Below are 456,055 nucleotides of genomic sequence, written 5' to 3' on the forward strand. Positions count from 1 at the left end.
TCGACCGGGCCGAGCACGGGCCGCTTGGCGGTGACGAAGTCGCCGGAGGAGCGGCCGGTCAGCCGACGCTTGATCCACGGGGCCAGGTGCCGGCCGGCCCAGCGCAGGTCGGCGCCGCGGGCGGCGAGCCACGGGGTGGGCGCCGGGTGCGGCGGCACCATCAGCCACTCCTCCTCGCAGCCCACGCCGAGCGCGGTGAGCACCTGCGCGGCGACCCGCCGGTGCCCGGCCGCCGACAGGTGCAGCCGGTCGGTGCTCCAGAGCATCGGGTTGAGGTACGCCTCGTCGGCGTAGAGGTCGACCAGGATCGCGCCGTGCCGCTCGGCGACCTCACCGACGGCCCTGTTGAGCAGCGTCACCCGGGGCGCCACCAGCCGCTGGCCGGGCAGCCGGGCCATCACGTCGGCGAACCGGAACAGCACCACGTCGCTACCGCCGGACCGCAGCCGCCCGATCACCGCGTCGAAGCGCGGGACGAAGACGTCCGGGTCGAAGCTGCGGCGCAGCACGTCGTTGCCGCCGGCCGCGAAGCTGATCAGGTCGGGCTTCATGGCCAGCGCGGCCGGCACCTGCTCGGCCACGACGTTCGGGAACAGCCGGCCCCGGATGGCCAGGTTGGCGTAGCGGAAGTCGGGGCCGGCCTCGGCGGCGAGCCGGGTCGCGACCAGGTCGGCCCACCCTCGGTAGCTGCCGTCCGGATATGCGTCGTCCATGCCCTCGGTGAAGCTGTCGCCCACCGCCACGAAGCTGCGCCAGCGCACGGCGCCTCCCTCCGACGTCCCCCGCAGAAGCGTCGTCCAGTCTGTCACCGTCCGGTGCGCTCCCGCTCACCCCCCGGGCCCGGACGTGGTGGACGTCTCGGCGCCGGGCGATCCATCGGCTGGACCGCCCGGCGTCGAGATCAACTCACGGCAGGTACGCCAGCAGCGCCCGACTGCGGGTCGGTGCCGGCTCGGTCACCGTGCCGAGCGGCGTGAACGTGCTGTCGAGGACCGTGATGCCGGTTCCCCGCCGCAGCAGCACGGTGCCGTCGGCGTTGAACAGGACCGAGCGCACCTCACCCGACCCGGGCAGGTCGACGACCTTGCTGGTGGTGGTGTCGACCACCGCGAAGCTACCGTCCCGGCGGGACGGGTCGGTGCCGATCCAGCCCACCGCGAGGTACCGGCCGTCCGTGGAGACGCTGCGCGCCTCCCAGCCGCCCCACTTGTCGGCCTCCTGCTTCGGCGGCGTGTAGGTGTACTGCCGTATTCCGGTGCCGCCCGTGACGTAAGGCGTGCCCTCGGCCACGGCGGCCAGCCAGGTGCCGTCGACGGACCAGCAGCGATCCGTCTCCTGGCCGGGGTCGCCGGGCACCGGCTGGCGGGTCGACGCGTTCAGCAGCAGGGACTGGCCGTTCTTCTTCTGCACCATCAGCAGGTCGCTGCGCTGCCAGCGCAGCGGCCGGCTGCCGAGGCAGCTGATCCCCTCGGCGAACGTCCGTGCCCCGGCCTTCCCGACGGTGGCGATCAACAGGACGCCGCTCATGTTGTTGTCGGTGCTGTCCTGCACCCACACCACCCGCCGGCCGTCCGGCGAGACGGTCACGGTGTTGGCCTCGCAGCCGTCGCCGGAGTGGACGACCTCGTGGACCACCCGGTCCTCGGTGCCCCGGACCGCGTGGATGCGGGACCGGGTGGGCGCCTGCTCCAGGTAGAAGCGGGTGCCGGTCAACACCGACTGCGGCTGGCCGGGGCTCGTGCCCGGCTCCCTCGACGACGATGGCGTGCCGGACGGCTCGACGGACGGCGTCGGGGTGGGCTCCACCGGCGGCGGAGTGCTGGTCACCGACGGGACGGCCGGCGCGGGCGCCGAACCGTCCGGCCGGATCGCGAGCGCGGTCCCGGTCGCGGCGGCCAGCACCAGCAGTACGGCGGCGGAGGTGGCGACGGCCCGCCGGATGCCGAGCCGGCGGGAGGTACGCAGGGCCCGGTCCCGCAGGTCGACCGGGGTGACCTCGTCGGCCAGGTCGGCCAGGTCGAAGCGCAGACGATCCTGGTTCATCGGACGGTCCCTTCCGTGGCGTACAGGTCGGCGAGTTCCGGGGCGACGGTGCGCAGCTTGGCGAGCGCCTTCGAGGTCTGACTCTTGACCGTAGTCAAGAGGCGAAAAAAGCCACCATCTCAACACCGAACCGCCCCAGCTGACCTCCACCCACCTCGCCCCCCACACTGATACGAGCGCTTTGGCCGGCTACTCGCCTCACAATGCCGCGCGGTGATGGTCAGCCCGGTGCGGCATCGTCACGAGATCGTAGGTGCGGCACGGTTGCAGTGCGACCCGCCGGCGCAACAGGGCGCGCCGGCGGGTGCAGAGATGTTCAGGCAGCCGGGTCGATCAAAGCCGAGGCGATCTTGGCGGCGATCTCCTCGATGCTGTCCTCTGCGGTGTCGAAGCCGACCATGTCACCCAGGAACGAGCTGTACTCCTTCACGTCTGCGAACGTGACGTTGTGCAGCACGGGAATAACTGTGTCCTTGTGCAGCAGGGCGCCCAGCTCCCGCTCGGTCCAAAAGCGGCCGGCGAGGTAGGCCGGGGTCAGCACAACAATGCCGGCGCGGGCCAGGCGTAGCCCGTTGTCCAGCTGCCGCGCCATGCTTTTGCCGGGCTTCATTTCAGCCTTGTCGCGCCAGACGTCCAAGCCCAGCGACGTCAGCCCGGAGTGCAGCTCGTCCGTGACCGCCTCGCCGTCGATGCGGGCGTAGCTGCAGAACAGATCGTGCTCGCGGTTGCCCACGGGCAGAGCGGCGTGGACCCGGTCGACCAGCTCCTGTTCCGCCGGGGTGTAGCGGACCTGCACCTGAGGCTGGGAGGCTGCTACGAGCCGCCGGTTGATCTCGTCGAGCACCCTTTTGTTGTGCGCGTCGGCGCGGCGATTGTGCTGGTCGACGGCCCGGTTGTGGTCATTGATGACCTTCCGGTTGTGTGCCTCAACCTTGCGGTTCTCGGCCATAATCTCCCGGTTGGCGGCGGCAAGCTGCCGCTTCATCTCGCGCTCTGCCTGCTGCTGCGCGGCGCGAAGCTGCCGGTTGAGGTCCTGCTGCGCCTGACGCAGCCGGCGATTGAACTCGCTCGCGCTGAACGATGCCACCGCGACCTTCCTTCCCCCTCGTCGTGCGCACCCGGATCCCTGTCGACGTGCGCCCCCGGACCTGCTCCGGGTGAGGCGACCTTATGACGCAAGGACGACACATCCGCCGCCTATACCGATAAGCCGGGTTATCGGTAACGCATTTCGAGCGGTACGATGCCGAAGGTCTACCGTTCTCCCTGAGCGCCGACGGCAGAAGGGTAGGGCGATGAACCGAACCGAACCGACCCTGACCCTGCGGGACATCGCCGATCTCGCCAAGGTGGAGCGGGCCGTGGTCAGCATGTGGCGACGGCGGCCACGAGTGCGCGGCCAGCACATGCCGTTCCCCCGCGCCGTAGCGGGAGCCGGTCCAGTGGAACGGTTCCGGCGGGACGAGGTCGTTGACTGGCTGGCCCGGACCGGTCGGGGCAACAATCCGGAGCACCGGCTGGACGCACCCGCGTTGGGGGTACCGGCGAGCGCGTCGCTGGAGGACCTGGTGACGTTGCTTTGCCTGTCTGCGCACTGTGATGGCGACCTTGCGGCCCTCACCGCCGCTGAGCGGGAGAGCTTGGCGCAGCACGCCGACCCCCGTGACGAGTTTCTCTTGACCGAGGTCCGGCAACTGACGGCCACCGACGCCATGGTGCGGTTCGTCGACGACCTGGTCGAGGCTTCTTTCGGTCTTCCCGAGGCGCTGGCGCGGTTGGAGAACGGCCCAGCAGGTCGAGCCTTGGGGCGTCGGGAACTCACGACAGAGGCGATGGCGCTTATCAGTGCCATCGTGCGAGCCGGGGCCCTGCACCTCGAACCGGACGGCGTGCCGGTGGTCTTCGCCGGTGGCCCGCCGAGCCTCGCGCTGGCCGTCGGTTCCGGCGGGCGTCGTTTGTTGCTTCAGAGTGACGGTCCAGCCGCCCGCGCGCTGCGTCGCCGTGCACTGCTGCATGAACTCGCTGTCGTGGACCGAGCCGATACGCCCCTGCTGCGCGTCCTGGCCGTGCTCGGTCTGGACACCGACGCGACGCTTGACCGTATCGACGACCTACTGCTCGAACTCGCACCAGGCGAACTGGCCGTGGTGATCGGGCCGGCAGTTGCGCTGTGTGAGCGGCTGCGCGGCGACGCCGAACGGTTGCGCGCCCGGACGCTCCGGCTGGGGCACCTGGCCTCCGCCGTACGCCTGCCGCGCGGCATGTGGCGGCAGGCCCATCGCCAAGCGCTGGGCCTTTGGGTCTGCGCGGGCGGTCAGGATGCACGCCGGCCGATGGTGGCGGACCTCGACGCCTTCCCACTCGCGGACCTGTCTGTGGAGGATCTCTCTGCCGACGTCTCCGCAGCGTTGACCAGTGACGGTGCCCGTGCCTTCCGCTATCTGCGTACGGCCGATCTAGCCACCATCCTGACCGGATCCCCGATCGTACCGTCCGGTGCGCGTGCGCCGCGTTGGGGAGTTCCCTCGGTCGACCACCTGGCCCGGGTGCGGGCGGCGGCCCTGGTCACCGCCGAACCACCCCCCTCGTTCGATGTCCTGGTGACCGCTTCCCCGGGCGCGATCCTGCTGCGGCAGCGTTCGCTGGGCGAACTGTCTGATGCCGGAGTCGTTAAGGTGCACCGTCGCAGCCGAATCGATCGGAGTCACAGCGACCCGAACGGGACCGTTCCCGTACTCACCGCCGACGGCACGATGGACAACGTGGCGCTAGACCCCTTCGACGCCGAGCGGCTCTACCCCCGGGCCGCTCGGACGGAGGCGGGCGACATCGTCTTCGTAGATGGCGAGGCTCCGCGAGCGCGCGTCGATGAACTCGGCGGCTCCCTCGTGGCGTCACCGTCACGGATCCTGCGGCTGCACCCGAGCGTCGAGGTCGGCCCTCATACGATCGCCGCCATCATCAACCATCAGTCGGCGACCACCGAGTGGCGCACGTGGAGCCTCCCGCTCCTCGATCCCACGGCGGCCGCAAGGCTCGAGGCATCCCTAACCATGGCGAGCGCCTATGGTGCGGCGCTACGCCGGCGGCAGAACGCCCTCCATGATCTGACCACCGCCCTGATCGACGGCGTGACCGCCGGAGCGGTGAACGTTGTGCCGCACAGCAACACCTAGGAAGGACTGCAGACTAATGCCACCGCGCAAGAGGCAAGAACCGTCGGCGCCGTCGACGATGAAGGAGCTGAAGGACACCCTGTGGAAGGCGGCCGACCGTCTCCGCGGCTCCTTGTCCGCTAACCAGTACAAGGACGTCATCCTCGGCCTGGTCTTTCTCAAGTACGTCTCCGACGCCTACGACGAGCGCCGCGAGCAAATCCGTGCCGAGCTCACCGTCGAAGGCATGGATGAGGACCAGATCGAGGAACTCATCGACGACCCGGAGGAGTACCAGGGGTACGGGGTCTTCGTCGTACCGCCCGCGGCGCAGTGGTCCTACCTGGCCGAGAACGCCAAGGGTAAGCCGGCGGTCGCCGACGAACCGGCCAAGACGATCGGCCAGCTCATCGATGAGGCTATGAGCGCGGTCATGGGCGCCAACCCGCCGCTCGGCGGCACCCTGCCCCGCCTCTACAACAAGGACAACATTGACCAGCGTCGCCTCGGCGAGCTGATCGACCTTTTCAACAGCGCCAAGTTCAGCCGCCAGGGCGAGGACCGGGCGCGGGACCTGATGGGCGAGGTGTATGAGTACTTCCTCGGCAACTTCGCCCGCGCCGAGGGAAAGCGCGGCGGAGAGTTCTTCACCCCGCCCAGCGTCGTCAAGGTGATCGTCGAGGTGCTGGAGCCGTCCAGAGGACGGGTGTACGACCCATGCTGCGGGTCGGGCGGCATGTTCGTTCAGACGGAGAAGTTCATCTACGAGCACGACGGCGACCCCAAGGACGTCGCCATTTACGGTCAGGAGAGCATCGAGGAAACCTGGCGGATGGCAAAGATGAACCTCGCCATCCATGGCATAGATAACTCCGGCCTAGGGGCGCGGTGGGGCGACACGTTTGCCCGCGACCAGCACGCGGACGTCCAGATGGACTACGTGATGGCCAACCCGCCGTTCAACATCAAGCACTGGACCCGGCGAGAGGACGACCCGCGCTGGCAGTTCGGCGTCCCACCGGCCAACAACGCCAACTACGCCTGGATCCAGCACATCATCTCCAAGCTCAAGCCCGGCGGCAGCGCTGGCGTGGTCATGGCGAACGGGGCGATGTCATCGAACTCGAACGGCGAGGGTCAGATTCGCGCCCGCATCGTTGAGGCCGAGCTTGTTTCGTGCATGGTGGCGCTGCCGACACAACTATTCCGCAGCACCGGCATCCCGGTCTGCCTGTGGTTCTTCTCCAAGGATAAGAAAGCCGGCAGGAATGGCGCTGTGGATCGGCGCGGAGAAGTGCTCTTCATTGACGCCCGCGAGCTGGGCTACATGGTTGACCGAGCGGAACGAGCACTGTCGGATGAGGACATCGCGAAGATCGCCGACACGTATCACGCCTGGCGCGGGACGGACTCAGCCGCCAGCAAGAGGCTGATCTACCAGGACATTCCCGGCTTCTGCAGGTCTGCCACCCTGACTGAAATTAAGGACGCCGACTACGCACTCACCCCAAGCCGGTACGTGGGCGCGGTCAAGGTGGCTGACGACGGCGGACAGCTCGACGAGAGGATTACCCGACTCTCGAAGGAACTCCTCGAGGCTTTCGTTGAGTCCGCCCGGTTGGAGAAGGTCGTCCGCGAGCAGCTGGAGCGCCTCGATGGCTAGGACTGTGACAGTTAAGGAGCTAAGTGACGCCGGCGTCCTCGTATATAGCGATGGTTACCGGACCAAGCGATCGGAGCACGGCCGGCCCGGCTATCGGATCCTCCGAGTAGCCGACGTGCTGAATGGACGCCTGGTTCAGGATGGTGAAGACTATGTGCGCGATGAGTTTCGGCACAGTATAGGGCCGAAATTGAGTCAACCGGGCGATGTGCTGTTGACTACAAAGGGAACTGTAGGTCGGGTAGCGATTTACCCTCCAGTCACAGAAAAGGTAGTCTACAGTCCTCAGCTCTGCTACTTCCGGATCCTAGATCCTACCATTCTCTCGGCTCGCTATCTGTCGTACTGGTTCAAGTCTGAAGAGTTCCGCCACCAGGCCTCGCACCGGGCAAATAACACCGACATGGCCGCCTACATTAACCTCCGTGATATTGGATCACTTCAGCTGAAATGTCCGCCCATCGCTCAACAGCGGGCGATCGCCGAGGTTCTCGGGACGCTCGATGACAAGATCACCACTAACGATCGGATCGGCCAACTCGCTGGGTCACTAGCGGATGCAGAGTTCGCGAAGGCCGCCACCGCCTGGCATTTCGATGCGACGACTTTTGAGGAAGTTGCGGAAATTGGAGGCGGCGGGACTCCGAAGACTTCAGTCGACGAGTACTGGGGCGGGGATGTTTCTTGGGCGACGCCCACGGACGTCACCGGCTTGCAGTCGCCCTACCTGAGTCGGACGAGTCGGACGATCACCGTTGACGGGCTTGCCTCCTGCTCATCCAAACTCTACCCGGCAGGGTCGATTCTTATGACATCGCGCGCGACTATCGGTGCCTTCGCGCTAGCGCAGGTGCCGCTGGCTGTCAACCAGGGCTTCATCGTCGTCAACGCTTACAACCGGGTCTATCAGTGGTGGCTGTTCCATGAGATGCGTTCACGTGTCGACGAGTTCCTGAGCCACGCCAACGGGGCCACCTTTCTTGAACTCCCCCGTGGCAAGTTCAAGAAGCTCGGACTGCGACTTCCGACAGTTGAGCAGGCATTCGAATTTGCCTCGAGGGTACGGCCCCTTCATGACGTGGCGGCACAGTTGATGACTGAAACGGCGACGCTGGCGGCTGCACGGGACGAGCTGCTGCCGTTGCTCATGTCAGGTCAAGTTCGGTTGCGGGATGCGGAGAAAATTGTGGGGGAGGTGGTCTGAGTGGCGGCGCAGTCGAGGGTCAGTGAGGCCCAGTGGGAGATGGTTGCGTTGGAGGCGCTGGCCGAGCAGGAGTGGCGGCCATTGCCGGGCACGGCCATCGCCCCCGGCACTGATGGTGGCCGCAAGTCCTGGGCTGACATCGTGTTGCCCGACCGAACGTTGTCGAAGATGCGCGAGCTGAACCCACACATCCCGGGTGACTACCTCGCGCAGGCACTGGCAGAGATCGTCGAGCCGACGTCGCAGGATGCGATCACTGAGAACCACCGACTGCATCAGATCCTGACCAAGGGCTACCGCGGCATCAGCTACACCGACTCCGACGGCGTCGAGCAGAACCCAACCATCCGACTCGTCAGCCACCGGCCGTGGGAGAACGAGTTCCTCGCCGTCAACCAGGTGACGGTCCACTCGGTGGAGGTAGACCGCAGGTTCGACATTGTGCTCTACCTCAATGGCCTGCCGGTGGCGGTCTTCGAGCTAAAGCGCGCCTCCGCTAAGGCGGACCTCTCCGCCGCACACGCCCAGTTGGACACCTATCTGCGCGAGTTCCCGATGGCGTTTCGGTTTGCGGTCGTGACCGTGATCAGTGACGGGATCACGGCCCGCTATGGCACGCCGTTCACCCCGCTGAATCACTACTCGCCGTGGAACGTTGACGACGACGGCAGACCCATACAACCAGGCACGGCGATCGATGACCTGGATCTGGGCATCGAGTTGGAGTACCTCATCGACGGGGTATTCAACCCGGAACGGTTCCTCCAACTTCAGCGGAACTTCACCGCCTTCGACGGTAGTGCCGATGGCTTCGCGAAGCGAATCGCCAAGCCCCACCAGTACTTCGCGGTCACCAGGGCCGTCGGCACGACGGTCGCGGCGGTTAATAGCGACGGCCGGGCGGGGGTGGTCTGGCATACGCAAGGTTCCGGCAAGTCCATGGAGATGGAGCTATACGTCCACCTGGCCGGCCAACGCCCCGAGCTGCGCAACCCGACTTTCGTCGTAGTCACCGACCGCCGGGAGCTTGACGGCCAGTTGTTCGAGGGCTTCGCCCGGTCGCTGCTGTTGGCCGAGGACCCGGTGGCGGTGGCCAGCCGCGCCCGGCTGCGGGACGAACTGACGCATCGCACTACGGGCGGCATCCTGTTCACGACGTTGCAAAAGTTCAGCCGTACCAAGGAGGAGCGGGACGCCGGCCCGGACCATCCCCTGCTATCGAAGCGACGCAATATCATCGTCATCGTGGACGAGGCGCATCGCAGCCACTACGACGACCTCGACGGGTACGCCAAGTACATCCGCGACGCCCTACCGAACGCCTCGTTCATCGCCTTTACGGGTACACCGATTTCTTTCGCCGACCGCAACACGCAGGACGTCTTCGGCACGGTGATCGACACGTACGATCTGACCCGAGCGGTGCGGGACGGCGCGACGGTGCCGGTGTACTTCGAACCCCGCCTGATCAAGGTGGGCCTAACCCGCGGTATCACCGAGGAGGATCTGGACCGGGCCGCGGACGAGGCCACAGTCGGGCTCGACGAGGTGGAACGCGCCCGAATCGAGCAGTCAGTCGCCGTCGTTAACGCCGTTTACGGCGCGCCGGATCGACTCCGCGCGCTCGCCGCTGACCTGGTGCAGCACTGGGAAAACCGCTCGGCGCAGATGGTCAAATTTATCGGCACGCCTGGCAAGGCGCTCATTGTCGGCGGCACCCGCGAAATCTGCGCCAACCTCTATGAGGAAATGATCAAGCTGCGCCCCGAATGGCACAGCGACGCCCTCGACCACGGAAAGATTAAGGTGGTCTACTCCGGGAGCGTGCAGGACCAGCCGCCGATCTCGAAGCATGTCCGCCGGTCCGCCGAGAATAAGACGATTCAGCAGCGGCTGCGAGACCCCGATGATGAGCTGCAGTTCGTCATCGTGAAGGACATGATGCTGACCGGCTTCGACGCTCCGCCGCTGCACACGCTCTACCTCGACCGGCCGCTAAAGGGCGCTCTGCTCATGCAGACACTCGCCCGGGTGAACCGGACTTTCCGGGGCAAGCCAGACGGTCTGCTCGTCGCCTTCGCGCCGCTGATCGATAACCTCACCAAGGCGCTGGCCGAGTACACCGCCGACGACCAAACAGCCAAGCCTGTCGGCAAAAACGTGGACGAGGCCGTGGCCCTGACGGAGACGCTGATGACCACCCTCGATCAGGTGTGCGCAGGTTACGAGTGGCGGTCGCGACTTGATGGCGGCCCAAGAAGTTGGATCCAGGCCGCAGTAGGGCTCACCAACTATCTGCGCTCTCCGCAGACTCCCGGCAACCAGATCGCAGAAGGCGCGGAGAGCCTCGGCGACCGCTACCGGAAGCTGGCCAACCAGCTCGCCCGCGCGTGGGCGCTGTCCTCAGGTAGCGATACCTTCGACGACCCGCGGCGCCGGGACGCCCAGTTCTATGAAGAGGTCCGGGTATGGATGGCCAAGTTCGACGCCCAGGAACGCCAGGCCGCCGGCAGGCCCGTACCCGAAGAGATTCAGCGCCTGCTGTCGGCGTTGGTCGCGTCGTCGACGGCATCCGGCGAGATTGTCGACATCTATGCCGCCGCCGGCATTCCCAGGCCGAGCCTGGCCGATCTCGGTCCCGATTTCCAGGCCAAGGCCAGGGCGGCTACCAATCCACACTTGGCGATCGAGGCGCTACGGGCGCTGCTTGTCGAGGAATCGACCAGGGCGACCCGGCACAACCTGGTCCGCCAGCGTGCCTTCTCCGACCGGATCGCTGAGCTGATGCGCCGGTACACCAACCAGCAGCTAACCTCCGCAGAGGTCATCGCCGAGTTGGTCCAGCTGGCCAAAGAGGTGGCCGCCGAGGGGAACCGGGGCGCCGACTTCACCCCGCCCTTATCGGACGACGAGTTGGCGTTCTACGACGCGGTCAGCGTCAACGAAGCCGCCGTACGTGTGCAGGGCGAGGACGTGCTGGCGCAGATTGCCCGTGATTTGGTCGGCATCATGCAACGCGACGTGAAGACCGACTGGACCGTGCGCGACGATGTGCGCGCCAAGCTCCGATCTTCGATCAAACGGCTACTGGTGCGCCACAGGTACCCGCCGGACAAGCAGCCGGAGGCCATCCGTCTGGTCATCGAGCAGATGGAAGCGATGGCACCGCACTACGCCGCAAAGCATTCGTCGTAATGGAAACCGCCGGCCGTATTGTGTGGGCTTGACCTTTTTCGACGGGCAGGGTCGATGTGTTGATCTTAGTCAGGCTGCCTGGACCGCTGGTAGCAGGTGCCAGCCGGTGGCTTCGAAGGCGGCGAGGGCCGAGGTAGCCCATGGTTGAGTGCCGGCGGCGGGTGTTGCCGCCCTTCGATTGGCTCGTTCGCTGCTAGGTCAACCCGTCGGTGCGGATCACTGCCATCTGCAGTTCTGGTCGTCGCATAAACTGTTTGTTCTCGCCTGAATCGGGCGCTCTGCCCCGCCACTGTCGAGACCAGGCCACGCTCAGGTACGCCATCTGAGCATTTTGTGCATGCGCGATGTCGCGGTGTAACTTCAGATCGCCCGCGCCTTTGAGCAAGTACTGATAGGGGTCTACATGCGTGAAGTCGTGCGTCGGTCGGTTCGGGCGATCCTGTGGGACGAACGCGATCAGCTCGTGTTGATCAAGAGGACGAAGCCCGGCCAAGCCCCTTACTGGACTGCGCCCGGTGGCGGCCTTGAACCGACTGACGCATCCCTCGATGCAGCCCTCCGACGTGAGCTGCTGGAGGAGTTGGGCGCGGAGGCAGATCGGCTCAGCCAGGTGTTCTTGTTCAGCTCACCGTCAGGGGATGGGGTGTCCGTACAGCACTTCGTCTCCTGTCGGCTCACACAGGTAGACGAGAGTGCTCGCACGGGGGCGGAATTCACTGATCCGGGCCGCGGTGGCTATGTCCTGGACCGGGTGGCTGTCGACCGCCTTCCTGAGGTGGACCTGAAGCCTGAGGCCCTGAAGGAGTTCATCCTCGCGAACGCCGATGCCTTGCTATCGGAGTTCAGCTAAGGCAGGCCATATCCCTGCCGGAGCGAGTGTGAAGCGGCGCGCGACTTGGAACACGTCTTGGGGGCGGCTCGCTCCGGCGGTGATCGCTGCGACCGCGCCAATGAGCATTCGGTGCGAGACGATCAATGCTGTGGATCCTTCACCCGCGTGTCCGAGGATCGCCGAGGCAGCCGTTGCCCGTTCGTAGAGCGCTGTAAGGCTCTCGCCCCCGGCCAGGGCCGAGTCCGGGTCGCGGAGCCGGTCCGTGCGCCAGGTCCGGTACTCAGATGGGTACTCGTCAGGTCCTCTGCCGAGGACACAGTCGGGGGCCCGCCACTCGGCGTACAGCGGGTTTGGGGTAGCGAGCCGCGCGCCGAGCATCGCAGCCAGGATCTCCGCGCTTGTGGCGGCGCGCGGATGCGGGCTGGTCAATACGATTGCAGGCCGGACACCGCGGTCACGAAGTGCGTGGGCGGTGGCGGCGATCTGTGCCGCGCCGCGCGCGGTGAGGGGCGTGTGGGGGCGGGCATGGGCGTGGGGGATGGTGATTCCGTCGAGGCTGGTTCCGTGGCGAATCCAGAGGGTCGTCATGACAGGTGCCAGCCGCCGTCGACGTTGATCGCTTGGCCGGTGATGAATCCCGCTTCCGAGGTGGCCAGGAAGGCGATGGCGGCGGCGACGTCCGTGGGTTGACCCCGTCGTTTGATGCACTGTCGGTCGAGCTGGCGTCGGACCATGGCGTCGTGGTCGGGTACGACGCTCTGTTCTGCGGGGACCTCGATCGAGCCGGGCCGCACGGTGTTGACGGTGATGTTGTGGGGGCCGAGTTCGCGGGCGAGCGCGCGGACCAGTCCTTCCAGGCCGCTTTTCGCGGCGATGTAGCCGGCGAGGTCGACGCGTCCGAGCTGGGTCATTATTGAAGAGACGACGATGATTCGGCCGTAGTCGTTGGCGATGAGAGCTGTTGTGGCGGCGCGGATCGCGGCAGCGTGCGTGACGAGGTTGAGTTCGAGCTGGTCGCGAAGGACGGTGAGGTCCGTCTGGCTCCACGGGGTGCGGGGGTACGCGCCGGCGTTGCTGATCAGGGCTGCGAGTTGGGCGGCGTGTTGCTCGATGGTGGCGCGGAGTGCGGTCTGGGTGTCAGCGGCGGTCAGGTCACCGGTGACGGTGTGGGTCTGTGCGCCGTGGCGGCGGGCGGCCTCGACGACCGCAGCGAGGTTGGTGTCGTCGTGACGGTGGGTCAGCACGAGGTCGAATTCTGCGGACAGCCGGGTGGCGATGGCCGCTCCGATGCCGGTGCCTGCTCCGGTGATGACGGCGATGGGGCGGCTCATAAGGGGGGCTCCGCTGGCGTGTGGGTGGTGAGTCCGAGGATCTGTTCCAGGTCGGCGTCGGAGGCGTAGAGGTCGGCGAGTAGGCCCAGCGACAGGGCGGCGTCGCGGGGTTCCAGGAGCTGTAGTGGGTAGACGGCGAGAATCCGCATGGCGAGGTACGGGCGTATCCAGGTGAGTAGATCCGTGGCGGCGGAGAGCGCGAGCGGCCGGGCGAGCGTCGTGAGGTATCGGGTGATGGCTTGCTGCCGGGCCGGCGATGGTTGGTGCTGGTAGTCGATGCCGACGGCTCGGTGGGAGAGTCTTCTGAGCCGTACGGTGGGTTCGACAGCTTCGGCGAGTGCCTTCCTGTGATCGGCGTAGGCGTCGGTGTTGTAGTGCGGGACGAGCCAGGCGCCGTGCAGTCTCTGGTACCACAGGAAGCAGGCGATCTCGCCGGGGAGGGCGTTGAGGCCTGCGGTGTCGTAGTCGAACCAGACGGGCTGGTTGTCGGCGTCGAGGCCGATGTTGAAGTCGGTGGGGTCGCCCTGGGTTATCGCGGCCCAGACCTGCTCGTCCGGTTGGAAGGCGTCGCGTAGCTCGCTGACGAGGGCAGGAAGGTCGAGCCGTCGGGGCTGTCCGTTGACCATGAGGGTGGTCTCCCGCAGCTCGGAGGGCCGGAGACCGTCGGCATCTGTCAGTCGGAGCAGGATCGGGTTCTGGCCGTAGTAGTGGTCCAGCCTGCCGCCGGGCTGGGCCCGGTCGTGGTAGAGCTTGCTATTGGCGCGTGAGGTGGGGACTCGGCAGATGGTCGCGTCGATGGTTCGGCGGTAGTGCTGGAAGGTTGCGTCGAGCCCGAAGTCGAGGTTGGCCGCGCTGCCGGGGCCGGTGGACGTGAGAGCGTCGAGGAGCAGGCCGGTGTCCGGAAGATCGGGTTGGTGGCGTTCGTAAAGGGTGAGGGTCCAGTGCCCGACGCGGTGGTGGGAATGCAGCCTCGGTAGCCGGTAGTGGTGGCGGATTCGGTGGTGCCCGGCGACTTCGGCCGCAGCCTCCACGGGGTTCGGGTTCACCTTGGCGAAAAGGCGGTGTGTGCCGATGTCGAGGTGGAAGGTGCGGTTCATGGTGAAGCGGCGGTAGCGGCCGACGCGGATCATCGAGTCCACCAGCCCGCGCACTGCCCCGCGAAGTCGGCTATGACCTTGGCGGGGATGGCGCGAAGGTCGCTCGCGGTGGACCAGAGAGCGTCGTCGTAGCGGTCCCGCACGGGACACGCGTCGGCGACCGACATCAGGTGCGAGAACGGGGTGGCCACCGCGTGGTGGCCTGCTGAACCGGTGATCCACTTGGCGTAGCCGTGCCGTCCGTAGAGGCCGACCACATGCGGCTGGGTGCCGTCCGCTCGAATGGTGAGTGCGGCGAGATGGGTCAAGCCGGTGTCGTTGCCGATGACCAGCTCGGCGTCGGCGAACATGTCAATGCACTCGACCGCCGTTGGTCCGTGAAGTACCTCAATCTGCCCTGCGGATGCCGGAGGCTGGTGGTCCGGTGGTGTCACCAGGCTGAAGCGCCAAGAGCCCGAGTGGCGGGCTGACAGGTGTTCGGCGAGGGCGCCGAAGTTGTCAATGCCGTAGTCCTTGCGGTCGGGGCGACTCGTCGTGCCCACGAAGACCACGTGAAGTGGCTCCGACGCAGCGACCGACGACCGGAACCCGGGACAAGGGTCACCGGATGCGGGGAGCCGGACGCCGAGGGCTTGCTCGACGTCGAGGTAGTAGCGCATCGGCAGCGCCGCATGGACCTCGACGGTGTCGAGGTCGATGAGGTCGAGCAGCGCTGGAGGCGCTTCCGGTACCGCCTCGAACTCCAAGGCGTCTTCGCTGCCGAGCGTGCCCAGTTGGTGCCCGTCGCCGCCCCTGACCGTGACTGGAAGGGTGCACCGGGCGATCAGGTCCGCCCGGCTGCCGGCGTACTCCAGCGTTCCGAACTGCTCGTGTGTGGCGTCGTGAAGCGCCTGTGCCATGGCGAGGCCGAGCAGCAGGTCGCCGAGCCCGCGCGAGCCGAAGTCGACGCTCCAACCGGTCTGACGCACCGCGTCGAGGCGTGCCTGCCGGGGTGGGGTCTCTCCGTTGGCCCGGCGATACGGCAGGAGCCGGCCGAGCGGCGCCCGTTCACGTCGGACGAGGTACCGCCCGCCGCGGTGGCACACCGGTTCGTCGACGAGGGTCACAGCGTTGTCAGTACGCACAGCGGGACCCCATTGCGTTCGAGTAGCTGTCGGCCCTCGCCAGCGGTGTCTTCGACGAGGCAGAGCGCGCCGGTGATGTCGGCGTCGGCCGTGCGGAGCGCCTCGACGAGATTGGCCAGAGTGAGTCCGGTCGTGATCTCGTCGTCCACGATGAGGACGCGTAGTCCTTCGAAGTCGCCGTAGGCGAAGACCTCGAGACGCCGGGCATGCGGCTCGTGGAACACGAGCTTCCCGGGTAGGTCGAGGTTGACTTTCCAGGCGAGCCGGTACTGGCTACCGCTGGCCCAGGCCACCGCGATTGTCGGCACGATGCCGCCAGCGTCCAGGCCGAGGAGAAGATCGTGCGGCCGGTAGGCCGGGTGCTCACACCATCGCTTCCACAAGCTGCGTCCCGTCGCCAGTACCTGTTCCGCGGCCACGTCGGTGCGAATGCCATCAAGGCCGTGGACGACGCGGATCGGACGAGTGGTGTCTCCCACCCCGAGTCGGGTCACCCGATCGGCCTGCAGAACCTCGTCAAAGGCGGTGGTCATCGAAGATCTGGTCCTTCCGTCTGGGGTGTGTTGGACGCGACCGAGCAGCCGAGCGCGTCGTGGTAGGCGAGGATTTTGGCGGCGGCTCTGCGGACCCGGTGGGAGAGGATTTCGTCCTGTCGCCACCGGTCGTCACTGACCTCGGCCAGCGTCGGGAGGTCGATATCGGCGTTCGGATGGCTGGCGGTGAAGGCGAGACGGACTTCCTCGCTGGTGTCGAGGTCCACCCCGTCGGCGCGCAGGATGATCTTCATGATCAGCACGATGTGCTTGTAGACAGCGCGGATATCGGGCTCGGGGTTCGCGGCGAGTCGCCGCAGCACCATCGCCACGAGCGGCAGTTCGCCGCGTGAGGCGCGGTCGTCGGTTGGTGCGTCGAAGGCGTTGAGGACGAGGTCGCTTCGGCGGTAGAGCAGGCCGTAGCCATCGCGGGCTATCTGCCGCATCGAGTGCAGTACCCGGGGTGGGACCGACCCGGCGAGCATCTCCCGGGTGGTAAACGACGACAGTGCGATCTTCTCCCCCGCCGGCCCGCTCTGGGGTACACGCCTAGTCTGAAGCCAGTCGAGCGGCAGCGTGTCGCGTACGACAAGGAGGTCGATATCGCTCCATCCCGGTTGCCAGCCCTGATGGGCGAGGCTCCCCGTGGCGGCGACGAGCGCGGTCTCAGAATCGGTCAGTCTGGCGACGCAGTCGGCGAGTACCGGTTGCAGGGCCTCGGGGATGGCCGTGTCCGCACGTGGTGGAATCCTGGCCCCGGACCTGCGGTGAACAACTTCCGTGACCGCCCTCTTCAGCATGGCGAGGCTGTGGCCGTTGTCGATGAGGGTGTCGGCGATTGACGCGATGCGGTCTGCGCCCCGGCTTCGTTTGATCGAGTCGCGGGCGGAGAGCGACTCCATGGCCTCGGTGGCGCGCTGCGCGCGAAGCCGGTCCGGGAGGCGGAGGAACACAATCTCGCAGCGCTGGCCCCAGATCCTGCGGAGATGTGCTGTGGCGTCGAAGCGGTGCGCGCTCTCCAGGCTGATCCGGTGCGAGCCCGGGTTCAGCGCGGCGAATCGAAGGATCTCCTCCGTGAGCATCTGCGCCTGGGTCACCTCGTCCCATTCGCGATACGGATCGGTCACCCCGAGCCGATCGGCGGCGAGCTGCATGAGGTAGCCGATCTTCAGCCGGGTGGCGGTGTGCTCCGAGCGGAGCAACTCGCCGACCGTGCTCTTGCCGCTCTCGGACATACCGGCAAGCACCCATAGGTGCTGGATCCGGTCTGGCGGCAGCGGAACGACGGGCACGTCGAGCCGCGTCAGGGCCTCACGGATTTCACGCTGCACGTCGAGGAGTGGGCGGTGCCCGCGCACCACGATGGCCTCGTACTCCCCGCCATCGACTTGGAGATCGATCGCCTCGGCCAGTCGCTGCTGGTACTCGACGTAGCGCTCGGTGGTCGGCACCGGCTCGCGTGCCACGGCGTGGTGCGCCTCGGCTACCGGCTGGTCGGTGTGGCGCAGCAGCAGGTGCAGCTCACGGCGTGGCGCGGGGGCATAGCGACGTGCTCTGGCCTCAACGTGGGCGAGCGCCTCGGCGGTGGATGTGCCGTCCTTGACCGCCGCTGTCGCCGCGCAGGTCGCCACAAGCATCGGCCAACCGCGGTCCTCCAAAGCCAAGGGGCCGCCACCGGCACACCGTGTGGCGTGGGAGCTGAAGACGAGGTCGATGTGTTCTTCGGTGGTGCTGTCGACGAACCACCACTGGCTGAAGTCTCGTCGCGACACCTCGGCCCATCGCCGGTCCCACCGATCGACTGTTCCGGTGAACTCGATGTCCGGTATCGCCGAGGCCAACCAGCGGGCGTTCGTGGTCTTGCCGACGTTGTCGGTGCCGTTGAGGGTGACGGCGGTCCTCATCGCGGCTCCCGATAGCTCTTGAGCGTGCGCCAGTGAGGGATGCGGCGGCGACCTTCATGGATGTCGAGCACAAGGGTGTCGAAGGCTTCGGTGAGCTCGGTGAACTGCTGGAGCGCCACCGAGGGATCGACTTCGCTCGGGCCCAGCTGGGCGGTCTCCGAGAATCGCCTCCACCGAACCCACGCGATGGCCAGGCGGTCGACTACGGAGCCGATCGTCTCGGTGTGCAAGGGTGCCCCACCTGACGGCTTTATCACCTGCTCAACCCAGGAGTCGATCTCCCCGATGAGAGCGACGCGAGTGGCGTTGAGACGATCGATCGATCTCTTGGCAGCAGCCACCACGTGGTCGTCAGCGGATGGGTCGCGGGAGATTGTCTCCGCCGCCCATTGTTCGCGGTGGTGCGAGGCGAGCCGGGACGCCGTGTGAAGGGGCACCGCCCAAACCTCTGGCAGAACCCGCGGACGGCCGCCGAACGTTCTGGTGATCAACTCGGAGCTGGGTAGCGGTGGACAACGCTGCGAGTCGAAAGCGAGTGGTGGGTCACCGACGGAACGGAGGGGCATGGGTGAGCCTCCTTGGTCCTTGTTAGGGCGGCGGCCGGTACTGCGGCCTGTCAGGGGCGGAGGGGTGCCGGTGTCGGTGGTGTGGCCGCGTTCGAGGATGAGGACAGCGGAGAACAGGCCCGGCCGGCGCCCGCTCAGCCGCTCGTGCGCGGCGAGGATCTCGCCACTGTGCGGATCGACCAGCAACTGGGAGGTGGATCCGTCGGCGGTGATCGTGAAGGTCAGGCCGGGGCGCCCGACGATGTCGGCGCTCTGCCCGCGGTAGGTGATGCCGGAGATGGCCGCGAGGACGCGGAGGCTCGTGGCCCGTTGGGCTTGGTTGAGGTACTGGGTGCTCGCGAGCGCGACGACGCCGTTGGCGAGTAGCCGTGGGTAGGCGGGTTCGTCGGCCAGTTCCCTGGGGGCGAGCATGTCGGCGAGGGTGGGCGCATCATCGGGCAACGGCTCGGGCAGGTACGGATGCAGGCCGCCTGACAGGTGTTCAGTCGTAGTCTCAGGCGCCTGCGTGAACAGGGCCGGCTCGTGGCGTTCGGGTTGGTGGTTCAGTCCCGGCAGGTCGGGGAGGCGTCGGATCTTCTCCTGGCCCGAGCCGTCGGTGTCGCGGCGCCATTGGCGCAGGTCGGCGCGGGTGATGGCGTTGGTGGCGCGGGTCCAGGACTGGGTGTGCAGGTAGGTGTAAGGCAGAGCGGTGGTGGTGTCGTCGGGCGTGGCCGTGACGGTGTCGGCGAGGGCGACCAGCCGCTGTGACGGGGTGAGACCCGGCCCGGTGGCAGCCGGCTGCGTGGCGACGATCCGGCTTTCGGTGATTGCGGGCGCCGGCGACGCGGGCGTCTGGTGGGCCGGGGTGGTGGTGTGGCAGCCGCTGAGGAGGACGCCGCCGAGCAGGCCGACGGCCAGGCGGCGGGCGGGAGCAGTCGGGGTGGCCATCACGGCGTCGGGGTTCCTTCCTGGCACTGAGCAGTCAGCGGCGACGGCAGTGCTGGCGTTGTGAAGGTGAGCACGGTGGCGAGGGCGGTGCTCAACGCTCACCGTCCTCGTGGTGGTGACTCTTGGTGGCGCAGTTCTGTCGGATGCGGGCGAGGTGGCGGTTCATGCGGGCGGTGGAGGGGTTGCCGGGGTGCTCGCGGCGCTGTGTGGCGATGGTGTCGGCGAGGAGATCCTGGGCGGCTTGGCAGTGGCCGAGGTCGTGCAGGACGAGGGCTGTTGTGGCGTGAACGGCGAGGGTGCGGTTGCCGCGTGGGCCGTCGCTGCTCGCCAGGTGCTCGCCGAGCTGCCGATAGAGGTGGTATGCGCGTTGATGGTGACCGGTGCTGCGGTGAGCGGCAGCGAAAAGGTGCAGGGCGTGCAGACTGCGCCGGTGCGTGGGGCCGTAAAGGTGGTTGGCGCTGTGGTGGGCGTACCCGGCCCAGCGGATGGCGGCATCGAGCTCACCGAGCCGCAGGTGCAGTGCGGCCAGAAGAGTGCCGGCTTCGGCATGCATCGCATGGGGTGCGGCGGTCGCGGGGTCGATGCCAGTGAGGCTGCGGTGCAGGAGTTGCCGGGCGCGTAGGGGATCGCGCGCGGCGAGGTCGCGAGCAGCGGCGACACGCTTCGCGCGTTCGGTCTCCCAGCGGTCTGGACTGGCCACCGGTACCGCGCGCCAGGTCAGAGTCATATCGTGAGCGGCGGCGCCGACGGTGACACAGGTCAGAATGCGGTGGGCGTGCATGGCGGCCAGGTGTGGGCGCGCTGGTGTCCCTGCGGGGAAAGGGACGATCCGTGGCGCATGTCGCAGGATCGCTCGACCGACATGATCGGCGATGACGACGGCGTCGAGTGGCCCGGGCCAGCAGTCGTTTCCGCAGAGGTACGCCGGTGCGGCGGCGGCCGTCTCAGCCAGAGCCACCGCTTGATGGCAGAACTTGCAGCGCAGCAGCCCGGGGACGAGGAAGTCGTGCCCCGGTCCGGTGCCGTCCGCCCCTCGGTCCGCCTGCTGCGTCTGTGGAGCCGTGGCCTTGGTGATCCATTTCTGCACGATGCGGGGATCGAGGTCCAACTGGTGGGCGACGGTGGTGACGGCGCCGTAGGCCTTGACGATGCGGGCATCGGCGACGCGCTGGACGACAGCGTCTACAAAGTCGGGCGGGTATCTGCTAGGGAAGGCCATGATCTGTCCTATGCGGTGGACGGGTTAGGCGTGCTGGTCAGGCCAGCGGTCACCGATCGGGCGGGCGGAATTCGTCGGCATGGTTCTGCTGGCGTGGTGCGGGTTGCGGCGCATGGGGCGCAGGCTCGGTCCATGCGGCACGGTGAGGGGCGGGCGAAGCGTGTACCCGTAGCGGGTGAGCAAGCGTTCCGCTTCGGCGGGGACGGTGGTCCAGGAGGGCAGTTCGATGCGGTCGAGGCGGGTGCGGTGATGGCCGAGCAGTGCGCTGCCGCAGCCGGTCTTCTGCCGCGTTGGGGATACGGCGAGGAGCGCCAGGTGGTAGTGCGGTTCGGTGGGTTGCTGCTGTGCGATCAGGCACTCAAGGGCGCTGAAGCGCTCAGCTTGTGAGCCAGCGGCCTCCACGAGGCGGGTCGGGTAGTTGGCCGGCGGTGGGATCGGTCGGTAGCGGTGAAAGCCGACGATGGCGGCGGTGAGGTCCTCGGTGAGGTGTACGTCGCCGAAGAACATCGCGTGCTCTACCCACACCGCGACGACGTCGGTCAGCACCCGGCGGCGCTGCGCCGCGTCCGGCACCAGCCAGGCACCGAGCGGGCTGGGGTGCAGCGTGTCAGCGATCAACGCGGCGACGGCCTGTCTGTCTGTCCAGCGGGCGGCACGGATACGAACGCTCGAGTCCACGGTGTTGTCGTCCCCCTCGGCGGTCTATCGGTAGGTGGCGGTGGCGAGGTCACCGATCGAGGCGTCGACGGCGGCGGTGATCTCCCGGACGGGGCGGTGGTGCTGAGCGGCGATGGTCTTCAGGTGTGCGGTGAGGGTGGCGGCAGCGTCGTCGAGGTAAAGGTGGTCGGCGAGTCCGAGGACGGCGACGAGTCCGGCGAGGGCGGCGGTGTGGTTGTCCGGTTGTTCGCGGCCGGCGGCGAGGTAGCGCAGGCGGGCGCGGGCGATGACGGCCCATTTGGTCTCGGTGGCGAGGTAGGCGTCGGCGCGGACCAGGCCGCCGAGGCGGCGGCGGGCGGTGTGGCGCAGGATCCCGGCGGCGACGAGTCCGGCGCGGGTGCGTTCGTACAGGTCGCCGGCGAAGCTGCGCAGGAACGCCTTCACGGTCGGGGTGGCGCGGGCGTGGTGGATCGCGGCGAGGGCGGTGTCGGCGATCAGGTCACCGACGGGCTGGTCGGAGTTCAGGCGTAGCCACCGGTCCGAGGCCGGGTGGTCGTCGTAGTAGTCGAGGGTGATCCGTCCGGCGAGGAACAGGTCGATCAGCACTGCGCCGGCCATGCCGAGGGCCAAGGCCCGACGATGCAGGTGCGGCTGGCCGGTGTCGTCGTGGTGCCCGAGCAGGAACAGCTCGTCGCGCAGCGGGAGCTGGGGTATCGACGCGGTCATCCCAGGCCCCTATTCCTGAACTGCGGCAAGGGCCCGCAGCCGGGCGTGCGCGTCGCGGTAGGCAGCCTCCGGCTGCGGGAGCAGGGCTTTGTCGACGGCGGCCAGGACGGTGTAGTTGGGGTCGCAGACGTTGCCGATGGGCGCCCGCCCGGCCTGCGAGATGAGCTGATAGGCGTCGAGCACTTGTAGGCCGCACAGGTCGACGGTCCAGGCGGTGAGGTCCTGGTGGGCCATGCGGTAGGCGTCCTCCAGGGGACGGGCGCAGCCGACCGACATGATCGTCGTGTCGGTTTCCAGACGCGGCCAGGCGGTAGCGGCACCCTTGACGACCTCGATGGCGAGGGTGGTGACGGTGGCGATCTCCACGCCGACGCCGCAGGCTTCGCCGTGGCCTTGGCAGGCGTGACCGTCGCCGAGGGCGAGCATCGCCCCGTGGACGTTCACCCCGAGATACAGGGTGGCCCCGGCGCGTAGTTCCGGGGTGTCGAGGTTCCCGCCGTAGTAGTCCGGGACGATCGTGGACCGGGACTCCATGCCACCCGGGGCGACGCCGATGGTGCCGATCATCGGGTCCAGCGGCAGCTCGACCGTGTGGTCGCTGGCGGTTGCCCGGTACCGGACAACGCCCGCGTGCCGGTCGATGCCGTACACCCACACCCGCTCATCCAGCGGCGGCTGCAACGTGGCCGTGTGCGCGGTCGACGTGAGTGCACCGAAGTACGGGAACGTCGCCGACACACCCCAGTCGTGGGCCGGTTCAATCGACACGAGGTGCACGGCGAGGGTGTCGCCGGGCTCGGCGTCCTCGACGAAGAACGGCCCCGACACCGGGTTCAGGTACGGCATCTGGCACACCTGCGACGGCAGGTCGGCCGGTCCTCGCACGAGGCCGCCGAAGCAGTCCTCGGTGTGCACGGTGATCAGGTCGCCGGAGCGGAGGTGCGCCACCGGCAGGCGTCCACCGAAGGTGTAGGCCAACTCGTCGCGGGCGGGACGGTAGGTGAAGCGGCTCATCGCGATCACACCCGCTCCATGTCACGCCCGGCTGCCTGCGTGGGGGCCAGGCCGGACAGCACCGGCCGGCGGCCGGTCAGGTACAAGCCGGCCAGGACGACCATGCCGAGGGCCAGCCAGGCCAGGCCGAGGCGCTGAGCGGCGATGTTGGCGTTGACCACGACGTAGGCGAGGATCACGAAGCCGATGGCGGGCATGAGCAGGTGCGCGAACAAGTTGCCGCTGCGACGGCGGATCAGGTGGTGGACGACCACGGAGACGTGCAGGACCAGGAACGCCACCATCGCCCCGAAGTTGATCAGCGACGACAACAGCGTGATCCCATCCGCCCGCGTCGCCATGTACAAGCCCAGGGCAAGGGACACGACACCGGTGAGCAACGTCGCGTTGATCGGCACACTGCGGCGCACCGACACCTTCGCCAAGAACGCGGGGAGCTGCCGATCGCGGGCCATCGCGTACAGCAGCCGCGACGTGGCGACCTGCGCGACCATCGAGTTGGGCAGGCCCCACGCGATCGCCGTCGCCACCGCGCACACCGTCGCCAGCCAGCCTCCGCCGGCCACCGCGGCGGCGTCGTAGAAGGCAGTGCCGTTCACGTCGCCCTCGGCCAGCAGCGCATTTGGGTTCGGAACGAGCATCGCCGCCAGCCACGTCTGCGCGATGAACAGCACCCCCGCCAGGATGAGCACGGCTGCCATCGCCCGGCCGATCTGCCGGGCGCCGTCACGGGTCTCCTCCGCCAGCATGGAGATGCCGTCAAAGCCCAGGAACGACAGCACCGCGATCGACACCGCCCCCGCCACGAGGGTCCAGGTGAAGGTGTCGGCGTTGTAGAACGCGTCCCAGCTGAACCGGCCCCTACCCGTCGCGAGGGCCCAACCGGCGACGACCAGGAAGACCGCCAGGACGATCAGCTCACCGACGAGCATCACCCGGGTGACCACCGCCGTCATGCGGATGCCGACCGAGTTGACGACGGTGTTGACGGCGACGAACCCGAGCAGCCACAGCCACACCGGCACCGCTGGCACCGTGGCGTGCATCGCCACCGACGCCACCAGGTACAGCAGGCCGGGCACGAGAACGTAGTCGAGCAGGATCACCCAGCCGGCGAGGAAGCCGACCGGCGGGCTGATGCCCCGACCGGCGTAGTTGTAGACGCTGCCCGACATCGGGAACGCCTTCACCATCTGCGCGTACGAGAACGCGGTGAACACCAGCGCCAACACACCGATGGCGTAGGCGAGGGCCACCATGCCACCGGAGCCCGCGTAGACGCTGCCGAAGATCGCCATCGGCGCGATCGGCACCATGTACACCAGGCCGTACGCCAACAGGTCCCGAAACCGAAGCTGGCGACTAAGTTCCTGCCGATAGCCGTAGCGGGCCAGGTCGTTCGAGGTTGTCATCGGTAATCCTCACGAGGATGAGAAGCGCGAGCAGGGCGCGGAGAGACGCCTGCCGGGTGGTCGCCAACGACCCGACGACGACGGGCATCCGCGGTTGACGGTGCTATGGCAGCCACTCCATTTATCACCGGCGGTGGCTACATCCGGACCGACCGTGATCCGGCTCAGCAAGCTTGCCAAGCGCATCCACGTAAATGGATCCCCAGTGGTGGTGAGATTTTCCCCCACCCGCGTACACCTTCGACCTGCACCAACTTTGATCAATTGGCGGCTAGCTCCCCACCCTCGGGCCGGTGGCCTCGTCGCGTCCCGTACCGATTTCGATGAGAGGGGCGATACCGTGCGACAAGAGGCCGCACGTAGGGGGTGACCGCGATGGCAAGGACGACGGGCACCAAGGCGCAGCGTGATCACGTACGCCAGAAACTTGCCGGTTTCGGAGTGACCCCGGCCGCCATCGCCGCCGAGTTGCAGCGCCGCTTCGGGCTACGCCCCCGAGATGCCTTCCGCCAAGCCCATGGTTGGACCCAGGACGCGGTAGCCGAGAGACTGAACGCTAAGGGAAACGGTTCGGCGACGTTCACCGGGGCGCGGATCAGCGACTACGAACGGTGGCCCTTCGGCGGTCGTCGGCCCACCTTGGCCGCCTTGAACGCACTGGCGCAGGTCTTCGGCACCGAACCGAGCAGTCTGGTCGACCTCGACGATCTGACCGCTATGCCGGATGCAGACCGAGAGGCGCTGAGCGGCAGGAACGCTGCCCCGATGCCTGCGCCATCGGTCGCATCCCCAGCACCGCTTGGCGCGATGGCTGCGCCTCTGCGGTGGGACCTCGGCGCTCTGCAGGACGAAACGGAACTGGTGATAGCGGTGGCAGAACGTACGGCGAGCTTCGGCACATGGGCGCAAGCCTCCAACGTCGGACCGTTCACCCTCGACGATGTCGCTGCCTCCACCCGCAGGATCGCCGTCGACTACCTGACCGAGCCACCCGTCGTCGTCTACGCGCGGGCCGGGCTCTTGGCCGACCGTGTCTTCCGCCTTCTGCAGACCGGACGTCAAAACCCAGATCAGTCTCGGGAGCTCTACACCTGGGCGGGCTACCTCTGCACGCTGCTCGCCTGGATGGCCGGCGATCTCGGCCACCCGGCCGCGGCCGAGTCCCAGGCACGCACCGCCTGGATGTGCGCCGAGACCGTCGGCGACAACACCCTCCGCGCCTGGGTTCTCTCAACGATCAGCAAGACCCACCTGTGGGAGCGGCGGTTCGAGGACGCGGCCAACACCGCCGTGCGCGGCTTCGGCCATGCCGCCGAGGGCAGCGCGGCGGTCATGCTGGCTTGCCAGGAAGCGGACGCGTGGGCCGAGATCGGCGCCGTCGAGCCGGCACGGGCAGCACTGCAACGGGCCGAGGAGGCCCGCCAACGTGCCAGCCGCGACCCCGTGGGGGGCCTTCTGGCCTGCGGCACCGTACGCCAACACAACTACGCTGGTTCAGTGCTTCTCCGCATCGGCGATGCCACCAACGCCATTCAGCACGCCGAGCACGCCCTTACGGAAGCCGCCGCGGACCCCTCGGTCGCGTACGGCACACTCGCCCAGATCCGCATCTGGGCCGCCGCAGCACATCTCAAATCCGGCAGCCTCGACGGCGCGGTCTCGGTCCTGTCACCAGTGCTCGCTCTACCACCCGAACAGCGGCTCGACCCGCTAGTGCACCGCCTGCGCGGCGTCGGGCGCAACATCGCCGGCAACCCGTCACTGCGCGCGAGCATCGAGGCCCGCAACGTCCAAGCAGCCATCACCGAGTTCTGCGCCACCGGCGCCGCCCGGCAACTTCCCTGAACCTGGAGAACCCATGGCAGTCCCGCACGCCACCGATATCCGTGATCACTGGTACTGGCGACCGGGTTGGGGCATCGGATCCCGCTTCTACACCTGGCACATCACCTTTGACGGACAGCCCGAGGTCGAGAAGCTCGCTGACCAGTACAGGTCCCTACTGTCTTCGCAGCCCAGCCTCGACGTCATTCCGAACCGATGGCTTCACCTCACCATGCAGGGCATCGGCTTCGTCCAAGATGTCGCCCCCGACGACGTCGATGCCATCGTGGCAGCCGCCAGTGACCGATGCTCGCGCCTGTCACCCTTCAAGCTCACCATCGGCACCCCCCACGTCGACCCCGAGTCCATCCAGATCGCCGTCGACCCGATCGAGCCCGTGAGGCAACTCCGCACCGCCATCCGTGCCGCCATCGCCGACGTCTGGGGCCAGAACCGCGTACCCGAGGCCGCCGAGCCCTACAACCCTCACCTCAGCCTGGCCTACACCAACACCGACGGTCCCGCGGCGCCGCTCATCGAGGCCCTCTCCGCCGCCCCGAAGATCAGCGCCGACGCGCTGATCACCTCGTGCCAGCTCATCGTCCTCAACCGCGACGAGGGCATGTACGTGTGGGAACCGTACGCCACGGTAGAACTCGGTTCCTGAGTCCTGTTCAACCTCCGCCATGTCAACCCTGGTGTTGATCGCCAGGCCCATGCTTCCTTGCTCCGCGCCTCGTCGTGGGCGGGCAGGGTCGCCGTATGCAAGGGTGCTCACTCGGCCGGCGTTCGGGTGAAGGAGGCTGCGCCCGCCCCAAGGCGGGGCGGGCGCAGGTCACGCGGCGCGGGGCGGTGCAGGTTGGTGGAGGCGGAGCAGGCGGGCGAGGGTGGCGGCTTGGTCGACGGTCGGGAGGCCGGCTTCGGCGGCTAAGGCTTGGATCTCAGTCTCGGTTGCGGGGTCGGTCAGGTAGCGGGCCATCGACAACGTCCCTGTCAGGAGTGGAGCGTCCGCCTCGGGGCGCGCGGTCGGGGCCTCGCCGCCGGTTGTCCGCGTGGGCGGGGTCGGCGGCGACGGGTGTGGTGTGTTCGCGCGTGATTGCTGGTCACGGCGTGCGGCCATGTCCCTCCCAGGACGGCTCGTGAGGTGGGGGTGAGGTGTAGGGCCATGGCATCTCCTCTCTCGATTGGCAGGCAGTTCTGAAGACCGATCGCCGGATACCGCCAGCCGGAGTCGGGCGGCGGATCGACGCGGTCGCCGTTTGGGCAACTTCTGGTGAGGCGAGCAGCGAGCTGGAGGGCCGCGGACGGTACCTCCGGTGGCCACGGAAGTGAAGGGTTCGCCACTCACAGCGACTCACACCGGCGTGCCATCGGTCGTGAATACGCGGGCGGGCGCGGGGTCCGTCGCCGAACGGCGCTGCTGAGAGACACTCCCAGCGTCCCGTCTGACGCGCGCGGTCCGCTCTCGTCGCCTCGGTGTGCGCTCGTACGCTGACAACGGCTACTGCCCCGGCAGGTCCGGTGCGGGTAGGTCCGGCGGCATGTGAGAACTTCGGGCCCGCCGCACGCGCAGCGATCCCCGCCTGGCCTCATCAGGCGGCCCGCTCATCCGCAGCGGGCTGGTCGTGGGCGGGGTATTCCTCGTCGTGCTGGGCGTCGGTGTAGGGCAGGTCGATGAGGCGGTGACGGCCGGCGCGGCTGTGCAACTGCCAAACCTGGTGGGCAGGGCTGGCGGCAAGAGCGGTGCGCAATTCGCCCGTGGTGGTGGCGATGGCCGCCTCCAAGCTGATGCCGGCGAGGCGGTGGTGCAGGTTCGTCTCGCGTCGTGCGGAGGGTAGGTGGAACAGCACCGGCCATGCCCAAGTGCTCATCGTGTACAGCCGCTCGTACTTGATGACCTTGGCGATGAGGACCTGGAGGCTTTCCCCGCTGGTGTCGTACTCGAGGAAGAACGGCACGGACCGTCCGCGCTCGGTCCATATCCCGGCGCCGTCCGGGCGGGGGAAGCCGGTCGCCGTGGCGAGCATGATCTGCGGGTCCCCGCCCTTGCGGTAGAGGGTGCCGGGTTCGTGATAGGCCGATGCGGGCTGCCAGCAGGCCAGCTCGCTGTCGGGGTGCGTGCGGGCGTGGGCGGCGAGGTCGATGAAGACCTGGTTGCCGCCGAGCAGATGCGGCAGATCTGGCCGGCGGGTGAGGGAGTGTTTGCGGCGGCGGGCCTGGTCGCGGCGGCCTCGTGGGAGTCCGCGTTGGACGTGGACGTGGTCGTAGCCGAGTTGGTCCAGGACGTAGTGGTAGGGGTATGAGCCGCCGTCGGCCTTGTTGGGTCGGAACCGGTCCACCGCCCGTAGGGCGTGAGGCGGCGTAGCCGGCGTTGGGTGAAGTCCAGGGACGGGAACAGGGCGGCGGCGATCTGGTCGGTGGTGAGCACGCCGTGGTCGTAGAGCCAGCCCAGGAGCCGGTCGTCGCGGGCGGTGATGCTGGCCTGCAGCCGCAGCAGCGGGTCCGCGGCCGGTAGGTGTTTACCCACGGGCAGCCCCTGGGGAGAGACCCGAGACTGGAGGGTCTGTCTGGAGCGGTCCCAGACTGCTGACAACGGGGCTGACCTGGGCTGTGAGCGGCTGCGAGGGGTCAGGTTGGGGGTCAGGATCAAGGCGGACGGTAGAACGGAGATCGGCACTGACTGCTGAACCGCCGGGCAGACCGGGTGCCGGGCGATGGCGCCGTACAAGTCGGTGTGAGTCCGGTCGGTGGTGTCGATAAAGGTCGTCAGTTGGGGTCGTCATCGTTTGCTGCTCCAAGATCGAGGATGTGGGTGGGTCTACGGTGCGTGTCCGCCCGCTGCGGCGGGTGGGAATGCGCTGACAGGTCTGGTCAGGTGGTGTCAGCTGCCGGGTCTCCTGGCAGCCGTGGGTGCTGGTCTGACAGCGGCGGCTCGATCTGATGGAAGCCGTGGGTCGACGTTCTGTCACGCGGCCTTCCGCGGTGACAGATCCGGTTCAGGCGATGTGGTCTCGGCGCGAAGCGCGCGCACGAGGGCAGAGGCGGTGGCGTGGACAGTTGGTGTCCATCCGCGCGTAGCTGTCGGGCGAGGGCTTTGCGGGACAGCGGTGTCCCTTCGGTGGTGAGGGTGCGGGCGGCGGTCCGGGCGGCCGGGACCAGCGCGGTGACCTCCGGACCGTCCTCGTCTGTCGTCATCGCGGTGTCTCGGCGGTCCGGGACCGCCGGGGTTTGATCCGCGACGGCGGGGACCGTGGTCCGGGAGTCCGGGACCGCGGTGGCGGTAACGGGGACCGGCGCTTTGCTGTCCGGGACCGGCGCGTCGACAGCGGGCGGCGGTCCGGGCTCCGTCCGGCCGGGCCGAGTGGCCTGTTTGGGCGGGGTGCGGTCGGCGCGGCCGAGGGCAATCTTGACCATCGCCAGGAAGCCGAGGGCTGGGAGGGCAGCGGCGATCCAGCCGATCACCGACGCCTCCGCCTCGACCACCTGCGCGGCCAGCGACAGCAGTACCGCCACCACGAGCACCGCTGCGGGGAAGGCGACGGAGTTACCGAGGCGTCGTTTGCGCCGCAGCTCCAGACCAGCGGCGATCGACATCAGCTCGAGGACGATCGCATCGGACCAGGCCAGCCAGCCCGGCTGCCCGTGTCCGGCGGCGATGTCATGCACGTGGGTGAACGACGCCGCGCCAGCCGCGCCGCCGATCAAAAGCATGATCGCCATCTGGGCGCGGTCCTCCCACCGCTGCCGCCTCGTCCCCGCCTCGTTCGGTGGGTTGGGGTTTCGTTGGTCAGACGTCGCCAACGGCCCACCACCTTGAGTGCGGTGACGCATGCACAGCCACGTGCGGGGTTGTGGTGTGACGGCGGTCCGCGACAGCAGCCGCCGTCTCGAACGGGTTGGTGTGGCGCGACATCATGTTCTGCTCCTCGGTCAGGTTGTGGGTTGCGGGTGCGGGCATGGAAGGGTCGCCCCGGATCACGCCTGCCGGGGTTCGGGGTCAACTTCCGGGCAGGCGCGACCCTGCCGGGTAACGCCCGGCCGGGCGGACCCCACGCGTGGGCAGGGGACGGCGCATAGTCGCTATGGTCGAGTCAACGAACACGCCCGACCCCGCGCAGGGGCAGGCACCAGGGCAGCAGGCATCGGCAGAACCCGCTCAGCGGGCTACGTTCGGCGCGTGGACACAGGGCGGACGGCCAAGCCGAGGCTCACCAGATCAACACTGACCACCGCCAGCGCCGTGAAGCGCTCAGGTGGTGCGGCGGCTCAACTCGCCGACGGGCGATCCTTCATGTGGGGCCTCCCTACTCTCGACGCCCCCGCGCGGCGCGGCACGAACAACGGCAGGCACCCGGTCAGGGGGTGCCTGCCCGCTGCCTGTGTGGCCGACCGCGCCAACCGGCGCTGCGGGAACGTCATTCCATTACGCCCCGGAAACCCGAGGGAGTCAACCACCAATTCGCAACAGGTTGGTCCCGAGTCTTGCTTAGGGTCCGACTAGGTGCTATTGAGTCCGCGTGGGTCCGCCGCAGTCCTCCCCAGTCCGGTCTGACGCGGCGAAAGTCGTCCGGGAAGGTTCTCACTTGGTGGGACGCGAATCTCCTGTCGGACCCTGTGTGAAGCCGCTGGCATCCACAAGTTCGCGGTGCCGGTGTCAACGAGCGGCTTGAGTGCATTGATGACGTGTTCTGACCAGCACACAGTTTCAGCGAGGTCCGACACCGCCGAATACTGAGCTAGAGGGCCGGCACGTTGACCGCGCCTGGTATGACGGTCGATGTGACCGTGATCGCGGCCCTTCTGCTCGTCTGCGTCATCGCCCTGATGGTCGGCTGGATCGTTGCGGCAGCCGCCTTCGGTGGCTCGATGCTCTGGGCGGTGCAGTGGAGATGCGTCTCGTCCACGTCGTTTGAGCCCATCCGACGGCGAGGACTGCGTAGAGGTGCGTGGGAGCTGGCTCGGTCCGCTGCGGGGCCCGGGATCCCTGGCCGGCTGGTCGCCCGCGAGTCGTGGCGACGCGTGATGCTGATGCTGCTGGTCCCGATCGTTGGTTTCCTGGTGCCGGTGAGTCTTCCCTACGTCGTCCTGCTTCTGGTGCCAGGGGCCATCGCCGGTGGTGAGTTCGCGGCGGCGATCGACAGGGTGGGTCACCTCACGGGCATCCTCGGCGTGCTGGTGGCGATACGCATCTTCCTCAATGGGCTGCGCTACATTGCCCAGCCCGGCAAGCCGCGCGGGAAGCTTCCGGGTCTGCGTTTTCCTGACGATCTGTCCAGCAGGGGGCGTGATCGGCTCGCCGCCAACGCGTTCTGGTTCGCGATGGCCCATACCGTCGAATTGCTCGCTGCCATGTATCCCGTTCTAGTCCTGGTCGCGGTGATACCCGACCTGGGCACCGCTGCAACGCCGTCAAGTGCTGCAACGTCGTCATCGGACGCCGACTCCCTATTGCCTCCCCTCCTCAGTCTCATCGTGCTTTTCCTGGCGGTAACGCCGATGCTGGTACCTGCTCACATTTCCGCGTCTTTCCTACGCCGTCGATTGGCCGGATGGGAGTTGTCCGTGGAGATCTGCCAGTTGTTGGTCCCGCCTGTCCTAGAAGAGCGCGTCGATCCACTGGAGCTGCCTGAACCTCTCCGCGAGGTTGCCGACACTCACCGCAGCAGCCTGGTGGGCGTCGCCCTACTGCTCGATCAGACCGCCGCACTGTGGGATCGCCGGCAACCACGAGGGTTCACTCCGCACCCCGCAGCGACCGTCCTGAGAGCGGTGGGCGCGTCGATCCGACGACACCTGCAAAGTCCGCAGTCGTGCGACCCGACGCTTCCCCTCGACCTGCGAGAAACGCTGCGCATGGTGCTGGGCCTGCTGGTTGAACCGGAAGAGGGCTCGTCACTGTCCGAGCTCGCTGCCAGGGTCCCGGCGTTCGACGAGGACGGAACCCCGACAGCAGAGACATTCGTCAAGCCCCCCGGGCGCCTCGCGGTGGCATTGACAAGGATCACCAACAGTGTCCAGCGATCCGCTGCTGTCCTGGCCGCCGTCGCGGGAATGGCTGCGACCTTCATCGCTGTAGCGCTGACCGCCGCAGGGAAGATCGACACCGCTGAGCTGCTCGGCCACCTGAGGTGAGCAGCCATATCGCTAGCCTGCGACAACCGGAATCCGCTCACGCCACCGCGCGCTGCGGATGCGGCCAAGAGCATGGCACCGTCCCCGACCGGCTCGCGGGGCGTGTGGCCTCGATCGGCGAGCGCGCGGTAAACCAGCCGACGTAGCTGCGCTTCGGTGAGTCGTCCACAGCCGCGCGACCCCGAGCAGGTGGCGGATGCGGCGCGGTAGTCCGGGGTGCCCGCGCCCCGCTCATCGCACGACGGGCGGCGCGAGCGGCGGCGCAGATGCCGCGCTACCCGTGGCACTGCAGGTTGCGGCAGTTGCCGCGCTCGTCGGGCTGATGTGCGGAGGCGACATCCAAGGCGAGCCGCCACAACAGCGGATCAGTGACATCGTCGGGCAGCACAGCCAGGGTACTGAGTCGTTCGCGTGGCACAGCCGAACACCTTCCGTCGATGGGGTCCGCCGCCCGCCCGCGGGCGGGCGGCGGACCCCATCGACGCTCGACTCTCCCCACTGGTCAAGTTGCCTTCGCGGCACCTGACTCAGGATCCGCGGAGTTCAGCCTGCTGGTCCTGCGCGCCGAACTTCCACCGCCAGTCGAGGCGGTGGCGGCCGAAGTTGCGGCGTTCGCCCTTGAACCCGGCACGCAGGAGTTTGATGTCGGCGACGAGGCGGATGATCTCCCGCTTGACCGGAATGTCGTCGCCCAGGTCCCGCCACGCCTGCACCGCCTGGTCACCAATGCGCCCGCGCAGCACGACGGGGATCCCGGCGTCGGCGGCGCGTCGCTCGTACTCGGCGATCTGCGCCAGCAGACCCTTCTCGGCGCGGGCGTAGGCGATCGCGGTGACCTCGCCCTTCTTCCCGAGCTTGCGCCAGTCCTCCAACTCCCCGCGCAGCCGTTGGGCTTCGGCGCGGGCGTGGGCGACTTCCTCGTCGGTGGCGCTGGCGGCGGTGAGGATTTCGTGCACGTCGGGTCGCGACAGCCACGCCACCACGGTGCGCTGCACGTACTCGTCGAGGAATTCGGCTTTCACCGCGGCGCACCGCTTGTGCAGGCAGGAGTACACCTGCCCCGTCCAGCCGTGCCGGTTCACCTTCTGCGACGACAGCGGCCCGTCACACACACCACAGCGCACCATGTACGACAGCAGATGCACCGCACGGGCGGGCCGAGTCGTTGTACGCGACGGGTCGCCCAGCATCCGCACCACCGACCAGTACGTCTCCTCCTCTACCAGGGCGGGCCAGATGCCGTCACCGACGATCTCGCCTCGGAGTACCCGCTTGCCAATGTAGGCCGGGTTCATCACCTGCTTGCGCAGGATGCCCCGACGCCAGAGTCCGCCCTCGGAGGCGGGGATGCCAAGCCGGTTGAGTTCGGCCTCGATCGCGGTCAGCGGCGTGCCCTCGGAGATTTTGCGGAAGTTGTCCCGCACCACCTGCGCACGCGAGTACTCCGTCACCGTCCCGTCGGCCGCCACGGCCGTGCGGATCTCGGTGTCCGGCTCCTGCCGAAGCAGGGCACGGGTGCGCTGGTCGTAGATCCGCCGGTACCCGTAGGTGACCTTCCCATGCGGGCGGCCAGCCTCGGCGGCGCCGACGATGCCGCGCAGTACGTTATCGCGGATCGAGTCGGCCATCCACTCCGCCTGCACCGCCTGGAAGCCGAGCATCATCCGGTCGTTCTTGTCCCGCAGGTCGTACAGCACTCCGCCGACGAGCCAAAAGTTGAGACCGACCTCGTGGCACATGTCTCGGATCTTCACGAACACGGCGAGGTCGCGTTCCTTGCGGGAGATCTCCCAGACCACCAACACGTCGCCCTTGCCCGCGCGGATCTGCTCGATCAGCAACTCGAACTGCTCGCGCTCCTTCGTTGCGCGCCGGCTGGCCGAGCGGTGATTGTCGGTGAACGACCCCGCGTCCGTCCAGGACCGCTTCGTGATCTCGGCCAGGTTGAGCACGCCCTGGTCGTGAACGCTCTTGCCCTGCTCCTTCTTGTCCTGGCTCGCGCGCTGATACCGCAACGCCCGCACATCCGAGTCGCCGGCCAGCAGCGCGTCCTTGCTGTCGAACCGGCCCTGGTTCTCCGACCGGGCCTTCCGCCGTACCATCAGAACCGTCCCCTTAGATCGACGTTCGTGTCGGCAACATCGACCCTAGCTTCTAACGATTCTTGACAGTGCCGACGGTGACGCCGAGCAGGTCGGCGGCCTCGGTCTCGGTGCGGTCCTCGAAGAACCGCAGCACCAGCACGGCCCGCTGTTTCGCGGACAGTCGGGCCAGCGCGGCCCGGAGCGTGAGCCGGAGCGTGGTCTGCTGGGCGTGGTCGGGGGCCGAGTCGCCTCCGCGTGGCTCGGGCAGGTCGCCCGTCATCGACTCGGCCACCCGGCGGCGTCGCCACCAGGAGACCTGGAGGTGGTACATGATCTTCCGGGTGTACGCCTCCGCGTTGCCGCTGTCGTGCAGCCGGCTCCAGGAGCGGTGGGTACGGGCGAGGGCGGACTGGACGAGATCCTCGGCCAGGTGCTGGTCACCGGTGAGCAGGTACGCCGAGCGCAGGAGCGCCGGTGTGCGGGTGCGCACGAACGAGTCGAACTCACTCAGGAGAGGGTCCACACGAGCCGATCCTTCGGGTCAGTGGTGCGTCGGTCTGATGCCTTCCCAGACGTCGCCCCGCCGCTCGATGGTTGCCGCCGTCGGATGGTCGGTTCCGGTGGCTCAGTCCTCGAACACCGACCAGCAGATGTCGTTGCGCAGCCGCTGGTCGTCGAGGACCAGCTCACGGATCGCTGCCGGGAGGCGGTTGCGCTGCCACCGGCACTCGCGTCGGCCCGCCGCGTCCGCCTGCCCGTCCGGCGCGGCGGCCCGCACCGCCTTGATGGCGTACGCGGCGGCGCCCAGTTCGTGCGCGGCGACGTGGGCGACGGCCCCGGCCTGACCGGCCGCGTACGCGGCGTGCCGGGCGGCTCCCCGCAGGTCCCGGGCCGCCCCCATGGCGTGGCCGCCGGCCGCGCGGGACACCATCATCGTGACCTCGCCCCGCACCCAGGCCCGGATGTGCGCGATCGCCTCACGCGGACGCAGGTCGTCCGGCCGGACCGCCTCGAACAGGCCGAGGACGTGCTCCGCGCAGTCGGCGGCCCAGAGCGCGAGCAGCCGGTGGTCGTCGTCGGTGAGCGTCCCGCCGCGACGGATCGTCACGAAGCGGGGGTCCCGGACCTTCGGCAGGATCACGAGTCGTCCCTCTCCTCACCAGCGGCCGGCGTCCGCCGCAGGGCGTCGTCCAAGATGCTCATCAGGTGAGCCACCCGGCTACTTCGCCCGGTCACGGGCGGATAGCGGCGGAGCACGTCGACGAGCGCCGGGGTGGCCCACCGCCGCGAACGGTCCAGCAACGCGTCGCCGACCGCCGGGTCGCCGCCGGCCGTCAGCTCTCCGATGTACGCCGCGCTCGCCGCGGCCCGCAGGATGTGGCCGACCTGGCTGGCCTGCGCGAGCGGATGCAGGTACGCCGCCGCAGCGGCGTCCCCGGCGGACCGCGCGGCCAGACGCGCGGCTTCGGTGGGCGCGGACCGGGCCGCCCGGTGGGCATCCACGGACGTCACGCGTTGCCGTCGCGTCCGGTCGGCGCCATCCGCGAACGTCCGCGCCGCGTCGATCGCGGCGCGGGGACGCGGATCATCGGGTACGGCCCGCTCGAAGACCGGCAGGACGTCCTCGGCGTGCCGGAGCACGTAGTGCGCCACGACACGCAACTCGTCCATGGTCAGGTCGAAGTCCCCGGACACGACATTCCTGCGGGCGGTCACGTCGGTGGATCGTATCCCCGACGCTCCCGGTCAGCCTCGCCCGGCAGCGCCTCGACGGTAGGGCCCCCAGCCGACGAACCTGTCGAACAACTCGCGTGGGGTGGGTCCGTCGTGCGGGGCGAGCCGGAACAGGTCGTGGGTGGCCTCGTGGTAGAGCCCGGAGAGGTAGACGGCCAGGTCGACCGGGTGGTCGGCGTACTCGGCGGTAAGCAGCAGCCGGGCCGGGGCGCAGGGCCACGGGCCGCCGCAGGCGCGGCAGAGCCACAGCGGCCGGAGCGGCAGGTGCGCCGGGTGGCCCGGCGGGCAGGGACGCGGTCGGTCCGGGTGCGGCCCGAGCCGAGGTACGGGCAGGTTCATGCGTGACAGTGTGCTGATCGGACCACTACGCTCGGAAGTCGCCACGGCCGGGGCGGGGCGGATCCGGGAACCGCACGGCCGATCGAGGAGGACGGGTGGAGAACGAGCCGACCGCTGAGCTGATCCGCGCACAACTCCGCCGGCTGCGGCTGAAGGCCGAACTGAGTCAGGAGGAGTTCGGGAAACTCGTGCACTTCTCCAACTCGCAGGTGTCGGCCGTGGAGCTGGGCCAGCGTCCGCTGGACCGGTTCTTCCTGAGCCGGGCCGACGAGGTGCTGGGCACCGGCGGGCTGTTGATGTCGCTGCTGAAGCTCGCCGAACGGGACGGCCAGCCGAGCTGGTTCCGCCCCTGGCTGGACGCCGAACGCCAGGCCCAACAACTGCGTACTTACCAGCCGACCCTCGTCCCCGGCCTGCTCCAGACCGAGAACTACGCCCGCGCCATGATCCGCACCGACGACCTGATCAGTGATGACGAGGTTGAGCGGCGGCTCACGGTTCGACTGGACCGGCAGGCGATCCTGTCGAGCGCCAACCACCCGAAATACATCGCGGTCATCGAGGAGTCCGTCCTGCGCCGCGCCGACGAGAGCTGCCGTGGGTTGATGGCCGAACAAATCGCCCATCTCATCGAACGCACCGAGCATCCGCACATCGACGTCCACATCGTGCCGACGCGGGTCACCATGCACGTCGGCCTGGTCGGCCCGTTCGCTCTGGCCCGTGGCACGGACGGCGGTTGGGTCGGTCATCTCGAAAACCAACTCGGCGGCGTGGTGGTGGACAACGACGAGGACGTGGCGACGCTGCTGTCCAGATGGGAGAGTGTCCGGAGCGAGGCGCTTCCGCGCCACCAGTCGGCCGAGCTGATGAAGGAAGTGATGACCTCGTGGAGCTGACCGACGCGATCTGGCGGAAGTCCACCCGCAGCGGCACGCAGGGCGACTGCGTCGAGGTGGCGGGCAGCCTGGTCGGGGTGGTCGGGGTGCGGGACAGCAAGGACCCGACCGGTCCCGTGCTCACCTTCACCGCCGACGCCTGGCGTGCCTTCGTCCGGTTCAGCGGGGGCCATGAACCGTTCACGCCATCAGGTTCGTAGGCCTGCTCGCACGTCCTCACAGGTAGAGGCAGAACGGGTGGCCGGCCGGGTCGAGGTGCACCCGTACGTCGTCCTGCGGCTGGTGGTCGGCCAGCGTGGCCCCGAGCGACACCGCGTACGCCGAGGCGGCCTCCAGGTCGTCGACCTTGATGTCGAGGTGGAGCATCATCGGCGGGTCCCCCGGGCCGGCCGGCCACACCGGACGCACGTACGCCGGCTCGTCCTGGAACGCCAGCGTGGCCCCGCCGCCCGGCGCGGCCAGCACCACCCACTCCGGCTCGTCCTCGCTTCGCGGCCAGTCGAGCAGCCGCTCGTAGAAGCCGGCGAGTTCCTGCGCGGAGGGCGCGTCGAGCACGGTGGACGTCAACGAGAAACGCGGTCGCTCACTCATGGCGGCCTTCCTACCCGACGCCTACGACGGTCACCCGAACCGGCAGCCGGTGCGGCAGCACCGGGCCGAAACGGATCGCCCGGTCCCGGCTGGTCGCCGTACGCTGCGGCAATGCTGCTGCGCATGTCGACCCTGCTGCTCCGGACCCTGCGCGAGGACCCGGCCGACGCGGAGGTGCCGAGCCACCGGCTGCTGCTCCGCGCCGGCTACGTCCGCCGGGCCGCGCCGGGCGGCTACACCTGGCTGCCGCTGGGCAAGCTGGTGCTGGACCGGATCACCGCGATCGTCCGGGACGAGATGGTCGCGATCGGCGACCAGGAGGTGCACTTCCCGGCGCTGCTGCCGGCCGAGCCGTACCGGACCAGCGGGCGGTGGACGGAGTACGGGGACGACATCTTCACGCTCGCCGACCGTCGGGGAGCCGAGCACCTGCTCGCGCCGACCCACGAGGAGATGGCCGCGCTGCTGGTGAAGGACCTGTTCACCTCGTACCGGGACTTCCCGGTGACGCTGTTCCAGATCCAGACGAAGTTCCGGGACGAGGCCCGCCCCCGGGCCGGCGTGCTGCGCGGGCGCGAGTTCCTGATGAAGGACGCCTACTCCTTCGATCTGGATCCGGCCGGGCTGGCGGCTACCTACGCCCGGCACCGCGAGGCGTACCAGCGGATCTTCACCCGGCTCGGGCTGGACTTCACGGTGGTGCGCGCGACGTCCGGCGCGATGGGCGGCTCGGCGTCCGAGGAGTTCCTGGCCGCCACGCCGGTCGGGGAGGACACCTACGTCGGCTGCACGGCCTGTGACTACGCGGCCAACACCGAGGCGGTGGTGATCCGTGCCCCGGCCGCCGGTGACCCGGACGCGCATCCCGCCACGGCGGTGCACGACACCCCGGAGACACCGACCATCGCGGCCGTGGTGGAGGTGGCGAACAACCGCGCGCTCGCCGGCCGCACCGACTGGACCGCGGCGGACACGCTGAAGAACGTGGTGCTGGCCGTTCGCCGGCCCGGTGCCGAGCGGGCCGACCTGCTGGTCGTCGGCCTGCCCGGAGACCGCGAGGTGGACCTGAGACGGCTCGGGGCGGTGCTGGCCCCGGCCACCGTGGCCGTGTTCGACGACTGGGCCGCGCATCCGGAGCTGGTCCGGGGCTACCTGGGGCCGCAGATCCTGGCCAAGCACGGCATCCGTTACCTGGTCGACCCCCGGGTGGTCGCCGGCACGGCGTGGCTGACCGGGGCCAACGAGCCGGGGCGGCACGCCACCGACGTGGTGTGCGGGCGCGACTTCGTGCCCGACGGCACCATCGAGGCGGCCGAGGTGCGGCCCGGCGACCCCTGCCCGTCCTGTGCCGACGGTGAGCTGACCATGCGGCGCGGCATCGAGGTGGGGCACGTCTTCCAACTCGGCCGCCGGTACACCGACGCGTTCGCGGTGGACGTGCTCGGCCGCGAGGGCAGGCCGGTCCGGCCCGTCATGGGCTGCTACGGCATCGGCGTGTCCCGGGCGGTCGCCGCCGTGGCCGAGCAGCACCACGACGACCGAGGGCTGGTCTGGCCGGCCGCTGTCGCGCCGTGCGACGTACACCTGGTGGTGGCCGGGAAGGGGCCGCAGCTCGACGCGGCGCTCGACCTCGGCGGACGGCTGGCCGACGCCGGCCTGCGGGTGCTCGTCGACGACCGGGCCACCGTCTCCGCCGGGGTGAAGTTCACCGACGCCGAGCTGATCGGCATCCCGCGCGCCGTCGTGCTCGGCCGCCGGCTGGCCGACGGGTACGCCGAACTGCGCGACCGGGCCACCGGTGAGCGCACCGAGCTGCCGCTCGATGCGGTCGTCGAGCGCCTGCGCGACGAGCTTGCCGCGACGCGCCGCAACCGGGTGTAGCGATCGTGCCACCGGGTACCGCAATTGGATCGACCGAGGCGTTTCGGAGGCTCTCATGTACCGCGTCAGTGACGTGATGACCAAGCAGGTCGTCTACCTTCCCGCAGAGACCCCGTTGGACGAGGCGGCCCGGGTGATGAAGGAGTCGGACATCGGCGATGTGGTGGTGACCGACGGCGCCACGCTCGCCGGCATGCTGACCGACCGCGACATCGTGGTACGCGCCGTGGCCGAGCGCGCCGACCCGGGCACGACCACGATCGGGTCGATCATCACCCGCGAGGTCGTCATGATCGAGCAGCACTGCACCGCGAACGAGGCGGCGGCGCTGATGCGCGAGCGCAACATCCGGCGCGTGCTGGTGTGCGACAGCGACCGCAAGCTGGTCGGCATCGTCTCCCTCGGCGACCTGGCCATGCAGCTGGACCCCCAGTCGGCCCTCAGCGACATCAGCGAGGCCGCCCCGAACTCGTGAAAGGCGGGGCCCCTTCTTAACGCCTTCGGTAGAGAAGGGGCCTCTTCTCACCACCAGGCGGGCGGATAGCCTCGACCCATGCCCGAGATGCCGACCAAGCTGGCCGAGATCGTCGACGAGTTCGCCGCCGCCCCGCGCGACGTCGTGTTGGAGATGCTGCTGGAGTTCGCCGACGTGATCCCGCCCCTGCCGGAAGGAGTCGACCGGGAGGAGCTGGAGCAGGTCCCGGAGTGCCAGACCGCGTTCTTCCTGCGCGCCGAGGTGAACCCGGACCGCACGGTGAACACGGTCTTCGACTGCCCGCCGGAGGCGCCGACCACCCGGGCGTTCGCCGGCATCCTCGCCGAAGGGCTGGCCGGGGCGAGCGCCGAGCAGGTGCTGGCCGTGCCGGACGACCTCTACCAGCGGATGGGCTTGGCCCAGGCGATCAGCCCGCTCCGCGTGCGCGGCGGCACGGCCATCCTGGCCCGGCTGAAGCGGCAGGTCCGGGAACAGATCGCCTGACCGGCGGGTTGTCGCTGGTCATGGAGATCGAGATCTACGCCGACGTCGTCTGCCCCTGGTGCTGGATCGGCAAGCGCCGACTCGAACAGGCACTCGACTCGTACGACGGCGAGGTGACCGTCCGGTTCCGGCCGTTCCAGCTCGACCCGACGCCGGTCGCCGAGCCGAGGCCGCTGCTGGACGCGCTGGGCGACAAGTTCGGCGGCCGGGACAAGGCCGAGGGCATGGCCGCCCACGTCTCCGGCGTCGCCGCCGGCGCGGGGCTCGATCTGCGGTTCGACCGCGCGGTGGCGGCGAACACGTTCGACGCGCACCGACTGGTGCGGTTCGCCACCGAGCACGGTCGGGCCGCCGAGACGGTCGAGCGGCTCTACCGGGCGCACTTCTTCGACGGCCTCGACGTCGGCTCGATCGACGTACTCGTCACGCTCGCCGGTGAGGTCGGGCTGGACGAGGACGAGGCGCGCCGCTACCTGACGTCGAACCTCGGTCGCCGCGAGGTGGCCGCCGAGCTGAGCGCCGCGCACCAGCTCGGCGTCTCCAGCGTGCCGACGTTCGTGCTGGCCGGGAAGTACGCGGTCACCGGCGCCCAGGAGCCGGAGACGCTGCTCGCCGCGTTGCGCGAGGTCGAGCAGCGTGAGGCGGCCGGGTGATGTTTCACGTGGAACAAGATCGATGCCAGTGAGCGGCTAGGCCGGTCGGGCCAGGCCGTCCACCACCTGCGCTCCGGGCAGCGCGCCGAGCGCCGGCCCGGGCAGGGCGATCTTGCTGTGACGTACGCCCGATCCGATGATCACGTGCGGCGTGGCGATCACCCGCGCGTCGACCAGAATCGGCCACTCCTCGGGCAGCCCGATCGGGGTGATCCCGCCGTACTCCATCCCGGTCAGCTCCACCGCCTCGGCCATCGGCGCGAAGCTCGCCTTGCGGACGTCGAGCAGCTTGCGGACCACGCCGTTCACGTCGGCGCGGGTGGTGGCGAGCACGATGCAGGCGGCGTACCGGGTCTCGCCGCCACGCTTGCCGGCGACCACCACGCAGTTGGCCGACTCCGCCAACTCCACCTCGTACGCCGCGCAGAAGGCCGCGGTGTCGGCCAACTCGGCGTCGATCGGGGCGACCAGCACCTCGTCCACGTCGACCGGTGCTTCGTCCGGCCACCGCTCCACCGCTGCGGCGACCGGCGGAGCCAGCAGGTCCAGCCGGAGGCGGGCCGGCTCGGTCTTCAGCGTCCCCATCACGGGTGCGATCCTCGCACCTGTGCGGAGAATCCGCTCGCCAGCGTGTTAAGCGGGGCCCCCTGCTATGCAGAATGCGTTAAGAGGGGGCCCCTCCTTACACCTCGGTGAGCTGGCGGCGTTGCAGCGGCTCCGGGCGGTTCGCCTCGGCGTCCTGGATGCCGTGCCGGACCCCGACCCGGATCACGCCGTAGAGGAAGACGAAGCCGAAGACGTAGAGCACCACGGTGGCGACAAAGACCAGCATGGGGTCACGGTAGGTCGACGGCGGACGCGACCGGCTCTCGTCTTCGCCCCGTTCCCCCGTACGGGTCCGGTCAGCCCGCTGCCGACGGGGACACCCGGCCGGCGAGCACCAGACCGAGCAGGCCGCAGCCGGCCGCGACGGCGAGCGTGGCCGCGTAGCTGGCCGGGCCGGGCGACGAACCAGCGGCCAGCACCGCCCCGGTCAGCGCCAACACGGTGGCCGCCGCCAGCGAGTCGCCCAGTTGCAGCGCCGAGGAGTTCCGGCCCTGCTCGGCCGGGGCGGACAGCCCCAGCGTGAGCACCGACAACGAGGGGTAGAGCAGCCCCATGCCGAGGCCGGCGACCGCCCAGGCGGACACCGCGAGCGCCACCGGAACTGCCGGCAGCAGCGCCGACGCGACACCCGCCGTACCGACCGCGATGCAGGCCAGCCCGGCCCGGGGCAGGCTGGCGGCGGACCGGGGAGCGGCGATCCGCCCCTGGAACCAGGAGCCCACCGACCAGGAGAGCGCCCCGACGGTGAGCACCAGACCGGCACCGGTGGGCGTGAACCCGCGTTCTCGGGAGAGCATCAGCGGGATCACCACCTCCGCGCCGACGAACGCCGCCGACGCCAGCCCGCGCAGGCCGATCACCGTCGGCAGCCCGCGCGCCGCCCGCAGGAACCCGGGCGGCAGCAACCGGGGTACGCAGGCGAGCATCCCGGCCAGCGCCACGCCGATCAGGCCGACGGCGTACGCGCCGCGCTGCTGCCCCCCGTAGTGCAGCAGCGCGGCGCTCGCGCTGGCGCCGCAGGCCCAACCCACCCGGGCCAGCGCGCCGACCGGCGGCCGGGTCGGCACCACGCCGGCCAGCGTCCGCAGCCCCGGCTGGATCAGCAGCACCGCCGGCACCGCGACCGCCGGCACCGCGAGGAACACCCAGCGCCAGCCCAGGTGCTCGACGATCAGGCCGGCCAGCGCCGGACCGACGAGCGACGGCACCACCCAGGCCGCCGCGAAGGCGGCGAACATCCGCCGTCGCAGCCGCTCCGGGTACGCGTGCCCGACGATCACATAGAGCGCCACGGAGAGCAGACCGGAGCCGAAGCCCTGCACCACCCGCCCGACGACAAGCGTCCCCATGCTGGTGGCGGCGCCCGCCACCGCCAGCCCGGTGACGAACCAGGCGACCCCGTGCCACATCGCCGGCCGGGGTCCGCGCGCGTCGCACCAGATGCCGGACGCCACCATCGCCACCACGCCGGAGGCGAACGGGCCGCCGAAGGCCAGCGCGTACAGGCCGAGACCGTCCAGGTGACGCGCGACCGTCGGCATGGCGGTGCCCACCGCGAGCGCCTCGAACGCGAGCAGCGACACCAGGGCGACGCTGCCCACGGTCATCGCCCGCAGGCGTGGCGACCAGAGGTCCCGGTCCTCCGCTACGGCGGTGGCGGCGGCGATTGTCATGCACCCAGCCTGCGACCTCAACCGCGGTTGAGGTCAACTGTGGGCCCGGTCTCGTCAGGCGGTCTCCAGCGCCTCGCCCACGCCCTTCACCAGGCCGGAGAAGTGCTGGTCGGCCAGGACGTGCCCGGCGGTGATGACCAGGGCCAGCGGCCACTCGATGACCTGCAACGCGGTGAGCACCCCGATGCCGGCGTAGTAGGCCAGCTTGTCCGGCGGGGGCACCGCCACCTCACCCAGCAGCGGCACGTCCACCCGCCGGCTGTACGCCCTGACCATCTCCCGCGATCCGCTCAGATGTCGGGTCAGTGTGCTCATCCCAGCCTCCCCGGTTGCGACGTCGGCATCGACCCGATCGGCATTCCACCGCCCCCGTCGTCCATGCGCCGGGCAGTGGGGAAACTTCCCCCTCCCGGAGGGCATAACGGACGCCGCGCCGGGAAGTCGGGCCACCGGGACGAGTCCGGGAGGCGAGATGGCGTACGGCTTCGCCGGTCTCCTGCTGTCGCCGGCCGCCGTTCCGGACGCGGTCGCGCGGGTCGCCCGTACCGTCGGTTCGGTCCTGCCCGGCGCCGCCGTGCCGACCGGGGTCACCGAGGCGGCGGGCGCGGTCGGCACGGCCGCCACCCGGCTGGCCCGGGTGGCCGGCCTGACCCGCCGTCGGGTGTGGTCCGCCGACGGCCGGCACCACATCGAGGTGCACGGTGTCTGTCAGGACGGCGGGGACCGGCTGGCCCGGCAGGTCGAGGCGGCGCTGGAGGCGGTGCCCGGCGTGGCCTGGGCGCGGGTGAACGCGCCGTCCGGCCGGGTGGTGGTGGCGACCCGGGAGCCGGCGCCGAAGCTGCGGGACCTGATCGACACGGTGGCGCGCGCCGAGCACACCTGCCCGTACGAGCCGGACCCGGAGATCCCGCCGCCGCATCCGCCCGAGGAAGGGCCGCGCACCCCTCGTACGCTCGGCGCGTTGGCCTCCGACGCGCTCGGCCTGACCATCTCGGCGGCCACCCGGATCCTGCCGTTCACTCCGGTCCCCGGGGAGGTCGCGGGACTGCTGAACGCGGTCGACCTGCACCCGAAGCTGCACGCGCTCGCCGACCGGGGCCTCCGCGCCGACCCCCGGGCCGAGGTGGTCTTCCCGCTGGTCGAGGCGGTGGTGCAGGGTCTCACCGGAGGCTGGGCCGGCATCGTGCTCGACGGCGCGCAGCGGGTGGTGCAGTGGGGTGAGGCGCGCGCCCAGCTCGCCGCCTGGAGCCGCGCCGAACCGAGGCTGACCGGCGACCCGGACCGGGCGGTCGCCCGGGTGCCGGACGGTGAGCGTCCCTGCCCGGTCCCGGACGGCCAGGCCGAGCGTTACGTCCAGCGGATGCTCGCGGCGGGCGCGGCGGCCGGCGCGGCGGCGGTTCCGTTCGCCGGCGGCAAGCGGGCCGCCGCGCTGGCGCTCTCCGCGCTGTCCAAGGCGCCCGGCAGCGGTCGCGAGGGCTACGCGGCGCAGCTCGGCCGGATGCTGGCCCGGCGTGGCGTGATCGCGATGGACCGCAGCGTGCTGCGCGAGCTGGACCGGATCGACACGGTGCTGCTGGACGCGGCGGTGCTCGGCTCGGACCGGGGCGTGCTGGCCGACCTGGCGCCGCTGCCCGGCGCCGACACCGGCCAGGTGGCCGCCCGGGCGTTCGCCCTCTTCGACCCGGCCGATCCGGAGGCGGTACGCGCCGACGACGGCTGGCAGATCGGGCCCCTGGACCGCCTGGCCGCCGAGGACCCGGGGGACACCCCGGACAGCGAGCGGTTGCGCGCCGACGGTGGACGGCTGCTCGGGCTGGCCCGGGACGGTCGGCTCGCCGCCGTGCTGCGGGTCGAGCCGGAGCCCGCCCCCGGGGTGGACGCGCTGGTGTCCGCCACCCGCCAGGCCGGGTTCCGGCTCGTGATCGGTGGCGCCGAGGGCGGTGGCCCCGGCGACGCGGACCGTCGCGTACCGGGTGGCACCCGGATCGCCGACGCGGTACGCGACCTGCAACGCGAGGGCGCGGTGGTGCTGGTGGTCTCCGGCGAGCGGTCGGCGCTCGCCGCTGCCGACTGCGGACTCGGCGTGGCCGCGCCCGACGACCTGCCCCCGTGGGGCGCGCACCTGCTGGTCGGCGACGACCTGCGCGTTCCGGCCCTGCTCGTCGACGCCGCCGGGGTGGCCCGTCGGATGACCCGGCAGAACATCCGGATCGCCATGGCCGGCAGCGGGCTCGGCGCGCTCGGCGCGTTCACCGCCGACCGGCGGCAACTGCCCGGCCGGACCATGGCGGCGGTGAACGGCGCCGCCGCGGTCGCGTTCGCGCACGGTGTGTTCCGGGCGCACCGGCTGCCGGACCGCACCGGCACCCCGGTGCCCGCGCTCACCGCCTGGCATCTCATGCCGGTGGAGACCGTCCTCGACCAGCTCGGCACGCACTCCGGCGGGCTGACCGACGAGGAGGCGGACCGTCGGCGGGGTGCCGGTCCCGGCGACGGACACGGGCCGGCCGGGCTGCTCCGCGCGTTCGTCGACGAGCTGTCCAACCCGCTCACCCCGGTGCTGGCCGCCGGCGCGGTGCTCTCCGCCGCGTTCGGCTCCCTCGTCGACGCGGCGCTGGTCGGCGGTCTGGTCGGCGGTTCCGCGCTGATCGGCGCCGTGCACCAGCGCAACACCGAACGGTCGCTGGCCGAGTTGTTGTCCCGCTCGGCGGTCACCGCCCGGGTACGACGTGACGGCGCGGAACGGGTGGTGCCCGCCGAGGACCTGGTGCCGGGCGACGTGGTGAGCATCTCCTCCGGGGACGCCGTACCGGCCGACTGCCGGGTGCTGACGAGTGACGGCCTGGAGGCCGACGAGTCGTCGCTGACCGGCGAGTCACTGCCGGTGGCGAAGAGCCCCGACCCGGTGGTCGCGGCGGCGATCGCCGAGCGGCACTCGATGCTGTTCGAGGGCACCACGGTGGCCGCCGGGCACGGCACCGCCGTGGTGGTGGCCACCGGCGCGGAGACCGAGTCGGGGCGGAGCCTGGCGCTGGCCCGGCAGGCCCCGCCGGTCAGCGGCGTGGAGGCGCGGCTGGGGAAGCTGACGAACAGCGCCGTACCGCTGGCGGCCGGCTCGGCGATCGCGGTGGCCGGGGCGGGGCTGCTCCGGGGCGTACCCCTGGCCGAAACGGCGGCGACCGCCGCGAACCTGGCCGTGGCGTCGGTGCCGGAGGGGCTGCCGTTCCTGGTCAGCGCCGCGCAGTTGGCGGCGGCGCGGCGGCTGGCCGCGCACGGCGCGCTGGTCCGCAACCCGCGCACGATCGAGGCGCTGGGCCGGGTCGATGTGCTCTGCTTCGACAAGACCGGCACGCTGACCGAGGGGAAGCTGCTGCTGGCCGGCGTGGGCACCGGCGACGACCGGTACGCCCCGGCGGACCGCCTCGACGACGAGCCGCTCCGGTCGACGCTGGCCGCGGCGCTGCGGGCCACTCCGGCCGCGGCCGACCCGGACGAGTTGCCGCAGCAGACCGACCGCGCGGTACGCCGGGGCGCGAACGTGGCCGGGGTGACCGAACGCACCGGCGCGGCGGAGTGGACCGCGACCGGTGGGCTGCCGTTCGAGCCCTCCCGGGGCTACAGCGCCACGGTCGGTCGCACCGCCGACGGGTCGCTGCTCAGCGTGAAGGGCGCGCCCGAGTCGGTGCTGCCGCGCTGCGCGTCCCGGCGGACCGCCACCGGGGACCGGCCGTTGGACCCGGCCGGCCGGGACGAGGTGCAGGCCATGCTGGCCGACCGGGCCGGCGCCGGGCACCGTGTCCTCGCCGTGGCCGAGTGTCGGGTGTCCACCGACGCGGTCACCGACGAGCAGGTCGACGGCCTGGTGTTCGTGGGTTTCCTGACGCTGGCGGACGGGGTGCGGGAGAGCGCCCGTCCGGCGGTGGAGCGGATCCGGGCGGCCGGCGTGCACACCGTCATGATCACCGGTGACCATCCGGCCACCGCCGAGGCGATCGCGGCCACCATCAGCCCCGACCACGGCCAGCAGCGCGTGGTGACCGCGACCGACCTGGACCGGCTCGACGACGGCGCGCTCGCCGAGCGGCTGATGGCCACCGACGTGGTGGCCCGCTGCACGCCCGCGCACAAGGTCCGGATCATCCAGGCGTTGCAGCAGCGGGGCCGGACCGTGGCGATGACCGGCGACGGCGCCAACGACGCCCCGGCGATCCGGCTGGCCGACGTGGGCATCGCGCTCGGCCAGCGGGGCACCCCGGCCGCCCGCGCCGCCGCCGACCTGGTGGTCACCGACGACCGGCTGGAGACGATCATCGCCACGCTGGTCGAGGGGCGGGCCATGTGGTCGTCCGTCCGGCACGCGTTGAGCATCCTGGTCGGCGGCAACCTCGGCGAGATCGCGTTCAGTGTGCTGACCGCCGCCTCGACCGGCCGGTCCGCGCTGACCGGGCGGCAACTGCTGCTGGTCAACCTGCTCACCGACCTCGCGCCGGCACTCGCCATCGCGGTCCGGCCACCGGCCGACGACCGCACCGACCACCTGCTGCGGGAGGGCCCCGACTCGTCGCTCGGCGCCACCATGACCCGGGAGATCGGGCTGCGCGCGGCGGCGACCACGCTGGGCGCCACCGCCGGCTGGACGCTGGCCCGGTGGACCGGCACGCAACGCCGGGCCGGTACGGTCGCGCTCGCCTCGCTGATCGGCACCCAGCTCGGCCAGACCGTGCTGGCCGGCGGCACCAGCCCGACCGTGCTGGCCGCCACCGCCGCGTCCGTCGGCGTGCTGGTCCTGGTGGTGCAGACGCCCGGGGTCAGCCAGTTCTTCGGCTGCACCCCGCTGGGCCCGGTGGGCTGGACCATCGCCACCGGTTCGGCGCTCGGCGCGACGTTCGCCAACGGCGCGCTGACCCGGCTGGTGGACCGCCTGCCGCAGCCCGGCTCGTCCTGACGGCCCTACCGCCAGGTGGCGGCCGCCCGGCTCAGCCGGTCGTTGATCGCCCGCCCGACCCCTTCGTCGGGCACCGGCTCGGCGACGATCTCGGTCACCCCGGCCGCGTCGAGCCGGTGCAACGCGTCGAAGAGCCGCGCGGCGGCCGCGGTCAGGTCACCCGCCGGCGACAGCACCTCCACCGCCGCCCAGTCGCCGTCCGCCGGTGGCTCCCGGAAGGCCAGGAATCCCCGCCGGCCGCCGTCGCGCGCGTCCGCCGCACCCAACCGCAACGGGGTACGCGGGGCGTAGTGCGCGGCCAGCGTCCCGGGCGCGACCGGCTGACCGGAGCTGCCCTGGCGGACCTCGACCGGTCCGACGGCCTCGACCAGCGCCTCGACCGGCAGCGCGCCCAACCGCAGCACCACCGGCCGCTCGCCCCGGGCGTCCACGATCGTCGACTCGATGCCGCAGCGGGTGGGCCCGCCGTCGAGCACCACGTCCACCGCGCCGCCCAGCCCGGCCACCACGTGCTCGGCCCGGGTGGGGCTGAGCTGGCCGAACCGGTTGGCGCTCGGCGCGGCCACCGGCACGCCGGCGGCGGCGATCAGCGCGCGGGCGGCCGGCTCGTCGGGCACCCGGACGGCCATCGTGTCCAGGCCGGAGGTGACGATCGGCGGGATCGTCGCCGGCCGGTCCACGATCAGCGTGAGCGGACCCGGCCAGAACCGCCGCACCAGCGCGGCCACGGCCGGCGGCACGGCGCCGACGAGCGCGGGCAGGTCGGTGGCGTCGGCCAGGTGGCTGATCAGCGGGTCGAAGCTGGGCCGCGCCTTCGCCTCGAAGATCCGCGCAGCGGCCCGGGCGTCGAGTGCGTTCGCGCCCAGCCCGTAGACCGTCTCGGTGGGGAACGCGACCAGCCCGCCGGCGCGCAGGACGGCGGCGGCCTCGTCGATGCCGCTGCCGGCCGGCAGGACACGCGGGGATCCGTTGCTCACGCTGCGACGCTAGCCTGCCCCGCTCCCCGTCCCGTCCCGGCCCCGCCGCACTGCGGTGATCATGAAGTTGGCCGCACGTTTCGTCCGTTTCACCGCCGTCAACTTCATGATCACCATGGTCAGTCGGCGGGGTGGTCCGGGTCGGGGAGAGTGGGTGCGTCGGTGGGGTAGAGGCCGGCGGCGAAGCCGTAGACCTGGTCACCGGCGCGGGGGATCTGGGCGAACCGTCGGGCCAGCGCCTGCACCTCCGTCCAGAACTCCCGCACGTCCTCGATCGGGATGCGCGCGTGCACCAGCGTGCACCGCAGCTCGTCGGCGGCGTGCGCGGCGGCGGCCTCCGCCGCGGCCTCGGCCAGCCCGTTGATCCGGGCGACGACCTGCTTGTCCTCGGGCCGGTTGAGCACGCCGACGTAGAACGTGCGCGCGACCCGGCCGTAGAAGCGTTCCTCGATGGCCCGGACCCGGCGGGTACGCACCACCCGCAGCAGGCCGGCGTCGACGAGCTGGTTCACGTGGTAGGCCACGCTGCTCTTCGGCCGGTCCACGGCGCGGGCCAGCTCGTTGACCGTGGCCGCGCGCTCCAGCAGCAGCTCCAGCAGGGTGCCGCGCAGGGGGTCGGCGAGCGCACGCAACTGCTCGGGCGCGGTGACCACGAGCAGGTCGTCGAGGTCGTAGTCCGGGACCCGCTTATTGACCGACATTTCTCGACCGTTCTAATATTCTGGTTCGTTCGATGATTACGGTCCGACAATCGGGAGTCTAGAGATGGCCGAGATCCTCCTCTTCCACCACCTGCAAGGGCTCACCGACGGCGTACGCGCCCTCGCCGACGCCCTCGGCGCCGGCGGGCACACCGTGCACCTGCCCGACCTCTTCGACGGCGAGCGTCCGGCCAGCGTCGAGGAGGGCTCGGCGCTGGTCAAACGCATCGGAAGGGACGTCCTCGACCAGCGAGCCGACCGGATCGCCGCGGACCTGCGCCCCGACCTGGTCCACGCCGGCGTCTCCTGGGGCGCCGCCACCGCCCAACGGCTCGCCCAGACCCGACCCGGCGCGCGGGCCGCCCTGCTCTACGAGGCCTGCCTGCCGGTCACCGGCGAATGGGCGCTCGGCCCCTGGCCCGACGGCGTGGCGGTGCAGGTGCACGGCATGGAGCGGGACCCGTTCTTCGGGCTGGAGGGTGACGTCGACGCCGCCCGCGAACTGGTCTCGATCGTCGGCCCGGACCGGGGAGAGCTGTTCGTCTACCCCGGTGACCGGCACCTCTTCACCGACAGCTCGCTCCCGTCGTACGACGCGGAAGCGACCGCGCTGGTGGTGACCCGCAGCCGCGACCTCCTCGACCGGTTGGGCTGACCAACGGAACTCAGCGCCCCTTCGCCAGCGCCTCCACCTCGGCGAAGCTCGCCACCCGGTCACACTCGTCGTCGGCCAGCCTGTTGATCAGCGCCTTGGCCGCCTGAGCCTGCGGAGTGGTGGGCAACGCGCCCGCGACCAGCTCCGGCAACGCCAGCTCGTAGCCCACGCGCGCCCGGGAGGCGGGACACGTCAGTCGGTCGAGCGCACCGTCCACCGTCCGCCAGTCGTACGCCGCAGGATCGTCCACGACCAGCCAGGCCAGCTCGGTTTCCTCCGGGGACCCGGGAGCCACGTCCAGCTCGCGCAGTAGCAGCTCCCAGGCACCACGGATCTCTCTTTCCAGCCCCGCCACGGTGTCGGCCAGCAACGGACTTCGCCAGACGGGCACGGACGTTACCTGTACTGCGCGATCTGGATGAGGTTGCCGCAGGTGTCGTCGAACACGGCGGTGGCCACCGGACCCATGTCGACCGGCGCCTGCGTGAACAGCACGCCGAGCTGCCGCAGCCGGTCGTGCTCGGCCGCCACGTCGTCCACCGCGAACTGCGTGAACGGGATGCCGTCGGCCGCCAGGGCCTCCTTGAACGCCTTGGCGGCCGGGTGGGCCTCCGGTTCCAGCAGCAGTTCGACCCCGTCGGGAGCGTCCGGCGAGACGACGGTCAGCCAGCGGTGCTCGCCGGTCGGCACGTCCGTCTTCTTCACGAAGCCCAGCACGTCGGTGTAGAAGCGCAGGGCCTTCTCCTGGTCGTCGACGTACACGCTGGTCAGGTTGATTCTCATGGGGTCTCCCGGGTGGGTTCGGGCCTGAGCCACCGCTCGGTGATGGCACGCAGCGGCCGGGTGTCGAGGTGGTGGAACTTGTACCGGCCCTGCCGGCGCGTGACGATCAGGCCGGCGGCCTCCAGGACATCGAGATGCTGGGAGATCGCCTGCCGGGACGAGCCGACCTGGTGCCGGGTGGCCAACCGACCGCAGATCTCGAACAGCGTCTGACCGTCGCGCTCGGTCAGCTCGTCGAGGATCAGGCGGCGGGTGGGATCGGCCAGCGCCTGGTACAGGTCGCCCACGCCGCTCATCATAGGCAAGTGCTGACTTGCCTATCAAGCACCGGAACGGGCGCGCCCCGGCCAACTTCGGGCACCCGGGGCTGATTCGTCGCCGGTAATGTCCTCTGTTTGATCAACAACGGGGAGAACACAGGCGAGGGAAGATCCCGGCCGGCGTCCTCATGGCGCTGGCCCTGCTGATTCCAGCGGCACCGGCCATGGCACAAACGCCGTCACCCGGGCCGAACGAGGCCTGCCAGACGGTCGACCGCAAGGTGTACAAGGACGTCCGCACGATGGTCACCATCGACCTGGACACCGCCACCACCACCCAGGTACGGCTGCTGGCCAACCAGATCCTGGCCGAGGCGAACCGCGAGTCGCTGCCCGTGCTGCCCAATGCCATCCAGGAGCGACTGAACGGCACCGCCGACGATCTCCGTGCATTCCTCCGGACGGACCTGGAGAACGCCTGGTCGACGGCACTGCGGGTGTCGGTGGCCAAACGCTGACGAACGCCGGCCCCAACGTGCAGGCCGCCGCGAAGAAGGTGCTGGACGCCCCGTCCATCGACGCCTACCTGGCCTACCTGAACGACGGCCGGTACGCCGCGCGAGCGCTCGACTGCGCGTCCCAGTCCTCGCCGACGCCGCGCCCCACGCCCAGCTCGCAGCCCACGTCGAGCGCCACGCCCAGCGGCGCCACCACGACCGAGGCCCCGACCGCTGCGCCCTCCGCCAGCACGGACGCCCCCGGCGGTTCGGGCGGCGGGCTGCCGCTGACCGGTGCCGACACCGCGACCGTGGTCACCATCGGCGCTGTGCTTCTGCTGCTCGGCGGCGCGGGCTACCTGATCGGACGCCGACGCCGTTCCCGCTTCGTGGCATAGCTGACGCCGATGCGCCCGGCTCGACATCTCGTCGGGCCGGGCGCATCGCCTGTGGAGAGGAAGGACCCCCGCCCATCACACCGGCACGTCAGGACTTCTTATGGCGTCCTGGAACTAGCGGGGAACGGCGCAGTACGTGAGCGTGCAGTAGAGCTGGACGCTGTTGCCGCCGACCTGGCCTTCGGCGTAGAAGTCGTTGTTCGGGTACTGGTTCGCGAGGTAGATCGGCCCGGCGTACTGGGTGTACTGGCCCGCATCCTCCTTGGATCCGTACGTCACCCCGCCGCCGGCGGGCACCCTGACGAGCGTCGCCCTGGTGTATCGCGTCGTGCCGGTGGTGTTGAACGTCACCGCACACATGGTGTTGCTGTTCCGGTGCTTCGAAACCACGAGACGGCCGTTGAGGAATTCGTGTGCCTCGATGCGAACGTACTCCGAGCCACCACAGATTTCCGGGCCGGTCGCCGCGTGCGCCGGGGTCGCAATCCCTCCGACGAGGAGAACCGTGGCAAGTGCGGTCGCGGCCCCACCAGCAATTTTCAAATTTTTCATGGCGAGGATTATAGGCATGACCCCTGTCGATCTGGGTAGCGTCGAGGTCGCGGCCGGCGTGCCGGGGTGGGACCCGCCGCACGTGCGCCCCGACGTCGGGCCACAGGCCCCCCTTGGCCAGGTAAACAAGACCGAACAAGATGCGCTCCGACCATGCATACAACTCGGGATGAGCTTCGCTGCACCTGACGCTAAACACGCTGAGGGCAGGCGTTCAAAACAGAAGTCCCGGTCGTTTCGAGCATTCGGGCTCAGCCCAATCTCGGCATGCTCGGCTTCCGGGCCACTTCCTCACAATTTCGCGCATCTACTCCCCAACCTGGCGCTCCTGGACGTCGTACCGGCCCGATTCCGGGCGGCGGTGTGACTGAGCGCCGGTCTTCCCGGGCTTCTCGCTCTACGCGATGAGCAAGACCGCCCTGATCGGCCCGACCAAGGCACTCGGCCGCGAACTCGGCGGCAGGGCGATCACCGTGAATCTGGTGAACCCAGGAGCCACGGAGACCGAACTGAACCCGGCCGACGGCCCCAACGCCGACACGATCAACGGGTTCACCGCCCTCGGCCACTACGCGAAGCCAGCCGACGTAGCCGCTGCGGTGGCGTTCCTCGCCAGCCCGGGCGGGCGTTACATCACCGGGGCAACAGTCAACGTCGACGGAGGCTTCACCATCTGATTCATCGGCTCACGGCCGGGCTGTCCACCCTTGCGCACGGCTACGGCCCGTTCCTTCAGCTGGAGCGGGCCGTACTTTTGCCACCTACGGGCACGTCCTGCCGGCGCGGGCTCGTCAGGCTGCCTCGGCCATCGACCGGGTTCTCGGTGAGAAGGAGTCGGCGTGACCGCTTGGCTGCACTCGGGACCGTCCGCGGATGTCGTCTGCCGCCGCGGGCTGGCCGATCAATCCGGCACGGGCGCGGCTGGATTGCTCGGCCAGTGGTCGATGATCTCATCACATTCAAGCGGGTCGGGGATATTCAAGCTTGTAGGCAGTACATATACATAGGTTGGCTTAATTAGCCAGGAAGGCGGAGAAGACGCCGCTACGCAGGCTACCCGCGCTTCGATATCAGCCGTAGCAACCGTTCGCACAACGGCCGGATCCTTGAAAAGCAGTGTCGTTTGACCATCTGCTTGATTCAGCACATAAGCAACAGCTGGATAACTGCGGCCTTTGAGTAGGACAGCCTGCGACGGGAGCCACATTCCAGCGCCGAAAATGAATATTAATGCGACGGCCCAGAAAGCAACGACAGGGCCAGCCGAGACTGCGAGGTATACTCGCCGCGCGAGTCTAGGTCGTCGCGGCGTTCTCCGCTTCTTCCGGGGCTCGCGTTGCGCCGATGCTGCTTGACCTCCTGCGATGCGAGTGCGCGAAGCATGCGCCCTGATTAGTCGGGCTATCATCGGCACGATACCGATGATAGCGAATCCAACTGGAAGCAGGAGTGCGCTTACGCTCAGAATCGTCAGCATCGCCCAGGCTTTGATTGCCAGTGGATGCCTCTCGTCGCTCCGCCCCAGCCATTCCACTGTCATCCACGATGCCGCCATGAAGATTATGGGCAGCATCACGAGGTACGTACCAAGGATCAGTGCTTGAATACTGAGCGTCGAGGCCAGTGATTTAAGCACAACGTCATCGCCCCCCGACACCACATACAGCCTGAGCGCCGCTAGCGCGATGGGCCCAATAGTTATGATCAGGCCAGCTTGCGCGGCTCGGTGCTCGGACCAGCGAAAACCTGCCGGATTTCCCGGACGCGACGCGGCCCGCTGGGTTAGGTTGCCCTCGTCCATGTTTGTCGATTATTGCAGCTCATGTCTCGCGAGACATCTGTGGTAGCGCCTGAGCTTCCATCGTTACCGTGCTCTTTGCCGCCAGCGAATGCTCCCCTCCGTCGCCATCCCGTCTGCCGCCGACCCACACACCGTGGAGCGGGCCAGGGCCAAGGCGACAAGGCGGAGCGCCCCACCGGACGAGTCTCAATGACAGTTGTCAAGCGCGGGCGTCGGCGGTCGAGGGCGGCCTGGGGATTAGAGGAAGATCGCGGAGGGCTGGTCGAGTGACTGCGCACCTGGTCAGCCCGTCCCTCGTTGTCGGATGGCGTCGGCGTCAGCAGGTGGCCTTGGCTGTACGGATGGCTGTACAGCTACAGGCCGGAGTCCTCGCCTCGCAGCACTTGGACAGCGGCCACGACGTCCGTGACGGTGCGGTCGGGCGGGGTGAGTTCCGTTGGCCACTCCTTCCCTCGGCTGACCCACAGGGTGGCAAGCCCTGCCGCGCGGCCACCCTCGACATCAAGCACAGGGCTGTCACCGATCGCCCAGCCCCCGCCCCGCAGATCGAGGCCGCACTCACGGGCCGCTGCCTCGAAGATCTCGCGTGCTGGCTTCCGGATGCCCAACTCCCCGGACACTGCCCAGGCATCGACGCACTGGTCCAGCCCGGTACGCCTGATTTTCCCTAGCTGGTTGTCGGCCTGGCCGTTGGTCACGATCGCGACCGTCCAGCCCTCGTCGCGCAGTAGTCTCAGCGACGCCCGCACTTCTTGAGGACATCTCACCAGTTCCGGCATCCGATGTCGGTACTGCCTCCATGCTTCATCCACCGAGGCTGCCAGGCCGAAACGCTCGGTCACCTCGCCGAAGAACCAGTCGCGGGGCACGGCCCCGTCCTGATCCGTAGCGATCAGCCAGGCCAACGCGTCGTCCGGCAGTTCGCGATCGGCGCAGAACTCGACCGCCCAACGTCGGAATGCCTCCGAACGGTCCACGAGCGTGTTGTCGAGATCGAAGAGCGCCAACCGCTGCATGGTCAACAACCGTACCGGGCGGGTAAAGCCGCTGGGGTGCCCTACCGGCGCATCGCGGAGTTGACCGGCTACTCCCGCTCAGCGATCAGCCGCTGGGGCCAGCCCACCAACGGTGGTCACGAGGTGACAGCCACATAGAGAAGTGCGGCCACGTCCGCTGCAACGAACGTGACCCCGTGACCGATTCGAAGGAGTCCAAGCCATGTCGAATCAGCCCTCCACCATCCTGGTCGAGACCGAGCAAGGATGGCAGCCCTGGCTGGTGTGTACCGACTGCTCAGGCAACGGCGGACGCAACGAGTGGGTGTACGTGTCGTCGGAGACTACGACCGAGGTTCTTAAAGTGGATCCCCTGCCGGTCGTGTCGTGCCGGGCCGTGGGAGGTGGCCGTCCCTGACGACATCCAGGTCGAAGGTCCCCGGTCCTGGCAGGGACTATTCACCTGGACCGGGGAGGGCTGTCACCAGCGGGACGAGGTGCTTAGCTGCGTGAACGCCGATCGGCACGGGCTCGCCGCCACACGGATGAGCCGCTTGGCTGTACGGATGGCTGTACTCGGGACTGAGATCAACCGAGAAAAGTGCTGGTGGAGCCCAGGGGACTCGAACCCCTAACCCCTGCCTTGCAAAGGCAGTGCTCTGCCAGTTGAGCTAGGGCCCCGAGGCGGCGCTCAGCGCAGGTCGGGAGCGGTGGTCGCCTCGTGCCACAGGGCGCGCTCGTCGTTCGACGCCTTGACCTTCTTGGCCACGACGGCGGCCACCCCGACGATACCGGCCAGGATCAGGAGCTTCTTGAACATGGGATTGACCCCTTGCGCTCGACTACCGTCGGACGATGTGCGGTGGGGCTAGCTGGAATCGAACCAGCGACCTCAGAGTTATCAGCTCTGCGCTCTAACCGACTGAGCTATAGCCCCGCGTGGCGACGAGCAAGGTTAACCCATGCCCGCCAGCGCGCCCAAATCGGGGGCCCGTGGCGGAAGCACCCGCGCCGTCCCGAACCTACCCGGACGCACGACGCCGGGGCGACCGCTTTACGCGGTGCCCCGGCGTCATCGAATCAGTCCCGCTCGGCGAGCGTCAGCTCGATCCCGCCGACCAGGTCGGCGCAGACGTTGTAGACGAACGCGCTCAGCGTGGCCAGCGCGGTGAACAGCACCACGTTCACCAGGCCGATCAGTGCGGACGTGAGGATCACGCCCTTCGCGGTGATGCGGAACCCGCCGCCGCCCGAACCGCCGCCGGCGTTCACCAGGTCGGTCAGGCTGTCGTTGACGCTCTTGAACACACCCATCGCGTCGAGCGCGAGGTAGAGCACCGACGTGGCCACCACCACCACGATGAAGAGCACCACCGAGACCGCGAAGGCGAACTTCATCACGGACCACGGGTCGATGCGCTTCAGGTTCAACCGGGCCCGGCGCGGCCCGCGCGAAGCGGCCGAACCGACCGAGGTACGCGCGGCGCGTACCGCCTCACCCACGCGCGCGGCGCCGACCGCCGCCGCGCCGCTGATGCCCGGCGGCAGGCCGCCCCCGTTGGCGGGACGCCCCGGGTTGCCGCCGGCCGGTCCGGTGGCCTCGGGTGCCCCCTTCGGGGCGGTGCCCAGGCCCGCGCCGATGCGCGGCTGCGTGCCGGTGGTGCCGGTGGAGGCCCGGGCGGCGGCCGTCGGCCTGGCCGGCGGTGTGTTCGTGGCGGGCTTCGCCGCGGCCGGAGCCGCGAAGCCGTCGGCCGACGTCGGCGCGTCGATCTTGGTCTCGGTCGCCTCGCGGGACTCCGAACCGTCGGTCGGCTTGTCGGGAGGCGGGGCCATGCCGGGGGCCCGGGTGAACTTCGGGGCAGGCGCGTCGGCGGGGACCGTGGCCCGACCCACGGCCGCACGGCCGGTCGCTGGTGTACCGCCCTGTGCGGCCTCCTCGTCGACCGGGGTGGCCGAGGTCCCCTTGTTCCCCGACTTCGCCTGTGTCTCCGTCATCAACTAGTCCTGTTCGTCAGGCTCGTCGGCATTGCGAGCAATCGCCACGATAGTCACGCCGTCCGGAAGGTCCATCAGCTTGACCCCCATTGTGTTCCGGTCACGCGTACGGCGTACAGGCTTCACCGGAGTCCGGATGACGCCGCCGTTGCTCGTGATGGCGAACAGCTCGTCCTCCGGATCGATCACGACCGCGCCGACCAGACCACCGCGTCGCTCGGTGATCTTCGCAGTCAGCACGCCCTTACCTCCCCGGCCCTGGACCGGGTATTCCTCGATCGGGGTACGTTTCGCGAACCCCCCGTTCGTCGCCACCAGCACGTCCAGGCCCTCCCGGACGACCTCGACGGCGAGCAGCTCGTCCTCACCGCTGAAGCGCATGCCGATCACCCCCGAGGTGGCCCGGCCCATCGGACGCAGCGCCTCGTCGGTGGCGTTGAAGCGGATCGCCTGCGCGTTCTTGGAAACCAGCAACAGGTCGTCCTCCGGCGCCACCAGAACCGCACCGACCAGCTCGTCCTCATCGCGCAGGTTGACCGCGATGATGCCGCCGGAACGGTTGGAGTCGAACTCCTCGAGCCGCGTCTTCTTCACCAGGCCGTTCTTCGTGGCCAGTACCAGGTAGGGCGCCACCTGGTAGTTCGGGATTTCGATGATCTGCGCGATCTGCTCGTCCGGTTGGAACGCGAGCAGGTTGGCCACGTGCTGGCCCTTGGCCACCCTACTGGCCTCGGGAAGCTCGTACGCCTTCGCCCGGTAGACCCGACCCTTGTTCGTGAAGAACAGGATCCAGTCGTGGGTAGAGCATACGAAGAAGTGGCTCACGATGTCGTCCTGCCGGAGCGTCGCCCCGCTCACGCCCTTGCCGCCACGCCGCTGCGACCGGTACAGGTCGACCTTGGTCCGCTTCGCGTACCCGGTGCGGGTGATCGTCACGACCACGTCCTCGCGGGCGATGAGGTCCTCCATCGAGACCTCGCCGTCGAACGGCACGATCTTGGTGCGCCGGTCGTCGCCCCACTTCGCGACGATCTCGCCCAGCTCGTCGGAGACGATCTTCCGCTGCCGCTCCGGCTTCGCCAGGATGTCCTTGAGGTCGGCGATCTCCACCTCAAGCTTGGCCAGGTCGTCCAGGATCCGCTGCCGCTCCAGCGCGGCCAGCCGGCGCAGCTGCATGTCCAGGATCGCGGTCGCCTGGACCTCGTCGATCTCCAGCAGCCGGATCAGCCCCTGTCGGGCGTCCTCCACCGTCGGCGAACGCCGGATCAGCGCGATCACCTCGTCCAGCGCGTCCAGCGCCTTACTCAGGCCGCGCAGGATGTGCGCCCGCTCCTCCGCCTTGCGCAGCCGGAACGCGGTCCGCCGGCGGATCACCTCGATCTGGTGCTCGACGTAGTAGCGGATGAACTGCGCCAGGTTCAGCGTGCGCGGCACGCCGTCGACGAGCGCCAGCATGTTGGCGCCGAACGTCTCCTGGAGCTGGGTGTGCTTGTAGAGGTTGTTCAGCACCACCTTGGCGACCGCGTCGCGCTTGAGCACCAGCACGATCCGCATGCCGGTGCGCCCGGAGGACTCGTCCCGGATGTCGGCGATGCCGGCGAGCTTGCCCTCCTTGATCAGCTCGGCGATCCGCTCGGCGAGGTTGTCCGGGTTGACCTGGTAGGGCAACTCGCTGACCACGAGCGCCGGCCGGCCCCGCTTGTCCTCCTCCACCTCGACCACGGCGCGCATCCGGATCGAACCGCGCCCGGTCCGGTACGCGTCCTGGATGGCCTGCTGCCCGACGATCAGGCCGTAGGTCGGGAAGTCCGGGCCCTTGACGATCTCCAGCAGCGCTTCCAGCGTGGTCGCCTCGTCGGCCTCCGGGTGCTCCAGGCACCACTGCACCGCCGCGCCGATCTCCCGCAGGTTGTGCGGCGGGATCTTGGTGGCCATGCCGACCGCGATGCCCTCGGAGCCGTTGATCAGCAGGTTCGGGATCCGCGACGGCAGGATGGTGGGCTCCTTGGCCCGGCCGTCGTAGTTGTCCTGGAGGTCGACGGTGTCCTCGTCGATGTCCCGCAGCATCTCCATGGCCAGCGGGTCGAGCTTGCACTCGGTGTTGTGGCTGACGAAGCCGTCAGAGATGAAGGAGTGGTCGTCGGTGTCGACCCGAATGCTGTAGACCGGGCGCATACCCGAATTGGTGACCTCGGTCACTTCGGCGTAGTAGAACCGGCCGTCGACCAACGGCTCGACCACGTCGAGGATTCCCGGCTCGGTGATCCGGGCCGCGATCTCGTCGCGATCCCGCTCCCACCGCTCGACCCGGTCCACGTTGTGCCGGCGCAGCCAGTCGCGTTCGGTCCACCGCGTGGCGCCGTGCTCCCGGATGAAGTCGCCGACGAACGGCACCATGTCGCCGGAGAGCGCCGTGCTGCTCGCCGGCACCTGGGCCAGCTCGGACTCCAGCTTGGCCTGCTTGCGGCCGAGGAAGCCGACGTGAGCGGCGAAGATCCGGGCGTCCCGGCGGTTGGTGACCACGACCTTGATCTCGCCGTCCTCGTACCGGCACTGCCGGCTGATGACGCCGAACTCCAGCAGGAGCTGCTGCACCTCGCGGGCCAGGCGCTCGCTGCGGGTGGAGTACGAGACCTGGATGGTGTGGCGCGGCAGTAGCGACGACGAACCGTCGCCCTCGAACAGCGCCTGGAGGAAGGCCCGTTTGACCGCCGCCGTTCCGCGCCAGACGAACTCCGGTACGAACTTGGCGGCGCTGCGCGCCCCGGTCAGTTCACCGAGCACGCTCGCCCGAAGCGCGGAAAGGTTCTGCACGTCGAGTTCGTGCAGCGTGCTGCCGGACGCGATGACCCGCTCGGAAACATACCGGGGGCCGCCGACCGCGAGATCGTAGGCGGCGAGGACCCGGACGAAGAACTCCCGATCCACGTTGTTGAAGCCGGCCCGACCCTCGGACACCCAGCCCTCGGACACGAACGCGCCGGCGAGGACGGCCGCCTCGACGTGCTCCAGCATCGGGTAGCCGATCTCGTCCGGCACGGTGCGCTGGAGGACCACGCGGTCACCGGGGGAAACCTCGGCGAGCAGCTTCCACAGCAGGGTCGGCACGCCGGCCACGTTCACCAGGCAGAGCACCGGGTGGTTGTGGGTGCCGGTCAGCTCGTACCCCTCGCGGGTGCGCAGCCGCAGCGTGGGGTGCTCACCGGAGTGGAAGAACTTCGAGGCGCGAACCAGGTCGCCGTTGCGATCGCGGACCTTGAGCTCAATGTCGGTCTCGCTGCTCGGCGCGGCACCAGGGACGATGTCGCCGATCCGAACACTGCCCTCGACGGTGCGAATACGGACATCTGCGGTAAGGCAGTAGCGCATCGCGGCGGCCGGGTCGTTACCGGGCGAGCCGAAGTTGCCGTTGCCGTCGACAAGCGGGTAGCGCAGCGACCACGGCTGCGCCATCCGGACCAGCGCGTCGTAGATGGCCGAGTCGCCGTGCGGGTGGAACTGGCCCATCACGTCGCCGACGACGCGGGAGCACTTCACGTAGCCGCGGTCCGGCCGGTAGCCGGAGTCGAACATGGCGTAGAGAATCTTGCGGTGGACCGGCTTGAGCCCGTCCCGCACGTCCGGCAGGGCGCGCCCGACGATGACGCTCATCGCGTAGTCGAGGTACGAGCGCTGCATCTCGACCTCGAGGCCGACCGGCTCGATGCGGTCGTGCTGGACGACCGCGGCCAGTGTCTCCGGGGCCTCCGGCTCGTTCGGGGTGGACTCGGGAAGATCGGTCACTGTTAACCCTTATCAGACTCAGAGTCGTGATCTAGCTGTGGATAACGGCTGTGGAAAGCGGCCAGGCTGTGGATAACTCTGTGGACCACCGGGCCGGTCGGTGGATCTCCGGCCGGCCCGGGCACGTGTCCGTCAGATGTCCAGGAACCGCACGTCCTTGGCGTTGCGCTGGATGAACGACCGGCGCGCCTCGACGTCCTCGCCCATCAGAACGCTGAACAGCTCGTCCGCGGTGGCGGCGTCGTCGAGCGTGACCTGGCGCAGCGTACGGGTGGCCGGGTTCATCGTGGTCTCCCACAGCTCCGGGTAGTTCATCTCGCCGAGGCCCTTGAACCGCTGGATGTCGTCCGGCTTGGCGTTGGCCTTCTTCTGCTGGCGCAGCGCGATCAGCCCGTCGCGCTCCCGGTCGGAGTACGCGTACTGGGCGTCGTCGCCCTTCTTGTTCCACTTGATCTTGTAGAGCGGAGGGGCGGCCAGGTAGACGTGGCCCAGCTCGACGAGCGGTCGCATGAAGCGGAACAGCAGGGTGAGCAGCAGCGTCTGGATGTGCTGGCCGTCCACGTCCGCGTCGGCCATCAGCACCACCTTGTGGTAGCGCAGCTTCTCCATGTCGAAGTCGTCGTGGATGCCGGTGCCGAGCGCGGTGATCAGCGCCTGCACCTCGTTGTTCTTCAGCACCCGGTCGATCCGGGCCTTCTCCACGTTCAGGATCTTGCCGCGGATCGGCAGGATCGCCTGGGTACGCGGGTCACGCCCCTGCTTGGCCGAGCCGCCGGCCGAGTCGCCCTCGACGATGAAGACCTCGGACTCGCGCGGGTCGGTGGACTGGCAGTCGGCCAGCTTGCCCGGCATCGAGCCGGACTCCAGCAGCGACTTGCGCCGGGCCAGCTTGCGCGCCTGCTGCGCGGCGATGCGGGCCCGGGCGGCCTGGGACGCCTTGGTGATGATGATCTTCGCCTCGGCGGGGTTGCGGTCGAACCAGTCGACAAGCGACTCGTTGCAGACCCGCTGGACGAAGCCCTTGACCGGGGTGTTGCCCAGCTTGGTCTTGGTCTGCCCCTCGAACTGCGGGTCGGTCAATTTGACCGAGATGATCGCGGCCAGACCCTCGCGGATGTCCTCACCGGAGAGCCGCTCGTCGCCCTTGAGCAGCTTCTTCTCCGCGCCGTAGCGGTTGACCACGCTGGTCAACGCGGCCCGGAAGCCCTCCTCGTGGGTGCCGCCCTCGTGGGTGTTGATGTTGTTGGCGAAGGTGTAGACCGACTCGCCGTACGACTCGTTCCACTGCATGGCGATCTCGACCGACATGCCGGTCTCCTCGGCGCCGAACTCGACCACCGTCTTGTGGATCGGGCTCTTCGACGCGTTGAGGTGCCGGACGAAGTCGGCGATGCCGCCGTCGTAGTGGAACGTGACCTCGCGGGGCTTGCCCTCCTCGTCCTCCGGCACCCGCTCGTCCAGCAGGTGGATGGTGAGGCCGCGGGTGAGGAAGGCCATCTCCTGGAGGCGTCGGTAGATGGTGTGGAAGTCGAAGTCGACGGTCTCGAAGACGTCCGGGTCGGGCCAGAAGGAGACCGCGGAACCGGTCCGATCGGTCGCCTCGCCCTTCTCCAGCGGGGTCGGCTTCGACTGGTTGTAGCGCTGCCGCCAGACGAAGCCGTCCTTGTGGATCTCCACGGCCATCCGGCTGGAGAGCGCGTTGACCACCGAGACGCCGACGCCGTGCAGGCCGCCGGAGACCGCGTACGCCTTGCCGTCGAACTTGCCGCCCGCGTGCAGCACGGTCAGTGCGACCTCGACACCCGGCTTCTTCAGCTTGGGGTGCAGGTCGACCGGGAAGCCCCGGCCGTTGTCGGTGACCCGGACGCCCCCGTCGGCCAGCAGCACCACGTCGATGGTGTCGCAGTAGCCGGCCAGCGCCTCGTCCACCGCGTTGTCGACGACCTCCCACACCAGGTGGTGCAGACCGCGCTCGCCGGTGGACCCGATGTACATACCGGGCCGCTTCCGGACCGCTTCCAGGCCCTCCAGCACGGTGATGGACTCGGCGCCGTACTTCTTGTTGTCCTCCGCTGCCACGCTCGGCCACTTTCTCGCACCGGCCGCGCGTGGGCGCGGGGCGCGGGTTCGGCGGACAGGACACGACGTCGGCGTGCCCGGGCCGTGCCCGGGATCACCAGGTCACGGATCGGGTACGCCGGGCGCCGCGGTTGCCCGCGGATCGCGATCGGCTCGGACCCGATGCGGCACAATGATCAAGGGCCCTGGGGGCCCATGTCGATCGCTCCGTGCCGGGTCTTTCGTCTCGCCCCCAATCTTACTGTGCGCAGCCGACCAAACCGCCACTCGGCACCCCTGGAGAGGCGGCTGAGAATGCCGTAGCCGGACGAACCTCGCTGCCCGCGACTCCCCCTACACGCCACCGGCACCCGCCGTGCCATCGGCCACCGCGACCGGTCCGGGCCGCCGGGTCGGTGATCGGCGGTTCGCGGGCCGGGGGTCGCGGTGGAACGCGACGTGCCGTACCTTTTGCGGCGCCGCCGTTGCGGTCTTGATCTTTCGCGCCCGGACCGGGGACCATCGCCTGGATGGTCCGACAGACGCTTGGTGAGAGGTGACGCCAGATGGGGCTGGACAACGTCGCGGTGCACTGGCCGCGTACCGGCCGCTTCTACGATCCGGTCGCGCCGGCTGAGTTCGTGGACTTCGGCGAAATCGTGGACATGCCACGCATCTCCGCCCCGACCGCCGCGCTCGCCGAGTTGATCGCGAAGACCGGCACGGTGCGGGCGACCGCGTACACCGAACTGGTCGACCTGATCCTCGGGCTGGAGAATGTGCTCTACGCCACGGAGAACGCGGCCGAGGACGAGGACCCGGTGATCGACCCGGACGGCTGCGCCTGGATCGCCGAGGGCGTGGAGAAGTTCATCGCCCGGCACCGGCCGTACGGCGAGGCGGTCACGTTCGAGTCGGTCAGCGAGGTGCTGCGCGCGCTGCTCGGCGACGGGCGGCTGGCCGAGCAGCAGCTCCGCTGGCTGGAGAGCCGGCTCGACAAGCTGCGCGACGACAGCGGTGATCCGCCGCAGTGGAACTTCACCTGCGCCGAGCTGAGCGTGCTGGCCGCGTTCTACCGGCGCTGCGCGGAGCGGGGCTTCGCGGTCTACGCCGACGTGTAGCAGCCGCTCGGGTCAGCCGTAGGTGTCCCGGGGGCCACGGCCGCGTACCCGCCGGGGGCCGCGCGACCAGGACGGCGCGGCCGGGCCGTGGATGTGCAGCTTGCGCACCACGTTGTGGCCGACCTCGCTGGCGATCTGCTTGAGCAGCGAGCCGGCCAGCAGCCGCAACTGGGTGGCCCAGGCCGTCGAGCGGGCCTCCACGGTCAGCTCGCCGTTCTCCAGCTTCACCGGGCGGCTGTGCTGGGCGACCTCCGCGCCGACCACCTTCTCCCACGCGCCGAAGACGGTCGCCTCGGCCGCCGGCTGCTGCCAGCCCCGCGCCTTGACCAGCTTGTCGAGCACCGCGCCGAGCGGCTGCGGGTCACGCGGATCCGGGCCGGGCCCGGAGTAGCCGCGCAGCCGCTTCTCACCGTCGCCACGGACCGCGCTGCGTCGTCGGGGGCCGGCCGCGGCCTGGCGCCGGGCCTTCGCCGCGTCCAGCACCGCTCGGGCCAGCTCCGGCCCGGCCGTGCCCTCCGTCGCCGGGCCCGGTTCGCCGTCCGCCGGCTTCCCGGGGGTACGCGCGGAAGGCTCGCCCCGGCCGCCACGTGCCGCCGTCGCGCCGTCGCGTCCCGGCCCCAGTCGGGCCGGCGGGAGCCGGACCTCGTCGTCATCCGGCACGTCGCACCGTCCCCTCGCCAACCGTGTAACGGGCACCGCGCAGCGTCACCGGCACGTCGTCGTCCACCGCGCAGGTGACCAGGAGCTGGCTGGCGCCGCCGACCAGCTCGGCCAGGCGTTCCCGCCGGCCGGTGTCCAGCTCGGCGAAGACGTCGTCGAGCACCAGCACCGGCTCGATCCCGTCGGCGCGCAGCAGGTCGTACCCGGCCAGCCGCAGCGCCAGCGCGTAGGACCAGGACTCGCCATGGCTGGCGTACCCCTTGACCGGCAGCGGGCCGAGGGTGAGGGCCAGGTCGTCACGGTGCGGACCGACCAGCGTGGTGCCGCGTTCGATCTCGGCGGCGCGGCCCGCGGCGAGCGCGGCGGTCAGCGCCTCGGCCAGCGCCGGCCGGTCGGCGGCCGGTTCGGGCAGGTCGACCGACGGCCGGTAGGTGATCCCGGCCGCACCCCGGCCGGCCGCCACCGCGTCGTACGCCTTGGCGACGTGCGGGGTGAGCGCGGCGACCAGTTCCAGCCGGCCGGCGAGCAGGTCGGCCCCGTGCTGCGCGAGGTGGGCGTCCCACACGGTGAGCGTGGACAGGTCACCGCCACGGGAGCCGCCGGTCTTGCGGGCCAGGTACGCGGAACGCAGCAGCGCGTTGCGCTGCTTCACCACCCGCTCGTAGTCGGCGCGGACACCGGCGTAGCGGGGTTGGCGGCTGACCAGCAGGTCGTCCAGGTAGCGGCGGCGTTCGCCCGGGTCACCGCGGACGAGTTCCAGGTCCTCCGGCGCGAAGAGCACCAGCCGCAGCGCGCCGAGCACGTCCCGGGCGCGGCGGGCCGGGGAACGGCCGAGCCGGGCCCGGTTCGCCTTGCCCGGCACGATCTCCAGCTCGACGAGCAGTTCCCGGCCGTCGTGCACCACCGCGCAGCGGATCACCGCCGAGGTGGCGCCCATCCGGACCAGCGGGGCGTCCGTGGCGACCCGGTGCGAGTCCAGGGTCGCCACGTAGCCCAACGCCTCGACCAGGTTGGTCTTGCCGACGCCGTTGGCGCCGACGAGCACGCTCGGACCCGGCTCCAGGTCGACGCCGACCCGCTCGTACGAGCGGAAGTCGACCAGTTCGAGCCGGCGGACGTACACAGGCTGTGGACGCCGGTCAGCGCTTGTGGACGGCGTGCCCGCCGAACTGCTGGCGCAGCGCGGCGACGGCCTTCAGGGCGGGTGATTCGTCCTGCCGGGAGGCGAACCGGGCGAACAGCGCGGCGGTGATCACGTTGAGCGGCACGGCGAGCCGGACCGCCTCGTCGACCGTCCACCGGCCCTCGCCGGTGTCCTCGGTGTAGTCGCTCAGCTCGGCCAGCTCCGGGTCCTCGTCGAGGGCCCGGTCGAGCAGGTCGAGCAGCCAGGACTGGACGACGGTGCCCTTGCGCCACGACTTGACCACACCGGGGACGTTCGTCACCAGTTCGGACGCCGAGAGCAGCTCGAAGCCCTCCGCGTAGGCGTGCATCAGGCCGTACTCGATGCCGTTGTGCACCATCTTGGCGTAGTGGCCGGCGCCGACCGGGCCGGCGTGCACGAAGCCGAAATCGCCCTCGGGCCGGAGCGCGTCGAAGATCGGCATGAGCCGGTCGACGTGCTCCTGCGCGCCGCCGACCATCAGGCCGTAGCCGTTCTGCCGGCCCCAGACGCCGCCGGAGACGCCGACGTCGACGTAGCCGATGCCGTGCTCGTTGAGCCGCTCGGCGCGCGGGGCGTCGTCGCTGAACCGGGAGTTGCCGCCGTCGATGATGATGTCGCCCTCGCCGAGCACACCGGCGAGCTCGTCGATGGTGGCGTCGGTGACGCCGGCCGGGACCATCACCCAGATGGCGCGCGGTGCGTCGAGCTTCTCGGCCAGCTCCGCGAGGCTCGCGGCGTCGCTGAGCTCGGGGTTGCGGTCGTAGCCGACCACCTCGTGCCCGGCGGCGCGCAGCCGTTCGCGCATGTTGCCGCCCATCCGGCCGAGTCCTACCAGGCCGAGCTGCATGTGCTGCTACCTCCGTACGTCAGGGTGGTGCTGCCGGCGATCAGCGGGAGACGCGGATCGGCATGATGAGGTACCGGTACCCCGGAATGACCTCGCCATCCTCGCCGGCCGGAGAAAGGACCGCGGGCTTGAAGGCGTCGACGAACCGCAGCAGGACGTGCTGGGCACCCAGGTTGGACAGGCCGTCGATCAGGTACTGCGGGTTGAAGCCGATGGTGAGCGGGTCACCGCTGAAGGTGGCCTCCATGGCCTCGCTGGCCCGGGCCTCCTCGGTGCCGCCGGCCTCCACGACCAGGCCGTCGGCGCTGAAGCTGAGCAGCACCGGGGTGGTGCGCTCGGCGACCAGCGCCACCCGCTTGACCACCTCGATGAGGGTGGCGACCGCGACCCGGGCCTCGGCGTTGTGGTCGGCCGGGAACAGCGAGCGCACCGGCGGGTAGTTGGCACCGTCGAGCAGGCGGCTGGTGGTCCGGCGGGTGCCGCCGGAGAAGCCGATCATGCCTTCGCCGGCGCCGCCGGCGGAGAGCGCCATGGTGACGTGCCCGCCGAGCGGGCCGAGCGCCTTCGCGGTGTCGTTCAGCGTGCGGGCCGGCACCAGCGCGTTGAGGCTGATCTCCGGGTCGTCCGGGTGCCACTCCATCTCGCGCAGCGCGAGACGGTAGCGGTCGGTGGCGAGCATGGCCATGGTGCCGCCGGACAGCTCGATCCGGACGCCGGTCATCATCGGCAGCGTCTCGTCGCGGCCGGCGGCCACGGCCACCTGGGCCACGGCGGCGGCGAAGGCGGCGGCGTCGACGGTGCCGGCGCTCTCCGGCATCTCCGGCAGGGTCGGGTAGTCCTCCACCGGCATGGTGGGCAGCGTGAACCGGGCGCTGCCGCAGACCAGCTCCAGGTGGGAGCCGACGGCGGCGATGTCCACCGGCTTGGCCGGCAGCGCCTTGGTGATCTCGGCGAGCAGTCGACCGGAGACCAGTGCCGCGCCGTCCGCGTCACCCTGCACCTCGACGGTCACCTGACTGGAGACCTCGTAGTCGAAGCCGGAGACCTGGAGGTTGCCGTCGGTCACCCGGAGCATCACCCCGGCCAACACCGGCACGGAGGGTCGGTTGGGCAGGCTCTTGGCGGTCCACGCGACCGCCTCGGCGAGCGCGTCGCGCTCCACTCGGAACTTCATCAATGCCTCCGCGTCGACGTCAGCGACAACTCTCTCATGCCGACCGCTGCCACCCGTCCCGCCCGACCGTGCGGGTACCCATCGCACCTTAGGGCGCGTGGGCATCGGCTGTGCGCCCGACCCCGTGGATCCAGGTGCCCGGCCGACTGCCGACGGCAGCGCTGCGGCCCGATCCACAGGAAGTCCAACGGTGATGATTGGTTTTTGTTGTTTAGAAGAGATAACTCATCGTCTTCATCGCACCTGTGCAAACTGTGGAGAACCGGCGTCTGCCCAGGTCAGACACGTTTTCCACAGGTGGGTTCCCGGTGGATAACCCGGGGTACAACCCGGGTCCCGGTCCACAGGCCCCGCCGGCCGCCGGGTTTTCCACCGCTGTCCACCGGTTGTCCACCGGTAATCCACCGGTTTTCTCCCCAGCGCTGTGGACAACGCTGACGGCCCGAACCCCCGTCGTCCCCAGAACCTTCAACAGGATCCCCACAGGCAGGCCGTCGTCGGTGGACAACGTGGCCGTCGTCCCCAGGCGTCCACAGGCTCGTCCCCAGGAGTTGTCCACAGTCTGTGGGTAACCGGCCGGGTGCACAGGGTGGTTTTCCACCGCCTGTGACACAGGGGATGTGGACAACCGGTACGAGCTGTGGACAACCACGACGCCGATTCTGGGCCCTCTACCGGGTCGAGGGTCAACCGGCGGCGTCCACGGGCGGCCCGGGGCTGTCGACGCGGCACCCGACGGGCACGAAGAAGCCCGGCCGGGAACGTCGTCCGGCCGGGCTGTCGTGACGGGTACGAGACGAGCGTCTCAGGTGTTCTGCTTGATCCGGTTCGTCAGCTCGGCGATCTGGTTGTAGAGCGAACGCCGCTCCGCCATCTGCTGCCGGATCTTGCGGTCGGCGTGCATCACCGTGGTGTGGTCGCGTCCGCCGAACGCCTGGCCGATCCGGGGCAGCGACAGGTCGGTCAGCTCGCGGCACAGGTACATGGCCACCTGGCGGGCGTTGACGAGCACCCGGGACCGGGAATGACCGCGCAGGTCCTCCAGGCTCACCCCGAAGTACTCGGAGGTCGAGACCATGATCTGGTCCGCGGTGATCTCCGGGCCGGCGCCGTCCGGGATGAAGTCGCGCAGCACCTCCTCGGCCAGCGACAGCTCGACCGAGGACCGGGTGAGGCTGGCGAACGCGGTGACCCGGATCAACGCGCCCTCGAGTTCCCGGATCGAGTTCGACACCCGGGAGGCGATGAACTCCAGCACGTCCGGCGGGGCGTAGAGCCGCTCCTGTGCCGCCTTCTTCTGCAGGATCGCGATCCGGGTCTCCAGGTCGGGCGGCTGGATGTCGGCGAGCAGGCCCCACTCGAACCGGGTCCGGAGCCGGTCCTCCAACGTCGCCAGCTGCTTCGGCGAGCGGTCGGAGGTGATCACGATCTGCTTGTTGGCGTTGTGCAGCGTGTTGAAGGTGTGGAAGAACTCCTCCTGCGTCCGTTCCCGGTTCTCCAGGAACTGGATGTCGTCGATCAGGAGGATGTCCACGTCCCGGTAGCGGCGCTGGAACGCGCTGGTCTTGTCGTCCCGCAACGAGTTGATGAAGTCGTTGGTGAACTCCTCGGTCGAGACGTACCGGACCGAGCGGGCGTTGCCCAACGTGGTGGCGTAGTGCCCGATGGCGTGCAGCAGGTGGGTCTTGCCCAGCCCGGAGCTGCCGTAGATGAACAGCGGGTTGTACGCCTTGGCCGGCGACTCGGCCACCGCCACGCTCGCCGCGTGCGCGAAGCGGTTGGACGAGCCGATGACGAACGTCTCGAACATGTACTTCGGGTTGAGCCGGTTGCCGCCGCTCTCCACGCCGGGCAGCCGTCGGTCGGCCTGCCCGCCCGGCCGGTGGTGATCGGGGGCACTGCGGCCGGGGCCGTTGTCGGTGGCACCACGGCCCGGACCGTTGTCGGTGGCGCCGCGCCCCGGACCGTTGTCGGTGACACCGTCACGGGGCAGTCCGCGCAGCGGCGGGGAGTCGACCGGCCCCGGGGCCTCCCGGTAGCGGGGCTCGTACCCACCCCGGTCCGGGGCGGTCGGCTCCAGGTCGGGGCGGTCGTCGAAGGACCGGCGGTCGGGGGCGGCGCGCAGCGGCTCGGCGAACGCGGCGCCGAAGAGCGTGTCCTGTCCGTCCCGGCCGGCGGGAATCAGGTGCGGCCGGCCGCCGTCCGCGTTCCGCTGCCGTGGCGCGGGCTCCTCCATCGGATGCTCCGGCCGGGCGTCCGCCGCGTACTGGGGCTCCGGGCGGGGCGCGGGGTAGGCGGACTCGGGGGGCGGGCCCGCCCGGTCGAATCCGGGGAGCAGACCGACCGCGCCGTCCCGGTCGGGAAGTGGTTCCGGGCCGCTGCGGTACACCGTGCCGCCCGGTCGTCCGCTCGGGTCTTCGGCGACCCGTACGGTGACGGCCACCTGGATCGGCCGGCCGAGCCGGCGGCTCAACGCCTCGGTGATGGCCGGGCGGAGCCGGGACTCGATCACGTCGCGGGTGAACGCGTCCGGCACGGAGAGCAGCGCGGTGTCCTCGACGATCGCGCGGAGCCGGGTGAGCCGGAGGTACGCCCGCTGCTGGGCGGAGATGATCTCGTCGGCGAGTTCCTCGGTGGCCGCCGCCCACACCGCGGCAAGGTCTGTCGCTCCGGTCACCGTCGTGCCACCCCCTCGCCTGATCCTCACGCCCGCCCGGACGGCTGACCGGTCGTCATCCACAAGTTATCCACAGCCTGTGTACCGACCGATTGTGGCCGCCCACCGGACGCGGGTCGGACCTGCCCCCTGATTGGCGGAGGCGCTGAAGCGGGTTCACCGTGCCGAACGATTCAACAGCTTGTCCGGTCTTGCCGGTCGGCGACAAACCCGGGCACCCGACGCCGACCGCAATCGCGCACGCTAACAGCGCGGACCCCGCGCCATCAACCGCCGACACCCTTGAGGCGGTGACGACCGCACCGGAAACGACCCCGTCGGCCGCCGTCGCGGCGCAGGTCGGGGCCGGGCGGGAAGGGTTTGACGGTCATTGCGGTGCTGCGTAGGCTGGAGCGGATGCTCTCTCGCCCTCTGCTAGGGTGATGGATGCTCGTTGCCCGCGGTCACCTCCCAGCACCACCGGAGGCCGGTTCGCCGGGCAGCGTCGATCAGCGGTCACCGTCGAGGTGATCGGGACCAGCACAGGACCCCGGGCGATCCGCCGCGCGGGGCGTACGACAACGGAGAGCCTGACGTGAGCAAGCGCACCTACCAGCCGAACAACCGCCGGCGCGCGAAGACCCACGGCTTCCGGCTGCGCATGCGCACCCGTGCCGGCCGCGCCATCCTTTCGACCCGTCGCGCCAAGGGCCGCACCCGCCTGGCGGCCTGAGGCCGACCGGTCCGGGGACGTGGGCAGTCGTGCTGGCCGCCGCACAGCGACTGCGGCGCAGTAGCGACTTCGCCGCAGCGGTTCGTGGTGGCCGACGCGTCGGCCGTGGCGCCGTCGTGGTCCACCTGACGCTCCCCGACCCGACCGAGTCCACCGCGACACCTTCGCCGGAGCCGGCGCGGAGCAGCGGTGCGGAGATCTCCGCACCCCGCCGCGCCGGCTTCGTCGTGTCCAAGGCCGTCGGCGGCGCGGTGGTGCGCAACAAGGTCCGCCGCCGGCTGCGGCACCTGGTCCGGGAACGCCTGGCCGAGCTGCCCGCCGGCACCACCCTGGTGGTACGCGCCCTGCCCCCGGCCGCCGACGCGGCGTACGCCCGACTCGGGGCCGACCTGGACGCCGCGCTCGCCGCCGCACGGGCCCCCCGGGGACGGCGGTCGCGATGAACGGCGGCACCACGACCCCCTCGCCGACAACCGGTGCCCGCATGCTGCTGGTACCCATCATCGCGTACCGTCGGTGGATAAGTCCGGCACTGCCGGCCCGCTGCCGGTTCTACCCGTCGTGCAGTGCCTACGCCGTGGAGGCGGTGTCCCGGCACGGCGCGTTGCGGGGAGCCTGGCTGACGGTCCGGCGGCTGTCGCGCTGCCACCCCTTTCACCCAGGTGGACACGACCCGGTGCCGGAGCCGGGCGGTCGCCGCCGTGCCGACGTGACTGGAGCCTGAGAATTGAGTCTCGACTGGATCTACTACGCGATCTCGTGGATCCTGCTGACCTGGCACTCGGCCTGGGACGCCATCGGGGTGCCGGTCGGCGCGGTCATCGGCACGAACTGGGCCTGGATCCTCGCCATCATCTTCCTGGTGGTGACGGTCCGGGTGATCCTGTTCCCGGTCTTCGTCAAGCAGATCAAGTCGCAACGGGCCATGCAGGCGCTCCAGCCGAAGGTGAAGGAGCTCCAGGAGAAGCACAAGGGTGACCGGGAGACGCTCCAGAAGGAGATGATGGAGCTCTACCGGAAGGAAAAGGCCAACCCGCTGATGGGCTGCCTTCCGATGTTCCTCCAGATCCCGGTCTTCCTGGGCCTGTTCCACACCCTGCGGCGGCTCAACCCGGACAAGAGCGAGTCCGGCAAGACCCTGTACGGCTGGACCGTTGACCAGTTCAACAGCGCCGCCAGCGCGAAATTGTTCAACGCCCCGATCGCCGGCAAGTTCGGCTCGACGGCCGAAGAGTTGACCCGGCTCGGATCGAGCGGCTCCACCGTCAAGGTCGTGGCCGGCATCCTGGTGATTATCATGATCGCCACGACCTACCTCACCAGCCGGCAGATGATCCTCAAGACCGGCTGGGCGGAGGACCCGCAGCAGCGCATGGTGCAGCGGCTGATGCTCTACGGCATCCCGGTCTCGCTGCTGGTCTCGGGCTCGATCTTCCCGATCGGTGTGATCATCTACTGGGTCACCAACAACCTCTTCACGCTCGGCCAGCAGCAGTGGGTGCTGCGGAAGTTCCCGCCGCTGGTGCCGCCGAAGAAGGCCACCGCCACCGCCGGCAAGACCGCCGCCCAGCCGGCCAAGACCAGTGGCCTGTTCGGTCGCAAGGCCGCCCCGCCGGTGGCCAAGGCCCCGGCCGCCGCGCCGAAGGTGGCCGGTCCGAAGCCGGGCGCCAAGCCGACCAACCCGAAGAAGGGCGGCAGCCGCCCTGCCAAGCGGCAGGGCTGAGCCGCACCGGGCCGCCGCCGCGACCCCGGTGGCGGCCCTCCGGACCCGAGCAGCACCCGAGGAGTCGGCGCCGGGCCGGAACCGCCGCGCGACGCGCGGTCACGGGCGACACTGGCCCGTACGGACGTGCCCGAGGGGCATCCGGCGAACCTCCCGCCGGCCCCCGGGAGACAAGCGGACCTCGACGGTCCGGCCGAGCGAGTACGGAGATGAGACCCGTGACCGACACCAGCATCCCCAGCGCCGACCAGTCCGTGGACGAGGAGATCCCCGCGGCTGCCGCCACCGAGACCGACGAGGGCACGGCCGGGACCCGGGAGAAGAAGGCCCCGGCCGACAGCGACCTGTTCCGGCAGAGCGAGATCGCCGCCGACTACGTCGAGGGCCTGCTGGACATCCTCGACTACGACGGCGACATCGACGAGTTGGTCTCCGGTGGCCGGCCCGTCGTCGAGGTGGTCGGCGGTCGACTGCAGAACCTGGTCGGCCAGCGTGGCGCCACCCTGGAGGCACTTCAGGAGCTGGCCCGCCTGGCGGTGTTCCGGCAGACCGGCACGCCGAGCCGCCTGCTGCTGGACGTCGGTGGCTACCGGGCCGCCCGGCGTAAGGAACTGGCCGCGGTCGCCAAGAACGCGGTCGAGAAGGTCAAGGAGCACGGCGAGCCGGTGCGCCTGGAGCCGATGTCGGCGTTCGAGCGCAAGTGCGTGCACGACGTGGTCAACGCGATGAGCGGCGTGGAGAGCGAGTCCGAAGGCGTGGAGCCGAACCGCCGCATCGTCGTCCGGCCGGTTGCGGACTGAGGTCAGTGGCCTCCGACGACACGACGGCGGACGCCGTGGCCGGCCCGGGTGGTACGCCACCCGGGCCGCCGGCTGTGCGGCCCGAAACGACCCCCGACCCGTTCCGCTCCGACGAGGACCGGGCGGCTGATCCGGCGTACGCGCCCGGGGCAGCGGTCGATCCCGAGTTCTCCGGCGGCACCACGACGGTGGACGGCGTCGAGCCGACCGCCGCCACCGAGGTGACACCGTCCTTCTCCGGTGACGTGCCGGCAGTGGCCGAACCCGTCGACGCCGAAGCTCCGGCCGGGACGGTCGACCCGTTCTTCGCCGAACCGGACGTGGTGGCGGTGCCGGCCTTCGCGGATCCGGCGACCCCTCCCGAGCCGTCCATGGCGGACGGGCCCGTCGCGGGTGCCGCGCCCGACCCGGCCGACGCCACGTTGCCGCCGGAGTTGGCGGAGGCCGCGCGCGCACTCTTCGGCGACCGGCTCGACCTTGCTGCCGCGTACGCCGAACTCCTGGCCACCGAGGGCGTGCTCCGGGGCCTGATCGGGCCCCGCGAGACGCCCCGGCTCTGGGACCGGCACCTGCTCAACTGCGCCGTGGTGGCGGAGCGGATCCCGGCGGACGCCCGCGTGATCGACGTCGGTTCCGGTGCCGGGCTCCCCGGCCTGGTGCTGGCGATCGCCCGTCCGGATCTCACCGTGACCCTTGTCGAACCGCTCGCCCGGCGGGTCGCCTTCCTGGTGGAAGCGGTGCAGCGTCTCGGCCTGACCCGGTCCGTCCGGGTGTTCCGAGGGCGGGCCGACGAGGCGGCGGCCGGTTCCCGGGACCGCGATCCGCTCTCCGCCGACATCGTCACCGCACGGGCCGTGGCCCCGCTGGACCGGCTCGCCGGTTGGTGCCTCCCGCTGACCGTGCCGGGCGGCCGGTTGCTGGCGCTCAAGGGCGCCTCCGCGGCCGAGGAGATCGCCGAGCACGCCGATGCGGTGATCCGGCTCGGCGGCGGGGAGCCCACGCTGCACCGGTGCGGGACCGGATTGATCGAACCGGCGGCAACTGTGGTCGAGGTGGTCCGGGAACGGGTGGTCAACCCGAAGAAGCCGAAGGCGAAGCGCTCGCGTGGCGGTCGCCGACGCGGCGACCGTAACCGGGATCGCTGAGCGGAGCAGCTTTCCGAATGCCCCACGGGTCGTTGGACCCGTGGGGCGTGACCGGATCGATCACAACCCGACATGGACCCGCCACGCCCGTCGGCCGTAGGCTGACCGCGCGTCGATAGTGTGGAGCGGCGGTGCCGGGCGGCACCCGACCCGATCGACGGTGCGGACCGACCATCCGGAGCGGGTAGGGATGACAGGTGCATGACGACGGCAGGTACGACGAGCCACGGCTGACCGGCGCCGGCGGGCGAGCCCCGGACGGTTCCGTTTCACGTGAAACCAGCTACCAGGAATGGGCGGTGAACGATTCCCGTGACACCTCGCCGCCTTCTCCGGTCGGCCCGGCCCACCGGCCGGAGGCGTCGGTGGCGGGCGCTCTCCGGCCGGTCTCGTCCGCACCGGCCAACGTCCCACCGGCCCGCGAACCGCACGACCCGAGCGACGGCCCGGTGAACGCCCCGTCCCCGCGGCCGGCATCGGTGCGGGCGAACGTCGCGATCCCCGCCCGTTACGAACCACAACCGCCGGTCTCCGCCGTACCGCACCAGCCCGTCCCGGACCCGGTGTCGGCCGACACGCCACCGGTCGCCGGATACGGGGACGAGGCCGCGGCCGACACGTACGTTTCACGTGAAACCCCGACGCGCGAAGAGGATGACCCACCGTTGGCTATGGAGGCGATGCGCGCCGTGCAGATCCTGAATCCCAGTGGCGAGGTCAACATGCCCCGCCCCGACCGGACCCGGGTGATGTGCGTCGCCAACCAGAAGGGTGGCGTGGGCAAGACCACCACCACCGTGAACCTGGCGGTGGCGCTCGCGCTGCACGGCAACCGCGTGCTCGTGGTCGACCTCGACCCGCAGGGCAACGCGTCCACCGGGCTGAACGTGCCACACCACACCGGTGTGCCGGACGTCTACGACTGCCTCATCGACAGCGTGCCGCTGGAGGAGGTGGCCCAGGCGGTCGAGGGCATCCCCAACCTGTGGTGCGTGCCGGCGACCATCGACCTGGCCGGTGCCGAGATCGAGCTGGTCTCGGTGGTCGCCCGGGAGTCCCGCCTGTCGCGCGCCATCGAGGCGTACCCGGGCCATTTCGACTACGTCTTCATCGACTGCCCGCCCTCGCTCGGCCTGCTGACCGTCAACGCGTTGGTGGCCGCGCAGGAGGTGCTGATCCCCATCCAGTGCGAGTACTACGCGCTGGAGGGGCTCAACCAGCTGATCAACAACATCAACCTGGTACGCCAGCACCTCAACCCGAAGCTCGACGTCTCCACCATCCTGTTGACCATGTACGACCGGCGTACTCGGCTGGCCGACGCGGTGGAGCAGGACGTCCGGAACCACTTCGGGGACAAGGTGCTCCAGGCCGTCATCCCCCGCAACGTGCGTGTCTCCGAGGCACCGAGCTACGGCCAGTCGGTCATGACCTACGATCCCGGTTCGCGGGGTGCCACGAGCTACTTCGAGGCCGCCCAGGAGATCGCCGAACGAGGGGTCAAGGAGCCGGTGAGCCGGAATGCGTAGTGCGGAGAAGTCGCTGGGAGGCGTCGCATGAAGAACCGTCCCCGCGGCGGTCTGGGCCGAGGGCTCGGCGCCCTCATCCCCACCGGGCCGGCGCCGGGCGTCGCCCCGCCGGAGGCCGATGAGGCATCCGTCCCGACGGTGGCCACCCCGGCTTCTCCCGTCGCGGACCCGCCCCCCACCGGGGCCGGCGCGGTCCTCGACCGTGGCAAGCCGGCCGCCGAGCCGGAGTTCGAGCTGAGCCCGGTGCCGGGTGCGCGCTTCGCCGAGATTCCGGTCGACAGCATCGTGCCGAACCCGAAGCAGCCGCGGCACGTCTTCGATGAGGAGGCGTTGGAGGAGCTGAAGACCTCGATCCAGGAGGTCGGCTTCCTTCAGCCGATCGTCGTCCGGCAGCTCGACGGCGAGAAGTACGAACTCGTCATGGGTGAGCGGCGCTGGCGTGCCGCCCAGGCGGTCGGCCGGGAGAGCATTCCCGCGATCGTCCGGGAGACCAAGGACGACGCGATGCTCCGGGACGCGCTGCTGGAGAACATCCACCGCGCCAACCTGAACCCGCTCGAAGAGGCGGCGGCCTACCAGCAGTTGCTGGAGGAGTTCGGTGCCACCCACGAGGAACTGGCACGCCGGATCGGCCGCAGCCGACCGCAGATCTCCAACACCATTCGCCTGATGAACCTCCCCGGGGCCGTGCAGCGGCGGGTCGCCGCCGGAGTGCTCTCCGCCGGCCATGCCCGGGCGCTGCTCAGCCTCGACGACGGTGAGGCCCAGGAGAAGCTCGCCACGCGGATCGTCGCCGAGGGCATATCGGTACGCGGCACCGAGGAGTTGGTGGCTCTGGCGCTGGCTGAGGGGCCGGCAAAGCCCCCTGCGGCCAAGCGACGGGCCAAGGCGCATGCTCCCGCGCTCTCCGATCTCGCCGACCGGCTCGCCGACCGCTTCGACACTCGCGTGAAGGTCGACATCGGCCGGAGCAAGGGCAAGATCACGATCGAGTTCGCGACCGTCGACGACCTGGAGCGGATCGTCGGCATCATCGGCGTGGGCCAGGAGGAGCAGCCCGAGGAGTGACTCACTGCTCGACCCGACCGGCCGCATTCCCGTTGAGGGGTGCGGCCGGTGGCGTTCCGGCAGCCTTCCACCGCTGCGGTTCGCCCCACGGTGCTGCCTCGCACCCGTGTCGGTCCTCCGACGTGCTGTGCCTCGCACCCGTTGTCGTTCGTCGGACGTGATGCGTCCCGACCGCTGGGTCACCAGGGCGTGCTGCGCTGCCACCGTTGCCGTTCGCTGGTCGTGCCGCGCTCGACACGAGGACCGTCGACCGCTGGCGCCACCTGCCATAAGGCACGCCGTGCCGGGCCGGCGTGGGGCCGTGAAGCGGTAGGGCCAGCGGTGTGGTTTCACGTGAAACGGCATGGGCCTGTCAGGGCCCGCAAGAGCGGTCCCCATCCGCCTTGATGGTCTCGACCCGAATAGGCGCGTCTTTGGCCTGCGGGGGCGGGAGCGGTGTCCTTGCGCTTGCTCATCGCACGCGAATGAGCCGTGGCGACGGCGGCTTGTTTGTCGCCGGCGTTGCTCGGTCGTCTCCTCTCACGGACAGAGGCTCGCCGTGCCGCTGAGCCGATCTGCCTCGACCCGGCTGATCATCGGCCTTGCCCTCCGTGCTGTCCCGTCACGGCATGTGCGTGCGCCCGGGCCCTCACCCGATCGATCTCCGGGCGGGCCTCGCGATGCTGTCCATGACGGCATGCACGGCGCGACAGGCCGGGTGCGCGGTCAACGTGCGCGGCTTCGGGAACGGCGCGTCGAAAGGCAGCCGTCCCGCAGCCCTCGCGGCGATCCCCACCACAGCCTGGCTCAGTCACCGGCGCGGCCTGACCGAGTCACCGGCGCAGCACCCAGCGGTTCCGGTGACGCGCGACGGCAGAGGCGAGGGCCGCGCTCATGCCGCACATACCTTCCGGCCTCGTGCGCGGGCCGGCGACTTCGGAATGAGTTCTCCGCCCGGGGCAGATGCGGTGCCGTTCCTACGGACCGCTGAGGGGCCCGAGCAGATCCGACCGCGCGGTGCGGCCGGGCCCGGGGCGCTTCAGGCGTGAGCCGGCCCGGTGGGACGAGTTCGGTCGCCGGTCGGCGTCTGCGGCAGTGCGAGCCCACCCGCAGCGCTCCGGACCCGGCGGATCCCCGTAGCCCGTTTCACGTGAAACGGGAGAGGGTCGCATCCAACCGAGCGCCTCTTCCAGGGCTGAACCGCGACCGGGTAGCCCGCGCAGCCAGGAATCATGGAGTGCTCCGTTTCACGTGAAACGAGCCAGCCCATGCGGCGGGACTGAGCCCCGTTGAGCCGCTGCGTCAGAGCCCTCCGCTCGTTGAACGGAAGGGTCACGGGGAAGCCTCATGGCCGCAGAAGTTATCCACAGCGGTTGTCCACAGGCTCACTCCGTTTCACGTGAAACAACACCCGGAAACCCTTGCTGAGCTGTGGATGACGCACTGTGGTGGTGATCTCGGCGGCCTGTGGACAACGTGGTGGACAACGCGCTGTGGATCGTCGAAGCGGGCTCGACTCCGGTGGGAACGGGGAGGGACAGGCGTCGCCAACTCCGTTAGGGTCAGCGTCGTGCAGGACACCCCTCCCTCAGTCCCGGACTTCACCCAGTGGCCCTCCTTCCCCTTCGAGGGCGATCTTCGCGTCAAGCAGCTCGACGATCCCGTGCCGGTCGAACCTCCCCGTCGGGGCGAGGAGGACCGGGAGTGCACCGCCTGCAACGCGCCTGACGAGGCGTACATCTGGGTCGGTGAGCGGTGGCGGGTCCGCACCATGGACCGGCCCACCGGCCTGCCGATGGTTCTGATCCTGGAGTCCCGCTCCCACCTGGACCTTGGTGACCTGCCGAACCTGCTCGCCGCCGAACTGGGGGTGATGACCGTCCGGCTGGAGCGGGCCATCCGCTCGCTGGACGGGGTCGCCCGGGTGCACGTCAACCGCTGGGGCGACGGGTCGGCGCACCTGCACATGTGGTTCCTGGCCCGCCCGTACGGGCGGCTGCAACTGCGGGGCACGTTCCTGTCGCTGTGGGACTCGATCCTGCCGCCGATCTCCGAGGAGCAGTGGCGGGAGAACCTCGCCATGGTGGCGGCGTGGCTCGCCGAGTTCGGTGGCCGACCGCTCGCCGAGCCGCCGCGCATCCGGTGGCAGGCCCCGTCGAGCCTCTCCTCGCCGGCGCCGGCGGACACCACCGAGGAACCCGACGAGGAGACGGCGTCGGTGATCGAAGCGGCGGACGAGATCCCGGAGGTCGAGCCGGTGGGGTCGGCCGACGACGCCGCCGATGACACGCCTTCCGTGCACACGCCGGACGGCGGCCCTCGCGACGGGGATGGCGAGACCGCGACCGGCGACGCCGGGCCCACGGCGTCGGACGGCGACGCGGAGCCGGCGACAGGAACGGCCGGTCCGAACCGGGAGTGAAAGTGGTGGCGCCGGTCGGGTCAGCTCAGCGGCGCGCGGCGGCCCGGCCCACCAGTGAGCCCAGGACGCGACCGAAGTCGAGCCCGGCCGCCTGGATCGCCAGCGGCAGCAGTGAGGTCTCCGTCATGCCCGGCGAGACGTTGACCTCCAGCACGTGCGGCCGGCCCTCCGCGTCGACAATCAGGTCGACGCGGGACACGTCCCGCAGGCCGAGCGCCGTGTGCGCGGCGAGCGCCACGTCGGTCACCTGCGCGGTCGTGGCGGCGTCGAGCCGGGCGGGCGCGTGCCAGGTGGTGCGCCCCGCCGTGTAGCGGGCCGCGTAGTCGTAGACGCCGTTGCGGGGCACGATCTCGACCGGGGGCAGGGCCTGCGGGCCGTCGCCCAGGTCGAGCACGGACACCGCCACGTCCATGCCGGGCACGTAGCGCTCCACCAGCGCCGTCTGGTCGTACGCGAAACAGCCGACCATCGCGGCCGGCAGCGACGCGGCGTCCCGGACCACGGCGGCGCCCAGCCCGGAACCGCCCTGCGCCGGCTTGACCATCAACGGCAGCCCGAGGCGGTCGACGATCCGGTCCAGGACGGCGACCGCGCCCAGCTCGGAGAAGCGGTCGTGCGGCAGCGCCACCCAGTCGGGCGTGGGGATGCCGGCCTCGCGCAGGACGGCCTTGGCGGACGGCTTGTCCCAGGCCAGCCGGGAGGAGCGGGCGTCGCAACCGACGTAGGGCACGTCACACAGGTCGAGCACGCCGCGCAGCGAGCCGTCCTCGCCGGTGGCGCCGTGCAGGGCGATGACCACCGCGTCCGGCGGGTCGGCGGCCAGCGCGGGCAGCAGCGCGACGTCGGCGTCCCGCAGCTCCGCCTGCACGCCGACCGCGCGCAGCGCGTCCAGCACGCGACGGCCGGACCGCAGGGAGACGTCCCGCTCGTAGGAGAGACCGCCGGCGAGCACGAGCACGTGCAGCTCGTCGGCGGAGGATCCGGTCACAGGTGTCGGTGCGGCGGGGGTGACGGCCATGCCGGCATCATGCCAAGTCGGGGCCGGGCGCGTCGGAGCCGCCCTGACGTCGGCGTGGCCCGGCGTTGCCGACCGCTCCGAAGACCTTCCGCATGGCGATCTCCTGCTCCATCACGCCGGCCAGCCGGCGCACGCCCTCCCGAATCCGCTCCGGCGGCGGGAAGGAGTAGTTGAGCCGCATGTTGGACGTGCCCGTCCCGTCGGCGTAGAAGCCGGTGCCGGGCACGTACGCGACCCGGGCGGCGACGGCCCGCGGCATCATCGCCTTGGCGTCCAGCCCGTCCGGCAGGGTGGCCCACACGAAGAGGCCACCGGTCGGGGTGGTCCAGGTGGTGCCGGCCGGCATCAGGTCGGTCAGCGCGCCGAGCAGCGCGTCCCGACGCTCGCGGTAGACCTCCCGGTAGGTCTTGAGCTGCTCCCGCCACGGCATGGTGCCGAGGTACGTCGAGACGGCGGACTGCGCGAAGACGCTGGGGCAGAGGATCTGCGCCTCGCTGGCGATGACCAGCTTGTCGCGCACCGCGTGCGGGGCGAGGATCCAGCCCACCCGCAGGCCGGGGGCGAACGTCTTGGAGAAGGTGCTCAGGTAGAAGACCCCGTCGCGCCGCCGGGCCCGCAACGGCGCCGGCGCCTCGCCTTCGAAACCGAGCTGACCGTACGGGTCGTCCTCCACCACGAGCAGGCCGGCGCGCTCGCAGATGTCGAGCACCCGTTCGCGCCGCTCCTCGCTCAACGTCACGCCGGCCGGGTTCTGGTACGTCGGGATGGTGTAGAGGAACTTCACCCGCCGGCCGGCCCGGGCCAGGTCGGCGATGGCCACCTCCAGCGCCTCCGGGATCAGGCCCTGGTCGTCCATCGGCACGTGGGTCACCTGCGCCTGGGCGGCCTGGAACACCCCGAGCGCGCCGACGTAGGTCGGGCCCTCGGCGAGCACCACGTCACCCGGGTCCAGGAAGAGGCGGGCCACCAGGTCGAGCGCCTGCTGCCCGCCGACGGTCACCACCACGTCCTCCGGGGAGGCCCCGCAGGAGGCGTCGATCCCGGAGAGGGCCATCACCTCGCAGATCCGTTCGCGCAGCTCCAGGGTGCCCTGGCCGATGCCGTACTGGAGGGTGGTGGCGCCGTGCTCGGCGCCGAGCCGGCCGAGCATCTCGCCCACCGCGTCGAGCGGCAGCGCGGCGATGTAGGGCGCTCCGCCGGCGAGCGAGACGACCTCCGGCCGGCTGGCGACCGCGAAGAGCGCCCGGATCTCGGAGGCGGTCATCCCCCGGACGCGGCGGGCGTACCGGTCGGTGTAGTCGTCGAGCGTCGTGCCGGTCATGACATCACCTCGGTCGGGTGTCGGCGGGGCTGCCGCCCGGTGTGGTACCCGCGATGCCGGCATCCAATGGCGGCGCGCGGCCGATTGGTCGATCGTAGTCCCTGGTGACCGGCGCGGAACCCGCCGTGTGGACACGTCCACATCCCGGACTCCCGGGTCCGTCGCCCGGGTGGGCGTTCGCGCGTCCCCTCCCGCGTCGGCGGGCGGAAGCGTACGATCGCTCGTCGGGAGCAGGAGGGCGGCGGGACACCGCGGTGACCGACGCTCCGAGATTGTTGGTGGGGTGCGCTCATGTCGCGACGTCTGGTCAGCCTGACGCTTGACACCCTGGAGGACCTTCCCCGATCCTGCCGGCGGTGCGTCTACTGGGAGCTGGATCCGGTCTCCGCGGAGCGGGCCTGCGCGGCCGGCGACCCGGGCCTGGAGAAGGAGGCGTGGGTCTCCCAGACGCTGCTGGAGTGGGGCTCCTGCGGCAAGTTGGTCTACGTCGACGGCATGCCGGCCGGTTTCGTCATGTACGCCCCGCCGGCGTACGTCCCGCGTTCGATGGCGTTTCCGACGTCGCCGGTCTCGGCGGACGCGGCGCTGCTGATGACCGCGCACGTGGTGCCCGCGTTCGCCGACGGCGGTCTGGGCCGGATGCTGGTGCAGGGCGTGGCGCGGGACCTCACCAAGCGCGGCATCAAGGCCATCGAGGCGTTCGGCGACGCCAAGTTCGGTGACGAGCCGGACGGCCCCACCCGGGCGTGTGTCGCGCCGGCCGACTTCTTCCTCTCGGTGGGCTTCAAGACGGTCCGCCCGCACCCCCGTTACCCGCGCCTGCGGCTGGAGCTGCGCACGGCGCTGAGCTGGAAGTCCGACGTCGAGTACGCGTTGGAGAAGCTGCTCGGCTCGATGAGCCCGGAGACGCTGCTGCGGCCGGTGCGGCCGGCTCCGGCCACCCGCTCGACGAGCTGACCGGGCTCAGTCGACCACGGTGCCGGCGGCCACGATCGCCCGCAGCTCGCTGACGTCGATCGAGCCGGTCGGCACGTCCCGTTCGATCGGCAGGTACATCCGCTGCACCCCGGCCACGATCGCCTCGACCACCCGGTCGCGGAAGCGCGGGTCGATCAGCCGGCCCCGGTCGGTGGGGGAGGTCAGGTAGCCCACCTCGACGCGGACCGCGGGCATCCGGGTGAGCCGGAGCAGGTCCCACGCCTTGGCGTGGGTGCGGCAGTCGCGCAGCCCGGTGCGGGCCACGATCTCCCGCTGCACCAGCCCGGCCAGGCGCTCCCCGGTGGCCGAGGTGACGCCGTTGTCGGTGCCGTAGTGGTAGGTGGCGACGCCGTCGGCCTCCGGGTTGGCGTGCCCGTCGGTGTGCAGCGAGATGAACACGTCCGCGCCGAGCGAGTTGGCGAGCTGGGCCCGGTCCGCGTCCGGCAGGCAGGTCGGGGACGACGGGCCCCGGGTGAGCTGCACCCGTACGCCGGCCGCCGCGAGCCGCCCCTCCAGCCGGCTGGCGAGGTCGTGCACGAGGTCCGCCTCGGTCCAACGCAGCGAGCCGTCGGGCACCACCACTCCGCTGTCGGTGCCGCCGTGGCCCGGATCGATCACCACGGTCCGGCCGACGAGCGTCGGCCCGGCCTGGCGGATGGCGTCGGACTCGCGTAGCCACTGCGGGCGCCCGCCGACCACCTTGCGGCCGAGCCGGCGCAGCGCGTTGACGGTGTGCGGGCCGCACGACCCGTCCGGCTTCAGCCCCATCTCGCGTTGGAACTGGGCCACCGCGCGGGAGGTGCGGATGCCGTAGATGGCGTCGGCGCGGCCCACGTCGTACCCCATCTCCAGCAGGCGTTCCTGGAGCGAACGGACGTCCTCACCGGTCAGTGGCTCGGGCACCGCGTGGTAGAGCGCGCGGGCGCCGAACCGCCAGCGGGCCGCGTCCAGCGCCCGCCAGGTCTCCGCGCCCACCCGCCCGTCGACGCTGAGGCCGCGGGACTGCTGGAAGGCGCGGACCGCGCGTTCCGTCGCGGCGTCGTAGTCGTCGGCGCGGCCGTCGGTGGGCAGCAGTTCCAGGCCGGCGAGCACGGTTCGGATCTCGGCCACCGCGGGGCCCCGGTCACCGGGTCGGATCGGACGCACGACGACCCCCTCTGCACGGGCGCTGGCGGAGGCGGTAGCTCCGACGGACGCTTACGGAGCGTACCGTGGCCGGTTACCTGGCGGGTTCGGGTTCGCGCAGGTCAGGAACGCCGGAGCCCCCGACACCCGGGTGGGGTGACGGGGGCTCCGGCGGTGTCGGGTCGGTCAGAGCGCCGACTCGATGAGCTTGAGCAGCTCGCCCTTCGGCTTGGCGCCGGCGATCGACTGCACCGGCTCGCCGTTCTTGAAGATGGTCAGCGTCGGCACGGACATCACCCGGTAGGCGCGGGCCGTCTCGGGGTTCTCGTCGATGTTGAGCTTGACGATGGTGACCTGGTCACTCATCTCGCCCGCGATCTCCTCCAGGAGCGGCGAGACCTTGCGGCACGGACTGCACCACTCCGCCCAGAAGTCGACCAGGACCGGCTTGTCGGACTTCAGCACGTCGCTCGCGAAGCTCGCGTCCGTGACCGCCTTGGTTGCTCCCACTATGAACCCCTTCTCCCTTTGGTGAAATTCTCAGCCCTGCAGGGTGGCGATGAACCGCTCGGCGTCCAGCGCGGCCGCACATCCGGTGCCGGCCGCCGTGATGGCCTGCCGGTAGGTGTGGTCGACCACGTCGCCGGCGGCGAACACGCCCGGCACGTTGGTGCGGGTGCTCGGCGCCTGCACCTTCACGTAACCCTCGTCGTCCAGCTCCACCTGGTCGCGGAACAGCTCGCTGCGCGGGTCGTGGCCGATCGCCACGAACACGCCGGTGACGTCGAGCACCTTGGTCTGGCCGGTGTGCACGTCGCGCACCCGTACGCCGCTGACCTTGCCGTCCTCGCCGAGGATCTCCTCGACCGTGGTGTTCCACTCCACCTTGATCTTCTCGTTGCCCAGCGCCCGCTCCGCCATGATCTTGCTGGCCCGGAACGAGTCGCGACGGTGGATGATCGTCACCGACTCGGCGAAGCGGGTGAGGAAGCTCGCCTCCTCCATGGCCGAGTCGCCGCCGCCGACCACCACGATGTGCTGGTTACGGAAGAAGAAGCCGTCACAGGTGGCGCAGGACGACACGCCGTGGCCGAGGTATTCCTGCTCGCCCGGCACGCCCAGCGGTCGCCACGCCGAACCCGTGGAGAGGATGACGGCGCGGGCCCGGTAGGCGGTCTCGCCCACCCAGACCGTGCTCACCGCGTCCGAGCCGATCTCGCCGGTGTCCTTCAGCTCGACCCGGGTCACGTCGTCGGTGAGGAACTCCGCGCCGAACCGCTCGGCCTGCTTGCGCATGTTGTCCATCAGCTCGGGGCCGAGGATCCCGTCGGCGAAACCGGGGAAGTTCTCCACCTCGGTGGTGGTCATCAGCGCGCCACCGGACTGCACGCCCTCGATCACCAGCGGCTTGAGGTTGGCGCGCGCGGCGTAGACCGCCGCGGTGTAGCCGGCCGGCCCGGAGCCGATGATGATCAGGTTGCGGACCTCGTCCACTGCCGTCTCCCGATGTGTGTGTTCGTCACCGGTACGCACCGATGTCGATCCGAGTGCCGACCGCGCGGAGGCGCCGGCGCCTGACTTCCAGAACGTCATCGTACGAAGCGGGGATTCCCGAGCCGGTCATCTGGTGGGTCACGTCACGTGGCGGGACAGGACCCCTGACCGCGGTTTCACCCTACCCGCGTGCGGAACCGGGTGTCTGCGCCGGACCCGGGTACGCCGCATTCCGGCCCGCTCACCCAGCCCCAGCGGGCGCCGCCCGCGTCCGAGAACGTCACCACCAGCGCCGGACTGCCCTGGAACCGGGCGTAGTCGACCATCTCGACGGTGAGCGGCACCGCGCCGTGTTCGGCGCCGATCGCGGTCAGGCAGGCGGCCAGTGCCTCCGGGCGGGCGAGCCGGTCCAACCCGCCGACGGCGCCGAGGCGGTACTTGTCGGTGGCCAGGGGGGTCTCCCGGCCGCTGTCCGTCGCGCCCGACGGCCCGGCCATGTCCGGTCGGGCCGACATCGCCTTGGCGTCCCGGCCGAGGAGTTCCGGGGTCCAGTCCGTGCCGCTGCGTACGGCCGGCCCGGTGGTCCGGTACGGCGCGCCCGCCGCCGGCGCCGCCTCCCCGGCCGGTCGCCCGACGGTGCTGCTGTCCCCACCCGTGTCCGCCAGCCGGCCGACGCCGAGACTGACCGCGGCGACCGAGGCGGCGGCCAGCGCCACCGGCCCGGCGACCCGGGCCCAGCGCCGGGACCGTCGCCCCGGCCCGGTGTGCCGGTCGGGACGGGCGACCGTGCCGGGTGGGCGGGTCGTCCGGCCGGGCTGCGCCGGCACGGTGACCGGCGTCGCATCCCGACCGGCGTGTTCGGGCACGTGGTCGGCGGTCGGGGCGGGACCGGCGCCGGCGAGCGCGGCCGTGATCCGGTCGGAGACCGCCACCGGCAGCTCCGGCGCGGACGACGACGCCCAGTCGGCCAGGTCGGCGTGCACCAGGTCGAGCGCGCCGGCCAGGGCCGCGTACGCCGCGCGCCAGGCCGGGTCCTGCTCGACCAGCCGGGCCACGGTGGCCTGCTCGGGGGTGCCGTCCAGCGCCCCGCCGAGGTAGTCGGCGAGGAGGTCGTGGTCGACCTCGCTGAACTCCCGCGAACTCACGGCTCCTCCTGGCTGGCGTCCGGCCGGGTGAGTCCCGACGAGGATCCGACGCCCTCGGGCCGCCGGCGGTTCCCTGCGGTGACCCGCGGCACGTGCACGGCGTCGTCGGCACCGGTGCGCAGGTGCCCCAGCAGCACGGCGAGCCGCGCCCGACCCCGGGCGCACCGGCTCTTCACCGTCCCCTCGGCGACGTCGAGAATCCGGGCCACCTCGGCCACCGGGTAGCCCTGCACGTCCACCAGGACCAGCGCGGCCCGCTGCTCCGCCGGCAGGGCCGCGAGCGCCTGCCGGACCACCAGCGCGGTGTCGTGGTCGGGGGCGGGCGCGGCCGGTTCGACGCCGCCGGTGTGGCGTCCCGGATCCCCGTCGGTGTGCACCCCGTCGGGCAGCGGGACGGTGGCGTGGGTCTGGCGTCGCCGCATCCGGTCCAGGCACGCGTTCACCACGATCCGGTGCAGCCAGGTGGTGACCGCCGAGTCGCCCCGGAAACGGGCCGCGGCGCGGTGCGCCGACAGCATCGCGTCCTGGAGCGCGTCGGCCGCCTCCTCGCGGTCCCCGATGGTCCGCAGCGCCACCGCCCAGAGGCGGTCGCGGTGCCGGTGGAACAGCTCGGTGAAGGCGTCCCGGTCACCCGCGACGTGGGCCCGGAGCAGCTCCAGGTCGGAGCCGGCCGGCGGGCCGTCACCGGTCGCCGACCAGCGGCTCACGAGCCCTGGACCGTGATCTCCTGGACCCCGATCTTCCAGCCGCTGCCGTCGTCCTTCTTCGGCAGCTCGGTGATCCAGAAGAGGAGGTACTGGTACTTCTGGGCGGGGTCGAACCCGTTGAACGTCATCTTGGTGCCGTCGTGGTCCTCGAACGGCTGCCCGATCACGGTGGGGTACGCCGCGACGAGGTCCTTGTCGCCCTTGGAGGTGGAGGGGAACTCACCGTTGGTGCCGGCGCGCAGCTCGGCCGAGGCGCCGGTGGACGAGAGCGTGGCCTGGAGCGACTTGACCGTGTGCGGGGCACCCAGGTCGATCCAGACGCCCATGCCCTTCTTCAGGCCGCCGAACTTGCCGTTGTTCCGGTAGGTCTGGGTCTCCCAGCCCTCGTCGTCGCTGCCGTCGATGACCTTCTCGGCGTTCCGCACCTCGGCGCGGTCCCCGCTCTCCGGGTCGATGATCCGGACGTCGGAGACGGTGAGCTTGCGGACCGGCGCGGCCGCCTCGGTGCTGCCGCCCGTGGCGGGGGCGCTGTTGGTGGGCTGGGCCACCGGCTCCTTGGCGTCGTCGTCACCGCCCCCGAGCACGCTGATCCCGACGAGCAGACCGACCAGCGCCACCACCAGCAGGCCGGCGATGCCCAGGGCGACCTTGCGCCCGCCGGCCGCGGCCAGCGGGGACGACGGCTCCTCGCCGGGGTCGGCGGTGAAGCGCAGCGGGCCGGCCTGCTCCAGGAACTGCTCGTCGGCCGGGATGTCGAGCCGGCTCAGCTCGGCGGACAGCACGTCCGACGAGGGCGGGGCGATCTCCGGGTCGAGCAGGTCCATGGTGAGGTCGTCGAGGTACGCCGGCACCCCGGCGCGGACCTGCCGGGGCGCGGCGATGCTGCCGCTGGCGTCCCGGACGGCGTCCGGCAGGGCGGCCCGGCCGTGCCCGGCGGTGGCGCCGTGCAGCGGGGCCTCACCGTGCGGCCAGTGCCCGGTCAGCGCGAAGTAGAGCACCCCGCCGACGGCCCGCAGGTCGTTCTCCTGGCTGTCCGCCCCGTCGGTGCGCGCGTCGGCCAGCACCACCCGGCCGTCGTCGCTGATCATCACGGTGCCGGGGTGGAGGTTGCCGTGCACCATGCCGGTGGCGTGCACCGCGGCCAGGGCGCTGGCGACGGCGTTGCCGATCGCGGTCGCGCGGGCCGGATCCAGCGGCCCGTCGGCGGCGACCAGCTCCCGCAGCGACTGGCCGTCCACCCACTCGCGGACCACGTAGGCCCGGTCGTCCTCGTCGATGGCGTCGTAGACGCCGACCAGGTTGGGGTGGATGACCCGGCTGGCCGCGACCGCGGCCTGGAGCATCTCGGTGGCGGAGTCGCCGCCGGGGTAGCGGAGGACCACCGCGACGGGCCGGCGCAGCACCACGTCGACCCCGCGCCAGACCAGCCGCCCGGCACTGTCGTTGTTGATGTGCTCGACCAGTTCGTAGCGCTCGGCGAGGAGCTCACCGACCGTGGGAGCACCGAGGGTCACGACCGCGGGAGAACTTTCCTCCGCTTCCTGACCCTCGCCGACCTGGGTCACCCGTCCTCCCTCGGTGATCGTGTCGATCGATGGACCCGTGCTGCTGGGCATGTGGCTTCCCGCTCTGGCTTCGGTGGAACCGGCACGGTCGGCGTCGACGCCCACGTCGACGCCGGACGTACCCGTCGAGAGCGACCTTACCCGGGATGCCCGGTTCTCCGACATGTCATCTTCCCGCTGCGGCGGGCGGGAAGCCAGTCGCAGCGAACACGCACCGCCAATCTAGAGGTTGACGGCAAGTGATCGGCGCAGGGGCGTCCCGGTGTGGCGTGCCGGTGCTTTCCCCGTCCCGGCCTGGGCACCCTCGTCCGTACGGTTGGTTGTCCACAGGCCGAGAGGCCCACTGGACGGCGGAATCCCGAGTTATCCACAGCCGTATCCCCAGCCTGGTGATCCTCGTTCACCGTCGGTCACGGGTGGGCGCTCAGCGCCCGAGCCGCCGGCGCACCATGCCGACCACCTCGGTGATCTCCCCGATCCGCAGCAGCATGGCCAGCCCGAGGTACGTGCCGCCGATCGCCGCGCCGCCGACCACCAGCTGGACCGCGGCGGCGAACCAGCTCAGCTTCGCCGGGTCGCCCGGGAGCACCGCGAGCACGAGCAGCCCGACCAGCGCGGCGCCGAGCGCGGCCACCACGACCCGGCCGAGCGTGCGCATGATCCGGCCCAACCCGATCCGCCCCACCCGGGGGCGCAGCAGCATCGCCGAGATGATGGCCGCGGCCAGGTACGACACCGCGTTGCCGAGCATCATCCCGGCCGCCGCGAACGTGTTCGAGAAGATCAGGAAGAGGCCGACCTGGAGCAGCACCCGCAGGACCACCACCGGAATGTTGATCAGTGCCGGGGTGCGCGTGTCGGGCAGCGCGTAGAACGCGAACGTGAAGAGCTGGCTGACCGCGAACGGCACCAGGCCGAGCGCCGCGACCAGCAGCACGGTCGAGGTGGCCACCGCGTTGTCGCCGGTGAACGCGCCGTAGCGGAACACCACCACGGAGATCGGCGCGGCCAGCACCGCGTAGCAGACCGCGATCGGGGCCAGCACCGCGGTGACCATCCGGGTGCCCCGGGACAGGTCGGCGGTGACGTCGCCGAACCGGCTCTCGGCGGCGGCGGCGCTCATCCGGGGCATCAGCGCGGTGATGATCGAGACCGCGATGATGCCGTGCGCCATCATCAGCAGCAGGAAGACGTTGTTGTAGATCAGCAGACCGGCGTTGTTGCCGCCGGCGGCGCGGGTGAGCAGGTTGACCACCACGAAGAGACCGAGCTGGTTGACCCCGACGTAGCAGAACATCCAGCCACCGAGCCGGGCCAGCTCGGCGAGGCCGAGCGCCCGGAAGTCGAACCGCCACCGCCACCGGAAGCCCACCTTGCGCAACGCCGGCAGCAGGCCGGCGGTCTGGACCGCGACACCGAGCAGCGTGCCGCCGCCGATTAGTAGGATCCGTTCCCAGCTCATCTCGCCGGGCTGGACGATGTTGGCGCCGAAGACCGCGATGTAGAGCGCGCAGACGCCGATGACCACCAGATTGTTGAGGATGGGCGCCCACATCGGCGCGGCGAAGTGCCCGCGGGTGTTCAGCACCGCGGCGATCAGCGCGCTCACGCCGGTGAAGAACAGCATCGGCAACATCAGGTACGACAGGCTGGTGACCAGCCCGCGGTAGTCGGCGTCCTTGCCACCGGCGTAGATGGCGGTCAGCACCGGCGCCGCGACCAGGGCGAGCAGCACGGTGGCGGCCAGCGCCAGCACCGCGAGCGTGAGCAGCCGCTGGGAGTACGCCTCGCCCCGGTCCGGGTCGGACTTGCGCCGCCGGACCAGCACCGGGATCAGCACGCTGGTGAGCACGCCGCCGAGCAGGAACTCGTACACCTGGTTCGGCAGGAAGATCGCGGTGGTGAACGCGTCACCGACCAGCGCGCCGCCCAGCGCCGCGCCGATCATCAGATTGCGGATGAAGCCGGTGCCGCGGCTGACCAGGCTGCCGATCGCCATCACCGCGCTGTTCGCCGCGGCGCTGGTCTCGGCGACCACCTCCTGCGGTGGCGCCACCGACTCGACGCCCGGCTGGTTCAGCGGCTCCGCCGAGATGAAGGTCGCGCCGTCGTCCGGCGGCAGGCCGCCGCCGTGCGCGTTCGCGCTGCGGTAGAGCCCGCCGCCGCTCATCTCACAGCCTCCCAGGGGGATGTCGGAACCGGGCCCGACGGCCCCGCACCACCGGAACCTTAGTCAACCTCGCCCGGTTACCCACGCCCGGCGCGGTCGATCCACCCTCGGCCCGCTAGGCTGGCGATCCCATGTCCGAAGCCTCCGCCTCCGCCGCCGATCGCCGTGAGCTGACCGCCGCGCAGCGCAACGCCGTCGCCGAGCTGCTCCGCGTGTCCCCGGTCGCCGACGAGCTGGGTCGGCGCTTCGCCCGTGCCGGTCACGAACTGCACCTGGTGGGCGGATCGGTCCGGGACGCGCTGCTCGGCCGGCTCGGCAACGACCTCGACTTCTGCACCGACGCCCACCCGGACGAGACCGTCAAGGTCATCCGGGGCTGGGCCGAGTCGATCTGGGAGACCGGACGCGAGTTCGGCACCATCGCCTGCCAGCGCGACGGGCTCACCCTGGAGATCACCACCTTCCGGGCCGAGGTCTACGACCAGGTGAGCCGCAACCCGGTGGTGCAGTACGGCACCAGCCTGGCCGAGGACCTGAAGCGTCGCGACTTCACCGTCAACGCGATGGCGGTGAGCCTCCCGGACCACCGGTTCACCGACCCGTACGGCGGCCTGGCCGACCTCGGCGCCAAGGTCATCCGTACCCCCGGCACGCCGCAGGAGTCGTTCCGTGACGACCCGCTGCGGATGCTGCGCGCGGCCCGGTTCGCCGCCCAGCTCCGCTTCGCCGTCCACCCCGACGTCCGGGACGCGATGACCCGGATGGCGGCCGACCTCGACCGGATCACCGCCGAGCGGATCCGGGACGAGTTCACCAAGCTGCTGTGCGCGGCCGACCCGGTGACCGGGCTGCGCCTGCTTGTCGACACCGGCCTGGCCGAGCGCTTCCTGCCGGAGCTGACCGGCCTCAAGCTCACCATCGACGAGCACGCCCAGCACAAGGACGTCTACGAGCACACGCTCACCGTGGTGCTGAACGCCATGTCGATGGAGTCCGAGGGCTGCGACTTCGTGCTGCGGATGGCCGCGCTGATGCACGACGTCGGCAAGCCGGGCACCAAGGCGGTCGGCCCGGACGGCCGGGTCAGCTTCCACCACCACGAGGTGGTCGGGGCCCGGCTCACCAAGGCCCGGATGAAGGCGCTGCGCTACCCCAAGGACGTCACCTCCCAGGTGGTCAAGCTGGTCGGGCTGCACCTGCGCTTCTACGGGTACGGCCGGGGCGAGTGGACCGACTCGGCGGTCCGCCGGTACGTCACCGACGCCGGTGACCTGCTGTCCCGGCTGCACAAGCTGACCCGTTCCGACTGCACCACCCGCAACCGGCGCAAGGCGGCCCAGCTCGCGGCCGACTACGACGCGTTGGAGGAGCGGATCGCCCGCATCGCCGCCGAGGAGGACCTGGCCCGGGTCCGGCCCGACCTGGACGGCAACGCGATCATGGAGCTGCTCGGCGTGCCGCCGGGCCCGGTGGTCGGCCGCGCCTGGGCGCACCTCAAGGAGCTGCGCCTGGAGCGTGGCCCGCTGGACCGGGACGAGGCCGAGGCGGAACTGCTGCGCTGGGCCCGTGGCGAGGGCATCGTCGGCTGATCCGCCGGCTGGGAAAAGAGCAGCACTCGGCCTTTGGCTGGTGGCCGCGAGAACTTCGGCGCTGTGGAACACCCTCTTGTGAGGCATCGCGTCGAGACGTTACGGTCATCGGCATCCGTCACTACACGGGGTGGTCGACGCGACGGAAGCTTTTAACACCCGATGTGTCGGTGGCCGTACTGTCGGCACTTTGACTGCCACCCCGAACGGCGGTTTCGCCACGCTTGAATCGGTTCCGTTCTCGAACGGAAATTGACACGGGGAGTAATGGGTGAGAAAAGTCCTGCGGTTAGGCCTGACGGCGGCTGTGATGACCACTCTGGCCGTGGCACCACCGGGGCCGGTGCACGCGGCGGAGACCATGCCGATCGTCGACACCGAAGACTATGCCTACCCGGGTGCTGCCGCCGTGCAGCAGGAGTTTGGGATCACGGTGTCACGGGGTGATGGCAACATCCGCATTGTCGCTCGCCACGCAGTGGACGACGACGAGCAGTGCCGTGCGGATCAGATTCAGGTCGAGCAACTGTTGGCCGAACCGCCCTACGGCTACTACTACTGCTTCGACGTGAAGGCCACAACGGGCTACGTGACCTTGCGGATCGGGGGCACTTTCGGTGTTCGCGCAGGTGGCCAGGCATTGGTGGCCACTGCCGCCCTGCCGGACGGGACGAACAAGGACTACGCCGTCGACCCGGGGCTTGGCGTGGCCATCAACCCGGGCGATGGCAATACCCTTCCGGCCAACACGCTGCTCGAACTTCGGCTCAGCGGAGCTGCCGCACCGCCGGTGAGCGCTCCGTCGAGCTATCCCTTCGTAGCGAAGGTGAGAATACCTTCCGGTAGCTCGAACTACGGATTCCGCGAATGCAGCGGAACCCTGGTGGATGCTTACTGGGTTTTGACCGCCTATGACTGCGTGCATTATGTTTCCACTGATCCACCGCGACCCGGCCCGCCGCCGCCGACGCAGGTGATCCTCAACCGCGCCAACGTCGACGGAACAGGCGGCTTCGAGACCACCGTCAGCCAGACCGTCTCCAACGGCACCCTCCGACTGGCCCTGCTCCGGCTCGCCGCGCCAGCGACCGGCGTGGTGCCGGCGGTCCTGACCAGCCAGGCTCCGCAGGTCGGCGAGGAGTTGGTGGCGACCGGCTACGGACGAACGGCTACCGAGTGGGTCAGCCGCCAGTTGAACACCGGCGCCTACACGGTGTCGAGCATCGACACGGACACGATGATCATGAACCGGGCGTCCGACAATCCGGTCAGCACCTGCAAGGGTGACCTGGGTGGTCCGACTCTGCGCTCGACCGGTGGGACGAGCCAGGTGGTGGGCGTGCACTTCCGAAGCTGGATGAGTGGCTGCGTGGGCAGCACCGCCACGGGTTCCGACGTGACCGAAGTGCGCGTCGACACCGCTGCGGCGTGGATCCGTGGCGTCATCTCGCCGATCGCGCTACGAGCCCGGATCAACGCGAAGTACGTGACGATGGGGGGATCCACCACTGCCCCGCTGATCGCCAACCGCACCGCGGTCGACATCTGGGAGAAGTTCGACCAGATCGATGTGGGTGGCGGCTATGTCGCGCTCTACTCCCGCCACGTCAAGCGGTATGTGTCGTCACCCGTCGCCGGCGGCACGTCACCCCTCGTCGCCAGCGCGACGACGATCGGCGCATGGGAGAAGTTCAAGGTGATCACGAACAGCGACGGCACGACCAGCCTGCTTGCCAACGCCAACGGCAACTACGTCAGCGCCGACTCGGCCGGTGCCAAGCCGCTGATCGCCAACCGGACGGCAATCGGTGCCTGGGAGGTCTTCGACCGGGTCACGTCCACCTACTGAACGCCTCGTACGGGCGGGATGCCGAGATCTCGGCATCCCGCCCGTACGCCTCAGTGACTCTGCTCGACCGCCGTACCGTCCACCGGCCGGTCGCCGTTGCGGGAGGACCCCAGCCGGGCGAGCAGCCCGGCCAGGTCGATGCCGGTCAGGTCGCTTCCGAGCTGGAGGCCCTGGGCGACGTTGCCGGCCACCGACTTGGTCAGCGACGAGGCGCCGTCGGTGGAGATGACGGTCATCTTGTCGATCGCGCCGATCGGGGCGCTCGCCGCTCCGACCACCTCGGGCAGCACCTTGACCAGCAGGTCCAGCACCGCCGCCTCGCCGTACGCGGCGAACGCCTCGGCCTTGCGGGCCATCGCGTCGGCCTCCGCCTGTCCCTTGGCCAGGATGGCCGCCGCCTCGGCCTGGCCCTCCCGCTCGACCGCCTCGGCGATCGCGGACCGCCGGCGCTGCTCCGCCTCACCTTCCTTGGCGCCCTCGATCGCGTTCGCCTCGGCCAGCGCGGCGCGGCGGGCCCGCTCACCCTCACCGGTGAGCCGGGACTGCTCGGCGATGGCCTGGGCGGCGGCGATGGTGGCCTGCCGCTCGGCGTCGGCGCGCAGCACCGCCGCGTTGCGGGCCGCCTCGGCCTCCTGTTCCACCTTGTACCGCTGCGCGTCGGCCGGCTTGCGGACCTCGGTGTCGAGCTGGCGCTGCTTCAGCTCGGCATTGCGCTCGGCCACCTTCTGCTGCTCGGAGAGGATCGCCTGGTCCCGCTCGGCCTGGGCGAGCGGCCCGGCCGCGGCCGACTTCGCCTTCGCCGCGTCGATCTCGGCCTGGATGCCGGCCTGCTTGAGCGACAGGTTCCGGTTCGCCTCGGCGATCGCCTCCTCGGCGAGCAGCCGCTCCTGCTCGGCGGCCTGCCGGGCGCGGGCCTCGGCGATGGCGGCGTCCTTGAGTACCCGGGCGGCCTCGGGCCGGCCCAGGTCGGCCAGGTAGGACCCCTCGGCCAGGATGTCCTGGAGCTGGAACGTGTCCAGCACCAGGCCCTGGTTGGTCATCGAGTGCTCGGCCTCCTCGGCCACCGCGCTGGCGAACGCGGCCCGGTCCCGGATGACCTCCTCGACGGTGAGCCGGCCGACGATCGAGCGCAGCGCACCGGCCAGCACCTCACGGGTGAAGTTGTCGATCTCGTCCTGCTGGTGCAGGAAGCGCTGGGCGGCGGCCCGGATGGCGTCCTCGGTGCCGCCGACCTTGACGATCGCGACGCCGTGCAGGTCGGCGCGGATGCCCTGCTTGCTCACCGCGCCCCGGATGCCGACGTCGATGCGCCGGCTGGACAGGTCGAGCGACTGGAGCTTCTGCACCACCGGCAGCACGAACACCGAGGCGCCGAGCACGACCTTCTGCCCGGACATGTCGGTGGACCGGATGCCGTCGGCGGTCTGGGTGGTGCGGCCCTTGCGGCCGGTGACGATGAACGCCTCGTTGGGCCCGGCCACCTTGATCCGGGAGAGCACGAAGAAGACGAGCAGGACGGCGAGGAGGACCGCGCCGCCGATGGCGACGAGCAGGGGCATGGGGGTTCCCGTCTGTGCGGAGGGATCAGTAGGTCTCGACGTGCACGCTGGTCTCGCTGAGCGCTTCGACCACGAAGATCCGGGCGCCGACCGGGATCGGCCGGTCGGACCGGGCGTTGAGTTTGACCGGCTGGCCGGCGAGGCGGACCCGCACCTCGCCGTAGCCGTCGCTGGGGATCGGGGTCACCACCAGACCGATCGCGCCGGCCAGGTGGTCCCGGGTGGGGGTCGGATCGGTGCGCATGTCGCGGGCCGCGCGGCTCAACCGGGCCGCCAGCCAGCCGGTGGGCACGGCGGCGAGCGCGCCGCCGGCCACCGCCGCCGCGATCATGCCGGGGGTACGCGCCCCGAGCATCTCGTTGACGATCGCGCCGCCGAACCCGAACGCGCCGATGAACCCGGCGACCGCCTCCAGCGACACCGGCCCGTCGACGTCCGGGTGACCGAGGTGCAGCACTCCCGAGCCGAGCAGGGCCAGCGTCAGCACGCCGACGCCCACTCCGCCGATGATCAGGAAAATGAGCGTCCCCGTGGCCACGACCTGCACGGTATCGACAGGGTGCAAGGTCCACAGGCGCTCAGTACGGCGCGATCGTCACCGCCAGGTCGACAAGTTGCTTCGGCAGCGGCTGACGGACCAGTTCCCGGCCGGTACGGTCGGCGAGCACGAAGTCCCCGGCGCCGAACGGCCGGCGGTAGAGCAACCGGTCGCCGGTGACCCAGGCGACGTCGGCGCTGGGCAGCGGGTTCACCACCCGGCCGGTCGCGGTCTCCACCAGCAGCGGCTCCTGATGCCCCTGGACGACCACCAACGTGCCGTCCGGCGACCAGGCGTCCGGGCCTACCGGCCCGCCCGGCAGCTCGACCAGTCGGGTGGGCCGGCCGTCGTCGACCGACAGGAGTTGCACCCCCTTGGCGAGGTCCCGGGGCCACGACTCCGACTTCTGCCTGCTCAACGTCAACGCGACCGACCGGCCGTCCGGCATCCAGGTGAATTCGCACCGGTCGGCGCAGGGCCAGCCGAGCCGTCCCACCGGATGGGTCTTCTTCTGCCCGTTCAGATCCAGCACGATGAAACCGAAGTGGTCGACCTGGCGGGTGGTGAACAGCAGCCGCCGTCCGTCCGGGGACCAGTTCGGCGTGGAGAGCGCCCGGCCCACCTCGTACCAGCGGGTCTTTCCGGTGGCCAGATCGAACAGGCCGACGTCCCGGGGACGGCCGTCGTCGCGGACCGCGACGAGGGAGCCGGTCGGCGCCGGAAAGATGCCGTCGTACTTGTCGGTGGCGAAGTAGCGCCCGCGCCCGCGGTCGAGCAGGAACCCGCTGCCGGAGCCGCCCACCACCTGGGCCCGGGTGACCACCCACTCACCGGGCAGCACCAGTGGCCGGTCCGCCCAGTTCGCGCCGGGTTCGGCCCGGAGCGCCGGCGAGGGGGTGACGGTGACCGGTGGGGTCGTGGGCGGCGGGGCGGAACGGGGACGCAACAACACGAACGGCAGCGTCACCGCCACCACCGCGACCAGCGCGGCGGCGGTCGCGGCGACCCGTCGGCGGCGACGCAGCCGACGGCCCCGCCCGAGCGCCCGCAGCGCCAGTTCCGGCGCGGGCGCGACGCCGTCGGCCAGATCGCGTACGGCCGTCCGGAGCGTCTCCTCCAGCGACGTGCTCATCGGGTCACCTCCGCCCGGGTGGTCAGTTCGTCGAGGGCCGGCACCAGTTGCCGCAGCCGAGCCAGTGCCTTGGCGCTCTGGCTGGCCACCGTGCCCGGCCGGCAGCCGAGCAGCGCGGCCGTCTGCTCGACGCTCAGGTCCTCCAGGTAGCGCAGCGTCAGCACCGCGCGCTGCCGGGGTGGCAGCGCCCGGAGCGCGTCCCGCAGCAGCATCCGCAGGTCACTGTCGTCCCCGACCGCCGGCCGCTCCGGCACGTCCGCCACCGGCACCTCCGCGCGCCGCGCCCGCCGCCGCCAGCCGGAGAACTGGTCGTGGTAGAGGATCCGTTTCACGTACGGCTCCGCGTCGCCGCGGATCCGGGGCCACCGGGCGTACGCCTTGGCCAGCGCGTTCTGGAGCAGGTCCTCGGCCGCGTGCTGGTTGCCGGCGAGCGCGTACGCGACCCGCAGCAGGACCGGCCCCCGTTCGTTGACGAACGCGGTGAACTCCCCGTCGACCTCCGCCACCGTCCACCTCCGTGTCTCAGACGCCCGGGGTGGGGGAAACTTTGCCCGCCGCGCGACAATGGGTGGCATGCGCTGGACCGTGCTCGACTCGCCGATCGGGGAGTTCTCCGTCGGCACCGACGCCGACGCCGTACGCGGCGCGCACTTCGGCCGGGTGGCGTCGGCGTCCGACGAACCCGGCGACGACCTGGCCCGGCGGGCGGTGGCCGAGTTACGGGCCTACTTCGCCGGCGAGCTGACCGAGTTCGGCGTGCCGGTGTCGGCGCCGCGCGGCTCGGAGTTCGAGCGCGCGGTCTGGCGGGAGATGACCGGCATCCCCTACGGCGAGACGACCACCTACGGCGAGGTGGCCCGCGCGCTCGGTGACCCGGGCGCGGCCCGGGCGGTGGGAGTGGCGTGCAACCGCAACCCGGTGCCGGTGATCGTGCCCTGTCACCGGATCGTCGGCGCGGGCGGCAAGCTGGTCGGCTTCGGCGGCGGGCTGCCGCGCAAGGTGACGCTGCTGGAGCTGGAGGCGGGCGTCGCGCTGCGCCGCGCCTGGTCCTGACGTTCGCGCCCGCCCGACCGGCCGGCCCGAACACGGAGGGCCGGGTCCCGAACGGACCCGGCCCTCGCGAATGTGCTGAGGTCAGCGCGTCAGCGCTCGATCTCGCCCTTGATGAAGGACTCGACGGCGGCGTGCGCGTCGTGGTCGGCGTACTGCTGCGGCGGGGACTTCATGAAGTACGAGGAGGCGGAGAGGATCGGGCCACCGATCTTCCGGTCCAGCGCGATCTTCGCGGCGCGGACGGCGTCGATGATGACGCCGGCCGAGTTCGGCGAGTCCCACACCTCGAGCTTCAGCTCCGCGTTGAGCGGGGTGTCGCCGAAGGAGCGGCCCTCCAGGCGGATGTACGCCCACTTGCGGTCGTCCAGCCACGGCACGTGGTCGGACGGGCCGATGTGCACGTCGCTCTTCTGCATCTCGTGCGGGATCTGGGAGGTCACCGACTGGGTCTTCGAGATCTTCTTCGAGACCAGGCGGTTGCGCTCCAGCATGTTCATGAAGTCCATGTTGCCGCCGAAATTGAGCTGGTACGTGCGCAGCAGCTCGACCCCGCGGTCCTCGAACAGCTTCGCCAGCGCGCGGTGCACGATGGTGGCGCCGACCTGGCTCTTGATGTCGTCACCGACGATCGGCAGGCCCGCGTCCTCGAACTTCTTGGCCCACTCCGGGTCGGAGGCGATGAAGACCGGGAGGGCGTTGACGAACGCGCAACCGGCGTCGATCGCGGCCTGGGCGTAGAACTTGTCGGCCTGCTCGGAGCCCACCGGCAGGTAGGAGACCACCACGTCGACCTGCGCGTCGCGCAGCGCCTGGGCCACGTCGACCGGCGTGGCGTCCGACTCCTCGACGATCTCGCGGTAGTACTGGCCCAGGCCGTCGAAGGTCGGGCCGCGCTGCACGCTGACGCCGGTCGGCGGCACGTCGCAGAGCTTGATCGTGTTGTTCTCGCTGGCGACGATCGCCTCCGCGAGGTCCATGCCCACCTTCTTGGCGTCCACGTCGAACGCCGCGACAAACTCCACGTCCGAGACGTGGTAGTCGCCGAAGGTGACGTGCATGAGACCCGGGACGCGGTCGTTCGGGTCGGCGTTCCGGTAGTACTCCACGCCCTGTACGAGGGACGAGGCGCAGTTACCCACACCGACGATGGCGACGCGGACGGAGCCCATAGCGTCTGCCTCCTTCTTTTTCATCACGGCCGCTCTGTCCTGGACTTTCCAGGCGTGGGCGGGCTGTCGTTGTCTCCTCGGCCGCCGACCGTCCGGGAATCCGGGGCGGTCGGGGCCCGGCCGGAGCGCTCGTTGGCGATGAGCTCCTCCAGCCAGCGGACCTCGCGCTCGCAGGCGTCGAGCCCGTGGCGCTGCAGTTCCAGGGTGTACGCGTCGAGGCGCTCGGCTGCCCGGCCGAGCACGTCACGAAGACCTTCGCGGCGTTCCTCGATCTTGCGACGGCGACCTTCCAGGATCCGGAGCCGGGTGGCCTGGTCGGTCCGGGCGAAGAACGCGAAGTGCACGCCGAAGCCCGTGTCGTCGTACGTCTCGGGTCCAGCCTGCGCTATGAGCTGGGCGAAGCGTTCCTTGCCCTCCGCGGTAATGGTGTAGACCACCCGACCGCGTCGGCTGGTCAGCGCGGGAACCTCCTCGGCGGTCGCGGGTGTCTCGGCGGCTTCGGTGATCCACCCCGCCGCCTGCAGCCGTCGCAGGGTCGGGTAGAGCGAGCCGTAGCTGATCGCCGCCCGGATGGCGCCGAGCTTGGCGGTCAACTCCTTGCGCAGCTCGTAGCCGTGCATCGGCGCCTCCTGCAGGAGGCCCAGGATGGCGAACTCGAGCACGGGCGCCATCCCTTCTTTCCCCCTGGGTGGAGGCTTAACCGCCGCGATGTATCGGGCCGATACATCGCACGGTAGCCGAGACCGGTGGCCAGGGCAAACCTCTGGTTACGCGACGCGATCCTCACTGATCGTGACCATGGTCGCCTCGGTTCGTCGGAGCGCGTACCCTTTGCCGCATGCGTACGCAGCGCCAGGTCGTCGACTACTCGCTCCAGAAGCGAGCGGTGCTGCGTGAACTCCTCGCCGGGCGGATCGGCACGTACGACGTCTGCGACGCCTCGCCGTACCTGAAGAACGCCGCCCGTTTCCACGGCGAGCCGACCGATCACCGCTGCCCCATCTGCCGCAGCGAGAACCTCACCCACGTCCACTACATTTACGGTGACGAACTCAAGCAGTCGGCGGGTCAGGCGCGTACCCGGGCCGAGTTGCCCGTGCTGGCCATGACGCTGCGTGAGTTCCAGGTGTTCGTGGTGGAGGTCTGCCCCGGCTGTGACTGGAACCACCTCGTCGAGCAGTTCCTGCTCGGCCGGGACGGTCTCGCGGGCGAGGCGACGGATGCGACCGCGTCGGCCGCGGCCGACGGCTCCACCGCCCGGCGAAGGCGAGAGGCGCAACGGTGAACTCGGCTGTCCCGACCACTGCCGGCCCGTTACCCGGGCGGCACGCGCGACAGCCGGTAAGCGTAATTGGTCCGATTAGGTCGGATTTGACGGACACGGGCCGGCACGGCGGGCCGGTAATCTTCCGTGTTCCAGCTCACGGCAACCCGGTGGTGGCGCCCCCGCGCCCCACCGCGACCGGCAGGGTGTGAGGAATGAACTACGGCGATTCCAGTTCTTCGCGTGGGCGGGCCCAGATCCCGGGCCCGAACGGCGACCCCGGCTCCGAGCGGAGTTCGCGCGGGAACGGTTGGTCCGGCGCCCCCGAGGGTGGCGCCTCGGCGCGTGCCTCGGTCACCCCGGGCGGTGTCGGCGGCCGGGCCCCGGTCGGCGGCGTCGCCCCGGTGCCCCGTGGGGCCTCGGGCTCGGCCTCGGTCGGACGCGCCGGCGCGGGACGCGCCTCGGTGCCGGTCTCGCCGGCACCCGGTGTCGCCGGGCGCGCGGGCGCGGGTCGGGCGTCCGTCCCGGTCTCCCCGGCCGGACCGGCCGGGCGTGCCTCGGTCGGCGCGGCGAGCGTGGGCGGCGCCGGGCGGGCGAGCGTCGGCGCGGCACCCGTCGGCGGCCGTGCCGCGGTGGCCCGGGCCGGGGTGCCCGGCTTCAGCGGCGGCCCCGGCGGCCCGGGTGGCCCGGGTGGTCCGACCGGCCCCGGTCGCGCCGGCCGCGGTGGGGATCCGGGCCGGGCGAAGAAGCGGCGCCGGCTCAACATGCTGATCGCCGGCTTCGCCGTGTTCATCATGCTCGCCGGCATCGGCGTGGTCAGCTTCACCTGGTACTCCACCAAGGTGGTGCTCCCGGAGGACACCATCCCGCCGCTGTCGACCACCATCTACGACTCCACCGGCAAGACCCCCATCGCCCGGATCGGCGACCAGAACCGGCAGCTGGTCACCATCGACCAGATCCCGGAGCACGTCCAGCACGCGGTCGCGGCGGCGGAGGACCGCAACTTCTACCGTCACTCCGGCGTGGACTACAAGGGCATCGCGCGGGCCGCCTGGAACAACATCAGCGGCGGCGACAAGCAGGGCGCCTCGACGATCACCCAGCAGTACGCCCGCAACGCGTTCGACAACCTGAACCAGGACACGTACGGCCGCAAGGTGAAGGAGGCGGTCCTCGCCTCCAAGCTGAACGACCGCTACGACAAGCGGACGATCATGCAGCACTACCTGAACGTCATCTACTTCGGCCGGGGCGCGTACGGCATCCAGTCGGCGGCACGGACGTACTTCAACAAGGACGTCAACAAGCTGACCGTGGCCGAGGCGGCGGTGCTCGCCGCGCTGATCAAGCAGCCCGAGCCGAGTTCCACGCACCAGGGCTACGACCCGGCGATCAACCCGCAGGCCGCGCTGGACCGGTGGAACTACGTCATCAACGGCATGATCACCGAGAAGTGGCTGGACGCGCCGAACATGCCGCAGCACCCCACCGAATACCCGAAGGACATCGCGAAGCCGACGAAGAACAGCGCCGGCGGCTTCGGCATCGACACGCCGTACGGCAACGTCGTCAACTACGTCTCGCAGGAACTGCGCGAGATGAACCTCTGCACCGACAACGAGGCCGAGGCGACCGACGCGAAGCCGCTCTGCTCGAAGGCGCTGAGCCGTGGTGGCTACAAGATCACCACGACCATCAACGCCAAGATGCAGGAGGCGGCGCTCGACGCCGCCCAGCGGGCCAAGAAGGGCTCCGCGCTCGCCGGGCAGCCGTCGAACCTGATGGCCGCCATGGTGTCCGTCGAGCCGAAGACCGGCCGGGTGCTCGCCTACTACGGCGGTGACAACGGCACCGGCACCGACTACGCCGGCAAGAACATCGAGAACGGCGTGGTCAGCGGCGGCCACTCACCGGGTTCGAGTTTCAAGATCTACACGCTGGCGGCGGCGCTGAAGGAGGGCATCTCCATCAAGTCCCGCTGGAAGGGCTCCGCGTTCACGCCGAAGGACACGAAGTTCAAGGTCAGCAACGCCGGTGCCGACCGGGTCAAGTGTGGCGACTCCTGCACGCTGGAGCTGTCCACGCTCAAGTCGCTGAACGTGCCGTTCTACTACATCACCGAGAAGATCGGCCCGGACAAGGTCCTCGACATGGCCAAGCAGGCCGGCGTCACCACCATGTGGCAGACCGACACCAACCCGGCCAAGCCGCACGACCTGACCAAGGCCGACCCGAAGGACCTCGCGCCGAATCCGTTCTTCCACGTGATCGGCTACGGCCAGTACCCGATCACGGTGCTCGACCACGCCAACGGCGTTGCCACCTTCGCCAACGAGGGCGTCTACAACAAGGCGCACTTCATCCGGAAGGTCGAGAAGCAGAACCCGAACACCGGCAAGTGGGACACGGTCGGCGGCGAGAAGCTCAAGCCGCAGCGGCGGATCGACAAGGACATCGCCGCCGACGTCACCTCCGTGCTGGAGCAGTACCCGGGCCAGGTGAACCGCCGGCTCGACGACGGCCGCAAGGCCGCCGAGAAGACCGGCACCTGGGAACTCGGCGACGGCAGCACCCGCAACGGCGACGCCTGGATGATCGGCTACACGCCGCAGCTCGCCACCGCCGTCTGGGTCGGCAACAAGGGCGCCCGCAAGGCGATCAAGTACAAGGACGGCGCGGACATCAGCGGCGCCAAGATGCCCGGCGAGATCTTCCAGCGCTTCATGAACGACGCGCTCAAGGGCAAGGACAAGGAAGACTTCCCGCCGGCCGCGAACGTCGGCAAGGACGACGTCGGCAACGGCGAGATGCCCGCACCCCCGCCGCCGGCCCCGAACGAGCCCGGCGGGCCGGCCTGTGACCCGCTCGGCCTGTTCTGCCCCGGCGGCAACAACCCCGGCGGCGGCAACCCGGGTGGTGGCAACCCGGGCGGCGGCGGCAACCCCGGCGGCGGCGACCAGGGCGGCGGTAACCCCGGCGGCGGCCTCCCCGGTGGCGGCGGGCGAGGCGGCGGAGTGCTGCCCAGCACCCCACCCAACCGCCAGACCAACTGACGCGCACCACCCGACGGCGGCGGCCGGACCCGAGCGGTCCGGCCGCCGCCGCGTTTCGCGTACCGGAATTTCTGCGCGCGCGGCGGGACGGACGGCCCCGACGTACGGCAGGATGCCTCTCCATGAGGACCGAGTCGACCGCAGGCATCGATGAACCCGGCACGTCCGGGGAGCAGACGCCCCGGCCCGGAGCGACCGAGGACCACCCGTCCCGCTCGGACTGGTTCGTCCGCGGCACGTCCGGCCTGATCGGCGGACCGCTCGGTGACCACGCCGCCGCCCTGGACCGGCCGGCCGGCCGCGACAGCCGGTTCTGGAGCGCGGCGCGGATCGTGCTGGCCCTGATCTGCCTCACACTCGCGCTGCACTGGGTGCAGAAGTCCCCCTGTCAGGACGGCGCCTGGCAGAACAACGTCCAGTACACCCGGATGTGCTACACCGACGTGCTGGCGCTCTACTACGCCGAGGGTCTCAACGAGGGCAAGGTGCCCTACGCCGACCACCCGGTGGAGTACCCGGTGCTGACCGGCTACTTCATGGGCGCGCTCGGCCTCCCGGTGCACGCCCTCGGCGTGGACAACCCCGCCATCAACCAGGGGCAGTGGTTCTACAACCTCAACGCGCTGGTGCTCGGCGCGCTCGCGGTCGCCACCGTCGCGGTCATCCTCAGCCTGCGCCGCCGACGACCCTGGGACGCGGCGCTGTTCGCCCTCTCGCCGGCGCTGGTGCTCACCGCCACCGTCAACTGGGACCTGCTCGCCGTCGGCCTCGCCGCGTTCGGGCTGCTGGCCTGGGCGCGCAGCCGACCCGACCGCTACGGCATGCTGATGCCCGCGCTGGCGGGCCTGCTGCTCGGGCTCGGCGGCGCGGCGAAGATGTGGCCGCTGTTCCTGCTCGGCCCGATCCTGATCCTCACGCTGCGCGCCGGCCGGCTGCTCGCCGGGCTCGTCGCCACGGCCACCGCGCTGGTGACGCTGGTCGCGGTCAACCTTCCGGTGGCGATCCCCTACCGGGAGAGCTGGGGACGGTTCTTCGACCTGAACACCACCCGTCCCATCGACTGGGGCACGCTCTGGTACATCGGCCGCTACCTGGACGGCCGGATCAGCCCGTCCGCGCCCGGCGAACTCGGCCCGTTCGAATGGCTCAACGCGAACATCCCCACCCTGAACTGGGTGTCGTACCTGCTGTTCGGGCTGGCCTGCCTCGGCGTGGCCGCGCTCGCCCTGCTCGCCCCGCGCCGGCCCCGGCTCGCGCAGGTCGCGTTCCTGGTGGTGGCCGCCTTCCTGATCTTCAGCAAGGTCTGGTCGCAGCAGTTCGTGCTCTGGCTGCTGCCGCTCGCGGTGCTCGCCCGGCCCCGGTGGGGCGCGTTCCTGGCCTGGCAGTTCGCCGAGGTCTGCTACTTCGTCGCGTTCTACGGCGAACTGCTCGGCACCGCCACCTCCCGGCCGGTCTTCCCGGAGGGCGTGTTCGTGCTGGCCTCCAGCCTCCGCCTGATCACCGTGGCGGTGCTCTGCGGTTTCGTCATCCGGGACATCGTGCGGCCCGATCAGGACGCGGTGCGGCAGACCTACGCCGACGACCCCGACGGCGGGGTGCTCGACGGCGCGCCGGACGCGCCCTGGCACCAGCGCTGGCGCGCACGCTCCGGCGCCACCGACCTACCCGCCGAACCCGTGCCCGCCTGAGACCCGGCGGCAGAGGTCACAGGCGGTAGACGACCGCGTCGCCGACCTGCTCCCGGGTCACCCCCAGCCCCTCGACCGGCCGGTCGAGCATCCCCTCCCACGGGGTGCCGCCCAACTGGTCCCGGAGCACCACCACGTTCCGGACGCCGATCTGCCGCAGGTAGTCGACGCTGGCGTAGTCGGGGAAGCTGACCGTGGCCTCGCGGGTCCGGGCCTGGGACGCCGGGGTGAAGCCGCTGCCGCCGTTGACCATCTGCGGGAACCGGTCCGTCGACCAGAGCATCACCGGCTGGTCCAGGTTCTGGCTGCTGGGCAGCACCAGCAACGGCCCGTCGACGGTCCGCATCACCGCCGGCTGCTGCGGCACCACCGGATGCGGGGTGACGTTCAACCCCTCGGCCAGCACCAGCGCCAGCGGCAGCAGCGTGGCCAGCCGCAGCCACGGGCCGGGCCACGGCGGCACCCGTTCGGCGGCGAGCTCCCGCACCCGGGCGCAGAACGCGGTGACCGCGCCGGCCGCGAGCAGGCCGAGCAGCAGCGTGGCCCAGAGCATCATCCGGCCCGGCGTACGCAGCCCGTTCCAGCCCGGCAGGTAGTCGAAGAGCGGCACGTAGGTGAACCGGCCGTCGAGGAACCGGGTGCCCATCGCCAACGCCGTCGTCATCAGCACGCCGGCGAGCAGGAAGAGCCGGTGGCGGACCCGCCAGACCGAGAAGAACAACCCACCGGCGGCCAGCGCGTAGAGCGCGAAACCCGGCAGCAGCGTCATCTCCGGGGGCCAGGGCAGCGCCGCCCGCGCCCCCTCGTGCAACTCGCCCCAGACCCGGGACTCGCCCGGCGCGGTGAACAGGCCGCTGGCCGGCGGCGAGTAGAGCTGGATCTCGGCGAGCGTGCGGGCCGCGTTGGGGTGCAGCTCGGCGACCTTGAAGAAGGGAATCGCCAGCAGGCCACCCACCGCGGCGAACACCAGCCCGCCGAACAGGTCGGCCAGGAACAGCCGGCGACCGAACGGGCGCTTCACCCGGCGGCGCCGGACGAACCACAGCACCGCCGAGACCAGCACCACCCCGGCCAGCAGGTACGCGAACGGCAGCCCGATGCCGAAGCCGAGACTGAGCTGCCAGGCGGCCACCAGCCAACCGGCGAGCGCCCAACCCGCGTGCCGGCGGCGCGGACGGTAGCCGTACCGCAGCGACCAGCCGTGACCGCGGGCGAGCATGGCCAGCGCCAACGGGATGCCACCGTTGGAGATGATGTGCAGGTGCCCGGCCTGGGCCAGCAGCCACGGCGCGTACGCGAAGCTCACCCCGGCCACCGCGCCGCCGATCCGGCCCGCGCCGAGCTGCCGGGCCAGCGCGTACGCCCCGAACGCGGCGAGCGCATGGGCCAGCACGAACATGATGTTGTAGCGCAGCACGGCGTGCTCCGGACCGACGCCGATCAGGCCGGCCGGCGCGTACCCGAGCAGCGTGTCGGAGAACGCGAAGCTCCAGTTCTCCGGGAAGAACGTGTTGGAGTGCCAGAGCATCGCCGGGTCGGTGCGCAGGATGTGGCCGGACCACGCCATCTGCCACGCCTGGAGGCTCGGGTCCCAGTGGTCCTGCGGCAGGGTGTAGCGCGGATAGCGCAGCGTGGGCCAGGTCATCGCGGCGGCCAGGGCCAGCGCGGCGACGGCGGCGAGCGTCCACTCGTGCACCAGGAACCGGCCCACCGCGCGGACCGTCCGGCGGGCCCGGCCGAGAACCGGCTCGGGTGCCGGCCCGAACGCGGTCCAGGGATCCGCCGGCTCCGCACCGTCCGTACCGGTGGTCTGGTCCGTGTTCGAGGTCTTGTCCGTGCCGGCGCTGCCGGTCGGGGCCGTGTCGGTGGTCTTGCTCGTGCCGGTGGTCTGGTCCGACCCCGCGCCGCCGGTCTGGTCCGTACCGGTGGTCTGGTCCGGGCGCGTGGCGCCGCGCCCGTTCTTGCCGGCGTCGGCGGTCTTGCGCCTGCCGTCGCGCCTGCTCCGGCCGGACCTGCGCCGGCTCTGGCCGCCGTCGCCGGCCCTGTCCGTGCCGTCGCCGCCCGCCGCGTCGGCGGACTCGTCGCTGTCGGCCCGGGACCCGCTCGTGCCGGCTGCCGCGCTCGTGCCGCCCTCCACCTCGCCGGTGGATCGGCCCGGTGCGGGCTCTGCCCGGTCGGCCGGGGAGCCCTCCGGGGCCGGTCGCGGGTCGGTGCCGGAACGACCGGTCGCGCCGGACTGCTCCGTGGTCATGCCGTGGCGCCCAACTGGGCGCGCAGGAACGCGATGTCGGCGGCCTGCCCCTCGACGCCGCCCGGGGTCTCGACGATCACCGGTGCTCCGGCCGCCCGGATCACCGCCACCAGCAGCTCCGGCTCGATGGTGCCGCCGGTGAGGTTGTCGTGGCGGTCCTGGCCGGAGTTGAAGGCGCCCTTCGAGTTGTTCGCGTGGATCAGGTCGATCCGGCCGGTGATCGCCTTGACCCGGTCGACCAGACCCAGCAGCTCCTCGCCGCCGGCGTGGGCGTGACAGGTGTCGAGGCAGAAGCCGACCTCGTGGTCGCCGAGCGCGTCCCAGAGCCGGGCCAGCGCGTCCAGGTGCCGGGCGCAGGCGTTGTCACCGCCGGCGGTGTTCTCGATCAGCACCGGCAGCGGGAAGCCGCCGGAGTCCGCCGCGTACGCGAAGGTCTTGCGCCAGTTGTCGAAGCCGGCGGCGAGGTCGCCCCCGGCGTTGACGTGGCCGCCGTGCACGATCAGCCCGCGGGCCCCCACGGCCGCCGCGGCGGTGGCGTGGGCCAGCAGCAGCTTGCGGCTCGGGATGCGGATCCGGTTGTTGAGCGTGGCCACGTTGATCACGTAGGGCGCGTGGACGTAGAGGTCGACGTCGGCGGCGCGCAGGCGCTCGGCGTCCTCCCGCGGCTTCGGTGCCTTCCAACCCTGCGGGTCGGCGAGGAAGAACTGCACCGCCTCGGCCTCCCGGGTGGCCGCCTCAGCCAGTGGGTCGGTCGCGTCGACGTGGGCTCCGATTCGCATGCAGGGCAGCCTACGTCGCGCCTGCGACGCGTGGTGCGCACGCGCGCGGGTTCCGGCGGGCGGGCGCGTCACCGCCCGGCCCGGCGGTCGTTGTCCGAGGTGGGATCGATGGTCGACGCTCCGCCCGACGTGGTCCACAGCACGGACGGCGAGCGTCGGCCTCCGGCGACGGATCGCCCCGCCGTGCGGCCCGGCACGACGGGGCGGGTCCCACTCGTCACCCACACGGCAACCGGTCAGATGGACTAATTCCAGCATTTACCCCAAGTGGTGACGACAGCCGCTGTATGGTCAGACCAGGTGACAACATGATAAAGCTCCGCGGGGCGTTCCCGATCCAACCTCATCGGTGTGGTCGTTCCTCCCCAGGTCCCACCCAAGGAATGCGGACGGGACGCCCCGCGGCCCCGTGGACAGGGGTCCACCTTTCCGGCGCCCGACGCCGGAGGTGGGCCCCTGTCGCCGCGTCCGGAGCCGTCCCGGAGCCGTCCCGGAGCCGTCCGGGGCACCGGCCCCGGCATGATCGTCCGGACCGGCTATCCTGGTCCGGTTGTCCGCGTCCGGCCGGGTTCCCCCGGCATCGGGCGGGCCACGACGCACGACCTCCTGCCACGGAAGGACCGTGGCCGCCTAGCCCACAGGAGGTGAGCACGTCTTGCGTCACTATGAAGTCATGGTGATCCTCGATCCCAGCCTCGAGGAGCGCACCGTCGCCCCGTCGCTCGACACGTACCTGAACGTGATCCGGACCGCGGGTGGCTCGGTGGAGAAGACCGACGTGTGGGGCCGCCGGCGCCTCGCGTACGAGATCAACAAGAAGGCCGAGGGCATCTACGCCGTCGTCGACCTCCAGGCGACGCCGGAGGCCGTGGCTGAGCTGGACCGTCAGCTCCGACTCAACGAGTCGGTGCTGCGCACCAAGGTCATTCGCCCGGAGATGCGCTGAGCATCTAGACCCGGCACGTCCGGATCAAGCCTCATCCGCGCTGTCGGAGGGCTCTGAGAGCCTGTACGGCACAACGATGAGTGCGCGAGGAGATGGTCATGGCAGGAGACACCACCATCACGGTCATCGGCAACCTGACCGATGACCCCGAGTTGCGGTTCACCCCCTCCGGTGCGGCGGTGGCCAAGTTCCGGGTCGCTTCGACACCCCGGTTCATGGACAAGGCGTCCGGCGAGTGGAAGGACGGCGAGCCGCTGTTCCTCTCGTGCACAGTTTGGCGCCAGGCCGCCGAGAACGTCGCCGAGTCGCTGCAGCGCGGCGCCCGGGTGATCGTGTCCGGCCGGCTGCGTCAGCGGTCGTACGAGACCCGCGAGGGTGAGAAGCGCACCGTCATCGAGCTGGAGGTCGACGAGATCGGCCCGTCCCTGCGCTACGCCACGGCGAAGGTGCAGAAGATGTCCCGCTCCGGTGGCGGAGGCGGCGGCTTCGGCGGTGGTGGCGGTGGTGGCCAGGGTGGCGGCGGAGGCAACTTCGACGACCCCTGGGCCTCGGCTGCCCCGGCCCCCTCCCGCGCTGGTTCGGGCGGCGGAAACTTCGACGAGGAGCCCCCGTTCTGATGGCGCCGAGCGCCCGCGATCGCAAACCAGGAGCAAGAGCAATGGCGAAGGCTGCGGCACTGCGCAAGCCGAAGAAGAAGGTGAACCCGCTCGACAAGGACGGGATCACCTATATCGATTACAAGGACACCGCGCTGCTGCGCAAGTTCATCTCCGACCGCGGCAAGATCCGCGCTCGACGGGTGACCGGCGTGACCTCGCAGCAGCAGCGGCAGATCGCCCGTGCGGTCAAGAACGCCCGTGAGATGGCGCTCCTGCCCTACACGGCCACGGCCCGCTGAGGGGAGGCACGGACATGAAGATCATCCTCACTCAGGAGGTGTCCGGCCTCGGCTCTCCGGGCGACATCGTCGAGGTCAAGGACGGCTTCGGCCGTAACTACCTGCTGCCGCAGGGCTTCGCGATCGCCTGGACCAAGGGTGCCGAGAAGCAGGTCACGGTCATCAAGCGGGCCCGCTCGGCCCGCGAGGTCCGCGACCTCGACCACGCCAACGAGATCAAGGGCCAGCTCGAGGGCCTGAAGGTCAACCTGAAGGCCCGCGCCGGCGACGGCGGGCGGCTCTTCGGTTCGGTCACCCCGGCCGAGATCGTCGACGCCGTCAGGGCGGCCGGCGGTCCGAGCCTGGACCGCCGCCGGCTGGAGACGCCCGGCCACATCAAGTCGCTCGGCGCCTACCCGGTCAGCATCCGGCTGCACCCCGAGGTGACCGCCAAGTTCGACCTGAACGTGGTCAAGGGCTGACCCCACCGCACCACGAAAGGCCCGCACCGGTTCTCCGGTGCGGGCCTTTCCCCATCTCCCGGCGACCCGCCGCCGGCACGTCAGCCGATCGGCTGACCGGTCACCGCGCTGATCACCACGGTGGACAGCCCACCGCCCACCACGGCCGCCGCCAACGCCACCGTCGCCGACCGCCACGTCGTACCGACCTGACGCAGCAGCACCGCCACCACGAGGCTGCTCACCAGTGCCAGCCCGAACCTCGGCGCCGCCGCCGACAACGACGCGAACGCGTGCGCCCGCGGCGAGTCACAACCTCCACCACTGATGTCGGTGACACACCCCGCCGGGGCCTGCCCGTCCAGGAGGACCAGACCGAGAAAGAGCAGCACCGCCGGCACCAGATAGCAGGCGGCCGTGTAGACGAGCGGTCGCAACGGCCCACCCGGATCCGGGTCCAGCAGGTCGTCCTCCAACCGCCGGCTCCACGAACCGCCGCCGATCGGGTCCACCCGTCGCCGCACCGCGGACCCACCCGGCCCGACCGGCTGCACCGCCCGGCGCCGGGGCGCGGCCCGGGGACGCGGCGCGGTGTACGCGACCACCGGCGACTGCGGCGCCGACGTCGGCGTCTCCATCCACCGCGGATCGTCACCCGCCAACCGGGTCCCCGACCAGAACTCCTCGGCCTGCTCCGGCGACGCCCAACCCTCCCGGACCGGCGGTGCCGTACGGTCCCACGGGTCGGCCGCCGGATACCGCGGACCGGCGTCGCGCACCCGGTCGAGGTGGCCGGTGTCGGTGAACCGGTCCCACTCACCGGTGTGCTCGGTGCGGTCCCACCGGCTCCCGGCCGGCTCCCACCGGCTCCCGGCGTCCGCCCGACCCCACGCGTGCACGCCCGACGCGTCCCACGGGTCGACCGCCGGCTGCTCCGCCGGAGCCGGCTCGGCCGCCCGACCCCGCTCCCAGGGATCCACCGCCGGCGGCGGCCAGGAGGAACCGGTCGCCGCCCGCGGACTCCGCCGGGCCGGCCGCTCGGCCTCCCACCCGCCGGTGTCACCACCCGGGCCCGCCTCCTCCGGCAGCCCCGACCAGATCACCTCCGGACGTCGGGTCGCCGCACGTCGCGGACGGCTGCGGGGCGCCGTCCCGGACACCGGCCCGTCCTCCCCGGACTCGGCCCGCCGGCTCCCGACGTAGCCCTGTTCCTGCGGGGCGTCCATGGTCCACTCGGCGGTGTGCTCGGACACCGGCCCGGCCCCGACAGCCCGCAGCCCGCGCCGGCCGTCATCCCGACGCCGGCCGGCCTCGGGCCGCCAACCACCGTCGGAAGCGGGCGACCCGGCCTCCGCCTCGTCGTCGTCCGGCGCGGCATGCCGCCCACCGCCGTCCGCCCGACTGATCCCCGACTCCACCGCCCACCGCGGAAGGTAGGCGTCCACCGGCTCGTCCTGACCGCGCTCGATCGCCCGGCGCCGGCTCGGCGTGCGCTGACGCTCCGGCGCGTACGGGTCCACGCGCCGCGGACCAGCGGAAGCGTCCCAGGAAGCGCTCGGCCGGCGCTCGCGCGGGCTGTCCTCCCCGCTTGCCCAGTCCCGGTGTCTCACGGCGGGAGCGTGACCCTTCTCAACCCGAAAGTGCAATCCGCTGTCAAGGTGCAGCCGTTCGCAGCGATAGTACGGGACGAACGACGCCAAGGCTCGACCAGAAATCTTCCGTCCACAGGGTGGGGACGGCAGAAGCCCAGGTCAGGAGCAACACGCCCGGAAAACGCCATCACTTTTCCACACCCCTGTGCACACCCTGCGCACATGCTGGCCCCCTGCGTCCACAGGTTGTCCCGAGGCTCGTCCACCGGCCCTGTTGGTGGCTGACCTCGGGTTCCGTATCGTGGCCAGCGACCGCCGGGCGATGACCCCCGATCGACCGGAGGGTCGGCGGAAGTTGTCACACCCCGGCGATAGAGCTGGACTCGATCCGACGCAGCAAGGGGGGAACCCGTGTCGGTCACCGACGAGACGCGCGCGGGACGGACCGGGGGGCAAGCGTCCGAGCCGCCGCCGCGGGACGCGTCCTTCGAGAAGACACCACCCCAGGACGTGGCCGCCGAACAGTGCGTCCTCGGCGGCATGCTGCTCTCCAAGGACGCCATCGCGGACGTCGTGGAGATCCTCAAGACCAACGACTTCTACCGCCCGGTGCACGCCACCATCTTCGACGCGATCCTGGACATCTACGGTCGGGGCGAACCGGCCGACCCGATCACGGTGGCCGCGGCGCTGGCCGACTCCGGCGACCTCGCCCGCATCGGCGGCGCGCCCTACCTGCACACGCTGATCGCCAGCGTGCCCACCGCCGCCAACGCCGCCTACTACGCCCGCATCGTCGGCGAGCGGGCCGTGCTCCGCCGACTGGTCGAGGCCGGCACCCGGATCGTGCAGCTCGGCTACGGCACCGGCCCGAGCGGCAGCCGGGACGTGGACGACATCGTCGATCTCGCCCAGCAGGCCGTCTACGAGATCACCGAGAAGCGGGTCAGCGAGGACTTCGCGATCCTGGCCGACATGCTCCAGCCCACGCTGGACGAGATCGAGGCGGTCGGCGCCCAGGGCGGCGTGATGACCGGCGTCCCGACCGGCTTCACCGACCTCGACCGCCTGCTCAACGGCCTGCACGCCGGGCAGTTGATCATCGTGGCGGGTCGACCGGGTCTGGGAAAGGCGCTGGCGCTCGACACGCCCCTGCCAACCCCGGAGGGTTGGACCACAATGGGTGCGGTACGCGTCGGCGACCAGTTGCTCGCGGCCGACGGCAACCCGACCACCATCACCAACGTCTTCGACGTGATGCACGATCGAACCTGCTACGAGGTCGAGTTCTCCGATGGCTCGGTCATCGTGGCGGACGCCGAACACCTCTGGAAGACGACCACCCGGGCCAGCCGTCGGCAGTCCGAGGCACGTCCCCGGCACTACTGGCCCGAGGCGGCGCTGTCGAGGGTACGGGCGGCCGAAGCGGCGGCGTCCGCCGAGCCGCATCGCCTGGTCACCTTGGCGGACACGCTCGAGCAGGTCGGCCCCGAGTTCCGCAACGTGCTGCACACGGTGGCGCGCCAGGTCGGCGCGAACGGACGGGTCGCCCGTCCGGTGACCCGGGCCGGCAAGTCACGCAACTGGACCGCTCCCGGCTACCCGGCGGGCGCTCTCGTCTCCGGCCTTCGCCAGCGGGCCGAGCGACACGTCGACGACGGCGCTCCCGTTCGGCACGACGGAGTCGTGACCACCGCACAGATCGCGGCGACGCTTCGCACGGACACCGCCGACCGGCGCCTCAACCACGCGGTGGAGAACTGCGCGCCGCTCCGGCTCCCGGAACGTGAACTGGTCGTTCCTCCGTACACCCTCGGGGTGTGGCTCGGCGACGGTCACACCGGAGCCAGCCGATTCACCACCACGGACGCCGAGATGGTCGACCTGGTGGCCCGGGACGGCTTCCTCGTGCGACCCAGCGGCCCAATGGTGTTCACCATCCTGCTGCCCGCCGTGGGGCGGACAACGGACCGCACCTGTGTCGACTGCGGAGGCTCCACCCGAGCACTGCGCGAGAACCAGGCGGTCCGCCGATGCGCCGAGTGTCACGAGCGAGGCGGCTCGTTCCTGGCGCTGATCCGCCGGATCGGGGTGGCTTCCGACAAGCACATCCCACAGGACTATCTGCGAGCCTCGGAGGCCCAGCGCCGGGCGCTGCTCGCCGGGCTGATGGACACCGACGGTACGGTGGCGCCGGCCGGGAACCTCCAGTACACCTCCACGTCGAAGCGGTTGATCGAGGGTGTTGCGGAACTCGTGGTCAGCCTGGGCTACCGATGCTCGATCACCGAGCGGAGGGTGCGCGGACGCACCGAGGACTCATCGGTCGCCTACACGGCGAACTTCTCCACCCCTGATCCGGTCTTCCGCCTGGAACGGAAGCGGGCCGCGCACCTGGCCCGGCGGCGGACGTCCTCGGACGTGCGTTCCCACTCCCGCTTCGTCGTGGACGTCCGGCCCGTGCCCAGCGTTCCGGTGCGCTGCGTGACCGTGGACAACGCCGACCACCTGTACCTGGCGGGTCGGTCGATGATCCCGACCCACAACAGCACAGCCAGCATGGACTTCGCCCGGAATGCTGCGATTCGCGCCAACCAGGCCGCAGCCATCTTCTCGCTGGAGATGAGCAAGGTCGAGATCGTCATGCGACTGCTCTCGGCCGAGGCGCGCGTGCCGCTGCACGTGCTGCGCAGCGGGCAACTTTCCGACGACGACTGGACCAAGCTGGCCCGCTGCATGGGCGAGATCAGCGAGGCGCCGCTCTTCGTCGACGACACCCCGAGCATGAACCTGATGGAGATCCGGGCAAAGGCACGACGGCTCAAGCAGAAGCACGACCTGAAGTTGATCGTGGTCGACTATCTCCAGCTCATGACCTCGCCGAAGCGCACCGAGAGCCGGCAGCAGGAGGTCGCGGACCTGTCCCGTGGCCTGAAGCTGCTGGCCAAGGAGGTCGAGTGCCCGGTCATCGCGGTGAGTCAGCTAAACCGTGGCCCGGAACAGCGTACGGACAAGCGACCGCAGTTGTCCGATTTGCGAGAGTCAGGCTGCCTTACCGCGGATACCAGACTCATCAGGGCCGACGACAATTCGGAGGTGACGCTCGGCGAACTGCTCGCCACCAAGGCGAAGGACATCCCGGTGTGGGCCTTGGATGAGAGCCTCCGTTACACCGCCCGGACGCTCACCCACGCCTTTCCCAGTGGAACGCGGGAGGTGTTCCGGATGACCCTCGCTTCCGGGAAGCAGATCGAGGCCACCGCGAATCACCCATTCCTCACGTTCGGCGGCTGGATGCCGTTGGCCGAACTCGCGCCGGGGGCGAGGATTGCTTCTCCCCGGCACATCCCACCACCGCTGGACGTTCAGCCGTGGGCTGAGTCCGAGGTGGTCATGCTGGCGCACCTGCTCGGGGACGGCTCGTTCGTCCGACGTCAGCCGATTCGCTACGCCAGTTGCGACGAGGCCAACCTGGGCGCCGTGGCAGAGGCTGCCCGGCATTTCGGGATCACGGCGGTGCGCGATGACTACGCGGCTGCTCGAGTGACCACCCTCCGCCTACCGGCACCCTTCCGACTCGCCCGAGGGCGGCGGAACCCGATCGCGGAGTGGTTGGACGGGCTCGGGTTGTTCGGGCTCCGGTCCCATGAGAAGTTCGTGCCCGCACCGGTGTTCGGTCTGCCGAAAGAGCAGATCACGCTCTTCCTGCGACACCTGTGGGCCACCGACGGGTCGGTGACCGTGAACAAGTCGGGTCGAGGTGGACGCGTCTACTTCTCCTCCACCTCGCAGCGAATGCTGGAGGACATCTCGCGGCTGTTGCTCCGCTACGGCATTTCGGCGCGACTCAGGCAGGTTCCGGTTGTCCGGCACCGACCGCAGTACACGCTCGACGTCTCCGGTCGTGACGACCAGCTCCGCTTCCTCCGTGAGATCGGTGTGCACGGCGAGCGCGCGGGCGGCTGTTCGGCGTTGCTGGGGAGCCTTGAGGCCATGGTGAGCAACCCGAACGTGGACACCGTCCCCAGCGAGGTGTGGACGCGGGTGCGAGAGGTTCTAGCTGAGCGGAAGATGAGCCATCGGGAGTTCGCGGCTGCTGTCGGTACCAAGTTCTGCGGCAGCACGATGTGGAAGCGCGCCCCCAGTAGGTCTCGTCTTGCCACGATCGCCACTGTGTTGGACTCGGCCGATCTCGACCTGCACGCTACTAACGATGTTCTCTGGGACGAGATCGTCTTGATCGAGCCGGTTGGTGAGAAGGACGTCTACGACGCAACCGTGCTCGGTACGCACAACTTCATCGCCAACGGGATCGCCGCTCACAACTCGATCGAGCAGGATGCTGACGTTGTCATCCTTTTACACCGCGATGACTATTACGATAAGGAATCGCCCAGAGCGGGCGAAGCGGACTTTATTGTTGCCAAACACCGGAATGGCCCCACTGACACGGTGACGGTCGCCGCCCAGTTGCACCTGTCGCGCTTCGTGGACATGGCCATCGTCTGACGGCTCTCAGCCGAGCAGCGGGAACCAGCCCGCCGCCTCGCCCAGCTCGAACCGGTCCCGGTCGGTCAACGGCACCCGCCCGGTGGCCTTGAGCAGATACTCGTGGTCGTCCCAGGCGGCCGGGCGTACCGCGTCGTCGCACAGCAGGCCGTCCATCGTGGTCACCGCCACCCGGGTCGGGCCGGTCGCCGGCGGTGGCGCGTCCGGCAGGTCCACCACCAGGTCGAGGTGGTGCACGACCGCCTCGGTGGTCAGGGTGGCGAGCAGATCCGGTACGCGCAGCACGTGCCCCTGGGTGGTGACGTGCCCGGTGGCGTCCGCGGCGGCAGCCGCGCGGGCGGCGGCGGGAGCGGTGTCGGACCAGATCCGGACCACGCCGGTGGGCCGGTCGAACGCGGCGGCCGAGCGGCGGGCCCACCAGGCGTGCCGCGCCCCGGCCCCGTCGTCCCCGTCGGCGCCGAACGCGCGCCAGTAGCTGATGTCGTCCACGTCGGCCGGGCCGGGCACCGGGCTGGCCAGCGCGACGAGCGCGCGTTGGGCGTCGCAGAGCACGTGGAAGAGCAGGTCGGCGACGAGCCAGCCCCGGCAGCGGGTGGGTCGTTGCAGGCCGGCGTCGTCGAGCGGGGCGACGGCGGCGGTGATGCCGTCGTACGCCTGGGCCAGCGCCTCGTGCGGCCGGATCGGGCTCATGGGGTGCAGCCTGCCACGGCGCGCGGCCACCGGCACGGTTAGGCGGGGCCCCTTCCTATCGCCCAGGCGTTAAGAAGGGGCCCCGCCTTACACGCTGGTCAGTCGAACAGCTCGCCGAGGAAGCCGTGCTTCTTCTTGCGGCGGTAGTGGCCGTGGTAGCCGTAGTGCTGCTGCTGACCGTGGCCGTACGCGGGCTGCGGGTAGCCGTGGCCGGGCGGCGGCGGAGGGGGCGGGGGGACGGCGCCGTAGCCCTGCTGGTGCGGGGCGGCGGGCGGGGGCGGCGGAGGCGGCGGGTAGCCGGCCCCGGCGGGCGCGGCCTGCGGGGCACCGCCCTGCTGCCGGTTCCAGTTGGCCTCGGCCTCGAACAGCTTTTCGAGCTCGCCTCGGTCGAGGAAGATTCCGCGGCACTCGCCGCACTGGTCGATGACTACTCCGCTGCGCTCGTACTGGCGCATCTCTCCACGGCATTTGGGACAGGTGAGCTGCATGACACCGACGGTACCGGGTGTTTTCACGCGGTGGCGGTCAGCGCGTGCGTCACCTCGTCGTCGGAGACCTCGTGGAAGTCGTCGTAGTAGGCGCCGACGGCGGCGAAGCCGGATGGGAGTTGGCTGCTCACGACCGTGTCGGCCGTGGCGGCGAGCATCTCGTACGCCGGCGGGGAGCCGACCGGGACGGCGACGACCACCCGGGCGGCGCCGAGCTGGCGGGCGACCTGGACGGCGGCGCGGGCGGTGGCGCCGGTGGCGAGCCCGTCGTCGACGATCAGGGCGGTGCGGCCGGTCAGGTCCAGCGGTGGCCGGCCGGCGCGGTAGCGCTGCTCGCGGCGGTCCAGTTCGGCCTGTTCGCGGCGGCGGACCTGGGCCCGGTCGTTCTCGCTGATCCGGCCGGCGACCATGTCGTTGAGGACCTGCACGCCGCCGGGGCCGAGCGCCCCGAAGGCGACCTCGGGCGCCCAGGGCACGCCGAGTTTGCGGACGACCAGCACGTCGAGGGGGGCGTGGAGCCGGTCGGCGATCACCCGGGCGACGGGGACGCCGCCGCGGACCAGGGCGAGCACGACGACGTCGGGCCGGTCGGCGAGGTCGGTGAGTCGCTCGGCGAGGTCCTGTCCCGCTTCGGTCCGGTCACGGTAGGTGGTCATGCCTCAGGTGTACGCCTTCCGGCCGGGTCGCGCCGGGCGGTTGCCGGGAATGCCGGCCGGCCGGGCTGCCGGGCGGGCGCCTCGGCGAGTGCCAGCGCGGGGGCGAGGACGAGCAGGGCGGCCGGGTAGAGCAGGTAACCGAAGCGGGTGGAGGGCATCAGCAGGATCGCGGCGAGCAGCCCGTACCCGCAGATGAGGGCCGTGGCGGCGGCGGTGCGCGGCGGGTGACGCAGCAGCCGGACGGCGATCGCCAGGCCGACCGCGACGAGCAGCGCGGCGGCGACCACCCGGCCGGCGGGGAGCGTCTCGGCGATCAGGTGGCCGGGGAACGGGGACTGGGCGGGGCTGGTCACCAGGCCGTGGCCGAGCGGGAACCGGAGCACGTTCTCGACGAGGGCGTCGCGGTCGACGAGCAGGACCGGCAGCAGCGCGAGGACGGGCAGGCCGAGGGCGCCCAGGGCGGTGCGCGGCGCGGCCCGGCGGGTCGCGGCCCAGCAGACCAGCACGACCGCCACCGGCCAGGCGAAGAGCTTCAGCGCGCCGGCGACGCCGACCGCGAGGCCGGCGCGGCCGGGCCGGCCGGCGGCGGCCAGCGCGAGGGCGAGCAGGCAGAGCGCGAGTACGGGGAGGTCGTCGCCGCCGGTGGCGAGCGTGAGCGCGGAGACGGGCAGGACGGTGGCGGCCTGGGCGGCGCGCAGCAGCGCGGCGGAGCGGCGGGGCGAGGTGGGGCCGGTGCTGGTGCGCAGCGTGGTGACCAGGGCGGCGAGCGCGAGCGCGGTGCCGACCGCGAACCAGACGCGGGCGTCGGTCCACCAGGCGTCGGTGGCGGCCCGGGGCAGCCCGAACAGCGCCATTCCGGGTTGGTAGGGGGTGTATCCGAGGAGTTGTTCGCCGGGGGGCAGGGCGGCGATGGCGTCGGGGCCGAGGTAGGGGGTGCCGTGCTCGGCGAGGCGGGTGCCGGCGTGTTCCACCACGAGCACCTCCTCCTGGGCCCGGTCGGTGCGTCCGCCGGCCCGTTGGATGCTCTGGACGACGACCGGGAGCAGGGCGGTGGTGGCCCAGGTGAGGCCGGTGACCGTCCAGCGGGCGGGCAGGCCGGCCAGGGGGGTGCCGGGGTGTCGGCGGCGGGCGAGGAGCTGGGTGGTCGCGGCGAGCGCGGCGACCGCGTACCCGATGGTGGCGACGGTGCCCCACGCGCGGTGCGGGGGCAGGGTGGAGGTGGCGGCGGTGACCGCGGCGAAGATCGTGGCGGCGGCGTAGAGGCCCAGGTCGAGGGCGAGACCGCCGGCGGCGGTGTCGAGCGCCGACCAGCGGCGGGAAGTGGCGGTGGCCGGGTCGGCGTGGGCGGTCACGCGGGCCAGTCTGGCAGACCGGGGGTGCGGTCCGGCCGGGTCGGGCCGGTTGGTCAGGGGTGCCGGACGTCGGTGGCGGGGGCCGGGCGGGTCCGGGTGCCGGCGGCGCGGCGGCCGGGCAGCCGGATGACGGCGCCGGTGTCGTGCAGCGGTGCGGCGAGCGCGCCGGGCCGGCCGCCGGCGCCGCGTTGGAGGGCGGCGAGCAGCGCGCCGGCCGGCAGCGGCCGGGCGAACAGGTGGCCCTGGCCGGCCGTGCAGCCCAGCTCCCAGAGCGTGCGGCGTTGTGGTTCGCTCTCCACGCCCTCGGCGACCACGGTGAGGTCGAGGCTGCGGCCCAGGTCGAGGGTGGAGCGGATCACGGCGGCGGCCTCGGGTGCGGTTTCCATGGCGGTGACGAAGCTGCGGTCGATCTTGAGTTCGTGGACCGGGATGCGGGAGAGCAGGGAGAGCGACGAGTAGCCGGTGCCGAAGTCGTCGAGGGCCAGCCGGACGCCGGAGTCGCGGAGCCGGCTGAGCACCCGGTCGACCACGTCGAGCTGGCTGAGGGTGAGCGTCTCGGTGAGTTCCAGGACGAGCCGGTCGGGTGGGAGGTCGTGGGCGCGCAGCCGGGCGAGCACGGCGCCGGGGAAGCGGGCGTCGAGGAGGCTGCGTGGTGAAACGTTCACCGAGACGGGCAGGTCGAAGCCGGCGTCGTGCCACGAGCCGGCCGCGATCAGCGCCTGGTCGAGGATGGCCTCGGCGAACGCGGGCAGCAGCCCGGACCGTTCCACCGCCTCCAGGAAGCGCAGCGGGTCGATCAGGCCGTGGGTGGGGTGGTGCCAGCGGGCCAGCGCCTCCGCGCCGGTGACCTGGCCGCTGCCCAGGTCGACGATGGGTTGGAAGTTGACGGTGAACTCGTGGTCGGCGACGGCCCGGGGCAGTTCGCCGCCGAGTGTGAGCCGGCTGAGGTCGGCGGTGTCGCGGGTCACCGCGTACGTGGCGATCCGCTGGCCGGCACGCTTGGCCTGGTACATCGCCACGTCGGCGCGGCGCAGCAGCTCGGGCATCCCGCCGGTGGCGGGGGCGACGGCGATGCCGCCGCTGGCTTCCACGCTGATTCGCATGCCGTCGAGGTCGATCGGGTCGTGCAGCGCGGCGAGCAGGGCTTCGGCGCGGTGCGCGGCGACCGCCGGGGCGGGCAGGCCGCGCAGCAGCACGGCGAACTCGTCGCCGCCGAGCCGGGCGACCAGGTCGTCGGCGCGTGCCGCGTCGCGGAGCCGTTCGGCGACCTGGATCAGCACCCGGTCGCCGGCGCCGTGCCCGAGCGTGTCGTTGACCTCCTTGAAGTGGTTGAGGTCGATCAGCACCAGGGCGGTGACGCCGTCGGCGTGTCGGGTGGTGAGCTGGGCGGTGCCCTCGTCCAGCAGGTGCCGGCGGTTGGACAGGCCGGTGAGGGCGTCGTGGGTGGCGGCGTAGGCGTGGTCGGCGGCGACGCGGGCCAGTTCGGCGTACGCCTGGGCGTTGCGGACCGCGGTGCACAGCGCGGAGGCGAAGGTACGCAGGGTGTACTGCTCCCGCTCGGAGAGCTCGACCGGCCCGACGAAGCGGAGCCGCAGCTCGCCGATGTTCTCCGCCCGGTCGTGTCCTTCCAGCGTGACCGGCATGATCCGGCCGTCCGTGGCGCTGGGGCGTGGTGCGGTCCCGTCGTACGCGATGCCGGCCGCGCCGCCGCGGACCGTGCGCCCGCCCTCGCGTAGTTCGATCTCGACCTCGTCGGCGGAGAAGAGTTCGGCGGCCTCGGTGACGGCGGTGGTGAGGACCTGGTCGAGGTCGACCACGTTGAGCGCGTCGGTGGTGCGGGCGAGTCGCTGCCAGGCCTGCTGCTCGGTGCGGGCGCGGATCCGGGCGGAGTAGGCCAGGTGCAGGCTGAGCACCAGCGGCGGCACGGCGAGCAACAGCCGGGGGTCGACCCGGAGGATCAGCACGGTGGAGGCGGCCACGACGAATCGCACGCCGAAGCCGGCGATCCGTAGGTCGAGGTTGTTGCGGAACTGGCGCAGGATCGGCGTTCGGGACGCGAGCGCGATGACCGGAATCGCAAGTACGTCGTCGAGGATCGCGGCGACCAGATAGACGATTCCCAGCAGTACGACGATGCGGAGTGGCTCTCGAGGTGGCCAGGCGCCGCCGAGCAGCAGTGTGGCGACGGTGGCGCCTCCGGCCACGAGGGTGTGCTTCGCGATGGCGAACGCCACCTTGATGGGTGCCAGGCGGGTCACCGATCCGGCGGCCACCCCTAGGCCGGTGGCCAGGACGACCCAGGAGGCCGGCGCGACGGCCAGGCCGATGACGATTGCGGTTTCCACCCATGCGAAGTAGAAGGTGGTCGACCTGATCCGTAGCCGCGTCTTGATGACGGTGGCCAGCGTGACGGTCACCACGAGGGTCGCCACGGTGACGAAGTCGCGTACCGATTCGGGGTGTTGCCTGCGCGTGGCGGAGACCGCGATGAGCGCGACGAGCGATGCGCCGGCCACCAGGGTGTAGACGAGGCCGCGCAGGCCGGGGTCGACACCCGTGCGGCTCTCCGTCGTCCGGCTCACCCGAGTCACCCGCCGCTCACCGTCGGTACGCGATGAGCGGCAGCCTACCGCTTCGTTCCGGTGCGGGAAACTCTCATCCCCATTCGGTGCTACGCATTGTTCGTCCCTCCTCCAATATCCCGTCGGGCCGGAATCGCCGCCGATCGGAGTCGTCACCCGCAATCGGTTGTGGCGCATTGGCACGACCCGCCGCAGACATCGCCTGTGCGTGTATCCGCGCCTTGTTGACTGGAAGGAAGGCTAGAGGGAGGAAGGGGCGGTAAGGAAGAATTAATGTCGGTATGCGCAATATAAGCAACTCTCGTCGCTTAAATGACGTTCTGTCCACAAGTTATGTGCGGAGCGGAGCCGACCTTCTGCCTCGCGTACTCACGTGGTCGCTCAGTGCCATCCAGAATGTTTCGGCGCGAGCGACATCTGTAGCGTCGTCTCGGCCGAGGAACATTACAACCGGACTCGGCCGGATTGACCAGTCGGGTCGGACCGCTCGGATGGACGGCCAGCGCTGCCGGACACCGCCGGGACAACGATTTTGTGATAACTGGATTAAGCTGGCGTTTCGACTTGGACGGCACCAACTGGGGCTGGAACAGCAGCGCGGAAATCCGAGTTGTCGGGGTCTTGCGGTCCGGCGGGGAAAGGCCGATCTCCCGCTGGGAACGCCAAAGCAGCAGTTGCTCCTCGCGGTTACTCGCCGTTCGTGCGGCGAGCTGATTCGTGCGGGTCGTCGTACCCGGCCGATAGGGTCGGGCGGTGACCGAACCCGCGCAGCTCACCCACGTCGATCCGGCTGGCGCCGCCCGGATGGTCGACGTCTCCGCCAAGCCGGTCTCCGGCCGGCTCGCGGTGGCCGCCGGCCGGCTCCGCACCACCGCCGAGGTGGTGGAGCTGCTCCGCCGCGACGACCTGCCCAAGGGCGACGCGCTCGCGGTCGGCCGGCTCGCCGGGATCATGGGGGCCAAGCGGACCCCCGACCTGATCCCGCTCTGCCACCCGATCGCCCTGCACGGCGTCACCGTCGACCTGCGTCTCACCGCCGACACCGTGGAGATCACCGCCACCGCGCGGACGGCCGACCGCACCGGCGTGGAGATGGAGGCGCTCACCGCGGTGGCGGTCGCCGGGCTCGCCCTGGTCGACATGGTGAAGGCGGTCGACCCGGCCGCGTCGGTGGACGCCGTCCGGGTGCTCCGGAAAGAGGGCGGGAAGACCGGCGAGTGGGTCCGGCCGGAGGACCGGTCGTGATCCGGGCCCGGGTGATCGTGGCCTCCAACCGGGCCGCCGCCGGGGTCTACGCCGACACCAGCGGCCCGTTGCTCGTCGCTGGCCTGCGAGAGCTGGGCTGCACGGTCGACGCGCCGGTGGTGGTGCCCGACGGCGACCCGGTCGGCGACGCGCTGCGTGCCGCCCGCGACGAGGGCGTCGACGTGGTGCTGACCAGTGGCGGCACCGGCATCACCCCGACCGACCGCACGCCCGAGGTGACCGGCGCGCTGCTCGACTACGAGATCCCCGGCATCGCCGAGGCGATCCGCGCGCACAGCCGCGACGCGGTGCCCACGGCCGCGCTGTCCCGGGGCCGGGCCGGCGTCACCGGCCGGACGCTGGTGGTGAACCTGCCGGGCTCGCGCGGCGGCGCGCGGGACGGCCTGGCCGTGCTCGGGCCGATCCTGCGGCACGCGGTCGACCAGCTCCGCGGCGGCGACCACTGAGCCCGCGGGCCGCGCACACCGGCGCTAGGCTCGCCGGATGAGCACGGAAACCGAAGCCGCCGCCGTCGAGGTGGGCACGCCTCCGCCGGCCGGGTGGGAGGAGGCCCGCTCCCGGGTGTACGCGGTCGGGCTCTCTGCCGCGCTCCCCGCGGTCAACCGGCCGCTGGCCGACACCGACGGGCACACCCTGGCCGAGCCGCTGACCACCCGCACCGACCTGCCGGCGTTCCCCACTTCCAGCGTGGACGGCTGGGCGGTGCGTGGACCGGGGCCGTGGCGGGTGGTGGGCCGGCTGCTGGCCGGGCACACCGCGTCGCCGCTGGACGCCGACGGCACCACCGTGGAGATCGCCACCGGCGCGATGGTGCCGGCGGGCACCACCGAGATCCTCCGGATCGAGGATTCCACCCGGACGGTGGACGGTCGGGTGACCGGCACGCCCCGGCCGCAGCCGGAGTGGCGCGAGCCGGGCGAGGAGGCGCACCGTGGGGAGGAGTTGCTGCCCGCCGGCACGCCGGTGGACCCGGCGGTGATCGGTCTGGCCGCCTCCTGCGGGCACGACACGCTGCGGGTCCGCCGCGCGCCCCGGGCCGCGCTGCTGGTCTTCGGCGACGAGCTGCTCACCTCCGGCCCGCCCGGCGCCGGCCGGGTGCGGGACGCGCTCGGCCCCTCGGTGCCGGCCTGGCTGCGCCGCTACGGCTGCCAGGTGCGGGGCGGCGACGTCGTCGGGCCGGTCGCCGACACGCTGCCCGCGCACGTCGCGGCCCTGCGCGGTGCGCTCGGCAACGCCGATCTGGTCTGCACCACCGGTGGCACCATGCACGGCCCGGTGGACCACCTGCACCCGACGCTGGAGGCGCTCGGCGCCGACTACGTGGTCAACACCGTGGCGGTGCGTCCCGGCTTCCCGATGCTGCTCGCCCGGCTGGTCGACGGCGACGGCCGGGTGCGCTTCGTGGCCGGCCTGCCGGGCAATCCGCAGTCCGCGGTGGTGGCGCTGGTCTCGCTCGTCGCTCCCCTGCTCGCCGGTCTCACCGGCCGGCCGATGCCGGTGCTGCCGCAGGTCACCCTCGCCGAGCCGGTGCCCGGGCGCGGGGACCACACCCACCTGGCGCTGGCCCGCTGGGACCGGGTCGCCGGCACCGCGCACCCGGTGCGGCACGTCGGCTCGGCGATGCTGCGCGGGCTGGCCGGCGCGGACGGCTTCGCGGTGATCCGACCCGGCACCAGCGGCGCCGCCGGCGACCGGGTTCCCCTGGTGCCGCTGCCCCTGACCCCGGGAGAACGCTCATGACTGTGGAGACGCGGGTGGTGCTGGGTGCGGTGACGGACCAGCCGCTCGACCGGGCCGCGCACGAGGCGGCGGTCGCCGACCGGCGGGCCGGTGCGGTGGTCTCCTTCCAGGGCGTGGTGCGTGACCACGACCACGGGCGGACGGTCACCCGGCTGGAGTACGAGGGTCACCCCACCGCCGAGGCGGTGCTGCGCGAGGTGGCGGCCGACATCGCCGCCGACCCGGCGGTGCACGCGGTGGCGGTCTCGCACCGGATCGGCCCACTGGAGATCGGTGACGTCGCGCTGGTCGCCGCCGTCAGCACCGCGCACCGCGCGGCGGCGTTCGCGGCGTGCGCCCGGCTTGTCGACGAGGTGAAGGCGCGGCTGCCGATCTGGAAGCGGCAGGTCTTCGACGACGGCACCGAGGAGTGGGTGAACTGCCCCTGAGCCGGCCGGTCAGCGCCGGGCGGTGAGCGGGGTCGTACGGCCCCACCGGTCGTGGTAGAACGCCGGCTCGGCACCGGGACGCCAGGGCAGTGCTGCGACCAGCACGATCAACGCGATGGCCAGCGAGTTCTCCATCAGCGCGCCGAACAGGCCGTCCTGGTAGTGGGAGACCTCGGGGAGCTGGTGCTCGTACGGCCAGATCGGTGAGATCAGAAAGAGGAGATAGAGGCCGAGCGCACCGGCCGCGTGCCGGAACCCGGTCAGCGTCGGGTACCAGATCGGCGGGCGCAGCACGGGCACGCCGGTCGCCGGGGTCGGCCCGCTGTTCCGCAGCGGCAGCCCGCGGCTGGCCTCGCGGCGGCGTACCGCGGCGTCGGCCAGCACCACGATCGCCGGGATGACCCAGACCAGGTGGTGCGACCAGGAGATCGGGCTGATCACGTTGGCGGTGAGCCCGACCAGCGTGAACGCGGTCAGCTCGTCGCCGTCGGTGCGGGCGCTGATCGCCCGGGACAGCCCCAGCGCCAGCACCAGCACCGAGAACGCGAGCCAGAGCAGCCCGGGCGTCTCGATCGAGTCGTAGAGCCGGGCCAACAGCCCAGCGAGGGACTGGTTGGCGGTCATGTCGGCCGCGCCGACCCGCTCGGTCTGCCACAGCACGCTGGTGAAGTACGCGCGGGACTCCTCGCCGACCGCACCGAACGTCGCGAGCGTCACCCCGATCGTGGTGCCGACCGCGATCCAGGCGGCCCGCCACTGCCGGGTGAGCATCAGGTAGCCGATGAACAGCGCCGGGGTGAGCTTGACGGCGGTGGCGAGCCCGATGCCGACGCCGGCCCAGGCGCCGCTGTAGAGGAAGCGGGCCAGTGGCGACTCGGCGGTCTCGTGGTGGGTGCCCCGCTTGGCGCGCCACCGCAGGCCCACCAGATCCGCCATGATCAGCGCGAAGAGCAGCAGGTTGACCTGGCCGTAGCCGAGCGTCTCGCGGGACGGCTCGATCGCCACGGCGAGCGGGGTGGCGATGCCGACGGTGAACCAGAGGGACCAGCCGAGCCGGTCCACGATGGGACGCAGCAACGCCGCCAGCACGACCGCGAGCGCAGCGATGCTGGCCAGCGCGTTGACGAAGCCGGCGGCGTCCACCGGCAGCCAGGACATCGGCAGCATGACCAGGCCGGCGAAGGGTGGATAGGTGAAGCCGAGAGTCGTCGAGGGGGCGACGAAGTCGTACAGCTCGTTGCCGTTGGCCCACCACAGCACCGCGCCGTGGTAGATCTTCATGTCGAAGAAGTTGTACGGCCGGCCGAAGGCCCCGATCGCGAGCCAGGCCGCGTACGAGACGGCGGCCACGATGCCGATGCGCACCACGAGCCGCTGGTCGACCCCGAGGACGACGCGGGGCGCCGGTGGGAGGCGGTTGGTCCGTCTACCGACTGTCGTCGGCATGGCGTGGCCACCCCCGTACCAAGGTCGTCGTGCCCGTCCAGGTCCAGAATGGAGCCTAGAACGGTGCCTCACGATGTTGCCTCCCGCGTTACGCGACCGTGTCCGATCCCACACGTGTTTGCGACATTTCCACCGCGTTAACGGGTGTCGGACGGTTCAGGTGATTGGTGGCCTTGCGGGGGTGGGGGCCGTGGGGATGCAGGTCAGCCGGGCATCCGGCGAGCGGTCGCCGCGGAGCGTACGGCGATCTTCGCCTCCCGGCGGGCGGTGCGGACCGCGCGCTTCACCGACCGGCGTGAGTGGTCGATCCGGTGGCCGGCGCGCCAGCGCAGGCCCGGCCTGCCCTCGGTGTCCGCGGCGGCGAGCAGGAGCCCACCGAGCAGCCCGAGGTTCTTCAGGAAGTGGACCTGGTTGTTGTTGCGCGCCTCCGGGTCGTCGTTGTTCCAGAAGGGATGACCGGCGGCGGTCGTCGGGAGCAGCGTGCCGGCCAGGACGAGCGCGGCCGGGCGGGTGAACCGGCCGGTGGCCAGCATCAGACCGCCGACCAGTTGGGTGGCGGCGTTGGCCCGGATCAGCGTCTCGGTGTCGGTCGGGATGCGCGGGTGCAGGCTCTGGATCAGCGGTGCGACCCGGTCGGTGACCGGCTTCGCGGCGGGCACCAGCCGTTCCGCGTTGCGCAGGTTGCGGGCGCCGCTGACCACGAAGATGCCGCTCAACATGACTCGGGCGAGGGAGCGCACGGGCTTCATGGTTCAGTCTTACCCCGTCCGGGGGCCGGTCACCCCTGCAACACACGAAAGGTATCGACGTCCGTCCGGTATCGATTTCAGCGACCGTCGCGGATGGACCGGTTGCGTTCGGTAAGGTCGCGCGGGTGACGACGCTGCGACTGCGCCCGGAGGACCCGGCCGACGAAGCGCCGGTGGCCCGGGTGCTCGCCGGCGCGTTCGCCCGACCCGACGTGACCACCCCGCCCGAGGTCGGCCTGGTCGAGGAGTTGCGGCACAGCGCCGCGTGGATCCCGGAACTGGCCATGGTCGCCGAGTACGGCGGCGAGGTGGTGGGCTTCGCGCTGCTCACCCGCGTGCGGGTACGCGCCGACGGCGGCGGCTGGCCGGCGCTGGCGCTCGGTCCGGTGGCGGTGGCCCCGCACCGGCAGCGCGTCGGGCACGGCACGGCGGTGGTGCAGGCGGCGCTCGACGCCGCCACCGAGCTGGGGGAACGGCTCGTGGTGGTGCTGGGCGACCCGGCGTACTACCGGCGCTTCGGGTTCGGCCCGGCGGACCGGTTGGGGTTGACCAGCCCGTGGTCCGGGCTGGGGGAGCCGTGGCAGGCGCTGGTGCTGCCGCCGTCCACCGGCGAGGAGCCGCCACCGCCGGCCGGTGAGGTGGTCTTCCCGTCGCCCTGGTCGCGGGTCTGACCGGCCACGCGAGGAGTGAGCTTGCGAGCCCCGCAGTCGTGGCCAAGGTGGGCACCGCTCACCCGCCCGGCCCGGCCGCCGCTCAGGCCGGCTGGGTGCGCAGGTAGCGGCCGAAGTGCGGGACGGTGAACGCGACCGTTCCCCGCTCGCCGGAGTAGATGAGCCCCTTCTTGATCAGTGCGTCCCGGGCCGGGGAGAGACTGGCCGGCTTGCGGCCCAGCGACCGGGCGATCTCCGCGGTGGGCACCGCGGCGTCCATGTCATCCCGGGCGCCGTCCTCGCCGTCCACCAGCGCCAGCGTGGCCATGGCCCGCATGTACTCCCGTTCGGCCGGGGTGGCCCGCTCGAACCGGGAGCCGAAGAAGCCCACCGCCAGTTCCGCCTCCGCCTCGGGCGCGGCGACCCGCACGTCGGCGGCGGTGATCGGCGAGCGGGGCGCGTGGTCCCAGGTCGCCTTCCCGTACGCCTGGACGAAGTAGGGGTAGCCGCCGGACTTCTCGTAGAGCAGGTCGAGCGCCTTCTGCTCGTACTCGACCTCCTCCCGCTCGGCCGGCGCGCAGAGCGCCTGGTCGGCGGCGATCCGGTCCAGCCGGTCGATCCGCTGGTAGCGGTAGAGCCGTTCGGAGTACGACTTGGCGGCGCTGAGCACGGCCGGCAGGTGCGGCAGCCCGGCGCCCACCACGATGAGCGGCGCGCCGAGCTGGGACAGCTCGTGGCAGGCGGCGCAGAGCGCGGAGACGTCCTCGGCGCCCACGTCCTGCATCTCGTCGATGAAGATCGCGATGCCGGTGCCCACGTCGGTGGCGACCGCTGCCGCGTCGCTGAGCAGCTCGACCAGGTCGATCTCGATGTCGCCCGAGTCGGCCCGGCCGCTGCTGGCCGGCACGTCGATGCCCGGTTGCCACCTGTCGCGCAGCTTCGGGGCCGCACCGGCCCGCCCGGCCGGCGCGGACCGTTGCGCGAACGCCTTGAGCACGCCGAGGAAGCCGTCGATCCGGTCCGGCGCGCGGTGTCGGGGGGCCAGCTCGCGGACCGCCATGTGCAGCGCGGCGGCGATCGGCCGGCGCAGCGACTGGTCCGGCCGGGCCTCGATCTTGCCGGTGCCCCAGAGGTGGTTGATCGCCTCCGACCGGAGCGTGTTGAGCAGCACCGTCTTGCCGACCCCGCGCAGGCCGGTGAGCATCAGGCTGCGTTCCGGCCGGCCCCGGGCGATGCGTTCCAGCACCACGTCGAAGACGTCCAGCTCCCGCCCCCGCCCGGCGAGTTCGGGCGGGCGCTGACCGGCGCCGGGAGCGTACGGGTTGCGGACCGGATCCACGCTCGCACAGTATCCGGTCGTCTAGTGACCAGGCTAGACGCGCGTAGAGGCGGCTACCGCGTGTCGGCGTCGAGTCGAATCTAGGTCTGTCTAGCGTCCACCCCAGACAGCCATAGAGTCGGTTAGCGCCTATCGACGCTTCAGGCAGAGCACGAAGTCGAGCGTGTCCAGCTCGCTGTCGAAGAAGTACCAGTCGGTGTAGCCGGCCACCTTGCCGCACTTGGCCTCGGCGTCCTTCTTTCCGCTGGTCGCGCCGTCGATCCGGCGCAGCACCTCGTACGTCTTCGGGGCGCAGTCGGCGATCACCAGCTTCGGCTGGGCGCCGCCGCCCTGGTTGGCGACGCACTGACCCGCCTTCACGAACCGCGGGTCGGTCGAGGAGGCCGGGGCCGCCGTGGTGGGCGCCGCCTCCGCCGGATCGCTCGGCGCCGCCGAGGTCGGCGCCGGCGCCGGCGCGGTGGTGGCCGTCGTCCCGGCCGTCGGCTCGTCCCCGTCGCGGCCGAGCAGCCAGTACGCCCCGCCGCCGCCCAGCAGCAGCACCGCCAGCACGATCACCACCACCAGCAACGGGCCCCTGCCCCGCTTCGGTGGCGTCGGCTCGTCGTAGGGCTGTTGTCCCACGCCGTACGGCGGTGGCCCGCCGGCGTGGGGCTGCCCCGCGCCGTACGACGGCTGCCCACCGGCGTAGGGCTGCTGCCCGGGATAGGGCACCTGGCCGGGGTAGCCGGGGCCGGCCGGATAGCCGGGCCGGGGCGCGGCGCCCGGGCCGTCCGGCCAACCCGGGGCCGGCTCGAAGCGCTGGTCGGGCGGCCCGTACTGCGAGGGCGGACCGTACTGCTCGGCGGGTGGGCCGTACTGCTCGGGCGGTGGCCCGTACTGCTGGGGCGGTCCGTACTGCTCCTGCGGCGGGCCGTACTGCGGGGTGGGCGGGCCGTACTGCGGGCCGCCGGGCACCGGGTCGTGGTGCGGATCGTGGGCGTAGCCGTCGTCCGGGCGTCGTCCCCGCCACGGCTCGGATGCGCCGCCGCCCGGTGGTCCGAAGTTCGACATGAACGCCTCCTGTGTAGCCGGTGCTGAGAGGCCGGCCACCAACACGGGACGCCGACGCCGTGGTCACCGTAGCGTGGTCCCACGATGAGCTCACGCCCCCCGAGTACGACGGACGTCGCCGGCTCCCCGGCGCCGCCGGTCCGCGCCGCCCTGGTCTGGACCGCATTGGCGCTGGTCTACCTGCTGTGGGGCTCGACCTACCTGGGCATCCGGATCGCCGTCGAATCCCTGCCGCCACTCACCTCCGCCGCGATGCGGTTCGCCGCCGCCGCCGTGGTGCTCGCGTTCGTGCTGCGGCTCCGTCGCGGGCCCGGGGCGCTGCGCGTGCCACCGCGTCGCCTCGGCGCGACCGCGCTGGTCGGGGTGCTGCTGCTGGCCGGCGGCAATGGGCTGGTGGTGCTCGCCGAGTCCGGCCCGCCCGGCGACGCGGTGCCCTCCGGGGTCGCCGCCCTGCTGATCGCCACTGTCCCCTTGCTGGTGGTGGTGCTGCGTACGGTCGGCGGGGACCGGCCCCGCCCGTGGACGTTCGCCGGCGTCGCGCTGGGCTTCGTCGGGCTCGTCCTGCTCGTCCTGCCCCGTGACGGCGTGGACGGGGTGCCGCTGGCGGGCGCGCTGACCGTGGTCGCCGCCGCCGCGAGCTGGTCGATCGGTTCCTATCTGTCCGGGCGGATCCGGATGCCCGCCGACCCGTTCGTGGCGACCGTCTACGAAATGGTGGCCGGCGCGCTGGCGCTCCTGCTGATCGGGGCCGGACGCGGCGAGCTGGCCGACTTCGACCCCGCCGAGGTGGCCGGGCGGTCCTGGGCGGCGCTGGCGTACCTGATGGTGGCCGGCTCGCTGGTCGCCTTCACCGCGTACGTCTGGTTGCTCGCCCACGCGCCGATCTCGCTGGTCTCCACGTACGCGTACGTGAACCCGGCGGTCGCGGTGGCGCTCGGCGCGCTGCTCGCCGCCGAGCCGGTCACCACGCAGGTGCTGCTCGGCGGCACGGTGCTCGTGGCCGGCGTCGCCGTGGTGGTGAGCACCGAGCGGCCGAGCCGCACCCCGCCGGCTGCCGGCGACGACGGGACGGCCCGGACCCCGCCGGCTGCCGACGGCGACGGGACGGCTCGGACCCCGCCGGCTGCCGGCGACGACGGGGCGGTCCGGACCCCGCCGGCTGCCGGCGACGGGCCGGCCCGGAGACGCGCCGGCCGGTAGCGTCCCGGCCCGTGTCGGCGGTGACGGTGGCGGGAACGGCGGTGCTCGGCGCGTTGGCCGGTCTGGCCGCGGTGCCGATCGGCCGCCGTGCCGTCGGTGTCGGCCGCGCCGCGCCACGCCGGTTCACCGAGGTCGGGGCGGTGGGGTGCGGCGGTCCGGCCGTCGGGCCACGGCGGTGCACCGTGGCCGTGGTCGGGGCGGTGGTGTACGGCGCCCTGGCCGTCGCGCGCGGGGACGAGCGCACGTTGCCGACGCTGCTGCTGGTCGCCGCCGTCGGGCTGGTGCTCGCGGTGACCGACCTGAGCGCGTTGCGGCTGCCCGACCCGCTGGTCGGCGCGGTGGCGCTCGGCGGTGGGCTCGGCCTGCCGGCGACCGCGCTGGTGGCCGGCGAGCCGGGGCGCCTGACGACCGCCCTGGTCGGGGTCGGTCTCTCCCTGGGCGGCTATCTGCTGCTCGCCCTGCTGCCCGGCGCCCGGCTCGGCTTCGGCGACGTGAAGCTGGCCGCCGCGCTCGGGTTCCCCCTGGGCTGGCTCGGCTGGCCGGCGCTCCGGCTCGGGCTGCTCCTCCCACACCTGCTCGCCGGCGTGACCGTCCTCGTCCTGCTCGCCGCCGGCCGGATCCGCCGGGACACACCGCTGCCGTTCGGCCCGGCGATCCTGGCCGGCGCCTGGCTCGCCGCCGTGCTCACCTGAGCCCTCGGTCGTTGAGAAGGGGCCCCTTCTCTACCGGAGGCGTTAAGAAGGGGCCCGGCCTTTCAGATCAGGCGGAGTTGGTGGTCCTTGGGGCGGCGCGGCTCCGCCGCGCCGAGACGGTCGAACAGGGCCGGGTCGATCGGGTCGAGGAACGGGGTCGGGCGGGTGTCCCGCTCCGCACCGTGCCGGGTACGCCGGGCGGCGTGACTCACGTAGAGCCGGTCCTGCGCCCGGGTCAGGCCGACGAAGAAGAGCCGGCGTTCCTCGGCGACGGCGTCGTCGTCCGGCTCGGTGCCCGGCCAACGCAGTGGCAGCAGGCGGTCCTCGGCGCCGACCAGGAACACCACCGGGAACTCCAGGCCCTTGGCCGCGTGCAGCGTGAGCAGCGTGACCGCCTCGGCGCGCGGGTCGAGCGCGTCCACCTCCGCGCCGGTGGCGAGCTGGCTGAGGAAGAGCCCGAGGTCGTCGCCGCAGCGGCGGGCCAGCGGCGTGAGCAGGTCCACGGCGCTGCGGACGTCGTCGGGGCGTACCGCGCCGGAACCGTCGAGCGTGGGCACCGCGAAGCGCTCGGCCACCAGCCGGCCGGCCGCGCGTACCCGGGCGGTCAGGGAGCCGTCCGGGCCGGCGTGCCGCAGCTCGCGGGCGATGGCCGCCACGCCCGGACGGTCCCGCAGCCGGTTGTGCGAGCGCTTCTGCACCGGGATGTTCGCCCGGGTCAACGCGTCCACGATCGGCGCCGCCTGGGAGTCGGTGCGGTACAGCACGGCGATGTCGGAGAAGGAGAGCGTGGTCGCCCGCCCGTCGATCCGCCCCGAATCGAGCGACCGGTGGGACAGGCCGCCGACCAGCTCGTCGACGGTGCGGGCCACGAAGTCGGCCTCGTCGGCCACCGAGCTCGCGGCGTACCGGCCGACCAGCGGCGCCTCCGGGTCGAGCCGGGCCGGGTCGAGCCGTCGGCCCCGGACCAGCGACGACGGTGCGATGGCCTGCACGGCGGCGGCCAGGATCGGGGCGGAGGACCGGTAGTTGCGGTTCAGGCGCACCAGCCGGGCGTCGGTGAAGTCCTGCGAGAAGCGCAGGAAGTAGCCCACGTCGGCGCCCCGGAACGAGTAGATCGCCTGGTCCGGGTCGCCGATCGCGCACAGGTTGCCGTCCGCCGGGCTGAGCAGCCGCAACAGCTCGTACTGCACCGCGTCGACGTCCTGGTACTCGTCGACGAAGATCCACTTCCACCGCTCGCGGTACTCCCGGACCAGCTTCCGGTCACCCTTCAGCATCGCCACCGGCAACGTTACCAGCTCGTCCAGGTCGACCAGGTCCCGCTTGCGCAGCAGCGCGACGTACCGCTCGTCGTCCTCGCCGGCCTCCGCCCGGGCCGCCGTCCGGTCCGCGTCGTCGGCGATCCGGAACTCCGCCGGCAGGCCGGCCGCCGCCGCGTTCTCCCGCAGGACGGTCAGGCCGAGCGCGTGGAACGTGCCCACCGTGACGTCCTCGGCGACCGGCCCGAGCAGCGCGTCGAGGCGGTGCCGCAGCTCCTCGGCCGCCCGGCGGGTGAACGTGATCGCCAGACACTGGTCCGGGAAGACGTTCAGCTCCGCGCAGAGGTAGGCGATCCGGTGGGTCAGCGTGCGCGTCTTGCCGGTGCCCGGACCGGCCACGATCAGCAGCGGGCCACCCGGCGCGGAGGCGGCCACCCGCTGCATCGCGTCCAGCCGGTCCAGCAGGCCGGTGCCGACCTCCTCCATGCCGGCGAGCATCGGCTCGAACGGCTCGTGCGGGGAGGGCGGCGGCGCCAGCGGCGGCGCGGGCGGTTTGCGCTTCGGCTCCGGCCGGGCCGCCGTCGGGCGCTTGGCCTTCGGCTTCGGCGCCGGCTCCGCGGGCCGCCGCTGCGCGGGCACGGGTACGTCGAAGAGCGTCTCCTGCCCGGCCCCGCCGCCCGGAGCGCCCAGCTCCGCCGGGTCGAAGAGCGTGATCACGCCGTACTCGCCGTCGTAGCCCGGCACCCGGCGCACCTCGCCGCGACGCAGCCGGCCGATGCCCTCCGCGAGCAGTTCGCCGCCGACCCGGCCGATCTCCTCCACCGGGGTACGCGTCAGGATCTCCAACTCCGGGCCGAGCGCCGCGACCAGCTCGTTGAGCTTGCCCTCGACCTTCTTCGACCGGGCGCCCACCTTGTTGATCTCGCCCAGGATCTCGGCCAGCGGCACCAGGTGGGCCACCTCGCGGGCGTGCGCCGGCCGGTGCCCCGCCGGCCGGTCGGCCAACGCCTCGACGCGGCTGAGCACACCCACGGTCAGCGGCTTGCCGCACTCCGGGCAGCGTCCGCCCGCCTCGCGGGTCCGCTCCGGCGACCAGTTCACGCCGCAGAGCCGGTGCCCGTCGGCGTGGTACTTGCCCTCCTCCGGAAAGAACTCGACGGTGCCGGCCAGCCCGTCCCCGGTGCGCAGCGCCTCCCGGATCGCGAAGTAGTCGCGGTCCGCGGTCAGGACGGTGGCCTCCCGGGCCAGCGCCGGCGGCGAGTGGGCGTCCGAGTTGGACACCAACTGGTAGCGGTCCAGGCTGCCGACCCGCCAGTTCATCTCCGGGTCGGACGACAGCCCGGTCTCCACCGCGAAGATGTGCTCGGCCAGGTCGGCGTAGCAGTCGGCGATCGCGTCGAAGCCGGACTTCGAGCCGAGCGCGGAGAACCAGGGCGTCCAGATGTGCGCCGGCACCAGGAAGCCGTCTCCGCTGGCCTCCAGCGTGATCTCCAGCAGGTCGCGGGAGTCCAGCCCGAGGATCGGCCGGCCATCCGAGCCGAGGTTGCCGATCCGGCCCAGCGCGGTGTTGAACCGGCCCACCGCGTCCAGGTCCGGCAGGTAGATCAGGTGGTGCACCTTCCGGGTCCGGTCGTCCCGCTTGTAGATCGTGGAGATCTCCACGCTCAGCATGAACCGGACCGGGTCCGCCTCCGCCTCGCTGGCCAGCCGGGGTGGCAGCCGCCGGGCGATGTCCCGCTCCGCCTCCGGCGACAGCCGGTAGAGGCCGGGCTCGGCCGGGTGCAGCGTCTCGCGCAGGTGGTCGTACCAGGCGGGGTGGGTGAAGTCACCGGTGCCGAGCACCCCGATGCCCTTGCGCCGGGCCCACCAACCGAGGTTGGGCAGGGTCAGGTCACGGCTGCACGCGCGGGAGTACTTCGAGTGGATGTGCAGATCCGCGACGTAGGGCGGGAGGCCACCGGGGGGTGCGGCACTGAACGGAGGCACGCCGCATCCTGTCACGTCCGCTTGCCTACCCGCCCGCCGCCACGCGTACGCGTGACCTGAGCAATGCGGTGCTGGACGACGCGCCCCCGACCCGCTAGGGAGCACGCAGCTCGACGAGCGTCACCTGCGGCGGGGCGCCGACCCGCACCGGCGGCCCCCAGAAGCCGGCCCCGTTGGTGACGTAGACCTTGGTGCCGTCCACCTCGCCCAGACCGGAGACCACCGGCTGCTGGAGCTTCACCGCCAGGTTGAACGGCACCATCTGACCGCCGTGGGTGTGCCCGGAGAGCTGGAGGTCGACGCCGAACTTCGCCGCCTCGTGCGCGGCCACCGGCTGGTGGGCCAGCAGCACCACCGGGCGGCTCGGGTCACGGTCGCCGAGCGCGGCGGCGTAGTCGGCGGGCGCGGCCAGCCCGGTGCCGTCGGCGGTCACGTCGTTGACGCCGGCCAGGTCCAGCACGCCACCCCGGGCCCGGATCTCCTGCCGTTCGTTCTGCAGCACCCGCAGGCCGAGCCGGTCCACCTCGCGGACCCACTCCTCCACGCCGGAGTAGTACTCGTGGTTGCCGGTCACGAAGAAGCTGCCGTAACGGGAGCGCAGGTCACGCAGCGGCTCGGCGGCTCGGCCCAGCTCGGCCACCGAGCCGTCGACCAGGTCGCCGACCACGGCCACCAGGTCGGCGTCCAGTCGGTTGATCATGGCGACGATGCGCTCGGTGTGCGCCCGGCCGCGCAGCGGCCCGAGGTGGATGTCGGAGACGGTGGCGATCCGCAGCCCGTCCATGCTCCGCGGCAGCTTCGCCAGCGGGATGCGTACCCGGTCGAGCCGGGGCGGCCCCATCGCGGTGCGGACGCCGTACCCGGTGACGCCGGCGGCGGTGAGCCCGGCGAAGATCGCCGCGCCACGCGCGAGCAGCAGCCGGCGGGACGCGTCGTGGTCCGCCGGTGCGCCGCCGGCGACCGGTCGGCCGGTCGTCCCGGGCGGAGTGTCACCGGGATGGCCGGGCGGGGTGTCACCGGCGTCGCTGGTCGGCGGCGGGTCGCCGGCCTCGGTGGGCGCCGCGGCGGAGGTGCCGGCGCCGACCAGCGCCGGTTCGGCCGCCGGCCCCGGGGACGTGACCGACCGGGCCCGGCGGCGCAGGACGAGCCGCGTCACCGCGGTCGGCACCTCCAGTACCAGCAGCAGCACCAGCAGGTAGAACATCAGGGCCAGCCACACGTAGCCCGGCCAGGCCAGCCAGTAGAAGCCGCTCTGGGTGCCGGCCATGGTCACCGGCACGAGCAGCGCGAGCAGGACCGCCACCGCCGCCCCGACCCGGCGGGCACGCCCCGGACGGGTGGTGTCCCGGACCAGCCGCCGCCACAGGTAGTAGTGGATCAGCCCGATCACGAGCACGACGAAACCCACGAATGTCGCCATCGCCAGCACGTCGGCCTCCCTCAGCCGCCCGCGAAGGGTGGCAGCACGTCCACCGTGACCCCGGCCGGCAACGGTTCCTGACGATCATGACAGGCGACGCCGTCGACCAGGAAACTCGCCGCCTTGAGCACCACGGCCAGTCGGTCACCGTGGCGGGCGGAGAGGTCGTCGAGGAGTTCGTCCAGCGACCGGCCGGCGGATGCGGTCTCCTCGGCCCGGCCGGCGGCGGCCCGTGCGCCGGCGAAATAACGGACGGTCAACTCCACGGTCAACCTCCGATCGCGGACATCGGCCGGACCGGCTGGAGGAAGGTCGGATCGTCGATGCCGTGCCCGGCCCGCTTGCCCCACATCGCGGCCCGCCAGCGCCGGGCCAACTCCTCGTCGTCGGCGCCGGCCCGCAGCGCGGCCCGCAGATCCGACTCGTCGGTGGCGAAGAGGCAGTTGCGCACCTGACCGTCGGCGGTGAGCCGGGTGCGGTCGCAGTCGCCACAGAATGGCCGGGTCACGCTGGCGATCACCCCGACCTTGGCCGGACCGTCGTCCACCAGCCAGGTCTCGGCCGGCGCGGCGCCCCGCTCGGTCGGGTCGGGCCGCAACGCGGACTCGGCGCGCAGGGCGGCCAGGATCTCGTCGGCGGTGACCATGGTCGACCGGTCCCAGCCGTGCTGGGCATCCAGCGGCATCTGCTCGATGAACCGCAGCTCGTAGCCGTGCGCCAGGGCGAACCGGAGCAGTGCCGGGGCCTCGTCGTCGTTGACGCCGCGCATCAGCACCGCGTTGATCTTGACGGGGGTCAGCCCGGCCTCCGCCGCGCCGGCCAACCCGGCGAGCACGTCGGCGTGCCGGTCGCGCCGGGTCAACGCGGCGAACCGGGCCGGGTCGAGCGTGTCGAGCGAGACGTTGACCCGGTCCAGCCCGGCCGCGCGCAGCGCCGGCGCGAGTCGGGCCAGACCGATGCCGTTGGTGGTCAGCGAGATGCGCGGCCGGGGCGACAGCGCGGCCACGGCCGCCACGATGCCGGGCAGGCCGGGCCGGATGAGCGGCTCACCGCCGGTGAAGCGCACCTCGGTGACGCCGAGCCGGCGCACCGCGACTCCGACCAGCCGGACGATCTCGTCGTCGGTGAGCAGTTGCGGGCCGGCCAGCCAGGGCAGCCCCTCGGCCGGCATGCAGTAGGTGCAGCGCAGGTTGCACTTGTCGGTCAGCGAGACCCGCAGGTCCCGGGCGACCCGGCCGAACCGGTCGGTGAGGACCCCGTCTGCCGTCGTCCGGGGGGCGGTCATCCGTCGACCGTAGCGCGTCGGACGCCGCCGAGCGCGGCACGGGCGGCGGAGACCACCGCCTCCGCGTACGCCGCCCCGAACAGCGCGGTGTGCACCAGCAGCAGGTGTAGTTGGTGCAGCGGCACCCGCTCCCGCCAGCCGTCGGCCAACGGCCAGGACTCCTGGTAGGCGGACAGGATCCGCTCGAACTGCGGCGGACCACCGAAGAGCGCGAGCTGCGCCAGGTCCGTCTCGCGGTGGCCGCCGTGCGCGGCCGGGTCGACCAGCCAGACCCGGCCGTCGGCGCCCCAGAGCAGGTTGCCGGGCCAGAGGTCGCCGTGCAGGCGAGCCGGCGGCTCGTCACCGCCCCACTCGCCGACCCGGTCGACGACCTGCTCGACAAGCGCCGTCGCGGCGCCGGTGAGCGCGCCCCCGTCGACCGACATTCGAAGGTACGGCAGCAGCCGGCACCGGGCGAACCACTCCGGCCACGGCCCCCGGTCGGGCGTGTTGTCCTGCGGCAGCGCGCCGATGAAGCCGGTCCACTCCGCGCCGAACGCGGGCGCGCCGGCCCGGTGCAGCCCGGCCAGCCCGTGGCCGAACGCCTCCGCCGCCTCCGGGGCCGGCTCGCCCGGCTCCACCCAGTCCAGCGCCAGCAGCCCCGGCAGCGCGACCAGCACCTCCGGCACCGGAACCGCGTCGGCCTCGCGCAGCCACCGCAGACCGGCCGCCTCGGTGGCGAAGAAGCCCTCCGGCACCGGCCGTGTCGCCCGCTCCGGCCAGGTCTTCGCGAAGACGGAGTGGCCGTCGTCGAGCGTGAGTCGCGAGGCGGCACAGATGTCACCGCCGGCGACCGGCGTCTCCCGGATCCGCTGGTGGGTCAGGAAGGTCGGCAGGTGCTCCGGGTGTGCCCGCAGGTACGCCAGGTCCATGAGCGCAAGGTAGCCGGTACCTGGGACAGGCGTCGGCCCTGTCGTACCGAGACTGGTGGCGGACGCGGCCCACCTGGGCCGATACGGTCAGTAGTTGTGGATGAACGGCGTGTCGTCTACAGGGCCTGTCGCGGCGGCGGCGCCCCCCGCACGCTCCCGGCATGAACTCCACCGAGCGCCCCCGTCTCTCCGTCCGCTCCCCGGCCGACCTCGTCGCCGCTGTGCCCTACCTGCTCGGCTTCCACCCGGAGGACAGCGTGGTGGTGGTCGCGGTGCGGGGCCGGCGGGTGGTGTTCGCGGCCCGCGGCGACCTCCCCGAGCCGGGTGTCGACCCCGGTCCGGCGGCCCGGCACCTGGCGCAGGTGGTGGCCCGGCAGGACGCCGACGCCGCGACGGTCATCGGCTTCGGTCCGGCCACCCGCGTCACCGGCGTGGTGGACGCGGTGGGCGCGGCGCTGGACGACGTGGGGCTGATCGTCCTCGACGTGCTCCGGGTGACGGACGGTCGCTGGTGGTCGTACCTCTGCGACGAGCCCACCTGCTGCCCGGTGGAGGGCACGCCGTACGACCCGGCCGCGAGCCGGGTCAGCGCGGCGGCCGTCTTCGCCGGTCAGGTCGCCCTGCCCGACCGCGCCGCCCTGGCCGCCCAGGTGTCGCCGTTCGGCGGCCCGGTCCGGCTCGCCATGCGCCAGGCCACCGTGCGGGCCCGCCGCCGGCTGGCCGCACTCACCGGGGAGCCGCCCGACGGCCACTCACCGGGCGGTGCGGAGTCCGGTGATCCCTCGCCCGGCGGTGCGGAGTCCGGTGGTCTCCGGTCCGGCGGGACGCGGGCCGGCGCCGCCCCGCCCGCAGACGTTCCGGCGGGCGACCGGACCGCCGACGGACCGGCCGGCCGGGGCGGGGCGACGCGGGCCGTGCGGGCGGCCGGCACGGCGGCGGTACGGGCCGCGTTTCGCCGGCAGCGGCACGGTGAGCGACTCACCGACGACGAGGTGGCCTGGCTGACCGTGCTCCTCACCCACCTCGTGGTGCGCGACCACGCCTGGTCCCGCACCGACGGCCGGGACACCGACATCAGCCTGTGGACCGACGTGCTCCGACGGGCCGAACCCGAACTGACCGCGGCCCCCGGCACGCTGCTCGCGTTCGCCGCCTGGCGGTCCGGGCACGGCGCGCTGGCCGCCGTCGCCCTGGAGCGGGTGCTCGCGGCGGATCCCGCCTACTCCCTCGCGGTGCTCCTCGACGACGCGCTCCGCCGTGGCGTGGCCCCGTCCGAGCTGGACGGCTGGCCGGGTGTCGCCGGCCCGGCGGTCCTCCGCCGCCGCCGGCGTCGTCCGCGCCGCTGAACCGGAGGCAGCGGTGCCGTCCGCGCCGCTGAGGCCGCCGGGCACCGCGAACAGCGCGGCGAACGCCGCCGGCCATGCGCGGCCGGGTCGCTGTGCCGCCGCCTCAGCGAGGCACGCGCTGCGCCCCGGTGTAGACGTTCATGGTCGGGCCGCGGAGGAATCCGACAAGCGTCATCCCGGCCTCCTCGGCCAGTTCGGCGGCGAGCGTGCTGGGCGCGGAGACCGCCGCGAGCAGCGGCACCCCCGCCATCCACGCCTTTTGGGTGAGCTCGAAGCTGGCCCGGCCGGAGACCAGCAGGACGTGACCGGCCAGCGGCAGCCGGTCCGACCGGGCGGCCCAGCCGATCACCTTGTCCACCGCGTTGTGCCGGCCCACGTCCTCGCGGAGCGCCAGCAGTTCGCCGTCCGCGGTGAAGAGCCCGGCCGCGTGCAGGCCGCCGGTGCGGTCGAAGGTGCGTTGCGCGGCACGCAGCCGGTCGGGCAGCCCGGCCAGCAGTGCGGCGGTGACCTCCAGCGGGTCCTCCCGCACGGCGAACCGGGAGCGGGTGCGTACCGACTCGATGCTCGCCTTGCCGCACACCCCGCAGGAACTGGTGGTGTAGAAGTTGCGCGTCGGGTCGGTGGCCGGTTCCGGCACGCCGGGGGAGAGCACCACGTCGACCACGTTGTAGGTGTTGGGGGTCTCCGCTCCGGAGCAGAGCTGCGCGGTGTGCACATCCTCCGCCGACCGGATCAGCCCCTCGGTCAACAGGAAGCCGATGGCCAGGTCCAGGTCGTCGCCGGGCGTGCGCATGGTCACCGCGAGCGGCCGGCGACGGCCGGGGCCGGCCGGTCCGACCCGGATCTCCAGCGGCTCCTCCACGGCCAGCGTGTCCTGCCGGCGCACCCGGTCCCGGCGGTCGTCCGCCGCCCCGAGGTCGATCCGTAGCACGCCACGCCGGTCTGTCGCCCGTCCCATGCCGCCATCCTCTCCCGCACCCGGCCCCACCCGCACCTCAGCACCCCGCCCGCCGCTCTCCTCCGAAGCGCCCGTCTGGCCCGGGGTTCCGGCGCGGGCCGTGGGTAGGGTGAGGCGGTGACCGGGTACGCGGCGGTACTGCTCGCCGGCGGTGCGGCCCGCCGGATGGGTGGGGTGGACAAGCCGGCCCGTCCGGTCGGTGGCCGGCCGATGTTGCACCGGGTGCTGGCCGCGGTGGCCGACGCGGACGAGCGGATCGTGGTCGGTCCGTCCGGTCCGGTGCCCACGGGGGTACGGGTGACCCGCGAGGAGCCCGCCGGCGGTGGTCCGGTGGCGGCGACCGCGGCCGGGCTGGCCCTGCTGCGACCCGGTACGACCACGGTCGCCCTGCTCGCCGCCGACCTGCCGCTGCTCAGCGTCGCCGCGATGGCGGAGCTGCGGCGTGCGCTCGACGGGTCGACCGCCGGTCTGGCCTGCTACGTGGACGGCGACGGTCGCCGGCAGCAGCTCTGCGGCGTCTGGCGGCTGCCGGCGCTGCGCGCGGCGGTGGACCGGCTGGCGGCGGAGCGGGGCGGCACGGTCGACGGCGCGGCGGTGCGGGGCCTGCTGGCCGGTGCCACGGTTCGGGAGGTGGCCTGGTCCGGTGCCGGGCCGCCGCCCTGGTTCGACTGCGACACTGACGAGGACGTACGCCGGGCCGAGGAGTGGACGACATGACCGTGTTGGACGACTGGGTCACCGCGGCCTGCGCCGAGTTGGAGCTGGATCCGGCCGAGGTGCCGGTGTCGGCCGTGCTGGACGTGGCCCGGGACGTGGCGCATCAGGTGGTGCGGCCGGGTGCGCCGGTCAGCGCGTACCTCCTGGGGGTGGCGGTGGGGCGCGGCGCGGATCCGGCCGCGGTGGCGGCCCGGCTCAGCGCGCTGGCGGGGTCGTGGCCGGTGGAGCTGGACGGGACGACGCCGGTGGCGTAGCGACTTGTCCGATCCTGGTCGGCTGTGATTCGGCCCCCGCCGCCCGTGGGTAGGGTGGCGGGAACGGACGGAGGCGATCATGACGGCAGACCACCCCTCGCCGGTCGACAAGCCTTCCGGCGGTACGCCGGAGCAGCACGATTCGATCCTGCTCGACGAGCCGACCACGGCTGACCTGCGGGCCAAGGTGACCGAGGCCTGGCGGGAGTTCGCCCGGGCGCTGGCCGAGCGGCTGCGCGGGTTGCCGGCCGGTGGTCACCTGGAGGTGACGCTCGACCCGACCGCCTCGGGCACCGGGGATGCCGTCTACTCGGTCAGCGCGGACGCCGGCGAGGACGGCGCGCTGTCGGCTCGGGCGGTCGGCAACGCCACGCTGCCGGCGGGTTACCGGCTGGACCGGGCGGCGGTGGCCGACATGGTGGCGCTGGGCTGGTCGCCGCCCGGCGTGGTGGCGGGTTCCGGCGAGCAGTTCGGCCTGGACTGCGGCGTCGACGAGGCGACCCGGTTGTCCGCGGTGCTCTCCCGGACGCTGCGGGACGTCTACGGCGCCCCGCATCCCGCGTTCCTGGTCTATCTGGTGCACGACGCCGAGGGTGAGCCGCTGCCGGCGGAGCCGCTCGGCACCGCCCGCAGCGAGTTCGGCCCGGACCGGGACGTGGAGGCCGACCTGGAGGAGGCGCTGGCCGCCGCGGCGGCCGCCCAGGCGGGTGAGAACGACGTGCTGGCCCTGGAGGAGCGGGTCCGCACGGTCGTCTCGACGATGTTGAAGTCGAACTCCGACCAGGTGCAGGTCGACTCCGACGGTGACATCAACATCCGGGCCGGCTCGGCGATGGTCTTCGTGCGGGTCCGCGACAATCCGCCGCTTGTCGACGTCTTCTCCCCGGTGCTGACCGAGGTCGAGCCGACCGAGCGCCTCTACGTGAAGCTCTCCGAGCTGACCAACCGGATGCCGATCGGCCGGCTCTACTGCGCCGACGACACGGTCTGGGCGTCCATCCCGGTCTTCGGCCGCAACTTCCAGGCCACCCACCTGATGCTGGCCGTGCAGGTGATGACCGGTCTCGCCGACGAGTTGGACGACCGGCTGCACGGCGAGTTCGGCGGCAAGCGTTTCTTCGGTGAGGGTGACAAGCCGGCCCGGCCGCAGGAGCACCGCACCGGCATGTACCTCTGAGCGGCAGCCCGGGTCAGCGTACGTCGAGCAGTGTCTTGCCGACGGTGGACCGGGACTGGATCGCGGCGTGTGCCTCGGCGGCGCGCTCCAGCGGGAAGCGCTGGGCGATCAGTGGCCGGAGCCGTCCGGCGGCGGCCATGGCGAGGGCTTCCTCGGTGAGCGCGCGCAGTTCGTCCGGTCGGGGCCGGGGGCGCAGCAGCGTCACGCCGCGGGCGGCGGCGACGTCGGCCGGGACGTCCGCCCAGGCACCGCCGGCGAGCCCGAAGCTGAGCATCCGTCCGCCCGGGTCGAGCAGGTCGAACGCCTCCCGGGCGATGGTGCCGCCGACGCCGTCGAAGACCACGTCGAGCGCGTCGACGGCGGCCCGTACCCGCCCGGCCCAGTCCGGCTGCCGGTAGTCGACCACCACGTCGATCGGGGCGGCGCGGAGCAGGTTGACCTTGGTGGGGCCGCCGGCGGCGGCCACCACCGTCGCGCCGGCCCGCGCGACGAGCTGCACCAGCAGGGTGCCGACCCCGCCGGCCGCGGCCTCCACCAGCACCCGGTCGCCGGCCCGCAGCCCGGCCGCCCGAGCCAGCATCAGCGCGGTCCGGCCGTCGGCGAGCAGCGCCACGGCCGTGTCCAGCGGCAACCCGGGGGGTACGGGGATGGGCGCGTGCTGGTCGACCACGACGCGCTCGGCGTACCCGCCGGTGCCGCCGGTGCCGGTGACGACGAGTCGGCCGACCAGCGCCGGATCGACTCCGGGGCCGACCGCGCCGATCGTGCCGCCGACCCCGTTGCCGGGGATCAGCGGCGGTTCGCCGGTGAACGGGCCGAACCCGGTGGCCCGGAACATCGTCTCGACGAAGGTCAGGTTCGCGTGCGCCACCTCGACGAGCACCTGACCCGGACCGGGCTCCGGGTCGGGCGCCGGACCGGGCACCAGCACCTCGGGTCCACCGAATTCTCGCAGCCACACCGCACGCATCACGCCTCCCGGAACGTTCGCCGGTTCCAGTCAACGACGTGAAGCGGGCTTCAGGTCAACTCGTGGAGGGTCCGACGCCGGGGGACTCGACGAGTCGGGACAGCACGATGGTGCTGCGGGACGAGGTGACGAACGACTCGGCGCGCAGCCGTTCCAGGGCCTCCTCCAGGTGGGCGATGTCGGCGGCGCGCAGGTGCACCAGCGCGTCCGCCTCGCCGGAGACGGTGTAGGCGCCGACCACCTCGGGGTGCCGGCGGGCGGCGACGCCGATCTGCGCGGGCGTGGTCCGGCCGGCGCAGAACAGCTCGACGAACGCCTCGGTGGTCCATCCCACGGCGGCCGGGTCGACGACCGCGGTGAAGCCGCGGATCACGCCGGTGGCGCGCAGCCGGTCGACCCGTCGCTTGACCGCGGGGGCGGAGAGTGACACCCGGGCGCCGATGTCGGCGTACGAGGCGCGGGCGTCCGCCACGAGCAACGCAATGATTCGTTGGTCAACCGCGTCTATCTGCAACGTTCCGCCCCCGGGAAGCAATGGTTGTGGCTGTTACCAAAGTTCCAGCCTACCTACTCTTGGTGACCGTGAACCAGCAGCGAGTCTCGCGAAAGCGGACATATCTCATGTGCTCGCCGGAGCACTTCGCGGTCGAGTACGCGATCAACCCGTGGATGGACCTGGCCACGCCGGTCGACGCCGACCTGGCGGTCAAGCAGTGGGACCGGCTGCGCGAGACGTTGCTCGGGCTCGGCCACGACGTGCACCTGCTCACCCCCGAGGCCGGCCTGCCGGACATGGTCTTCGCCGCGAACGGGGCGTTCGTGGTGGACGGCACCGTCTACGGCGCCCGGTTCAAGCACGAGCAGCGTGCCGCCGAGGCCGCCGCCCACCGGGCGTTCTACGAGGCGCAGGGCTGGCACTTCATCGCGCCGAGCGAGACCAACGAGGGTGAGGGCGACTTCGCGTACCTGCCGGACGCGCACGGCGGCCTGGTCCTGGCCGGCCACGGCTTCCGTACCGAGCTGGCCGCGCACGCCGAGGCGCAGGAGGCGCTCGGTCGGCCGGTGATCTCGCTGCGCCTGGTCGACCCGCGCTTCTACCACCTCGACGTGGCGCTCGCCTCGATCGACGACGGGAACGTCGTCTACTACCCGGGCGCGTTCTCCGCGGCCAGCCAGAAGGTCCTGGCCCAGCTGTTCCCGGACGCGGTCGTCGCGGACGACGAGGACGCCCTGGCGTTCGGCCTGAACCTGGTCAGCGACGGGCTCAACGTGGTGTTGAACAGCGACGCCACCCGGCTGGCCGGCAAGCTGAAGGCGGCCGGCTACCACCCCGTGCCGGTGGAGCTGGCCGAGCTGAAGAAGGGCGGCGGCAGCGTGAAGTGCTGCATCGCCGAGCTGCGGCACTGAGCCCGGGCTGCGGCACTGAGCCGGGCTGCGGCCCCGAGCCGGGCTGCGGCCCCGAGCAGGACACGCGCGAGGGCGGTCTCCCCCCGGGGAGGCCGCCCTCGTCGTCGCGTCAGCCGAGCGTGGCCAGCTCGTTGGTCACCACGTTGGAGAGCATCCGGCCGTCGAGCTGCACCTTGCGCAGGTACCACTTCTGCTGCGGGGTACGCGGCTGGTTGAACTGCCAGGGACCCCGTGGGCTGTCGACCTGGCCGATCGTGCCGAGGGCGAGGTTTACCTGCTGCGGCGACACGTTCCCGCCGGTCAGCCGGATCGCCTTGTCCAGCACCAGCGCGGCGTCGTACGAGGCCATCGCGTACGTGGTCGGGGACGTGTTGAACGTCTTACGGTACGCCGAGGCGAACACCCGGTTCGCGGTGTTGTTCAGGTCGGCCGAGTAGTTCAGCGCGGTCTCGATGCCGTACTTCTCGATCAGCGCCCGGTCCCGGCCCTTCTCGCCGTCGTCGAGCTGGTCGAGGACGGTGCCCTCGGTGAGGAACCCGGGCGCGTAGATCGGCCCCCGGTAGCCCTCGTCGTAGAGCTGCTTGACGAACTGCACCGCCTGCACGCCGGTGTAGTGGCAGAAGACCGCGTCCGGCCGGCGCCCCAGCGCCTTGCGGATCGGCCCGGCGTACGCGCCCTTGCTGGGGTTGGCGTAGTCGGGCGTGTAGATCGGGTCCTCGGTGAGCCGGCGGCCCTGCTCGTAGCCGCGTCGCAGCCCGGTGACGACGTCCCGGCTGCCGGCGCCCTGGGTGCCGAAGATGGCGATCCGGCTGGACGGGTCCAGGTTCTGCCGCAGGTACTCGCCGAGTGCCACGCCCGGCTCGTCCAGCACGTACGAGGTGCGCCAGATGAAGACGACGCCCTGGAGCGTGGCGGGGGAGGCGTTGGAGCCGATCAGCGGCACCCGGGCGTCCTCCACGGTGTCCCGGATGCCGGTCATGACGGCCGGGTTGACCACGCCGGTGAGCGCCAGCACGCCCTCCTTGAGCAGCCGGTCGACGGCGGCCTTGCCGGTCGCGACGCTGTCGCCCTCCTCGGCCGGCACCACGGTGACCGGGTGCCCGCCGAGCTGCTGCCCGTGCGTGGCGAGGAAGAGCTGGAAGCCGTTGGCGATCTCGTCCCCGATGACCTTGTTCGGGCCGCTGCCGGGCACGATCAGCCCGATCTTGACCGGGCTGCCCGGGGCGGCCTGGTCCGTACCGTCGTCGCCGGGGCCGCAGCCCGCGGCGAGCCCGGTGGTGCCCAGTGCGGCCAGCAGTTGCAGGGCTCGCCTGCGGTTCATCTGTGCCACCGACTTCCTTCCGCCGGGGTGGCCAAGGTGCACACCCCTCCGGCGTTCTACCTGGTCGGCGACGCTGCGTCAATGCCGGGTGGATCACCGTGCAGGGACCGCAACGCCGCCACCACCCGCGGCCACGCGGCCGAGCCCGGTGCGATCAGCCCGAAATGCTCGCATTCTGGCAGCTCAATGAGCGTGGCGGAGCCGCCGGCGGCCCGGTCGGCGGCCACCCATGAGCGGCTCATCGACACCGGAACCTGCCGGTCGAGAACGCCGTGCATGACTACCGTGCGTGTTCGCATCGGCACCAATGCCGATGGATCGGTTGCGGTGTACCGCTCCGGCACGTCGGCCGGCCCGCCGCCGACCAGCGCGGCCACCGCCCCGGAGTCCAGGTCCAGCCGGTACGCCTCGGCGAGGTCCGCGACCGGGGCCAACGCGAGCACGCCGCCGGTCGTTTCCGGGGCGTGGGCCGCCACGTACAGCGCCAGATGCCCACCGGCGGAGTGGCCGACCAGGATCGGCGGCGCCGACGCCACCCGGCCGGGCCATGCGGCGGCGGACAGCCCCGGCAGCGCGGCGACGCCGGCGAGCACGTCGGTGAGCGGGTCCGGCCAGCCGCTGTCCGGCCGACCGGTCCGGCGGTATTCGAGCTGGGCCACCGGATGACCGAGCGCGGCCAGCGCCGCCGCCATCGGGCCGGTGTGGGTCCGGTCGTACTCCGCCCGCCAGAAGCCGCCGTGCACCACGATCACCAGCGGCCGGGCGGGGCCCTCACCGGCCGGGCCGCGCAGGTCGGCGCACTGGTCCGGATGGTCGCCGTAGGCGACGGTGGCGTCCGGCGGCGGCGCCGGCCGGGTCAGCACCTCACGCGGGTCGCCGGTCATGCCGGGACGGTAGCCTGCCGGTCCGGGCGCGTGCGCGTGGCCGGGGTGGGTAAAGATGGTTGCCATGACCGAAGCACACTCCGGTGGACACGACGACGAACAGGCCAACGACGGCATCCCCGGCACCGTGGTGGTGGTCGGCCCGGACGGTCGACCGGTCGGCACGGTGCAGACCGAGGAGGGCAAGGGCGAGGACCCGACCCGCCTGGTGGAGCAGCCGGCCAAGGTGATGCGGATCGGCAGCATGATCAAGCAGCTGCTGGAGGAGGTGAAGGCCGCCCCGCTCGACGACGCCAGCCGGCACCGGATGCGCGAGATCCACGAACGCTCGATCGTCGAGCTGAAGGAGGGCCTCGCCCCCGAGCTCCGCGAGGAGCTGGAGCGGATCTCGCTGCCGTTCACCGAGCAGCAGGCGCCCAGCGAGGGCGAGCTGCGCATCGCCCACGCCCAGCTCGTCGGCTGGCTGGAAGGGCTGTTCCACGGCATCCAGGCCGCGCTGGTCGCCCAGCAGATGGCCGCCCGCGTCCAGTTGGAGCAGATGCGCTCCGGCCGGCAGGCGCTGCCCAGCGGTCCCGGCGGGATGGTCCCGGGCATGCCCGGCATGCCCGGCGGGGCCGAGGGCCACGCGCCCGGCCAGTACCTCTGACCGACACCGGCCGGGGCGCCTGACGCGCCCCGGCCGGTCAGTCCACCCCGAAGACCTTCTCCAGGTACGCGGCCACGCCGTCCTCGGTGTTCGCCCCGGTCACCTCGTCCGCGATCTCCCGGACGGCCGGGTGGGCGTTCGCCACCGCCACCGACCGACCGGCCCAGGTCAGCATCGGCACGTCGTTCGGCATGTCGCCGAACGCCAGCACGTCCCGCTCGTCGATGCCCAGCCGGGCCGCGTACCAGGCCAGGCCGGCGGCCTTGGTCACCCCGGCGGCGGAGACCTCGATCAGGCCGCTGTACGACGAGTGCGTCGCCTCGGCCAGCCCTTCGAGCGCACCGGCGACCACCCGGACGAACACGTCCGGGTCCTGCTCCCCGGCCCGGACCAGCAGCTTCACCGCCGGCGCGGCGAGCAGCTCCTCCGGCGACTCGACGGCGCGGATCGCGTCCGCGTCGGCGTCCCAGCGCAGCGGGTAGTGCGACTCGTGCCGCATCTGCCGGCTGTCCACGATCTCCACCGCGAAGCTCACCCCGGGCACCTCGGCCCGCAACCGCCGGGCCACCTCGGCGAGCAGCTCAGGGGCGAGCGGGTCGGCGCGCAGCACCTCGTCGGCGGCCGGGTCGTACACCACCGCGCCGTTGGCGCAGATGGCCGGCAGCGGTGCGGCGAGCTGGTCGTACACGAGTTTGAGCCAGCGGATCGGACGGCCGGTGACCAGCACGACCGGCGTGCCCGCGGCGGCGATCCGGGCCAGCACCCGCGCGGTACGCGGGCTGAGCGTGCGGTCGTCGGTGAGCAGTGTGCCGTCGATGTCGCTGGCGACGAGGCGGGGTGGTTCTCCCATCACCGGGAGAGTAGTCGGTCCAGGTAGACCGCGACGCCGTCGTCGTCGTTGCGCAGGGTGACCTCGTCCGCGGCGGCGCGCACCTCCGGGTGGGCGTTCGCCACCGCCACCCGGGCCCAGCCGGCCCAGCCGAACATCGGCAGGTCGTTGGGCTGGTCGCCGAAGACCAGCACGTCCGCCGGGTCCACCCCGAGCCGCTCGGCGACCACGCTCAGCCCGGAGGCCTTGTCCACCCCGGGCGGGCAGATCTCGACGAAGCCGAGCCCGGCCTGGGTGAGCGAGGCGACCTCCGCCGGCACGATCCGGCGGGCCACCGCCAGCAGCTCGTCGACGTGGTGGTCCTCGGTCCGCGCGAACGCCTTGACCACGTCGCAGGAGAGGCATTCCGCCCGGCTGCGCGCCTCGAACCGGTCCGGGTAGGGCCAGCTCGGGTGGTAGTCGCCCCACAGCGGCGTGTCGTCCTCGCCGGACGCCTCCACCATCACGGTGAGCGGGCCGACCGCGGCCTCCAGGTCGGCGATCAGCCGGGCGAGCACCTCGCCCCGGAGGCGCTCGTCGCGCAGCACCAGCGGGCCGGCCGGGTCGCTCTGGTCGACCACCCACCCGCCGCCGGCCATCACCAGGAAGTCCGCGGCGCGGATGTCGTTGCGGCTCAGTTCGGCCAGCCGGGGTCCACGTCCGGTGGCGCCGACCACCGGGATCCCGGCGGCTCGCACCCGGTCCAGCACCCCGTGGGTGTACGCGGAGACGGTGTCGTCGCTGCGGACGAGCGTGCCGTCGAGGTCGGTGGCGATCAGCTTGGGCAGGCCCGGGCGGGTCATGGCTCCTCCTTCGGCCCGCCGCCGTCACGCCGGCCGGCCCGGTGCTCGTGCCGAGACCGTCGAACGGCGGGCAGCAACCGTATCTCGCGCGGCAGGGGGCGACCATGGCGTTCCGGCGAATCCGCCGCGAATCCACGGCGGCGATCCGATGGCCGCCGCACCGACGGATCGGCAGGCCGGCGGGCCGGGAGCGTCGCCGAGATCGGCGGACCGGCGGGCCGAGGGGTCGCCCCGCTCAGCGGGAGCGTTCGGGGCCGGCGAACGGCACGGTCGGCTCCACCGTGAGGTCGGCCGGCGCCGGCGGCGCCTCGTCGTCCCGGGCCCGGCGACGTCGCCGGAACGGCCGGTCGTCCGGCGTCTCGTCGCCCGGCGCCACCTCGACACTCGCCCGGTCGGTGGCCCGCCCGGCCAGATGCAGCGCGACCGCCAGCAACACCACCGCGAGGAACGCGGTGACCAGGCCGCGCCCGTGCTCCACCTGGATGTCCCGTTCCACCGGGAAGAAGAGGATGCGACGGGCGAGCGGCTGGAGCGAGGAAGCGGTCGCGACCAGCACGCCGAGCAGCGTCGCCGCGAGGCCCAGCCCGGCGATCCGGGCGTGTTGCCGAACCGCCGGGGCGCCGCGCAGCGCCAGCGCCACCGCGACCGACAGCCCGAGCAGCCCCACGAGGTACGCCGCTCCGAAGCCGCCGATCTCGGCGACGCCACTGGGCAGCCGGAACGTCGTGTTCCCGTCCTCCCCTTCGTCGGGCACCGTGATCACCAGCCACTCGCCGATCAGCGAGGCGAGCGCGGCGACCGCGCCGAGCCCGGCGAGCACCGGCGGCAGGCGATGGTCCCGGCCCAGACCGGCGAGCGCCCGACCGAACCGGCCGGACGGAGCCGCCCCGGTGTCGACGTCGCCCCACTCGACCACCGTGGTGCCGTCGGCGCGGTTGTCCTGCCTGGGAACCGGGGGATCCTGCGACATCGGTCACCCTTCTCCGGTACGCGGGTCTGCGTCGAATCATGGCACAGCCGGCCCCCGGTCACCCGGAGCGCGAGGTGAGCAGGACAGGCGGTGCGGGACGGCCCGCTTTCGGTTAGCGTCGGTGCCATGCCTATCCGTACCGCTTCCGCTCGTTGGCAGGGCAACCTCGCCGAGGGGTCCGGCACCGTCCGCACCGGCAAGGGCGGCCTGTCCGGCAACTACTCCTTCAAGTCCCGGTTCGAGGAGGGTGAGGGCACGAACCCCGAGGAGCTGATCGGCGCCGCGCACGCGAGCTGCTTCTCGATGGCGCTCTCCAAGCAGCTCGCCGACTCGGGCGTCACCGACACCTCGGTGGAGACCACCGCCAAGGTGCACTTCGACAAGACCGACGCCGGCATGACCGTGACCCGCATCGACCTGGAGACCGTCGGCCAGGCTCCGGGCCTCGACGAGGCCGGCTTCACCAAGCTGGCCGAGGCCGCCAAGGAGGGCTGCCCGATCTCCCGGCTGCTCTCCCCGGGCGCCGAGATCACCCTGACCGCCCGCCTGGCCTGACCCGTCCGACGCGGTGGGGGCGCCCCCGGGGGGCGCCCTCGCCGTGCCGCGTGCCGACCGTGAGGGAGGGACCGGCCGCGTGGCCGTGGAGATGAGCCGGGACCGGTTCGAGGAGCTGGTCGGCGAGGCGCTCGACGAGGTGCCCGAGGAGCTGCTCGGGCTGATGAGCAACGTGGTCATCCTGGTGGAGGACGACCCACCGCCCGGCGAGAACCTGCTCGGGCTCTACGAGGGGCACGCGCTCACCGCGCGCGGCTGGGACTACTCCGGCGTGCTGCCGGACCGCATCCTGATCTACCGGAACCCGATCCTGGCGATCTGCGACACCGACGACGACGTCGTCGACGAGGTCGCGGTGACCGTGGTGCACGAGATCGCCCACCACTTCGGCATCGACGACGAGCGCCTGCACGCCCTCGGCTGGGGCTGACCGGGTCCCGCCCGACCCCCGCTCGGCCGATCCCCGCGGTTGCGCCCGTCCCCTAACCTGCGGATCAGGCACATCCCGATGCAGGAGGAAACCCGATGCGCAGCGAGCTGTTCTCCGCGGAGAACCTGGAGAAGGAGTCCCAGCAGCCGGGCATGCGGCTGCAGAACTCCAAGATGCTCAAGATCGAGCTGAACGGCGAGGCGATGGCCCGGGTCGGGTCCATGGTCGCGTACCAGGGCCAGGTGCAGTTCCAGGCGCTCGGCTCCGGCGGCATCGGCAAGTTCATCAAGCAGCGGCTCACCGGCGAGGGCGTCCCGCTGATGAAGCTCTCCGGTCGCGGCGACGTCTTCCTCGCCGAGGCCGCCAAGGACGTGCACATCATCGACCTGGAGCCGGGCGACGCGCTCTCCATCAACGGCTCCAGCGTGCTGGCGTTCGACTCCAGCCTCCAGTACGACATCAAGATGGTCAGCGGCATGGGCGTGGCCTCCTCGGCCGGCCTGTTCAACTGCGTCTTCACCGGGCACGGCCGGATCGCGATCACCACCAAGGGCACCCCGGTGGTGCTGAACGTGGACGCGCCGACGTACGTCGACCCACAGGCGGCGGTCTGCTGGTCGGCCAACCTCCAGACCGGCTACCACCGGGCCGAGCAGCTCGGCCTGGGCACGCTGCTCGGCCGCAGCACCGGTGAGGCGTTCACGATGAGCTTCGCCGGTCACGGCTTCGTCGTGGTCCAGCCGTCGGAGGAGCCGCCGGTGGCCGGCAGCGGCGCCCAGCAGCAGCAGGGCGGCCTGCTCGGCGGCCTGTTGCAGTGAAGTCTCCGGGCCGGGTGCGACCCTGGGGGGCGCACCCGGCCCGGTCAGCTCAGCTCGCCGGCGCGCAGCCGGGCCAGCCAGGCCACCGCGTCGGCGTAGTCGGCGTCGGAGAGACCGGCCGGCGCGGGCGTCGGCCGGTCGCCCGCCGCCGTGCTCCAGCGGTGCCGGGGGTACGACCCGAGGAAGCGCACGCCGGCGCAGACCCGGTGCAGCCCCTGCAACGCCTCGCCGAGGCGGACGTCGGCGACGTGCCCGGTGCAGTCCAGGAAGAACACGTACCGCCCGAGCGCCTCGCCGGTCGGGCGGGACTCGATGCGGGTCAGGTTCACGCCGCGGACGGCCAGCTCCATGAGCACGGACAGCAGCGCGCCCACCCGGTCGTGCGCGATGTAGACCGCCAGTGAGGTGAGGTCGTCACCGGTCGGCGGCGGGGGCGTCCCGGGGCGGGACAGCAGCGCGAACCGGGTCACCGCGTCGGGATGGTCGGCGATCTTGTCGGCGAGCACGGTCAGCCGGTGCCGGGCGGCGCCGATCGGGGCGCAGATCGCGGCGTCGTACTCACCGGTCGCCGCGCCGGCCGCAGCGGCGCCGTTGGAGAGCACGTCGACCACGGTGGCGTCGGGCAGGTGGTCCCGGAGCCAGCCCCGGCACTGGGTGGACGCCTGCGGATGGGCCGCCACGCTGCGCACCCCGGCCGGCGTCACCCCGGGCCGGCCGGCGAGCACGAACTCGACCGGCAGCACCACCTCCCGGGTGATCACCAACGGGTCGCCCTCGGCCAACTCGTCGAGCGTCACCCCGACCGCGCCGCCGATGGAGTTCTCCAGCGGCACCAGGGCGGCATCCGCCTCCCCGGCCCGTACGGCGTCCAGCGCCTCGCCCACGCTGCGGGCCGGCGTGCGGCTCCCCCGCTCGGCGGCGGGCACGGTGCGCAGCGCCTGTTCGGCGAAGGTGCCCTCGGGACCGAGGTAGACGAAACGGGTCGGCGGTGTTCCGGGCATGGCGACCAGCCTACGCACCCGGGGGACTGTCACAGGCCAGGGTGCGGATGCCCGTGGGCGCGGTGGCGCGTACCTCGACGCCGCACACGTCCGTCCCGGCGGTCACCAGCCTGGGCGTGCCGGACCGGCCGCGCGTGACCACCTGGAGCTCCTCGTGCCCGGAGACCGCCAGCACGGTGTACTGCCAGCCCTCCGCGCACAGCGGCCCGGTCCGTACGGTGATCCGGACGTTGCGGGGCAGCACCCCGGCGGAGCCGCGCAGCATCGCCACGATCCGGTCGCCGGACGGCGTGCCCCGGCAGGGCACGGCGACCGGATCGGGGGCCGGTGGAGTGCGCGCCGGCAGGGACGGGACGGCCGGCACGATCGGGGTCGCGCTCGGTGTGGGAGTGGGCGTGGCCGACGCCGAGGCGTGGGGAGCGCCGGTCGGGCTGGGCGGCGGGTCACGCAGCTCGGGCGGCGTGCCGCAGGCGGTCAGCGCGAGCAGCACGAGCAACGTCACCGGGGCATGCCGACGGGCGGACGGGGTAGCGGGCACGGGGGATGGTCCTCGACCTCGGGCGAGCGGTCAGAGCACGGAGAAGAACGTGAGCGAGCCGGCCACCGCGGCACCGGTGAGCACCGGCGTGGAGATGGCGTCCACTGTCGTCCCGGCGTCGGAGCCGGGCCCCTGGACCCGGAGCAGGCCACGGGCGAGCCGGCCGGAGAGCAGCGCGAGCAGCGGCGGGATCTTGTCGGTTTCCTGCTCGGTCAGCTCACTCGGGCTGGCGGTGAAGTCGACCAGGCGCAGGCCGCCTTCGAGCAGCGGCCGGCCGACTACGTCCGCCGGGGCGCCCAGGCAGAGCAGGTCGCAGCCGGAGGAGGAGATCGCCACCACGGTCGTGTCGACGTCGATCAACAGGCATGGCTCGGCGGCCCGGGAGACCGTCCCGCACCACTGCGCGAAGTTGTCGGACTCCTGCTCGGTGCATGCCTCCGCCGGGGACGTGAACACTTCCGAGAGTGAGAGCTCGACGTGGGCCACCGCGCCTCCTATGTACACCGACGGTCCGTCCACGCTAGCCGGTCGGCACGACGACCTTCCGGCCGCGCTGCGCTCTCCGGCCGCCGGTGCCGCCCGTGGGGCCGGGATGGCTCAGGTGCCGGGGACATGCGTCGGTGCGGCGGGAGCCCCGGGGGGTGGGCGGCCGGCGACGACGCGGACCGACGAACCGGTCGGGGCGGTGCCGCGGACCGCGTGGCGTCGCCGGAGACGTTACCGGCGGGCGGCCCGCTTGTCAGCGGCCGTTCGGCCCTCGTCATACCACCGGTAGTCGGCGGATGGACGGTACGTGCCGTTCAGCCACGTCGAGGGCGCCTGGGCGACCCGCGACAATTTCTCGGCGGTGGCCGGGCTGATCCGGTTGCCGGCGGCCACGAGCAGCCGGTCCAACTCCCGGTGGGTGGCCATGAGGCAGTCCTTCGGGAGGCCGTAGACGCTGATCACGCCGGAACCGACGAACGTCAGCACCGGCGTCACCGGGATCGGCAGCCCGACCGCGTCGGAGAGCGCCTTGCTGGCCCGCTTGGCGTCCCGGCGCGCTTCGGCCACATAGGGCGGACGCTTGCCGTTGATCTGCACGACATCGCCGGCGACCAGCACCCGGGCCCGGCCGTGGTCGGCGACGGTGACCGCGAAGAGGCCGCTCGGCCCGATCGCGAGGAACCCGGCCCGGTCGGAATCGCCCTGGTCGAACAGCGCGTCGGCCGGGTCCGTCCGGGGCCACTCGATGACGTGCCAGGCGGGACCGAGGTGGTCGAGCTGCCCCAGGGCGCGGGCCCCGGCGGCCTCCAGCCGGCGGGCACCCCGCTCGGCACGGCGGCGGCGGGCCCACTCCAGGGGAGTCGGTCGAGCCGGCTCGAGCGCCGAGGCGTTATCGACCCGGGGATGTGCCGCGGGAGGCGGCAGGGCCCGGGTCGGCACGGCCCGGCGAGCGGGAAAGACAGTCATCGCGACCTCCGGCAAAAGGTCTCTCGAAGTTATGTCTCCACTACCCTACGTTGCACACCCGGGGGTTCGGCAAGTTGGACCGCCGGAGTGAGTGCGGATGAATGCCATATTCATTCACACTTCTTTTCCGGATGGTGCGGAAGCCTGCCCTAGGCTGCGGGGGTGACGCACTACGTGGACAGCGAAGTGGCTCGACTCGGGACGGTACTGCTGCACCGCCCGGGGCCGGAACTCGCCCGCCTCACCCCACGCAACAACGACTCCCTCCTCTTCGACGCTATCCCATGGGTGGGACGGGCGCAGGAGGAGCACGACGCGTTCGCGGCGGCCCTGCGCTCGCGCGGCGTGGAGGTGCTCTACCTGGCCGACCTGCTGGCCGAGACGCTCGCCGTGGCGGACGCCCGGGCCGAACTGACCGAGCAGGTGCTCCGGTCCCCCCGACTCGGCGACACCCTGCGCACCCGGGTCGCCGACCACCTGGCCTACCTCGACCCGGCCGCTCTCGCCGACGTGTTCATGGCCGGGCTCGCCCACGAGGAACTGCGGATCGGCGCGGAACGACCGGGCGGTCTGGTCTGGACGCTGATGGACCGGCACGACTTCGTCATCGACCCGCTGCCCAACCTGCTCTTCACCCGCGACTCGTCGGTGTGGATCGGCGACCGGGTGGGCGTGACCAGCCTGGCCATGCCGGCCCGGCGGCGGGAGACCACGCTCACCGACGCGATCTACCGCCACCACCCGCGCTTCGTCGGCACCGAGTTGGTCTACCACCCCGGGCTGGAGCACCTGGAGGGCGGCGACGTGCTGCTGCTCGCCCCGGGCGTGCTCGCCGTCGGCGTCGGCGAGCGCACCACCCCGGCCGGCGCGGAGCGGCTGGCCCGGCAGGTCTTCGCCGCCGGGCTGGCGCACACCATCCTGGTGGTGCCGATCGCCCAGGAACGCGCCACCATGCACCTGGACACGGTCTGCACCATGGTCGACGTGGACGCCGTGCTGATGTACCCGAACATCGCCAGTGAGCTGTCCGCGTACACCGTCGTCGCCGGCGCGGACGGCGAGCCACGGGTCGACGGCCCGGCGCCGTTCCTGCGGGCCGCCGCCGACGCGATGGACCTCGACCAGCTCCGGGTGATCGACACCGGCCTCGACCCGGTGACCGCCGAACGGGAGCAGTGGGACGACGGCAACAACACGCTCGCGCTCGCGCCACGCCTGTGCGTGGGCTACGAACGCAACGTGGAGACCAACGCGCAACTGGAGCGGGCCGGCATCGAGGTGATCGCCATCGCCGGCTCGGAGCTGGGCTCCGGCCGGGGCGGCCCCCGCTGCATGTCCTGCCCCCTGGTCCGCGAGAAAGGCGGGGCCCCCTCTTAACGCCTCCGGTAGAGAAGGGACCCCTTCTCACGCGTGAGTGTCAAGAAGGGGCCCGTCCTTGCGCCGGGGCGGTCAGCGGAGGGTGAGCTGGCGGCCGAGCAGGCCCTGCCGGGCCCGGCGACCGGCGGCGTCCAGCGGCTCCCGCTCGGCCAGCGCCTCGGCGTAGCGCTTGGCGAACTCGGCGACCGGACCCTCCCACGCGGCGGCCGGGGTGTCCTCCGGCAGGTCCCAGACCGGCGCCAGGCGGCCGTGCGCCCGGAACATGCCGGCGAACCGGGTGTCGTCGCCGAGCGTCAGCGCGCCGGTCGCGCCCAGCCGGGACAGGGCGTCCAGCGCCGCGTCCTCGTCGTCCGGCAGCACCCAGCGCACGTGGGCCTTCTCCGGCACCTGGCACCAGTACGCCGCCCGGGCCGCGTCCAGCTTGACCGTCGGGTAGACCGCCGCGTTGGCCCGCTCCAGGGACGCCTGCACGGTCGGGTCGTCGGTGGCGCCCGGGTCGAGCCAGAACTCGAACCCGTCGTGCATGCTGATCTCCAGCGGCCCGTCCACCAGGATGTCCTGGAGGCGGGGGCCGGGGCCGGGCAGCGGCGGCACGCTCACCTGACCGCCCGGCTCGGTCCGCAGCGCGCAGAGCAGCGCGTCGGCCAGGTCCCGGGAGACGTCGCCGGACTGCTGGTGCCGCTGGAGGCCGATCAGGACCCGGCCGTCCGCCTTGGCCACCGCCGGGGCGGCCATCGGCAGCACGGTGGCCAGGACGACCGGCCGGTCGCCGTACTCCTCGACCAGCTCGGAGGTCAACCGCAGCGGCGCGGACGCGGCCGGCACCAGCTCCCGCAGGGCGATCCACTCCGGCTCGTCGACCAGGCCCTCGAACGGTCGGGGCACGAAGATGTCGCGCACCTTCTCCCGCTTCGGGGTGGCTTCGGTGGCCCGTTGGCTCTTTCGACGCTTGCTCACGGCCAGACAGCCTAGATGGCTCAGGTCCCGCCCGTGGGCCGGACCCGATCAGCCGGTGGCGACCAGGTCCGCCCGGTGCGACCCGGTCGGGTCGAACTCCGCCCACACGCTCTGGCCCAGGCCGTCCCGCTCGACACCCCAGCGGCTGGCCATCCCGGCGACGATGTGCAGCCCGCGCCCGTCGATCGCGTCGGGGGGCGCGACGCGCATCCGTGGGCCGGCGCCGGCACCCCCGTCGGTCACCCGGAGCAGGACGGCCGGCCCCCGGTCGGTGGCCCGCAACCGCCAGGCCACCCGGACCACGCCGCCGGGCAGCGCCTCGGCGTGCCGGACCGCGTTGCCGACCAGCTCGGCCAGGACCGCCACCAGATCCGCCAGCAGCGCCGGGGGTACGACGCCGGTCAGCTCGTCGGCGAGCCGGTGCCGGGCCACGCGCGCGCCGGTCGCGTGGTGGGGCACCACCACGCACCACGACCGTTCCGCCGGTCCCGTCGACACGCCGTTCCTCTCCACCCGGGGACGCCCCGGATCAGCCCCGGGGCAGCCGCACCTCCGCGACCGTACCTCCGCCGGCCCTCGGTCGGAGGGACACCCAGCCGTTCTGCTGTTCCACGATCTGCCGGACGAGATAGAGGCCCAGGCCCGCGCCGGGGTAGCGCCGGCGGTCACCGGACTCGCCCTGCCAGAACCGGTCGAAGGCCCGTTCCACGTGCTCCGGCCGGATGCCGATGCCCCGGTCGGCGACCCGGAACGAGACCGTCCGCTCGTTCGCGTCGGCGCCGATCTCGATCGGCGTGTCCGGCAGTGAGTACTTCCCCGCGTTGGTGCCCAGCTCGGTGAGGACGGTGGTCAGGCTGTGCCGGTCGCCGAGCGCCTTGGGCAGGTCGGCGGGCAGGTCGAGCACGATCCGGTGGCGCAGGTCGGCGGGCAGGTCGACGACCGCCGCCCGCAGCGCGTCGACCAGGTCGAACGGGGCGGCCGGTTCGCCACCGGGGCGGTTCTCGGTGGCGGCGGTGAGCAGTCGGTCGACCAGCCGGGCCAGCTCGTTGGCGCGCTGGCCGATGACCCGGGCGGCCTGCCTCCGGTCGGTGTCGGTGAGCGACTCCCAGTGGTCGGTGAGCGTGTCCGCGTACCCCTTGATCACGGTCACCGGGGTGCGCAGTTCGTGGCTGGTCACCGCCACGAAGAGGTCCCGGTCGTGGTCGCGCCGCTGCTGGTCGGTGATGTCCCGGAAGGTGACCACCCGCAGCGCGGTGGGGCCGGGCAGCTCACCGGAGGTGATCCGCAGCCAGCGGCCGTCCGGCAGCCGATGGTCCAGCACCTGCCCGGGCGGGGGCAGCGGGAACGGCAGCGGCCGGCTCAGCGCCTCGTCCGCCGACCGGCCGGTCACCTGGGCGGCGGCCGGGTTCCAGAGCCGGACCCGCTGGTCGCGGTCGACCACGGCCAGGCCGTCGGCGAGCGCCGCCACGACCGGGCCGTCGCCGTGCACCGGCAGGCCGGTCTGGTCGCCGTACATGTGCGCGATGCAGGCGGCGACGTACCCGACGACGGCGCGCTGCGAGGCGTCCAGCGGCTCGCCGGTCCGGTAGAGGGCGTGCAGGCTGCCGACGGTCAGCCCGGCGATCTCGGCGCGGGCCACGATCATCCGGTGCAGCCCTCGGCCGACCACCTCGTCGGCGAGCGCGCCCGGGATCGCGTCGACCCGGACCTCCCGGATCGGCGGGCCGGCCAGCAGGCAGACAGTGGCCGGGTCGGTGGCCGGCAGCGGGCGGCCGATGACGAACTCGGCGCTGCCGGTCGCGGCGATCACCCGCCCGCCGGCCGGGGTGAACTCCACGAAGACCAGGCCCGCCGCGCCGAGCGCCGGTTCGACCTCCCGGAGCAGGCGGGTGAGTACGGAGAGGCCGGACTCGCCAGAATTGATCATGTGGATCGCGCTCGTGTGGCCGGCGATGAGGGTGGGGTAGTCGGTTCGCTCCGGCATGCCCCGAGTGTGCCGCGCCGGCCGCGCCGGGGACACCCCCTCACCGGGCGACCGGCCCGGGCGGATCGACGGGGCTCACCGGCCCAACCGGGCCAACGCGCGGGCCGGCCGGTCGGTGATCACGCCGTCCACCCCGGCGGCCAGCACGAGTTCCAGGTCCTCCGGTTCGTTCACGGTCCAGACGTAGACCGCGTTGCCGGCGGCCCGCAGCGCCGGGACGAGCTGCGGGCGGGCCCGGACCAGCTCCACCCCCGGGCCGGCGATGCGACTGCCGAAGGGCAGCCGGCCCAGCCGCAGCCAGCGCGGCAGCACCTCCAGCAGCAGCACGGTGGGCAGCGCCGGCGCCAGCTCACGGATCCGGCGTACGGCCAGCGGCGAGAAGGACATCACTGTCACCTGGACCGGATCGTCCGGGCCGGGCTCGGCCAGGCCGTGCCGGCGCAGTAGCTCGACCAGCCGGCGCTCGACGTCGCCCCGGTAGCGCGAGGGGTGCTTCGTCTCGATCAGCAGCCGGACCGGCCGTCCGGCGGCCAGCACCGCGTCGAGGAGCCGTTCCAGCGTGAGCAGCCGGATGTGCGACTCGTCGAGCCGGGCCGCCGCGACCGCCTCCGCCGCGGCGGGGTGCCAGGAGCCGAAGTCGAGCGCCTCCAGTTCGGCGAGCGTACGCGCGCTGACCAGGCCGTGACCGTTGCTGGTCCGGTCGAGTCGACGGTCGTGCACGCAGACCAGGTGCCCGTCGCGGGTCAGCCGGACGTCGCACTCCAGCCCGTCCGCGCCCTCGTCCAGCGCGCGCAGGTAGGCGGCGAGCGTGTGCTCCGGCAGGTCGTACGAGGAGCCGCGGTGGGCGAAGACCAGCGGGTCGGTCATGGCCGGACGTGCCTCAGACGACCCGACCCGGCTGCCCGTCGTCGGTGACCACGGGACGGCCGGCGGCGGCCCAGTCGCCCATCCCGCCCTCGACGTTGCGGACCTGGTCCCACCCGTTACGCAGCAGGTAGCCGACGACCTGCCCGGAGCGGCCGCCGGACCGGCAGATCACCGCCACCTCGCGGTCGTCGGGGATCTCGGCGAGCCGGGCCGGCAGCTCGGTCATCGGCAGGTGGTGGGCGGCCGGCGCGTGGCCGGCGGCCCACTCGTCGTCCTCCCGGACGTCGAGCAGGTAGACGTCGTCGGGCACGGCCGACGCGGGCACGCTGGGAAGTTGGGCTCCGAACACGGATCAGAGCCTAGTCGCCCGGCGGCGTTCAGAGCCGGTTGACCCAGCGCGGGTTGGCGCCGGCCCACTCCGGCACGCGGGTGTCCTGCAACGCGGTGAACAGATCACCGCCGTCGGGGTCCAGCACCACGTACGACACCTGGTCGATGGTCTGCGGGTGGGAGGGCAGCCGGACGCCGCGCAGCGCGTCCGCCGGCAGCGCGCGGAGCGCGAACACCAGTTCGTCCAGGGGTACGCCGTTGGTGTCGACGGTCAGCGCCCCGCCGACCGCGCGCAGCACCCGGTCCAGCTTCACCGGGTCGCCACGCAGGTGCGTCTCGCCGGCCCGGTCGAGCACCGCCCGCAGCATCTGCTGCTGGTGCCGCTGCCGGTCGTAGTCGCCGTTCGGCAGGTCGTAGCGCTGCCGCACGTAGTCGAGCGTCCGGGCCCCGTCCATCTGTTGGCAGCCGGGTTCGAACCGGGTGCCGGTGTGGATCGACCGGACCGGCGTGTCCACGCACATGCGGATGCCGCCGAGCTGGTCGATGACCCGGGTGAAGCCGGAGAAGTCGACGAGCGCGGCGCCGTCGAAGCGGACGCCGGTGAGTCGGGTCAGGGTGGCGCTGAGCAGCCGCGCGCCACCGGAGCCCCCGCCGCCGTGCTCGTACGCGGCGTTGACCTTGTCCTGGCCGCCGGGCCAGCCGGGCGCCGCCGGGACGGCGACCAGCAGGTCGCGCGGGACGGAGATCAGGTACGCCTGCCGCATGCCGGCCGGCACGTGCACGATCAGGATGGTGTCCGAGCGCTGGTCGGCGGCGTCCGCGCCGGGCCGGTGGTCGGAGCCGATCAGCAGGTAGTTGAGGGCGCCGCCCAGGTCCGTCCGCTTCTTCCGGGCGGCCGGGTCGAGCAGTTGCTCCTTGGCCACCGTGCGGTCGTACCGGTGGGTGAGCCAGTGCAGCCCGGCCACGCCGAGCGTGGCGAGCAGGACCAGGGCGAGGCCGCCGCCGAGCAGGAACCGGGGCCAGCGGGCCGGTCGTGGCCGCCCGCGTCGGTTCCGTGCTGGTCTGGACGTGACGATCCCCCCGTGGCGCCGACCTGAGACCCGCTCAGGTCAGGCTACGGGGGGACGGGCCGGCCGGTGCCGGCTTTCGTCACTTCCGGGTGGAGAGGACGGTCGGGTTGGCCACGATGAAGTCGGCCAGCTTGTCGTTCTTGACCGCCTGGAACATGTCCATGGTCGTCTCGTTGAACGTCTCCCGGCCGTTGCTGTTGCCGGCGAACGTCCCGCCGTTGGTGCGCAGCGTGACCAGGTCGTTCCCGCTGAGGTTCTTGAGTGTGAAGATGAAGTCGGCGATCGGCACGCCGCCGGTGTCCAGCACGAACGCCTTCCCGGCGGCCTTCATCAGCGAGTTCAGCTTGATCGGGTTGGTCAGCATGCCGCCGTCGGTGGCCTTCTTGGCCATCGCCTTGATGAGCTGCTGCTGGTTCTGCTGCCGGTCGTAGTCGCTGTTGGGCAGGCCGTAACGCTGGCGGGAGTAGTCGAGCGCCTCCCAGCCCTCCATCTCCTTGCAACCCTTCTTGTGCACCACCGGCTTGTAGGGCTTGCCGGTCTTCTTCGCGTCCGCGTTCCACATCGGCTTGCCCTCGACCATCGACATGTGGTGCGACGGGACCTCGTGGCTGACGCAGATCCGCACCGTGCCGAGCGCGTCGATGACGTTCTTGAAGCCGCCGAAGTTGATGATCGCGGCACCGTCGAAGCTGATGCCGGTCATCCCCTTGATCGTCTTGGCCATCAACTGGGCGCCGCCCTCCCAGCCGCCGCCGTTCTGCGCGCCGTGGAAGAACGCAGCGTTGATCTTGTCGGTGCCGCCCTTGTAGCCACTGTCCTTGAACGCCGGGATGCGGGCCTCGGTGTCCCGGGGGATCGAGATCAGGTAGGCCTGGTCGTGGCTGGCCGGGATGTGCAGCACGATGATCGTGTCCGACCGGACGTCGTCGGCGGCCCAGCGGGCCCGGGCGTCCACGCCGAGCAGCAGCATGTCGATCGGGCCGTCCAGGCTGTTGCCGCCCTCGGCCTCGCTCTTGCCCGCCTCGCCGAGCAGGTTGCGCTGGGCGATGTTGTTGGTGGCCTGACCGATCACGGCCTTGCTGCCGACGATCGCGACGCCGCTGGTCACCATCAGCACCGCGCCGAGCACCAGGGTGAGCTTCGCCCAGAGCGGGTCCTTGCGCTTGGTGCGCTTCTTCTTCCCGCCACCGCCGCCGGGACCACGGCCGCCGGGACCGGGCTGCGTGGGGATGACCGGGGGAACCCGCCCGGATGATCCGGGTGCCGGTGACTGCGGGCGACGACTGGTCTGGACCGACATGCGTGCTCCAGCTCGGTGATCGGGGGCGGGACCACTTTACGTATCCGTTCCCGTTCTCGCGACCTCCTGAGGCGGGTATTCCCGTCAATCCCGGCCGATGGTGCCGAGATGTGGCCGAACGGGCGAGGCTGCGCGCCCGGTCAGCCGCCGGCGCTGTCGCCCGAATTCTTCTGGTTGGCCGCGACCCAGTCGGCCATCTTGTCCCCGGCGATGGCCTGGTACATCGCCAGCGCCTTCTCCCGGTCGGAGACCACCACCGACTGGCCGTCGACGGTCTGGCCCCCCAGGTTCGGGCTGGTGACGAACGTCAGGTTCTCGCCCCGCAGGCTGCGGAACTGCACCGCCATGTCGGTCAACGAGAATCCCTGGTCGACCGTGACGGCGGCGGTGACCGACTTGAGGAAGTCGTTCAGCTTCTTCGGGTTGGTGAGCGTGCCGGTGCTCGCCGCCTTGTCCATCAGCGCCTTCAGGAACTCCTGCTGGTGGCGCATCCGGGCGAAGTCGCCGTCCGGGAACTGCTTGCGCTGCCGCACCCAGTCCAGCGCCTCGGCGCCGTTCATGTGGTTCACGCCCTTGGTGAACGTCCGGTACGGCTTGTGGATCGAGGTGACGGTGCGCTCCACCTTCAGGTCGACACCGCCCAGCGCGTCGGTGACGTCCTTGAACCCGGCGAAGTCGATGGCCATGACGTGGTCGATGCGTACGTCGGTGAAGCACTCCACGGTCTTCACCGCGAGCGGCAGGCCGCCGAACGCGAACGCCGCGTTGATCTTGTTGCGCGAGCCGGAGTCGCAGGACGCGCCGGCGTTCTCCGGGATCGGCACGTACAGGTCACGCGGGACGGAGACCAGGTAGGCGCGCTTGTGGTCGGCCGGGATGTGCATGACGATCACGGTGTCCGCCCGCCACTTGCCGGCGCCGTCGACCGGGGCGTCCGGGTCCCGCGAGTCGCTGCCCACCAGCAGGATGTTGAACGCGCCGTCGACCTTCTTGGCCGGCCGGCCGCCGGTGATCTCCGAGAACGGATCGGTGCGGGCCAGGTCGTCGTCGAGGTTGCGGGCGTAGAACCAGGCCCCGATCCCGCCGAGCAGCGCCAGCACCAGCACCGCGATGCCGGCCACCAGGCCGATGCGCCCCCAGCGCGGGCGGGGCCGACGCCCCGGCCCACCGAAGCCGCCGCCGCCCGTGCCACCGGGCCCGCCCGGCCCACCCGGACCAGCCGGGCCGCCCGAGCGGGGCGCCTCGTCGTGTGACGGGTACCAGCGGGTTTCCGTGGCGCGGGCGCGCGCGGTGGCGTCCCGGCCGGAGCCGGGGACCGAGGCGCGGCCCGCACCCCGGTTCAGGGGGCGGGGAAGAGGTGCGCCGGCAGACGAGGTCGCTGACATGTAACCGAGGGTAGGTCGGCCGTTCCACCACCGCCCTCAGGCGCGCGCGGCGCTCAGCCGGCTGACAGCCGGGCTCAGTACCCTAGCCGCTCGCGGAAGTACGCGATGGTGCGTCCGAGGCCGTCTTCGGGCGTCACGCTCGGCTCGTATCCGAGCAGCTCACGGGCGAGCGTCAGGTCCGGGCGGCGCATCTCCGGGTCGTCCGAGGCGCGCGTGATGTAGCTCACCTCGGAGGTGCTGCCGGTGAGTGACACGATCGTCTCAGCCAGTTGTCGCATCGACATCTCGTGCTCGGTGCCGCAGTTGATCGGGCCGGTCTGCGTCGAGTCGAGCAGCAGCAGGATGCCCCGCACCAGATCGTCGACGTAACAGATCGAGCGCGTCTGGTTGCCGGTTCCGTGCACCGTGATCGGCTCGCCGCGCAGCGCCTGGGAGATGAACGTCGGGATGGCCCGGCCGTCGTCCGGCCGCATCCGCGGGCCGTACGTGTTGAAGATCCGGACGATCGCGGTGTCCGTGCCCCGGCTGCGGTGGTACGCCATGGTGGCCGCCTCGGAGAAGCGCTTCGCCTCGTCGTAGACGCTCCGGATGCCGATCGGGTTGACGTTGCCCCAGTACGTCTCGCGCTGCGGGTGCTCCTTCGGGTCCCCGTACGCCTCGGAGGTGGAGGCCATCAGGAACCGCGCGCCGTCGGCGGTGGCGCGCTCCAGCAGCGCCAGCGTGGCGACCGAGCCCACCCGGAGGATCTCCACCGGGAGCTTCTCGAAGTCGGTCGGGCTGGCCGGGGACGCCATGTGCAGGATCGCGTCGAACCGCTCGGTCATCGCCGGGTGGTCGGTCGGCAGGCCGTCGGAGATGTCCGCCTCGACCAGCGCGAACGTCGGCTTCTCCAGCAGGTGGGACACGTTGTCCTTGGAGCCGGTGACGAAGTTGTCCAGCACCACCACCGTGCAACCGCGCTCGACGAGCCGGTCGACCAGGTGGGACGGGACGAAGCCGGCGCCGCCGGTGACGAGAATGCGGTGTCCGGCACCAAACCGCGGGGCAACCTTCATGCCCGCCACCCTATACACGTGAGGCGGGGCCCCCGCCCGTGGCCGGGACCCCGCCTCGCACCGTGTCGGTCAGTGCGCGCCCGCGCCGGTGAGCGAGCGCACCTCCAGCTCCGCGTACTTGTCGTCGTCGCGCTCCTTGGACAGGACCGTGCCGAGCCAGCCGCACAGGAAGCCGAACGGGATGGAGAGGATGCCCGGGTTCGACAGCGGGAACCAGTGCCAGTCGTGGTCGGGGAACATCGCCGTCGGCGCGCCGGAGACGACCGGGGAGAAGAAGACCAGCAGCACGGCGGCGAGCAGGCCGCCGTAGATCGACCACACCGCGCCCGAGGTGTTGAACCGCTTCCAGAACAGGCTGTAGAGGATCGCCGGCAGGTTGCCGGAGGCGGCCACCGCGAACGCCAACGCGACCAGGAACGCCACGTTGAGGTTCTGCGCGAAGATCGACAGTACGATCGAGACCGCGCCGATCACCAGCGCGGAGATCCGGGCGACGTTCACCTCCTGCCGCTCCGACGTCTGCCCCCTCTTGATGACGTTGGCGTAGAAGTCGTGCGCCAGGCTGGACGACGACGCCAGCGTCAGCCCGGCCACCACCGCGAGGATCGTGGCGAACGCGACCGCCGCGATGATCGCCAGTAGTGTCGCGCCGCCCAGGTTCCCGCCGAAGAAGTCCGCGCCGAGCGCCTCGGCGAGCTGCGGTGCTGCGGTGTTTCCGGCCTTGTCCTGCGCGGTGATCGCCTGCCCGCCGACGATCGCCGCCGCACCGAAGCCGAGCGCCAGGGTGAGCAGGTAGAACGCGCCGATGATGCCGATCGCCCAGAGCACGCTCTTGCGGGCCGCCCGCGCGGTCGGCACGGTGTAGAAACGGATCAGGATGTGCGGCAGGCCGGCCGTGCCGAGCACCAGCGCGATGCCCAGCGAGAGCAGGTCCATCTTGCTGTAGAACGTCTTCAGCGCGTCGCCGGGCGTCTCCACGCCGTACCGCAGCCCGGGTTCCAGGAACGCCGCGCCCTTGCCGGAGGCGTCGGCCGCGTCACCCAGCAGCGAGGACAGGTTGAACTTGTACTTCGCGAGCACCAGCAGCGTCATCACCAGCGCGCCGGTCATCAGCAGGAACGCCTTGACGATCTGGACGTACGTGGTGCCCTTCATGCCGCCGACCGTGACGTAGATGATCATCAGCGCGCCGACCAGCACGATGGTGGCCACCTTGGCGGTGTCCGCGTCCATGCCGAGGAACGTGGTGCCCGGCTTGATGCCGAGCAACAGCGCCACCAGCGCGCCCGCGCCGACCATCTGGGCCAGCAGATAGAAGATCGAGACGGTGATGGTGGAGACCGCCGCCGCGGTCCGGACCGGCCGTTGCCGCATCCGGAACGCCAGCACGTCCGCCATCGTGTACCGGCCGGAGTTGCGCAGCAGTTCGGCGACGAGCAGCAGCGCCACCAGCCAGGCGACCAGGAAGCCGATCGAGTACAGGAAACCGTCGTAACCGTAGAGCGCGATGATGCCGGCGATGCCCAGGAAGGACGCGGCGGACATGTAGTCGCCGCCGATCGCCATGCCGTTCTGGAAGCCGGAGAAGGAGCGCCCGCCGGCGTAGAAGTCGGTGGCGGTCTTGGTCTGCCGGCTGGCCCACACCGTGATCGCCAACGTGATCGCCACGAAGATCAGGAACAGCGTGATGGTGAGGTTCCGGGCGGTGGTGCTGCCCGCCTCAGCCGCGAGGACCGTGTTCATGGTTCACCTCCCCCATCTCGGCGCGGATCCGGTCGGCGACCGGGTCGATCCGCCGGTTGGCGAACCGCGAGTAGAGCCAGGCGATGACGAACGTGGAGACGAACTGGAGCAGGCCGAAGACCAGGGCGACGTTGATGTTGCCGACCAGCTTCGTGCCCATGAATCCCCGCGCGTACGCGGAGAGGATGACGTAGAGCGCGTACCACAGGAAGAACGCGACGGTCATCGGGAAGACGAAGCCGCGCAGCGCGCGCCGCAACCCGGCGAACTCGTCCGACCGTTGGACGGCTAGGTACCGTTCCGCCGTCGACTCGGAGGGTGCGGACGCGGGTGTGTCCGTGGACATCTGTGGATCACCACCTTCGCAGGCGTGGGGGATTTTCCGGGCACGCTAGAGAGCGCGCCTCCCGGCGCGAAAGGCTCAGCCTGGCCCCGGGCGACGGCTGCGCCGAACGGCGCCCCCGCTGCGCCCAGTGACCCAGATCACTCCGCTAACCGGTCGGATCCGGGTCGACCGTGAACCCGGACGGAATCCGGCCCGTCGTGGGGGGCACCTTCGGAAGGAGTGCCATGCCAGCGACGAGAGGGCACCTCTACCTGCCCTATGGCGACGACAGCAGCATCCAGGTCGACTACGTGCACAGTGGCCAGAACGCCAGCCGGACGACCGTGCTGGTGCCGTTCGCGGTGGACGACGCCTGGCGCGCGCGGATCGAGGAGGCGGTCCGGGCGAATCACCCCGAGCGCACGGACATCCAGATCAGCAACGCGGCGACCGGCGAGGTCAGGTACGTCGGCCGGCAGCCGACCGAGTCGACCCCCTCCCCGGAACCGGATCAGGTGGTGCGCCCCACCCCGGAGCAGAACAACGACCGCGCCCGGAACATCGTCGGCAACTATCTGACCGGCAGCGACATGTACACCGACGAGCACCGGTCGGTGCTGGCGGACGACAGCCGGGTGCACCACCCCGGCTACAGCGAGTTCGTGTCGCAGGTGGCGGCCAACGACGCCGGCGCGCCCGGGCAGGCGTTCGGGCGGGCCGCGCACGTGGAGGGCATCACCACCCGGGGGCCGGTCGGGGAACGCGACACCTACCTCAACCCGAACAACCACACCGTGTTCGCGCAGGCCCACGAGAACTTCCACCGCATCGAGCACCCCAGCCTCCAGGCGCCGGACAGTCGTCTCACCGACTCCACGGTGGAGGGGATGACGGAATACATGACGCAGTCCGCGGCCGGGCTGGACTTCCGGACGGCGGGCCCGCCGGGAGAGCGCGGCTTCACCTATCGGGAGGAGACCCGGACCGTCCGCGACGCGGTACGCGACGGTGGGTACACGAACCAGGACGTCCAGCGTGCCTACCTGCGGGGCAGCGAGAGCCCGACGGAACGGATCGCGCAGGTCCAGAACGGGGACAGGGCCGCGATCGCCCGGATGACCTCCACCGGTGACGCGGGCCGGGCCGGTCCCCCGAGCGTCCGTCCGCCGAGCGGTGGCGCGTCCGGCCCGTCCAACGGCCAGCAGCGCGGCGGCGGGCTCGCCAAGTAGCCCGGTCGGGAACCTCCGGGCCGCTCGTGCCGGAGGTTCCCGACCTAGTCGGTCAGCTCCCGGTAGCGGCCCCGGTAGTGCAGCAGGGGAGCACTCTCGCCGGGGAGGTCGACCGCCTCGATGGTGGCCTCGACCAGCAGACCCCAGCCGTACTCGCGGGCCGCGTCGAGCCGGCAGCCGGCCCAGCCACCGGCGTCCGCCGGCACCGGCCCGTACGGCGTCTCGGTCCAGGCGTCCAGCGCGAACAGCCCGCCGGGCGACGGGAAGAGCCCGGCGAAGCGGTCCGCGAGCTGCCGGTGGCGCGGGCCCAGCGGCGCGACCGCGAACCGTCCGGTGTCCTCGACCGCCGCCCACAGCTCCGACTCCGCGTCGACCAGGCCGAGCAGCCGGTCCGGTTCCCCTTCCGCGACCAGCGTGGAGGAGACGGTGAGCCCGGCCGGGCCGGGCGCGGTCCAGAGCGTCACCGGGGCGGCCAGCCGGCCACGCAGCCGGCGTACCGGCGAGCGCTGCCCGGCCGGCACGGCGAACGGGTCGGTGTGGTGGATCTCGGCACCCGGCTGCTCATGATTCACGTGAAACATTGTGCCGCCCCGGGCCCGCGCCCAGCCGAGGAAGCGCCCGTGCAAGTCCGTGGCGTCGCTGAGTTGCGCGTTCGCCTCGGCGAGGAGCCCGCCGGACGCCTGGCGGTCCCTGCTCGCCCACCTCCACCGGGCGTCGCTCGACTGAGCCGCCTACCCTCCGGGGCATGGCTCTCGTACCCCCGCAGAAGCTCGCCCAGGACCGCGTCATCACCGCCGAGGCCATCGTCGGCGGTCAGGTCGACCTGCGCGCCTACCCGCACCGGCACCTGATGGTCATCGCCCGGCACAAGTGGGGCAGCAGCGGCTTCCCGCCGTTGATGGAGGCGGTCGAGCACCTGTCGAACTACGGCTGGGAGTTGGTCAACGTGCTCAGCGTCGGCGACGGTCACCACGTCTACGCCGCGATGCGCCGCACCGTGTAGCGCCTCCTTTCGGCGACGGTCCACGGCCGGAACAATGCACCGGTTTTTTCCGTCATGACTCTGAGTCATAATTATGACTCACGGTCATAGCGCGAAAAAGTAGATTGCCGCCGAGCGCCGAGCGCCGAGCGCCGAGCGCCGAGCGCCGAGCGCCGAGCGCCGAGCGCCGAGCGCCGAGCGCCGAGCGCCGAGCGCCGAGCGCCGAGCGCCGAGCTAGGACGGCAGCGTGCGGCGGGCGGCGGCCAGCACCTCGGGGTCGGCGCAGCCGGCCGCGTACCCGGCGATCCGGCGGCGGATGTCCCGGCCGAGCAGCCACCCGCCGAGCCGCTCGGCCACCGGGCGTAGGAACGCCGGCCGACACCGGAAGTTGTACCGCCAGGTAGCGACCGTGGTGCCCGGCTCCGGGCCGGGCGCGAAGCGCCAGCCGCCGCCGAAGCGTTCGAAGAACCACGGGCCACGGACCATTTTCATGCCCACGTTGGTCGGCGGCGCCCAGGAGACGTACTCGCTGACCATGGTGAACCCGTGCCGGGAGCGGGTGAACGTGCGCACGCCCCGGCCGGGGCGGGTCGCGCCGTCGACGAAGTGCTGCTCGCGGACGAACGGGTCCCACCGGTAACGCACCGGGGCGACGGTCTGGGAGACCGCGAACGCCAGCTCCGGCGGGACCGGGACGGTGACGACCGCCTCGACGACCGGCATCAGCGCCTCGGCGTGACCGAGGCCAGCAGCTCCGGCTGCCGACGGTCCAACGCGTCCCCGGCCAGGTACGCGCCGAGCAGCGCCGCGCCCGCCCCGTACGCCAGGCCGGCCGGCAGCGCCAGCCAGAGCCAGACGTCGCCGAGCAGCCCGGCGGCCACCACGAACGGGATCGCCGCCGCCGCCGAGGACACCATGGACAGCAGCGTGAACAGGCTCTTCGCGATGCCCGCGCCGGTGTTCATGGCGAACGGGTTGCTGGTCTCCGGCAGCGAGTACGCGCCGAGCACCGAGATGAACCCGTTGATCGCCAGCCCACAGCCGTACGCGGCGAACAACCCGCCGGCCATCACCCCGAGCCATTCCGGCCGCCCGAGCACGACGCCCAGCACCACCGCGACCACCAGCAGGATCGGCACCACGTAGAGCGAGAACGCCGTCATCCGGGCCCGCAGCTCCACCCGGCCCGGCACGCCGGCGACCACGTTCGCCGCGTACGCGCTGCCGTCGAAACCGAACTGGTTGGCCAGCGTCACCGAGGCGAGCACCCCGACGAAGACCATGGAGATGCTGACCAGCACCGGGGAGGAGTTGGCGCTGGCCTCGCCGAACGCGGCCCCGCCCTCGACCGCGAGCGACGAGCCACCCAGGTTGACCATCACCGGCACGAACACGCCCACCACGGCGACCGTGATCAGGTTGGCCCGTCGTCGGGCGTCCCGCCACCAGTAGCGGCACTCCCGGGCCACCAGCGCGCCGAACCGGTCCCGCCGGGCCCAGCCGACCGCGCGCGGGAAGAGCTGCGCGACCGCGCCGCCGACCACGCCGCGCGGGGCCCGCGCCGGCCCGGCGCTCGCCGCGCCGACCATCGCCGACTCCAACGACCGCGACCACCAGAGCAGGAGTACGCCGACCGTCGCGGCGGTGATCAGCAGTTTCACCACGGCCGCCCCGGCCCGACCCTCGGCCACGTCGATGCCGGCCGTCCAGGGCGCGCCGAACGGCGTCCAGCCGACCACCCGGGCCACCCCGGTCAGCCGGTCCCAGTCGGCGCTGCGCACCGCGGCGAGCACCAGCAACTGCAACGGCCCGAGCAGCGCGGCCAGCACCGCGAGCAGCACGGCGGCCAGGTCACGGACCCGGCGGGACCGCAGCATGGTGGCGAACGCGCTGGTCACCGCACGGGCCCCGGCGACGCAGACCAGCAGCCCGGCGACCACGCCGACGGCCTCCACCAGCGCGGCCGACCAGCCGCCCAGCGCGCCCGCGGTGATCACCAGCCCGGCCACCGTGATCAGGGTGGCCAGCGCCGGCACGCTGACCAGCGCGGCGGCGAGCAGGCCGGTGACCAGGGTCCGGCGGGAGAGCGGCAGCAGCGCGAACCGGGCCGGGTCCAGCGTCTCGTCCACGCCGAAGAAGACCAGCGGCAGCAGCAGCCAGCCGAGCGTCAGCACACCGCCGCCGAACGCGGCGGCCAGCAACGCGTACCGGGGTTCGTCGGCCAGGCCGGGCGCGGCCAGCAGGAAGAACCCGGTCGCGGCGAACCAGAGCGCGAACAGTACACCCAGCACGAACAGCGCGATCCGCCACGCCTGGCCGCGGAAGTTGTTGCCGAGCACCCGCAGCTTCAGCCGGACGAAGTGCCGGGGCGAGACGGCCCGCGCCGGGGGCTCGACGGCGGTCACCGGGACAGCCACGACAGCTCCTCGCCGGTCGCGGTCCGGCCGCCGACGACCTCGACGAAGACGTCCTCCAGCGACCGGTCGCCGCGCACCTCGGTCAGCGTGCCGACCCGCTTGATCGTGCCGTCGGCCAGGATCGCCACGTGCGAGCAGAGCCTCTCGACCACCTCCATCACGTGGCTGGAGAAGACCACCGTGCCGCCACCGGTCACGTACCGGTGCAGGATGTCCCGGATCAGCGCCGCCGAGACCGGGTCGACCGCCTCGAACGGCTCGTCGAGGACCAGTAGGCGCGGGCCGTGCAGCAGCGCGCAGGCCAGGCCGATCTTCTTCTTCATGCCGGCCGAGTAGTCGACCACCAGCGTGCGGCCGGCGTCGCCGAGCGCCAGCACGTCGAGCAGCTCCGCCGCCCGCTGGTCGACCACCGCCGGGTCCATGCCGCGCAGCAGACCGTGGTACGCCAGCAGCTCCGCCCCGCTCAGCCGGTCGAAGAGGCGTACGCCGTCCGGCATCACGCCGAGCAGGCTCTTCGCGCGGACCGGGTCGGCCCAGACGTCGTACCCGAGGACGCGGGCCTCGCCGGCGTCGGGCCGCAGCAGGCCGACGGCCATGGAGAGGGTGGTGGTCTTGCCGGCCCCGTTCGGGCCGAGCAGGCCGTAGAACGAGCCGGTCGGCACGGCCAGGTCGACTCCGGCCACCGCGACCTTCGTGTCGAAGCGCTTGGCCAGGCCACGGAGGTGCAGGGCCGGGTGCTGATCGGTCATGGTCCGACGGTAGCCCGCCCCGGCCAGCGCCCGCTCGGGCCGAAGGACGATCTTCCGTCATACCTGAGAGGTACGCGCCTACAGGCGCAGCGACTCCGGCGTGTGCAGGCGGAGCATGGTGGTGCCGACGTCGCGGGGCAGGCGTCGCCGGCTGGCCATGGAGACCACCACCATCACCGTGAACGCCAACGGCACCGTCCACGCCGCCGGCTGGGTGGTAAGCGTCGCCGGCCAGCCGGTCAGCGGCGGGCCCAGCACGGTGAGCAGCACCGCGCCGATCGCCGCGCCGCCGCCCACCAGCACCCCGGCGGCGGCGCCCAGGTCGGTCAGGCCGCGCCACCAGATGCCGAGCACCAGCAGCGGGCAGAAGCTCGACGCGGCGACCGCGAACGCCAGCCCCACCACCTGCGAGACGTCCAGCCCGGAGACGTTCAACGCGAGCACCGCCGGCACCGCGCCGGCGATCACCGTGGCGAGCCGGAAACCGCGTACCGAGCCGCGGCCCAGCACGTCCGTGGAGATCACCCCGGCCACGCTGGTGAGCAGCCCGGACGAGGTGGAGAGGAACGCCGCGAACGCGCCGGCGGCGACCAGCGCGGCGAGCAGCCGACCGGTGACGCCGTCGCCGAGCGCCGCGCCGGGCAGCAGCACCACCACCGCGTCGGTCTGGCCGCTGACCAGCAGTTGTGGCGTGTAGATCCGGCCCAGCACGCCGTAGATCGTGGGCAGCAGGTAGAAGACGCCGACCAGGGCCAGCACCACGAGTGTGGTGCGCCGGGCGGCGGCGCCGTCCGGGTTGGTGTAGAAGCGCACCAGCACGTGCGGCAGCCCCATGGTGCCCAGGAACGTGGCCAGGATCAGCGAGTACGTCGCGAACAGGCTGCGGTCGTCGTCGCCGGCGGTGTCCGGCAGCAGCCAGTCGGTGGCGGCGATCGCCGCGCCGGACACCTCCGGCACCGGGTCACCGGCGGCGAAGTCGAGACGGTCGCCGGGGCGTACCTCCCGCACGTCGCCGTCGGGCAGGGTGAGCGTCGCCCGGTGCTCGACCACCACGGTGGTCGCGGTCCGGAACGCCGGCCCGTCGGGTGGCGTCACCGCCGGGCGGGCGTCGGCCTGCCACTGCAACGCGAGGAAGATCGCCGGTACGGCGAGCGCGGTCAACTTGAGCCAGTATTGAAAGGCCTGCACGAACGTGATCGCCCGCATGCCGCCCAGCGCGACGTTCGCGGTCACCACCACGGCCACCAGCAGCGCCCCGACCGGGTACGGCGAACCGGTCAGCGTGGCCAACGTCAGCCCGGCGCCCTGCAACTGCGGGACCAGGTAGAGCCAACCGATGAAGATCACGAAGACGGTGGCGATCGTGCGGAGCCGACGCGACCCGAGCCGCACCTCGCAGAAGTCCGGCAGCGTGAACGCGCCGGAGCGGCGCAGCGGGGCGGCCACGAACAGCAGCAACGCCAGGTAGCCGGCGGCGAAACCGACCGGGTACCAGAGCACGTCCACGCCGTACTTGAGGATCAGCCCGGCCACGCCCAGGAAGCTGGCCGCCGACAGGTACTCCCCGCCGATCGCGGCGGCGTTCCAGGTCGGGCTGACCGCCCGGGACGCCACCAGGAAGTCGGATGTGGTGCGGGCCAGCCGCAGGCCGTAGAAGCCGATACCGACGGTGACCAGGGTGACCGCCACGATCGCGGGGACCACGTACCCGTTGGCCATCAGCGCTCCGGCCGCTGGACCAGGTCGACGAAGTCCTGCTCGTTGCGTTCCGCCAGCCGCACGTACGCCCAGCCGACCACGATCAGGAACGGGAACGCGGCCACCCCGAGCAGCACCCACGGCAGGTTCACGCCGAGCACGGTGACCCGCCCGACCGACGGCGCGATGGCGAACAACCACGGCAGGCCGCCCAGCCCGATCACCACCAGCAGGCTGAGCCGCAGCGCCAGCGAGAGCTGGGCGCGCATCAGGCCCTGCACCAGCGTCTCGCCGACCCGGGTCTGCTGGGTCAGCTCGGAGCGGGTGCGGTCGGCGCGGCTGCCGGTCCGGGACACCTCGGCCAGCACGACCCGGGTCCGCTGCGGCGCGCGCGGGCCGGGGACCGGGGCCGCGACGGGCTGCCCCGCCGGCTGCTGGTCCTCGGCTGCGGTCATCCCCGGCAGTCTCGCCCGCTCAGCGCGAATGTCAAGCGCCGCGTGGACGGCCCCGTGCACAACCTGTGGATAACACCGCACGCCTGTGGACAACCCGGTGGATGAACGCCGAGTCGTTGTGGACGACCGAGCGGGATGTCAGGGTGAGCCGGAAGAGAGGTGGTGTGACAGTGACCAGCCCGGCACGGCCCGGCAGCGGCGACGCCTGGACGGTGGACGACCTCCAGGACCTCCCCGAGGACGGCCAGGACTACGAGATCTTCGACGGGAGCCTGCTCGTGTCCCCACACGCGGACGTCCGCCACGGAGCGATCGCCAACCGCCTCCGCCGGCTCCTCGACCGGCAGGCGCCAACCGGCCTGCTCGTCGGGCAGGACGTGGGGGTCAGCGCCAACCGGTCCTCCTACTTCGTGCCCGACGTGTTCGTCGCCCACGAGGAGGCCCTCGATCGGGGTGGCCCCGCACTCGCCCCGGCCGACGTGCTGCTCGTGGTCGAGGTCGTCTCGCCGGGCAACGCGGGCCGTGACCTGGTGCTCAAGCGGCACGAGTACGGTCTGGCCGGCATTCCCCACTACTGGCTCGTGGAGCCGCGGAAGCAGACGGTGACCGTGCTGGAGCAGTTCGGCAACGGCTACCGCGAGTCAGCCGTCCTCGCCGCCGCCGACGTCTACCGCGCCGACCACCCGTTCCCGCTGGTCCTGACGGTCTCCGAGCTGTTCTGACCAGAACCCCGGTCCTTCCTCCCAGCCCGGTTCCGACGGGAGGGGCCGGTCCCGACGGGACCGGCCCCTCCCTCCTGTCGGGTCAGGCGGTCGGAACCACCAGGTCCAGGGCGAGCGAGCCGGTCGCCGGCACCACGAACAAGCCGAGCTTGCGGGTGCCGTCCGGCCCCGTCACCAGGTAGCGGCCGGAGTAGTCCTGGCCGGCGAACGACACGTCATAGGTGACGTAGACGCGCTGCCGGCCGGTGACCTGGAGCGTGTAGCGGCCGTCGGACATCCAGCCGGAGCCGGCGACGTCACCGGTGTCGGCGCTGCGGGCGACCACCCAGCCGCTGGTGAACGCCGCGCCGTCCTGGTTGGTGAACGTGCCGGTCACCGTGCTGCCCGCCCGCATGGCGGTGTCGAGGGTCGCGGTGCCTCCGGCGGTCACCGGCACCGGCGTGGCGGTGTAGCGGCTGGCCGCGTCACCGGACCAGTGGACGGCGTACGGGTGGCCGCTGAACACCACCGGCCAGGCGTACGGGCCGAGCCGGTCGAGCGTGTAGCGGCCCTGCTCGTCGGTGCTGGCGTCGTTGACGCCGACGCCGGGGTGACCGGTCAGCACCGAGACGTCGACCGAGTTCGCCGGCTTGCCGGTGGCCGCGTCGGTGACCGTGCCGGTGATCCGGCCGGCCGGGTCGAGCCGGACCTGCGGCCCGGCGGTCACCGTGCCGACCGTCGCGGTGACGGTGGCGGCCTGCCGCTCGTCACCGGTGCCGCCGTCGGCGCCGACCCACTGCCGACCGTAGGGGGCGTCGCCCGGGTCGGCGAAGAGCCGGTAGGTGCCACCGGCCAGCGGACCCACCCGGATCCGTCCGGCCTGGTCGCTGCAGTTCCCGTGCCCGTCCACCAGCCCGGCCTGCTTGGGCAGGAACGCGTCGAGGCAGACGTCGGCCACCGGCCGCCCGGTGGCCCGGTCGACGACGGTGCTGGTGATGAGCGCGCCCGGGCGCAGCTTCGGGGCGACCTCGGTGGTCTGGCCGGCCACCACCCGCACGGTGAGGCGGCGGTCGAAGTGCAGGCGGTCCGCCGTATAGACGTAGATCTCGTGCCGGCCCTGCGGCAGGCCGGTGAGGGTGACGGACCCGGTGCCCCGGCTGCACGTCTCCGCCGACTCGACGCAGAAGTCGGTCACCGGGGCGCCGGTGACCGAGTCGACGGCGCGGACCCGCACGGAGCCGGTGCCGAGCAGCGCGTCGGCGATCCGGGTCCGCTGGCCGCCGCGTACCACCACGAGGTTCGCGTCGGTGTAGTCGAGCTTGCCCCGGTAGTACTGCGTCCGGTCGTCGGTCTCGAAACGCACCTTGTAGGAGCCGGCCAGCAGCGCCGGGACGGTGAAGGTGCCGTCGGCGGCGGTCTCGGCGTCGACCCCGCCGTACATGTTGGCGGTGTTGACCGCGACCCGGGCGGAGGCGAGCGGCGCGCCGGTCGCGGTGGTGAACGTGCCGGTGAGGCTGCCGGTGGGCAGCACCGTCTCGTTGACCACGGTCTCCTGGTCGGCGGTCACCCGGTAGCGGCCGGCGTCGACCTCGTCGAGCTTCCCGGGGACGTACTGGGTCTGGTAGGAGCCCTCGATCGGCCGGAAGGAGAGCGTGTAGTCGCCGGGCGTCGCGGCGATCCGGAAGCGCCCGTCCTCGTCGGTCGACCCGTAGGCGTTCCCGGAGTTGTCGGGCCGGTCGGCGTAGATGCTGAGCCAGGCGACGGGTGCGCCACCGGCATCGGTGATCCGCCCGGTGAGCAGGCCGGTGGCCCGGAGCTGGTCGTCGGCGGTGGCGGTCTCGCCGCTGCCGACCGTCACCGGGTCCGCGTCCCAGATCACGGCCTGCTGCCGGTAGTACTGCGCCGGCTGGTCGACCGGGTGGAAGCCGACGAGGTAGCGCCCGGCGTCCAGCCCGCCGACCGACCAGCGGCCGTCGCTGTCGGTGGTGGTCCAGCCGGCCGTGGCGTAGCTGTCGGCGTCGAACACCTCGACCTGGGCGTCGGCCGCGCCGGCGCCGGAGCTGGTGGTCAGCCGTCCGCTGACCGTGCTGGTCTCCGCGGCCTGCGCCGGGGCTGACCCGGGCAGGACGAGGAAACCGGCGACGACGGCCGCGGTGGCGGCACGACGTGCGAAGGAAAAACGCATCTGCGTCCCAACATGAGGATGGTGGGGCGACCCCGCGCAGGCTCCGCCCACACCGCCCCCCGCGCCCCGTCCGGGATCGGCCCGGCCAGGATAGGTACCCGGTGCGACACGCGTCGATCAGCCGTACCGACGGAATCGACTGTGGAGTCAGCGGTTCCAGTCCTGCTTGGCGGCGCGGACCAGCTTGTCCTTCAGCTCCCGGGTGTGCCGGCGGCTCACCGGCAGCTCCGTCCCGTCGACCACCACCACGTAACCGGAGTTGACCAGGCGCAGCTCGGCGATGAGCCGCAACTGCACCAGGTACGACCGGTGGACGCGGACGAACCCCGCGTCGGCCCAGCGCTCCGCCAGCGTGGCCAGCGACACCCGGACCAGGTGCGACCCCTCCGCGGTGTGCAGCCGGGCGTAGTCGCCCTGCGCCTCCACCCAGCGCACCGCCGAGCGGGGCAGCATCCGGGTGGTGCCGGCCAACTCGACCGGAATCGTCGGGTCCTCCTCCGCCCGGGCCAGCGCCGCGGGATGCGACGGCACCACCCGCGAGCCGATCACCCGGCGCAACGACTCGGCCAGCCGCTCGGCCCGGACCGGCTTGCGTACGTAGTCGGTGGCGCCCAGGTCGAACGCGTCCACCGCGCCGTCGTCGTACGCGGTGACGAAGACGATCGCCGGCGGCCGGGCGAACCGGCGCAGCACCCGGGCCAGCTCCATGCCGTCCAGCCCCGGCATCCGGATGTCGAGGAACACCACGTCCACGTCGTCGTCGCGGAGCACCCGCAGCGCCTCGGTGGCGTCGCCGGCGGTGTGCAGCCGGGCCACCCGGGGATCGGTGCGCAGATGGTAGGCCAGCTCGTCGAGGGCCGGCGGCTCGTCGTCCACGGCCAGCACGCGGAGGAACCCGGTGCCGGTCGCGGTCATGACGAGACCCGGACGCCGGGGTGGAACTTCGGCACCCGCATGCTGACCTTCGTACCCGAGCCCAGGCCGGTCTCGACGACCAAGCCGAAGCGGTCCCCGAAGGCCGACCGCAGTCGCTCGTCGACGTTGGAGAGGCCGACGTGCTGCCCCGGGTCGTCGGCCGGGTCGCTGCCGCCGCCGGACACCTCGGCGATGCCCGCCGTCAGCGTGGTCGGATCCATCCCCACTCCGTCGTCCTCCACCGTGATGTGACATTCGGCGCCCGCGTCCCGGGCCTCGATGCTCACCATGCCGGTGCCCGGCTTGCGGGACAAGCCGTGGCGCACCGCGTTCTCGACCAGCGGCTGGAGGCAGAGGAACGGCAGCGTCACCGGCAGCACCTCCGGGGCGATCTGGAGCCGCACCTGGAGCCGTTCGCCGAACCGGGCCCGCTCGATGGTCAGGTAGCGATCGATCGAACGCAGCTCCTCGGCCAGCGTGGTGAACTCGCCGTGCGAGCGGAACGAGTACCTGGTGAACTCGGCGAACTCCAGGATCAGCTCCCGGGCCCGGTCCGGGTCGGTCCGCACGAACGAGCCGATCGCGGTGAGCGCGTTGTAGATGAAGTGCGGGCTGATCTGGGCGCGCAGCGCGCGTACCTCGGCCCGGGCCAGCCGTTCCCGCGACGAGTCCAGCTCGGCCAGGGCTAGCTGGTCGCCGGCCCAGTGCGCGGTCTCCAGCGTGGCCTGCACCAGGCCCGGCGCCGGCCGCTCGTCGGCCACGGCCACCAGCGCGCCGACCACCCGGCCGTCCGCGCTCAGCGGTGCCACCACCGCGCCGCGTACCGGGCAGTCGACCAGGTCGCAGTGCAGCTCCGACTCGCGCAGCACGGTGGAGCGCCCGCTGTCGACCACCCGCCGGGCCGCCGCGACCAGTTGGTCGCCGTGGTGCGCGCCGCGCCCGTCGACGGCCAGCAACGCGTCCCGGTCGGTAAGCGCCAGGCCGGCGGCGCCCACCAGGGCGCGCAGATGGCGTACGGCCTTCGCCGCGCCCGCCGCGCTCAGGCCAGCGCGCAGCGGCTCGGCGGCCAGGCCGGCGGTGTGCAGCACCTCGTACGTGGCCCGCTGGGTCGCGGTGGCGATGCCCCGCCGGGCGCGCAACCGCAGCACCGCCCAGAGCGCCGCGGCCAACGCGGTGACCAGCGAGACGACGGCGAAGACGGCCGAGAGGTTGCCACCCACCCCGGGAACGTTAGTACGCGCCCTTGCGCGCCAGCACCACCCCGACGGTCCGCCACAGGATGCTCAGGTCGTACGCCAGCGACCAGTTGTCGACGTAGTAGAGGTCGAGCCGGACCGCCTCGTCCCAGGACAGGTCGGAGCGGCCGGACACCTGCCACAGCCCGGTCATGCCCGGCCGGACCAGCAGCCGGCGTCGCACGTCGCCCAGGAAGTCGCCGTCGTCGGCGGGCAGCGGACGCGGGCCGACCAGGGACATCTCGCCCCAGAGCACATTGATCAACTGGGGCAGCTCGTCAAGCGACGAGGCCCGCAGGAAGCGGCCCACCGGGAAGACCCGAGGATCCTGCTTCATCTTGAACAGCATGCCGTCGGTCTCGTTCTGGTCGACCAGGCCGGCCAGTCGCTCCTCCGCGTCCACGTACATGGTGCGGAACTTCCACACCCGGAAGGTGCGCCCCTCGTGCCCCACCCGGGGCTGCCGGAAGAACACCGGGCCGGGGTCGGAGATGCGGATGGCGAGCGCGACCGCGGCGAAGAGCGGGGCGAGCACCAGCAGGCCCAGCCCGGACGCGACCCGGTCCATCAGGCTCTTGAGCAGCAGCGCCGGGCCGGAGAGCGTCGGCTCCTCGACGTGCAGCAGCGGCAGGCCCTCGATCGGGCGGATGTGCACCCGGGGGCCGGCGATGTCGGTGAGCTGGGGCGCGACCACCAGGTCGACGCCGGAGCCCTCCAACTGCCAGGCCAGCCGGCGCAGCTCACCCGGCTCGGCGGTGGCCGAGCCGCAGACCGCGATGGTGTCGCCGCCGACCTCCCGCACCAGGGCCAGCACGTCGCGGCCGGCGTACACCGGCACCGGCGTCTCCAGGCCCCGGGCGGCGGCGTACCCGTCGGTGAGGTGGATGGCGACCGGCACCAGGCCGACGCCGGGGTTGCGGGTGACCGTGGTGTAGACCTCCAGGCACTCCGGCAGCGTGCCGACCAGCACCATCCGGTGCCCGGCCTGACCGACCCGGCGGCGCAACGCGTGCAGACCGGCCCGGGCGATCATCCGGCCGAGCAGGATCAGCAGCAGCGCGCCGAGCAGCGCGAAGCCGACCGTCCAACGGGACAGTGACGTCACCGTGGCGAAGGCCAGGAACGAAACGGTGGCGGCAACGGCCACACCGGAGCGGATGACGCGCTTGAACTCGTCCGGACCGAGGCCCAGGTAGCGCCGGTCGTACGCCCGGTTTCCCCACAGGATGAGCAGCCAGCCGAGCGGCAGCAGCAGGAACGCGACGGTGTAGAACCACACCTGAGGGGAGTTCTTGAAGCCGGAGTCGGCCTGCTCGAAGATCTGCACGGCCAGGAAGCTGGCCAGCGCCGCCGCGCCGAAGTCGGCCAGCAGCAGGACCGCGATGTAGGGACGGTGCCAGCGGGAGACCCGGCGGCGGGCGCGGGCCCACCCCGACCGGGGTACGCCGTTGTGCGACGGCGGTGTCGGCGGCTGGATCTCAAAGCTGTCGACGTGCCGCACGCTCTTGCTCCGGCCTGTGTCGGTTACCGGGCGCTGGAGGCTTGTCGTCACCTCAACCCATGTCCTCCCGCATGACCCGAACCTCACTCGCCGTGAGGACGCGGGTCGCTCACCGTTCCAGTCTCCCACGTTGACCGTGGCGATCTGGCCGGCTCCGAGTCAGTTGTGAAGCCGGGGACCGAGCCACTATACCGATGGATGACGAGTCGGGTAGAGCCACCGACCGGGACCTTCCGCGATCCCCGGTCGATTCCGCTCAGTAACCACCGGGTGTGGTTACTCACCGTACGAGTCGCGACAACCTTCGGTCAGCCAACGGCTTGCCGCCGGTCTGACAGGTGGGGCAGTACTGGAGGCTGGAGTCGGCGAACGAGACCTCACGCACCGTGTCACCACACACCGGACAGGGCAGCCCCTTCCGGGCGTGCACCTTGAGGCCGGAGCGCTTCTCCCCCTTCAGCTCCGCGGCCCGCTGGCCCATCGACCGCCGGACCGCGTCGCCCAGCACCGTCCGGGTCGCCGCGTGCAGGCCGGCGAGCTGGTCGTCGGTGAGCCGGTCGGTGATCGCGAACGGGGAGAGCCGCGCCGTGTGCAGGATCTCGTCCGAGTACGCGTTGCCCACGCCGGCCAGCACCGACTGGTCGGTCAGCACGCCCTTGACCTGCCCCCGGCGGCTGCGCAGCCGCTCGACGAACGTGGGCAGGTCGGCCGCCAGCGCGTCCGGCCCCAGCTTCGCCACGCCGGGCACCTGGGCCGGGTCGGTGACCAGGTAGGCGGCCAGCTTCTTCTGGGTGCCGGCCTCGGTCAGGTCGAAGCCGGAGCCGTCGTCGAGGCGTACCCGCACCGCGATCGGGCCCTTGCCGGGCCGCAGCGGGGTCGCTGACGGGAACGCCTCCCGGTAGTGCAACCAGCCCGCCCGGGCCAGGTGGACCACCAGGTGCAGATCCTCGTCGAACCGGACGTCCAGGAACTTCCCGTGCCGGCCCGCGCCGGTCACCGTCCGACCGGCGACCGCGCTGGGCGGCGGATCGTACGTCTTCAGCGCGTTGATCGAGGCCACCTCGAACCGCTCGACACGCCGGCCCACCGCCCGCTCACGCAGGTATCCGGCGAGCGCTTCCACCTCCGGTAGTTCAGGCACGGGACAACGGTAGCCTTCTTTCCCGTGAGAATCGTGGTGGCGCACAACCGGTACCGGGAAGCTCAGCCGTCCGGCGAGAACACCATCGTCGACGCGGAGATCGCCCAGCTCACCGCTGCCGGCGTGGAGGTGCTGCCGTTCCTGCGCAGCTCCGACGAGATCCCGTCGATGTCGAAGCCGGCCAAGGCGCTGCTGCCGATCTCGCCGATCTGGGCCCCGAAGGCCCAGCACGACCTGGACCGCCTGCTCGTCGAGCACCGGCCGGACGTGCTGCACCTGCACAACCCGTACCCGCTGCTCTCGCCCTGGGTGGTGCGGACCGCGCACAGGCGCGGCGTGCCGGTGGTGCAGACGGTGCACAACTACCGGCAGGTCTGCTCCTCCGGTCTCTACTTCCGCGACGGCGTGATCTGCCAGGACTGCCGCGGTCGCGCGCTGGGCGTGCCGGCGATCGTGCACCGCTGCTACCGCGACTCCCGGGCGCAGAGCGCGCTGATGGCCACCACGCTGGCCGTGCACCGCCCGACCTGGCGGTCGGTGGACCGCTTCATCGCGCTGACCACGGCGGTCGCCGACCACCTGCGGGACTACGGCATCCCGGACGAGCGGATCGTGGTCAAGCCCAACGCGGTGCCCGACCCGGGCACGCCGGCGCCGCTGGGGGACGGCTTCCTGTTCATGGGCCGGCTCAGCCCGGAGAAGGGCCTGGACCTGCTGCTCGCGGCGTGGCGGCGACACCCGGTGGGCGCGCTCGGCCCGCTGCGCATCGCCGGTGACGGCGAGTTGCGCCCGTTGGCCGAGGCGGCCGCCGCCGAGCGGCCCGACGTGCGCTACCTGGGCCAGCTCGACCGCCAGGGAGTACGCGCCGCGCTGGCCGACAGCGCCGTGGTGCTGGCCACCTCGACCTGGCACGACGTGCTGCCCACCGTGATCATCGAGGCGCTGGCAGCCGGTCGGCCGGTGCTCGGCACCGCGCTCGGCGGCATCCCGTACCTGGTCGGCGCGGACACCCCCCGCGAGCCGGCCGGCACCGGCCCGGCCGAGGTGGCGACCGCCGCGCCCGGCGAAGGGCACGTCCCGTTGCCGGTCGGGGTGCAGCGCGGCGAGGCCGGCTGGGTGGTGGCGCCCGAGGCCGCCGCGCTGGCCGCCGCGCTGCCCTTAGCCGCCGCAGAAGCGCGCGCCCTGGCCGGTACGGCCCGCACCCGCTACGAGCGCACGTTCCACCCCGACGTGATCACCAAGCGCCTGATCGACGTCTACGCCTCCCTCTCCTGACCCCCGCCCCGCCCCCCCTTTCTTTTCTCGCGTTGATCAAGGAGTTTGCGTCAGGAATCAGCGGGCTTCCGACGCCAACTTCTTGATCACCGGGGCTGGCCCACCCGACCGACGCGGCGCGGGAAGTGTCGGGTGACCGGGACCGGTGCCACCACACGATGGGAGGCATGGACGACGAGACACTGGTATCCCGGTTCCTTCGCGACGGCTTCGTGAAGCTGGCGGGGGCCGTCGCACCGCGCGTGGCCGCGGACTGCGCGCGGCTGCTGTGGCGGCAGACGGGCTGCGACCCGGACGACCCGGCCACCTGGACGCAGCCCGTGCACTGGGTGCCCGGCATGGCGCAGGGGCCGTTCGCCGCCGCGCCCAATTCGCCGTTCCTCCACCACGCGTACGACCTGCTCGTCGGCGCGGGACGGTGGGAGCCGCGTTACTCGCTGGGCACGTTCCCGTTGCGCTTCCCGCACGCGGACGAGCCGGACGACGCGGGCTGGCACATCGAGGGCAGCTATCTGCCGGAGGGCGCGAACTGGTACTTCACGAACGTTCGCTCCCGGGACCGGGCGCTGCTGATGTTGTTCCTGTTCAGCGAGGTCGGTGCGGGGGACGCCCCGACCCGGATCCGGGTCGGCTCACACCTCGACGTGCCGAAGGTGCTGGAGAAGTACGGGGAGGACGGGGCGAGCGGGCTGGACCTCGCGCCCGAGTTGGTGGCGGCCTCCGACCACCGGCCACTCGCCCTCGCCACCGGGTCCCCGGGCGACGTCTTCCTGTGCCATCCTTTCCTGGTGCACGCGGCACAACCGCACCACGGGACGCGACCGCGCTTCATGGCCCAGCCGCCGCTGATGCCGGCCACGCCGTACGAACTGGACCGGGCCGACGGCGCGTACTCGGCCGTGGAGATCGCGATTCGCCGGGGACTCGGGCGGGACACCCCGGACCTCGCCCCGCGAGGGAGTCGCTGAGGTGCGGGTGAGTGGCCGCAACGCCCGGTTCCAGCAGTGGGAGGCGCTGCTCCGCAACCGGGCCAAGCGGCAGCGTCGCGGCGAGTTCCTCGTGCAGGGCGTACGCCCGATCGCCATGGCCGTCGAACACGGCTGGCAGGTCCGGGAGCTGCTCTACGACGCCGACACCCAGATGTCCGGCTGGGCCCGCAGGACCCTGGACACCGTCCGGGCCGAGCGGTTCGCCGTCTCCCGGGAACTGATGCACGAGCTGGGCGGCAAGGTGGACACGGCACCGGAGCTGCTGGCAGTGGTCGCGACACGCGAGGACGACCTGTGCCGTATCCCGGCCGGGCCGACCATGAACGTCGTCGTGTTCGACCGGCCCACCAGCCCCGGCAACATCGGAACGGTCATCCGGTCCGCGGACGCCCTCGGCGCGTCCGGCGTCATCGTCACCGGCCATGCCGCCGACGTGTACGACCCGAAGGCGGTGCGGGCGAGCACCGGTTCGCTGTTCGCGCTGCCCGTGGTCCGGGTGCCCGCACACCAGGCCGTGCTGTCCTGGGTGGCCGACGTGCGCGCCGCCGGTGTCGGCATCGGCGTGGTGGGTGCCGACGAGCACGGCGCACTGGATGCCGCCGAGCACGACTTCACGCGACCCACGCTGACCCTCATCGGCAACGAGACCACCGGCCTCAGCGTCGGCTGGCGGGCGGCCTGCGACCAGCTCGTCCGGATCCCGATGTCCGGAGCCGCCAGCTCCCTGAACGCGGCGGCCGCCGCGACCGTCCTCCTCTACGAGTCGGCACGCCAGCGCCGCACCGCTGCCGCCCGCCGGTAGCGCGTCGTGCCGAACTCATCGGATGATCCCGCCCGACAGGTCAGCTTGTAGGTACAATCGCGGCGTTGTTGGCACAAGGAGGTGGTGTGGCGTGAGCACCGTGTCCGTGCGCGAGTTCTCCTACAATCCGAGTGCGATGTTCGCCCGGGTGGAACAGGGCGAGACGATCGAAGTTACGCGGCACGGCAGCGTGATCGCCGTGCTGCTGCCGGGTTCGGGGACGCTCGGTAGATACGCCAACCTGGTGGCCAAGGGAGTGATCCGCCTCAAGGCGACCACCACGAGCGACATCGACCGGCTTCCCCACTACGATGCGCCGCCCGGCGTGTCACCCCTTGATCTGTTACTCGCCGACCGCGAGGAGGATGAGCGGTGATCTACCTGGACTCGTCCGCCTTGATCACACTGCTCGCCGGTCGCACATACGTCACAGAGCTGCAGGACTTCCTGGCAAGCCGGGCGGGTATGCCGATGGGAACCAGCTCCGTTGGATTCGTCGAGACGGTGCGCACCCTCGACCGGATCGGCGACTATCCGGACGCCATGGCCATGTTGGCGCGAAACTTCACCGAGATCCTGTTGACCGAGGAGGTCCGGGATTCCGCAGCCGCCCTCCCTTCCGGAATCCGGACGCTGGACGCGCTGCACGTGGCGAGTGCCCAGGCTCTCGGTGACGCGCTTGACGTGCTGGTCACCTACGACAAGCGAATGGCGGACATCGCAGGCTCGGTGGGCTTGCCGGTCGCGGCTCCGGGCACCGACTAAGCAACGGATCTGTGTCACCGACAGAAACGACCCGGTCATGTTCAACTCACCCCGAGGGTGGCGGCGAGTTGGATGATCGAGGCCGGGGCACGCGGGTCGCGGGCCACCTGGGCGAGCACCTCCCGAGCGGCTGGCCGCTGTCGTACCTGTGCGGGTGCCATCCGATCGGCGTCGGCCAGCACCCGTCCGGCGCGGGCCGGGTCGTCGGCCCGAAGGTAGGCGCGGGCCGCGTCGACCAGGTGCGCCGCGCGGTGTTCCACCGGTAGCCACCGCCAGGCGTCCCGTACGACCGTCTTCTCGTGCCAGGCGACCGCCCCGCTCGCGTCGCCCAGGTCGAGCGCGGCGGCACCCCGGGCCAGGTCGACCGCCGTCGGCCCGAACGCGGTCCGGTGGTGGTCGTGGCCCTCGCCGACCCGGGCGGCCATGCCGGCGGCTTCGTCGATCAGGTCAGCGGCGGTCCGTCCGTCGCCCCGGCGGGCCGCCGCCAGCGCGGCCTGCACCAGCAAGGTCCCGCACAGCGACAGCGCGCCGGGAGAACCGTCCGCCGAGGCGATCCGGTATGCGGCGGCCAACGTGGCTGACTGCGCCTCCCGCGCCCGCCCCGACGCGCGGAACACCTGGCCGAGCTGCACCGCAACGGCGGCCACCAACAGGGGTTCGCCGGTCGCGGCAGCCATGGCCCGGTCAGCGGCCAGCCAGCCCAACTCGGTCTCGCCGAGCTTCACCAGCAGCGACGCGGTGAGCCGGTACGCCTTCACCAGCAGCGGGCGCCCCCACCCGTCGGCGGCGAGACGCTGCACGCCGGCCAGCAGGCCCGGCGCGGCGGCGATCACCTGCAGATACCGGGCATGCTGAAACAGCATCCAGGCGTGCTCGACGTCCCGGGCCAACCGGTCCGCCGGCAACGCCGTGCCGTGGGCGGTCGGCCGGGCCAAAGCCATCTCGTACGCCGACAGCGCCGCCCGGATCCGATCCACGCCCTCGGCCTGCCCGGCAGTCTCAGCGGGTTGAGCGTCCCGACCGAGCAGCACGGCGGTGTCGATCCGCAGAACGGCGGCGATGTCCCGCAGCGTCGACACCCTGTCGAGGGACCGGACACCGCGCTCGACCTTGTCGACCCAGGACTTCGACCGACCGAGCCGATCGGCGAACACCTGTTGCGACAGCTTGCGCCGCACCCGCCAATACGCCACGTGCCGGCCGACCGGCAGCAGCTCACTGCTGTTCACGCTGCCACCGCCGGTCCGGCACCGCCCGGGTGGACTCCTCGGCCGGTATCCGCTCCGCCTCGGCCTGGGCGAGAAGTCGCTGCCGGGCGGCCTCCCGTTCCGCCGCCTGGATCTGCTCGCCCCGGTCCTCGGTCCCGGACTTCCGTCGCCCCGTCACGACCAGCACCCCGCCCGATACTCCCCGGCGAGCGTCAGCAACGGCCGTTCCCGCAGGTACGGAAACCCGGGCCACGCCGACGGCCCGGTATGCGCCTGCCCGACTCGGACGGCTCCTCGGCGGGGCGAGGCGGTCGAGCGGGTTCACGCGACGCGTGATCGGCCAGAGCCTGCGCAGCAGACCAGGGCGCGTCGGGTCCGTCGAATGCCGTGCAATGGGGCCTCCCGGAATGTTGTGGCTTCCTGCTCGGCGTGGACCGCCACGCGAAGCGGCAACCGCCCCTGCCCGAGCCGCCGGGTACTTCTTGATCAAGCGCCACCAGCGGTACCCGTTGTGCCCGGCGAGTGACCTGGGCGATTGGGTGTTTCGTTGTCCCCTGCCGTACCCACCTCTACAGGCAGGCTCGGCGACGGCGATTCGGTGGCGTGGCGGGCTCATAACCCAACGTGGGACTCATCTAGGGTCTCCATATCCAAACCCCCTGTCAGGTTCTTGAGGGGGTCGACACGCGCTTTTCTTGCTGCTGCCGGAAAGCACCTTCGGCTGACAGTGAGGGGCTTACTAGTTCGGAAGAGGGCCGGCTCAGGATGCTTCGTTCATGGGCTGGCGGCGAAAGCTGTATGGGAGCGCGGAGCTTCAAGAGCGCTTGGGCGTCTCGCGCGTCCGCATCGTCCAGCTCACCAGCCGACCTGATTTCCCAGAGCCGTTCGACCGGTTGGCCGGCGGGGCGGTCTGGCTGGTGGATGACGTCGAAGCCTGGATCACCGAGCATCAGCCATGGAAGGCGCGGGGAGCGGACGAACCGCCACCGCCAGAGAGCTGATCCAGTCCGCTCGCGCCGATCTTGCGCTTTCGGCCCTCCAGAAGGGCGTCTCATCCTTTTTGCCTGGTCCGCAACTGCAAGATCGCGCGTGCGGAGTGCGCCACGGCCGAGTCGCGTTAAGAAGGGGCCCCGCCTATACAGGAGGCGTTAACAGGGGGCCCTTCCTTACCACGCGGCGCGGGCGGAGAAGGCGATGCTGGCGAGCAGGAAACCGCCGTTGACCACGGTGAACGCCACCACCACCCAGAACGCCAGCGCGGGCGCGAACACCAGCACCAGTCCGGCCAGGAAGATCACCGCGCCGTAGTCGCGGACCAGCTTCACCACGCGCACCGGGAACGAGGTCGAGGTGACCATGCTGGCCGCGTTCGGGCCGGACTGCATCACCGAGGTCACCAGGTTGACCATCCAGGTGCCGGCGAACACCGCCACCAGCCAGACCGGCGTGGCCGGGCGCTGTGCCACAGCCGTGGCGGACAACGCGGCCACCAGCGCGATCTGGGCGGCCACGTCGCAGAGCACGTCGACCCGGGCGCCGGCCGCGCTGCCCTGACCGGTCACCCTCGCGAGCTGCCCGTCGGCGCAGTCCAACGCGTACGCGATCTGCCAGCCGACCAGCGCGACCAGGCCGACCACCCAGGCGGGAACGGTGCCGGCGGCCACGTCGTCGGCGAGCGCGACCACTGTCACCGAGGCGGCCAGCCCCAGCACCAGGTTGGCCAGCGTCAGCGCGGTCGGGCGCAGCCCCAGCCGCTGGGCGACGAGCGCGAACGCCGCCCCGATCCACTGGCTGATCGACTCGCTGAACAGGCCGCCTCCCCGGTTGACCCGGTGGAAGTCGGCAACGGTGGGACGGGGCTCAGCCAAGGTGGTCGCGGAGGGCACCGGCGTAGTCTGCCAGCCGCTCCCGGGTCTCGGAAGCGGACATCGTCAGGTGTTCGAGGATGGTGTAGCGGTCCGGCCGGGTCGCCGGCGCGAACTGCACCGCCTCGACGAACTGGTGGTCGGTCAACCCCACCTCGGACGGCAGCCGGGGCAGCCCGTGCCGGGCCAGGCAGGCGGACATCTCCGCGAACCGGCGCTCGTCGCCACGCAGGAACGTGCAGAACAACGCGCCGAGCCCGGCCAGCTCACCGTGCGAGGCGGTGCCCGGGAAGAGCGCGTCGATCGCGTGCATGATCTCGTGGCAGCCGCCACTGGACGGGCGACTGGTGCCGCAGACCGCCATCGCCAGGCCGCTGGAGATCAACGCCTCGGCCAGCACCGTGACGAACGCGTCGTCGGTCATGTCGCCCGGATGGTTCAGCACCGCCTCCGCGCCGGCGCGGGCCAGCGAGGCGGCCAGCCCGTCGACCGGCTCGCCGCGTACCCGCCGGGCCAGCTCCCAGTCGGCCAGCGCGCTGATGTTGCTGACCACGTCGCCGATGCCGGCGCGGTTGTGCCGCTCCGGCCCGGCCTCCACGAAGTCGAGGTCGACGATCACCGCGATCGGGATGTGCACCCCGTAGGAGCCCTTCAAACCCTCGGTGATCAGGCTGGCCACCGGGGAGGCGATGCCGTCGTTTGCGAGCGCGGTCGCCACCGTCACCATCGGCAGCCCACGCCGGGTGGCCGCGTACTTCGCCACGTCGATGGTCTTGCCGCCGCCGATGCCGACCACCGCGTCGTACGACCGGGCGCGCAGCTTGCCGCCCAGCTCGTCGGCGGCGTCGAGGGTGCCCCCGGCCACGGTGAACACGTCCGCCGACCGCAGCGACGGCCGGATCAGCTCGGCGATCTTCTCGCCCTGCCCCGGCCCGACCACCACGGCGACGTCGCCGCCGGCCGAGATCCGGCCGTCGGAGAGGATCGCCGCCAGGTCCGCCACCGCGCCCCGCCGCACGTCGATGTGCAGCGGGGTGAGGACGCTACGGGCTAGTAGCGGCACGCGATCTCCCGCGCCCGGGCCAGATCCTCGTGGTTGTCGACCTCGACCCAGGAGACGTCACCGATCGGCGCCGCCCGCACCTCGCCGCCCCGGTCGGCGAACTCCTGGTAGCCGTCCTCGTAGTAGAGGTTCGGGTCGCGCCGCCAGGTCGCCTCCAGCGCGTCGGCGAGCGCGTCGGCCACCTGCGGCTCGATAAGCGTCGCGCCGATGTACTCGCCGTACGCCTCGCCCGGGTCCATCAGCTTGGTGATCCGGGTGAGCTGGCCGGCCGCGTCGAAGGTGGTCTTCATCTCCTCCTCGGCCAGCGGCTTGAGCGTGTCGACGGCCAGCAGGATGCCCGGGCCGCGCTCGGCCAGCAGCGTCTTCTCCACGCTCACCGGGTGCACGGTGTCGCCGTTGACCAGCAGCACCCCCCGGGAGAAGTGCTCCCGGGCCAGCCAGAGCGAGTACGCGTTGTTCCACTCCTCGGCCTTGTCGTTGTCGACGAGTGTGATCGTGACGCCGTACTTCCCGGCCAGCTCGGCCTGCCGCTGCCGGACCGCGTCGGCCGCGTAGCCGACCACGATGACGACCTCGGTCAGCCCCACCGCGGCGAGGTTGCGCAGCGCGATGTCGAGGATGGTGACCTCCCCGTCGACCGGCACCAGGGCCTTGGGCAGGGTGTCCGTGTACGGCCGCAGCCGGCGCCCCGCACCCGCGGCGAGCACCATCCCGATCATGCCGACACGCTCCTCTTCTCGACCGGATTCCACGAGGTGAGGATATCGTCGGCGGCCCGGCGGCCGTGGTTCAGGCCATGATCGCCTTACAGCCCGATCGACCGCAGCGCCGCGAAGCCGTCCGCCACGATCCGCCGGAGCAGCCCGTCGTTGACGTCCCGGTGCTCGTCCAGCAGGGCGATGTCCCGCTCCGCCAGCCAGCGGAACTCGGTGTGCTCGGTCGGCTCCAGGCGCGGCCGGCTCAGGTCGCCGTCCACCCGGACCAGGAAGTCGGTCTCCACCCGGTCCAGCCCGTCGTCGCCGGTGTAGCGGTACTCGCCGACCAGGCCGAGCACGTGCGACACCGCCCAGCCGGTCTCCTCGGCGACCTCCCGGCGCAGCGCGTCGTCGATCTCCTCGCCCGGCTCGAGGTGGCCGCCGGCGATGTCCCAGCAGTTGGGGAAGAGACGCCGCTGGGGCGAGCGACGCTGGACGAAGATGCGGCCGTCGTCGTCGACGATCAGCGCGCCGGCACGGCGGAGGGGGTCGGTGGGCACGCTCCGACAGTAGCCATCCGCGCCGCTCCCGGCGATGTGGTGTCAAGCGGGGCGCCTTCCTCTACCGCAGGCGTTAAGCGGGGGCCCCGCCTTACACGGGCGATGGCCCGGCCGATACCGGCCGGGCCATCGCGTCGTGCGAGGTGAACGTCAGGGACCGACGAAGACCGCCGTGCCCCGCCAGTCCACGTCGTCGACGGCGGGACCGCTGCGGGTGGTGGCGGAACCGGTCGGCACGCCGTCCGCCCAGTCCATCGAGGACAGGGTGCCGGTGCTCCGGGAGACGACGTAGAGCTTGTCGCCGTCCAGGAACAGGCCGCCCGCGTCCGCGAACGCGGTGGTCCCGGTGATCGTGGTCCGCTCCGCGCCGACCGTGCCGGTGTCCGGCGTGAACTGCCGCGAGAACAGCGTGGCCTGGCCGGCCAGCGCGTAGTAGATCCGACCGCTCTTGTAGAACATCGCGGTCACGTTGGGCAGTTCGGCGGCGAAGTTGGTGGTCATGCCCGCGTACGTCTGGCCCTCCGGCGCGGAGCCGGTGACGACCTGGTCCCACTTCTCGTCGTGGTACGGGTCGAGCTTCTTCGGGGTGCCGAACTCGGTGCCGTCGAACGAGCGCTTGTAGAGGTCGCCGCCGACGCCGTAGAACAGGTCACCGCCGACCCAGAACGCGCCCTTGACGGTCGACCAGCGGGTGTTGTCCGGGTTCGGCACCGACATCGCGTTGCCGACGCCGGTCGCGCCGTCGTACGACCGCTTGGTGATGCTGTCGACGGTGGTGGCCGGCGGCACCGGCGGCAGCTTGACGACCTCGATGCCCTGCACCAGCGGGTTCTCCAGGACCCGACCGAAGTCGACGTCGATGTTGCCGTCGCTGGTGACCGCGAACGCCCGCATGGTGCCCTTGTTGGTGGCGCCGATCGCGGCGATCGGGTCGAAGTTGCTCAGCTTCTGCACGCCGTCGATGCTGACGTTGAACTTGCGCTTGCCGGCGGTGGCGGTGCCCGACCAGCGGTTGGCGAGGTAGAGCCGCACCTGCACCGGCGTGCCGGCCGGGACCGGGAAGTCCCACTGCATGTCCGGCGCGGGCGACTCGTCCCACCGCTCGCTGCTGAAGAGCTGGGCCGGCGTGCCGGCCGGCACGGTGCCGTCGACCGTCGCGTCGGTGGTGTACGTCGTCACCGTGTTGCCCGCGTTGTGCAGGGCGCTCGGCGCGGCCAGCGTGTCGGCGGCCCAGGCCGGGCCGCTCGGCGCGGCGAGCTGGTCGCCACCGGCGTTGACCCGGTAGAGCACGTCCGACGCGTCGGGCGTCGGCGCGGTCTTGACGACCTCGATGCCCTGGACCAGCGGGTTCTCCAGGACCCGACCGAAGTCGATGTCGACCACGCCGTCGCTGACCACGGAGACGGACTGCATGGTGCCGCGGTCGGTGCCGCCGGCGGCCGCCACCGGGTCGAAGTCGTTCAGCTTGAGCACGCCGTCGACGCTGACGTCGAACTTGCGCTTGCCCGCCGTGGCGGTGCCGGCGTAACGGTTGGCCAGGTAGAGCCGGACGTCCACCCGGGTGCCGGCCGCGACCGGGATGTCCCACTGCATGTCCGGCGCGGTCGACTGGTCCCACCGCTCGGTGTTGAACAGCGTCGCCGGGGTGCTGGCCGGCACCGTGGCGTCGAACGTCGCGTTGGTCGGGTACGCCTTCGCGCTGTTGCCGCTGTTGTGGTACGGGCTGGGCGCGGTGTCGGTGTCGGCGGCCCAGTCCGGCCCGCCGTCGGTCGCCGGGATGGCCGGGCCACCCGCGTTGACCCGGTAGAGGACCTCGGTCTGCGCCGCGCGGCCGGCCTGGTAGACGTCGCCCGGCAGGCCCTTGGTGCTGGTCGAGTGCGGGGTGCTGCCACCGTCCAGCGGGAAGAAGGCGATCTTCTTCCGCTGGTACTCGAAGTTGCCGATGTAGTCCTGGTCGCTGCCGAGCCAGAGGCCCTGCGGGGTGACCAGCATCTCGGTGACGCCGTAGCCGCGCGGGTTGCGGCCCGGGTTCCAGGCCAGCGGCAGCCCGCTGGCCGGGTCGAGGGCCGCGATGCTGGCCCGCGGCACCGCGCCCGGGCCGGCCTTGTCGCGGGCGAGCGGGTTGTTCGACCAGCGGAAGTGGCCGCCGACGTAGATGGCCTTCTCGCTGATGCCGACGGAGAGGAACGTGTCGCCGCCGCTGAAGTTCGTCCAGGTGGGCTTCTGGCCGGCGCCGGTGGCGTCGGTCTCCCAGCGGGCCGCCGAGTCGCAGAGCGTGCCCGGGTACGACGCGCCGGTGGTGACCACCACGAAGTACTTGCCGTCGGGGGAGAACTGCGCGTCCCGGACCCACGAGTCGAACGCGCTGTACTTGCAGGCGCCCGAGTAGTCGTCGGTGTTCCAGTCGGCGACGGTGGCCGAGCCGGTGCCCAGGTTGATCCGCACGATCTGGTCGTGCACCGCGCCGTCGGCCTTCTTGAAGTTGCCGATCACCACGAGGTGCTTGCCGTCCGGCGAGACGGTCAGCTTCTCGACGCCGACGCCGGCCGAGGCGCCACCGTTCGTCGGCGTCCAGTTGTGGTGCTCGGTCAGCGACACGGTCAGGTAGTCGTCCACCGCGCCGGTGGTCGGGTTCAGCGAGGCGAGCCCGTTCCGGTTGGTGGTCGCGGTGACCGTGCTGAAGATGCCGCCGACCAGCAGGTGGCCGTCGATCAGCGCGATGTCGTTGACCGTGCCGTTGAACGCCGGGCCCTTGAAGCCGTCGACCGGGGTGCCGTCCGCGACGTTCAGCAGCGCGAGCTTGCGGAAGTTCTTGTCGCCGACCTTGTTGAACGTGCCGGCGACGTAGACCGTGCCCGCGGTCGGGCCGGCGATGATCGCGGTGACGTCACCGTCGAGCACCGGCGCGAACGCGTTGTCGATCTTGCCGGTCGCCTTGTCGAAGGCGAGCAGGCCCCGGCGGTCGACCGGGGTGGGTGAGGAGCCGCGGTTCTGCGCGTTGGTGAACGAGCCACCCACGATCACCTTCGTGCCGGCGTCGTGGATGGCCACGACGTTGCCGTCGTTGATGTTCGGCGTCTTGTCCGAGGGCACCTCGCCGACCAGCGTGCTGTGGTCGGGCGCGACCGTGGCCGCCGGTGCGGCGAGTGCCGGCACCGGTGTGAACAGGGTGGCGATGCCGAGCACGGCAGCACCGAAGGCGGACACCGATCGGTGTCTCAGGATCGAGGAAGGCACAGGCTGCTCCGGGGGAACGTCGGAGGCGCTGCGATCGTGGCCGGTGCCGACGCGAGGTGTGGCGTCGCACGGCCGACCGCAGACGTGAGAGCAATACCTTCTCGCATTCGCCTGCCGCCCGTCCACCCGGGACCGGCCTTTTTGACACAACAATCGACCCGAGCCGAACGAAAAGACGAGTGAAGATCACTCTGTGCGTGCGGGAGATGGCGCACCGGAGGCGCTGAGATCCGGCATCGGCGGATTGAAGTACGGATCGGTGGCCAGCTCGCGGAACACCGCCGCGCTCTCCGGGTCGTTGCCGAACGTGCTGTCGTACAGCGGCTTCTCGGTCTGCTTGGCCGCGAAATAGATCACGGCCTTGATCTGCGGGTGCTTCTTCAGGTACGGACCGACCTCGCGCATCCACCCGGCCCGCTGGCCCGGCCGGCCGTCCTGGGTCAGCCCGAACTCGCCGATCACCACCGGCCGCGGATGCTTCTTGGCGAACGCCATGAAGTGGTCCATCCGGTTGCTGAAGCTGTTCCACTCCGGGCTCGGGTAGACGTCGGTGCAGAGCCAGTCGACCTGGTCGTCACCGGGGTAGTAGTCGGCGGCCCGGCGTTCCGGCTCGGCGAACCCGTCCGCGTGCGGGCACCACGTCCAGGCCGCGTTCGTGGCGCCGACCTCGGTGAAGATGGCGCGCACGTGCTTCCAGGCGGCGACGTAGTCCTCCGGGGAGTGCATGCTGGCGGCCAGGTTCGGCCGGTCCATCTCCCACCGGTAGCGCAGCAGCACCGGCACCCCGAACGCCTTGACGTCCTGCGCCCGCTGCCGGATCAGGTTGTCGTAGACGCCGCTGACCGTCGACCGGGTGTCGGTGCCCTGCCAGGAGATCATCTGGAGCTTGCCCTGGGCCTGGAACGCCCGCTCGGTGCCACCCGGGAACGGCTCGTTCCACTCGTGGAACATGTGCGCGATGGCGAGCTGACCGCCCGCCGCCCGGTTGAAGTCGTCCCACGCCGCCGCCCGGCCGGTGGCGTTGTGGAACTGCGGCTTCACCCAGGCGCCCACCCAGGCGCCCTTGTCCGGCAGCTCCGGCCCGCGCCCGGTGGTCTGGACCGCGCCCTTGCGGGGCGTCACCGTGGGTGGCGGCGGCACCGCCGACGCGGTCTCCCCGGCCCGGTCGCCCGACCCGGAGTCGCACGCCGCGACCGCCGGAGCCAGGAGAGCCAACGCGAACACGGTCGCCATCGTCCGTCGTAACCGTCGTACCACCGCAACCTCTCCCCAGGATGGTCGCCGGTCCACTGTCATGTCTGCCGGGCGGGCCCGCGTCAGCGGGACGGCACGCCGGGCCGGGCGGGCGACCCCTGGCACTCTACCCGTGCCAGCGCCCTCACGGGTGGTAGCCGAGTTCCGTCAACAGCGGTCCGGCCTGGGCCAGCACGTCGGTCAGATCCTCTTCGGTCAGTCGCTTCCGCCAGCGCCCCACCGAGCCGGGCCGGGCCTGCCCGAACCGGGCGTGCAGCGCCTGCCGGCCGGCCGGGTCGCCGACCTCCAGGAAATCGGCGACCACCTCGGCCGCCTCGGCCGGCCGGGTGACCACGTCCTCGTAACGCAGGTGCCGGACCCGGTCCGCCGGCAGCGCGGCGAGCTGGGCCAACGCGCTGCTGGTGAAGCGCCGCCACATCCAGGCAGACCGCCCCAGGTCGGAGACGCGGGTGAACTCCTCGCGCCGCTCCGGCTCCACCCAGAACCGCGGCGCGGCGCCCCACGGCGTACCGCCGCGACCGCTGCGCCCGCTGCCCGTCGAGGCGGCGTTCAACCAGGGCTGCTCCGCGTGCGACACGGCCACGTCCCGGCCGTCCCGGTAGACGTGCAGGAAGACCGCGTCCGGGAAGACCTCGGCCAGGAACGGCACGATGAAACAGTTCTCCGGGTCCTTCTCGGCGAACCGCAGCCCACCGTGGCCGGCGGCGGCGAGCAGCGCGCCGTAGTAGCCACGGAAGTAGCGCGCGGCGCGTTGCCGGGTCCAGCTTCCCTCGTAGACGCAGCGGGCGACCGCCTTGGTCAGCCGCGGTTCGTAGTGGTAAGACACGTCCGGCAGCGCCCCCACACAGCTACCCAGGAACGTGGTGCCGGAGCGCGGGGCGCCGAGGATGAAGATCGGTCGCTCCACCTTCAGCGTGAGCTTCCGCTTGCCGGCCTCCACCGGCCGCTCCAGGTCCCGGCGTTCCTTGCGGTCCGCCAGCAGGCCGACCGCGGCGAGCTTCGCGGCCTTCACCGTGGACAGCCCGGCGTGCGGGGCGAGGGGGGAGTCGCTGGTCATCGAAGATCCCATCGGTGAGCAGGAACGGTCAGGACCGGGTCGCCGGGTCCGCCCCGGCGCGGTTGCGGCCCCGGCGCAGCGACCGGAGCGCGTCGAGGTGCAGCGTGCGCCGCCAGCGCCACGCCCCCGCCAGGTACGCCGCCACCCCGGCGACCGCCACCAGCGCGAGCACCGGCGGCGTCGCGCCGAGCAGGGTGGCCACGCCGAGCGGCAGGCCCAGCGCGGCGACGGCCAACGCCATCGCGGCCCGGGTGCCGGCGCCGAACGGGTGCAGCCGCATCGACCACCAGAGCTGGGTCAGCGGCACCAGGTTGGTGACCAGGATGGAGAGGGTCCAGGCCAGGGCCGCGCCGAGGATGCCGTAGCGCGGGATGAGCAGCAGGTTGGCGACCACGTTGAGCACCGTGCCGCCCATCGCGTTGTAGAACGTCCACGCGGTCCGGCCGGCCATGTTGAGCACCATGTCGACCATGCCGCACCCGGTCGCCACCAGCATGGTCAGCGCGAGCAGCACGACCACCCGGCGACCGTCGTCGTAGCCGGCGCCGAACAGCGACAGCATGGGCGCGGCGAACGCCGCGAAGACGAGGTACGCCGGCCAGGAGAGCAGCACCAGCCAGCCGGTGGCGGCCTGGTAGAGCTGCCGGGCGTCGGCCCGGTCGTCCCGGGCGAACGCGGCGGCCAGCCGGTGCTGCACCGAGCTGGAGAGCGCGACGCTGGAGAGCTGACCCAACGCCAGGAACCGGGTCGCCGCCGTGTAGATCGCCGCGTCCGCCGGCCCGCGCAGCGCGCTGAGCAGCACGATGTCCATCCGCTGCACCACGATCGCGGCCACGCTGCTGATCGCGCGGGGGCCGGTGAACCGCCAGAACGGCCCGACCATCTCGCCGACCGGGACCGGCCGGGTCACCTGCCGGCCGGCCCGGCCGACCAGCCGGCCCAGCCAGACCAGCGCGACCACGGCGGCGAGCAGGTAGGGCACCACCCAGGCCAGCGGCAACGCGACGGTGGCGGAGAGCCCGAGCCAGGCGGCCACCGCCACGGCCAGGAACTGCACAAGCGTGCGGCCGAGCCGCTCCACGGTCAGCAGCGGGCGCACCTGACCGAAGCCGCGGCAGGCGGCCAGCGCGTAGTCGTTGAGCGCGGCCAGCGGCACGAACGCCAGCAGGATGCGCAGCGCGGTCACCGCGCCCGGACCGGCCTCCGGCATGGTCGCCCGGGCCAGCGCCGGGGCGGCCAGCCAGCCGGCCACGCCCAGCAGTGCGCCGACCACCAGCACCGGCAGCAGACCGGCCAGGATCGTGCCGCGGATCTGGTCCCGCCGGTCCAGCGTGCGCTGCCGGCTGACGAAGTAGACGGTGCCCACGTCGGTGCCGAGCCGGGCCGTCGACGCGGCGATCATGAAGGCGCTGGTGGCGGCGAAGAACATGCCGGCCTCGCGGACCGACCAGCCCCGGGCGATGACGATGTTGAGACCGAAGCCGGCCACTGCGGCCAGCCCCACCCCGAGCAGGTTGGCGAAGCCCTGCCGGGCCGCGCCGCCCAGGCCCGCGCCCGCGCCCGGACCCGGCCCGACCGCCGGCAGGACGACCGTGGCGTCGGCGTCCTGCCGGGTCACCGCCGCCACGACGGCACGCGTCCCCACCACGTGGCCAGCCGCTCGTCGTACGGGGCGAAGTGGTCCTCCAGCCGGGCCCGCAGCTCTGCCGACATCGGTGCACGGGACCGCGAGTTGTGCTTGCCGAACGCGATGTCCGCCCAGCGGGGCAGCTCCAGGAAGTCGCAGACCGCGTCGAAGGACGGTCGCGGGTCGGCGAAGAAGTCATCGCTGTCGATCACGTGCAGCCGGTCCCGGCCGACCAGCGCCTCCAGCCGCTCCACCTGCTCGATGTAGCGGCCCCGGGCCAGGTAGGAGTTGTGCTGGAAGTGCTCGCTGGCGTACGTCGGGTCGGCGGTCATCCGCTCCCGCTCACCGGCGGTCCGCTGCTCCTCCAGCGCCAGCGCGCGTTCGAAGTCCGCCTCGGTCTCGTAGCCGCGGGCCAGCTCGTGGGAGTGCGCCGAGTAGGCCCGCTCCACCGGGTCGCGCAGCAGCACCAGCAGCTTGACCGACGGCAGGTCCTTGGCGATCCGCTGCCCGGCCAGCGGGTGGAACATGTAGTACGGGCTCGACTCGCCGGTGATCCCGCGCACGCCGAGCTGCGCCTTCACCGCGTCCGCCTTGCCGTTGGTGGGGAAGTGGCCGAGATACCAGCTCATCCCCCGGTGGTAGTCGACGTCGAAGTAGTGCACGCCCTTGTGGTACGCGGGCGGCAGCACGCCGGGGTGCTGCGACAGCGTCTTGAACAGCGAGGTGGTGCCGCAGCGCTGCGCCCCCACGATCAGGAATCCCGGCACCATCCGGGAGCCCGCGGTCAACCGACCGACCGTCCGACTCACCGACTTCACCGCGCGGAGCGCCTGCTCCCTGGCCACCGTCACGTCCCCACTCCTCACTCTCACCGGGCCCGGCGGGCCAGGTGCTCCTCGACGGCGGGCAGCAGCCAGGTGTCGACGTGCCCCAGCCGCGCACCCGCCTCGGCCTGCCGGTCCCGCAGATAACGTGCCGCCAGCTCCACCAGGTAGAGCACGGCGACGAGGTCGGCGCCCCCACCGACCTGCTCGAACGGCGCGAGCGTCCGGTCCGCGCCGGCGATCAGCGCGCGGGCGGCCTCGATCGGCTCCACCCCGGCGTGGCTCATCGCGCCCTGCACCGCCAGGTGCAGCGCGTCGTAGCCGGCCGGCACGTCCGCCTCGAACCGCTCCCAGTCCCAGACCAGCACCCGGCCGTCGGCCAGCACCGCGCTGTTGCCGCCGTTCCAGTCCCCGTGCCAGGCGCCGAACGCCACCACCGGGTCGGCGTCCGCGACCGCCGTCAGCGCCGCGCGCAGCCGCCCGGCCTCCGGCCGGTCACCGAGCGCGTCCACCGCCGCACCGAGCCGGGCCGCGTGCCCGCTGCCCGCCCACGACTCCCGGCGTACGCCGAGACAGCCGGCCACCGCCACCATGGCGGCCCGCTCGGCCGCCGCCGCGTCGGCCGGGGCGGCCCGGGGCAGCCGCACCGGCAGCGCCTCCTGGACCAGCAGCGCGTGCCCGTGCCAGTCGCCGTGATGGCGGACCCCGGCCAGGACCACCGGGCCGAGCGGCAGGCCGGCGAGGCGGCGCAGTGCGGCGGCCTCCGCGTCGACCAGGGCCCGGGTCAGCGGGTCGACGCCGAGTTTGGCGTAGCCGAGGGCCCGGCCGTCCGGGGCGAGCAGTTGCAGCACCGGTTTGCGGTTGGCCCGCGCCGGACCGATGTGCAGGCTGACCAACGCCGGCTCGCCCAGCACCTCGGTCAGGTAGGCGTCCAGCCCGCCACCGGCGACCACCAGCCGGTCGCGGAACACCACCGGCCCCAGCCCGAGCCGGAACGCGGTGGCCAGCCCCTGCCGGACCAGCTTGGCCTTGCGGCCGACCGCCTCGGTGGAGTGCCGGACGGCGCCGGCGGCGGCCCGGCCCGAGCCGGTGGGCACCAGCAGCCGGGGGCGGGCGGCCGAGGGCACCACCACCCAGCCGGCGCCGCCCCGGCGCAGCGCGGGTTCGGCAGGTGCGGGCCAGATCAGGTCGGCCAGCTCACCGAGGTAGGCGGAACGGCCGTCGCCGTCCGGGGGTACGCGGAGCACCATCAACGTTCACCGGCTGCTTCCAGTCGGGCCCGTAGCCCGGCGATCGTGCCCTTGGGTGGTGCCGGCGCGAGCGCGCGGCGGAGCTGGTCGTTGCGGGCCAGCAGGGCGACGGAGATCAGGGCGTAGGCGAGGGTGGCTTCCAGTGCGCCGTAGGTGAACTGGAAGAAGAGCATCAGGATGATCACGAGCGTGCCGGCGATCCCGATCGCGCTGTGGTCGCGCCGGTACCGCCAGAGGCAGTAGAGGAAGAAGCCGTTGTAGGCCAGCGCGCCGACCCAGCCCTGGCCGACGAGCAGCGCCCAGAGCTGGCCGTTGCTGCCCAGCTCCCGGTTGCCGCACTGCTTGCAGTCGTCGGACTTGCCGATCGCGATGGACCGGTTGCTGCCGACCAGCGCGCGGTTGCCGCCGTAGCCGAGGATCGGCGAGTGGTTGGCGGCGGCGACCGCGCCCTCGGACAGCGTGGTGCGGATGTCGTCGCTGTGCCCGTTCTGCAACCGTTCGTCGAACGTCCGGCCGAGCGGGGTGGCGACGATCAGCACGCCGATCAGCCCGACCGCCAGCGCGAGCCCACCGAGCACCACCATCCGGCCGCGCAGTGCGAGCCGGAGCGCCACATAGACCGCGGCGATGCCGAGACCGATCCAGAGCCCGCGGTTGAGCGAGTAGATGATCGGGAAGATCGCGGCGAGCGCGATCGCCACGCCGGCGGTCCGGCGCAGCGGCCTGCCCAGCACCACCCAGCCGACGATCAGCCAGACCAGCAGGATCGCGGTGTTCTCACCCCACGAGTTCGTGTACGTGAACGGCGCGGACGGTCGCGGTGAGCTGGCCTCCCCCTCGATCACCTGCTGCACCTGGGCGAACTTCACGTCCATCAGCGAGGCGACGAAGGGGTGGGTGGCGATCGAGTGCGGCAGGACGAAGCGCAGCGGCGCGACGAACCCCATGGTGGGGAAGAGCGAGCCGAGCCAGCCGCCGACGACCACCACCACGCCCATGAACCCGAAGAGCCGGATCATCCGGCGCCGGGACAGCTCCTTCTCGCTGAGGTTGTAGACGTAGAGCATGGCCACGGTCATCGCGACGAAGTTGGCCAGCCGGATGGCCCAGCCGAGATAGCGGCCGCTGCCACCGCCGGGCGGCAACGTGTTCGGGGCGGTCAGCCCGAGCGTCGAGACGGACAGGAACAGCCAGAGCAGCAGGATCAGCCAGATGCCGAAGCCGGGCGGCACCCGGACCGGACCGCGCCGGGCCATCTGCACCACCATCGGCACCGCGAAGATGATGAAGACGAAGCTGGACACCCCGAGCGCCCACCACACCGGCCAGAGCAGGAAGAGCGAGATCAGCGGCCACGCGGTCGGCAGCCGCCAGGACCAGCCCTTCGGTCGGGCCCGCACCGGGGCGAGGCGGTTGCCCCCGGGCGGCGGCACCACCGCGCCCACCGGGACCGACCCGCGCGCCGGGCGGGGTGGGGTGACGGTGCTCATTTCACGGTGACCTTGGCGGTGGTCGGCGCGTAGATCACCCAGGCGTTGCCGGGTTGCGGGTGCAGCAGGTCACCCCCGACATCGGCGAGCGTGCATACCATCCCCAGGCCGGGCTTGCGCCAGCGGCCCTTCGCGCTGGTCGGACCGGACACCGCGAGCACCGCGCCCTCGCCGAAGACGTTCGCCGACGGCAGCGCGCGGAACGACGGCTTACGCACCTCCAACGTGCGGTATTCCATGGTCAGCACGATCACCGAGGCGGCGGTCACCGTCGCGGAGCCGACCTTGCCCACCCAGCGGGCCTTGGGCTGGTCGTACCGCCAGACCATCGGCGGGCCGCCGGAGACGGTGATCGACAGTTCGGTGGCGGGCACGAGGTCCCGGGCGGCCAGCGCGTCGCCGTCGGTGGCGTGGTCCAGCGCCGGCGTGGGCGGCTGACCCCCCTTCGGGGCGGCCTTGAGCAGCGCGGCCGTCGAGGTGTAGTCGCCGCTGAAGACCTTGCCGTCGTCGTCCGGGGTGACGCCGTCGAGGTCGGAGCTCTCGAACTGGCTGAGGAAACCGGTCGGACCGCCGTCATACCCCACGAACGGGCGCAGCACCGAGACCGAGCGGATGTCGACCGGCCGGATCTCGGTCACCGGCCCGATCTTGCTGGCGTCCCGGGAGTGGAACACGGCGGTCAGGTGCAGCGTGTCCGACTCGGCGAACTCGGCGTAGACCAGATCGGCGGCGTCCAGCCCGGCCGGGGTGGTGGCGGGGCTCACCCGCATCGGCACCGCGACCGCCTGGCGGGTGGCTGCCGCCGGGGTGCCGACCGGCGCCCCGGTCAGCGGGCCGGTGGGCAGGCTCGACGTCGGACTGGCGGACGGTGGCGTCGCGGCGACGCTGCCCGGGTCGGCCACGTCGACGCTGCCCGGCTTGGGCTGGGGCTCGCTGCACCCCGTGCCGACGCCGAGGACGACGGCCGGAGCGAGGGCGGCGCGGAGCATCTGCCGGCGGTTCACCCCAGGTCCTCGCCGGAGTCGATGGCGTAGCTGCGGCCGTCACCGCCGTCGCCCCGGGAACGGTAGGTGCCACCGGTGCCGTTGACCGGCATCGGCTTGCCGGGACCGGCCTGCGGCTTGCCCGGGCCGACCGGCGGCTTCACCGGCGCGGCGCCCTTGCCCGGGGCGGCCGGCTTCGGCGACCCGACGGCCGGGCCGGAACGGGACGACTGCATGCGCGGCAGCACCATTGTCGACTCGGCGGACGGGCCGGGGCTCGGTCGCGGCTTGGGCCGGTTGGCAGGCGTCGCCGAGGTGGTCGGGGTGGTCGAGCCGGCCGCTGCGACGGGTCGGATCGCGCCGCCGGTCGGCGCGGGCAGGCGCGGTGCCAGCACCGCACCGATGACCGGCGCGTTGACCTGCTCGAACTGCTGGAGGGCGGCGGTGATCTCACCGCTGCGGGTCTTGCCGGACTCGGCCACCACGATCACCGCGTCGACGTAGCGGCCCAGCGCCTGGGCCTCCACGGCCTGGGTCGGCTGCCCGGTCTCGATCAGCACGTGGTCGAAGCGTGCGGTCAGCTCGTGCAGGATCTCCAGCAGACCGGCGACCGGCAGCTCCACCTCCGCGTCCAGCTCGCCGGGGACGAGCACCCGGAGCTGGCCGAGGCCCGGCACCGGCGCGAGCGCCTTGAGCACCGGCACGTCGCGGCGGAGCACCGAGGCGAGGCTGTGCCGTCCCTCGGCGACGCCGGTGATGCCGCTCAGCGCCGAGTCCGCCTTGGTGGTGACCAGCGCGACCTGCGCGCCGGTGCGGGCGTACGCGGCGGCCAGGTTGGCGGCGACGAACCCGGCGGCGGTGCCGGCCGAGCCGTCGCAGAGCAGGAGCTGACGACCGCGGCCGGCCTGGGCCGACTCGGGGACGGCGGAGAGCAGCACATTGCGCAGCCGGCCCAGCTCGCGGGAGATCCGGTGGGTGGCGGGCAGGACGGAGAGCGACGGCGGGCGGGTGTTCAGCTCCAGCAGCAGCGGTAGGCCGACCCGGTCGGAGATGTCGCGCCCGCGCCGGATCCGGGTGTCGAGCCGGTCCAGCACCAGCGCCAGCACGATGCCGAGCAGCAGCCCCGCGCCCATGCCGCTGGCCAGGTTCAGCGTGCGGTTCGGCGAGCTGGGCCGCTCGGGCAGCCGGGCGTCGGAGATGATCTCACCGGGGTCGGAGTCGGCCGAGACCAGCGGGCTGAGCCGGTTGTTCAACCCGTTGAGCTGGTTGGTCAGCACGCTGCGGTCGGCCTCGGCGCGCTCCCGCTCGGGGGAGTTGGCCGGGGCCGCCGCGATCCGCCCGGCGACGGCGCTGAGCTGCTTGTTCAGGTCGGCGATCTGCTGCTTGAGCGCGTTGGTCTCGTTCTCCAGCGCCTTCTGCGCGGTGGCCTTGCGCAGGTCGAGGTAGGCCTGCGCGAAGGCGTGCGAGCCCGACTGCGCCTGCGCGGGGGTGCCCGCCTCGTAGGCCACCTGGAGGATCTGGCTGTTCGGCGGGACGCTGACGGTCACGGACTTGACCAGCTCGTCACCGCCGGTGGTGACCTTCATCAGGCCCTTTGCCCGCTCCGCCACCACGAGCGACCGGACCACCTGCGCCTCGGTGTCGAGGTTGACCTTGGCGTTCGGGTTGCTCTCCGCGCCGGAGCCGAGCGGGCGTACCAGCAGCGAGGTGGTCGAGGTGTAGCGCGCGTCCTGGAGTTGGTTGATCGCCAGGCCGCCGGCCAGGCCGAGGACCGCGGCGAGCAGCAGGATCCACCAGCGGCGGCGCAACCAGCCCAGGTACGCCATCAGGGCAAGACCGTCGGAGTCGTTCTCGGCCAAATGGGGTGAGGGCATCAGAGTCTGTCGCTCCCTTTCGACCGAGCCGGGCAGTCCACGGCACAGCTGGAACTGACCGTGACTTCGAGTGTCCCCGATCCGAACGTTGAGGGAAAGTCTGCTCACGTTCCGGTAAGCCTGCCCAGGTGTGGGCAGCCCGCGGAGAGATGGCCGATCTGTGCTGGCCATTCAGCGGGTTTCCCGGCATCGGGCCCGACCTGCCCCCGGGAGTCGGCGTCGCCGCCGGCTCGCGTACGGAGCGGTGACGGAATCCTGACACATCCCCCCGGGGGCCCGTGGTCCCGGCCCACCGACCCGGGCTCAACGCGGCTGACCTGGCGGGTCGCACCGCCGGCCGGATCCCGGCGACGGGAATACCGAGGTGACCCGACCGGCCGGCCGGGATCCGTCCAACGGCCCCTTCAGTTGCCCAGGCCGCGCCAGTAGGTTGTCAGGGCGCGTCCGAGGGTCATTCACGTAAATCCGGGCGCGGTCGCACGGTTACGGGAGGAAACGTTGTGGTGAGCGGGTCAACCGAGGGCTCGGGGCAGGTCCTGCTGGTCGGCTCCAGTGGCGGGCATCTGGCCCAGCTCCTGGCTCTCGAACCGTGGTACCGGGAACGCGACCGGGCATGGGTCACCTTCGACACACCGGACGCCCGCTCGCTGCTCGACGGCGAGGACGTGGTCTGGGCGCACCACCCCACCACCCGTAACGTCAAGAACCTGGTCCGCAACGCGTTCCTCGCGCTGAAGGTGATCCGCCGACGCCGGGTGGACGCGGTGGTCACCACCGGCGCCGGCGTCGCCCTGCCGTTCGTGGTGGCGGCCCGGCTGCGCCGGATCCCCACGGTCTACATCGAGGTCTACGACCGCATCGACAGCGCGACGCTGACCGCCCGGCTCTGCCGGCCGTTCCTCTCCGCGATGCTCGTGCAGTGGGAGGAGCAGCGCCGGATGTACCCGGAGGCGACCGTCGTGGGGAACCTCCTCTGATGGGGCTCATTCCGCAGCAGCGGGACCGACGGTCCGGGCCCTACGTGCTGGTCGTGGTCGGCACCGACGTGCACCGCTTCGACCGCCTCGTCGGCTGGCTGGAGCGCTGGCACGCCGCCCGCCCCGGCATCCGGCTGGTCCTCCAGTACGGCCACAGCCGCCCGCCGGCCCTGCCCGAGGCCACCCCGTTCCTCGGCCACGAGGAGCTGCAGCGCGCGATGGCCGAGGCCACGCTCGTGGTCAGCCACGGCGGGCCGGCCACCATCACCGAGGCCCGCCGCACCGGCCACCTGCCGATCGTGGTGCCCCGCGACCCGGCCCACGACGAGCACGTCGACAACCACCAGCAGCTGTTCTCCCGGCGGCTCGGCGCGGCCGGCATGGTCCGGCTCTGCGAGACCGAGGCCGAGCTGCTCGCCGCGCTGGACGAAGGGCTGACCGACCCGGGCCGGTTCGTGCTGGCCGCCGACCCCGGCCGGCCGGACCCGCGCGCCGAGGCGGTCGCCCGGGTCGGCGCCGTGATCGACGACCTGGTGGCCAGACGGGTCCGCCAGCGGGCCGGCGGGCGGCGCGGATGAGCGCCCCGGAGCCGGGGCAGCCGCGGGTGCTCTTCGTCGGTGGTCTCGGCCGCAGCGGCTCCACGCTGCTGGAGCTGTTGCTGGCGCAGAGTCCCGACGTGTGCGCGGTCGGTGAGGTGGTGCACCTCTGGGAGCGGGCGCTCGGCGCGGACGAGCGGTGCGGCTGCGGGGAGCGGTTCACCGCCTGCCCGTTCTGGCAGCAGGTCGGCGAGCAGGCGTTCGGCGGCTGGTCCGCGATCGACCGGGACGACGTGCTGGCGCTCAAGGATCGCGTGGACCGGACCCGGCACATCCCCCGGTTGGCGAAGACCTCGCTCCCGCCGGAGCAACTCGCCGACGTCCGCCGCTACGCCGACCTCTACACCCGGATCTACCGCGCCGCGCTCGCGGTGACCGGGGCGCGGGTGGTGGTCGACTCCAGCAAACACGCCTCGCTCGCCTTTGCGCTGAGCTGGGCCGACGGGCTCGACCTGCGGGTGCTGCACCTGGTCCGGGACAGCCGGGCGGTCGCGTACTCCTGGGGCAAGCAGGTGCGCCGGCCCGAGGTGGTGGACGGCGAGGACTTCATGCCGACCTTCTCGCCGTTCGAGGTGAGCAAGCTCTGGACCGCGCAGAACGCCGCGTTCCACCTGCTCGCGCAGCGGGCGAAGGTGCTCCGGCTGCGCTACGAGGACTTCACTGCCGACCCGGCCGGCACCGTACGCCGGGTGCGGGACTTCAGCGGCCTGCCGGACGACCCGGCGGCGCTGCGCATCCTGGCCGGCGACGCGCCGGACCCGGCAGCCGCGCCAGCCGCGCCGTTCCGCGCACACAGCGTCGCGGGCAACCCGCTGCGGTTCAGCGGCGGCCCACTGACGGTACGCCGGGACGAGGCGTGGCGGGACCGCCTGCCACGCCGCAGCCGGGCCGTGGTCAGCCTGGCCACGCTGCCGCTCCGAGTCCGCTACGGCTACCTGGGCCAGCGGGGATCCGACGAATCCGTGGAGAGAACATGAGTGGGCCGAGCATCTCGGTCGTCGTACCGACGCGGGACCGTCCGGAGCTGCTGCGGGCGGCGCTCGACGCCATCCTCAGCCAGGCGCACCCCGGCCTGATCGAGGCGATCGTGGTCTACGACCAGTCCGAGCCGGACCGGTCGCTGGAGTCCGACCGCGGTGACCGGCGGGTCCGGGTCATCACGAACACCCGCACCGCGGGGCTGGCCGGGGCGCGCAACACCGGCATCGAGGCGGCCACCGGCGACTGGGTGGCGTTCTGCGACGACGACGACGAGTGGCTGCCCGGCAAGCTGGCCGCCCAGTTCGGGGCGCTCGACGCGCACCCGGACGGCGCGCTGGTGAGCTGCGGCATCCGGGTCAGCTACGACGACCGGACGGTGGACCGCTCGCTGGACCGGGCGCGGATCTCGCTGGAGGCGTTGCTCCGGGACCGGCTCACCGAGCTGCACCCGTCCACGTTCCTGATCCGCCGGGCCGCGCTGCTCGACGCGATCGGGCTGGTCGACGAGCAGATCCCGGGCAGCTACGCGGAGGACTACGAGTTCCTGCTCCGGGCCGCCCGGTACGCGCCGCTGGTCAACGTGGAGAGCCCGTACGTGCTGGTGCGCTGGCACAAGCGGTCCTACTTCGCGCAGCGTTGGGAGACCATCTCGACCGCGTTGCAGTGGCTGCTGCGCCGCTATCCCGAGTTCGCCACCGTGCCGCACGGCGAGGCCCGGGTGGCCGGGCAGATCGCGTTCGCGCAGGCGGCGATGGGCAACCGGCGGGACGCGGTCCGGTGGGCCCGGCGCACGCTGGCCCGTAACCCGAAGGAGCCGCGCGCCTACCTGGCGCTGGCGGTGGCGAGCCGGGCGGTGCAGGCCGACCGGGTGCTGCGCACGCTGCACAAGCGCGGCCGGGGCATCTGAGCCGAACGCGACGAAACGGGCGGGCGACCTCGGTCGCCCGCCCGTTTCGTGGTCCGTCGGCCGCGTCAGGCCACGCAGAACGCCTTCCACGCCTGGATGCTCGGCTGGTCGAGCAGCCGGAAGTCACCCTGGCTGACGGTCTGGTTGTAGTAGGCCACGAACTCCGGCCGCTGGCCGTTGAGGAAGCCGCTCATGGACCGGATCCATTCGGCGCGGCCGGCGCCGGCGTCACCGGGCACCAGGTCGCTGCCGGTCTCCGCGACGCCCCACGGCTTGCCCAGCGCCTTCGACTTGCTGATCATCGGGCCGTAGATCTCCTGCGGCGAGGCGTACCGCTTCCACTTCTTGCCCCAGTTGTAGCAGTCCCAGCCGAGCGCCTCGATCACGTTGCCGCCCGGGTAGAACGCGTCGAAGCTGCGCCCGGACTTCGGGTCGAGCGTCCAGCACATCAGGATCAGCGTGTTGATCAGCCGGGGGTTGCCCGCCTGGTCGGCCAGGCCGGCGACCCGCTTCCACGCCGTCCGGTACGCGTCGGTGCTGAACGCGCCGCGCTCGACGTCGTCCTCCGGCTCGTGGAAGTAGGACCAGTACACGTTGTGGTCGCGCGGGATCGAGGCGAACCAGGAGCGCAGGCGGGAGTCGTGCCGGCCGGAGTTGATCTCCTGGGGTGACGCCTTGAAGGACACCACCACGGTGCGGTCGACCACGTCGGCACGACTGCCCGACCAGGCCGGCGGCAGGCCGGGGAAGAAGATCCGGGCCATCTGGAGCTTGCCGAACGTCCGATCGGAACGGCTCAGCGCCTGGCCGAAGCTCTCCCCGTTCTGCACGCCGATCGACGCGCCGGGCAGCGTCTGCTGCGTACCGGCGAAGCCCTTGGCGCCCGGGGCGGCGGAGGCCGACGGTTTCGCGCCGGGCTTGCCGCCGAGGCCCTGGTCCGCGCTCGGGGCGGCGCCGGGCGTGGCCGGCGCGCCCAGACCGGCCGACGGGGCCGGGCCGGCGCTCTTCGGCACCTCGCTGGCCTGCGGGTTGGTCGCGTCCGGTCGCAGCGCGGCCACCGCGACGCCACCGCCGGTCAGGGCCAGCGCGACGGCCGTCGCCAGCACCGCGCGCCAGCGCCGCCGGGGCCCGCCGGGCGGCGGGTCCGAGGCGACCGGTGGGTGCGGCGGCTGGCCGGGACCGCCCGCGCCCGGCCGGGCGTCCGGCCCGGTGGGTACGCCTCCGGGCGGCGGCCCGGTCAGCGTGGCGGTCGCGGTCGTCGCCGCGCCCCACCCGGCGGATGCCTCCCCGCCCCAGCCGACGGGCGGGGTCCCGCCCCAGCTCGCGGACGCGGTCGTTTCCTCGGCCCAGTCCGCCGGCGCGGTGGGCGCGTCGCCCCAGCGGGCGGTGGCCGTCGTTGCGTCGCCCCAGTGGGCGGACGCGGTGGTCGTGCCGTCGGCCCAGGCGGTGGGCGCCCGGTCGGGGCCGGGCGCGGCGTGCTCGACGCCGACCCGGCCGGCCGGCTCGTGCCCCGACCAGGCCGGTGCGGCGTCCACCCAGGACCGGTCCGCGTGACCGGGGCCGGGCAGCTCCCGCTCAGGCCAGGGCAGATCGCCGTGGGCATGTGCGTGGACCGGCTCCGGTGGCGAGGTCGGAGTCTCCGGCCAGGGCAGCGCGGGGCTGCCCGATTGGCGAGAAATGTCCTGCCCCGGCCACAGGCCGGTCGGCTCCTCGAAGGCATCGTGCGGGTCTCGGTCGGCCGGCATGGCCCTCCCTGGCTGTCGGCGGCCCGTGGTCTCGGACTCAGGTCGGACGCGCATTCGCACCCGACGATAACCCCGATTCACCCTGGCCGTACGTACCGTCACTCTCAGCCGAACGCCTCACCCTGGTCACCGGTGACGGCCGAAGCGGGCATCTCGACCCCGGTCCGGGCGATCGCGGCGAGCAGCCGGTCGGCCAACTCGGGGCGGCAGACCAGCAGATCGGGCAGGCGCGGGTCGGCCCGGTTGTAGCGCAGCGGCGAGCCGTCGATCCGGGACGCGTGCATGCCCGCGCCCAGTGCCACCGCCACCGGCGCGGCGCTGTCCCACTCGTACTGGCCGCCCGCGTGGACGTACGCGTCGACCTCGCCGGTCACCACCGCGCACACCTTGACCCCGGCCGAGCCCATCGGGACGGCCCGGGCGTCCAGCAGCTCCACCAGCTCGCCCACGAACGCGGGCGGGCGGCTGCGGCTCACCGCGATCCGGATCGGCCCGTCGGTCGCCTTCGGCGTCGGGCAGGTGGTGCCGAGCACGACCGGCGCACCGTCCACCGTGGTCCGCGCCGGCATGCCGACCGCGCCGGCGATCAGCGCGCCGTCCGGCGCGGCGGAACGCTGCCAGAGCGCCACGTGCACCGCCCAGTCGTCCCGGCCGGCCTCGGAGAACTCGCGGGTCCCGTCCAGCGGGTCGATGATCCAGACCCGGTCCGCCTCGTGCCGGGGCGCCCGCTCCCCGTCCGCCCAGGCGCGGCGCGCGTCGGCCTCCTCCTCGGAGAGCACCGCGTCCGCCGGACGCCAACGCGCCAGCGCCGCCGTCATCAGCTCGTGCGACGCCCGGTCGCCGGCGTCCTTGAGCGCCTTCGGGTCGGCGAAGCCCTGCCGGTCCCGCAGCGCGGTGAGCGCCGCCCCGGCCTCGGTGGCCAGCCACTGCGCGAACTGCTGGTCGTCGAGTCGTCCCGTCTCGTCCTCGGTCACGAGCCCATCCCCTGTCTCGCGGGTCTGCCGCGACCCGTCATCCTTCGGCGACCGGTGTCACCGGCGCCAGCGTCCGGTCGGATCGTAGACAGTCCCGAGCTGGCCTCGGTTTCCTGTCGACGCTGGTCGCCGCCGGTGACCGCCCGCATGTTGAACTTCGCGTGTATGCCGTTCGGACCCGGCCGGGCAGGCCCTAGGCTCTGCGCATGACCGCCGAGCAGCTGATCTCGTTCGCCCGTGGGGCTCCCTCGTTGGACATCGTCGATGTCGAGGGGCTCAAGGCCGCCGCCGTCCGCGCCTTCGACGCCGACCCTGCCGGAGTCACCGCGTACGGGACCTCCGTCGGCTACCCGCCCCTGCGGAAGTGGATCGCCGAGAAGCACGGCGTCGAGGCCGACCAGGTGCTGGTCACGAACGGCTCGTTGCAGGCCGACGCGTTCCTCTTCGACCACCTGGTCCGCCGGGGCGACGCGGTGGTCGTCGAGCGCCCGACGTACGACCGCACGCTGCTCAACCTCCAGCAGATGGGCGGCGAGGTGCACGGCGTGACCATCCAGCCGGACGGCCTGGACACCGCCGAGCTGCGCAAGCTGCTGGAGTCCGGGGTCCGGCCGCGACTGGCCCACGTGATCCCGAACTACCAGAACCCGGCCGGTGTCACGCTCTCCCTGGACAAGCGTCGTGAGCTGCTCGACCTGGCCGCCGAGTACGAGTTCACCATCTTCGAGGACGACCCGTACGCGGACATCCGGTTCCGGGGCGAGCCGCTGCCCTCGATGCTGTCGATGGACACCCGGGGCGTGGTGGTGCACGCCTCCAGCTTCACCAAGACGGTCTGCCCCGGCGTGCGGGTCGGTTACCTGGTCGGCCCCGCGGAGCTGATCGCGGCGATCGCCAAGCGGGCCACGAACCTCTACATCTCGCCGGGCATGGTGGCCCAGGCGATCGTGCACCAGTTCTGCGTCTCCGGCTCGATCGAGCGGTCGATCCACACGGTCCGGACGGCGCTGGGCGAGCGGGCCGGGGCGCTGGCCGAGTCGCTGCGCCGGCACATCCCGGAGGCCCGGTTCGTCGAGCCCGACGGCGGCTACTTCCTCTGGATCGAGTTGCCGGAGGACGTTGAGGTCGACCGGCTGGCGCCGGCCGCGGCCGAGCGCGGCGTCGCGGTGGTCAAGGGCAGCGACTTCATGGTCGACGGCGGCCGGCACGCGCTGCGGTTGGCGTACTCGGCGGTGACGGCGGACCGGATCGACGAGGGCGTGCGGCGGCTCGCCGAGGCGATGGCCGCCGTTCGCGCCTGAATTTCTGTCGGGTTTCTGACAGAGCGGCCCCACTGGCCGGTTCGGCTCTCCCGCCGGGCCGGCCTTCGGCCCACAATGCTGCGAGCGTCGCTCACGTTCGGCGATCGGCCCCGGATCGCGACGCCGCCAGCATCACTCCCGCCCCCAAGGGTGCCGGGTGGGCCGTGTCGCCCCTCACCCCCCTGACGCGGCCGGCCCGCCCGGCACCGCACCGCGGGCCGCCCGCCCCCGCCTACGAGCGGCGTAACCTGCAAGCCGCAGCTTCGTGGAGAGGGGGCGAGAGATGACGGACCGGGTGGCACGCGACCGCACCGACGGCCAGTACGGCGACCGGCCGCCCCGGCCACGTGCCTGGGCGGCGCCGGTACGCGCCATGTCCCGCATCCTCAACGCCGACGGCTCCCCGCGAGCGCCCCAGCCGACCCGTCCCGGGCGCAGCGGCATCGTCGACTGCGGGCTCTACGTCGACGGCGAGCGCCGACCCGGCCGCCCGCAGTACGCGGAGGCCCTGGCCGCCGCCCGCCGCGAGCGGGACGGCTTCGTCTGGCTCGGCCTGCACGAGCCCGACCTGGCCGAGATGACCGAGATCGCCGCCACGTTCGGCCTGCACGAGCTGGCCGTGGAGGACGCGGTCAAGGCCGAGCAGCGCCCGAAGCTGGAGCACTTCGGCGAGATCGTCTTTCTGGTGCTGCGGACCGCCCGCTACTGCGAGCACACCGAGCTGACCGAGAACTCCGAGGTGGTGGAGACCGGCCAGGTGATGCTCTTCATCGGGCCGAACTTCGTGATCAGCGTGCGGCACGGGGACGCCTGCCGGCTGTCGCCGGTCCGCGCCGACCTGGAGGCGAAGCGCGACCTGCTGCGGCAGGGGCCGTGGGCGGTCGCCTACGCGATCACCGACCGGGTGGTCGACCTCTACCTGGAGGTCGCCGACCGGCTGGAGGACGACCTCGACGTGCTGGAGGCGGACGTCTTCGACCGGCAGAGCAGCGGCCGGATCCAGCGGATCTACCAGATGAAGCGGGAACTGGTCGAGTTCAAGCGGGCGGTGGTGCCGTTGCAGCGCCCGCTGATGACGCTCACCTCCCAGGTCAACCGCGCGGTGCCGCAGGAGGTGCGGCGCTACTTCCGCGACGTGCAGGACCACCTCAGCCGAACCGTCGAGCAGGTGAACTCGTACGACGACCTGCTCAACTCGATCCTCCAGGCCCGGCTGGCCCAGGTCACCGTCGACCAGAACAACGACATGCGCAAGATCGCCGCCTGGGCCGCCATCGGTGCGGTGTGGACCGCGATCGCCGGCATCTACGGCATGAACTTCCAGAACATGCCCGAGCTGACCTGGACGTACGGCTATCCGGGCGTGTGGGCGGTCAACCTGACGCTGTCGTTCGTCCTCTACCGCTGGTTCCGCCGCAACGGCTGGTTGTGACCGGCGACACCCACCCGGCACGGTAGGCCGGGCATGCGAAAGCGCCGGCCACGCGGGACGTGCCCGCGCGCCGGCGCTGTTCCGACAGCTCGAACCGCGCTCAGCGGCGACCGCTGGCCCTGGCCGCGCTCCGGCCGTTCTGGACGGCCTTGGTGATGTCGTCGGCCGGCCGGCCGGAGACGTCCCGGGCGCCCTCGGCGACGGAGGGAACCTGGCTGGTCGGGTGGATCACCGGGTCGGGGCCGGGCGTGGTGGTCGAGGCGCTGCTGCCGTCGGCCACCGCCGAGCTGCCGGCGCCGGCCGGGCCGGCCTGGGTCACCTTCGCGCTGGCGTCCGGGGTCTCCACCACGATCGTGTCCACGTCCTCCCGCATCGGCTCCAACGTGTCCTGACCGGTCGGGCCGAGCGTGCCGGTCGGGTCGTACTCGGCCCACTCCTGCTGCTCGCGGCGACGGCGCATGGCCATCGCCCCGGCCAGGCCGGCGACGGTGCCGGCCACCAGCAGGCCGGCGGTCATGCCCCGCGACCTGCGCTGCTTCTTCTTTCCAGGCTTCATGCTCTTCGCCTTCTTCGTCATCGCGGACTGCTTCGCCGCCACGGCCCGACGACCGGTGCGCGCCTTGCCCGCCGCCTCGGTCCGGGCGCTGCGCACGGCCAGGAGCACCGGGGCGAGCGCGGCGGCGCTCGACGCGACGCCGCTGGACGCCCGGTCCCGGACCATGACCGCGGTCGGCGCGACGGCGACCCGGGCTGCCTGGACCCGCGGGCCGACCGTGGCCCCGGCACCCTTCGCCGCGTGCGAGGCGGCCTGCCTCAGGTGACCGATGCCCTGGTTCAGCTCGGCCTTGGCGAGCTGGCCCTGGGTCTTTCGCCGCCCGATTCCAAACACGGTCCCACCTCCTGGGAGTTGTTCCTTCGTCATCCTCCACCTTCGGATGCCTCCGCATGGCCAGATCGGGCACATGGGAGGATCCGCAAGGAACTGACCAACGAGTGAGGAGTACCCGTGGCCGAGGCTGTCTACGCCACCTTGCACACCAACGCCGGCCCGATCCGGCTGGAGCTCTTCCCGAACCACGCGCCGAAGACCGTCCGCAACTTCGTGGAGCTGGCCGAGGGCAACCGGGAGTACATCGACCCGCGTACCGGTCAGCCGGGCAGCGGGCCGTACTACGACGGCACCATCTCGCACCGGGTGATCAGCGGTTTCATGATCCAGATGGGCGACCCGACCGGCACCGGGCGCGGTGGCCCGGGTTACAAGTTCGACGACGAGTTCCACCCGGAGCTGCGCTTCGACCGGCCGTACCTGCTGGCGATGGCGAACGCGGGGCCGGGCACGAACGGCTCGCAGTTCTTCATCACGGTGGGGCCGACGCCGCACCTGAACAACCGGCACACCATCTTCGGCCAGGTCGCCGACGAGCAGTCGGTGAAGGTCGTCGACTCGATCGCGAACACCCCGACCGGGCCGAGCGACCGGCCGATCCAGGACGTGGTGATCGAGCGGGTCGAGATCGAGCGGCAGCAGTCCTGACCGTCGCGCGGGTACCTTTGCTCGCATGACTGAGCGCTCCGGGCAGGCAGGCGACGCCACCGAGGGGCCGGTGCCGACCACTCCGGTCTGCTACCGGCATCCCGATCGGGAGACGTACCTCCGGTGCACCCGCTGCGACCGGCCGATCTGTCCCGAGTGCATGCGCGACGCCTCCGTCGGCCACCAGTGCCCGGAGTGCGTCGCCGAGGGACGCCGCAGCGTGCGGCCGGCGCGTACCGCCTTCGGAGGCGGTGCCGCCGGCCGCCAGGGCTACGTGACGAAGGCCCTCATCGCGCTGAACGTGCTGGCCATGGTGATCTCCGTCGTGTCGGCCCGGAGCGGGAACGCGATCGCCGGCGGCGGTCTCGGCGGCCTGATGGGCGGCGGGACGCCGCTGACCGAGTGGGGCGCGGTGCTGGGGCTGGCCGCCTTCCCGGACGGGACCATCGGCGGGGTGGCCGACGGCGAGTGGTACCGGCTGGTCACCGCCATGTTCCTGCACTACGGCGTGCTGCACCTGCTGCTCAACATGTGGGCGCTCTGGGTGCTCGGCCGGACGCTGGAGGCGGTGCTCGGGCCGCTGCGCTTCCTGGCGCTCTATCTGCTCGCCGGGCTCGGCGGCAACGTGGCCGCCTACGTCTTCACCGAGCCGAACCGGTTCACGGCTGGCGCGTCGACCGCCATCTTCGGCCTGTTCGCCGCGATCTTCGTGATCATGCGCCGGCTGGGTCGGGACACCTCGGCGATCGTGCCGATCCTGGTGATCAACCTGATCTTCACGTTCACCGTGCCGAGCATCTCGGTGGCCGGGCACCTCGGCGGCCTGGTGGTCGGTGCCGTGACGGCGCTGGTCCTGGCGTACGCGCCGCGGATGCGCCGGACCGTGTTCCAGACGGCGGGTTGCGCGATCGTGCTGGTGGCCCTGATCGGCCTGGCCCTCGTCCGCACCGCCGCGCTGACCGGCTGATCCGGCCCGCTCCCGCGCGAACCGGCGCGGGGCCTCGTCAGCGGGCGGCGGCGCGGGCGGCGGTGAGCGTGGCGGCCACCTCTTCCAGCGGCGCGTCCAGGTCGCGGCGGCCGAACAGGTGCAGCGACTCCCCGGCGTCGATCTCCAGCGTCTCGGCGGTGACCCCGCGTCGGCTGCGTCGGTCCAGCCGGATCGCCTCCACCGCGGCCCACGGCAGCCGGCGTCGGCCGGCGTACCCGCGGATCACGGTGAGGCCCTCGGGGTCGACGGCGAGCCGGACCGGCGCGACGAGGTCGCGCAGCGCCCACGCGAGCAGCGCGGCGGCGAGCGAGCCGGCGAGCGCCGGGCGGACCGGGTCGCCGTCGGCGAGCGCCAGGCCCAGGGCGATCAGGGCGAGCGCGCCGAGCGCCTTGACCACCGGCAGCGCCCGGGGCACGCGCCACTGCCGGACCGGTGGCGGCTGTGGATCCATCCGCCCAGCATGCCAGCGGCCGGGGCCGTCCGGCACGCCCGGAAAGTCGAGGAGGGACGACGGTCAGGTCAGCACGTAGTATTGGGTCAAGCGAGGTTACCGGGGAGTAGACATGAGTGACGCGGTCATCGTCGGCGCGGTGCGGACCCCGGTCGGGCGGCGCAAGGGCAGCCTCGCCGGTGTGCACCCGGTCGACCTCTCGGCACACGTGCTGCGCGCCCTGGCCGAGCGCACCGGCATCGACCCGGGTCAGGTCGACGACGTGGTGTGGGGCTGCGTGTCGCAGGTGGGCGAGCAGTCCTGGAACGTGGCCCGCAACGCCGTGCTGGCGGCCGGCTGGCCCGAGTCCGTGCCCGGCACCACGCTCGACCGGCAGTGCGGGTCGAGCCAGCAGGCGCTGCACTTCGCCGCCGCCACCGTGCTCTCCGGCCAGGCCGACCTGGTCGTCGCCGGTGGCGTCGAGTCGATGACCCGGGTGCCGATGGGCTCCAGCGTGGCCGGCGGGATGCCGTTCAGCCCGGCGATCCTGGCCCGCTACCGCGGCGCCGAGGGCGTCGCCGAGGATTCGCCGCTGCCGTTCAACCAGGGCGTCGGCGCCGAGCTGATCGCCGAGCGGTGGCGCTTCTCGCGCACCCAGCTCGACGAGTTCGCGCTGGCCAGCCACGAGAAGGCGGCGGCCGCGCAGGACGCCGGCGCGTTCGAGCCGGAGCTGGCCCCGGTGGTGCTCGCCGACGGCGGCAAGTTCACCGCCGACGAGGGCATCCGCCGGGACACCACGCTGGCCAAGCTCGGCGAACTGAAGACCCCGTTTCGCGCCGACGGGGTGGTCACCGCCGGCTCCGCGTCGCAGATCTCCGACGGCGCCGCCGCGCTGGCGGTGACCACCGCCGAATGGGCCAGCCGGCACGGCCTGCGCCCGCTGGCCCGGGTGCACACCGCGGTGGTGGCCGCCGACGATCCGGTCGCCATGCTCACCGCCCCCATCCCGGCCACCGCGAAGGCGCTGCGCCGCGCGGGGCTGGGCATCGAGGAGATCGGGGTGTACGAGGTGAACGAGGCGTTCGCCCCGGTGCCGCTGGCCTGGCTGGCCGAGACCGAGGCGGACCCGGAGCGCCTCAACCCCCGGGGCGGCGCGATCGCGCTGGGTCACCCGCTCGGCGGGTCCGGCGCGCGGATCATGACGACGATGCTCCAGCACATGCGGGACAACGGCATCCGCTACGGCCTGCAGACCATGTGCGAGGGCGGCGGCATGGCCAACGCCACCATCGTCGAACTGCTCTGAGAGCGGGTGGAAGTTCCAGAAATCCAGGGTGACCCATGTCACTACGGGTCAACCGCTCGTTGCACCCGACATGGACGTGTTCTCCCGAACGTTCCTCCCGGCGGCGGCCGAGACCGGCCTGGCCACCCAGACCGCCACCCGCCACATGCCGGTGTTCCGGCGCTGCGTCGGCTCCGGTGACGCCACCATCCTGGTCACCCGGTGCAGCCGTCCGAACCACCCGGTCGGCGGCGAATACCTGATGCTCCTCACCCATCGCCGGCTGGTGGTGACCCGGCAGACCCGGTTGCTGCACCGGCTGCGCCTGCACCTCAACACCGAGCTGCGGGAGCTGAGCAACGTCACCTGGAGCCCGGACCCGCGGGCGCACAGCCTGGAGCTGGCGGCCACCGCCATCGACGGCGTCCGCGAACGCTTCCTCATCCGCACCCACCACCCGAAGCAGGTGTGGCAGCTCGACGCGCTGCTCCACCACGCCTTCCGCACCCGGCTGCGGACCCCGGCGGAACGGCTGGTCGCGACCATCGGTGACGCGCCGTCCGGCCCCCGGCCCGCCGTGTTCCGCCCGGCGTCGGCGCGCTGACGTTCTCCTTACCGAACCCGAACATCTCCCGGACCTTCCCGGCGGTCACCGGTCGGTCATCATGGGCCGGTGACCGCCGACACCGCGCAGCGCGGGCTCGTCCTCGTGGTGGAGGACGAGCCGTCCATCGCCGACCTGGTCCGGCTCTACCTGACCCGGGACGGCTTCGGCGTACACCTGGAACGGGACGGCACGGCCGGGTTGGCCGCCGCGCGGCGGCTGCGCCCGGTGGCCTGCGTGCTCGACATCGCGCTGCCCGGCCTGGCCGGCACCGAGATCTGCCGGCGGCTGCGCGCGGCCGGTGACTGGACGCCGGTCATCTTCCTCACCGCCCGCGACGACGAGGTGGACCGCGTGGTCGGCCTGGAGTTGGGCGCGGACGATTACGTCACCAAGCCGTTCAGCCCCCGGGAGCTGGTCGCCCGGGTCCGCGCGGTGCTGCGCCGCAGCGCCGGCACGCCGGCCACCGCCGAACAGCCGCGCGTGCTCGGCCCGGTCACGCTCGACCCGGCCCGCCGGGCGGTGACCGTCGGCGGGGCGCCGGTGCAGCTCACCTCCACCGAGTTCGACCTGCTCGCCCACCTGATGGCCCGTCCCGGCCGGGTGTTCACCCGGGAGGAGCTGCTGGCCGGCGTCTGGGGGTACGCGGCGCACGCCGGCACCCGGACCGTGGACGTGCACGTGGCGCAGGTCCGGGCGAAGCTCGGCCCGGCCAGCGTGATCCGCACCCACCGCGGCGTCGGGTACGCGGCCGATGCCTGACCAGCCCACCGTGGCGCTGCCGGTGATCCGGACCCGGCCCGCAGAACCGCCCGCCCGCCGTTGGCCGGGCCACACGCTCACCGCCCGCGCGGTGCTCGTCACCTGTGCGGTGGCGCTGGTGTCGGTGCTGGTCACCGCGCTGGTGGCGGTGCCGTTGGCGGTACGCGGCGCGGAACGCCGGGACCAGGACGCGCTGGCCGCCCAGGCCCGGCTCGCCGCCGACGTGCTGCGCGTCCGCGCGGTACGCCAGCGCGACGGCGCCGGGGACCGGCTCATCCGGCAGCTCCGCCAGCAGCAGATCGACGTGTACCTGGTCCGCGACGGCCGGGCCGACCGGAGTGGCCTGCCCGCGCCGCTGGTCGCCCGGGTGGCCGCCGGCGGCAACGTCTCCGGCCGGCGGCTCGTCGACGGGGAACGCCGGCTCGTCGAGGCACGGGCGCTGCCCGGCGGCGACGGGGTGGTGCTCACCCGCGCCGCCACCGCCGGCCCCTGGCGGCAGGTGCTGCGCGGGCTCTGGCTGCCGCTGCTCGCCGGGCTCGCCGCCGGGGCGGTCGCCGGGCTGCTGCTGGCCCGCCGGCTGGCCCGACCGATCCGCGTCGCGGCCACCGCCGCCGCCCGGCTCCGCGCCGGGGACCGGGCGGTCCGGGTGCCGGTCGAGCCGCCCGACGAGGTGGCCGACCTGGCGTACGCGCTCAACGGGCTGGCCGCCGCGCTGGCCACCAGCGAGGGCCGGCAGCGTGAGTTCCTGCTCTCCGTCTCGCACGAGTTGCGGACGCCGCTCACCGCCATCCGGGGCTACGCCGAGGCGCTGGCCGACGGCGTGCTCGACGCGGACGCGGTGCCGGCGACCGGGCGTACCGTGCTGGCCGAGGCCGAGCATCTGGACCGGCTGGTCAGCGACCTGTTGGCGCTGGCCCGGCTGGAGGCGGCCGACTTCCCGCTGGAACCGGTGCGGGTGGACCTGACCCGGCTCGCCGCCGACGTGGAGCGCACCTGGTCGGACCGGTGCACGGCGGTCGGGGTGCCGTTCCGGGTGGAGACGCCGGGCGGGCCGGTGCCGGCGTACACCGATCCGGGCCGGATCCGGCAGGTGGTGGACGGGCTGTTGGAGAACGCGCTACGGGTCGTACCCCCGGGGGCGCCGGTGGTGCTCGCGGTCCGGCCCGCCGGCGCGGACCCGGCGGCCGGCGGGGTCCTGGAGGTCCGCGACGGCGGGCCCGGCTTCACCGACGACGACCTGGCGGTGGCGTTCGAGCGGGGCGCGTTGCACCAGCGCTACCGGGGGGTGCGCAAGGTGGGCAGCGGGCTGGGGCTGGCGCTCGCCGCCGGGCTGGTGCGCCGGCTGGGCGGCGACATCGCCGCCGGGCACGCGCCGGAGGGCGGCGCGGCGTTCACGGTCCGGCTGCCCGGAGATCCTTACCTGGCTCGAACATCGGCCTGACGGTCCGCTCGCGCCGGTGCGGAACGCTGACGTCACCACCGACGAGAGGAACACCGATGGCACGTCAGCGAATCGTCACCGGAGCCACCGCGCTGCTCACCGCCGCGGCGCTCGGCCTGGCCGGGTGCGGCGCGGCGCGGACCGGCGCCGACGCGGCCCGGGAGACCGCGGTCGAGGTGGCCGCCGCCATGGGCACCGACGGGCAGGCCCTGGCCGCGCTCGGCGTCGACCCGGCCGACCTGGACGTCGATCCGGTCGCGGCGCCCGCCCCGTCGGCCTCCGGCACGCCGGCGGCGCAGGGCGGCTCCGGCTCGCCGGACGAGCAGGCCGGACCGGACCGCAAGGGGGACCGGGCGCAGGACTGGCGCAAGCGGCACCGGGCCCGGGTGCTGCTGCGCAAGAACCGGCTGCACGGCGAGGTCGTGGTGCAGACCAAGGAGAACGGGACGAAGACGGTAGCCGTCCAGCGCGGTGAGGTGACCGCGGTCGACGCGAAGTCGATGACCGTGAAGTCCGCCGACGGCTTCACCATGACCTGGACGTTCGGCGAGAAGCTGCGGGTGGTCGAGCGCCGCGCGACGATCCAGGCGAACGAGATCAAGGTCGGTACGACGGTCGGCGTGGCCGGCGCCAAGGAGGGGGACAAGGGGGTCGCCCGGCTGGTCGTGGTGCCGCTCCGCCAGGAGTAAGGTGGGCGGGCTGTCGTGACCTCAGGAATCTGCCAGGCTACGCTATGCCCCGACCTGCCGTCACCTCCATGGAGAACCCGTGAAGCTTTCGATCCTCATGCCGGTCTACAACGAGGAAGAACGCATCGCGGACGCCCTCAAGCAGGCGTTGGCGGTGGACTACCCGTGCGAGATCGAGCTGGTCGTCGTGGACGACGGCAGCCGGGACGGCACCGGTGAGGTGCTCGGCCGGGTGGACGACGCCCGGCTGCGGGTGATCACCCACCCACGCAACGCCGGCAAGGGCGCGGCCATCAAGACCGCCGTCGACAACGCCGAGGGTGAATACATGGTCATCCTCGACGCCGACCTGGAGTACGACCCGCAGGACATCCCGCGCCTGCTGCAGCCGGTGCTCGACGGGCACGCCACGGTGGTCTACGGCAATCGCACGTTCGGCAGCCACAGCTCCTACAGCTTCTGGTACGTGATGGGCAACAAGGGCGTCACGCTGGCGGCCAACGTGCTCTACAACTCGTACATCGGCGACCTGGAGACCTGCTTCAAGCTGATGCCGCTGGCGCTCTACCGCTCGCTCCAGGTGCGCTCCCGGGGCTTCGGCATGGAGGCCGAGGTCACCGGCAAGCTGCTCCGCCAGCGCATCCGCCCCTACGAGGTGCCGATCAGCTACCGCGCCCGGGGCCGCGAAGAGGGCAAGAAGATCACCTGGAAGGACGGCGTCGAGGCGATCTGGATCCTGGCCCGCGAGCGCGCCCGCCGCCGCCCGGTCGGTCCCGCCACGCGCTGACCCGACGAACCGGAACCCCGCACCCCGGCGGTGCGGGGTTCCTTCGCGTCACGCGTCGAGGAATGCGTCGACGGAACGGCGCAGCCCGGCCGCGTCCAGCCCGTGCCATCGGTCGTGGTCCGCCGGCCCGCCGTAGCGGCGCAGCTCCGCCCGGCTGACGCCGAGGGCGAGCAGCCGGTGCGGCCGGTCGGCCAGCGCGTCGGACACCACCCGGGTGGACGTGCCGGCCAGGTACGGCTCGACCAGGATCACCTCGCCGCCGGCCAGCGCCCGCAGCCCGGCCGTGTCGAACGGCCGGGGCCGGTGGGTGAACGCCACCGTGACCGGCCGGTCCGCCACCGCGTGCAGCGCCGCGTCCAGCACCGGCCCGACCGCCACCAGCAGCGGCGCGCCCGGCCCGGCGTCCCGGACCACCCGTAGGTCACCCGCCTCCGGGTACGCGGACGCGTTGCCCCGGGTGGAGAGCCGCAGGTACGCCGGGCCGGTCCCGCACACCACGTCCCGCAGCAGCGGTCGCACCTCGTCCGGGTGGCCCGGCACGTGCACGGTCCACCCGTCGAGCGTGTCCATCAGGCTCACGTCAGCCGGCGCGAGGTGGGTCCGACCGGCCGCCGCCCGGTCGTACGAGGTGCCGATGCTGACCAGCACCGCCCCGACCCCCTGGTGGTCGAGGTCCAGCTTGATCTGCTCGTACGCCCGCTCGACGAGGAACGGGGCGTAGCTGTGCACGATCGGCCGCTGCCCGGTCAACGCCAGCCCGCCGGCCACCCCGATCATGAGCTGCTCCCGGATCCCGACGTTTACCACCCGGTCCGGGTAGCGGACGGCGGCCGGGGCGAACGCGGCGGCAGAGATGTCCGCCAGCACGAGCACGCTCCTCGGGTCCGCCAGCACCTCCTCGGCGCCGGTCACGAACGCGTCCCGCATGGTCATGGTCACTCCCCGTCGGTGACGGCCGCGACGACGACGTGCGGCCGGTGGTGGTCGTGCCCGGTCAGGGCGGCGTGCAGGGCGTCGTGGTCGTGGCCGTCCACGGTGGCGGCGGTCCACCCGTTGACGGTGAACCGGCTGGCGGCGCCACCCGGCCAGCCGTGCGTGGCGGAGCGGTTGTCCACCACGATCGCGGTCAGGTTGGCCAGGCCGGTCGCGCCGGCGTACGCGATCGCCTCGTGGTTGGCGCCCTCGTCCAGTTCGGCGTCGCCGAGCAGCACGTACACCCGGGGGAGGGTGCGGCCCTGGGCCCGCATGCCGAGCGCGGTGCCCACGCCCAGCCCGAGCCCGTGGCCGAGCGACCCGGAACCGATCTCCACACCCGGCACCAGCGTCCGATCCGGGTGGTCGCCGAGCCGGCTGGCCGGCCCGCCCTGGTCGTCCAGCCACTCGACCGGCACGAAGCCCCGCGCGGCGAGCAGCGCGTAGTAGCCGGCGACCGCGTGCCCCTTGGAGAGCAGGAACCGGTCCCGGTCGGGGTCGGCCACGGTCGCCGGGGTGATCCGGAGCACCCGGTCGTAGAGCACCTGGAGCACGTCCAGCGTCGAGTACACGTTCGCGCCGAAATCGCGGCCGGCGCGGACCCGCTCCAGCAGCGCGGCCAGCTCGGTGGCGGTGGTCGTCGTCATGCCGATAGCCTCGAACCTCAACCGAACTTCACCTCAAGGTCCTGTGATGCACGAGGCAACGCTCACCATCGGCCAGCTCGCCGAGCGCAGCGGCGTGGCACCCTCCGCGCTGCGCTACTACGAGCGGCTCGGCCTGATCCACGCCGCCCGCACCGGCGGCAACCAGCGCCGCTACGCCCGCACCGAGCTGCGTCGGGTGGCCTTCGTCCGGATCTCCCAGCAGGTCGGCGTCTCGCTGGACGAGATCCGGGAGGCGTTGGACTCGCTGCCCGCCGGCCGCACACCCACCCCGGAGGACTGGGCGGCGCTCTCCCGGGGCTGGCGGGCGCGGCTGGACGAGCGGATCCGACTGCTCGGCAAGCTCCGTGACGACCTGGACGGCTGCATCGGCTGCGGCTGCCTGTCGTTGCAGCGCTGCACGCTCTACAACCCCGGCGACTCGCTGGCCGCCGAGGGCCCCGGCGCGCGCCTGGTGCTCCCGCGCGCCGACCCGGGCTGAGCGTCACCGCACCAGCAGCACCTTGCCCAGGTGGTCGCTCGTCTCCACCAGCCGGTGCGCGTCGGCGGCGTCCGCCAAGCCCACCCGGGCGTGCACCACCGGCCGGACCCGGCCGGCCGCCACCAGCGGCCACACCTGCTCGCGTACGCCCCGGACGATCGCCGCCTTCTCGGTGAGCGGGCGGGAGCGCAGCGCGGTGGCGTGCACCGAGGCCCGCTTCGCCAGCAGCATCCCGAGGTCGAGTTCGCCCTTGCGCCCGCCCTGCATGCCGATCACCACGAGCCGGCCGCCGGTCGCCAGCGCCGCCACGTTCCGGGGCAGGTAGGAAGCGCCCATGATGTCCAGGATCACGTCCGCGCCGCGCCCGTCGGTGACCCGGCGGACCTCCTCGACGAAGTCCTGCTCCCGGTAGTCGACGGTGTGCGCGGCGCCCAGCTCGCGCAGCCGCTCGTGCTTGGCCGCCCGCGCGGTCGCCACCACCGTCGCGCCCAGCGCCACCCCGAGCTGGATCGCGAACGTGCCGATGCCGCTGCCGCCACCGTGCACCAGCAACGTGTCCCCCTCGGCCAGCCCGGCCAGGTCCACCACGTTCGACCACACCGTGCAGGCCACCTCCGGCAGCGCGGCGGCGTCGACCAGGTCCACCCCGTCCGGCACCGGCAGCAACTGCCCGGCCGGCACGGCGACCTGCTCGGCGTACCCGCCGCCGGTCAGCAACGCGCAGACCTCCTGGCCCACCGACCAGCCGGTCACGTCGGGACCGAGCGCGCGGACCGTCCCCGAGCACTCCAACCCGGGGTACGCGGACGCGCCCGGCGGCGGCGGGTAGTGCCCCTGCCGTTGCAGCAGGTCGGCCCGGTTGACGGCGCTGGCCCGCACCTCGACGACCACCTCACCGGGGCCGGGTTCGGGGTCGGGGACCTCCGCCCAGACGAGTGCCTCGGGTCCGCCGGGTTCCGTGATCGTGACAGCGCGCATGGCTCAGTCTTACCCGATGCGCCGTTCGTGGCAGACTAGGCGCGGTCGCGTACCCCTCGGGGAGCGCGCCGGGAGGGTTCGCCTAGTGGCCGATGGCGCTGGTCTTGAAAACCGGTAAGGCAGCGATGTCTTCGTGGGTTCGAATCCCACACCCTCCGCCGCCGTAATCGCCCGTAGCGGGGTAAGAAGGGGCGCAGAACATTTCGCGCACCCGGAAGGACCCGTTTCGATGACCCTGGAACGACCGATCGCCCCGGACCCGTACGAGCTGCTGCCGACCGTGCCGTCGTTCGACCTGACCAGCGACGACGTGCACAACGGCGAGCCGATGGACGCGCGGTACGCGCACGGCAGCGCCGGTGGTGGGAACGTCTCGCCGCACCTGTCCTGGTCGGGCTTCCCGGCGGAGACGAAGAGCTTCGTGGTCACCTGCTTCGACCCGGACGCGCCGACCGGCAGCGGGTTCTGGCACTGGGTGCTGGTGAACGTGCCCGCCTCGGTCACCGAGCTGCCGGCCGCGGTGCGGGAGGCCGACCTCGGTGGCGTGTTCAGCATCCGCAACGACTACGGTGACACCGGCTACGGCGGTGCCGCGCCGCCGCCGGGGGACCGTCCGCACCGGTACGTCTTCGCGGTGCACGCGGTCGACGTGGAGCGTCTGGACGTGGGCAAGGAGGCGAGCCCGGCCTTCGTCGGCTTCAACCTCGCGTTCCACACCCTGGCCCGCGCGGTGATCCGCCCCACCTACCAGGTCAAGGACTGACCGAGGTGTAAGGAGGGGCCCCTTCTTAACACGTAGGTGTGAGAAGGGGCCCCATCTATACCTGAGGCGTTAAGAGGGGGCCCCGCCTCACACCCGGGCCACGGCGAAGACGGACTGGCCGAACGGGGGGCGGATACGCTGCTCGGCGGCCTTGGTGGCGGGCAGCACCAGCGTGTCGTAGACCTTCACCATCGGGCCCTCCTTCGGCATCAGCCGGAAGACCTTGGTGGCCATGAAGTAGCCGATCAGGCCGAGCGCGTTCGCGTAGTGGATCTTCTCCACGGTGAGGCCGGCGTCGGTCATCGCGGTGGCGAGCGTCTTCTTGGTGTAGCGCCGCACGTGGCCGGTCGCGATGTCGGCGGGGCCCATGGCGAACTGGAACGCCGGCACGATGATGATCACCGCGCCGCCGGGCCGGACCAGGTCGCGCATGCTGCGCAGCGCGCCCACGTGGTCGTCGATGTGCTCCAGCACGTTGTACGACACGGCGGCGCTGTAGTCGCCCCGCTCGGTGTGCGGCAACAGCATCTGCCGGACCTCGACGCCGGGGTGCTCGGACAGCCGCTCCTTGAGCTTGACCAGCCGGTCCGGGTCGGCCTCGGTGGCCGTGATGCGGGGGATGTGCTCGGACCACGCGAGTGCGTAGTCGCCGAGGCCGCTGCCGATCTCGATGGGGTTGTCACCGAGGTAGGGCACGGCCAGTTCGACGAACCACCGCCGGTGGTTGACCGCCGTGGCCAGGCCTTCGAGCACCTCCGCCTGGACGCGCTGATCCCCAGTGATTTCTGCCATGCGTCGATTCCTCACGATATGACTGACCCGCGCCTGGACCGTTCAGAGTCAACCATCTGAATGGCCGGCGGGAAAATCGGGGCACCGCGCTGGCCGAATTGCGGTCGGGTGGGGCACGTGATCGGCGGTCGGCGAACCCGGCACATAGTACGCGAGTCCCAGGAATATGTCACCTGGCCGTCATACAATGACTACGCTCTGAAATGTCATGACTACTCCCCAGCCGGGCGTGGACCCACGGCGAGGACGGTGGACCGACGCCCTCGCCGTGCTGAGCTTCGTGCTGCTCGCGCTCTGGGTGACCGCCCGGCTCTGGATCGATCCGGCCAACGGCGTACGGGACAATCGCACCGACCAGGCGCAGTTCGAATGGATGATGGCACACGGTGCGCGCGTGGTCACTCATTTCGCCTATCCGTTCACCTCGGATCGGATGAATGTGCCGGACGCCGTCAATCTCATGGGGAACACGTCCGTATTATCCGTTTCCTTGCCCCTGTCGCCGATAACGGTGTGGTTCGGGCCGCGATGGTCGTTCCTCGTTTTTCTCACGCTCGGTCTGGCCGCCACCGGCGCCGCCTGGTATTTCCTGCTCTCCCGGGTGGTCGTCGGCGCCCGGGGGCCGGCCTGGCTGGGCGCCGGCTTCTGCGCGTTCGCGCCGGCCATGGTGTCGCACGCGAACGCCCACCCCAACATCGTCAGCCAGTTCGTGGTGCCGCTGATCGTCTGGCGGACGCTCCGGCTGGCGCAGCCCGGCCGCTGGCTGCGCAACGGGTCACTGCTCGGCCTGGTGATCGTCTGGCAGGCGTTCCTCAACCTGGAGATCCTGCTGATGACCGCGCTCGGCCTGGGTGGCGTGGTGCTGGCGCTCGTGCTCGGCCGGCCCGCGCTGCGGTCGGCGGCCCGGCCGTTCGCGGCCGGGCTCGGGGTGGCCGCCGTCGTGGCCGGGGCGCTGCTCGCGTACCCGCTGCGCGTGCAGTTCGCCGGCCCCGGCGCGTACTCCGGGCTCTCCACGCTGATCCGGGGCTACTCCACCGACCTCGCCGCCTACCTGGCCTGGTCCCGGGAGTCGGTGGCCGGCGACGCCCGGGGCAGCGCGCCGCTGGTCAAGAACGCCACCGAGGAGAACGCGTTCTTCGGCTGGCCGCTCGTGGTGCTGGTGGTCGCGCTGGTCTGGTGGCTGCGCCGGGACGCGCTGGTGCTCGGGCTGGCCGCGGTCGCCGTGGTGTTCGGTCTCTTCTCGCTCGGCCGGGACATCCGGTTCGACGGGCGGGAGACCGGCATCCCCGGGCCGTGGGCCGCGCTGGAGAACCTGCCGGTCCTGCACGCGGTGGTGCCCACCCGCTGGTCGCTCGCGCTCACCCCGATCATCGGCGTGCTGCTCGCGCTCGGCGTCGAACGGGTCCGGCGGCTGGCCAACCGGCACCCGGCCGCCCGAGGACAGCTCCGGTTCGCCACCGGCACCGTGCTCGCCATGGCGCTGCTGCCGATCCTGCCCACCCCGCTGCCCGCGACGCGGCTGGACCCGACCCCGGCGTTCGTCACCTCCGGGGCGTGGCGGCCCTACGTGGCGGGTGGGCGGAGCATCGTCACGCTCCCGCTGCCCGACACCACCTACGCGGTCCCGCTGCGCTGGTCCGCCGAGACCCGGCTGGACATGCCGCTGGCCCGGGGCTACTTCCTCTATCCGGACACCCGACCGGGCGCCGACCGGGTCGCGCTCTTCACCGCGCCGCCGCGCCCCACCAGCACGTTCTTCGAGACGGTACGGCGTACCGACGCGGTGCCGCCGATCACTCCGCAGGACCGGGTGGCCGCCGTGGACGACCTGCGTCACTGGCGGGCCGGGGCGGTGATCCTCGACCCCCGGCTGCGGCCGGCCGAGTCGCTGCGCCGGGCGATGACCGAGCTGACCGGGATCGCTCCGACGCGTACCGGCGGGGTCTGGCTGTGGGACGTGCGCCCGCTCGTCGACTGACCGACGGTCAGCGGACGCAGCAGCCCTGGCAGACCTTCGGCCGGGGCAGCGTGAAGGCCAGGCAGCAGGTGCGCCGCTGCACGGTCGGCTCGCCGGTCGGGCCGGGCACCAGCTCGACCAGGTCGGCCAGGTCGAGCGCGTCGAGCAGCGTGCCGACGGCCGCCGTGGTCGGGCCGGGCAGCGCGTCCGCCGCCCGCAGCAGGCCGTGCGCGATGCCGGAGGCCACCGAGCCGAGCAGCGTACGGGTGCCGATCCGGACCTCGCGCTGGATGGCGGTGATCAGCGGGGCGAAGTGCGCGTCGAGCAGCGTCGCGCGCAGCGCGCCGAGCAGTGCCGCCTCGTCGGCGACGACCCGGACGCCCGGCGCGCCGGCCAGCGCCAGCGGGTCGCCGGGCAGCACGGCCACCGCGGTGGAGCCGCGCAGCCCCAGCGTGAGCAACTGGTGGTGGTCCTCGAAGTGCACCAGCACGTCGGCGGGATCGAGCAGCGGCACCCGCCGCGCCGAGGCCCAGCCGAGCACGGCCGGCAGCGCGGTCCAGTAGCTGTAGGACTTCCAGGCGAGCGCGGCGCAGGCGTGCGGGGTGCCGCCCCAGCGCCGGCCGGCGGCGGCCAGGAAGCCGGGGAGCAGGGTGCCGTCGATCAGGCGGGTGGCCGGGGCCCAGCGGTCCAGCTCGTCGCGGACCAGCAGGCCGGGCGCGAGACCGGGCAGGTCGTCGGTGCCGAACATGGCGCGCAGCGTCGCGGTCACCGGGGCGAACGGGGTGGCGACGTCGCGCCCCGGCATCACCGCAGTCACCTGGCCGTCCCCCGTCCGGTAGCCCGTCGGCCGGCGCGTGCCGTCGACCGAAGCTAAGGCTAGCCTAACCACACTCCCCGACGGAGGGAAGTGGCACCACGGGCTTGGTGGGGAGGTCCCGGTCACTCCGTCGCCGTCGTGTACTACCCGGCGGGGTGGGCGGAAAACGCCGGCAGGAGGGCTGGTCGGGCCGCGCAAGCATCGACGCCTGACGTTGAATTGTCAAGACGAGTGTCGAATACGAGGCAGTTTCCGTACACGTTCGGCCACGAAACGTGAAGATGGTCTTCCCGCGTACGAGGAAGCTGATGACCTCACCGATCGAGCGTGCCGCCGAGTCCTTCGCGGTCGAGCTCGCCCGGCACCGCACCGGCCGAGGGCTGTCCAAGAAGCAGCTGGCGACGCTGATGGGCTTCGACCCGTCCTACGTCAGCCACGTCGAAGGCCGCCGGCACCGGCCCACCGAGGACTTCGCCCGCCGGGCCGAGGCCGTCCTGGAGGCCAGCGGCGCGATCTGGCAGCGCTTCCGGGAGTACGACGAGCTGCGGCACAGCCGGGTCACCGGGACGCACCGCGATCCGCCCGTCCCCGGCCAGTGGCTGCCCCCCGGCACCGGCCTCGTGGTGGAACGCGAGGTCGCCACGCTCACCCACACCGGCGACAGCTACCACTGCACGATCCGGCGGGAGCTGTACAACGCCGGCACCGAACCGGTCACCCGCTACCTCGTCCGGGTCGCCGTCGACCGCTACCCGAACGACCCGGGCCGCTCCAACCGGCACCACCGCGAGCACCCGCTCACGTTCGCCGAGCTGCAACTCACCGCGTACCGGGACGACGGCAGCGGACGCGAGCCGATGCACTGGCGGGCCAAGCACGACCGGGACGCGTTCAAGGAGATCTGGCTGCTCTTCGAGAACGACGAGGGACGCTTCCCGCTCTACCCGGGCGACCGGGTCACCATCGAGTATGCCTACCGCGTCGGACGGGACAAGTGGGGCCCCTGGTTCCAGCGCGCCGTACGCCTGCCCACCCGGCACCTCGCGGTGCGCCTCGACCTGCCGGCGGACCTCGACCCCAAGGTGTGGGGCGCGGAGACCTCGCTGTCGGCGGAGGAGGGCCCGCTGCGGACCCCGATCCAGCAGACCCGGGACGCCGACCGGGTGATCTACGAGTGGGGGACCGACGACCCGCCGCTGAACGCCCGCTACCGGATGCAGTGGCGGTTCCGCAGCCCCGCGCCGGACACCGAACCGGACAGCACGCCCGCCGGGGAGACCCGGGTGCGCGCCAGCGACCGGATGCGCGCGGTCGGCATCGTGCAACGCGGCGACGACCTGCTCCGGCAGCCCGCCCGCCAGTTCGACCTGCCGGCCGAGGAACGGCACGCCCGGCAGGTGGTCGACCGGCTCGCCGGCATGCTGGCCCGCCTCGACGAGCTGCACCCGTTCAGCAAGGGCGTCGGCCTGGCCGCACCGCAACTCGGGATCGGCTGGGCCGCCGCGCTGGTCCGCCCCGCCGACCGGGCGGCCGAGCCGGTCGTGCTGCTCAACCCCCGGGTGGTGGACGCCACCACCGAGACCGACGAGCAGTACGAGGGCTGCCTCTCCTTCTTCGACCACCGCGGCCTGGTGCCCCGGCCGCTGCGGATCGACGTGGAACACGCCCAGTGGGACGGCAGCCGCGTCATCACGTCCTTCGAATACGCGATGGCGCGCCTGGTCGCGCACGAGATCGACCACCTGGAGGGGCGGCTCTACGTCGACCGGATGGCACCGGGCGTGCCCCTGGTGCCGGTGGAGGAGTACCGCGAGACCGGCACCCCCTGGCGCTACTGAGAAGGGCTCCGGCACGCGGGCTGGTTGCCGCCTGGCCCGCGTACCGGGAAACGGGGGGCCGGGTCGCGTGCCCCAGGGGGCGGGGGCACGCGACCCGGCGTGGGGGGAGGATGGCTCTACAGGGTGCCGAACGTGTCGTAACGGATGTGGTCCGGCGGGACGTCGTCGGCGGCGAGCGCCCGCAGGGTCGCCCGGACCATGGCGGCCGAGCCGGAGACGTAACAGTCGTGCGTGGTCCAGGGGCCGTACCGGGTGACCACCTCGGAGACGTCGCCGAGTTCCCCGGCGAAGTCCGGGTCGGCGCTGCACGCCGGCGTCACCGACAGCCAGGGATGCGCCGTCACCAGCTCCTGGAGACCGGCCAGCCCGTACAGCTCGTCCGGGTGGCCGGCGCCGTAGAAGACGTGCACCCAGCGGGTGCGGTTGACCCGGGTCAGCTCCTCCACCAGCGCCTTGATCGGGGCCAGCCCCACTCCGCCGGCCACGCAGAGGATGTCCCGGGTGGAGTCCGGGTCCAGCGTCATCGAGCCCATCGGCGCGGCCAGCCGCAGCAGGTCACCCGGCCTGGTCCGGCGCACCAGCGCGCCGGACACCCAACCGGCGGCCCCGGCCGGCGTACGGACGTGGAACTCCAGCACGTTCTCCTCGTTCGGGGCGTTCGCCACCGAGTACGTCCGCCACGTGCGCGGCAGGTAGCGAGGCACCTCCACGCTGACGTACTGGCCGGCCTGCCAGCTCAGCGGATCCTGCAACGCCCGCACGGTCAGCACCGCGGTGTCCGGGCCGTGCCGTTCGTGCGTCAGCACCTCCGCGTGCCAGAACGGCGGGTTCCCGTCGGCCTCCGCGCCGGCGAGCATCCGCTCACTGATGCTCGCGTACGCGTCCCGCCACGCCTGGTCGTACTCCAGGCTCCAACCGTCCCCGGCGACGGTGCGCAGGCCGTCCAGCAGCGCGACGCCAAGTGTCGCGTAGTGGTCGGCCGTGACGTGGTACTTCCGGTGGTCCCGGCCCAGCCCGCGCAGGTACTCGTCGAACGCCTCCGGGTCGTCCGCCGTCTGGGCGGCCGTCACGATCGCCTCCAGCAGTCGGTCGCGCTGCCCGCTCATCTGCACCGGGAAGAGCTTGCGCAGCTCCGGGTCGAGCAGGAACATCCGGGCGTAGAAGTGGCCGCAGAGCCGCTCCCCGTGCTCCTCGACCAGGGCCCAGCTCTCCTTCAACAGCCGCGCGACGTTCTCCACAGGGGCACGCTCCTTCTCCGGACGGGCGGATCGGCCCGGATAGAATGTCCACGGAGCGTGCATGTCGGTCGCACACAATGTGCGACCGGCTCATTTGCCCGGCGAAGTGGTTTCATGGTCCGGTGACGGTTGACGAGCCGGCCCGGCCGGTCTCCCGCCGGGTGCTGGGCACCGAGACGCTGCTCGTGCTCGGCCTCTCCCTCGGCCAGTCGGCCGTGTACGCGCTGGTCTCGCTGATCGCGAAGCTGACCGCGTCGGGCGGGTTGTCGAAGCAGACCGCCGCGCTGAACACGTCCACCTCGGCCCGGCCGTACCTCGACCTCACGTACCAACTGCTCGGGATCGTCTTCGCGCTGCTGCCGGTGCTGCTCGCCGTACACCTGCTGGCGCGTGACCCCGGCGACCCGGCGCGGACGCTCGGCGTCGACCTGACCCGCCCTGGCGCGGACCTGGCCCGGGGCGCGGGCCTGGCCGCGCTCATCGGCCTGCCCGGGCTGGCGCTGTTCTGGGCGGCGGCCCAGCTCGGGGTGAACGCCACGCTGGTCCCGGCCGCGCTGCCGGACCTGTGGTGGGCGGTGCCGGTGCTGATCCTCGCCGCCGTGCAGAACGCCGTGCTGGAGGAGGTGATCGTGGTCGGCTACCTGATCACCCGGCTGCGGCAGCTCACCTGGCGGCTCGGCGCGGTCGTCGCCACCAGCGCCGTGCTACGCGGCTCCTACCACCTCTACCAGGGCTTCGGCGCGTTCCTCGGCAACGCGGTGATGGGCGTGATCTTCGGGCTGTTCTACCTGCGCACCCGCCGGGTGGCCCCGCTGATCGTCGCGCACACGCTGCTCGACGTGGTCGCCTTCGTCGGCTACGCGCTGCTGCCGAGATCCTGGTTCGACTGGCTCTGACCGGCGCGCCGGTACCGGGCGACCGCCCGGGCGGCGACCCGCTCCGCCGCGGCCGTACCGCCGATCGTCGCCGCCAGCACCGCCGCGCCCGGCAACAACCGCGCCGCCAGTCGCAACCCGAGCCAGCCGCCCGCCTGCGCCGCCACCGGCGTGGCCAGCCGCCAGGCCGCCTCGGCGGTCCGGCCCCACGGCCCGTCCGCCGGGACGTCCGCCGCCCGGGCCGCCGCCAGCGCCGCCCGCGCGGCCCCGTCGTCCGGGTGCACCGACGTCAGCACCAGCAGCTCGGCCGCGCGGTCCGGATGCGCCGGGTCCCGCCCGTAGGCGGCTGCCACGTGCAGCACCAGGTTCGCCTGCGTCCACAGCACCGCCGCCAGCTCCGCGACCGGCGCGAACACGCCCGCCCCCGCCGCCAGCGCACCACCCGTACCGGCCATCCGGACGAACCGCCGGGTCGCCAGCCGGGCCACCCCGTCCGCGTCCGCCGCCGGGTAGGCCGACCGGACCTGCTCCACCCAACTCCGGGCCCGCGGCCCGAGCGCGTCCACCGCGGCCAGGGCCAGCAGCTCCGGCGCGAACCCGGGGTGGTCGCGCAGGCGCGGCCCCACCGCCTGCCAGCCCGCCACCGGGGTACGCGTGTCCGGCTGGTGCTCGGTCGGCTCGTGCTCGGTCCGCTCGGGTCGGCCCGCGTCGGGGCCGGGAACGTTCGGGCCCACGATCAGCTCGGCCGGCCGTTCGGCCGTGGCGCCGGTGCGCTTGCGCACGGCGGGACGTGTCTTCGGCTGGTCGCCGGCTGCGGCGTCCGGGCCGGGCTCGGTCGGCGCCGGCGTGGTGGCGCGCTTCGTGGGGCTGGTCTTCGCCGCCGGGGCGGTCTTCGTGCTCCGTCGGGCCCGGACCGGCCGTGGGGCGGCCCCGGCCGCGTCCACCGCCGTGTCGGGCGTGCCCGACGGGGACTGGTCCGCCCGGTCCGGCGCGGTGAACTCCGGTGCGACGGCCGTCCTTCGGCTGGTGGCGGGCGCCTTCCGAGCGGTCGGCGCGGTCTTCTTCTCGGCCTTCTCGGCGGGGGCACGACGCGCCCGCTTCGGGGCCGCCCCGCCCACGGGAGTGGCGGTGGCGGGCGGCGTGCCGTCCGGCGCCCCTTCGGCCGGTTCCGGCGCACGCACCGGCACGTCGGATGCCGGCATCGGGTCGGCCGTCCCGGCTGCCGCGGGGAGGTCGGCCGTGGCCGGGCCAGCGGCCGGCGTACCCGAATCGGTGGTCCTCGGTGCGGCCGGTTCGCCAACCGACGTCCCGGGACCGGTCGTGGCCGGCTCGGTGGCCGGTCGCGGACGCGGGGCCGGCGGGACGTCGGCGGCCGGCGTCGGTGGCTGGAAGAGGACGCTCGGCGCGGCCCCGCGCGCCCGCCTTCGGGGCGGCGCGTGGTTCGTCTCGTCCCCCGCGTCCGTCGACGGCGGTTCCGGGGTCGGCGGCGGGCTGAAGGTCGGTCGGGGGGAGCGGCTCCGCCGGGCCTTGGCGGGGGGCTCGCGACGGGGCGGATCGCTCGGCGGCTGCTCCTGCATATCGATGGAGCGTAGTCGGGGACGTGACCTGGCACACGGCGACGACGCGGCGGGTTCGGCGGGGTGCCGGTATCCGCTTTGCCCCCGACGGGTGTGGACCTGTATTCTCGGGCGCGGTGACCTCCGGGCCACCGAGGAGACTTCGCCTAGTCTGGTCTATGGCGCCGCACTGCTAATGCGGTTGGGGTTTTAAAGCCCCTCCCGGGTTCGAATCCCGGAGTCTCCGCGCGAAAGCCGGTTGTGTAGACTGGCCGAGCACCAGGCGCCCGTAGCTCAATGGATAGAGCATCTGACTACGGATCAGAAGGTTAGGGGTTCGAGTCCCTTCGGGCGCACAGCAGGTCAGGGGTCGTTTTGGGAAGCCGAGGCGGCCCCTTTTCCGTGCGGTACAGCAGCTAAGTACAGCAGCGGTCATGCCGGTTCCGTGCCGTTCATCCGGTCCGTCCTGTTCGAAGCCGACGAGGAACACCGGGCATGACACCGCACCCGGCCGGCTCATGGCCATCTCGCCATCGACGAAGCGCTGGTCGCCAACTGCTCAGACCCGACGGCGCTGTGGGTCCGCGCCACACCACCGGACGTGTGCCGGTCTGGGTGGTCGCGGTCGACCGGCCGGTCCCTTCCGGAAAACTTCCGGAAAAATTATTGACGTTTCCGAAACGCCGCTGCAATACTCCGATCGCTGTGACATCCGTTTCTGTCGATTGATGCCATGCGTCGTCAGGTGTCACCCGTCCCAAGGAGGACCTGCGCATGAACGCCAGCATCGGCGGCTCCCGCCGTCCGTCCGCCCCCCGAACATCGCGTCTCACCGTCCGGTTGGCCGTGCTCGCCTCCACCGTGGCGCTGAGCGCCGCCGGTCTCGCGGTCGCCGCCACTCCGTCCAGCGCCGCCACCTGCAACGGGTACGTCGGCCTCACCTTCGATGACGGGCCGACCGGCAACACCGGCGCACTGCTGTCCGTGCTGCGCGCGAACGGCGTACGGGCGACCATGTTCAACGTCGGGCAGAACGTGCAGAACAATCAGTCCGCCGCGCGGGCCCAGGTCGACGCCGGCATGTGGGTGGCCAACCACAGTTGGAACCACGCGCACATGACCTCGATGAGCCAGAGCCAGATGCAGTCGGACCTCTCCCAGACCAACTCGGCGATCCAGTCGGCGACCGGCGTCCGGCCGCAGTTGTTCCGCCCGCCCTACGGGGAGACCAACTCGACCCTCCAGTCGGTCGCCACGTCGCTTGGCCTGCGCCAGGTGATCTGGGACGTCGACTCCCAGGACTGGAACGGCGCCAGCGTCAGCCAGATCGTCTCCAACGCCAGCCGCCTCCAGGCCGGCCAGGTGATCCTGATGCACGACGGCATTCAGAACACCCGCGACGCGATTCCGCAGATCGTGGCCAACCTGAGCAGCCGCAACCTCTGTCCGGGCATGATCTCACCGAGCACCGGCCGAGCGGTGGCCCCGGACGGCACTCCGCCGCCGACCACTCCGCCGCCGACCGGCACGCCGACCACTCCACCGCCCACCGGCGGGTGCACAGCAACGGCGACGACCCCCAATGTCTGGGGTGACCGGTACAACACCTCGGTGACGGTTCAGGGGGCCAACAACTGGACCGTGGTCGTGGCGGTGACCGCGCCGCAGCGGATCTCCACTACCTGGAACGGCTCCCCCAGTTGGGACAGCACCGGTTACGTGATGACGATGCGGTCCAACGGCAGCGGCAACACCTTCGGCTTCACCACGATGATGAACGGCAACAGCAGCGCCAGAGCCCAGATCCGCTCCTGCACCACGGGCTGATCCCGAGGGCCCCCCAGGCCACCGGAAACGGCTGAGACAGACGTGGTCGACCAGCCGGTGGAACCGCGCCCCTCGTCCCGGGCGCGGTTCCACCGGCTGAGTCGATGTTTCCGTCAGGAGAGGGCGCAGCAGGTGGCCGGCTCATGGCTGGTCGAGTCCTTGCTCCATCCATGCACATGCATCTATCCTTTGGCGGCCCATCGACTGCCAGCGTAGGCAATCGAATAGCGTCGAATCGCTTCGACAACCCAGCGTGACGGTTGATTCGAAGACAGGAGATTCTCGTGAAATCCACATTCAGAAAGGTTCAGTTCGCCTTGGTCGCCGGCGTACTGGCGCTGGCCGGATCCGCAGCCGTGATGACGAGTTCCGCGTCGGCGGACAACATCGCCCAGCTGAACGCCACCCAACTCGTCGCCGACATGGGCGCGGGCTGGAATCTGGGGAACGCCCTGGAGGCCAACGCCAACGGGATCCCCAGCGAGACGGCGTGGGGCAACCCGGTCGTGACGCAGGCCTTCATCGACCGGGTGAAGGCGGCGGGATTCAAGACGATCCGCATCCCGGTTTCCTACCTGGGGAACATCGGGGCCGCCCCGAACTACACGATCAGCTCCGCCTGGCTGAACCGGATCCAGGAGATCGTCGACTACGCCTACGGTCGTGGCCTGTACGTGCTGATCAACATGCACGGCGACGGCTACAAGACCATCACCGGCTCGTGGTTGATCTGCGACTCGTCGAACCAGACGACGATCAGGGAGAAGTACCAGAAGGTCTGGCAGCAGGTCGCGACCAGGTTCCAGAGCTACGGCGAGCGACTCGTCCTCGAGTCCATGAACGAGGAGTTCGACGGGCAGTACGGCAATCCCACCCAGCCGTGCTACTCGAACATCAACGCCTACAACCAGATCTTCGTGGACACGGTCCGTCGGACCGGTGGGAACAACACCTCGCGCTGGCTGCTCGTCCCCGGCTGGAACACCAACATCGACTACACCGCGGGCAACTACGGCTTCGTGCTGCCGACGGACCAGTACCGGTCGTCGTCCGTGCCCGCCAACGAGCAGCGGCTCATGATCTCCGTGCACTACTACGACCCCTGGGACTTCGCCGGCGAGGAGAACGGCACCATCACGCAGTGGGGGCCGGCCGCCACCAATCCGGCCCGGAAGTCGACCTGGGGCCAGCAGGACTTCATGGACACCCAGCTGAAGAAGATGCGCGACACGTTCGTCTCGCGTGGGTACCCGGTGTTCGTCGGTGAATACGGTTCGGTCGACAAGACGTCGGCCGACTCGACGAACAACAGGTACCGCGCGGACTACGCGCGCACGCTGGTGTCCACCGCCAAGAAGTACGGGGCGGCCACCGCCTACTGGGACAACGGCTACAACGGCGCGTACGGGTTCGGGCTGTTCAACCGCAGCAGCGGTGCGGTCACCCAGCAGGGCATCATCGACGCCATCATGAGCGCCGTCGGTGGCACCCCGACGACGCCGCCGACCACCACCCCGCCGACGACCGCGCCGCCGACCACCCCGCCGCCGACGACCCCGCCGCCGTCGAGCGGACGGTCCTGTTCGGCGTCGTACACGGTGACCGGTTCGTGGCAGGGCGGCTTCCAGGCCGAGGTGCGGGTGACCGCCGGTGGCTCGGCGATCAGCGGTTGGACGGTGACCTGGACGTTCGCGAACGGGCAGCAGGTGACGCAGGCGTGGAGCGCGACGGTGACCAGCAGCGGCTCGACCGTCACCGCCCGCAACGTCAGCTACAACGGCTCGCTCAGTGCCGGCGGTAGCACGACCTTCGGCTTCCTGGGCTCGTCGAGCGGCACCAACGGCGTACCGTCGTTGACCTGCGCGGCGAGCTGACGGGCCGGGGGGGTGGGCGACGGCGCGATGTCCGTCGCCCACCCGTCCGGCGCCTCAGCCCGGCTCAGCTCGACGCGCTCAGCCGAAGAACGCCCGCAGGTGCTGGACGAGCACCTGCGGCTGCTCGTCCACGAAGTAGTGCCCGGTGTTGTCGATCTGGACCAGCTGCACGTTGGTGGCCTGCTGGGTCAGCGTCGCGGCGAAGCTCGGGTAGAAGATGGGGTGGGCGATGCCCAGGACCGGGGCGGTGATCGGCGCGTACGTCTCGTTGTCGAGAATGTCCTGGCCCAGTGCCTTGTACCAGCCGTTGCCGCCCCGAATGGCGTCCGGGGTCGAATAGGCCAGGGCGTAGACGGCCCGGTCGAAATCGTTGATCGCGGCCTTGTTGACCAGGAGATTGTCGAACATCCAGTCGACGAGGAACCGGGACCGGCCGGTGATGAGCTGCTCCGGCAGTTGCGACACCTGGTTGAAGGCGAACCACCAGGGGTGGAACGGGGCACCCGGCGCCGGCAGCATGCGGAACTCGTAGTAGCTGCTGTTCGGGTGGTCCACGTCCAGCATGGCGATCTTGTTGATGACCGAGGGGTGGTTCGCCGCCATGCTGTAGGCGACCATCGACCCCATGTCGTGACCCACGACGTTCACCTTGGCGTAGCCCAACGCCCCGGCCAGCGCCGCGATGTCAGCCGCCATGGTCTTCTTGTCGTACCCGGACGCGGGCTTGCTGGAGTTGCCGGCGCCGCGCAGGTCGACGGCGATCACCCGGTACCGGGTGGCCAGCGCGGGCATCACCTTGTGGTACTCCCACCACGTCTGCGGCCAGCCGTGCAGCAGGATCAGGGGTTCCCCGCGCCCGCCGGCGACGTAGTGCAGCCGGATTCCGTTGACGTCCGCGTACCTGCTCGTGAACCCTCCGGGAAGGGAGGCTGCGAGGTCGGCGGCGGACGGAGCGGCGATCCGCGCACCGTCGGTGGACGGTGCGGCCTGCGCCGCGGTGCCGGTCGCCGCCGCGGCGACCGCGCCGGCCCCGAGCGCGATCAGCTTCCTTCTGTTCATGGAAGACACGCATGCTCCAGTTCTCTAGACGGTGCCAAGGATCTTTACCGACTTCGGTAAATGCAGGCTCGTGACAAGGCCACTCATGCCCGATGGTCGATGGGAAATGACCGATGAGACCAAATTTCCTGCGCCTGCGTCCGATGGTCGGGACTGCCATCAACGGGAATGCCGTCAACGGGACAGGCGACGATCTTAACCACATCCGTGGACGTGCTTCGAGTTGATCTCGTGATTCACCGAGTTGATGTTGCTCGGTTGCGGCCGGCCCACCGTTGGGTGCGCCAGGCATCGGCGCAGGTCAGTGCGTAAGTGGCCGCTACCCGGGTCGGCGTTTGTGGTCGAGGCGGGGCGGAGCTGCATTTTCCGCCGGCACCGCAGCGGACCATGCCCATTCCGTGCCACGTGGCGTCGGCGGGACCCCGTCAGGCGGAGGAGGGCTGACGGGGAAGCGTCGTGGCCGGCGTGGCGGTGTCGTAGCCGGCGGCCTGGAGGGTGCGCGGGGGTCGAGCGCGGAGGACGGCTCGTCCATGATGAGCACGTCGGCGTCGCGCAGGAACCCGCGGGCGGCGGTGATGCGCTGCCACTGCCCGCCGGAGAGGCCCTGCCCGATCCGGGACCGCAGCGCGTCGGTGTCCCAGTCGTCGCGCGACCGGTCGTCGTAGCGGATGGTGCCGGCGGTGGGCGTACGCAGAGTGGCGATCATGGTGGCGAGCGTGGACTTGCCGGAGCCGTTCCCCCCGACGAACGCCACCGAGCGCAGCTCGGGGGCGCGGGGAGCTCGGCGGACGCGTCGCCGTCCACCTGTCGGGCCTGCTCGCCACGCTCGCCCCCGAACCTGCGGGCCTTCCGCCTCGTCCGCGCGTGCGTCGCCGAGGCGTTCGACCTGGCCACCGCCCACCTGCGCGTCGGCGATCTCGAACAGGCCACCGGGTTGGCCGTCCGGGCGCTCGCTCCGGCCGCCGACTGCGGCGTCGAGTCGGCGCGTCGGCGCGCCCGACAGTTCCTCGACGCGGGGGGCCTCCGTTCACCGCCCCGGGCCGTGGCCCGTCGCGGAGCCGCTCGACGACCGGCGGCCGGTGGGCGGCGTGTCCCGGTCGCGCGCACGCCCACCGACCTGAGCGGCCGACGGGGGCGCCCTTCCCGTATGCAACAAACCTGCACGTCTTTGCTATTGCCTCGCCGGTAAGCGCTTTCTTAGCCTGTGTTTCATCGATGTTTCGATCCGGGCTGAGGGTGCGCACACGAAGCCACATGCGGTGTCGGGGCGGTGAGAGTCGTGCCCGCACCGTGTCTACTCCCGAGGAGTCCAACTGTGAGAACCGCAGTGCGACACAAGCTTCTTACCGGCGGGATCGCCGTGGTCGCCGCCGTGGCGGTCGTCGCGGCGATACCGGTGAGCCAGGCGTCGGGCGCATTCGGCGACCTCAATTTGACATCGATCAACGCCAATGCCACAAACCTCAGTCTCGGGGCCGGCGCGGACGGTTCCAGCAAGGCCGACGGCACCAGCTACGGCAACGCCATCGACGGCGACACGAGCACCTACTGGTCGCCGGCCGGCTCGACCGGCCGCATCTCGGTGAAGTGGGGTTCCGCCACCACGGTCGCCTCGATCAACATCCGGGAGGCGGCCGGCGCGGTGGGGGCGGTCGGCTCCTGGCGGGTGGTCAACAACGACACCGGCGCCACGCTGGCCAGCGGCACCGGGGCGGGCGTCATCACATTCGCGGCCACCTCGCTCCGCAAGATCAATTTCGAGATCACCAGCTCGACCGTCACCCCGAGGATCGCCGAGTTCGAGACGTACGCCTCGGGCGCGACCACGCCGCCGCCGACCACCGGGCCCACCACCCCGCCGCCCACCACCGGGCCGACCACGCCGCCACCGTCGAGCGGCACGCTGTACGTGGCGCCGACCGGCACCGACGGCGCGGCCGGCACGCAGGCGAACCCGACCACGCTCGCCTCGGCGATCACCCGGGTCGCCGCCGGCGGCACCATCTACCTGCGCGGCGGCACCTACCGTTACACGCAGACCGTCACCATCGGTCAGGGCAACAACGGCACGTCGAGCGCGCGTAAGAGCATCTTCGCCTACCCGGGCGAGACGCCGGTCCTCAACTTCTCGGCGCAGAGCGAGGACCCGGCGAACCGCGGGCTCCAGGTGGGCGGGTCGTACTGGCACATCCGCGGCATCGTCGTCGAGCGGGCCGGGGACAACGGCATCCTGCTCGCCGGCAACAACAACATCATCGAGCGCGTGGTGACCCGCTTCAACCGGGACTCCGGGCTCCAGCTCTCGCGGCTGGTCGCCAACGCGCCCCGCGACCAGTGGCCCGCGAACAACCTGGTGGTGAGCACCGAGTCGCACGACAACGCCGACTCCGACGGTGAGGACGCCGACGGCTTCGCCCCGAAGCTGACGGTCGGCGCCGGCAACGTCTTCCGCTACACCGTGTCCCACAACAACATCGACGACGGTTACGACCTCTACACCAAGAGCGACACCGGGCCCATCGGCCCGGTGACCATCGAGTCCTCCCTGGCGTACGGCAACGGCACGCTGAGCAACGGCGGCCAGGCCGGCAACGGCGACCGCAACGGCTTCAAGCTCGGCGGCGAGGACATCGGCGTTAACCACGTCGTGCGCGGCAACATCGCGTACGACAACGGCCAGCACGGGTTCACCTACAACCGCAACGTCGGCTCGATGACGGTGTCGAACAACGCCGGCATCGGCAACACCGAGCGCAACTTCAACTTCGACGGCGGCTCCTCGGTGTTCCGGAACAACACCTCGTGCGACGGTGGCGCGAACGACCGGATCGTCGGCAACTCCGACAGCTCGAACCAGTTCTTCTCCGGCAGCAACGGGTCCCGCTGCGCCCAGTACTCCGGTGCCCTCGGCTGGTCCTTCGCCTCCGACGGCCGCCTCGTGGTGACGTTCGGCGGCAAGGTGGTCACCCCGTAACGACCGGACGCCGGTGTCACCCGCGACGGTGACACCGGCGTCCGCCGGCCGCAGATCGGATACGCGTCGGCGCTCACGGCGCGCGGTCGTGCGGTGACGCGGTCGGTGGCGAGCCGAAGCGTAGCCGGTAGGCGGCGGCGAACCGGTGGGCGTCGGCCCACCCCCAGCGCCGGGCCGTCTCGGCGACGGTGCCGTCGTCGGCTGCATCCGTCCGGCGCAACTCCTGATCGGCGTGTTCGAGCCGGACCCATCGCAGGTAGGTGATCGGGGTGGTGTCGAGATGCCTGCGGAACGCCAACTGCACGGCGCGGATGGTCGTGTGGGCCGCGGCGGCGATGCCGGCGAGCGTGATGTCCCGGTCCGCGTTCTCCTCGATGAACGTGATCGCGCGACGCAGCATCCGGGGGTGGGCGTCGCGGCGGTCCGAGAACGTGGGATCGCTGAGCGTGTTGTTCGGGAAGACCGTCAGGGCGGTGGCAGCCAGCAGCCGGGCGATGCTCCCGGCAAGCAGCGGCTGCTCGGCCACCCCGAGGCCGACCGTCTCGCGGGCGTACCCGTACACGGTCTCCCACGTCTCGGCGGCGGCTGCGGAGACGGGCTGGTGGCTGGTGAACCGGACCGGCTCGGGGCGACGGCCGGGCGCGGTCTCCGCGACGCTCTCCAGCAGGACCGGGTCAAGGACCGTCGTGTGGAAGTCGGCCTTCGCGCAGTCGGCGGTGAAGCCACGCTCCGGCGACACGGGAATGAACGTGTCACCGCGGCCGTATGCGGTCTTCCCGCCGCCGGCCGGGTGGTAGGCGAGCCGGCCGGAGTCGATACGGCAGATGACCAGCCGACCGAGCGCCTCGGCCTGCACGTCGAAGTGGAGGCCGAAGGTGATCTGGTCGAGTCGCGCCGACGGAGTGATCGCGGTGGCCTCCAGCCGCAACCGTGGAGAAGAGTCGCGGACGTCGACGCGGATGTCCCCGCCATAGCTGTCACGGAGGACCTGCTCGACGAGGTCGACACCGATCGCCTCGAAGACCTGTTCCATGAATGCTCCTCGGACGCACCAGCACGCGGCGCCCAAAGACGACGGCGCGCCGTACCCACCCGTGGACAACCATCATTATGCGGCAGACGCAGACCTCCACTGAGCAGGCGATGTCCCGTCGGCGCGGCGGGCTGCCCGCTCCCGTGTCGCATCCATCCCCATGCTCCTCTCCGGTGGCGGACCGGGCGGACGGCCTCCCGGTCCGTCCCCGAAGTGAGGGCGCCGGGCTGTTGCGCGGGCGTATGCGTTTCCCGATACGCCCGCGAACGGTCTCGCGGGCCGGATAGCGGCCCTCGGGGACGACTTCCACAGGGATCGGCACGGCGTGTGTCCGACCGGTGCCTCGTGGTGACATGATCGCCGATGAGGTGCAGCGACGCGTCCCGGGATCCGGCACCGGCGAAAGGGGACTCATGGCGGGATCCGCGGCCGACCCTCCTCGGCGTACCCGGTTCGTGTCGTCGGAACCCGAGGAGGCGCGCGAGTTCATCAGCCGCCTCTACGGCTCGCACCTGCGGGTCGGGGGCGCGGTGAGCGGGCGCATGCGGGTCGGCTTCGACCGCCTGGAGTGCGGCGACGTCAACCTGAGCGCGGTCCGGGTCTCGGCGGACCTCGACTTCCGCATGGAGGGCGGCGAGCACATCCTCATCGGCACCGTCAGGGCCGGCCGGGTCGACTACGCGCGGGGCAGGGACAGTGCCCGCTACGGCCCGGGCGACACCTACCTCGGCAGCCTCCGGGAGGTGCGGTGGGACGCTCGGCTGTACGGGCCGGACCTCGACGTCGTCGGCCTGCCCGAATCCCTCCTGCACGAGGTCGCCGGCACCACGCCGGACCGGTCGGGCGTACCGTGGCGGCCACGCTCGTGGGAACCGCTTCCCGGATGTGCCGAGCAGTGGCGCCATGCCGCGCGCTACGTCAGGGAGCTGTTCGAACAGCCGCACGTCGGCGCCGAGCCGCTCATCCTCGGCGCCGCGATGCGCATGCTGGCCGCGACCGCGCTCGCCACCTTTCCCGGCGACGTGCCGCCAGGGCCGAGCGTCGCGGACCAGCACGACGCCCACCCGGCGACGCTGCGCCGCGCGATCGCGTTCATCGAGGCCAACCCGGACGTCGATCTCGGCGTGGCCGACATCGCCCGCGCCGCCGCCGTCACCGTCCGCGCGCTCCGGCTCGCCTTCCGCCGCCATCTCGACACCACCCCGCTGGCCTACCTGCGCCGGGTTCGTCTCGACAAGGCGCGGGAGGACCTGAGCAGGGCCACCGCCGGCGACGACCGGACCGTCGCGTCGGTCGCGAGTCGCTGGGGCTTCGCCGACCTCTCCCGCTTCGTCGAGCGTTACCGCGACGAGTACGGCGAGACGCCCGGCCAGACGCTGCGGCGTTGATCCACCGGACGCCGCGTGTTGACGCGGGCGGCGGACCGGGCCAGGCTGTGGGGGCGCTCCCAACGGCGAGCTTCGATTTCCTCAGGAAGGAAGAGCTCGTGCGTCCCACCACAGCACTGCTCCCGGTCGTGCTGGCCGCCACGCTCGGCGGCCTGGCCCTACCAGGGCCCGCCCAGGCCGCCGCCGGCCCGGCGCTGGCCGTCGACACCACCGCCGACCGGCACGCGATCAGCCCGTACGTCTACGGGATGAACTTCGCCGACGAGGCGCTCGCCCGGGAGCTGCGGCTACCGGTGCACCGGTACGGCGGCAACGCCACCACCCGCTACAACTTCCGCGCCGACACCACCAACCGGGCCGCGGACTGGTACTTCGAGAACATCCCGAACGACAACGCCGATCCGGACAGCCTGCCCGACGGCTCGGAGAGCGACCGGTTCGTGGCACGGAACAAGGCCACCGGCACCGACACGATCATGACGATGCCGATGATCGGCTGGATCGCCAGGGACCGGTCCCGGGCGTGCGGCTTCAGCGTGGCGAAGTACGGCCCGCAGGAGTCCACCGACCAGTGGGCGCCCGACTGCGGCAACGGCAAGAAGCCGGACGGCAGCCTGGTCACCGGCAACGACCCGGAGGACACCAGCGTCGCCGTCGGTCCGGAGTACGCCACCGACTTCGTCACCCACCTCAAGGAGCGGTTCGGCGCCGCCGGCAGCGGCGGGGTGCGGTTCTACAACCTGGACAACGAGCCGGACCTGTGGCACTCGACCCACCGCGACGTCCGCCCGGTCGGGCTCGGCTACGACGAGCTGCGCGACCGCACCTACGCGTACGGCGCGGCGATCAAGGCGGCCGACCCGGGGGCGAAGACGCTGGGCCCGGTCGGCTGGGGCCTGAACTCGATCTTCTACTCGGGGCTGGACCAGGACACCTGCTCCCGGACCGGCTGCTGGTCGAACCCGCCGGACAAGGCCGCGCACGGCGGCCAGGACCTCGGCCCGTGGTACCTGGACCGGATGCGGGAGTACGAGCAGCAGCACGGCACCCGCGTCCTCGACTACTTCGACGTGCACCTCTACCCGCAGCAGTCCGGCGTCAGCGGGTCCGGTGCCGGGGACGCCGCCACCCAGGCGCTGCGACTGCGCTCGACCCGCCAGCTCTGGGACCCGACGTACGTGGACGAGAGCTGGATCAACCAGCCGGTCCGGTTCATCCCGCGGATGCGCGAGCTGGTCGACAAGCACTACCCGGGCACGAAGATCGCGATGACCGAGTACAGCTGGGGCGGGTACGGCTCGCTCAACGGCGCGTTGGCCCAGGCGGACGTGCTCGGCATCTTCGGCCGGGAGGGGCTCGACCTGGCCAGTCTCTGGACCGCGCCGACCGCCGACCAGCCGGTGGCCGACGCGTTTCGGATCTACCGCAACTATGACGGCAAGGGCGGCGCGTTCGGCGAGACGTCCGTCCGGGCGACCAGCGCCGACCAGGGCAAACTGGCCGTGTACGCGGCCGAGCGCACCGCCGACAAGGCGCTGACCCTGGTCGTGGTCAACAAGACCGGTGACGACCTGACCAGCCCGGTGGCCCTGACCGGTGCCTCGTCCGGCAGCGCCGAGGTCTACCGCTACAGCGCGGCGAACCTCGCCGGCGTGGTCCGGGAGGCCGACCAGCCGGTGACCGCCGGCGGCTTCACCGCCACCTTCCCGGCCAACTCGATCACCCACCTGGTGCTGCCGCGCGGCACCACGCCCGGCGACACCCAGCCGCCGACCGCCCCGGGCAAGCCGGTCGCCGGCACGGTCACCGGCGACAGCGTGGCGCTGAGCTGGGCGCCGTCCACCGACAACGTTGGCGTCACCGGCTACGACGTACACCGGGTCGACACCGCCGGCACCGTGAAGGTGGGCAGCACCACGAGCACCGCGTACACCGTGACCGGGTTGACGGCGGACACCCCGTACACCTTCGTGGTGACCGCCCGGGACGCGGCGGGCAACGTCTCGGCGGCCTCGCCCGGCCTGACCGTGCGGACCGCGCCCACCACCCCGACCGGCGGCTGCACGGTCGGCTACGCGGCGAACAGTTGGCCGGGCGGCTTCACCGCCACCATCACCGTCAAGAACACCGGCGCCACCGCGATCGACGGCTGGAAGCTCGCCTTCGACTTCCCCACCACCGGCCAGAAGGTCGGCCAGGGCTGGTCGGCCACCTGGAAGCAGAGCGGAACGGGCGTCACCGCCGAGAACCTGGGCTGGAACGGCAGACTCGCCCCCGGCGCGTCCACCAGCATCGGCTTCAACGGCACCTGGAGCGGCACCAACCCGGCGCCGACCGCCTTCACGCTCAACGGTCAACGCTGCGGCTGACGGTCCGCGTCATTTCCCGAGCGGCGGCCGGGCCGGGGCATCGCGATGTCCCGGCCCGGCCGGTCAGTGCGGGACGGCGGCGACGATCGGCAGTCGGACGGTGAACGTGCTGCCCACGCCGAGCACACTCTCGACGGAGATGGTGCCGCCGTGCGCCTCGGCGAGCTTGCGGGCGATCGACAGGCCGAGCCCGCTCCCCCCGGTGCGGCGGGCCCGCGAGTCGTCGGCCCGCCAGAAACGCTCGAAGACCCGGGACAGGTCGGCGGGCGCGATGCCGGTCCCGGTGTCGGACACGACGATGCTCAACTGCTCCGCCCGCACCGTGCACCGCACGGTCACCGAGCCACCGGTGGCGGTGTGCCGGATCGCGTTGGCGACCACGTTGCCGACGAGCTGCCGCAGCCGGGCGCCGTCGACCGCCGTCTCACCGACGTCGGCCACGTCGAGGCCCAGCCGCACCCCGGCGGCGTCGGCCGCGCCCCGGTGCGCCTCGACGACCTGGTCCAGCAGGTCGGCCACGTCGTGCGGCTCGCGGTGCACGCGCAGCTCACCGGCGTCGGCGGCGGCCAGGTCCCGGAGGTCGTCGATGATGTGCTGGAGCAGCATCGCCTCGTCGAGCAGCAGGCTGAGCAGGTGCGCGTCGGGCTGGGCGAGACCGTCCTGGGCGGCCTCCAGCCAGCTCCGCATGGTGCTCAGCGGCGTCCGCAGCTCGTGCGCCACGTCGCTGACCATGGTCTTGCGCAGCGCCTCGGTCTGCTCCCGCCGGGCGGCGAGGTCGTTGAGCGCGGTGGCCAGCAACCCGATCTCGTCACGGGTGGTCACCGGCACCCGGGCCGGCGAGTCCATCGGCTGCCGGGCGGCGTCGGTCAGCGCCCGCAGCGGTCGTACCAGCCGACGCCCGACCAGCACGGTGACCAGCACGGTGGCCGCCAGCACCGTGCCGGTCACCTCGACGATGCGGATCACGTTCGACCGGGACAGGTTGAACACCGGCTCGGTGGTGCCCTGGGCCTCGTCGGTCACGAACAGCAGCGCCGGCGGTGCCGCGTACGCCCTCAGCTGGGCGACCGACGCCTCGTGCAGGCAGGAGTCGATCCGCTCGTCGAGCCCGGCGGAGCCGCTCGGGACCGCCGTGCGGTCCGGCCTGATCGCGACCCGGTCCGGCACTCCCGCCCGGCGCAGGCAGGACTTCGTCGCGTCCCGCAGCCGCGCGATCGGCCCGGCCTCGGTCGGCAGCGGGGCGGCCAGGTCGGCCGGCAGGCAGTAGCCGACGACGTCGCGCCCGTCCGTCCCGGTCACCTGGACCGACGCCCGTCCGGTCGGGCCGACCACGACCTTTCCGTCCAGGGCGGAGTTGCGGTGGATGCACGTGAGCCACCGCCCGGCCAACTGCCGGGTGACGCCGCTCTCCCGGCTGGTCAGCACGTACGGCCCGAGGACGCGCCGGTCGATCCGGGCGGTCCCGCCGGTCAGGCCCAGGTCCACCTGCAACGGGTCGACGGTCGCCGAGGGGCGGGCCGCCCGCAGCGACGGGCCGTCCGGTGCGGAGTCGGCGATCACCTGCCGGTCCGGCGTCATCAGCGTGATCCGGCGTTCGAGCGTGCCGGCCCGCTCGGCGAGCACGGCGGCCACGCCGGACCAGTCCCGGTGGGTGGCGGCGTAGCTCACCAGCGTGTCGTAGATGTTCTTGTCGTCGGCGAGCGAACGGCCCTGGGCCTGCTGGATCGCCTGGGTGGTCGACTGGACGGCCAGCCAGGTCGTGGCCAGGATCGCGCAGACCGCCACCAGCAGGGAGGTGGCCAGCAGCCGCACCACCAGGCTGCGGTGCGGCGGCACGCGTCTCACGGCGTCCCGGCGGTCAGCTTGTAGCCGACGCCGTACACGGTCAGGAGCTGCCGTGGCCGGCGCGGGTTCGCCTCGATCTTCCGGCGCAGGTTCATCACGTGCACGTCGATGGTGCGCCCGGTCGACTCCCGGTCGATGCCCCGGGTGTGCTCCAGCAGTTGGCCGCGGGTGAACACCCGGCCGGGCTGGCGGATCATCGCCGCCAGGATGGCGAACTCACCGGCGGTGCAGTCGACCGGGACACCGCCGGCGGTCACCGTGTGCCGGGGCTCGTCGACCGTGAGGCGGCCGACCCGGAGCACCGGTGAGTGCCGGGCCGTCGCGGGGACGCGGCGCAGCAGCGTCCGGACCCGGGCCACCAGTTCCCGGGGGCTGAACGGCTTGGTCATGTAGTCGTCGGCGCCGAGGTCGAGGCCGCGCAGCAGGTCGTCCTCACTCGACCGGGCGGTCAGCATCAGCATCAGCACGTCCGACTCCTGCCGGAGGATCCGGCAGATCTGCATCCCGTCCAGCCCCGGCAGCATCACGTCGAGCAGGAGCAGGTCGAACGTCTGCTGCCGGGCCGCCCGCAGTGCCGCCTCGCCGTCGTGCACGACCGTCGCCTCGTGACCCTCCGCGGTGAGGTAGCGGCGCAGCGCCTCGGCCTGCCGCCGATCGTCCTCCGCGAGCATCACCCGTGCGCACATGGTGGGGACTATAGGTGAGCCGCGGGGTCGCGAATCCGTGGAAAAGGTCATGCCCGGACCTGACAGGATCCTGATGATCCCGGGTCACGATCGGCGCCATGCCACTGACCCGAACGGTGCCGCCGGCGGACGCCGAAACCCAGGTCATCCCGCTCGTCGGCAGGGAACCGGCACCGCGCCGCCGCTACCTGACGAGGGCGGTGGTCCCCGCGGTCGTCGTCGCCGGACTGCTCGCCGCGGCCGTCGTCGTCTGGCCCGGCCGGGACACCGGCCCGGCGTCGACAGCGGACGAACCGGCAGGCGTACGGAGCGTCGCGGTGGTGAAGCAGGACATGTCGACGTCGCAGTCGCTGCCCGGCACGCTCGGCTTCGGCGCCGCCCGACTGCTCAAGGGCGGCCGGAGCGGCACCGTGACGTGGCTGCCCGCCCCGGGCGCGTCGGTGCGGCGCGGCCAGCAGCTCTACCGGGTCGACGACCGGCCCGTGCCGCTCTTCTACGGCGGGATGCCGCTGTTCCGCCCGCTGCGCGACCTCGGCACGGTCGGCCGGGACGTGCGGATCGTCGCCGACAACCTGCACGCCCTCGGCTACGACGTCGGTGACCGGCCGACGTCCGGCGCCCGGCCGGCCCGGTCGTCGTCCACGCCCGCCCCGGCGGCGCCGGTGGCCAGGGACGAGAGCGTGCTGACCGCCGCGTTGCGGGACGCGGTCAAGCGCTGGCAGCACGATCTGGGGGTGCCGGCGACCGGCACGGTCGAGGCCGGGGACGTGGTGGTGCTCGTCGGCGCGGTCCGGGTCGACTCCGTCGCCGCCCAGCCGGGCGACAGCGGGGACGCCCCGCTGCTGTCGGTCACCGGGACCTCGAAGGTCGTCACCGTGGAGGCGAACGTCGGCGACGCGGCCTCGATCGCGCCGGGCGACGCGGTCACCGTGCACCTGCCCGACGAGAGCACGATCGGCGGCCGGGTCACCGCGGTCGGCCAGGCGGTGAAGGCGGCGGAGGGCGATGCCGGCACCGGCGGCCCGCCCACCGTCACCGTGACGATCGCGGTGCGGGGTTCCGCCGCCACGGCCCGGATCAGCGTCGCCGACGTGCGGGTCGACTTCGCCGCCGAGATCCACGAAGGCGTCCTCGTCGTCCCGGTCGGCGCGTTGCTCGCGCTCAGCGAGGGCGGCTACGGCGTCCAGGTCTCCGGCGGGGATCTGGTCCCGGTCGAGACCGGGCTCTTCGCCCAGGGGCTCGTCGAGGTCAGGGGCGACGGTCTCCGCGCGGGGACCCCGGTGGTGACCACCTCGTGACCCCGGTGCTCTCGGCGCGCGACGTCGGCATGCGCTACCCCGGCGGCGTCGAGGCGTTGCGGGGGGTCTCGCTGGACATCACCGAGGGTGAACTGGTCGCCATCGTCGGGCCGTCCGGCTCCGGCAAGTCGACCCTGCTCAACCTCATGGGCACCCTGGACCGGCCCACCTCCGGCACGATCTCGATCGCCGGGCAGGACGTGGCCGGGCTCTCCGACCGCCGGCTCTCCGCCCTGCGTGGCCGCTGGCTCGGCTTCGTCTTCCAGCAGTTCCATCTCGCCGCCGGCCTCACCGCCGCCGAGAACGTGGCTACCGGCCTGCTCTACGCCGGGGTCCCGCGCCGCCGCCGTCGGCCGCTCGCGCTCGACGCACTCGACCGGGTCGGCCTGACCCACCGTGTCGACCACCGTCCGGCGCAGCTCTCCGGTGGCGAGCGCCAACGTGTCGCCATCGCCCGGGCGCTCGTCAACGGCCCCGCCCTCGTGCTGGCCGACGAACCCACCGGCGCACTGGACACCGACAACGGGCGTGCCGTGCTCCGCCTGCTGCGCCGGCTCAACGAGGAGGGCACCACCATCGCCGTCATCACGCACGACAACGAGATCGCCGCCGACCTTCCCCGCCGCGTCGAGCTGCGTGACGGCCGGCTGGTGCGCGACACGGCGGTGGTCCGATGATCCGCCGGGTCCGGATCTCCCCGCTCGACCTGCTCGACGTCGGGCTGCTCGGCATCCGTACCCGCCGGGCACGGGCCGCGTTCTCGGCGTTGGGCATCGCGATCGGCATCGCCACCACGGTGCTCGTCACCGGCGTACCGGCCTCCGGCCAGGCGGCGCTGCTGCGCGAGCTGTCCGCGCTCGGCACCGACCACCTCCAGGCGCGGGCGCAGTCCGACCCGGACTCGCCGGCGGAGTTCCCCGAGGAGTCCGTGGCGATGGTCGGGCGCATCGGGCCGGTCACCGTGGCGAGCGCGGTCGCGAACACCCACGCGCTCGTACGTCGCAACGACCGCACCGACGCCGGCGACGGTTCCGGCCTGACCGTGCTCGCCGCCCGCCCGGACCTGCTGCGGGCGGTCGACGGGAAGGTGCGCTCCGGGCGGTGGCTCGACGCGGTCACGGAACGGTTCCCGACCGTGGTGCTCGGCTCCGTCGCCGCCACCCGACTGGGCTTCGCGGACCTGCCCGCCACCGGCGGTCCCGGTCCGTCGGTGTTCATCGGCGACCGGTGGTTCACCGTCGTCGGCATCCTCGCCCGGACGCCGCTCTCGCCGGACCTCGACCGCTCGGTTCTGGTCGGCTGGGAGGCGGCCCGTGACCACCTGCGCTTCGACGGGCATCCCACGGTCATCTACCTGCGGTGCCGGGAGTCGGCTGTGGAGGCCGTCCGGGAGGTCCTGCCGGCCACCATCTCGCCGGTCCGACCCGGGCAGGTGGTGGTGACCCGCCCGTCGGACGCGCTCGCCGCGAAGCGGGCCACCGAGAGCAACTTCGCCACGCTGTTCCTCGGCCTGGCCGCGATCGCGTTGCTTGTCGGTGGGATCGGTGTGGCCAACACGATGGTGGTCTCGGTGCTGGAACGGCGTACCGAGATCGGCCTGCGCCGCGCGCTCGGCGCGCACCGTGGCCAGATCCGCGCCCAGTTCCTCACCGAGTCCGCCGCGTTGGCCGCGCTCGGCGGGGTCGCCGGGACGCTGATCGGCACGGTCGCGACCGCCGGTTACGCGACCTGGCAGGGCTGGCCGGTGGTGGTCTCGGTGCCGGCGACGCTCGCCGGGCTCGGTGGTGCCGTCGTGGTCGGTGTGCTCGCCGGTGTCTATCCGTCGATCCGGGCGTCCCGTCTCACGCCGACCGAGGCGCTCGCCTCGACCTGAGACGTGCCGGCGCATGCGGGAGGCGCCGCCCGGTGCGGGTGGCGCCTCCGGGCCGGGCGGCTACTTCCGCTTGGCGGCGACCTCACGCTCACACTCGGGCGAGAACCTCATGCCCTTCGAGATCGATTCCGCGTCGTTGTGCTCGCCGCCGAGCGACCAGCCCGGGCCGTCGGTGCTGACCTCGACGTACCGGACGCCCTTCTCCTTGAGGCAGGCGACGACGTCGCGGGCGAAGTCCTTCGCCTCCGGGTTGGCCGGGTCGAGTTCCCAGGGCGGCAGTGGCAGCAGGTTCCCGCAGGCCTTGCTCGCGGCGCCGATCGGGCCCGAGGTGACACCCTCGGCCCGGGTCCTCCTGATGTCGACGCCATGCTCGGTCATGCACTTCTCGTACGGCGCGTAGCGGGCCTGCGTGTCCTCGTCGGTGTCGTCGAGACGGGCGCGGGGCCGCTTGTCGGTCGGCGGCGCCGGGGTCGTGGCGGCGGGCGTGGCGGTGCGGAGCGTGGCCACGTCCGGCTTGCCGGCGTCGGCCCGGTCGTCTCCGGTGGCCGAGCACCCGCTGCCGCTGATCGTGACGGCCAGCACCAGCGCGGCCATCGAATGCTTCCTCATCGTGACGCCTTCCTGTCGGGGCCCGCGGCGCGGTGCCCACCAGCGAGGCTCAGGATCACCGCGGACTGTCAGGAAGCTGTTCGCGTCTCGTCACGGAGTCGCTGTCGCGACCGAATGATGCGTAAACGTCGATGTTAGCGCCATCATTACCGCGGCCGGGGTCGGCCGGAGTGTCGAGAGGCGGCGCGCACCTGCGTGGGAAGGCGCTCCGGCCACCGCCGATGGATGCTTCGAGGAAGTTACGACTTGACGAACGTTCTGTTATCGCCCACATTCGATGGTCAAGGACGAGGCTGGGGTTGACCGGGGCGGGTCCGCCTTGTCGGGACTGGCGTGCGCGACGCGTGGGCCACGTCTTGTTAGCGCTAACACCCTGGCGGCGTACGTCCGGGTTTCGGCCATCGAGGAGGATCATGTTCGGCTTTGGTAGGTCCCCATCCGTCGCCCCGCCGAGTCGACGGCGGCGATGGTTGCCGCGCGTCGTCGCGGCCGGTGTGACGGCCGTGCTGGCCGGCGTCGGCGCGGCGGCCGTGGTGTCGTCCCCCGCCGCCGCGGCAACGGTCGACACCAGCGCCTGGTACGTGCTGGTGAACCGCAACAGCGGCAAGGCCCTGGACGTCTACAACCTGGCCACGACCGACGGCGCGCGGATCGTGCAGTGGGCGCGCAACAACGGTAACCAGCAGCAGTGGCAGTTCGTGGACTCGGGCGGTGGCTACTACCGGCTGCGGTCCCGGCTGTCCGGCAAGGTGCTGGACGTCTACAACTTCTCCACCGCCAACTCCGCCAACATCGTGCAGTGGTCCGACGCCAACGGGACCAACCAGCAGTTCCGGCTCGCCGACTCCGACAGCGGCTACGTCCGGCTGATCAACCGGAACAGCAACAAGGCGGTGGAGGTGCAGGGAGCGTCGACCGCCGACGGCGGCAGCATCGTCCAGTACGACGACTGGAACGGCAGCAACCAGCAGTGGCAGCTCGCCCGCGTCGACGGCGGGGGCACCCCCACCACGCCGCCGCCGAGCGGCACCTGCAACCTCCCGTCGACGTACCGGTGGTCGTCGACCGGCGCGCTGGCGCAGCCGAAGTCCGGCTGGGCGTCGCTGAAGGACTTCACCGTCGCCCCTTACCAGGGCAAGCACCTGGTGTACGCGACCACGCACGACTTCGGCTCGTCGTGGGGCTCGATGAACTTCAGCCCGTTCACCAACTGGTCGGAGATGGCCACGGCCAGCCAGAACGGCATGTCGCAGGGCACCGTCGCGCCGACGCTGTTCTACTTCGCCCCGCGCAACATCTGGGTACTGACCTACCAGTGGGGCGGCACGGCGTTCTCCTACAAGACCTCCACCAACCCGACCAACCCCAACGGCTGGTCCTCGGCGCAGCCACTGTTCACCGGCAGCATCTCCGGCTCCGGCACCGGCCCGATCGACCAGACGATCATCGGTGACGACCAGAACATGTACCTCTTCTTCGCCGGCGACAACGGCAAGATCTACCGGGCGAGCATGCCGATCGGGAACTTCCCCGGCAACTTCGGCTCGAACTACACCACGATCATGAGCGACAGCACGAACAACCTGTTCGAGGCCGTCCAGGTCTACAAGCTCCAGGGCCAGACCCGCTACCTGATGATCGTCGAGGCCATCGGCGCGCAGGGCCGCTACTTCCGGTCCTTCACCGCGACCAGCCTGAACGGCTCGTGGACACCGAACGCGGCCACCGAGAGCAACCCGTTCGCCGGCAAGGCCAACAGCGGCGCCACCTGGACCAACGACATCAGCCACGGCGAACTGATCCGCACCACCGCCGACCAGACCTTCACCGTCGACCCCTGCAACCTGCAACTGCTCTACCAGGGTCGAGCCACCAACTCCGGCGGCGACTACGGCCTGCTGCCGTACCGCCCGGGTCTGCTGACCCTGCAACGCTGACCGGTTTCCGGCGGCTCGTCACGGGCCGGTCTCCCCACGCGGGAGGCCGGCCCTCGGCGTACCTCAGGCGGGGTAGGCGCGGGTCTCCGCGGCCTTCACCGCGGCCCACACGGACCGGCCGGGCACCAGATCGAGGTGGGCGGCGGCGGCCGGCGTGACGTCGGCGGCCACCGTGATCGGACCGTCCAGTTGCACGCGGAGGTTGTCGCCGTGGCGTTGCAGCCCGGCGATGACCGCGGCCCAGGCGTTGCGCGAGCTGCCGTCGGGTCGGCTCGGATGCAGGGCGACGGCCGACGGCGGGAACGCGACGAACGCGTCGCCGTGCAGCGGGTCGGCGACGGTGAGGGTGAGCCGGTCGCCGACCCGGACGGTCCGGCCGTCGGCGGTGCCACGGTAGAGGTTGAGGCCGACGAGCCGGGCGACGTAGTCGGTGCGGGGCCGCGCGGTGATGTCGGCGGCGTCGCCGTCCTGCACGACCCGACCGTCCTCGACGATGACGAGCCGGTCGGCCAGGACGAGCGCGTCGAGCGGATCGTGGGTGACCAGCAGCGTGGCACCGGGATGGTCGCCGAGGTGCCGGTGCAGTTCGGCGCGGGTGTCGAGCCGGGTCCGGGCGTCGAGCGCGGCGAGCGGCTCGTCGAGCAGCAGCAGCACCGGGTCGACGGCCAGCGCGCGGGCGAGCGCGACCCGTTGGGCCTGCCCGCCGGAGAGCTGCCGGGGCCTGCTGCGCGCCCGGTCACCCAGCCCGACCCGGTCGAGCCAGCCGGCGGCCCGACGCCGCGCGGTGCGCCGGTCCGCGCCGTGGCGTCGCGGCCCGAAAGCCACGTTGTCCAGCGCGCTCAGGTGCGGGAAGAGAAGGTGGTCCTGGAAGACCACGCCGATGGGGCGCCGCTCCGCAGGTGTCCAGAGGTTCCGGTCGGGCCGGTCGACGGGTTGCCCGGCGAGGGCCAGGTGACCGGCGCTCAGCGGTTGCAGGCCGGCGAGGGCGCGCAGGGCGGTGGTCTTGCCGGCGCCGTTCGGGCCGAGCAGGGCGACCACCTCGCCGGCGTCGATGCGCAGCGGCAGGTCCAGGCGGAAGGCGCCCCGGTCGACGACCAGGTGCGCGTCCACGACGGGGGCGGGGCTCATGCGCTGGTGATCCACTTGTCCCGGAGGCCGGCGAGGATCGCCACCGACACGGTCAGCAGCACCAGGCTGAGCACGACCGCGCCGTCCAGGTCCCCGCCCTCGATGGTCTGGTAGACCGCCAGCGGCATGGTCTGCGTGACGCCCGGGTAGTTGCCGGCGAACGTGATCGTGGCGCCGAACTCACCAAGCGCCCGCGCCCAGCCCAGCACCGCTCCGGCCGCCACGCCCGGTGCCACGAGCGGCAGCGTGACGTGCGTGAACGTGGTCCAGCGTCCGGCGCCGAGTGTGGCGGCGGCCTCCTCGTAGCGGGTGTCCGCCCCGCGCAGCGCACCCTCGACGGCGATCACCAGGAACGGCATCGCGACGAACGCCTCGGCGACCACCACACCGGTGGTGGTGAACGGCAGCGTGAAACCGAACGTGGCGTCCAGCCACCCGCCGAGCAGGCCCCGACGCCCGAACACCAGCAACAGCGCCACCCCGCCGACCACCGGCGGCAGCACCAGCGGGACCGTGACCAGCGCGCGGACCAACCGGCGGCCGGGAAACCGGGCCCGCGCCAGCAGCCAGGCCAGCGGTACGCCGAGCAGCAGGCACACCAGCGTGGCGACGGTGGCCGTCTGCACCGAGAGTCGGAGCGCGGTCAGCGCGCCGGGCTCGGTGAGTCGCTGCGGCAGGCTGGCCCACGGCGCGCGGACCACCAGCCCGGCCAGCGGCAGCACCAGGAACAGCAGGCCCACCAGGGCGGGCACCAGCAGGGCCGCCGGCACCCGTTGTGCCCGACGGCGGCGCGGCGGCCCGCCCCGGGCCGCGGTGGGTGCCTCGGTCGAGGTCACGGCGCCTGGAAGCCGGCACTGGTCAGGACTGCCGTGCCCCGGTCGGATCGCACGTAGGCGACGAAGGCCCGCGCGCCGGACCGGTTGGGCGCGTTCTTCAGCGCCACGATGGGGTAGTCGTTGACCGCGCCGGCGGATTCGGGGAACTCCACGCCGTCCACGTCGTCGGCGGCGGCCCTGGTGTCGGTGCGGTAGACCAGCGCGGCATCGACCTCGCCGAGCTTCACCTTCGACAGGGCGCCCTTGACGTCCTGCTCCAGCGTCACCGGCCGGAGTGGCACCCGCGCGGCGCTCAGGGCCCGGGTCGCCGCCGCGCCGCAGGGCACCTGCTCGGCGCAGAGCGCCACCTTGAGCCCGGGCCGGGTGAGGTCGGCCAGCGCGGCGATGCGCTTCGGGTTGCCCTTGGGCACCGCGATGACCAGTTGGTTGCGCGCGAACGTGGCCGGGGAGCCGTCGCCGTTGCCGGCATCGGTGACCGCCTGCATGTTCTTCGGCGCGGCGGAGGCAAAGACGTCCGCTGGCGCGCCCTGGTTGATCTGGTTGGCCAGCGCGGAACTGCCGGCGAAGTTGAACCGCACCGTCACGCCCGGGTTGGCCGTCTCGAAGTCCTCGCCGATCCGGGTGAACGACTCGGTCAGCGACGCCGCCGCGAACACCGTCACCGTTCCGGTCACGCCGGAACCGGAGGTCGAGCCGGCCGGCGAGGAGCCGGTGCCGCCACCGCAGCCGGCCAGCGTCAGCGCCGTCACCCCGGCCAGCGCGGCGCGCACCATACGTGCCCCCATCAGGCTCTCCTCCCCGTGTTTCACTCGGCCGCGCTCACGCGCCCGGCCGTGGCCGATGCGCCGGGGTGGACCGCTCCACCACCACCGTGGTCGACTTGATCACCGCGACCGCGACCGACCCGACCCGCAGGCCCAGCTCCTCGACCGCCTCCCGGCTCATCAACGAGACGATCCGGAACGGCCCGGCCTGGATGTCCACCTGGGCCATCACCGTGTCCTTGGTGACCGCGGTGACGATCCCCCGCAGGCGGTTGCGCGCCGAGGACTCCTCGGCCCGGCCGTCCGGCCCGCCCGCCTGCTCGCGGACGAAGCCGGCCAGTTCCACGCCGTCGATCACCCGGTGGCCCTGCTCGTCGCGGGACGCGGGCAGCCGGCCGGCATCCACCCAGCGGCGCACCGTGTCCGCGCTGACGCCGAGCAGTTCCGCCGCCTCCCCGATCCGGAACACCGTCACGCCGGCACCCTACCGCTAGGCACCTGCCGGGAGGAACCGCCTTTTACCCTCGCTTCTGCGGCGCTGGAAAACACAGGCCCTCGCAAAAGCCGCGCAGAGAATTTTTTTTTCCGTTCTGACTGCTTCCGGTGAGCCCCGGTGGAAAGGTCGGAAAGAGGAGCAGGTTCCGTGGAGTCGGAGAGGCCATGCAGATCGGTTACAAGCTGGCCAGCGAGGGATTCGGGCCGAAGGAACTCATCCGGCAGGCCGTCCGGGCCGAGGAGGTCGGGTTCGACCCCCTCCGCGCCCTCGGCTGACCTGCCTCCGAAAGATGTGGAGACCCACCGTGAAAGCTCTCGTGTACCGCGGTCCCCGTGACGTCGCCGTCGAGGACCGGCCCGACCCCACCATCCAGGCCCCCACCGACGCGGTCATCCGGATCACCACCACCAACATCTGCGGCTCCGACCTGCACATGTACGAGGGACGCACCTCGGTCGAGGCGGGCAAGATCCTCGGCCACGAGAACATGGGCGTGGTGGAGGCGGTCGGCGACGCGCTCACCCGGATCAAGGTCGGTGACCGCGTCTCCGTGCCGTTCAACATCGCCTGCGGCACCTGCCGCAACTGCCTGCACGGCTGGACCAGCTTCTGCCTGCGCACCAACCCGACCGAGGGAATCGACGGCGCGGCCTACGGCTACGCCAACATGGGCCCGTACGACGGCGGGCAGGCCCAGTTCCTGCGCGTGCCGTACGCGGACGTCAACCTGCTGCGCCTGCCGCCGGGCACCGAGCACGAGAACGACTTCACCATGCTGTCGGACATCTTCCCGACCGGCTGGCACGGCACCGAACTCGCCGGGCAGGCCCCCGGTGACACGGTCGCCGTGTTCGGCGCCGGCCCGGTCGGGCTGATGGCCGCGCACAGCGCGCTGATCAAGGGCGCGGACCGGGTGTTCGTGGTCGACAAGGAGGCGGACCGCCTGGCCATGGCCGAGAAGATCGGTGCCGTTCCGGTCAACTTCGGCGAGGGCGACCCGGTGCGGCAGATCATGGACGCCACCGACGGGGTGGGCGCCGACTGCGGCGTGGAGGCGGTCGGCTACCAGGCCCACGACCCGTCCGGCGAGGAGCACCCGGAGCTGGTGCTGGACAACCTGGTCGACGTGGTCCGCTCCACCGGTGGGATCGGCGTGGTCGGCGTCTACGTGCCGCAGGACCCCAACGGTCCGGACAAGCGGGCGCGGGAGGGCCGGATCGGCTGGCAGTACGGCACGTTCTTCACCAAGGGCCAGCGGATGGGCACCGGCCAGGCCCCGGTGATGCGCTACAACCGACAGCTCCGCGACCTGATCATCGCCGGCCGCGCCCGGCCGTCGTTCCTGGTCTCGCACGAGCTGCCGCTGGCCGAGGCGCCCGAGGCGTACGGGCACTTCGACCGGCGCGAGCAGGGCTGGACGAAGGTGCTGCTGCACCCCAACGACTGAGTACGCGTACGGATGGCAGCCCCGGCCGAGGCGGCCAGAATTCTCCCCATGCGAACGCGAACTCTGATCGCCCTGGCCGGGGTCGCCCTGAGCGGCCTGATGCTCACCGCCGGCTGCTCCTTCGAGGAGGCCATCTGCGCCGACGGCGAGTATCCGGCCATCGCGGTCGGCGGGCAGGGCGGCAGCGCCTGCTTCCCGGACGGACAGGAGCCGACCACGCCGTACGTGCGCTACCCGGAGGGCAAGGTCCCGCAGCACGTCGACGACGAGTGGGACGTCTACTGGCGCACCCACGGCATCGACGAGAAGGGCGCGATCATCGAGCGCTGACCGGGGTCACCCCGCCGTCCCACCGGACGACGGGGTGACCACTGCCGGCCGCGCTACGCCCGGACCGTGACCGGCGCGCTGGTGGCACGACCGTCGAGGTGGCCCGCCTTCACCGCGATCACGGTCACGGTCACGGCCTTGTCGCGCATCGCCGCCGTCAGGTTCAGCGTCCTGGCGGTGCCGCTCACCACCCCGCCCACGCGCCACTCGTAGCGGTACGAGTCGGCGGCCGGCGTCCAGGTGCCGACGCCGGCCTGCACGGTCTGGCCGACCCGGGGCGTACCGGTGATCGTCGGCTTGACGGTGGCCTGCGGCGCCGCGCCCTTGGCGACCGGCGCGGTGGCCGTCGACGTCGCCTGCCCCGGCGAGTAGCCGGACCTGGTCGCGGTGACCGTCACGGTCAGCCGCTTGCCCAGGCGGGACGCCGGGATCACGTACGTCGAACCGGTCGCTCCGCTGATCACGACGCCGTCGGCCGCCCACCGGTAGGTGTACGCCGTGGCGGTCGGAGTCCACTGCCCGGTCGAGGCGCGGACCGTCGACCCCACCGCCACCGTGCCGGTGATGGCCGGCGGCGTCACCGACCGGACGGCCTGCGATCCGGTGATCGAGAACGCGTCGGCGAGCGACACCGGGTCGCTCCAGTCGTCCGGCCGCACCGCGACGGACGCCTTGCCCACGGCCGCGGACGTCAGATCCACCTCGGCGGTCAGGGTCCGGTGGTCGGCGGAGACGCTCTGCACCGTCGCGGTCAGCGCCGTGCCACCGGCCGGGGTGACCGTGACCTGGTGCTCCGACCGGAGACCGGTGCCGGTGACGGTGATCGTGCGCACGCCGCCGGCCGCCACCGAGGTCGGCGACACCGACGTCACGGTCAGCGGGTCGGGTGCCACGTAGAACGAGTAGTAGGTCTGCAACGACTCGACGCCGGCCGCGGTCAGGCTCTTCACGTACAGCGTGTGGTAGCCCGAGTCCGGCGGCGTCCAGGTGATCGTCGCGGTGCCGTCCGCCGCCGCCGCGACGGTGCCCTCGGCGCCGGCGACCTGGTACGCGTACGTCACCGCGCCGGGCTGCCGGGGCTTGAACGTGAACGTGCCCGGCGCGATCCGGCCGGAGCCCGACGAGGGGAAGTCGGTGGAGACGACCACCGGGGAGTCGGTGACCGACCAGGTGGTGCTGCCCTCGCCGGTCCGGATGCCGGCCGCGTTCCGGGCGACCACCGTCACCCACGTGTATCCGCGCTTCGTGAGCGTGAAGCGGAACGTCGCCCTGCCGTCGGCGGCGGCCGGGACGACCTGCCGGGTGGTCGGGTCGTTGTTGAGGACCGCCTCGTACTCCACGGGATTCGCCATCTCGGTGCCGACCGTGAAGTTGGCCGTCGATCCCACCACCTCCCCGCCGGTCCGGGTCACCCACGGCTTGGCGTCCCACACCGAGATGGAGATGAACCTCGGGTCGGACAGGGTGCCGTCGCCGCTGCGGCTCTGCACCAGCAGTGCCTGCGTGTTCATGTTCTGGTTGGTGGCGGTCCAGGTCAGGTCCGCGGTGCCGTCCGCGCCGGCCGGCAGGACGGTCTTCTGGTCGGGCTCGTTCCCGTTGTAGTCGCGACGCCAGTACAGGTAGGACTCGACGTCGGGCATGCGCGGGGCCAGGTGGAACCGGAGCGACGACCCGATGATGGCGGCCCGGTCGACGTCGCCGGTGACCCGGGGCGCGTTGTCCACGACGAACGTGTAGGCCCGCTCCGGGTGCGTCGTGCCGTCACCGGTGACGCTCCGCACGTACAGCGTCTGCCGCCCGGTCCGGGTCGGGGCGATCATCGCGGTGGCCCTGCCGTCGGCGTCGGCCGCGATCGAGCCGGACGGGCCGTCGTCGTCGATGCGCCAGGCGAACGACTCGGTGCCCCGGACGTTGGCGGTGAACTCGAACGCGCCGGGCACGCCGACGCCGTAGTCCAGGTTGGTGCCCCAGTCCGGGTAGGCGGCGGAGAAGACGGAGGGCCGCGTCTCCCGGACCCAGAACTCGTAGACGTTCCGCTCCGACCAGTTCCCGGCGCGGTCGACGGCGTACACGACCACCGACTGGTGGCCCGCGTCCGATGGCGTCCAGGTGACGGTCGCCGGCCCGCCGAGGCTCGTCGCCGGGACGGTCGAGTCCTGCTCGCTCTCGCCCGAGAACCGGTACTGGTAGCTCACCGTGTCGGCGGAGGCCGAGGTGAAGGTGAAGCTGCCGGTGTCGCCGACCGCGCCGCCGGCGTTGTCCCAGTCCCCGGTCGGGTACTTCGCCGACGCGACGGCCGGCGCCGGCCCGCCGGTGCGGTCGAGGGTGAAGTGGCAGGTGTCGCTCCACGGTGACGTGACGTCACCGTCGAGGACGCGGACCCGCCAGGCGTACGTGACGCCGTCCAGCTGGCGCGCGGGGTCCTCGAGCTGCACGTAGACCCGGTTGTTCCGCTGGTCGACCGCGTCGCGCCACTGCTGCGGCTCGTCCGGCTTGGTGACGTCCCACACCTGGAAGTCGGCCTGCGGGTCGGGGCTCTGCGGAGTCGTGCTCCAGGAACCCTGGATCACGACGGCGTGCGCGTCGTTGAGCCGCTCCGGGCTCAGGTAGGGCCCCGGTGCCGTCGGGGCGCAGTCCTGCCCGGCGGTGGTGAGCGCGGTCGGCCCGCCGGCGTCGGCGGCGGCCGGGGCGGCGTGCCCGCCGACCACCGTGCCGCAGCCGACCGCAATGGTCATGGCAATGGTGAAAATACGCCGAAAAGCGCGCGCGTGGGCACGCATGACGGTCCTCCCCCGTGATGACTGCGGGCGACACGATGAGCACCCGCGAGGGAAGGATCGCACGGGCGGCCGGCATCGACGGAACCCGTTTCTCCGATCAGGACGGTCGGGTCGGCGTCGCCGGCCGATCGGTCAGCAACCGGGGCGCGGGGTCAGCGGCCGACGTCGCGGGCGAACTCCTCCACCGCGGTGCAGACCCGCCCGAGCGCCTCGGCGGAGCCGGCCAGCGGGCCGGGCACCATCAGCGAGTGGTCGGCGCCGGCCACCTCCACCACGTGCGGGCTGAGCCGGCGCGCCACCGCACCGTCCCAGCTCGCGTCACCGGTGCCGCCGGCCAGCAGGAACGGCGACGTGATGCGGCTCAACGGCTCGCGGACGGCCGGCTCGTGCAGCAGCGGGGTCAGCCAGACCGCCGGGATGCCCCGATCGGCGGCGAGCGGGGTGGCGAAACTGCCCAGCGACTTGCCGACCAGCAGGTCGACGCCGGAGTCGAGGACTCTCGTCCGGTCCCGAGCCACGCTAGCCGGTGTCCGCGCGCCGGGCGGCACTGTCGCTGAAGCGGTTATTGACGGGCCTTCCCGGAGACGCCGGCCCGTTAGGGTCCGACCATGAGCGTGCATCCCCGCATCGTCACCGACGACTTCCCGGCCACCCTCGCCTTCTACACCGCCCTGCTCGGCGAGCCGGAGAAGGTGGTCGACGAGTTCGAGTACGCCGGCTTCGACGCCGGTGGCGAAACCGTGCTCGCGCTGCTCGGCCGGCGGGCCGCCGAGGCGGTGCTCCCGGTCGGGCGGGGCGACGGCGGCGTGCTGGTCGTGGTGCCGGTGCCCGACGTGGACGCCACCGTCACCGCGCTGCCCGCCGGGACGGTCGTGGCCGAACCCGCCGACCGTTCCGGCTGGGGCGTCCGCTCCGCCTACCTGCGCGACCCCGAGGGCAACCTGGTCGAGGTGCAGTCCTGGCCGGCCCGCTGACCCGGCCCGCTCACAGCCGCTCCGGGGTGCGGATGCCGAGCAGGTACAACCCCTGCCCCAGCACCCGCGCTGTCAGGTCGCACAGCGCCAGCCGGCTCTCCCGCACCGGCCCGTCGGCCCGCAGCACCGGGCACCGCTCGTAGAACGCGCTGAACGCCACCGCCACCCGGTGCAGGTGCCCGGCGAGCTGGTGGAACTCCAGGCTGCCGGCCACCGCGTCGACCACCGCCGGAAAACCGACCAGCTCGAACGCGAGCGCCCGCTCCGCCGGCTCGACCGGCGCGACGTCCGCGCCGGGCGGCGCCGCCACGCCGGCGCGCCGGAAGATCGACCGGATCCGGGAGTACGCGTACTGGAGGTAGGGCGCGGTGTTGCCGTCCAGCGACAGCATCCGCTCCCAGTCCAGCACGTAGTCCTTGCGCCGGTCACCGGCCAGGTCGGCGTACTTGATCGCGCCGATGCCGACCGCGCGTCCCACCTCGGCCGCCTCCGCGTCTCCCAGCTCCGGGTTGCGCTCCCGCGCCAACGCGGTCGCGCGCTCCACCGCCTCGTTCAGCAGGCCGACCAGCTTCACCGAGCCACCGGCCCGGCTGCGCAGCATCCGCCCGTCCGGCCCGAGGATCGACCCGAAACCGACGTGCTCGGCGCGGGCCGGCGGGGCCAGCCAGCCGGCCTGCGCGGCGGCCGCGAAGACCATCTCGAAGTGCCGCCGCTGCGGCAGCCCGACCACGTAGAGCAGCCGGGTCGCGCCCAGCGTGCCGGTCCGGTGCCGCAGCGCGGCCAGGTCGGTCGCCGGATAGCCGTACCCGCCGTCGGACTTGCGCACGATCAACGGCAGCGGCTCGCCGTCCCGCCCCACCGAACCCGGCGGGAACACGCAGTCCGCGCCGTCGCTGCGCCGCAGCAACCCGAGCCGGTCCAACTCGTCGACGGTCGGCGCGAGCAGGTCGTGATAGCTGCTCTCGCCCCGGAAGTCGGCTTCGGACAACGTCACGTCGAGCAGCTCGTACACGGTCAGGAAGTAGCTCTCGGACTGCGTCACCAGCAGCCGCCACAGCCGCAGCGTCGCCGGGTCCCCGCCCTGCAACGCCACCACCCGCAGCCGGGACCGGTCCCGGAACGCCGCGTCCGCGTCGAACTTCTCCCGCGCGGCCTTGTAGAACGCGTCCAGGTCACCCATCGACAGCTCCCGCGCCGCGCCGGCCTCGCCCAGGTCGACCAGGTGCTCGATCAACATGCCGAACGGCGTCCCCCAGTCGCCGAGGTGGTTGGCCCGTAGCACCCGGTGCCCCAACCACTCCAGCAACCGGGCCGCCGCGTCCCCGATCACTGTCGAACGCAGGTGGCCGACGTGCATCTCCTTGGCCACGTTCGGCCCCGAGTAGTCGACCACCACGGTCTCCGGCCCGGCGACCACCGGCACCCCGAGCCGCGGGTCGGCGGCCAGCGCGGAGACCAGCGCGCCGAGCGCCCGGTCGGCCACCGTCAGGTTGAGGAAGCCCGGCCCGGACACCTCGACCGACGCACACAGGTCGGCCAGCTCCGCGCGCTCCCGTACCTCCTCGGCGATCGCCCGCGGCGGCCGGCCGAGCCGCCGGGCCAGCGCGAGCGCCGCGTCGGACTGGAAGTCCGCATGATGCGAGCGCCGCACGACCGGGTCCACCGGCCCGCCGGCCACCGCCGCGAACGCCGGCGCCAGCCGGTCGGTCAACAACTTCTCAAGATCCATGGGTACGCCGATCTCGCTCGATCCGCCGCGCGGATCACCGGACGGGAAGGCGGCGGAGCGAGGACGATCGACGACGACCGGCGGCTCGATCCGCCGGTCGCAGGAGAAAAGGCTCAGCGCAGGCGGTCGCGGGACCGCCGGCGTCGCAGCGCGCCGAGCCGGACGTCGGGGGACGCCGTCGGGTACGCCTGCGAACTGCTCATGCCCGCAGCGTAACCGGCCGGCCCGGGGTCGGCGCAATCGCTTACCCGGACCGGCCGTCGGCGTACCCGGTCGTCAGGCCGGTGTGGCGGCGGCCCCGCGGTAGCGCTCAGCCCTGCCGGTAGCTCTCGGAGTAGTAGGTGCCGACCCGCTCCCGGTAGTCGGCGCGCGCGAAGTCGTCCGGGTCGAACGCCGGAGAATCCTTGACCTGCTCCCGGGTCCGGTCCACGTGCACGACCCGGTCCAGGTGGTCGACCCGGGCCACGGTGCCGGCCGGCAGCAGCACCTTCTTCCCGAAGATCCAGGGCCCGGTGTCCACCACCAGGTAGCGGGCGTCGGCCTCCTCGTTCGCCTTGTCGATCGTGCCGATGCGCCCGTCGGTCGCCTCCACCCGATAACGGGTCAGGTCGATCGGGGTGCCCGGGCCGGGCGCGTCGACGCCCTCGTCCGACCCCTCGGAGCGCTGCCGCGGCACGTCGCCCGGGCGGGTCTGGTCGTAGCCCCCGGCGAGCGCGGACGGATCGCGCCAGGCCCACGGACTGAACGGCTTCATGCTGGCACCTCCGCGGTGTCGTCTCGGCACCGGGAACAGTGCCCTGGCGGCGGCCGGTGAAACCCGGGCGCCGCGCCGGCACCGGGCGGGCCGCATCGCCGGTCTCGGCGGTCGGGCCGCTGGCATACTGGCCGACCATGGTTCTGTCGCGTGGTTGGTCGTTGTTCCTGGTCGGGGTCGGGGTGTGGACCTGGGTGATCTGGCCGAGGTTCGCGGTCGCGATCTGGAACGACCCGCGGGCCTGGTCCGCCGGCACCGTCGGGGCGGGCGATCCGACCGGCTTCCTCTGGGTGCACGCGTTGCTCATCGCCGCGTCGCTGGCGATCGGAACGACGGCCGGCGTCCTCGGCGTACGCGGCTGGTTGGCGACCCGCCGCCGGTGAGGTGGCGCGTTGAGCGCGCTGAACTGGGCAGATAGCTCGTTGGTGATGATGTGACGCGGGACGCTACCCCCGGATTTGACGATCAAACCCGCAGACGCGTAACTTTCTCTCTGCCAGCGCGGAACGGGGCAAACGGGATGAAAGCCCGACGCACCGATCCACGCAGGCACCGGGTCCGAACGGGGTCTCACCACCCCGCGAGGACGCGGTCCGGGAGGGGCTCGCCGGAACGCCGCAGGGCGGATTTGGCGGAGCGGAACCGACCGGGTAAGGTTGTCGACCGGCAGGGAACCGGGCGAGCTTGCGGGAAACCGCAGCGGCCGGCCTGCCAAATCCGATGATCAAGTGCAGCGGTCACCGCTGCGCGGGTTCACCGGGCGCCAACCCGTACGAAGCACGACAGACCGGGACACACGGTTTGACACGGCGGAGACGGTGAGGTAACGTAGTAAAAGTGCCCGGCGCGAGAGCGGCGGGGATGTGAACGAAATGCCCCGGGTCGGGGGCCTCCTGGTGGGGGTTTCCGGTGTGGTGTGTGGTTGTTCTTTGAGAACTCAACAGGGTGCTTGATAAGCCAGTGCCAATTGTTTTATACCCCGGACTGGTCAGGCTTTGGTCTGTCTGGTTGGGATTCCTTTGGCAACACTTTTGTTGCCAGGACATTGTGTCCGACAAAGTTTTTGTTGGAGAGTTTGATCCTGGCTCAGGACGAACGCTGGCGGCGTGCTTAACACATGCAAGTCGAGCGGAAAGGCCCTTCGGGGTACTCGAGCGGCGAACGGGTGAGTAACACGTGAGCAACCTGCCCTAGGCTTTGGGATAACCCTCGGAAACGGGGGCTAATACCGAATATGACCTCGCATCGCATGGTGTGTGGTGGAAAGTTTTTCGGCCTGGGATGGGCTCGCGGCCTATCAGCTTGTTGGTGGGGTGATGGCCTACCAAGGCGACGACGGGTAGCCGGCCTGAGAGGGCGACCGGCCACACTGGGACTGAGACACGGCCCAGACTCCTACGGGAGGCAGCAGTGGGGAATATTGCACAATGGGCGGAAGCCTGATGCAGCGACGCCGCGTGAGGGATGACGGCCTTCGGGTTGTAAACCTCTTTCAGCAGGGACGAAGCGTAAGTGACGGTACCTGCAGAAGAAGCGCCGGCCAACTACGTGCCAGCAGCCGCGGTAAGACGTAGGGCGCGAGCGTTGTCCGGATTTATTGGGCGTAAAGAGCTCGTAGGCGGCTTGTCGCGTCGACCGTGAAAACCTGGGGCTCAACCCCAGGCCTGCGGTCGATACGGGCAGGCTAGAGTTCGGTAGGGGAGACTGGAATTCCTGGTGTAGCGGTGAAATGCGCAGATATCAGGAGGAACACCGGTGGCGAAGGCGGGTCTCTGGGCCGATACTGACGCTGAGGAGCGAAAGCGTGGGGAGCGAACAGGATTAGATACCCTGGTAGTCCACGCTGTAAACGTTGGGCGCTAGGTGTGGGGGGCCTCTCCGGTTCCCTGTGCCGCAGCTAACGCATTAAGCGCCCCGCCTGGGGAGTACGGCCGCAAGGCTAAAACTCAAAGGAATTGACGGGGGCCCGCACAAGCGGCGGAGCATGCGGATTAATTCGATGCAACGCGAAGAACCTTACCTGGGTTTGACATGGCCGCAAAACCTCCAGAGATGGGGGGTCCTTCGGGGGCGGTCACAGGTGGTGCATGGCTGTCGTCAGCTCGTGTCGTGAGATGTTGGGTTAAGTCCCGCAACGAGCGCAACCCTCGTTCGATGTTGCCAGCGCGTTATGGCGGGGACTCATCGAAGACTGCCGGGGTCAACTCGGAGGAAGGTGGGGATGACGTCAAGTCATCATGCCCCTTATGTCCAGGGCTTCACGCATGCTACAATGGCCGGTACAATGGGCTGCGATACCGTGAGGTGGAGCGAATCCCAAAAAGCCGGTCTCAGTTCGGATCGGGGTCTGCAACTCGACCCCGTGAAGTCGGAGTCGCTAGTAATCGCAGATCAGCAACGCTGCGGTGAATACGTTCCCGGGCCTTGTACACACCGCCCGTCACGTCACGAAAGTCGGCAACACCCGAAGCCGGTGGCCCAACCCTTGTGGAGGGAGCCGTCGAAGGTGGGGCTGGCGATTGGGACGAAGTCGTAACAAGGTAGCCGTACCGGAAGGTGCGGCTGGATCACCTCCTTTCTAAGGAGCACCATCCAGTGAAAGCTGGTATGGAGCCCGCGACCTGCGAATGTCGGGTCGGGGTGCTCAGATGGCGGAGACACTGGTGAGTTTTTCCTCGGCAACGGCCGGGATCCTTCTAGTACAGCTGCTCTTCGGGGTGGTGGGAACGGAGTCCTGGTGCGGCTGGGGGGAGGCGGAGAGCACCCTGTTGGGTCCTGAAGGAACAACTACGGTTGTTGTTTCAGAGCCTTGATGGTGGGCGGGAGCCTGCCGGGGCGCCAGGCATGGCCTGGTCTCGCATACCGCCGGCGGTTGTCGGGTTTGGTGTGGGGCTGTGGGTTGTGGGTTGGTTGTTTGTTGAGAATTGCACAGTGGACGCGAGCATCTTTGTGGTCAAGTTGTCAAGGGCGAACGGTGGATGCCTTGGCACCAGGAGCCGATGAAGGACGTGGGAGGCCGCGATAGGCCTGGGGGAGCTGTCAACCAAGCTGTGATCCCAGGGTGTCCGAATGGGGAAACCCGGCATCAGTCATGTGATGTCACCCGCACCTGAACACATAGGGTGTGTGGGGGGAACGCGGGGAAGTGAAACATCTCAGTACCCGTAGGAAGAGAAAACAAACAGTGATTCCGTGAGTAGTGGCGAGCGAAAGCGGATTGAGGCTAAACCGGATGCGTGTGATACCTGTCAGGGGTTGCGTGTTCGGGGTTGTGGGACCCTGCGAAACGAGCTGACACTCGTTTGAGGAGTTACAAAGCCAGTGGTTAGTCGAACAGTCTGGAATGGCTGACCGTAGACGGTGATAGTCCGGTAGGTGAAAGCTGCTGGTCTTCTGTGGGTGTTCCCGAGTAGCGGCGGACTCCTGAAATCTGCCGTGAATCTGCCAGGACCACCTGGTAAGCCTAAATACTTCCTGGTGACCGATAGCGGACAAGTACCGTGAGGGAATGGTGAAAAGTACCCCGGGAGGGGAGTGAAATAGTACCTGAAACCGTTCGCCTACAATCCGTCGGAGCCTTACGGGGTGACGGCGTGCCTTTTGAAGAATGAGCCTGCGAGTTAGTGGCATGTGGCGAGGTTAACCCGTGTGGGGGAGCCGTAGCGAAAGCGAGTCTGAATAGGGCGTTTTTAGTCGCATGCTCTAGACCCGAAGCGGAGTGATCTAGCCATGGGCAGGCTGAAGCGCGGGTAAGACCGCGTGGAGGGCCGAACCCACCAACGTTGAAAAGTTGGGGGATGACCTGTGGTTAGGGGTGAAAGGCCAATCAAACTCCGTGATAGCTGGTTCTCCCCGAAATGCATTTAGGTGCAGCGTCGCGTGTTTCTTGCCGGAGGTAGAGCACTGGATGGTCTAGGGGGCCCACAAGCTTACCGAAATCAGCCAAACTCCGAATGCCGGTAAGTGAGAGCGCGGCAGTGAGACTGCGGGGGATAAGCTTCGTAGTCGAGAGGGAAACAGCCCAGATCACCAGCTAAGGCCCCTAAGCGTGTGCTAAGTGGAAAAGGATGTGGGGTCGCATAGACAACCAGGAGGTTGGCTTAGAAGCAGCCACCCTTTAAAGAGTGCGTAATAGCTCACTGGTCAAGTGGTTCCGCGCCGACAATGTAGCGGGGCTCAAGCACACCGCCGAAGCTGTGGCATTCACATTTCAACTTCGCGGCGCCTTGATGTGTCGTGCAGGTGTGTGGATGGGTAGGGGAGCGTCGTGCCGGGGGTGAAGCGACGGGGTGACCCAGTCGTGGACGCGGCACGAGTGAGAATGCAGGCATGAGTAGCGAAAGAAGGGTGAGAAACCCTTCCGCCGGATGACCAAGGGTTCCAGGGCCAGGCTAATCCGCCCTGGGTGAGTCGGGACCTAAGGCGAGGCCGAGAGGCGTAGTCGATGGACAACGGGTTGATATTCCCGTACCCGCGAAAGAGCGTCCCTGATGAACCTCGTTGTGCTAACCACCCGAGCTCCGGGCGGTCTTCGGACCAAACGGGGGGAGCGTGGGAACCTGGCGGGTAGTAGTCAAGCGATGGGGTGACGCAGGAAGGTAGCTGATCCCGGCCGGTGGTTGTGCCGGGGTAAGCGTGTAGGCCGTGCCATAGGCAAATCCGTGGCGCATGTAGGCTGAGACGTGATGCCGAGCCGATTCAGGTGAAGTCAGTGATCCTATGCTGCCGAGAAAAGCCTCTAGCGAGTTCTTAGCGGCCCGTACCCCAAACCGACACAGGTGGTCAGGTAGAGAATACCGAGGCGATCGGGCGAACTGTGGTTAAGGAACTCGGCAAATTGCCCCCGTAACTTAGGGAGAAGGGGGGCCGGAGACGTGAAGCCCCGCGCGGGTGGAGCGTTGTATGGCCGCAGAGAGCAGGGGGAAGCGACTGTTTACTAAAAACACAGGTCCATGCGAAGAAGTAATTCGATGTATATGGACTGACGCCTGCCCGGTGCTGGAACGTTAAGGGGACCTGTTAGCTCTTCGGGGCGAAGCGGAGAACTTAAGCGCCAGTAAACGGCGGTGGTAACTATAACCATCCTAAGGTAGCGAAATTCCTTGTCGGGTAAGTTCCGACCTGCACGAATGGCGTAACGACTTCCCCACTGTCTCAACCACAGGCCCGGCGAAATTGCATTACGAGTAAAGATGCTCGTTACGCGCGGCAGGACGGAAAGACCCCGGGACCTTTACTATAGCTTGACATTGGTATCTGAATTAGCTTGTGTAGGATAGGTGGGAGCCGGTGAAGTCCATACGCCAGTATGGGTGGAGGCAATCTTGAAATACCACTCTGGTTGATTTGGGTATCTAACTTCGGACCGTTATCCGGTTCAGGGACAGTGTCTGGTGGGTAGTTTAACTGGGGCGGTTGCCTCCTAAAGGGTAACGGAGGCGCCCAAAGGTTCCCTCAGCCTGGTTGGCAATCAGGTGTTGAGTGCAAGTGCACAAGGGAGCTTGACTGTGAGACTGACAGGTCGAGCAGGGACGAAAGTCGGGACTAGTGATCCGGCACTGGCATGTGGAAGCGGTGTCGCTCAACGGATAAAAGGTACCCCGGGGATAACAGGCTGATCTTCCCCAAGAGTCCATATCGACGGGATGGTTTGGCACCTCGATGTCGGCTCGTCGCATCCTGGGGCTGTAGCAGGTCCCAAGGGTTGGGCTGTTCGCCCATTAAAGCGGTACGCGAGCTGGGTTTAGAACGTCGTGAGACAGTTCGGTCCCTATCCGCCGTGCGCGTAGGATACTTGAGAAGGGCTGTCCCTAGTACGAGAGGACCGGGACGGACGAACCTCTGGTGTGCCAGTTGTCCCGCCAGGGGCACGGCTGGTTAGCTACGTTCGGAAGGGATAACCGCTGAAAGCATCTAAGCGGGAAGCTCGCTTCAAGATGAGGTATCCCACCCACTTTGTGGGGTAAGGCCCCCAGCTAGACGACTGGGTTGATAGGCCGGAAATGTAAGCCCGGTAACGGGTTCAGTTGACCGGTACTAATAGGCCGAGGACTTGACTACTAAGCTGCTACGCGTCCACTGTGCAACTCTGAACAAACACCGAACCCCTTGTGTGGGTTGTTGGTTGATATGTTCATAGAGTTACGGCGGTCATGGCGGAGGGGAAACGCCCGGTTACATTCCGAACCCGGAAGCTAAGCCCTCCAGCGCCGATGGTACTGCACTCGGGAGGGTGTGGGAGAGTAGGACACCGCCGGACAATCTTCCAGTTCAGGGCCACCCTTCGGGGTGGCCCTGAACTGCGTTCCGGCCGGAACCGGCGGAACCTCCACGGCCGACCCGTCGTGTCTCGTACCGTCGAGCCGGGACCGCTGCGCGCGTCCCCCGCCGGACGGGCGGATTCGTCAAACGTGACGTGACGAACGGCGTGTTCGGGATCGGTACGGGCCGACCGGGGTACAGGAGTGGTCATGGAGATCGGAATCATCGGGTCGGGGCACATCGGGGGCACCCTCACCCGTCGTCTGAGTTCACTCGGCCACGACGTCGCGGTAACCAACTCCCGCGGCCCGCAGAGCCTGACCGACCTCGCCGCCGAGACCGGCGCCCGGGCCGTGAGCCTGGAGGAGGCGGTCCAGGGCGCGGAACTCGTGGTCGTCGCGATCCCGCTGAAGGCGGTGCCGCAACTGCCGGCGTCGCTCTTCGACGGCAAGCTGGTCGTGGACGCGAACAACTACTACCCCCAGCGCGACGGCGACGTGGCCGAGCTGCTGGACCGTAGTCTCAGCTCCAGCCGGTGGACCGCCGACCACCTCAAGGGCGCCCGGGTGGTCAAGGCCTTCAACAACATCCAGGCGGCGCACCTGATGGACGCGGGCAAGCCGGCGGGCACGCCGGGCCGGATCGGTCTGCCGGTCGCCGCCGACGACGAGGACGCCAAGCGGGTCGTCATGGGGATCGTGGCGGAGCTGGGCTTCGACCCGGTCGACGCGGGCACGCTCGACGAGAGCTGGCGGCAGCAGCCGGACACGCCGGTGTACGGCACCGACCGGGACGCGGAAGGCGTACGGGAGGGTCTGGCCGCGGCGCGGCCCTGATCGCACCGAGCACGAAGAAGGCCCCGCTGAGCGGGGCCTTCTTGGCGTCCGGGGTCAGGCCCCCGGCTCGGGGGCGCAGATGAAGCGCGGTTCGGCGTCGTACCGCCAGCTGAACTTCTCCCGCTTGACGACCTTGCCGTCCTTCTTGATCACCCGGAACGCGTCCTGGGCGAATCCCACCCCACCGGCGGCGGAGATGCAGTCGGGACCCGGCTTGAGGTAGACCGTCTTCGGCTGGGTGACGTTCCGGCGCGGGCCGTACTCGGTCTTCACGCTGTCGTAGATCTTCGTGCTCCAGATCGACACGGTGATCGAGCTGCCCGTGTACGAGGTGTCGATGAGCACGCCGTGCGGCGTGTTGTTGCGGAACTTGAAGTCGAGTTGCGGCCAGTAGATGGTCGACTCGATGACGGCCGGGTAGCGGCTGAAGTAGAACGAGTGCGGCTTGTGCTCGACGTCCTCCAGCCCGGCGTAGTAGCTCGCGTTGAACAGCGTGGTCGTGAACTGCGAGACACCGCCGCCCACGCCCGGCACCAGCTTGCCGTTCACGATCGTCGGCGCGTCCTGGTAGCCCTGGTCGTAGCCGCGTTCGCCGGTGTGCGCGTTGAGCGAGAAGGTCTCCCCCGGCTTGACGATCGTGCCGTCCACGTCCTTGGCCGCCTGGACGATGTTCTGGCTGCGCGGGGAGGAGAGTCCGCCGGTGAAACGGGTGGTGAAGGTGGAGACCCGTTCCTTGATGCCCAGCTCGGCCAGCTTGGCCTCGGTCAGCTCCGGCGTGGCCGGCTTCAGCGCGGCGGTCACCGCCCGGTCGGTCGGCTTCGGCAGCACCGCGAGCAACGCGGGCCCGAGCACGGCGGCGTCGACCTGGCGGCCGGCCCGGCTCGGTACCACCTTCGGCTTGCCGCCACTGATGGTCAGCCCGGCGTCGCGGGGTTCCACCTCCAGCGTCGCCAGCTTGCCGCCGAGCGCGGCGCGCAGTCGCTTGACGTCGACCCGGGGAGTGATCTTTCCGGCGTCGTCGGTCGGGAAGCGCAGTGACCTGGCGATGGCGGCGGGCGGGATGGTGACCGAGCCGCCGTCGGTGGTGAGCGTGACCGGCGCGGCGACGGCGGGCCGGGCCAGCTCGGTGACGAGCCGGTCGACCTCCTCCCGGGTGGTCGCCGGCCACTGCTCCACCAGGGGCACGGTGACCGGTCGGGCGGCCAGCCACGCCGAGGTGACCGCCGACGTCGCGGCGGTCGTGTCGACGGTCAGCGCCGGCTTCGGGTAGACCGGCTTCGGGGTGGTGCCGGTCCAGATGATGGTCGGCATGGTCATCTCGCGGCCCTGGTCGCCCGCCGCCTTGCGCAGGGCGGCCGCCAGCCGGTCGGCGTCGACCGTGACCACCGGCTCGACCGCGCGGGAGCCGACCAGTCGGCTGACCGCGTGCGCGTCGGCGGCGGCGGCCGCCGCCACGGTGGCGTCCACGTCGACGGTGAGCCCGACGTCGGCCGGCTTCAGCTCGACCTTCTTCTCGCCCACGGTCACGGTGAGCGGGGCGTTCAGCGCGTCGGCGCGGCGTTCCAGCTCGGTGCGCAGCGCGCGGGCCGCCTCGGCCCGGCTCCGGCCGCCCAGCTCGGTGCCGAGCACCGTGGTGCCGCGGGGCACGTCACCGGCGTACGCGTAGGCGCCGACGCCGACGCCACCGGCGAGCACGGCGGCGGTGATCCCGCCGGCCAGCAGCAGCCGGGCGCGTCGGGAGCGCGGCGGCTTCCCCGGGTCGTCGGTGGGCGGTGCGGCGACCGGCTCCAGCTCGACCCCGGGCCAGCTCACCGCCGCCACCTTGATGGTGGGGCGGTCGTCGGCGGCCGGCATCTTCTCGCCGTACATCGTCACTGCAACCTCATCGGAAGGACACGTGCGGGGACCGCTTCCCCCGCGGGAGACACCTACGGTAACCAACGCTCGGGCCGGTCGGGAGTCTCCGGCCGGGCGGTCGTGTCGGGCGGGCGGCGGTGTCGCACCGATCACCCGTTTCAGGGCCCCGTCGACGCCCTGGTCGTGACACGGTGGGCGGGTGCGGGCGGACGAGCGCGGGTTGGCGTACGGCGGTGGCTGGCTGGACCGGGCGGCGGAGCTGCGCGGGGACGCGAACTGGCTGGCCGAGCGGCGGACCGATCCGGCGAGTGTGGTGCTGCCGTGCTGGCGGGACCGGTGCCTGGTGGACGCCGGGCGGGCGCCGGTGCGGCCAACCGTGGTGGACGCGGCCGTTTTGCTCGCCGCCGCCGACGAGACGGTCTTCCTGGGGCTGGACGCGGGCCGGGCGGTGTTCGCCGCCGACCTGTCCGGCCGGGAGGAGGGCGAGGCCCGCGAGCTGGCCGGCGCGGTCGAGGCGGTGGACGTCCGCGCCCTGGTGGGCGGGCTGACGCCGGCGGAGGCGGCGCTCCAGGCGTACGCGAAGGGGTTGCTGCACTGGCATCGGGGCCAGCGGTTCTGCGGTGCGTGCGGGGCGGCGACGGTGGCCGGCTCGGGCGGGCACGTCCGCTCCTGCACCGGGCCGGGCTGCGCCCGGTTGTTCTTCCCGCGGATCGAGCCGGCGGTCATCGTGCTGGTCGAGGCGCCCGGTGAGCCGGAGCGTTGTCTGCTGGGCCGGCATCGCGGGGCGGCGGAGGATGCCTGGTCGCTGCTGGCCGGGTTCGTGGAGATCGGCGAGAGCCTGGAGGACGCGGTCCGGCGGGAGTTGGCCGAGGAGGCCGGCGTTTCCGTGCGGGCGGTGACCTATCAGGGTTCGCAGGCGTGGCCGTTTCCGGCCGGGTTGATGGTCGGGTTCCGGGCGACGGCGGTGTCGACGCGGGTCCGGGTCGACGACGAGGAGCTGGTGGCGGCGCGCTGGTTCACCCGGGCGGAGCTGCGTGCGCGGGCGGCGGCGGGGCGTTCCCTCGGCCGGGTCGACTCGATCGACCGCCACCTGCTGGAGTCGTGGTTGGACGAGCGGGGCTGAGCTGGCTCCGGTCGGTGGCGTGGTCCCGGCCGGACGGGTGATTGGCTCCTCACCCACAGCGCCTTGCCAGCTCGCCGTTACCGAACTGTGATGTTTGGCGGTGACGACTACCACAGGTGAAACCTGTTCGGCATCCTGTCGTAATCAGGCCGGTTTGCCCTGACCTCCTTGCCCTGGGGATGTTAACCGTTGGTAACCAGGGACGATCTTGATATCACGTCTGTGTTACCCGTCAGTAGCTTGGGGCTTGTGAGGTCTGTCGCTTCGCGAGAGCATCCAATCCGCGACCGCGCGGCCGTTCGGCACAACGGCATCCGCGCCGCCCCGCAGCTTTCCCGTCCCGCGTCGCGTCCCGCGTCCGGCGACGCACCCCCGTCGAGGAGGACCTTGTGAGTGAATCGGAGAACCGTCAGCCGAGTGGCGGCACCCGCTGGCGGCGCTTCGCCGCGATGATGGTGCCGGCGACGGTCGTGGCCGGCGGCATCGTGCTGGGCATGGCCAACGGCGCCATCGCGGCCTCGTTCGCGGTGTCGGGCCAGACCTTCAAGGTCGGCGCCACGAAGCTGGAGGGCAACGGCTTCAAGCAGTACGGCGGCATGGTCGAGGAGAAGAACGGCACCAAGCACCCGGTCGCCGTCTCCGAGATCGCCGACGCCAAGCTCTACGACCTCTGCCAGTCGGTCAACGCCAGCCTGCCGGGCATCCCGATCGTGCTGACCATCAACGCCGGTGGCGACGGCAAGCCGGCCACCGCCACCAACCTGCTGATCGACATGGACTCGCTCGCCGGCGACGCCACGTTCGAGAACATCCAGATCGGCCGCGACGCCAACGACCTCAACGCCAAGCAGGGCCAGCCCGGCGGGTTCGGGCAGAGCGCCGACAAGGTGACCATCACGAAGCTGGAGCAGGTGGCGCGCTCCACCAGCGCCGGCGTCTTCACCCTCAACGGCCTGAAGCTGAAGGTCAACGTGGGCAAGGACGCCAAGGAGTGCTTCTGATCTGATGGCGAGGCTCGCGGAGGGCGCCCTCCGCGAGCCTCGGCCATGTCTCACCCCGTCAGCACCGCCAGGAGGAGTACGTGACAACCGCCGAGACGCAGCAGGCCCGGCCGGGTCGGCCCGGCCAGGCGTGGCGTGGCTTCCGCCGGTGGCGCCGGGCGCGACCGTTCTGGGGCGGGCTCTTCACCGCGCTGGCCGGTCTGGAGATCTTCGCCACCACCCAGATGAGCCTCAACGGCCTCACGTTCCAGATGGGGCCCACCGGCTTCCTGTCCTGGCTCATCCCGACCATCCTCGTGACCTGCGGCATGCTGCTCTGGTTCAGCCCGGCCCAGCGGATGTTCTACGCGGTGGTCGCGGCGATCACCGCGCTCTACTCGCTGATCGGCGTGAACCTCGGCGGCTTCTTCATCGGCCTGCTGCTCGGCATGATCGGCAGCGCGCTCGGCTTCGCCTGGGTGCCGCGCAAGGAAACCGCCGGCGACCCGAAGCCGGCCCAGCCGGTCGACGAGCCGGCGACGGAGCCGGCCGAGGAGCCGGAGCCGGCCCTGGTCGACGAGTTGCTGCCGCCCCGGCAGCGGCAGGACGCCGCCACCGGCGTCCTCACCGACACGTTGCCGGAGCCGCGTAACCCGCTGCGCGAGGCGTCGCCCGTCGACCCCGCCGGGCCGGACACGCCCCACGGGTCGGGCTACGCGCCCCGGGCGTACGCGATCCTGCTGGTTCTCGCGGTCTCCCTGGCCGGCCTGGTGGCGCTCCGCGACCAGCGGCCGGCGGTCGCCGCGCCGGCGGCCTGCCCGACCACGTCGGCGCCGGCGCCGAAGCCGTCCGCCTCGAAGACCGCGTCGGCGTCGCCGTCGGCCAGCCCGAGCGCCACCGCCACGACCGCGCCGCCGGCCGAGGACCCGGACGGCAACCTGCTGACCGACCTCGTCGACGGCATCACCGGCCTGTTCACCGGCGGGGAGGAGGAGGCCGAGCCGTCGCCGTCGCCCGTGGCCCCCGCCGCCGCAGCCGCCACGCCGAGCGGGAGCGGCACGCCGAAGCCCAGCGGCAGCGCCAAACCGTCGACCCCGGCGAAGCCGGGAGCCGACTGCGACGACGCCGACCCCGCCCCGACCAAGCCCGCGCCGGTCGAGGAGGGCAAGCCGCTGCCCAAGCTGGCCGCCGACCCCGACCAGCCGCTCGTGGCCGACCCGCCCTCCCGGCTCACCGGCTCCAAGGTGACCATGACCGGACTGCGCTTCGAGGGCATCGTCGAGCTGCCCACCTACCGGGGCAAGCTCAAGTGCCTGAAGTTCACCATGGACAAGGCGGTCACCGACGACTTCACGCTGCTGGCCAACGGCCCGGCGGGCAAGAAGCAGCGGTACGTCACCGACCGGCTCACCGTCTCCGGTGACGTCGCGTTCTACGCCACCCGGTTCGTCGGGCACCTGCTCGGCATCAAGATCACGCTGACGCCGGACCTGCCCTTCCCGGACGGCATCCCGATCACCTCGCCGATCCCGATCAGCTTCGACGACCCGGTGATCGAGCTGGCGTACGAGCACTCGAAGTCGCTCACCGCCAAGCCGGTGCTCCGGGTCGACCTGGCCTGATCCGGGCGCACCACGGAAACGGCCGGGCGTCGGAGGTCCCTCCGACGCCCGGCAACCGTCGTCCTCAGAGCCTTTCCAGCGCCCGGCGCAGCGGGTCGAGCCCCAGCGCGCCCAGGTCGAGCGCCTGGCGGTGGAACTCCTTCAGGTCGAAGTCGGCGCCCTTGCGGGCCTTCGCGTCCTCCCGGGCCTGCAACCAGATCCGCTCGCCCACCTTGTAGGAGGGGGCCTGCCCCGGCCAGCCGAGGTAGCGGTTCAGCTCGAAGCGCAGCGTCTCGTCCGGCACCCGGCAGTGCGCCCGCATGAACTCCCAACCCAGCTCCGGCGTCCAGCGCTCGCCCGGGTGGAAGCCGAACGGATTGTCCACCGGGATCTCCAGCTCCAGGTGCATGCCGATGTCGACGATCACCCGGGCCGCCCGCAACGCCTGCCCGTCGAGCATGCCGAGCCGTTCCCCCGGGTCGGCCAGGTAGCCCAGCTCGTCCATCAGCCGCTCCGAGTAGAGCGCCCAGCCCTCGCCGTGCCCGGAGACCCAGCAGAGCAGCCGCTGCCAGCGGTTGAGCAGGTCGGCCCGGACGGCGGTCTGCGCGACCTGGAGGTGATGGCCCGGCACCCCCTCGTGGTAGACGGTGGTCACCTCACGCCAGGTGGAGAACTCGGTGATGCCCTGCGGCACCGCCCACCACATCCGCCCCGGCCGGGAGAAGTCCTCGCTCGGGCCGGTGTAGTAGATCGCGCCGTCGCTGGTCGGCGCCAGGCAGCACTCGATCCGGCGGACCTGCTCCGGGATGTCGAAGTGGGTGCCGTCCAGCTCGCTGATCGCCTGGTCGGCGAGCGCCTGCATCCAGTCGCGGAACGCCTCCTTGCCGCGGACCGTCCGCGCCGGGTCGGCGTCGAGCGCACGGACCGCGTCGTCGACCGAGGCGCCGGGGCCGACGATCCGCGCGGCCACCGCCCGCATCTCGGCCTCCAGGCGGGCCAACTCCGCGAAACCCCAGGCGTACGTCTCGTCCAGGTCGACCTTCGCGCCAAGGAAGTACTGCGAGGCCAGTTCGTAGCGCTCCCGGCCGGCGGCCTGCTTCTGCCGCCCGACGGGGGCCAGCTCGGTGCGGAGGAAGTGCCCGAACTCGGCGGTGGCCGCGGTCGCGGCGGCGGCGCCCTTGCGCAGCTCGGCACCGAGCGTGCCGTCCGCGTCGAGGCGTTCGGCCAGGCCGTGGAAGAAGTTGTCGCCGTCCGGGTCGACCCAGATGTCGCACTGCTTGGCGACCTCGACGAGCTGCACCTGCGAGCTGACCCGCCCGGCCGCCGCCGCCTCACGCAGCGTGCGCTTGTAGCCCTCCAACGCGGACGCGAACCGGTTGAGCCGGGTGGCGACGTTCGCCTTCGCCTCCTCGCCGTCGGTCGGCATCAGGTCGAAGACCATCCGCAGCTCGTGCAGCCCACTCGTGATCACGCTGACTTCGCTGGTGGTCTCGCCGCTGTCGTAGCGGGCGAGTTCCAGGCCGAGGCGTTCCTGCATCGCCTCCTGCGCGGTCCGCTCCGCCTCGGTCTCCGCCTCGGTCACGTCGAGCTGGCCCAGCGTGCGCCGGGCCAGCTCGGCACGGGCCGCGTAGCCCTCGGGCGACAGGTCGTCGAGCTGGTCGTCGTAGCCGGCGATGCCGACGTAGGTGGCCCCGGTCGGACTCAGCGGAGCCCACTGGGCCACGTACCGGTTGGCGAGGTCATCGATTCGTCCCACGGGGCGACCCTACGTGACCGGGTCACCCCCGTGTCGAGCCTGTTTGCCGTGTTCAGGGTCGGGCATCGAACAGTTGCTGTGGCGGTCGACACGGCGGCCGAAATCCGCGCGACTTCGTCGTACCGAAGGGGCAGAGTGTCAGGGGTGAACATGGATTTCGCCCCTGACCGGGCACCGCTGCGGAGCTGGCTGCCCGGGTTCGTCGCACTGGCCGCGATCTGGGGTTCCAGCTTCCTCTTCATCAAGGTGGGGGTGGGGGAGCTGCACCCCGTGCACCTCACGCTCTACCGGGTGGCCACCGGCGCGGCCACGCTGCTCGTGGTGCTGGTCGTGCTGCGCGACCGGCTGCCCCGCGAGCCGGCGGTCTGGGGCCACCTGCTGGTGGTCGCCGCGTTCGGCGTCGCGCTGCCGTTCACCCTGTTCGGCTACGGCGAGCAGCGGGTCGAGTCCATGCTGGCCGGCATCTGGAACGCCACCACGCCGCTGATCGTGCTGCCGCTGGCGGTGCTGGTGTTCCGTACCGAGCGGTTGACCGCGCGCCGGGCGGTCGGGCTGGCGCTGGGCTTCGTCGGCGTGCTGGTGGTGCTCGGTGTCTGGGCGGGCGTCGGCGGCGCGCACTTCACCGGCCAACTCATGTGCCTCGGGGCGGCGGCCTGCTACGGGCTGGCGATCCCGTACCAGAAGAAGTTCATCGCCGGACGCGCGTACTCGGGACTGTCGCTGTCGGCGGCCCAACTGCTCGTGGCGACCGCGCAGCTCGCGCTGGCCGCGCCGCTGGTGGCCGGTGCGCCGCCGGTGCCGACCGACCTGTCCCCCCGGGTGGTGGCCAGTGTGCTCGCGCTCGGCGCGCTCGGTACCGGGCTCGCCTTCGTGATCAACCTGCGCAACATCCGGCTGGCCGGGGCCAGCACGGCGTCCACCGTGACGTACCTGGTGCCGGTCTTCGCGGTGGTGGTCGGTGCCGTGGTGCTCGGCGAGCGGATGAACTGGCACCAGCCGGTGGGCGCGCTGATCGTGCTGGTCGGGGTGGCGGTCGCGCAGGGCCTGGTCGGCCGGCGCCGGCCCGCCCCGACGCCGGTGGCGCCCGCCGGCCGCCCGGTCGAGCCGGCCGCCCGGGCCTGACCGCTCAGCCCCGGCCCGCCGTCCACTTCACCAGGCGGTCGGCGGTCCACGTGTTGATCACCCGGTCGGCCGGTACGCCGCAGCGCGCCGCCCGTTCGCACCCGAAGCGCTGCCAGTCGAGCTGCCCGGGGGCGTGCGCGTCGGTGTCGATGGCGAACCGGCAGCCCGCCTCCAGCGCGCGGCGGATCAGCCGCTTCGGCGGGTCCTGCCGCTCCGGCCGGGAGTTGATCTCGACGGCGACGTCGTGCTCCGCGCAGGCGGCGAAGACGGCGTCCGCGTCGAACTCGCTCTCCTTGCGGGTACGCGGCCGGTGCCCCTTGTCGCCCGGCCCGGTCACACCGGCCGGCCGGGAGGACACCATCCGGCCGGTGCAGTGCCCGAGGATGTCCAGGTGCGGGTTGGCGATCGCGGTCACCATCCGGCGGGTCATCTTCGCCCGCTCGTCGTTGAGGCCGCTGTGCACCGAGCCGACCACCACGTCCAGCCGGGCCAGCAACTCGTCGGTCTGGTCGAGTGAGCCGTCGGCGAGGATGTCGACCTCGATGCCGGTGAGGATGCGGAAACCCTTCGGCAGCGCCTCGTTCACGGCGGCCACGTGGTCGAGCTGCCGGCGGAGCCGGTCCGCGGTCAGCCCGCGGGCCACCTTCAACCGGGGCGAGTGGTCGGTGAGCACCACGTACTCGTGCCCCAGCTCGACCGCGGCCAGCGCCATCTCCTCGATCGGTGAGCCGCCGTCCGACCAGTCCGAGTGGGTGTGGCAGTCGCCGCGCAACGCGTCCCGCAGCGTCGCCGCCTCCTCGTCCAGGTCGGTGCCCTCGGTGGCCAGCATCCGACGCAGGTAGACCGGCTCCTCGCCGGCCAGCGACTCGGCCACGCAGCGGGCGGTGACGTCGCCGACGCCGGCCAACTCGGTCAGCTTGCCGGTGCGGGCCCGCTCGGCCACCTCGCCGGCCGGCAACGCGCCCAGCGCCGCGGCCGCCGACCGGAACGCCCGCACCCGGTAGGTGGCCTCGTTGGCGCGTTCCAGCAGGAACGCGATCCGGCGCAGATCGGCGAGGGGATCCCGGGCAGTCATGCAGTGGAACCTACGCGCTCCGGCCGCCCGCCGTGCGCCGCCGGACCCGCGCGTCGGGTCAGCCGCCCGCCGCGGACCGGCCCGGCGACGCCGGGCAGCCGTGCTTGCGCTGCCAGGCGGTGACCTCGGCGACCGGAGACCGGTTGCCGCCCTTGCGCCAGGAGTTCAGGTAGGGCGCCGGCCAGACCACCCCGCGACGGATCCACCAGTCGTCGTGGCCGGAGCACTTCGGGGAGAGCCCGAAGTGCAGGTGGCACACGTTGTTGGCGTTGCCGGTGCGGCCCACCTTGCCGAGCTGCTGCCCGGCGCGCACACGGACGCCGGCGTCGACGCCGGACACGATCGCGCTCAGGTGCGAACCGTAGTAACGCACCCCGTCGTCGCCGAGCAGCGAGACCGAGAGCCCACCGTTGTTCGGCCCCATCGGCCCCCGCTTGTCGAACCGGTCCACCCGGCTCACCTCGAGCACCACCCCGTCGGTGACCGCCACCACCGGCTCACCGCAGTCGGCGAAGACGTCGGTGCCCGGGTAGCCGCCGTGCGTCGGGTGGTAGTCGACGTTGCCGGCCCGGACCGGGAAGACGCGTCGCGGCGCGGGGCGCGACGGTGTCGGGGCGGCGGCGGTGGCGGTCGGGGCGGCGGAGGCGGCCGGTGGGGCCGGGCTCGCCGTCGGCTCGGCGGGTTGCGTCGCCGTCACCATCGGGCTCGGGTCCTGCCACGCGTCCGCGGGCGCCGCGGGCCGGTCGCACCCGGCGGCCAACGCCGCGACGAGCAACAGGACCGGGAACGCCGGACGCGCGCGGCGGCCGATCGATGGCGAGCGCATCCGATCATCCTGGCAGACCACTACCGTGGGAACGAAAGCGCCGACCCGGTCGCACCGGCCGGTCACGGTGGGTGACGTCGGGGTCGATGGGTCGGGGAGGGGAGCAGCGGTGACGAACGGGTGGCACGGGGCAGCCGGAGCGAGCGGTCCGGGGGCGTTCCACGCGCCGCCGCGTACCCCGTCGGGGCTCTTCCCGTCCGGCGGGCCGATGCGCCCCAGCTACCGCGAGCCGTACCCGGTGACCGGCGCCGGCGTGGCGCTCGGCGCGGTGGTCACCTTCGCCTGGTTGCTGCTGTTCGGGCTGGTCGGCCGCGACGTGCCCGGCTACGCCTGGTGGACGGTGCTGGCCGGCGGCGTCGCCTGGGCGGTCGCCGCGGTGCTGGTCCGCCACGGCGACCGGGGGGTGGCGACCGGGGTGGCGATCGTCACCGCGGGCGGCTGGAGCATCGCCGCCGCGATCGTCGCGGTGCGGTGGGCGCAGACCGGCGACTGGCCGCTCTGGTGACCTTACGTGCCGCTTTCGCTGCGTAGCGAAGACCATCTTGACGTACGCGCGGTGACGGTTCACGCTCGCCGTATGGCCTGGACCACACCGCCGCGGCTCGACCCCGATCGGAGCCGCCGTCGCCTACAACTCCTCGCCGAGTTGGCCGGTGCCCGTGCGGTACAGCAGCGCGAGCGGCCGCAGCGGGCGCGCAGCGACCGCCTGCGCCAGCTCATCGCCACCCGCCGCCGCGTGGCCGGCTGAGGCGACTTTCTCCAGGAACGGCCGGCCCCGGTCGGGGCGTTGACCGGTCGCCCGCCGACCCGACCGGTTAACGTGCATCGCGTGACGTGTCGGCGTGCTGCCGAGGCCAATTTGGGGGGACCGTGTCGTACTTCGCTGCTGCCGTGGCGCGCATCGACGGCGGCTGGACCGCCGGCGAGGTCAGCCTGCGGGGCGTCACCGACATCGAAGAGGCGGCCGACCGGCTGCGTGACGTCGAGCCGGACGCCGACCTCTCCCTGCTGTTCGTCGAGGCGGACGACACCTACCTGGTCGTCCTGCGCCTCGACGAGGGGGAGGACCTGCGGGTCTTCGGCTCCGACTCGGCGTACGCGGAGGAGTCCCGGCTGGGCGCGCTGCTGGTCGGCGACCTGAAGACCTCGGTCACCGGCTTGGAGGACGTCGACGAGCCGCGCCCGTCCGGCGGCGACGACGATACCGAGCAGCCGGCCGTGGACCCGGAGGCCGACCCGGTGGGCGACGCCGACCTCCTCGCCGACCTCGGCATCCCGGCGCCGAAGCTGCTCGCGCTCTGCGCGCACGAGGGCAACATGCCGGCCGACGTGACCGCCGAGATCTGCCAGGTGCTCGGCTGCGCGGACGAGGTCGAGGAACTGCGTGAGGTCTGAGCCCGGCGAATCCGTGACACCCGGCGCCGTGGAACCGACCGACGCCACCGACCCGGCACTGGAGACGCTGCGACCCGGCCAGCCGACGCCGGGTCGACCCGGGCGGGCGGGGCCGGGCGCGGACGAAGGGCTGGCCGACCCGGGCGCGGTGGGGCGCCGGCAGCGGCACGAGCTGTGGATGCGCCGGGCCCTGCACGTCGCCGCGACCGGCCCGGACGGGCCGACGCCGGACGAGGGCGCCGACGACGTGCCGGTCGGGGCCGTGCTCTACGGGCCCGACGGCGGGGAGCTGGCGATCGGGCGCAACGAGCGGGAACTGACCGGCGACCCGACCGCGCACGCCGAGGTGCTGGCGCTGCGCCGCGCCGCGCAGCGGCTGGGCCGGTGGCGGCTGGACGGCTGCACGCTGGTGGTGACGCTGGAGCCGTGCACCATGTGCGCCGGCGCGATCGCGCTGGCCCGGGTCTCGACAGTGGTGTTCGGCGCGTGGGAACCGAAGACCGGCGCGGTCGGCTCGCTCTGGGACGTCCTGCGCGACCGCCGGGTCACCCACCGCCCAGAGGTCTACGCCGGCGTCCTGGCCCCGGAGAGCGCCGCCTTGCTACGCGCCTTCTTCCGGTAAGGCCGGGCCCCCTGTTAACGCCTGCGGTATAGATGGGGCCCCTTCTCAAACGAGCCGCCGCCCCCGGCACCGGGTGGTGACGGGGGCGGGGCGGGTAGCGGCGGAGGGTCGGTCAGGCGATGGCGGTGTCGAGGGCGATCTCGACCATCTGGCCGAACGTCTGCTCACGCTCCTGCGACGTGGTCTTCTCGCCGGTCTTGATGTGGTCGCTCACGGTCAGGATGGTCAGCGCGCGGGCCTTGAACCGGGCCGCGATCGTGTAGAGCGCCGCCGACTCCATCTCCACCGCCAGCACGCCGTAGTCGGCGAGCGCGTCGTACAGGTCCGGCCGGTCGGTGTAGAAGGCGTCCGCGGCCAGGATCGGCCCGACCCGCATGGTGATGCCGCGCCGCTCGGCCACCTCGACCGAGGTACGCAGCAGCCCGAAGTCGGCGACCGGGGCGTAGTCGATCAGCCCGTCGAAGCGCATCCGGTTCATGTTCGAGTCGGTGGACGAGCCGATGGCCGCCACCACGTCCCGCAGTTGCAGGTCCTCGGTCAGGGCCCCGCACGAGCCGACCCGGATCAGCGTCTTCACGCCGTACTCGTTGACCAGCTCGTGGGCGTAGATGGAGGCGGACGGCATGCCCATGCCGGAACCCTGGACGGAGACGTCGACGCCGTTCCACCGCCCGGTGAAGCCCAGCATGCCGCGCACCGTCGTGTAGCAGCGGGCCTCCTCGAGGTAGGTCTCCGCGATCCACTTGGCCCGCAGCGGGTCACCCGGCATCAGGACCCGCTCGGCGATCTCTCCCGGCTCAGCGCCGATGTGCGTACTCATGGCAAAGATCCTGCCAGGCCGGCCGACGGGATACCGGTTCGGCGTCCGAAGCGGTGGTCCTGTACCCTCGTCGGCGGTGGCGTGTCCGAGTGGCCTAAGGAGCACGCCTCGAAAGCGTGTGAGGGTTTACGCCCTCCGCGGGTTCAAATCCCGCCGCCACCGCCAATTGCCGAAGCGCCCGGGGAATCCCCGGGCGCTTCGGCGTTCAGCAGGGGCCGTAGCCCTCGTCGAAGAGGCGGCGGGCCCAGTCCGCGTACCCGGCGATGATCTCTCGGACGGTGACGCCGTCGTGCAGGAACAGGTACGCGCGGTCGCCGTCGCGGGCGAGCAGCCCGGCGAAGCGGTGGCTGCCGGGCGGCGCCGGCAGCGCGGCGGCGCCGGGGTACGCGGCGCGGACCTCGCCGACCGGCGTGCCGGCGCTGATTCCCTCCGGCGTGGTCATCGGGTCGTCGAGCCAGAGCAGGACGAGCCGGTCGTCGACGAAGATCGGGCTGACCTCGCCGTGCCCGGCCAGTGTGGGCCCGCAGGCCTCCTCGTCGGTGCGCAGCAGGCCGCGCCGGGTGAGGTCCTCCTCGGTGTCGCCGAACCCCGCGTTGCGCAGGCCGTTCAGGCTGACCACCTCGGCGGCGCCGACCGGTCGGGCGGGCACGTCCGGCCCATGTGGATGGACGCCGCTCCCGGCGATGGAAGCGGCAGCGAGCAGTGTGGCGATAAAGCCGAATTGTCGTAGTTTCATGCAATCCCCCAGTCCCCAACGGGACCGGGGCGAGGAGGTTGCTGGTGCGGGCCGGATTGGCGCAGTTCCCACTCCTCGGCCAGTTCGTCCCAGTAGTCGGCGGACAGCCCGCGTCGGCCGTGCGCCAACCAGCCGGCCGTGTCGCGCTCCAGGTGCAGGCCCAACTCGGCGAACGGGTCGATCCACGCGCCCGGCTCGGCGCCGAGCCGGGCCAGCGCCGTGTTGATCGGCCACTGCGCCCGCGGGCGGTCCAGCGCGCCGTCGTAGCGCGGGCCCCAGGTCACGTCGCCGTCCAGCCACACCACCGCCGCCTGGTGACCGAGCCCGCCGGCGAACTCCGCCTCCAGGTACGCCACCGGCCCGCGCTTCGACCAGCGGGCCAGCAGCCCCGCCAGCGGCGGCGAGAGGATCAGCCGGAACGGGCGTACCGCGCAGGGCTCCTCGGCGGCGAAATCCGGCGGCTCGCCGGTCAGCTCCGCCACGAGTTGCGGGGTGACCGGCAGCAGCGCGAAGTCCTGCCGGAGCGCGGCCAGCACCGCGTGGTCCAGGTCGGCGGTCTGCTCGCGCAGCAGCTCGACGTCGGCGACCACGGCACTGAGCTGGTAACTCATCCGGTCCTCTCGGCGTCCACAGCCTGTGGATGGAACATGTGTACGACGACGGATCCTGCTGTCGCCCTGGCACGGTAGCCCGCCGCCGGGGTGGAAAACCCCCGGACCAGGTCGGATGGTTTCCGGCTTACCGCTCCCGAGCGCGGTGCCTAGCGTCGATCCCGTGATCGAACTACGTGAGTTGACCAAACGCTACGGGAACCGGACCGCCGTGGACAGGCTCACCGTCCGGGTGCCGCCGGGCGCCATGCCTGGCCCTCGCCGAACTCCCAACGGGATGGTGGCGGAGGCGCGGATCACCCGGCCGAGGTGCCGTTCCGCCAGCGCTCGCCGAAGCGGCTCGTGAGACCAGAAGGCAGCCGGAACCTCGGGCGCTGCGACGATCCGGTCGCGCTCCGCCCGTTGGCAGGAGGCGCAACGCCCGGAGTTGTTGTCCGCCGCCAGGCTCGCCCCGCAGCGGGCGCAACCCGCTCGCCTCGACATCGCGGTCATCGACTCATTCAAACCGCTGTGTGACTGCTCGGTATACAGGTGGCGCATACGAGGCTGGCTCTGCGCGTACCCGAGAGGGGCCGGACCCTCGACGGGCCCGGCCCCCTGGCGATCAGGTCGTCACCACGCGGACATGTCGGGGAGCTGGTCGATCGAGATGGTCCTCGGGTTGGCCATCGCGGTACGCCACAGCCCGGCCACGTCCTTGCCGCTGCCGTTCCAGTCCCGCGACGCCCAGACCACGTAGTACGGCCACGCCGGGTCGGAGTTGGGGTTGAGCGGGCTGAACGTCTCCGCCACGCCGGTGGTCTTGGCGCCGCTGACCGCCCTGGTGGTGGCGAAGTCGCTGCTGCTCTGGAAGTAGTCCGAGGTGACCAGGTCGACGTAGCCGTCACCCGGGTACCAGGACGCCAGCGAGGTGCCCTGGCCGCTGGCCATCCCGTTGAACACCCAGACGATGTTGTGCGCGCCGGCGAGCTGCGCCCGCTGGTAGATCAGCCGCCAGAGCTGCTTGTAGGCGTCCTGGCCCTTCTTCGCCCACCACATGTAGTTGTTGTTCGCCTCGTGCAGCGGGCGGAACAGCACCGGCACACCGGCGTCGCCCATCTTCTTCAGCTCGCGCACCACCAGGTCGATGTCCTGGTAGAGCTTGGACGACGGGTTGCTCAGGTCGGGCTGGAAGTCGCAGGGCGCGGAGTAGTTGCCGCCGCGCGGGCAGTACCAGTGCCACTGGAACGCGACGATGCCGTTGCGCACCCTGGCCCAGTCGATGACCTGCTGGGTCTGGATGCTGCCCCGGGTGTACTCCATGAAGTCGAACGCCACGATCGCCGGGTAGCGGCCGGTCAACTGCTGCACCCTGTCCGCGTCCGGCAGGTCGGTCTGGCCGCTGACGTAGGTGTGCGTGCGCAGGTAGCAGATCAGGTTGCGGGCCTTCGAGTTCGCCTGCGGGTCGGCCGGGGCCTGGCCGCAGTCCGGGCCGGGCGGGGTGGGTGGCTTCGCCGCGTACACCTCGACCTCGTAGAGCGAGTAACCCCAGGCGGTGCCGCGTGCGGTGCCGGACATCCGCACGTACCGGCCGCTGGCCCCGGCCGGCGTGACGTCGTCGGTGCCGCCGTCGCCCGTCGTGGTGCTGAACACCGGGGTCCAGGTGGTGCCGTCGGTCGAGGTCTGGATCTGGTACGCCTTGCCGTACGCGGCCTCCCAACGCAACCGCACCGTGTTGATCGGGTACGTGGCGCCCAGGTCGACCTGGAACCACTGCGGGTCGGCGTAGAGGCTGGACCAGCGGGTCCCCCCGTTGCCGTCCACCGCCTGGGCGGCGGCGTTCGGGCTCTCCGTCGACGACGCGGTGACCGGCCGGTTGAGCGCCAGGTTGCCGCTGGGGACGCCGGTCGGATCCGGCGTCGGGGTCGGACTGCCGGTGGGGCTGGGGCTGCCGGTCGGGCTCGGGCTCGGTGGCGTGGTGTCGCCGCAGGCCGCGCCGTTGAGCGTGAACGCGGTCGGGGCCGGGTTCGACCCGGTGTAGGTGACGTTGAAGCCGAAGCTCACCGTGCCGCCGGCCGGGACGCTCGCGTTGTAGGAGACGTTGGTGGCGGTGGCGTTCGCGCCGGACTGCGTCTTCGTCGCGTTCCACATGTCGCCGATCACCTGGCTGCCGGGGAACGCCCAGCCCAGCGTCCAGCCGTTCACGGCGGCCCCGGTGTTGGTGATCGTGACGTTGGTGGTGGCGCCGCCGCCCCAGTCGTTGGTGACCTGCCAGGTCACCGAGCAGGTGCCGGCGGCGGCCTGGGCGGCGGGTGTGGTGACGAGCGTGGTGGCCAGTGCGGTGACGGCTGCCGCCGTCCCGGCCAGGCAGGCCCGCGTGCGGGTGCGCTGGATCATGAGGAACTCCCGTACGGGTGATGGTTGCGGGGAGCCCTCGCCGCCCGGACGGGTCGGAGCGTCGGTTGCCCTTCCGGCGTCCGACCCGGCGAAGATATCCACGATGGTCGGCTTAACCGGTTAACTTTGTCAATGCCTCAACACCCGCTGATGTGCCCATCAACCCCCTGAACCGGTAAAGAAACCGTTATCGACACTCCGCCCTGCCACGGGACGGTGGTCGGTCAGGAGGGAGAAGAGGGGGCCGGAGACGACAGCAGGGCCGGCCCCAGCGGGGCCGGCCCTGCGCACGAGAGCGCGGAGGATACGAGATTCGAACTCGTGAGGGTGTAAACCCAACACGCTTTCCAAGCGTGCGCCCTAGGCCTCTAGGCGAATCCTCCGCGAGCCAGGATACAGGTCCCGCGACGGCGGGCCACCCCACCCTCCCGGAAGATCCACAAGCCTTCGGGTAGGCTTGGCGTCACCTCCCGTGCGGCGGTACCTCGTGAACCTCCCCAGGGCCGGAAGGCAGCAAGGATAAGCGAGCTCTGCCGGGTGCACGGGAGGCCTTTCTGTCTCCGGGGCCGGGTAACGTCGCCGCGGGTCGGGTCACGGGGTGGTGGGTGGTCACCCGGGGCCGACCGGCGCAGAATGGCTCGGTCGAGAGGAGGCGGGACGGGTGGCACTGGCCCTTTACCGCAAGTACCGGCCCCGCACGTTTGCCGAGGTCATCGGTCAGGAGCACGTCACCGAGCCGCTGTCGCAGGCGCTGCGCAGCGGCCGGCTGAACCACGCGTACCTCTTCTCCGGCCCGCGCGGCTGCGGCAAGACCTCCAGCGCCCGGATCCTGGCCCGCTCGCTCAACTGTGAGCAGGGCCCCACGCCCGAGCCGTGCGGGCAGTGCGAGTCCTGTCGCGGGCTGGCCCCCGACGGCGGCGGCTCGATCGACGTCATCGAGATCGACGCGGCCAGCCACGGCGGCGTCGACGACGCCCGCGAGCTGCGCGAGAAGGCGTTCTTCGCGCCGGCCCGCAGTCGCTTCAAGATCTACATTATCGACGAGGCGCACATGGTCTCGTCGGCCGGCTTCAACGCGCTGCTCAAGCTGGTCGAGGAGCCTCCGGAGTACGTCAAGTTCATCTTCGCCACCACCGAACCGGAGAAGGTCCTCGGCACGATCAAGTCGCGGACCCACCACTACCCGTTCCGGCTGTTTCCGCCGAAGGTGGTTCGGCCGTACCTGGAGCAGTTGACCGCGGCGGAGGGCGTCAAGGTCGAGCCGGCCGTCTTCCCGCTGGTGGTGCGCGCCGGCGGCGGCAGCATGCGGGACAGCCTCTCCGTGCTCGACCAGCTCATCGCGGGCGCCGGCCCGGAGGGTGTCGGCTACGCCCGGGCTGCCGCGCTGCTCGGCGTCACCGACTCCGCGCTGATCGACGAGATGTGCGACGCGCTGGCCGCCGGGGACGGCGCCGCCGCGTACGCCACCGTCGACCGGGTCGCCGAGGCCGGCCACGACTCGCGTCGCTTCGCCTCCGACCTGCTGGAGCGGCTACGCGACCTGATCGTGCTCCAGCAGGTGCCGGACGCCGCCGCCAAGGGCCTCATCGACGGCCCGGCCGACCAGATCGAGCGGATGGCCGCCCAGGCGCAGCGCCTCGGCCCGGCCACGCTGTCCCGCTGCGCCGACATCGTGCACAACGGCCTGGTGGAGATGCGCGGCACCACCGCGCCCCGGCTGCTGCTGGAGCTGATCTGCGCCCGGATGCTGCTGCCTGGCGCCGACGACTCGTCCGGCGGCCTGCTCCAGCGGCTGGAGCGGATGGAACGCCGGCTCACGCTGGGCGGCATCGAGCCGTCGCCGTCCGCGCCGGCCACCCCCACCCAGGAGGTACGCCCAGCCGCTCCCGCCCCGGGCGCGGCTGCCGCCGCGGTCCACCCGTCGACCGCCGGCACGCCGGCGGCTGCCGATGCCCCGACCGGCCCCGCCGCCGCCCGGGCCGCCGCCGCGACGGCCGGCTCCCGGCCGGTCCCCGGCGCTCCGGCCGCGGCCGCTGGTGCTTCCGGTCCGGGCGGTTCATCCGGTCCGGTCGGTTCGGGCGCGGGTGCCGGCTCCCCGCTGCCGACCGGCCAGGAGCCGGCCCCCCCGGCCCGTCGTCCGGTGCCGTCGTCGGCGGTGATGCCCGATCCGGCCACGCCCGAGCCGCCCCGTCCGGGCGCGGCGGGTCCCGGCGCGCTGGACGCCGTGGCGGTGCGCCGGGTCTGGCCGGAGGTGGTCGGCAAGGTCAACCGGAGCAACAAGCGGATCGCCGCGCTGATGCGCGACGCCGTGGTGCGTGACCTGGACGGTGACACGCTGGTGCTGACCGTGAAGTCGACGGTGCTGGCGAAGATGATGGCGGATCACGCCGCCGTGCTCACCGACGCGCTCTACGAGGAGCTGGGCGGTCGCTGGCAGATCCGCTGCGAGGTGGCCGGCGAGCGGGGCGGCGTGTCGCTCGGTGGCCCGTCTCGGCCCGCCGCGCCGGCCCGACCGGCATCCCCGCCTCCGGAGACGCCCGCCGGCCAGGAGCCGGGTGGTGCCCACCCGGCCGGTGGGGCCGACGGTGCGGGTCGAGCCGGTGGCGCGCCCGGCGGATCGGGGCGGGCGAACGGCGCGGGTGATGGTGTGAACGGCCGGAACGGGGCGATGCGGTCCACCGGCGGCGCTCCCACCGTCGACCCGGCGGAGGACTGGCCCGAGCCGGCGCGCCCGGGTGGCACGGCCGCCGGCGCGGGAGAACGGCCCGAACCGGGTGGTGCGCCCGCGAAGGCGGACGAGTGGCCCGAGCCGGCCCGCCCGGGTGGCGCGCCGAGCACGGACGGGGCGTCGGCATCCGCTCCACCGGCCAGCGCGTCGGCCGCCCACGCCGCACCGGCCCCGCCGAGACCGGCCGGGCCACCGGCGCAGCCGGCCGCGTCCGCGGGTCCGCCGGTGAGCAGCGCGATCGCGGCAGCCCGGGCGGCTGCGGCGGGACGCGGCCCGCGTACCGGGCAGGCGGCCCGGAAGACGGCCGAGGCCGACTGGGCCGGTGAACCGCCGTACGACCCGGACTTCGACGGCCCGGTGCGCGGCGGCGCGAAACGGTCGGGCGGTGCCGCGCCGGCGAACTTCGAGGGCTTCGACCCGGGCGACGAGCCGCTGGACGAGGTCATCGACGAGCGCACCGCGCGCGAGTCCAGTGAGGAACAGGCGGTACGCCTGCTTCGCGACGCGTTCGGCGCCGAGCGGATCGACGAGGTGGACGCCCGGTAGCCCTTTTGTCGACGACCGGGAACTGTTCGTTCCGGCGCTCCCGGTTCGGGCCCCGTCCGGCCCGGCGTGGGCGGCCACGCCGGACGGGGTGGGGTCGGTCCCAGCGGATAGGCTGAGCGGCGGCCGAGCAGACGAGTGCGAGAAGGAGCGGTCCGTGCGCCCAGGTGGACAGCCGAACATGCAGCAGATGCTGAAGCAGGCGCAGAAGATGCAGCAGCAGATCGCCGCCGCCCAGGCCGAGCTGGCCGACGCGGAGCTGACCGGCACCGCCGGTGGTGGTCTGGTCACCGCCACCGTCGCCGGCACCGGTGAGCTGAAGGCGATCAAGATCGACCCGAAGGCGGTCGACCCGGAGGACGTGGAGACGCTGGAGGACCTGGTCGTCGCCGCCGTGCACAACGCCGCCGAGGCGGCCCGGGAGCTGACCGAGAAGAAGATGGGCCCGGTCGCGGGCGGGATGGGCGGCCTCGGCCTGCCCGGGTTCTGAGCCGACAGATGTATGAAGGCGCCATCCAGGATCTGATCGACGAGTTGGGCCGGCTGCCGGGCGTGGGCCCGAAGAGCGCCCAGCGGATCGCGTTCCACGTGCTGTCGGCCGATCCGGCCGACGTCAACCGGCTGGCCGGCGCGCTGCGCAAGGTCAAGGACCTGGTCCGGTTCTGCACGACCTGTTACAACGTCGCCGAGTCCGAGCAGTGCCGGATCTGCCGCGATCCACGGCGTACCGATGAAGTGCTCTGCGTGGTCGAGGAGCCGAAGGACGTGGTGGCGATCGAGCGGACCGGCGAGTTCCGCGGGCGCTACCACGTGCTCGGCGGCGCGATCAATCCGCTGGAGGGCATCGGCCCGGACAATCTGCGGATCCGGGAGCTGATGACCCGGCTGGGCAGCGGCGAGGTCCGCGAGCTGATCCTCGCCACCGACCCGAACACCGAGGGCGAGGCGACGGCGACCTATCTCGCGCTCATGGTGAAGCCGATGGGGATCGCGGTGACCCGGCTGGCCAGCGGCCTGCCGGTCGGCGGCGACCTGGAGTACGCCGACGAGATCACGCTGGGCCGGGCCTTCGAGGGGCGCCGGGCGGTCTGAGTCGCCGGCCCGGTGGTGGGCGGTGTGCCCACCACCGGGCCGTGATGTGAGGCGGCCTCGGAAGGTGTCGGCTTGATAGCGATTGCCCTTCGCCCGTTCCTCTTCTGTGTGACATGCCATAACCTCCCGCTCACGGACTGAGTCACAGCTCGGCGTGAATACATGCGCATGACAGAGGTGAGAGATGCAGGCGAGCAGGCTGAAAACGGCCGTGGCCCTCGCGGCCGCGGCCGCCCTGGCGGTCGGTGCGTCCGGGTGCGCCAAGAGCGACCGGGACGACGAGGGTGGGAGCGGCGCCAAGAGCGGCGGCACCTTCGTCTTCGCCGGTGCCGGGGACCCGAAGAACTTCGACCCGATCTTCAACGACGACGGTGAGTCGTTCCGGCCGATCCGCCAGATGTACGACACCCTCGTGCAGAACAAGCCCGGTACCGCCGAGCTTCAGGGTGCCCTGGCGGAGAGCTGGGAGCACGACCCGGACGGCAAGGTCTGGACCTTCAAGCTCCGCAAGGGCGTGAAGTTCCACGACGGCACCGACTTCAACGCCGCCGCGGTCTGCTTCAACTTCGACCGCTGGTTCAACATGAAGGGCGCCGCCGCCCAGTCGCAGATGATCTACTACTCGGACACGTTCGGCGGCTTCGCCAAGAACGAGGCCGAGGGCGTGGGCCAGCCGGTCTACAACAAGTGCGAGGCGAAGGACGACGGCACCGCCGTCGTCACGATGAACCAGTACAAGGGCGCCTTCCCGGGTGCCTTCGCGCTGACCGCGCTCTCCATCGCCAGCCCCGAGGCGCTGAAGAAGTACGACGCCGACACGGTGAAGCAGAACGGCGACTCGTTCGAGTACAGCGCGTTCGCCAACGAGCACCCGGTGGGCACCGGTCCGTTCAAGTTCGCGGGCTGGGACAAGACCAAGGGTGAGATCACCCTGGAGCGCAACGCCGACTACTGGGGCGAGAAGGCCAAGGTCGACAAGCTCGTCCTCAAGATCATCAAGGACGAGAACACCCGGAAGCAGGAGCTGCGCGCCGGCACCGTCCAGGGCATCGACTTCCCGGCCCCGGCCGACCGGAAGGCGCTGTCCGGCGAGGGCTACCAGGTCCTCGACCGTCCCGCGTTCAACATCCTCTACCTGGGCATCAACCAGAAGAACCCGAAGCTGAAGGACCTGCGGGTCCGGCAGGCGATCGCGTACGCGCTCAACCGCCAGCAGCTCGTCCAGACCAAGGGCCCGGGTGGCACCAAGGTCGCCGACGAGTTCATGCCGGACACCGTGCTCGGCTACGCCCCGGACGTGCAGAAGTACGACTACAACCCGGAGAAGGCCAAGCAGCTGCTCAAGGAGGCGGGCGCGGAGAAGTTGACCCTCAACTTCTACTACCCCACCGACGTGTCCCGGCCGTACATGCCGAACCCGCAGGAGATCTTCACCGTGCTGGCCAACGACCTGAAGGCCGTGGGCATCACGGTCAACGGGGTGGCCCGGCCGTGGAACGGCGGCTACAAGGACGACGTGCAGCAGTTCGGCAAGCACGACCTGCACCTGCTCGGCTGGACCGGTGACTACAACGACCCGGGCAACTTCGTCGGCACGTTCTTCGGCCGCGGCAAGGTCGAGTTCGGCGACCAGGGCATGACCGAGATGTTCGAGGCCATCACCAAGGCCGACGCCACGGTCGACGAGGCCGGCAAGAAGGCGGCCTGGGAGCAGGTCAACCGCGACATCGCCACCAAGTGGCTGCCGGCCGTGCCGGTCTGGCACGCCCCGCCGGCCATCGTGGTCACCAAGGACGTCAAGGGTCTCGTCGCCAGCCCGCTGACCGACGAGCGGTTCAACACCGTCAGCGTCGGCTGAGGCAGCATCCACCGCTGACGCCACACGCGGAATCGGCCCGGGCCGGGCTCTCGCTCCCGGCCCGGGCCGACCCGCTGTTCAACCGAGAATCTGGTGTGTGAGAGATGTTGCGAGTCATAGTTCGCCGCCTGTTGCAGCTGGTGGTGACCCTGATAGGGCTGTCCGCGCTGGTCTTCGTCTGGCTGCGGAACCTGCCCGGCGGCCCGATCGAGGCGCTGCTCGGTGAGCGGGCCACGCCGGAGCGGCGCGCGCTGCTGGTCAAGGCGCTCGGCTACGACCAGCCGATCCTGGTGCAGTACGCCAAGTTCATGCAGCGGCTGCTGACCGGCGACTTCGGCAACTCGATCCGGAGCGGTGACCCGGTCACCGAGGTGATCGGCCGCGCCTTCCCGGCGACCGTCGAGCTGGCCGCCGCCGCCATGATCATCGCGATCGGGCTCGGTGTGCCGCTCGGCTACCTGGCCGCCCGGCACCGCGGCCGGCTGCTCGACAACCTGAGCATCGGCGGCACCCTGCTCGGCATCTCGATCCCGATCTTCTTCCTGGGCTACCTGCTCAAGGACGTGTTCACCCAGAACATGCACCTGTTCCCGCCGTCCGGCCGGATCAGCACCGGGATGGACAACACCGACGTCACCGGCTTCTTCGTGCTCGACGGGCTGCTCACCCGGGAGTTCGACGCCACCGGTGACGCGTTGTGGCACCTGATCCTGCCGGCGATCACGCTGGCCACCATCCCGCTCGCGGTCGTCGTCCGGATCACCCGGGCCAGCGTGCTCGACGTCCTCAACGAGGACTTCGTCCGTACCGCCGAGGCGAAAGGGCTGCGGCACAAGACCATCCGCGGCCGGCACATCCTGCGCAACGCGCTGCTGCCGGTGGTCACCACCATCGGCCTGCAGACCGGCGCGTTGCTCTCCGGGGCCGTGCTCACCGAGCGGGTCTACAACTGGGGCGGTCTCGGGACGCTGATCTACGACTCGATCAGCGGCGGTCGCGACTACCCGGTGCTCCAGGCGCTGATCCTGCTGGCCGCGCTGGTCTTCGTGGTGGTCAACCTCCTGGTCGACCTCTCCTACGCCTTCATCGACCCGAGGGTGCGTGTGCGATGAGCGATCCGATCACCCGGCCCACCGTGGGCTCGCCGCGCGAGAGCGTGGACCCCTCGGCCGTCACCGAGAAGCCCGAGGGCACCCTGCCCCGCGGCCTGGACCGGCTCGGCGAGCGCAAGCGCGCCCGGCTGGAGCAACTGGCCCAGGCCACCGCCGACAAGGGTGGCGTCAGCCTGGTCCGGGACGCGTTCCGCCGGCTGCGGCGCAACCCGACCGCGATGGTCGGCGCGGCGATCGTGGCGCTCTTCGTGCTGGTCGCGATCTTCGCGCCGCTGCTGGCGCCGCACGACCCGGCGCAGCGCTTCGACGAGCTGACCCGCAACCTGACCGTCGACAACATCCCCGGCGCCAGCAGCGAGTTCCCGCTCGGCTCCGACCCGCTCGGCCGGGACTTCCTGTCCCGGATGATCCACGGCAGCCGCCAGACGCTGTTCGTCGGCGTGCTCGCCACGCTGATCGGGCTGGCCCTGGGCGTGCTGGTGGGCGCGCTCGCCGGCGCGTTCGGCGGTTGGGTCGACAACATCCTGATGCGCTTCACCGACGTCATGCTGGCCCTGCCGGCGCTGCTGCTGGCGATCAGCCTGGTGGCCCTGGCCAGCCGGTCCAGCCAGTGGACGGTCATCCTCGCGGTGGCCATCGTGAACGTGCCGATCTTCGCCCGGCTGCTGCGCGGTTCGATGCTCGCCCAGCGGGAGAGCGACCACGTGCTGGCCGCCCGTGCGCTCGGCGTCAAGCGCGGGGCGATCGTGCTGCGGCACATGCTGCCCAACGCGATGACCGCGGTGATCGTGCAGGCGACACTGACGCTCTCCACCGCGATCCTGGAGGCCGCGTCGCTCTCCTTCCTCGGCCTCGGTGACCCCGACATCAACCGCGCCGAGTGGGGGCTGATGCTCGGCGTGGACGGTCAGCGGTACTTCGAGGTCCGCCCGGAGCTGGCCTACTTCCCGGCCGCCGCGATCATCGTGGTCGCGCTCGGCTTCACCCTGCTGGGCGAGGGCATGCGCGAGGCGATCGACCCGAAGAGCCGGCGGTGAGCGCGGTGTGGACCAACGACCAGCACGGTGAGGACGTGACCCGATGAGCCTGCTCGACGTACGCGACCTGAGCGTCGTGTTCCAGCGCAAGGGTGAGCGGCCGTTCACCGCGGTCGACGAGGTCAGCTTCAGCGTGGAGCCGGGGCAGACGGTCGGCCTGGTCGGCGAGTCCGGCTGCGGCAAGAGCGTCACCAGCCTGGCGATCATGGGCTTGTTGCCGAAACGCGGCAACAAGGTCACCGGCGAGGTGAACTTCGACGGCGCCGACCTGCTGAAGCTGCGCCCGGAGGACCTGCGGGACCGGCGCGGCCGGGACATCGGCATGATCTTCCAGGACCCGCTCTCCTCGCTGAACCCGGTCATCCCGATCGGCACCCAGGTGGCCGAGGTGCTCGAACGGCACCGGGGCATGGACCGCAAGGTGGCGCTGAAGGAGGCCCGGGAGCTGCTCGACGCGGTCGGCATCCCGGACCCGACCCGGCGGTTGAAGGAGTACCCGCACCAGATCTCCGGCGGCATGCGGCAGCGCGCGCTGATCGCCATCGCGCTGGCCTGCAAGCCTCGGCTGCTGATCGCCGACGAGCCGACCACCGCGCTGGACGTGACGATCCAGGCGCAGATCCTCACGCTGCTCAAGCAGCTCGTCGACGAGACCGGCACCGCGCTGATCATGATCACCCACGACCTGGGTGTGGTGGCCGGGCTCTGCGACACGGTCAACGTGCTCTACGGCGGCAAGATCGTGGAGCGGGCGGCCCGGCACGAACTGTTCGCCCGGCCCCGGCACCCGTACACGCACGGGCTGCTCAACTCCGTGCCGAGGCTCGACTCGCCGCGCGGTGAGCGGCTGCACGCCATCCGCGGCTCGGTGGCCGACAACATTCCGTGGGCGGAGGGCTGCGCGTTCGCCCCCCGGTGCGACAACGTGGTGGACGCCTGCCTGGACGGGCCGCCCCCGCTGGAGCCCACCGCGAACGGCGGCGACCTGCGCTGCAACAACCCCGTTTCCGAGGAGGTGGCGGTCCCGTGACCGAGTCGACCGAGCGGACGACCGAACCCCTGATCGAACTGCGTGACGTCAAGGTCCACTTCCCGATCAAGAGCGGCGTGATCGTCGACCGGACCATCGGGCACGTCTACGCCGTCGACGGTGTCTCGCTCACCATCAACAAGGGCGAGACGTACGGGCTGGTGGGCGAGTCGGGCTGCGGCAAGTCCACGCTCGGCCGGGGCCTGCTGCGGCTGGTAGAGCCGACCGACGGGGAGATCGTCTTCGACGGCACCGACCTGCGCTCGCTCAAGGCCGAGCCGATGCGCCGGATCCGCCGCCGCATCCAGATGATCTTCCAGGACCCGCTGTCCAGCCTCGACCCCCGGCAGTCGGTGGAGTCGCTGCTGGTCGAGGGCCTCAAGGCGCACGGCCTGGCGAAGGACAAGGCGGCCGTCGACAAGCGGCTCCGGGACGCGCTCGCCGCGGTCGGCCTGCCCGCGTCCGCGCTCAGCAAGTATCCGCACGAGTTCTCCGGCGGCCAGCGCCAGCGCATCGGCATCGCCCGCGCGCTGGTGCTCGAACCGGACCTGATCGTCGCCGACGAGCCGGTGTCCGCGCTGGACGTGTCGATCCAGGCCCAGGTGCTCAACCTGCTCGACGAGTTGCAGGAGGAGCGCGGCCTCACGTACCTGATCATCGCGCACGACCTGGCGGTGGTCCGGCACATCGCCGACACGGTCGGGGTGATGTACCTCGGCGGCCTGGTGGAGGAGGCGTCCAGCGACGACCTCTACCGGGAGCCGATGCACCCGTACACCCGGGCGCTCATGTCCGCGGTGCCGGTGCCCGACCCGCAGGTGGAGGACCGCCGGGAGCGGATCCTGCTCGCCGGCGACCTGCCGTCACCGGCGAACCCGCCGGCCGGCTGCCGGTTCCACACCCGCTGCCCGTGGGCCCAGCCCACCCGCTGCGCCGACGAGCGGCCCGCGCTGCGCGACGTGCTCGACGGGCACCGGGTGGCCTGCCACTACGCCGAGGACATCGCGGCCGGGCGGATCCGGCCGCACGAGGTGGAGCCGGAGCTGGTCCGGCCGGATGACGGGGCGGCGCCGGGCGACACCGGCGAACTCATCCCCACCCCGTGACACACCGGACGCGTCGGCCCCTCCCGTCGGGGAGGGCCGACGCGTCCGTCCGGTTCAGCCCTCGGGGCGGTTCAGCAGGCCCACCGCGACCGTGTGCACCGCGTCCAGCGCGGCCGGGTCGGCCAGCGGCGCCGAGCCGCCGGTGACCGCGTACCACTCGTCGGCGTCCTTGTACTGCACCCGCAGCGTCACCCGGCCGTCGGCGTGCTCGGTGCGCAACGTCAGCTCCCCGGTCACCACGCCCACCTCGTCGGTCATCACCCCGCCCGGGCCGGCGGTGATGTCGGCGGTGCGGTTCGCCGGGCCGGCCGGAGCGCCCGGCGCGGCGTCGGCGGACATGCCCGCCCCGGAGACGTCGGCGGGCGCGGCCTGCTGGCCGTCCGCGGTCATTCCGGCCGAGGCCGGACCGGTCGGGGTCGGGTCGGTGCCGGCCGCCGCGGCGTCGTCGCCGGTGGCGTCCGGCGTCTTCTCCGGCGCCTGTGTGCCACCCGCCCCGGTCACGGCTTGCTCGCCCATGTGCAGCCCTCCAGCATGTCGGTGAGGGCGGCCTTCTCGGCACTTGTCACCGTCAGCCGCCAGTAGTGCTTGACCGTCACCCAGTCCGCCGCGTACTGGCACCAGTACGACCGGTTCGCCGGCTTCCACTGGGACGGGTCCTGGTCACCCTTTGCCCGGTTGGAGCGGAGGGAAACCGCGATGAGCTGCGGCCGGGTCTGGTCGTTGGCGAAGTCGCCGCGCTTCGAGTCGTCCCACTCGTCCGCGCCGGACCGCCACGCGTTGGCCAGCGGCACGATGTGGTCGATGTCCACGTCCGACGGGTCGGTCAGCACCACCCCGTCGTAGGCGCTCTCCCACCGCCCGCCCACCACGTTGCAACCGGAGAGCTTGATGTTCTCCCCGTCGCGTTGCAGCACGGTGTCCCGGACGTCGCAGTTCTTGCCGGTGTCCCGCCAGTGCGGGAACCGGGAACGGCTGTAGCCCTTCATCGACCCGGCCGAGGCCACGGTCAGCTCACCGAGCTGCTGGTTCACGTTTCCGGAGGCGCTCGGCGGCGCGTCCGGCTCGGTGACCGAGCCGTCGCAGCCGGCCACGCCGAGGGCGAGCACCGCGGTGAGCGCGGCGGTCAGCCCGGCTCGGACTCCTGATCTCGTACGCACAGACGACACCTCTCCAGCTTGCGGGCTCCGGGCGAGTCCGCACAGTACCCGGCGGCGGTTTCCGTGATTCGTGGCGTAGGTCGGGGATCACGGGCAGAGTGGATGGACGTGACCTCTGCCGCTCCCGCACTGCGTACCCGCTCCGCCGCCGGACGCGGCACGCTGCTCGCCGCGATCCTCGCCTCCGGCATGGTGTTCCTGGACAGCACCGTGGTCAACGTGGCGCTGCCGCGCCTCGGCGCCGAGCTGGACGCCACCGTGGCGGGTCTGCAATGGACCGTGAACGGCTACCTGCTCATGCTCGCCGCGTTCGTACTGCTCGGCGGCGCGCTCGGCGACCGGTTCGGCCGGCGGCGGATCTTCCTGCTCGGGGTGGTCTGGTTCGCGGTCGCCTCGGTGCTCTGCGGGCTGGCCCAGGGCACCGGCTGGCTCATCGCCGCCCGGTTCCTCCAGGGTGCCGGCGGGGCGCTGCTCACCCCCGGCTCGCTCTCCGTGCTCCAGGCCAGCTTCCACCCCGACGACCGGGGTCGGGCCATCGGCACCTGGTCCGGCCTCTCCGGCGTGTCCACCGCGCTCGGCCCGCTGGTCGGTGGCTGGCTGATCGACGCGCTCTCCTGGCGGTGGATCTTCTTCGTGAACCTGCCGCTGGCCGTGGGCGTGGTGCTCGCCGCGATGCGCTGGGTGCCGGAGAGCCGGGACGAGGCGGTCTCGCGTACCGGTGGACACGGCGGATTCGACGTGGCCGGCGCGTTGCTCGGCGCGCTGGCGCTCGGCGGGATCACGTACGCGCTGATCGACGCGCCGGCGCGCGGCGCCGCCCCGGCGGTGCTGGCCGCCGCCGTGGTCGGACTGGCCGCCGTGGCGGCCTTCGTGCTGGTCGAGCGGCGGCGCGGGGACCGCGCGATGCTGCCCACCGGGCTGTTCTCCAGCCGACTCTTCTCGGTGCTCAACATCTTCACCGTGGTGGTGTACGCGGCGCTCGGCGGGTTCACCTTCTTCCTCGCCGTCTACCTCCAGAACGTGGTCGGCTGGTCGGCGCTGCTCACCGGCCTGGCCACGGTGCCGATGACGCTGCTGCTGCTGGTCGGCTCGCCCCGGGCCGGCGCGCTCTCCGCCCGGATCGGTCCCCGGTTGCCGCTCACCGTCGGCCCGGTGGTCGCCGCCGCCGGCCTGCTGCTGCTGCGCCGCGTCGGGCCGGGCGCGTCCTACTGGGTGGACGTGCTGCCCGGCGTGGCGCTGTTCGGCGCCGGGCTCACGTTGGTGGTCGCGCCGTTGACCACGAGCGTGCTCGGTGCCGTGGCGGACCGGTTCGCCGGGGTGGCGAGCGGCTTCAACAACGCCGCCTCCCGGGCCGGCGGCCTCCTCGCGGTCGCCGCGCTGCCGTTGCTGGTCGGGCTCTCCGGCACCGGGTACGAGCAGAAGGGCGCGTTGGCCGACGCGTACCGGGGCGCGCTGCTGTGGTGTGCGTGCCTGCTGCTGGCCGGCGCCCTGCTCGCCGCGCTGCTCATCCACCGCCCGCGGGTGAAAGGAGGGGCCCCTTCTTAACGCCTCCGGTAGAGAAGGGGCCCCATCTCACACTCGGGCCATTCGGGCGCGGATGGTGAGAAGGGGCCCCTCCTATGCGGAATGCGTTAAGAGGGGGCCCCTCCTTGCACGTCAGGCGCGGGTGCGGTTCACGGCGCTGGTGACCGCCTTGACGGAGGCGGTGACGATGTTGGCGTCCACCCCGACGCCCCACACCGTCCGGCCGTCCACCTCGCACTCCACGTACGCGGCGGCCTGCGCGTCACCGCCGGAGGCGAGCGCGTGCTCGTGGTAGTCGAGTACGCGTACCGCGACGCCCAGCGACTGCAACGCGTTGACGTACGCGTCGATCGGGCCGTTGCCGACCGCGGTGAGCGCGCGGGTCTCGCCGCCGAAGCCGACCCGGGCGTCGATCTCGACCTTGCCGTCGACGGTGCCGATGGTGTAGCCGGCCAGCGTGACCGTCGGGTCGACCTGGTGGTCGACCAGGTAGTTGCGGGCGAAGATCTCCCACATGGTGCCCGGCTCGACCTCGCCGCCGTCGTGGTCGGTGACCGTCTGCACCACGCCGGAGAACTCGATCTGGAGGCGGCGCGGCAGGTCGAGCTGGTGCTCGGACTTCATGATGTACGCGACGCCGCCCTTGCCGGACTGCGAGTTGACCCGGATGACCGCCTCGTAGGTGCGGCCCAGGTCCTTCGGGTCGATCGGCAGGTACGGCACCGCCCAGGTGAACTCGTCGACCGGCACCCCGGCCGCGGCGGCGTCGGCGTGCAGCGCGGCGAAGCCCTTGTTGATCGCGTCCTGGTGGGAACCGGAGAACGCGGTGTAGACCAGGTCGCCCGCGTACGGGTGCCGCTCGTGCACCGGGAGCTGGTTGCAGTACTCGACCGCGCGCCGGATCTCGTCGATGTTCGAGAAGTCGATCATCGGGTCGATGCCCTGCGAGAACAGGTTCAGGCCCAGCGTCACCAGGTCCACGTTGCCGGTGCGCTCGCCGTTGCCGAACAGGCAGCCCTCGATCCGGTCGGCGCCGGCCAGCAGGCCCAGCTCGGCGGCGGCCACGCCGGTGCCCCGGTCGTTGTGCGGGTGCAGGCTCAGCGACAGGCTGTCCCGTCGGGGCAGGTGCCGGTGCATCCACTCGATCGAGTCGGCGTAGACGTTCGGCATCGCCATCTCGACCGTGGCCGGCAGGTTGACGATCAGCTTCCGGTCCGGCGTCGGGTCGACCACCTCGATCACCGCCGCGCAGACCTCCAGCGCGTACTCCAGCTCGGTGCCCGTGTAGGACTCCGGCGAGTACTCGTAGTGGATGTCGGTGTCCGGGGTGTGGATCTCCGCGTACTTCTGGCAGAGCCGCGCGCCCTGGGTGGCGATGTCGGTGATGCCGTCGCGGTCCAGGCCGAAGACCACCCGGCGCTGGAGCGTCGAGGTGGAGTTGTAGAAGTGCACGATGGCCCGGCGGGCGCCGCGCAGCGACTCGAACGTGCGCTCGATCAGGTGCTCCCGGCACTGGGTGAGCACCTGGATGGTGACGTCCTCCGGGATCAGGTCCTGCTCGATGAGCTGCCGGACGAAGTCGTAGTCGGTCTGGCTGGCCGACGGGAAGCCGACCTCGATCTCCTTGTAGCCCATCTGGACCAGGAGCTGGAACATCCGGCGCTTGCGCTCGGGCGACATCGGGTCGATCAGCGCCTGGTTGCCGTCGCGGAGGTCGACGGCGCACCAGCGGGGCGCGGCCTCGACGCGGTGGGTCGGCCAGGTGCGGTCCGGCAGTTCGACCCGGAACTGCCTGTCGTACGGGAGGTAACGATGCACCGGCATGCGGCTGGGACGCTGCTGGGCGAACGGATCGGTGACAGGTTGAGCCATCTCGGAGTGCTCCCTGGAACATGTGGCGTCAGCAGATCGGAAGGTGTCGGCGAGGTGCCGGGCGACGGTGCGCGGCGGGGCCGAGAGGAAGTTCGGATGTGCTGGACGGCGCGGTTCAACTCCGCGACGAGGTGCCGGCCGGTCAGGCCTCGTCGCGGCGACCAAGGAGAAGGTACGCCTGCCACATGACAGGGTCACCCTACGTGGTGGGACGGACGGTGGGAAGGCCGGTCCGGACTATGGGACCGAGTTCACCGCTACGGTGGACACCGGCACCTCGCCCAGCCGGGGCGTCCGCTCCGCCCGGACCACCGCCGGCCCTATCACCAGCCCGACCAGCACGAAGATCGCCGCCGCCGGGTACCAGCCCCAGCCGCCGGTGCTCACGCCGAGCGCGGTCAGCCCGGCCGGCGCGACCAGGAACTGCACCTGCGAGCCGAGCCCGAACGCGCCGACGTACGCGCCGCGCTGGGCGGCCGGCGGCAGCGTGGCGGTGAGCCCCCACGTGCCCGCCGACTCGATCAGCTCCGCCAGGATGAGCAGCGTCGCGGCGGCCACCAGCACCACCACGGTGAGTAGCCCCCGGGTCTGCCCGGAGACCGGCACGACCACGCAGAACAGGGCGATCAGCAGCGCGCCCCGGCGGGACGCCCGGGCCGCGCCCGGCGCGCTGTCCGCGCCCCGGCTGGCCCGCACCTGGAGCAGCACGATCAGCACGGTGTTGAGCAGCACCAGCGCGGCGATCAGCGTCTTCGGCGCGTCGGTGCGGGTGAGGATCCACAGCGGCAACACGGTCAGGTAGAGCGTCTGGTGGGCGGTGAGCAGCCCGGACAGCAGCGCGACGGCCATGAACGGGCGGTCGCGCAGCACCGCCAGCCGGCTCGTCGGCTCGGTCGGGCGGGCCACCTCCGGCAGCCGGGGCAGCCGCCGGACGAAGCCGGCGGTCACCAGGAAGACGGTGGCGATGAACCAGACCATCCCCCGGTACGCCCAGATCGTGTCGACGGCCAGCACCAGGCCGCTGATCAGGGCGCCGAGCCCGAAGCCGACGTTCAGCGAGGAACGCTGGTAGGCCATCGCGGTGACCCGTTCCTCCGGCCGCAGCACGTTGATCGAGTAGACCTGGCGGGCGGTGCCGGCGGCGGCGCCCACCACGGCCAGCGCGAGCACCACGGCGAGGAACCCGGCGAAGCCGCCGACGAGCGGGTACGAGGCGAACAGCGCCGCGTCGAGCAGCAGGCCGACGATCCACACCCGCTGCGGACCGTACCGGTCGGTGAGCGCGCCCAGCGGGACGGTGCCGAGCAGGGACGCCCCGGCGGCGAGCGAGAGGCCGAGACCCACCTGCGCCGGACCGAGCCCCAGCGCCCGGGTGAAGAAGACGGCGCTGCCGGCCTGGAACAGGCCTTGCCGACGGCGTTCACCATGGCCTGCACGGCCAGGGCGCGGGTCAACCCGGCCGGCGGTACGACGTGCCGGACGGCGGTGCTGATGCTCTCTCTGGCCCCCATGGCCGCTGAGCAAACCGGGGCCGCGCGCTCCGGTCGAGCCATTTAGGCTGGGCCGAATCCTGCGTCCGGGGGTGCGTGTGTCCGAGTTGCGGTTCACCGTGGCCGACGTCGCGGGCGTACGGTTCGCCGTGTCGCCGGCCAACGAGACGGTCATGAGCATGTGGGCGGTGCGCGACCCGGTCGGGCACGCGGTGCACCTGCCCTGGATCGACCGGGCCCGGGTCATGCTGCGCCGCCCGGAGGTGGCCGTCCGGGTCCGCCCGCTGGTGGAGCTGACCTGGCCGCGTCGCTGGCTGCCCGACTTCCTCACCCCGGCGGCCCGGCCCGACGTGGGGATGGCCGAGCAGCTCGACCAGATCGCGGCGACGCCGCCGCAGGTCGTGGTCCAGGATCTGCTGGCGACCGTGCCGAGCGGGCCGCTGAGCCCGTTCGGGGCGGCGCTGCTCGCCGACCCGCGCGGCCTGCTGCCGCAGCTCGTCGACGCGGTGCGGGTCTGGCACGACGAGGCCATCGCGCCGGACTGGCCCCGGATGCGGGCGCTGCTCGACGCCGACGTGGCCTACCGGGCGGCCCAGCTCGCCGAGGGCGGCGCGGGTCGGTTGTTCGCGCAACTCCATCCGAGTCTGCGCTGGATCGGCGACCGGGTGGTCAGCGACGACCCGTTCGAGCGGGACTTCGACCTGCGTGGCCGAGGGCTGGCGCTGAACCCGGGGGTGTTCACCTACCGGCGGGTGCTGTGGAACCTGCTGGAGGACTCGCTGCCCGGCGGGGCGTATCCGGTCCGGGCGATCGGGACGCTCTGGGAGCGCGCCCCGGCCCCGCCCGGCGACCCGCTGGCCCGGGTGCTCGGTGCCGGCCGGGCCACGTTGTTGCCGCTGCTCGACGCGGCGGTGACCACGACCGACCTGGCCCGGCTCACCGGGATGTCGGCCGGGAACGTCTCCCAGCACCTGTCCGCGCTGCACGCCGCCGGGCTGGTGGCCCGGTTCCCGGCTGGGCGGCGCGTGCTGTACCGCAACACCGAGGTCGGCGCCGCCCTGCTGCGCGCCGCCCGGGGCACCTGAGCCGGCCGGGTCGCGTGCGGGCGGTCGCCGTCAGCGCAGCAGCAGGGCGGGGAGGGGTCGGCGGCGGCGGAGCGCGGTCTCCCGGGCGTACAGGTCGGGTGGAAGCGTGGCCGGGTCGCCGAGGCGGCCGACCGCGGCCACCACCAGCGGCCGGACGTCGTCGGGCAGGTCCAACTCGGCGGCGAGACGGCGACGGTCCAGACGGGTGACCTGGCGGACGTGCAGGCCGAGCGCGGTGGCCTGCACGGTGAGGTGGGCGACGGCCTGGCCCAGGTCGTACGCGCTCCGCTCCGGGTCGCCGCCGGCGTGCGCGGCGAGCAGCAGGGCGGCGGCGTGCCGGGCCCAGCCCTGGTCGGTGTCGGGCAGGCCGACCAGGATCCGCTTCCACGTCTCGTCCTGCCGGTGCCCGAGCGCGAACCGCCACGGCTGCGCGTTGCCGGCCGAGGGCGCCCAGCGGGCCGCCTCCAGCAGCGCGGCCACCTCGTCGGCGGTCAGCTCGGCGTCGGGGTCGAACGCACGAGGGCTCCAGCGGAAGGCGAGCAGCGGGGTCAGGTCGGTCATGGGTAGAGCGTCCCTGATGCCCGGTTTGTCACGCGAATCAGGGTGGAGTGATGTGGGCAAGGCCACCCGTAACGGACAAAGCGCTACGACGTTCCGGGCGTCGGCGCGTCCCGGCCCACCGGCTCCCCCTCGCTCACCGCCCCGGCCAGCTCGACGGTCGCCGGCGCCGGGCCGGGCGAGCCGGTCAGCGTGAGGCTGCCGAGCGTGGCGCGGACCGCCACCGGGGTGCCGTCCTCACCGAAGCAGTAGACGCCCACGTCCAGCGGTGCGTTCAGCGAGGCCGAGGTGGAGTCGACCGCGTAGCACCGGCCGGTGACGCCCGCCGGCGGCGGGGCGGGGGAGACCGCCAGTGGGGCCCGCCGGTCGGTGAGCACCTCCAGCCAGTCGGTGAACGGGTGCTGCACGCGCGGGTCCAGTCGGCGGGGCACCGCGTCGTCGGCGTCACCGAGGCGTACGCACCCGGCGGGCCCCGTCCAACCGGCCGAGGGCAGGGCGCACTGGAAGAGCCCGTCCGAGGTGGCGGCGAGCGAGACGTCGACCGTGCCGTCCCGCCCCCAGCCGGGCACGTCGACCCGCCAGCTCCCGTCGTTCCCGCTGGTCACCGCCACCGTGCGGGTGGGTCCGTCGGGCGGCGCGAACGCGTACGTGGCGGTGAGGTGCCGGTCCTGCGCGGCGGCGGCCAACCCGGCCAGCTCGTCGCGGGCGGCGTCGACCTGCACCGGCACGGGATCGACGGTGCCGGCCGGCGCCGAACCCGGCGGGTCGGCGACGCAGGCGGCCAGCAGCGTCGGCAGGGTGAGCGCGAGGGCGCCGGACAGCCGGCGGGCCGCGCGTCGATGAGCGTGCACCGGGTCATTCTGCGGTGCGACGGTGGCTCCGGTCAGCCCACCGTACGGCTGTACCGCTTGGCGTGTCGCACGACGTCCGGGCCGGTGCCGCCGGCCGTGCCGCGTGACGCCCGGGGCTGGTGAGCCGCCCCACGCCGGGCCGGATGGTGGGATCACCCGACCCGGCCGTACGGCCCGCCCGATACCCTGAGGGCGTCTGACACGCGCCGCCGGACCTTCAGACCCGGCGGCGTCGGCACGCTCAGGGTCGTCACCGGGAGGGAGTGCACAGTCGTGGCACTCGTGGTGCAGAAGTACGGCGGGTCCTCCGTCGCCAACGCCGAGCGGATCAAGCGGGTGGCCGAGCGCATCGTGGCGGCCCGCAAGGCGGGCGACGACGTGGTCGTGGTGGTCTCCGCCATGGGCGACACCACCGACGAGCTGCTTGACCTGGCCAACCAGGTCAGCCCGCTGCCGCCCGGCCGCGAGCTGGACATGCTGCTCACCGCCGGGGAGCGGATCTCCATGGCGCTGCTCGCCATGGCCATCCACAACCTGGGGTACGAAGCCCGCTCGTTCACCGGTTCCCAGGCCGGCGTGATCACCACCTCGGTGCACGGCCGCGCCCGGATCATCGACGTGACCCCGGGGCGGCTCAAGGGCGCGCTCGACGAGGGCGCGGTGGTGATCGTCGCCGGCTTCCAGGGTGTCTCGCAGGACACCAAGGACGTCACCACGCTCGGCCGGGGCGGGTCGGACACCACCGCGGTGGCGCTCGCCGCCGCGCTGCACGCGGACGTCTGCGAGATCTACACCGACGTGGACGGCATCTTCTCCGCCGACCCGCGGATCGTGCCGAACGCCCGGCACATCAAGCACATCACCTACGAGGAGATGTTGGAGCTGGCCGCCTGCGGCGCGAAGGTGCTGCACCTGCGCAGCGTCGAGTACGCCCGGCGCGCGGGGTTGCCGATCCACGTCCGTTCGTCATACTCGACCAACACCGGCACCATGGTCACCGGATCGATGGAGGACCTTCCCGTGGAACAGGCACTGATCACCGGGGTCGCCCACGACCGCAGCGAGGCGAAGATCACCATCGTCGGGGTGCCCGACGAGCCGGGCGCCGCCGCGCGGATCTTCGACACCGTGGCCGGTGCCGAGATCAACATCGACATGATCGTGCAGAACGTCTCCACCGAGGGCACCGGCCGCACCGACATCTCGTTCACGCTGCCCAAGGCGGACGGGCCGACCGCGATGGCCGCGCTCAGCAAGATCCAGGAGCCGGTCAAGTTCAAGGGCCTGCTCTACGACGACCACGTCGGCAAGGTCTCCCTGATCGGTGCCGGCATGCGTTCGCACCCGGGCGTCGCCGCCGGCTTCTTCGCCGCGCTCGCCACCGCCGGGGTGAACATCGAAATGATCTCCACGTCCGAGATCCGGGTCTCCGTGGTCTGCCGGGACACCGACCTCGACAAGGCGGTCAAGTCGATCCACGACGCCTTCGAGCTGGGTGGTGACACCGAAGCCGTCGTCTACGCCGGCACCGGGCGGTAGCGCGGATGCCGTCGCTGCCCACCCTCGCCGTGGTCGGGGCGACCGGTGCCGTCGGCACGGTGATGTGCCAGATCCTCTCCTCCCGCCGCAACGTGTGGGGCGAGATCCGACTGCTCGCCTCCGAGCGCTCGGTCGGCCGCCGGGTGCTGTGCCGGGGCGAGGAGTTGACCGTCCGGGCGCTCACCGCCGACGCGTTCGACGGCGTCGACGTGGCGATGTTCGACCTGCCCGACGACGTCTCGGCCGAGTGGGCGCCGATCGCGGTGTCCCGGGGCGCGGTGGTGGTGGACAACTCCGGCGCGTTCCGGATGGACCGCGACGTGCCGCTGGTGGTTCCCGAGATCAACCCCGATCAGGTACGCAACCGGCCCAAGGGGATCATCGCCAACGCCAACTGCACCACGCTGGCGATGATCGTGGCGATCGCCCCGCTGCACCGCGAGTACGGCCTGCGCGAGCTGGTCCTCGCCTCCTACCAGTCGGCCTCCGGGGCGGGGCGGACCGGGGTGGACGCGCTGCACCTCCAGCTCGGCAAGATCGCCGGTGACCGGGCGCTCGGCTCCCGGGCCGGCGACGTCCGCCAGGCGGTCGGCGAGGAACTGGGCCCGTTCCCGGCCCCGTTGGCGCTCAACGTGGTGCCCTGGGCCGGCTCGCTCGGTGACGGCGGCTGGTCCTCCGAGGAGTTGAAGCTCCGCAACGAGTCCCGCAAGATCCTCGGCCTGCCCGACCTGAAGGTCTCCGCGACCTGCGTACGGGTGCCGGTGGTGACCGGTCACTCGGTCGCCGTGCACGCGGTCTTCGCCACCGAGGTGGCCGCCGAGGGGGCCCGCGAGGCGTTGCGCAACGCGCCGGGCGTGATCCTGGTCGACGACCCGGCCGCCGGGGAGTTCCCGATGCCGATCGACGCGGTCGGCACCGACCCGTCCTGGGTCGGCCGCATCCGCCGGGCGGTGGACGATCCACGTGCGCTGGACCTGTTCGTGACCGGCGACAACCTCCGTAAGGGCGCCGCCCTCAACACCGCCCAGATCGCCGAACTCCTGGCCAAGGAACTCACCTCCCAGGCGCGTTGATCTTGCACTTTGTGCCCCGGCAAAAGGGGTGAATGCCGCGCGGGTGGGGCCGGAAGTGCAAGATCGCCGGGAGAAGAGGCGGCGGTCAGGCGGCGGATAGGTGGACGCCGTCTCGGCCGTGCCGCTTCACCGCGTAGAGGGCCTGGTCGGCGCGGTGCAGGGTGCGCTCCGGGGGCTCGTCGGGGCGGGGCAGCGCGATGCCGACGCTGATCGTCCGGCCGGTGCGGCGGGCCGCCTCGGTGAGCCGCTCGGCGATGCGGACCGCCTCCTGCGGGTGGCTCACCTCGATCACCGCGAAGAACTCGTCGCCGCCGGTCCGGTACAGCTCGTCGCCCTGCCGCAGCGCGCCCTCCAGCGCCCGGGCCAGTCCCACCAGCAGCCGGTCGCCGGCCTGGTGGCCGTATGTGTCGTTGACGTGCTTGAACCCGTCCACGTCGATGGCCAGCAGCGCGGTACGCCCCGGCGTGGCGGTGGCGATCCGCTGCCCGAACGGGCCGGTGTGCCGCAGCCCGGTGAGCGGGTCCGAACTGGCCTGCTCGCGCAGCCGCGCCAGCGTCCGTAGCCGGTCCAGACAGGTCCACGCCTGCCCGGCCAGCAGCTCGATCAGGTTGACCGTGGTCGGGTCGGGCCGCAGTGACCTTCCGTCGGCGACCAGCAGCACGCCGCCGCTCGACGGCGTGCCGACCGGCACCGCCACCAGCGTGCGCGCGCCGGCCCGGGTCAGCGGCAGGCACTCCTCGGTCGGCGGCTGCCCCGCTTCGCCCAGCGTGTACGCCGACCCGTAGCGGTGGGCGCGGTCGATGATCCGGTCCAGCGTGGCGGGGCCGGCCTCGGCCAGCTCGGCCCGGATCCGCGCCTCCAACTCCCCCGGGGTGTCGGTGGGCGCGCCCAGCCGAGGGCCACCGCGACCGGTGAGCACCAGCACGGCGGCGGAGAGCGCGGACACGTCCCGGGCCGCGGCGATGGCGGCGGTCATCAGGTCCCAGTCGGTTCCGGCGGCGGTGAACGCGGCGGCGTGCCGGAGCAGCTTCTCGCTGCGGCTCTCGGCGGGCGGGCCGCCGAGCGCCGCGATCCGGGCGCCGAGCCGGTCGGCCAGCCGCTCGGCGGTCTCCTGCCAGGGAGCCAGCGTGACCGGCTCGCTCCACTGGAGATCGAGCACGCCGATCGGGCGGCCGGCCGGGTCGCGTACCGGCACGCAGAGTTCCGTGGTGACGTCCGGGCGGATCGGGAGGTAGTCGGGGTCGGCGGCGACGTCGGGCACGGCGGCGGTCTCGCCGGAGGCGTAGACCCGCCGCACCACCGACGGTTCGGGCCGGTGCCGGGCCGGCCCGGCATCGTCGGCCGTCGCCGGGACGTGGGAGAAGACCTGCCAGGCGCCGGTGGCCGCGACGCACCGGAGGCGGTCGTGGACGCGGAGCAGGACGGAGGCGGTCGCCGGGGTGTGCCGGGCGAGCGCGGTGACGGTCCACTGGCACGCCTCCGGCACGGTCGACGCCGTGGGAAGGCGCACCGTGACGTCGCGGAGGACTCGCTCGTGATCCACGTCGTTCCTGCTCGGAGGGGGTGGGTTCGCGATCAAGCGTACTCAGCGGGACCGCCGTCGACCTTCGTACACATGTGCTATCCACAGGCTGTGGACGCGGCCTGTGGGCAACGCGCGGGCCGGGGCGGCGGTAGCGTGAGGGGTCCCGGCCCGAGGAGGCGCCGATGCTCATCGCCCAGCTCAGCGATCCGCACGTGACCACCGGCCCGCTCGCCGCCGAGCCGGCGGCCGGCCTGCACCGGGCGCTCGGCACGGCGCTCGCCCTGCGCCCCCGGCCCGACTGCGTGGTGATCACCGGCGATCTCACCGGTCACGGCCGGCCGGACGAATACCTCGCCCTCCGCGAGATCGTCGGGCGGTTCCCGCTGCCGGTCCACCTGGCCGCCGGCAACCACGACGACCGCGAGTCGCTGCTCGACACGTTCGGCGGCACCCCCCACCTGGCCGGCGGGTTCTCGGCGCACTACCACGTCGACCACCCGGAGGCGACGCTCGTGGTGCTCGACTCGCTCACCCCGGGCGGCTCCGGCGGTCGCCTCGGCGACGAGCAGCTCGACTGGCTCGACGGGGTGCTCGCCGGCCGGCCGGAGGCGCCCGCCGTCGTGTGCCTGCACCATCCGCCGGTCGCGGTGGGCCTCCCGGCCGCCGACGCCATCCGGCTCGCCGACGCCGACGCGCTCGCCGCCGTGATCGCCCGACACCCCCACGTCGTACGCGTCGCCGCGGGCCACCTGCACCGCCCGGTGACCAGCGCGTTCGCCGGTACGGTGCTGACCTGCGCGCCGAGCACCTGGATCCAGGCCAGCCTGACCATGACCGACGGGGACGAGATCGGCTGGGTCGCCGAGCCGACCGGGTTCCTGCTGCACCGGGTCGCCGACGGGGGCTGCGTCACGCACACCGTCCAGGTCAGTCACGCCGCCGGCCGGACGTGCGGGTTCTGACCGCTCCGGTGTCCCTGCTCTGGTACGTCGCGTACGGGTCGAACCTGCACGCCGCGCGGCTCGACCGGTACCTGCGCGGCGGGCGCCCAGCGGGCGGGCTGCGCACGTACCCGGGCTGCCGGGACTGCCGACCGCCGCGCCGGACGGTCCCGGCGCTGATCCCCGGCGGCGTCTACTTCGCCGGCGAGTCCCGTGCCTGGACCGGCGGCATGGCGTTCTACGACCCGGAGCTGCCCGGCCGGGCGGCGGTCCGCGGCTACCTGGTCACGGCCGAGCAGTTCGCCGACATCGCCGCCCAGGAGATGTACCGGACGCCCGGCGCGGATCTGGCCGGGATCCGCGCGGCGGTCGCGACCGGTCGGGCCACGCTCGGTCCGGGCCGGTACGAGACGCTGCTACGGGTCGGGGAGCGCGACGGCCGGCCGATGCTCACGTTCACCGCCCCGCACCGCGCGGTGACGGTGCCCTGGACCCGACCCGCCCCGGTCTATCTCGGCATGCTGGCCCGGGGGCTGCGGGAGGCGCACGGCTGGGGTGTGGCGCGCACCGTCGACTATCTGTCCGGCCGGCCGGGTGTCGCCGGGCGGTGGAGCCGGGCGGCGCTCCGGACGCTGGTCGGCGCCGCCCACGTCGCGGTCGCCGACCCGCCCTCCGGTGTCCAGGTCGAGTTCGGACAGTCCGCTCCGGCCGCCGGACCGGTGGACATGAACGGCCGTTCGGCCGGCGACGGGTGGCCCGCCGGGGGTTTTTCCGGTCAGGAAGGTTGCCACAGCAACGTTTTCGGCGTGACATGAGCGACGGCGCCGGCTCCCTGGTCCCTGGGGGCCGGCGCCCTTTCGTGGCCGGCGTGCGCCGTGCGGGAATTCACCCGACGGTCATGTCGGACTCGTCGGGCAGACCGGCACGGGTCGCCTGGCGCGGTGAACATTCCGATTGCCACCCCGGTCGACCTGCGGCCCGGTGGATGAGAAGCTACCCCGGGCGGGGCGGCGTTCCCCCGAGTGCCGCCTTCCGCGATCGACCCCTGTCACGGCACGCATCAGGGTCGCCGGGCGAACCATCGTCCGGGCAACCACGCGCCGGTATCTCACGAGGAGTTCCATGTCCGTCCCCGGGATGCGCCGCCGGGCCGCCGTCGGCCTGGCCGCACTCGCCGCGACCGCGTTCACCGCCGTCGCCGTCACCCCCGACCAGGCTGAGGCCCACTCGAAGCCGGTCGACGTCCAACTGCTCGCGATCAACGACTTCCACGGCAACCTGGAGCCGCCGACCGGCTCCAGCGGCACCATCGACGGGCAGGCCGCCGGTGGCGCCGAATACCTGGCCAGCCACCTGAAGGCCATGCGCGCCGCGGCGCAGGCGCAGGGCAAGGGCACCGTCACGGTCGCCGCGGGCGACCTGATCGGCGCCTCGCCGCTGCTCTCCGCCGCGTTCCACGACGAGCCCACCATCGAGGAGATGAACCTCGCCGGGCTCGAGTTCGCCAGCGTCGGCAACCACGAGTTCGACGAGGGCGCCAAGGAGCTGCTGCGGATGCAGCGCGGCGGCTGCCACCCGGTGGACGGCTGCGCCGACGGCACGCCGTTCGAGGGCGCGAAGTTCAAGTACCTCTCCGCCAACGCGTTCAAGACCTCCACCGGCCTGCCGCTGATGCAGCCGTTCGGCATCAAGATCGTCAAGGGTGTGCCGATCGGCTTCATCGGCATGACCCTGGAGGGCACCCCGAACATCGTCAGCCAGCAGGGCGTGGCCGGGCTGCGCTTCACCGACGAGGCCGACACCGCCAACAAGTACGCCAAGATCCTGCGGCTGCTCGGCGTGAAGAGCATCGTCGTGCTGCTGCACGAGGGTGGCGTGCAGAACGGCGGCGGCATCAACGACTGCACCGGGTTCAGCGGCCCGATCGTCGACATCGCCAACCGGATGGACCCGGCGATCGACGTGATCGTCAGCGGCCACACCCACGCCGCGTACAACTGCAACATCAACGGCAAGCTGGTCACCAGCGCCAGCTCGTTCGGCCGCCTCGTCACCGACATCAACCTGAAGATCGACCCGCGTACCCGGGACGTGGTCAGCGCGTCGGCGAACAACGTGGTGGTCACCCGGGACGTCGCCAAGGACCCGGCCTCGACCGAGCTGATCAGCCGGTACAAGACCGCGCTCGGCCCGGTGGCCGACCGGGTGGTCGGCGAGACCACCACCGCGATCACCAAGACCCAGGAGAACCTGTACCAGACCGGGGTCGACGCCAACGGCAAGCCGACGTACCAGACCGGTGAGTCGCCGCTGGGCAACGTGATCGCCGACGCCCAGCTCGCCGCCACCGACACCGAGCAGAACGCGGTCGCCGCGTTCATGAACCCCGGTGGTGTCCGCGCCGACCTCGACGCCGGCCCGGTCACCTACGCCGAGGCGTTCACCGTCCAGCCGTTCGCCAACAACCTGGTGACGCTGGACCTGACCGGCGCGCAGCTCTACTGCATGCTGGAGCAGCAGTTCACCGTGGCGCGGGTGCTCTACGCGTCCTCGTCCGTGCACTACGTGGTGGACGTCAACGGCACCACCGCGCCGGCCGGTACGCCGTGTGCCGGCAGCCGGGTGGTCCGGGGCAGCCTCACCATCAACGGCACCCCGGTGACCGACACCGCGACCTACCGGGTCACGGTGAACAACTTCCTCGCCGGTGGCGGCGACGGCTTCAGCGTCCTGACCGGCGGCACCAACGCGGTGACCGGCCAGATCGACCTGGACGCCTTCACCGCGTACCTGACCGAGAAGTCGCCGGTGTCCGCGCCGGCGCTGGACCGGATCCAGACCACCGCGGAGGTCCCCGCCGCCTGACCCGTACCGCCAGTGGGCCCCGGAGCACTGCTCCGGGGCCCACTGCCGTCTCCCCCCACCGCCCGCACCCCCTCCTCAGCGCGTTGATCAAGAGGTTTGCGTCGGGAGCGCGCCGCGCGGCGACGCAAACTCCTTGATCAACGAGTGGGGAGGGGAGGGAGGGGAGGGGAGGGGTGTGGTCTGCCATGCTGGGGCGGTGAGTGCGACGTGGCGTCATCTGCCTGCCTCGGCCCGTGAGATCGCCGTGAGCGCCACGGACGCGGTCGACGCCGCCCGGGAGCGGGACGCCGAGGCGTACCGGCCGGCCGTGGAGCGGCTCGCCGCCGCCGACCGGGCCGGGCTGGTGCTCGGCGGCGCGGTGCGGCTGCTGCTGGAGGAGGGGCATCCGGACGGGCTGGACGGCGACGACGTACGCCAGGTGCTGGAGCGTTGCGTCCGGTCGGCCGCGACGTGGTGGCCCGAGGTCGACCCGCACGTGCTGCTGGTGCTGCTGGCCGGCGCGCTCGGCGTCTACGACCCGGGCGACGACGACAACCTGCCCGACCCGGCGGCGGTCGCCCGGCACGCACCACTGCTCGTCGCCGACCTGCTGGCGGTCACCGGACGCCCGTTCGCCGACTACCTGAGCGCGGCGTTCGCCGAGGTGGCCCGCACCGAGTTGCACGACTGACGAGGCGGGGCGGACGGTCTCCGTCCACCCCGCCCCGCTTCCCGCCGGTCAGGCGGTGCCGGCGACCTCGAACGAGTACCAGTTGGCGTACTCGCTGAACGTGCCGTCGGCCTTGACCGCGAAGACTGTCAGGGTGATCCACCCGCTGGTCTGCGGCGTCCACGTCACGGTCGCCCGACCGTCACCGTCGGCGGTCACGTCGGTGAACTCGCCGTCGTCGCCGAACGCGTACCGGTAGGTCGCCACGTCGGTCCACCCGGGCGGCGGCGAGAAGGTGAAGGTGCCGGGCACCCCGACCCCGCCCACCGGGCTCCCGTCGGCCGGCCGCTGGTAGACGTCCGACCGGACGCCCGGCCACGGGTTGAACGTGGCGTACCAGTTGGCCTTCTCGGAGACGAACCCGTTGGCGCTGCGGCTGCGGATCGTCACCTGGTGACCGTTGGGGTTGCTGGCCCGGAAGCTGAACCAGGCGACGCCGTCCTCCTCGGGCCGCCGGGTCTCCGTCGGCTCGTTGTCGAGGGTGATCTCGTACTCCTCGACGCCGGTGAGACCCGGCGCCGGGGTGATCTTCAGCAGCACGTCCTGGTTCCACTCCGGCGGACCGCCCTGCACCTCCACCTGCGGCGCGGACCAGGGCACGTTCACCTCGTAGACAACCGTCCCCGAGGTGTTGCCGGCCAGGTCGACCGAACGCACGGTGAGCCGCTGCGGACCGGCATCCGGCGGGCTCATCGTCACCGTCGCGGTGCCTCCCGGCGCGTCCGGCCGGACGGTGCCGGGGCGGCTCAGCGGGTCGGTGCAGACCAACTGGCCGACGTCACCGCCGGACTCGCAGCCGCCCGCGCCGAGCTGGGACCACGAATACTGGAAGCCCGCCACGTCCTTCTTGCCGTTGCCGGAGAACGTGAAGACACCCGGCTCGCCGGCCGGCACCCACTGGCCGGTCTCCGCGGAGGGGTAGTTGGACGACGTCACCGTCGGTGCCGCCGGCGCGGTGGCGTCATAGCTGAAGTAGCACTTCTTCGACCAGGCGGACGTGTCCGCGCCGTCGCCGACCCGGGCCTGCCAGACGTACGAGGTGCCGTCGGCCAGCGCGTCGGCAGGCAGTTGGACCGTGTTCGCCCGGCCCGAGCTGCCGTGCTCGCCGCTCAGCTCCCGCCGCTGCTCCGGGTGACCGACGGGCCAGAACGCCACGTCGGTACGCAGGCTGCGCTGGTCCCACTCGTCGGCGTCGGAGCCGACCGCCTGGAGCACGTGGGCGAAGGAGCCGATCTTCGGGTACGGCCGCAACTGGGTGCAGGCGAAGCCGCCGTTGTAGAGGCGCGTGTTGTCGACCGTGGGCAACGAGTTGTACTGCACGCTGAGCTGGACCTGCTTGTACCAGTTCAGCTCACGCGCGTACGTCGGGTCCGACTCGTACTGCTCCGGCACCCGGAGCAGGAAGGTGATCCGCCGCTGCTTCTGTGCCACCGCCTCCTGGACGGCGGTGCCCACGTCGAAGGAGATGCTGGCCCGGGGGCAGTACTCCGGCGTCAGGATCTCGTCGAGCTTGCCGATCGGCTCCGGCTGCCGGTTCCAGGTGGGGGTGGAGCCCACCTGCTTCGTACGCCAGATCTCGATCGCCCGCTTCGTGCAGTCCGCCGCGGTCTGCTCCTGGATGAAGACCTTCCCGCCGTAGATCTTTCGGCCGCCCTCGAACTGGGACAGGTCGAAGGTGGCGTAGATCCGCGAGGTGTGCGACGTCCCGGCGTCGTCGACCCGGGTGCCGAGCGGCATGTTGACGCCCTCGGCCCAGTTGTACGCCTTCGCGGGGGTGGCCGAGTCGACCCAGCCGCCCTGTACCTGGGGTGGGGTGGTGTAGTGCGGCGCCGCCACGGCGGTGCCGTCGGTGGTGACGACCGTCAGCCCGGTGACCCCCAGGGTCAACCCGAGCAGGCCGATGAGGCCACGACGTGGCCTGACACTGAACACAGTGGATGTCCTCCCGTTGCCGTCCGGGCGCCCGCCCGGACAGTTACGGGCATCAAACCGTTCCCGTGCGGGGCGGGCAACGGCCTTTCGGTCGATCACCGGACGCGCGGGAGACGCACTTCCGGCGCGGTCACGGGCTCGCGGCCAGGAAGACGAACGCGGCGAGCAGCACCAGGTGCACCCCGCCCTGGAGCACGGTGGCCCGCCCCGGCACCACGGTGAGCACGGCGGTCACCGCGGTCAGCGCCAGCAGCGTCATCTGGGTGCCGCCCAGCCCCAGCAGCAGCGGGCCGTCCAGCCAGATCGAGGCGATCGCGATGGCCGGGATGGTCAGGCCGATGCTGGCCATCGCCGAGCCGAGCGCCAGGTTCAGACTGATCTGCACGCGGTCCCGGCGGGCCGCCCGCGCGGCGGCCAGCGTCTCCGGCGCCAGCACCAGCAGCGCGATGACCACGCCGACGAACGCCTGCGGCAGGTTGGCCGCCTGCACGGCCGACTCGATCGCCGGGGAGATGGTCTTCGCGTCGCCGACCACCGCGACCAGCGCCACCACCAGCAGCGCCAGGCTGGCCAGCGCGGTACGCGTGGACGGCGGCTCGGCGTGCCCGTCGCCGTCGGTGTCCTCCGCGAGGATGCTGCCCTCCTGGGTGACCGGGAGGAAGTAGTCGCGGTGCCGGCCGGTCTGCACCATCACGAACAGCAGGTAGAGCGCGAGCGAGGCGACCGCCGCGAAGGCGAGCTGACCGGGGGAGAACTCCGGGCCGGGCCGGCTGGTGGTGAACGTGGGCACCACCATGCTGAGCGTGGCGAGCGTCGCCACGGTGGCCAGCGCCCCGCCGGTGCCCTCCGGGTTGAACACCGCCACCTGCCGGCGTAGCGCGCCGAGCAGCAGCGACAGGCCGAGGATGCCGTTACAGGTGATCATCACGGCGGCGAAGACGGTGTCCCGGGCCAGCGCCTGCGTCTTGTCCCCACCGCTGATCATCAGCGTGACGATCAGACCGACCTCGATCACGGTGACCGCGACCGCCAGCACCAGCGAGCCGTACGGCTCGCCCACCTTGTGCGCCACCACCTCGGCGTGGTGGACGGCGGCCAGCACGGCGACGGCGAGCAGGGCGGCCACCACGAAGATCAGCGCACCGGGCAGCTCCCGCCCCCACGTGAAGACGAGCAGGAGCACGGCGAGCACGGGTACGACGGTGGTCCAATCGGTCAGGCGGGATCGGATCATCGCTGGCATGCGTCTACCTTGCCAGGTGAACCGGTCAGCCGCCCGCAGCCGGGAGATCGTCTGCGGTGCGTCTCGCCCGTCGGTCGTCCTCAGCCGGTGCCCAGGCCGGCGGCGAGGTCGGTGATCGCCGTCGGGGCGAAGGGCTCGCGGGCGACCCGGGCGAGTACCTCCAGACCGGCTGGTCGCTGGCGGATCTCGGCCGGCGCGATGCGGTCGGCCGCGGTCAGGGCGCGGCCGGCGTTGACCGGATCGCGGACGTGGAGGTAGGCGCGGGCGACGTCGATCAGGTACGCGGCGCGGTGTTCGGCGGGCAGCCACCGCCAGCCGTCGTCAGTGGTCACTTTCTCGTGCCGGGCGATGGCCTGTCGTGCGTCGCCCAGCTCCGCCATCGTGATGATCCGGGCAAGCTCGACCGCCGTGGGTCCGAACCCGGTCCGATAGTGGTCGTGACCGTCGCCCACCCGAGCGGCCATCTCGGCGGCCTCGTCGATCAGCCCGACGGCGGTGCGGTCGTCCCCGTCGCGGGATGCGGCCAGGGCAGCCTGGACGAGGAGCGTTCCGCACAGGGAAAGCTCGTGCGGGGAGCCGTTCTCGGTCACCGGCGGGGCGATCCGGTAGGCGGCGGCCAGCATCGCCGACGTCGCCAGCCTCGTCCGCGCCGATTCGCGGAGGACCGGGCCGAGCTGCACGGCGGCGGCTGCCACCGAGAGCCGGTCTCCGGTGGCGGCGATCATCGCCCGGTCGACGGCCAGCCACGCCACGTCGGTGGCACCGAGCTTCGTCAGCAGCGACGCCGTCACCCGGTACGCCTCCACCAACAGCGTCCGGCCTGCCTCGGGATCGTGGGCGTGGGCGCGCTGCGCGTCGGTCAGCAACTGCGGCACCAGGTCGACCACCTGGGGATAGCGGGCGTACTGGAAGGTGCTCCACGCGTGCGCGACCTCTCGTGACAGCGCCTCGTCGGACAGCACGGGACGGCAACCGGCCGGGCGTCCCAAAGCGATCTCGTAGCTCGACAGCGCCACGCGGACCCGCTCCACCCCCTCGACGCGCTCGGTCACCCCGAGCGGTTGAGCGTGTCGACCGAGTAGCACCGCCGTGTCGATCCGCAGGGCGGCGGCGATGTCCTGAAGTGTCGACACCTTGTCCAGCGACCGGACACCCCGCTCGACCTTGTCCACCCAACTCTTCGACTTACCCAGCCGGTCGGCCAGCATCTGCTGGGACAGCTTGCGTCGACCCCGCCAGTACGCCACCCGCCGTCCGACCGGTAGCAGATCAGTGCTGTTCACGGCGCCACCGCCGGTCCGGCACCGCCCGGGTCGTCTCCTCGGCCGGTATTCGGTCCGCCTCGGCCTGCTGGAGAAGCCGTTGCCGGGCGGCCTCTCGCTCCGCCTCCTGGATCTGCTCGCCCCGGTTTCCGGACGGAACCTTCTGATTCATCCCTACCTCCGCTGGTAGGGGCGCGACGGCGTGTTCGGAAGGATCGACACCACCGCGCCCGGCTCCAGGCGGGCCACTTCTCAGCGGTACCGGACCGAACGTGATCCGCCCTGATAACAGCATCGAGTGATGGGTCGGTTACTTGACGGCGGCGCGTGTCCGCTGAGCGATCGGGCTGTCCGCTGTCAGAACGCGGGCCGGTACGACTCGTAGACCTCGCGCAGCGCCGACGCGTCTTTCGCGCCGGTCTGCTCGACCCGCCGGAGCACCTCTCGCGCCCGCCACCAGTTCGAAGGCACCACCCGTCCGGAGCGGATCGCCTCGGCGGCGACCGCGCTGGCTTCGTCGGGTTGATCAGCCGCGACCAGCGCCAAGGCCAGGTCGAGACGCGCGGAAGCGGAGCGTCTAGGGCGGTCGCCACCATCTCCGCGCGGATCCAACTCCGCCAACACGATCCGGGCGACCTGCTCCGCAGCCGGGTCGCCCGCCCAGGACAACGTCGTCGCCGTGTACGCCAACGCCTTCGTCGGGTCGTACCGGTAGTGATGCTCGGCCCGCTCCGGCACGGACAGGTTCGCGGTCACCCGCTCCAAGCGGTCCAGCGCATCGCGGGTTCGCCGGACGTCACCGACGCGTGCCCAGACCCGAGCCTCCTGCGCCGTCGCCTGGATGTGCGCCGAGCTTCCCGGGGGCGCCACCCGCTGGGCCTGCTGCGCCAGTTCGATCGCCTGCCGGTGGTCGCCCGAGGTGAGCCGGTCCCATGCCCGGGTCTCCAGGCACCACGCCTGGACCTCCGCATGCTCACTGTGTTCGGCGAGCTTGGCTGCGGCGGCCAGATGCACACCGGCCGTGGAACGCTGCTCAAGATCGATGTGCACCGTCGCCCGCAGCACGGTCAGCCAACCGCCGGCAACGATCAGACGCCGCCGCTGCGCGAGGGTGCCCCGCCCGTCGAGCAGCCGACCCACGTACGCCAGATGCCGCCGCACCATCGGAAGCAGGTCCACCGGCCGCGTGGTCGCGTAGGCACTCGCCAGGTCGTCGACGCCTGCCTCGATCCGGGCCAGCGTCTCGGCACTCACATCACTGGCGCGCACCCGTGCCAGCAGTTCGTCGGCCTCCGCGTCGTGGTCGACGGGCTGCCCGACGAGCCGCACGAGTGCCCCACCGGCCTGAAGAACCTCATCAAGGTGCCGGGCCGTTTCCGGCGTCGGAGCCTTGGCGGCGGTCTCCAGATCGTGCAGATGACTCTTGCCCCGGTGCGCGAGCTGCCCGAGCGCCCGCAGGGACAGCCCTCGGCTGGCGCGCAGCGCCCGTAGCTGGGCCCCGAAACGCGGATCGACGTGCGACACGACGAAGCTCCCAGCGCAGGAAGGAGGAACGCGCCCCACCACATCGGAAGGTACACCTGAACGCCACGCTATGTGACGTCACGCACCCTGGCGGACGGCTCCGAGACCCAGGACGGTTCTCGGAGCGTGGCAGGCAGGCTGTCCAGAGTGAAGAAGGCCGGTCCACCCCAGCCTGGGTCGGTGTCGTTGTGCTCCGTGGTCCGGAAGGCGGTCATGCCGACCGCTCTCGCCCCGGCCAGCTCGCCGTCTGCGCCGTCGCCGACGAAGACGCACTCCGCCGGCCGAACACCCAGACGCTCGGCAGCAAGGCGGTAGATCGCCGGAGCGGGCTTGGCCAGCTCGCCGATGTTCGCCGGCCCGTGTCACCTGTTCGTCGGTCGGCCTGCCGCCGAGGCGTCCGGCGAGGATGCGGATGGTCTTCTCCACGTCTCACCGGACCAGCCGGTCCCGCCAACTGGCGTGGTACGCGGCGACCAGATCGCCCGGAGCCACTCCGACCATGACCGCCGTCTCGCCGACGACCCGGCCCCGCTCCTCGTCGGCCCCTTGGATCAGGGTGTGGAAGAGATCGAAGACCACTGGCCGGGACATCTCGGCATCCTATGTGCGACCCGATCCTGCTCGCCGCCGTCGCGGCGAGTAGTGCGCATGCCGTAGCGTCGACGCATGACGACGGTGGTGGTATCGCTCGTGGTGTTGGCGGTGTTGGTGCTCGCGGTCGTTGTCTTCGTGAGCCGCCGGGACCGGGATCGTCTCTCGTCCGAGGTTGATTCGACCGCGGTCCGCCAGGCCAGTGCCAGCCAGCATCAGCACGAGGCAGAGCGGCACTTCGGGTCGGGCGTGGCCGCGAGGCATCACAATCCCCCCAGTACGTAGGCCCGTCCGCGGATCACGACGCCACCCGAGATCATCTTCGGTGACGGGTGGCGCGCTCAAACGGAGACCCGGCTCAAGCCAGGCCGCATGGTGCGGCGTACCTCAGAAACGAGTCAAGGCCCCTCCACGGAGGGGCCTTGACTCTTACTTACCTCTGGTCGGGGTGGCCGGATTCGAACCGACGACCTCTTCGTCCCGAACGAAGCGCGCTACCAAGCTGCGCCACACCCCGAGGCGTGCCGACAAATAGTAGCCCACCCGTCTCCGGGGTCCAACTCGGTACCCCCACCCCACGCGACGCCTGGATCTTGGTACGGATTCGTCCCGCCGAGGGCCGGTCCGTACCAAGATCGCCAGAGGTGAGCGTCAGCGGGGGATCAGGGTCAGGATGCTCGCCTCGGGTGGGCAGGCGAAGCGCACCGGGGCGGTCGGGTGGGTGCCCAGGCCGGCGGAGACGTGCAGCCAGGAGTCCGAGCCGGGCCAGCGGTGCAGCCCGCGAGCCATCGACCGGGGCAGCCCGCAGTTGGTCACCAGCGCGCCGTACCCGGGCACGCAGACCTGCCCGCCGTGGGTGTGCCCGGCCAGCAGCAGCCCGAAGCCGTCGGCGGCCATCCGGTCCAGCACGGCCGGCTCCGGTGAGTGGGCCAGCGCGATCGACAGCGCGACCTCGGCGCCGACCGGGCCGGCCACCGCGTCGTAGTCGTCCCGCTCGATGTGCGGATCGTCCACGCCGACGACCTCGATCGCCCGCCCGCCGGCCTTGAGCGTGGTGCGGGCGTTGTTCAGGTCCGCCCAGCCGGCGCCGGTGAGGATGCCGCGCAGCTCCTCGTACGGCAGCGACACGCCCTCGGTGTACTCCCGGTCGGGCAGGAAGTAGGTGAAGGGGTTCTTCAGCACCGGGCCGGTGTAGTCGTTGGAGCCGAACACGAACGCGCCGGGCAGGTCGAGCAGCGGCTGGAGCGCGCGCAGCACACCGGGCACCGCCTCCGGGTCGGCCATGTTGTCGCCGGTGACCACCACCAGGTCCGGGTCGAGCGCCGCCAGCGAGGCCACCCAGTCCTGCTTGCGCCGCTGGTTGGGCATCATGTGCAGGTCCGACAGGTGGAGCACGCGCAGCGGTTCGGCGTCGGTCGGGAGCACCGGCACGTCGTAGCGGCGGAGGGTGAACAGGTTGCGCTCGACGAGCGACGCGTAGGCCAGCGTGGCCGCGCCGGCGGCGGCGGTTCCGGCCGCGAGCCGGAATAGTGTGCGCTTTCGCATGCTGTTCAGGGTAGTTTCACCGACCATGAGCACGCTGAAGGACCGTCTCACCACCGACATGCGCGCCGCGTTGAAGGCGCGCGACGAGCTGACCACCTCCACGCTGCGGATGGCCCTCGCGGCCGTCGGCAACGCCGAGGTCGCCGGCCGCGAGAAGCGCGAGCTCAGCGACGACGAGGTGCTCGCGGTGCTGACCAAGGAGGCGAAGAAGCGGCGCGAGGCGGCTGCCGCGTTCGCCGACGCCGGGCGCGCGGAGCAGGCCGGCAAGGAGACCGCCGAGGGCGAGGTGCTGGAGCGCTACCTGCCGAAGCAGCTCCCCGACGACGAGCTGGCCGAGCTGGTCGCGGGGGCGCTCGCCGCGGGCGGCTTCACCGGCAAGGCGCAGATGGGCCCGGCCATGAAGGCGGCCCAGGCGGCGGTGGCCGGCCGGGCCGAGGGGGGCCGGGTCGCCGCCGAGGTACGCCGCCAGCTCGGCCTGTAGACGCGCCGACCGCAACGGAACGGGCGGGCACCCGCTGGGGTGCCCGCCCGTCGTCGTCGTTCGCCGGTCAGCCGCGTGGGCGTCCCGGCCGGCCGTTGCCGTTGCCCGGCGGGTTGGCCGGCCCGCCCGGCCCGGCGGAGTTGCCCGGTGCCGGTGCGCCCTGGCCGGAGCTGACCTCGATCAGCACCACGCCGCCCTTGATGGTGCGCCCGTCCGGGCTGGTGCCGGCCGCGGTGCCCGCCGGGCACTCCGACGGCACCTTGTTGCTGGACACCACCGGCTCGAAGCCGGCGCCCTTGATCCGCGACTTGGCGGTGTCGACGGACTCGCACTTCACGCCCGGGATCGAGCGCTGGTCACCCATCACGATCTTGCCGTCCGGCGGGGTGAAGTTCTTCCGTTCCTTGCCCTTCATGGCGTCCCGCAGCGTCTCGTAGACCGCCGGGTTGATGCCGTTGGGCACGTCGTGGCCCATCTGCTGGTTGGTCTGCGCCCAGTCCGGGTCGGCCATGATGCCGGCCACCGCGTACTGCTTGGTCATGGCGACCAGGGCGGACGTCTTCTCCGAGTCGGTGGTGCCGGACTTGCCGGCCACCGGCGCCTTGACGATGCCACGGACGTTGCCGGCGGTGGCGGTGCCGCACTTCGAGGTGGCGGAGCGGTCACCGACCGGGCAGCGGGCGGCGTCCACGGCGGCGCGGGCCACCTCGGTGCTGATCCGCTGCTCGCAGCGCGGGTTGGCGATGTCGAGCTTGTCGCCGTCCGGGTCGCGGATCTCCTGCACTGGGATCGGCTCGCAGTACTTTCCGTCGGCGGCCAGCGTGGCGTACGCGTTGGCCAGCTCCAGCGGGGTGGTCTGCGAGACGCCGAGGCTGAACGCGCCCCACTGGTGCGGGTTGGCCGCGAGCTTGGCGTCCTCCGACGAGCGGAAACTGATACCGAGCTTCTGCGCCGCCTTGACCACGTTCTCCGCGCCGACCCGCTGCTGGAGGTCGATGAAGAACGTGTTCACCGAGAAGCCGAAGCCGCTCCACATGTTGTGTGGTCCGGCCATCGCGGGGTTCGCGTTCGTCGGGCAGTACTTGCTGGTGCCCGGGCAGGCGGCCGGGGAGTTGAACTCGACCGGGTAGTCGGACTTGAAGACCTTCTGCGCGTTGATGCTGTAGCTGAGCGGGTAGCCCTTCTCCAGCGCGGCCACCAGCGTGAAGATCTTGAAGGTCGAGCCGGCCTGGTAGCCGGAGATGCCGGGGCCGCCGGTGACCAGCGGGTTCACCGTGTTCGGGTAGTTGCCCCGGATCTTCTTCTTGGCCTTCTTCGGGTCGCTGGAGAGCTTGTTCTGCGGGTTCTTCGGGTTGTCGATCTTGAACTTGCGGTTCACCGCCACCGCCCGGACCCGGCCGGTGCCCGGCTCGACCGCGGCCACCATCCGGGCCGCCTTGCTGCTCTCGCTCAGGTGGTTGCGGACCGCCTTGTCGGCGGCCTTCTGCGCCTGCACGTCCATGGTGGTGACGATGGTGTAGCCGCCGCTCTTGAGTCGCCGCTCCCGGTCGTACGAGGTGCCGCCGAACGTCTCCTGCTGGAGCCACCAGCGGTAGAAGTAGTCGCAGAAGAAGCCCCAGGAGTTGGTGTTGGTCTGCACGCAGCCGTTCGGTGTGCGCTTGTCGTTCACCCTGAGCTTGATCTTCTTGGCGGCGTCCGCCTCGGCCTGGGTGATCGCGCCGATCTGCACCATGTTCTGGATGACGTAGTCGCGCCGACCGACCGCCTCCGGGTAGCCGGCCTTGGTGGTCGGGTCGAACGCGGTCGGCGCCTTCACCATGCCGGCGAGCATCGCCGACTCCTGGATGTCGAGCTTGCTCGGCGGCTTGCCGAAGTAGACCTGGCTGGCGGCGTAGATGCCGTACGCGCCGTTGCCGAATGCGGCGATGTTCAGGTAGCGCTCCAGGATCTCGTCCTTGGAGAGCTCCTTGTCGACCTGGAGCGCCAGGCTCATCTCGCGCAGCTTGCGGGTGCTGGTGTCCTCGGTGGCGGCGACCACGTCGGCCGGGTGGGTGGCCGAGTAGGAGATGGCCAGCCGGACGTACTGCATGGTGAGCGTGGACGCGCCCTGCCGGGACGAGCCGGCGGACTGGTTGTTGACGAACGCCCGGGCCACGCCGTTGAGGTCGACGCCGTTGTGCTTGTAGAAGTCGTGGTCCTCGGCCCCGATCAAGGCCTTCTGCATGTACATCGAGACGTCCTTGAGCTTGACGTCCTTGCGGTTCTCGTCGTACATGGTGGCGAGCGGCGTCTTGCCGTCGGAGGCGAGCAGATAGGTGATCTGCGGGGCCCGGGCCACCGTCAACTCCTTGGGCAGCGCGCCGAACGTCTCCGAGCCGGCCTTCGCGGCAAGCCCGGTCATCGCCACCGCGGGGAAGGCCGCCGCGGCGACCACCACGCCGGCCAGCAGGCCGCAGATCAGCAGCGATGCGGCGTTGGTGAAGACATTGTGGTCACGTTTCCGCATCCAGGTCACCTCGACAGGGTACGCGAGCAGGGATCGGCCGGCGCACGGGGAACTTTCCCCATTTCCATCCCGCGCCGGCCTCGTTGTGCTAAACGCACGAACCCTGGCACAGGGTTGCGTGAGATCCGCAGAAGTCTCCGCCGATCGGGGGAACGGCGCGGCGTTTTTCCGTACCGGAGCCGGGTAGACGGCCGGCGAAGGCCCGGCACGCCGGGAGTGTCCGGAAATTAGGGATTTCGCCGACAACGTTGCGTAATCGGGTGACTACACAGCATGATGGTGACGGCGATCGCAGCCACACGTCGTCCGTGCCGCCCTGGGGAGGCCGGCCGGACGACCGGGGGGAAGTTCGCGGCTGCTCGCGCGACGTCGGTAAGTACTGCAAGGGGGGACGTGTACAGATGGGCATGATCACTGACTGGCCGTCACTGGCGGCGTGTCAGAACGGGGACCCGGACGCGTTGTTCGTACAGGGCGCCGAACAGAACGTGGCGAAGAGGATCTGCCGGAGCTGCCCAGTTCGGTACGAGTGCCTGGCCGACGCGCTCGACAACCGGATCGAGTTCGGCGTGTGGGGCGGCATGACCGAACGCGAGCGCCGTGCGCTGCTCCGCCGTCACCCGCAGGTGACGAGCTGGCGCAAGATGTTCGAGGCGGCCATGAGGAAGAACGCCAAGGAGAAGGCCGGCAAGGACAAGATCCTGGTCACCACCGCCACCTCCTGACGGGGCCCGGCCGGCGCGTTCACCGCCGGCTGATCGCCTCGCCGATCGTCCGCAGCCCGTCGACGTCGTGCACGTCGGCGGGCTGCGCCGGCACCGACACCGCCGGCACCGCCGGGAACGCCTCGGTGAACCGGGCCGCCACCCGCTCCTCGCGGACCGCCTGCTGGGCCAGCGCGGCGTGCGCGCGCAACACCTCGACGGTGCCCTCGTGCCCGCCGACGCCGGCCAGTCGCTCCGCGGCGGCCAGGCTCCGCTCCGCGGACAGCCCCGGCGCGGCGGGCTGGTGCACCCGATTGAGCACCAGCCCGGCCAGCGGCATCCGCTCGTCCCGCAACCGGCCCGCGAAGTAGGCGGCCTCTCGGACCGCGTCCGCCTCCGGCGCCGCGACCAGCAGGAACGCGGTTTCGTCGGCCTGGAGGATGCGGTACGTCTGCTCGGCCCGCTGCCGGAACCCGCCGAACATCGAGTCGAGCGCGGCGACGAAACCGGACAGGTCGGTGAGCAGTTGCGCGCCGAGCACCTTCTGCACCACCTTGGAGAACATCCCGAAGCTCGCCGTCACCAGGCTGAACATGCTCCGCCCACCGCTGCGCGCCGGAGCCAGCAGCAGCCGCAGCATCCGGCCGTCGAGGAACCGCGACAACCGGGCCGGCGCGTCGAGGAAGTCGAGCGCGGAGCGCGACGGCGGCGTGTCCACCACGATCAGGTCCCACTCGCCGCGCGCGTGGAGCTGGCCCAGCTTCTCCATCGCCATGTATTCCTGCGTGCCGGCGAAGGTGGAACTCATCGCCTGGTAGAAGGGGTTGGCGAAGATCTCCGCCGCCTTCGCCGGGTCGGTGTGCTGGAGCACCACGTCGTCGAACGTGCGCTTCATGTCGAGCATCATGGCGTGCAGCTCGCCACCGCTGGTCTCGACGTCGAGGCCCTTGACCTGCCGGGGGGTGTTGTCCAGCTCGGTCAGGCCGAGCGACTGGGCCAGCCGGCGGGCCGGGTCGATGGTGAGCACCACCGTCCGCCGGCCGTGCCGCTCGGCCGCCCGCAGCGCCAGCGCCGCGGCGGTGGTCGTCTTGCCCACGCCGCCCGCCCCGCAGCAGACCACGATCCGCACGCCGGGGTCGGCGAGGATCTGGTCGACGTCCAGCGGAGGCGCCGCGTCTTCGGAAGGCACCAATCGAGCGTATCGGTCCCGAGGGGCTCTCTGCTCCGCAGCCGGCCCCAGGTGTGAGTCAATCCGCCCGGACGAGCGTCTCCGCCAGCGTCTCCAGCCCGGCCCGGTCGACCCCGTCGGGCAGCAGCGGCAGCTCGATCAGGGGCAGCCCCAACTCCACCAGGTCACCCCGGAGCGAATCCTCCAGCTCGCGGCGTACCCGCTGGTCGCGGGCCTCCTCGGCGAGGCCGGCCACGGTCCGGGCGTCGGTCGGGAGGCCGGCGGCGGCCAACCCCCGCTTCAGCTCGGCCGCGGTCACCGCGCGACCGGCCGGCACCGGCGGACGGACGCCGTTGACGATCACCCGGCCGACCGGGAAGCCGAACTGGGTCAGGTCGGCCACCGCGTCGAGCGTCTCCTGGACCGGCATCTCCTCCAGCAGCGTGACCACGTGCACCGCGGTCATCGGGGAGCGGAGCAGCGCGGAGACACCCTCGCTCTGGGTCTTGATCGGGCCCACCTTGGCCAGCCGGGCGGTCTCCGCGGTGACGTTGAGGAAGCGGCCGATCCGCCCGGTCGGCGGCGCGTCCAGCACCACCGCGTCGTACGCCCGGCGGGACCCCGCGGTGCGGGTGGTGGCCTCCTTCACCTTGCCGGTGAGCAGCACGTCACGCAGCCCGGGGGCGATCGTGGTGGCGAAGTCGATCGCCCCGAGCTTGCGCAGCGCCCGGCCGGCGGCGCCGAGCTTGTAGAACATGTCCAGGTATTCGAGGAGCGCCTCCTCGGCGTCGACCGCCAGCGCCCGCACCTCACCGCCGCCGGGCGCGTCGGTGAGGTGCCGCTCCTCGTACGGCAGCGGGTCGGTGCCGAAGAGCTGGGCGATGCCCTGCCGACCCTCGACCTCGACCAGCAGCGTGCGCCGGCCCCCGGCGGCCAGCCCGAGGGCCAGCGCGGCGGCCACGCTGGTCTTCCCGGTGCCACCCTTGCCGGTCACCACGTGCAGGCGGCCCGGCCATCTGCCGGCGGACTCGGCCGGCTGCTCACTCGCTGCCATCCGTCGAGCCTAACCAGCCGCCGGGATCAGCTGACCTCGCAGACCCACCAACCCGTCTTCCGCACCACCGTGAAGCGCAGGTCCTGATCGGCGACCTTCTCGTCGGCGGTGGTCATGGTGACCTTGGTGGAGACCGTGGCGCGGTCCCCGGTCTGGTTGTCGACCGTCGGGTTGGTCCAGCGGAAGCGGGGGTTCTGGTACTGCCCGGCGTACTTCTGCACCTCGGCGACCTTGGCGGCGATCTTCTCGTCGTCGCGGGCCGCGGAGCAGACGAACGTGGCCGCCTTGTCGGCGTCCCGCTCCTGGTAGACCGCCTTGAGGAAGCCGTCCACCGCCACCTGCGGCTCCGTCGCGCCCTGGCCGTCCGCGCCGTCGCGGAGGGCGAGGAACGCGGCGGTGCCACCGCCGCCGCACAGCAGGACCGCCGCGGCCAGCACGAGCGAGACGATCAACAGGGTCGGGCGTTTGCGCGGCGGCGCGCCGGACGGGTACGGCGGGTGGCCGAGCCCCGGCGGCGGGCCGGCGCCGGGCGGTGGCTGGCCCGGCCCGGTCGGCGGGAGGGCCCCGGCGGATGCGGGCTGCGGGATCGGTTCGCCGGGCGTGCCGGGCGTGCCACCGGCGGGCGGTTGGGTCATCGGTCTCCCCCGGGTTGCGGCGCGCCCGTCGCCGCCCCAGGCGACGGGCACGGGGTCGAGGTGGTGGGTGCGCGACCGCGCGCGCCCAGTCCGGAAGGGTAGCGGTCGGCGGGCCACTTGCCAGCCCCGCGTCATGGTGTGCCGGACGCGAGAGCGCCGTCGCGTTTCGGACCAGCCTTGTGTCACATATGTGACTCGACGTGATCATTCATGCGCGTCCCGTTGTCGGAATGGCCGGCCACGTCCTACGTTCGTCGCGACACAGCGGCCGGACCGGGGGATTCCGAGCCGCGCAGTGGTGCCCATGAGCAGGTACGACGTCCGGAGGCAGCGGATGCGCGACGCGGAGAACATTCCCCGAGCCCAGTTTCCCCCCGGTGACCGGGCCGCCCGGCCCGGGGACGCTGACGGCCCCGGCGCGGGCACACCGTTCAACGAGCGCTCGTACCGGCCCCCGGTCGAGGTGGTCCGCACGCTGCTCCGGCCGGCCGGTCGCCGGCGGGACGAGGATGAGCCGGGTTACGTCATCCACCTGCCGGTGCGGGTGCCCGACCTGGCCGCCGCGACCGCGCTCGCCGGCATCGTGGCCACCTCGCTCGGCTTCCTGGCCGAGCTGGACGCCGGCGAGACCACCGTCTCCACCGCCGACGACCAGAACAACCGGCACCGCGTCTTCTGCGACCTGCTGCTGCCCGACCGCGGTCGCTGCCCGCAGCGCTACGAGCACGAGGGCCCCTGCGGCGAGTCGCCCGCCCCGGAGCAGCGTCCCGCGTCTGGCTGAGGCGGTCGGACCGTAGGCTGTGCCTGACCGAAGTCCAAGTCAGGCAAGGGAGCCTTCCTCCGATGCAGAAGTGGGAATACGCCACGGTCCCGCTGCTGGTCCACGCGACCAAGCAGATCCTCGACAACTGGGGCGAGGACGGCTGGGAGCTGGTCTCCGTGGTGCCCGGACCGAACCCGGAGCAGCTCGTCGCGTACCTGAAGCGTCCGAAGGGCTGACCGATGAGCAACGGACCGCACGCGAAACTCGCCGAACTCGGTCTGGCGCTGCCCGAGGTGGTGCCGCCGGTGGCCAGCTACGTCCCGGCCGTCCAGTCCGGGCAGCACGTCTACGTCTCCGGTCAGCTCCCGATGGCCGACGGCAAGCTGCTCGCTACCGGCAAGGTCGGCAACGGTGTCTCCGCCGAGCAGGCGAAGGACCTGGCGGAGCGGTGCGCGTTGAACGCGCTCGCCGCGATCGACGCGCTGGTCGGGCTGGAGAACGTCGTCAAGATCGTGAAGCTGTCCGGCTTCGTGGCCAGCGCGCCCGGCTTCACCGGCCAGCCCGGCGTCATCAACGGCGCCTCCGACCTGTTCGGCGCCGTCTTCGGCGAGGCCGGCCGGCACGCCCGTAGCGCGGTCGGCGTGGCGGAACTCCCCCTCGACGCCCCGGTCGAGGTCGAGGTCATCGTCGAGGTCGCGTAACCCGCCTCCGTGATCTTGCAGGTTCCGCCCCGGCAGAAGCCTCGAACGAGGACAAACCCGGGGCCGGACCTGCAAGATCGCGGGGGATGGCGGGTGGGGTCGTACGATCGCTGCCATGGGTGGGCGTGTGACGGGGGCCGCAGGGGCGCTGGCGGACGAGTTGCCGGGATGGGTTTCGCTGCTGCGTGCGCCCAACCCGGGGCCGATGACGCTCGACGGGACGAACACCTGGGTGCTGCGGGCCGGGCCGGACGCGCCGGCCGTGGTGGTCGACCCGGGCCCGGCCGACGAGGGGCACCTGGCCGCGATCGCGGCGCACGGGCCGGTCGGCTGGGTGCTGATCACGCACGGGCACCCGGACCACACCGAGGGCGCGCCTCGACTGCGTGAGCTGCTCGGCGGCGTGCCGGTGCTGGCCGCCGACCCGGCGCACACCGCCGGGGGTGAGCCGCTGACCGCCGCGACCACGCCCGACGCCGGCCTCGGCCTCCGGCTGCTGCCCACCCCCGGGCACACCGCCGACTCGGTCTGCCTGCTGGTCGAGCACGCCGGTGAGCGGGTGGTGCTGACCGGCGACACCATCCTCGGCCGGGGCACCACCGTGGTCGCCCACCCGGACGGGCACCTCGGGGACTACCTCGCCAGCCTGGAGCTGCTCTCGACGTACCGGGGGATCCCGGCGCTGCCGGGCCACGGCCCGGCGCTCGCCGACTGCGGCGCGGCGGCCGACTTCTACCTGGCCCACCGGCGGGCCCGGCTCGACCAGGTGCGCGCCGCGGTGGCCGCGGGCGCCCGCACCGCGCCCGAGGTGGTCGCCGTGGTCTACGCCGACGTCGACCGGTCGCTGTGGTGGGCCGCCGAGTGGTCGGTCCGCGCCCAGCTCGAACACCTCGGGGTGGAGCAGCCGTGACCTGCCCAGTGTGCGGGACCGTCGCCGTGCCCGGCGCGCGGTTCTGCCACAACTGCGGGGCGGCGCTGCCGGCCGCCGCCACGCTGCCGGCCGCCGAGCGCCGGGTGGTCACCGTGCTCTTCGGTGACCTCTCCGAATTCACCTCCTGGTCGGAGGACCTGGACCCGGAGCGGGTCGGCGCGGTCACCGACCGGGTGCTCGCCGCGCTGGCCGGCGCGGTCAAGACGTTCGGCGGGCACGTCGACAAGCTCACCGGCGACGGGATCATGGCGGTCTTCGGCGCGCCGGTCGCGCACGAGGACGACGCCGAGCGGGCGGTCCGCGCGGCGCTGTCCATGCAGCGGGCCGTCCGCCGGGTGCTCGACGACGAGCGGGGCGGTGGCGCGCCGCTCGGCCTGCGGGTCGGGCTCAACACCGGGGACGTCATCGCCGGCATCCAGGCCGCCATCGAGTACACCGTCATCGGCGACACGGTGAACACCGCCGCGCGCCTCGCCGACGCCGCCGCGGTCGGCGCGATCTACGCCGGCGCGCGGACCTCCACCGCCACCCGGCACGTCGCCTCCTGGCGGGCGCTGCGCCCGCTGCGGCTCAAGGGCAAGCGCGAACCCGTGGAGGCGTACGAGCTGCTGGGCCTGCTGGACGCGCCGGGCACCCGGTCCGGCCTCGGTGACGAGGCGCCCTACGTGGGCCGGGAGACCGAGATCGGCCGCATGGCCGGCCGGCTCGCCGAGGTGATCGACCGGGGTGAGCCCCGGGTGCTGCTGATGACCGCCGAGGCGGGCATCGGCAAGTCCCGGTTCGCCGCCGAGGTGGAGCGCCTCGCCGCCGGCTACGACGTCGGCGCCGGCCGGTACGCGGCACACACCGGCGCCCGGGTGCTGTCGGTCCGCTGCGCCGCGTTCGGCGAACGACGCCGGCTGGCGCCGCTGGCCGACCTGGTCCGCGCCGCGGTCGGCCTGCCCAGCGACGCGGCGACCGCGGTGACCCGGCCGGCCGTCGAGGAACGCCTGCGCCGGCTCGGCCAGCGCCTCGCCCGGCTCCCCGGCGACCCGCCGCCGATCGCCGTGGACCAGCTCCTGGCCCTGCTCGGGTACGCCGAGCTGCCACCCGCCGCGGAGAGCGTCGAGTGGAACGCCGCCACCGGACCGGCGGACGCCGAGGTGGTGCCGAACGCGGTCGCGGACCTGCTCAGCGCGCTGGCCGGCGAGGCCCCGCTGGTGATCGTGGTGGACGACCTGCACGACGCCACCCCCGAGACGGTCAAGGCGCTCGCGTTGACCCTCAACCGGCTCACCGGGCCGGTGCTGGTGCTGCTGCTCGGCCGTCCCGAGCTGGTGCGTACCGCAGGCGCGCTCACCCGGCTCGCGGACGCCGAGGTGCACGCGTTGCCGCCGCTGCGCGGCGCGGACGCGGCCCGGCTGCTGACCAGCTACCTGGCCGGGGGCCGGCTGCCCCAGGCCGACGCGGACCGGCTGCTCGCCACCGCCCAGGGCAACCCGTTCTACCTGGCCGAACTGGTCACGCTGCTGATGGAACGCGGCGCGCTGACCGCCGGCGCGGGGCGGGGCCCGGACGTGGCCTGGCGACTGGCCCCCGGCTCGCTGGGCAGCCGGCTGCTCTCCCGGGACCTGGCCGCCGTGCTCGCGGCGCGCATCGACGCGCTGCCGCCGGACGCCCGCTCGGTGCTGCGCGACGCCGCGGTGGTCGGCGACACGGTGGCCGCCGGCGCGCTGGAGGCGCTGCGCGAGCAGCGGGTCGGGCGGGACGGGCGGCCCGCCGCGGTGGCCGCGGTCGAGCTGGACCGGGCCGTCGAGGAGCTGCTGCAACGTCGCATGCTGCACCGAACCCGCACCGGGTTCGCGTTCGCCACCCCGTTGATGCGGGAGGCCGCGTACACCGGGGTGAGCAAGGCGGAGCTGGCCGAGCGGCACGCCGCGCTGGCCCGCTGGGCCGCCCCGGAGAGCGTGACCGAGGCGGGCACCCCGGCGGGCGGGTTCACCGAGGCGGCCCGCGACGACTTCGTCGCCGAGCACGTCGAGCGGGCCACCGCGCTCGCCGACGCGGTCAAGCTCCGCCCGGACGCGCCGGCCCGCGCGGTCGCCGGCCTGGGCGTGGCGGCGCTGGGCCGGGCCGCCCGCCGGTCGCTGCGCGTCGGCGAGCCGGCGCTTGCCGTCGAGTACGCCGAACGCGCGGCCGAACTGGCCCGTGGCGCGGTGCCCCCGGCCGACCGGGTGGTGCACGCCCGCGCGTTGTTGCAGATCGGCCGCCCGACCGACGCGCTCGCCGCAGCCGAGAAGATCGCCGCGAACACCGGTGAGGCCGCCACCCGGGCCGCGGCGCTGCTGCTGGCCGGGCAGGCCCAGCAGACACTGGGCGATGCCGAGCGCGCGGAACGCAGCTACTCCGAGGCGTTGCAGGTGGCCACCGCCGCCGACCTGCCCACGCTGCGGGCCTCGGCGATGCGCCGGCTCGGCATGGCCGACTTCATCGCCGGCCGGTTGGGGCAGGCGAGCAGCCGGCTGGCCGCCTCCTACCAGGTCAGCCTCGCCGCGAAGGATCCGCGCGGGCAGGCCTGGTCGTTGCAGAACCTGGCCTGGGTGACCACCACCCGGGGCGACTTCGCCGGCACCGACGCGGTGCTCGGCCGGGCCGCCCGGCTGTTCGCCGAGCTGAAGGACCCGTACGGGCGGGCCTGGCTGCGCGGCACCACCGCGTTCGCCCGGCTGCTCGCCGGCCGGCTGCGCGAGGCGTGCCGGCTGGCCCAGGTGTTCCTGCCGTTCGGGGAGCGGGTCGGCGAGGCGTGGGCGGTGGGCACGCTGCGGGCGGTCGAGGCGTACGCCACCGCCGAGCTGGGCGACCTCGCCGAGGCGGACCGCGCGGCGCGGCGCGCGTACCGGGACTTCGCCGAGGTGGGCGACGACTGGGGGCAGGGCTTCGCGCTCGTGGTGCGCGGGGTGGTGGCGCGCGGGCTGGGCGAGCCGGAGCACGCCGCCGACCTGTTCTCCGACGCGTTGGAGTACGCCGCCCGCACCACCCATCCGCTGCTCACCGGCATGGCCGGCACGCTGCGCGGCTTCGTCGCGCTGGACATGGGCGACTGCGAGACCGCCGAGCGGGAGGCGCGGTCGGTGCTGACCAGTGTGGAGCCGCACAACCCGCAGGCGCCGGCCCAGGTCGCGCCACGGGTGCTGCTCGCGATGGCCCGGGTCGCGGCCGGTGACCCGGGGACCGCGGTGGGACTGCTCGCCCCGGTGGCCATGGTGGCGGCGAACGCACCCTCGCTGCTGATCTCCCGGCGGCAGACGATGGCCCGGTATTCTGCCGCGCTGCTCGCCCACGGCCAGCGGGAGCAGGCGTTGGACTGGGCGCAGCGGGCGGTCGCCGCCCCCGCCGAGGACGTCCGCAGCCAGGTGGTGGCCGGGCTGGCGCTGGCCGAGGCGCTGGACGCCGCCGGCCGCCCGGCGGAGGCGCTGGCCAGCGCCGAGGAGGCGGTCCGCCTGGCGTACGCCACCGAGCAGCTCAGCGAACGGGTCGCCGCGGACGCGCTGCGGTCCCGTCTCGCCAACGGCTGAACACCCCTGTTCTGCCGGTTCCGGGGATGTGTTCGTCGGTGGGGCCGGTTAGCGTGGGGCGGCCGGCGAGCGCCGTCGGGGGAGTTCGTGGGGGAGGGACGATGAGGCTGCCGCGCTCCGGCGCCGGCTGGACGATCGCGGTCTTCGGGCTCCTGGCGCTGCTGCTCGGCGCGTTGGGTCTGCTCTGGCCGGAGACGCAGCTGCGCCTGCTCGGCTTCGAGGTGCCGGCCGAGCGTGCCCCCGGTGACTACACCGGCACGTTCCTCACCGCGTCCTCGATGGCCTCGTTCAACATGGGGGTCTACTACCTGCTCGCGGTGGCCACCGAGTGGCGGCCGTTCTACCGCTTCACGGTCTGGTTCCGGCTGGTCACGTTCACCGTGTTCACCATCGCGGTGCTCTCCGACATCGCGCCGGACCGGTTCTTCGGGGTGGCCGCGTGGGAGGGGCTGGGCGCGCTCGCGACCGCCGCCGGCCTGTGGTGGGACGCCCGTCGGGGAGCCGCCGATCCGGCGGTCCCGACCCGGTCGGAAGACTCCGCGCCGGCACCCGCCTCCGACGCGGCGCGCTGACCGACCGGGACCGTTGGGTATTTTCGAGCCGTGACCGAGACCCCGCCCGGCGCCATGCGGCTGCCCATCGTGCCCGGTCTGACCGACCTGTCAGTGTTTGCCCGTGGTGGGTACGCCACCGTCTACCGGGCCACCCAGATCTCGGTGGGGCGCGAGGTGGCCGTCAAGGTCGAGAACCGGACACTGAACAGCGAGCGCGACCAGGCCCGCTTCCTGCGCGAGGCCCGCGCCGCCGGGCGGATGTCGTCGCACCCGCACGTGGTCGACCTCTTCGACGTCGGGGTCACCGTCGACCAGCACCCCTACCTCATCATGGAGCTGTGCGACGGCTCGTACGCGGAACGGATGCGCACCTCTCCGCTCGACGCGTCGGAGACCCGCGACCTCGGCGTGAAGATCGCCGACGCGCTGGCCCACTCGCACGCGGCCGGCGTGCTGCACCGCGACGTCAAGCCGGCCAACATCCTGCACTCCGAGTTCAACTCGGCGGTGCTCGCCGACTTCGGTCTGGCGGTGCTGGCCGAGGTGCGCGACGCCTCGGTGACGCTGGAGGTGCTCACCCCGGCGTACGCGCCGCCGGAGATGTTCAACCACAGCCCGCCCAGCCCGGCCGTCGACGTCTACGCGCTCTGCGCCACGCTCTACGCGGTGATGCACGGCCGGCCGCCGCGCTGGCAGTCCGAGCGCAACCCGAGCCTGGTCACCGTGCTGGAGATGTTCCAGCACCCGATCCCGGGTCTGCCCGGGGTGCCCGACGAGCTGATCGACGTGCTGCGCCTGGGCATGTCCAACGACCCGGGCGAGCGGCCGTCCGCCGTGGAGCTGCGCGGCCTGCTCGCCGCGCTCCCGCTCGACCCCGGCACCCCCGCACCCCCGTTCACCGGCGGCCGGTACGACCGCACCGGCGGCCCGTACGACCGAAGCGGCGGGCCGGGCCCGCGGCAGCCGGTCCGGGACGACCACCCGACCGTGCCGGCGCGGAGCCGGCGCTGGCCGAGGCGCTGGTTCCTCGGCGGAGCCGGGGTGCTGGCGTTGGCCGCCTCGGCCGCCGGCGGCGCCTGGCTGGCCGGCGGCACCCCGCCGGTGGTGTCGCCGACACCGGTGGCCAGCGGCGCGGCCGGCATGACGCCGCTGCCCGGCTGCGCGTCCGCCGACGTCCGCCTCCCGGCCGGTGCGCGCTGTGCGCCCGAGTTGGAGTGCTACGGCCCGGTGCGCCTGCGTCGGGAACGCGCCGAGGCGAGCCGGGTGCCGTGCGACGGCCAGCACACCTGGGAGACCTACGCCGCCGGTGACCTGCCGACCGGTCTGACCGGGGCCGGCCACGACGCGGTCGCCGCCGATCCGGCTGTCCGCAAGGTCTGCAACGCGGGCACGTTCCGGCTGGTCAGTGGCGTCAAGTCGGGGGCCGGGTGGAACCTGGAGGTGCTGCCGCCGGCCGAGAGCGAAGCCGACCGCACCTACCGCTGCCTGGCCGGGCAGGGCGTGAACGCGCTGGCCCGCCCCACGCTCACCGGCCGCTGATCCCGTTCACCGCGCTCACCGGTCGCTGATCCCGTTCACCGTCCGCTGCTGTCGCACCGACCTCGGGTCGAGCGCCTCCAGCGTGTCGGCGTCGAGCGCGCCGGCCGCGCGCAGCCCGCGGACCGCCCGGGGGTCGAGCGCCTCCAGCGTGTCCGCGTCGACCGGAGCGCCGCCCGGGGTGCGCAGGTTCCGCACCGCGCGCGGGTCGATCGCCTCCAGCGTGTCGGCGTCCACGCCGTACCCCGGGTCGGGGGCCGGCCAGCCCTCGGCCGACGGTGCGGCGACTCCGCCGCCGGGCGACTGCCGGGCGGCGGTGATCGTCACGCCGGCGATCATGCCGAGCACGACGCAGACCAGGGCCAGCACCACCGACAGGATGCCGGGCGGTCGCCACACCGCCAGCGTCACCAGCGCCGCCACCGTCGCCGCGGACGCGGCGACGGCCTTCACCCGCGCATCGGACCTCGGGAACGAACTCACCCGACAAGCATGGCTTAGCGCGTCGACCTGTCAACCGTCGACCCGGGACGGCTTCCCGTCACTACCGGCTCCACATCGGAGCGCGAAAAGCGTCGATCGATAAAAAATCGTTACATAACTCGGCATTTTGCGGCATCAGTCCGCTTTTGGGGGTCACTTCCGGTCGTGGGGGAATCCTAAAGTGACGGGGTCGAGGTGCTCCTCGGCGGATCTGTTCCCCACCGGAAGGCAGTCACATGCCCCGTGTAATCCGGCCCCTCGCCGCAACCGGGATCGCCGGGATCCTCCTCGCCGGATCGGCCGTCTCGCCCGCCGTGGCCGCGCCGACACCGCAACCGACGACGTACGACCGCACCAGCGCGGCCGAGGCACGTCGGGTGGACCGCGTACCGACGCCGAAGCTGGACTGGTACGCCTGCTACGACTACGCCGAGTGCACCACGGTCCGGCTCCCGCTGGACTACGACAACCCGAAGGGCGCCACCACCGAGGTCGCGCTGCTCCGGGTCAAGGCCCGCGACCAGCAGCACAAGGTCGGCAGCCTGTTCCTCAACCCGGGCGGCCCGGGCGGCTCCGGCACCAGCATCGCGCTCGCCGCGCCCTACTTCCTCGGCGACGACCTGCTCGACCGCTTCGACGTGGTCGGCGTCGACCCGCGCGGCATCGAGGCCAGCGACAACATCCGGTGCTTCCGCACCGTCAAGGAGCAGACCCGGGCGTACGCCGGGCTGAACGTCGCGTTCCCGTGGACGAAGGCGGAGGAGAAGGCGTACGTCGCCGCCTCGAAGGCGGTCGGCACGGCGTGCTCGACCACCGGTAAGCCGCTGACCGGCGCGGCGTCCACCGCCGAGGTGGCCCGCGACATGGACGTGCTGCGCCGGGCGGTCGGCGACCGGAAGCTCAGCTACCTGGGTTTCAGCTACGGCACCGCGCTGGGCCAGTACTACGCCAACATGTTCCCGGACCGGTTCCGCGCGCTCGTCGTCGACGGCGTGCTCAACCCGAACGCCTGGGTCGGCCAGGGCCCGGCCCGCAACCAGCTCCAGGAGACGCGGCTGCGCAGCGCCGACGGCGCGTACCGGGCGCTGCACGAGATCCTGGTGCGGTGCGGCAAGGTCGGCGCGGAGCAGTGCGCGCTGGCCGCCGGCGGTGACCCGGTCGCCGGGTACGACACGGTGGCGAAGCGGCTGCGCAAGAAGCCGGCCGTGATCGACGACCCGGAGTACGGCTCGTTCACCGTCAGCTACGCCGACTTCGTCGGCGCCACGCTCAACGCGCTCTACGACCCGTACGGCTGGCAGTCGGTCGTGGACATCACCGTGCAACTGCTGGCCGCGACCGACCCGGCCACCGGCAGGGCCGCCGCCACGACGGCCCGCAGGGCGCTCGCCGCCCGTGCCGCGCAGGCCCGGCAGCAGCGGGGGTACGACTTCCCCTACGACAACGGGCTGGAGACGTTCCTGACCGTCGACTGCACCGACGCGTACCACCCGAGGAACGCGGACGCCTGGCCGGCGCTGACGGCCAGGGAGGACCAGCGGGCACCGTACTTCGGGCGGGCCTGGGCCTGGGGCACCGCGCCCTGCGCCCGCGACACCTGGACGGTGCGCGACGAGGACGCGTACCCCGGCCCGTTCAACCGCACCACCGCCGCCCCGGTGCTCGTGGTCGGCAACTACTGGGACCCGGCGACCAGCTACCAGGGTGCGGTCAGCTCGGCCGCGCTGCTGCCGAACAGCCGGCTGTTGAGCAGCGACAGCTGGGGGCACACCGCGTACGGCACCTCGGCGTGCGTGACCGGGAAGATCGACGCGTACCTGCTCACCGGCAAGCCGCCGGCCAAGGGTGCGCGCTGCGTCGGTGACGCCCAGCCGTTCCAGGAGGACCCGCCGACCGGCCGGGTGGCCGCGTCCAAGAGCGAGCTGGCCCGCGCCGGCGCGCCCGGTCGGGGTGAGCCGAAGCGGCTGCCGCCGGTGAGCACGCCGCGGCCGGCGGTCGGCACGCTTACCGTCCGCTGACGGACCCCCGAGGTACGGCGGGCGATCGGGCGTCCGCCGTACCCCGGGCCGCAGGGCGCAGCGCATTGTGTGGTGGCCGCTACGCTGAGTTTCCCGTCGTCGTGTCCCGCGAACGAGGTGTCCGATGCCCGAGATCTCTCCCCGCCGGCTCCGTTCCCTCGCCACCACGTTGGCCGTGGCGCTGACACTCACCCTGGCCGCCGCCGCCGGCTGCGACAACCGCCGCGAACCCCCGCTGCCCTCGGTGCTCGACAAACTGCACGACTCGCACATCGACGGTCAAGCGAAGATCAAGATCGGGGTGTCGGAGACCGAGCCGCTGATGGGCGAGCTGCGCAACGGCGCGCACATCGGCTTCGACGTGGAGATCGCCCGCTACATCGCCGCGTTCCTCGGCTTCCAGGGTGAGCAGCGTATCCAGTGGGTGGCGCTGGCCACCGAGGACCGCATTCCCGCGCTCCAGGGCGGCACCGTCGACCTGATCGTGTCGAGCTTCTCGATGACCGAGGAGCGCCAGAAGCTGATCAGCTTCGCCGGGCCGTACTTCGTCACCACCCAGGAGGTGATGGTGCCGACGCGGCTGCGCGACCGGGTCCGCACCATCGAGGACCTACGCCGGCCGGGGCTGCGCGTCTGCACCAGCGGCGGTTCCACCACCGAGGCGGAACTGGAGAAACACCAGGTCCGGGCGTACGTGGTGAAGACCGTCGGCGACTGCGTACGGGGCATCCGGGAGAAGCGGTACGACGTGGTCAGCTCCGACGAGACGATCCTGGCCGGCTTCCTGTCCCAGTACCCCACCGAGTTCGAGATCGTCGACATGCCGTTCGGCACCAGCGAGCTGCTCGGCATCGGTGTGCCGATCGGCGACCCGGCGCTGCGTGACCTGGTCGCGTTCGCGCTCCAGAAGAGCTACCTGGAAGGGCGGGACGGGATCAGCAGCCCGTGGCTGACCGCGTACAACCGCACGCTCGGGCCGTGGCTCAAGGCGGACAAGTCCCAGCCGCAGCCGCTGAACGTGCCGAAGCTCGTCGACTTCGACGACAAGGCGCCCCGGCGATGACCGCCCCGCCGGACGCCGTCCCGGCGGGCACTGCCGATCCGGGGACGGGCACTGCCGATCCGGGGGCGGCCACTGCCGGTCCCGGGGCTGCCGCTGCCGGGGCCGCCGGCCCGGGTGCCGCCGCGTTGGGCCGGGCCGTGCCACCGCCGGCCGACCCGGCCGAGCGTCGCGCGCGGGCCACCCAGTCGTTCTGGACCGCGGTCGTCGGGGTGCCGGCCGTCTTCTCGGTGCTGCGGCTCGGCGTCGAGGCGGGCGGCGAGTTGCAGACCACGCTGCTGCTGGTCGCCAACGTCGGTACGGTCAACCTGCTGGCCGGCTTCCTCACCACCGCCGCCGCGCTGCTCTCCACCGCCCTGGTCGCGGTGTTCGCGCTCGGCGCGGTGCTGCGGGTCAGCGTGGACCGGATGCCGCCCGGAATCCGTCGGCCGCTCTTCGCCCGCTGGGTGGACAGCACGCCGGCCTGGTTCGCGGTGGCCAGCTTCCTGCTCGCGCTGGGCACCTGGCCGCTGCTCTACCTGCCGCTGCTGCTGCCGGCGTTCGTGGCCGCGTTCCAGCTCGGCCCGGAACGGCTGCACGAGCAGCGGGTGCCCCGGCTGCTGCTGCTCGCCGCCGGGTTCGCCGGATACCTCTGGCTGCTCGGGCCCACCCTGCTCGACGCCGGCGGGCAGGGGGAGGCGCTGGCGCTGGCGCTGCTTGTCGTACCCCCGGTGCTGGCGTTGTTCGTGACCGGTCCGCTGCCGGCGGCGGTGGTCCGGCCGCTCGCCTCGGTCACCGAGGCGGCGGTGCTGGCCATGCTGGTCTGGGCCGCGCTGCCGGTGATCAGCACGCCGGTGCTGCCGCTGACCGTCACCACCGTCGAGACGTCGCCCGGCGTCACCGAGGACGTCCGCGGTCACGTGGTCACCGTGGACGACGTCGACGTGGTGCTGCTCCAGGAACGTGGTGGCGTCCGCTACCTGCCGGTCGGCCAGGTACGCGCGCAGGTGCTCTGCCCGAGCGAGGACGAGCTGCCCCGGCGGCAGCTCCGGGTGCGTGACTTCCACGTGGAGGATTCACTACTGGAGGGGCTGGGTCGCCGGGTCCGCCCGGTCCACCGCATCGACGCCGCCTGCCGCACCGTCCGCTGACCGGCGCGGCTCGCAATCCGCACGCAGATCTTGGAAGATGAGGGCCCCTCCGAGGGCCGTTTGCTTCCAAGATCTGCCCCGAACCCGGGTCAGCGTGTCTTGCGGAGCAGGTCGGCCAGGTCGGCCGCCTCGACCAACTCGTCGCCGAGCGGGGTTCCCGCGTCGGCGACCGCCGCGGCCCACAACAGTTCGGCCGGGGTGTCGGAGGTCAGCCAGCGGTCCAGCGCGCGTCCCGCCCGTTCGTCGGGTGCCGACCATCCGACGATCTCCGCCAGGTGCCGAGTGACCGCCCCGCCCGGCAGCTCGGCGAAGGCCGCCAGGTACGGGCCGAGGTCCAGCTCCAGCGCGGCCACCGCGTCCAGGATGTCCTCCGCCGGGTGCTCGGACGGCCACGAGGTCAGCGTCGACCGCCACCAGGCGCGGAGGAAGTCCTTCACGGCGCTCCGCTCGACGGGCGTCCAGTCCGCCCAGTGCCCGGCGATCCGGCGGGCCAGCGTGTCCGGCCATGGCTGGTCGACCATCTCGCCGGCGGCGTACGCGGTCAGCAGCCGGGGCACCAGGTGCGGCAGCTCGCTCCCGTCACCCCAGGTGCCGGGGTTGGACAGGTAGCTGCCGAGTTGGTCCGGCGTCAACGCGCGCAGCGGCGTACGCCGGAAGCGGTCGACGTCGGCCGGGTCCACGCAGTGTTCGCACGCCGCCATGTCGCCCGGCATCGGGTGCCGGGCGAACACGGCGTACAGCCGTTCACCCGCCCGCTCCACCTCGCCCGTTCCCACCCCGCCAGTCTCGCCGACAGCTCGGGTGGAACGCCACGGCTGTCACACGGGGCCGGAGACAGCTACAGCGTTCCACCCACCGCAGGGTGGAGACACCCACGGTCAGTAGGACTTGTCCTGGGACAGGACGTGTTGGGCGACGAAGTTGAGGATCATCTCGCGGCTGACCGGGGCGATCCGGCCGGCGCGTACGGCGCCGAGCAGCGTCGCCACGCCGTACTCGGTGGTCATGCCGGCCCCGCCGAGCGCCTGGACGGCGGTGTCCACGGCGAGCGCGGCGGCCTCACCGGCCGCGTACTTGGCCATGTTGCCGGAGACGCCGGCCTCCAGGTCGCGGCCGGCGTCATAGAGGCTGGCCGCCTTGTAGATCATGAGCCGGGCCAGCTCCACCTGGACGGCGGCGTGCGCGAGCGGGTGCGAGACGCCCTGGTGCGAGCCGATCGAGCGTCCGCCCCAGACCTTGCGGGTGGCGGTGTAGTCGGACGCCTTCTCGACGGCGTAGCGGCCGGTGCCGGCGCCCATCGCGGCGACCGTGATCCGTTCCGGGTTCAGCCCGGCGAACAACGCCGGCAGGCCGGCGTCCAGCGACTCACCGACGAGCGCGTCGGCGGGCAGCCGGACGTCGTCCAGGAAGAGCTGGAACTGGTTCTCCGGGGAGAGGATCTCCATGTCCAGCTTGGACTTCTCCAGGCCGGGCGCGTCGGTCGGCACGATGAACAACGCCGGCTTGAGCTTTCCGGAGGAGGCATCCTCGGTCCTGGCCACCACCAGCACGTGGTCGGCCTCGTCGACCCCGGAGATGTAGACCTTGCGGCCGGTGAGCAGCCAGTCGTCGCCGTCGCGGCGGGCCACCGTGCCGAGGCGGTGGAAGTTCGAGCCGGCGTCCGGCTCGGTGATCGCGAAGACGATCTTCTGGGAGCCGTCGGCGAGGCCGGGCAGGTGCTTCTTGCGCTGCTCCTCCGTGCCGTGCTTGTTGATCACGGTGGCGGCGATGGCAGGGGAGACCACGAGCAGCAGCAGCGGGCAGCCCGCCGCGGCCAGTTCCTCGCAGACCAGCGCCAGTTCGGTGATGCCGCCGCCCCCGCCGCCGTACTCGGTGGGGATGTTGACGCCGAGGTAGCCGAGCCGTCCGGCCTCGTGCCACAGCTCGGTGGTGTGTTCTCCCGACTTGGCCCTGGCCACGAAGTAGGGGTGGCCGTACCGGCGGCCCAGCGCGCGTACCGCGTCGCGGAGCTGGTCCTGTTCGGGGGTGAGGTCGAAGTTCACTGCGGGTCCTCCTCGGGGTCGACCACGGCCAGCACGGCACCCGTCTCCACCTGGCCGCCGGGCGCGACCGGCAGCTCCGCCACCACGCCGTCGGCCGGGGCGAGCACGGGGTGTTCGAGCTTCATCGCTTCCAGCGTCAGCAGCAGGTCACCGGCGGCGACCCGCTGGCCGACCTCGACGTGCACCCGGGTCACCGCGCCGGGCAGCGGCGCGAGCAGCGACCCGGCCGCCAGCTCCGCGGTGGGCCGGGGCAGCCGCGGCAGTTCGGTGAGGCTCGCCGCCCCGTCCGGGCCGTCCACGAACACCGACGACCCCACCCGGTGTACGCGGAAAGCCCGCCGCACGCCGTCCACGTCGAGCACCACGCGGTCCGGGTCGGCCGACACCAGCTCGACCACGGGCAGCTCGCTGTCAAGCGGGGCGCGTTCCTCTACCGAATCCGTTAGGAGGGGGCCCTTCCTTGTCCACTCGGCGAGTGCGCCGGTGCGGGTGAGGCGGTAGTGGATCTCGATGTCGGTGAAGCGGGTGACCTGCGGATGAGCCGGCACGTTGCGCCAGCCCGACGGGAGCCCGGCCAGCACCGGTGCGGCGGCCCGGCGCGCGGCGGCCCCGGACAGCGCGGCGGCGAGCGCCACCACCGGGAGCTGGTCGGCCGGCAGCAGCGGCGCGAAGACCTCGGGGTGCCGGTCCAGGAAACCGGTGTCCACGTCGGCGGCGGCGAACTCGGGACTGCGCAGCACCCGGACCAGCAGGTCCCGGTTGGTGGCCACGCCGTGCAGCTCGGCCCGGGCCAGCGCGCCGGCCAGGGCACGGGCCGCCTCGGTGCGGGTGGGCGCCCAGGCGACCAGCTTGGCCAGCATCGAGTCGTAGTGCACGCTCACCGTCGAGCCGTCCACCACGCCGGAGTCCAGGCGCAGTGCCCGGGTGGGCCCGAACTCGGCGTCGACGCCGGGGATCGCGAACCGGTGCAGCGTGCCGGTGGCCGGGCGGAACCCCTCGGCCGGTTCCTCCGCGCAGAGCCGTACCTCGATGGCGTGGCCCTGCGGGGCAGGTGTGGCCGGGACCGGCAGCGGCTCGCCGTCGGCGACCAGCAGTTGCAGCCGGACCAGGTCCAGGCCGGTGGTCAGCTCGGTGACCGGGTGCTCGACCTGGAGCCGGGTGTTCATCTCCAGGAAGTGCACCTGCCCGTCCGGCGCCAGCAGGAACTCCACGGTGCCCGCGCCGACGTAGTCGACCGCCCGGCCGGCCGCCACCGCCGCGGAGTGCAGCCGCTCGCGCACCTCGTCGGGCAGCACCCCGGGCGCCTCCTCGACGATCTTCTGGTGCCGGCGCTGGATCGAACAGTCGCGTACCCCGAGCGCCACGATCGTGCCGTGGGTGTCGCCGAAGATCTGCACCTCGACGTGCCGGCCACGCTCGACGTACCGCTCGATGAAGACCGTGCCGTCGCCGAACGCCGCCGCCGCCTCGCGGCGCGCGCCCGCGACGGCCTCGGCGAGCCCGGCCGCGTCGCGGACTATCCGCATGCCCCGGCCGCCGCCGCCGGCACTTGCCTTGACCAGCACCGGGAACGCGGTGACCTGGTCGGGGTCGGTCCAGGTGGGCAGCATCGGCACGCCCGCGTCGGCGAGCAGCGCCTTGGCCGCCATCTTGTCGCCCATCGCGGCGATCGCCTTGGCGGACGGGCCGACCCAGGTCAGGCCCGCGTCGGTCACCGCCGCCGCGAACTCCGCGTTCTCGGCGAGGAAGCCGTAGCCGGGGTGGACCGCGTCCGCGCCGGAGCGCCGGGCCGCGTCCAGGACGAGGTCGATCCGCAGGTACGTCTCGGCCGGCGTGTTCCCTGGCAGCCGGACCGCGTGGTCGGCCTCGGCGACGAACGGCGCGTCGGCGTCCGCGTCGGAGTGCACGGCGACCGTGGCCACGCCGAGCGCCCGGCAGGTGGCGAAGACCCGGCGGGCGATCTCCCCCCGGTTGGCCACCAGAAGTCGAGTGATCATTTGCGCTGAGCCTGCCTTTCGTTCGCGACTGCGGGACTCCGCTTCGCTGCGTTCCTCGCGCTCACGGCCCTCACATCCGGAAGACGCCGAAGCCGTCGGCGCCCTTCACCGGTCCGTTGTGGATCGCCGACAGGCAGAGCCCGAGGACGGTACGGGTGTCCCGGGGATCGATCACCCCGTCGTCGTAGAGCCGGCCGGAGAGGAACAGCGCGCCGGACTGCGACTCGATCTGCTGCTCGACCATCATCCGCATGGCGGTGTCGGAGTCCTCGTCGTAGTCGCGCCCCCGGGCCGCGGCGGCCTGCCGGGCCACGATCGACAGCACGCCGGCCAACTGCGCCGGGCCCATCACCGCCGACTTCGCGTTCGGCCAGGTGAACAGGAACCTCGGCTCGTACGCCCGGCCGCACATGCCGTAGTTGCCGGCGCCGTAGGAGGCGCCCAGGTTGACCGTCAGGTGCGGCACCGTCGAGTTCGACACCGCGTTGATCATCAGCGCGCCGTGCTTGATGATGCCGCGCTGTTCGTACTCGGTGCCGACCATGTAGCCGGTGGTGTTCTGGAGGAAGACCAGCGGCGTGTCGGCCGCGTTGGCGAGCTGGATGAACTGGGCCGCCTTCTGCGCCTCCTCGCCGAACAGCACGCCCCGGGCGTTGGCCAGCACGCCGACCGGCCAGCCGTGCAGCTCGCCCCAGCCGGTCACCAGTGCCGTGCCGTAGCCGGGCTTGAACTCGTCGAACGCGCTGTCGTCGAGCACCCGGGCGAGCACCTCGCGCGGGTCGAACGGCACCTTCAGGTCGGCGCTGGCGATGCCGAGCAACTCCTCCGGGTCGTACCGGGGTGGCAGCGGGGACAAGGTGCGCGGCGGCGGGCCGCCCTTGCGCCAGTTGAGCCGGCGGACGCACTGCCGGGCCAGCCGGATGCCGTCCCGCTCGTCCTCGGCGAGGAAGTCGGCCAGGCCGGACGTGGTGGCGTGCATGGTCGCACCGCCCAGCGACTCGTCGTCGGTGACCTCGCCGGTGGCCATCTTCACCAGCGGCGGCCCGGCCAGGTAGACCTGCGACCGGCCCCGGATCATGATGGTGAAGTCCGACATGCCGGGCACGTACGCGCCGCCGGCGGTGGCGTTGCCGAAGACCACGCTGACCGTGGGGATCTTCGCCGCGGAGAGCCGCGTCAGGTCACGGAACACCCGCCCGCCGGGAATGAAGATCTCCGCCTGGGAGGGCAGGTCCGCGCCGGCCGACTCGACCAGGTTCACCATCGGCAGCCGGTTGGCCAGCGCGATCTCACCCGCCCGGCGCGTCTTCGCCAACGACCACGGGTTGATCGCGCCGCCGCGTACCGTCGGGTCGTTCGCCACGATCAGGCACTCCACGCCCTCGACCACGCCGATCCCGGTCACGGTGCTGGCGCCGACCGGGAAGTCCGTGCCGTACGCGGCCACCGGCGACAGTTCCAGGAACGGACTGTCCGGGTCGAGCAGCAGCTCGATGCGTTCCCGGGGGAGCAGCTTGCCGCGCTTGTGGTGCCGGGTCACGTACTTCTCGCCGCCGCCGGCCCGCGCCTGGTCCAGCGCGGTCTCCAACTCGGCGAGGCGCTCCAGCAGCGCCTCCCGGTTGGCCGCGAAGGCGGGTGCGGAGGTGTCGATCGCAGTCTGGAGAACGGTCACAGGCCCATGCCCTTCGCGATGATCTCGTTCATGATCTCGGTGGTGCCGCCGCCGATGCCGAGGATGCGGGCGTCCCGGTAGTGCCGCTCCACCTCCGCGTCGCGCAGGTAGCCGAAGCCGCCGTGCAGTTGCAGCGCGGCGTCCACCACGTGGTCGCAGGCGGCCACCGCCACGTTCTTCGCCATCGCCACCTCGGTCACCACCGGCTGCCCGCCGACTGCTCCAGGTCGCGGCGCGGCGCCAGACGCGCCGAGCTGGAGTGGTCGAGCCACCCGCTCGGCCACCTCGTGCACGTACGCGCGGGCCGCCTCGGCGCGGGTGTGCATCTCGGCCAGCCGGTGCCGGACGAGCTGCCGGCTCGCGAGCGGACGACCGAACGTGGAACGGTCCCGGCACCACCGCACCGCCAGGTCCACGCAGCGCTGCGCGGTCGCGTACGCCTGGGTGGCCAGCGACAGCCGCTCGGCGGCGAACTGCTGCATGACGGCCAGGAAGGCGGTGTCCTCCGGGCCGACCCGGTTCACCATCGGCACCCGGACGTCGACGAAGGACAGCTCGGCGGTGTCCGAGCAGTGCCAACCCAGCTTCTCCAGCCGCCGGCCCACGGTGAACCCGGGCGTGCCCTTGTCGATCACCAGCAGGCTGAGTGAGCCGGAGCCGGGAAAGTCGGTGCAGACCGCGGTGGTCACGAAGTCCGCCCGGACGCCGCTGGTGATGTACGTCTTCGCGCCGTTCACCACGTAGTGGTCGCCGTCGCGGACCGCGCAGGTGCGGATGGCGGCCACGTCCGAGCCGCCGTCCGGTTCGGTGATCGCCAACGCGCCGATCATCGTCCCGCCCAGCGTGGGCCGGACGTACGTGTCGATCAGGTGCTCGTCCTGCGCCGCGATGATGTGCGGGAGCGCGATGCCGTGCGTGAACAACGCGGCGATCAGCCCGGACGAGCCGCCGGAGCGGATGATCTCCTCGGTGACCACGATCGAGTCGAGCAGGTCGCCGCCGCTGCCACCGACCGACTCCGGGAAGCCGATGCCGAGCAGCCCGACCCGCGCGGCGGTCTCGTGCAGGGAGCGGGGCACCTCACCGGACCGCTCCCAGTCGGCCAGGTGCGGCAGCACCTCCCGGGTGACGAACGCACGGGTCAGCTCGCGAAGTTGGCGACGCTCCGGGGTGTCCACGATGGTCATGCCGGCACCTCCGCGGGCAGGTCGACCACCCGGGCCCGGAGCAGCTCGCCGAGCGCCTTGGCCTGGGGGTCGAACCGGGTGGAGGCGGCCACGCCCGGCCCGAGCAGCCCGCGGATCACGAAGTTGACCGCGCGCAGGTTCGGCAGCTCGTACCGCTCCACGCTCAGCGCGGCGGTCTCCGGCAGCAGCTCGGCCAGCCGCGCCACGGTCAGCCAGCCGCGCAGCCAGGCCCAGGTGGCGTCCGTGCGGGCCCAGACGCCGAGGTTGGCGTCCCCACCCTTGTCCCCCGACCGCGCCCCCACCAGCTCCCCCAGCGCCCCCCGCCGGGTGGCGGGTAAGGAGGGGCCCCCCGTTAACGCCTGGTGCATAACAGGGGGCCCGGGCAAACCACCCACCACGGAGGGCGGAGGGATTTGCACGCGCTCGCCGGAGGGGAGCACCGCCACGTGCGGCACCGCGTCCTGGGGCACGGTGTCCGAGGTGAACACGCCGTACGGCGTGGCGTCGCCGGGCAACGTGGTCAGCGTGCAGCCCGGGTAGGAGGCCAGTGCCAGCTCCACCGCCGCCGCCGAGAACGCCCGCCCGGCCCGCGCCTTGTCGACGTCGCGCAGGTGTACGTGCAGCAGCGCGCTCGCCGCCTCGGTGTCGGCCGCGTCCGGGTGGTCGGTGCGGGCCAGCGTGAACTCCAGCCCGTCCGGGCCCACCGCATCCGTCACCTGACCCCGGACCAGGGCCGCCTTGGCCGGGATGTCCAGCCCGCACAGCACGAACGTCATCGAGTTGCGGAAGCCGCCCAGGTTGTTGACGCCCACCTTGAGCGTGTCCGGCGGGGGCGTGCCGCGTACGCCGGAGACGCGTACCCGGTCCGGTCCCGCCTGCTCCAGCCGGACCGTGTCCAGCCGGGTCACCACGTCCGGCCCGAGGTAGTCCGGCCCGCCCACCTCGTACAGCAGTTGCGCGGTGACCGTCTCGACGGTGACCGCGCCGCCGGTGCCGGGGTGCTTGGTGAGCACCGACGTGCCGTCCGGGTGCAGCTCGGCGATCGGGAAGCCGGGGCGCCGGCCGCCGTCCGGCAACTCGGTGAAGAAGCTGAAGTTGCCGCCGGTGACCTGCGCCCCGCACTCGATCAGGTGCCCGGCCACGGTCGCCCCGGCCAGCGCGTCGAGGTCGTCCCGGGTCCAGCCGAACCGGGCGATCGCCGGGCCGACCGCCAGCGACGCGTCGGTGACCCGCCCGGTCACCACCACGTCCGCGCCCGCGTCGAGGCAGGCCGCGATCCCGAACGCGCCCAGGTACGCGTTCGCGGTCAGCGCGTCCGGCCGCTGGAGCGCGTCGCCCTCGACGTACCCGACCCGCACGTCGAGGCCGAGTCGTGCGGCGAGCGACCGGATCGCGTCGGCCAGCCCGGCCGGGTTGAGGCCGCCGGCGTTGGTGACCAGCGTGACCCCGCGCTCCGACGCGGTGCCGAGCACGCCCTCCGCCTGTCGCAGGAACGTCTTCGCGTAGCCCAGCGACGCGTCGCGCATCCGGTCGCGTCCGAGGATCAGCATGGTCAGCTCGGCCAGGTAGTCGCCGGTCAGCACGTCCAGCTCGCCGCCGTCGAGCATCTCCCGCCAGGCGGCGAACCGGTCACCGTAGAAGCCGGACGCGTTGCCGACGCGCAGCACCCCGCTCATGGCCGGGCCTCCGCCGCCCGGCCGGCGCCCGGCGGGCCGGCGAACGCCTGGGCCACGTCCAGCCACTCGTCGGCGACCGGCCCGGTCGCGACCAGGGACAGGTCGGCGCGGTGCCGGCGCTGCGTGACCAGCAGGCAGAAGTCGAGCGCCGGCCCGGTCGCCCGGTCGGTCGCCGCGGCAGGCCCGAAGGCCCAGACCTCGTCGCCCGCCGGTGCGGTGAGTTCGACCCGGACCGGGTCCGTCGGCACCGGGCGGCCGTGCGCGGCGAAGCTGTGCCCGAGGGTACGGAAGCCGAGGTGCGCGACGTGCCGCAGCCGGGCGGTCGGGGCGCGGGTGACACCGAGCGCGTCGGCGACGTCCTCGCCGTGGGCCCAGGTCTCCATGAGCCGGGCGGTGGCCATCGAGGCGGGCGACATCCGGGTGCCGTACCAGGGCAGCTTCTCGCCGGCCGGGGTGGCGGCCAGGGCCGTCGCGAGCGCGGTACGGCCGTCCCGCCAGCGGGCCAGCAGCGCGGCCGGCGGGGCGAGGAAGGACTCGGCCCCGTCGTCGACCAGCCGGGCCGGGTCGGGCGCGGACAGCACCGAGGCGTAGAACGCGTCGGGGTCGGTGGCGGCGAGCCCGGCCACGTGGTCGGTCCAGGCCAGGTGGGCGATCTGGTGGGCGACGGTCCAGCCGGCGGCCGGGGTGTGCCGGGCCCAGTCCTCCGGTGGCAGCCCGCTGACGAGCGCGTCGAGCTGGTCGGACTCGGCGGTGAGATCCGCGAGCAGTGCGGTCGCGTCGACCATGGTGCCTCCGGGCGGGTGGGCCGGTCAGGGGGCGTCGGGGGTGAGCAGGGTGGCGAGTTGGCGCTTCCACATCCGCAGCAGGGCGGTGCGGCGGGGTGAGTCGTCGCTGAGCAGGTTGGCCACGCCCAGCCCGCGGAGCAGGTCGAGGGTGGCCTGCACGGCCTCGCGGATGCCGGGCCGGCGTTCGTCCACGCCGAGCAGCTCGACGGTGAGCCGGTGCATCTCCCGGCCCACCGTGGCCTCCAGCGGCACCAGCGCGTCGCGTAGCTCGGCGTCGGTGCGGGCGGCGACCCAGAGTTCGAGGGCGGCGACGAAGAGCGGCCCGGTGAAGGCGGCGCCGAGCAGGTCGATCACCCGGTCCAGCCGTCGCGGGCCGGCCGGCAGCGCGTCCGCCTCGGTGCGCAGCTCCACCGCCCGGCGCTCGGCGAGATGGGCGACGGCCGCGGTGACCAGGGCGGCCTTGGTGGGGTAGTGGTGCAGCTGGGCGCCCCGGGAGACGCCGGCCCGGGCGGCCACCACCGTGGTCGTGGTGCCGGACCAGCCGTGTTCGACCAGGCACTCGACGGTCGCCTCCAGCAGCCGGGCCTGGGTGGCGCGGCTGCGTTCCTGCTGCGGGACGCGGGTCGGTGCGGTGGGCACGGGGACAGCCTCCCGCCCGGGAAACAAACAGTCAAGCCTGACTTTTTCTGCCGCCGCTATCCGACACCCCTCGCACGGTCCGTTCCGCGATACTGTGCTCGGTTCACGGGGAGGCACGACGATGGATGAATTCGTGCTGGTCGGCGGCTCCGGTTTCCTGGGCGCCGCGACCGCCGAGGCACTGCTGGCCGCCGGCGCGCGGGTGACCGTCGTGGACCGGCATCCGCCGGCCGGCACGAACACCGGCGCGCCCGACTGGATCCGCGTCGACCTGCTGGTCGACGACCCACCCGAGCTGCCGCCCGGCCTCGTCTTGGTGCTGCTCGGCGCCAGCGAGCCGCGCCCCCGCCGGCCCTGGACGCTGCCGCTCGACAACGCGATCAGCACCGCCCGGCTGCTGCCCCGGCTGGCCGGACGCCAGGTGGTGCTCACCTCCTCCGTCGAGGTGTACGGCGCCGCGGCCGGTCCGCTGACCGAGGAGACCGCACCCGACCTGCCGTGGTCCGTCGAGGAACTCGACGGCTGGTGCGCCGCCGCCCGCGAACTGGCCCGGACGCCCTGCCCGCCCTGGCGGGCCGCCCCGCTGGCCCGGGCCATGGCCGACGCCGACCCGACCGGCCGGTGGACGTACGCGATGGCGAAGCTGGCCCAGGAACGGCTCGTCGCCGGCGCGGTCGACCCCGACCGGCTGACCGTGCTCCGGCTCGCGAACGCCTTCGGCGCGGGACAGCACCGGGTCGCCACCCGGCTGGTCCGCCGGGCCCGCCAGGGGCTGCCGCTGCCGGTCACCGCGGACGCCGTACGCAGCTTCCTGCCCGCCGACGCCCTCGCCCGGATGCTGCTCGACGGGATCGGCCCCGGCGTCTGGAACGTCGGCGGGGAGCCGGTGTCCCTGGTCGACCTCGCCACCTGGATCCGTGACCTGTGCGGGTCGTCGGCGCCGCTGCTGACCACACCCCGGCGTACGCCGGACAGCTCCGGCCTGGTGGCCACCGACAAGCTGACCGCCGCCGGTCACCGCGTGCCGCCGCTCCGTCCGCGCCTGGCGGAACTGGTCGACGCGGTGGACGCCGACCGGGCACCCGTGTTCCGGCCGCCGTTGCCGGTCGTCGTGCCGCCGCCGCCCGCCCACCCCGACCTGGTGGCCGACCGCCAGCAGGCGGCGCTCGCCAGCGGCGAGGTCAAGCACGGCAATCGGTGGACGCGGGAGCTGACCGAACGACTGGGCAAGGAGCTGGAACTCGACGACGACCACCGGGTGCTGGTCACCGCGTCCGGCACCGCCGCGCTACGGATCATGGTGGCCGCCACCGTCGGCCCGGCCCGCCCCGGCGACGTGGCGGTGCTGCCGTCGTACACGTTCCCCGCGACGGCGGAGATCCTGGTCCAGCTCGGGTACGCGCTGCGCTTCGTCGACGTGGACGCCGCGACCTGGACGCTCGACCCGGCGGCCGTCGCCGGCGCCGTCGCGCGGGGCGGCGTACGCGTGGTGCTCGCCGTGGACACCTTCGGCAACCCGTGCGACTACCCGGCCCTGCGGGCGGTCTGCGACCCCGCCGGCGTGGCGCTGCTGGCCGACTCCGCCGCCGCTCTCGGCAGCCTGCACCGGGGCCGCCCGGTGGCACAGCAGGCGCTGGCCCACTCGTACTCGATGAGCTTCGCCAAGGTGGTCTCCGCCGGTGGGGCCGGCGGCGCCCTGGTGCTGCCCGCCGACGCCGCCGAGGCGGTGCTCGCCGCGCCGGCCGGCTGGACCCGCTCCGAGCTGATGAACGAGCTGCACGCCGTCGTCGCGGTCGACCAGCTCGCGGAGCTGGACACGCTGGTCCGCCGGCGGGCCGAGGTGGCCGAGGTGTACGCCGCCGCCGCCCGCACCCTGCCGGTGGAGTTCCAGCAGGTCCGCCCGGGAGACCGGCACTGCTGGGTGCACTGGGTGGCCCGGATCGCCGACCGGGACCGGGTGGCGGACGCGCTGGCCGCGCTCGGCGTGCAGACCAAACCCTACTTCGCGGCGATCCACCGCGGCCCGCTCGGCGGCGGCGAACGGCTGCCGGTGACCGACCGGCTGGACGCCGAGGCGCTCGCGCTGCCGATGTCGTCGGAACTCACCGTGGAGCAGGCGGAACGGGTGGTCGCCGCGCTGCGCCGCTGCCTGGGCTGAACCTCGCCGGCACCGGGTGGCGGGCCGGGCGGTCAGGCCGGGAGGCGGCCGGTCACCAGCAGTTGCTTGCCGGCGTCGGCGAGGACCGGGTCGTCGCCGAGCCGGCGCTCCAACGCCAGCAGCGCGTCCCGGTCGGCGGCGAGCCGCCCGGCCAGCCCCGCCCGGCCCAACGGCCCGGCGCTGACCAGCAACCCGGCGCTGCGGACCTCGACCAGGCCGGCGGCGGTGAACGCGGCCGCCAACCGGGCGCGGTCCAGCAGGTGCAGGTCGGCGGCGTGCCCGTCGGCCCGCCAGACGCCCCGGCGCCGGGCCAACCGGTCCACCGCCTCGTCGTCCCGGCCGGCGCCGACCAGCTCCAGCACCAGGCTCACCAGCGAGTCGACGAGCACGGCCAGCACCCCGCCCGGACGCAGCCAGCCGGCCAGGTGCCGGACCGCCCGCTCGGGATCGGCGGTGTACTGCAGCGAACCCATCGCCAGCACCGCGCCGGCCGTGGCGGGCAGCGTCACCTCCGTCATCGAGCCCTCGACAAGCGTGAAGCCGGGCCCGGGCGGGCGGCGACGCAGCTCGGCGACCATTCCCGGCGCCTGCTCCACGCCGGTCACCGGATGGCCCAGGTCGAGCAGGCGTCGCGCCCAGCGGCCCACGCCGCAGCCGGCGTCCACCACCGGGCCGTCGGGCGGCAGCAGCGCGCTGACCCGCTCCCACGCCAGATCGTCGTACGCGCGCCGGTGCGGCACCGCGAAGTGCTCCTCGTAGCCGGGCGCCAGCGCGTCGTACAGCGGCTGGCTCGGGCGCATCGGCTCAGACAAGGCTGCGCCGCCCGCGCCGCCACTGCCGGTCGGCCAGGTAGGTGCCCGGCCGCCAGCGCAGGTTGAGGCTGTAGTTGCTGCCGCAGCCGACGCACTCCTTGCGGAACAGTCGCGTGTGCTCGGCGCGGTACTCCGGGGCGTCGACGATCTCGGCGATCGGGCGCTGCCGGACCGAGGCGGTCGGGTCGTGCGCCCAGCAGCCGCCGATCTCGCCCCGGGAGTGCACCATCAGCTTGAGCTGCGACTCGGCGCAGGGCAGGTCCCGTTGCACGAGATCGTCGAAGTGCCCGCGCAGGTACCGCAGCTCCGAGTAGCGCGGCAACCACCGCTGGTCCGCCCGGGCCATCGCCTCCAACTCGGCCAGCGCCGCGTCGAGCCGGTCGCCGGCCACGTCGGTCTGCCCGGTGACCGCGTCGGTGCGGAACAGGAACGTCCGGTCGGTGACCAGGTTGAGATAGAGCGCCACGCCCAGCTCCTGGGCCAGCGCCGCGATGCCGGGCAGGCTGTCCACGTTGTCCCGCATGACGGTGAAGTTCATCCGCACCTTCAGGCCGAGCCGGTCGCGTTCCGCGATCAGGTTCCGCAGGTGCCGGGTGGTCGTCTCGAACGCGCCGAGCCGGCCCCGGATCCGGTCGTGCACCAGCGCCGTCGGGCCGTCGACCGAGACGTTGAAGCTGCGTACGCCCGCGGCGAGCACCTCGTCGAGGACGGGCGGGGTGAGCCGGATGCCGTTGGTGTTCAGGTGCAGGTGGCGCACCCCCACCTCGCGCGCGTACGCCATCAGGGTCACCGCGTCCGGCCGGATCAACGGCTCACCGCCGGTGAAGTTCACCTTGTGGATGCGCATCGCGACGAGTTGGCGCAGGACGTCCCGCCACTCGTCGGTGGACAGCTCACCCTTGGTGTTGGTGGTCCAGCAGCCGCAGCTCGTGCAGCGCAGGTTGCAGTTGTCGGTGAGGAACAGCTCGGCGACCAGCGGCCGGACGTGCAGCCGGGGCGCGACCCGCTCCTTGATGGCGAGCCGGCCGAAGAACCAGGCCAGCCGCGCGGTGTCGGCCACGCTCACGGCTGCCTCCGGGCGACGACGAAGAGGTTGGCCGCGCGGAACAGCCGGCCGTCGAGGTGGATGCCGCGCTCCAGCAGGCGGCGTACCGGCCCGCCGGTGAGCAGCGCCGGGATCTGCAACCACCGCCAGAACAGGTTGGCGCCGGTCACCGTGGTCGGCGCGAAACCGGCCGCGCGCAGCAGGTCGAGCAGGTCGGCGGTGCGGTAGTTGGTGTGCCGGTCCCGGCCGACCGACATGTCCCCGCGCAGGTCGTTCGAGAGGTCCGCGAACCGGCTGTGCCACACCTGCGACCCGAACCGCCACGAGTAGACGCGACGGTGCAGCCGGGGGAAGTCGAACTTCGCGTTGTCGGGGTCGAGGAAGCTGAACACGTGCCGGCGCGGCACGGTGAGCACCAGCAGCCCACCGGGGACGAGCACCCGGTGCGTCTCGGCGAGCAGCGCGGCCTCGTCGGGCACGTGCTCCAGCACGTCGAGCAGGCTGACCGAGTCGAAGCGACAGTCGGTGAACGGCAGCGGCCGACCGACCCGCAGCCGGTGCAGCGGCAGGTCGGGGTGGCGGGTGGCCAGCCCGGCGAGGTAACCGGGGTGCGGGTCGGCGCCCTCGCAGGTCACGGTGCCGTGGTCGTGCAGCGCGGCGAGGAAGTCCCCGGGGCCGCAGCCCAGGTCGAGGTGCCGGCCGGTGCGGCCGGCCAGCGCGGACCAGGCGAACGCGTACCGGCGCAGCGGGTGGGTGGCGAAGGGCTGCCGGCCCGGTCGGCCGGTCGCCGCGTCGGCCCGGTTCGTCGGACCGGCCGGGCGTTCGTCGGCCCGGCTCATCGGACCAGCCGGGCGCAGAGCGCGTCCAACGTGGCGGCCAACCGGGCGCCGTCGACTGCGCCGGGCAGTGGCCGCTCGGCCAGCAACCGCCGCTGCCGCTCCGGGTGCGCGGTCACCACGGCCGGCAGGTCGGCCGCGTCCCACACCGCGATCACCCGGCCGGAACGCTCCTCGTCGCGCAGGTAGGCGACCTGGTGGTCGTTGCCCATCTCGCCCCGCGCGGCCTCCCGGGCCACCGCCACCGGCACCCGGCCGAGCCGCTGGACCAGGCGCACGGTGTTCCCCGCGTGGGTGATCACCACGTCGGCGGCGGCCAGCCGCTCGCGCAGGTCGTCCAGGGGCAGGAACGCCTCGTGCGGGCACGGCGGCGTCACGGTCGACGTGCCGGTCTGGACGAACACCTCGTGCGCGGCGCAGAGCGGCGCGACGCCGTGGATCAGGCGGTCGAACGGCCACGGACCCATGCCGACGGTGACCAGGACACGGGCCATGGTCAGTAGAGCTCTCCGATGAGCACCGCGCGGGGGCGGGACGCCAGCAGGGCGGGGCGCTGCACCAGCACCGCGGCGGCGAGCCGGGAGCAGAGCCGGGCGGCGGAGCCGGCGGGCCCGGTCATGTTGAACGTCTCCAACCACAGCGACGGCACCCGGAGCAGGCGAGCGGCGAGGAAGACGCCGACGGCCACGCCGGTGCCGGCCGACACCACCACGTCGGGTCGCTCGCGGCGCAGCAGCCGCAGCGCCCGCCAGGTCGCCGGCAGCACCCGCAGCCGGGTGCGGGTCGACAACTCGGGCTGCCAGTGCACCCGCTGCCCGGCCAACGCCACCTCGGTGTCGGGGGCCCGGACCGCGACCCAGACCGGATCGTGTCGTGCCCACCAGGGGCGGAGCGCCAGCAGGTCCAGCAGGACGCCACCGCTGCTGGAGACGAGGAGCACCCGGTACCGCCGTCCCATCAGGCCACGCTATCGCAGAGTCGCGACTCAGGACGCCCCCGTCCATCGTGGACGTCGGGTACCCGTCAGCGGCCGTCCCGGGGGCCGAAGGCGGTGAGCGCGTCCAGGTCGGAGTATCCGCCGCGCAGGTACTCGTCGGCCCACTGCGCCGCCTCCGGGAAGCCGGACCCGGCGACCACCTCGGCGCAGGCGGCGTCCACGTCGAACCGGGTGCGGCGCAACTGCACCCCCGGACCGAGCAGCGCCCACCAGGCGCCCGCGCCCCCGTACGGCATGCCGACACTGCCCGGGTTGACCACCAGGCGACGGTCGACCAAGCGGGTGTACGGCATGTGGGTGTGCCCGCAGACCACGGTGCCGACCTCGGCCGGCAGGCCGGCGAAGACCTCGGCCCAGCGCTCCGGCCGCGAGTCGACGAGTACGACCTCCTCGTCGTCGCGGGGCGTCGCGTGGCAGAACAGCACGTCGCCGAGACCGGTCACCGGCAGCGTGACGTGCGGTGGCAGCGCGGCCAGCCGGGCCACCTGGTCGTCCCGGAGCTGCGCGGCGGCCCAGTTGGCGACCTCGAACTCCGACGGCTTCCCGGCCCGCGCCTCGACCAGCTCCCGCTCGCCGTTCCCGCCGACCCAGCGGGCGCGGTCGCCGAGCGCGGCGAGCCGGTCCAGCACCTCGACCGGCTGCGGGCCGGAGGCGATGTCCCCGGTGAGCACGATCAGGTCGGCGGCGGCCACGTCCGGCTCGGCCAGGACGGCCTCCAGCGCCGGCAGCACACCGTGGATGTCGGAGAGGACGGCGACGCGTTCGATCATCGGCCCAGCCTGGACGTCGGTCACCGGGACGTCCAGGAATTCTGCGCCGGGCAGACACGCGCCGGCCCGGACCGCGTGGGGCGGGCCGGGCCGGCGTGGAGGTGCGGAAGGTCAGACCCGCGCGCGACGGGCCAGGCGCTCCGGGTCGAGGATGATGATGCTCTTGCCGTCCAGCCGCAGCCAGCCGCGCGAGGCGAAGTCGGCGAGCGCCTTGTTGACGGTCTCCCGGGAGGCGCCGACGAGCTGGGCGATCTCCTCCTGGGTGAGGTCGTGGGTCACCCGCAGCACGCCGCCGTCGCGGGTGCCGAACCGGCCGGCCATCTGGAGCAGGTTCTTGGCGACCCGGCCGGGCACGTCCGTGAAGATCAGGTCGGCGAGCGAGTCGTTCGTCCGGCGCAGCCTGCGGGCCAGCACCCGCAGGAGCTGCTCGGCGATCTCGGGCCGGTTGTTGAGCCACGGCCGCAGGGCCTGCTTGCGCAGCCGGACCAGCCGGGTGTCGGTGACCGCCGTGGCGGTCGCCGTCCGCGGGCCGGGGTCGAACAGCGACAACTCGCCGACCATGTCCGACGGGCCCATCACGGCGATCAGGTTCTGCCGGCCGTCCGCCGCGCGGCGACCCACCTTGATCTTGCCGGACAGGAGGATGTAGAGACTGTCACCGGGCTCGCCCTCGTTGAAGACGACCTCGCCCTTGCGGACCTCGATCGTCTCCATCTCCTTGGCGAGCGCCTCGGCAGCCTCCGGGTCGACACCCTGGAAGATCCCGCTGCGGGCCAGTACCTCGTCCATCGCGCACCTCCGCCTGCGCGTGCCGTCCGTCGGCCCGGGTCCGCCGTCCGCTGATCCCTCGCGCGCCGCCAGTCTAGGCGCACATGAGCAGGAATCGGAGGTGCACCCCTGGATCCGGCCCCGCGGCACCGGGCCGGGTGCCACCGGTCCCCACCTGATCGTAAGGTGACCGGCGTGCTGTGCGAGCCGATCCTGACCAGCCGGTCCGAAGCCGGGTGGGACATCCCGCTGCTGGTGTGGCGGGCCGAGACGCCGTTGCTGGCGGTCGGCTCCGCCCCGCTGGGCGGGGGGATCGGCGTCCGCCGGTGGGTGGTCAACGCGACCGTGCCGATGACGTACGACCGGGACGACCCGGCCGCCCACCTGGCCGAACTGGCCCGCGACCTGGGCCTGGACGGGCCCGGGGTCGGGCTGCTCACCGGCGTGGACGTGACCGAGGTGGTGCACCGCGGCGACGCCGGCGTGCGGGTCTGGGCGACGGTCGGCCTGGGCACCCCGGTCTGGGCCGCCGCGCCGGTCGGCGGCGGCCGGGAGACCACCGACGCCCCGGCCACGGCGGCCGGGCCCGCGCCGGCCCACCCGGTCGGCACCGTCAACATCGTGGTGCACGTGCCGGTCCGGCTCGGGGACGCCGCGCTGGTCAACGCGGTGGCCACCGCCACCGAGGCGAAGGCGCAGGCGATCTGGGAGCTGGGACTGCCGGCCACCGGCACCGCCACCGACGCGGTCACCGTTCTCTGCCCGGCCGACGGCACGCCGGCCCCGTACGGCGGCCCGCGCTCGACCTGGGGCGCCCCGCTGGCCCGGGCCGTGCACGCCGCCGTGCGCGCCGGCGGCGCCGGCCCGGTCGTGCCGTGGTCCGACCGGCGGGCCGGCTGACGTGCGCAGACCGGTATTCCGACCATTCGGCCCTCGTCGCGGCGTCCCCGGGGCGGTAGCGTCGCCGACGATGTACGCTTCCGCCCACTCTGTGCCCCGTTCCCGCCGCACCACCGGCCCTCACCCGGTCGGGCCCGTGCCGCGCCGTGCCGTCCCCCGCCCGCGCCTCGCCGCGCTCGCCGCGCTCTTCGCGGTCCTGCTCGCCGCCGGCTGCTCGGACTCCGGCGGCGGCGACGGCCCGCTCTGGCAGACCGGGCAGGGCGGCGGGTCGACCGGGTCGGCCGGCCCCGCGTCCGGCGACCAGCCGGCCGCCTCCGGCGAGTCGACCGAGCCGTCGATCTCGCTGACCGCGACCGGTGACGTGATCATGGGGAACGCGCCGAACCGGCTGCCGCCCAACGGCGGCAAGGGCTTCTTCGACGACGTGAAGTCCGCGCTCAAGGGCGACCTGGTGATGGGCAACCTGGAGGAGCCGCTCACCGACGACACCGGCGCCGGCAAGTGCGGCCCGAACCCGCAGAACTGCTACCAGTTCCGGGCGCCGCCCGGCTACGCCGCGCACCTGCGCTCGGCCGGGTTCCAACTGCTCAACCAGGCCAACAACCACGGCAACGACTACGGCCAGCAGGGCTACGAGAACACCCAGTCGGCACTGGAGGCGCACGGCCTCAAGCACACCGGCGCGCCCGGCGAGATCACCGTCGTGGACGTCAAGGGCGTCAAGGTGGCAGTGGTCGGCTTCTCGTCGTACCCCTGGTCGAACAGCCTGATCGACCTGGACGCCGCCAAGCAGGTCATCGAGATGGCCAAGGGGATGGCCAAGCTCGTGGTGGTGCAGGTGCACATGGGCGCCGAGGGCGCGGACAAGACCCGGGTCAAGCCCGGCACCGAGATGTACGTCGGGGAGAACCGGGGCGATCCGATGCGTTTCGCCCGTACCGTGATCGACGCCGGCGCGGACCTGGTGATCGGGCACGGCCCGCACGTGCTGCGGGGCCTGGAGTTCTACCAGGGCAAGCTGATCGCCTACAGCCTGGGCAACTTCGCCGGCGGCGGGAAGTCGTTGCAGAGCGCCGGCCGGCTCGGCTATGGCGGGGTGCTCAAGGTGTCGCTCACCGCCGAGGGCCGCTTCGTCGGCGGCACGTTCACCTCTACCGTGATGAACGGCGTCGGCCGACCCTCCGTCGACCGGCAGGACCGGGGCCTCGGGCTGGTGCGCGAGGTGACCCGGGCGGACTTCCCGGACACCGGCGCGAAGCTCGACGCGAGCGGCAAGATCAGCGCCCCGGCGGGTGGCTGAGCGCACGCCGCCCGCGTCGACCCACCGGGGCGTCGGCCCCGCGACGTAGGCTGGCCGGCGTGACCACGCGCTCCCCCGAGACCGACCTCGGCCGTACGCGTCGGGCCCGCCGCATCGGGCGGGTGCTGACCGAGACCCACCCCGACGCGCACTGTGAACTCGACCACGGCAACGCGCTGGAGCTGGCGGTCGCCACGATCCTGTCCGCCCAGTGCACCGACAAGAAGGTCAACGAGGTCACGCCGAAGCTGTTCGCCCGCTACCGCACCGCCGCCGACTACGCCGGGGCGGACCGCGTCGAGCTGGAGGAGCTGATCCGGCCCACCGGTTTCTACCGCAACAAGACCAGCTCGCTGATCAACCTGGGCCGCGCGCTCTGCGAGCGGTACGACGGCGAGGTGCCCGGCCGGCTCGCCGACCTGGTCACCCTGCCGGGGATCGGGCGCAAGACCGCGAACGTGATCCTCGGCAACGCGTTCGACGTCCCGGGCATCACCGTCGACACCCACTTCCAGCGGCTGGTGCAGCGGTGGGAGCTGACCACCGAGACCGACCCGGTCAAGATCGAGCACGCGATCGGCGTGCTCTACCCCAAGCGGGACTGGACCATGCTGTCGCACCGGATCATCTTCCACGGCCGTCGGGTCTGCCACGCCCGCAAGCCGGCCTGCGGCGCGTGCACGCTGGCGAAGCTCTGCCCCGCGTACGGCACCGGGCCGACCGAGCCGGCCGCCGCGGCCAAGTTGCTGAAGGGCCCCCGCGCGCGGGACCTCGCGTCGGCCGTCGGCCTCGACCCGGACCTGGTGCCGCAGCAGGCGACCGTGGCGGACGTGCCGTGACCCGCCGGCTCGTGTTCCTGCTCGTCCCGTTGCTGCTGGCGACGGGCTGCACCGCCACGGCCGAGGAGCCGGCCGGCCCGGCGTCGGCCACCCGCGCGGAGCGCCCCTCGCCGTTCGCCGACTGCGCCCCGCTGACCGTGGCGCCGGCCTCGGCCGCGCCGTCGCCGGCCGGCCGGCCCGGTGATCCGCTGCCCGACCTGGCGCTCAACTGCTTCACCGGCGGCGCGCCGGTGAAGCTGCGCGACGTGAAGGGCCCCGCCGTGATCAACGTGTGGGCGTCCTGGTGCCCGCCCTGCCGCAAGGAGCTGCCCGCGTTCCAGCGGCTCAGCGACCGGGCCGACGGCCGGTTCCAGGTGATCGGCGTGAACAGCCGGGACAGCCGCGGCGGCGCGCAGTCCCTCGGCGAGGACTTCGGCATCGACTTCCCGATGCTGCTCGACCAGGGCGACGCGTTCGAGCGCGCGCTCGAACGCAGCGCGTTCCCGTTGACCGTCCTGGTCGACGCGGACGGCCGGATCCGGCACATCGAGGGGACCGGCGCGCTCGACGACGCCCGCCTCGCCGCGCTCGTCCGTACGCATCTCGGGGTGCGGGTGTGACCCGGACGCCGCCCGGATGGCTGGACCCGCTGCTGGGCCGGCTCGGCAGCGCCCGGGCCGAGGACTTCACCCAGCTCACCACGCCGGAGACCGGCGGCCGGGAGAGCGCCGTGCTGGTGCTGCTCGGCGAGGATCCCGGCGCCGGGCCGGACATGCTGGTCCTCCAGCGCGCCGCCACGCTGCGCAACCACGCCGGGCAGCCGGCCTTCCCCGGCGGCGCGGCCGACCCGGAGGACGCCGACGCCCGCGCCACCGCGCTGCGCGAGGCGAACGAGGAGGTCGGCCTCGACCCGGCCAGCGTCACCGTGTTGGCCGAACTGCCCCGGCTGTGGATCCCGGTCAGCGACTTCGTGGTGACCCCGGTGCTCGCCTGGTGGCACGACCCGCACCCGGTCCACCCGCGCGAGCCGGCCGAGGTCGCGCACGTCGCCCGCCTGCCGGTCGCCGAACTGGTCGACCCGGACAACCGCATGCGGGTACGCCATCCCAGCGGCTGGATCGGCCCCGCGTTCTCGGTCCGCGGCATGCTGGTCTGGGGCTTCACCGGCGGCGTGATCGACCGACTGTTGGAGCTGGGCGGCTGGGCCCGGCCCTGGCCCCGCTCGCGGGTGTGGGAGCTGCCGCCGGTCGGCGCCACCCCGGCCCCCTCGGCCGGCGCCGACGCGGCCGACGAGAGCCCAGTGCGCTGATCACCCGCACGCATCCTCAGGTCACGTTCAGCGAGCGCTGAGCCGGCCACCGGCCCGGTGCCCGTACCCTTGGGGCGTGTCCGCCGTGGATCTCGTCCTGCTCCTGCTCATGCTCGTGTTCGCGATCAGCGGATACCGCCAGGGCTTCGTCGTCGGAGCGCTGTCGTTCTCGGGCTTCTTCCTGGGCGCGTTGCTCGGCCTCCAGGTCGGCCCGCTGATCGCCAGGCAGTTCGCGTCCAGCGGCACCCGGGTGTTGATCTCCCTGGTGGCGATCTTCGGGCTTGCCGTGCTGGGGCAGGCGCTGGCCGGCTGGCTCGGCTCCAACCTGCGCGCGGCCATCACCGGGCCGGCCGGCAAGAAGGTCGACGACGTCGGCGGCGCGTTCATCTCGGTCATCGCGGTCATGCTGGTGGCCTGGCTGGTCGCGGTGCCGCTGGGTTCCTCGTCGGTGCCCTGGCTGGCCGCCTCGGTCAAGGACAGCGCGTTGCTCACCGTGGTGGACCGGGTGCTGCCCGACCGGGCCCAGGAACTCTCCACCGCCCTGCGGGACACCGTCGACACCAACGGCTTCCCCGACGTGTTCAACGGCCTGGGCAGCACCAACGCCCGGCAGGTCTCGCCGCCCGACCCGGCGCTGGCCAACTCCCAGGTGGTGCAGAACAGCAAGCGGTCGGTGGTGAAGGTGCTCGGCTCCGCGCCGAGCTGCTCCCGCCGGATCGAGGGCTCCGGCTTCGTCTACGCCGACGACCGGGTGATGACCAACGCGCACGTGGTGGCCGGCACGCGTTCGGTGGCGGTGGAACTGCGCGGCGAGCGGTACGACGGCGAGGTGGTGGTCTACGACCCGGATCGGGACCTGGCCGTGCTCTACGTGCCCGGGCTGCCCGGGCCGTCGCTGCGCTTCGCCGCCGGTGCGGCGGCCAGCGGGGCGGACGCGATCGTGCTCGGCTTCCCCCTGGACGGCCCGTACGACGCCCGGCCGGCCCGGGTGCGGGACGTCGACCGGATCACCGGGCCGGACATCTACTCCTCCGGGGACGTGACGCGGGAGATCTACACGATCCGCGCGCTGGTGCGCAGCGGCAACTCCGGCGGCCCGCTGGTCTCCTCGAACGGGCTGGTGCTCGGCGTGATCTTCGCGGCGGCGGCGGACGACCCGAACACCGGCTTCGCGGTGACCGCCGCCGAGGCGCGGTCGGTGGCGCTGGCCGGCGCGGAACGAACCCGGGGCGTGGCCACCGGCGACTGCACCTGAGCGACGCCCGGCCGATCAGCCGGACGCGTGCCGGGCGACCGCCGCGGCGACGGCCAGCAGGCAGGTGCCGCCGAGGAGACCGAACACGCCCAGATTGCCCCACCGGTACTTCGCGCTCGCCACGTGTGCGTTGACCCAGACCTGGGTGGCGACGGCCCGGATCAGGGCGTCCGGGTCCCGCACCAGGCCCCGCAACGCGTCGACGTACTCGTCGGGGCCACGCCGGTACAGGTCCGCGACGCTCTGGTGGTAGAGGAGACTCACCGGTCCGCCGCGAGGGCCCGCCCTCGGACGCAACGCCAGCCCGGCGCCGAGCACCGCACAGACGAGGAGGACGGCCGCCCCGGTCACCGCCACCACCAGGGCCGGTCCGGGGCGATCGAGGCGCTGCGCGAAGGTGTAGAGAACCCCGCCCAGCACGCCGGCGGCGGCCAGCGTGGCTGCCGCCTTCGTCTCCGCGTGCTTCACCATCTCCAACGCCACGGTGAGCGCCCGCCACGCGTGCTCGACGTCCGACGGACCGGACGGGATCGGCGGTCGTCCGCTCCCGGATGACCGTTCCGGGCGGCGGGACCTCTTTTGTCGCATGGGCCTTGCCCTTTCCGCAGGGCCGCGTCGGGCCGCTTTCGGGGGGACGCGACCGGTGCGCCGGTGACTGCTCCTGCTTTCGGTCCCGAACCCGGCCGGTACGTGGTTGTGCCGGCCGGGCCCATGAATCAGCCTGATGGGCGACGAACTGCCTGCCTGATCGGCTGGCCGGGGACTGGGGGCGACGATTGAGAGCAACTCCGCCGTGGAGATCCGGGAGCCTGTTGGGCCGGCTGCCGGTGCCGGTGCGTGACGAGCTGCTCGGGCTGGGGGCGGTGCGGCGGTACGCCGACGGGGCCCGGATGATCCACGAGGGACGGGACGACAGTCACGTGCTCCTCCTGCTCAGCGGTTTCGCCAAGGTGACGATGGCCGCCGGTGAGGGGCAGGCGCTCCTGGCGGTACGCGGCCCGGGGGACACGGTGGGCGAGCTGGCGGCGACCAGCGGGCATCCACGTCAGGCCTCGGTGGTGGCGTGTTCGCCGGTCACGGCGCGTGTGATCGTGGCGTCGGTGTTCCGCCACTTCCTCGGCCGCAACCCGGAGGCCGCGGTGCAGGTGGCGGCCGTCGTCGCGGAGCGGCTCGCGGCGGCGAACCGGCGCCGGGTCGAGTTCGCCACCCAGCCGTTGCAGACCCGGCTGGTGAGTGTCCTCGTCGAACTCGCCGTCCTCTCCGGTGAACCCGCCGCACCCGGTGCCGTCCGGATTCCACTGCCGCTGCGGCAGGGCGAACTCGCCGCGATGGTCGGCGCCTCGGAGGACACGGTGCAGCGGGCGCTGCGGGTGTTGCGCCTGGACGGACTGGTCGAGACGGGATACCGCTCGTTGATCGTCCGGGATCTCCACCGGTTGCGCGCCATGCTCGAATTCCCGGCCGCCTGATCGGTGGCGGGCGGCGACTGCCGTCCCGGACATCAGTCGTCGTCCCGGGTGTCCCGGCTGTACCGCTCGGCCAGCCGATCGATCTCGGCGTCCAGTTCCGCGTCGTAGCGCGCCTGGGCGACCCGGTCGGCCTCGTCCACCTCCTGGATCCGGCTGTCCCGGTCGTGATCGATTTCTCGGATCGCCACGTCGGACGCCGCCTGGGTACGGCGCTCGTGGGTGGAGAGGAGCGAGTGGTGCATACGCTTGCCCGCCTCGATCTGCCGGTTGACGATCAGGTCGTAGGTCGTGCTGCCACCGAGGAACTTCGCCAGCACCGGCAGGCAGTCGATCGTGATGAGCAGCAGTCGGACCAGCCATTGCGCGGCGAGCACGAAGCCGCTCTGCCGGGAGAGTTCGCCCAGGGCGCGGTCCTCGTCGAGCACGCCGATCGGCTTCCTGATCTGCCGTTCTTCGTCCAGCCTGGCCGCGATGGCCCGATCGACCTGAGCGGCGTAGTCCGCCGTCCGGCCGGCCAGGGTGTTCGTGGAGGCGGCGATGGCGGCGTCCAACTGGTCGAGCTTGGCCTGCCGTTCGACGATCCGGCTGTCCTGGCGGTACTGCTGGACCACCTTCCAGGCGTTGTCGCACCGGAAACCCTTTCCCGCGGTCCCCGACAGGCCGGGCCCCGACCTTCCGGCACATTCCTTCTCGGCGAAGGCCTGGCGGCGACGCAGTTCCGCGCTGGACCTGTCGACCTGGGCGCGGAGCAGATTCCGCTCGGCGGTCGCCCGGCGCAACTTCTCCCGCTCGTCGTCCGGGCTCGCCAGCGGGAGGCGGAACGTGCCGCAGGCGTCGACGTCGACAGGTGAGCCGTCGGCCGGGTTGCACTGCTTGAGCCGTCCGGCGATCTCGTTGACCTCGCCGGTGCGGGTCCGGTCGAGCTGGGCGTGGATGGCGGGCTGGAAGGCCCACAGCAACAGGGGTTCCGCGATCACGGCGCCCATCAGCAGGGCGATGATCAGACGCGGGACGAAGAGCGCGAGCCGCCGGCCGCCGAGCAGCCCGTGGGTGCTGGAGATCAACCAACTGTCGATGGTGACGACCAGGAAACCCCAGAAGAGCGCCGCCGGCACGATGGCCGGCCACGGGACGTCCACCACCCGGTGCAGCGCGGTCGCCAGGGAGAGCGCCGCCATCAGTCCCGTGTTCACCACGATGAGCCCGAGACGGGCATAGCGGGGGCGCTCCTCGGGAACCCAGTCCAGCAGGTCCTCCCGAACACCCACGAGACGCCGCGCCCACCGCGCCGGCCCCTCGGCGGGCGGTGCCGGACGGTACGGCTCGGTGCCGGCGACGTCGCCGCCGGTCGTCACGGACGAGGCGGGCAGTGTGTCAGTCATCCTCTTCCCGCAATCCCATGTCGTCGTCCGGATCGGTGTCGTCGTCGTCCACCTGGCCGCCGGTGCGCGCCTCGCCACCGTCGTCCGGGACGGCCCGCTCGGACGCCTCGATCTCGGTGTGCGCCGAGCGGCCGACCGCCGTCGGAGGGGGCCCGCTCAGCTCGTCGAGGGGGGTGCCGGTCACCTCCGCGATGATGCGCTCCAGCCGGATGTTGAGGAGGTTGGCGTGCCCGTGCTTCGCCATCTCCTGGATCACCTCGACGTTGATCGCCATCCGCCGCTGCTGGTCCTCGCGTTGCTCCCGTTCCCGTCGGAGCTGGTCCTCCCGCCGCCACTGGAGGCGTTGCGCCTCGTCGGCGCGCCGCGCGTCGTCCCTGCGCTCCTCCCGCGCGAGCATGCTCTCCGCCAACTCCTTCGCGCCGAGGTCGCCCACGGTGTGCGCGTAGATCTGCGCCTTGACCGGATCACCGCCGATCATGTCCACGGCCTGCGCGGCCCGCAGGCGTGCCGCCTCGCTCTCGATCTCCTGGATCCGGAGCCGGCGGCGTAGCCGCGTCAACTCGACGAGGTCGGCGTGTTCCTCGGTCTCCACCTCGACCCGCTGCTGATGCTCGCGGTCCTCGTCCGCGCGGTCGCGGACGTTCCGGTCCTGCCCGGTCGCCAGGGCGTGCGTGTAGTCCTGGTCCGCGGTGTCCAGCAGGTGCTTCCGGTGCTTCTCCCGCAGGGCCTTCTCGAAGGCGGCCACCTCGTCGGGGGTCAGCACCTCCACCGCGGTGAACGTGGCGTGCAGCCCCGGGATCATCGCGGGACGCTTCTCGGTGTATGCCCGGAGGTGGCCCTCGACCGCGCGCCGCACCTGGTTGACCTGTGACATCCGGTGTCCCACGCCCATCCGGGACAACCGGTGGTAGCGCTTCAGGTAGGTGAGGATCGCGGTGTGGGCGTTGACGTTCTCGCGGACCACCCGCACCGGGTCGGTCACGGAGCAGACGAACGTCGCCCGCACCGTGAAGTCGCTCGCCTCCGCCGAGCTGACGGTGAACTGGACCACGACCGGGACCTCACTGCCCCGGTCGACGAGGCTGACGTGCGTCGCCCGGACGACCTGTGTGTCGTCCGGCGGCAGCCGTCCGTCGTCGACGACGTACGACCCGTCCACGCGGTACACCAGCACCTGGTGTGCGTGCGGACGCGGCAGCCGCTGCCCGGCCCGCGTCTTCCTGCGCATGCCCAGCATGCCTCTGCTCGGCGCGGGCTCGAGATAGTCCTGGCTCAGGATCGGGTAACTGGTGGTCATGTCAGTCCTTCGGTCGAGGGGCGCGGCAGTACCGCTCGAGCACGTCCAACAGGACGAGGGCGAGGGACTGCTGCGCCGGCCGGGAAGGGTTGCCGCGTCGGACGTCGACGAGTCGGAAGTCGTGCTGGAAGCTCAGCGCCTCGGCCGGGGGCAGCGCCGCGGCCAGGCCCTGCGCCAGGGCATGGGCGTGCGCGACAGGTGTCGCGCTGATCCGCCCCAGGCGGTGGAGGCCCGACCAGAGCGCGTTCAGGACCGTCTCCCGGTGGGGACGGTTGCAGATCGCCTCCGCCCACAGCGTCGAGACATCGGTGACGCGCTCCGGATGCTTGTCGAGAAACATGAAGGAGGCGAGTTCCCCACGGTCCGGATCGCGGATCAGCAGCACCTTGAACAGCACCAGCCGCGCCCGGTCGACGACCCGCGCGTCGGCCGGCCGGCGCGGTGGCCGGCGGAGGACGCGGGTCAGGAGCGACACGACCCGGCCGGCCTCCTCGGTGTGCACGGTCAGCGTGGCGAACAGCATGGCGAGGGCGGACGCGGCTTCCTCGTCGCCGTCCGCGCTCGTCGTCACCAGGTGCCACAGGCGGTTGACCGCCTGGGTCGGCTCGCGGATGCCGAGTTCGCCGCCGTACGCCATGGCCGCGGTCCACCGCTGCTGCGGGTTGCCGTGCGAGGCCCAGTACTTGGCCAGGCCGAGGGCGGCGGGGGTGGTCTCCTCGTTGAGGCACATCCACCACAGGAGATAGGCGGCCGTCGTCTGGCCGGTCCAGCCCGCCTCGCCACGCGACCACGGATGGAGGTACGACTGCTCGACCTCGTCGAAGTCGACCGCGGCCAGCCAGGCCAGGCCCTGCGCACACCGCACCGCGGACTCGCCCACCACCAGTGCCTGCAGCCATTCCCGCATCGCGTCCCAGAACGGGCTGTCGTAACGCCTGCACAGTTCGGCGAGGATGTGTCGGCGGTACTCGGGCCGGCGGAACACGGGCAGCGGGCGGGTGGTGACACCGAGGCTGACCTGTTCGCTCGAGATCAGTCCGTCGCCGGTGGTCCGCCGCCGTCGACCGGCGGGCAACGCCAGCGACCCGGGTTCCACGGCCGGACGCTCCCGGCCGGGCTGCTCGTCCCGCAGCCGGTCGGCCAGCAGCCGCTCCAGGCGGACGGCCTGGGCCTCCAACGTGCGGTGGTTGACGCCTTCCAGGAAGGCCAGCACCGTCACCTCCAGCACCTCCTGGACGCTCGGCTCCTTGTCGAACCACTCCTGGACCCGGGACGCGGAACCGGCCTCGAACTCGGCCAGGACCTCCCGGTAGGGCTCGCCGGCGGCGACCCGGCGAGCGATCCTCGCGACGTCGCCCATCGTGTACTCGTCGGTGAGCTGATCCGCCAGGGCCTCGGCCAGCGCCGGCTCGACGGACGTTCCGGCCAGCCATCCCCGCAACACCGCCCGGAGGTCGGGCCGGTGCCAGGGGAACTGCCGAACCGTCTCCACGACGCCGTCGTGGTCCGCGGTGGTCACCACCAGGTACGCCTCGCACTCGCGGATCCGGTCGCGTACCGTCCGCCACGTGAAGTCCCGTTCCGCGACGCTGCCCTCGCCCTGGTGGTTCACCACCAGGTAGCCGTATCCGGGCTCGTAGCTGCGCTGCGCCAACTCCTTGAGCGTGATGACGGAGGAGAGCACCACGAGCGGGAGGTGGGTGACGTCGCGAAGCAGGCCGAGCGCACTGGTCCGCTTCCCGCTGCCGGTGGCCCCGCACAGGACCACGACGCGTTCGGTGAGCAGCGCCTCCAGCGCCGCGTCGTACGCCGACGGGGGGATGAAGTGGCCCAACTCGAGGTCCACCTCGGCGGCTTCGAGCTTGCCGGTCACCGGACGGCGGTCACGGCCCTCCCCGCCGGCCACACCCACCACGTCGCTGGTGACCTGGCCGTTGAAGACCTGCATCACCTGCGGCAGGTGGTTCTGCCAACCGTCGCGTGGCCCCGCCGTCGCGGTGCCCGCGGCGTCGGTCGCGGGCGGCGCGTCCGGCCTGTCGCCGCGGCTGCCGCCACCCGCTGGCGGGACCGGATCGTTGTGGGGCACACGTGGTCCCCGGTGGCCGTCCGCGTCGGCGCGTCCGCGGTCACCCGGGTCGCCGCCGGGTGCCGTCGAGGCGTCCGGAGCCGGCCGGTCGTCGGGTTCGCGCCCCGGGGCGGCGACCTCACCCACGGCCGTCCACCTTCTTGATGCCGATCACCTCGGCCTTGACGGGCCCGTGGAACTCGCTTATCACCTCCGCCTCGTACCGGCGGGTCCAGGCGTTCGGCTCGCCCGGCCGGGCCGCCGCCACCGGTGGGGCAGCCGTGGCGTCCGACCGCTCATCGACGTCGGGTCGGGCGGGGTCGGACGACCCCACGTCGGACGCCGGGTGGCTGTCGAGCAGGTCACGCAGTCCCTCGGCGCGGTAGCGGGGCACGTGCAGCCAGGCGTCCTCGCGGTACTCCTTCACCTTCACCGGCACCCGCACCAGATCCCGCGTCGGGTCGAGATGCGTGTGTCGCTGGGCCACGGTGTCCAGGTAGACCCGGTTGGAGAGGATGAGCACCAGGCCGATGTCGTCGGCCGCGTCCTGGATCCTGCGGGCGGCCCCGCAGTTCACCAGGCGACTCACCACGACGACGCCCGCGCCCACATAGCCGTTCGCGCCGGGAAAGGCCACACCGTGGTGGACGGCCAGGCGTAGCCGGAGACGGGCCGGCGTCGTCAGGTCGGCGTTGTAGCGGGTTACGCACCGGTCGAGAGCGGGAACGAAGTCGTCGATCAGGAGGTCTTCCGGGGCATCCGGGGGCAGCAGGGCCAGCTCGCCGTCACCGGCCGGCTGCCGTCGCCACGAGGAACGGTGCAGGTCGGCCCGATCCGCGGCTTCGTCGAGCAGTCTCACCAGGGCTTCCTGGAAGCTGGCCTGCCGGCGGCCGTCCGCGGCGCCGTAACCGCGGGCGTCGACGGACACCAGCAGGCTCCGCCCGAAGGATTCCTGTCGCGCCATTCCGGCTCTCCGTCCCATCGAGGCCTCTCGTACCACCAGAGTGATACGAGCGTGTCCCGCAGTTTCCGGGAAAAGTCGGCTTCGATGATGACGATATTCGGACGGGTCGAATCCTCACCCGCCGAGAACGGTTCAACCGCCGGCAGCGGCTCCCGCCGGCGCGACGTCGTCGCCCGGCCGGCTCAGCGACAGGTTCGCGCGGCCCCAGGTGAGCGTGCGGTCGAGCACCGCCCGCGCCATGATCGCGACACAGGTGCCGCCGTTGACGAACGAGGCCACCACGTCGCTGGGGTGGTGCATGCCCCGGTACATCCGGGTGAGCGCCACGCCGACCGGCACCAGCACCAGCAGCGTCCACCAGGTGACCTTGGCCGGGGTGCTGCGCGCCCGCAGCGCCAGCAGCACCGCGAGGCCGACGTAGAGCGCGGTCGCCGCCGAGGTGTGCCCGGAGGGGAAGCTGGACGTCGGGGGAGAGGCGTCCATGTGCTCCACGGCCGGCCGGTTCCGGTCGATGACCATGGTGGTGAACAGGAAGATCAGCGCCTGCGCGCTGACCGCCGCGCACAGGAAGATCGGCTCCCGCCAGCGGTGCAGCACCAGCCGTAGCACCAGCGCGGCCAGCACCGTCACCACGACGATTATCTGGGTGCTGGCCAGCGTGCTGAAGACCAGCGACACGTCGTTCCAGCCGGACGACCGGTCACCGGCGAACTCGCGGTTCACCGCGTCCTCCACGGTGAACGGCCAGGTGTGCGTGAGCACCCGGGTGACCAGCAGGCCCAGCCCCACCATCACGGCGAAGAGCAGGGCCACCGGCAGCAGGACGCGCCGGGCGATCTGGACCGCGACATCGGACATGAGCCGCCCTTTACCCCGGCGGACGTCTTGTTACGCGTGTCGATCCTCCGGGTCGGCCAGTTCCGGCTCGACCCCCTCACGCAGCGGGTGGGTCGGCCGCTGGCCGGTCCCGGTGCGCCAGGTGGCGAACCCGGCCGTGGTGGCGGCGACCGTGGCCACCCCCAGCACCCAGCCGCCCACCACGTCACTGGTCCAGTGCACGCCCAGCGCGATCCGGCTCAACCCGGTCACCACCGTGAGCAGCGTCGCCGCCGTCCAGAGCGCGATGCGGCCGGCGCGGTTGTCGCGGGCGAACGGCAGGAAGAGCAACAGCAGCACCCCGGCGGCCAGCGCCGCGTTCAGCGCGTGACCGGACGGGAAGGAGTAGCCGGCGGCCCGGGCCACCGGTTCGAGCAGGTCCGGCCGGTCCCGGCCGACCAGCAGCTTGAGCAGCGCGCCGAGCAGGCCGCCGACAAGCATCGTGGTGACCACCCAGACCGCCAGCCGCGGCGCCCCGCGCCGCAGCAGCCAGACCACCGCCACCGCGGCGGCCACCCGCAGCGGACCCGGCCCGAACGCGTGCGTCCAGACCGTCATCACCCGGACCCACAGCGGATGGTGCACCGCATATCCGTGGAACGCGTCGGTGACCGAGGCGTCCAGCCGGAGCAGCGGCGGCCAGGCGCCCAGCACCAGCAGCGCGAGCAGGGCGAACGGCACCAGCACCAGGACCGCCGCGACCGCGGCCAGGCTGAGGCGCAGCCCCAGCGAGTGGTCGGGGTCGAGGCGGCGGCTCCGCCACGACCGGTCGCGCGTGGACGCCGGGCCGGTGCTGTTCATGCGCCGTTCACTACCCAGGGAAGGGCGCGGTCAGACTCGCCGGTCAGCGGCGGGCCCGCCGGAACCGGCGCACCACCAGCGCGGAGCCGGTGACCAGGGCGACGAGCAGGGCCAGGCCGATCCAGAGCCGTCCCTGGGCGGGGTTGTCGGTCTGGCCCGCCGCGCCGGCCGACCAACCGGCCGGCTGCGGGCGACCGAACGGGTCGCCGCCCTGCCCCGCCGCCGCGGCCCGGGTGTCCGGGCCCTCGCCCGGGGCGGGACCGAAACCCACCACGCCGGGGGCGGCGTTGTCGTCGAGCGGGTTGCGGCCCACCGGCGCCACGTCGGCGGTGAGCGCGGCCACCGGGTCGACCATGCCGTACCCGAACCGGTCGTCCCGGCCGGTCGGGCCGAGGTCCCGGGCGGTGCTGATCAGCCGGTTGACCACGTCCCCGGCCGGCATCCGCGGATAGCGGGCCCGGACCAGGGCGGCCGTCGCGGCGACCAGCGGCGCGGCGAAGCTCGTCCCCTGCACCCGCCAGTAGCCGCCCCGGGAGCGGGCGCCGTAGAGCGCGGTGGCCGGGGCGCTGAGCGTGGTCTCGTGGCCGGTGATGGATCCGGACCAGAGGTTCTCGCTGTCGCGGTCCAGGCCGGTGACCGCCAGCACGCCCGGCTCACGGGCCGGGTACCAGACCTTGGTGGTGGTCGAGGTGGCCAGGTTGCCGGTGCAGGCGACCACCACCACGTCCCGGGCGAACGCGTAGTCGAGCGCCGCGGCCAGCGCCGGGCTGTCGCCGCCGCCCCCGAGCGACAGGTTCACCACCCGGGCGCCGTTGTCGACCGCCCAGCGCACCGCCTTCGCGATGATCAACGCGTCGTCGTACCGGTTCTCCGCGTCCAGCACCCGGACCGGCAGGATCCGGGCGTCCGGCGCCAGCCCCACCACGCCGTGGTCGTCGTCGGCCCGCCCGGCGATCAGCCCGGCCACCGTGGTGCCGTGCCCCACCGGGTCCGGCTCGTCCGTGCCGCCCGGCTCGACCAGGTCGAGGCCGGGCAGCACCTGACCGGCCAGGTCGGGGTGCGAAGCGTCCACTCCCGAGTCGATCACCGCGACCACCACGCCGCGCCCGGTCGACGTCCGCCAGGCGGTCTTCGCCCGCAGCTCAGCCAACTGCCACTGCTCGTCGCGGACCTGGTCGGCCCGGAACACGCGCTCCGGCGCGGACCAGGCCGGCACCTGGACGGTGGCCGGCGCGGCGTGTGCCGGCGGGGCCAGCGGGCCGGCCGTCACGGCCAACGCCGCCGCGCCGGCCAGCAGCGCACGCCCGGCGAGACGCCGGGACGGCACGCCGGGAAGCCCCTGCCGATCCCTGGTCACATTCCCCAGCCATTCCGTCGCGTCCGACACATGCTGCTCGGAGATTACCGGTAGTCCCGGCCGTCCCGGGGCAACTCGGCGCACCCGGCTCATCCGGGCGGGAGATGAGCCAACTGCACCAGACGGACGCCCTCACGCCGGGTGACCAGGCGGGCCCGACCGGGCGGCAGCGGCCCGGCCTTCACCTGGCCGACGAGCGGCCCCTCCTCCGGGCCGCCGGACATCACCAGCCCGGCCGTGGACAGCTCCCGCAGCCGCTGGATGATCGGCTCGTACGCGGTCCGGCCGGCGCCGCCGGAGCGCCGCGCCAGCACCAGGTGCAGCCCGACATCCCGGGCGTGCGGCAGGTGCTCCTCCAACGCGCGCAGCGGGTTCGTCGGCCCACCGGCCACCAGGTCGTAGTCGTCCACCAGCACGAACAGCTCCGGCCCGGTCCACCACGTCCGGGCGCGCAACTCGGCCGGGGTCACCTCCGGGCCGGGCTGCCGCCCCTGGAGGTAGCCGGCCGCCGACTCGATCAGCTCGGTGGTGTGCGGCGCGGCCGTGCCGTACCCGATCAGGTGCGCGGTCTCGATGGCGCCCATCAGGCTGCGCCGGTAGTCGACCAGGATCACCCGGGCCTGCTCCGGGGTGAACCGGTGGACGATCGAGGTGGCCAGCGCGCGCAGGAACGAGGACTTGCCGCACTCGGCGTCGCCGAAGACCACGAAGTTCGGCTCGGTGGCGAAGTCCAGCACCACCGGGGCCAGATCCGCCTCCGCCACCCCGACCGGGAACGCCAGCCCGGTCGTCGCGGTCTGGTCCAGTTCGGCGTACGGGAGCACCGGCGGGAGCAGCCGCACCCGGGGCGCCACCGGCCCGGACCACCCGTCGGCGACGGCCCTCACCAGGTCGGCGGTCCCGTCGCCCGACGCGGCCGACCGGGGCTCGGCGGTGAGGAAGTGCAGCCCGCCGGCGGTGATCCCGCGCCCCGGCCGCTCCTCCGGCACGGTGGCCGCCAGCGCGCGCTTGACCACCACCGAGTCGGCCGGGTCGCCGAGGCGCAGCTCCAGCCGGGAGCCGAACAGGTCACGGATCGCCGGGCGGAAGTCCGACCAGCGAAGCGCGCTCGCCACCACGTGCACCCCGTACGCCAGCCCCCGGGTGGCCAGCTCGGTGACCAGCGGTTCCAGGTCCTCGTACTCGCCGCGCAGCGTGTTCCAGCCGTCGACGACCAGGAACACGTCCCCGAACGGGTCGGCGCCGGCCGCCGGTGTCGCGGCCCGTCGCCGACGCCACGCCGCCATCGACTCCACCCCGGACTCGGTGAAGCGCCGCTCCCGCTCGGCGAGCAGGCCGGCGACCTCGCCGACGGTACGGCGCACCGCGGTGCCGTCGGTCCGCCCGCTCACGCCGCCGACGTGCGGCAGCTCCCGCAGCGCGCCGAGCGTGCCGCCACCGAAGTCGAGGCAGTAGACCTGCACCTCGGCCGGGGTGTGGGTGAGCGCCAGCGCGCAGACCAGCGTGCGCAGCACGGCGGACCGGCCGCTGCGGGTGGTGCCGACCACCGCGACGTGCCCGGCCGCGCCGTCCAACGCCAGCCAGAACAGGTCCCGCCGCTGCTCGAACGGCTTGTCCACCAACGCCACCGGCACCTGCAACGCGCCGTGCAGCTCGGGATTGGCCACGGTGAGCCCACGGACCGGGTCGACGCCGATCGGCCCGAGCAGCTCGTCGAGCGTGGGGGAGGCGTCCAACGGCGGCAGCCACACCCGGTGCGCCGGCGGGCCCTGCCCGGCCAGCCGGTCGACCAGCAGGTCGAGCAGCGTCTCGCCGCTCTCCTCCTCGGCCGGGAGCGCGGCCGGCGCGGCTGGCGCGGGCACCGGCGCGAGGTGGGTGGAGAACGCGAGCACCCGCGCGGCGCCGACGCCGGACGCACCCGCCGGGCCGATGCGTCGACGGACCGCGCCGGAGACGTACGCCGCCTTGAACCGGACCAGCGGCTCGGTGCCGGAGCGCAGGTACCCGTGCCCCGGGCTGCGGGGCAGCTCGTACGCGTCCGGCACGCCGAGCACCGTCCGGGACTCCAACGTGGAGAACGTGCGCAACCCGATCCGGTACGACAGGTGGGTGTCCAACCCCCGCAGCCGGCCCTCCTCCAGCCGTTGACTGGCCAGCAGCAGGTGCACGCCGAGCGACCGGCCCAGCCGGCCGATCTGCACGAACAGGTCGATGAAGTCGGGCTTGGCGGAGAGCAGCTCGGAGAACTCGTCGCAGACCAGCAGCAGCGACGGCAACGGGGCGAGCGGACTGCCGGCCGCGCGCGCCCGCTCGTAGTCACGCACGCTCGCGAAGTTGCCGGCCCGGCGCAGCAGCTCCTGGCGGCGCATCAGCTCCCCGTTGATCGCGTCGACCATCCGGTCGACGAGCGGCAGCGCGTCCGCCAGGTTGGTGATCACGGCGGCGGTGTGCGGCAGGCGCTCGAACGGCGCGAACGTGGCGCCGCCCTTGAAGTCGACAAGCACGAAGTTGAGCTGCTCCGAGCTGTGCGTCGCGGCCAGGCCGAGCACCAGCGTGCGCAGCAGCTCCGACTTGCCGGAGCCGGTGGCGCCGATCAGCAGCCCGTGCGGACCCATGCCGTCCAGCGCCGACTCCTTGAGGTCGAGGTCGATCGCCCCGCCGTCGGCGCCCACCCCGATCGGCACCCGCAGCCGATCCCGGGCGGCGCGGGGCGCCCAGCCCTGCTCGGCGGTGAAACCGTCCGGGTCGCCGAGACCGAGCAGCTCCGGCAGGCCCGGCTCGGCGCCGGGCGGCGCGTCCGACCCGCGTACCGTGCCGGCCAGCCGCAGCGGCGCGAGCCGCCGCGCGACCGCCTCCGCGTCGGCCGTCGGCAACGCGTCGGCGGCGCCCACCTCGGCGGGCCCCTCCGCCGAGTGCGAGTGCAGCCGGCCGTCGACCAGGTCGAGCAGCAGCGCGTACCGGTCGAGCAGCCGGGGCGGCGGCGTGTCCAGGTCGAGCACGGTGACCGCGTCGATGCCGCCGTCGCCGGCCAGGTCGGCGGCCCCGATCAGGTCGCCGCCGTCGAGCACCACCACGACGTGCGGCCCGTCGGTGGCCGGGCCGTGCGGGCTGAACCGGGACCGGCTGCCGAGCACGTCGTCGAGGAGTCGTTCCAGGTCGGCGGCGGCGCTGGTGACCAGCCGCACCGGGCCGAGCGCGTCGGTGCGCGCCGGGTGGTGGGCGTGCGGTAGCCACTTCACCCACTCCCACCGGTCCCGGCGCTCCGGGCCGGCGCAGACCGCGATCAGCAGCTCGTCCGGGGCGTGGAAGACGGCGAGCTGGGTGAGCACCGCCCGGGCCAGCGCCCGGGCGGCCGGCGAGCCGGTGCCGCGTACCTCGCCGGCCGGGCCGCGCACGAAGACCCGGGCGAAGCTGCGCAGCGACAGCGCCACCGGCAGGTCCGGCACCACCGAGTACGCGTCCAGGAAGCGCCGCAGCGCCCCGGCGGTCATCGGCTCCAGCTCCTCCAGCGGCCGGGTGACCGGCGGGACCAGCGGGGTGGCCAGCGTCTGCGGCCCGACGCCGACCCGGACCACCGCGAAGTCCGGGTCATCCGGCCGGCGTTCCCAGACCCGGTGGCTGTCGACGGTGGACCAGAGCCGCCCCGGCTCCGGGTGGCGGTAGGCGAGCCCGGCGCGCTGGGCGCCGGCCGTCTCCCGGACCCGGCGACGCAGCGTGGCCAGGTGGCGCAGGTACTCCCGACGGGCGGCCATCAGCTCGGACTTCTTCGGGCCGGCGCTGCCCCAGGTGGTCACCAGCATGGCCAGCGAGGAGAGCCCGAACATGCCGCCCACCACGTACGAGTAGGCACCGCCGCCCCGGCCGAACATCATCGCCATGGCCACCGTCCCGCCGAGCATCGGCAGCACCATCAGCGCCTGCTGCCAGCGCCCGCCGGTCGCCACCGGGATCTCCGGCGGCGCCTCGACGGGCAGCTCACCGACCGGGATCTCCGGGGCCGGTCGGCGCGGCGGTCGCTTGATGACGACAGTGGACACGCGGCCTCCCATGGCTCTCGGTAACCCGAGCCTGGCTCATAGTAGGTAAAGTCCTTCCGTCCGTCAGCCCACCGATCCGGCTCGATGATGGAGATACGTCGATGACAAGCGGGCTCGCCCGGGTCACGATCAGCGCGCCCCGGCGACGGGTCGACGTGGCCCTGCCGGAGCAGGTTCCCCTGGCCGAGCTGCTGCCCGAGGTGCTCCGGCACGCCGGGGAGGGGCTCGCCGACGACGGCGAACGGCACGGCGGCTGGGTGCTGCGACGCACCGACGGCGCGGTGCTGGCCACCGCCCAGGCGCTGCTGCCGCAGGGCGTCCGCGACGGCGAGGTGCTGCATCTCGTGCCGGCCCGCGCCGAGTGGCCCGAGCTGGAGTACGACGACGTGGTCGACGCGATCGTGGACGGCGCCCGCCGCCGGGGCGTCGCCTGGTCGGCCGGGGCGACCCGGGCCGCCGCGCTGGCCGGCGCCGCCGTGCCGCTGGCGGTCGGGCTGGTCGCGGTGCTGTCCGCCGGTCCCGGCGGGCGCGGCTGGACGGTCGCCGCGGCGGGCGCCCTGATCCTGGTGCTCGCCGCCACCGCGGCCTCCCGGGCCTACGGCGACGGCCCGGTCGGCGTCACGCTCGGCGGGTACGCGCTGCCCTGGGCGGCGGCGGCCGGCGCGCTCGCGGTCGGTTCCGGCGACCCGGTCGGCCCGATCCCCGGCCTGCGCTGGGTCGGCGCCCCCGAACTGCTGGTCGGCTCGGTGGCGGTGCTGCTGGTGGCGGTGCTCGGCCTGCTCGGCGTCGCGCACCGGTCCCGGGTCCCGGTGGCCGGCGTGACGGTCGGCGCGGTCGGCGCGGTGGCCGCGCTCGGCGCGCTGCTGCTCGACCCGGCCGGCACCGCGGCCGTGCTGCTCGCCGTTCTGGTCTTCGCGCTCGGCGGGCTGCCGCTGCTGGCCATCCGGGTCGGCAAGCTGCCGCTGCCGCCACTCACCCTGCCCGCCCCCGCCGGCACCCGCGACCTGCCCGACCGGGGACGGGTGCACGCGGCCGTGGCCCGCGCCGAGGAGGCGTTGACCGGGATGCTGCTCGGGCACGCGGTGCTGGCCGTGGGCGCCGCCGCCGTGCTCGTCGCCGCCGGGGGGACCGCCGGGCGGCTGCTGGTCGCCGTCGCCGCCGGGGTGCTGCTGCTGCGCTCCCGGCTCTTCGTGGCGGTGCGGCACCGGGTGCCGGCCGTCGCCGCCGGCCTGGCCGGGTACGCGCTGCTCGGCGTGGTGCTGGCGGACCGGGCCGGGCCCGGGGGCCACCTCGCGCTGACCGTCGGCGGGCTGACCCTGGCCCTCGTCGCGGTCACCGCCGGCGCCACGTACGCCCGTCGGCCCGTCTCGCCGTACCTCGGTCGGCTGGCCGACCTGACCGACACCGCACTGGTGGTGGCCGTGGTGCCGGTGGCCTGCGCGGTGCTCGACCTCTACGACCGGGCCCGCGGCCTGCTCGCCTGAACGGCGAAAGGCCCGGGTCGCCGATGCGACCCGGGCCCCGGAAGTCTCGCCGTCAGTGCAGCGTCTCGCCGCGCTCCGCGGCCTCCTTGGCCCGGCGGTACGAGTTGACGATCTCCGCCTCCGCCTCGACCCGGCCCACCCAGGTCGCGCCCTCGACCGACTTGCCCGGCTCCAGGTCCTTGTAGACCTCGAAGAAGTGCTGGATCTCCAGCCGGTCGAACTCGCCCAGGTGGTGGATGTCGCGCAGGTGCTCCTGGCGCGGGTCCTCGTAGGGCACGCAGAGGACCTTGTCGTCGCCGCCCTTCTCGTCCGTCATCCGGAACATGCCGATGGTGCGGCAGCGGATCAGGCAGCCCGGGAAGGTGGGTTCGGGCACCAGCACGAGCGCGTCCAGCGGGTCGCCGTCCTCGCCCAGGGTGCCCTCGATGAAGCCGTAGTCGGCGGGGTACTGCGTGGAGGTGAAGAGGGTGCGGTCCAGCCGGATCCGGCCGGTCGCGTGGTCCACCTCGTACTTGTTGCGGTGACCCTTCGGGATCTCAACCGTGACGTCGAAATCCATCTCCCACGCTCCCTCGTTTGCCCACGCTGGCTAACGGAACCACCGGCTCGCCGCCCGCACGGGAGAACGCCCCCGCCGGCTCCGGCCGCCGCATAGTGTTCGGACCGAAGTAGTGTCACCCAAGGTGATTTCGAGCGGGGAGGAGGGGGCCGTGGGGAGGGAAGACTCACACTACCGCCCCGGAGGGGTTGACGGGCGGCGGTCCGTCGGATCCGGTTCCGGCCCGGCCGGCGCCACCGGCCGGGTGTCCGTGCCGGGTGCCAACCTCACCCACCGTGCGACTCCGCCCACCGGCGCGGCCCACCCCGACGACCGGCCGGCCGGGAACTGGCCGGCCCCGGTGCCGGTGAGCCCACCGGTCCCACCGGTCGGCACCGCGCCGCCCCCGCCCAGCCCGCCTCCGGTCCCGCCGCGCCGCCGCGGCCGGCTGGTCGCGGCACTGGCCGGCGTGCTGGTCCTGGCCGTGGCCGGGCTGGCGGTGCTCCGCCCTGGCCCGCTGGCCGGCTGGCTGGGCAGCGGAGGCACCTCGTCCGGCGCGACCGCCGCGCCGCCCGAGCCCGACCCGCCGGCGGTGCTGGCCGGGCCGGACGGCAACGCCCCGCTGCCCACCGTGGCCGGGCTCCGCGCCGTGCTGGACCCGCTGGTGCGCGCCGCCGCACTCGGTGACCGGGTGAACGTCTCGGTGGCGGACGTGACCACCGGCCAGGCGCTCTACGGCAGGGGAGCGGACGCGCCGACCGTGCCCGCCTCGGTGACCAAGCTCGCCACCGGCGTCGCGGTGCTCGCCGCGCGCGGCCCCGCGTACCGGATCCCCACCCGCGCGGTGGCCGGCCCGAACCCGGGCGAGGTGGTCCTGGTCGGCGGCGGTGACCCGACCCTCGCGGTGGACCGGAAGAACGCCTTCTATCCGGGCGCGGCCCGACTGGACGACCTGGCCGCCCAGGTGCGCACCGCGCTCGGTGGCACCGCCCCGACCAAGGTCATCGTGGATGCGACGCTGTTCGGCGGCCCGGTCTTCGAACCCGGCTGGGACGCCGACATCCCCACCGGCGGGTTCGGCGCGGCGATCACCGCGCTGATGACCGACGGCGCCCGGAAGGACCCGGCGCAGGCCCGGCGTACCGCGGAGGAGACCAACCACGCCGCCGAGCGGGTCCCCCAGCCGGACCTGACCGCCGGCCGGCAGTTCGCCAAGCTGCTCGGGCTCACCGGGGGTGCCGCACAGGTGACCCGGGGGACCGCGCCGGCCGCCGGCGGCTCCGGCACCGCGCCCGGCGCCGAGCTGGGCACTGTCGAGTCCCTGCCGGTGATCCGGCTGGTCGACATCATGATCAGCGACAGCGACAACGTGATCGCCGAGGCGATGGCCCGCCAGGTGGCGCTGGCCAAGGGCAAGCCCGGGTCCTTCGTCGGCGGCGCGGCGGCCACCGACGAGGTGCTCGGCGGTCTCGGCCTGCCGGCCGGTGAGATCAGCCTGGCCGACGGCAGCGGGCTGTCCCGCACCAACCGGATCAGCCCGTCGCTGCTCACCGACCTGATCACGCTCGCCGGCAACGGAAGCCACCCCGAGCTGGCCGCGATCTTCGGCGGCCTGCCGGTCGGCGGCTGGTCCGGCACGCTCGACGAGCGCTACCAGGTGGCCGCGACGCGGACCGGCGCCGGCGTGGTGCGCGCCAAGACCGGCACGCTGTCCGGGGTGAACGCCATCGCCGGCACGGTCACCACGGTCGACGGCCGGCTGCTCACGTTCGCCGTGCTCACCGACCGGACGACGGGCTCGCTCGACGAGACCCGGCAGGCGCTCGACCGGATCACCTCCGCGCTGGCCGGCTGCGGCTGCCGCTGACCGACCGGTGTCGATCCGTCCGGGCGAGCCCGGGTGGGGGTGTCGCGGCGCGGGTACGGTGGGTTCATGGCGCAGTTCGTGGACTGGGATCTGGCCGCCGCTACCGCGGGGGCGCTGAGCAAGTCGGGCCCCCGGGTGTCGTACGCCGAGGCCACCGACGTGGTCGGCGACCTGCGCCGGCTGACCGAGGAGGCCGCCGGGCACGTCGCCGACTACACCGGCCTGCGGGCCCAGGTGGCGCACCCGCCGGTCCGCGTGGTCGACCGCCGCGACTGGGCGGCGGCCAACATCGCCGGGCTGCGTGAGGTCGTCTCGCCGCTTGTGGAACGGCTCTCCGGGGACAAGCGGCCGGGCGCGCTCACCGAGGCGATCGGCTCCCGGGTGACCGGCGTGCAGGCCGGCACCGTGCTGGCCTACCTCTCCGGCCGGGTGCTCGGCCAGTACGAGGTCTTCGCCGGCGACCCCGGCCAACTGCTGCTGGTGGCGCCGAACATCGTCGAGGTGGAGCGGAAGCTCGGCGCCGACCCGCGGGACTTCCGGCTCTGGGTGTGCCTGCACGAGGTCACCCACCGCACCCAGTTCACCGCCGTGCCGTGGATGCGCGCCTACTTCCTGGGCGAGGTGCAGGCGTTCGTGGACGCCTCGCAGGGCGGCGAGCACCTGCTGGAGCGCCTGCGCCGCGGCGTCGCCACGCTCTCCGACGCGGTCAAGGACCCGGAGAGCCGGGCCAGCGTGCTCGACATCGTGCAGACCCCGGCGCAGCGCGCCGTGCTGGACCGGCTGACCGCGCTGATGACGCTGCTGGAGGGGCACGCCGAGTTCGTGATGGACGGCGTCGGCCCGCAGGTCATCCCCAGCGTCGGGTCGATCCGGGCGTCGTTCAACCGCCGCCGCGAGTCCGGCAACCCGCTGGAGAAGGCGATCCGCCGGCTGCTCGGCGTCGAGGTCAAGATGCGCCAGTACGCCGAGGGCCGGAAGTTCGTGCACGGCGTGGTGGACCGGGTCGGCATGGCCGGCTTCAACAAGATCTTCTCCTCCCCGCTCACGCTGCCCCGGCTCGACGAGCTGGGCGACCCGGACGCCTGGGTGTCCCGGGTGCACGGGCCGGCCGGTGCCACCCCGACCGCCGGCTGAACCGGCCGCGCCGGCTCTCCGGCCACCGGTGAGCCCGGCGCCGTCAGTGGCCGTCGTGCGGCTCGCCGTACGCCGGCTGCTGACCGACCTGCCCGGGCCCGGACCGGTGCTGGTGGCCTGCTCCGGCGGGGCCGACTCGCTGGCGCTCGCCGCGGCCACCGCGTTCGTGGCGCACCGGCTCGGCCGCGCGGCCGGCCTGGTGACCGTCGACCACGGCCTGCAGGCCGGTTCGCCCGAGCGGGCCGCCGCGGTCGCCGGCTGGGCCCGCGCGGCCGGGTTCGACCCGGTCGAGGTGGTTGCGGTACGGGTGGCCGGGCGCGACGGCGGTCCCGAGGCAGCCGCCCGGGAGGCCCGCTACGAGGCGCTTGTCGCCGCCGCCCGGCGGCACGACGCGGCCGGGGTGCTGCTCGGGCACACCCGGGACGACCAGGCGGAGACCGTGCTGCTCGCGCTGGCCCGGGGCGCCGGGCCACGCGGGCTGTCCGGGATGCCGGAGCGGCGCGAGCGGGACGGGGTGCCGCTGCTGCGCCCGCTGCTCGACGTGCCCCGGTCCGACACCCGGGCCGCCTGCGCCGCGCTCGGCCTGGCGGCGTGGGCCGACCCGCACAACACCGATCCCGCGTACGCCCGGGCGCGGGTCCGGGCCGACGCGTTGCCGGCGCTCGTCGACGCGCTCGGGCCGGGCGTGGTGGCGAACCTGGCCCGGACCGCGCGCCTGCTCGCGGCGGACACCGCCGCGCTCGACGCGCTGGCCGGCGACGCGCTCGCCGACGTCCGGTCCGCCGGTGGCGGGCTCTCGGTCGACGGGCTGGTCGCGTTGCCGGCGGCGGTCCGCACCCGGGTGCTGCACGCCTGGGCGCGGGAGCTGGGCGCCGCGCCGGCCGCGCTGTCCCACCGGCACGTGGCGGCGCTGGACGCGCTGGTCACCGCCTGGCGTGGCCAGGGCCCGGTCCACCTGCCCGGCAACCACCAGGTGCACCGACGCACCGGCCGCCTGGTGCAAGGAGGGGCCCCCGCTTAACGCCTCCGGTATAGGCGGGGCCCCCGCTTAACACCAGGGGCTCAGGCGTCGGCGCGCTCGCGGAACGTGGTCCGGTACGCGTGCGGCGTGGTGCCGACCCGGCGGGTGAAGTGGTGCCTCAGTGCCGCCGCGTCACCGAAGCCGGCCCGGTCGGCGACGCTCTCCACGCTGAGTCGGGTGTCCTCCAGCAGCCGCCGGGCCAGCAGCACCCGCTGGTTGGTCAGCCAGTCGTGCGGCGTGGTGCCGGTCTCGGCGCGGAACCGGCGGGCGAACGTACGCGGGGCCATCCCGGCCCGGGCGGCCAGCTCGTCCACGGTCACGCCGCGGTCGAGGTGGCCCATCAGCCACTCCAGCACCGGTTCGAGCGTGGGCGCCTCCGGCGCCTTCGGGATCGGCGCCTCGACGTACTGCGCCTGGCCGCCGTCGCGGTGCGGCGGGACCACCATCCGCCGGGCCAGCCGGGTGGCGGTCGCCGAGCCGTGCTCCTGGCGGACCAGGTGCAGGCAGGCGTCGATCCCGGCGGCCGTGCCGGCGCTGGTGAGCAGCCGGCCGTCCTGGACGTAGAGCGAGTTGCAGCGGACCCGGGCCCGGGGATTGCGACGCTGCAACTCGTCGACGTAGAGCCAGTGGGTGGTGCACTCCCGGTCGTCCAGCAGGCCGGCCGCGCCGAGCACGAACGCGCCCGAGCAGACGCTCAGCACGTACGCCCCGCGGGCGGCGGCCCGACGCAGCGCCGCCGGCACGGCGGGCGGGATGGCCCGCAGGTCGTCCTCGCCGGGCACGGCGACGCCGCTGAAGTGCGCGGGGACCGCGACGAGGTCGGCGTCGTCGAGCGGGGCCAGGTCGGCGTGCGGCTGGAGGTGGAACCCGGACGAGGTGCGTACCGCCCCGCCGTCGGGCGAGCAGACCTGGAACCGGTAGGCGGGGAAGCCGTCGTCGGTGCGGTCGGTGCCGAACACCTCGGCGAACACGCCCAACTCGAACGTGGCCACCCGGTCCATCGCCAACACCGCCACCGAGCGCAACATGTGACGAGGGTAACCCGGCAGGTGGCAGGAAATCGATGCTCGCGGTCATTTCTGCCACTGTCCGGGTCGGACGGCGGGTCGCAGACTTGGTGGTGTCCGGTGCGCACCGGCGGCGAAAAGCGAACCAACCATGCGAAAGCGAGCGCCGCCATGACCGTCCTGCTGCTCCTGCTGTTCCTGCTCCTGCTGGCCGGCGCCAGCGCCCTCGGGTTCACCGCCGACACCCGCGACTCGGCCGACTGGAAGCCGACCGACGACGGGCGGCGCTGGCGCTCCCGTACCTGCTGAGGTGAATTGTTCCGTTCGCGCCGAAGATCCCCGGCGGGACCGCGCCAAAAGGGGCGGCCCCGCCGACGGCGACCATCCGGCGTACGGCAGGCTAGGAGCATGGCTGACGGCTCCTGGTACGACGCCGACATCGACCACGTGATCATCTCCGAGGCGCAGATCCGCGAGAAGACCGCGGAACTCGCCAAGCAGGTCTCGGCGGACTACGCGCACGTCGAGGACGGTCTCCTGCTCGTCTGCGTGCTCAAGGGCGCGGTCATGTTCATGGCCGACTTCGCCCGCGCGTTGGGCCGCCAGGGCCCGCCCGCCGAGCTGGAGTTCATGGCCGTCTCGTCGTACGGCCAGGGCACCACCTCGTCCGGGGTGGTCCGCATCCTCAAGGACCTGGACCGGGACATCGCCGGCCGGCACGTGGTGGTGGTCGAGGACATCGTCGACTCCGGCCTCACCCTGTCCTGGCTGCTGCGTTACCTGGAGTCGCGCTCCGCGGCCAGCGTCGAGGTGGTTGCCCTGTTCCGCAAGCCGGACGCGGTCAAGGTGCAGGTGCCGGTGAAGTACGTCGGCTTCGACATCCCGACCGAGTTCGTGGTCGGCTACGGGCTCGACTTCGGCGAGCGCTACCGCGAGGTGCCGTACGTCGGGGTGCTCAAGCCCGAGGTCTACGCGCGGGCCTGAGCGCCGCCGTCGAGCCGCTCGTCAGCGGACGTTCAGCGGGCTCTCAGTCTTTCGGTCTACGGTAGGGGCCGGTGACGTGGAGGCACTCTCCACGCCCGACCCTCCGAGCCGCGTGACCGTGCGGCATGGGCCGGTCGGGTGCGGAGCTCCCCGCCACGCCGGCTCAAACCCTGGTTCGCCGTACGCGTAAGTGCCGGGCTCGCAAGCTCACATCCGGCACGAACGGTGTACCGTCGAGTGACCGTGGTGCGGCAGTTCGCGCGCCCCGGGGGTCGGGCCGGCCCGCACGGCGGCCCCGGCCGCCGCCCGAGGCGGCGACACCATTCAGACGGTCAGGACGTCGATCAGGAGGATGCGGGCGCCTCGGTGCCCGACGACAGCATGGAACGTACGCGTTTCTTCCGCCGACCGGTGGTCTGGATCATCCTGGTCATCCTCGGCGCCGTTGTGCTCAGTCAACTGTTCACCGCTGGTCCGAGCTACCACCGGGTGGACACGTCCGTCGCGCTCGACCAGCTCAACAAGGGTGGTATCGAGAAGGTCGTCTTCCAGGACAAGGAGCAGACGCTCCAGCTCGACCTGAAGGACAAGGCCAAGTTCGACGACACCACCACCGACAAGATCGAGGCGCAGTTCCCGTACGAGGTCGGCGGCCAGGTCTGGAACCAGGTCCGCGAGGCCGAGGCGGCGGACCGGATCACCGGCCCGGTCGACACCAAGGTGTCGTCGGACAGCATCTGGGTCAGCCTGCTGGTCAATCTCCTCCCCATCGCGCTGCTCGTGCTCCTGCTGCTGTTCTTCATGTCGCAGATGCAGGGCGGCGGCTCGCGGGTGCTCAACTTCGGCAAGTCCAAGGCGAAGATGATCACCAAGGACACGCCGAAGACGACCTTCGCGGACGTGGCCGGGGCGGAAGAGGCCGTCGAGGAACTGCACGAGATCAAGGACTTCCTGCAGAACCCGGCGAAGTACCAGGCCCTGGGCGCCAAGATCCCGAAGGGCGTGCTGCTCTTCGGCCCGCCCGGTACCGGTAAGACGCTGCTGGCCCGCGCCGTGGCCGGTGAGGCCGGCGTGCCCTTCTACTCCATCTCCGGCTCCGACTTCGTCGAGATGTTCGTCGGTGTCGGCGCCAGCCGGGTCCGTGACCTGTTCGAGCAGGCCAAGTCGAACGCGCCGGCGATCGTCTTCGTCGACGAGATCGACGCGGTCGGCCGCCACCGTGGCGCCGGCATGGGCGGCGGCCACGACGAGCGGGAGCAGACGCTCAACCAGCTCCTGGTCGAGATGGACGGCTTCGACACCAAGGGCGGCGTCATCCTGATCGCCGCCACCAACCGGCCGGACATCCTCGACCCGGCGCTGCTGCGCCCGGGCCGGTTCGACAGGCAGATCCCGGTCGACGCCCCCGACATGGAGGGCCGCAAGGCCATCCTGCGGGTGCACGCCAAGGGCAAGCCGTTCACGCCCGACGTCGACCTCGACGCGGTGGCCCGGCGTACCCCGGGCTTCTCCGGCGCCGACCTGGCCAACGTGATCAACGAGTCCGCGCTGCTCACCGCGCGCAAGGAGCAGCGGGCGATCTCCAACGACTCGCTCGAGGAGTCGATCGACCGGGTGATCGCCGGCCCGCAGCGTCGCACCCGCGTGATGAGCGACCAGGAGAAGAAGATCACCGCGTACCACGAGGGTGGGCACGCGCTTGTCGCCTGGGCGCTGCCGCACGCCGCGCCGGTGCACAAGGTGACCATCCTGTCCCGGGGCCGGTCGCTGGGGCACACGCTGGTCCTCCCGACCGAGGACAAGTACACCCAGACCCGGGCCGAGATGATCGACACCCTGGCGTACGCGCTGGGCGGTCGGGCGGCCGAGGAACTCGTGTTCCACGAGCCGACCACCGGCGCCGGCAACGACATCGAGAAGGCCACCCAGTTGGCCCGCGCGATGATCACCCAGTACGGCATGAGCTCCAAGCTCGGTGCGATCAAGTACGGCACCAGCGGCGACGAGCCGTTCCTCGGCCGCAACATGGGCCACGAGCGGGACTACTCGGACTCGGTGGCCGCCGAGATCGACAGCGAGATGCGCGCGCTGATCGAGCTGGCGCACGACGAGGCCTGGGAGATCCTGGTGGAATACCGGGACGTGCTGGACACCATGGTCCTTGAGCTGATGGAGAAGGAGACCCTCTCCACCGCCGATATGGCGCGGATCGCCGCCCGGGTGGTCAAGCGCCCGCCGATGGCGCCCTATCACGGCTTCGGCAAGCGCCTGCCCTCCACCGAGCCGCCGGTGCTCACCCCGGCCGAGAAGGACGCGCTGCAGAAGCAGGCCACCGCCGACGGCATCTCGGTCGGCGGCGCCAGCAACAACTCGGACGGTTCGCACTGAGCACCGACCCGACGGCCGGCTCCCCTCACCGGGAGCCGGCCGTCTCCGCGACCGAGCCCGACGGGGACGACGCGCTCGACTACGTGGCCGCGCGCCTGATCAGCGGCAAGCTCACCGGCGGCCCGGTCGAGGACAGCGTCGACCTCGGCCGGATCGAGAAGGCGGTCCGGGAGATCCTCATCGCGGTCGGTGAAGACCCGGACCGGGACGGCCTCCAGCAGACACCGGCCCGGGTCGCCCGCGCGTACGCCGAACTCTTCGCCGGCCTGCGCGTCGACCCGGCGCAGGTGCTCCGCACCACCTTCGAGGCCAACCACGAGGAGTTGGTGCTCGTTCGGGACATCGACGTGATGAGCCTGTGCGAGCACCACCTGCTGCCGTTCCGGGGCAGCGCCCACATCGGCTACATCCCCGGGCCGGACGGCCGGATCACCGGCCTGTCCAAGCTGGCCCGACTGGTCGAGGTGTTCGCCCGCCGGCCGCAGGTGCAGGAGCGGCTCACGTCGCAGATCGCCGACCTGCTGATGTCCAGCCTCGCCCCGCGCGGCGTCATCGTGGTGCTCGAGTGCGAGCACATGTGCATGGCGATGCGCGGCATCCAGAAGTCCGGCGCCAAGACCATCACCTCGGCGGTCCGGGGCGGCCTCCAGAACGACGCCAAGTCGCGGGCCGAGGCGATGGCGCTGATCATGCACCGCTGACCCGACCGGCGTCCACGCTTCCCGGCGCGGCCGTGGTCGTCCCGGGGCCGGTCAGCCGGGCAGCATGGCCAGCAGCAGACCGGCGGCGGTGAGCACGGCCGGGACCAGGCAGACCAGCGCGCCGAACCGGGGCGTCCGGTCCACCCGGTCGGTCGGGCGCGGACGGAACACCCGCCCGACCGCCAGCCAACCCAGCATGAACGCCACCGCCGGCAGCGGCAGCCCCACCAGCAGCGCCAACACGGTCACCGGCCCGGCACCCGCGACCGCGTAGAGGACGAGCTGCAACAGCGGCACCACCAACGCCAACGGCCCGTACACCAGCAGGTTGCGCGGGCGGGCCGGCCAGCGGGCCAGCCGGGGCAGGCCGTGCGCGGCCAACGTGTCGTCCGCGGCGTCCGCCCAGCCGCCGGCAGCCCGCAGCGCCGCCAGCACGGCCGACGGCCCACCCGCCATCGACCGGGCCGCCTCGCTCACCTCCGGCGGCGTCGGGGCCAGCGAGATCGCCGGTACGCCCAGCTCCCGCAGCCGGGACTGCTGCGCGGCCAGCCGCTCGCGTACCCCGGTCAGCTCCTCGCGGGCCGCCGTCACCGACCGCGCCTGCTCCCCGGCGGCGGTCGCCGCCGCCCGGCGTACGCCGTCGAGCTGCCGCGCCGCCGCGACGTACTCCGCCCAGGCCGACTCGGCCGGGTCCACCGTCACCGTCGGATCACCCACGCGCGGCCCGGGAACCGCCGTCGGAGCCCCGCTCATCGGGCCGCCTCCCCGGTGCCGAACGGCACGAAGACCGTGCCCTGCTCCTCCGGGCCGTCCCACAGCACCGCGCGACCGGGCCTCGGATGCCACCACACCGGCCGGTCGAAGAGTCGCTCCAGCCGTCCACCCGGCACGTCGGTGACCGCCACGGCGGTGAGCTTGTCCACCTCGCCCCCGGGCCCGAGCAGCCCGGCCAGCGGCGCCGGGGTACGCCACCAGCCGAGCAGGTGCCGGCCGGCCGGCGGACCCTCCAACAGCAACGACCCCAGCAGCTCCGGCGGCAACTCGGCGGCGTCCGGCACGTCCAGCCCGAACACCACCAGGTAACCCGGCTCGTCCGCCTGGATGGCCGCGCGCAACCCGCCGGCGTCGACCGTCTCCACCCGGTGCCGCCCGGCCAGCTCGGCCGCCAGCACGCCGGCCGGCTCGGCCGACCCGTTCGCCAGCGGCGCCAGCACGAACCGCCCGGCGTCCGGATGCGCCGCCGCCGCGCTGCGCACGGCGGTGACCAGCAGCCGCTCGGCCTCCTCGTCCCCACCCAGCACCGCCAGGTTCCGGCCCGCGACCGGCCCGAGCGGCACCGCCACCGTGGTACGCCGCACGTCCACCGCGCGGCCCAGCAGCGCGGCCGGCGCATGCACCCGCCCGGCCAGCGCGGCCCGGTGCCGCGGATCGTTGGCGAGCAGTGGGCGGGCGTAGCCGGCGAACACCACCGGCGGAACCGCCGTCTCCGGCCGCGCCGACCACAGCCGCCGTCGCAGGTCGGCGAGGACGTCCGGATCCCCGTACGGGTCCGGGAAGCGGATCATCCGCTCGTGGCCGCGGGTCGCGCCACGCGGGCCACCGAGGCCCCCGGCCGTGTTCACCACCGCGCTGCCCACCGGCAGGCCGGCCGCCGAGTCGTTCGCCGGCTCCAGCACCGCCGAGCCGCCGGGCAGCGCCACCCGCACCGGGAACTGGCCGAGCAGCGGATCGCGTGGACCACCGATGCCCAGGTCACCCTCGCCGGCCAGGACCAGATGGATCCCGTACGCGCGGGCGACCCGGGCCAACGCGTCCAGCCGGGCCAGCAGGTCGGTGGCGAGCCGGTCCCGGTCGCACAGCACCAGCGGGAAGTTGTCGATCACACAGACGATCCGGGGCAGCGGTTGGTGCTGGCGCAGCTCGGCGTACCGCTGCCCGCCGGCCCGCCGGGACGCCTCCTCACGGCGGCGCGCCTCCGCCTCCAGCTCACCGAACAGGTCCGCGACGTACTCCCGGTCGGCGGCCATCCCGGCGGCGCGGACCTGCGGCACCCAGGAACGGTCCCGCTCGGTCTGGAGGAACTCCACGAAGGACTCCCCGTCGCCCAGGTCGGCCAGGTAGAACTCCAGCTCGTCCGGGCCGTACCGGGCGGCCAGCCCGAACAGCGTGTCGGTGAGGAAAGCCGAACGCCCGGCCTGCGACCGACCGCTCACCAGCCAGTGCGGGGTCAGCTCGGTGAACCCGAGACTCACCGGGCGCCCGGCCGCGTCACCGACCGTGGTGCTGAGGCCGTCGGCCGAACCGTCGGCCCAGAACCCGTCGGCCGGCAGCAGATCGGCCAGGGCCAGCCGCGAACCGTCCTCGATCTGCCGGGCCAGCCGCCGGCACACCTCCGCGACCAACTCGGCCGGCGGATCGTCGTCCAGGAACACCGGCGAGTTCAACCCGCCGGGCGCCTCGACGCCCGGGCCGCTGAAGCCGGCCGCCGGCGGGTCACCGACAAGCGCGTACGCGGTGCGGACGGTGATCGTGGTGGCCTGCGGCAGCGGCGGTCGGCCGGACCAGCCGGCCACCACCAGGTGCAGCCCCGTCCGGTGCCCCCGGGCGGCGAGTTCCTCGATTCGGGTCAGGTCGGAGGGCGTGGCACCGTCCGGCAGGGCGGCCAGCACGACCAGCAACGTACGGTCGTGTCCGCATTGCCGGGCGGTGCCGGCGGCCACCCACTGCTCGGCCTCGGCGAGCACCGCCCGCAGCCCCGCGACGTCGGTGGCGGGCGGCGGCAGCAGACCGGCATCGGCCAGCGCCACGAAGCCCGCGAAGGTGCCGGCCGGGTCGGTGCCGTCGACGGCCCGGGCCAGCAGCGCGCCGGCCGGGGTGGCGGCGAAGAGCCGCAGCAGGAGTGCCCGGAGCAGCCCGGCGACCCGCGGGTCGCGCGCGTCGGCGTCGACGGCCAGATGGCCGCTGTCGAGCAGGGGCACCAGCGCGGGGAACCGGGCATCGTCCAGCGGCGCGGCGGTGCCCACCCGGACCAGCGGCGGCGGGTGGTCACCGGGCGGCGTCGCCACGGCCAGTTCCTCCAGCGCCGTGCCGGCCCAGCCGGGCGCGGCGAGCGCCGCCGCGGTACGCAGCCGCTCGGCCAGCTCGTACTGCCGATGGTGGTCGGCGGGGGCGGGACGGATCTCGTCGAGGATGCCGGCGGCGGCGGTCGCGGCAGCCTCCGCCCGCCGGTGCAGGACGGCGGCCCGGCCGGCTCGCGCCTTAGGACTCGCCATCGCGTCCACCTCTCTTCCCGAGGCCGACCCCTGCTCCCCGAGCTGTGACGGTATCCCAGCCGGGACCCGTCCTCCGGGATGTCCGTCGGCGCTGCGCCGGTCTTTACCCCGGCGGTGCGTCTGTCCTTACCCTCGGCGGTGCCCCGACTCACCCGGGAGCCAGCCCAGTCGGAACGCCTGGTAGCCGAGCTGCATCCGGGTCTGCACCCGGGCGAGGTCCATCAGCCGACGGACCCGCCGCTGCACGGTCCGCAGCGAGGTCCGCAGGTGACTGGCCACCGCCTGGTCGGTCAGGCCGGTGAGCAGCAGGGTCAGGATCTGCACGTCCAGGTCGTCCACCCCCGAGCCGGCGAAGCCGTCGGCCGAGGCGGTGACCTCCATGGCCGTGGCCCACTCCAGCTCGAAGAGCGCGATGAGGGCGTCCAGCAGGCCGCTCTGGTGCACCAGCAGCGCCCCGGTGGTGGCCACGTCGGATGATCTGATCAGCGGCAGGAGGGCGATCTCGCGGTCCACGACGAACAGCTTCAGCGGCAGGCTGTCCGCGATCCGGATCTCCTCCCCGGCGTTGCGGGCCGCCACGATCCCGTCGATGTCGACGTCCTCGTCGAGCATCGCCCGCTCCAGCAGGACCCGGTAGCGCACGCCCCGGGCCACCGCGTCGTCCTCGGCGGTGTTCTCCGCGCCGCTGATGATCGCCACCGGTGCCTTGACGAAGGTCATCACCTCAGACTTGGCGCCGAGTTGAAGCTGCTCCAGCCGCTGCCGCAGGGCCGGGACCCCGATGATCACGTCGACCACCTCGGCGACGCCGCGCCCGGCGCTCGCTGCCCGGTACAGCTCGGCCAGCGAACCCAGCTCCAGCTCGGCCAGGCGCAGCTCGTTCTGCCGCTGCAACAGCAACGCGCCGAACGCGGTGCCCGGCGGGGAGGCCACGAACCGGGCGATGTCACCGACGCTGCGCGCGGCCAGACCCTTGCGTTCCAGCACGCCGAGGAGCCGGGCCGCCTCGTCCCGGTCACCGCCGACCCGGGGGGCCAAATCCCCCGGCCCGGCCGAGGGCATGGACACCAACGCCCGGTACGCCGTCGACTCCTCGCTGCTCAATCCCAGCACGTCCAGCACCATGTCACGCCTCCGCCGCCTCACCGGTGATCAAGTGTGGCGGCTTTGCGTCATGGAGGGAAGCCGCCGTGGTCGATCCGTTGCCCGGGCCACCGTCGACGGCGGATCGTCAGGCCGTCCCAGGTCTTCACCGAGAGGTCATTCGATGCCACGAAGTACCCGTCGCCTGCTCGCCGTCACCGTCGCGGCGGCGCTCGCCGCCGCGCCCGGAACCCCGGCCGCCGCCGGCAGCCAGCCCTCGGCGCCGACCCTCCCGGGCACCGCCGAGGCCACCGACACCCTCACCCTGGTCACCGGTGACGTCGTCCGGGTCACCCACCAGAGCGGTGGACCGGACGTGGTCACCGTCGACCAGAGCCACGGCTCGGTCGGCGGGGTGCACACCCAGACGATCGGCGACGATCTGTACGTCATCCCCGACGAGGCGCTGCCGTACCTCGCGGCCAACCGGCTCGACCGGGACCTGTTCAACGTCACCGAGCTGATCGAGGACGGCTTCGACGACGCGCACGCCGCCGAGCTGCCCCTGATCGCCACCTACACCGGCACCGCGACCGCCCGGTCCGCCCGCACCACCCCGGCGAAGGCCCGCAAGGTACGCGACCTGACCAGCATCGACGGCCTGGCGATCAGCACCGCCAAGAAGGACGCGCAGCCGTTCTGGCGATCCCTCGCCCCGACCGGCACGTCCGGCCGCTTCGCCGGCGGCGTCGGCAAGCTCTGGCTCGACGGCCGGGTCCACGTCGACCTGGCCGACAGCGTAGCCCAGGTGGGCGCGCCGCGGGCCTGGTCCACGGGGTACGACGGCAAGGGCACCACCGTCGCCGTGCTCGACACCGGCGTCGACGCCACCCACCCCGACCTCGCCGGGAAGGTCAAGGACGCGGTCTCCTTCGTGCCCGGTTCCGACACCGGCGACCGCCGCGGGCACGGCACCCACGTCGCCTCCACGGTGGCCGGCAGCGGCGCCGCCTCCGGGGGCGTCGAGAAAGGCGTCGCGCCCGGCGCCGACCTGGTGATCGGCAAGGTGCTCGACGACTCCGGCTCCGGCCTGGACTCGTGGATCATCGCCGGGATGGAGTGGGCCGCCCAGCACGCCAAGGTGGTCAACATGAGCCTCGGCTCGCAGGAGCCGAGCGACGGCACCGACCCGATGGCACAGGCCGTCGAACGGCTCACCGCCCAGACCGGCGCGCTCTTCGTCATCGCCGCCGGCAACACCTACGGCGAGTCGACCATCGGCAGCCCCGGCGCCGCCGACGCCGCGCTCACCGTCGCCGCCGTGGACGGCAGGGACGTCCGCGCCGCGTTCTCCAGCCAGGGCCCCCGGTCCGGTGACAACGGCCTCAAGCCGGACCTCTCCGCACCCGGCGTGCAGATCCTCGCCGCCCGCGCCGCGCAGAGCTCCGGCACCGGCAGCTACGTGAAGATGAGCGGCACCTCGATGGCCACCCCGCACGTGGCCGGAGCCGCCGCCATCGTCGCCGCGAAGCACCCGGACTGGCCGGCCGCCCGCATCAAGGACAGCCTCATGTCGGCGTCGAAGCAGCTCGCCGGCACCACCCCGTACCAGGTGGGCGCCGGTCGGCTGGACGTGCCGGCCGCCCTCGGCGACGTGCAGGCCACCGGCGCCGCCGACCTCGGCTTCTACGACTGGCCGCACGACGGCGACCAGCCCGTCAGCCGCACCCTCACGTACGCCAACAGCGGCACCGAGGCGGTCACCCTCGACCTCGCGGCGACCATGACCGGGCCGGACGGCAAGCCCGCCGCGCTCGCCGCGGTCTCCCCGGCGCGGGTCACCCTGCCGGCCGGGGGCACCGCCACCGCGACCGTCACCGCCGACGCGGACGACGCCCCGGCCACCGGCAAGTACGCCGGTGCCGTGGTCGCCACCGACACCACCGGCACCGTCCGCGCGCACACCGCGCTCGGCCTGGTCAAGGAGGACGAGCGGTACCAGCTCACGATCACCGCCGAGGGTCGCGACGGCAAGCCGGCCGGCGGCTACGTGACCGTCTACCGGTACGGCGACCAGGCCATCCGCACGATCGCCCTGGACCCGGCCACCGGGACCGCCACGGCACTGCGCCTCCCGCCCGGCGAGTACAACGTGACGAGTTGGCTGCCGGTCTCCGGCGACGGCGGGCCCGACTCCGCCGGCATGGCCCTGCTGGGCACCCCGAGCCTGAAGCTCGACGCCGACCGGACCGTGGACCTGGACGCCCGGCAGGCGCACAAGGTGGCCGCCACCACGCCCCGACCGAGCGAGGACGCCTACCGCCGGGTGCAGTACTTCCGCGACTCCGGCATCGGCGGCCAGTACGGCGTCTTCGCCAACACCTACGCCGTGCCGTCCGCCATCGATGACGTCTACGTCGCACCGACCGGGAAGATCAGTGGCGGCACCTTCGAGTTCGCCGTCCGGTGGAGCCGCGAGGTCGACCACCTGAAGTTGGCCGGACACACCCCGGCCGCCGTCCAGCTGGACCCGCGCTACCAGGCCGGCTCGACCCGGCTCGACGGCAAGGTCGACCTCGCCGCCGTGTACGCCGGCAACGGCACCGACTACCAGGGCCTCGACGTCAAGGGCAAGGCCGTGCTGGTGACCCGGGACGACGCCGTGTCCCCCGCCCAGCGGGCCGCCGCCGCGAACGCGGCCGGAGCCGCCCTGCTGGTCGTGGTCAACGACCGGCCCGGCGCGTACTACGCCGCAGCCGGCGGGACGAACCTGCCGGTGGTGTCGCTGACCCGGGCCGAGGGTGAGCGCGTGCGCGCGGCGGCCCAGGCCGGCACCCTGCGCCTGCGCGGCGTCGCCGTCGCATTCAGCCCGTACGTCTACGACCTGGTCCGGGCCTGGCCGGGCGAGGTACCGACCGACCCGACGTACGCGCCGGCCGCCAAGGAACTGGCCCGGGTGGACCAGAACTTCCACGCCGGCACCCCGGCGATCGCCTTCGAACAGCGGGCCGACTGCCGCTCCTACCACTGGCCGCCATGCCTCGGCGTCGACCAGCCGGTGGCGGCCCCGTCCACCCGGGTCGACTACCTGTCCACGCAGGAAGGCACCAGCTGGTACCAGAAGGCTCTCCTGATGCCCGGCTGGGAGCAGCGCTACAACCAGGTCACCTACCGGCCCGGTCAGCACGTGGCGCGGAAGTGGTTCGCCCCGGTCACCCGCCCGCGGCTCGGCCCCGGTTTCTGGTACCCGTACCGCAACGGCAACGTCTTCGCCGTCAACGTCCCGCCGGCCGGTGGCGACACCGACATCACCGGCTCGATCGACGACGGAGTCAGCACCGTCCGTTCCCGGCTCTACCAGAACGGCAAGCTGATCGGTCGGGAGCAGCCCGCGCAGGCCGTCCAGGTGGCGGCGCCGGTGGTCTCCGGCAGCGCCGACTACCGGTTCGAGCAGGAGACCACCCGGCCCGCCGACCCCTGGGTCACCTCCACCCGAACCCGCAGCGTCTGGGGCTTCCGGGCCACCCAGGCCGACGACCGGGTGCTGCTGCCGCTGGTCCAGCTCGACTACCGGGTCGACACCGACCTGACCGGGTCGGTGCGGGCCGGCAGCCAGCAGAAGATCAGCCTGGCCGCCTCGCACGTGGCCGGGGTCGTGGGTGCCGGGAAGATCGCCGGTGCCACTCTCAGCGTCTCCTACGACGACGGCGCGACCTGGCAGCCGGTCAGGCTGACGGCGGCCGGAGCGGGCACCTGGAACGCCACCCTCCGGTACCCGCGCACCAGCGGATTCGTCTCGCTGAAGGCCACCGCCTCCGACGACGCCGGCAACACGGTGGAGCAGGAGGTCGTCCGGGCGTACCGGATCTCCTGACGCGACACCGTCCCGCCGGACCCCCGCGGGCACGACACGACCGCCCGGCACGGACCCCACCAGGTCCGCGCCGGGCGGCGTCCGCCCGGCGGTTCGCCACGATCCGCCAGTTCTGAGGCATTGGGTACGCGGCCCGCAGCCGATAACCTCAGGAGGTGGAATCAGTGCAGCCCCCCGCCGGTTCCCAGGTCTCCCGAGTACCGGCGCAGCGGACCCCGCCGGAGCAGTTGGCGCCCCCGGCGCCCGCGCCGGCACCGGCCCGCCCCAAGCGCCCGCTGCGCACCGTGCTCGCGGTCGTCGCGGGAGTGGTGGCGTTGCTCTGCGCGGGCGGCGCGGTGGTCGGCTTCGTGCTGTACGACCGGGCAACCGCCCCGGACCGCAGCGCCCCGGACGTGGTGGTGGCCAACTACGTCCAGGCGCTCTTGGAGGACCGCAACGACACCAAGGCGAAGCAGTTCACCTGCGACGGCCGGACCGACCTGGAGGGCCTGCGGTCACTGCGGGACGACCTCGTCGCCCGGGAACGGCGGTTCGGCACGACGATCTCGGTGAGTTGGGGCCCGTTGACCACCCGGGAGTCGGGCGATGTCGCGATGGTCGCGGTCGAGCTCATCATCTCCGCTTCCGTCGACGGCATCTCGCAGACCGACCGGCAGGGCTGGCGGTTCGAGACAAGGCGGGAAGACGGCTGGGGCGTCTGTGCGGCCCAGCGCGGCAGTTGAGCCCGGCTACTCCAGCCAGAGCAGGTGGACCGGTACCTCCAGGGTGGTCGGCGCCTGTCCGCGCCAGGCCCAGCGGTACCACTCCAGCTCGGGTGCCACCCGGACGCAGATGTCGCCGTCCGCGCCTGAGTAGGTCTCGGTGACGGCCCGCAGGTCACGCCGCTCCGTGCCGTCGTCGACGTGGACCACGCGCCGTCCGGTCACCGCGTCGGTCTCGAAGACCGGGGTGGGTGGTCGGCGGGTGGGCGCGTCCAGCGAGACCAGCCGGATGCCCGACTCGGCCGGACCAGCCGGCGGTCTCCGTCCGCCGACCGTCTCCACCCAGACGCGTTCCACCGGCACCAGCGGCGCGAACACCTCCACCTGCTCGGACTCGGCCCGGTACCACTCGTGTTCCGGGATGACCGGCACGTAGGTGCGGCTGCCCTGCACCACGCGCTCGTCGGCGCGCAGGTCACCGCGCCAGCCGAGGCCGGGCAGGCCGACCAGCACCCGGCGGCCGCGCAGCTCGGTCCCGCCGGTGGCGGGCACGATCTCGATCGGGCGGGGTGGCAGCGGGGCCCAGTCGGGGCGGTCCGCGAACGGGTCGGGCAGCGGATTGCTCATGGGCGACGAACTCATCCGGTCCCGGTGAGGGGCGCACCGCGCTCGCGCATGAACGGCACCGGGTTCTCCGCACCGCGGCTGGACCGGTCGCTGTCGTGGTGCACCTCGAAGTGCAGGTGCGGGCCGGAGGAGTTGCCGCTGGTGCCGGAGAGCCCGATCACCTCACCGGCCGCGACCTCCTGACCCGGACGTACCCGGGGTCGTTCGATCATGTGGCAGTAGCGGGTGATGAAGCCGCCGGCATGCAGGATGTCGACGAACCACCCGCAGCCACCCTTGTCCGGCCAGCCGTCCCGGTCGCAGTCCCGCCGGCCGGAGTGGTCGGGGTCGCACCTGGCGACCAGCACGCGACCGGCCGACGCGGCGTGGATCTCGGTGCGCTTGTCCGCGGCCAGGTCCACGCCGTCGTGGCTCGGGCGGGCGTCGGTCCGGAAACCGGAGACCACCCCGCCGGGCAGCGGCGCGGTCCAGCCGGAGGCGGCGATCCGGGCCCCGGCGGCGGCGTCACAGACCGCCTTGCCGGCGATCTCCACGGTCCGGGCCGCCCCGCCGGCGAGCGCGTCGACGATCCGCCCCGCCAGTTCCTCGTGCTTGGCATAGGCATCCGGGAACGCGCTGACCTGAACCCGCTGCGCCACCACGGACAGCGGCCGTTGCTGCCAGTTCGGCACCTTCACCATCTTCTGGTAGAACTTGCGCGCCGCGTACGACGGCGTCATCCGCTGTTCGACGCTGCCCCAGCCCGGCCGCTGCTGAAACAGGCCCACCGAGTCGTGGTCGGCGCCGACCCCCTCGTGCGGCAGCGCCAGTGACGCCGGCACGCGGCTGTTGGCCAGGTTGCGCAGCGCCGACTCCTGCATCGCGGTGGCCAACGCGATCACCCACCCCCGGGCCGGCACCTTCATGTCCTGGCCTGTCTTGATGATGGCGGCGGCGTTGCGCAGCTGGCCGTCGCCGTACTCGGCGAAGCGCGGCATGTCCCCGGTCAGGGTCACCTGATAGGTGGGGTCGCAGGTCAGGCCGGCGAGCTTCGGGTCCTCCCGATCGCCGCCCAGTTCGGTGAGGAAGAAGGCGGCGGCGCCACCCACGCAGCAGAGCAGGGCGAGTACGCCGGTGACCGCGGTGGCCAGCACGCCGACCCGAACCTTGCGGCGGACCTGCCCGACGGCGGCCGCGCCGGCGCTCACGACCGCTCCCAGTCGACCGCGTCCACCAACCATGGCCCGTCCGGAGCGACCAGTTCGAGCCGGAGCGTGCCGTCGTCCAGCGGGATCAGTGCCTCCACGAAGGTCTCGGTGCGGGGGCGGAGCGTCGGCGGGCCGGTGGTCCGCCGGGCCGGCACGGTCTCCGGGTCGGCCCCGGCCATCTTCTCCACCAGCGCGGGCGTGGAGAGCGGACGCAGCCGAGCCTGCCAGGCATCGCCGGTGCTGCCCGGACCGGCCAGCCAGGCGGTGGTGAAGCGTCCGGCCACCTGCTCGGGGGTGGGCTCACCGGGGCGGGTCTTCGGGGCGACCGCCGCCGGCGGGCTGGACAGCACCCCGTCCTCACCGGCCTCGGGATCCACGGTGCTGATCGGCTGGGTGGGACGGACGGCCACGCCGACGCCGCCATCGCCGGCTCCGGAGACCAGCCGGGCCGTGCCGATCACCCCGAAGACGAGAACGGCGATCACCAGCGCGATGCCGAGCCGGGACCGGAGGACCCGGGTGAAGAGGAACTCCAGCGTCCGTCGCATCGGAGGTCACCTGGCCTCGGAGCGGATCCGCGGCGCCGGCCGGGTGGCCGGTGCGGTCGCCCGGTCCGCCGAGTCGGGTCGGTAGACGGCGTAGGAGGGAACCTCCTCGGGCCCGTCCGGCTCGGTCCAGGTGGACGGTGCGCGGCGCGGCCGGGGAGCAGTGGTGGGCCGTCCACCGATGCGCTCGGGCGCGGGCGCCTCGTCCGGCCGTTCCCGTCCGTCCGGCCGCTCCCGCTCGACGGGTGTGGCGGCGTGCGCCGGATCCTCGTGCCGGGCCTCCGGTCGGAGGCTGCGCTGGTCGGCGACGACGCCGCGACGCCGGCTGAACGCCGGCTCGTTGGTGCCGCCGGGCTCGGCGACGTCCAGCCGGGCGGCGACCCGCATGTCCCGGAAGAACCGGCGGTGCCACGAGCCGGCCGAGCTGACCGCCTCGCTGCTGTCCTTGCCGCCGAGCTGGGTGATCCGCCGGTACGGCCGCAGCAACAGCCAGCCCACCACCCCGCAGAGCCAGACCAGGACCACCTGGAGCCAACCCGGCAGGGTGGCCGTGTTCATGATCAGGTCGACGGCGAAGAGATAGATGGCCGCGCCGGTGCCGAAGATGGCGATGTTGAACACGGCGGCCACCACGGCGTTCGCCAGCCGGCGGAGCCCGGCGCTGGCCGGGCGCATCAACCCGACCGTGCCGAGAATGGGCGCGGCGATCACCGCCCACCGGAAGATCAGGAAGCCGAGCAGCACCAGCACGGACGCGGTGAGGTCGAACATGGCGAACAGCAGCGAGGCCAGCACCGCGATGAAGCCGGCACCGATCCGATCCATGTCCTTGGTGCCCTGGAGGTACTCGTACGCCTCCGGGTCCTCCGACTTGATCTGCTCGGCGACCCGGGCCCACTGCTGTTGCTTGGCCTTGATCACTACGTCCCGCGTCGCCGGATTGCTTCGGATCGATGCGGCTTCGTCCCAGGTCAGCGACTTCGCGTCGTAGAGTGCCTGGCCGTACTTCTTGGCGGTTTCGCTGTCCGCGGAGCCGAGCACACCGCGCAGCCAGTTGCGGTAGAGCATGGTCTCGGTCGCGGTGTCGCTGGCCCGTACGGCCGGCGGGCGCTTGTCCACGCAGGCATCCGGGTTGGGAAGTACGCACTTGTCCGGCGGGACGTCCTTGGTGGATGGACCGACCGCGTCGTGCACCACGCCGAGGGTGGTGATCAGCGTGCTGTCGGCGATGTTCGCGGACTTCACCGGCCAGGCGGCCAGTGCGGTCACCGCCACCATCACCAGGATCGCCCAGCCGGCAGTGGTCATCGCGTTGCTCATGTCCGACTGGCGGGAGCGCCAGAGCAGGTAGAGGCCGACCACGCAGATGGTGATGATGCCGAAGACGCTGAACACCTTCTGGTAGACGGCCTTGGTGGCCTGCTCCACCAGCGGGTCCGCCCAGCGCCACATGGTCCGTGGGTCCCACGCGCGCTCCCGCAACGCGTTCGACGCGCCGATCACCGCGTTGGCGAACATGAACTCGCCGTTCGCCACCATCGTGGTGAAGCGGTAGTCCGGGTGGAGCACGGACGAGGCGCAGCCGCCGTCCACGTCGTACGTGGTGTAGCTGTAGCCGGCGTACCCGTAGTCGCTGTAGAGACCCTTGGGGCCGGGCTGCTTGGCGGAGTCGGGGCGGGCCGCGAACCAGCCGGCGAGGCCGGAGTCCGGCGCGCCGGGCACCGGCGCGTTACGGCACTCGACCTGGTCCTCGCTGACCGCCTTGAGCTTGCCCACGCAGGCCCGGAAGTCGGCCTGCCACTCCTTGGTGCTGCACAGTTCGGCCCGCGCCTGGGCGACCGGGCCGGCCGCGTACGCGGGTGTGCCCCCGATCAGCGGCCAGGAGATGGTGGCCCCGGCGAGTACGCCGAGGGCGATGAGGAGCGCCGTGATCCGTGCCCGGGCCCTCGCCATGTCACGCCTCCAGATCAGCCAGCACGGTCGGCAGTTGGCCGGCGGCCTGGGCGACCGCGGCAGGGGTGGTGTCCAGGTGCTTCAGCAGCCCGTCGACGTACGACACGTCGACCCGGACCTTCTGCACGCGTCCGTCGACGTCGCGCATGACGAACTCACGGAACCCGAGCCGGTTGGCGGAACCGCTGTCGGCCTGGGAGAGCGAGGCGAGGGTGGCCTCGTAGCCGTCGTCGACCGGCACCCGGAGCAGCCGCAGCGCCTCGGAGGCGATCTCGCTGTCCTCGGCGATGCGACCGACGAAGACGGTGGAGACGAGGTTCTGCACGTCGAGGCCGAGGATGTCCTTCGGGTTCTGCGAGGCGACCAGCGCGGCGAGGTTCCACTTCCGGGAGTCGCGGGCGAGCCGGACGAGGAACGACCGTCCGGAGCGCCAGCCCTCCATGAAGTGCGCCTCGTCCAGTCCGACGAGCTTCCGGGAACCCATCGACCCGCCGTAGCAGCGGCGGACCGCCAGCCGGTGCGCGGTGTGCAGCATCGGTAGGGCCAGGGCCTCCTCGGCCGACCAGTACTCCCGCTCGATCTTGAGGTCGGGCAGCCGGAGGCCGGCCATGGTGATCACGGTGAGCGCGGCGTCGGCGCCGAGCAGTCCTTCCGGCGGGCGGCCGAAGAAGAGCATCGCCAGCGGCATCTCGGCGGTGTCGAGCAGCAGGTTCGCCAGTTCACGGCCGGCGTCGTCGTCGAGCCCCTGGAGGCAGGCGACCACGTCGTCCAGGGTGGAGGTCTCCTCGGCCGGCACCTGGCGTACGGCGTGCCGGAACAGGGTGGCGGTGGACGCCTCCCGGGCCACCTGCGGTGGCACCAGCATCATGCAGATGTCCTGCACCAGCATCCGGCGTTCGGCGCGGGCGTTGGAGACGGCGATCTCGAACTCCCGGTCGCCGGCCGCCCCGGTGCCGAACTCGCTGCGCAGCGGCGTGGGGATCAGCGCGTACGGGGCCAGGGTGCCCTGTTCCGAGCCGGTCAGGTTGAGCACCCGCGAGTAGGGCGCCAGCTCGGGCATGGCGCAGAGCCGGGCCAGCGGGCCGGACGGGTCGAGCAGCGTCACCTGCACGCCGCGCCGCGCGGCCAGGTAGCCGAGCGCGCCGAGCAGCGTGGACTTGCCACCGCCCGGTTCGGCGACGAAGACGGCGAGCCCGGAGCGTTCGCGTACCTCCATCGGGAAGTGCAGGTCGAGGAAGACCGGGCGACGGCAGGTGCCGGCGGTCCGGCCGATCAGGTCGCCGCGCCGGTCGCCGACCGTGGACGCGGCCTGGGGCAGCGCGGCGGCGAGCAGTTGAACCGGCATCCGTCGGACGTATCCGGTGTTGGCGATGGGCTCGCCGGGGATGAACTCGCGGGCCAGCCAGTCCTGGTTCTTCGGGTGCTGGAGCGAGATGCGCAGCTCGCGGGAGTAGAGCTGGATGAGGCGGCGGGCCCGCTCCAGGCATTCCTCCCGGGTGCGACCGCCGACCGCGATCCGGTGCCAGCCGTGCGCCCGGGCCGAGTCGACAGGCAGCCCGGTGGTCATCTCGTCGCCGATCACCAGGGCCCGTTTGGCCAACCGCTCCAGCTCGGGCGGGGCGTCGATGCCGTGCTCGGCGTAGTCGAGCTGCTGGGAGCGGATCATCCGGAGCCGGTGTTCGAGGTTCCGGAAGGAGTCGTTGGGGCCGAGGAGGTCGACCCGGGTGGAGAGCTCCATCGGCCACGGCAGCCGCTCGTGGAAGTGCAGCCAGGGCTCGTGCCGCTCGGGGATCTCCAGCGGCTCCATCCGGCCGACCGCGAGCACGGCCACGTGCCGTTCCTCGCCGGTCATCCGGTTGACCAGCTTCACAGTGGAGCCGTACGGGGTGCGGTAGCGCTCGACCTGCTCGGTGAGGGCCAGCAGGTCGCCGCGTTCCCACCGGCCGTTGGTGATCGGGGAGAGCACGCCGGGCGGCGCCATGCAGAGCGCCACCGAGCGGTAGAGCAGCCATTCCAGCTCGGGCGCGGTGACCCGGCGGCCGCGCATACCGAACGCGCCGAGCACCTCGTCGAACTGCTCGACGGTGCGGCCCAGTCGGCGCCGTTCGCCGTCGGCGGTGCCCCGGCCGAACGTGCGCAGCAGGCGTTCGGTGAGCGAGTCGCCGAGCGACCGGCGGGCGAAGGTGACCCCGAGGTAGGTCTGGCCCTCGGCGTGGTTGACGGACATGAGGTGCCGCTGGGCGGCGACCAGGTGGTCGGCCCAGCCGGCGGTGCCGGCCACGTCGGGCAGCGGGGTGGCGGTGTGCGCGTCGATGGTGCGCGCCCACTCGTCGGCCGGGAAGGGCCGAGTGGTGCGGCGCAGGTGCAGCCGGAATCCGGCCAGGCCGGCGTACTGCTCGGAGATCGCCGAGAGGAGCGCCTCGCGCTCCGCGTCGGGGCGGAACGCCCAGCGCACCTCGGGCAGCCAGTACCAGGCGGTGACCGTGTTGGGGGTGAAGGTGAGGTGGCCGGCGATCTCGGTGATGGCCAACTCGACGGCCGGGTCCCGGTCGCCGAACTTGATCTTCGGGGCGCGGACCCGGACCGGCTTGGACGGCTTGTTCCGGCGGTCGGCCGAGCGTTGCCGGGGCGGCGTCACCTCCCGGTGCGCGGGCCGGCCGACCTCCCGGGACGGCGCCGGCCGGTCCAGCAGGTCGGGTGCCACCTCCCGCGGGTCGGTGCGGTGCGCGGCGGCTCCGAGCTCGGCGTGCGCGGGCGGCGGGAGCACGGGTTCGGCTGCCGGCTCCGGCGCGGCGGTGGGGCGGAGCGCGAGCCGGTCGCCCGCCTGGAGCGGGACCCGGCTGCGGGTCGCCGGCGGCGGGTCGAGCGCGGGCGGCTCGGCGGGCGCGGCGAGCGCGTGCTCCGGCCGCTGTCGCTCCACCGCGCGTACGCCGGGGGCGGGCTCCCGGACCGGCGGTTCGGGCCGGGCCGGCGGCGCGGGTTCGGCCGGCGCGGCGGGCTGGTGCGGGATCGGCAGCGCGTCGCGCCCGACGCCGCCGACGCCGCGTCGGGGTGGGGCAACCACCGGCTCGACCGGCAGGGCCGGCGGGGTGGCGGCGGCGGGGCGGCGGATTCGGGGCTGCGCGCCGCCGAACAGGTCGAGGAACGGCGAGTCGATGTCGCCGTCGGGGCGGACCGGCTCGCGCGCGCCGTCACCACCGCGCGAGCCGAGCGGGCGTGGCGGCTGGAACACGCCGACGCGGCCGTGGCCGGGGCTGGTGACGAGCGCCGGGTCCAGCACGACCTCGTCCAGATCCTCGTCCGGTGGGTAGTCGAACGATCGCGCACGGTTACCAGGCGTGTCGGCCGGGCGTCCGGCCGGGGAACCCGGCGTGGAGGAGCGACTCATGCGACCGCCTCACCCGCGTCGTTCGTCTGCGTCGTCGGCCTGCGCCCGGTCATGCCAGTTCCTCCCGGATCCTGATCCGGCTCGCGACGAGGCGCGGGTCCCGCAGCTCGGCGGCCGGCTCCCGGGTGCGTCGCCAGTCGGTCAGCGCGGTCCGGATGACCATGCGCGCCGGCCGGTCCGGGTCGACGTACCGGAAGATGAACGAGGTCGTCACGATGGCGAGCGAGATCTCCCAGGCGGGGAAGAGCTCGACCTGGAGCGTGAACAACCAGTGGATGAACACGTAGAGGGGTACGAGCAGCATGAACAGGCCGTACTGGGCGTACGGCAGATGGACGGGCAGGGTGTAGCCGGGCGGCCCCAGGTAGACGAGGCGAGCCCGGTAGATGTCGTCGTCGGTGCGCAGCCGCATCGTCGCCCAACGCCCTACTCGAAGATGAGGTTGATCAGGTAGTCGCCGACGAAGAAGAGTGTGGCCGCGCCGGCGATGAAGGCCAGCCCGATGATGGCGATGGCGGAGCTGGTCAGCACCTTGGAGATCTCGCCTCGGCTGGCCCGGCCGATGAAGATCACGCCGAGCACGGCGAGCAGGATCGGCGCGACCTTGCTGGCGAAGAACGTGACGACGTTGTCGGTGTCGATGCCCTTCGGAGCCGGCTCGGCGAGTGGAGTCGACGCCAGGGTGTGGAGCGCGTGGTCGACGGCGGTGGACGCCGTTGCCATGAGCTCGATGGCGATCACTGGAAACCTCCCCAAAGGTCGCGGCCGGCGGCGCCGCGATGGTGCAGTTAGGCAAGCCTGGCGGGATGGTGCTCGACGGGAACAGCGCCGTCGACGCTGCGTCCGTCACCCACCACGAAGAGTGGTGAGCTTTGGGCGGATTCTTCCCGCTTCGGCCCTCCCCTCCGGGCTTCGCCATCTCGATGCTGGGCAATTCCAAAGCGTACGGGCCGGCCACCTTTGCGACAAGCCGCGAAGAGTGGGCCCGCTTCGACCCGGACGACCGATCGTACACCTGTTCCAATGTGCACGTCAGGGGCGTCGTACCCGGGTCGCGCCCGGTCGCCGGAAGCCCTGCTGGCGAACGGTACTGTCGGGTCCGTGACCGATCTGGTACGAGCGGACGCCCCGGTGGTGATGGGCGTCCTCAACGTCACCCCCGACTCCTTCTCCGACGGCGGCAGATACGCCGATCTGGACGCCGCCGTCGCACACGGGGTGCGACTCCGCGAGGCCGGCGCGGACCTGGTCGACGTCGGCGGCGAGTCCACCCGGCCCGGCGCCGACCGGGTCGACGCGGAGACCGAGACCGCCCGGGTGCTGCCGGTGATCCGCGAACTGAGCGCCGCCGGCATCCCGGTCAGCATCGACACCAGCCGGGCCCGCGTCGCCGAGGCGGTGCTCGCGGCCGGCGCGGACGTGGTGAACGACGTCTCCGGCGGGCTCGCCGACCCGGACATGGCCCGGGTGGTCCGGGACGCCGGCTGCCCCTGGGTGCTCATGCACTGGCGGGGCCACTCGCGCGGCATGCGCGACCTGGCCACCTACACCGACGTGGTGGCCGACGTCCGGGCCGAGCTGGGCCAGCGGGTCGACGCGGCGCTCGCCGCCGGCGTCGCCGCCGACCGGATCATCGTCGACCCCGGGCTCGGCTTCGCGAAGACCGCCGCGCACAACTGGGAACTCAGCGCCCGACTGCCCGAGCTGGTCGACCTCGGCTTCCCGCTGCTCTTCGGGGCCAGCCGCAAGTCCTACCTGGGCCGGCTGCTCGCCGACCGGGCCGGCGAGCCGCGCCCCACCGCCGGGCGGGCGGCCGCGACCATCGCGACCAGCGTGCTCGCCGTCGCCGCCGGCGCCTGGGGGGTACGCGTGCACGACGTCCGCGGCACCGTCGACGCGCTCGCGGTCTGGCGGGCCACCGGCCGTCCCCGACTGGCCACCACGAGCGCCGGCACGGCCGGGGAAGGACACCGATGACCGACCGGATCGAGCTGACCGGCCTGCGGGCCCACGGGCGGCACGGGGTCTACGACTTCGAGCGGGCCCAGGGGCAGGAGTTCGTGGTCGACGCGGTGCTCGAACTCGACCTGGCCCCGGCCGCCCGGTCGGACGAGGTGACCGACACCGTGCACTACGGCGAGCTGGCCGAGCGGCTGGTCGCGGTGCTCACCGGCGAGCCGGTGAACCTGATCGAGACGCTCGCCGACCGGCTGCTCGCGGTCTGTCTGGCCGAGCCGCTTGTCGTCGCCGCGACGGTGACCGTGCACAAGCCGGAGGCCCCGATCCCGCACGCCTTCCACGACGTGGCCGTCACCATGCGGCGTACCCGGTGAGCCGGGCCGTGCTGTCGATCGGCAGCAACCTCGGCGACCGCCTCGACCACCTGCGCGGCGCGGTGGCCACGCTCGGCGGCGACGTGCTGCTGGTCTCCGGCGTCTACGAGACTCCACCGTGGGGGGACGCCGACCAGCCCGCGTACCTGAACGCCGCGGTGATGGTCGCGGACCCGGCGGCGACGCCGGCGGACTGGCTGGCGCGGGCCCGGGCCGCGGAGGCGGCGGCCGGCCGGATCCGCGACCCGGCCCGCCGGTACGGGCCGCGCACGCTCGACGTGGACATCGTCGCGGTCTGGGACGCCGCCGGGCAGCCGGTGCTCAGCGACGATCCCGAGCTGACCCTGCCGCACCCCCGGGCGCACCTGCGCGCGTTCGTGCTGCGGCCGTGGATCGACATCGAGCCGCACGGCCGGCTGCCCGGGCACGGCTGGCTGACCGACCTGCTCAACGCCGAGCCGCTGGCCGCCGACGCCCTGGAACTGAGCCCACGGCCCGATCTGACGCTAGAGTCGGACGCATGAGTACGGCCCGGCCCCCGCAGGACCCCGACCGCTTCCGGATGGGGCCGACCCGGGTCTCCACGCTGGTGGTGGCCGGTCTGGCCGCCGCCGCGGTGGCCTGGCTGCTGATCAGCGGTTTCTACTACGACTTCGCCCCCGACCTGCCGTGGCTGCCGGTGATCACGCTGGCCGGGCTGGCCGTGCTGGAGGGCTACGCGGCGGCCAACACCCGCGCCCGGGTCGAGCGCCGGCCCGGCCGGGAGCCGGTGAACCCGCTCCTGGTCGCCCGGTTCGTGGTGCTCGCCAAGGCGTCCGCGCTGGCCGGGGCCATCTTCGCCGGCTTCTACGCCGGGCTGGTCGGCTGGCTCTTCGTGGAGCGGACCAACGCCGCCGTCGGCGACCGTCCGGCCGCGGTGGCCGGCCTGGTCGCCGCGCTGGCCCTGGTCGCCGCCGCGCTCTGGCTGGAGCGCTCGTGCCGGGTGCCCGAGCAGGAGGACGACGAGGACCGGGAACCGGGCGATCGGGAGACGCCACGCGGGCGCCGCTGAGCACAGGGTTTCCCCCGTCACCGCCCGCAGGTACCGTCCCTGGCGACCGGAGAGCGACGGCCGCCGCCGGTCCGCCCGCGGAGTGGGCCGGACGCGGCCACCTGGGAGGCACGGGCCAATGGGGTACGACGAGTCGGGCCGGACACTGCCACCGGACACGCCGTCCGGCGTGCCCGCCGCGGTGCTGGAGAACGTCTTCGACGACCCCTCCCACGGCGAGCCCGGCCGGGACCGGATCGCGGTGCACGTGGTCTGGGAGTTCCTGCTGCTGGCCGCCCTGATCACGGTGACCTGGCTGCTCTGGCGCGAGAATTCGGACGCGCTGCGCGGCGGCGCGCTGAAGATGTTGCTCGTCGACGTGGCCGGGCTGGGCCTGCTCACGTTGGCCGCCGGACTGAGCCTGCGGGCCGCCGCGGTGAACCTCGCGGTCGGCCCGGTCGCGCTGGCCGCCGCGTTGCACTTCGCCGAGCAGGGCGACCGGGGCCTCCGCGACGCGCTGCTGCCGGCGCTGGCGGTCGCGGCTGTCGGTGGGCTGGCGCTCGCCCTGGCCGTCGTGGTGCTGCACGTGCCCGGCTGGGCGGCGAGCCTGGCCGGCGCGGCCGGCGTGATCGTCTGGCTGGAGCGCCGGACCGCCCCGGTCGCGGTCCAGGGCGACTACGACCCCCGCCGCACCGCGCTCTACCTCTTCGTCGGCTTCGCCGCGGTGGCCGTCCTCGGCGGTCTGTTCGGCGCGATCAAACCGGTACGCCGGCTGCTCGGCCGGTTCCGTCCGGTTGCCGACCCGGCGCGTCGGCGGGGCGCGGTGGCCGCCACGGTGACCGCGCTGGCGCTCGTCGGCTCCACCGTGCTGGCCATGCTCGGCGGCGTGCTGATCGCCGCGAACGGGCACGGCCCGGTCCCGCCGGGCACCGGGCTGGACTGGTCCGTGCTGGCGGTCGGCACCGTGCTGCTCGGCGGCACCAGCGCGTACGGCCGGCGCGGCGGCATCTTCGGCGCCCTGCTGGCGGTCTGCCTGGTGGTGGTGTTCCAGATCTGGGCCGACGCGCACGGCTGGACGGTCAGCCGGTGGGCGGTGGGCGGCGCCGTCCTCGGCGGCGGGCTGGTGGTCACCCGCCTGGTGGAGACGTTCGGCAGGCCCCGCCCTGCCAGGCCCGCCGCGGGCGCGCCCGCGCCGCTCCGGCCGCCCGGCGACGGCACGATCAGCGGCGGTTGGGTGATGCCGCCGAGGCCCGAGCCGACCGACACCTGGCCGTCGGTGCTGCCGGTACGGGACACCGACACCCCGGTCGACGCCTGGGAGGCGCCGCGCTGGGAGAACGAGCCGCGACGCTGGGACACCGACGGCCGCTGACGTCGGCCGGTGGCGTCGCGTCCGGCGGGCCGGAGCTGATCTCGCCGGTTAGGCTCGGCGGCATGACGGAGACTCCTGCCCCCGGCGGCCGTACCTTCGACGAGCTCGACAAGCTCTCCACCGAGGAGCTGCGCGAGCAGGCGTTCCACCTGGCCCGGGAGCGTCGCGACGTCAGGTTCTTCTGGTCGGTGCTGCGGCACCTGCCGAACGCCGACGAGGCCGCGGCCCTGGACGGCGCGCCCAACTCGGTCGGGCCGACCATCGACGAGGCCAACGCGCTGTGGCGCGAGCTGACCGGGCACGGGTACGAGGAGTCCGCGCCGCTGCTGCGGGCCGCCTTCATCGACTACCTGATGAAGCACTGACCCGATGGCCGTACGCCGGCCGGCGGCGGTCCGGCGACCGGGCAGGTTTGCCCGCCGCGGTGCCCCGGGAACTGGCCGTGCCATGGCCCTCACCAACCGCCCCCGCACCGTCAGCCGGTACGGCACGGCCGCCGGCACCGGCACGCTCGCCGCGTTCCTGCTCGTCGCGGTCGGTGGCAGCCCGATGTACGTCGGTTGGGCGCAGCAGCACACCGACCCGACCGGCGCCGGTGGCTGGTTCCTGCGGCTGCTGGCCTGGCCGGCCTGGCGGTGGCACGCGGACGAGGGGATGCTCGCCACCAACCTGCGGGCGATCCTGTTGATCGTGCTGGCCGCGGCGCTGCTCTACCTGCTGCCCGGTCCGCAGGTCGACCGGGTGGCGGCCTCGGGCAGCCAGTTCCTCTCCGGTTGGGGCGCGTACGCCCTGGCCGCCGGGCTCAGCGCGTTGTTCGCCACGCTGCTCGGGCCGCACGGCACGCTCTACGCCGCGTTCCAGGCCGCGAGCACCGGCGCCGCGTACGGCTTCTTCGCCGGCTGGATCGTCGGCCTGGCCAGCCTGGGCGGCCGGGCCTGACCCACCCAGGATCGTCGGCCTGGCCAGGTCGAGTCGGCCGAGGCGGCCGGGCCTGACCGCACCCGGGATCGTCGGCCTGGCCAGGTCGAGTCGGCCGAGGCGGCCGGGCCTGACCGCACCCGGGATCGTCGGCCTGGCCAGGTCGAGTCGGCCGAGGCGGCCGGGCCTGACCGCACCCGGGATCGTCGGCCTGGCCAGGTCGAGTCGGCCGAGGCGGCCGGGCCTGACCGCACCCGGGATCGTCGGCCTGGCCAGGTCGAGTCGGCCGAGGCGGCCGGGCCTGACCGCACCCGGGATCGTCGGCCTGGCCAGGGCGAGGGCGCGGCCGGGCCGGCTCAGTCGACCGCGCCCAGGGTCAGTACCCGGGTGCGGGCGAGCAGCCCCAGTGGACGGCCGTCCTCGGTGACCACGGCCCGGTCGGCGCCGGCGGTGAGCAGCGTGCCGAGCGCGTCGTAGGCCGAGCTGCCCAGCGCCACCGTGGGCAGCCCGTCGGTGTCGCCGGCCGGGAGCGGGTCGAGCACCGCGCGGGTCACCGGGGTGACCGCGAGCTGCCGGATGCCCCGGTCGGCGCCGACGAACTCGCGGACGAAGGCCGAGGCGGGCGAGCCGAGCAGCGCGGCCGGCCGGTCGTACTGTTCCAACACCCCGCCCTCGGACAGCACCGCGATCCGGTCGCCCAGCCGGACCGCCTCGTCGAGGTCGTGGGTGACCAGCACGATGGTCTTGCGGACCTCGGCCTGCAACCGGAGGAACTCCTCCTGCAACCGGGTCCGGACGATCGGGTCGACGGCCGAGAACGGCTCGTCCATCAGCAGCACCACCGGGTCGGCGGCGAGCGCGCGCGCCACCCCGACCCGTTGCCGCTGGCCACCGGAGAGTTCGTGCGGGTAGCGCCTGCCGAACTGCGTCGGGTCGAGCCCGACCAGCTCCAGCAGCTCACCGACCCGGGCCCGGGTCCGGTCCCGGGACCAGCCCAGCAGCCCCGGCACGGTGGCCACGTTGGCGGCCACGGTCTGGTGCGGGAAGAGGCCGACGTTCTGGATCACGTAGCCGATGCGGCGGCGTAGCGTCACCGGGTCGACCCGGGTGACGTCGTCGTCGCCGAGCAGGATCCGACCGTCGGTCGGCTCGATCAGCCGGTTGATCATCCGCAGCACGGTGGACTTGCCGCAGCCGGACGGGCCGATCAGCACCACCAGCTCGCCGGCCTTCACCTCCAGGCTCAGCTCGCGGACCGCCTCGGTGCCGTCCGGGTAGCGCTTGCGGATGCGCTCCAGCGTGATCGAGGCGGCGCCGTGACCGGCGGGGGTCTCCGGGGTAACGTCCACGTGTGTTCCTCCACCTGAGCTACCGGGCCGCCCCGGGTAATCCGTGGTTCTCCTGGCGGTACGTGCGGGACAACTCTGACAGCATTCTCGCCGCGTTGCGCGAGCACACCTGGCTGACCGCCCGGGCCGTGGTGATCGCCGCGCTGGTGGCGCTGCCGCTCGCGGTGGCAGCGTACTGGTTCCGGTCGTTGGCCGCGTCCATCCTGGCGTTGACCGGGGTGCTCTACACGATCCCGTCGCTGGCGCTGTTCGCGTTCCTCGCCCCCTACCTCGGCATCGGCGCGGTGACCGTGCTCACCGTGGTGGCGTTGTACGCGCTGCTGGTGATCGTGCGCAACACGCTGGCCGGCCTGAACCAGGTGCCACCCGAGGTGCGGGAGGCCGCCGAGGGCATGGGGTACGGCCGCTGGGGTCGGCTGTTCCGGATCGAGCTGCCGCTGGCGCTGCCCGGCATCCTCACCGGCGTACGCCTGGCGACCGTCTCCACGGTCGCGCTGGTCACGGTCGGGGTGGTGGTGGGCCGGGGTGGGCTCGGCCAGCTCATTTTCGCCGGGTTCCAGAACAATTTCTACAAGGCGCAGATCATGACCGGCACGGTGCTCTGCGTGCTGCTGGCGCTGGTGCTCGACCTGGTCCTGGCCGGCGTGGGCCGGCTGCTCACCCCCTGGCTGCGCGGGAGAAACTCGTGAGCGTGAGGAGTGCAGCGCAGCGGAGCCCCGCAGTCGCGAACGGAAGGTCAGCCCGGTGAACCCGGTCGAGGCGGCGGTGACCTGGCTGAACGACCCGCTGAACTGGACCAACCCCGGCGGCGTGCTGGACCGGCTGGGCGAGCACCTGAGCATGTCCGCGCTGGCGGTGCTGCTCGGCTGCCTGGTGGCCTGGCCGATCGGCCTCTGGCTCGGGCACAGCGGTCGGGGCGGCGGCGTGGTGCTGCTGGTCTCCAACGTCACGCTGGCGATCCCCACGCTGGCGCTGCTGACCATCCTGCCGTTGACCTTCCTCGGCTTCGGCCGCGCCTCCGTGGTGGTGGCGCTCGCCGTCTTCGCGGTGCCACCGCTGCTGGCGAACGCGTACACCGGGGTCCGGCAGGCCGACGCGGAGGCCCGGGACGCCGCGCGCGGCATGGGGCTCTCCGGCGGGCAGGTGCTGCGCCGCGTGGAGCTGCCGCTCGCGGTGCCCTACCTGGCGGCCGGGTTCCGGACCGCGGCCGTGCAGGTGGTGGCCACCGCCGCGCTGGCGTCCTTCGTCAACGGCGGCGGGCTGGGCCAGATCATCCGCGCCGGCTTCGGCCTCGACATCGCCGCCGGCGGCGGCCAGATCATCGCCGGCGGCGTCCTGGTGGCCGGCCTGGCGCTGCTGGTCGAGGGCGTGCTCGCGGTGGTGGAGCGGTTGGTCACGCCGCGCCCGCTGCGGCGGGTCCGGCGGCGGGCGAACCGCCGCGCGGCGGCGGCCACGGCCGGCGGCTGACCCGTCCGCCGGCCCTCGCCGACGCGGCCGTGAGACGCCGGTCACCGTGATGTCGACGGTCCGGTGACGATCGGATGACGAAAACGCCTTCGGGTTTGTCGGTCGGTTCCGGAAGATGTTGGGTGAAGTCGCGGGCGGCGTTCGGATCGCCCGTCGGACACGCGGCCGGCCCGGAGGGTCGCGCCGGGACACGGAAGGCGGGCGCTGATGCGCGCACGTTCACGGCTGGTCGCGGGGGCCTTCGGCGCCCTCGTCGCGGCGGGTCTTCTCACCGGCTGCGGCGACGCCGGCTCGTCCGGCACCGACGCGCCCGAGGCGGGCGCCTCGGGCGCCGGTTGCGCCCCGGTGGCGGGTGACCAGCTCGTCGTCCTCACCGACGACAAGAAGCTCCAGAACACCGACAACGTCCTTCCCGCGATCAACAAGAAGGCGGCCACCCCGCAGTTGGTCGCCGCGCTGGACAAGGTCTCCGCGAAGCTCGACACCCCGAAGCTGATCCAGCTCAACCGGGCGGTCGACGTCGACCGGAAGACGCCCCAGGTGGCGGCGCAGGAGTTCGCCGGCGCCAACGGCGTGACCGACGGGATCGAGAAGGGGCCGGGCGGCCAGGTCACGGTCGGCGCCGGCAACTTCAGCGAGAGCCAGACCGTCGCCGAGCTCTACAAGATCGCGCTCACCGCGGCCGGATACCAGGTCAAGGTGCAGACCATCGGCAACCGGGAGCTCTACGAGCCGGCCCTGGAGAAGGGCCAGATCCAGGTCGTCCCGGAGTACGCCGCCACCATGGCGGAGTTCCTCAACACGAAGGCCAACGGCAAGGACGCCCAGCCGATCTCCTCGCCCGAGCTGGAGAAGACGGTCGCCGCGCTCAAGACCGAGGGCGACAAGTCCGGCCTGGTGTTCGGCCAGCCGTCCCAGGCGCAGGACCAGAACGCCTTCGCGGTCACCAAGGCCTTCGCCGACAAGTACGGCGTCTCCACGCTCTCCGACCTGGCCGCGAAGTGCTCCGGTCAGGCCACCGTGCTGGCCGGCCCGCCGGAGTGCCCGCAGCGGCCGAAGTGCCAGGCCGGGCTCGTCGAGGTCTACGACTTCAAGGCCGGCTCGTTCAGCTCGCTGGACGCGGGCGGCCCGCAGACCAAGAACGCACTGAAGACCGGTTCCGCAAGCGTCGGTCTGGTCTTCTCGTCCGACGCCGCGCTCGCCGCCAGCTGACCGCTCGCCGTTGCCGCCGGCCGGTGTGGCCGGCCGGCGGCGCGGCGGAACCGGCGACCCGGCCGACGGTGCGGGCATCCGACTGTGCCGACCCGTTCCACTCCGATGGAACTCTCGGTAGTCTGCTCACCCATGCCCGCCTCGGTCACCCCCGCCGACAAGCGCACCCCCACGCCGCTGACGATCCTGTTCTGGATCGGTGTGGGGTTGGCCCCCCTGGCGGCGTTGATCCTGCTGGTCGCCGACGGCAACGGCACACTCCGGTTCGGTGCCGTGCTCGCGATCCTCGCCGTCGTGCTGATCGGCCTCTCCATCGCGCTGCGGGCCGACAACAGCGGCGACGGGGCCGTGTCCGAGGGCTTGCGCGAGGAGTTGGAGCAGCTCCGCCGGGAGTTGCGGGCCGAGATCGTGGCCGCCGCCCAACGCGGGAACCAGGCACTCGACCAGGCGCGACGGGCGGAGGAAGCAGCCGGCGCGGTGCGTCGACGGCTCGACGCGGCGGCTGCGGGCCTGGCCGCCCCACCCGCCGAGGAACGCCCGGGCGGGCGGGCCCGGGTCCCGGTCGCCGGCGCGTACGACGCGGGACGGGCGCATCCGGCCGGCCCCGACGAGGACGAGCCGAACCCGGCGACGGGGGGCCGCTTCGGCACCGACCAGCAGGTCGACCCGCCGTGGGCCGGCCGTCCGGACGCCGCCGGCAGCCACGTCGACGACCGGGCCGAGCGGTCCGTGTCCGACGCGTACGCCGTGGCGGGTCGGGCGCGACCCGGGCCGCCCGGCGTCGATCGCGACCGCCCGGCCGGTGAACACGCGGAGTCCGGCGGCCACGCCGCGGGCCCGGCCCGGCCGCGCGCGGAGCGCTCGGAGTTCGGCAGCTACGGCACGGAGCCGCCGCCCACCGGGCGGGACGCGGAACGGGCCGCCGGCGGTGGGTACGGCGTGGCGCGGGTACCCGGACCGGTTGCCCGACCGGAATCCCGTCCGGTCGGGGTGGTCCACCACACCGAGACCGTGCACGTCACCACGCGGCACACCGTCGTGGACGGCGGCGGCGACCCGGCCGGTACCCGGTACGGGGGGTACGCCGGCCGCTGGTCCCCGTCGGCGGAGGACCGGACGAGGGGCGCGGAACCGGTCGGCCGGCGCGGTGCCGGCCACCGTGAGCCGGCTGGGGACGACCACGCGCGCGCCGCTTGGGCGGGCACCGGGCAGGACGCCTGGCCCCCGTCGTCCGGCCCGGAGCGGGCGTGGCCAGACAGTCGGGACGACGGCGGACCGGACAGCGGTGCGTGGCTGCCGGGTTCGCGGGATCGCGGCGGTGCCTGGCCCCCTGCCCGGGACGACGGCGGCGCGTGGCCAGGTGCACGAGACGACGGCGCGCGGGACGGCGGGGCGTGGCCCGGTTCGCGGGCCGAGAGCGAACGGGCTGGCGGCTTCCGGTCGGACCCACCGGGCGACGGACAATTCGGCACCGGCACCGGCACCGGCACCGGCACCGGCACCGGTGACGGGCGGGAGCATCCCTGGGCCGGCGTCGGCCGTGCCGCGGGCAGTGCGCGGGGCTGGCCGGCGCGGCCGGCCGAGGACGGGTGGTCGACCGGCTCGCGGTCGGGCCGGCCGGCGGACGAGCAGCGCTCCCGGCCCGGGTCGGCTGACGACCGGGCCGGTCGCCCGTCGCCCGCGGAGGACGGTTGGCCGCCGACCGGAACGCCCGAGCGGACGGCGTCGCCCGAACCGTACGGCCGGGCGGCGGTCGGCGAGCCGGACGGCGGCCACTGGTCCGAGTTGCGTGCCGGCAACCGCTGGGCCGAGGTCCGCGACGACGGTCGGGGACGGGAGGTCCGGGTCGGGGAGCGGCGGGCCGCGGTGCACGCCGACGGCGGCGGCACCGGGTACCGGATCGAGGACCGGTGGGCCTCCGTCCGCGGCACGCCCACGCCACCCGGCCACGACGGCACCGGCCCGACCCGCCACGACCGCGAGCCGGCGTACCCCGATGTCGGGGCGCCGCGGCACGAGCGGGAGTCGTCGCCGGGCGGCGGCTGGTCGGGGGAGGGCCAGCCGGTGCTGCCGGCCGGTGGGGTGCCGATGCCGGACGCGTGGCGACCGCCGACCCAACGCAGCGGCCAACCGGAGTGGCGGCAGCCCCAGCCCGAGTGGCAGCCCCAGCCGGAGTGGCAGCAGCCCGGGCCGGAACGGCAGCCCGAGCCGGAGTGGCGTCGCCCGGAGCCGGACGGTTACGGCCCCCCGCCCCGGGACACCGCCGACCGCTGGCGCTGACCGCGCCGCGCCGCGCGCCGACGCCGACAGCGCCGACGCCGACAGCGCCGACGCCGACAGCGCCGACGCCGACAGCGCCGACGCGGGCGGCGTCGCCGCGCCGCAGATCACTTGTCGATGTCGCCCACCACGAAGAACATCGAGCCGAGGATGGCGATCAGGTCCGGCACCAGACAACCGGGCAGCAGCGTCGACAGCGCCTGCACGTTTGCGTACGAGGCGGTGCGCAGCTTGAGCCGCCACGGCGTCTTCTCGCCCCGCGACACCAGGTAGTACCCGTTGATGCCGAGCGGGTTCTCGGTCCAGGCGTACGTGTGCCCCTCGGGCGCCTTGACGACCTTGGGCAGTCGGGTGTTCACCGGCCCGCTGATCCGGTCCACCCGGTCCAGGCACTGCTCGGCGAGGTCGAGCGACGCGTACACCTGGTCGAGCAGCACCTCGAAGCGGGCGTGGCAGTCCCCGGCGGTCTTCGTCACCACCGGCACGTCGAGCTGGTCGTACGCCAGGTAGGGCTCGTCGCGGCGCAGGTCGAGGTCGAGGCCGGAGGCCCGGCCGACCGGCCCGGACGCGCCGAACGCGGCGGCGTCGGCCGCCGAGAGCACGCCGACGCCGACGGTACGGGCCAGGAAGATCTCGTTGCGCCGGATCAGGTTGTCCAGGTCCGGCATCCGGCGGCGGACCTCGCCGATGGCGGCGCGGGCGCGGCCGGTCCAGCCGGCCGGCACCTCCTCCTTGAGGCCGCCGACCCGGTTGAACATGTAGTGGATCCGGCCGCCGGAGACCTCCTCCATCACCGCCTGGATGGTCTCCCGTTCCCGGAACGCGTAGAACATCGGTGTGATCGCGCCGATCTCCAGCGGGTACGAGCCGAGGAACATCAGGTGGTTGAGCACCCGGTTCAGCTCGGCCAGCGCCATCCGCAGCCAGGTGGCGCGCTCCGGCACCTCCATGCCCATCAGCCGTTCCACCGCGAGCACCACGCCCAGCTCGTTGGAGAACGCGGAGAGCCAGTCGTGCCGGTTGGCGAGCACGATGATCTGCCGGTAGTCGCGTACCTCGAAGAGTTTCTCCGCGCCCCGGTGCATGTAGCCGACGATCGGCTCGGCGGCGACCACCCGCTCGCCGTCGAGCACCAGGCGCAGCCGGAGCACGCCGTGCGTCGACGGGTGCTGCGGCCCGATGTTGAGCACCATGTCCGTGCCGAGCTGCTCACCGCCGGCGCCGGTCCCGACGGTCAGTTCGCGGAGGTCGCCGGCGTCCGTGGTCATGCCCGTCATCGTGCCAGAAGCGGATCGAGGTCGACGCCGACCGGCTGCCACAGCCACCAGTGCCCGCCGAGGCCGGTCGGGTCGGTCAGCTCGGCCACCGCCGACGCCGCGGCCAGCGCGCGCAGGTACCCGGCCGGGTCCCGGGAGGCCAGGCTCAGCGGGGGTCGCCCGCCGTCGGCCCCGAGCGCCCGCAGCGCCGCCCGCTGCGACACCAGGGTGTACGCGCACCGCGCGACCCGCTCACCGGCGGAGGCGACCGAGTCGATGGCGACGTGCGCGGTCACGTCGCACGACCCGTCCGGCACCGGCGGCACCTGCCGCCCGTTCCGGTACCCGGTCAACGTCCCGTCGACGGGCCGGGCGTCCCGCAGGTGCCCGTAGTCGACGGCCAGCGCCGCCCCCCGCCGCACCCGTCCGACGGCCTCCGCCCACACCTCGTCCCGCCCCCGCCCGATCTCCACCCGCCCCCACCTGCCCTCGTCGACCAAGAAGTTTGCGTCCTGGTCGGGGCCTCCGCCCGACGCAAACTCCTTGATCAACGGGGTGAGGGTCGGGGCGCGGGGCCACCAGTGGGTCAGCCAGGTTTCGTCGGCTCGGGGGAGGGCCGGACCGACGGTCTCCTCGCCGGTGACGGGGTCGACCAGGACGTGACGCCAGCCGTGGGGGGTGTGGGTGGCGACATCCAGGGGGACGTTGTCGAGCCACTCGGTGGCCAGCAGCAGGCCGGTGATCTCCGGCGGGAGGTCGGGCCGCCATTCGATCTCGGCGGGCAGGTCGGCCGGGCGGGCGGCCCTCTCCACCGCGACGAGCCGGATCCGCTCCGCCAGCGACGGCTCGGTGGGCGTCGCCACGACGGCGCCGAGCAGCGCGCGGAGCAACTCGGCCCGCCCGGCGCCCACATCGACCACGTCCAGCCGGGCGGGATGGTCGAGCGCGAGGTCGAGCGCGGTGAGGACGTGCCGTAGGCAGGACGCGAACACCGGGGACGCGTGCACGCTGGTGCGGAAGTGGGCGGCCGGCCCCGGACCGGAGACGAAGAAGCCGTCCGGGCCGTAGAGCGCGGTCTCCATCGCGTCGCGCCAACGCAGCGCCGTCAATGCATTCCTCGTTCAAGGGACGTCACCGTGCCGACCCTACGGTGACCGGACAGGAGGCGGGCCGCAACGGTGCGCGCCAGCCCATACCGCACCGGTGAAGGTTTTCACACCTTCTTGTTCCGACTCCGTGACCACGGCGCATACTTGCCATCGACCGGTACCCCCTTCGAGGACTGGATCGCTGCCATGAGCGCACCGCTGCGCCCGCGGGTCCACCGCGCCCCGCTCGCCTTTCCCCGTACCCTCACCGTCGGTGTGCTCGGCGCCGGCCGGGTCGGCGCCGTGCTCGGCGCGGCGCTCGCCGCCGCCGGTCACCGGGTGGTCGCCGCGTCCGGCGCGTCCGGCGCCTCGCGGGCCCGGTTGGCGCTGCTGCTGCCGCAGACCCCGCACCGCGCCGCGCCCGCCGTGGCCCGCGCCGCCACCGACCTCCTGCTCGTGGCGGTCCCCGACGACGCCCTGGCCGCTGTGGTCGCCGACCTGGCCGCCACCGGCGCGCTGCGCCCGGGGCAGGTCGTGGCGCACACCTCCGGCGCGCACGGGCTGGCCGTGCTGGCCCCGGCCGCCGCGGCCGGCGCCCGGCCGCTCGCGCTGCACCCGGCGATGACCTTCACCGGTACGCCGGACGACCTGTCCCGCCTGGCCGGCAGCTCCTACGGGGTGACCGCCCCGGCCGAGTTGCGCCCGTTCGCGGCCCGGCTGGTGGCCGACCTGGGCGGGGTGCCGGAGTGGGTGGGCGAGGCCGACCGGCCGCTCTACCACGCGGCGCTCGCGCACGGCGCGAACCACCTGGTGACAGTGGTCAACGACGCGGCCGACCGGCTGCGCGACGCCGGGGTGGACCGGCCGGAGAAGGTGCTGGCCCCGCTGTTGCGGGCCGCCCTGGAGAACGCGTTGCGGCTCGGCGACGACGCGCTGACCGGCCCGGTCTCCCGGGGCGACGCGGGCACCGTACGCCGGCACCTGGACCGGCTGGCCGCGACCGCGCCGGAATCGGTGCCGGCCTACCTGGCGTTGGCCCGACGGACGGCGGACCGCGCCGTCGCGGCGGGTCGCCTGCACCCGGCGGACGCGGCGCCGCTGCGGGACGTGCTGGACGGGATGGAGGTGGCCTCCTCGTGGTGAACGTGGTGCACACGCGTAAGGAGTTGGCGGCGGCCCGGAACGGGCTGGCCGGCAGCGTCGGCGTGGTGATGACCATGGGCGCGCTGCACGCGGGGCACGAGACGCTGCTGCGGGCCGCCCGGGAGCGGGCCGACCACGTGCTGGTGACGATCTTCGTGAATCCGCTCCAGTTCGGCCCGAACGAGGACTTCGACCGCTATCCGCGCACGCTCGACGCGGACCTGGAGATCTGCCGCCGGGCCGGGGTGGACCTGGTCTTCGCGCCCACGGTGAACGAGATGTATCCGGAGGGACAGCCGACGGTGCGGCTCGACCCGGGTCCGCTCGGCGCGGACCTGGAGGGCCTGAGCCGGCCCGGCTTCTTCCACGGCGTGCTCACCGTGGTCCTGAAGCTGCTCCAGCTCACCCGCCCGGACCTGGCCTTCTTCGGCGAGAAGGACTACCAGCAGCTCACCCTGGTCCGCCGGATGGTCCGCGACCTCGACGTGCCGACCGAGATCGTCGGCGTGCCGACCGTACGCGAGCCGGACGGCCTGGCGCTGTCCAGCCGCAACCGTTACCTCTCCGCGTCGGAGCGGCGGGCCGCGCTGAGCCTCTCCGCCGCGCTGCGCGCCGGTGCGGCGGCGGCGGAGCGGGGTGACGACGCGGGCGCGGTGCTGGCCGCCGCCCACCGGGCGTTCGACGCGCCGGAGGCCCGTCTCGACTACCTGGTGCTCACCGACACCGACCTGGAGCCCGGCCCGGTCTCCGGCGCGGCCCGGCTGCTGATCGCCGCCTGGGTGGGCGCCACCCGCCTGATCGACAACACGGCGATCCACCTCGTGCCGCGTCCCTGACCCCTCCACGAACTGCGGAAAGGCAACCCGATGCTCCGGACCATGCTCAAGTCGAAGATCCACCGGGCCACGGTGACCCAGGCCGACCTGCACTACGTCGGCTCGGTGACGGTGGACGAGGATCTGCTGGACGCCGCGGACCTGCTCCCCGGCGAGCAGGTCGCGATCGTCGACATCACCAACGGGGCGCGGCTGGAGACGTACGTGATCCCGGGTCGCCGGGGCAGCGGCGTGATCGGCATCAACGGTGCCGCCGCGCACCTGGTGCACCCCGGTGACCTGGTCATCCTCATCTCGTACGGGCAGATGGACGACGCCGAGGCCCGCACCTGGCAGCCCCGGGTGGTGCACGTCGACGTCGACAACCGCATCGTCGACCTGACGGCCGACCCCACCACCGCCGCCCCCGGCACCGCCGGCACCCCCATCCCCAACCCCCTCGCCGCCCTCCTGCCCTGACCGCCCCGCCCCGCCCCGACCCGCCCCTCCCGTCCCCGCCCCTCTCCGCGATCTTGCAGTTGGTGCCCCGCGTCTGCCCCCTTTGCATCATTTGTCGGGGCAACAACCGCAAGATCGGCGAGCGGGGCGGCCGAGCGGGGTGGTGGAGCGGGTCAGCGCGGTCTGTTACCGGAAGGTCATTTTCGGCTACCCTGGGCGGGCCGTCGGAATCGACGGTCGTCGGGCTGGGGGAGGCGCGATGGGCCGTGCGATGCGCAGCCTCGTCGCCGCGGTGATCGCGGGCGTGCTGCTGGTGGGGTGTGCCTCGTCCGGTGGGCTGGACGGGGACCTCGCCGACGACTGGCCGGCGCTGGGCCCCGCCGGGCCGTTCACGCCGGTGGCCGGCGTCTGCCAGGTCGCCGACTTCACCCCGACCGTGGGCCTGGCCGGGTACGCGCCGGTCGGCTGCGACGTGCCGCATCGGGTGGAGACGGTGCACGTCGGCGCGTTCACCGTCGACCGGGCCGCTCCGCCGGCGCTCACCTCGCCGGAACTGCGTACCGCGTTCGCCGAGTGCGACACCCGGGCCCGGGGCTACGTCGGCGACGACTGGCGTGCCGGTCGGCTCCGGCTGGCCGTGGCGATGCCCACCGGCACCGGGTGGACGGCCGGTTCCCGCTGGTTCCGGTGCGACCTGACCGAGCTGAACACGACCGAGGCGGCGGCCACCGTGGTGACCCGGACGGGCAGCCTGCGCGACGCGCTCAAGCAGCCCTCCCGGCTGCGCCTCGGCTGCCAGCGCGCCGGCCAGGACCGGCGGCGGGTGCAGACGCTCACCGCGGTCGACTGCGCGACCGCGCACGACGCCGAGTTCGTCGGCGTGTGGGCGGCGCCGGACCGGCCGTACCCGAAGAAGCCGGCGGACTGGGCCCCGCTCTACGCCGGCTGCTACGCCGCCATCGCGCGCTGGACCGGCGTGCCCGCCGACCCGGTGTTGCGGTACCGCAGCTACGCGGTGGTCCGGCCGCCCGGCCCCGGCCGCTGGGCGGTCGGCGACCGTGGGGTCCGCTGCTACCTGTGGCTCAGCGACCGCAAGGTGAGCGTCTCGTTGAAGGACGCCGGCCCGGCCGGGATGCCGGTCCGGACGAGGTAGCCGGAACCACTCGTCCCGCCCCCGACGCCCGGGACGAGGATGCTTCGGGTTGACTGTGCTCATGGACCTTCCCACGGTCGACCTGCCGGCACTGCCCCGGCTGCTCGCCGCGCCCGCACCCGGTTGGGTGGAGACCACCGACGTGATCGTGGTCGGCTCCGGGGTCGCCGGGCTGACCGCCGCGCTGCACCTGCGTGAGGCCGGCCTGCACGTCACGGTCGTCACCAAGGTCGACATCGACGAGGGCTCCACCCGCTGGGCGCAGGGCGGCATCGCCGCGGTGCTCGACCCGGCGGACAGCCCGGCCGCGCACGCCCACGACACCGAGGTGGCCGGCGTCGGCCTCTGCGACCCGGCGTCGGTACGGGCCCTGGTGGAGGAGGGCCCGACCCGGCTGCGCGAGCTGATGCGGATCGGGGCGGAGTTCGACCGCAACCCGGACGGCTCACTGATGCTCACCCGGGAGGGCGGTCACCGGGCCGACCGGATCGTGCACGCCGGCGGCGACGCCACCGGCGCGGAGGTGCAGCGGGCGCTGCACGCCGCGGTGCGCCGCGACCCGTGGATCCGGCTGGTGGAGCACGCCCTGGTGCTGGACCTGCTGCGCGCGCCGGGCGACGGCCCCGGCGGGCTCGGGCCGGCCTGCGGGGTCACGCTGCACGTGCTCGGCGAGGGCAGCGAGGACGGCGTCGGCGCGATCCTCGGCCGCGCGGTGGTGCTGGCCACCGGCGGGATGGGGCAGATCTTCGCCGCCACCACCAACCCGGCGGTCTCCACCGGCGACGGGGTGGCGCTGGCGCTGCGCGCCGGCGCGGCCGTCACCGACCTGGAGTTCGTCCAGTTCCACCCGACCGCGCTGATCGTGCCGGCGAGCGGACCGGGCGCCGGTCTCGCACAGCAGCCGCTGGTCTCCGAGGCGCTGCGCGGCGAGGGCGCCCACCTGGTCGACGGCGACGGCAAGCGGTTCATGGTCGGCCAGCACGAGCTGGCCGAGCTGGCCCCCCGTGACGTGGTGGCCAAGGGCATCCACCGGGTGCTGCTCGCCAGCGGAGCTGACCACGTGTTCCTGGACGCGCGGCACCTGGGCGGTGACTTCCTGGCCCGGCGGTTCCCCACCATCGTGGCGTCCTGCCTGGCCATCGGCGTGGACCCGGCGACCGACCTGATCCCGGTCGCGCCGGCCGCCCACTACGCCTCCGGCGGCGTCCGGACCGACCTGCACGGCCGTACCTCGATCCCCGGCCTGTACGCGTGCGGCGAGGTGGCCTGCACCGGTGTGCACGGCGCCAACCGGCTGGCCAGCAACTCGCTGCTGGAGGGGCTGGTCTTCTCCCGCCGGATCGCCGAGGACATCGCCGCCGGGCTGCCCGAGCAGGCCCGCCCGGCGGAGACCGGCGCCTGGGTGGGCGGGCCGGGCCGGCTGGTGCCGGCGGCGGGCACGCCGGAGCTGCAACGGGCGATGACCCGCGGCGCGGGTGTGCTCCGCTCCGCGGAGACGCTGGCCGCCACCGCCGCCACGCTGCGCGCGCTGGGCGAGGGGGCGGGCGTGCCGCGTACCGCGGACTGGGAGGCGACGAACCTGCTCACGGTGGCGGCGACGCTCGTCGCCGCCGGGTACGCCCGGCAGGAGACGCGGGGCTGCCACTGGCGGGAGGACTTCCCGGTGGCCGACGACCGGTGGCTGGGGCACCTGGTGGCCGAGGTGGGCCCGGACGGGCTGCTCGCCGAGCGTTGGGAGGATCCGGTCCGGTGAGCCCCGCAGTCGCGAACGTGGTGAACGAGGAGAAGAATTCATGATCGAGTCGACGGTGCGGGCGCTGCGCGAGGGTGGCCTGGATCCGGAGCGGGTCCGGCGGGTCGTGGTCGACGCGCTGACCGAGGACCTGGGCCCGGACTTCCTCGACGTGACGAGCGTCGCCACCGTCCCGGCCGAGCAGCAGGACACCGCCGACCTGGTGGCGCGCGCGGACGGCGTGGTCGCCGGGCTGCCGGTGGCCGCCGCCGTGTTCGAGCTGGTCGGCGACGTGACCGGCGCCGGGCGTACGGTCGAGGTGTCGCTGGTGGCCCACGACGGGCAGCGGGTGGCGCGCGGCGACGTGCTGGCGACCGTGACCGGGCCGACCCGACTGCTGCTGACCGCCGAGCGGACGGCGCTCAACCTGCTCTCCCGGATGTCCGGGGTGGCGACCCACACCCGGGCCTGGGCGGACGCGCTGGCCGGCACGAAGGCGATGGTGCTGGACACCCGCAAGACCACGCCGGGGCTGCGGGCGCTGGAGAAGTACGCGGTCCGGGCCGGCGGCGGCACCAACAAGCGGATGGGCCTGCACGACGTCGCCATGATCAAGGACAACCACAAGGTGGCGGCCGGCGGGATCGCAGCCGCGTTCCGCCGGGTGCGGGAGACGTTCCCCGACGTTCCGGTGCAGGTGGAGGTGGACACGCCGGCCGAGGCGGTGGAGGCGGTCGAGGCCGGGGCCGGGTTCCTGCTGCTGGACAACATGACCCCGGCGCAGTTGCGCGAGGTGGTGGCCACGGTGGGCGACCGGGCGGAGCTGGAGGCGACCGGCGGGCTGACCCTGCCGGTGGCGGCCGAGTACGGGGCGACCGGCGTGGACTTCCTCTCCGTCGGCGCGTTGACCCACTCGTCGCCGATCCTCGACATCGCCCTCGACCTGCACGCCAGGTGACCGTCTAGGCTGCCGCTGTGCTGCTCTGCATCGACATCGGAAACACCAACACCGTGCTGGCGACCTTCGAGGGCGACAAGCTGGTGCACTCGTGGCGGATCAAGACCGACGCCCGTTCCACCGCGGACGAGCTGGGTCTGATGTTCCGCGGGCTGCTGGCCGGTGACGCCGTGGAGATCACCGGAGTGGCCGCCTGCTCGACCGTGCCGGCCGCGTTGCGGTCGCTGCGCACCATGCTGGGCCGCTACTACGCCGACCTGCCCAGCGTGATCGTCGAGCCCGGGGTCCGCACCGGCGTGCAGCTCGCCATCGACAACCCGAAGGAGGTGGGCGCGGACCGGGTGGTCAACACGCTTGCCGCGTACACGCTCTACGGCGGGCCGTCGATCGTGGTCGACTTCGGCACCACCACCAACTTCGACGTGATCAGCGATCGGGGCGAGTTCCTCGGCGGGGCGTTCGCGCCCGGCATCGAGATCTCCTTCGACGCGCTGGCCGCCCGCGCCGCGCAGCTACGCAAGGTGGAGGCCACCCGGCCGCGCTCGGTGATCGGCAAGAACACGGTCGAGTGCCTCCAGTCCGGTCTCTACTTCGGATTCGCCGGCCAGGTGGACCGGATCGTCGAGCGGATGTCCGAGGAGCTGGGCGAGGTGCGGGCGGTGATCGCCACCGGCGGCCTGGCCTCGTTGGTGGTGGGCGAGTGCCGCACCATCACCCACCACGAGCCGATGATCACGCTGATCGGCTTGCGAATGGTCTACGACCGCAACCTCTGAAAGGAAGGGCCCCTTCTTAACGCCTCCGGTAGAGGAGGGGCCCCCTCCTAACGCCGCCGCGCCCGGAGCACGATCGTGCGGTAGGGCAGCTCCACGGTGGCCCGGCCGGCCAGCTCGGGGTGGGTGGCGAGCAGCTCGGCCAGCCCGCCGTCGACCCGGGCCCGCTCGGCCGGGGTGGCGGTCAGCCAGTAGGAGCGGGTGTGCAGCATCGCCACCAGGTCGTCCGGCGTGAGCGTGGTGGCGTGGTCGAACTCGCCCACCTCGACCGGGGTGAAGGCGGGGCCGAAGTCGGCGTACCGGCCGGTCACGTCACCGGCGTTGTGGTCGAGATGGGCGATCCGGGTCAGCTCGGCCACCCAGCCGACCCGTTCGTCACGCACGTTCCACACCGGCGCGAACGTGCCGCCGGGGCGCAGCACCCGGGCCACCTCGGTGTGCGCGCGGTCCCGGTCGAACCAGTGGTAGGCCTGCCCGGCCAGCACGGCGTCCGCGTCGCCGTCCGGCAGCGGCACCGACTCCGCGCTGCCGGCGAGCGCCGTCGTGCCCGGCGTGGCGGCGGCCAGTTGCGTCCGCATCCCCGGATCGGGTTCCACGGGTACGACGTGATGCCCGAGCGCGGTCACGCCACGGGTGAGGATGCCGGTGCCGGCACCGAGGTCGACCACCCGGGCCGGGGTCGGTGACCCGTCCAACGCCCAGCGCAGCGCCGCCTCGGGATAGCGGGGCCGGAACCGGTCGTACTCGGCTGCGGCGGCGCCGAACGAGAGCGCCGCAGTGGGGTCGGTCATGGCCGGCAGGTTATCCCGTAACGGCCGGCACGGCGCTTGAGTACGCTCATGGGCTGACCCCGCCGATGTTCCCCAAGGCCTGAGGAAGCGTGCCGTGACCGAGCAGAACGCCCTGCCAACAGATCCCGCCGACGACCTTCCCGAGCAGATGAAGGTCCGCCGGGAGAAGCGGGACCGGATGCTCGCCGAGGGCGTCGAGCCGTACCCGGTCGGCTTCCCCCGGACCACCACGCTGGCGCTGCTCCGGGAGCGCTACGCCGACCTGCCCACCGACACCGCCACCGGGGACCGGGCCTCGGTCACCGGCCGGGTGATCTTCATTCGGAACACTGGCAAGCTGTGCTTCGCCACGCTGCGTGACGGCGACGGCACGGAGCTCCAGGCGATGCTCTCGCTGGACCGGGTCGGCCCGGAGCGGCTGGCGGACTGGAAGCGCCTGGTGGACCTCGGTGACCACGTCGGCGTGACCGGCGAGGTGATCACCAGCCGGCGCGGCGAGCTGTCGGTGCTGGCCGACGAGTGGGTGGTCACCGCCAAGGCGCTGCGCCCGCTGCCGGTGGCGCACAAGCCGCTGAGTGAGGAGTCCCGGGTCCGCCAGCGCTACGTCGACCTGGTGGTCCGTCCGCAGGCCCGGCAGATGGTGCGGACCCGGGCCGCCGCGGTCCGCAGCCTGCGGGACACCCTGCACGGGCAGGAGTTCATCGAGGTCGAGACGCCGATGCTGCAACTGCTGCACGGTGGCGCGACCGCCCGGCCATTCGTGACCCACAGCAATGCGCTCGACACCGATCTGTATCTGCGAATCGCACCGGAACTGTTTCTCAAGCGGGCGGTCGTGGGTGGCGTCGACCGCGTCTTCGAGATCAACCGCAACTTCCGTAATGAGGGCATCGACTCCTCGCACTCGCCCGAGTTCGCGATGCTGGAGGCGTACCAGGCCTACGGCGACTACGACACCATGGCCGCGTTGACCCGGAATCTGGTGCAGCAGGCCGCCGTCGCGGTCGCCGGCTCGACCGTGGTGACCCACGCCGACGGCAGCGAGTTCGACCTGGGCGGCGAGTGGCGGTCGGTGACGCTGTTCGGTGTTCTTTCCGAAGCGCTCGGTGAGGAAGTCACCGTCCGCACCGAAAGGTCACGCCTGGTCGAGTACGCGGACAAGATCGGCCTCTCGGTCGACCCGAAGTGGGGTCCCGGCAAGCTGGCCGAGGAGTTGTTCGAGGAACTGGTGGTGCCGTCCCTGCGGGCGCCCACGTTCGTCCGCGACTACCCGGAGGAGACCAGCCCGCTGACCCGGGCGCACCGGAGCGAGCCCGGCCTGGCCGAGAAGTGGGACCTCTACGTGCTCGGCTTCGAGCTGGGCACCGCGTACTCCGAGCTGGTGGACCCGGTCGTGCAGCGGGAGCGGCTGGTGGCCCAGGCGCAGCTCGCGGCGCGTGGCGACGACGAGGCCATGCGACTCGACGAGGACTTTCTCCGGGCGATGGAGTACGGAATGCCGCCGGCCGGCGGCATGGGAATGGGAATCGACCGGCTCCTGATGGCGCTGACCGGCCTGGGAATTCGGGAAACCATCCTGTTCCCCTTGGTCCGGCCCGAGTAGGGCCGCAAAGCTTCTCCGGCTTGTTACGCCATCCTATTGACGGAGCAAGCATCGGGCAGGATATCGTGCTCTGAGTAATGCAGGAGCGCAACCCTGCTCGAAAGGAATGTGGGACGTGGCCAAGCAGATCATTCACAAGCTGGTCGATGACCTGGACGGCGGGGACGCTGACGAGACTGTCAAGTTCGCGCTGGACGGCGTGCAGTACGAGATCGACCTCTCGGCTTCCAACGCTGAAAAATTGCGCGATGCATTCGCGCAGTACATCGCGCACGGAACGAAGGTCGGTCGCGGGGGAGTGGTCGTGGGTGGCCGGGCCGCACGCGGCCGGGGCGGCGCGACCGCGGACCGCGAGCAGAACAAGGCAATCCGGGAGTGGGCCAAGAACAACGGCAAGGACATCTCCGACCGGGGCCGGATCCCGCAGGAGATCGTGGACGAGTTCCACGCCAAGGCGGGGCGCTGACACCGACCGCACGCGACGGCGACCGACGCCGGCCGGGAGGACGACTCCGGGCCGGCGTCGGCGTTTCGCCCTCTTCGTCGCCGATGTCTCTTTCCCGGTCAGGGGCCCGGTGGCGGTCGGGACGGGCCGCCGACCCGGGAAGAATCCGGCGTCCGGAGGAGTTGTCCACAGGCGGTGGAGATTCCGTCCACAGGCTGTGGACGACCGTGGCGGGCGCCTCGATGCCGCCCGAGCCCCCTCGACCGGGCCTTCCGCCGACGGTCGAATTTCGCTCTGCGCGTACAGGCGGGGGTCCCGGAACACCTCCTGAGCGTGGACGGTTGGCAGAAACGACGTCGGAACGGTCATCGGCGGGGTCACACGACCTCAGCGGAGACGGTCCGCGGCGATAGAGTAAGGAGGCACGGACGCCCGTCCCGGACGTCCGCGCACCGGCCCCGCCGAGATCTGACCATCAAGGCGCACGGCATGTGAGGAGCACGAGGGCATGTTCGAGCGGTTCACCGACCGAGCGCGACGGGTTGTCGTCCTGGCCCAAGAAGAGGCCCGGATGCTCAACCACAACTACATCGGTACGGAGCACATCCTGCTGGGCCTGATCCACGAGGGTGAGGGTGTCGCGGCAAAGGCCCTGGAGAGCCTCGGCATCTCCCTCGAGGGCGTCCGCCAGCAGGTCGAGGAGATCATCGGCCAGGGCCAGCAGGCGCCGAGCGGGCACATCCCGTTCACGCCGCGGGCCAAGAAGGTGCTGGAGCTGTCGCTGCGCGAGGCGCTGCAGCTCGGCCACAACTACATCGGCACCGAGCACATCCTGCTCGGCCTGATCCGCGAGGGCGAGGGCGTGGCCGCCCAGGTGCTGGTCAAGCTCGGCGCCGACCTCAACCGGGTCCGCCAGCAGGTGATCCAGCTGCTCTCCGGCTACCAGGGCAAGGAGCCGGCCGCGGCGGGCGCCGCGCCGGGCGAGGCCGCGCCGTCGACCAGCCTCGTGCTGGACCAGTTCGGCCGCAACCTGACCCAGGCCGCCCGTGAGGGCAAGCTCGACCCGGTCATCGGGCGCGAGAAGGAGATCGAGCGGGTCATGCAGGTGCTGTCCCGCCGCACCAAGAACAACCCGGTGCTGATCGGCGAGCCCGGCGTCGGCAAGACCGCCGTGGTGGAGGGCCTGTCCCAGAAGATCATCAAGGGCGAGGTGCCCGAGACGCTGAAGGACAAGCAGCTCTACACGCTCGACCTCGGTGCCCTGGTGGCCGGTTCGCGTTACCGCGGTGACTTCGAGGAGCGCCTCAAGAAGGTGCTCAAGGAGATCCGCACGCGCGGCGACATCATCCTGTTCATCGACGAGATCCACACCCTGGTCGGCGCCGGCGCCGCCGAGGGCGCGATCGACGCCGCCAGCATCCTCAAGCCGATGCTGGCCCGCGGCGAGCTGCAGACCATCGGCGCCACCACGCTCGACGAGTACCGCAAGCACCTGGAGAAGGACGCCGCGCTCGAGCGCCGTTTCCAGCCGATCCAGGTGGGTGAGCCGTCGCTGGCCCACACCATCGAGATCCTCAAGGGCCTGCGGGACCGCTACGAGGCGCACCACCGGGTGAGCATCACCGACGCCGCGCTCGTGGCTGCCGCGACGCTGGCCGACAGGTACATTTCCGACCGCTTCCTGCCGGACAAGGCGATCGACCTGATCGACGAGGCCGGCGCCCGGATGCGCATCCGCCGGATGACCGCGCCGCCGGACCTGCGTGACTTCGACGAGCGCATCGCCCAGGTGCGCCGCGACAAGGAGTCCGCGATCGACGCGCAGGACTTCGAGCGGGCCGCTCAGCTCCGCGACAAGGAGAAGCAGCTCCTCGGCCAGAAGGCCCAGCGGGAGAAGGAGTGGAAGGCCGGTGACCTGGACGTCGTCAGCGAGGTCGACGACGAGCAGATCGCCGAGGTGCTCGGCAACTGGACCGGCATCCCGGTCTACAAGCTGACCGAGGAGGAGACCTCGCGCCTGCTGCGCATGGAGGACGAGCTGCACAAGCGCGTCATCGGCCAGGAGGACGCGGTCAAGGCGGTCTCGAAGGCGATCCGGCGGACCCGGGCCGGCCTGAAGGACCCGAAGCGCCCGTCCGGCTCGTTCATCTTCGCCGGCCCGTCCGGTGTCGGTAAGACCGAGCTGTCCAAGGCGCTCGCCGAGTTCCTCTTCGGCAGCGAGGACGCCCTCATCCAGCTGGACATGTCCGAGTTCCACGACCGCTACACGGTCTCCCGGCTGGTGGGTGCCCCTCCCGGCTACGTCGGCTACGACGAGGGCGGCCAGCTCACCGAGAAGGTGCGCCGCCGGCCGTTCTCCGTGGTCCTCTTCGACGAGATCGAGAAGGCCCACCCGGACGTGTTCAACACGCTCCTCCAGATCCTGGAGGACGGGCGTCTCACCGACGGCCAGGGCCGGATCGTGGACTTCAAGAACACGGTCATCATCCTGACCACCAACCTCGGCACGCGGGACGTCGCCAAGGCGGTCTCCCTGGGCTTCCAGGCCTCGGAGGACTCCGAGTCGAACTACGACCGGATGAAGCAGAAGGTCAACGACGAGCTCAAGCAGCACTTCCGGCCCGAGTTCCTGAACCGGATCGACGACACCATCGTCTTCCACCAGCTGCGCGAGATCGAGATCCTCTCGATCGTGGACATCATGATCCAGCGGATCGAGGGCCAGCTGCGCAACAAGGACATGGGTCTGGAGCTGACCGACAACGCCAAGAAGTACCTGGCGAAGAAGGGCTTCGACCCGGTGCTGGGCGCACGGCCGCTGCGTCGCACGATCCAGCGTGACATCGAGGACAACCTGTCCGAGCGGATCCTCTTCAACGAGCTGACCCCGGGTCAGATCGTGGTGGTGGACTGCGAGGGCGACCCGGAGAACATCGACAAGTCCAAGCTCGTCTTCCGGGGTGCGGACCGGCCGGACGCCGTGCCGGACGCGGTCCCGGCGGATCTCGGCGCCGCCTCCACCGGCGCGGACGACGCCGCCGCGTAAGGCGGGCAACTGTTCCAGGGCGACGGCCCCGGTCGGCGAGAGCCACCGGGGCCGTCGCCTTTCTCCGCCCGGGGACGGGTGGTGCGCGGTGCGTCAGGGCAGCGGGATCGGGGGGCCGTCGCCGGCCAGTCGGAAGGACGCCGGGCCCACCGGCTCCACCAGTCCGTCGGTGACCAGCCCGGCCAGCGCCCGGGCCCGCTGCACGTCGTCGTGCCAGACCTGGTCCAGCCGCTGGTGCGGCACCGGCCCGGTGGTCTCCCGGAGCACCGCCAGGAGCAGGCCGCGTACCTGCCGGTCGGTGCCGGCGTAGCGCTGCGGACGGCGGGTCGGCCCGTCCGGGGCGGCCTGCCCGGAGGCCCGCCAGGCGCAGCTCGACTCAACCGGACACACCGCGCAACGGGGCGACCGGGCGGTGCAGACGACCGCCCCGAGTTCCATGAAGGCGGCGCTGGCCAGGGCCGCCGCGGCCGGCTCGATCGGCAGCAGCTCCTCGGTGGCGACCAGGTCGGCGGGTCGGGTGGTCGGGCCGGCGTCCGGCTCACCGGCGACCGCCCGGCACACCACCCGCCGGACGTTGGTGTCGACCACCGGGTGCCGCTGCCCGTACGCGAACGCGGCCACCGCCCGGGCCGTGTACGTGCCGACGCCGGGCAGCGCCAGCAACTGTTCCAGCCGGTCGGGCACCACGCCGCCGTGCCGCTCCACGACGGCCACCGCGCACTCGCGCAGGCGTACCGCCCGGCGGGGGTAACCGAGCCGGCCCCACATCCGGATCGCCTCGGCCGGGGTGTCCTCGGCCAGCGCGCGCGGCTCCGGCCAGCGGGCCAGCCACGCCTCCCACGCGGGCACCACCCTGACCACCGGCGTCTGCTGGAGCATGACCTCGCTGACCAGGATCGCCCAGGCGCCGATGCCGGGCTTGCGCCAGGGCAGGTCGCGGGCGTTGCGCTCGTACCACCGGCTGACCTGGGTGGCGAAGGTGGGCTCAGTCATGGCGGTGCCGATGATGTCACGGGTGGGGATCCCGCTGGTTGGGCGGGCCGGGTGGGCCGGCGCGGGGGGCACTTCGGCAGCGCGGCAGAATGTCCGAATGAACGAGCTCGCGATCACCGTCATCGGCCGGGACCGGCCGGGCATCGTCGCCGACGTCGCGGAGGCCCTCGCCCGGCTCGGCGCGAACCTCACCGACTCGACGATGACCCGGTTGCGCGGCCACTTCGCGATGACGCTGATCTGCGTGGGCCCGGCCGCCGCCGACGTCGAGGCCGCGCTGGCCCCGCTCGCCGCCGACGGGTACCTGCTGGCCACCGTACGCGCGGTCGCCCCGGACAGCGCCAGCGTGCCGGTCGGTGAGCCGTACGTGCTGGCGGTGCACGGCGCGGACCGGATGGGCATCGTCGCGGCGATGACCCGGGTGCTGGCCGACGCCGGCGGCAACGTGACCGACCTGAGCACCCGGCTGACCGGCTCGCTCTACGTGGTGGTCGCCGAGGTGGAGTTGCCGCCGGGCAGCTCGGACGAGGTGGCCGGCCGGCTCACCCGGGCGGCGGCCGAGCTGGGTGTCGGCGTCAGCCTCCGCCCGGCGGACTCGGACCTGCTGTGACCGGCGAGGGGTACGCCGGCCTGGGTGGCTGGACACCGGAGAAGCTGGGCGTTCCGGGCGAGGTCCGTCCCGTGGTCGCCGCCCCTGAGCCGGTGCTGAGCCGGCCCGGTCCGGAGGTCGACCCCACCTCGGACGAGGTGGTGCGGCTGGCCGCCGACCTGGTGGCGACCATGCGCGTGTCGCCGGGCTGTGTGGGCCTGGCGGCGCCGCAGATCGGGGTGAACGCCCAGGTGTTCGCGGTGGACGTGACGGGGCATCCGAAGGCGGTCACCGTGCACGGCACGTTCGTGCTGTGCAACGCCCGGGTGGTGGAGGCGAGCCGGTGGAAGGCCGGCCGCGAGGGCTGCATGTCGGTGCCCGACCTGACCGGCGACGTGAAGCGGGCCAGTCGGCTGGTGGTGGAGGGGGCGCTGCCGGGGAGCGGGGAGCCGGTACGGCTGGTGACCGACGGTTTCGAGGCGCGTGCGCTCCAGCACGAGATCGACCACTGCGCCGGGTTGCTCTTCCTCGACCGGGTGGCCGGGGCGCACGCCGTCTACCAGCGGCAGGTCTATCTCTGACCGACCCCGTGGCGTTCCACAGTGGACGCCCGGATCGGGGTGACGCGCGGTCACCGGCGCGTCGGACCGGCACACCGAGCGTCGCGCGGCTACGGTAGGCGCATCATGCGTCTGACGGTCGGCCCCCTGCCCCCCACCGTGTACTGGCGGCGTCGTGCCGTCGTGCTCGGCGCGGGCCTGCTCTTCCTGATTGTCCTGCTCTACTCCTGCACCGGCACGGACCGTAACGCCGGCGGGCCGGGCGGGGGTGACCCGTCGCCGGGCGGCTCCGCCGGGGCGGCCCCGGGCCCGTCCGGCTCGGTGCTGACCCCGCAGACGGCCAGTCCGTCGCCGGCGCCCGACGTCTCCGGTGGTGACGCCGGCGCCGACGGTGGCGGCACGAGCAGCGGCGGGGGCACGAACACCGGGGGCGGTACGAACACCGGCGGCGGCTCGGGCCCGGGCGACGGCGGCGCGTCCGGCGAGCCGGTCTCCGCCGATGGCGCCTGCACCGACGCCGAGCTTCAGGTGACGCCGGTCGCGGTGCCGGCCGCCGCCCAGCGGGGCACGGTGGTCACGCTGCGCCTCAAGGTCAAGAACGTCTCGAACCGCACGTGCAGCCGGGACGTCGGCGCCGACCTCCAGGAGCTCTACGTCAAGGCGGGCGCGGAGAAGATCTGGTCGTCGGACACCTGCGGCACCGGCAAGGGCTCGGACGTGCAGTCGTTCACGCCGGACTTCGAGCGCGCCTACGAGTTGGGCTGGAACGGGCGGGACACCACCCGCTGCGCCGACGGGCTGGCCGCCGGCCCGTACGCCCCGATCGGCACGTACCAGGTCTTCGCCCGGGTCGGCACCAAGATCAGCGAGCCGGTGAAGCTGACCGTCACCGGCTGAGCCGGGTCAGACGTACCGCTCCAGGATGGACGCCTCGGCGAGCCGGGACAGGCCCTCGCGGACGCCCCGGGCGCGGGCGTCGCCCACCCCGTCGACCGCCTGGAGATCCTCCACTGTCGCACCGAGCAGCCGCTGGAGGCTGCCGAAGTGCACCACCAGCCGGTCGACCACGGCCACGGGCAGCCGGGGCACCTTGGCCAGCAGGCGGAACCCGCGCGGGCTGACCGCCGCGTCGAGCGCGTCCGAGGCAGACGGGTAGCCGATCGCCTTGGCCACCGCCACCAGGTCGATCAGCTCGGTGGCGCTGAGCAGGTCCAGCTCGACGAGCGCCTCGTCGAGCGTGCGCGACTTGCGGCCGACCGGCAGGTAGTCGCGGATGACCAGGGTGCGGTCGGCGTCCACGCCGGCCATCAGCTCGTCGAGCTGGAGCGCCAGCAGCCGGCCGTCGGTGCCCAGCTCCACCACGTAGCCGGCGATCTCGTCGGCGATCCGCCGGACCATCTCCAGCCGCTGTACCACGGCGACCGCGTCGCGGACGGTGACCAGGTCCTCGATCTCCAGCGCGGAGAGCGTGCCGGAGACCTCGTCCAGCCGCAGCTTGTAGCGCTCCAGCGTGGCCAGGGCCTGGTTGGCCCGGGACAGGATCGCCGCGGAGTCGTCGAGCACGTGCCGCTGGCCGTTGACGTAGAGGCTGATGATCCGCATCGACTGGCTGACCGAGATGACCGGGTAGCCGGTCTGTCGGGCCACCCGCTCGGCGGTGCGGTGCCGGGTGCCGGACTCCTCGGTGGGGATGGACGGGTCGGGCATCAGGTGCACGCCGGCCTGGACGATGCGGGTGCCGTCGCTGGAGAGCACCACCGCGCCGTCCATCTTGCACAGCTCGCGGACCCGGGTGGCGGAGAACTCGACGTCCATCGGGAAGCCGCCGGTGCAGATCTGCTCGACCACCTTGTCGTAGCCGAGGACGATCAGCGCGCCGGTGCGACCGCGCAGGATCCGCTCCAGGCCGTCGCGGAGCGCGGTGCCCGGTGCCATCAGGGCGAGATTGGCCCGCAGCGGGTCGGCGCCGGCCCCGCCGACGCTGCCGGCGACGCTCACGCTGATGGCGCGGGTGGGGTTGCCGCTCACGGCGCCGGTGCGGGCCTGCGGCGTCGCCGTTGCGGGCTTGGTGGCATCGCGGTCGATCGGCACGGGCACAGTCTACGGACTGCGGTGCGGTGGGTGCTCTCGTGGTTACTGTGATGTGTCGTGATGTCGGGCGCGACGGGCCGCCCCGGGGCGGCGCGACCTGTCCGGAATCGTCCGCCCGCGCCCGGCACGTGACTACCCACGGTCACTCCGCGGATGCTCGGGCGGCGGCCTGGAGCGCCGCGCGCACGTCCGTGACCTCGATCACCCGCATCTGCTCGGGGGCGACGCCGCCGCTGCCGGGGCCGGCACCGGGCGGCACCAGGGCCAGCCGGAAGCCGAGCCGGGCCGCCTCGGCCAGCCGCCGGGACACCGCGCCGACCCGGCGCACCTCACCGGTGAGGCCGACCTCGCCGATGGCGACCAGGTGCGGGTTGAGCGCGAGGTTGAGCCCGCCGGAGGCCACCGCGAGCGCCACCGCCAGGTCGGCGGCCGGCTCGACCACCCGGATGCCGCCGACGGTGGCGGCGAAGACCTCGCGGTCGTGCAGCGTCAACCGCTCGGTGCGCCGCTGGAGCACGGCCAGGACCATGGCCAGCCGGGCGCCGTCGAGACCGGAGACGGTGCGTCGCGGTGAACCGGCGACCGTGGCCCCGATCAGCGCCTGCACCTCGGTGACCAGCGCCCGCCGGCCCTCCATGGCCACCGTGACGCAGGTGCCCGGCACCGGCTCGGAATAGCGGGTCAGGAACAGGCCGGACGGGTCGGCCAGGCTGCTGATGCCGCCCTCGTGCATCTCGAAGCAGCCCACCTCGTCGGCGGCCCCGAACCGGTTCTTCACGCCGCGCACCATGCGCAGCGAGGAGTGCTTGTCGCCCTCGAAGTGGAGCACCACGTCCACCAGGTGCTCCAGCACCCGGGGGCCGGCCACCTGGCCGTCCTTGGTGACGTGCCCGACCAGGACGGTGGCGATGCCGCGTTCCTTGGCCACCGCGACCACCGCCGCGGTGACCGCGCGCACCTGCGTCACGCCACCGGGCACGCCCTCGGTGCCGGTGGTGGAGATGGTCTGCACCGAGTCGAGCACCAGCAGGCCCGGCTTGACCGCGTCGAGGTGGCCGAGCACCGCCGCCAGGTCGCTCTCGGCGGCCAGGTAGAGCTGGTCGTGCAGGGTGCCCATCCGCTCGGCCCGCAACCGCACCTGGCTGACCGACTCCTCGCCGCTGACCACCAGCGACGGGCTGCCCGCGCCGGCGGCCCACTGCTGGGCCACGTCGAGCAGCAGCGTCGACTTGCCGACGCCGGGCTCACCGGCCAGCAGCACCACCGCGCCGGGCACCAGCCCGCCGCCGAGCACCCGGTCGAGCTCACTGACGCCGGTGGGCCGGGCCCGGGCCGGCGCGGCGCTGATGGTGGCGATCGGCCGGGCCGGCTCGGCCGGCATCCGGGAGCTGACCACCCGGCCGGAGACCAGCGGGCCGGTGACCGTGGACTCGACCACCGAGCCCCACTCGCCGCACTCGGGGCATCGGCCCATCCACTTGGGCGGCTGGTGGCCGCAGGCGTCGCACTCGTAGGCCGGGCGGGGTTCGCGGGCGGCGGCGCGACCGCGGCCGGCGCCGGCGCGGGACGGGGTCGATCGGGGCGTGGTCACCACCGGACGCTATCCGGCCGGTACGACGAACGCCCACCGCCGAGACGACGACACCGCCGCGTGGCGCTGGCCACCGCGGCGGTGTCGGACGGAACGGGGGGTACGGCGTCAGCCGTGGCTGCCGCCCTCGGTGCCACCCTCTTCGGCGGAGTGCTCGCGCGGGTTGACGATCTGGGACGGCTGCGCCGGCGGGGTCAGCGGGACACCGATCGGCGCCGGCGTCTTGATCACCTTGCCGCCGCCGAAGTCGAAGGTCAGGTTGACCTGCTGGCCGACGAGGAGCTTCTGGTTCAGGCCGACGAGCTGGAGGAACCGCGGGTTGCCGCTGTTGAGCTGCGCGTAGCCGAGCGCCGGGATCTCGATCCGGGCCGGCTGGCCGGCGGGCGCCGACGCGCTCTCCGACGGCGACGCGCTCTCCGACGGGGACCCGCTGGGCGAGGCGGACGGCGACGCGGGAGCCTCCAGCGACTGACTGGGGGAGGCGCTCGGGTCGGTGGCGGTGGGCGACGCCGACGCCGGCTCGGTCGGCGAGCCGGTCGGGGTGGCCGCGCCGCTGGAGCCGGCCGCGCCGGTCAGCAGGATCTCCCGGGCGCTGTCGGTGGTGACGGTCACCGTCACCGGGGACTCGCTGTCGTTGTAGATCACCACGTTCAGCGGGGCGGTCGCGCCGGCCTGGTAGCCCTCCGGGCCGGGGAACTGCACGTAGAGCCCGCGCACCTTGTAGAGGTTGTCGGAGGTCTGGACGTTGACGCCCTGGACCGACGGGATCTTGTTGGCGGTCTCGGCGATCTGACCGGCGCCGCACCCGGACAGCAGCAGGCTCGCCGCCGCCGCCGAGCCGGCCAACAGCAGGGCCGGTCGCCGGGAACCCCTGATCGAGCGCGTCACGTCGGTCCTCCTCGTCACGATCCCCGCCCGGTCGACCCCCGGACACGGGGTGGCCATACCCGCGCAGACCGCGCTCCAGGGTAGTTGGAGCTGATCGAGGCCCGCACGCGGACCCGGCAATGCCATCCTCGGTGGCGACGGCTCAGACCACCCGGCCGTTCGCCACCAGCAGCACCACATCGATGAGCGCCACCACCAGCACCGACCGGAAGGCAGCCACCGGCCGGCCACCGGTGGCGGTCGCGGCGCGCCCGGCGTACCAACCGAGGGCCGGCACCGCGACGGCGGCGGCAACCGCCGACAGGCCGGTCCACGACGGCGGTCCGGGCGGACCGAACACCAGCGCGACGGTGGCGGCGAGGAGCAGCCCGGCGGCGGCCAGCCGGCTGCCCGCGGGGCCCAGCCGGTGGGGCAGCCCGCGCACCCCGGTGCGGGCGTCGTCGGCCAGGTCGGGCAGCACGTTCGCGAAGTGCGCCCCGGCGCCCAGCAGCGCGGCGGCGGCCACCAGCCAGGCCGGCGGCGTGGGCGAGCCGGGCCGGGCCAGCACCACGAACGCGGGCAGCGCGCCGAACGAGACCGCGTAGGGCAGCACCGACACCGCCGTCGACTTCAGCGGCTTGTTGTAGAGCAGCGCGGAGACCAGCCCCAGCGTGGCGCAGGCCGCGGCGGCCGGGCCGCCGGTCAGCGCCAGCAGCGGGGTGGCGACGGCGGCCACCGCGGTGGCCCGGGCCAGCGTCGGCCGGGCGACCGCGCCGGTGGTCACCGGTTTGTCGGTACGCCCCACCGCGGCGTCCCGGTCGGCGTCGATCAGGTCGTTGCTCCAGCCGACGGCGAGCTGGCTGGCCAGCACCGTCAGCGCCACCGTGGCCACGCCGGCGGCGGAGTGCCCGACGCCGGCGGCGAGCAGCGCGGCGACCACGACGACCGCCGCGGCCGGCTCCGGATGGCTCGCTCTGACCAGCCCTAACACCCGCGTCGACATAAGGGAAGTCTGGTCGTTACCGGGGAGTCGTGCCACGCTCGGTCCATGCCCGACGCGTCGCCGGTGTCCAGCCCGCACCGGGCGCTGTCCCGGAACGACCCCCGGCAGTACGACGACCTGGCCGGCGAGTGGTGGCGAGCCGACGGCGCCTTCGCCATGCTGCACTGGCTGGCCCGCGCCCGCGCCGCCCTGGTGCCCCCGGCGTCCACCCGGGACGACCTGCTGGTCGACCTCGGCTGCGGGGCCGGGCTGCTGGCGCCGCACCTGGCCGGCAAGGGCTACCGGCACGTCGGGGTGGACCTGACCCGCTCCGCGCTCGACCAGGCCGCCACGCACGGCGTGACAGTGCTCCAGGGCGACGCCACCGCCGTGCCGCTGGCCGACGGCTGCGCCGCCGTGGTCTCCGCCGGTGAGCTGCTGGAGCACGTGCCGGACTGGCGGCGGGCGGTGGCCGAGGCGTGCCGGTTGCTGCGGCCCGGCGGCCTGCTGGTGCTGGACACGCTCAACGACACGCTGCTGGCCCGGCTGGTCGCGGTGGAGCTGGGCGAACGGCTGCCGACCGTGCCGCGCGGCATCCACGACCACCGGCTGTTCGTGGACGCCCGCGCGCTGGTCGCCGAGTGCGCCCGGCACGGCGTGTCGTTGCGCCTGCGCGGGGTCCGGCCGGAGCTGGGCGGCACGCTGGCCTGGTTGCTGCGCCGGTGGCGGGGCGGTGACCGTCCGGTGCGGACGGAGCCGCGCATCGTGCCGACGCGGTCGACGGCGGTGCTCTACCAGGGCAGTGGGCGCCGGGGCGGATAGCGGAGGTCACCGGGGGTAAGGGACGCCGAGAAGGGGGCGACATGACCGTGTACGCGCTGGAGGCGGCCCGCCGGTTGGCGCCGCGACTGGCCGCCCGGGCGGCCGGGCACGACCGGGACGGCTCGTTCCCGGTGGACGACTTCGCCGACCTTCGCCAGGCCGGCCTGTTCGGCCTGATGGTCCCGCGTGAGCTGGGCGGGCAGGGCGCGACCTTCGCCGAGTACGCCGCCGTCGCCACCGAGCTGGCCCGGGGCAACGGCGCCACCGCGCTGGTGTTCAACATGCACGCCTCGGTCACCGGGGCGTTGGGCGCGGTGACCGAGGAGCTGGCCGAGGCGCTCGGCGTACCGGAGGAGGCGCTGGCCGCCCGCGACCGGCTGTTGCGCGCGGCGGCCGACGGCGCGTGGTACGCGGTGGCGATGAGCGAGCGCGGCGCGGGCGCGCGGCTGTCCCAGCTCAGCACCGTCTACGAACCGGTCGACGGTGGCTGGCACGTCAAGGGCAGCAAGACGTTCTGCTCCGGCGCCGGCCACCCGGACGGCTACCTGGTGGCCGCGCGCAGCGCCACCGACCAGTCGGTGGTCTCCCAGTTCCTGGTGCCGGCCGGGGAGGGGATCACGGTCGAGCCGACCTGGGACTCGCTCGGCATGCGCGCCACCTCCTCGCACGACCTGCACCTGGACGTGACCGTCCCGGCCGACCGGCTGCTCGGCGGCGTGGAGGGGTTGGCGCTGGTGGTGGCCCAGCTCATGCCGCACTGGCTGGTGGCCAGCTACGCCGCCGTCTACGTCGGGGTGGCCCGGGCCGCGATCGACGCCGCCGCCGAGCACCTGAACACCCGCGGCCTGGCCGGGCTGCCGGCGGTCCGGGCCCGGCTGGGCCGGGCGGACGCGGCCACCGCCGCCGCCGAGCTGGTGGTCGCCGAGGCGGCCCGCCGGGTCGACGAGGAACCCGGCTCCGCCGAGACGAACCGCTGGGTGTGGCGGGCCAAGCTGCTGGCCGGCACCACCGCCGCGGAGGTGGCGGCGTCCATGCTGGAGGCGGCCGGCACGTCGGCGACCCGCCGCGGTCATCCGTTGGAGCGCCTCTACCGGGACGCCCGGTGCGGCTCGCTGCACCCCGCCACCTCCGACGTGTGCGCCGACTGGCTCGGCATCGCCGCGCTCGGCGGCGACCCGGACCGGGACAGCACGGTCCCTCGTTGGTGAGCGGAGACAGTTGTCGAGAGGTGGGGGACGTGGGCGTACCGGTGATCGCGGGTCTGGGCATGGCGCTGCCGCCGGGCGCCGCGCAGGACGAGCTGTGGACGGGTTTCTTCGAGAAGCACTTCTCGGGCACCACGCGGGTGCTGGCCGAGAAGATCTTCGCCAACTCCGGGGTGACCCGGCGGCAGGCGGCGGTGAATCCGCTGCTGGAGGACGTCTCGGAGTGGCCGACCGAGCGTCGGATGCGCCGCTACCAGGTCGAGGCGTTGCCGCTCGGGAAGGAGGCGGTCAGCCGCGCGCTCACCGCCGCCGGCCTGGACGCCGGCGACGTCGGGCTGTTCGTGGTCTGCTCCTGCACCGGTTACGCGACGCCCGGCCTGGACATCCTGCTGGCCCGTGACCTCGGCATGGCCCCGGATACCCAGCGCATGTTCGTCGGCCACATGGGTTGTTACGCGGCGCTGCCCGGGCTCGGCGCGGCGAGCGACTTCGTCACCGCGCGGGGGCGGCCGGCGCTGCTGCTCTGCGCGGAGCTGACCAGCCTGCACATCCAGCCGCCGGGTGCCCGGGTGGACACCCAGCAGATCGTCTCGCACGCGCTGTTCTCGGACGCCGCGGTCGCCGCCGTGGTCGTCCCGGGCGGCCCGGGGTACGCGTTGCGCGAGGTCACCTCCGTCACCGACACCTCCACCGCCGACCACATGACCTGGGACGTCACCGACACCGGCTTCCGGATGGGGCTGTCGCCGAAGGTGCCGAAGGTGCTGTCCCGGTTCGTCCGTGACCTGGTGGACGACCTGTTGGCCCGGCACGGGTACGACCGGTCCGGGGTGGACGGCTGGGCGGTGCACCCGGGTGGCCCCCGGATCCTCAACGTGGTGGAGCGTGAGCTGGAGCTGCCGCCGACGGCGCTGGCGGCGTCCCGGGAGACGCTCGCCGAGCACGGCAACTGTTCGTCCCCGACGGTGCTGCTGATCCTGGACCGGCTGAGCCGTGCGCCGTCGCCGCCGCGCCGGGTGGTGATGCTCGCGTTCGGGCCGGGGCTGACGCTCTACGCGGCCCTGCTGGAGCGCACGGGCTGACGGTTCGCCGTGGCGTCGATACGCTGCCGGCATGGCCTCGGAGGAGCGGATCCGGCGGGCAGTGCTGGTGGGCCTGACCGTGTTGGCGTTGGCGGTCGGCGCGTGGTGGTGGCGGTCGGCGGCGCCGTGGTTGGGCACGACGGTCGGCCCCTCCACCGACGAACTCGCCCGGTCCCGGGTGGATCTCGACGCGCGGCCCGGGTCGACACCGCCCGAGCAGCCGACACCCCGGTCCCGGATGGTGGCCGAGGTCGATCCCCGCACCGGCGAGGTCCGTTCGCCGGTGGTGGTCGACGTGGAGCCCGACGGCGGGACGCGCCAGGGCAACGTGTCCCACGTGGTGTGGCGGGAGACGTCGCGGCTGACGCCGGGTGGCCCGCCGGTCGTGCGGCAGGCGAACCCGGCGCCGGGTGACGAGTACCGGCTGTCGGTGGGCTGCGCCGGTGACGGCGCCGTGTCGATGCGGGTGGTCGGTGCCGGCGCCGACGGCGTCGAGCGGGTGCTGAGCTGCGGCGGGCAGGTGACCGTCGGGTTCCTGGACGGCACGGGCGCGCCGGTGTGGGTGCGGTTCGCCGCGCTGCGGGGCGAGGTCGAGCTGAACGCCCGGCTGGAGGCGCTCTACTGAGCCGCTGAGCCGGGTTCAGCCGGCCAACCGGGCCAGGTCGGCCTGGTAGTCCGCCGCCGGCCCCAGCTCCGGCACCATCCGGACCAGCGTGCCCCGCCGGTCCACGAGCAGCGCGGCGGCGGTGCCCGGCCGGGCCGAGAGATGCAGGTAGGAGCGCAGGCCGCCGGCCGGGTCGCCGAGCGGGCGTACGCCGGTCGCGGTGGCGGGCCCGGCGCTGCGGCCCTCGGTCACGGTGACCACGGTGACTCCGGCGGGCGCGGTGGCCGCCGCCGTGCCGACCTGCTCGGCGCAGGCGCAGGCGTCGACCAGGATGATCATGGCGGGGAGCAGGCTGCGTAGTGGCACCGGTGTGTTGTCGGCGCCGACCAGGTCGAGCGCGGGCAGCGGGCCGATCGCCGCGGGGGTGGACCGGGGCAGCACGGTCGGCACGCCGGGGGAGCGGTGGGGTCGTGGCCAGGTGACGGCGGCCAGCCCGGCGAGCGTGATCAGCACTGCGGCCAGCAGCGCCAGCAGGGGAAGCGTGAACCGGGCCGGACGCCCGGCGGGGCGCGGGGCGCGGCGCAGCTCCCGGCGGATCTGCCGGGCCTCGTCGGCGAGCGCCGAGGCGTCGTCGGGCACGACGATGCGACCCCACTCCGGTGGCAGCCCCGGCAGTCCGTCCGCCGGCCCCTGGCCGTCAGCGTCAGGCACGCCCATCGGACCCCCAGGAACGTCTCGGCGAGCGGACGTCACGTCCACCACCAGCGTCCCGCACCGGGGGCCGTACCGCCACACCTGGGCGCGGGTGGAGTTGCGGAGCTACCATGGAAGGAGCGCATTGCCCTAGATCTGATCGCTCCGGCCATCACCCGTACCGGGTAGTTATTTGTTCGTCACGGAGCGTGGTTAAACCATCGTCTTGGCCTCCTGTCAAGCCGAAGAAATACCTCTCACAGGGCCCCTGAGCTGCGCCAACGATCAGGACAGCGGTGAGACATCGGTGCCTGAGCGTGTTACCCTAGACACAGCGAAAGGGGTTTCGAACCTATGGTTTTC

Annotated in this window: 404 protein-coding genes, 8 tRNA genes, 3 rRNA genes, 1 other RNA gene and 5 pseudogenes (2 of these 421 running past the window's edge); 192 read left to right on the forward strand and 229 right to left on the reverse strand. The window is 72.4% G+C overall.

The window, feature by feature from the left end; genetic code table 11:
* The 4 genes and pseudogenes from TPA0908_RS01125 to TPA0908_RS01135 form a co-directional block, all read right to left on the reverse strand.
* On the reverse strand, positions 1-761 hold the 5' portion of the coding sequence (locus TPA0908_RS01125; RefSeq protein WP_281933824.1) for an SGNH/GDSL hydrolase family protein. It extends 10 nt beyond the left edge of the window; 761 of the gene's 771 nt are visible here — the first part of the coding sequence; its start codon is at positions 759-761; its stop codon lies beyond the left edge, outside the window.
* Positions 762-906: 145 nt separating this feature from the next.
* Complete coding sequence (locus tag TPA0908_RS01130) at positions 907-2,043, reverse strand: hypothetical protein (protein WP_281933826.1); 1,137 nt, start codon at positions 2,041-2,043, stop codon at positions 907-909.
* A pseudogene (locus TPA0908_RS31665) lies at positions 2,040-2,135 on the reverse strand (SigE family RNA polymerase sigma factor); the annotation flags it as partial. The gene TPA0908_RS01130 and the pseudogene TPA0908_RS31665, both read right to left, overlap by 4 nt.
* A gap of 224 nt (positions 2,136-2,359) precedes the next feature.
* Positions 2,360-3,130 (reverse strand): toll/interleukin-1 receptor domain-containing protein, encoded by a 771-nt coding sequence (locus TPA0908_RS01135; RefSeq protein WP_281933827.1) that lies wholly within the window; start codon positions 3,128-3,130, stop codon positions 2,360-2,362.
* Between the two features lie 208 nt (positions 3,131-3,338).
* Between TPA0908_RS01135 and TPA0908_RS01140 the strand changes: the two genes are divergently transcribed.
* From TPA0908_RS01140 to TPA0908_RS01160, 5 genes are all read left to right on the forward strand, one after another.
* A complete protein-coding gene (locus tag TPA0908_RS01140) occupies positions 3,339-5,219 on the forward strand; it encodes a hypothetical protein (protein ID WP_281933828.1) in 1,881 nt (626 codons plus the stop codon).
* 58 nt (positions 5,220-5,277) lie between these two features.
* Entirely contained in the window at positions 5,278-6,861 is a 1,584-nt protein-coding gene (locus TPA0908_RS01145; RefSeq protein WP_281933829.1) for a class I SAM-dependent DNA methyltransferase, read from the forward strand.
* Between the two features lie 115 nt (positions 6,862-6,976).
* Entirely contained in the window at positions 6,977-8,065 is a 1,089-nt protein-coding gene (locus tag TPA0908_RS01150; RefSeq protein WP_281933830.1) for a restriction endonuclease subunit S, read from the forward strand.
* Positions 8,066-11,260 carry a type I restriction endonuclease subunit R gene (locus TPA0908_RS01155; RefSeq protein ID WP_281933831.1) on the forward strand — a complete coding sequence of 1,065 codons (3,195 nt, stop codon included), beginning with the start codon at positions 8,066-8,068 and terminating at the stop codon, positions 11,258-11,260.
* A 403-nt stretch (positions 11,261-11,663) separates the two neighbouring features.
* Positions 11,664-12,110 carry an NUDIX hydrolase gene (locus TPA0908_RS01160; RefSeq protein WP_281933832.1) on the forward strand — a complete coding sequence of 149 codons (447 nt, stop codon included), beginning with the start codon at positions 11,664-11,666 and terminating at the stop codon, positions 12,108-12,110.
* Here TPA0908_RS01160 and TPA0908_RS31745 read toward each other — a convergent pair.
* The 12 genes from TPA0908_RS31745 to TPA0908_RS01215 form a co-directional block, all read right to left on the reverse strand.
* A complete protein-coding gene (locus tag TPA0908_RS31745; protein WP_374709155.1) occupies positions 12,093-12,680 on the reverse strand; it encodes a histidine phosphatase family protein in 588 nt (195 codons plus the stop codon). The two genes, TPA0908_RS01160 and TPA0908_RS31745, sit on opposite strands and share 18 nt — an antisense overlap.
* Positions 12,677-13,423, reverse strand: coding sequence for an SDR family NAD(P)-dependent oxidoreductase (locus tag TPA0908_RS01165; protein WP_281933834.1), 747 nt, complete (start codon positions 13,421-13,423; stop codon positions 12,677-12,679). The genes TPA0908_RS31745 and TPA0908_RS01165 overlap by 4 nt, the downstream gene beginning before the upstream one ends.
* Positions 13,420-14,562, reverse strand: coding sequence for a hypothetical protein (locus TPA0908_RS01170; protein ID WP_281933836.1), 1,143 nt, complete (start codon positions 14,560-14,562; stop codon positions 13,420-13,422). Before TPA0908_RS01170 ends, TPA0908_RS01165 begins: the two co-directional genes overlap by 4 nt.
* Entirely contained in the window at positions 14,550-15,626 is a 1,077-nt protein-coding gene (locus tag TPA0908_RS01175) for a glycosyltransferase family 9 protein (RefSeq protein WP_281933838.1), read from the reverse strand. The genes TPA0908_RS01170 and TPA0908_RS01175 overlap by 13 nt, the downstream gene beginning before the upstream one ends.
* Positions 15,623-16,177, reverse strand: a complete 555-nt coding sequence (locus TPA0908_RS01180) for a phosphoribosyltransferase (RefSeq protein WP_281933840.1) — start codon at positions 16,175-16,177, stop codon at positions 15,623-15,625. Before TPA0908_RS01180 ends, TPA0908_RS01175 begins: the two co-directional genes overlap by 4 nt.
* Positions 16,174-18,081, reverse strand: coding sequence for a hypothetical protein (locus TPA0908_RS01185; RefSeq protein WP_281933842.1), 1,908 nt, complete (start codon positions 18,079-18,081; stop codon positions 16,174-16,176). The genes TPA0908_RS01180 and TPA0908_RS01185 overlap by 4 nt, the downstream gene beginning before the upstream one ends.
* On the reverse strand, positions 18,078-19,574 hold the full coding sequence (locus TPA0908_RS01190; protein ID WP_281934624.1) for a DUF4254 domain-containing protein: 1,497 nt from the start codon (positions 19,572-19,574) through the stop codon (positions 18,078-18,080). The genes TPA0908_RS01185 and TPA0908_RS01190 overlap by 4 nt, the downstream gene beginning before the upstream one ends.
* Before the next feature lie 91 nt (positions 19,575-19,665).
* On the reverse strand, positions 19,666-20,793 hold the full coding sequence (locus TPA0908_RS01195; RefSeq protein ID WP_281933843.1) for a tetratricopeptide repeat protein: 1,128 nt from the start codon (positions 20,791-20,793) through the stop codon (positions 19,666-19,668).
* Positions 20,794-20,817: 24 nt separating this feature from the next.
* Entirely contained in the window at positions 20,818-21,471 is a 654-nt protein-coding gene (locus tag TPA0908_RS01200) for an N-acetyltransferase (RefSeq protein WP_281933845.1), read from the reverse strand.
* 24 nt (positions 21,472-21,495) lie between these two features.
* Positions 21,496-22,176 (reverse strand): GOLPH3/VPS74 family protein, encoded by a 681-nt coding sequence (locus TPA0908_RS01205; RefSeq protein ID WP_281933846.1) that lies wholly within the window; start codon positions 22,174-22,176, stop codon positions 21,496-21,498.
* Between the two features lie 9 nt (positions 22,177-22,185).
* The gene (locus tag TPA0908_RS01210; protein ID WP_374709165.1) at positions 22,186-23,190 is read right to left on the reverse strand and encodes an acetamidase/formamidase family protein; all 1,005 of its coding nucleotides are present in this window, start codon (positions 23,188-23,190) and stop codon (positions 22,186-22,188) included.
* A gap of 5 nt (positions 23,191-23,195) precedes the next feature.
* Positions 23,196-24,602: an APC family permease gene (locus TPA0908_RS01215; RefSeq protein WP_281933850.1), complete on the reverse strand. Its 1,407-nt coding sequence runs from the start codon at positions 24,600-24,602 to the stop codon at positions 23,196-23,198.
* 375 nt (positions 24,603-24,977) lie between these two features.
* Between TPA0908_RS01215 and TPA0908_RS01220 the strand changes: the two genes are divergently transcribed.
* Positions 24,978-26,447, forward strand: a complete 1,470-nt coding sequence (locus TPA0908_RS01220) for a helix-turn-helix domain-containing protein (RefSeq protein ID WP_281933852.1) — start codon at positions 24,978-24,980, stop codon at positions 26,445-26,447.
* Between the two features lie 13 nt (positions 26,448-26,460).
* Positions 26,461-27,093 (forward strand): 2'-5' RNA ligase family protein, encoded by a 633-nt coding sequence (locus TPA0908_RS01225; RefSeq protein ID WP_281933854.1) that lies wholly within the window; start codon positions 26,461-26,463, stop codon positions 27,091-27,093.
* Positions 27,094-28,018: 925 nt separating this feature from the next.
* Here the strand turns inward: TPA0908_RS01225 and TPA0908_RS01230 are convergent.
* Together TPA0908_RS01230 and TPA0908_RS01235 are read right to left on the reverse strand one after the other, a co-directional pair.
* A pseudogene (locus tag TPA0908_RS01230) lies at positions 28,019-28,953 on the reverse strand (replication-relaxation family protein).
* Between the two features lie 344 nt (positions 28,954-29,297).
* Entirely contained in the window at positions 29,298-30,146 is an 849-nt protein-coding gene (locus TPA0908_RS01235; RefSeq protein ID WP_281933856.1) for a DUF2637 domain-containing protein, read from the reverse strand.
* Positions 30,147-31,193: 1,047 nt separating this feature from the next.
* Here TPA0908_RS01235 and TPA0908_RS01240 point away from each other — a divergent pair.
* Positions 31,194-32,558 carry a hypothetical protein gene (locus TPA0908_RS01240; RefSeq protein ID WP_281933857.1) on the forward strand — a complete coding sequence of 455 codons (1,365 nt, stop codon included), beginning with the start codon at positions 31,194-31,196 and terminating at the stop codon, positions 32,556-32,558.
* A gap of 527 nt (positions 32,559-33,085) precedes the next feature.
* Here the strand turns inward: TPA0908_RS01240 and TPA0908_RS01245 are convergent.
* The 5 genes from TPA0908_RS01245 to TPA0908_RS01265 all read right to left on the reverse strand — a co-directional run bounded on the left by TPA0908_RS01245 (position 33,086) and on the right by TPA0908_RS01265 (position 36,715).
* Positions 33,086-34,660, reverse strand: a complete 1,575-nt coding sequence (locus TPA0908_RS01245; protein ID WP_281933859.1) for a recombinase family protein — start codon at positions 34,658-34,660, stop codon at positions 33,086-33,088.
* A gap of 52 nt (positions 34,661-34,712) precedes the next feature.
* A complete protein-coding gene (locus tag TPA0908_RS01250; RefSeq protein WP_281933861.1) occupies positions 34,713-35,165 on the reverse strand; it encodes a SigE family RNA polymerase sigma factor in 453 nt (150 codons plus the stop codon).
* Between the two features lie 102 nt (positions 35,166-35,267).
* On the reverse strand, positions 35,268-35,783 hold the full coding sequence (locus TPA0908_RS01255; RefSeq protein ID WP_281933864.1) for a putative immunity protein: 516 nt from the start codon (positions 35,781-35,783) through the stop codon (positions 35,268-35,270).
* On the reverse strand, positions 35,780-36,358 hold the full coding sequence (locus TPA0908_RS01260) for a putative immunity protein (RefSeq protein WP_281933866.1): 579 nt from the start codon (positions 36,356-36,358) through the stop codon (positions 35,780-35,782). Before TPA0908_RS01260 ends, TPA0908_RS01255 begins: the two co-directional genes overlap by 4 nt.
* 30 nt (positions 36,359-36,388) lie before the next feature.
* The gene (locus TPA0908_RS01265; RefSeq protein ID WP_374709156.1) at positions 36,389-36,715 is read right to left on the reverse strand and encodes a hypothetical protein; all 327 of its coding nucleotides are present in this window, start codon (positions 36,713-36,715) and stop codon (positions 36,389-36,391) included.
* A gap of 95 nt (positions 36,716-36,810) precedes the next feature.
* Between TPA0908_RS01265 and TPA0908_RS01270 the strand changes: the two genes are divergently transcribed.
* Positions 36,811-37,614: a helix-turn-helix domain-containing protein gene (locus tag TPA0908_RS01270; protein ID WP_281933868.1), complete on the forward strand. Its 804-nt coding sequence runs from the start codon at positions 36,811-36,813 to the stop codon at positions 37,612-37,614.
* Positions 37,605-37,814: a DUF397 domain-containing protein gene (locus TPA0908_RS01275; protein WP_281933870.1), complete on the forward strand. Its 210-nt coding sequence runs from the start codon at positions 37,605-37,607 to the stop codon at positions 37,812-37,814. Before TPA0908_RS01270 ends, TPA0908_RS01275 begins: the two co-directional genes overlap by 10 nt.
* A gap of 16 nt (positions 37,815-37,830) precedes the next feature.
* On the opposite strand, the gene TPA0908_RS01280 is transcribed toward TPA0908_RS01275, so the two are convergent.
* Positions 37,831-38,205 (reverse strand): VOC family protein, encoded by a 375-nt coding sequence (locus TPA0908_RS01280; protein WP_281933871.1) that lies wholly within the window; start codon positions 38,203-38,205, stop codon positions 37,831-37,833.
* A 111-nt stretch (positions 38,206-38,316) separates the two neighbouring features.
* Here TPA0908_RS01280 and TPA0908_RS01285 point away from each other — a divergent pair, with 111 nt between their 5' ends.
* The 4 genes from TPA0908_RS01285 (at position 38,317) to TPA0908_RS01300 (ending at position 41,718) form a co-directional block, all read left to right on the forward strand.
* Positions 38,317-40,086 carry a proline--tRNA ligase gene (locus tag TPA0908_RS01285; RefSeq protein ID WP_281933873.1) on the forward strand — a complete coding sequence of 590 codons (1,770 nt, stop codon included), beginning with the start codon at positions 38,317-38,319 and terminating at the stop codon, positions 40,084-40,086.
* 55 nt (positions 40,087-40,141) lie between these two features.
* Positions 40,142-40,561 carry a CBS domain-containing protein gene (locus TPA0908_RS01290; protein ID WP_107158151.1) on the forward strand — a complete coding sequence of 140 codons (420 nt, stop codon included), beginning with the start codon at positions 40,142-40,144 and terminating at the stop codon, positions 40,559-40,561.
* A 78-nt stretch (positions 40,562-40,639) separates the two neighbouring features.
* The gene (locus TPA0908_RS01295) at positions 40,640-41,065 is read left to right on the forward strand and encodes a SufE family protein (RefSeq protein WP_281933875.1); all 426 of its coding nucleotides are present in this window, start codon (positions 40,640-40,642) and stop codon (positions 41,063-41,065) included.
* A gap of 20 nt (positions 41,066-41,085) precedes the next feature.
* The gene (locus TPA0908_RS01300) at positions 41,086-41,718 is read left to right on the forward strand and encodes a DsbA family oxidoreductase (protein WP_281933876.1); all 633 of its coding nucleotides are present in this window, start codon (positions 41,086-41,088) and stop codon (positions 41,716-41,718) included.
* A gap of 36 nt (positions 41,719-41,754) precedes the next feature.
* Here the strand turns inward: TPA0908_RS01300 and TPA0908_RS01305 are convergent, their stop codons facing one another.
* The 4 genes from TPA0908_RS01305 to TPA0908_RS01320 form a co-directional block, all read right to left on the reverse strand.
* Positions 41,755-42,303, reverse strand: a complete 549-nt coding sequence (locus TPA0908_RS01305; RefSeq protein ID WP_281934628.1) for a YbaK/EbsC family protein — start codon at positions 42,301-42,303, stop codon at positions 41,755-41,757.
* Positions 42,304-42,400: 97 nt separating this feature from the next.
* Positions 42,401-42,550, reverse strand: coding sequence for a hypothetical protein (locus TPA0908_RS01310; RefSeq protein ID WP_199199841.1), 150 nt, complete (start codon positions 42,548-42,550; stop codon positions 42,401-42,403).
* Between the two features lie 70 nt (positions 42,551-42,620).
* Positions 42,621-43,997 (reverse strand): MFS transporter, encoded by a 1,377-nt coding sequence (locus TPA0908_RS01315; RefSeq protein ID WP_281933878.1) that lies wholly within the window; start codon positions 43,995-43,997, stop codon positions 42,621-42,623.
* A gap of 54 nt (positions 43,998-44,051) precedes the next feature.
* Complete coding sequence (locus TPA0908_RS01320) at positions 44,052-44,312, reverse strand: hypothetical protein (RefSeq protein WP_281933880.1); 261 nt, start codon at positions 44,310-44,312, stop codon at positions 44,052-44,054.
* 157 nt (positions 44,313-44,469) lie between these two features.
* Here TPA0908_RS01320 and TPA0908_RS01325 point away from each other — a divergent pair, with 157 nt between their 5' ends.
* Entirely contained in the window at positions 44,470-48,942 is a 4,473-nt protein-coding gene (locus tag TPA0908_RS01325; RefSeq protein ID WP_281933882.1) for a cation-translocating P-type ATPase, read from the forward strand.
* A gap of 5 nt (positions 48,943-48,947) precedes the next feature.
* Here the strand turns inward: TPA0908_RS01325 and TPA0908_RS01330 are convergent, their stop codons facing one another.
* Together TPA0908_RS01330 and TPA0908_RS01335 are read right to left on the reverse strand one after the other, a co-directional pair.
* Positions 48,948-49,895: an L-threonylcarbamoyladenylate synthase gene (locus tag TPA0908_RS01330; RefSeq protein WP_281934630.1), complete on the reverse strand. Its 948-nt coding sequence runs from the start codon at positions 49,893-49,895 to the stop codon at positions 48,948-48,950.
* Between the two features lie 143 nt (positions 49,896-50,038).
* Entirely contained in the window at positions 50,039-50,620 is a 582-nt protein-coding gene (locus tag TPA0908_RS01335; RefSeq protein ID WP_281933883.1) for a winged helix-turn-helix domain-containing protein, read from the reverse strand.
* Between the two features lie 64 nt (positions 50,621-50,684).
* Here TPA0908_RS01335 and TPA0908_RS01340 point away from each other — a divergent pair, with 64 nt between their 5' ends.
* Positions 50,685-51,275 (forward strand): dienelactone hydrolase family protein, encoded by a 591-nt coding sequence (locus TPA0908_RS01340; RefSeq protein WP_281933885.1) that lies wholly within the window; start codon positions 50,685-50,687, stop codon positions 51,273-51,275.
* Positions 51,276-51,285: 10 nt separating this feature from the next.
* On the opposite strand, the gene TPA0908_RS01345 is transcribed toward TPA0908_RS01340, so the two are convergent.
* Genes TPA0908_RS01345 through TPA0908_RS01355 form a run of 3 tightly spaced genes read right to left on the reverse strand, consistent with a single transcriptional unit; the run spans position 51,286 to position 52,357 of the window.
* The gene (locus TPA0908_RS01345) at positions 51,286-51,666 is read right to left on the reverse strand and encodes a hypothetical protein (RefSeq protein WP_281933887.1); all 381 of its coding nucleotides are present in this window, start codon (positions 51,664-51,666) and stop codon (positions 51,286-51,288) included.
* Positions 51,667-51,671: 5 nt separating this feature from the next.
* Complete coding sequence (locus TPA0908_RS01350) at positions 51,672-52,058, reverse strand: VOC family protein (protein WP_281933889.1); 387 nt, start codon at positions 52,056-52,058, stop codon at positions 51,672-51,674.
* Entirely contained in the window at positions 52,055-52,357 is a 303-nt protein-coding gene (locus tag TPA0908_RS01355; RefSeq protein WP_281933891.1) for an ArsR/SmtB family transcription factor, read from the reverse strand. Before TPA0908_RS01355 ends, TPA0908_RS01350 begins: the two co-directional genes overlap by 4 nt.
* A gap of 149 nt (positions 52,358-52,506) precedes the next feature.
* Here TPA0908_RS01355 and TPA0908_RS31675 point away from each other — a divergent pair, with 149 nt between their 5' ends.
* Both TPA0908_RS31675 and TPA0908_RS31680 read left to right on the forward strand, forming a co-directional pair.
* On the forward strand, positions 52,507-52,836 hold the full coding sequence (locus tag TPA0908_RS31675) for a hypothetical protein (protein ID WP_308447796.1): 330 nt from the start codon (positions 52,507-52,509) through the stop codon (positions 52,834-52,836).
* 17 nt (positions 52,837-52,853) lie between these two features.
* Positions 52,854-53,213: an LPXTG cell wall anchor domain-containing protein gene (locus TPA0908_RS31680; protein WP_308447797.1), complete on the forward strand. Its 360-nt coding sequence runs from the start codon at positions 52,854-52,856 to the stop codon at positions 53,211-53,213.
* A gap of 114 nt (positions 53,214-53,327) precedes the next feature.
* Here the strand turns inward: TPA0908_RS31680 and TPA0908_RS01365 are convergent, their stop codons facing one another.
* Positions 53,328-53,765: a hypothetical protein gene (locus tag TPA0908_RS01365; RefSeq protein ID WP_281933893.1), complete on the reverse strand. Its 438-nt coding sequence runs from the start codon at positions 53,763-53,765 to the stop codon at positions 53,328-53,330.
* Positions 53,766-54,148: 383 nt separating this feature from the next.
* Here TPA0908_RS01365 and TPA0908_RS01370 point away from each other — a divergent pair.
* Positions 54,149-54,442 (forward strand): annotated as a pseudogene (locus TPA0908_RS01370) (SDR family oxidoreductase); the annotation flags it as partial.
* A 224-nt stretch (positions 54,443-54,666) separates the two neighbouring features.
* Here TPA0908_RS01370 and TPA0908_RS01375 read toward each other — a convergent pair.
* The 8 genes from TPA0908_RS01375 to gyrB form a co-directional block, all read right to left on the reverse strand.
* The gene (locus TPA0908_RS01375; protein ID WP_281933894.1) at positions 54,667-55,566 is read right to left on the reverse strand and encodes a hypothetical protein; all 900 of its coding nucleotides are present in this window, start codon (positions 55,564-55,566) and stop codon (positions 54,667-54,669) included.
* Between the two features lie 353 nt (positions 55,567-55,919).
* The gene (locus tag TPA0908_RS01380; RefSeq protein ID WP_281933895.1) at positions 55,920-56,582 is read right to left on the reverse strand and encodes an HAD family hydrolase; all 663 of its coding nucleotides are present in this window, start codon (positions 56,580-56,582) and stop codon (positions 55,920-55,922) included.
* 584 nt (positions 56,583-57,166) lie between these two features.
* Positions 57,167-57,242, reverse strand: a tRNA-Ala gene (locus TPA0908_RS01385).
* A 10-nt stretch (positions 57,243-57,252) separates the two neighbouring features.
* Positions 57,253-57,381, reverse strand: coding sequence for a DLW-39 family protein (locus TPA0908_RS01390; RefSeq protein ID WP_013283222.1), 129 nt, complete (start codon positions 57,379-57,381; stop codon positions 57,253-57,255).
* 43 nt (positions 57,382-57,424) lie between these two features.
* A tRNA-Ile gene (locus tag TPA0908_RS01395) sits at positions 57,425-57,498 on the reverse strand.
* 143 nt (positions 57,499-57,641) lie between these two features.
* Positions 57,642-58,556, reverse strand: coding sequence for a DUF3566 domain-containing protein (locus tag TPA0908_RS01400; RefSeq protein WP_281933897.1), 915 nt, complete (start codon positions 58,554-58,556; stop codon positions 57,642-57,644).
* Positions 58,557-58,559: 3 nt separating this feature from the next.
* A complete protein-coding gene (gyrA, locus tag TPA0908_RS01405) occupies positions 58,560-62,339 on the reverse strand; it encodes an intein-containing DNA gyrase subunit A (protein ID WP_281933899.1) in 3,780 nt (1,259 codons plus the stop codon).
* Between the two features lie 132 nt (positions 62,340-62,471).
* Positions 62,472-64,418, reverse strand: a complete 1,947-nt coding sequence (gene gyrB, locus TPA0908_RS01410) for a DNA topoisomerase (ATP-hydrolyzing) subunit B (RefSeq protein ID WP_281933901.1) — start codon at positions 64,416-64,418, stop codon at positions 62,472-62,474.
* A 545-nt stretch (positions 64,419-64,963) separates the two neighbouring features.
* Here gyrB and TPA0908_RS01415 point away from each other — a divergent pair.
* Positions 64,964-65,518 carry a hypothetical protein gene (locus TPA0908_RS01415; protein ID WP_281933903.1) on the forward strand — a complete coding sequence of 185 codons (555 nt, stop codon included), beginning with the start codon at positions 64,964-64,966 and terminating at the stop codon, positions 65,516-65,518.
* A 12-nt stretch (positions 65,519-65,530) separates the two neighbouring features.
* Here the strand turns inward: TPA0908_RS01415 and TPA0908_RS01420 are convergent, their stop codons facing one another.
* The 5 genes from TPA0908_RS01420 to dnaA all read right to left on the reverse strand — a co-directional run bounded on the left by TPA0908_RS01420 (position 65,531) and on the right by dnaA (position 72,041).
* Positions 65,531-66,178, reverse strand: coding sequence for a DUF721 domain-containing protein (locus TPA0908_RS01420; RefSeq protein WP_281933905.1), 648 nt, complete (start codon positions 66,176-66,178; stop codon positions 65,531-65,533).
* Positions 66,168-67,301, reverse strand: coding sequence for a DNA replication/repair protein RecF (gene recF / locus TPA0908_RS01425; RefSeq protein WP_281933907.1), 1,134 nt, complete (start codon positions 67,299-67,301; stop codon positions 66,168-66,170). Before recF ends, TPA0908_RS01420 begins: the two co-directional genes overlap by 11 nt.
* 16 nt (positions 67,302-67,317) lie before the next feature.
* Positions 67,318-68,190 (reverse strand): phosphogluconate dehydrogenase (NAD(+)-dependent, decarboxylating), encoded by an 873-nt coding sequence (gnd, locus tag TPA0908_RS01430; protein WP_281933909.1) that lies wholly within the window; start codon positions 68,188-68,190, stop codon positions 67,318-67,320.
* Between the two features lie 40 nt (positions 68,191-68,230).
* On the reverse strand, positions 68,231-69,364 hold the full coding sequence (gene dnaN / locus TPA0908_RS01435) for a DNA polymerase III subunit beta (RefSeq protein WP_281933910.1): 1,134 nt from the start codon (positions 69,362-69,364) through the stop codon (positions 68,231-68,233).
* A gap of 805 nt (positions 69,365-70,169) precedes the next feature.
* Positions 70,170-72,041 carry a chromosomal replication initiator protein DnaA gene (dnaA, locus tag TPA0908_RS01440; RefSeq protein WP_281933911.1) on the reverse strand — a complete coding sequence of 624 codons (1,872 nt, stop codon included), beginning with the start codon at positions 72,039-72,041 and terminating at the stop codon, positions 70,170-70,172.
* Positions 72,042-72,615: 574 nt separating this feature from the next.
* Here dnaA and rpmH point away from each other — a divergent pair.
* The 9 genes from rpmH to TPA0908_RS01485 all read left to right on the forward strand — a co-directional run bounded on the left by rpmH (position 72,616) and on the right by TPA0908_RS01485 (position 81,419).
* On the forward strand, positions 72,616-72,753 hold the full coding sequence (gene rpmH / locus TPA0908_RS01445; RefSeq protein ID WP_091061882.1) for a 50S ribosomal protein L34: 138 nt from the start codon (positions 72,616-72,618) through the stop codon (positions 72,751-72,753).
* A 29-nt stretch (positions 72,754-72,782) separates the two neighbouring features.
* Positions 72,783-73,196: a ribonuclease P protein component gene (gene rnpA / locus TPA0908_RS01450; protein WP_281933914.1), complete on the forward strand. Its 414-nt coding sequence runs from the start codon at positions 72,783-72,785 to the stop codon at positions 73,194-73,196.
* 41 nt (positions 73,197-73,237) lie between these two features.
* Entirely contained in the window at positions 73,238-73,477 is a 240-nt protein-coding gene (gene yidD, locus TPA0908_RS01455; protein ID WP_233220212.1) for a membrane protein insertion efficiency factor YidD, read from the forward strand.
* A 3-nt stretch (positions 73,478-73,480) separates the two neighbouring features.
* The gene (gene yidC, locus TPA0908_RS01460; protein ID WP_281933919.1) at positions 73,481-74,476 is read left to right on the forward strand and encodes a membrane protein insertase YidC; all 996 of its coding nucleotides are present in this window, start codon (positions 73,481-73,483) and stop codon (positions 74,474-74,476) included.
* Positions 74,477-74,685: 209 nt separating this feature from the next.
* On the forward strand, positions 74,686-75,276 hold the full coding sequence (locus TPA0908_RS01465; protein ID WP_281933921.1) for a Jag family protein: 591 nt from the start codon (positions 74,686-74,688) through the stop codon (positions 75,274-75,276).
* 371 nt (positions 75,277-75,647) lie between these two features.
* Positions 75,648-76,421, forward strand: coding sequence for a 16S rRNA (guanine(527)-N(7))-methyltransferase RsmG (rsmG, locus tag TPA0908_RS01470; RefSeq protein ID WP_281934633.1), 774 nt, complete (start codon positions 75,648-75,650; stop codon positions 76,419-76,421).
* Positions 76,422-76,618: 197 nt separating this feature from the next.
* Positions 76,619-77,950, forward strand: coding sequence for a ParA family protein (locus tag TPA0908_RS01475; RefSeq protein ID WP_281933923.1), 1,332 nt, complete (start codon positions 76,619-76,621; stop codon positions 77,948-77,950).
* 27 nt (positions 77,951-77,977) lie between these two features.
* Positions 77,978-79,018 (forward strand): ParB/RepB/Spo0J family partition protein, encoded by a 1,041-nt coding sequence (locus TPA0908_RS01480; RefSeq protein ID WP_281933925.1) that lies wholly within the window; start codon positions 77,978-77,980, stop codon positions 79,016-79,018.
* Positions 79,019-80,567: 1,549 nt separating this feature from the next.
* Positions 80,568-81,419, forward strand: a complete 852-nt coding sequence (locus TPA0908_RS01485) for a hypothetical protein (protein WP_308447798.1) — start codon at positions 80,568-80,570, stop codon at positions 81,417-81,419.
* A gap of 25 nt (positions 81,420-81,444) precedes the next feature.
* Here TPA0908_RS01485 and TPA0908_RS01490 read toward each other — a convergent pair whose 3' ends face one another.
* Together TPA0908_RS01490 and TPA0908_RS01495 are read right to left on the reverse strand one after the other, a co-directional pair.
* The gene (locus tag TPA0908_RS01490) at positions 81,445-82,437 is read right to left on the reverse strand and encodes a D-alanine--D-alanine ligase family protein (RefSeq protein WP_281933927.1); all 993 of its coding nucleotides are present in this window, start codon (positions 82,435-82,437) and stop codon (positions 81,445-81,447) included.
* A gap of 7 nt (positions 82,438-82,444) precedes the next feature.
* Positions 82,445-83,758: an aminotransferase-like domain-containing protein gene (locus TPA0908_RS01495; protein ID WP_281933929.1), complete on the reverse strand. Its 1,314-nt coding sequence runs from the start codon at positions 83,756-83,758 to the stop codon at positions 82,445-82,447.
* A gap of 291 nt (positions 83,759-84,049) precedes the next feature.
* On the opposite strand from TPA0908_RS01495, the gene TPA0908_RS01500 reads away from it, so the two are divergent.
* Entirely contained in the window at positions 84,050-84,715 is a 666-nt protein-coding gene (locus TPA0908_RS01500) for a GNAT family N-acetyltransferase (RefSeq protein WP_107161981.1), read from the forward strand.
* 6 nt (positions 84,716-84,721) lie between these two features.
* Here TPA0908_RS01500 and TPA0908_RS01505 read toward each other — a convergent pair whose 3' ends face one another.
* The 7 genes from TPA0908_RS01505 to murJ form a co-directional block, all read right to left on the reverse strand.
* The gene (locus tag TPA0908_RS01505; protein WP_281933933.1) at positions 84,722-85,882 is read right to left on the reverse strand and encodes an N-acetylmuramoyl-L-alanine amidase; all 1,161 of its coding nucleotides are present in this window, start codon (positions 85,880-85,882) and stop codon (positions 84,722-84,724) included.
* Between the two features lie 165 nt (positions 85,883-86,047).
* Complete coding sequence (gene trxA, locus TPA0908_RS01510) at positions 86,048-86,371, reverse strand: thioredoxin (RefSeq protein WP_281933936.1); 324 nt, start codon at positions 86,369-86,371, stop codon at positions 86,048-86,050.
* A 30-nt stretch (positions 86,372-86,401) separates the two neighbouring features.
* Positions 86,402-87,355 carry a thioredoxin-disulfide reductase gene (gene trxB, locus TPA0908_RS01515; RefSeq protein WP_281933938.1) on the reverse strand — a complete coding sequence of 318 codons (954 nt, stop codon included), beginning with the start codon at positions 87,353-87,355 and terminating at the stop codon, positions 86,402-86,404.
* 176 nt (positions 87,356-87,531) lie between these two features.
* The gene (locus TPA0908_RS01520) at positions 87,532-88,500 is read right to left on the reverse strand and encodes a hypothetical protein (RefSeq protein WP_281933940.1); all 969 of its coding nucleotides are present in this window, start codon (positions 88,498-88,500) and stop codon (positions 87,532-87,534) included.
* Positions 88,497-89,207 carry an RNA polymerase sigma factor SigM gene (gene sigM / locus TPA0908_RS01525; protein ID WP_281933942.1) on the reverse strand — a complete coding sequence of 237 codons (711 nt, stop codon included), beginning with the start codon at positions 89,205-89,207 and terminating at the stop codon, positions 88,497-88,499. The genes TPA0908_RS01520 and sigM overlap by 4 nt, the downstream gene beginning before the upstream one ends.
* Positions 89,204-90,823 carry a protein kinase family protein gene (locus TPA0908_RS01530; protein ID WP_281933944.1) on the reverse strand — a complete coding sequence of 540 codons (1,620 nt, stop codon included), beginning with the start codon at positions 90,821-90,823 and terminating at the stop codon, positions 89,204-89,206. The genes sigM and TPA0908_RS01530 overlap by 4 nt, the downstream gene beginning before the upstream one ends.
* Positions 90,824-91,196: 373 nt before the next feature.
* Complete coding sequence (gene murJ / locus TPA0908_RS01535) at positions 91,197-92,942, reverse strand: murein biosynthesis integral membrane protein MurJ (protein ID WP_281933945.1); 1,746 nt, start codon at positions 92,940-92,942, stop codon at positions 91,197-91,199.
* A gap of 131 nt (positions 92,943-93,073) precedes the next feature.
* On the opposite strand from murJ, the gene TPA0908_RS01540 reads away from it, so the two are divergent.
* Positions 93,074-94,531, forward strand: a complete 1,458-nt coding sequence (locus tag TPA0908_RS01540) for a CCA tRNA nucleotidyltransferase (RefSeq protein ID WP_281933946.1) — start codon at positions 93,074-93,076, stop codon at positions 94,529-94,531.
* Between the two features lie 271 nt (positions 94,532-94,802).
* Positions 94,803-96,380, forward strand: coding sequence for a trypsin-like serine protease (locus TPA0908_RS01545; RefSeq protein ID WP_281933947.1), 1,578 nt, complete (start codon positions 94,803-94,805; stop codon positions 96,378-96,380).
* Between the two features lie 50 nt (positions 96,381-96,430).
* On the opposite strand, the gene TPA0908_RS01550 is transcribed toward TPA0908_RS01545, so the two are convergent.
* Genes TPA0908_RS01550 through TPA0908_RS01565 form a run of 4 tightly spaced genes read right to left on the reverse strand, consistent with a single transcriptional unit; the run spans position 96,431 to position 100,115 of the window.
* Positions 96,431-97,939 (reverse strand): flotillin family protein, encoded by a 1,509-nt coding sequence (locus tag TPA0908_RS01550; protein ID WP_281933949.1) that lies wholly within the window; start codon positions 97,937-97,939, stop codon positions 96,431-96,433.
* 25 nt (positions 97,940-97,964) lie between these two features.
* Entirely contained in the window at positions 97,965-98,486 is a 522-nt protein-coding gene (locus TPA0908_RS01555) for an NfeD family protein (RefSeq protein ID WP_281933951.1), read from the reverse strand.
* Positions 98,487-98,517: 31 nt separating this feature from the next.
* Positions 98,518-99,609, reverse strand: coding sequence for a TolB-like translocation protein (locus TPA0908_RS01560; protein ID WP_281933953.1), 1,092 nt, complete (start codon positions 99,607-99,609; stop codon positions 98,518-98,520).
* Entirely contained in the window at positions 99,606-100,115 is a 510-nt protein-coding gene (locus TPA0908_RS01565) for a SigE family RNA polymerase sigma factor (protein WP_281933955.1), read from the reverse strand. Before TPA0908_RS01565 ends, TPA0908_RS01560 begins: the two co-directional genes overlap by 4 nt.
* A gap of 67 nt (positions 100,116-100,182) precedes the next feature.
* Here TPA0908_RS01565 and TPA0908_RS01570 point away from each other — a divergent pair, with 67 nt between their 5' ends.
* Entirely contained in the window at positions 100,183-100,662 is a 480-nt protein-coding gene (locus TPA0908_RS01570; protein ID WP_281933957.1) for a methylated-DNA--[protein]-cysteine S-methyltransferase, read from the forward strand.
* A gap of 89 nt (positions 100,663-100,751) precedes the next feature.
* Here the strand turns inward: TPA0908_RS01570 and TPA0908_RS01575 are convergent, their stop codons facing one another.
* On the reverse strand, positions 100,752-101,831 hold the full coding sequence (locus TPA0908_RS01575) for an inositol-3-phosphate synthase (RefSeq protein WP_107162010.1): 1,080 nt from the start codon (positions 101,829-101,831) through the stop codon (positions 100,752-100,754).
* Between the two features lie 23 nt (positions 101,832-101,854).
* Entirely contained in the window at positions 101,855-102,493 is a 639-nt protein-coding gene (locus TPA0908_RS01580; protein WP_281934636.1) for a PadR family transcriptional regulator, read from the reverse strand.
* A 176-nt stretch (positions 102,494-102,669) separates the two neighbouring features.
* On the opposite strand from TPA0908_RS01580, the gene TPA0908_RS01585 reads away from it, so the two are divergent.
* The 3 genes from TPA0908_RS01585 (at position 102,670) to TPA0908_RS01595 (ending at position 107,839) form a co-directional block, all read left to right on the forward strand.
* Positions 102,670-103,116, forward strand: coding sequence for a DUF5318 domain-containing protein (locus tag TPA0908_RS01585; protein WP_107162012.1), 447 nt, complete (start codon positions 102,670-102,672; stop codon positions 103,114-103,116).
* Between the two features lie 194 nt (positions 103,117-103,310).
* On the forward strand, positions 103,311-106,151 hold the full coding sequence (locus tag TPA0908_RS01590; RefSeq protein ID WP_281933961.1) for a transglycosylase domain-containing protein: 2,841 nt from the start codon (positions 103,311-103,313) through the stop codon (positions 106,149-106,151).
* A gap of 122 nt (positions 106,152-106,273) precedes the next feature.
* Positions 106,274-107,839: a glycosyltransferase family 87 protein gene (locus TPA0908_RS01595; protein ID WP_281933963.1), complete on the forward strand. Its 1,566-nt coding sequence runs from the start codon at positions 106,274-106,276 to the stop codon at positions 107,837-107,839.
* 16 nt (positions 107,840-107,855) lie between these two features.
* Here TPA0908_RS01595 and TPA0908_RS01600 read toward each other — a convergent pair whose 3' ends face one another.
* Together TPA0908_RS01600 and TPA0908_RS01605 are read right to left on the reverse strand one after the other, a co-directional pair.
* A complete protein-coding gene (locus TPA0908_RS01600; RefSeq protein ID WP_281933965.1) occupies positions 107,856-110,090 on the reverse strand; it encodes a hypothetical protein in 2,235 nt (744 codons plus the stop codon).
* Complete coding sequence (locus TPA0908_RS01605) at positions 110,087-110,869, reverse strand: deoxyribonuclease IV (RefSeq protein WP_281933967.1); 783 nt, start codon at positions 110,867-110,869, stop codon at positions 110,087-110,089. Before TPA0908_RS01605 ends, TPA0908_RS01600 begins: the two co-directional genes overlap by 4 nt.
* A 655-nt stretch (positions 110,870-111,524) precedes the next feature.
* On the opposite strand from TPA0908_RS01605, the gene rpsF reads away from it, so the two are divergent.
* From rpsF to rplI, 4 genes are all read left to right on the forward strand, one after another.
* Positions 111,525-111,815 carry a 30S ribosomal protein S6 gene (gene rpsF, locus TPA0908_RS01610; protein ID WP_088643630.1) on the forward strand — a complete coding sequence of 97 codons (291 nt, stop codon included), beginning with the start codon at positions 111,525-111,527 and terminating at the stop codon, positions 111,813-111,815.
* A gap of 80 nt (positions 111,816-111,895) precedes the next feature.
* Positions 111,896-112,432 carry a single-stranded DNA-binding protein gene (locus TPA0908_RS01615; protein ID WP_175441301.1) on the forward strand — a complete coding sequence of 179 codons (537 nt, stop codon included), beginning with the start codon at positions 111,896-111,898 and terminating at the stop codon, positions 112,430-112,432.
* A 41-nt stretch (positions 112,433-112,473) separates the two neighbouring features.
* On the forward strand, positions 112,474-112,713 hold the full coding sequence (gene rpsR, locus TPA0908_RS01620; protein ID WP_007073789.1) for a 30S ribosomal protein S18: 240 nt from the start codon (positions 112,474-112,476) through the stop codon (positions 112,711-112,713).
* A 14-nt stretch (positions 112,714-112,727) separates the two neighbouring features.
* Positions 112,728-113,174: a 50S ribosomal protein L9 gene (gene rplI, locus TPA0908_RS01625; protein ID WP_281933971.1), complete on the forward strand. Its 447-nt coding sequence runs from the start codon at positions 112,728-112,730 to the stop codon at positions 113,172-113,174.
* Between the two features lie 80 nt (positions 113,175-113,254).
* Here the strand turns inward: rplI and TPA0908_RS01630 are convergent, their stop codons facing one another.
* Positions 113,255-114,673: a hypothetical protein gene (locus TPA0908_RS01630; RefSeq protein WP_281933973.1), complete on the reverse strand. Its 1,419-nt coding sequence runs from the start codon at positions 114,671-114,673 to the stop codon at positions 113,255-113,257.
* A 582-nt stretch (positions 114,674-115,255) separates the two neighbouring features.
* Between TPA0908_RS01630 and TPA0908_RS01635 the strand changes: the two genes are divergently transcribed.
* The gene (locus tag TPA0908_RS01635) at positions 115,256-119,254 is read left to right on the forward strand and encodes a replicative DNA helicase (protein WP_308447806.1); all 3,999 of its coding nucleotides are present in this window, start codon (positions 115,256-115,258) and stop codon (positions 119,252-119,254) included.
* 6 nt (positions 119,255-119,260) lie between these two features.
* Here TPA0908_RS01635 and TPA0908_RS01640 read toward each other — a convergent pair whose 3' ends face one another.
* The 5 genes from TPA0908_RS01640 to TPA0908_RS01660 form a co-directional block, all read right to left on the reverse strand.
* On the reverse strand, positions 119,261-119,944 hold the full coding sequence (locus TPA0908_RS01640) for a maleylpyruvate isomerase N-terminal domain-containing protein (protein ID WP_281933977.1): 684 nt from the start codon (positions 119,942-119,944) through the stop codon (positions 119,261-119,263).
* A 98-nt stretch (positions 119,945-120,042) separates the two neighbouring features.
* Positions 120,043-120,432: a TFIIB-type zinc ribbon-containing protein gene (locus TPA0908_RS01645; RefSeq protein ID WP_281933979.1), complete on the reverse strand. Its 390-nt coding sequence runs from the start codon at positions 120,430-120,432 to the stop codon at positions 120,043-120,045.
* A 23-nt stretch (positions 120,433-120,455) separates the two neighbouring features.
* Positions 120,456-121,088 (reverse strand): phosphoribosyltransferase, encoded by a 633-nt coding sequence (locus TPA0908_RS01650; protein ID WP_281933981.1) that lies wholly within the window; start codon positions 121,086-121,088, stop codon positions 120,456-120,458.
* Positions 121,085-122,440, reverse strand: coding sequence for a glycosyltransferase 87 family protein (locus TPA0908_RS01655; RefSeq protein ID WP_281933983.1), 1,356 nt, complete (start codon positions 122,438-122,440; stop codon positions 121,085-121,087). Before TPA0908_RS01655 ends, TPA0908_RS01650 begins: the two co-directional genes overlap by 4 nt.
* Before the next feature lie 53 nt (positions 122,441-122,493).
* Positions 122,494-125,022 (reverse strand): putative bifunctional diguanylate cyclase/phosphodiesterase, encoded by a 2,529-nt coding sequence (locus tag TPA0908_RS01660; protein WP_374709157.1) that lies wholly within the window; start codon positions 125,020-125,022, stop codon positions 122,494-122,496.
* 753 nt (positions 125,023-125,775) lie between these two features.
* On the opposite strand from TPA0908_RS01660, the gene moaC reads away from it, so the two are divergent.
* Genes moaC through TPA0908_RS01680 form a run of 4 tightly spaced genes read left to right on the forward strand, consistent with a single transcriptional unit; the run spans position 125,776 to position 128,456 of the window.
* A complete protein-coding gene (moaC, locus tag TPA0908_RS01665) occupies positions 125,776-126,267 on the forward strand; it encodes a cyclic pyranopterin monophosphate synthase MoaC (protein WP_107156418.1) in 492 nt (163 codons plus the stop codon).
* Entirely contained in the window at positions 126,264-126,734 is a 471-nt protein-coding gene (locus TPA0908_RS01670) for a MogA/MoaB family molybdenum cofactor biosynthesis protein (protein WP_281933987.1), read from the forward strand. Before moaC ends, TPA0908_RS01670 begins: the two co-directional genes overlap by 4 nt.
* Positions 126,735-126,771: 37 nt before the next feature.
* Positions 126,772-128,028, forward strand: coding sequence for a molybdopterin molybdotransferase MoeA (locus tag TPA0908_RS01675; protein ID WP_281933988.1), 1,257 nt, complete (start codon positions 126,772-126,774; stop codon positions 128,026-128,028).
* Complete coding sequence (locus TPA0908_RS01680; RefSeq protein ID WP_281933990.1) at positions 128,025-128,456, forward strand: molybdenum cofactor biosynthesis protein MoaE; 432 nt, start codon at positions 128,025-128,027, stop codon at positions 128,454-128,456. The genes TPA0908_RS01675 and TPA0908_RS01680 overlap by 4 nt, the downstream gene beginning before the upstream one ends.
* 9 nt (positions 128,457-128,465) lie before the next feature.
* Here TPA0908_RS01680 and TPA0908_RS01685 read toward each other — a convergent pair whose 3' ends face one another.
* Positions 128,466-129,902, reverse strand: coding sequence for a glycosyltransferase 87 family protein (locus TPA0908_RS01685; protein WP_281933992.1), 1,437 nt, complete (start codon positions 129,900-129,902; stop codon positions 128,466-128,468).
* 203 nt (positions 129,903-130,105) lie between these two features.
* Entirely contained in the window at positions 130,106-130,651 is a 546-nt protein-coding gene (locus TPA0908_RS01690; protein WP_281933995.1) for a DoxX family protein, read from the reverse strand.
* A gap of 125 nt (positions 130,652-130,776) precedes the next feature.
* Here TPA0908_RS01690 and TPA0908_RS01695 point away from each other — a divergent pair, with 125 nt between their 5' ends.
* Positions 130,777-131,322: a GNAT family N-acetyltransferase gene (locus TPA0908_RS01695; protein ID WP_281933997.1), complete on the forward strand. Its 546-nt coding sequence runs from the start codon at positions 130,777-130,779 to the stop codon at positions 131,320-131,322.
* An 82-nt stretch (positions 131,323-131,404) separates the two neighbouring features.
* Here the strand turns inward: TPA0908_RS01695 and TPA0908_RS01700 are convergent, their stop codons facing one another.
* Together TPA0908_RS01700 and TPA0908_RS31685 are read right to left on the reverse strand one after the other, a co-directional pair.
* Positions 131,405-132,640: an ATP-binding protein gene (locus TPA0908_RS01700; RefSeq protein WP_281933998.1), complete on the reverse strand. Its 1,236-nt coding sequence runs from the start codon at positions 132,638-132,640 to the stop codon at positions 131,405-131,407.
* A 129-nt stretch (positions 132,641-132,769) separates the two neighbouring features.
* Positions 132,770-133,690, reverse strand: a complete 921-nt coding sequence (locus TPA0908_RS31685) for an LppU/SCO3897 family protein (RefSeq protein WP_308447799.1) — start codon at positions 133,688-133,690, stop codon at positions 132,770-132,772.
* Positions 133,691-133,774: 84 nt separating this feature from the next.
* On the opposite strand from TPA0908_RS31685, the gene TPA0908_RS01710 reads away from it, so the two are divergent.
* Positions 133,775-134,890 (forward strand): EamA family transporter, encoded by a 1,116-nt coding sequence (locus tag TPA0908_RS01710; protein ID WP_281934000.1) that lies wholly within the window; start codon positions 133,775-133,777, stop codon positions 134,888-134,890.
* A gap of 11 nt (positions 134,891-134,901) precedes the next feature.
* Positions 134,902-135,582, forward strand: a complete 681-nt coding sequence (locus TPA0908_RS01715; protein WP_281934002.1) for a prepilin peptidase — start codon at positions 134,902-134,904, stop codon at positions 135,580-135,582.
* Between the two features lie 62 nt (positions 135,583-135,644).
* On the opposite strand, the gene TPA0908_RS01720 is transcribed toward TPA0908_RS01715, so the two are convergent.
* The 5 genes from TPA0908_RS01720 to TPA0908_RS01740 form a co-directional block, all read right to left on the reverse strand.
* Complete coding sequence (locus TPA0908_RS01720; protein ID WP_281934004.1) at positions 135,645-138,827, reverse strand: UvrD-helicase domain-containing protein; 3,183 nt, start codon at positions 138,825-138,827, stop codon at positions 135,645-135,647.
* Positions 138,828-138,921: 94 nt separating this feature from the next.
* Positions 138,922-140,256 (reverse strand): metallophosphoesterase, encoded by a 1,335-nt coding sequence (locus TPA0908_RS01725; RefSeq protein WP_281934006.1) that lies wholly within the window; start codon positions 140,254-140,256, stop codon positions 138,922-138,924.
* Between the two features lie 11 nt (positions 140,257-140,267).
* Positions 140,268-140,513 (reverse strand): MoaD/ThiS family protein, encoded by a 246-nt coding sequence (locus tag TPA0908_RS01730; protein ID WP_281934008.1) that lies wholly within the window; start codon positions 140,511-140,513, stop codon positions 140,268-140,270.
* A 2-nt stretch (positions 140,514-140,515) separates the two neighbouring features.
* The gene (moaA, locus tag TPA0908_RS01735) at positions 140,516-141,532 is read right to left on the reverse strand and encodes a GTP 3',8-cyclase MoaA (RefSeq protein WP_281934010.1); all 1,017 of its coding nucleotides are present in this window, start codon (positions 141,530-141,532) and stop codon (positions 140,516-140,518) included.
* On the reverse strand, positions 141,529-142,443 hold the full coding sequence (locus TPA0908_RS01740; RefSeq protein ID WP_281934011.1) for a fructosamine kinase family protein: 915 nt from the start codon (positions 142,441-142,443) through the stop codon (positions 141,529-141,531). Before TPA0908_RS01740 ends, moaA begins: the two co-directional genes overlap by 4 nt.
* Positions 142,444-142,604: 161 nt before the next feature.
* On the opposite strand from TPA0908_RS01740, the gene TPA0908_RS01745 reads away from it, so the two are divergent.
* Positions 142,605-143,789, forward strand: coding sequence for a DUF4192 domain-containing protein (locus TPA0908_RS01745; RefSeq protein WP_281934012.1), 1,185 nt, complete (start codon positions 142,605-142,607; stop codon positions 143,787-143,789).
* Positions 143,790-143,892: 103 nt separating this feature from the next.
* On the opposite strand, the gene fdhD is transcribed toward TPA0908_RS01745, so the two are convergent.
* Positions 143,893-144,747 (reverse strand): formate dehydrogenase accessory sulfurtransferase FdhD, encoded by an 855-nt coding sequence (fdhD, locus tag TPA0908_RS01750; protein WP_281934014.1) that lies wholly within the window; start codon positions 144,745-144,747, stop codon positions 143,893-143,895.
* Between the two features lie 165 nt (positions 144,748-144,912).
* Between fdhD and mobA the strand changes: the two genes are divergently transcribed.
* The 3 genes from mobA (at position 144,913) to TPA0908_RS01765 (ending at position 146,895) form a co-directional block, all read left to right on the forward strand.
* Complete coding sequence (gene mobA / locus TPA0908_RS01755) at positions 144,913-145,464, forward strand: molybdenum cofactor guanylyltransferase (protein ID WP_374709166.1); 552 nt, start codon at positions 144,913-144,915, stop codon at positions 145,462-145,464.
* Positions 145,461-145,718 carry a DUF6457 domain-containing protein gene (locus tag TPA0908_RS01760; RefSeq protein ID WP_281934018.1) on the forward strand — a complete coding sequence of 86 codons (258 nt, stop codon included), beginning with the start codon at positions 145,461-145,463 and terminating at the stop codon, positions 145,716-145,718. Before mobA ends, TPA0908_RS01760 begins: the two co-directional genes overlap by 4 nt.
* A 79-nt stretch (positions 145,719-145,797) precedes the next feature.
* Positions 145,798-146,895 (forward strand): T3SS (YopN, CesT) and YbjN peptide-binding chaperone 1, encoded by a 1,098-nt coding sequence (locus tag TPA0908_RS01765; protein WP_281934020.1) that lies wholly within the window; start codon positions 145,798-145,800, stop codon positions 146,893-146,895.
* Positions 146,896-146,908: 13 nt separating this feature from the next.
* Here TPA0908_RS01765 and TPA0908_RS01770 read toward each other — a convergent pair whose 3' ends face one another.
* Together TPA0908_RS01770 and TPA0908_RS01775 are read right to left on the reverse strand one after the other, a co-directional pair.
* A complete protein-coding gene (locus tag TPA0908_RS01770) occupies positions 146,909-147,865 on the reverse strand; it encodes a zinc-binding dehydrogenase (RefSeq protein WP_281934022.1) in 957 nt (318 codons plus the stop codon).
* 55 nt (positions 147,866-147,920) lie between these two features.
* The gene (locus TPA0908_RS01775) at positions 147,921-148,379 is read right to left on the reverse strand and encodes an Lrp/AsnC family transcriptional regulator (RefSeq protein WP_107156437.1); all 459 of its coding nucleotides are present in this window, start codon (positions 148,377-148,379) and stop codon (positions 147,921-147,923) included.
* 59 nt (positions 148,380-148,438) lie between these two features.
* On the opposite strand from TPA0908_RS01775, the gene ddaH reads away from it, so the two are divergent.
* Positions 148,439-149,272: a dimethylargininase gene (ddaH, locus tag TPA0908_RS01780; protein ID WP_281934025.1), complete on the forward strand. Its 834-nt coding sequence runs from the start codon at positions 148,439-148,441 to the stop codon at positions 149,270-149,272.
* A 109-nt stretch (positions 149,273-149,381) separates the two neighbouring features.
* Here ddaH and TPA0908_RS01785 read toward each other — a convergent pair whose 3' ends face one another.
* Together TPA0908_RS01785 and TPA0908_RS01790 are read right to left on the reverse strand one after the other, a co-directional pair.
* Positions 149,382-150,602: an ABC transporter substrate-binding protein gene (locus TPA0908_RS01785; protein WP_281934026.1), complete on the reverse strand. Its 1,221-nt coding sequence runs from the start codon at positions 150,600-150,602 to the stop codon at positions 149,382-149,384.
* A 47-nt stretch (positions 150,603-150,649) separates the two neighbouring features.
* On the reverse strand, positions 150,650-151,477 hold the full coding sequence (locus TPA0908_RS01790) for an alpha/beta hydrolase family protein (RefSeq protein ID WP_281934027.1): 828 nt from the start codon (positions 151,475-151,477) through the stop codon (positions 150,650-150,652).
* A 55-nt stretch (positions 151,478-151,532) separates the two neighbouring features.
* Between TPA0908_RS01790 and TPA0908_RS01795 the strand changes: the two genes are divergently transcribed.
* Positions 151,533-152,123 (forward strand): bacterial proteasome activator family protein, encoded by a 591-nt coding sequence (locus TPA0908_RS01795; protein ID WP_281934029.1) that lies wholly within the window; start codon positions 151,533-151,535, stop codon positions 152,121-152,123.
* A gap of 37 nt (positions 152,124-152,160) precedes the next feature.
* Here the strand turns inward: TPA0908_RS01795 and TPA0908_RS01800 are convergent, their stop codons facing one another.
* The 3 genes from TPA0908_RS01800 to TPA0908_RS01810 all read right to left on the reverse strand — a co-directional run bounded on the left by TPA0908_RS01800 (position 152,161) and on the right by TPA0908_RS01810 (position 154,764).
* Positions 152,161-152,973, reverse strand: a complete 813-nt coding sequence (locus tag TPA0908_RS01800; protein WP_281934030.1) for an HAD family hydrolase — start codon at positions 152,971-152,973, stop codon at positions 152,161-152,163.
* The gene (locus tag TPA0908_RS01805; RefSeq protein ID WP_107156443.1) at positions 152,973-153,794 is read right to left on the reverse strand and encodes an HAD family hydrolase; all 822 of its coding nucleotides are present in this window, start codon (positions 153,792-153,794) and stop codon (positions 152,973-152,975) included. The genes TPA0908_RS01800 and TPA0908_RS01805 overlap by 1 nt, the downstream gene beginning before the upstream one ends.
* Positions 153,795-154,029: 235 nt before the next feature.
* Entirely contained in the window at positions 154,030-154,764 is a 735-nt protein-coding gene (locus TPA0908_RS01810; protein ID WP_281934033.1) for a hypothetical protein, read from the reverse strand.
* A gap of 126 nt (positions 154,765-154,890) precedes the next feature.
* On the opposite strand from TPA0908_RS01810, the gene TPA0908_RS01815 reads away from it, so the two are divergent.
* From TPA0908_RS01815 to TPA0908_RS01825, 3 genes are all read left to right on the forward strand, one after another.
* Positions 154,891-155,319: an OsmC family protein gene (locus TPA0908_RS01815; protein ID WP_281934034.1), complete on the forward strand. Its 429-nt coding sequence runs from the start codon at positions 154,891-154,893 to the stop codon at positions 155,317-155,319.
* Positions 155,320-155,404: 85 nt separating this feature from the next.
* The gene (locus tag TPA0908_RS01820; protein ID WP_199199675.1) at positions 155,405-155,749 is read left to right on the forward strand and encodes a metallopeptidase family protein; all 345 of its coding nucleotides are present in this window, start codon (positions 155,405-155,407) and stop codon (positions 155,747-155,749) included.
* Positions 155,750-155,844: 95 nt separating this feature from the next.
* Entirely contained in the window at positions 155,845-156,567 is a 723-nt protein-coding gene (locus tag TPA0908_RS01825; RefSeq protein ID WP_281934036.1) for an AIM24 family protein, read from the forward strand.
* A 44-nt stretch (positions 156,568-156,611) separates the two neighbouring features.
* Here TPA0908_RS01825 and pheA read toward each other — a convergent pair whose 3' ends face one another.
* The 4 genes from pheA to TPA0908_RS01845 all read right to left on the reverse strand — a co-directional run bounded on the left by pheA (position 156,612) and on the right by TPA0908_RS01845 (position 159,558).
* Positions 156,612-157,568 carry a prephenate dehydratase gene (gene pheA, locus TPA0908_RS01830; RefSeq protein ID WP_281934038.1) on the reverse strand — a complete coding sequence of 319 codons (957 nt, stop codon included), beginning with the start codon at positions 157,566-157,568 and terminating at the stop codon, positions 156,612-156,614.
* A gap of 10 nt (positions 157,569-157,578) precedes the next feature.
* Complete coding sequence (locus tag TPA0908_RS01835) at positions 157,579-158,070, reverse strand: hypothetical protein (protein ID WP_281934040.1); 492 nt, start codon at positions 158,068-158,070, stop codon at positions 157,579-157,581.
* A gap of 66 nt (positions 158,071-158,136) precedes the next feature.
* Entirely contained in the window at positions 158,137-158,592 is a 456-nt protein-coding gene (locus tag TPA0908_RS01840; protein WP_107156449.1) for a hypothetical protein, read from the reverse strand.
* 231 nt (positions 158,593-158,823) lie between these two features.
* The gene (locus tag TPA0908_RS01845) at positions 158,824-159,558 is read right to left on the reverse strand and encodes a hypothetical protein (protein ID WP_281934043.1); all 735 of its coding nucleotides are present in this window, start codon (positions 159,556-159,558) and stop codon (positions 158,824-158,826) included.
* A 162-nt stretch (positions 159,559-159,720) separates the two neighbouring features.
* On the opposite strand from TPA0908_RS01845, the gene TPA0908_RS01850 reads away from it, so the two are divergent.
* Positions 159,721-160,935, forward strand: coding sequence for an arginine deiminase (locus TPA0908_RS01850; RefSeq protein ID WP_281934045.1), 1,215 nt, complete (start codon positions 159,721-159,723; stop codon positions 160,933-160,935).
* Positions 160,936-161,007: 72 nt separating this feature from the next.
* Here TPA0908_RS01850 and TPA0908_RS01855 read toward each other — a convergent pair whose 3' ends face one another.
* The 11 genes from TPA0908_RS01855 to TPA0908_RS01905 all read right to left on the reverse strand — a co-directional run bounded on the left by TPA0908_RS01855 (position 161,008) and on the right by TPA0908_RS01905 (position 171,972).
* Positions 161,008-161,892, reverse strand: coding sequence for a DUF5926 family protein (locus TPA0908_RS01855; protein ID WP_281934047.1), 885 nt, complete (start codon positions 161,890-161,892; stop codon positions 161,008-161,010).
* Between the two features lie 48 nt (positions 161,893-161,940).
* Positions 161,941-162,357, reverse strand: coding sequence for an ATP-binding protein (locus TPA0908_RS01860; RefSeq protein WP_281934642.1), 417 nt, complete (start codon positions 162,355-162,357; stop codon positions 161,941-161,943).
* A gap of 64 nt (positions 162,358-162,421) precedes the next feature.
* The gene (locus TPA0908_RS01865; protein WP_281934050.1) at positions 162,422-163,876 is read right to left on the reverse strand and encodes an ATP-binding protein; all 1,455 of its coding nucleotides are present in this window, start codon (positions 163,874-163,876) and stop codon (positions 162,422-162,424) included.
* A 75-nt stretch (positions 163,877-163,951) separates the two neighbouring features.
* Positions 163,952-164,743, reverse strand: a complete 792-nt coding sequence (locus TPA0908_RS01870) for a glycerophosphodiester phosphodiesterase (RefSeq protein WP_281934051.1) — start codon at positions 164,741-164,743, stop codon at positions 163,952-163,954.
* 13 nt (positions 164,744-164,756) lie between these two features.
* Complete coding sequence (locus TPA0908_RS01875) at positions 164,757-165,092, reverse strand: rhodanese-like domain-containing protein (protein ID WP_281934052.1); 336 nt, start codon at positions 165,090-165,092, stop codon at positions 164,757-164,759.
* Between the two features lie 28 nt (positions 165,093-165,120).
* The gene (locus TPA0908_RS01880; RefSeq protein WP_281934054.1) at positions 165,121-166,038 is read right to left on the reverse strand and encodes an LCP family protein; all 918 of its coding nucleotides are present in this window, start codon (positions 166,036-166,038) and stop codon (positions 165,121-165,123) included.
* Positions 166,039-166,222: 184 nt separating this feature from the next.
* Positions 166,223-167,443 carry an LCP family protein gene (locus TPA0908_RS01885; RefSeq protein WP_281934056.1) on the reverse strand — a complete coding sequence of 407 codons (1,221 nt, stop codon included), beginning with the start codon at positions 167,441-167,443 and terminating at the stop codon, positions 166,223-166,225.
* Positions 167,444-167,583: 140 nt separating this feature from the next.
* On the reverse strand, positions 167,584-168,828 hold the full coding sequence (locus TPA0908_RS01890) for an LCP family protein (protein ID WP_281934058.1): 1,245 nt from the start codon (positions 168,826-168,828) through the stop codon (positions 167,584-167,586).
* A 74-nt stretch (positions 168,829-168,902) separates the two neighbouring features.
* The gene (locus TPA0908_RS01895) at positions 168,903-169,883 is read right to left on the reverse strand and encodes an NAD-dependent epimerase/dehydratase family protein (protein WP_281934060.1); all 981 of its coding nucleotides are present in this window, start codon (positions 169,881-169,883) and stop codon (positions 168,903-168,905) included.
* 69 nt (positions 169,884-169,952) lie between these two features.
* Complete coding sequence (locus tag TPA0908_RS01900; protein WP_281934061.1) at positions 169,953-171,626, reverse strand: solute symporter family protein; 1,674 nt, start codon at positions 171,624-171,626, stop codon at positions 169,953-169,955.
* Positions 171,604-171,972, reverse strand: a complete 369-nt coding sequence (locus tag TPA0908_RS01905; RefSeq protein ID WP_091061706.1) for a DUF485 domain-containing protein — start codon at positions 171,970-171,972, stop codon at positions 171,604-171,606. Before TPA0908_RS01905 ends, TPA0908_RS01900 begins: the two co-directional genes overlap by 23 nt.
* Before the next feature lie 224 nt (positions 171,973-172,196).
* Here TPA0908_RS01905 and TPA0908_RS01910 point away from each other — a divergent pair, with 224 nt between their 5' ends.
* Positions 172,197-173,180, forward strand: coding sequence for a hypothetical protein (locus TPA0908_RS01910; protein WP_281934064.1), 984 nt, complete (start codon positions 172,197-172,199; stop codon positions 173,178-173,180).
* 44 nt (positions 173,181-173,224) lie between these two features.
* On the opposite strand, the gene TPA0908_RS01915 is transcribed toward TPA0908_RS01910, so the two are convergent.
* A complete protein-coding gene (locus TPA0908_RS01915) occupies positions 173,225-173,806 on the reverse strand; it encodes a flavin reductase family protein (protein ID WP_281934066.1) in 582 nt (193 codons plus the stop codon).
* A 119-nt stretch (positions 173,807-173,925) separates the two neighbouring features.
* Between TPA0908_RS01915 and TPA0908_RS01920 the strand changes: the two genes are divergently transcribed.
* A complete protein-coding gene (locus TPA0908_RS01920) occupies positions 173,926-174,183 on the forward strand; it encodes a hypothetical protein (protein WP_281934068.1) in 258 nt (85 codons plus the stop codon).
* 213 nt (positions 174,184-174,396) lie between these two features.
* Here TPA0908_RS01920 and TPA0908_RS01925 read toward each other — a convergent pair whose 3' ends face one another.
* The 5 genes from TPA0908_RS01925 to TPA0908_RS01945 all read right to left on the reverse strand — a co-directional run bounded on the left by TPA0908_RS01925 (position 174,397) and on the right by TPA0908_RS01945 (position 179,481).
* Positions 174,397-174,885, reverse strand: coding sequence for an SRPBCC family protein (locus tag TPA0908_RS01925; protein ID WP_281934069.1), 489 nt, complete (start codon positions 174,883-174,885; stop codon positions 174,397-174,399).
* Entirely contained in the window at positions 174,885-176,579 is a 1,695-nt protein-coding gene (locus TPA0908_RS01930; RefSeq protein ID WP_281934070.1) for an ABC transporter permease, read from the reverse strand. Before TPA0908_RS01930 ends, TPA0908_RS01925 begins: the two co-directional genes overlap by 1 nt.
* Complete coding sequence (locus tag TPA0908_RS01935) at positions 176,564-177,328, reverse strand: ABC transporter ATP-binding protein (protein ID WP_107156465.1); 765 nt, start codon at positions 177,326-177,328, stop codon at positions 176,564-176,566. Before TPA0908_RS01935 ends, TPA0908_RS01930 begins: the two co-directional genes overlap by 16 nt.
* Before the next feature lie 78 nt (positions 177,329-177,406).
* Entirely contained in the window at positions 177,407-179,047 is a 1,641-nt protein-coding gene (locus tag TPA0908_RS01940) for a sodium/solute symporter (protein ID WP_281934072.1), read from the reverse strand.
* Positions 179,047-179,481, reverse strand: coding sequence for a hypothetical protein (locus tag TPA0908_RS01945; protein WP_281934074.1), 435 nt, complete (start codon positions 179,479-179,481; stop codon positions 179,047-179,049). The genes TPA0908_RS01940 and TPA0908_RS01945 overlap by 1 nt, the downstream gene beginning before the upstream one ends.
* 170 nt (positions 179,482-179,651) lie before the next feature.
* Here TPA0908_RS01945 and TPA0908_RS01950 point away from each other — a divergent pair, with 170 nt between their 5' ends.
* Positions 179,652-180,203 (forward strand): Uma2 family endonuclease, encoded by a 552-nt coding sequence (locus tag TPA0908_RS01950; RefSeq protein WP_281934076.1) that lies wholly within the window; start codon positions 179,652-179,654, stop codon positions 180,201-180,203.
* Positions 180,204-180,285: 82 nt separating this feature from the next.
* On the opposite strand, the gene TPA0908_RS01955 is transcribed toward TPA0908_RS01950, so the two are convergent.
* The 5 genes from TPA0908_RS01955 to TPA0908_RS01975 all read right to left on the reverse strand — a co-directional run bounded on the left by TPA0908_RS01955 (position 180,286) and on the right by TPA0908_RS01975 (position 187,159).
* Positions 180,286-182,367, reverse strand: a complete 2,082-nt coding sequence (locus tag TPA0908_RS01955; protein ID WP_281934078.1) for a carboxypeptidase-like regulatory domain-containing protein — start codon at positions 182,365-182,367, stop codon at positions 180,286-180,288.
* 147 nt (positions 182,368-182,514) lie between these two features.
* Complete coding sequence (locus TPA0908_RS01960) at positions 182,515-183,282, reverse strand: LytR/AlgR family response regulator transcription factor (protein ID WP_281934080.1); 768 nt, start codon at positions 183,280-183,282, stop codon at positions 182,515-182,517.
* The gene (locus TPA0908_RS01965) at positions 183,279-184,502 is read right to left on the reverse strand and encodes a sensor histidine kinase (RefSeq protein ID WP_281934082.1); all 1,224 of its coding nucleotides are present in this window, start codon (positions 184,500-184,502) and stop codon (positions 183,279-183,281) included. The genes TPA0908_RS01960 and TPA0908_RS01965 overlap by 4 nt, the downstream gene beginning before the upstream one ends.
* Positions 184,503-184,512: 10 nt before the next feature.
* The gene (locus TPA0908_RS01970) at positions 184,513-186,018 is read right to left on the reverse strand and encodes a sugar transferase (RefSeq protein WP_281934084.1); all 1,506 of its coding nucleotides are present in this window, start codon (positions 186,016-186,018) and stop codon (positions 184,513-184,515) included.
* Between the two features lie 280 nt (positions 186,019-186,298).
* Positions 186,299-187,159 carry an Fpg/Nei family DNA glycosylase gene (locus TPA0908_RS01975; RefSeq protein WP_281934086.1) on the reverse strand — a complete coding sequence of 287 codons (861 nt, stop codon included), beginning with the start codon at positions 187,157-187,159 and terminating at the stop codon, positions 186,299-186,301.
* A 24-nt stretch (positions 187,160-187,183) separates the two neighbouring features.
* Between TPA0908_RS01975 and TPA0908_RS01980 the strand changes: the two genes are divergently transcribed.
* The 5 genes from TPA0908_RS01980 to TPA0908_RS02000 all read left to right on the forward strand — a co-directional run bounded on the left by TPA0908_RS01980 (position 187,184) and on the right by TPA0908_RS02000 (position 190,990).
* The gene (locus TPA0908_RS01980) at positions 187,184-188,434 is read left to right on the forward strand and encodes a glycosyltransferase family 4 protein (RefSeq protein ID WP_281934088.1); all 1,251 of its coding nucleotides are present in this window, start codon (positions 187,184-187,186) and stop codon (positions 188,432-188,434) included.
* A gap of 167 nt (positions 188,435-188,601) precedes the next feature.
* Complete coding sequence (locus tag TPA0908_RS01985; protein ID WP_281934090.1) at positions 188,602-189,402, forward strand: phytanoyl-CoA dioxygenase family protein; 801 nt, start codon at positions 188,602-188,604, stop codon at positions 189,400-189,402.
* 1 nt (position 189,403) lies between these two features.
* Positions 189,404-190,225 (forward strand): TrmH family RNA methyltransferase, encoded by an 822-nt coding sequence (locus TPA0908_RS01990; RefSeq protein WP_281934092.1) that lies wholly within the window; start codon positions 189,404-189,406, stop codon positions 190,223-190,225.
* Between the two features lie 91 nt (positions 190,226-190,316).
* Positions 190,317-190,601: a type II toxin-antitoxin system Phd/YefM family antitoxin gene (locus TPA0908_RS01995; protein WP_281934093.1), complete on the forward strand. Its 285-nt coding sequence runs from the start codon at positions 190,317-190,319 to the stop codon at positions 190,599-190,601.
* Positions 190,598-190,990, forward strand: coding sequence for a type II toxin-antitoxin system VapC family toxin (locus TPA0908_RS02000; RefSeq protein ID WP_281934094.1), 393 nt, complete (start codon positions 190,598-190,600; stop codon positions 190,988-190,990). The genes TPA0908_RS01995 and TPA0908_RS02000 overlap by 4 nt, the downstream gene beginning before the upstream one ends.
* A 41-nt stretch (positions 190,991-191,031) precedes the next feature.
* On the opposite strand, the gene TPA0908_RS02005 is transcribed toward TPA0908_RS02000, so the two are convergent.
* Positions 191,032-192,219 carry a helix-turn-helix domain-containing protein gene (locus TPA0908_RS02005; RefSeq protein ID WP_281934096.1) on the reverse strand — a complete coding sequence of 396 codons (1,188 nt, stop codon included), beginning with the start codon at positions 192,217-192,219 and terminating at the stop codon, positions 191,032-191,034.
* A complete protein-coding gene (locus TPA0908_RS02010) occupies positions 192,206-192,376 on the reverse strand; it encodes a hypothetical protein (protein ID WP_281934098.1) in 171 nt (56 codons plus the stop codon). Before TPA0908_RS02010 ends, TPA0908_RS02005 begins: the two co-directional genes overlap by 14 nt.
* 598 nt (positions 192,377-192,974) lie before the next feature.
* Between TPA0908_RS02010 and TPA0908_RS02015 the strand changes: the two genes are divergently transcribed.
* On the forward strand, positions 192,975-193,199 hold the full coding sequence (locus tag TPA0908_RS02015) for a helix-turn-helix transcriptional regulator (protein ID WP_281934100.1): 225 nt from the start codon (positions 192,975-192,977) through the stop codon (positions 193,197-193,199).
* 165 nt (positions 193,200-193,364) lie between these two features.
* Here the strand turns inward: TPA0908_RS02015 and TPA0908_RS02020 are convergent, their stop codons facing one another.
* The 13 genes from TPA0908_RS02020 to TPA0908_RS02080 all read right to left on the reverse strand — a co-directional run bounded on the left by TPA0908_RS02020 (position 193,365) and on the right by TPA0908_RS02080 (position 209,977).
* Positions 193,365-194,084: a CDP-alcohol phosphatidyltransferase family protein gene (locus TPA0908_RS02020; protein ID WP_281934102.1), complete on the reverse strand. Its 720-nt coding sequence runs from the start codon at positions 194,082-194,084 to the stop codon at positions 193,365-193,367.
* Positions 194,059-195,126 carry an iron-containing alcohol dehydrogenase family protein gene (locus TPA0908_RS02025; RefSeq protein ID WP_281934104.1) on the reverse strand — a complete coding sequence of 356 codons (1,068 nt, stop codon included), beginning with the start codon at positions 195,124-195,126 and terminating at the stop codon, positions 194,059-194,061. The genes TPA0908_RS02020 and TPA0908_RS02025 overlap by 26 nt, the downstream gene beginning before the upstream one ends.
* The gene (locus tag TPA0908_RS02030; RefSeq protein WP_281934106.1) at positions 195,114-195,845 is read right to left on the reverse strand and encodes a phosphocholine cytidylyltransferase family protein; all 732 of its coding nucleotides are present in this window, start codon (positions 195,843-195,845) and stop codon (positions 195,114-195,116) included. The genes TPA0908_RS02025 and TPA0908_RS02030 overlap by 13 nt, the downstream gene beginning before the upstream one ends.
* An 86-nt stretch (positions 195,846-195,931) precedes the next feature.
* Positions 195,932-196,381, reverse strand: a complete 450-nt coding sequence (locus TPA0908_RS02035; protein ID WP_281934108.1) for an NUDIX domain-containing protein — start codon at positions 196,379-196,381, stop codon at positions 195,932-195,934.
* Between the two features lie 150 nt (positions 196,382-196,531).
* Positions 196,532-199,588, reverse strand: a complete 3,057-nt coding sequence (locus tag TPA0908_RS02040) for a malectin domain-containing carbohydrate-binding protein (protein WP_281934110.1) — start codon at positions 199,586-199,588, stop codon at positions 196,532-196,534.
* Between the two features lie 216 nt (positions 199,589-199,804).
* A complete protein-coding gene (locus TPA0908_RS02045; protein ID WP_281934111.1) occupies positions 199,805-200,851 on the reverse strand; it encodes a glycoside hydrolase family 26 protein in 1,047 nt (348 codons plus the stop codon).
* Between the two features lie 145 nt (positions 200,852-200,996).
* On the reverse strand, positions 200,997-201,929 hold the full coding sequence (locus TPA0908_RS02050) for a sulfotransferase family protein (protein ID WP_281934112.1): 933 nt from the start codon (positions 201,927-201,929) through the stop codon (positions 200,997-200,999).
* 28 nt (positions 201,930-201,957) lie between these two features.
* A complete protein-coding gene (locus TPA0908_RS02055) occupies positions 201,958-203,577 on the reverse strand; it encodes an MATE family efflux transporter (protein ID WP_281934114.1) in 1,620 nt (539 codons plus the stop codon).
* Positions 203,544-204,407 carry a sulfotransferase domain-containing protein gene (locus tag TPA0908_RS02060; protein ID WP_281934116.1) on the reverse strand — a complete coding sequence of 288 codons (864 nt, stop codon included), beginning with the start codon at positions 204,405-204,407 and terminating at the stop codon, positions 203,544-203,546. Before TPA0908_RS02060 ends, TPA0908_RS02055 begins: the two co-directional genes overlap by 34 nt.
* A gap of 17 nt (positions 204,408-204,424) precedes the next feature.
* Positions 204,425-205,630 (reverse strand): hypothetical protein, encoded by a 1,206-nt coding sequence (locus TPA0908_RS02065; protein WP_281934118.1) that lies wholly within the window; start codon positions 205,628-205,630, stop codon positions 204,425-204,427.
* Positions 205,630-207,120 (reverse strand): O-antigen ligase family protein, encoded by a 1,491-nt coding sequence (locus TPA0908_RS02070; protein WP_281934120.1) that lies wholly within the window; start codon positions 207,118-207,120, stop codon positions 205,630-205,632. The genes TPA0908_RS02065 and TPA0908_RS02070 overlap by 1 nt, the downstream gene beginning before the upstream one ends.
* Positions 207,117-208,124 carry a DUF3048 domain-containing protein gene (locus TPA0908_RS02075; RefSeq protein ID WP_281934122.1) on the reverse strand — a complete coding sequence of 336 codons (1,008 nt, stop codon included), beginning with the start codon at positions 208,122-208,124 and terminating at the stop codon, positions 207,117-207,119. The genes TPA0908_RS02070 and TPA0908_RS02075 overlap by 4 nt, the downstream gene beginning before the upstream one ends.
* The gene (locus TPA0908_RS02080; RefSeq protein ID WP_281934124.1) at positions 208,121-209,977 is read right to left on the reverse strand and encodes a Wzz/FepE/Etk N-terminal domain-containing protein; all 1,857 of its coding nucleotides are present in this window, start codon (positions 209,975-209,977) and stop codon (positions 208,121-208,123) included. The genes TPA0908_RS02075 and TPA0908_RS02080 overlap by 4 nt, the downstream gene beginning before the upstream one ends.
* A 500-nt stretch (positions 209,978-210,477) precedes the next feature.
* Here TPA0908_RS02080 and TPA0908_RS02085 point away from each other — a divergent pair, with 500 nt between their 5' ends.
* The 4 genes from TPA0908_RS02085 to TPA0908_RS02100 are packed head-to-tail and all read left to right on the forward strand — an operon-like array spanning position 210,478 to position 213,438.
* Entirely contained in the window at positions 210,478-210,954 is a 477-nt protein-coding gene (locus tag TPA0908_RS02085; protein WP_281934126.1) for a glycosyltransferase family 28 protein, read from the forward strand.
* A complete protein-coding gene (locus TPA0908_RS02090; protein ID WP_281934129.1) occupies positions 210,954-211,532 on the forward strand; it encodes a glycosyltransferase in 579 nt (192 codons plus the stop codon). The genes TPA0908_RS02085 and TPA0908_RS02090 overlap by 1 nt, the downstream gene beginning before the upstream one ends.
* Positions 211,529-212,527, forward strand: coding sequence for a sulfotransferase family protein (locus TPA0908_RS02095; protein ID WP_281934131.1), 999 nt, complete (start codon positions 211,529-211,531; stop codon positions 212,525-212,527). The genes TPA0908_RS02090 and TPA0908_RS02095 overlap by 4 nt, the downstream gene beginning before the upstream one ends.
* Positions 212,524-213,438: a glycosyltransferase family 2 protein gene (locus TPA0908_RS02100; protein WP_107156496.1), complete on the forward strand. Its 915-nt coding sequence runs from the start codon at positions 212,524-212,526 to the stop codon at positions 213,436-213,438. The genes TPA0908_RS02095 and TPA0908_RS02100 overlap by 4 nt, the downstream gene beginning before the upstream one ends.
* A 65-nt stretch (positions 213,439-213,503) precedes the next feature.
* On the opposite strand, the gene TPA0908_RS02105 is transcribed toward TPA0908_RS02100, so the two are convergent.
* Entirely contained in the window at positions 213,504-215,183 is a 1,680-nt protein-coding gene (locus tag TPA0908_RS02105) for a hypothetical protein (RefSeq protein WP_281934134.1), read from the reverse strand.
* Positions 215,184-215,287: 104 nt separating this feature from the next.
* Positions 215,288-216,157, reverse strand: a complete 870-nt coding sequence (locus tag TPA0908_RS02110; RefSeq protein ID WP_281934136.1) for a 3'(2'),5'-bisphosphate nucleotidase CysQ — start codon at positions 216,155-216,157, stop codon at positions 215,288-215,290.
* Between the two features lie 206 nt (positions 216,158-216,363).
* Between TPA0908_RS02110 and TPA0908_RS02115 the strand changes: the two genes are divergently transcribed.
* Positions 216,364-217,458 (forward strand): aminotransferase-like domain-containing protein, encoded by a 1,095-nt coding sequence (locus TPA0908_RS02115; protein ID WP_107156499.1) that lies wholly within the window; start codon positions 216,364-216,366, stop codon positions 217,456-217,458.
* 283 nt (positions 217,459-217,741) lie between these two features.
* Complete coding sequence (gene corA, locus TPA0908_RS02120; RefSeq protein ID WP_281934138.1) at positions 217,742-218,890, forward strand: magnesium/cobalt transporter CorA; 1,149 nt, start codon at positions 217,742-217,744, stop codon at positions 218,888-218,890.
* A gap of 100 nt (positions 218,891-218,990) precedes the next feature.
* On the opposite strand, the gene TPA0908_RS02125 is transcribed toward corA, so the two are convergent.
* A complete protein-coding gene (locus TPA0908_RS02125) occupies positions 218,991-219,812 on the reverse strand; it encodes a hypothetical protein (RefSeq protein WP_281934140.1) in 822 nt (273 codons plus the stop codon).
* 84 nt (positions 219,813-219,896) lie between these two features.
* Between TPA0908_RS02125 and TPA0908_RS02130 the strand changes: the two genes are divergently transcribed.
* Both TPA0908_RS02130 and TPA0908_RS02135 read left to right on the forward strand, forming a co-directional pair.
* A complete protein-coding gene (locus TPA0908_RS02130) occupies positions 219,897-220,427 on the forward strand; it encodes a peptidylprolyl isomerase (RefSeq protein WP_107156502.1) in 531 nt (176 codons plus the stop codon).
* Positions 220,428-220,452: 25 nt separating this feature from the next.
* Entirely contained in the window at positions 220,453-221,394 is a 942-nt protein-coding gene (locus TPA0908_RS02135) for a rhomboid family intramembrane serine protease (RefSeq protein WP_281934142.1), read from the forward strand.
* 37 nt (positions 221,395-221,431) lie between these two features.
* On the opposite strand, the gene TPA0908_RS02140 is transcribed toward TPA0908_RS02135, so the two are convergent.
* On the reverse strand, positions 221,432-221,866 hold the full coding sequence (locus TPA0908_RS02140; RefSeq protein WP_281934143.1) for a PH domain-containing protein: 435 nt from the start codon (positions 221,864-221,866) through the stop codon (positions 221,432-221,434).
* Between the two features lie 112 nt (positions 221,867-221,978).
* On the opposite strand from TPA0908_RS02140, the gene TPA0908_RS02145 reads away from it, so the two are divergent.
* The 6 genes from TPA0908_RS02145 (at position 221,979) to TPA0908_RS02170 (ending at position 227,413) form a co-directional block, all read left to right on the forward strand.
* On the forward strand, positions 221,979-223,151 hold the full coding sequence (locus TPA0908_RS02145; protein WP_281934145.1) for a thiolase family protein: 1,173 nt from the start codon (positions 221,979-221,981) through the stop codon (positions 223,149-223,151).
* A gap of 70 nt (positions 223,152-223,221) precedes the next feature.
* On the forward strand, positions 223,222-223,734 hold the full coding sequence (locus TPA0908_RS02150) for a hypothetical protein (RefSeq protein WP_281934147.1): 513 nt from the start codon (positions 223,222-223,224) through the stop codon (positions 223,732-223,734).
* A 69-nt stretch (positions 223,735-223,803) separates the two neighbouring features.
* On the forward strand, positions 223,804-224,496 hold the full coding sequence (locus TPA0908_RS02155; protein ID WP_107156506.1) for a response regulator transcription factor: 693 nt from the start codon (positions 223,804-223,806) through the stop codon (positions 224,494-224,496).
* The gene (locus tag TPA0908_RS02160; protein WP_281934149.1) at positions 224,489-225,937 is read left to right on the forward strand and encodes a sensor histidine kinase; all 1,449 of its coding nucleotides are present in this window, start codon (positions 224,489-224,491) and stop codon (positions 225,935-225,937) included. The genes TPA0908_RS02155 and TPA0908_RS02160 overlap by 8 nt, the downstream gene beginning before the upstream one ends.
* Positions 225,938-225,993: 56 nt before the next feature.
* Positions 225,994-226,626 (forward strand): hypothetical protein, encoded by a 633-nt coding sequence (locus TPA0908_RS02165; protein ID WP_281934150.1) that lies wholly within the window; start codon positions 225,994-225,996, stop codon positions 226,624-226,626.
* 79 nt (positions 226,627-226,705) lie between these two features.
* Entirely contained in the window at positions 226,706-227,413 is a 708-nt protein-coding gene (locus TPA0908_RS02170; RefSeq protein ID WP_281934151.1) for a glycosyltransferase family 2 protein, read from the forward strand.
* A 48-nt stretch (positions 227,414-227,461) separates the two neighbouring features.
* Here the strand turns inward: TPA0908_RS02170 and TPA0908_RS02175 are convergent, their stop codons facing one another.
* Positions 227,462-228,340 (reverse strand): transketolase family protein, encoded by an 879-nt coding sequence (locus tag TPA0908_RS02175; RefSeq protein WP_281934643.1) that lies wholly within the window; start codon positions 228,338-228,340, stop codon positions 227,462-227,464.
* An 8-nt stretch (positions 228,341-228,348) separates the two neighbouring features.
* Positions 228,349-229,032: a transketolase gene (locus TPA0908_RS02180; RefSeq protein ID WP_281934152.1), complete on the reverse strand. Its 684-nt coding sequence runs from the start codon at positions 229,030-229,032 to the stop codon at positions 228,349-228,351.
* Positions 229,033-229,078: 46 nt separating this feature from the next.
* On the opposite strand from TPA0908_RS02180, the gene soxR reads away from it, so the two are divergent.
* Positions 229,079-229,531, forward strand: a complete 453-nt coding sequence (gene soxR, locus TPA0908_RS02185; RefSeq protein ID WP_281934154.1) for a redox-sensitive transcriptional activator SoxR — start codon at positions 229,079-229,081, stop codon at positions 229,529-229,531.
* A 3-nt stretch (positions 229,532-229,534) separates the two neighbouring features.
* On the opposite strand, the gene TPA0908_RS02190 is transcribed toward soxR, so the two are convergent.
* Entirely contained in the window at positions 229,535-230,509 is a 975-nt protein-coding gene (locus tag TPA0908_RS02190; protein ID WP_281934156.1) for an NAD(P)H-quinone oxidoreductase, read from the reverse strand.
* A gap of 71 nt (positions 230,510-230,580) precedes the next feature.
* Between TPA0908_RS02190 and TPA0908_RS02195 the strand changes: the two genes are divergently transcribed.
* A tRNA-Ser gene (locus TPA0908_RS02195) sits at positions 230,581-230,667 on the forward strand.
* 71 nt (positions 230,668-230,738) lie between these two features.
* Entirely contained in the window at positions 230,739-231,272 is a 534-nt protein-coding gene (locus tag TPA0908_RS02200; RefSeq protein ID WP_281934158.1) for a YbhB/YbcL family Raf kinase inhibitor-like protein, read from the forward strand.
* 87 nt (positions 231,273-231,359) lie between these two features.
* Here TPA0908_RS02200 and TPA0908_RS02205 read toward each other — a convergent pair whose 3' ends face one another.
* On the reverse strand, positions 231,360-232,064 hold the full coding sequence (locus TPA0908_RS02205) for a class I SAM-dependent methyltransferase (protein WP_107156514.1): 705 nt from the start codon (positions 232,062-232,064) through the stop codon (positions 231,360-231,362).
* A gap of 208 nt (positions 232,065-232,272) precedes the next feature.
* Between TPA0908_RS02205 and TPA0908_RS02210 the strand changes: the two genes are divergently transcribed.
* The gene (locus TPA0908_RS02210) at positions 232,273-234,042 is read left to right on the forward strand and encodes a hypothetical protein (protein WP_281934161.1); all 1,770 of its coding nucleotides are present in this window, start codon (positions 232,273-232,275) and stop codon (positions 234,040-234,042) included.
* Between the two features lie 7 nt (positions 234,043-234,049).
* Here TPA0908_RS02210 and TPA0908_RS02215 read toward each other — a convergent pair whose 3' ends face one another.
* Positions 234,050-234,826, reverse strand: coding sequence for an IucA/IucC family C-terminal-domain containing protein (locus tag TPA0908_RS02215; protein ID WP_281934645.1), 777 nt, complete (start codon positions 234,824-234,826; stop codon positions 234,050-234,052).
* Positions 234,827-235,143: 317 nt separating this feature from the next.
* Between TPA0908_RS02215 and TPA0908_RS02220 the strand changes: the two genes are divergently transcribed.
* Positions 235,144-236,676 carry a peptide deformylase gene (locus TPA0908_RS02220; RefSeq protein WP_281934646.1) on the forward strand — a complete coding sequence of 511 codons (1,533 nt, stop codon included), beginning with the start codon at positions 235,144-235,146 and terminating at the stop codon, positions 236,674-236,676.
* Positions 236,677-236,792: 116 nt separating this feature from the next.
* Here the strand turns inward: TPA0908_RS02220 and TPA0908_RS02225 are convergent, their stop codons facing one another.
* A complete protein-coding gene (locus tag TPA0908_RS02225; protein WP_281934163.1) occupies positions 236,793-237,914 on the reverse strand; it encodes a globin domain-containing protein in 1,122 nt (373 codons plus the stop codon).
* 122 nt (positions 237,915-238,036) lie between these two features.
* On the opposite strand from TPA0908_RS02225, the gene TPA0908_RS02230 reads away from it, so the two are divergent.
* Positions 238,037-238,810, forward strand: coding sequence for a CPBP family intramembrane glutamic endopeptidase (locus TPA0908_RS02230; protein WP_281934165.1), 774 nt, complete (start codon positions 238,037-238,039; stop codon positions 238,808-238,810).
* Here the strand turns inward: TPA0908_RS02230 and TPA0908_RS02235 are convergent.
* Positions 238,771-239,991 carry a hypothetical protein gene (locus TPA0908_RS02235; RefSeq protein WP_281934166.1) on the reverse strand — a complete coding sequence of 407 codons (1,221 nt, stop codon included), beginning with the start codon at positions 239,989-239,991 and terminating at the stop codon, positions 238,771-238,773. The genes TPA0908_RS02230 and TPA0908_RS02235 overlap by 40 nt on opposite strands.
* A gap of 510 nt (positions 239,992-240,501) precedes the next feature.
* On the opposite strand from TPA0908_RS02235, the gene TPA0908_RS02240 reads away from it, so the two are divergent.
* The 4 genes from TPA0908_RS02240 (at position 240,502) to TPA0908_RS02255 (ending at position 244,046) form a co-directional block, all read left to right on the forward strand.
* A tRNA-Ser gene (locus TPA0908_RS02240) sits at positions 240,502-240,592 on the forward strand.
* Positions 240,593-240,628: 36 nt separating this feature from the next.
* Positions 240,629-240,701, forward strand: a tRNA-Arg gene (locus TPA0908_RS02245).
* Between the two features lie 418 nt (positions 240,702-241,119).
* Positions 241,120-242,172 carry a polysaccharide deacetylase family protein gene (locus tag TPA0908_RS02250; protein WP_281934168.1) on the forward strand — a complete coding sequence of 351 codons (1,053 nt, stop codon included), beginning with the start codon at positions 241,120-241,122 and terminating at the stop codon, positions 242,170-242,172.
* A gap of 284 nt (positions 242,173-242,456) precedes the next feature.
* Positions 242,457-244,046 carry a cellulase family glycosylhydrolase gene (locus TPA0908_RS02255; protein WP_281934170.1) on the forward strand — a complete coding sequence of 530 codons (1,590 nt, stop codon included), beginning with the start codon at positions 242,457-242,459 and terminating at the stop codon, positions 244,044-244,046.
* A 78-nt stretch (positions 244,047-244,124) separates the two neighbouring features.
* Here the strand turns inward: TPA0908_RS02255 and TPA0908_RS02260 are convergent, their stop codons facing one another.
* Together TPA0908_RS02260 and TPA0908_RS02265 are read right to left on the reverse strand one after the other, a co-directional pair.
* A complete protein-coding gene (locus TPA0908_RS02260) occupies positions 244,125-245,105 on the reverse strand; it encodes an alpha/beta fold hydrolase (RefSeq protein ID WP_281934172.1) in 981 nt (326 codons plus the stop codon).
* 496 nt (positions 245,106-245,601) lie between these two features.
* Positions 245,602-245,865: pseudogene (locus TPA0908_RS02265) on the reverse strand (ATP-binding cassette domain-containing protein); the annotation flags it as partial.
* Positions 245,866-246,420: 555 nt separating this feature from the next.
* Here TPA0908_RS02265 and TPA0908_RS02270 point away from each other — a divergent pair.
* Positions 246,421-248,079, forward strand: a complete 1,659-nt coding sequence (locus TPA0908_RS02270) for a cellulose-binding protein (RefSeq protein WP_281934173.1) — start codon at positions 246,421-246,423, stop codon at positions 248,077-248,079.
* Between the two features lie 73 nt (positions 248,080-248,152).
* Here the strand turns inward: TPA0908_RS02270 and TPA0908_RS02275 are convergent, their stop codons facing one another.
* Positions 248,153-249,112, reverse strand: coding sequence for a helix-turn-helix transcriptional regulator (locus TPA0908_RS02275; protein WP_281934174.1), 960 nt, complete (start codon positions 249,110-249,112; stop codon positions 248,153-248,155).
* A gap of 413 nt (positions 249,113-249,525) precedes the next feature.
* Here TPA0908_RS02275 and TPA0908_RS02280 point away from each other — a divergent pair, with 413 nt between their 5' ends.
* A complete protein-coding gene (locus tag TPA0908_RS02280) occupies positions 249,526-250,500 on the forward strand; it encodes a helix-turn-helix domain-containing protein (RefSeq protein WP_281934176.1) in 975 nt (324 codons plus the stop codon).
* A gap of 98 nt (positions 250,501-250,598) precedes the next feature.
* Entirely contained in the window at positions 250,599-252,869 is a 2,271-nt protein-coding gene (locus tag TPA0908_RS02285) for a glycoside hydrolase family 44 protein (protein ID WP_281934178.1), read from the forward strand.
* 63 nt (positions 252,870-252,932) lie between these two features.
* On the opposite strand, the gene TPA0908_RS02290 is transcribed toward TPA0908_RS02285, so the two are convergent.
* Positions 252,933-254,714: a sensor histidine kinase gene (locus TPA0908_RS02290; protein ID WP_281934180.1), complete on the reverse strand. Its 1,782-nt coding sequence runs from the start codon at positions 254,712-254,714 to the stop codon at positions 252,933-252,935.
* Positions 254,711-255,400 (reverse strand): response regulator transcription factor, encoded by a 690-nt coding sequence (locus tag TPA0908_RS02295; protein ID WP_281934181.1) that lies wholly within the window; start codon positions 255,398-255,400, stop codon positions 254,711-254,713. Before TPA0908_RS02295 ends, TPA0908_RS02290 begins: the two co-directional genes overlap by 4 nt.
* Before the next feature lie 98 nt (positions 255,401-255,498).
* Between TPA0908_RS02295 and TPA0908_RS02300 the strand changes: the two genes are divergently transcribed.
* Genes TPA0908_RS02300 through TPA0908_RS02310 form a run of 3 tightly spaced genes read left to right on the forward strand, consistent with a single transcriptional unit; the run spans position 255,499 to position 258,571 of the window.
* Positions 255,499-256,698 (forward strand): efflux RND transporter periplasmic adaptor subunit, encoded by a 1,200-nt coding sequence (locus TPA0908_RS02300; protein ID WP_281934182.1) that lies wholly within the window; start codon positions 255,499-255,501, stop codon positions 256,696-256,698.
* Positions 256,699-256,727: 29 nt separating this feature from the next.
* Entirely contained in the window at positions 256,728-257,375 is a 648-nt protein-coding gene (locus TPA0908_RS02305) for an ABC transporter ATP-binding protein (RefSeq protein WP_281934647.1), read from the forward strand.
* Positions 257,372-258,571, forward strand: a complete 1,200-nt coding sequence (locus TPA0908_RS02310; protein WP_281934183.1) for an ABC transporter permease — start codon at positions 257,372-257,374, stop codon at positions 258,569-258,571. The genes TPA0908_RS02305 and TPA0908_RS02310 overlap by 4 nt, the downstream gene beginning before the upstream one ends.
* Positions 258,572-258,631: 60 nt before the next feature.
* Here the strand turns inward: TPA0908_RS02310 and TPA0908_RS02315 are convergent, their stop codons facing one another.
* A complete protein-coding gene (locus TPA0908_RS02315; protein WP_281934185.1) occupies positions 258,632-259,180 on the reverse strand; it encodes a hypothetical protein in 549 nt (182 codons plus the stop codon).
* 413 nt (positions 259,181-259,593) lie between these two features.
* On the opposite strand from TPA0908_RS02315, the gene TPA0908_RS02320 reads away from it, so the two are divergent.
* Entirely contained in the window at positions 259,594-261,117 is a 1,524-nt protein-coding gene (locus TPA0908_RS02320) for a non-reducing end alpha-L-arabinofuranosidase family hydrolase (protein WP_281934187.1), read from the forward strand.
* A gap of 63 nt (positions 261,118-261,180) precedes the next feature.
* On the opposite strand, the gene TPA0908_RS02325 is transcribed toward TPA0908_RS02320, so the two are convergent.
* Genes TPA0908_RS02325 through TPA0908_RS02340 form a run of 4 tightly spaced genes read right to left on the reverse strand, consistent with a single transcriptional unit; the run spans position 261,181 to position 264,320 of the window.
* Positions 261,181-262,245 carry an ABC transporter ATP-binding protein gene (locus TPA0908_RS02325; RefSeq protein WP_281934188.1) on the reverse strand — a complete coding sequence of 355 codons (1,065 nt, stop codon included), beginning with the start codon at positions 262,243-262,245 and terminating at the stop codon, positions 261,181-261,183.
* On the reverse strand, positions 262,242-263,081 hold the full coding sequence (locus tag TPA0908_RS02330) for an ABC transporter permease (RefSeq protein WP_374709159.1): 840 nt from the start codon (positions 263,079-263,081) through the stop codon (positions 262,242-262,244). The genes TPA0908_RS02325 and TPA0908_RS02330 overlap by 4 nt, the downstream gene beginning before the upstream one ends.
* Positions 263,078-263,866, reverse strand: coding sequence for a molybdate ABC transporter substrate-binding protein (gene modA, locus TPA0908_RS02335; protein WP_281934190.1), 789 nt, complete (start codon positions 263,864-263,866; stop codon positions 263,078-263,080). Before modA ends, TPA0908_RS02330 begins: the two co-directional genes overlap by 4 nt.
* A gap of 34 nt (positions 263,867-263,900) precedes the next feature.
* Complete coding sequence (locus TPA0908_RS02340; RefSeq protein ID WP_281934193.1) at positions 263,901-264,320, reverse strand: TOBE domain-containing protein; 420 nt, start codon at positions 264,318-264,320, stop codon at positions 263,901-263,903.
* A gap of 325 nt (positions 264,321-264,645) precedes the next feature.
* Here TPA0908_RS02340 and TPA0908_RS02345 point away from each other — a divergent pair, with 325 nt between their 5' ends.
* Together TPA0908_RS02345 and TPA0908_RS02350 are read left to right on the forward strand one after the other, a co-directional pair.
* A complete protein-coding gene (locus TPA0908_RS02345) occupies positions 264,646-265,788 on the forward strand; it encodes a glutathione-independent formaldehyde dehydrogenase (RefSeq protein ID WP_281934195.1) in 1,143 nt (380 codons plus the stop codon).
* A gap of 48 nt (positions 265,789-265,836) precedes the next feature.
* Positions 265,837-266,118 (forward strand): SCO0607 family lipoprotein, encoded by a 282-nt coding sequence (locus TPA0908_RS02350; protein ID WP_281934197.1) that lies wholly within the window; start codon positions 265,837-265,839, stop codon positions 266,116-266,118.
* A gap of 53 nt (positions 266,119-266,171) precedes the next feature.
* Here the strand turns inward: TPA0908_RS02350 and TPA0908_RS02355 are convergent, their stop codons facing one another.
* Together TPA0908_RS02355 and TPA0908_RS02360 are read right to left on the reverse strand one after the other, a co-directional pair.
* Positions 266,172-268,853: an IPT/TIG domain-containing protein gene (locus TPA0908_RS02355; RefSeq protein WP_281934199.1), complete on the reverse strand. Its 2,682-nt coding sequence runs from the start codon at positions 268,851-268,853 to the stop codon at positions 266,172-266,174.
* Between the two features lie 197 nt (positions 268,854-269,050).
* Positions 269,051-269,416 (reverse strand): alpha/beta hydrolase, encoded by a 366-nt coding sequence (locus tag TPA0908_RS02360; RefSeq protein WP_281934201.1) that lies wholly within the window; start codon positions 269,414-269,416, stop codon positions 269,051-269,053.
* 90 nt (positions 269,417-269,506) lie between these two features.
* Here TPA0908_RS02360 and TPA0908_RS02365 point away from each other — a divergent pair, with 90 nt between their 5' ends.
* Complete coding sequence (locus TPA0908_RS02365) at positions 269,507-269,872, forward strand: VOC family protein (protein WP_281934203.1); 366 nt, start codon at positions 269,507-269,509, stop codon at positions 269,870-269,872.
* Positions 269,873-269,882: 10 nt separating this feature from the next.
* Here TPA0908_RS02365 and argS read toward each other — a convergent pair whose 3' ends face one another.
* Positions 269,883-271,601 carry an arginine--tRNA ligase gene (gene argS / locus TPA0908_RS02370; RefSeq protein WP_281934204.1) on the reverse strand — a complete coding sequence of 573 codons (1,719 nt, stop codon included), beginning with the start codon at positions 271,599-271,601 and terminating at the stop codon, positions 269,883-269,885.
* A 310-nt stretch (positions 271,602-271,911) separates the two neighbouring features.
* Positions 271,912-272,355 (reverse strand): PRC-barrel domain-containing protein, encoded by a 444-nt coding sequence (locus tag TPA0908_RS02375; RefSeq protein WP_281934206.1) that lies wholly within the window; start codon positions 272,353-272,355, stop codon positions 271,912-271,914.
* A gap of 137 nt (positions 272,356-272,492) precedes the next feature.
* Here TPA0908_RS02375 and TPA0908_RS02380 point away from each other — a divergent pair, with 137 nt between their 5' ends.
* From TPA0908_RS02380 to TPA0908_RS02400, 5 genes are all read left to right on the forward strand, one after another.
* Entirely contained in the window at positions 272,493-272,738 is a 246-nt protein-coding gene (locus TPA0908_RS02380) for an SCO4848 family membrane protein (protein ID WP_281934207.1), read from the forward strand.
* 680 nt (positions 272,739-273,418) lie between these two features.
* Positions 273,419-274,933, forward strand: a 16S ribosomal RNA gene (locus TPA0908_RS02385).
* 373 nt (positions 274,934-275,306) lie between these two features.
* Positions 275,307-278,415: ribosomal RNA gene (locus tag TPA0908_RS02390) — 23S ribosomal RNA — on the forward strand.
* 82 nt (positions 278,416-278,497) lie between these two features.
* Positions 278,498-278,614 (forward strand): 5S ribosomal RNA (gene rrf, locus TPA0908_RS02395).
* The 16S, 23S and 5S rRNA genes sit together here, the layout of an rRNA operon.
* Before the next feature lie 211 nt (positions 278,615-278,825).
* The gene (locus TPA0908_RS02400) at positions 278,826-279,452 is read left to right on the forward strand and encodes an NADPH-dependent F420 reductase (RefSeq protein WP_281934208.1); all 627 of its coding nucleotides are present in this window, start codon (positions 278,826-278,828) and stop codon (positions 279,450-279,452) included.
* A 54-nt stretch (positions 279,453-279,506) separates the two neighbouring features.
* Here TPA0908_RS02400 and TPA0908_RS02405 read toward each other — a convergent pair whose 3' ends face one another.
* A complete protein-coding gene (locus TPA0908_RS02405) occupies positions 279,507-281,321 on the reverse strand; it encodes a VanW family protein (RefSeq protein WP_281934650.1) in 1,815 nt (604 codons plus the stop codon).
* 187 nt (positions 281,322-281,508) lie between these two features.
* Between TPA0908_RS02405 and nudC the strand changes: the two genes are divergently transcribed.
* The 3 genes from nudC (at position 281,509) to TPA0908_RS02420 (ending at position 285,034) form a co-directional block, all read left to right on the forward strand.
* Positions 281,509-282,432, forward strand: a complete 924-nt coding sequence (nudC, locus tag TPA0908_RS02410) for an NAD(+) diphosphatase (protein ID WP_281934210.1) — start codon at positions 281,509-281,511, stop codon at positions 282,430-282,432.
* Positions 282,433-282,881: 449 nt separating this feature from the next.
* Positions 282,882-283,433, forward strand: coding sequence for a DUF6230 family protein (locus TPA0908_RS02415; RefSeq protein WP_281934652.1), 552 nt, complete (start codon positions 282,882-282,884; stop codon positions 283,431-283,433).
* 80 nt (positions 283,434-283,513) lie between these two features.
* Positions 283,514-285,034, forward strand: a complete 1,521-nt coding sequence (locus TPA0908_RS02420; protein WP_281934212.1) for a DUF6114 domain-containing protein — start codon at positions 283,514-283,516, stop codon at positions 285,032-285,034.
* A gap of 64 nt (positions 285,035-285,098) precedes the next feature.
* On the opposite strand, the gene TPA0908_RS02425 is transcribed toward TPA0908_RS02420, so the two are convergent.
* Positions 285,099-286,769, reverse strand: a complete 1,671-nt coding sequence (locus TPA0908_RS02425; protein ID WP_281934214.1) for a DUF885 domain-containing protein — start codon at positions 286,767-286,769, stop codon at positions 285,099-285,101.
* Between the two features lie 150 nt (positions 286,770-286,919).
* On the opposite strand from TPA0908_RS02425, the pseudogene TPA0908_RS02430 reads away from it, so the two are divergent.
* Positions 286,920-288,013 (forward strand): annotated as a pseudogene (locus tag TPA0908_RS02430) (DMT family transporter); the annotation flags it as partial.
* Here TPA0908_RS02430 and TPA0908_RS02435 read toward each other — a convergent pair.
* Entirely contained in the window at positions 287,896-288,966 is a 1,071-nt protein-coding gene (locus tag TPA0908_RS02435; protein ID WP_281934216.1) for a PHP domain-containing protein, read from the reverse strand. The pseudogene TPA0908_RS02430 and the gene TPA0908_RS02435 sit on opposite strands and share 118 nt — an antisense overlap.
* A gap of 58 nt (positions 288,967-289,024) precedes the next feature.
* Positions 289,025-289,792, reverse strand: a complete 768-nt coding sequence (locus TPA0908_RS02440) for a M23 family metallopeptidase (RefSeq protein ID WP_281934218.1) — start codon at positions 289,790-289,792, stop codon at positions 289,025-289,027.
* A gap of 208 nt (positions 289,793-290,000) precedes the next feature.
* On the opposite strand from TPA0908_RS02440, the gene TPA0908_RS02445 reads away from it, so the two are divergent.
* The 4 genes from TPA0908_RS02445 to TPA0908_RS02460 all read left to right on the forward strand — a co-directional run bounded on the left by TPA0908_RS02445 (position 290,001) and on the right by TPA0908_RS02460 (position 291,809).
* Positions 290,001-290,297, forward strand: coding sequence for a hypothetical protein (locus TPA0908_RS02445; protein ID WP_107162256.1), 297 nt, complete (start codon positions 290,001-290,003; stop codon positions 290,295-290,297).
* Positions 290,298-290,369: 72 nt separating this feature from the next.
* Complete coding sequence (locus TPA0908_RS02450) at positions 290,370-290,540, forward strand: hypothetical protein (protein ID WP_281934220.1); 171 nt, start codon at positions 290,370-290,372, stop codon at positions 290,538-290,540.
* A gap of 122 nt (positions 290,541-290,662) precedes the next feature.
* Positions 290,663-291,187, forward strand: coding sequence for a tRNA adenosine deaminase-associated protein (locus TPA0908_RS02455; protein ID WP_281934223.1), 525 nt, complete (start codon positions 290,663-290,665; stop codon positions 291,185-291,187).
* Between the two features lie 67 nt (positions 291,188-291,254).
* Entirely contained in the window at positions 291,255-291,809 is a 555-nt protein-coding gene (locus TPA0908_RS02460; RefSeq protein WP_357300170.1) for a nucleoside deaminase, read from the forward strand.
* A 112-nt stretch (positions 291,810-291,921) separates the two neighbouring features.
* On the opposite strand, the gene deoD is transcribed toward TPA0908_RS02460, so the two are convergent.
* Positions 291,922-292,629 carry a purine-nucleoside phosphorylase gene (deoD, locus tag TPA0908_RS02465; RefSeq protein WP_281934225.1) on the reverse strand — a complete coding sequence of 236 codons (708 nt, stop codon included), beginning with the start codon at positions 292,627-292,629 and terminating at the stop codon, positions 291,922-291,924.
* A 75-nt stretch (positions 292,630-292,704) separates the two neighbouring features.
* Between deoD and TPA0908_RS02470 the strand changes: the two genes are divergently transcribed.
* A tRNA-Ser gene (locus TPA0908_RS02470) sits at positions 292,705-292,794 on the forward strand.
* Positions 292,795-292,834: 40 nt separating this feature from the next.
* Here the strand turns inward: TPA0908_RS02470 and TPA0908_RS02475 are convergent.
* The 4 genes from TPA0908_RS02475 to TPA0908_RS02490 form a co-directional block, all read right to left on the reverse strand.
* The gene (locus tag TPA0908_RS02475; RefSeq protein ID WP_308447800.1) at positions 292,835-293,365 is read right to left on the reverse strand and encodes a hypothetical protein; all 531 of its coding nucleotides are present in this window, start codon (positions 293,363-293,365) and stop codon (positions 292,835-292,837) included.
* A complete protein-coding gene (locus TPA0908_RS02480; RefSeq protein WP_281934229.1) occupies positions 293,362-293,976 on the reverse strand; it encodes a hypothetical protein in 615 nt (204 codons plus the stop codon). Before TPA0908_RS02480 ends, TPA0908_RS02475 begins: the two co-directional genes overlap by 4 nt.
* 612 nt (positions 293,977-294,588) lie before the next feature.
* Complete coding sequence (locus TPA0908_RS02485; protein WP_281934230.1) at positions 294,589-296,352, reverse strand: glycosyl hydrolase; 1,764 nt, start codon at positions 296,350-296,352, stop codon at positions 294,589-294,591.
* 298 nt (positions 296,353-296,650) lie between these two features.
* Positions 296,651-296,735, reverse strand: a tRNA-Ser gene (locus TPA0908_RS02490).
* 81 nt (positions 296,736-296,816) lie between these two features.
* On the opposite strand from TPA0908_RS02490, the gene ffs reads away from it, so the two are divergent.
* The 9 genes from ffs to TPA0908_RS02535 all read left to right on the forward strand — a co-directional run bounded on the left by ffs (position 296,817) and on the right by TPA0908_RS02535 (position 306,858).
* An RNA gene (gene ffs, locus TPA0908_RS02495) (signal recognition particle sRNA small type) lies at positions 296,817-296,906 on the forward strand.
* Between the two features lie 107 nt (positions 296,907-297,013).
* The gene (locus TPA0908_RS02500) at positions 297,014-299,626 is read left to right on the forward strand and encodes a DNA polymerase III subunit gamma and tau (RefSeq protein ID WP_281934231.1); all 2,613 of its coding nucleotides are present in this window, start codon (positions 297,014-297,016) and stop codon (positions 299,624-299,626) included.
* 178 nt (positions 299,627-299,804) lie between these two features.
* On the forward strand, positions 299,805-300,113 hold the full coding sequence (locus TPA0908_RS02505; protein ID WP_217628661.1) for a YbaB/EbfC family nucleoid-associated protein: 309 nt from the start codon (positions 299,805-299,807) through the stop codon (positions 300,111-300,113).
* A gap of 8 nt (positions 300,114-300,121) precedes the next feature.
* Complete coding sequence (gene recR, locus TPA0908_RS02510) at positions 300,122-300,715, forward strand: recombination mediator RecR (protein ID WP_269703570.1); 594 nt, start codon at positions 300,122-300,124, stop codon at positions 300,713-300,715.
* Between the two features lie 184 nt (positions 300,716-300,899).
* Positions 300,900-302,573, forward strand: a complete 1,674-nt coding sequence (locus tag TPA0908_RS02515) for an ABC transporter substrate-binding protein (protein ID WP_281934232.1) — start codon at positions 300,900-300,902, stop codon at positions 302,571-302,573.
* A 104-nt stretch (positions 302,574-302,677) separates the two neighbouring features.
* Positions 302,678-303,685: an ABC transporter permease gene (locus tag TPA0908_RS02520; protein ID WP_281934233.1), complete on the forward strand. Its 1,008-nt coding sequence runs from the start codon at positions 302,678-302,680 to the stop codon at positions 303,683-303,685.
* Positions 303,682-304,722: an ABC transporter permease gene (locus TPA0908_RS02525; protein ID WP_281934234.1), complete on the forward strand. Its 1,041-nt coding sequence runs from the start codon at positions 303,682-303,684 to the stop codon at positions 304,720-304,722. The genes TPA0908_RS02520 and TPA0908_RS02525 overlap by 4 nt, the downstream gene beginning before the upstream one ends.
* A 43-nt stretch (positions 304,723-304,765) precedes the next feature.
* Positions 304,766-305,752, forward strand: a complete 987-nt coding sequence (locus tag TPA0908_RS02530; RefSeq protein ID WP_281934235.1) for an ABC transporter ATP-binding protein — start codon at positions 304,766-304,768, stop codon at positions 305,750-305,752.
* Entirely contained in the window at positions 305,749-306,858 is a 1,110-nt protein-coding gene (locus TPA0908_RS02535; protein ID WP_281934236.1) for an ABC transporter ATP-binding protein, read from the forward strand. The genes TPA0908_RS02530 and TPA0908_RS02535 overlap by 4 nt, the downstream gene beginning before the upstream one ends.
* 54 nt (positions 306,859-306,912) lie before the next feature.
* On the opposite strand, the gene TPA0908_RS02540 is transcribed toward TPA0908_RS02535, so the two are convergent.
* Entirely contained in the window at positions 306,913-307,374 is a 462-nt protein-coding gene (locus TPA0908_RS02540) for a hypothetical protein (protein WP_281934238.1), read from the reverse strand.
* Positions 307,356-308,015, reverse strand: coding sequence for an HNH endonuclease family protein (locus TPA0908_RS02545; RefSeq protein ID WP_281934239.1), 660 nt, complete (start codon positions 308,013-308,015; stop codon positions 307,356-307,358). Before TPA0908_RS02545 ends, TPA0908_RS02540 begins: the two co-directional genes overlap by 19 nt.
* A gap of 102 nt (positions 308,016-308,117) precedes the next feature.
* Between TPA0908_RS02545 and TPA0908_RS02550 the strand changes: the two genes are divergently transcribed.
* On the forward strand, positions 308,118-309,560 hold the full coding sequence (locus tag TPA0908_RS02550; RefSeq protein WP_281934241.1) for an MFS transporter: 1,443 nt from the start codon (positions 308,118-308,120) through the stop codon (positions 309,558-309,560).
* A gap of 111 nt (positions 309,561-309,671) precedes the next feature.
* On the opposite strand, the gene leuA is transcribed toward TPA0908_RS02550, so the two are convergent.
* Positions 309,672-311,411, reverse strand: a complete 1,740-nt coding sequence (leuA, locus tag TPA0908_RS02555) for a 2-isopropylmalate synthase (protein ID WP_281934243.1) — start codon at positions 311,409-311,411, stop codon at positions 309,672-309,674.
* A 237-nt stretch (positions 311,412-311,648) separates the two neighbouring features.
* On the reverse strand, positions 311,649-313,082 hold the full coding sequence (locus TPA0908_RS02560) for an MFS transporter (RefSeq protein ID WP_308447801.1): 1,434 nt from the start codon (positions 313,080-313,082) through the stop codon (positions 311,649-311,651).
* Here TPA0908_RS02560 and TPA0908_RS02565 point away from each other — a divergent pair.
* Entirely contained in the window at positions 313,000-313,986 is a 987-nt protein-coding gene (locus TPA0908_RS02565; RefSeq protein ID WP_281934246.1) for an ArsR/SmtB family transcription factor, read from the forward strand. The two genes, TPA0908_RS02560 and TPA0908_RS02565, sit on opposite strands and share 83 nt — an antisense overlap.
* Before the next feature lie 30 nt (positions 313,987-314,016).
* On the opposite strand, the gene TPA0908_RS02570 is transcribed toward TPA0908_RS02565, so the two are convergent.
* Both TPA0908_RS02570 and TPA0908_RS02575 read right to left on the reverse strand, forming a co-directional pair.
* Positions 314,017-314,547 carry a nitroreductase family protein gene (locus tag TPA0908_RS02570; RefSeq protein ID WP_281934247.1) on the reverse strand — a complete coding sequence of 177 codons (531 nt, stop codon included), beginning with the start codon at positions 314,545-314,547 and terminating at the stop codon, positions 314,017-314,019.
* An 83-nt stretch (positions 314,548-314,630) separates the two neighbouring features.
* Positions 314,631-315,395, reverse strand: coding sequence for a hypothetical protein (locus TPA0908_RS02575; protein WP_281934249.1), 765 nt, complete (start codon positions 315,393-315,395; stop codon positions 314,631-314,633).
* A gap of 273 nt (positions 315,396-315,668) precedes the next feature.
* On the opposite strand from TPA0908_RS02575, the gene TPA0908_RS02580 reads away from it, so the two are divergent.
* Complete coding sequence (locus TPA0908_RS02580; RefSeq protein ID WP_281934251.1) at positions 315,669-316,934, forward strand: aspartate kinase; 1,266 nt, start codon at positions 315,669-315,671, stop codon at positions 316,932-316,934.
* Between the two features lie 5 nt (positions 316,935-316,939).
* On the forward strand, positions 316,940-318,007 hold the full coding sequence (locus tag TPA0908_RS02585) for an aspartate-semialdehyde dehydrogenase (RefSeq protein ID WP_281934253.1): 1,068 nt from the start codon (positions 316,940-316,942) through the stop codon (positions 318,005-318,007).
* 85 nt (positions 318,008-318,092) lie between these two features.
* Here TPA0908_RS02585 and TPA0908_RS02590 read toward each other — a convergent pair whose 3' ends face one another.
* On the reverse strand, positions 318,093-319,550 hold the full coding sequence (locus TPA0908_RS02590) for a GGDEF domain-containing protein (RefSeq protein ID WP_281934255.1): 1,458 nt from the start codon (positions 319,548-319,550) through the stop codon (positions 318,093-318,095).
* A gap of 164 nt (positions 319,551-319,714) precedes the next feature.
* Here TPA0908_RS02590 and TPA0908_RS02595 point away from each other — a divergent pair, with 164 nt between their 5' ends.
* The 4 genes from TPA0908_RS02595 (at position 319,715) to TPA0908_RS02610 (ending at position 324,008) form a co-directional block, all read left to right on the forward strand.
* Positions 319,715-320,494: a phosphodiesterase gene (locus TPA0908_RS02595; protein ID WP_281934257.1), complete on the forward strand. Its 780-nt coding sequence runs from the start codon at positions 319,715-319,717 to the stop codon at positions 320,492-320,494.
* 8 nt (positions 320,495-320,502) lie between these two features.
* Complete coding sequence (locus tag TPA0908_RS02600; RefSeq protein ID WP_281934259.1) at positions 320,503-321,288, forward strand: histone deacetylase; 786 nt, start codon at positions 320,503-320,505, stop codon at positions 321,286-321,288.
* Between the two features lie 307 nt (positions 321,289-321,595).
* Positions 321,596-323,338: a bifunctional metallophosphatase/5'-nucleotidase gene (locus TPA0908_RS02605; RefSeq protein ID WP_107159640.1), complete on the forward strand. Its 1,743-nt coding sequence runs from the start codon at positions 321,596-321,598 to the stop codon at positions 323,336-323,338.
* 175 nt (positions 323,339-323,513) lie between these two features.
* A complete protein-coding gene (locus tag TPA0908_RS02610) occupies positions 323,514-324,008 on the forward strand; it encodes a hypothetical protein (protein ID WP_281934262.1) in 495 nt (164 codons plus the stop codon).
* A 48-nt stretch (positions 324,009-324,056) separates the two neighbouring features.
* Here the strand turns inward: TPA0908_RS02610 and TPA0908_RS02615 are convergent, their stop codons facing one another.
* The 7 genes from TPA0908_RS02615 to TPA0908_RS02645 all read right to left on the reverse strand — a co-directional run bounded on the left by TPA0908_RS02615 (position 324,057) and on the right by TPA0908_RS02645 (position 330,599).
* Entirely contained in the window at positions 324,057-325,979 is a 1,923-nt protein-coding gene (locus tag TPA0908_RS02615) for a hypothetical protein (protein ID WP_281934263.1), read from the reverse strand.
* A 130-nt stretch (positions 325,980-326,109) separates the two neighbouring features.
* Positions 326,110-327,213 (reverse strand): calcium:cation antiporter, encoded by a 1,104-nt coding sequence (locus tag TPA0908_RS02620; RefSeq protein ID WP_199199877.1) that lies wholly within the window; start codon positions 327,211-327,213, stop codon positions 326,110-326,112.
* Positions 327,214-327,302: 89 nt separating this feature from the next.
* A complete protein-coding gene (locus tag TPA0908_RS02625) occupies positions 327,303-328,505 on the reverse strand; it encodes a helix-turn-helix domain-containing protein (protein ID WP_281934264.1) in 1,203 nt (400 codons plus the stop codon).
* Entirely contained in the window at positions 328,492-328,656 is a 165-nt protein-coding gene (locus TPA0908_RS02630; protein ID WP_281934266.1) for a hypothetical protein, read from the reverse strand. Before TPA0908_RS02630 ends, TPA0908_RS02625 begins: the two co-directional genes overlap by 14 nt.
* Before the next feature lie 185 nt (positions 328,657-328,841).
* The gene (locus tag TPA0908_RS02635; protein WP_281934268.1) at positions 328,842-330,047 is read right to left on the reverse strand and encodes a helix-turn-helix domain-containing protein; all 1,206 of its coding nucleotides are present in this window, start codon (positions 330,045-330,047) and stop codon (positions 328,842-328,844) included.
* A gap of 29 nt (positions 330,048-330,076) precedes the next feature.
* Positions 330,077-330,355 (reverse strand): HAD family hydrolase, encoded by a 279-nt coding sequence (locus TPA0908_RS02640; protein ID WP_308447807.1) that lies wholly within the window; start codon positions 330,353-330,355, stop codon positions 330,077-330,079.
* Between the two features lie 82 nt (positions 330,356-330,437).
* A complete protein-coding gene (locus TPA0908_RS02645; RefSeq protein WP_281934270.1) occupies positions 330,438-330,599 on the reverse strand; it encodes a hypothetical protein in 162 nt (53 codons plus the stop codon).
* A gap of 75 nt (positions 330,600-330,674) precedes the next feature.
* Here TPA0908_RS02645 and TPA0908_RS02650 point away from each other — a divergent pair, with 75 nt between their 5' ends.
* The gene (locus tag TPA0908_RS02650) at positions 330,675-330,884 is read left to right on the forward strand and encodes a hypothetical protein (RefSeq protein WP_281934272.1); all 210 of its coding nucleotides are present in this window, start codon (positions 330,675-330,677) and stop codon (positions 330,882-330,884) included.
* Between the two features lie 155 nt (positions 330,885-331,039).
* Here TPA0908_RS02650 and TPA0908_RS02655 read toward each other — a convergent pair.
* Positions 331,040-331,116 (reverse strand) — tRNA-Pro (locus TPA0908_RS02655).
* Between the two features lie 134 nt (positions 331,117-331,250).
* Entirely contained in the window at positions 331,251-332,144 is an 894-nt protein-coding gene (locus tag TPA0908_RS02660; protein WP_281934273.1) for a metallophosphoesterase, read from the reverse strand.
* A gap of 25 nt (positions 332,145-332,169) precedes the next feature.
* Between TPA0908_RS02660 and TPA0908_RS02665 the strand changes: the two genes are divergently transcribed.
* Positions 332,170-332,625 carry a GatB/YqeY domain-containing protein gene (locus TPA0908_RS02665; RefSeq protein ID WP_281934275.1) on the forward strand — a complete coding sequence of 152 codons (456 nt, stop codon included), beginning with the start codon at positions 332,170-332,172 and terminating at the stop codon, positions 332,623-332,625.
* Positions 332,626-332,692: 67 nt separating this feature from the next.
* Here TPA0908_RS02665 and TPA0908_RS02670 read toward each other — a convergent pair whose 3' ends face one another.
* Positions 332,693-335,131 (reverse strand): transglycosylase domain-containing protein, encoded by a 2,439-nt coding sequence (locus tag TPA0908_RS02670; RefSeq protein WP_281934277.1) that lies wholly within the window; start codon positions 335,129-335,131, stop codon positions 332,693-332,695.
* A 401-nt stretch (positions 335,132-335,532) separates the two neighbouring features.
* Here TPA0908_RS02670 and TPA0908_RS02675 point away from each other — a divergent pair, with 401 nt between their 5' ends.
* A complete protein-coding gene (locus TPA0908_RS02675) occupies positions 335,533-335,856 on the forward strand; it encodes a WhiB family transcriptional regulator (RefSeq protein ID WP_107159621.1) in 324 nt (107 codons plus the stop codon).
* 19 nt (positions 335,857-335,875) lie between these two features.
* Here the strand turns inward: TPA0908_RS02675 and TPA0908_RS02680 are convergent, their stop codons facing one another.
* The 3 genes from TPA0908_RS02680 to TPA0908_RS02690 are packed head-to-tail and all read right to left on the reverse strand — an operon-like array spanning position 335,876 to position 338,692.
* Entirely contained in the window at positions 335,876-337,027 is a 1,152-nt protein-coding gene (locus TPA0908_RS02680; protein WP_281934280.1) for an ArsA family ATPase, read from the reverse strand.
* Positions 337,028-337,082: 55 nt separating this feature from the next.
* A complete protein-coding gene (locus TPA0908_RS02685; RefSeq protein ID WP_281934281.1) occupies positions 337,083-338,057 on the reverse strand; it encodes an ArsA-related P-loop ATPase in 975 nt (324 codons plus the stop codon).
* A 26-nt stretch (positions 338,058-338,083) separates the two neighbouring features.
* Positions 338,084-338,692 carry an Rv0361 family membrane protein gene (locus TPA0908_RS02690; protein ID WP_281934282.1) on the reverse strand — a complete coding sequence of 203 codons (609 nt, stop codon included), beginning with the start codon at positions 338,690-338,692 and terminating at the stop codon, positions 338,084-338,086.
* 334 nt (positions 338,693-339,026) lie between these two features.
* Here TPA0908_RS02690 and TPA0908_RS02695 point away from each other — a divergent pair, with 334 nt between their 5' ends.
* The 7 genes from TPA0908_RS02695 to TPA0908_RS02725 all read left to right on the forward strand — a co-directional run bounded on the left by TPA0908_RS02695 (position 339,027) and on the right by TPA0908_RS02725 (position 346,734).
* Positions 339,027-339,473, forward strand: coding sequence for a hypothetical protein (locus TPA0908_RS02695; protein ID WP_281934659.1), 447 nt, complete (start codon positions 339,027-339,029; stop codon positions 339,471-339,473).
* 62 nt (positions 339,474-339,535) lie between these two features.
* Complete coding sequence (locus TPA0908_RS02700; RefSeq protein ID WP_013289021.1) at positions 339,536-339,691, forward strand: DUF4177 domain-containing protein; 156 nt, start codon at positions 339,536-339,538, stop codon at positions 339,689-339,691.
* A gap of 3 nt (positions 339,692-339,694) precedes the next feature.
* Positions 339,695-340,156 (forward strand): RidA family protein, encoded by a 462-nt coding sequence (locus TPA0908_RS02705; RefSeq protein WP_107159613.1) that lies wholly within the window; start codon positions 339,695-339,697, stop codon positions 340,154-340,156.
* Between the two features lie 115 nt (positions 340,157-340,271).
* Positions 340,272-341,066, forward strand: coding sequence for an MBL fold metallo-hydrolase (locus TPA0908_RS02710; protein ID WP_281934287.1), 795 nt, complete (start codon positions 340,272-340,274; stop codon positions 341,064-341,066).
* On the forward strand, positions 341,063-344,641 hold the full coding sequence (locus TPA0908_RS02715) for an adenylate/guanylate cyclase domain-containing protein (protein ID WP_281934289.1): 3,579 nt from the start codon (positions 341,063-341,065) through the stop codon (positions 344,639-344,641). Before TPA0908_RS02710 ends, TPA0908_RS02715 begins: the two co-directional genes overlap by 4 nt.
* 101 nt (positions 344,642-344,742) lie before the next feature.
* Positions 344,743-345,213, forward strand: a complete 471-nt coding sequence (locus TPA0908_RS02720; protein ID WP_281934292.1) for a hypothetical protein — start codon at positions 344,743-344,745, stop codon at positions 345,211-345,213.
* A 30-nt stretch (positions 345,214-345,243) separates the two neighbouring features.
* Positions 345,244-346,734, forward strand: a complete 1,491-nt coding sequence (locus tag TPA0908_RS02725; RefSeq protein WP_281934294.1) for a serine/threonine-protein kinase — start codon at positions 345,244-345,246, stop codon at positions 346,732-346,734.
* A 15-nt stretch (positions 346,735-346,749) separates the two neighbouring features.
* Here TPA0908_RS02725 and TPA0908_RS02730 read toward each other — a convergent pair whose 3' ends face one another.
* Positions 346,750-347,214 (reverse strand): hypothetical protein, encoded by a 465-nt coding sequence (locus tag TPA0908_RS02730; protein ID WP_281934296.1) that lies wholly within the window; start codon positions 347,212-347,214, stop codon positions 346,750-346,752.
* A gap of 236 nt (positions 347,215-347,450) precedes the next feature.
* Between TPA0908_RS02730 and TPA0908_RS02735 the strand changes: the two genes are divergently transcribed.
* The 3 genes from TPA0908_RS02735 to TPA0908_RS02745 all read left to right on the forward strand — a co-directional run bounded on the left by TPA0908_RS02735 (position 347,451) and on the right by TPA0908_RS02745 (position 351,422).
* On the forward strand, positions 347,451-349,232 hold the full coding sequence (locus tag TPA0908_RS02735) for an alpha/beta hydrolase (RefSeq protein ID WP_281934298.1): 1,782 nt from the start codon (positions 347,451-347,453) through the stop codon (positions 349,230-349,232).
* Between the two features lie 124 nt (positions 349,233-349,356).
* Positions 349,357-350,295, forward strand: a complete 939-nt coding sequence (locus TPA0908_RS02740; protein ID WP_281934300.1) for a transporter substrate-binding domain-containing protein — start codon at positions 349,357-349,359, stop codon at positions 350,293-350,295.
* Positions 350,292-351,422 carry a hypothetical protein gene (locus tag TPA0908_RS02745; RefSeq protein WP_281934302.1) on the forward strand — a complete coding sequence of 377 codons (1,131 nt, stop codon included), beginning with the start codon at positions 350,292-350,294 and terminating at the stop codon, positions 351,420-351,422. Before TPA0908_RS02740 ends, TPA0908_RS02745 begins: the two co-directional genes overlap by 4 nt.
* A gap of 89 nt (positions 351,423-351,511) precedes the next feature.
* On the opposite strand, the gene TPA0908_RS02750 is transcribed toward TPA0908_RS02745, so the two are convergent.
* The 8 genes from TPA0908_RS02750 to TPA0908_RS02785 form a co-directional block, all read right to left on the reverse strand.
* A complete protein-coding gene (locus tag TPA0908_RS02750; protein WP_281934304.1) occupies positions 351,512-352,198 on the reverse strand; it encodes a hypothetical protein in 687 nt (228 codons plus the stop codon).
* A 102-nt stretch (positions 352,199-352,300) separates the two neighbouring features.
* Complete coding sequence (locus tag TPA0908_RS02755) at positions 352,301-353,464, reverse strand: acyl-CoA dehydrogenase family protein (RefSeq protein ID WP_281934306.1); 1,164 nt, start codon at positions 353,462-353,464, stop codon at positions 352,301-352,303.
* Positions 353,461-355,461 (reverse strand): ATP-binding protein, encoded by a 2,001-nt coding sequence (locus TPA0908_RS02760; protein ID WP_281934308.1) that lies wholly within the window; start codon positions 355,459-355,461, stop codon positions 353,461-353,463. The genes TPA0908_RS02755 and TPA0908_RS02760 overlap by 4 nt, the downstream gene beginning before the upstream one ends.
* Before the next feature lie 70 nt (positions 355,462-355,531).
* Complete coding sequence (locus tag TPA0908_RS02765) at positions 355,532-357,133, reverse strand: acyl-CoA carboxylase subunit beta (protein ID WP_281934309.1); 1,602 nt, start codon at positions 357,131-357,133, stop codon at positions 355,532-355,534.
* Positions 357,130-358,320, reverse strand: coding sequence for an acyl-CoA dehydrogenase family protein (locus TPA0908_RS02770; protein ID WP_281934311.1), 1,191 nt, complete (start codon positions 358,318-358,320; stop codon positions 357,130-357,132). The genes TPA0908_RS02765 and TPA0908_RS02770 overlap by 4 nt, the downstream gene beginning before the upstream one ends.
* Positions 358,317-359,996 (reverse strand): acyclic terpene utilization AtuA family protein, encoded by a 1,680-nt coding sequence (locus TPA0908_RS02775; protein WP_281934313.1) that lies wholly within the window; start codon positions 359,994-359,996, stop codon positions 358,317-358,319. Before TPA0908_RS02775 ends, TPA0908_RS02770 begins: the two co-directional genes overlap by 4 nt.
* A complete protein-coding gene (locus TPA0908_RS02780) occupies positions 359,993-360,781 on the reverse strand; it encodes a TIGR03084 family metal-binding protein (protein WP_281934315.1) in 789 nt (262 codons plus the stop codon). Before TPA0908_RS02780 ends, TPA0908_RS02775 begins: the two co-directional genes overlap by 4 nt.
* Before the next feature lie 24 nt (positions 360,782-360,805).
* Complete coding sequence (locus tag TPA0908_RS02785) at positions 360,806-361,420, reverse strand: TetR/AcrR family transcriptional regulator (protein ID WP_107159578.1); 615 nt, start codon at positions 361,418-361,420, stop codon at positions 360,806-360,808.
* Between the two features lie 121 nt (positions 361,421-361,541).
* On the opposite strand from TPA0908_RS02785, the gene TPA0908_RS02790 reads away from it, so the two are divergent.
* Positions 361,542-363,578: an aminotransferase class I/II-fold pyridoxal phosphate-dependent enzyme gene (locus TPA0908_RS02790; RefSeq protein ID WP_281934318.1), complete on the forward strand. Its 2,037-nt coding sequence runs from the start codon at positions 361,542-361,544 to the stop codon at positions 363,576-363,578.
* 32 nt (positions 363,579-363,610) lie between these two features.
* Here TPA0908_RS02790 and TPA0908_RS02795 read toward each other — a convergent pair whose 3' ends face one another.
* The 7 genes from TPA0908_RS02795 to TPA0908_RS02825 form a co-directional block, all read right to left on the reverse strand.
* Positions 363,611-364,378: a class I SAM-dependent methyltransferase gene (locus TPA0908_RS02795; RefSeq protein ID WP_281934320.1), complete on the reverse strand. Its 768-nt coding sequence runs from the start codon at positions 364,376-364,378 to the stop codon at positions 363,611-363,613.
* Between the two features lie 4 nt (positions 364,379-364,382).
* Complete coding sequence (locus TPA0908_RS02800) at positions 364,383-365,456, reverse strand: radical SAM protein (protein ID WP_281934322.1); 1,074 nt, start codon at positions 365,454-365,456, stop codon at positions 364,383-364,385.
* The gene (locus TPA0908_RS02805) at positions 365,453-366,274 is read right to left on the reverse strand and encodes a class I SAM-dependent methyltransferase (protein ID WP_281934324.1); all 822 of its coding nucleotides are present in this window, start codon (positions 366,272-366,274) and stop codon (positions 365,453-365,455) included. The genes TPA0908_RS02800 and TPA0908_RS02805 overlap by 4 nt, the downstream gene beginning before the upstream one ends.
* The gene (locus tag TPA0908_RS02810; protein ID WP_281934326.1) at positions 366,271-366,765 is read right to left on the reverse strand and encodes a hypothetical protein; all 495 of its coding nucleotides are present in this window, start codon (positions 366,763-366,765) and stop codon (positions 366,271-366,273) included. The genes TPA0908_RS02805 and TPA0908_RS02810 overlap by 4 nt, the downstream gene beginning before the upstream one ends.
* A 2-nt stretch (positions 366,766-366,767) precedes the next feature.
* Positions 366,768-367,229, reverse strand: coding sequence for a glycosyltransferase (locus TPA0908_RS02815; RefSeq protein WP_107159567.1), 462 nt, complete (start codon positions 367,227-367,229; stop codon positions 366,768-366,770).
* Positions 367,230-367,294: 65 nt separating this feature from the next.
* Positions 367,295-368,038: a metallophosphoesterase family protein gene (locus tag TPA0908_RS02820; RefSeq protein ID WP_281934329.1), complete on the reverse strand. Its 744-nt coding sequence runs from the start codon at positions 368,036-368,038 to the stop codon at positions 367,295-367,297.
* Between the two features lie 111 nt (positions 368,039-368,149).
* Positions 368,150-368,827 (reverse strand): Crp/Fnr family transcriptional regulator, encoded by a 678-nt coding sequence (locus TPA0908_RS02825; protein WP_007073398.1) that lies wholly within the window; start codon positions 368,825-368,827, stop codon positions 368,150-368,152.
* 174 nt (positions 368,828-369,001) lie between these two features.
* Between TPA0908_RS02825 and TPA0908_RS02830 the strand changes: the two genes are divergently transcribed.
* The 6 genes from TPA0908_RS02830 (at position 369,002) to TPA0908_RS02855 (ending at position 374,388) form a co-directional block, all read left to right on the forward strand.
* On the forward strand, positions 369,002-369,706 hold the full coding sequence (locus tag TPA0908_RS02830) for an adenosylcobinamide amidohydrolase (RefSeq protein WP_281934661.1): 705 nt from the start codon (positions 369,002-369,004) through the stop codon (positions 369,704-369,706).
* A gap of 136 nt (positions 369,707-369,842) precedes the next feature.
* Complete coding sequence (locus TPA0908_RS02835; RefSeq protein WP_281934331.1) at positions 369,843-371,006, forward strand: CapA family protein; 1,164 nt, start codon at positions 369,843-369,845, stop codon at positions 371,004-371,006.
* Positions 371,007-371,065: 59 nt separating this feature from the next.
* Entirely contained in the window at positions 371,066-371,845 is a 780-nt protein-coding gene (gene nth / locus TPA0908_RS02840) for an endonuclease III (RefSeq protein WP_281934333.1), read from the forward strand.
* Complete coding sequence (locus TPA0908_RS02845) at positions 371,842-372,444, forward strand: TlpA family protein disulfide reductase (RefSeq protein WP_281934335.1); 603 nt, start codon at positions 371,842-371,844, stop codon at positions 372,442-372,444. Before nth ends, TPA0908_RS02845 begins: the two co-directional genes overlap by 4 nt.
* Positions 372,441-373,133 (forward strand): NUDIX hydrolase, encoded by a 693-nt coding sequence (locus TPA0908_RS02850; protein ID WP_281934337.1) that lies wholly within the window; start codon positions 372,441-372,443, stop codon positions 373,131-373,133. Before TPA0908_RS02845 ends, TPA0908_RS02850 begins: the two co-directional genes overlap by 4 nt.
* Before the next feature lie 76 nt (positions 373,134-373,209).
* Positions 373,210-374,388, forward strand: a complete 1,179-nt coding sequence (locus tag TPA0908_RS02855; RefSeq protein WP_281934339.1) for a MarP family serine protease — start codon at positions 373,210-373,212, stop codon at positions 374,386-374,388.
* 15 nt (positions 374,389-374,403) lie between these two features.
* Here TPA0908_RS02855 and TPA0908_RS02860 read toward each other — a convergent pair whose 3' ends face one another.
* The gene (locus tag TPA0908_RS02860) at positions 374,404-374,976 is read right to left on the reverse strand and encodes a Pycsar system effector family protein (protein ID WP_281934341.1); all 573 of its coding nucleotides are present in this window, start codon (positions 374,974-374,976) and stop codon (positions 374,404-374,406) included.
* A gap of 224 nt (positions 374,977-375,200) precedes the next feature.
* Here TPA0908_RS02860 and TPA0908_RS02865 point away from each other — a divergent pair, with 224 nt between their 5' ends.
* Positions 375,201-375,857 carry a Crp/Fnr family transcriptional regulator gene (locus TPA0908_RS02865; RefSeq protein WP_281934342.1) on the forward strand — a complete coding sequence of 219 codons (657 nt, stop codon included), beginning with the start codon at positions 375,201-375,203 and terminating at the stop codon, positions 375,855-375,857.
* Positions 375,858-375,889: 32 nt separating this feature from the next.
* Here the strand turns inward: TPA0908_RS02865 and TPA0908_RS02870 are convergent, their stop codons facing one another.
* The 8 genes from TPA0908_RS02870 to eccCa all read right to left on the reverse strand — a co-directional run bounded on the left by TPA0908_RS02870 (position 375,890) and on the right by eccCa (position 388,636).
* Positions 375,890-377,239: a DUF4407 domain-containing protein gene (locus TPA0908_RS02870; RefSeq protein WP_281934343.1), complete on the reverse strand. Its 1,350-nt coding sequence runs from the start codon at positions 377,237-377,239 to the stop codon at positions 375,890-375,892.
* The gene (locus TPA0908_RS02875; RefSeq protein WP_281934345.1) at positions 377,232-378,536 is read right to left on the reverse strand and encodes an adaptor complexes medium subunit family protein; all 1,305 of its coding nucleotides are present in this window, start codon (positions 378,534-378,536) and stop codon (positions 377,232-377,234) included. The genes TPA0908_RS02870 and TPA0908_RS02875 overlap by 8 nt, the downstream gene beginning before the upstream one ends.
* Position 378,537: 1 nt before the next feature.
* Positions 378,538-380,748 carry a hypothetical protein gene (locus TPA0908_RS02880; protein WP_281934347.1) on the reverse strand — a complete coding sequence of 737 codons (2,211 nt, stop codon included), beginning with the start codon at positions 380,746-380,748 and terminating at the stop codon, positions 378,538-378,540.
* Positions 380,741-381,565 (reverse strand): hypothetical protein, encoded by an 825-nt coding sequence (locus TPA0908_RS02885; protein ID WP_281934348.1) that lies wholly within the window; start codon positions 381,563-381,565, stop codon positions 380,741-380,743. The genes TPA0908_RS02880 and TPA0908_RS02885 overlap by 8 nt, the downstream gene beginning before the upstream one ends.
* A 132-nt stretch (positions 381,566-381,697) precedes the next feature.
* Positions 381,698-382,423: a phosphatase PAP2 family protein gene (locus TPA0908_RS02890; RefSeq protein WP_281934349.1), complete on the reverse strand. Its 726-nt coding sequence runs from the start codon at positions 382,421-382,423 to the stop codon at positions 381,698-381,700.
* 30 nt (positions 382,424-382,453) lie between these two features.
* On the reverse strand, positions 382,454-383,242 hold the full coding sequence (locus TPA0908_RS02895; protein ID WP_281934350.1) for a phosphatase PAP2 family protein: 789 nt from the start codon (positions 383,240-383,242) through the stop codon (positions 382,454-382,456).
* 43 nt (positions 383,243-383,285) lie between these two features.
* Positions 383,286-384,599, reverse strand: coding sequence for a type VII secretion-associated serine protease mycosin (gene mycP, locus TPA0908_RS02900; RefSeq protein ID WP_281934352.1), 1,314 nt, complete (start codon positions 384,597-384,599; stop codon positions 383,286-383,288).
* A gap of 89 nt (positions 384,600-384,688) precedes the next feature.
* A complete protein-coding gene (eccCa, locus tag TPA0908_RS02905) occupies positions 384,689-388,636 on the reverse strand; it encodes a type VII secretion protein EccCa (protein WP_281934354.1) in 3,948 nt (1,315 codons plus the stop codon).
* Between the two features lie 101 nt (positions 388,637-388,737).
* Here eccCa and eccD point away from each other — a divergent pair, with 101 nt between their 5' ends.
* A complete protein-coding gene (eccD, locus tag TPA0908_RS02910; protein ID WP_281934356.1) occupies positions 388,738-390,120 on the forward strand; it encodes a type VII secretion integral membrane protein EccD in 1,383 nt (460 codons plus the stop codon).
* A 52-nt stretch (positions 390,121-390,172) separates the two neighbouring features.
* Here eccD and TPA0908_RS02915 read toward each other — a convergent pair whose 3' ends face one another.
* Positions 390,173-390,679, reverse strand: coding sequence for an inorganic diphosphatase (locus TPA0908_RS02915; RefSeq protein ID WP_091070192.1), 507 nt, complete (start codon positions 390,677-390,679; stop codon positions 390,173-390,175).
* 340 nt (positions 390,680-391,019) lie between these two features.
* On the opposite strand from TPA0908_RS02915, the gene dacB reads away from it, so the two are divergent.
* The 3 genes from dacB (at position 391,020) to tilS (ending at position 394,680) form a co-directional block, all read left to right on the forward strand.
* Positions 391,020-392,525: a D-alanyl-D-alanine carboxypeptidase/D-alanyl-D-alanine endopeptidase gene (gene dacB, locus TPA0908_RS02920; RefSeq protein WP_374709167.1), complete on the forward strand. Its 1,506-nt coding sequence runs from the start codon at positions 391,020-391,022 to the stop codon at positions 392,523-392,525.
* 66 nt (positions 392,526-392,591) lie between these two features.
* A complete protein-coding gene (locus tag TPA0908_RS02925) occupies positions 392,592-393,659 on the forward strand; it encodes a zinc-dependent metalloprotease (protein WP_281934359.1) in 1,068 nt (355 codons plus the stop codon).
* 28 nt (positions 393,660-393,687) lie between these two features.
* The gene (tilS, locus tag TPA0908_RS02930; RefSeq protein WP_281934361.1) at positions 393,688-394,680 is read left to right on the forward strand and encodes a tRNA lysidine(34) synthetase TilS; all 993 of its coding nucleotides are present in this window, start codon (positions 393,688-393,690) and stop codon (positions 394,678-394,680) included.
* Positions 394,681-394,721: 41 nt separating this feature from the next.
* On the opposite strand, the gene TPA0908_RS02935 is transcribed toward tilS, so the two are convergent.
* Positions 394,722-395,708: a GlxA family transcriptional regulator gene (locus TPA0908_RS02935; RefSeq protein ID WP_107159542.1), complete on the reverse strand. Its 987-nt coding sequence runs from the start codon at positions 395,706-395,708 to the stop codon at positions 394,722-394,724.
* A gap of 150 nt (positions 395,709-395,858) precedes the next feature.
* Between TPA0908_RS02935 and TPA0908_RS02940 the strand changes: the two genes are divergently transcribed.
* The 4 genes from TPA0908_RS02940 to folE all read left to right on the forward strand — a co-directional run bounded on the left by TPA0908_RS02940 (position 395,859) and on the right by folE (position 399,760).
* Entirely contained in the window at positions 395,859-395,996 is a 138-nt protein-coding gene (locus TPA0908_RS02940) for a hypothetical protein (RefSeq protein WP_199199870.1), read from the forward strand.
* A 99-nt stretch (positions 395,997-396,095) separates the two neighbouring features.
* Complete coding sequence (hpt, locus tag TPA0908_RS02945) at positions 396,096-396,671, forward strand: hypoxanthine phosphoribosyltransferase (RefSeq protein WP_281934365.1); 576 nt, start codon at positions 396,096-396,098, stop codon at positions 396,669-396,671.
* Positions 396,672-397,052: 381 nt separating this feature from the next.
* On the forward strand, positions 397,053-399,059 hold the full coding sequence (gene ftsH, locus TPA0908_RS02950) for an ATP-dependent zinc metalloprotease FtsH (RefSeq protein ID WP_281934368.1): 2,007 nt from the start codon (positions 397,053-397,055) through the stop codon (positions 399,057-399,059).
* A gap of 83 nt (positions 399,060-399,142) precedes the next feature.
* Positions 399,143-399,760 (forward strand): GTP cyclohydrolase I FolE, encoded by a 618-nt coding sequence (gene folE, locus TPA0908_RS02955; RefSeq protein ID WP_107159537.1) that lies wholly within the window; start codon positions 399,143-399,145, stop codon positions 399,758-399,760.
* Between the two features lie 51 nt (positions 399,761-399,811).
* Here folE and TPA0908_RS02960 read toward each other — a convergent pair whose 3' ends face one another.
* From TPA0908_RS02960 to TPA0908_RS02970, 3 genes are all read right to left on the reverse strand, one after another.
* Positions 399,812-400,513: a hypothetical protein gene (locus TPA0908_RS02960; RefSeq protein ID WP_281934371.1), complete on the reverse strand. Its 702-nt coding sequence runs from the start codon at positions 400,511-400,513 to the stop codon at positions 399,812-399,814.
* Entirely contained in the window at positions 400,510-403,032 is a 2,523-nt protein-coding gene (locus TPA0908_RS02965) for an FtsK/SpoIIIE domain-containing protein (protein ID WP_281934373.1), read from the reverse strand. Before TPA0908_RS02965 ends, TPA0908_RS02960 begins: the two co-directional genes overlap by 4 nt.
* 126 nt (positions 403,033-403,158) lie before the next feature.
* Positions 403,159-404,157 (reverse strand): TrmB family transcriptional regulator, encoded by a 999-nt coding sequence (locus TPA0908_RS02970; protein ID WP_281934374.1) that lies wholly within the window; start codon positions 404,155-404,157, stop codon positions 403,159-403,161.
* Positions 404,158-404,299: 142 nt separating this feature from the next.
* Between TPA0908_RS02970 and TPA0908_RS02975 the strand changes: the two genes are divergently transcribed.
* A complete protein-coding gene (locus tag TPA0908_RS02975) occupies positions 404,300-407,989 on the forward strand; it encodes a S8 family serine peptidase (protein WP_281934376.1) in 3,690 nt (1,229 codons plus the stop codon).
* A 164-nt stretch (positions 407,990-408,153) separates the two neighbouring features.
* Positions 408,154-408,711: a hypothetical protein gene (locus TPA0908_RS02980; RefSeq protein ID WP_281934664.1), complete on the forward strand. Its 558-nt coding sequence runs from the start codon at positions 408,154-408,156 to the stop codon at positions 408,709-408,711.
* 6 nt (positions 408,712-408,717) lie between these two features.
* On the opposite strand, the gene TPA0908_RS02985 is transcribed toward TPA0908_RS02980, so the two are convergent.
* The 7 genes from TPA0908_RS02985 to TPA0908_RS03015 are packed head-to-tail and all read right to left on the reverse strand — an operon-like array spanning position 408,718 to position 417,131.
* The gene (locus tag TPA0908_RS02985; RefSeq protein ID WP_281934378.1) at positions 408,718-409,317 is read right to left on the reverse strand and encodes a hypothetical protein; all 600 of its coding nucleotides are present in this window, start codon (positions 409,315-409,317) and stop codon (positions 408,718-408,720) included.
* Positions 409,318-409,328: 11 nt separating this feature from the next.
* On the reverse strand, positions 409,329-410,504 hold the full coding sequence (locus TPA0908_RS02990; protein WP_281934380.1) for a M23 family metallopeptidase: 1,176 nt from the start codon (positions 410,502-410,504) through the stop codon (positions 409,329-409,331).
* Positions 410,501-411,052 carry a hypothetical protein gene (locus TPA0908_RS02995; RefSeq protein WP_281934382.1) on the reverse strand — a complete coding sequence of 184 codons (552 nt, stop codon included), beginning with the start codon at positions 411,050-411,052 and terminating at the stop codon, positions 410,501-410,503. The genes TPA0908_RS02990 and TPA0908_RS02995 overlap by 4 nt, the downstream gene beginning before the upstream one ends.
* A gap of 6 nt (positions 411,053-411,058) precedes the next feature.
* Positions 411,059-413,002, reverse strand: a complete 1,944-nt coding sequence (locus tag TPA0908_RS03000; RefSeq protein ID WP_281934384.1) for an MraY family glycosyltransferase — start codon at positions 413,000-413,002, stop codon at positions 411,059-411,061.
* A 1-nt stretch (position 413,003) separates the two neighbouring features.
* A complete protein-coding gene (locus TPA0908_RS03005) occupies positions 413,004-416,390 on the reverse strand; it encodes an ATP-binding protein (protein WP_281934386.1) in 3,387 nt (1,128 codons plus the stop codon).
* A gap of 49 nt (positions 416,391-416,439) precedes the next feature.
* Positions 416,440-416,802, reverse strand: a complete 363-nt coding sequence (locus TPA0908_RS03010) for a hypothetical protein (RefSeq protein ID WP_089157613.1) — start codon at positions 416,800-416,802, stop codon at positions 416,440-416,442.
* A gap of 14 nt (positions 416,803-416,816) precedes the next feature.
* Positions 416,817-417,131, reverse strand: a complete 315-nt coding sequence (locus TPA0908_RS03015) for a hypothetical protein (RefSeq protein ID WP_091070155.1) — start codon at positions 417,129-417,131, stop codon at positions 416,817-416,819.
* Positions 417,132-417,491: 360 nt separating this feature from the next.
* Here TPA0908_RS03015 and folP point away from each other — a divergent pair, with 360 nt between their 5' ends.
* The 7 genes from folP to TPA0908_RS03050 all read left to right on the forward strand — a co-directional run bounded on the left by folP (position 417,492) and on the right by TPA0908_RS03050 (position 422,064).
* Positions 417,492-418,367: a dihydropteroate synthase gene (gene folP / locus TPA0908_RS03020; RefSeq protein ID WP_281934389.1), complete on the forward strand. Its 876-nt coding sequence runs from the start codon at positions 417,492-417,494 to the stop codon at positions 418,365-418,367.
* Positions 418,364-418,723 carry a dihydroneopterin aldolase gene (gene folB / locus TPA0908_RS03025; RefSeq protein WP_281934391.1) on the forward strand — a complete coding sequence of 120 codons (360 nt, stop codon included), beginning with the start codon at positions 418,364-418,366 and terminating at the stop codon, positions 418,721-418,723. Before folP ends, folB begins: the two co-directional genes overlap by 4 nt.
* A complete protein-coding gene (gene folK, locus TPA0908_RS03030) occupies positions 418,720-419,247 on the forward strand; it encodes a 2-amino-4-hydroxy-6-hydroxymethyldihydropteridine diphosphokinase (protein WP_281934393.1) in 528 nt (175 codons plus the stop codon). The genes folB and folK overlap by 4 nt, the downstream gene beginning before the upstream one ends.
* Entirely contained in the window at positions 419,244-419,774 is a 531-nt protein-coding gene (locus TPA0908_RS03035; protein ID WP_374709160.1) for a DUF3180 domain-containing protein, read from the forward strand. Before folK ends, TPA0908_RS03035 begins: the two co-directional genes overlap by 4 nt.
* Positions 419,775-419,892: 118 nt before the next feature.
* Positions 419,893-421,125 (forward strand): ABC transporter permease, encoded by a 1,233-nt coding sequence (locus TPA0908_RS03040; RefSeq protein WP_281934395.1) that lies wholly within the window; start codon positions 419,893-419,895, stop codon positions 421,123-421,125.
* Between the two features lie 62 nt (positions 421,126-421,187).
* Complete coding sequence (locus TPA0908_RS03045; protein WP_107159648.1) at positions 421,188-421,490, forward strand: hypothetical protein; 303 nt, start codon at positions 421,188-421,190, stop codon at positions 421,488-421,490.
* Between the two features lie 82 nt (positions 421,491-421,572).
* Entirely contained in the window at positions 421,573-422,064 is a 492-nt protein-coding gene (locus tag TPA0908_RS03050) for a hypothetical protein (protein ID WP_281934397.1), read from the forward strand.
* Between the two features lie 335 nt (positions 422,065-422,399).
* Here TPA0908_RS03050 and TPA0908_RS03055 read toward each other — a convergent pair whose 3' ends face one another.
* Positions 422,400-423,392, reverse strand: coding sequence for an ABC transporter ATP-binding protein (locus TPA0908_RS03055; protein WP_281934399.1), 993 nt, complete (start codon positions 423,390-423,392; stop codon positions 422,400-422,402).
* Between the two features lie 2 nt (positions 423,393-423,394).
* Between TPA0908_RS03055 and TPA0908_RS03060 the strand changes: the two genes are divergently transcribed.
* The 4 genes from TPA0908_RS03060 (at position 423,395) to TPA0908_RS03075 (ending at position 428,351) form a co-directional block, all read left to right on the forward strand.
* Positions 423,395-424,081 carry an ABC transporter permease gene (locus TPA0908_RS03060; RefSeq protein WP_281934401.1) on the forward strand — a complete coding sequence of 229 codons (687 nt, stop codon included), beginning with the start codon at positions 423,395-423,397 and terminating at the stop codon, positions 424,079-424,081.
* Positions 424,082-424,136: 55 nt separating this feature from the next.
* A complete protein-coding gene (locus TPA0908_RS03065) occupies positions 424,137-424,859 on the forward strand; it encodes an ABC transporter permease (RefSeq protein WP_281934403.1) in 723 nt (240 codons plus the stop codon).
* A gap of 207 nt (positions 424,860-425,066) precedes the next feature.
* Positions 425,067-426,071 carry a glycine betaine ABC transporter substrate-binding protein gene (locus TPA0908_RS03070; protein WP_281934405.1) on the forward strand — a complete coding sequence of 335 codons (1,005 nt, stop codon included), beginning with the start codon at positions 425,067-425,069 and terminating at the stop codon, positions 426,069-426,071.
* A gap of 132 nt (positions 426,072-426,203) precedes the next feature.
* On the forward strand, positions 426,204-428,351 hold the full coding sequence (locus TPA0908_RS03075) for a hypothetical protein (RefSeq protein ID WP_281934407.1): 2,148 nt from the start codon (positions 426,204-426,206) through the stop codon (positions 428,349-428,351).
* A 107-nt stretch (positions 428,352-428,458) separates the two neighbouring features.
* On the opposite strand, the gene TPA0908_RS03080 is transcribed toward TPA0908_RS03075, so the two are convergent.
* Together TPA0908_RS03080 and TPA0908_RS03085 are read right to left on the reverse strand one after the other, a co-directional pair.
* Positions 428,459-429,628 (reverse strand): NADH-quinone oxidoreductase subunit D, encoded by a 1,170-nt coding sequence (locus tag TPA0908_RS03080; protein ID WP_181570726.1) that lies wholly within the window; start codon positions 429,626-429,628, stop codon positions 428,459-428,461.
* Positions 429,625-430,689: an SAM-dependent methyltransferase gene (locus TPA0908_RS03085; protein WP_281934667.1), complete on the reverse strand. Its 1,065-nt coding sequence runs from the start codon at positions 430,687-430,689 to the stop codon at positions 429,625-429,627. Before TPA0908_RS03085 ends, TPA0908_RS03080 begins: the two co-directional genes overlap by 4 nt.
* Before the next feature lie 213 nt (positions 430,690-430,902).
* Here TPA0908_RS03085 and TPA0908_RS03090 point away from each other — a divergent pair, with 213 nt between their 5' ends.
* From TPA0908_RS03090 to TPA0908_RS03120, 7 genes are all read left to right on the forward strand, one after another.
* A complete protein-coding gene (locus TPA0908_RS03090) occupies positions 430,903-431,838 on the forward strand; it encodes a Rossmann-like and DUF2520 domain-containing protein (RefSeq protein ID WP_281934410.1) in 936 nt (311 codons plus the stop codon).
* Positions 431,832-432,674, forward strand: a complete 843-nt coding sequence (gene panC, locus TPA0908_RS03095; protein WP_281934412.1) for a pantoate--beta-alanine ligase — start codon at positions 431,832-431,834, stop codon at positions 432,672-432,674. Before TPA0908_RS03090 ends, panC begins: the two co-directional genes overlap by 7 nt.
* Positions 432,675-432,704: 30 nt before the next feature.
* On the forward strand, positions 432,705-433,133 hold the full coding sequence (panD, locus tag TPA0908_RS03100; RefSeq protein WP_281934414.1) for an aspartate 1-decarboxylase: 429 nt from the start codon (positions 432,705-432,707) through the stop codon (positions 433,131-433,133).
* Between the two features lie 238 nt (positions 433,134-433,371).
* Positions 433,372-434,265 (forward strand): septum formation family protein, encoded by an 894-nt coding sequence (locus tag TPA0908_RS03105; RefSeq protein WP_281934415.1) that lies wholly within the window; start codon positions 433,372-433,374, stop codon positions 434,263-434,265.
* A gap of 61 nt (positions 434,266-434,326) precedes the next feature.
* On the forward strand, positions 434,327-436,018 hold the full coding sequence (locus TPA0908_RS03110; protein WP_281934416.1) for an L-aspartate oxidase: 1,692 nt from the start codon (positions 434,327-434,329) through the stop codon (positions 436,016-436,018).
* Positions 436,019-436,058: 40 nt separating this feature from the next.
* On the forward strand, positions 436,059-436,955 hold the full coding sequence (gene nadC / locus TPA0908_RS03115; protein WP_281934417.1) for a carboxylating nicotinate-nucleotide diphosphorylase: 897 nt from the start codon (positions 436,059-436,061) through the stop codon (positions 436,953-436,955).
* Between the two features lie 17 nt (positions 436,956-436,972).
* On the forward strand, positions 436,973-437,731 hold the full coding sequence (locus TPA0908_RS03120; protein ID WP_281934419.1) for a type III pantothenate kinase: 759 nt from the start codon (positions 436,973-436,975) through the stop codon (positions 437,729-437,731).
* A 47-nt stretch (positions 437,732-437,778) separates the two neighbouring features.
* Here TPA0908_RS03120 and TPA0908_RS03125 read toward each other — a convergent pair whose 3' ends face one another.
* On the reverse strand, positions 437,779-438,519 hold the full coding sequence (locus TPA0908_RS03125) for a class I SAM-dependent methyltransferase (protein WP_281934421.1): 741 nt from the start codon (positions 438,517-438,519) through the stop codon (positions 437,779-437,781).
* 94 nt (positions 438,520-438,613) lie between these two features.
* Here TPA0908_RS03125 and lysS point away from each other — a divergent pair, with 94 nt between their 5' ends.
* The 3 genes from lysS (at position 438,614) to TPA0908_RS03140 (ending at position 443,613) form a co-directional block, all read left to right on the forward strand.
* Positions 438,614-440,122 (forward strand): lysine--tRNA ligase, encoded by a 1,509-nt coding sequence (lysS, locus tag TPA0908_RS03130; RefSeq protein WP_281934423.1) that lies wholly within the window; start codon positions 438,614-438,616, stop codon positions 440,120-440,122.
* A 115-nt stretch (positions 440,123-440,237) separates the two neighbouring features.
* Positions 440,238-440,588: a histone-like nucleoid-structuring protein Lsr2 gene (locus tag TPA0908_RS03135; RefSeq protein ID WP_308447803.1), complete on the forward strand. Its 351-nt coding sequence runs from the start codon at positions 440,238-440,240 to the stop codon at positions 440,586-440,588.
* Positions 440,589-441,075: 487 nt separating this feature from the next.
* The gene (locus TPA0908_RS03140) at positions 441,076-443,613 is read left to right on the forward strand and encodes an ATP-dependent Clp protease ATP-binding subunit (RefSeq protein ID WP_281934427.1); all 2,538 of its coding nucleotides are present in this window, start codon (positions 441,076-441,078) and stop codon (positions 443,611-443,613) included.
* 93 nt (positions 443,614-443,706) lie between these two features.
* Here TPA0908_RS03140 and TPA0908_RS03145 read toward each other — a convergent pair whose 3' ends face one another.
* Positions 443,707-444,606, reverse strand: a complete 900-nt coding sequence (locus tag TPA0908_RS03145; protein WP_281934429.1) for an HhH-GPD family protein — start codon at positions 444,604-444,606, stop codon at positions 443,707-443,709.
* A 97-nt stretch (positions 444,607-444,703) separates the two neighbouring features.
* Here TPA0908_RS03145 and TPA0908_RS03150 point away from each other — a divergent pair, with 97 nt between their 5' ends.
* The 3 genes from TPA0908_RS03150 (at position 444,704) to TPA0908_RS03160 (ending at position 446,652) form a co-directional block, all read left to right on the forward strand.
* Positions 444,704-445,216, forward strand: coding sequence for a glycine cleavage system transcriptional repressor (locus TPA0908_RS03150; protein ID WP_107161743.1), 513 nt, complete (start codon positions 444,704-444,706; stop codon positions 445,214-445,216).
* On the forward strand, positions 445,213-445,776 hold the full coding sequence (locus tag TPA0908_RS03155) for a peptide deformylase (RefSeq protein WP_107161741.1): 564 nt from the start codon (positions 445,213-445,215) through the stop codon (positions 445,774-445,776). The genes TPA0908_RS03150 and TPA0908_RS03155 overlap by 4 nt, the downstream gene beginning before the upstream one ends.
* A gap of 105 nt (positions 445,777-445,881) precedes the next feature.
* On the forward strand, positions 445,882-446,652 hold the full coding sequence (locus tag TPA0908_RS03160; RefSeq protein ID WP_281934434.1) for a hypothetical protein: 771 nt from the start codon (positions 445,882-445,884) through the stop codon (positions 446,650-446,652).
* A gap of 6 nt (positions 446,653-446,658) precedes the next feature.
* Here TPA0908_RS03160 and disA read toward each other — a convergent pair whose 3' ends face one another.
* The 4 genes from disA to TPA0908_RS03180 all read right to left on the reverse strand — a co-directional run bounded on the left by disA (position 446,659) and on the right by TPA0908_RS03180 (position 451,307).
* Positions 446,659-447,846, reverse strand: coding sequence for a DNA integrity scanning diadenylate cyclase DisA (disA, locus tag TPA0908_RS03165; protein WP_281934436.1), 1,188 nt, complete (start codon positions 447,844-447,846; stop codon positions 446,659-446,661).
* A gap of 142 nt (positions 447,847-447,988) precedes the next feature.
* Positions 447,989-449,437: a DNA repair protein RadA gene (gene radA / locus TPA0908_RS03170; RefSeq protein WP_281934438.1), complete on the reverse strand. Its 1,449-nt coding sequence runs from the start codon at positions 449,435-449,437 to the stop codon at positions 447,989-447,991.
* A gap of 108 nt (positions 449,438-449,545) precedes the next feature.
* A complete protein-coding gene (locus TPA0908_RS03175) occupies positions 449,546-450,325 on the reverse strand; it encodes a hypothetical protein (RefSeq protein ID WP_281934440.1) in 780 nt (259 codons plus the stop codon).
* Positions 450,326-450,467: 142 nt separating this feature from the next.
* Complete coding sequence (locus tag TPA0908_RS03180) at positions 450,468-451,307, reverse strand: UbiA family prenyltransferase (RefSeq protein WP_281934442.1); 840 nt, start codon at positions 451,305-451,307, stop codon at positions 450,468-450,470.
* A gap of 45 nt (positions 451,308-451,352) precedes the next feature.
* On the opposite strand from TPA0908_RS03180, the gene TPA0908_RS03185 reads away from it, so the two are divergent.
* The 4 genes from TPA0908_RS03185 to TPA0908_RS03200 are packed head-to-tail and all read left to right on the forward strand — an operon-like array spanning position 451,353 to position 455,020.
* Positions 451,353-452,108, forward strand: coding sequence for a methyltransferase domain-containing protein (locus TPA0908_RS03185; protein ID WP_281934443.1), 756 nt, complete (start codon positions 451,353-451,355; stop codon positions 452,106-452,108).
* 41 nt (positions 452,109-452,149) lie between these two features.
* Positions 452,150-453,316, forward strand: coding sequence for an acyl-CoA dehydrogenase family protein (locus TPA0908_RS03190; RefSeq protein WP_107161733.1), 1,167 nt, complete (start codon positions 452,150-452,152; stop codon positions 453,314-453,316).
* A gap of 20 nt (positions 453,317-453,336) precedes the next feature.
* A complete protein-coding gene (locus TPA0908_RS03195) occupies positions 453,337-454,395 on the forward strand; it encodes a type III polyketide synthase (RefSeq protein WP_281934669.1) in 1,059 nt (352 codons plus the stop codon).
* Between the two features lie 31 nt (positions 454,396-454,426).
* A complete protein-coding gene (locus TPA0908_RS03200; protein ID WP_281934444.1) occupies positions 454,427-455,020 on the forward strand; it encodes a hypothetical protein in 594 nt (197 codons plus the stop codon).
* Between the two features lie 15 nt (positions 455,021-455,035).
* Here TPA0908_RS03200 and TPA0908_RS03205 read toward each other — a convergent pair whose 3' ends face one another.
* Positions 455,036-455,716: a hypothetical protein gene (locus TPA0908_RS03205; RefSeq protein ID WP_281934445.1), complete on the reverse strand. Its 681-nt coding sequence runs from the start codon at positions 455,714-455,716 to the stop codon at positions 455,036-455,038.
* A gap of 330 nt (positions 455,717-456,046) precedes the next feature.
* Here TPA0908_RS03205 and TPA0908_RS03210 point away from each other — a divergent pair, with 330 nt between their 5' ends.
* Positions 456,047-456,055 carry the 5' portion of a CarD family transcriptional regulator gene (locus TPA0908_RS03210; protein WP_091610855.1) on the forward strand. It continues 477 nt past the right edge of the window, so the window shows 9 of its 486 coding nt (coding positions 1-9); it begins with the start codon at positions 456,047-456,049; its stop codon lies beyond the right edge, outside the window.

It is taken from the genome of Micromonospora sp. AKA38, assembly GCF_027925725.1.
Classification (GTDB): Bacteria; Actinomycetota; Actinomycetes; order Mycobacteriales; family Micromonosporaceae; genus Micromonospora.

Excerpts from the sequence above, each read along its gene's own strand:
- TPA0908_RS01130 (WP_281933826.1), bottom strand. The coding sequence starts at position 2,043 with ATGAACCAGGATCGTCTGCGCTTCGACCTGGCCGACCTGGCCGACGAG.
- TPA0908_RS01140 (WP_281933828.1), top strand. The coding sequence starts at position 3,339 with ATGAACCGAACCGAACCGACCCTGACCCTGCGGGACATCGCCGATCTC.
- TPA0908_RS01145 (WP_281933829.1), top strand. The coding sequence starts at position 5,278 with ATGAAGGAGCTGAAGGACACCCTGTGGAAGGCGGCCGACCGTCTCCGC.
- TPA0908_RS01160 (WP_281933832.1), top strand. The coding sequence starts at position 11,664 with ATGCGTGAAGTCGTGCGTCGGTCGGTTCGGGCGATCCTGTGGGACGAA.
- TPA0908_RS31745 (WP_374709155.1), bottom strand. The coding sequence starts at position 12,680 with ATGACGACCCTCTGGATTCGCCACGGAACCAGCCTCGACGGAATCACC.
- TPA0908_RS01165 (WP_281933834.1), bottom strand. The coding sequence starts at position 13,423 with ATGAGCCGCCCCATCGCCGTCATCACCGGAGCAGGCACCGGCATCGGA.
- TPA0908_RS01180 (WP_281933840.1), bottom strand. The coding sequence starts at position 16,177 with ATGACCACCGCCTTTGACGAGGTTCTGCAGGCCGATCGGGTGACCCGA.
- TPA0908_RS01185 (WP_281933842.1), bottom strand. The coding sequence starts at position 18,081 with ATGAGGACCGCCGTCACCCTCAACGGCACCGACAACGTCGGCAAGACC.
- TPA0908_RS01190 (WP_281934624.1), bottom strand. The coding sequence starts at position 19,574 with ATGGCCACCCCGACTGCTCCCGCCCGCCGCCTGGCCGTCGGCCTGCTC.
- TPA0908_RS01195 (WP_281933843.1), bottom strand. The coding sequence starts at position 20,793 with ATGGCCTTCCCTAGCAGATACCCGCCCGACTTTGTAGACGCTGTCGTC.
- TPA0908_RS01205 (WP_281933846.1), bottom strand. The coding sequence starts at position 22,176 with ATGACCGCGTCGATACCCCAGCTCCCGCTGCGCGACGAGCTGTTCCTG.
- TPA0908_RS01210 (WP_374709165.1), bottom strand. The coding sequence starts at position 23,190 with ATGAGCCGCTTCACCTACCGTCCCGCCCGCGACGAGTTGGCCTACACC.
- TPA0908_RS01215 (WP_281933850.1), bottom strand. The coding sequence starts at position 24,602 with ATGACAACCTCGAACGACCTGGCCCGCTACGGCTATCGGCAGGAACTT.
- TPA0908_RS01220 (WP_281933852.1), top strand. The coding sequence starts at position 24,978 with ATGGCAAGGACGACGGGCACCAAGGCGCAGCGTGATCACGTACGCCAG.
- TPA0908_RS01225 (WP_281933854.1), top strand. The coding sequence starts at position 26,461 with ATGGCAGTCCCGCACGCCACCGATATCCGTGATCACTGGTACTGGCGA.
- TPA0908_RS01235 (WP_281933856.1), bottom strand. The coding sequence starts at position 30,146 with ATGGCGATCATGCTTTTGATCGGCGGCGCGGCTGGCGCGGCGTCGTTC.
- TPA0908_RS01240 (WP_281933857.1), top strand. The coding sequence starts at position 31,194 with ATGACGGTCGATGTGACCGTGATCGCGGCCCTTCTGCTCGTCTGCGTC.
- TPA0908_RS01245 (WP_281933859.1), bottom strand. The coding sequence starts at position 34,660 with ATGGTACGGCGGAAGGCCCGGTCGGAGAACCAGGGCCGGTTCGACAGC.
- TPA0908_RS01265 (WP_374709156.1), bottom strand. The coding sequence starts at position 36,715 with ATGAACCTGCCCGTACCTCGGCTCGGGCCGCACCCGGACCGACCGCGT.
- TPA0908_RS01280 (WP_281933871.1), bottom strand. The coding sequence starts at position 38,205 with ATGAGTGAGCGACCGCGTTTCTCGTTGACGTCCACCGTGCTCGACGCG.
- TPA0908_RS01285 (WP_281933873.1), top strand. The coding sequence starts at position 38,317 with ATGCTGCTGCGCATGTCGACCCTGCTGCTCCGGACCCTGCGCGAGGAC.
- TPA0908_RS01290 (WP_107158151.1), top strand. The coding sequence starts at position 40,142 with ATGTACCGCGTCAGTGACGTGATGACCAAGCAGGTCGTCTACCTTCCC.
- TPA0908_RS01295 (WP_281933875.1), top strand. The coding sequence starts at position 40,640 with ATGCCCGAGATGCCGACCAAGCTGGCCGAGATCGTCGACGAGTTCGCC.
- TPA0908_RS01300 (WP_281933876.1), top strand. The coding sequence starts at position 41,086 with ATGGAGATCGAGATCTACGCCGACGTCGTCTGCCCCTGGTGCTGGATC.
- TPA0908_RS01305 (WP_281934628.1), bottom strand. The coding sequence starts at position 42,303 with ATGGGGACGCTGAAGACCGAGCCGGCCCGCCTCCGGCTGGACCTGCTG.
- TPA0908_RS01310 (WP_199199841.1), bottom strand. The coding sequence starts at position 42,550 with ATGCTGGTCTTTGTCGCCACCGTGGTGCTCTACGTCTTCGGCTTCGTC.
- TPA0908_RS01315 (WP_281933878.1), bottom strand. The coding sequence starts at position 43,997 with ATGACAATCGCCGCCGCCACCGCCGTAGCGGAGGACCGGGACCTCTGG.
- TPA0908_RS01320 (WP_281933880.1), bottom strand. The coding sequence starts at position 44,312 with ATGAGCACACTGACCCGACATCTGAGCGGATCGCGGGAGATGGTCAGG.
- TPA0908_RS01325 (WP_281933882.1), top strand. The coding sequence starts at position 44,470 with ATGGCGTACGGCTTCGCCGGTCTCCTGCTGTCGCCGGCCGCCGTTCCG.
- TPA0908_RS01335 (WP_281933883.1), bottom strand. The coding sequence starts at position 50,620 with ATGTCGGTCAATAAGCGGGTCCCGGACTACGACCTCGACGACCTGCTC.
- TPA0908_RS01340 (WP_281933885.1), top strand. The coding sequence starts at position 50,685 with ATGGCCGAGATCCTCCTCTTCCACCACCTGCAAGGGCTCACCGACGGC.
- TPA0908_RS01350 (WP_281933889.1), bottom strand. The coding sequence starts at position 52,058 with ATGAGAATCAACCTGACCAGCGTGTACGTCGACGACCAGGAGAAGGCC.
- TPA0908_RS01355 (WP_281933891.1), bottom strand. The coding sequence starts at position 52,357 with ATGATGAGCGGCGTGGGCGACCTGTACCAGGCGCTGGCCGATCCCACC.
- TPA0908_RS31675 (WP_308447796.1), top strand. The coding sequence starts at position 52,507 with ATGGCGCTGGCCCTGCTGATTCCAGCGGCACCGGCCATGGCACAAACG.
- TPA0908_RS01365 (WP_281933893.1), bottom strand. The coding sequence starts at position 53,765 with ATGAAAAATTTGAAAATTGCTGGTGGGGCCGCGACCGCACTTGCCACG.
- TPA0908_RS01375 (WP_281933894.1), bottom strand. The coding sequence starts at position 55,566 with ATGGACGAGGGCAACCTAACCCAGCGGGCCGCGTCGCGTCCGGGAAAT.
- TPA0908_RS01380 (WP_281933895.1), bottom strand. The coding sequence starts at position 56,582 with ATGCAGCGGTTGGCGCTCTTCGATCTCGACAACACGCTCGTGGACCGT.
- TPA0908_RS01390 (WP_013283222.1), bottom strand. The coding sequence starts at position 57,381 with ATGTTCAAGAAGCTCCTGATCCTGGCCGGTATCGTCGGGGTGGCCGCC.
- TPA0908_RS01400 (WP_281933897.1), bottom strand. The coding sequence starts at position 58,556 with ATGACGGAGACACAGGCGAAGTCGGGGAACAAGGGGACCTCGGCCACC.
- TPA0908_RS01415 (WP_281933903.1), top strand. The coding sequence starts at position 64,964 with ATGGGGCTGGACAACGTCGCGGTGCACTGGCCGCGTACCGGCCGCTTC.
- gnd (WP_281933909.1), bottom strand. The coding sequence starts at position 68,190 with ATGCAGCTCGGCCTGGTAGGACTCGGCCGGATGGGCGGCAACATGCGC.
- dnaN (WP_281933910.1), bottom strand. The coding sequence starts at position 69,364 with ATGAAGTTCCGAGTGGAGCGCGACGCGCTCGCCGAGGCGGTCGCGTGG.
- yidD (WP_233220212.1), top strand. The coding sequence starts at position 73,238 with ATGCTGCTGGTACCCATCATCGCGTACCGTCGGTGGATAAGTCCGGCA.
- TPA0908_RS01465 (WP_281933921.1), top strand. The coding sequence starts at position 74,686 with ATGAGACCCGTGACCGACACCAGCATCCCCAGCGCCGACCAGTCCGTG.
- rsmG (WP_281934633.1), top strand. The coding sequence starts at position 75,648 with ATGGCGGACGGGCCCGTCGCGGGTGCCGCGCCCGACCCGGCCGACGCC.
- TPA0908_RS01480 (WP_281933925.1), top strand. The coding sequence starts at position 77,978 with ATGAAGAACCGTCCCCGCGGCGGTCTGGGCCGAGGGCTCGGCGCCCTC.
- TPA0908_RS01490 (WP_281933927.1), bottom strand. The coding sequence starts at position 82,437 with ATGGCCGTCACCCCCGCCGCACCGACACCTGTGACCGGATCCTCCGCC.
- TPA0908_RS01495 (WP_281933929.1), bottom strand. The coding sequence starts at position 83,758 with ATGACCGGCACGACGCTCGACGACTACACCGACCGGTACGCCCGCCGC.
- TPA0908_RS01500 (WP_107161981.1), top strand. The coding sequence starts at position 84,050 with ATGTCGCGACGTCTGGTCAGCCTGACGCTTGACACCCTGGAGGACCTT.
- TPA0908_RS01530 (WP_281933944.1), bottom strand. The coding sequence starts at position 90,823 with ATGCCCAGCAGCACGGGTCCATCGATCGACACGATCACCGAGGGAGGA.
- murJ (WP_281933945.1), bottom strand. The coding sequence starts at position 92,942 with ATGAGCGGCGGCGGGCTCTACCGCAGCGCGAACGCGCACGGCGGCGGC.
- TPA0908_RS01540 (WP_281933946.1), top strand. The coding sequence starts at position 93,074 with ATGTCCGAAGCCTCCGCCTCCGCCGCCGATCGCCGTGAGCTGACCGCC.
- TPA0908_RS01550 (WP_281933949.1), bottom strand. The coding sequence starts at position 97,939 with ATGCCCCTGCTCGTCGCCATCGGCGGCGCGGTCCTCCTCGCCGTCCTG.
- TPA0908_RS01560 (WP_281933953.1), bottom strand. The coding sequence starts at position 99,609 with ATGAGCACGTCGCTGGAGGAGACGCTCCGGACGGCCGTACGCGATCTG.
- TPA0908_RS01570 (WP_281933957.1), top strand. The coding sequence starts at position 100,183 with ATGCGCTGGACCGTGCTCGACTCGCCGATCGGGGAGTTCTCCGTCGGC.
- TPA0908_RS01575 (WP_107162010.1), bottom strand. The coding sequence starts at position 101,831 with ATGGGCTCCGTCCGCGTCGCCATCGTCGGTGTGGGTAACTGCGCCTCG.
- TPA0908_RS01585 (WP_107162012.1), top strand. The coding sequence starts at position 102,670 with ATGCGTACGCAGCGCCAGGTCGTCGACTACTCGCTCCAGAAGCGAGCG.
- TPA0908_RS01590 (WP_281933961.1), top strand. The coding sequence starts at position 103,311 with ATGAACTACGGCGATTCCAGTTCTTCGCGTGGGCGGGCCCAGATCCCG.
- TPA0908_RS01595 (WP_281933963.1), top strand. The coding sequence starts at position 106,274 with ATGAGGACCGAGTCGACCGCAGGCATCGATGAACCCGGCACGTCCGGG.
- TPA0908_RS01600 (WP_281933965.1), bottom strand. The coding sequence starts at position 110,090 with ATGACCACGGAGCAGTCCGGCGCGACCGGTCGTTCCGGCACCGACCCG.
- TPA0908_RS01605 (WP_281933967.1), bottom strand. The coding sequence starts at position 110,869 with ATGCGAATCGGAGCCCACGTCGACGCGACCGACCCACTGGCTGAGGCG.
- rpsR (WP_007073789.1), top strand. The coding sequence starts at position 112,474 with ATGGCGAAGGCTGCGGCACTGCGCAAGCCGAAGAAGAAGGTGAACCCG.
- rplI (WP_281933971.1), top strand. The coding sequence starts at position 112,728 with ATGAAGATCATCCTCACTCAGGAGGTGTCCGGCCTCGGCTCTCCGGGC.
- TPA0908_RS01640 (WP_281933977.1), bottom strand. The coding sequence starts at position 119,944 with ATGAGCCCGATCCGGCCGCACGAGGCGCTGGCCCAGGCGTACGACGGC.
- TPA0908_RS01645 (WP_281933979.1), bottom strand. The coding sequence starts at position 120,432 with ATGCAGCTCACCTGTCCCAAATGCCGTGGAGAGATGCGCCAGTACGAG.
- TPA0908_RS01650 (WP_281933981.1), bottom strand. The coding sequence starts at position 121,088 with ATGACCACCTACCGTGACCGGACCGAAGCGGGACAGGACCTCGCCGAG.
- TPA0908_RS01675 (WP_281933988.1), top strand. The coding sequence starts at position 126,772 with ATGAGCACGGAAACCGAAGCCGCCGCCGTCGAGGTGGGCACGCCTCCG.
- TPA0908_RS01680 (WP_281933990.1), top strand. The coding sequence starts at position 128,025 with ATGACTGTGGAGACGCGGGTGGTGCTGGGTGCGGTGACGGACCAGCCG.
- TPA0908_RS01685 (WP_281933992.1), bottom strand. The coding sequence starts at position 129,902 with ATGCCGACGACAGTCGGTAGACGGACCAACCGCCTCCCACCGGCGCCC.
- TPA0908_RS01690 (WP_281933995.1), bottom strand. The coding sequence starts at position 130,651 with ATGAAGCCCGTGCGCTCCCTCGCCCGAGTCATGTTGAGCGGCATCTTC.
- TPA0908_RS31685 (WP_308447799.1), bottom strand. The coding sequence starts at position 133,690 with ATGTCGAACTTCGGACCACCGGGCGGCGGCGCATCCGAGCCGTGGCGG.
- TPA0908_RS01710 (WP_281934000.1), top strand. The coding sequence starts at position 133,775 with ATGAGCTCACGCCCCCCGAGTACGACGGACGTCGCCGGCTCCCCGGCG.
- moaA (WP_281934010.1), bottom strand. The coding sequence starts at position 141,532 with ATGACCGCCCCCCGGACGACGGCAGACGGGGTCCTCACCGACCGGTTC.
- TPA0908_RS01740 (WP_281934011.1), bottom strand. The coding sequence starts at position 142,443 with ATGGACCTGGCGTACCTGCGGGCACACCCGGAGCACCTGCCGACCTTC.
- TPA0908_RS01745 (WP_281934012.1), top strand. The coding sequence starts at position 142,605 with ATGAACTCCACCGAGCGCCCCCGTCTCTCCGTCCGCTCCCCGGCCGAC.
- fdhD (WP_281934014.1), bottom strand. The coding sequence starts at position 144,747 with ATGGGACGGGCGACAGACCGGCGTGGCGTGCTACGGATCGACCTCGGG.
- mobA (WP_374709166.1), top strand. The coding sequence starts at position 144,913 with ATGGGTGGGGTGGACAAGCCGGCCCGTCCGGTCGGTGGCCGGCCGATG.
- TPA0908_RS01760 (WP_281934018.1), top strand. The coding sequence starts at position 145,461 with ATGACCGTGTTGGACGACTGGGTCACCGCGGCCTGCGCCGAGTTGGAG.
- TPA0908_RS01765 (WP_281934020.1), top strand. The coding sequence starts at position 145,798 with ATGACGGCAGACCACCCCTCGCCGGTCGACAAGCCTTCCGGCGGTACG.
- TPA0908_RS01770 (WP_281934022.1), bottom strand. The coding sequence starts at position 147,865 with ATGCGTGCGGTGTGGCTGCGAGAATTCGGTGGACCCGAGGTGCTGGTG.
- TPA0908_RS01790 (WP_281934027.1), bottom strand. The coding sequence starts at position 151,477 with ATGACCGGCGACCCGCGTGAGGTGCTGACCCGGCCGGCGCCGCCGCCG.
- TPA0908_RS01795 (WP_281934029.1), top strand. The coding sequence starts at position 151,533 with ATGGTTGCCATGACCGAAGCACACTCCGGTGGACACGACGACGAACAG.
- TPA0908_RS01800 (WP_281934030.1), bottom strand. The coding sequence starts at position 152,973 with ATGGGAGAACCACCCCGCCTCGTCGCCAGCGACATCGACGGCACACTG.
- TPA0908_RS01805 (WP_107156443.1), bottom strand. The coding sequence starts at position 153,794 with ATGACCCGCCCGGGCCTGCCCAAGCTGATCGCCACCGACCTCGACGGC.
- TPA0908_RS01810 (WP_281934033.1), bottom strand. The coding sequence starts at position 154,764 with ATGTCGCAGGATCCCCCGGTTCCCAGGCAGGACAACCGCGCCGACGGC.
- TPA0908_RS01815 (WP_281934034.1), top strand. The coding sequence starts at position 154,891 with ATGCCTATCCGTACCGCTTCCGCTCGTTGGCAGGGCAACCTCGCCGAG.
- TPA0908_RS01825 (WP_281934036.1), top strand. The coding sequence starts at position 155,845 with ATGCGCAGCGAGCTGTTCTCCGCGGAGAACCTGGAGAAGGAGTCCCAG.
- pheA (WP_281934038.1), bottom strand. The coding sequence starts at position 157,568 with ATGCCCGGAACACCGCCGACCCGTTTCGTCTACCTCGGTCCCGAGGGC.
- TPA0908_RS01845 (WP_281934043.1), bottom strand. The coding sequence starts at position 159,558 with ATGACTGTCTTTCCCGCTCGCCGGGCCGTGCCGACCCGGGCCCTGCCG.
- TPA0908_RS01865 (WP_281934050.1), bottom strand. The coding sequence starts at position 163,876 with ATGCCGGAGCGAACCGACTACCCCACCCTCATCGCCGGCCACACGAGC.
- TPA0908_RS01870 (WP_281934051.1), bottom strand. The coding sequence starts at position 164,743 with ATGACCGACCCGCTGGTCTTCGCCCACCGCGGCTCCTCGTACGACCTG.
- TPA0908_RS01885 (WP_281934056.1), bottom strand. The coding sequence starts at position 167,443 with ATGTCGGTCCAGACCAGTCGTCGCCCGCAGTCACCGGCACCCGGATCA.
- TPA0908_RS01890 (WP_281934058.1), bottom strand. The coding sequence starts at position 168,828 with ATGTCAGCGACCTCGTCTGCCGGCGCACCTCTTCCCCGCCCCCTGAAC.
- TPA0908_RS01895 (WP_281934060.1), bottom strand. The coding sequence starts at position 169,883 with ATGAAGGTTGCCCCGCGGTTTGGTGCCGGACACCGCATTCTCGTCACC.
- TPA0908_RS01900 (WP_281934061.1), bottom strand. The coding sequence starts at position 171,626 with ATGAACACGGTCCTCGCGGCTGAGGCGGGCAGCACCACCGCCCGGAAC.
- TPA0908_RS01905 (WP_091061706.1), bottom strand. The coding sequence starts at position 171,972 with ATGTCCACGGACACACCCGCGTCCGCACCCTCCGAGTCGACGGCGGAA.
- TPA0908_RS01910 (WP_281934064.1), top strand. The coding sequence starts at position 172,197 with ATGCCAGCGACGAGAGGGCACCTCTACCTGCCCTATGGCGACGACAGC.
- TPA0908_RS01920 (WP_281934068.1), top strand. The coding sequence starts at position 173,926 with ATGGCTCTCGTACCCCCGCAGAAGCTCGCCCAGGACCGCGTCATCACC.
- TPA0908_RS01925 (WP_281934069.1), bottom strand. The coding sequence starts at position 174,885 with ATGCCGGTCGTCGAGGCGGTCGTCACCGTCCCGGTCCCGCCGGAGCTG.
- TPA0908_RS01935 (WP_107156465.1), bottom strand. The coding sequence starts at position 177,328 with ATGACCGATCAGCACCCGGCCCTGCACCTCCGTGGCCTGGCCAAGCGC.
- TPA0908_RS01940 (WP_281934072.1), bottom strand. The coding sequence starts at position 179,047 with ATGGCCAACGGGTACGTGGTCCCCGCGATCGTGGCGGTCACCCTGGTC.
- TPA0908_RS01945 (WP_281934074.1), bottom strand. The coding sequence starts at position 179,481 with ATGACCGCAGCCGAGGACCAGCAGCCGGCGGGGCAGCCCGTCGCGGCC.
- TPA0908_RS01955 (WP_281934078.1), bottom strand. The coding sequence starts at position 182,367 with ATGCGTTTTTCCTTCGCACGTCGTGCCGCCACCGCGGCCGTCGTCGCC.
- TPA0908_RS01960 (WP_281934080.1), bottom strand. The coding sequence starts at position 183,282 with ATGACCGCGACCGGCACCGGGTTCCTCCGCGTGCTGGCCGTGGACGAC.
- TPA0908_RS01985 (WP_281934090.1), top strand. The coding sequence starts at position 188,602 with ATGGACGACGAGACACTGGTATCCCGGTTCCTTCGCGACGGCTTCGTG.
- TPA0908_RS02015 (WP_281934100.1), top strand. The coding sequence starts at position 192,975 with ATGGGCTGGCGGCGAAAGCTGTATGGGAGCGCGGAGCTTCAAGAGCGC.
- TPA0908_RS02030 (WP_281934106.1), bottom strand. The coding sequence starts at position 195,845 with ATGATCGGGATGGTGCTCGCCGCGGGTGCGGGGCGCCGGCTGCGGCCG.
- TPA0908_RS02045 (WP_281934111.1), bottom strand. The coding sequence starts at position 200,851 with ATGGCGACCGTGTTCGCGTTGGCTCTCCTGGCTCCGGCGGTCGCGGCG.
- TPA0908_RS02050 (WP_281934112.1), bottom strand. The coding sequence starts at position 201,929 with ATGACCAGCGACTCCCCCCTCGCCCCGCACGCCGGGCTGTCCACGGTG.
- TPA0908_RS02065 (WP_281934118.1), bottom strand. The coding sequence starts at position 205,630 with ATGGTGCTCCGCGTACCCCCGGACGGCGACGGCCGTTCCGCCTACCTC.
- TPA0908_RS02070 (WP_281934120.1), bottom strand. The coding sequence starts at position 207,120 with ATGAGCACCGTCACCCCACCCCGCCCGGCGCGCGGGTCGGTCCCGGTG.
- TPA0908_RS02080 (WP_281934124.1), bottom strand. The coding sequence starts at position 209,977 with ATGCCCTCACCCCATTTGGCCGAGAACGACTCCGACGGTCTTGCCCTG.
- TPA0908_RS02090 (WP_281934129.1), top strand. The coding sequence starts at position 210,954 with ATGGGGCTCATTCCGCAGCAGCGGGACCGACGGTCCGGGCCCTACGTG.
- TPA0908_RS02095 (WP_281934131.1), top strand. The coding sequence starts at position 211,529 with ATGAGCGCCCCGGAGCCGGGGCAGCCGCGGGTGCTCTTCGTCGGTGGT.
- TPA0908_RS02100 (WP_107156496.1), top strand. The coding sequence starts at position 212,524 with ATGAGTGGGCCGAGCATCTCGGTCGTCGTACCGACGCGGGACCGTCCG.
- TPA0908_RS02105 (WP_281934134.1), bottom strand. The coding sequence starts at position 215,183 with ATGCCGGCCGACCGAGACCCGCACGATGCCTTCGAGGAGCCGACCGGC.
- TPA0908_RS02115 (WP_107156499.1), top strand. The coding sequence starts at position 216,364 with ATGACCGCCGAGCAGCTGATCTCGTTCGCCCGTGGGGCTCCCTCGTTG.
- corA (WP_281934138.1), top strand. The coding sequence starts at position 217,742 with ATGACGGACCGGGTGGCACGCGACCGCACCGACGGCCAGTACGGCGAC.
- TPA0908_RS02125 (WP_281934140.1), bottom strand. The coding sequence starts at position 219,812 with ATGACGAAGGAACAACTCCCAGGAGGTGGGACCGTGTTTGGAATCGGG.
- TPA0908_RS02135 (WP_281934142.1), top strand. The coding sequence starts at position 220,453 with ATGACTGAGCGCTCCGGGCAGGCAGGCGACGCCACCGAGGGGCCGGTG.
- TPA0908_RS02140 (WP_281934143.1), bottom strand. The coding sequence starts at position 221,866 with ATGGATCCACAGCCGCCACCGGTCCGGCAGTGGCGCGTGCCCCGGGCG.
- TPA0908_RS02145 (WP_281934145.1), top strand. The coding sequence starts at position 221,979 with ATGAGTGACGCGGTCATCGTCGGCGCGGTGCGGACCCCGGTCGGGCGG.
- TPA0908_RS02150 (WP_281934147.1), top strand. The coding sequence starts at position 223,222 with ATGGACGTGTTCTCCCGAACGTTCCTCCCGGCGGCGGCCGAGACCGGC.
- TPA0908_RS02160 (WP_281934149.1), top strand. The coding sequence starts at position 224,489 with ATGCCTGACCAGCCCACCGTGGCGCTGCCGGTGATCCGGACCCGGCCC.
- TPA0908_RS02165 (WP_281934150.1), top strand. The coding sequence starts at position 225,994 with ATGGCACGTCAGCGAATCGTCACCGGAGCCACCGCGCTGCTCACCGCC.
- TPA0908_RS02175 (WP_281934643.1), bottom strand. The coding sequence starts at position 228,340 with ATGCGGGACGCGTTCGTGACCGGCGCCGAGGAGGTGCTGGCGGACCCG.
- TPA0908_RS02180 (WP_281934152.1), bottom strand. The coding sequence starts at position 229,032 with ATGACGACGACCACCGCCACCGAGCTGGCCGCGCTGCTGGAGCGGGTC.
- soxR (WP_281934154.1), top strand. The coding sequence starts at position 229,079 with ATGCACGAGGCAACGCTCACCATCGGCCAGCTCGCCGAGCGCAGCGGC.
- TPA0908_RS02190 (WP_281934156.1), bottom strand. The coding sequence starts at position 230,509 with ATGCGCGCTGTCACGATCACGGAACCCGGCGGACCCGAGGCACTCGTC.
- TPA0908_RS02200 (WP_281934158.1), top strand. The coding sequence starts at position 230,739 with ATGACCCTGGAACGACCGATCGCCCCGGACCCGTACGAGCTGCTGCCG.
- TPA0908_RS02205 (WP_107156514.1), bottom strand. The coding sequence starts at position 232,064 with ATGGCAGAAATCACTGGGGATCAGCGCGTCCAGGCGGAGGTGCTCGAA.
- TPA0908_RS02210 (WP_281934161.1), top strand. The coding sequence starts at position 232,273 with ATGACTACTCCCCAGCCGGGCGTGGACCCACGGCGAGGACGGTGGACC.
- TPA0908_RS02215 (WP_281934645.1), bottom strand. The coding sequence starts at position 234,826 with ATGCCGGGGCGCGACGTCGCCACCCCGTTCGCCCCGGTGACCGCGACG.
- TPA0908_RS02235 (WP_281934166.1), bottom strand. The coding sequence starts at position 239,991 with ATGCCGGCATCCGACGTGCCGGTGCGTGCGCCGGAACCGGCCGAAGGG.
- TPA0908_RS02250 (WP_281934168.1), top strand. The coding sequence starts at position 241,120 with ATGAACGCCAGCATCGGCGGCTCCCGCCGTCCGTCCGCCCCCCGAACA.
- TPA0908_RS02260 (WP_281934172.1), bottom strand. The coding sequence starts at position 245,105 with ATGAACAGAAGGAAGCTGATCGCGCTCGGGGCCGGCGCGGTCGCCGCG.
- TPA0908_RS02275 (WP_281934174.1), bottom strand. The coding sequence starts at position 249,112 with ATGGAACAGGTCTTCGAGGCGATCGGTGTCGACCTCGTCGAGCAGGTC.
- TPA0908_RS02280 (WP_281934176.1), top strand. The coding sequence starts at position 249,526 with ATGGCGGGATCCGCGGCCGACCCTCCTCGGCGTACCCGGTTCGTGTCG.
- TPA0908_RS02295 (WP_281934181.1), bottom strand. The coding sequence starts at position 255,400 with ATGTGCGCACGGGTGATGCTCGCGGAGGACGATCGGCGGCAGGCCGAG.
- TPA0908_RS02300 (WP_281934182.1), top strand. The coding sequence starts at position 255,499 with ATGCCACTGACCCGAACGGTGCCGCCGGCGGACGCCGAAACCCAGGTC.
- TPA0908_RS02305 (WP_281934647.1), top strand. The coding sequence starts at position 256,728 with ATGCGCTACCCCGGCGGCGTCGAGGCGTTGCGGGGGGTCTCGCTGGAC.
- TPA0908_RS02310 (WP_281934183.1), top strand. The coding sequence starts at position 257,372 with ATGATCCGCCGGGTCCGGATCTCCCCGCTCGACCTGCTCGACGTCGGG.
- TPA0908_RS02315 (WP_281934185.1), bottom strand. The coding sequence starts at position 259,180 with ATGAGGAAGCATTCGATGGCCGCGCTGGTGCTGGCCGTCACGATCAGC.
- TPA0908_RS02320 (WP_281934187.1), top strand. The coding sequence starts at position 259,594 with ATGTTCGGCTTTGGTAGGTCCCCATCCGTCGCCCCGCCGAGTCGACGG.
- TPA0908_RS02325 (WP_281934188.1), bottom strand. The coding sequence starts at position 262,245 with ATGAGCCCCGCCCCCGTCGTGGACGCGCACCTGGTCGTCGACCGGGGC.
- modA (WP_281934190.1), bottom strand. The coding sequence starts at position 263,866 with ATGGGGGCACGTATGGTGCGCGCCGCGCTGGCCGGGGTGACGGCGCTG.
- TPA0908_RS02350 (WP_281934197.1), top strand. The coding sequence starts at position 265,837 with ATGCGAACGCGAACTCTGATCGCCCTGGCCGGGGTCGCCCTGAGCGGC.
- TPA0908_RS02355 (WP_281934199.1), bottom strand. The coding sequence starts at position 268,853 with ATGACCATTGCGGTCGGCTGCGGCACGGTGGTCGGCGGGCACGCCGCC.
- TPA0908_RS02365 (WP_281934203.1), top strand. The coding sequence starts at position 269,507 with ATGAGCGTGCATCCCCGCATCGTCACCGACGACTTCCCGGCCACCCTC.
- argS (WP_281934204.1), bottom strand. The coding sequence starts at position 271,601 with ATGGATCTTGAGAAGTTGTTGACCGACCGGCTGGCGCCGGCGTTCGCG.
- TPA0908_RS02375 (WP_281934206.1), bottom strand. The coding sequence starts at position 272,355 with ATGAAGCCGTTCAGTCCGTGGGCCTGGCGCGATCCGTCCGCGCTCGCC.
- TPA0908_RS02380 (WP_281934207.1), top strand. The coding sequence starts at position 272,493 with ATGGTTCTGTCGCGTGGTTGGTCGTTGTTCCTGGTCGGGGTCGGGGTG.
- TPA0908_RS02400 (WP_281934208.1), top strand. The coding sequence starts at position 278,826 with ATGGAGATCGGAATCATCGGGTCGGGGCACATCGGGGGCACCCTCACC.
- TPA0908_RS02405 (WP_281934650.1), bottom strand. The coding sequence starts at position 281,321 with ATGTACGGCGAGAAGATGCCGGCCGCCGACGACCGCCCCACCATCAAG.
- TPA0908_RS02415 (WP_281934652.1), top strand. The coding sequence starts at position 282,882 with ATGATGGTGCCGGCGACGGTCGTGGCCGGCGGCATCGTGCTGGGCATG.
- TPA0908_RS02435 (WP_281934216.1), bottom strand. The coding sequence starts at position 288,966 with ATGACTGCCCGGGATCCCCTCGCCGATCTGCGCCGGATCGCGTTCCTG.
- TPA0908_RS02440 (WP_281934218.1), bottom strand. The coding sequence starts at position 289,792 with ATGCGCTCGCCATCGATCGGCCGCCGCGCGCGTCCGGCGTTCCCGGTC.
- TPA0908_RS02445 (WP_107162256.1), top strand. The coding sequence starts at position 290,001 with ATGCGCCCCAGCTACCGCGAGCCGTACCCGGTGACCGGCGCCGGCGTG.
- TPA0908_RS02450 (WP_281934220.1), top strand. The coding sequence starts at position 290,370 with ATGGCCTGGACCACACCGCCGCGGCTCGACCCCGATCGGAGCCGCCGT.
- deoD (WP_281934225.1), bottom strand. The coding sequence starts at position 292,629 with ATGAGTACGCACATCGGCGCTGAGCCGGGAGAGATCGCCGAGCGGGTC.
- TPA0908_RS02475 (WP_308447800.1), bottom strand. The coding sequence starts at position 293,365 with ATGAAACTACGACAATTCGGCTTTATCGCCACACTGCTCGCTGCCGCT.
- TPA0908_RS02480 (WP_281934229.1), bottom strand. The coding sequence starts at position 293,976 with ATGAGTTACCAGCTCAGTGCCGTGGTCGCCGACGTCGAGCTGCTGCGC.
- TPA0908_RS02485 (WP_281934230.1), bottom strand. The coding sequence starts at position 296,352 with ATGATCCAGCGCACCCGCACGCGGGCCTGCCTGGCCGGGACGGCGGCA.
- TPA0908_RS02505 (WP_217628661.1), top strand. The coding sequence starts at position 299,805 with ATGCAGCAGATGCTGAAGCAGGCGCAGAAGATGCAGCAGCAGATCGCC.
- recR (WP_269703570.1), top strand. The coding sequence starts at position 300,122 with ATGTATGAAGGCGCCATCCAGGATCTGATCGACGAGTTGGGCCGGCTG.
- TPA0908_RS02515 (WP_281934232.1), top strand. The coding sequence starts at position 300,900 with ATGCAGGCGAGCAGGCTGAAAACGGCCGTGGCCCTCGCGGCCGCGGCC.
- TPA0908_RS02520 (WP_281934233.1), top strand. The coding sequence starts at position 302,678 with ATGTTGCGAGTCATAGTTCGCCGCCTGTTGCAGCTGGTGGTGACCCTG.
- TPA0908_RS02525 (WP_281934234.1), top strand. The coding sequence starts at position 303,682 with ATGAGCGATCCGATCACCCGGCCCACCGTGGGCTCGCCGCGCGAGAGC.
- TPA0908_RS02530 (WP_281934235.1), top strand. The coding sequence starts at position 304,766 with ATGAGCCTGCTCGACGTACGCGACCTGAGCGTCGTGTTCCAGCGCAAG.
- TPA0908_RS02540 (WP_281934238.1), bottom strand. The coding sequence starts at position 307,374 with ATGGGCGAGCAAGCCGTGACCGGGGCGGGTGGCACACAGGCGCCGGAG.
- TPA0908_RS02550 (WP_281934241.1), top strand. The coding sequence starts at position 308,118 with ATGGACGTGACCTCTGCCGCTCCCGCACTGCGTACCCGCTCCGCCGCC.
- leuA (WP_281934243.1), bottom strand. The coding sequence starts at position 311,411 with ATGGCTCAACCTGTCACCGATCCGTTCGCCCAGCAGCGTCCCAGCCGC.
- TPA0908_RS02560 (WP_308447801.1), bottom strand. The coding sequence starts at position 313,082 with ATGCTCATGACCGTCTCGTTGGCCGGCGACACGGCGAACCGTACGCCC.
- TPA0908_RS02570 (WP_281934247.1), bottom strand. The coding sequence starts at position 314,547 with ATGACCGACCTGACCCCGCTGCTCGCCTTCCGCTGGAGCCCTCGTGCG.
- TPA0908_RS02585 (WP_281934253.1), top strand. The coding sequence starts at position 316,940 with ATGCCGTCGCTGCCCACCCTCGCCGTGGTCGGGGCGACCGGTGCCGTC.
- TPA0908_RS02595 (WP_281934257.1), top strand. The coding sequence starts at position 319,715 with ATGCTCATCGCCCAGCTCAGCGATCCGCACGTGACCACCGGCCCGCTC.
- TPA0908_RS02605 (WP_107159640.1), top strand. The coding sequence starts at position 321,596 with ATGTCCGTCCCCGGGATGCGCCGCCGGGCCGCCGTCGGCCTGGCCGCA.
- TPA0908_RS02620 (WP_199199877.1), bottom strand. The coding sequence starts at position 327,213 with ATGATCCGATCCCGCCTGACCGATTGGACCACCGTCGTACCCGTGCTC.
- TPA0908_RS02630 (WP_281934266.1), bottom strand. The coding sequence starts at position 328,656 with ATGAATCAGAAGGTTCCGTCCGGAAACCGGGGCGAGCAGATCCAGGAG.
- TPA0908_RS02645 (WP_281934270.1), bottom strand. The coding sequence starts at position 330,599 with ATGTCCCGGCCAGTGGTCTTCGATCTCTTCCACACCCTGATCCAAGGG.
- TPA0908_RS02650 (WP_281934272.1), top strand. The coding sequence starts at position 330,675 with ATGACGACGGTGGTGGTATCGCTCGTGGTGTTGGCGGTGTTGGTGCTC.
- TPA0908_RS02660 (WP_281934273.1), bottom strand. The coding sequence starts at position 332,144 with ATGCGAAAGCGCACACTATTCCGGCTCGCGGCCGGAACCGCCGCCGCC.
- TPA0908_RS02665 (WP_281934275.1), top strand. The coding sequence starts at position 332,170 with ATGAGCACGCTGAAGGACCGTCTCACCACCGACATGCGCGCCGCGTTG.
- TPA0908_RS02670 (WP_281934277.1), bottom strand. The coding sequence starts at position 335,131 with ATGCGGAAACGTGACCACAATGTCTTCACCAACGCCGCATCGCTGCTG.
- TPA0908_RS02675 (WP_107159621.1), top strand. The coding sequence starts at position 335,533 with ATGGGCATGATCACTGACTGGCCGTCACTGGCGGCGTGTCAGAACGGG.
- TPA0908_RS02685 (WP_281934281.1), bottom strand. The coding sequence starts at position 338,057 with ATGGCAGCGAGTGAGCAGCCGGCCGAGTCCGCCGGCAGATGGCCGGGC.
- TPA0908_RS02690 (WP_281934282.1), bottom strand. The coding sequence starts at position 338,692 with ATGACCCAACCGCCCGCCGGTGGCACGCCCGGCACGCCCGGCGAACCG.
- TPA0908_RS02695 (WP_281934659.1), top strand. The coding sequence starts at position 339,027 with ATGCGCGACGCGGAGAACATTCCCCGAGCCCAGTTTCCCCCCGGTGAC.
- TPA0908_RS02700 (WP_013289021.1), top strand. The coding sequence starts at position 339,536 with ATGCAGAAGTGGGAATACGCCACGGTCCCGCTGCTGGTCCACGCGACC.
- TPA0908_RS02705 (WP_107159613.1), top strand. The coding sequence starts at position 339,695 with ATGAGCAACGGACCGCACGCGAAACTCGCCGAACTCGGTCTGGCGCTG.
- TPA0908_RS02710 (WP_281934287.1), top strand. The coding sequence starts at position 340,272 with ATGGGTGGGCGTGTGACGGGGGCCGCAGGGGCGCTGGCGGACGAGTTG.
- TPA0908_RS02720 (WP_281934292.1), top strand. The coding sequence starts at position 344,743 with ATGAGGCTGCCGCGCTCCGGCGCCGGCTGGACGATCGCGGTCTTCGGG.
- TPA0908_RS02735 (WP_281934298.1), top strand. The coding sequence starts at position 347,451 with ATGCCCCGTGTAATCCGGCCCCTCGCCGCAACCGGGATCGCCGGGATC.
- TPA0908_RS02740 (WP_281934300.1), top strand. The coding sequence starts at position 349,357 with ATGCCCGAGATCTCTCCCCGCCGGCTCCGTTCCCTCGCCACCACGTTG.
- TPA0908_RS02745 (WP_281934302.1), top strand. The coding sequence starts at position 350,292 with ATGACCGCCCCGCCGGACGCCGTCCCGGCGGGCACTGCCGATCCGGGG.
- TPA0908_RS02760 (WP_281934308.1), bottom strand. The coding sequence starts at position 355,461 with ATGATCACTCGACTTCTGGTGGCCAACCGGGGGGAGATCGCCCGCCGG.
- TPA0908_RS02770 (WP_281934311.1), bottom strand. The coding sequence starts at position 358,320 with ATGACCATCGTGGACACCCCGGAGCGTCGCCAACTTCGCGAGCTGACC.
- TPA0908_RS02775 (WP_281934313.1), bottom strand. The coding sequence starts at position 359,996 with ATGAGCGGGGTGCTGCGCGTCGGCAACGCGTCCGGCTTCTACGGTGAC.
- TPA0908_RS02780 (WP_281934315.1), bottom strand. The coding sequence starts at position 360,781 with ATGGTCGACGCGACCGCACTGCTCGCGGATCTCACCGCCGAGTCCGAC.
- TPA0908_RS02790 (WP_281934318.1), top strand. The coding sequence starts at position 361,542 with ATGGATGAATTCGTGCTGGTCGGCGGCTCCGGTTTCCTGGGCGCCGCG.
- TPA0908_RS02795 (WP_281934320.1), bottom strand. The coding sequence starts at position 364,378 with ATGCGCCCGAGCCAGCCGCTGTACGACGCGCTGGCGCCCGGCTACGAG.
- TPA0908_RS02805 (WP_281934324.1), bottom strand. The coding sequence starts at position 366,274 with ATGAGCCGGGCCGACGAACGCCCGGCCGGTCCGACGAACCGGGCCGAC.
- TPA0908_RS02810 (WP_281934326.1), bottom strand. The coding sequence starts at position 366,765 with ATGGCCCGTGTCCTGGTCACCGTCGGCATGGGTCCGTGGCCGTTCGAC.
- TPA0908_RS02815 (WP_107159567.1), bottom strand. The coding sequence starts at position 367,229 with ATGGGACGGCGGTACCGGGTGCTCCTCGTCTCCAGCAGCGGTGGCGTC.
- TPA0908_RS02820 (WP_281934329.1), bottom strand. The coding sequence starts at position 368,038 with ATGATCGAACGCGTCGCCGTCCTCTCCGACATCCACGGTGTGCTGCCG.
- TPA0908_RS02825 (WP_007073398.1), bottom strand. The coding sequence starts at position 368,827 with ATGGACGAGGTACTGGCCCGCAGCGGGATCTTCCAGGGTGTCGACCCG.
- TPA0908_RS02860 (WP_281934341.1), bottom strand. The coding sequence starts at position 374,976 with ATGCGACAAAAGAGGTCCCGCCGCCCGGAACGGTCATCCGGGAGCGGA.
- TPA0908_RS02870 (WP_281934343.1), bottom strand. The coding sequence starts at position 377,239 with ATGACTGACACACTGCCCGCCTCGTCCGTGACGACCGGCGGCGACGTC.
- TPA0908_RS02875 (WP_281934345.1), bottom strand. The coding sequence starts at position 378,536 with ATGACCACCAGTTACCCGATCCTGAGCCAGGACTATCTCGAGCCCGCG.
- TPA0908_RS02885 (WP_281934348.1), bottom strand. The coding sequence starts at position 381,565 with ATGGCGCGACAGGAATCCTTCGGGCGGAGCCTGCTGGTGTCCGTCGAC.
- TPA0908_RS02890 (WP_281934349.1), bottom strand. The coding sequence starts at position 382,423 with ATGTCCGATGTCGCGGTCCAGATCGCCCGGCGCGTCCTGCTGCCGGTG.
- TPA0908_RS02895 (WP_281934350.1), bottom strand. The coding sequence starts at position 383,242 with ATGAACAGCACCGGCCCGGCGTCCACGCGCGACCGGTCGTGGCGGAGC.
- eccD (WP_281934356.1), top strand. The coding sequence starts at position 388,738 with ATGACAAGCGGGCTCGCCCGGGTCACGATCAGCGCGCCCCGGCGACGG.
- TPA0908_RS02915 (WP_091070192.1), bottom strand. The coding sequence starts at position 390,679 with ATGGATTTCGACGTCACGGTTGAGATCCCGAAGGGTCACCGCAACAAG.
- TPA0908_RS02925 (WP_281934359.1), top strand. The coding sequence starts at position 392,592 with ATGGCGCAGTTCGTGGACTGGGATCTGGCCGCCGCTACCGCGGGGGCG.
- TPA0908_RS02935 (WP_107159542.1), bottom strand. The coding sequence starts at position 395,708 with ATGTTGCGCTCGGTGGCGGTGTTGGCGATGGACCGGGTGGCCACGTTC.
- TPA0908_RS02940 (WP_199199870.1), top strand. The coding sequence starts at position 395,859 with ATGACCGTCCTGCTGCTCCTGCTGTTCCTGCTCCTGCTGGCCGGCGCC.
- hpt (WP_281934365.1), top strand. The coding sequence starts at position 396,096 with ATGGCTGACGGCTCCTGGTACGACGCCGACATCGACCACGTGATCATC.
- ftsH (WP_281934368.1), top strand. The coding sequence starts at position 397,053 with ATGGAACGTACGCGTTTCTTCCGCCGACCGGTGGTCTGGATCATCCTG.
- TPA0908_RS02960 (WP_281934371.1), bottom strand. The coding sequence starts at position 400,513 with ATGAGCGGGGCTCCGACGGCGGTTCCCGGGCCGCGCGTGGGTGATCCG.
- TPA0908_RS02965 (WP_281934373.1), bottom strand. The coding sequence starts at position 403,032 with ATGGCGAGTCCTAAGGCGCGAGCCGGCCGGGCCGCCGTCCTGCACCGG.
- TPA0908_RS02970 (WP_281934374.1), bottom strand. The coding sequence starts at position 404,157 with ATGGTGCTGGACGTGCTGGGATTGAGCAGCGAGGAGTCGACGGCGTAC.
- TPA0908_RS02975 (WP_281934376.1), top strand. The coding sequence starts at position 404,300 with ATGCCACGAAGTACCCGTCGCCTGCTCGCCGTCACCGTCGCGGCGGCG.
- TPA0908_RS02985 (WP_281934378.1), bottom strand. The coding sequence starts at position 409,317 with ATGAGCAATCCGCTGCCCGACCCGTTCGCGGACCGCCCCGACTGGGCC.
- TPA0908_RS02995 (WP_281934382.1), bottom strand. The coding sequence starts at position 411,052 with ATGCGACGGACGCTGGAGTTCCTCTTCACCCGGGTCCTCCGGTCCCGG.
- TPA0908_RS03000 (WP_281934384.1), bottom strand. The coding sequence starts at position 413,002 with ATGGCGAGGGCCCGGGCACGGATCACGGCGCTCCTCATCGCCCTCGGC.
- TPA0908_RS03005 (WP_281934386.1), bottom strand. The coding sequence starts at position 416,390 with ATGAGTCGCTCCTCCACGCCGGGTTCCCCGGCCGGACGCCCGGCCGAC.
- TPA0908_RS03010 (WP_089157613.1), bottom strand. The coding sequence starts at position 416,802 with ATGCGGCTGCGCACCGACGACGACATCTACCGGGCTCGCCTCGTCTAC.
- folB (WP_281934391.1), top strand. The coding sequence starts at position 418,364 with ATGACCGACCGGATCGAGCTGACCGGCCTGCGGGCCCACGGGCGGCAC.
- TPA0908_RS03035 (WP_374709160.1), top strand. The coding sequence starts at position 419,244 with ATGAGTACGGCCCGGCCCCCGCAGGACCCCGACCGCTTCCGGATGGGG.
- TPA0908_RS03040 (WP_281934395.1), top strand. The coding sequence starts at position 419,893 with ATGGGGTACGACGAGTCGGGCCGGACACTGCCACCGGACACGCCGTCC.
- TPA0908_RS03045 (WP_107159648.1), top strand. The coding sequence starts at position 421,188 with ATGACGGAGACTCCTGCCCCCGGCGGCCGTACCTTCGACGAGCTCGAC.
- TPA0908_RS03050 (WP_281934397.1), top strand. The coding sequence starts at position 421,573 with ATGGCCCTCACCAACCGCCCCCGCACCGTCAGCCGGTACGGCACGGCC.
- TPA0908_RS03070 (WP_281934405.1), top strand. The coding sequence starts at position 425,067 with ATGCGCGCACGTTCACGGCTGGTCGCGGGGGCCTTCGGCGCCCTCGTC.
- TPA0908_RS03075 (WP_281934407.1), top strand. The coding sequence starts at position 426,204 with ATGCCCGCCTCGGTCACCCCCGCCGACAAGCGCACCCCCACGCCGCTG.
- TPA0908_RS03080 (WP_181570726.1), bottom strand. The coding sequence starts at position 429,628 with ATGACGGGCATGACCACGGACGCCGGCGACCTCCGCGAACTGACCGTC.
- TPA0908_RS03085 (WP_281934667.1), bottom strand. The coding sequence starts at position 430,689 with ATGGAGACCGCGCTCTACGGCCCGGACGGCTTCTTCGTCTCCGGTCCG.
- TPA0908_RS03090 (WP_281934410.1), top strand. The coding sequence starts at position 430,903 with ATGAGCGCACCGCTGCGCCCGCGGGTCCACCGCGCCCCGCTCGCCTTT.
- panD (WP_281934414.1), top strand. The coding sequence starts at position 432,705 with ATGCTCCGGACCATGCTCAAGTCGAAGATCCACCGGGCCACGGTGACC.
- TPA0908_RS03105 (WP_281934415.1), top strand. The coding sequence starts at position 433,372 with ATGGGCCGTGCGATGCGCAGCCTCGTCGCCGCGGTGATCGCGGGCGTG.
- TPA0908_RS03110 (WP_281934416.1), top strand. The coding sequence starts at position 434,327 with ATGGACCTTCCCACGGTCGACCTGCCGGCACTGCCCCGGCTGCTCGCC.
- nadC (WP_281934417.1), top strand. The coding sequence starts at position 436,059 with ATGATCGAGTCGACGGTGCGGGCGCTGCGCGAGGGTGGCCTGGATCCG.
- TPA0908_RS03125 (WP_281934421.1), bottom strand. The coding sequence starts at position 438,519 with ATGACCGACCCCACTGCGGCGCTCTCGTTCGGCGCCGCCGCAGCCGAG.
- TPA0908_RS03140 (WP_281934427.1), top strand. The coding sequence starts at position 441,076 with ATGTTCGAGCGGTTCACCGACCGAGCGCGACGGGTTGTCGTCCTGGCC.
- TPA0908_RS03145 (WP_281934429.1), bottom strand. The coding sequence starts at position 444,606 with ATGACTGAGCCCACCTTCGCCACCCAGGTCAGCCGGTGGTACGAGCGC.
- TPA0908_RS03150 (WP_107161743.1), top strand. The coding sequence starts at position 444,704 with ATGAACGAGCTCGCGATCACCGTCATCGGCCGGGACCGGCCGGGCATC.
- TPA0908_RS03160 (WP_281934434.1), top strand. The coding sequence starts at position 445,882 with ATGCGTCTGACGGTCGGCCCCCTGCCCCCCACCGTGTACTGGCGGCGT.
- TPA0908_RS03180 (WP_281934442.1), bottom strand. The coding sequence starts at position 451,307 with ATGTCGACGCGGGTGTTAGGGCTGGTCAGAGCGAGCCATCCGGAGCCG.
- TPA0908_RS03185 (WP_281934443.1), top strand. The coding sequence starts at position 451,353 with ATGCCCGACGCGTCGCCGGTGTCCAGCCCGCACCGGGCGCTGTCCCGG.
- TPA0908_RS03190 (WP_107161733.1), top strand. The coding sequence starts at position 452,150 with ATGACCGTGTACGCGCTGGAGGCGGCCCGCCGGTTGGCGCCGCGACTG.
- TPA0908_RS03200 (WP_281934444.1), top strand. The coding sequence starts at position 454,427 with ATGGCCTCGGAGGAGCGGATCCGGCGGGCAGTGCTGGTGGGCCTGACC.
- TPA0908_RS03205 (WP_281934445.1), bottom strand. The coding sequence starts at position 455,716 with ATGGGCGTGCCTGACGCTGACGGCCAGGGGCCGGCGGACGGACTGCCG.